Source organism: Salinimonas sediminis, assembly GCF_003429285.1.
In the GTDB taxonomy this organism is placed as follows: domain Bacteria; phylum Pseudomonadota; class Gammaproteobacteria; order Enterobacterales; family Alteromonadaceae; genus Alteromonas; species Alteromonas indica.
Window position 1 is genome coordinate 2133511 of sequence record NZ_CP031769.1, and the last position, 461373, is coordinate 2594883.

Sequence of the window (461373 nt, forward strand, 5' to 3'; positions counted from 1 at the left end):
GTGGCCAACCCCCCGTATGGCGAACGTTTGGGCGAGCTTACCGACCTTATCCCCTTGTTTAGTGAATGGGGCAAACATCTTAAAACCGCCTGGAAAGACTGGCAGGTAACGTTACTTTCCAGTAATCGTGACTTGTTACGCGTGCTAAAACTGCGTGCGGCAAAAGATTACGCTATGAATAATGGGAAGCTGGAATGTCGACTGGTAAATTACCAGTTAGATGAAGCTAACTGTCAGCAATTTTCGACCGATGCTCAGGATCACGAATTCGCCAATCGCTTAAAAAAGAACTTGAAAAAACTAAAGCCTTGGATAAAACAGCAATCTACCGATTGTTATCGTATCTATGATGCTGATTTACCGGACTATAATGTTGCTATCGATAAATACGATGATTGGTTGGTAGTGCAGGAATACGCGCCACCCAAAGATATATCTGAGGATAAAGCACGTCGCCGGTTGCAGGAGATTCTTTTACACTTACCTGCCGTGACGGGTATCCCAGCTTCGCAAATTGTTTTGAAAGTGCGTACCAAGCAAAAGGGTTCGGCCCAATACGAGAAAATGGATCAACAGGGCATTAGCAAAACGGTTCATGAAAATGGTGCACAATTTGAAGTCAACTTGACCGATTATTTAGATACCGGCCTGTTTTTAGACCATCGGGATACGCGCCAGATTGTCAAAGCCCACGCGCAAAACAAAGATGTGCTTAACCTGTTTGCTTATACTGGTAGTGTGTCGGTGTTTGCTGCCATGGGTGGTGCGCGCTCTGTGTGTACTGTCGATATGTCAAAAACCTATCTGGACTGGGCAAAACGCAACTTCACCCTGAATAAGTTAAGCGGGCCGTATGCATTTGTGCAGGCGGATTGTACAGATTGGTTGGCCGATCATTCCGGTAAATATGATTTGATATTTATTGACCCACCATCGTTTTCAAACTCTAAGCGTATGCAAAGCACCTGGGATGTTCAGCGCGACCACGTCGCGTTAATTACTCACGCTGTTGGGTGCCTGAAAGAGCACGGTACGATTATCTTTTCAAATAACCGGCGCGGCTTCAAATTGGATATTGAGGCGATGCAGGCGCTGGGCTTACAGGCTGAAGATATTTCAAAACAAACGATTCCCCACGATTTTGCCCGCCACGCGTCTATCCATAAATGTTGGGTGTTAACAAAATGAATATTGTGTTGTTTGGCGGGCCCGCCTGTACACTGTGTGATAACGCCAGAACGATGTTACAGCAGTGCCCGGGCCAGATAACCATAAAATCAGTAAATGTACGTCAGGACAATGCTCTTTATCATGCTTACGGCGCCCGGATACCGGTCATCCAACGCAGTGATAATCATGCTGAACTTGCCTGGCCGTTTTCGCAGAATGAACTGGAGTCGTTTTTACAATGAGCATTTTGCAGTTAAAAAATATAACCGTTATTTTTGGTAATCCGCCCTTACTGGACGGTGTGGACCTGGTGGTTCAACCCGGTGAGCGGGTGTGCCTGGTTGGCCGCAACGGTAGCGGTAAGTCGACGCTGATGAAAGTGATATCCGGGGATATTATTGCCGACGATGGTCAGCGCATTGTAGATAGCCAGACCATTGTGGCGCGGTTGGAGCAGGATCCGCCGCAAACCACGGATATCAGTTTGTATGATTATGTCGCCGAAGGACTGGCTGACGTGGGCGCAATAGTTAAGAACTATCATCATCAAATTCGTGTGGTAACTGAAGACCCGTCGGAAAAGAACCTGTCCCGGCTCGAAGCATTGCAAAGCCAGATGGACGCCCGCGATGCCTGGCAGGTAGAGCAACAAATTGACCAGACCTTAACCATGCTCAAACTCGACCCCGATGTGTCGTTGTCTACCCTGTCTGGGGGCTGGCGCCGTAAAGCCGCACTGGCCAGAGCCTTGGTGCGGTCACCCGATTTGCTGCTGTTAGACGAGCCAACGAACCATCTGGACATAGAAATGATCCGCTGGCTGGAACAAAGTCTAACAAATTTCAAAGGTGCTATTGTGTTTGTCAGCCATGACCGCGCATTTATTCGAGCCATGGCAACGCGTATTGTCGATTTGGATCGGGGGCAGCTTGTGAGCTATCCAGGTAATTACGAAAGCTACCTGGAGAAAAAACAGCAGGATATCGAAATAGAATCTGCGCAGAACGCAGAGTTTGACCGTAAGCTTGCCTTGGAAGAAACCTGGATTCGGCAGGGGATAAAAGCCCGCCGAACACGTAATGAAGGCCGCGTGAGAGCGTTGAAAAAATTGCGTGAAGAACGTAAAGCAAGACGTTCGCTACAAGGCAATGTGGTAGTTAACCAGCACCAGGGTGCACGCTCGGGCAAAATGGTCTTCGAAGTGACTGATTTAAGTTACAGCATTGAAGGTAAACCTATTGTAAAGCAGCTTGATCTTAATGTACTACGGGGTGATAAGCTGGCGTTGATTGGTCCTAACGGGAGTGGTAAAAGTACGCTGATAAAACTATTACTCGGCCAGCTGGAGCCTGAGGCCGGCTCAGTACGCCAGGGGACCAATATCGAGGTGGCGTACTTTGACCAGCACCGCTTCGGGCTGGATCTTGAGCAAACCGTAATTGATGCGGTAGGGGATGGTAAGCGTGACCTTATGGTTAACGGGCATCCACGCCATGTTATCAGTTATTTACAAGATTATTTGTTTACACCCGAGCGGGTCAATGCGCCGGTTAAATCACTCTCAGGCGGCGAAAAAAACCGGCTGATGCTGGCTAAGCTGATGCTACGCCCCAGCAATGTACTGGTACTGGATGAGCCCACCAATGACCTGGACGTTGAAACCCTGGAGATGCTTGAAACCTTACTTGCTGGTTACGAAGGCACCCTGTTGCTGGTCAGCCACGACCGGGAGTTTGTTGATAACGTTGCTAACAGCTGTGTAGTATTTGAAGGCGAAGGTCATTTGCAGGAGTTTGTGGGTGGATTTTCTGATGTAGCCCAGTGGTACAAAGAACAGGAAAAGCAGCGCCAGTATCAGGAAAAAAACAAACAAAATCAGCGTGCGGGTGAAACTAAACCCAGCGGTGAGAGTCCTAAGGCAAAGGCTTCTCCCAAAAAGACGAAAAAGTTATCATATAAAGACCAGCGCGAGCTGGAAACCCTGCCACAGGATATTGAGCAATTAGAAGAACAATTATCAGTGGCCCAGCAGCAGGTTAATGATCCTGAATTCTTCGCCAAAGATAAGGCAACAACCGCTGCAGCCCTAGATCAACTTAATAATATCGAATCAACGCTTTCTGAAAAATACGCGCGTTGGGATGAACTTGAAAGCATGCTGGAAGACGCTCAGCAGTAAAGTAGGATAGTCTATGAAAAGAACACAGCTTGCCGCTGCCATTGTAATGGCAACCAGCAGTATGTCGGCTCTGGCCGCCACCTATACCGTTACCCCCTTGCCGGTAACCGATATTGGCAAAAGTAATTTTGCGAAGTCTATAGACAATACCGGTGCCATGTTAACGACCGTAAAAAATGAATTCAGCCCACCCATCGATCTTGAGTTGGCGGAAGATTCCGGCTTACTGGCGGCTTACGAAAATACATTCGAAAGCCCGGAAGATGCCGAAGCCGGTAATTTTACTTCTATCGATTATCAGATAATCGTTAGCCAGCTCTTGACCTATAGCGCCACAAACAGTGATGACTTTCAGCATCTGACGAATTTCAGAAGTTATGTTACCGATACGGTAGACGCCTCGTTAGTGCCGGGCCTGGATGTTATCGATGAGGACAGCGGGCGTTATACCCATTCAGTGGAAACTATAGCTCGCGACAGTATCAGTCGTGATTATATTGTGGGCTCCTCTGCATACCCGTTTTTACGGTTGGATTACACCAACGAAGACGATGAAGATGTTTACTATTTACTAAGCGAGGGGCTTGAGCAGGCTTTTGTTGAGGTCAACGGTAACCACATACGCTTACCTTCGCCTGATGATACGTTAAATGGCTACGCAGCAGCGTATAGCATTAACAATAATTTACAGGTGGCTGGTTATGCCACAACCAGTTTTACCGATGCGGCAATAGAAACCATAGAAAATTGCGCGGATGATGAAGAGCGCGGGGATATACCATATGAAAAGTGTATTCAGGATATTGTTTACACTGACTCCAATACATCAACAAGCGCAGTGCGCTTTCCCTTGCGTGAAGTGAGTCAGATTCGCCCGGTTGTATGGCAGTTAGACGGGGCTGGTAACGTTATAGACATCACTAGCTATCCATTGGTGTTTGACCCCACTGAAGATCAGTTATTGAGTTTAAAGATTGGCCGTGCGTATGACATTAACGATCAGGGCGTGGCAGTAGGGATTTCTCAAACTGACGAAGGCTCAGCCGTTGCGGTATCTTTGATAGACGGTCAAACGACTGAATTTTTGCCGCGCGGCGAAAATAATAATAGTTCTGCCATTGCTATTAACGATGAAAACTGGGTAACAGGGTACGTGAATCGCTCGCCTAATGGGGTCAGCCGTAACCGGTTATTTGTACATAATCTGGATACCGGCGAAAGTGTCTATCCTGATGGCTTTTATACCAACGCCCCTACTGAAGCCAATGCTATTAATAACAATAACATCGTAGTCGGTAAGTCGGAGGTGGATACATCAAGTTCAAGCTCGCTTAGCGATACCCATGCGTTTATGTACACGGTAGGTGACGAAGAGCTTACCGACCTGAATACACTTATCAGTTGTGATAGCGAATACGAGTTAGTTGAGGCCGTAGATATTAACGATAGTGATGAAATAATTGCTAATGCTTTAATACAGCGCCCGCAACGCTACGTAGATGGTGAAGCTGTTATCAATAGTGCAGGCGAGCAGGAAGAAGAAGATCTTATCGTAGCGGTCAAACTTACCCCCAACGGCGATGGTGAGATTGAACAGTGCGACATTGACGATGAAGGCAGTGACGAAGAGGCAGGCTATGAGCGCAGCGGTGCTTCTACCCAATGGAGCATTCTGGCTTTATTGGCTGGCGCAGTAGTATGGCGTCGAAAAATGGTTAGCAAAGCTGCCACTTTTCTTGCCAAAAAATAACGTAAAGTAGTCGCTAAAAAGGCCACCCATTTTGTGTGGCCTTTTTTAATGAAAAACATACGGTTATTGGCTAAGCACGAAAACACCACGCATCTTCCGCTGCATTATGCGCTTGTTATACAATAAGCCACACAATAAGGCACACAGCATTGCATAATGGCCATGAGGCTATAATGGACTGCAGTTAATGCCCATAAATTTATAGAGACTTTTACGTTATAAGGATTATGGAGCGTGTCATCGCTTAGCCAGCTTTTCAAAGCTATATTAAGAGATCAGCTATCTTCGCTGCTCTTACATCTTATTGCTATGACAGCGCCAACCTGAAGAAGATTACTGCTCGCGCCCCTTTGCTACTCACACTCTGTATAAAAAAGCGAAAAAGCCACTTTCACCTTAGTTTAACTATGCTGTGTAGCGATGCTATAAATGTCGTCACGGACGTTTTTATAATCACTGAACCAATTGTATTTTTCCCGATGCCATTTTCTTAAATTCTTTTTTCTACCAAAGAATTTTACATAGGTACATAACGGGATGAAGTCATTATGGCCAATCCCATCCACCACCACAGGTGTGAAAGTATTATCTTGAGCTCGCTTTAAGCCCACATTTTCGCTGATCAGGTCTCGAAAAATGATATTTTCGTTTACCAGGTATTCAATAAGCTCACCCAGCTTTTCAACTGCAACTTTGTTGATTGCAGGATTATCCTGAGCCAGGTAATACCCCAGCGTCTTTGAGACGCTCCCATCATAATCCTGCACTAAGTCGAAAACGACACCAGTACCTTCACTTGTCTCCACTACCTCATGTAATTGGGCAATCATCTCCCATGAGATCCCCCGGGATTTAAGGACAGAAAAGTAGTCTATTTCCCGCGTTTGCGATTTCTTTGGGCTACTGGCATGTAATACCTTCACGCACAGACTTGCATCCGTCGGGTGATAATAACATTTACGATTTGAACCGCTGGAAATTAATTGAGAATCTGATAACTGTAGAATTTTAGCCATGAATCATCCATGAATAATAAATTTAATGAAACAGCGTTTCTGATTCATTTAGCTATATTATATTTTTGTGACAGTAAAAAATCAAACTGTCGAGTAAATTAGTAAGTCAGTGTAAAATGCGGTTATAAATAGTAAATATTACGCACTTTACCATGTAATATTTACAGGGTTATAGGGCGCTGTTCGTTTATAAATACGTCTTATTTTCTGCAACGTGTAAATTAAATGTTTAAAATTTTAAATGCTGCAATGAAGCACATGCCTTTTATCTAATGTTTTGCAAAAGGGAATAGAATCAACATTGCTGTATTGTATTCAGTAAATTTGAAAAACGGGAAGAGGCGTTAGCGTGTGGCGCTAAGTAGCATGGCATTTTTAGTTTGTATATTGCCTTGGATTGTTATTTTAAAATGTTATTTCAGTATTTACATTTACATTTACATTTGCAATGCTTATTTGACATAGGGGAGGCGGGTTTACCTGGTTATCGAATGTGAGACATAATAGGTAGGCGATGTTATCTATAAGCAAATGCGCTTTCTTCGTAATTGCTTCCTCAAAAGGACCTCCAAATGATAAAAACAATTGGTGTAAGTACTTTGGTTGCTTCAGCCATAATGTTCGGCGCACCCGCACAGGCCAATACGCCACAATTGACTCTTCAGGAAGCCAACCGATTGGCCGCCATGCCTTTGCATTGTACTGAGGTAGAGTATCCTAATAAGCTTAATCAGGTGTTGGCAGATGCCAGCCAGCTAAAAGGCCCTAAAGCGCTTCATCCCGCCTTTTATGGGTGTTTTGACTGGCACTCAAGCGTACATGGGCATTGGATGATGGTAAATCTGTTACGCCACTTTCCGGACTTATCTAATCAACAACAAATTCGCGATACCCTGGAGAAAAACCTCACTAAAGCGAAAATTGAAGCTGAAGTGGCTTATTTCGGCTTACCGCATAATAGTACCTACGAGCGCACTTATGGCTGGGCCTGGCTATTAAAACTCAGCGAAGAGCTGCATCAGTGGAACGATCCCTTAGCCGCTAAGCTGCTTAAAAATCTGCAGCCGTTAACCACGCTTATGGAACAAAAGTACGCGAATTTTCTGCCTAAACTGGTTTATCCAATTCGGACTGGTGAACACCCTAACACCGCCTTCGCCCTATCATTGGCGTATGACTATGCCAGCACGGTAGAGAATAAGCCGCTTCGCACCCTCATCACTCAACGTGCCAAAGACTGGTTCGCAGCAGATAAACAGTGTCCTTTAGCCTGGGAGCCTAATGGTTTTGACTTTTTGTCAGCCTGCCTACAGGAATTGGATATTATGCGTAAGGTGCTGCCCAAAGAGGAATTTGTTCAGTGGGCTTCTAGGTTTTTACCTCAATTAGCTAAGACTGACTTCACTTTATCTCCGGCGCGGGTAAGCGATCGTACCGATGGCAAGCTGGTTCACCTTGATGGCTTGAACTTTAGCCGGGCATGGGTGTTATATGGCTTAGCGGATGAATTCCCGGACACCTATAGACATTTACGCACTGTGGCTGATGCTCATGTTCGCCATTCATTGCCTGCGATTGTGGATGGCAATTATGAAGGTACCCATTGGCTGGGAAGCTTTGCCGTATATGCGTTGCAGGCGTCTGGTGAACTATAACGCTATAGCTAGCCTGTACGTGCTTTATGCCAGACAACCTGGATAGGTTTGCCTGATGCTGATGTTCAGTAACGAAGCCCATGGGAACGGCTGGGCGCTGCCACTGGTAGATAGGAATGCTAAGGGCATTCCTATCTCTGACTTCGGTTTTTGTGCGAAATGGTAGTACCGGATAGGCCCAACCGGCCAGGTGAATAATCGGGGGAGTGAGCAGGTATGAGCAATAAACCTAAGGTTATGTTTGCTTTGTCTAAAAACTGCAACAGTTATGCAAAAAAAGTGTAATCTTAAATTAGCTTGTTTTTCAGTTTATTGCGTCATGTCAAGAGAATTATTTATGAAAATGTCTTGAACCTTCCGCAAGGGTTAGCTATCAAAGATAGGTGCGGATAAGAAATCAGTACTTACCTAAAATTTTGCTTTGAAGTGCCTGAAGCTTACCCGCGCGTTAACCTACACAAGAGGCTATTCGATGAAACGACAAAAAAGAGACAAATTGACTCGCGCCCATGCAAAAGGGTATCAGGCTGGAATCAGCGGTCGCTCGAAAGAAAACTGTCCATTTCAGTCCTTTGACACAAGGTCGCAGTGGTTAGGAGGATGGCGTGAAGCAGTAGGAGACAGGCAGATAGGCCTCTCCGTTCGTTAACAAATCTCTTTGATGTGGATTTAAGCCCCGGCACGGCCGGGGCTTTATAATCAAAAATTCGATGTATCCTGAAACAATCCTACTTTCAAATCTTTCGCGCTGTAGATTTCGCGGCCGTCAACCTCGACTGTACCATCAGCCTGCCCCATGAACAGTTTGCGCTTAATAACACGTTTCATGTTAATGCGATAAGTGACTTTTTTCGCCGTTGGCAAAATTTGCCCAGTAAATTTCACTTCGCCTACACCCAGAGCGCGTCCTTTGCCCGGTCCGTCACACCAGCCCAAAAAGAAGCCGACTAGTTGCCACATCGCATCTAATCCAAGACAACCCGGCATAACAGGGTCCCCAGGGAAGTGACATTTGAAGAACCATAAATCCGGATTAATATCTAATTCGGCCACAATTTCACCCTTACCATAGGTACCACCTTCTTCCGAGATTGACACAATACGGTCCATCATCAGCATATTAGGGGCGGGTAACTGGGCGTTTCCAGGCCCAAAAAGTTCACCCTGGCTACAGGTCAATAGTTCATCGCGGTCAAAGCTATGTTGTTTATCGGACATATACTCTCTTCTACTTAAAAATGTCAGTGGCATAATTTAGCGAACACTTGTACGCTAAACAACTCTGAACAGTGATTTATTGATCAATTTTTGCCATGCTACACTGACATTATGATGACAAGTGGGGAAGTGTATGGTGCAAAAGAAGAAATTTAACCCCTATGCGAACGCACAGAAGCAGCGGCGTTTTCGAGATAAACAAAAAGCGTCCGGTAAAAAGCTGATAAGGGGCTATGTAAGTCCTGAAGCAATGCAGTGCTATGAAGACATTCGTGAAAAAACCGGCTGGAGCGATAATGATATGGTAAGCAACGCGATTCGATTAATGTATGCCTCGTACAAATGCGGGCAGGTAAAGCTACTCAATGAATGGCTAAAAGATCACAATCGTTAAGGTTGACGGTGGGGCAGCGTATGGGTGGCAATAATACGCTGAGCTTCGGCTTTGACTTCGTCACGCTCACGGAAATCCCACAACCGGCTACGTATTAAACGGTATTGTGCATCAATATCAATCAAGGGTTTTGTATAACACGCGGGAAGCTCAATATTTTCCAGTTGACGGGTTAGCGCAGGAATAGCCCATGGCGCATGTAACTGTTCGTTAGCTAAGGGGGCCAGCTCAGGCACCCACCGACGAATAAACGTGCCGTCAGGGTCTAGCTCGCGAGATTGTTTGAGTGGATTGTATAGACGAATAGTATTAGTACCGGTTACCCCAGCCTGCATTTGGATTTGCGGATAATGAATGCCGGGTTCAAAATCTAAAAACTGCGTGGCCAGATATTCGGCCGGTTTGCGCCAATCCAGATTTAGCCAATGACACGCTACGCTGGTCACCATAGCCCGCATGCGAAAGTTCAGGTAGCCAGTGGCCCGTAGTGCGCGCATACAGGCATCCACTAAGGGTAACCCGGTGGTGCCTTGCGCCCAGTGTCGCAACGCATAGTCGGCCCAGGGGCCATCTGCATAAGGATATTCTGCGTAGGCGGTATTGATAGCACGAAATTCCATTTGGCATTCACTTTCAAATTTTTGAATGAAATGGTCATGCCAGGCCAGTCGTGAACTTAACGCGGTAAGCGGCTTATACCAGCTTGGGCGTTGGTGTAAGATATATTGCACATATTGATATACCTGACGCACCGATAAATTGCCAAATGCCAGATAGGGGCTTAGCCGGGTACATGATAGTCTCGAAGCTTGTGGCACAGATATATGACGCTGATAGTTAACCCCGCGCTGCTTAAAAAAGTCTTTGAGCGTATACCATCCTCTTTTTTCACCGCCTGCCTGAAACTGCGGCATAGCCAGATTACGCAGTTGGTGTAGCTGATCGTCTGGTAGAGGCGCAGCCCATGTTATAGAGGTCATTGGAACATCATCACAAGGTTGTTGATAATAGGTTTCCCAGTGGCGGCTCCAGTGTGTGCGCTGAGACAGCCCGCGCTGAATTGCGCCATAAGCGAATTGCTGCCAACTTACCTCGTTACACTGGCACCACCGAGCTACGTGTTGGTCGCGTAAATAGGTGTTATTCAGACCGATTTCAACATAGGAGTACAAACCAGCAATACTATACTGCGCATGCAGGGTATCGAGTACCTCACACGCCTCGCCAAACATCACAGATACGCGACTGCCCACATTTGCAAGCTGTTGATTTAAATCCTCGATGCTTTGGCGTATAAACTGCCAATGGCGGTCGCTATAGTGTGGATCGTCAAGCAGCATGGGCTCGATGATATACAACAGCAATACTGGCGTATCCAAGTACGAAACGTGAACCAGCGGCGTGTGGTCCCGCAGACGCAGGTCGCGTTTCAGCCACACCACATTAATCGCTTGAGGGGAGGGCGCAGGTGTCATATTACTGCAGACCTGTAAACAAGACGCCAGGCAACGGGCCCCTTGAAGACACTATGTTGCGGATGCCGAAACTCTGCGCCGCAGTGAAGGCAATGGCTAAGTTCAAATAGTTTTGTTGTATACGGTAAATAGTAAACTATCCTGGTCTGTAAATAATAGGTTGTGGCGAGAGGGAGATTGGGCCTGCGCAATAAGTGAATACAGCGTAGCGAGATTATTATTCGCCTGGGGCGGTGAGGGCTTAATGCGCCGAAGCAAGCTTGCAGTCCAGCTACACCGTGGCAAATGCCTGTCCAGCAGTATTTACCCTTGCTATACCCGCATAGATCAGAACCTTGTAAGCCTGTCGGCTCGGTAAAACCTACTGGTAGCACAACATCTGGCTGTTCATTTGACTGATCATTAAGTTTACGTAATGACGGCATATCTTCTGGCCGTAAATGCCGGTAATTACAGTATAATTCTGCAGAAGGTAGAGCGAACATCGTCACCGGCAATGAGATCAAATAAACCCATATTACGTATACCAGCACTACAAAGACCATTACTAAAGAGGTAAGCGTGACCGTACCAGTAAGCCTGATGTGGTTCAGAAAAGACTTGCGGGTTAAAGACAATCCGGCACTTAATGCAGCGTGCGATGAAGGTAAAATAATCCCGATTTATATCCACGATACTGCTGCGCCACAAGACCATCTGCCCGGTGAAGCTTCAGCATGGTGGCTGCATCAGTCTTTAGCGCAGTTAAATGAGCGACTAAACGGGCACCTGCAGTTGTTTCGTGGCAATGCCGGTGAACTAATCCCCCAATTACTTGAGCACTTTGAAGTTGATCGTATCTTTTGGAATCGCTGCTATGAGCCCTGGTCGGTTAAACGTGATAAAAAGCTAAAACAAACACTTAAAAACAGCAGTATTCAGGTACATAGTTTTAATGGAAGTTTACTGTGGGAACCCATGACCATTGCTAAAAAGGACGGTGGCCCCTACAAAGTATTCACCCCTTACTATAAAAAGGGATGTTTGCAGGCCCCCGAGCCACGCTATCCCAAAGCCCCTCCGGGCCGTATTACCTACGCTGATGTGCCCCATAAAGGCGTCGCGTTGGCCGAACTGGAACTTCTGCCTTCAATAAACTGGTACGACACCATCGACAGCCTGTGGCAACCTGGTGAAGAAGGCGCTGCAGACCGCTTAAGTGCCTTCTTGAGCGAACCGGTGGAGTATTACCACAGTGAGCGAGACATACCAGGGGTAGAAGGTACATCCAGGCTTTCACCTCACTTACATTGGGGCGAAATCTCGCCTAATCAGATTTGGTATGCCATAAAAGGTAAGTATGGCGATCAAGAGAATAAAAGCATTGAGACGTATTTAAGCGAGTTGGGCTGGCGGGAATTCAGTTATTACCTAATGTTTCACTTTCCGCACTTTGTTGAAGAAAACTTTAATGAAAAATTTAACCACTTCAACTGGCGGTACAGTGAAACCGAATTGGTTGCATGGCAGCAGGGGAAAACGGGTATTCCTATTGTTGATGCGGGCATGCGGCAGTTATGGCAAACCGGCTGGATACATAATCGGGTAAGAATGATTGTAGGCTCCTTTCTGGTTAAAAATCTGCTTATGCACTGGCAACAGGGCGAGCAATGGTTCTGGGATTGCCTGGTTGATGCCGATCTGGCCAGCAATACTGCCGGATGGCAATGGGTGGCCGGTTCAGGAGCAGATGCTGCACCTTATTTCAGAGTTTTTAATCCGGTTTTACAAGGCGAGAAATTTGATAAACAAGGAGAGTATGTTCGCCACTATTGCCCTGAACTTAAAAGCCTGCCTGACAAATTTTTGCATAAGCCATGGGAGGCGAAGCCCGAAGTGCTGAAAGAAGCTGGTATTACGCTGGGTAAGGATTATCCCGAGCCATTGGTTGACTTAAAGCAAAGCCGGCGTAGGGCACTGGATACGTTTGATGAGATAAAGGGAAAATAAACATGGCGGGCACGCTTCGCTTAATACTAGGGGACCAACTCACTCGCACATTACCTGTGTTAACCGAAGCGAACCGTCAAAGCGACGTTATTTTACTGGCTGAAGTAAAAGAAGAAGCAACTTACGTAAAACACCATAAAAAGAAAATCATTTTGCTATTTTCGGCCATGCGTCATTTTGCCAGTACGCTGCGCCAAGACGGTTTTAAGGTGCATTATCGTAAATATGATGACTACGATAATAAAGGCTCGCTGTTAGCAGAGGTGCAAGCGGCGAAGGCGGCATATCACTGCCATAGCGTGGTGGTAACCGAGCCGGGGGAATACCGGTTACTTGATGCTATGCAGCGCTGGGCCGAGCAACTGGACTGTCCGGTTACCCTATTACCTGACTGCCGGTTCTTATCGACTAAACAGGATTTTAGGTATTGGGCGCAAGACAGAAAAATATTACGCATGGAGTTTTTTTACCGGGAAATGCGTAAGAAAACCGGTATCTTAATGGAACAGGGCGGCCCTATAGGTGGTAAATGGAATTTTGACAGCAGTAATCGTGAACCTATGCCTGTGACCGTGCAGCCTCCTGCGCCTACCCGGTTTGAACCAGATGACATCACCCGGCAGGTTATCGCGCTGGTGGACGAAACATTCGCAGACCACTTTGGCGAGAGTACCCAGTTTCATTATGCGGTAACGCGCCAACAGGCGTTGCAAGTATTAAATGAATTTATTGCCCAGCGATTACCTGATTTCGGGCAATATCAGGATGCCATGCGACACAATATGCCCTGGCTGTTTCACTCGCATATTTCCTTTTACATAAATTGTGGGTTGTTAACCCCTGGCGAAGTTATTGAACAGGCTGAAACTGCGTATCATACGGGCGAAGCGCCGTTAAATTCGGTCGAAGGGTTTATCCGGCAAATTCTGGGTTGGCGTGAGTTCGTTCGAGGCTATTATTGGCACTTTATGCCCGAACTGAAACACGATAACTATTTTAATGCGCGCCGCGCGCTACCAGACTTCTTTTGGCACGGCTATACCAATATGAACTGTTTACGTCAGTGTATAACCGATACCAGACAGCACGCATATGCGCACCATATCCAACGGCTAATGGTACTGGGTAATTTTGCGTTGCTATGTGAACTTGCGCCTGAAGCGGTACAACAGTGGTATTTGCTCGTGTACGCCGACGCCTATGAGTGGGTGGAGCTACCTAATGTTGCCGGTATGATACTGTACGCAGACGGCGGTAAGCTTGCCAGTAAGCCATACATCTCTAGTGGCAGTTATATCAATAAAATGTCGGATTATTGCAAAAACTGTGGTTACAGTGTTTCGAAGAAAACCGGTGATAACGCCTGCCCGTTTAATTATCTCTACTGGCGTTTTATTGATGTTCATCAACATGTACTAAGATCCAATCCCCGCATGGCCTTGATTTATAAAAGCTTCGAAAGGATGGGACCAGATAAAATTGCAGCTTTGCGCGATGAGGCTACAGCATTTTTGACAAAAATCAGCAAAAATGAAGAAGTCTGAGTTACCGTCTAAAATTTGTCCGGTTTGCTGCCGTCCATTTTCCTGGCGTAAAAAATGGGCAAAGAACTGGCCCCAGGTAAAATACTGTTCTAAGCGCTGCGCAGGTGCACGTAGCCCAGGCCTACCAAAGCCTGTCTAAGTCACGTATGTTAACGGTAATAACCATAATAGTGCGGTTAACATACTGAGCATTAATCAATAGTGCGGAGGCTAAGGCTACCGACTTTGCTTTATTGCACTTTTAACCGCTCACTCTCGTAACCAGTGCTCTGCTGACCAATAAAGACAACTTATGAAACTATTATCTGCGATAGCCGCTACCGTATTTACCTTTAGCTCGACGAATGTCACTTATGCGGCTGATGCTGAGCAAGTTGCTGTTGTAAAAGGCACCCAAATTACCGGCGTAACTGTTAGTAACCAAGGCGATATTTTTGTTAATGCTCCAAATTGGCGGGATGGCGTCTCGTTTGCCGTAGCGCGCATTAATAAGTCCACTGATAAGTTCACTCCTTACCCTGACAACGCCTACAATCAATGTGTGGCAAACAGTGATGTTCGGGATGATTGCTTTTTAGCAGTACAATCAGTGGTGGCCAGTAATGATAAATTATATGTTTTAGATACTCGAAATCCTAAATTCCAGCAGGTAAAGGATGCCCCGCGCATATTTGTAATAGACCTGAACACCGATAAAGTTGAGAAGGTGCTTACATTATCAGCCCAGGCTTATCATCAAGATTCTTATATTAACGATTTACGCATAGACCATAAAACGAACCGGGTCTATATGACAGATTCTGCCCACGCCGGGCTGGTGGTGTACAACCTTAACGACGATAGTAGCTATCGTATATTAGACAATCACCACAGTACCAGAGCGCAGGTCCAGACGTTGAATATCCAGGGCAAAGCCTTCACCATGCAGGTACAATCCGATGGCATAGCATTGGATACCTACAACGATACACTCTATTATCATGCGCTATCAGGCTATACGCTTTATGCGATAAATACCGCCGATATTAAACAAGGTGGCGATATAGCGAATAAGGCTATATGGGAAGTCGCAAAGACAGGCGCGCCGGACGGAATGATATTGGATAAACGCGGTAATTTATATTTAGCTGATCTTGAAAAACAACAGGTACAATATTTAACTCCCGCACATGATTTACGCACCTTGGTAGAAGGCGAGGCAGTGAACTGGGCGGATACCTTTAGTATTTACAATAATTATCTGTATTATACCAATAGTAAAATTCAGGATGCCGGTAAAGACGTAAGCAATATGCACTTTGAGGTTTATCGAGTAAAACTTCCTGACTAATGTCTCGTTCACTCTTTTTCCCGGTTGCTATGTTCGTTACCCACTGCATTTTTTAAATGCGGAATGAACATAGCAGCGACCAAACGGTATAAATACCGAAACACTCCATCAGGCGTTTTATCTCTTTGGGGTTGTGCAGTTAACATTTACTTTAAGAGGAATTTTACGGCACCATACTTGTATTTTTTTAAAACTTATTTAATCAGCATCACCGATATAGGAAACCTATCCAGGTTAAAAAACATCGAAAATTTATAGACAAAGGATCTTCAATATCAGAGTTCGATCCTTAATTTTCGCTATCCAAACGTACAGTAGTAAATGAGGGTTGGCAAGTATTCTTAAAAAAAACACCAAATAATACCGTAACTTATTGAATTTAACAATTAATGCTCTTCACCATCCGATTTGGGTAAAATTTTAGTATCAAGGTCGAGAGGCTCAATTTTTCGCTTTAAATCTAGCGTATAATCACCGAATCGATTGATATGTGACGTTCTGTAAGGTGACATCCCTGCTAAAACCTCTTGCGTTATCTCAACGCCCTCATCGGAGAGCTGTCGAAGTACTTTTGTCATCCTGTCTGTGTTGTGCAGTATGACCATATTGGCGACGAGTTGATTGTATTTTACTATTTTTCGTTGCTCATGACGCACATTTTCTGCAATGATGCCGTCTCCGCCGAAGAACAGCCATTTGGTAAAATTATTGAACTCCTCACTCTTATTTGTAGCGGCATGGATGGTTTGTCGCAATTCGATTTCGTCAATATAGCGCAACAGAAAAAAGGTTCTGACTACCTTCCCTAATTCCCTAAATGCAAAGTACAGTCTATTCTTACGGCTATGGGTGCCCAATCGTCTTAACACTGTCGATGCGGTAATTTTTCCCCGTTTAATGGAAATCGCCACTCGGATCATGTCCGGCAAGTGCGTTTTAATAATCCCGAAGTTAATCGCTTCATGAAACAGGCTGTCTATATGCTGATAACGCGTTTGTTTATTAGGACGATACAGGCGTAAATCATGTACATTACGGATGCGAGGCATCAGATTGATCCCCAGTAAATAAGACAAACCAAACACCGGATAACTCTGCGCCTGGGTGTCACCATGTAACGTATCGGGTTGGATATCAGACGTGTTGCCAGCCAGCGCGTCCAGAATGTAGATACCTTCATACACGCCACAAGGTATAAAATGGCTGAACAAAGCGATGTATTTGTCTGATACATGGTAATAAACTATGCCGCCATACCCTCCATAACGGATGTGGTACTCTGACATTAGATTCTGCTCGTATAGCTCCCATTTCGTGCCATCCGCTGATGCACTTTGCCCCGTACCCCAATAGCGAGGTAAATCCAATTTATTGTAAGCGTTAATGACGCGTGTAATGGCCTTATCGATCTTTTCTTCAGACGCGTGCTTGAGGTTCATCCATGCTATCTGTCGTCGGTCAATGCCTTTAATTGAACGTGCGGTTTGGGATGGCCCCAAATTGCAACCATAGCAAAAGAGCGTCGTAATAAAGCGCATCTCGGATTGCTCGATTTTGGCTTGGTGTCCGGAATGTGGATAAAAGTAACGGTGCAAGTCAAGCCACATTTCCGTATCGGTCAGGATATCCATAATACTGGTAACCGTCAGCCTCCCTGCCAGTAGTTCATCAATGGCGATTAGAGCTTGGCTGGGTTTCTCACTTTTCTTTTTACGTAGCACCAACCGGTCCTGCTGTATGTCGGCGTACACATTGTGTGGAAATCCATCATCGACCTGTCTTGCCTGTGCAGTTAGCCAGGCTTCCAACTGGTTAATGAAGTACTGTGCATCGTCCAATGGCAACTCAACTTGGGCACAATACTCGGGCAGTTCTTGTGATAATACGTCATCATCGACAAGTTGCTCCCGGTAGTCATCATACTGGCCGCTATTCTGGATATAAATATCTCCGGAACTGAGCTCCTGTTTCAGGATTGAAAATATCGCCAGTTCGAGGTACTTCCGATGCAATAAGTCGGGCTCTTGCGCTTCGGTAGTGATCAATTTCCACCATTTATGACCAAACCAGTCGGGATGAAGAGTCTCACCAAGGATCTGATGAACATGTCCCTGACTCACATATTCTGAACGTGACTTCTGCAATGCCCGTAAGAGCACCAGCAAGGTTTCGGTGCTCTTATCATTACTGGTACTGCGCAATGGTAAGATATCGAGACAGCTGAATAAGATAGCCCGTTTTTGGCGGTATCCTTCCAGCATGAAAGGGAAATAGTTGTTACCGGCATAAGCGATATGCTCAAAACATTGTGTCAGCAACTGTTCCGCTTGCGGATCGATAAGCGTCTGCAACGCGGTATAGCGACCAGAGCGTGACTGCTCCTGCTGCCAGGCAACCAACACATCCGTGAATTTCCCAATCAGTTCATCGGCACGTTTCTGGTGTTCCAGAATATAATCCCGTAATCGCGTCTGTGCAGTATGATGCATGTTACGGACGATTTTGACAAAAATGTCGGCGACATCATCAAGAGCCTTACCATGCTGGCTACGGATCAGGATCACTGCCAGTGCATCGCGCTTTATCGGCGTCAGATCATTCATCTCTTTGACGTTCAGTGCTCTGGCTTCAAGCGTAAACTGTTTTAATTTGACGATGGGAATTGAAAACGGCGGCATTTGCTCACTAAGTTCTTGCAGCCATATCACATGCTGCAAATAGCGTCTCATTTCTTTGTTACTCGGTTTCTTGGGCTCACGTTTTAAGACATGCCATGCGCTATAGCTGTCCCGGCCAGGTGGCTGAAGAAGCTCATCAATACGTGTACGACTGATGCTGTTTAATTTGGATGTGATCATCATATAACACGTTTTATTTACATGATTCCTGGCTTGCCTGGCGATGCGCATGAGATAAGGCAAGCCGGGTAATTCATAGCGGTGTCGGACCAGTTCCTCAAGCAATACATTGATGATATCTTCTACGACTTCCTTTGTAGTGGCAGCCTCCTTAGCAACGCGAAGCAGCCAGGCTTCACCTTCCTTGGGCAACAGACGAATATTCAGGTAGTCGCGGATGGTTTGTATATGGCGATGACGGGACGTGGAGTGGTCATAGCTCAGCAGTTGCTCACGAGCCAGGTCGGGGGCCATCGGTACTTGCCGGTTGATGAAACGGAGGAGTTGTTTCGGTACCCGCCGCAAAGGAAGCACGTAACCGAGACGCTGATACAGCTTCAGATGTAATATGAAGCCTACTTTTAATGTCGGTTTACGGAACGTTTTTATCAGACTTAATTCATCTTGATTGGGGGTATAAATCTCCCTTAGCTCTTTGGCACTGAAACGGCTTTTCAATGTGGGGTAGGCGGTATGGTTGGGCAGGCGCATCGGTACTAATACCACGTCTTGCCACTGTGCGGTGCCGTGATCTGCACCTCCAGCATACACTGTCGATCATTGGCTAACGTATGCATCTGCTGCAATAAGTCATCAATAATGTCTTCGAGTTCCCCGGGATCGTTATTTGTGACATGAAGTCGGTAGTGGCCGCGCTGCGCATCCACTACTTCCATACCATGTGGCGACAAACAGAATCGCTCGAGCAGTTTTATGAGATGGGACTGATGCTTCACCCGCGCATGAAAGCGCTCAACGGATAGGTGAACAAGGAGTTCGGTTGATTGTTTAACCGGCAAAGAGGGAGAAGCCGGCGAAGGCAGTTGCTGTTGCAAAGTACTTTCTATCTGTCGCTGGGAAAACGGATCTTGCATATCAATATAAATCAAAGCCGACTGCATGTTCTTCCAGCCGACATAAGCCATCAACGATTTGAGATCCCACTGATTCGTGCCTGCCCAAGAAGCAAACCCGCGTCGCAACGAATGACTGCTATAGAGCTGCGCATCTTCCAATCCAGCGTGCGCAAAGATCCGCCGTAGCAGTGGGATGATGCTACGTGTATGCATAGAAAGCTCAGCACTTTGTCCCCACCGATTAATCTTTGGGAACACGGGCCCCTTCACTCTGTTGCTATGTTGGATCCAAGCCTGATAGGCGCTCACCGGACACAGGCGGCTGAGCATCGGCACTTTGTAGGTGACTCCCTGATTTAGCCTGTCGGTTTTGCTGCGAGGCAAATAAATGGTCATCCCTTCCCCAGGATGTACAAAGGTATTTTCAATGCGCATTCGGCAGAGTTCATCAGCACGAAAAGCTCGCCAAAATCCTACCAATATTAACGCCTTATTGCGTAACAAGGTCGCGAGTCCGTTAAATGTCGGATCGTGTTGGGCGAGGCGGATTTCTCCATCAAGCCACTGGCATACGGTGTCCAGAACAGCAAGTTGCAGTGGTTTGGCCTGCCGGGATTGCTGAGGGTGTAGCTCAGCGATGCCCTTGAGTATTTTTTTGACGACTGGCGCCTTGGTGGGATCGGGAAACCCCTGCGACCGATGCCATTGTGCCAGCGCCGCCAGCCGTTGCTTGAGCGTGCTGCACGCTAGTTTGTCTCCATAGTCAGCTAGATAACGGACGATTTGTGCGGATGTGGCCGGTAACACTCCCCCCCAGGTGACTTCGAAGTGGTCGACCGCTGCCTGATAGCTCAGTCGGGTATTCTCCCGCGTGGCCGCTTGCAAATATTCATCAACCCTGGTCATGACTACTCCTCAGCAGTACGCAGGAGCCCCACGCCACTGTCGGCTTTGAAACCCAAATCCAGAAGGGGTCTGCGGTATTGTGCACGGGGCCATCCTTTAAGTAACGCATTACATACCCACTTTAACGGCTTTCTGAACAAGAAGTAGGCAAAAGATGCCATAATTACTATTTATATCATCTTAATTAATGGCCTTATTGCGCGTTTCTCAAAACGTACTATTATGTGTATATACATATTATGTAATACGGTATGAAATGCATGGCTAGAACCGGAATATCCAAAAAGCAAGTACAGGCCGCTAAGGCAGCACTGAAAGCGCGGCAGCAGGCTGTAACCATTGATGCGGTGCGCGCAGAGCTGGGTAATACCGGTTCAAAGACGACCATCAGCCGCTACCTGAATGAACTAGACCAAAACCACCAGGTGAAGATGGATAATCTGGACGCTCTGTCTGCCGAGCTGGGCCAGTTGATTGGTCAGGTTGCCAACCGCCTGCAAGAAGAAGCGAAAGAGCGTATCGAACAGAATGAGGCACGCTATCAAAATGAGCGAGAGCAATGGCAGACCCAGAAACAGGAGCTGGAGGACGCGCTCGCCAGCGCTCAGGCGCAAAGCGCGTCGCTTATCGCGCAAGTCAATGAGCTGGAGAGTATCGGGGCGTCACTCCGTGAAGAAAGAGAGCAACTGAGGATCTCGCTGGGTCAGGCTACCGAAAAAGAATCAGGGTTGCATCAGCGTCTAAGCGAACGGCAAGCTCATATTGCCTCGCTAGAGCAAAAGCATACCCATGCCCGGGAAGCGCTGGAACATTTCAGAGCAGCAACGAAAACACAGCGCGAACAAGATCTGCAACGTCACGAGCATCAGGTGCAACTGGTGCAGGCTGAATTGCGCAAGGCGCAGCAGCAGGTTGCTGTTGTTCAGGAAAGCCTCGATAAGGCAATGCATAACCACGCTTCGCTAGAAGCCAGGTTGCAGGTGACACATGAGCAGTTGTCCAGCGCCCGTCAAAATCTTGAAAAGGAGCAGCAGCATGCCGCTCAGCTCAAGAGTGAGTTAACAGTGATACAAGGTAATTTGAAACAAAAAGAGGTGGTGGTGATAGCACAAAGCGAAAAGCTTGCTGGATATAAGCGTCAAGTTTTGACGCAACAAGCAGAAATGGAACAATTACGTCACAGTAATATTCAACTGAGTACAGCATTGAAAGCAAAAGAGACATTTGTTGAGCAGTTACTGCAAATAAAAAGCCTAACCCAGCTCACTGCTGTTCAGACTGATCGCGATGAAGGGGGATGAACAGGCCATTTAGAGAGTTGATTGGGGTAAACTGTAACACGACGTAGACTAATTCATCTTAAGCGAAGCCAAGAGCTTGCCGAAGCTCTCCAAATAATATTTTCATACTGACAGCGCCTCTTGTTTTCCACAACAGATGATGTGTGGCACACACAGACTGGAAAGGCATGGCAAATGCGAAGTTGGTGTAATAATAGGGGGAAATCAGTGTGTGTTGTTAGCCAGTAAGTTGGGATGGTTTATTGCCAATAATGTATGATATACAACTTCAGGACGCATGGTTTTGTAAATACTTCGCTCTAAAAATCTTAACTTCGGAACAGTATTTGCGTATTAATGTTTTTAACCAACCAGTGAGGCACCTATGATCACTAGTAATCCAGAAACCTTGCAGCCCGCTGCGCAATTACTCGACCAACCCAGTACAGAGAAATCGGGCTGTAGCCAGTCTTCTGAGTCAAAGCAGCAGGGACAAGAGTTTGCTGAAATACTGGATACAATAAAGCAACAAAAAAGCGGCTAAAGGATGCCGCGAGAAGAAATAACCGGCGCGCTAATGCCGGTTATTCCCCTTACTGCCCGATGACAGCAGGGCACACTGTTTCGACCGTTATTCAGCCCGCTTCTACGGTTGTATTTTCCAGTGGGCGTGATTCGTATACTGCACAGTGACTCACATCAGTTATAATTTTTGTCATCTTCTTCATACGCGTGTAGCTTTAGAAACCACTTCTCAGCCGCAAATACAATAAGAACTCCGGCCACAGAAACCCAAACAATGAAGATATCTGACTTTGCTTTCACCCACAAAAACGCCAAAAGGACAACGAAATCGAGAATAATCGCGCTTACTAGGATCCAGGCTTTAGCGTGTACGTCTTCTCGCAAATGCTTAAACACGCCCCAATGGATGAAAATATCCATTACGATGTAAAAAACTACACCGATCGAGGCTATACGGCTTAAATCAAAGAATATGGTCAGAATGATCGCGATTACCAACGTATAAATTAAGGAATGTCTTCTTAAATCTCCTGGTAACGAAAAGTGACGATGAGGCACAAGTTGCATTGATGTAAGCATCGATAGCATGCGAGAAACTGCAAATATGCTGGCAACGACACCGGAAGAGGTGGCAATAATCGCAAAGGCTATAGTAAACCATGCGCCATACTGGCCGAAGGCAGGTCGTGATGCCTCAGCTAAAGAGTAGTCTTTAGCCTGTATTATTTCGTCAATTGACAGGTTTGCTCCTACTGCGACCGCCACAAAAACATAAAGTACCACACAGATCGAAATAGAAATGATGATGGCCCTTCCTACATTTTTTTCCGGTTGTTTTAGCTCTCCGCCGCTGTTTGTGATTGTTGTGAAGCCTTTGTAGCCCAAAATACCCAGTGCTACTGCCCCCAGAAATCCGGTTGCGCTGGTTTCCTGGGGGTGTGCTGAAACACTCTCAAACGACAAACCAGTTGCCCACAGCCCGCCTATTGCCAAAATCGCCAGCCCGGCTATTTTGATAAAAGCCATAATAAACGAAAGCGTCTGAATGAATTGATTGCTGAGAATATTGACAATGAACGCAACAATAAGAAGACTTACCCCAAGTGCTGGAATGAGCCACTCAGCGCCCTGGGTGTCGAACAGCTGTAGAACATAAGTGCCAAAAGTACGGGCAACAAGACTTTCATTGATAACCATGGAAAAAAACATCAGCAATGCGCAGGCTCCGGTCATCAGGCCTCTGCCATAAGCTTTTTTTAAGAACATGGCGATACCCCCTGCGGAAGGGTATTTCTGCGCCATTTTGACGTAACTGTATGAGCTAAACCCTGCAATTATTGCCGCTACCAGGAACGCAAAAGGAAACCATGTGCCAGCCAGCTCAGCAATTTGACCGGTTAAGGCAAATATACCTGCGCCAATCATCACACCGGTTCCCATTGACACTGCGCCCCAAAGACTTAACGAATCTTTACTGTTTGAATGCTCGTGATCATTCATCGTCAATCATCCTCTTTCGCTAATTGGGTAAAGTTTTCTGGTATGGAATTGGATTGTTCGTTTTGTTTAGACTATTTAGCATTCCACATATCACACCTGAACGAGTTGTCTTGTTTTACCTTTAAAGTTTTTCCACTGAAAATAGATCAAAACGCAAGAGATGTGTCGCAACGATCAAACTCAGGGCAGCGCTCATCTTTTAAATATCAAAACTATCAAACAAATTAATGATAAGGCCAGTGGTTCGTCAACTAACAGAGAGATTTGAGTGTTTAATGTTGTACATATCTTTATAATTTGCTACCTTGCTGGGGTGATGAAACATATTATTAGCAGAGTTACTGTGTTAATTTTCTGTGTGGTTGCGCTTATGGCTCAATCACTCGTGGTTGCGTCTCCGCAATGTGAAATGGATAGTCATCACAATGTCATGGCAAGTTCTGCCCAATCGACAGCCCATTCTTTTTCGGGCGAAATCGTTGATTCAGTTCATCACTTTCACTCGAATGACTCCGGTCAACACTGCCCCGATGAATGCAACTGTCTTGTGACGGTCTGTCATCAAGTTTCTGTTATTGTTCCGGTTCTATTTCTGGCATCTGCTCACACGCCTGATGGCAAAATTCAAATGACTGACCAACCCAGCTTCGAAGTAATGTCGAAACCCTACCTACGCCCTCCAAAACTTTCCTAAGCTATTGTTAGTGCGCATCGAAAGCGCATAGTCTTATTCTGTCAAAATTAAATGGGGGCCTTTGCGCACCATGAACTGCATTCCCGGGGGGAAACAATGAAATACAAAATTACTAAAAAGTCAGCATTTTTGTCTGCGTTAATTTTTGCAACTGCGCATTTTTCGTTGAGTGCGGTAGCACAGGATCTTTATCAATTAACTGTTCACAAAACCTCGTCTTGCGGGTGTTGTAAAAAATGGGTAAGTCACATAGAGGAAGCTGGAATTGAGACAAAAATCATAAACCATGAACACTTAACTTCAGTTAAGGCTCAATATTCAATCGAGCCTCGTTATCAATCTTGCCATACAGCGGTAGATCAGCATGGTGTTGTATTTGAAGGTCACATCCCTGCTAAATTTATTCGACAATTTCAGGCTAATCCTTTGCCAAACGTGGTGGGATTAAGTGTACCTGCCATGCCGCTAGGAAGTCCTGGAATGGAATTTAATGATCGCTTTCAACCCTACGAAATACTCCTGTTAATGAATGATGGGTCAAGTAAGGTTTATAAGAAAGTGAGTACGTACGAGGAACAGTTTAATTAACTTTGTCCAAGCGGATGTAGGACAAATTGAAAAAATATTTATCAAAACACAAAGAAGTTTGGAAAATTGTCCTATTCATTGGGCCCACTAAAGGAAAACAAAAATGTTTAAAAAAATAACAACAATTTTACTTTTAACAATGTCTTTTTTTGGAATTGCGCATGAAGAAGCCCATCATAGCAATGAAGCTCAGATTAAGCACATCATCAGCCAGATAGATTATGGCTGGGAAAATGGCGATGGAAAACCGTTTAGAAAGCATTTCCTTGATTTTAAAGGCGCACGTTATATTGAGTCGGGGGGGCAAAATGTGGGCTTGGATGATCTCGTTGAGCATCATGTGGAGCCTGAAAAAGATGCGCTGGCGTTTCTGGATATTGATTACAATAACATCGACGTTCACATTGAAGGCGACTTTGCCTGGGCATTAGCAGACACAGTGGTTAAGGGAGAGGTCAGAAAATCAGGCAAAAAGTTTGATAAAACCGGTTTTCAGACCTTCTTGTTTAAAAGGGTCGACGATGAATGGAAAGTGATCCATACCCATTCCTCGAGCCGAAATCGTGCCAAGAAATAAAACGTTAGATTTTATGAGGGCTGCCGCCATTGTGATGATGGTGGCGTTTCATATCATCTTTGACCTCACATTTTTTGGCTACATTAATACCGAAATACCTACAGGTAGCGGTTGGCGAGAATGGCGAGCGTTGATAGTAAGTTTATTTTTATTGTCAGTTGGCGCATCGCTCGTGTTCTCTTTTTCAGACAAACTAGCGATAAAAAAATACCTGAACCGTCTTCTCTTACTGAGTATTGCATCGTTAGTAGTTACGATGAGTTCACTTATCATGACGCCAGAAAGCTGGATTTATTTTGGTGTTTTGCACTTTATTACTGTTGCGACGTTAATATTAACCTGGGTACGGCGGTGTCCCAATCTGTGTGTTATAAGCGGTATTATTGTTCTTGTGGCATTTTTTGGAGAGTTTGTCCCTTTAAATTGGTCGTTTTCGCTTTTTAAAGAACATCTACCTAGTTATACTCAGGACCTTGTTTCCCCCTTTCCTTGGCTGGCGTTACCCCTGTTCGGTATATGGTTGGCGCATCAATCCTGGTTCAGGCAGGATCCGCTCAGAAGAATTAAGTTACCGGATGTTATGGCGTGGAGCAGCCGACATTCTTTATTAATCTATTTGTTACACCAGCCTATATTGTTTGCCTCGCTTTATCTTCTAGGTCTAATTATTCACCTAAGTGAATAACTAACTGTGACAGGAAAATTACGTAGCGACAGTTCAACCCTGCTCACTGAATTAAGTGGTAGCATCACATATATTGATGAGGTGATAAGTGAGAATACAAAACGATAATTCAATTCGGGGTTTAAACAATGGGGCGAACCTTGTGCTCGAACAAGGGAATGGTCATTACCGACATGTTTATTCCATAATGCATCAGCTTTAATGTCTTTGCAGTTAGCATGTGAGAGAGTCTGTCAAATATGAAGATCATTTATTTTGGAAGTGATTTGTTTTCGAACTGTTTATCACTTTTAATCAGAAAAAGAATAAGTATTGAAGTCGTTTTTATTAATGACTTACAAGGTAACGCGAACTTCATTAAGAAAATTTCAGATGAGAATAACATAAAGTGGCGTTCAGACCGACCGGTAAAAGAGATTCTTAATCAATATATAAGTATTGATACAACTATTTTTATCGTAGCTGATTATGGTTATATATTACCAAAGACAGATGTACAATATGCCGTCAATATTCACCCATCATTATTACCCAAAGGAAAGGGACCCACGCCTTTGACATATTTGATTGATAACCCAGAATATGCAGGCGTTACCATACACAAACTCACCGAGACTCCAGACGATGGAGATATTCTTGTTCAAGAGAAATTTGATATTGATCATAACGAAACTATTTCATCTTTAATGGTAAAGTCTCAGTTGCTCGCAGAGTCACTGCTTGAGAAGCTGCTGAATGATTTTAATGAAATTTATGACAAGGCGATACCACAAGTAAAAGCCCTGTCGTCTTATCAGGCAATCCCTTCAACAGAGCGAAGGTTCGTTACTTGGAGTGAAAGCACGACCCGTTTCAGGCAAGCGCTTCGTCAGTATGGGCATTTTGGTATCCTCGTCGAGTTAGATAAGCAGCTTTATATTACCAGTGAAGCAGAGGTAACAGACTTCGACCATAGCTTCCTTCCCGGTAGAGTGATTTTTGAGGATTTTTCGATTATTAGCATCGCAATCAGTGGTGGTTTTGTTATTTTTACTAAGCGAAGTTTGATGCTAATAAATCCGACGTCGAATAGATAATAGTAAGTCTCACAAATATTTACCCTTAACCTATCCTCCTTTTTTAAAATCTATCTCAGTTAAAGAGAAGATGGGATGATATATCATTAGTATGCCCTTCAATATACTGATACGATAATATTTCAAACGTTAAGAGTTAGTTGAAAATAATGCATATTTAATATGCAGCTCATACTGCACATCTTCGCTAGTGAAGTACAAATAATGCGTAATAACCATAATGAATGAACGCTGCTGGCTCTCCCGTAGTAGACAGAGAAAATAGCCGAAATATGTTTTCGGCTATTTTTTATGCGTGGTGTTAGAACCAGATCCTAGCCCCTACTACTACGCCAGTTTCACTGGTTGACTCGCCGTCTGCTTTTAACGCATCAGCTGTATTCCCTAAGGCTTTGCTGTAATAAACGCCAACATAGGGCGCTATCTCCCTCACTATCTCATGGCGGTATCGCAAACCGATACGAATGTTACTCAGCCCGCTTTGACGGTTATATTTTTCCGAATCGGTGAGGTTAGCTACTACTTCCAGGCGCGGTTGCAGATAGGAAACCTGACTTAACTGCCAGTCGTATTCTGTTTCATTGATGAACTGCATGTCACCGTCTTCGTTGATACGAAGTGAGTTTTCCATTTCAAACCAATAGGGGGCGAGTCCCTGGTAACTGATCACCGCATAGTTTTCCATGTCAGCATCTGACGACATTTCGCCTTTCGTACCAACGCCGACCTGCACAGACCAGAAAGCAGAAACGAGGTACCCGTAAAGTACCTCGGCGCGTTCAAGATCCGTGGGCATGCCGTCGTTTTGGGTATTTTCACCTTCGCTTTTAAACACTAAGCGATGATAATCACCGCCATACCAGGCCTGCATATCCCACACAGCCCGATTTTGTTGTTCATCAGTTCGCGTATACTCGAGTCGGTCAAACAGTACCTGACCAAAGTTCTCATTCGGAATAGGAGACGGCCAGTTATCTTTTGACTGCGCCATTACCATATTATTGAAGCCTAGAGCAAAGGCGATGAGCCCTGTTGACAATATCTTGTTCATCTTCATCTCCTATGCAACCTGAACAACACGAAACATGCCCGCTTCCATGTGGTAAAGCAGGTGACAATGAAAAGCCCACTCTCCGGGTGCATCTGCGCTAATCTGCAACGATACTTTCTCACCGGGTTTGAGGCTGATGGTATGCTTCCTCGGTCTTGGATACTGGCCATTTTCCAGTTCCATCCACATACCATGTAAATGAATGGGATGGTCCATCATGGTGTCGTTAACCAGAACTAGACGAAGCCGCTCTCCAAAATTAAAACGGACATACCCATCTACTTCGCGGAACTTCTTGCCGTCGAACGACCACATGTATCTTTCCATGTTTCCTGTTAAATGAAGCTCGACTTGACGCTCTGGCTCTCGCTCATCAGGCCATGCATGTTCGCCTATTAGGTCAGCGTAAACCAATACGCGATGTGGACTGTCTTCCAACCCAATGCCCGGCTCGTCTAAACGCGGCCGTGGATTTTGTGCGATCATAGCGGCGCCTTGACCATGCCCGTCTTCACTATGAACAATGTCTATCTTTTCTACGGGCAGCACCCGTGAAGACTTCATATCCCCCTGCATCATGTTGCTATGCATTGTATGTTCGCCATGCTGTGCCATTTTCTTCATATCCATCTCTGAAGAAGTCATCCCTTCTTTCATGCTTTCTGATTTTTGCATGTTCATTCCGTCCATCCCTGACATGTCCATGCCCATGGCTGCCATGCCGCGCTCCGTGATGGTTCGTTGTGGTGGAATCGCTGCGGTCATACCTATCGATGGGGTGAGCGTACCGCGGGCATAGCCGCTTCTGTCAAAACTCTCAGCAAAAAAGGTATAAGCCTTTCGTTCTTTTGGTTGGACAATGACATCGTAAGTTTCAGCTACTGCAATTCGGAACTCATCTACATTGACCGGCTTAACGGGCTGACCGTCAGCAGCAACAACCGTCATCTCTAATCCCGGAATACGAAAATCAAAGTAGGTCATAGCAGAACCGTTGATGATGCGTAAACGCACTTTCTCACCCACATTAAACAGCGCCTGCCAGTCATCCTCTGGGGTGCGGCCATTCATCAGGTAGGTGTAAGTGCTGCCTGTGACATCTGCGATGTCACGAGGGCTCATGCGCATTGCGCCCCACATGGCGCGTTCCTTCCATGTTTCGCTAAGACCTTTTTTTTCAACATCTTCCAATGTGTCGAAGATAGTTCGCTTTTGGTAATTGTAATAACCCTCAGCCACTTTCAGCTTTCTCATCACGTCGTGAGGGTCAGCAAAGGTCCAGTCACTTAGGATGATAGTGTGTTCCCGATCTGCGCCGATGTCCCCGTCGGCAGGCTCAACGATGAGTGGGCCAAGATGCCCGCGTTGCTCCTGAAGACCGGAGTGGCTGTGATACCAATATGTTCCGTTTTGCACTACATCAAACGCATAATTGAATGTCTGACCTGGCTTTATCCCAGCAAACGAAACGCCTGGTACTCCATCCATCCCAGCGGGCAAAATAATGCCGTGCCAGTGAATAGACGTATCTTGTTCAAGTCGGTTGGTAACATTCAGTTGAGCACGCTGACCTTCTTTTAGCCTTATCAGGGGCCCCGGCATCTGGCCGTTGATGGTAATAGGCAGGCCAGTTTTTGAGCCTATTGCTAAATTGGCCTCAGAAATCGTCAGATTTTTAATGTCATCAGTCAGCACCTGATCTTTAAAGTGACGACCAGCGGGCGCGGCCCAAAGCGGACTGACCTTAGTCAGGGCCGCCGCTGCGCTCGCAGTCATAGCGCCAAGAACGAATCTGCGACGACCATCATTAAATGAATTACGCATAAAGTTAGCCTTTAAATATGATTGTATTCAGGCAGAAAAACTTCAACCTGGGAAAATATCTTGTTGGGGTATTCGAAAGTCAGGCTATGGGTGGTCGATATGGGGGGAATAAATACCTACAGGAACGGCAAGGCTAATAAAATCATATTGCTCAGCATAGTTGAGCGCTAAATGGCTGTGAGAGAAACAAGCCAACGTCGATACATGATTGCAATTCGCCATTGTGCAGAAGCAACCGTCCTCGCAACAATCTGAGCCGTCTTTATGAGATCCGTGCTTTTGCCCGTCTTTGACCGACAGCGGATTGTAGGCGAGCTGGCCGACATGCCTTTCAATAGCGCTAACATTCGGCATTAAGGTGTCTACCGATGCGTTCTGTTTACTCGATTCTACATCGCACGCACTGACCGGCAGCGCAAACGCGACCAGAAATATTACAACCCCGATGAAAAGTATCCTAACACTCATGGCTCAGAGACCTGCGGCTGCATCTTCGTAGCTTTTCAATTGAAGATGTATTAAAAATAGAGAGGCGTATTTTCTGCTTTCAACACTTACATGAATTTTAATAAAAATACGAGAAACCATCTGAAAAGATCTCAGGCAACCTATCTTGCCTCTCAGATCCTACACGAAATGCATATCAAAAACATCTTGTGCATTCGTACCATGTTCAAGAACAAGTTATATCTTTTAATCTTTCCTCGATGCAAGTTTCAAGAAGATGGGCTGACTGGCGAAAACAAGTCAGCGATACATACAAACCAGGAAGAGTTTTTTTTAAATACTTACATTAGTCAAATTTTAAGTTAAAAGGTGAGGATAGTAAGATAAGCATAGAAAAGTATTGTTGTACGCGAGCGAACAGTCGCACATAATGTGCATGTGGAAAGAGTCACTTGCAAGAAAAATAAACAGACAGAAGGTTACTATTATGCAACTAATTTATAAAATTGGTCTAATTCTGATGCTTACGTTTAGCGCCGGAGCATTTGCCCACGGTAATGTAGAGCTTGAAAGCAGTTCTCCGTCAGATAATGCGATGTTAATGAACGCCCCAGAGTCACTGACGTTGACCTATTCCAAGCCACTACGGCTAATGAAGGTCAGTCTAAAGGGAAATGAGACCGGTGATATCGACTTTGATTTCACGCCTACATCAGAGCAGCAGGCAACATATAGTTGGCAATTACCTGCCTTAAAAGCGGATAGCTATACTGTCGAATGGATAGCAATGGGCGGGGATGGCCATAAAATGAAGTCGACGTTCTCTTTCATGGTTCACTAAGTAAAAGTCATGGAATTAATTCTTTGGAATGCAACGATTGTTTTGTCTAAAGCCATATTCTATGTGGGCTTTGCTAGCCTTGTCGGTTGTGCTTTTTTGATGCGTCAGCCAGCCCCAAAAGATGATTTTTACAAAGATCTTCTATGCCAGATTGTTCCCGTAATGGTTGTCTCTTGCATAGCATCTGCGGTGTGGTTTATTGCTAAAACGGGCGCATTTTCTGAAAGTGGTCTGCAAGGTGCATTTGACCCTATGATGCTTGAGGTAATGTGGGCGTCACCTGTGGGCGATGTCGCTCTGGTCAGGATGCTTATGTCCGGCCTGGCGATTCCTGCACTGCTTTTGATTTTCGCTAAGCGTGTCCACGTTATTGCAATAAGAGCGATACTGACTGTGTTGATAGTTTATGGCCTATACAGTTTTACGCTTATTGGACACATTGCAGAAAAAGGGCTCGTCGACAAACTCATATTGGCATCGCACATAGCTGTCATGGGGTGGTGGTTTGGCGCGCTCTTACCGCTGAGGCTTGTATGTCTGCGCTTCTCGGTAGAGGATACGCAAAAAGTTATGACTGACTTTGGCAGAATTGCAGGTTACCTTGTGACCACACTGATCCTCCTCGGTATATACATGGCGATTACCATATTTACCTCTCTGGATGATCTGGTTCAATCAGAATATGGGCTTACCTTTCTGAGCAAGTTGCTGGTTGTTGGCTTATTGCTATTAATTGCCGCAAGACACCGATTTATTCTGGTGCCCGCTATGCAGAACACTGGCGATGTTGCGCAACTGAAACGCTCTATAAATATTGAAATAGTGTTAGCCTGCGTGCTTCTGTTAATCACCTCGGTATTAACCAGTGTGGTTGGCCCCGAGTTTAGTTAGGAAAATCATAATGCGAAAACTGTTGGTGACAGTCATACTTGCTGCCGTCTCATCTTCCTTGTTCGCTCATAGCGACAAAACCCAGAAACACCCGCCTACACTATCTGGCAGTGAGACCGCGCCGGGACAGGTGGTCCTGTCTTTTCATGAGGCGTTGCGGGAGCAAAATGAAATCGCTGCAAAATCGCTGCTTTCAAAGAATGTCACGATTGTTGAAGGTGGCGGTATCGAACGCAGCGCTCAGGAATATGCGTCTCATCACATGTTATCTGATATGAAATTTGTCAGTACATTATCTTCAGAGCTTTTGGAGCATCGGGTGACAGAGTATCGCGATTCCGCGACCTCACTCTTGATTTCCGTCAATACCACTGAAGCCGGTAAAACATACCGCTCGTTCGAAACCGCAATTCTGACCAAACGTGACGGAGAATGGAAAATAGCCCACTTGCACTGGTCAACGGCAAAGTGAGTGAGTAACTGTCTTGGGCCGCCGCTCTTTCTGGCAGGCCCTGAGCGTGAATTGTCAGGGGCTCGTAGAAAGAGCCCACCGTTTACATCAACCACATAATTAATGCACCCGCGATCATAAATAAGTTTTCAGATAGCGAAACAAATCCAAGTGGCACATTACTGTCACCCCCTACACAAGCACATTTAAGTTCCCGTTTATCAATGTAAACCGCTTTGAAAACGGATATGGCCCCAACCGTCCCGATGAAGAGTGAAAATGGAGCAACAGCAAGGGCTGGCAGCTGCGCAACCATGCCAATTCCTGCGTAAGCTTCGATAAAAGGATAAATATAGCCATAACGCAACCACTTCATCGCCAATAGATCATAGGTGATAAACGAGTTAGTAAAGCTGTACAAATCTTTGAGCTTTTGTACTGCAAGAAGCGTCATGGAAAAGGCAATAAATAACATCAGAGTTCTTACCGAGATGAAATCACCTGAGACTACATACTGAAATGCCAGAGACAGCAGGGCCGCTACAGAAAAAATAGTAATGACAGGCGTGTAGGTTGTCCCTGTCTGACCTGCCTTGTCTTTGCCGAAATAATCCCTGAGATCATCGTACCCCCCAATACGCTCATCATTTATAAACGTTTGGGGCGTAGTCTCGACCCCATGCTTTTCCTTAAATTTATCGGTCTCTTCACGAGAAGTTAGGTGATGGTCTTCGATTGAAAACCCTTCACGCTCCAGCAAATCTTTCGATCTTAAACCGTAAGGGCAAATATGTTCGTCAGTAACCATTCGATACAGGATAGCTGTCTTACTCATTTTACTCTCCTTTATTCAGTTTGCCCTCAAACTCTGGGAGTGGACGTCGCTCGGTCTGGACCTGAGATGTGGCCTTGCCATTTTTAGAAATATCATTGATCAGCCATTCCATCTCTTTAATTTCTTTTCGTTGCGCTTTGATAATCCCATCTGCCAGTTCACGCACCCGCACATCCTCGATATTGGAGCGCTCGCTGGTAAGAATGGCAATGGAATGGTGAGGGATCATCGCTTTCATATAGGCAGTGTCAGATACGGTACTTTGAGAACGCACAAGATAAACGCAAGCGACGAAGATCACTGCTGCCATCAGAAAAATAGTCACGTTAAGCTTTTTATTATTGTACATACCCAGCATAAACGCCAACATGATGATTGCCATGCCCGCTCCCATATACAATGCCATATAAGTTCGCGTTTCACTGAACCATACATGCGATATTGCGTACGTGTTCAGGTACATCATGATAAACATCGCGGCAGTCGATGTTACAATCATTGCAGCAAATTTTGAGTATTTCATATGTAATCCTTACTTAAGAAAAGACTATTTGTGTAATATTCTCTCGCCAAGAGGGAATAAATGAACAAATATACGTGAGTTCAAGATTCGTACCACTGGAGGAATAGCTATGCTTTTTGCAATAATTATCAGCGCGATAGCGCTGTTATTAAGCGTGGCTTTACACCTTTTTAATATATCGGTGGTTGCTGACAAATTTGTCGGAAAACTGAGTAAAGTTTGGACAAAAACACAGGCCGTGGTATTCATTGCTATTTGCAGCCAGCTTTTACTTGCTGTCATTTTTGCATTGGCCTATGCAACAGGGCTGACCCTGGAATTGGGAGGTTTTAAACAGCCTGCTGCAGCTGTCGATATTTTCTATTTTTCTTTGACAACAATCACTACGCTTGGCCTTGGCAGTATTGAGCCAACCGGACATCTTAGAATGCTAGCCGGGGTAGAATCAGCTACGGGTTTTCTTTTGATAAGCTGCTCGGCCTCGAAAGTATTCATGACCATGAGCGGCACCTGTGAAAAACCGGCTACCTGAAAATGGGAGGGATCTCGCTGTCTCGACACGAACAAAATCGATTCATTTTTTTCTCATCTGTCTGCTTAAAAGCGTTTTGAGAGTGACAACTTAATCAAGCTTTGCCATAGTCAGTGGTACTGTACATAATTCCTCGTCTTTTGTCAGAATAGTCCAGTCACCACACCACATTATGTAATTAAAACCGTTGAGCGTTCCGTTGCTGGTAGCTTACAACAACTCGCCTATCAATTCCTTTAATTTAATCTTCGCTTCATTCAGCGCGTTTAGCCCTTCCATTGTACAGCGATAATACTTTCTAGTTTTGCCATTTACCTCTTTCGTCGAACAGGTGAGCCAACCGTATTTTTCAAGCTTATGCAGCATTGGGTACAAGGTACCAGGACTAATTTGATAGCCATGATGGCGAAGCTCTTCAATCATTCCCATGCCAAAAATAGGCTCCTGTGCTGCATGATGTAAAATATGAAGGCGAATAAATCCGGTATATAAGTCTCTATGTTCCATTTGACGCCCCTTTAATGAGCAAATCCTGCCGGGTAACAATAAGTTGGCTGGGTTTATGTTATGCTCCTGCGCAACCTGCTTTAATCGGCCAAACGACTATACTTTCTACGCGTTAACCATGCATCAACGGACCACCGCCCTGCGCCAGCAATCAGAAGATAAATCGATCCCATTAACATTGCCCAGTCGGTGCGAGATGCATGAGCCATACTCCAAAAGCCGTAACGATCCAACTCTCGCACATTGAATATCCACCAATCTTCCCCAAGCCAGATCGGCACTTTCGTTGAAATTAGTGCAACAATCATGATGCCCGTCAGCGGGATAGCGTTGACTCTGGTGGCGAAACCAAGCAGAATGAATAACCCACATATCAGCTCGACCCATCCCACGAAAGGTCCCATTAGCTCAGGCCATGGAATGCCAATATCTGCAAAGCGACCCGAGCCTAGAATTTCAGGAAAGATTAGCTTCTGAATACCTTCGGGTAAAAAAACACAGCCAACTGCCAGACGAATAAATAAATTGGTGGGTGAGTCAGACGTCGTTATAGTTTGCTTCCAACCATGTGTGTCACTCATTGATCCTTATATTGTCAATTATTTAATATGGCTTAACGCGGTTAGGCGACGTTTACAAATTGACTGGGAGCGGACTACGCAATGACGTAAGAAAGAGTTGCTAGCGCTATCAGTCCAAAGCAACTCAGTAAGCCAAATACAGACACCCATTTGGGTATAAAACGATCAGAGAGTGGTACATTAAGTGCTGCAATATTGGTGATTCCGTAATAAAGTAACACGGTAAAAGCGCTTAGTGTCCAGGCTGATTCAATACCACCAAGCAAAGCAATAGCCGACATTATCGCAAATGTCATCCATGTCGCTGCTGGAGCCGATTTGCTGTCACTGCTCACATTCGCCAGCTTGGCAGGTAAATCACCACGACGAGCCATAGCAAGAATGACACGAGAAACGCCTAACACTAAATTAAGCACGACGCCGCTCATGGCAATTACACCGCCAATTACTACAAGCCTGCTCCAGTTATGATTAGAGATCAGGGTCGCAATATTAAATTTGCTTTGTTCGAACGATTTAATACCTCCCAAATGCAAAATCGTATAGCCCACCGCGATATAAATAGTGCTGATAACTGCAAGCGTAATGATAACTGCTCTGGGTATATTTTGTCGGGGCTCACGTATTTCCTCTCCCATTGTTGCAATTCTTCCGTACCCGGTGAAAGCGACAAACGTTAGTGCCGCGGCGTGAAACAATGATAAAGATGAAGAGTCGGCAGTGTCTGTTCTAGAAATAGCATTACTGGTTAAGCCAATTCCAATGAAGGTAAGTAAGCCCAGCAGGCTTATTAGAACCAGCAATGCGTTGAGCCAATTTGTGCGGCGAATACCCGATAACACCAGCACGGTAAACATAAGCAGCAGACTGACAGCAATATACTCGACAACTTGTGCAGATATGTTGAAAGTAAGACTAATATACCAGGCGACAGCCAGCGCCGCTGTTGCCGCAGAGGCGCTTTTGGCAGCAACAAAAAGACAACCGGCAACCCGACCACTTAGCGGGCTCAAAAATCGGTAGCCATATTCATAGGTTCCGCCGCTCACAGGGTGTGCCGCGGCTAACTGAGCGGATGAAAGGCCGTTCATTAGGGCAGTAATAGCAGCTATCAAAATGGCAAAAACAAGGTTATCTCCGGCAATGTCAGCACTCAAACCAATGCTGACATAGGCACCAGTACCAAGAATCGAACCTAGTCCGATAACAAGTGCACCAAGCAATCCTGTTCCCCTAACTAATTTGTTAGACACGCCACTCACTCCTCGTCTCATTTAAATTTGTATGTAGAAAACTATACAATCCACACCTTTCAGTTTTATCACTGCAAAACTGCACGAAGATTACACATACGACATCTTCCCGCTTATTATTTCAGCAGTGGATAGGGCTTTAATTGTAAGCAGGGCGCGAGCTGAAAGGTGCCAGTCCAACCCTTACAAAGTAGAGTTCATTGCTGCATAACACTATCATTAACGAATACCGTTATCGGATTTCGATAATAATTGAATTGGTGGAAGTTAGATGCAATGAAGAGATGTTTCTGATTTTCTAATTAGTAACAGCTGGAGATAATTAATTTTTGTAATGCAGTTAAACGCCAGGGAATGGGGTGATTAAATCATTACCTTATATTATTCAATAACCTAATGGGGCATTTGAAATTTTTCAATCAAATCCCTGCCAACCCTCTAAATAAGTCGTATTATTTATAAAAAATACATTCTATATAAACCTCTCCATCACTCGCACTGTACCAATGAATGTTAAATATAATTAAGGAGAAGGTTATGCGCAAAAATTTGGGTATTGGCGTCGCTAGTCTATTGGTTTTATTTAGTCCTTTAGCAACTGCGCAGCAGGCTACAATAAGTGAAGTATCAATGTCGGGACATTTTTTCACCAGTGTAATAGCTGGCGTCGTTATCGCCGTTGGCATTCAATTTTTATTAAGCAATCTGGCCGTGGCCCTGGGTATCAGTGCTGTCGGAGATCTTCGCAAGAGTGATGACAATACCAGTAAATCCGATGACGGGTCGCACACGTCATGGAGTGCAACCAGTAAAAAAGTTATATCGGCAATGGGCGTCTTTACCACATTGACTATGTCGATTTCGTTGTTTGCAGGCACCTGGTTAGCATTAGACCTGGCGCAAAGCGCAACCGTGTTAAATGGCGCAATTACCGGCTTGGTAATTTGGGCATTATTTTTTATGGTTTGTCTTTATTTCGACATTAAACTCACCACAAGTATTACCGGTAGACTGGTCGACTTTATTCAGGCAAGTATCAGCAAAACCGGCAGTATTCTTTCCGGCGCGGTAACTTCAAGTAATCAGCCGAAACCCCAGGAGTTTGCTGAACAAACAGTAAAAGCGATACATGACGAAATCCGCCAGGAATTCGATGTTTCAGATATCGATAAAAAAATTAAGAATTACATAGATCGGGCGTCGTCAGATCTAAATCCAACCGACCTGCGCAAGGAAATGGAGAAGTTACTCCACGAAATTGAAATAGAAGAGCAATACAACACAGATGATCCGGATGCGGCGCGCAAATTAATTTTAGAGGTAGCGAATAAACAGTCTTCAGTAAGCAGCCAGGATAAGCAAAAGTTCAAAGATGCGGTAGGCCAAGCCAAATCAGCTTTACGTGAAGGCGGCGATTCAAACCAGGCTAAAGCTACAGCAGTATTTGATAAACTGAGCCCGGGTAACGATGAGCAAGGTCAGAACTATCGTAAAATGGTAAGTGATTACCTGGATAATATGGGTAAAGAGGAAGTGTCCTCTGAACAGATTGAACAAGATCTTGAGAAAATCTTTAATAATCCAAAAGACTCTCAGCAAGTTATAAAAGGCCGCTTTGAAAAAATTGACCGAGACACCATCACCGCTGCTATTGCTGCACATCCCGATATGGATGAGACCAAGGCTAATAAGGTCGTAGCGATTTTTGACAAAGTCGCCAATAAATTTGCCGCTAAATCTTCATCGGTAAGTACGGGTAATGAGAATTCGAATCAGGGTAGTGAGCTGGATAACCTTCCTGTGAAACGCAGCAAAGCAGAAACACGAGTTCAACAGTGGTTTGACAGAATGAATCGTCCAGAATTGCGCTATCGTAATCTTAAAGGCGATTTCATGGAGATACTAGATAATCCAAAAATCGCGCCTTCTGTGTTGTCAAAACGTTTATCAAAAATGGACGAAAAGTCGGTCAGAGCGTTGCTAACGAATAACAGCCAGCTTGATGAATCAGATATTGATCAATATATGGAAAGATTTACTGAGGCCAAATCAGAACTTATCAGCCGGGTAAATCAGTTGCAAGAAGAGGCAACTAACCGGATAAACGCTTTACAAGATAGTGCGCTTAAGCAATCTGAGTATGTTCGACAGTCGGCTATGGCTGCAGCATGGTGGTTGTTTATCAGCGCTACTGTAAGTGGTGCAGCTGCTTTGGTGGCAGGCGCCCTGGCAGCAAACATCATTTAAACTTAACCTAAAACACGCAATTGAATAGCCCAGTTTTACTGGGCTTTTTTTTACAAAAAATATCGCATTTCATGCTGTAGGTTAAAAATCATTTCGGTCTCAGTAAGCGTTTTCTCGATTGTATAAGGCTCATTACGTTTTTTATTGACGCCTACACAGTGTCTTCACACCATATTGATAGCTATTACGCTGGTGTGGCACCGCAATACAGCGTCGACAGCCGGTTAACGCGAGGCACCCACATGGCTTACCTTCGTAGCGGTTAGTTGAATTCAATCCAAAACAGAAACTGAGGGAGTAGGGTTTAAAACTAATTTACGCGACGTTGTTCCGCTCGAATATTACGTAAATTGACACAAGGTAAGTCGATAATGGGCTAATTAAAATAATGTTATGAGGATAAGAAGTAGTCTGCATATCTATTGCAAACGTATTGGCATAAGTAGGGTTCGCCGCAGCCATGCAAAATATGTATTGCATAGATGACATGTAACTAATTGAAGTAATGGAGAAAATTATGTTCACTGATGGGCCTGCGCTGGACACGTTGCTGAAAGGGCTATGCCTGACGGCTATGGGAATGGTTTGGGTAGTTATATTAGTCAGGATTAATGGCTTACGTTCATTCTCCAAAATGACTAACTTTGATTTTGTCATGACGGTGGCTGTAGGTTCACTACTGGCAAGCGCCAGTCAGTCTGCTGATTGGTATGCTTTTTTGCAGGCCGTATACGCCATGGCAGCGCTATTTGTTGTTCAGTTCACTACAGCGAAGCTACGCCGGGGTTCTGATCGTTTCGAAGCGTTTATGCAAAATCAGCCAGTCATTTTGATGCGTGAAGGTGAGATTAATGAAACCGCTTTAGCCCATACGCGAGTAGCCAAAGATGATTTATTGGCAAAATTGCGAGAAGCAAACGTTAAACAGTTTAGTGATGTGCAAGCGGTTGTTCTGGAAACCACCGGAGATATATCAGTTATCACGGGAGAAAGCTGTTCGCCCGAACTGTTGCGCGGTACAAAGAGCATCACGTCAAAAAGGTAAGGCTTTTCTATGTAAACATATCGAGCATGGGCGCCAGCCCAATGCCGTATCTTCTTCGTGATTTTCAGCAGGCTGCTTAAGTAAGAAATCATCCTTTTAGGCGTGAGTTGCCTCTAAAAGAAGCATTATATTAAATATCTAAAAAAAGCATACTCATTTAACTAGGTTATCGTAACTCGCTGTTCGATATATTCTTCATCCTGATATACCACCGTAAATATCCCATCAAGGTTGCTTCGGTATATCTATAATACATCGCTTTTTTATAACAATACCTGATGCTATTAATGAAGCTTTACTAACTACGGCGGTGTCTCTACGGTTTTGTGGGTAGAAAGTATATGAGCCATTTCCAGGCCTGCGCGATAAAGCATATTGAGGGTAGGGCAGCAACAGACTTTGGCGCAGGTATTAATTATCTTCGCACTGACCTAGCAGAGCGCAGCCAAGATATTGTGAAAATGTAGCCAGTACGCATTTTTCGTTTTGTAGATAATGATATTTACACAATAGAGCTTACCCATAGCGTGGCACGTTGAAAATAAACTCGAAGGATAAACAATGAAAACTATTTTAATTACTGGTGCTACTGACGGGTTGGGATTGGCCACCGCACATGCGCTTGCTGAAACGGGTCATCACCTTATTGTGCATGGAAGAGACGAAAAAAAACTGGCTAACATGTTAAATACTATTCCTAATGGCGTAAACATAACGTGCTTGTGCGCTGAATTTGGCGATCTTCGCCAGGTTAACGCTATGGGGAAAATAATACGACAGAAATTTAAAAAGATTGATGTATTAATTAATAATGCTGGCGTGTTGAAGGTGCCGGATAATAGCCAACATATGATTGATTTACGTTTTCGCGTAAATACACTCGCGCCTTATATTCTGTATCTAAATCTAGTTGAACCACTTACCGGGGGCCGTGTGATAAACCTTTCATCTGCAGCCCAAAGTACAATAGATATGGATGCAATAACCGGTAAAAAAGTATATCACGATGATATGCAGGCATATTCACAAAGTAAATTAGCCTTGACCTTGTGGACGTTCGCGCTTGCAAATGATTCGGATAGAGCATGCGATTTTATGGCCGTCAATCCAGGCTCCTTATTGGCAACAAAAATGGTCAAGGAAGGGTTTGGTATTGCCGGGAAAGATATAGCCAGCGCAGTCGATTTACTTAGCGCACTGTCATTATCTACACAATATAATAATGTAAACGGGCGTTATTTTGATAATGATATAGGGGACTTTGGCCAGGCGCATCCCGATGCTTACCGAGCAGAACTTCAATCCGACATACTAGCTACTATGGATGGCGTTTTTCGCCAACTATAGGTGCATATAGGACGTTAGCCATAATCAAAAATGTATCGTAAAGTATTAGAAAAATCCACAATAATTACCGCCAATCAGCCGTCTTATCCCATATGAAGACTGTTTTAACGACTGCATAGAAAAATTAAAATGACTGACCAACTGACAATAATGTTACTGCTAAACTGCCCAACAAATTAGTTGCCTCATAGATACATTATGGATCAACGGTCATGATTTACGCGAAATGATGTTAGGTTGATATCCAAATCGACATCCCGATATCGCCGGGCAATGGTCACACTGACATACAGAAATATCGATGATTGGCGCGCTGACGACGTAAGTTACTTTATGCGATTAGTCCGGTAATGGTGTAAACGCAGAGAGATTTAAGTTCGTTACGTCTGGGTAGCTGAATTACAAAAGCGCGGTATCGTTCATTATCATGTGGTGTTCTGGTTGCCGATTGGTATCGCGTTGCCAAAGCCAGACAAACAAGGTTGGTGGCGGCATGGTATGACGCGCAATGAATGGGTCAAACGGCCAGTTGCGTATCTGGCTAAGTACTTGTCCAAAGATGATGCCGATGCATTCCCAAAAGGTTGACGAACTATAGGCGCGGCGGTTTATCGGCGCCGGCCAGAAATGAACATTGTTTATGGTTGATGACAACATGGGTAAAGAAGTCGCCAGTGCCGAGGGCAAACCCCGTTGCGCAATCGGTGGAAGTGTAGTCTTGAAAAACTCAGGTGAAATTATCTAACCACCTTATTGTTAAGGCGTAGCAACTGGAGTTGTTGATGCAAATACCCAAAGGAACGCCCGCGCTAAAGAGACGGGGGCTAAAGCTAACAAATCAGCCAGCTAAAGATAGCGCGCGTAACTGCCTGACACACAATAATATATAATTTCACATAATGCATATTATGTTAAATAGAGTATTTATTCATTATAAACGGCTTCGTTAGCCTTGTTGGGGCTGCTACTCCCTATACTGCTATCAGAATAACAATATATTATCTAAAGCCCGATTTTGATAATAACATTTATTACCGGTTTAATGATTCGGCTAGCCACAGGCTGATTAAGCCAATATCAATTGAAACCGATATCTATGCAGAGCTAGTTAAACCAGCGATGTTTCTAACTATCAGTCTATACGTAAGAGCTTTCTCTGGTTAGCTCAAAACTGGCTAATATGTATTAAAGCATAATCTTTGACATGCGTATCTGCTGAGACGGCAAATCAGCAGTCCAAATTGCTCAAATATAAAGCGACGCTACGTGAAATCTGAATTATCTACAGAGGTATAACCCGTCAGATTTCACGTAGCACACGCAGTTAAACTGTGCTTTAAATGCTCAATTCCGGCATCGGTGCTAAGAGATAACCATGGCTATGGCATTACACAAATAACTCTGGTGTCTGTATCATTCCAAAGGTGTGCCTTGCTTACCAACTATTTTTCGAGTTGCTGACGTTGGAAGTCATATACCGTGCTAGCTTTCACAACAAAATTCTTCATAGATTTTTATTGCGTTGATGCGCTTATGATTTTAGTAAATATACGTGCTGGCACTAACGTTAAGCTATCCAGAACTATCGTTCGTGTCCAGGCTATCGATAGATAGACCACCGCTTAACGATATATATAACTTTCATCATGGTTATGCAAAATAGCATAAGGGTGATCGCAGGTTCCGCACATTTTTACTTATCTCAGGCTACGTTATGTCATGTAACGCCTTCCCGCTTTATCGCTATTCGCGTATTTATAGTAAATTGCCGAATTTCACCAATACTGTATACTTGTACAGTTGCCGTAAAAAGGGCACCTGACAATGAGTGTAATTAGCAGTAAAGGTTATCGTGATCGAATAATATGAACAGATAACAAGGTATGATTCAGATAAATCCATCACGCAAGATAACTGGAATTATCATGCGTGATGGATCGTCCGCGATACTAGGTAGATCCAATATCAAAAAGATTTTATAATTATATATCAATCACATACAAAGGTTTTAGGTATGAGTTATTTGGCTACATCGCCGATCGACGGCTTTGTTAGTGTCTATAAAGAAGCGGTAAATAAGTACTTTAAAGATATCTTTACTAAGCTTCCCCACAATACCCAACGGGCTTATGTGAGTGACTTTAATGAATTCGCGATCTTTTGTGAGCAGGAAGGCCTGACCGGTTTTAATGACAGTATGCAAAATAATGAAGATTGCATTAAACGCTATGTTGAGGTGCTGTGTCATAGCCCCCTGGCCTACCGAACTATAAAACGCCGACTAAGCGCATTAAGTAAATTTTTGGGTATTGCACAGTTGCCAAACCCGATTGTGAATTCAGTGTATTTAAAGGATTTTGTAAAACTGTCTCTTTCGCAAAACGAAAAGTATCAGCTAAGTAGTCACCAGGCCGTGCCACTTACGGTCGATATATTAGAAAAGATAAATAACAATGTTATTCCTGATACGCTGTTGGAAATGCGGGATTTAGCGATCATAAACCTGATGTTTGACGGTTTATTACGGGCCGATGAAGTGGTTCGGGTACGGACAGAACACATAAACAAAAGAAATAATGCTTTGCTCGTACTGACATCTAAGTCGGACCAAACCGGTAAAGGCTCATATCGATTTATATCAAACAGTACCGTGGCGATGATTGATGAGTACATAAACGAGGCGAACTATAATAAAGCATTGCAACAAGAGCGCGATAGCTCAGATCCGCGCCGTATTAATCATGGTATTTTATTCAGAAGAGTTTCTAACCGTGGCCATGCCCTACTCCCTTATGACGAACAGCTTAAAGGTAAACATTCGCCAATATTAGAGTATTCCAGTATCTATCGCGTATGGAAACGTATAGCAGATATGGCTAAGGTGAAAGAAAATATTACCCCGCATAGCGGCCGGGTTGGAGGCGCGGTTTCGCTTGCTGAAAATGGTGCAACCTTACCTGAAATGCAACTTGCCGGAGGTTGGCATTCGCCCGAAATGCCTGGCCATTATGGCCAACAGGCTGCTGTTGGCAAAGGTGGTATGGCTAAGTTAGCTCAGCTGAAAGGTCGCTAATTCCTAACATCCATAAAGCGGTACATTTAAGTAGCGTCACTCTGCTTGAGTTCGTCGTGCGCCATTCGCGCATCCAACGGTTTGTTAACTCTCAACGGTGTCTATTTTCCATAAGGTTCCAACAATTCACCGCTTAAGAGTACGACACTTTCCAGTTCATCTGAGAACGGTTTATACGGCAAAGGCGTCAGAGTAATAAGATAAAACCAGATTACAGTCCCCTTCTTGCTAAAAGCCGGCCTTAAATCGGCACTTTTCACACCAAATTTTGCAGCGTTAGTATTATGGTATTTATATGCTTGCTGAATAGCAGCCCCAACCGACAAACTTGGTTCCCCTTTTCCATCCCACTTGGCATTTTGTATATCAAATTGCCAAGATCTTACAGTATAGGAACCTTCTTGCGTTCCAATTAAGAAGAAGACTTCTTGGTTGTTTTTTACTTGGTTAGTGTATTTCAACACGTTTAATTCATTGGCTTCAGCCACAATTAAGATAAGAGCTAGTGCAAATGCTGCCATTGTTTTCATTATGCCAATTTCCTTATTGGGGCCAGCACCTATCTAAGGGGCCGTAATAGGTAGCTAAAATCGGAGCGAAGCGACTGAGCCTGCGCGTCATTGACCCGGCGAACGCATAATAGTGTTCCCGTTGTAAACAGTACAGTATAAACAGAGCATGCATCGTTATTAAATTAGTTTTTCAAACTGTACAGTAGACTGCTAATCCAAGCTACCGTGGTTCCTGTCTTAATTATACAACCGTTCAATATAGCCCATAATTTTTCTTCTAACGGATTAATATTAGTCTAGCGAACCACTTTTCTCGCCGATAATTCCAGTATTATTGCCAGGTAGATGAAGTGTTTGCCAAGAAGAGTGTAAGTAATATCTCAGCCGCTGCTTTATTGATTGGGCGATTGGGCCCGGTTAGTTTTAGCAAACCAAGACGATGATTGATAGCTAGTTTAAACAGTTGTGGCCCTTCCTGCACACGGCAATAAATACGTTCTATACGTAATTTAAATTCTGCAATGCGCATCGGTCGGACTACTACTGCCAGACATAGAAAGCCTACCAATTTGAATAAAGTACTGAAGGATAAACACGCGGGATTGCAGATTGCAGCGTTATTTCAAATAAGAGAGAAAAAAGCGCAGATGGACAGATAAACCATATAGTATGCTGTCGGTTCGAGGCGCCACTTTGTATAATCAGTGTCAGACTATATAGGCTAAATATTCAAAGGGCTTGCCCAGGTAATCGCTATAGGAACCTGGTAACACGGAAGAACACCGGGGAGCATTTATAGCTTGTTTACAGATAGCTTGCCTACTGGGTGCTTTGTATTCGTGATTCTAAGGTTAGTGTGCAGTTTCCTTCTTTCTCTTACCCATATTCTGTATGGTGCCGTAATAAAGTAGGTACTAAAGATGTGGCGAATTTTTGTCTCTCACTATGGTGATATTTTCTTATTTTTATAAAGTAAGAACCATGCAATCGCATAGTTCTTACTATTACCGCCTAAGCGTTCTATTTATTCAACATCAAGTTTCGACATATCCATAACAAAGCGATACGCAATATCCCCTTTAGCTAAATGTTCATAGGCTTTATTAACCTCATCAGGGGAAATGATTTTACACTCTGGATGAATATTATGCTGAGCACAAAAATCCAATACCTCCTGGGTTTCTTTAATTCCACCTATCAAAGATCCCGCAATACGGCGACGCCCGGTAACTAATGGTATAGTGGACGGTTCATCTAATGGACCGACCTGACCCACAATAACCAACGAGCCATCAACGTCTAATAAAGGCGCATACTGGGTAACATCATGTTTTACCGGGACGGTATCTAATATCAGGTCGAATCCGTTAGCGGCTTGTTTCATTGCATCTTCATCTGTCGATACAAGAATCCCGCTGGCCCCCAGACCTTTTGCTTCTTCATCTTTAGCATCGGAACGGCTAATAACAGTTACTTCTGCGCCCATGGCGACTGCCAGTTTTACTGCCATATGACCCAGGCCACCCAGGCCGATAACCCCTACCCGGCTACCCTTCTCTACATTCCACGTGCGAAGCGGAGAATACGTGGTAATGCCGGCACATAGAATAGGCGCCGCCTTGGATAAGTCGAGTGCTTCTGGTACACGCAGTACAAATTGCTCGCGCACTACAATATGTTTTGAGTAACCACCCTGAGTAAGGGTACCGTCAATACGATCGGGGGCACCATAAGTTGGTGTCATGCCATTACGACAGTATTGCTCTTCATGGTTTTCACATTGGTCGCACTGTTGGCAGCTGTCTACCATGCAACCGACGGCAACATGTTGACCTACCTCAAACCCTGTTACCTCGCTGCCTACTTCAAGGACTTTACCGACAATCTCATGGCCGGGTACTAATGGGTATGACTGGGGGCCCCAATCTCCATTAACGGTGTGCAGGTCTGAATGACAAATTCCGCTGTACAGTATCTCGATAGCGACATCGTTATCACGCAATGCACGGCGCTCAAAGTGATAAGGCACCATATGGGCGTCTGAATCGTGAGCAGCATAGCCTACTGTTTTCATTTATTACCTCGTTTTACGTTTTGAATTACTATCCTTACGTAAAAAAACCATAATTAGCTTTGTGCTATTGTCACCACCCGCCCTTACGGGTCAATTCAACCAATAACATTAAAGCTAGTGAGGCAAAATCCCCCGCTCCAGAACCGGTTAATTAGCGCTGTGGCCCGCCAGCGGGTCTTATCTCACGGTATTTTTGGTGAAGCAGCGCCCAGCATACAGCAGCAATGTCCGTTCTGATATTCGATTAGCACCAATGGCGGATACAAAAAATAAAATTAACTTAATGTGATAAACGCGCCAGGTCTTGCGCATAACAATACAGCTGCAGACTTATAGCATTGCCCCTACGTTCCTTGTATTCAGGCTAATGCGCTACCGGCGAATAATGCAGACTTTATTGAGTAATTGGTTGTATAACCTTCTTTTGGGGGCGAAGCCCCCTGCCGCGTTAGCGGCTTACTATGTAAGTAAATTAACTAGGGTATGGTGCCGTAAAATCCTTAAGATTCTTTATAGCTTTATTGATTGCTTATGGAGCACCAATGTTAACCACTGCTGCCATCTGCGAGTTTTATGTTCTTGCACGCATAAGTATTTTACTCAGGGAGATCACTGGTTAGCCCCAATTAATGAGCAAAATTAACACTATCAATTTGATTTAACGGCAAATATTAAGCATTTCGACGAATCAGCAATAGTTTAGATGGCTAAATACTGCTAGCCTGTATTTATATACAGTATACGGATTTTTTTACTATGAATCTACTTAGATATTATATGATGCAAATTGAACAGCACACGGGTGCGCTCAGTGAGCTGTTGCGCGAATTTGCTATTCCTCAACATGCAGTTATGTACCAGCTCCCCCGTATTACTAAAGAAGAAGAACAACACATTATCGATGACGACTATGATGCCATCCCGGTAACCCGGCTTACTGGTGAAGACGCTATAAACTACGCTATAGCCGCCTTTAAAGACATGTACGTTTACGATAACAATATGAGCCGGCGCTTTGTGCAAAAATACCCGGGATTTGTCCCCATGGCGTGCCCGTGGAGCAAAGTCGAACCGGTATTAACGGGTTTGAATCAAGCCAAAGCACAGTTTAAAGCGCAGGTACAACAGTTTGACGGCGCAGAAGAAAAGTTCTTTGAAGTTCACGAACGGTTTCATTACCTAATTACTACCATGGCTTATCGGAAAGTGTATGGTTTTACCGGTAATTATAAAGCGTTCTATTTTAACTGGTCGCGTCGCCCCCGCGTTGAAGCTGACACCAAAGCCAACTGGTTGGAAAAATTGGGACGGGCAAAGACCGCTATTCCAGCTAACCATACTAAATCTTCCTGGTATGCCCTTATCGATCAGGAAATTGACACAGTAACCGCGCTTGATGTCGAGAAATTAAGTATACGCCGTCCTATTAAGCTACGCCCAGAGTGTTCAGTTCGTGACACCGATGGGAAAATGCTCGGTTACAGTGCCGGCCTGCCCTTTTTACTGACTGATTTTCATCAGCCACCGAAAGTCAGCATATTAAAGGACTATAGTCGTACGCCCCCGGTAACGCGAAGCGGACGCTGGCAATTGATTTTACCCCGCCTTCATTTGTATCAAAAGCTTGAGTAGGTCGAATAACCAGACCGGCTAACAACATGGTTAATCTGGTCAACCTGGCGGGAATTCCCGTCGTTCAAGCGAATCGCCAATTACGCTGTGTTTTGCGACAAAGACAGTGGCGATGGCTGATCCGCTTAATCACTTGAACCTGTAACAGTATTGTCTTCCTTAACTTTTTGTATCTATGACAACTGACTCGGGTTACGTTCCCCAACACGGCTGTGCTATTTCTGTCGCGGTTATCGGCGCAGGGCCTGCTACTGCCTATTTACTTGCTGCTCTAGCCACTAAAGCAAATGGCGTATGTCCCAAAATTTCTATTTTCGAAAGCTCAGCTATTGTAGGGCGTGGTACCCCATACAATGCTTACTCAAGCCAATACCAGTTATTATCAAACCTTGGTGCAGATGAGATCCCGTCTTTACATATTGCCTTTTCGCAATGGTGCGTCGATAACCACATTCAGTTTCAGCAAAAAATTGTACCGCGCTATCTTATCGGCCAGTACCTTGAACATGCATTTCGCTATTACATGAATAAACTGGGTTCTCGCCTATCTTTATACACCCAGTGCCCAGTGGTAAGAATAGAACCCACCGCGCAGCGAACTTATCGCTTACATACTGCAACTGCTTTACTGGGCACATTTGATTATGTCGTGGTAAATACTGGTCATGGTAGTATTTTTCACCATGCCGAAACTGATCCTCAATATACCAGCGCCGCCGCTCACCGATACTTTGATGGCCCTTACCCGCTACAAAAAATTCTCAATACCGAGCTTCAGGAACTTGTATTACGGGGCGCCTCGCTATCAGCCATTGATTGTGCGTTGGCAGTGGCGCACAAATACGGAAGCTTTAGCCAGCAGCGCGGTAAGTATAGCTTCCATGCGCGTAAGCCACTGCACATAACGATGTATTCAACCTCGGGTAAATTACCCGGGCCGTGGTTTGCTTCACTTGACTTGGTTGCCCCCATTACTGAAGCTATAAACCAGTTAATTGGCGATAATACATCAATCAGTCTGGAAGCCGTTTTTAAAGCAGGGTTTGTAGATTTTCTTGCCAAGTATGCGCCATCTGTTTATCTGCAAATTCGTAGTATGGCAATGCACCAGGTGATTGACTATTTACTGTCTAACCGGGCCTTGTTAGACGTCAACACGTTGTTGAAAATAGAGTATATATCGTCTTCCAACAATGCTGCTAACCAGGAAAACTGGCAAGGTGTACTGGAATGTTTTGGCGACTGCTTACATGCCTGTGCAAACGAATTATCCGCACAAGATAAGCAGCGCTACGAGAGCGTATTAAAGCCATTTATCGCGAAAGCCAACGCTGCATTACCCGCCACCAGCGCAGCGAAAATTCATGCTTTACTGCGCGCGGGGAATATTACACTGATTAGCCAGCAAATTAGCCGTGATACGTTTGCTAAAGGCTTACCTCGCCATATCGATACCGCCCTGTACGTTGATTGCACCAGCAGTAACAATCTCTCCGGCGTGGGAATTATGTTACAGCCCTTGATAGAGGCAGGTTACCTTACCCACACGCGGGAGGAAATTACCGAGCCCTTGGATCTTAACGTCACGCCACATTTTGAGGCGATAAACGCGCACAACCGCCCAGCCGGACTATTTATTGGGGCACAAACATTATTAGGCTCTACGCTGATGACACTGCCGGGGCTATCACTTAGCCACACTATCGCAGGCCAAATCGCCCACCGCCTGGTAACCGGTAAAGGCGCTAGCGCTCAACCGGCAAACAACGCTCTTGCTGAAGCGTCTGAAGACAGCCAGCATGGTGACTCGACCGCAGATACGACGCTAACGACCGCGGGGTAATAGCAGGCTTTCACATTTGCTTGAGGTCAATTTTATGATTTTTGCATATTGAAACTACCCGCTAGTTCGGTAAGGTAGACGCACTTTTTTTATTAACGTGCAGCAGGCGTAATATCAACGCACTGATAAGTGAATCAATATTGAATTTACTGCACCAACACAGGATGTCGCAATGAAGGTAAAAGTAATGGGTGCAGGGGTGGTAATCCTCACTATTCTGGCGGGCGGTCAATATTATACGCAGGCAAGTTACCGCGATAGGCTTCACCAGCAAATCGACAAGCTCAATACCTTATATACGCCCCAGGGCATTTCTGTAACAGCAAAGTCTGCAGCGCATTCATGGCTTGGCGCTACCGATAAATTCGCCGTTGATTTGGCCCCGGGCCATCCTCTTTCGCAAGTACTTGGCCAGTCTTCAGGGTTGCATATCCTGGTGGATAATAAATGTCAGTTCTGGCCATTTTACGTTAGCTGTGAAAATACCCTACATGCTAATGATGAAGCTACCGCCAACTTGGCCGATACCTTTGATATCCAGTACACCATGGGCTGGTCAGCTAACATGTTGGTTAATTCACTGAACAGCCACCTGGCTACTCAGTCATTTATTATTGATCAATACGACGGCACGCTTACCGTAAACCCGTTATCTATACAGACGGACAGCGATCTGGCTACCTCGTTTATCGATCTGTTGGTGGATTGGCAAGGGATCAGCCTGACCGGCAGTTCATCCGGCACCAATATTGACATGGGCAAATCAGTGATAGAGGCTGAACTAACCAAAATTGAGGGAGAATACTTTGTCAGTGAGTCAGATATAACTCTGGACAGCCTCACCATAACGTCTCAGGACATGGGCGTAATGTCCGGTACAATTACTCTGAACGCACTCTCTGCAGCCAGTGAACTAGAAGCCGAAACGGCCGATACTTACGAACTTGAGCAAACCTTTTCGATAAGCAAAATAACCGCTGCGCCCTCCGATATTGTAGTAGAAGATCTTACGTTCGATCTGGCGTTAGACGGATTAACCAAACGTTTCCTGGCCAAAGCCAAAGCATCAGACGATACATTAACAGACCAGCAGTTACTAAACGCGGCGTTAGATGAGTTTGGGGCGGTCACACACAACCTGGACTTTGAGAAAATCGGCTTCAAATACAATCAACAGCCCGTACTGTTTACTGCCGCATTGACTATTGATAAACATAGCAGCGCCGATATTAACCAGGGAAAGCTGGGTAATAAAATCAGCGGTAAGGCCAACCTGTCTGTTGCACAAGCACTGGTCAAAGAAAATCCAGTGGCGGCTATGCTAATTCAGGAGAAACTAAAACAAGGTGTAGTAACGCTAAACGAGGGCACATACAACATGCCGTTGACGCTGCAAAATGGTGTGATGAAAGCCAATGGTAAAGCCATCTACCAGCTTTAATACAGTGGCGCCATTCAATCGTGCGGCCCATTGCGGCTATTTTGTGGGTGCAGACAAAACGCTGCGCCCAGGAAGCCGAAGCGGTATCTCAGTAAGTCGTCAGGCGAAGTAAGAAAATCCCGTCTGGGGAACGCCTAGCGTGAATGTTGCAAGGCTACGTGCAAACTATTTAGGTAGTGCGCTCGTACCAACTAAGCAAATAAACATTAAGGAGTTCTATATGGCTTATGAGATTAACGAAACCCATGCAAAAACGCTCATTGAGGTCATTGCTCAGTCTTCGCACTGGAAGCTGCACCCTGAAAAGCGTAAGCCCTTTGCCAGTACTGAAGAAGCATTTGCCTATGTAGAAACACATAATGAACCATTATGTATTCGGGTGCCGGTAGCATCTTCCGATGAACATCTCACAGTGAAGGTCACATCAAGCGATGACGATATGGTATTTACCAATGTTAGCTTCGATAACCCCATAGAGAAAAAAATCCATGGCTCACATCTGAAGCTAATTGAAAGTACCGTGACAGAAATGCTCAATGAACGCCTGCCCGAAGGCCAAAAAGTAGCCTCTTTCTAGCCCACAACCCAAACACAAAATAGGCAACGGGTAACGTTATTCTATCCCGTTGCCCGTTAATCCAGTAAAGCGCTAAATTCTAAGCAAAACCGCGCCCCATACTACCGCCACCAGCAACAGGCTGATAAACACTGCCGCCGATCCAATATCTTTCGCTTTCGCTATTAATGTATGCATTTCCAGGCTAACCCGGTCGGCTAAGGCCTCGATGGCAGAGTTAAGTAGTTCAGCGATAAAAACGATGAATAAACTGGTGATCATCAGTAGCTTTTCCGCTAGTGAAACATCCAGATAACAGGCAAGGGGGATCAAAATTGCGATAGCGGCCAGTTCCTGACGTATCGCAGGTTCGCTAACAAAGGCGGCCTTCAGGCCTTTTAAAGAATATAGTGTGGCAAAGTAAAGACGCGCAAAGCCGGGGGTTTTTGTTCTCATGATCTACAGCGCTATCAAGGGTAACCTGCACACCTCTACACCCCAAAACGCCCAAACGGTCTGTCTATATAATGGCTGGTAAATATGCCCAGCAAAGACAATATAAAACCTTTTGGCACGCCCTTCATTAATGCAAAGGCCCTGCATGGTTACTTATTGTTGTTATTATGCGCCCATCATGCAGGAAAATCGCGTAAAGCGCTACAGTTTATAGCGGGCTTATTCTGCTAAAAGCTTAATCATTTTTCACAGTTTTTGTCTCTTCGGCAATTTTTGCCAGATGACTTGCTGGCATAAAGCTATCTACACTGGCTTCCATTACATGTAGGTGCAGCGCTTCGGGCACTTTACCCTCAAGCAGGCTACCCCGCTTAACTAGCGGGAATATTTCATCATAGCGCTTTACTTCATGCTGATTAATCCGTCTGAAAATATGCGTCCGGTTCAGGTCCCGGGTAGAGCTATGACCCGTGGAGGATAATATATCCATTAAAGATTGAATCGTTTTATTATGGAAACTCGCCACTCTGATGGCTTTATCAGCCGGGTCCAGACCTTTGGCAAGTTTAGGATCCTGGGTAGCGACGCCCGTAGGACAACGGTTGGTGTTACAGGTTAGCGATTGCACACATCCTAAGGCCAACATCATCCCCCTGGCGCTATTGCACAAATCTGCGCCCAAACTCAGGTTTTGCACAATATGAAACGCGGTAAATATTTTGCCCGCCGCAATAATCTTAATATGCTTTCGTAAATCAAATCCTACTAGTACATCATCTACAAAGGCGAGTGCTTCGCGCAACGGAAAACCAATTGAGTTGGAATACTCCAGTGGTGCTGCCCCTGTGCCGCCTTCCCCGCCGTCAACGGTAATAAAATCGGGCATAACCCCAGTTTGATGCATGGCTTTACACACCGCAATAAATTCACTCTTTCTGCCCAACGCTAATTTGATACCTATTGGCTTGCCGCCACTTAGCTCTCTTAACTGGGTAATAAAGTCCATCATTTCCAGCGGCGTTGAAAACGCGGTATGCCGGGGGGGAGAGTCGACCGTAGTATGGGGTTGAACGCCGCGTATATCAGCAATCTCCGGGGTATTCTTATCTGCGGGCAAGATGCCACCGTGCCCCGGTTTGGCACCTTGGGACAACTTTATTTCAATCATCTTGACATTGTTATGACGAGCTTTTTCCTCAAATTCCAACGCGTTAAAGGTGCCATCTTTGTTACGACAGCCAAAATAGCCTGTACCAATTTGCCAAACAATATCCCCGCCTTCTTTTAAATGGTATGGCGTCAACCCACCTTCACCGGTGTTATGCGAAAACTTACCTCTTGCGGCGCCCTTATTTAACGCTTTAATTGCATTCGCGCTCAAGCTACCAAAACTCATCGCCGAGATATTTAACAGGCTGGCACTATAAGGTTGTTCACAGGCTGGCCCGCCGATAGTGACACGGGGATCATCTTCCATCTCTTTAACTTCCATGGCCGACAGAGAATGACCTATCCATTCATAACCACTAGCGTAGGTATTCATTTGGGTGCCGTACGGCAAGGTATCCAGGGCATCTTTAGCACGCTGGTAAACTATTGACCGAAACATTCTACTGATAGGACGCCCTTCTGTTTCGCTTTCCAGAATGTATTGCTGTACATAGGGGCGCAAATGTTCCGCACTCCAGCGTATCCGGCCCACCAATGGATAGTTGCGTAAAATGGAGTGTTGCTTTTGGCCCGCGTCAATCAGGGTAAATATCAGCATGGTGCCGGTTAACAATAAAAACCAGAATGCTGGTAGCCATACCAGCCCTGCCAAAATATTCAGCCCGACTAACAGAACGACAGTTCCAATGATGGTTCTTCTCATAATTGCTCCTTGTGTACGTCATTCCAATATGCGGTGGACCCAAGGGAAGATCACCGTGCATAGGAGTGCGCAAGGTTAATGGTATGTTATATATAAAGGCTTTAGGTTAAATACTTCGCCCCTGATACAATTAATCACAGAAAGCGCCTTTCATCGCTGTGGGCCATATGGTAAAAAGAATTGACACCCGTGTATTGACGACCCTTTTCGATATAAATCAAATTTTTAGTCGTTCAATACTTCCTTTTTCGCGATGAAAGCATTTTCTTGGAGCCAGCTAACTCATTATGTGGATTCTGCTCACCTTTATTGCGCTTTTACTTTTTCTTTATTGGTATACCTATCCCCGTCTTGGTGAAGTACTCCTAAATGCTTACCAGCAGCGCGCCTTACAGCAAGCCTCGCTGGTTCGCCGGCGTTACGCCATCAACGGCATCAGTTTGAGTGTGCTGGAGACGGAGGGCGCCCGCGACAAAAGTAAACCTTTACTCATGTTAGTTCATGGTTTTACCGGCGATAATACTGTGTGGTTACCATTAGCCGCCTTGTTCAAAGATGAATATCATATTGTCATTCCCGATTTACCTGGCCATGGGCAAACCGGCTTTTCATCAGAATGGCACTATGGCATCGACGATTATGCGAACATTCTAAATGCGCTTATTTGGCGGCTGGGCTATCAAAAAGCAACGATTGTGGGTAACTCCATGGGCGGCTATATCAGCGCCTGGATGGCGCGACACCGTTCGACCGCGGTGGCATCGTCTATTTTGTTGTGTCCCGCTGGCCTGCCAGCGAATAAAAAAAGTCGGCTAGATACTATGCTGGACAAAGGACAAAACCCGTTTTTTATCACCCGCCGACGGGGCTATTATCGGTTATTGGCTATGTCAATGGCCTCGGGCCCCTACATCCCCAAGGTTGTTAAAGATGTATTGGCGGACCAGCATATACAACGGGTGGATGAGTATCAGCGCGTCTTCGCTGATTTTGTTGATACCGGTTATATGAACGCAGAAGAGTTAGCCAAAACCCGTGTACCCACGTTGATTATCTGGGGCGGTAAAGATGGTTTGCTAGATGTGTCAGCCCTGGACAACTGGACTAGTGCAATGGAATGCGATTATGAAATATTTCATGATACAGGGCATATGCCTATGTTAGAAGCGCCCGGCAGAACTTACCAGCGGATACAAAACTTTATTCAGCGCCAGCGCATGGCTCAGGCCGCGTAAATAGCACCGCTATTATCAGTGTATAAAAATGTCTATTTGATAGCTTCAGATAGATACGTACTTTTTTACTCGCCTGCCGCGATAAACACGCGGTAAAGGCGAAACGTTTGTTATGGATGTGTACTACCCATGGAATATGTATTTCTTCTTTTTGCGTTTATGTGCGGGTTGGGTGTCAAGCTAGTAGGCATTCCGCCAATGGTTGGATATTTAGCGGCTGGCTTTATCCTAAATGCGATGGGTTATGGCATGAACGACAACTTACAGGAAATAGCCAACCTGGGTATTACCATTATGTTGTTCACCATTGGCTTAAAACTGAATGTAAAAGATTTAAGTAAACGAGAAGTTTGGCTAGGTAGTATTGCGCATACCACATTGTGGGTGGCGGTAGGCAGTGTGGTGCTCATCGCAATGGGTTTATTGCTTAGTGCGGCCACCGGCGCTATGGACTGGCAAAGCGCCGCGCTAATAGCCTTTGCATTAAGTTTTTCCAGTACTGTTTGCGTGATTAAAGTCCTTGAAGAAAGTGGCGAGAGCAAAACCCGTCATGGGCGGCTGGCAATCGGTATTCTGGTAATGCAAGATGTATTTGCTGTAGTGTTTATGGTGGCGGTTACCGGGAAATTACCGTCTGTATGGGCTCTGGGCTTGTTAGCCGTAATTCCAGCGTTGCCGGTTATCAATCGGGTCATTGACCGGTCCGGGCATGGTGAGTTACTCCCTCTCACCGGTTTTGTTCTGGCACTGGGGGGCTACCATGTGTTTGACCTGGTCAATATCAAGGGTGACCTGGGAGCCTTGCTGGTAGGCATGTTACTGGCCCGGCATACTAAAGCGGTTGAATTAGCCAAGTCATTGCTTACGTTTAAAGATTTATTCTTAATTGGTTTTTTCCTGTCCATCGGCTTAACCGCCCTGCCTGATTTGAATATGCTGATACTGGCGGGTGCAGTGTCGCTTTTGTTGCCGATAAAAGCCGCTATGTACTTTGGTTTATTTACGATGCTGCGGTTACGGGCCAGGACCAGTTATCTTACCAGCCTGGTACTCTCTAATTACAGTGAGTTCGGGCTGATTGTGGGCGCCCTGGCGGTAAGCCTGGGTATGTTGCAGGAACAATGGCTGGTAGTACTGGCACTGGCGGTCTCTATCTCGTTTGTTATCACCAGCTTGTTATACCGTAACTCCCATGGCCGTTATGTTCGTATTAAGTCGGCTATTACCCCCTATGAGCGGGATAAACGCTTGCCTGAGGATATTTACCCCAGTATCGATAATGCCGAATTCCTGGTAATTGGCATGGGCCGGGTTGGGCTGGGGGCGTACCGTTCGCTGAGCAAACTGGTGGATAGCCGGGTAATAGGCATGGATGCTGATCGCCAGAAAACAAAACGCCTGCGCGAAGAGGGGTTAAACATTATTTGCGGCGATGGCGAAGACATTGATCTGTGGGATAACCTGAATATCACCAATGCCCGTTTGGTCTTGCTGGCCCTGCCTTCAATTGAAGATGCCATCAACATAACCCGCCAGTTAAAGTTTGCGGGTTACACTGGCAAAGTCGCCGCGATTGCCCGGTACGAAGATGAAGTGAACGAGCTATTAGCCCACGGTGTAGATAAAGTTTTTAACTTCTTTACCGAAGCCGGTTTAGGCTTTGCTGAAGAGAGTTTGGCCTATGTTCATGCAAATCAAGATGTTATCGTGCCAGCTAAATAGAAATAAAGGTTGTATTGATAACCATTATTGTTAGTATGTTCTTGTTTTATAAACATATTTTGACATGTCGGCCGATTCGTTTTATACTCTGTGCCATCAAATATTAAGAGGATCTGCACATGCAAGGCGATAGAAAAGTGTTAGCCATGCTCAATGACGTGCTGACAAGTGAACTGACATCCATTAACCAGTATTTTTTACATGCCCGCATGTTTAAAAACTGGGGTTTTCACGTGTTGAATGAAAAAAATTATAAAAAATCTATCAAAGATATGAAGCAGGCGGATGAACTGATAGAACGCATTTTGTTTCTTGAAGGTCTGCCTAATTTGCAGGCGCTGGGTAAGCTCTATATTGGCGAAGAACCCGCAGAAATGATTGGTTGCGATACCCAATTTCAGTTAGCGCAAATTCCACTATTAAAGCAAGCCATTGCACTGTGTGAAGAAAAACAAGATTACGTTAGCCGGGACATGTTGGAAGATCTCCTCGCTTACGAAGAAGACCATCTTGACTGGTTGGAAACCCAGGAATACCAGATTGGTGTAATGGGGCTTGAAAATTACCTGCAAGCGCAAGTAAAAGGAGACGACTAATGAAAGGCAATACAAATATTATTGCAGGCCTTAACGAATTGCTTGCATACGAACTAGCCGCGATGGACCAGTATTTTATCCATTCTCAGATGTATCAGGACTGGGGCTTAAACAAGCTGTTTGAACGTATTGATCATGAATTTGATGACGAGCGCGGCCACGCCACTAAGTTGATTGAACGTATGCTGTTTTTAGAAGGCACGCCCGACATGCAAACCCGCACAGGTTTTCAGGTCGGTGAAGATGTACCTTCTATGTTAGAAAGCGATCTTCGGGTTGAATACGAAGTAGATGCAAAGCTACGTGAAGTTATTGCTTTGTGTGAGACTGAAAACGACTATGTCACCCGCGATATGCTGATAGAGCTGCTTGACGATACCGAAATGGATCACGCCCATTGGTTAGAGCAACAGTTACGACTGATTAAAATGCTGGGTCTGTCTAATTATCTGCAATCACAGATGTAATGTCCTCCCCCAGAGGTTGCTCGTATACATAGCAGCCTCTGGCATTTTTTGTCCACAGACAAAAAGTTATGCCCACGCTTTCTGCCTATTGCCTGCATCATTACTGCTGTAAAACGCTTGTTGCCCCCTAACCTTTATCTCTGGCGATGGGATAACCGCCCAACTCACGGTGCGCCTTCGTTATATTTCTTTATCTGGTACGGTGTCGCAAAAAATCATATGCCCTGTGGCATATTCACATCTTGTTAGCCCTACAGGGTTGCACTATAGCGCTACACAATAAGATGAGCATATAGACGAAAAAACATGCATTGTCTCGTCATAGCAGGTGAGTTTTTATAATGTTGAACAAATATGATATGCCGACGTGATATCTGAGAATGAATAGTTGCCCGCATTGCGAACAACAGGCTTTGGCGTACACAACAAAACGGGCGTCGGGCGGCCCCGGCATCGTCGCCTATCGCCACTGGGCTCTCCACTTCACCCAACACCCTGTCTGAACGGCTTAGTTCGCCATCGTACAACAAGCAGGAATGCTGTCGGGCAAGACTATGTCCCGCTATGCTTACGTTTAGCCATAGTATCGCCCACCAAAGTAAGCACCTTTTTCTTCTTACCTTATGCTATAGCTAGGACCAGTGCATGGCGTTAGTTGATAGACCCTTCTGGCGTAATTTATGACGCAATCTTTATCATTTTTCTTGAAACTCATTGTAGCAAAGGCCTGTTGCAAGATGAGTTACTGAAATCCTACCTGGGAAAGCGTTAAGGCTAAATTTTACCTAGTTTACCGCGACACGGGGAAAGCCCGTTTGAGCATCGCGCCCGTGTGATTGGCCAACATTTGTGTCCGGTTCTTCTAGTTGGCTTGTCTTATGTGCTTATTTTAACGCCTGCTATTAATGGTTTTTTGTGTTGAGGCTTCTTGCGGGCGCTCCACTCACAGGCTCGTTCCAGAAATGTCTTTGGTGTATTCATCTAGAATACGTCGGGGGCTGGCGTAAAAGGCGACGATATATAGCTAATTAAATTAACAATTACCCAGCGAAATCTGACAATTTAATGTAAACTTCACGTAAACCAACCGGTTCAAATGGTTAACTATCGTCGGGTTTATTGACCTGCATCAAACCGGTTAACTTTGTGGTATCTTTTTGTATACAGACACATTAATATCCGCATAACTGTTGATTCGTTTAAAACGTATACAACCGGTGCCCCTTGCACCAGTAACCAGAAGTGGAAGAGCCAGTAAATGAGTGAAATCAGCCAGGAAAAGCCTGTCTACAATTATAAGGTTGTACGACAGTTTACGATAATGACAATTGTCTGGGGAATTGTAGGTATGGGACTGGGGGCATTTATTGCAGCTCAGCTTTTTGCCCCGGTTCTTAATTTCGACTTACCCTGGTTAACTTTTTCCCGCTTACGTCCTTTACATACCAATGCAGTAATCTTTGCCTTTGGTGGGTGTGCGTTGTTCGCGACTTCCTATTATGTGGTTCAGCGTACCTCTCAGGTCCGACTGTTCAGCGATAAGCTGGCCGCCTTCACCTTCTGGGGTTGGCAAGCGGTTATAGTGTGCGCCATCATTACCCTCCCCTTGGGTATGACATCCACCAAAGAATACGCTGAACTCGAGTGGCCCATTGATATTCTTATCGCCTTGGTGTGGATTGCCTACTGTATTAATTTTTTCGGTACCATGGTTATCCGCAAGGTCAGCCATATTTATGTTGCTAACTGGTTTTTCGGTGCCTTTATGCTTACCGTTTTGGTACTGCACATCGGTAACAGCATGGCTATCCCGGTATCATTTACCAAATCTTATTCGCTTTATGCCGGTTCGGTCGATGCCATGATGCAGTGGTGGTACGGGCATAACGCGGTAGGCTTTTTCCTTACTGCCGGCTTCCTGGGCATGATGTACTATTTTGTGCCAAAACAAGCAGGCCGCCCGGTATATTCTTATCGCTTATCTATCGTGCATTTTTGGGCGCTGATTTCGCTTTATATTTGGGCTGGCCCCCACCACTTGCACTACACTGCGCTGCCCGACTGGACCCAGTCTTTAGGTATGGTGATGTCGATTATTCTGTTTGTTCCCTCCTGGGGCGGCATGATTAACGGCATCATGACCTTATCCGGGGCCTGGCATAAATTACGAACTGACCCGGTCCTGCGGTTCCTGGTGGTATCGTTAACTTTCTATGGTATGTCTACGTTTGAAGGGCCAATGATGGCCATTAAAACAGTCAATGCATTATCGCACTATACCGACTGGACCATTGGCCATGTGCACTCAGGTGCGCTTGGCTGGGTGGCCATGATTTCTATTGGTTCGGTCTATCATCTGGTACCCATTTTGTTTAATCAACGGTCGATGTACAGTGTACGGTTGGTTAACGTGCACTTCTGGCTGGCTACTGTAGGTGTCGTTTTGTACATTGTGGCGATGTGGTTCTCTGGTGTTTTACAGGGCTTAATGTGGCGAGCTGTGAACGCCGATGGCACCTTAACGTACAGCTTTGTAGAATCGCTTGAAGCTTCTAAACCCTTCTATGTAGTGCGCTTTATTGGTGGATGTTTTGTGGTAGCTGGCATGCTGGTGATGGCCTATAACACGTGGAAAACTGTTCGGGCCCCTCGTGGCAGTATTGCACAGGACTTGGCTACCCAGCCAGCATAAACAGGAGTCGTAGCGTGAAAAATCCACATGAGTTAATTGAAAAAAACGTCGGCTTGTTAACCGTTTTAATTTTGTTCGCGATTAGCCTGGGCGCCTTGGTACAAATTACCCCCCTTATGTTTCAGCAACAGACCATGGAACCGGTTGAGGGATTGCGGCCCTACACCGCCCTGGAACTGGAAGGCCGGGATATCTATATTCGTGAAGGCTGCGTAGGCTGCCATTCGCAAATGATCAGACCCTTTCGTGCCGAAACCGAACGCTATGGTCACTATAGCGTGGCGGGGGAATCGGTATGGGAACATCCTTTCTTATGGGGCTCTAAGCGTACCGGTCCTGACTTGGCGCGCGTAGGTCAACGCTATAGCGATGCATGGCATTTAGCCCATTTGCGTAACCCACGCGATGTTGTACCTGAATCCAACATGCCGGGTTTCCCCTGGTTACTGGAAAATACTCTCAGCGGTGAGTTAACGGCCAAAAAAATGGAGGTCTTCCGGGGTTTTGGCGTGCCATATACCGATGAGGATATTGCCGGAGCACAGCAGGCCGTAGTGGGCAAAACCGAAATGGAAGCCCTCATTGCGTACCTGCAATCACTAGGAACACATTTGAAATAGTATGGACCAGGGAATAATAGGCAGTATTTTTACAGTTGTGGTTTTTGTCTGTTTTTTTGGTGTGGTGTGGTGGGCCTTTAGCAGTCGCAACAAGAAAGACTTCGACGAAGCAGCAAACTTACCCTTTGCCGACGAAAACCAACCAAAATCAGAAAAAGAAAAGCGGGAGTCGTGAGCTCATGAGCATGTTTTGGACAATCTGGATCTCGGTGATCACACTGGGTACCATTATTGGGTGCTTCTTGTTATTGCGCTGGTGTTTAACCAACTTTGCCGGCGTAAAGGAAGGCGAAAGCATGGGCCACAGTTTCGACGGCATAGAAGAAGTCAACAATCCTCTGCCCAAATGGTGGACCATACTGTTTTATGTGACTATTGTGTTTGGGCTTATTTATCTGGTGCTCTACCCGGGTTTGGGCAGCTACAAAGGCTTATGGGGCTGGCAAAGTTCCAACCAGAATATCCAATCGCTGGCCGAATCAGAACAAGCCACTCAACAGGCAATGGAAGACGGCCGTTATGTAGAATATGACCGAGAGTTGGCTAAAGCGGCCGCACGTTTTGATCCGATTTTCGAAGCCTTCGCGCAAACCCCGGTCGAGCAATTGGCCGGCAACCCTGAGGCAGTAAAAATTGGTCGCCGTTTGTTTTTACAAAATTGCTCACAGTGTCATGGCTCCGATGCGCGCGGGCAAAATGGCGGTTTTCCTAACTTGACCGATGATGACTGGTTATACGGGGGGAGCGGCGCTAAAATTACCGAAACATTACTTAATGGCCGGCAAGCTGCCATGCCAGCCTGGCGCGACGCCATGGGCGAACAAGGCATTCAGGAAACGGTGGCCTATGTTCTTAGTTTAAGCGGACGTAAAGTAGATCAAAGCCTGGCCAATAGCGGAAAGGCAAGATTTGCGGTATGTGCTGCCTGCCATGGGGCGGATGGTAAAGGCAATCAGGCCCTTGGCGCACCTAATTTAACTGATAACATCTGGTTATACGGTGGCAGCGAGCGCGCGGTAACCGAAACGCTCAACTATGGCCGTAACGGGGTGATGCCTGCTTTTAAAGATACCCTCGGTGAAGATAAGATTCACGTCGTAGCCGCTTATGTTTATAGCCTGTCTCACCAGCCCAAATAATATCTTATGACCCCGCCGTCGGCGGGGTGTTGTCTATTGCCAATGCAGAGCGGTTGGTGTTTTTTTTTCGTATTCGCTGGTTAACTTACTGCTATGTATATCCCCTGGTACAAACAATTCTGGCCCTGGTTTTTTATTCTGGTCCCCGTTATCACACTGATGATGGGCGGACTCATGCTTTATCTGGCAATTAATACCCAGGACTCTCTGGTTGTGGATGATTATTACAAGGAAGGCCGTACCATCAACGCCTCGTTAGCTCGAGAGCAGGAAGCGAAGGTGAGAAACATACGCACCACTTTGACCTTTCAGGAGGGCGCGGTCGCCTTACGCTTTGATTCGGGCGCGCCGACCCATGGCGAAGCAGTAAAACTTACGCTTTATCATACCACTCTTGCCGAACGCGACATTTCCCTTTTGCTAACCCGAGATGCTAATGGTGTGTACCGTGGGTATACGCAAATGGCAGTCAACGGCAAATGGCGTATTACTGTTGAACCCGTGGATTTGAGCTGGAAGCTACAAAAAACCGTGTTTTTGCCGTCAGCCAAACCTGTATCGGTCACGCCTTGATATGATCCCACCAGCTAAGCTTTGCTGCTATCGCTATGACAGGTAATGTATGTTTTCACTGCCACTTACCCCTGCCTGACGCGGAGCACTTTTATGCGCAGGTACTGGGGCAGCGCCAGGCTTTTTGTTGTCCTGGATGCCAAGCCGTGGCTGAGGCTATTGTACAAAACGGCTTAGAAGATTATTACCGGTTTCGGACCGAGGCGGCGCCCCAGGCAAAAAGTGCCGCTTTAATCCCGGATGAACTCACCCTATTTGATGATGCAGAGTTACAACAGGATTTTGTCCAACAGGATGACGAAACCTGTGAAACTACACTCACGATTGAGGGAATTAGCTGCGCCGCCTGTGGCTGGCTAATTGAAAGACAACTTGCAAAGATTGCCGGTATCCGACAAGTTGCGGTAAATGTCGCTCAACGCCGTGCACTGATACGCTGGCAGTCTGATCAAACCAAGCTCAGTACTATTTTAAGCCGGCTTCGTCACATAGGATATAACGGCTTCCCTTTTCAGCCCGACAAGCATGAAGCATCCTATCAAAACGAACAGCAGGGCTTTATGAAAAAGCTGGGGCTGGCAGGCATTATGACAATGCAGGTAATGATGTTGATGGCCGCGCATTACTTTGATTGGCTGGGCGAAATGAGCTCGTTTATGCAGCAATATTTCAACTGGATTGCTTTGCTGCTAACTACACCGGTAGTTATCTATTCTGGTGCTGGTTTTTATGCCAGCGCTTACCGCGCATTGCGTGCCGGCAGCGTGAATATGGATGTCCCGATAACCATCGCGGTGTTCCTGACCTATGGCAGCGGCTTTGCCGCCACCTGGCAACAATCCGGTCAGGTATATTTTGAGTCCATATGCATGTTCATTTTTCTGCTGCTTTTAAGCCGCTTTATCGAACATAAAAGCCGCTATCAGGCCATGCAGATATCAGCCAATATGCTCAAATATATCCCCATGTCAGCGTTAATAGTTAAAGACGGCGCCACTCATCCCGCGCTGGCCCGTAAACTGCTACCCGGGGATACCATTATAGTGAAGGCAGGTGAGTTGATTCCGGTAGACGGTGTGGTGTGCCAAGGCTCCTCCAAGGTAGACGAAGCTATGTTAACTGGCGAACCCACCGCGGTAACCAAAGTACCTGGTGACAAGGTGCATGGTGGTACGCTGAATCGTTCCCAGGTGCTTACGATAGAAGTGCAAGCCAGTTTGGCCCACTCCTTAATTAGTCAGATTATTCATTTACAGCAACAAGCGGTAGCTAATCGCCCGACGGCAGCAAAGTTAGCCGACCAACTGGCCAGCTATTTTGTCCTGGCCGTATTGCTGATTGCCAGCCTGACATATGCCTATTGGTATGTCATGGGCAACCCACAGGCCCTGTGGATCACCATTGCCGTGTTAGTAGCCACCTGCCCCTGCGCTCTGGGGTTAGCAACCCCCACCGCATTAACCAGTGCAGTAGCCTGGTTGAATCGACAAGGGGTGCTAATCAAACGTACCGATGTACTGGAAACTATCGAAAAGGTCACTACAGTGGCATTTGATAAAACCGGAACATTGACCCAGGGCGATTTCTCAATCCACGCCCAGTGGTACGCGAACGAGGCAGACAAAGCCACTGTATTGGCTATTGCAGGCGCGATAGAAGCACACTCTGAACATCCTCTTGCAGCTGTCTTTGCTCGGTATAGGCAGGGCTCGGTTTTGCTCAGCTTACCGCATGATGTCACTATCCATGCCGGCTTGGGTATCAGCGCATGCTATAACCGCCAACACTATAAAATTGGCTCGCCAGCGTTTATGTTAGCTCAGGATACTGAAGATACCAGTTGCCCGGTATTACCGTCGCTACCTTTTACCGCCAACGTAATGCTGGCATGTAACGGCAAACTTATTGCCGCCTGGCAGATTAGCGATAGTATTAAAGCCGGGGTGGACAGCGTACTGGCCCGGCTAACCCAGCAGCACAAGACAAAAACCACTGCAATTCTAAGTGGTGACAGCCAGTACAACGTGGATTTAGTAGCCCGACAACTGAATATCCAACACCCCATTGCTGCACTCACGCCCGCGGCGAAACTTGATTATGTAATGCAACTCCAGGCGCGCGGTGAGATTGTTATGATGCTAGGTGATGGTATCAACGATGCCCCCGTACTGAGCCAGGCTGACGTCGCGGTGGCGGTTGGCTCGGGTACCGACATTGCTAAAGCCAGTGCTGATATTATTTTTTTAAACGACAGTTTGCATGCCCTACCCGGACTTTTCACAGTGAGCGCCCGTACCCGGCAGATTATTCGACAAAATTTTGCCTGGGCGTTGGGTTACAACGTGTGTATTTTACCGCTCGCCGTAAGCGGTATACTACATCCCTGGATGGCGGTTGTAGGAATGTCACTAAGTAGTATTATTGTGGTTATTAATTCAACGCGTTTGATAAGGTTCACCGCATGAGTATTATTTATGTACTCATTCCACTGGCGGTCATTATTGTTGGTATTGCGGTGGCTGTCTTCTTCTGGGCAGTGCGCAGTAAACAGTTTGACGATTTAGATAGGCAGGGTTATAGCATTCTGTTTGACGATGATCTGCCGCCGGAAGAAAAAAAACTGGCTGACGAACGTAAGCGTCTTAATGATCGCGATTAGCCTTACCGGGGCGCTGTTAATTGGTCTTGCTGGCGGCGTTCACTGCATAGGCATGTGTTCTGGCATCGCTGGAGCACTACGTTTTGCCAGCCCGGCACATACCAGCCACTGGCCTTACACCCTAAGTTACAATGTTGGTCGGCTTAGCAGCTATACCCTGGCAGGTGTATTGGCTGGCGCGTTGGGGCAGTCGTTCATCCACCTTTTACCGGCCGCCCTTCCTGTGCTGGCAATAATCAGCGCCCTCCTATTATTAGCGATGGCAGCGTATCTTGGGCAGTGGTGGCTGGGCCTGCGCCAACTAGAAAAAGCGGGCGGCCGGGTGTGGCGAAAAATACAACCTTGGTCAGCTAAATTTATTCCTTTTCGGCATCCTGCCGCCGCTATCCCCTATGGTATGGTTTGGGGCTGGCTTCCCTGCGGCCTGGTGTATTCCACACTTAGTTTCGCCCTGGCCAGTGCAGATGCTATCGACGGCGGGCTTATTATGCTGTGCTTTGGGCTTGGTACATTACCCGCCCTGTTTGCGGCCAGTTCAGGGGCCCATTGGCTAGCCGGTGCGTTACGCCACCCGAAGGCGCGCCAATTGGTAGCTGTTTTACTGCTCGTATATGCGCTATTCTTAATTATCAGGGTTATTGAGCCCCAGCCCGGGCATATGATGCATTTTTAAACGGGCGGTTAGGCATTAAAAAGGATGGCATATGGCCGATGTATCGGAGTTTTCTATTCACTGTCAAAACTGTAGCTTTAGTCACCTGTGCCTGCCCGTGGCTTTGAACAAAACAGAAATTGCTTCTCTTGATACCATTGTGGAGCGGAAGAAGCCGTTACAAAAAGGCGCAATGCTGGTACAGCTTAATGACCACTTTAGTGCGCTATATGCGGTGCGCTCGGGTTCTTTCAAATCGTTCATAACCAATCAAGAAGGTGATGAACAAATTATAGGGTTTCATTTCCCCGGGGATATTATCGGGTTTGATGCTCTACGCGAACAGCGACACCAGAGTTTTACCCAAGCCCTGGAAACCGCTATGGTGTGCGAGCTGCCTTACGATATGCTCGATGCCATGTCCCAATCTTTACCCACATTACGCCGGCAAATTCTCAGCTTTATGAGTGCTGAAATTAAGCAGGATCACGATATGATGATGCTACTTAACCGGCGCACTGCGCAGGAACGACTGTTATATTTTATCGCTCAGTTATCCAGCCGCTTCGCTCAGCGCGGGTTTTCCCACCGTCAATTCCACCTCACCATGACCCGTAATGAAATTGGTAACTACCTGGGACTTACGGTAGAAACCATCAGCCGGTTGTTAACCCGTTTTCAAAAGGAAGACTTGATCGAGGTAACCGGCAAACTCATTGTCATTAAAGATTTTGACGGCATTAATAACCAGCTTAAAACCATGGAGCTGACGGTAAGTTGTCAATAATTTATTGATGTAGCGCAAAGAACTCTAAATCATCTGGTAGTAGATTTACTATTGTCTAACCCTTCAGCCGGAGCAAGGCGATGATTAACTATGATACGGTATTAGCAGTAATTGATAGTGACCTGGAAAGCCAACCTGCATTATCGCGGGCCTTGGAGCTATCAGAAAAAACCGACGCAACATTAATTGTACTGATGGTGGTATACGATTTTTCCTATGAAATGACTACGATGCTATCGGGCGCAGAACGTGAAGCTATGCGCAGCGCGGTGATTAAAGAGCGCCGCGGTTGGTTAGAAAGTGAAGTACGCCAATACTCTGATCGTCCGGTAGAGCTTATCGTAAAATGGGAAAGTCGCGCTTTTGAAGCAATCATCCGCACTGCGGTTGAGTGCAGTGCGGATATTGTGGTGAAGGCCAGTCGTAAAGCAGATGACCTGGTGTCAGTTATTTTCACTCCCACCGATTGGCATTTATTACGCAAATGCCCGATGCCGGTCCTGATGGTAAAAGAACATGCGTGGCCTCCGCAGGGCAACATTATCGCGGCGGTTAATGTAGGTACCGAAGATGCTGAACATGCCCAACTTAACGATAAGCTTACAGACATCGCTAAGGATTATGCCAACCTATTGACCGGTGCGGTGCATCTGGTGAACGCCTACCCACATGCCCCTGTCAGTATTGCTTTGGAGATTCCTGAGTTTGATACCAATGCCTACCATAAAGCAGTAAAACACCACCATCAACATGAGATGGAATTACATCGAAAAAAATACGGCATAGATGCATCCCACTGCCATGTTGAAGAGGGCTTGCCCGAGCACGTTGTGGCCAAAATGTCGCATCAATTAGATGCCGAGCTGGTCATTATCGGCACAGTAGGCCGAATAGGCATCTCGGCGGCATTCATTGGCAATACCGCCGAACAGGTTATTGATACCCTGCACTGCGATGTATTGGCGATAAAGCCGGATGGTTTTGAAACGCCGGTAACCTGATTTATCGCGATAAACTAAATCATTAACGGCTTGGGGTGACGCAAGCCGTACCTATTTTGTATAATGGCTTTTTTAAACGCCAGAACAGAATTTGTATGAAGCAGCACGCCGCACAGTCCGACCATAGTTCACAAAGCAAACAGAAATACAGTTTTAATAAATTACAGAAACGTTTGCGCAGAAATGTTGGCAAAGCCATCGCCGATTTCGGCATGATAGAAGCTAATGACAAGGTCATGGTGTGTTTATCCGGCGGCAAAGACAGTTATACCATGCTTGATATCTTGCTGTTTTTACGCGGTATTGCGCCTATCCACTTTGACATTATCGCGGTAAATCTGGATCAAAAGCAGCCCGGCTTTCCCGAGCATATTTTACCCCAGTATCTGGATGAGCTTGGGGTAGAGTATAAAATTGTGGAAGAAGACACGTATTCTATCGTTAAAGAAAAAGTACCAGAAGGTAAGACGACCTGTTCATTGTGCTCTCGACTGCGCCGGGGAATTTTATATCGCACCGCCACCGAACTTGGTGCGACAAAAATCGCCCTGGGCCATCATCGTGACGATATGCTGGAAACCTTGTTTTTAAATATGTTTCACGGTGGCAAACTTAAATCGATGCCGGCAAAGCTGGTTAGCGATAATGGTCAGCATATTGTTATTCGCCCCCTGGCCTATTGTAATGAAGCCGATATCGAAAAATATGCACAGGCGGCTGAATTTCCTATTATTCCCTGCAACTTGTGTGGCTCACAAGAGAACCTGCAACGGCAAAATATAAAACATATGCTGCAAGACTGGAACCGACGCTTTCCAGGTCGTATCGAATCTATGTTCAGGGCCATCCAGAATGTTGCGCCCTCGCATCTGCTGGACCGTAATTTACACGATTTTCAGGCTATTTCTACCACTGATGGTCCGGTAGCTGATGGCGATACAGCCTTTGACACACCTGCTTTCGACACCTTTAACGCAGCGGCCCAGGATAGTGAACAGGCTGAGGTATCGCCGGTTCAAATTGTGAATTTAACGGACTAAGCGTATGAAAATTGGCATTGCTTTGGGAGCTGGCGCCGCCCGCGGTTGGACCCACATAGGTATTATCCGTGCGCTGGAAAAATTGGGTGTTAATATAGATATTGTCGCCGGCTGTTCGATTGGCGCCTATGTTGGGGCGGCCTATGCCAGTGGCAAACTCGATGCCTTACATGAATGGTCCAGCTCCCTGACGGAGTGGCAGGTGTTTTCACTCATGGGTATCGGTTTTCGCCGCGGCGGCTTAGCCAGCGGCGAAAAGGTATTCAAAAAACTGGGGGAAGATTTTTGCGCCGCCTCTTTCGAAGAAATGCAAAAACAATTTGCTGTAGTGGCCACCGACCTGCATTCAGGGCGTGAGGTAATGTTTGCTTCGGGCCCGTTAGATACAGCAATACAAGCGTCATGTGCAATACCGGCGTTATTTAGCCCGGTCGCCTATGAGGGGCGATGGCTGGTAGATGGCGCGGTGGTTAACCCGGTGCCGGTAAACCTGTGTCGTCAGTTAGGGGCTGATTTTGTTATTGCCGTTAATCTTAACGCCGACTTCCGGCCCCAGCGCTTAGAAAAACCGGCTGAAAAGCATGAAGAAAATGAACGTAAAACAGAACACTTTTTGCAGAAAAGTTCTGGAGCGGTGCGTCAATGGTTTTCACCGGATAACGGCCCTGGTAAAGATGCGCCGCCCGGTATCCTAAGTGTCATGAGCAGCTCGTTGGAAATTCTACAGGCCAGAGTTACCCGCTCGCGGTTGGCGGGCGATCCACCCGATGTGCTGATAGAACCCAATCTCACTGATGTAGGATTACTTGAGTTTCACCGCGCCGCAGAATTGTGTAAAAAGGGCGAAGAGACCGTCGAGCGTCTGGCCGAACAGATACGCTACCAATTAGTGTTAAGTTAATCGGCCGATGCAATAGCCGTAATTCGCACAGGCGGCTCCGGCAGTATCAATGGCTTGTTTTTGTTTAGCCATTCAGTATGCAGGGCTAACATCCCACTGGTAATCGGCGGGGCGTCTTTTAACGGACGCTGCAGGTAAGGATCTGAAAACTGAAAATTAAGGCCTTTTACTGAAGGCATCATGAATGATAAAAAACTGCCCATTTCATTAAAGAAGGCTTCATATTGTCCTACCAACATAGTCAGCTCTTCCGCACTATAGTAAGACTTTAGATATTCCGAGCGAGTTTCCAGTTGTACCGACATATCACAGGGTTTGATATCGTTGTCTGTAAAGACAATGTGTACCGACGCATCTGCCAGCTGTAGGGCTTTTTCAGCCGGTAAAGTGAATCTTTGCTCTGCCGATACGTCCAGTGCAATTGTTTGCTTGTCCGTTACAATATTGGCGCTGTCTATTGCACACATATCTGCGGTATCGTGGTGGATAAAACCAAACGCAAACTGTAATGCCTGAGTATCTTCACCGGTTAATTTTTGCAAATGACTATAAAACCGATGATACTCCACATCCAGGCTGCTTGTGGCATAGGCTAACGGGCTGCTTATCCCTAAAATTCCCAATAACAGGGACGTCATCCATCTCATTGTGCAAGAAACTCCTGATTGAACCGAATCATTGCCTGCAGTTCTTCCACATAGGCGGCGCCACGCTCAGAATATTTCATCAGGCCTTCAGCCAGCGCCATGCCGGTTACCGGCATTTGGTTCATTCTTAACCGGGCCCGAATATTACGTAAATCTTTGTAAGCTTTATGGCGATTTAGATTACGCATGTAAGTGTAAGTGGCCCTGGATAAATTATCAAAGCGTGCCACTTCATGGGCTGCACCGTCGGTGCGCCGCGAAGGCACAAAGCCGCACCCCCGCCGAAAACACCATAAGCCGAAAAAATTATAGCCTTCACGGGCAAACCGGCTGGTCCCCCAGGCAGACTCATTAGCTGCCTGCACCAATACCAGCTCGACCGGTAAAATATCAACTTTCTGTAATAAGCGGTTTATTTTTTCAGGAATATCGACAGAGTCGTTGACGCCATATTCTTTTACCAGCCATGCCACCCGTTCACTGTCTTCTTCGCCCAGTGTTTCGTTACTGGTAAGTTTACGTTGAACGGTTTGAATATAGTGACGTAACGACAGCAGATATTCATTTTGCTTAGCGACTTCCGGGCGTAAATAATCAAAAAAAGCTGACTTACGATCACTCACATTCTCATAAGAGGAGAAATCCGGTACGGGCTTTGATGCTTGCTCGGTTTCCGGCACTTCCAGTATATCGGGTTCTCTGGAAGACAAAATCCATGCGTTAATGACGATAACGGCTAAAATACCTATCGTTATCAGCACTATTTTTACCGTTTCCCTTTTATGCATCAAATGTTGACTCTTTGTTATTAGTATTGGACGAAATTTCTACCGGCCCTGAGCCAAAAAGATCATTGAACAGCAACCCTACGGTAGCGTAATACAATGGCATTACCCATAACAGGGCCAGGCCGAGGGTGAACAGACACAATAAAAACAATAGTACAAAAACGCCAAATAATCCGATAAACCCAGCAATATACCGGTTAACCACTTTACACGAGAGTAACAGCGCACCGCTTATAGGAAGCTTGTTTTGCGCCACCAGCGGCAGCGTAAATATACTGGCCATAAAGACATACAGCCCAGGAATAATTAAAAAATACAATCCCAGCTGCACCAGTATAGAGATAAACAGCTGCGCCAAAGCAAGCGGTAATACCTGCGGTAGGTAGGCGAACAAATGGTTAAAAGCGGTGGGTTGTTGCGCGGCCAATGCGCTAGCTTGTAATGTCAGTCCGGTAGTAATCGGCGCCATAAGAAAAATGACAATCACATCAATAATTGCCTGATGTGATTGTGAGAGTTGCTTTAACTCTTCAATCGAAAAGCGGCTAACCAAAAGTGCCACTAATACTGCGCTAATCAACACAATAACACCGCATCCTGCCAGCAGCGTACGGTAATGCTCTTTTGTAATATTATTCGCTCTTAGCAGTATTTGTCTGACTGAAAACGTGTAGTCTCCGGCCAGAGTCTGCGCTAGTTTATCCCCTTGCGGGGGTTGGTTTGTGCTACTCACCCAATCCTCAAAAACTGATTTTTAACCTGCGCAGTATACCCTAAACGCGCCTGCGGCTCTAAGCTAATACTAATTTGGCAGCCAGGCCTAATAATAATACCCCCATGGCACGGTCTAGCCAGTAACCTTTTTCACCTATCAAACGTGCAACACTGCTGGTACTTAATAAATACGATAGAAAGCAAAACCAGGCTCCGGTAGCCAGTGACAAGTAGGCGCCATACCCTAGCTTAATGGGCAACGGGGTGTCGACATCAATAAAAGCGGTAAATAATGATAAAAAGAACAGCGTGGCTTTGGGATTCAGGCCGTTGGTTAAAAAACCCATCCATAGTGCGCGCCGGCCCCGTATTGCAGGACGCGTAACCTGCTTACCCTGGCGTGCGGTCGACGGCGTAGTTGGGCCACTTCGAAGGGCTCCTACAGCCAGATATATCAAATATGCCGCCGCCAGATAACTGATAGTCTGATATAGCCACGGTGTGGTTTTGATGACAACTGATAGCCCCACAATGGAGTAAGCTACGTGAATCAGGATACCTAAACCAATACCTACACTGGTGTACATTGCTATGCGCCTGCCATAAGCCACACTATTGCGCACTACAATGGCAAAGTCGGGGCCAGGGCTGGCGACAGCCAGTAAATGAACTAATGCTATAGTAATAAAATCTTGCCACACCACGTTTATCTACCCTTATCGTTGAAGGCGGTTATTATTTGGTGCACATATGCTGGCACGACTTCAGAAGCTGGGCCTTCAATGGCCTCATCAAAATATCGTTGGTTAGTACCGGCTGCCAAATTAAGCTCTACCGTTTTGGCGCCGCTTTCGCTGGCCAGCTGGACAAAACCGGCCGCAGGGTAAACATCGCCGGAGGTTCCAATAGCAATAAAAATATCAGCCCTGGATAAGGCCATAATAATGGTATCCATGTGCAGCGGCGTTTCGCCAAACCAGACAATATCCGGGCGCAGTGGCCGCGGTTCGGCGCAGCACTGGCAGCGTGTTTTACGGTCAAACGCCACAGTGCATACTTGGCGGTGGCCGCTGCCGGTGCACCGTGAAGACAGCAGCTCGCCATGCATGTGCAATACCCGCGTACTCCCAGCACGTTCATGCAAATTATCTACATTCTGGGTAATCAGCGTCAGCTGTTCGCCAAGCGCCTTTTCTAGCTGGGCCAACGCCAAGTGCGCGGCATTAGGTTTAATTGCACCGTCAGCTAACTGGGCGCGACGATCATTGTAAAAGCGGTACACTAGCGCAGGATTGGCGCTAAAGGCTTGCGGCGTGGCGACTTCTTCGACCTTGTGTTGCTCCCACAACCCGTTGTTGTCGCGAAATGTTTTAAGTCCTGATTCTGCCGATACGCCTGCGCCGGTCAGAACCACTACATTAGGCTTAGCATACATGCAATCGTCGCTCCGTTGGTGGTTGGTATTCGATAATTATTACAGGGCAATAGGCAGTTGGTTATCAGCGCCCCATTGGGCCCAACTCCCATCATATACCATTACATTTTTAGCATCGCATAGTAGCGCGGCCACGCCGATTATACACGCGGTGATCCCAGAACCACAGCTACAGATAATTGGCTTTTGCAAATCGATATTGCGCTTCGTGAATAAGGCGTTAAGCACCGCCACTGCTTTAAACCGACCGTTTTCCAGCACGTCCTGGTAGTATAAATTAACTGCGCCGGGTATGTGCCCGCTGCGAACGCCGGCGCGCGGTTCAGGTGCGCGGCCGTGGAAGCGCGCCGCGCTGCGCGCATCAATAATCTGCGTGTTTGTATCAAGTGCCGCTATTACGTGCTTTTTATCAATAAACCAAGCATGCGCAGGAGGCTCTACTTTATAGAATTGCGCCGATACAGGCGGACGCCCAAAGTTGTTGAAGAGGCCGCCTTCCGCTCGTTCTTTGGCGCCGCCCCCATCTAGCAGGCTCACATTGCGGTGACCTATAGCTTTAAGCATCCACCACAAACGCGGGGCACTAAACATCCCCTTTGCGTCGTAGACTATCAGTTGGGTTTTATTATCAATCCCAAGTTCACCGAGTAACTGCGCAAACGCCGTGCTGTTTAAACGCTGGTGAACTTCCCCGTGGCGATGATCACTCCCCTCTTTATCAAGGTCAATTATGCGAGTATTAGGGAGCAAACCACTATCCCGGTTTTCCGCTTCACCTGTGCCAGGGTCGCGCATGATGGGCCGCAGTAAAATAGGGCCTTTTAGACGTTCGTCGTTCATGCGGGGCAACGTTGGGGTCAATATAGGGGCTGACATATTTATCCAGGTATCTATTTTACGAACCAATTTCAACATCATATGTGTTGAGGCAATAAAAATACAGATTATCCCGGCTTCCAAAGCCTTCTCGTCCTAAAATAGTATTTCTTATAAATCGGATACTTATGCACTAGCTATCAGACTTTGGTACATAGTAACTACAGTCAGGGGTGTAAGTATTTCATAACTATTTTCTCGGCTCTTTCATGCCACCCAATATTTTAATTGAAAAAACAGTAACTTAAATTAGTGAATAGCTGGTTTGGTAATTGCTTCACTTCACTGTGATTCTCGCTGTATTGAAACAGCCACACCATTTACGCTTTATTGAGGATAATCGGATGAGAAACGAATTCAGTGTTGTTACTATCGTAAAAAACCGGACGCAGCAGCTTTCAAATCTGATTGCTAATCTTGAACAGTCAGAGTTAGCTCCATCGGAACTGATTGTTGTTTGGATGACATCACCGTCCAGCAACTCGCTGATACAAAGTGAACAGTTCTCTATTAAACATAAATTTGCCACCTCCGAAGAATTACCGCTGGCCCAAGCCCGCAACAAAGGCTTCACAGCGTGTAGTTTCGAACGAATCGTTCATCTTGATGTGGATTGTGTGTGTGACCCTGCCCTGTTCAGTACCATGATGAAAAACTGGAAAGACAATACAATTCATACGACCAACATTATCCCATTAACAGATATGCCCGACAATGCGCAGTTTGAACAGTTGATGGAGCGTTCAGAGCTTCACGTATTAAATGGTCGCCGCAATGCTAGTGCCATGCACAATTTTCAGTCTGCCGTATTTGGCGTAAGCCGTTCAGATTTCGATAAAGTAGGTGGTTTTGATGAGCAATACCACGGTTTCGGGATTGGCGATATCGATTTTGCGACCCGTTGCCACGCGGCCGGTATTGGTTTGGAAAAATTAAGCCTTACTGCCTTTCATCAGTATCGGGCAAACTATCAGTTCCCCATCAACCACCTGCTTGATATCGTTACCAATGCGAATCTTTTCAAAGCTAAGTGGGGCTATTATCCTGCCACAGACTGGTTGAGTGCCTTTGTAAGTCAGGGGTTTGTAAACCAGGATTTCGAGCACTCAGGATTGACCATAGCGCGCATGCCAAGTGAAGAGGAAATTCACCAGGCTCTACATTATGAGCAAGCAGCAGAAAATGCAGACCATATAGAAAAATTGTCTGCCTGAAACTGGCGGGCTAACCCACGTTAAGGATTACTACCGTAAATACATTTATGTGACGAAACCGGTAATCATCCGCTATTCAAAAGCCGCGATGGTCAAGAGAGCGGATGATTATGGGCAATACTCGTGACGATACTATAGATATCGTCGGTATCAGTTTATTTCTTCAATGCTTCAGTGAAAATTTCAGCAGCTACAGAATGTGTCATTTAGTTACTTTAGCTTTCATACCCAGGGTGATTGGCAGGTATTGTTATTGCATAGGTATTGTTATTGCAACTATAGCCAGCCTGGCCGAAAAGTATTAACGCGTTGCTAAAGGTGCATGGTTTTTTATTTTAGCCCTTATACGCTTTTTTCCATGTATACCTTTTCCTCCTGCATAAATAAATCAAGCAATACTATATTCAAGCCGCTTACTCACTACCTTGGCGATCCTTACCAGGGCGCTCCTTGCCAGAAAGACGATTAACCGGTAAAGCGCCATTTTCAATTGACATAAGTACGCGCGAGTCCTAGACGGCTAATAGGCCAATGAAGGGGCGCTCAGTTGAGCTTCAGTGCTATACCTATGGCCGGAGACGGCTTTCCATACAACATTTTTTTGTTTTTTAGCCAATCACTGGAAACTCGTCATTCGCTGCGCGGTAATACATTATCCCCCTTTCCAACAATTATTATTCAATAAATTTTAAAACAGGCGTGAAGTTTGCTTGGTTTTCGCATGTTATTAAAACCTCAGACTAAACGGAACTTACCCATTTCCTATGCAGTATAGAAGTGAAATAGATGGCTTACGTGCTCTCGCGATCCTGCCTGTTTTGTGGCTTCACGCTGACTTACCCGGGCTTAGCGGTGGTTATCTTGGCGTAGACGTCTTCTTTGTTATCAGTGGCTTTCTAATTACTGGCATCATTACCCGCGAAATGAGCCAGAATCAGTTTTCGTTAGTGAATTTTTACGAACGGCGCGCACGGCGAATATTACCCGCCTTGTTTTTAGTCATAGCGGTTACTAGCATAGCTTTACCTGTTTTTTCACAATCGCCAAAAGTGCTTGCCGATTATGGGCAGAGTATTGTTGCGGTGGTCAGTTTTGTCTCCAATTTTTACTTTTGGCAAACGTCGGGGTATTTTGGCAGTACCTCAGAATTGTCTCCCATGCTGCATACCTGGAGTCTGGCAGTAGAAGAACAGTATTACGTGTTTTTTCCATTGATTGCCATGGCGGTGTTACCAAACGGCCGCCGCTTTATCGGCACGTTGCTAAGTATATTCGTGCTTTCGTTGGCGTATGCACAGTGGCAAAAAGATGTTGACCCAACCGGTAATTTTTACCTTTTACCAGGCCGAGCCTGGGAATTAATGGCTGGCGGCATAGCCAGTGTTTATATTAAAAGCGATCATTATCAGCGCTGGCAGCGTGCGTACGGCGCGCGACTAGCCAACGGGGGTGTGGTAATGGTCGCGGCTTCATATATCTTGTTTACACCGGAAACGGCTCATCCATCAGTGTTCACCCTATTACCTGTAGCTGGCACAGTACTAATTCTTCTATTTGCTGTTCAGGGCACGCTAACCGCCCGCTTGCTGTCACTTCCCGGAATTACATTTGTGGGTGTAGTAAGTTATAGCCTATACCTATGGCATCAACCTGTACTAGCAGCGCTGCGACTTATCAATGAGGGCGAACTTACATTGCTATACAGTGTTATTGGTATTGGCGTGTCGTTTCTTATGAGCGTTGTGTCTTGGCGTTTTGTCGAAACCCCACTGCGTAACCGTAGTCGTTATACCCGCCCGGCCATTTTTAAATATACCGGCGTAGGACTGGCCTGCGGCGCAGTGCTAGGTTTGCTATTTGTGAGCAATGTAGCCTTACGCAGTACCTTTGAGCCTGCCCCCATGGCGCGCTATCAAATGCTTGAAACCGCCCATGATTCTCATACCAGCCAGCCGATGGCTGAGGCGCCCTGTAAATTATGGTCGCCCGAATTTGATGACGACTTTGAAACCCGCTTTTCTGAATGTGCAGCAAAATATGATAAAGCGGTTTTTATTTTAGGTGGTAGTCACGGTATGGATTTATACAACGCGGTGGCCTACAACAGCGAATATCCCTTTGTGGTTAGTGTATCCAGAGGATTTTGTCGTGCCCATGGCTATAACGGTAACCCGAAAGATTTACCCCATTGCCAGTATGATGATTTTCTCGCCTTTGCAAAAGATCATGCGCGTAAGATAAGTTTAGTCATTTACACCCAAACCCCAGACAGGCTATTTGCCGGTAATAATATGTATGAAGCAAAACGCGAAGATATCAATACCGAATATGTCGATGATGTAGTGAATTACCTGGCTAACATTAAGCAAACATTTGCCATTCCGGTATTAATGGTGGGGATGTTGCCCCCAGTGACTAAAGATCCGGTGGAATGGGATTATAAGACGCCCTTTGACACCCAGCTCACCCAATATATATCTACCAATGCAATTGAATTATCGCAGTACCTGGATAGCGAATTTGCCAAGCGTCTGCGCTCAAAAGAGATTGGGTATATATCAAAAATGGATGGCTTTGGCTTACAGTTGCCCAGGGATTTAGTGATAGATAGTACCATCACATACTCAGATAGACGCCATCTTAGTACCAAAGGTGAAGAGGTGTTCGGCCGCAGGCTTCTGGAGCTTGCGTTTACGCAAGGTTATACCCAATTAAAGCCCAAGCATGGTAACGAACCATATACTAACGCCCTCAGGCCCCAGGATAGCTCTGCAAACTGACCGTACCGGCAATAATCGGGCTTTTATGGTAAACGGTATATTGCATACATAGGTTTTTGCATGTTATTAGGCAACGGTCTTGCATCAATTGCATCATTCGTCAGGGCAAAGTTTATGGGCTGTCTTGACTTGGCATATTTTTGTAGCCTTATATTTTTTAAAACGGGACTAAAGTTTACATGCAATATCCAGTGACACCTGATGGGCGGTACATGGTCGTACGAGAACGACTATGGCGGGTGAGTAACCCAAACCTATCGGAGGCCGAGCGGGCCAGTTTTGTGCACGATTTAATGAGCGCGCGCCGCGAGGTAAAAGCGGCAAAGGCAGCAAACGATGATACGCGGCTAACCAAAGCACGGCGCCTGGTTAATGCAGCGAAAATCTCGCTTGGTGAACGCGGCCCGGTATGGTGGCAAGATGGCGCTAAGGACTTTAACCGCCATATGGTTAAAAATACCCCTTATCTGGATTGGTACACGCAGCTTGATAAACCGAAGGAGTAGTAACAAGCCATCATAGAAAGTGGGTTTCCTGCGCCATGTTAATGCTTGGCAATTATGATTGTAAGGTAGCGCTGCGGGTAATCAGTTTTTGCACGTGAAAATACTAACACGGGTATTTTAACAGTGAGCAAAGGTAAATGGCTTCATTACCCGCCTGCCTACGCTAAAGCTATGCAATTTGTAGCGCAAAAAGGGGGCTTTGCCGGTTGAGCGTTTCGAGGGGCTCAAACTTTTCAGTGCCTGCAATTGGTGAGGGGTGAATGGGTTTAGTTGGCGACTAGCGCAATTAAATCAGACCTATACTGTACTAGCTCAGACCTGATCTGACAGTTACCCGTTTCACGGTGCCAGTGTCAGATTAGCTTTGAGCTAAGTTCTTCTCAGCCCAAATCTGCTTCCCATCGGTTAATGTTTCCATTGGCGTTCTGCCGCAGCACATTTTGCCCTGATGAGTCCTTCCATTGTTGTAGTATTCCAGCCACTCGTCCAGATCTTTCTGTAATGCTTCCAGCGAGTCATAGAGCTTTTTGCGGAAGGTGACCTGATAGAATTCATTCAGGATGGTTTTGTGGAATCGCTCACAGATCCCATTGGTTTGCGGATGTCGCGCCTTGGTTTTTGTGTGGTCGATATCGTTGATGGCTAAGTAGAGCTGATAATCATGCTGTTCCACTTTGCCACAATATTCTGTGCCCCTGTCTGTCAGAATCCGCAGCATGGGCAGCTCCTGAGCCTCAAAGAACGGCAACACTCTGTCGTTGAGGATGTCGGCCGAGGTGATTGGCGTTTTGGTCGTGTAGAGCTTGGCGAACGCAATTTTACTGTAGGTATCAACGAAGGTTTGCTGGTAAATGCGGCCGACACCTTTGAGGTTGCCGACGTAGAAGGTATCTTGCGAGCCTAGATAGCCGGGATGGTGTGTTTCAATCTCACCGCAGGCCTCATCATCCTGCTTTTTCTTCTCAAGCGCGGCAACCTGCTCATCGGTCAAAATGATGCCTTCGCTTTCAACTTTGGCTTCCAGTGCGGCAAGTCGCTTTTTGAAGTTTTCCAGATTATGTCTGAGCCATATCGAGCGAACACCGCTGCCTGAAACGAACACGCCTGCTTTACGCAGCTCATTACTTGTTCTGGCTTGACCGTGAGCGGGAAACTCAATGGCGTGAGCTATGACAGCTTGTTCGGTCTGCTCATCGACCCTGTTCTTGAGATTAGGTGTGCGTCTTGAACGGTTAATCAGCGAATCAACACCGCCTTCTTCAACCAACTCCTGATACCGATAAAACGTGTCACGAGACACGCCCATCACTTTGCAGGCCTTCGATACATTGCCCAGCTCTTCAGCCAGATTTAACAGTCCTGCTTTGTGTTTGATGATTGGATTGCTAGTATGCAACATGAGAGTTACCTATTTTGTTTTGATTAAAGATTCGACACCTTTATCAAAACGGGTAACTCTCATCTTTTCAAGAAGAAGTGTCAGATTAAGTCGAGACTAATTCACTTTAAGCACAAAGCTGTGTAATAGTTGGTTAGTATCCACTTATCTTTTGTGAACTAACTGATAATCTGCTAGTCTACTGCCCTGCATTTATGAGAACGAGTAGAGACTCTTTTTTACCGTGAACCGTCAACTTTTAACTTTCGCTCTAGCCATATTGATTGCCCTGCAATCGGTAGTTGCTGTGGCGGACGTTCATCAGTTTCATCAATCCGGTTCTGAGCATCTTACTTTTGATCACGAGCATCAAAAAGCTCACTCTTCTCCAATACCAGATGATGACAAGCGTTGGTTAGAATCAGAAAAGAGCAAAAGCTACCAGCTTGATTGCCACCATTGTTGTCACTGTCATGGCTCATCACACCCTTTCTTTCTGGGTCGCCAAGATATCTCTGCTTCTCTTTATCAAAAGGGTGCTATTTTAGGCAACCCTTCCCATTACCGTTCCCATATAGCCTTCCCTGATAATCCCCCTCCGATCAGTTAAATACAGTACAAATAAACTTTTATTCTGAGGTATAGCGTTGTGCAAATGCCAACCCAGCTGTACCTGATGTACTTTGATTTTAATTGTGAGGAAATTTCATGAAGAAACTATCCGTTTCTTATGCGATGTGTGCCGTTATTTATTTGCTGTCGGCTTCGGCGCAAGCGCAACCCGTTGATTGGGAGCGCTGGCTGGCATCACAGATAAAGCAGCACCCAGACATCATCGCGGCCCGCGAGCAACTGCAAGGCTCGGAAGCTACTGCGGACGCAGCGGAACAGCCACTTTACAACCCGGAGTTATCTTCTGAGCTGGAACAGGTTGGTGAAGAAAATAACTACCGTGTAGGTGTTTCTCAAACGGTTGACTGGTGGGATAGACGAGGTGCTAAACAGCAGCAAGCGGCTTTTATCCGACAAGCAGCCAAAGCCCAGTATCAGCAACAGGTTATGAGTAAGACTGCTGAGGCTCTATCAGCATTGGTTGAGTGGCGTGCCAGTAATGAAGCCGCCATTATTGCTCAGGCACAAAAAGAGCAGCTTAATGCATTATTGCAAGTGGCTGAAAAGCGCCAAAAAGCAGGGGATATAGGCACTATTGATGCTGAACTCACCTTTCTATCTTTATCAAAACAGCTGGCACAGGTCGCTGAGCTTGAAGTCGCTTTGCAAAAAGCAGAAAGCAGAGTGCGCGAACTTTTGCCACAGTGGACTCCTGAAAAAGGAGGCATTCCCGAAGATTTCTGGCCTTCGGAGCCAGTGTCCATTACTGACCAGGAGTTGTTACAACATCCCTATGTTGCCAGCGCTCAGGCTCGCTGGAAGTCCATCAAGGAAGAGGCCGTAGCAACCCGCCGCGCAGCCAAAGCAGAGCCGACCTTTGGAGTCAATGCTGGTCGCGACGGTGGAGAAAATACTGTCGGCCTGACCTTCTCGATTCCTTTGAATGTACGTAATGACTACAGTGCCGAAACTCGTGTGGCTAATCGTGCAGCACTAGAAGCAGAGGCCCGATTCTTGGCCGTTTATCGCAATCTACGGTTTGACTGGCAGGCTGCACAAGCTGCCTGGAAACGTTATGACGAGCAATACCGACGCTGGCTCGAGCTAGCTCGTGGCAGAGTTGAAAATAGTGCTGACTTGTTGGAACGCCAGTGGCGAAGCGGCGACCTATCAACAACTGACTACCTGCTCGCTCTCAACCAGCGTTCGGAGAGCCTGCTGGCAGGAATCTCACTCGAAAAGCACACACAACTTGCGTTAACCGAAGTGTTGCTGCACTCCGGCCAGCTCAGAGCTGTTGCACCAACTGCGACTAAGCCACTGAATTAAAGATAGGATAATGAACATGAATAGATTATTGATAGCGATGCTAAGCGCCGCAATGACTGCACCAAGCATAGGGCTTGCAGAAACGATGAGTGGTGAGGCGCACGAACATGATAAGAGCAAGCCTGCTCAAGAGGTTATTGAGCATAAGGATGATGCGTCTCACAAGGAGCACCCATCAAATGCCACGGATGAACATGAGCGTCATGGTGATACAAAACATGGGTCTAGCGATAGTTCCCACAATGAAAGTCATGATGATGCGGGACACAGCGAAAGTAATACTGAAGAAGATGGACATGGGCATCAAGAAGAAGCTTCTGCCACTACGGCACTAAATGCTACTCAAATGACGATTGCTGATATCCAGGTTGCTCCTCTCACTGCCGAGCGCGTTGATTATGAGTTCTACGCACCAGGGGAAGTTCTTTCTAATGGATACACTAGCTACATAGTGTCACCGCGAGTAGCTTCCGTTGTATTACGTCGTCACGTAGCATTGGGCGCTCATGTCGAACAAGGTCAGCCACTGGTAACCCTGTTCAGTGAGGATGTGGCGCAGGCCCAGGCAGACTATCGCACCGCTTGGCCTGAATGGGAAAGAGTCCGCAAGCTCGGTCGCAAAACCGTTGGAGAGCAGCGTTATATCCAGGCCAAAACCAGCTGGGAGGCTGCTCGGGCAACGTTGCAGGCCTATGGGTTAGCTGAGTCAGATTTGCAGTCTCTGGCATCGCAAGATATTAAGGCATTGGGCGAATATACCCTACGTGCCGAAACCGATGGTTCTGTGTTATCTGACGACTTCGAGCAGGGGCAGCGCGTCGAAGCTGGTTCTCCTCTGATCAAGCTGGCCAATGAGAAGCAGCTCTGGGTCGAAGCACACCTTCCAGCAGATCAGTCTATATCACTTCCGCTCGGTACATTGGCTGACATTGTGGCTGGTGATATCCGAATTCAAGGCAAGGTATCCCAAGAAGCACATACCATAAACCCCGTTACACGAACCCGAACAGTGCGCTTATTGGTGGACAACCTGGAGCATAGGCTGCATCCGGGACAGTTTGCAGAGGTCTTCTTCCGTTTTCGTACAGAAGAGCCGGTATTGGCTGTGCCAGAGTCAGCACTGATGCGAAATCCCGATGGAGACTGGGCAATTTTTGTAGAAGAGAGTCCAGGGCAGTTTCGCTCTCAAGAAGTTGAACTAAAGCGAGCACTAGGTTCGTTGCGTGAAATTAACGGCATTGTTCCCGGAACACGTATTGTTACCGACGGTGCCTTTTTTGTTGCTTCACAAATCGCCAAAGGCGGTTTTGATCCGCATAACCACTAAGCATTAAGGAGACTCTATGTTTAATCGAATTGTCGATTGGGCGGTCACTAACCGTTTGCTGGTGGCGATTGCGCTCATTACACTAACGGTCAGCGCCTTTTTTATTATTCCAAGGCTGAATCTTGATGCATTTCCGGATGTTACCAACGTTCAGGTCTCGGTCAATACTGAAGCTCCTGGCTTGGCTGCTGAGGAAGTCGAGCAGCTGATAACCTATCCGATTGAAGCTGTCATGTACGCTCTGCCTGATGTAGAAGAAGTAAGGTCTATTTCAAAGACTGGCTTGTCTGGCGTTACTGTTGTGTTTAAGGAAGGCACTGATATTTACTTTGCCCGGCAACTGGTATTCGAGCGACTTCAGGCTGCCAAAGAGCTGATTCCAGAGGGCGTTGGTACACCCGAAATGGGGCCAAACACTTCTGGGCTGGGGCAAGTCTATCAGTATTTACTGGTTGCCGAACCCGGTTCGGGTTTCGATGCCATGGAGCTACGCAGCTTAAATGACTGGGTGGTCAAGTTGTTGCTTATCCCGGCCGAAGGCGTGACTGATGTGCTGTCTTTCGGCGGTGAGGTGCGTCAGTATCAGGTCGATCTGAATCCGTCAAAGCTGTTATCTTACGATCTGACCCAGGACGATATCATGGCGGCTCTGGAGCGTAACAACACCAATGTTGGCGGCTGGTATATGAACCGTGGTCAGGAGCAATTGGTGATCCGAGGTACCGGCTGGCTCGATCATGGCAAGCAAGGGCTGGAGCAGATCCGTCAAGTTCCCCTGAAAACGGTGGATGGCACCACTATCACCGTATCGGATGTAGCCAAAGTGAATCTGGGTAGCGAAATCCGCCAGGGCGCAGTGACCATGACACGCCGAACTTCGGATGGGAAAGTTGAGACACTAGGCGAAGTCGTCTCAGGCATTGTATTAAAACGTTTAGGCGCCAATACCAAAAGCACCATTGATGGGGTTAATGCCCGTATCGAGCGTATTAATCAGGCGTTACCGGAAGGAGTTAAGTTCGAGGCTTACTATGATCAGGCCGATCTGGTGACGCAAGCGGTTGATACCGTTGTCAATGCTCTGTTACTGGCGTTTGTCTTCATTGTGGTCATTTTGGCGCTGTTCCTAATGAATTTGCGTGCTACCTTACTGGTACTGATCTCAATTCCAATTTCCATCGGTATTGCTTTGATGGTGATGGCGTGGTTTGGTCTTTCGGCAAACTTAATGTCTCTAGGCGGTATTGCCGTGGCCATTGGCATGCTCGTGGATGGCTCTGTAGTGATGGTCGAAAACATGTTCAAACATTTGACCCATCCCGATGCCACCCATGACAAAGATAGACAGACAATGGTTCAGGATGATCCAGATCCTGTTGATGCAGCTCATGATAGCCATGGGATTGCTTTACGCTTGCAAGAAGCTGGCAGAGAGGTAGCAAGACCTATATTTTTTGCGACAGCAATTATTTTAGTTGTCTTCATGCCGCTATTCAGTTTCGAAGGGGTCGAAGCCAAACTGTTCCAGCCGATGGCTATCAGTATCATGCTGTCTATGCTGTCCGCGCTGGTTGTAGCTTTAATCATAGTCCCAGCATTAGCCACCTACCTGTTTCGCAAAGGGATACGCCCGCGGGAGAGTTTCGTCTTGAAACCACTTGATAAACTCTACCGCAAGGGTTTGTCGTGGGCTATGAGCCACAGTAAGGTCGTCGTTGGTATTGCTGTAACGCTCGTGGTTGCGGCAGCTTTAGTAATACCGCGTCTGGGTACCGAGTTTGTGCCTGAACTCGAAGAAGGAACGGTCAACCTCCGGGTAACTCTCGCTCCGTCCTCCAGCCTGGATACTGCGCTTGAAGTCGCTCCAAAACTCGAAGCAATGCTGATGGAATTCCCGGAAGTCACCTATGCGTTATCACGCATTGGACGTGCCGAAATTGGCGGTGATCCAGAGCCAGTGAATAACATTGAGATCTATATTGGTCTTAAGCCAGTGCCAGAATGGACCAGCGCCGATAATCGTTATGAACTTCAATCCCTGATGGAGCAAAAGCTGGAACAACATCCCGGATTGCTGTTCAATTTTTCACAACCAATTGCCACCCGTGTGGATGAGCTGTTATCGGGGGTTAAAGCGCAACTAGCGATAAAACTCTTTGGTAAAGATCTTGATGTGCTGGCTGAAAAAGGGCAGGCAATTGAGGCAGTGGTCAAAAAGATCGACGGTACGCGTGATGTTGCCATGGAGCAAATTGTCGGTGAAGCTCAATTGGTCGTAAAGCCCAATCGCCGCGCATTGTCTCGTTATGGACTCGACGTAGCGGATGTCATGGAAGTGGTTCGAAATGGGCTTGGCGGTGCCAGCGCTGGACAAATCATCAATGGTAACGAACGTTATGATATCTATGTTCGGTTGGATGAACGTTTTCGCCAAGATCGCGAAACTATTGCTGACCTTCGTTTGCAGGCACCTTCAGGAGCCTGGGTTCGCCTTGGTGATGTAGCCTCTGTAAATATTGCTTCCGGCCCGCCGCAGGTTCGCCGCGATGATGTTCAGCGCAGAGTAGTCGTTCAGGCCAATGTGCAAGGGCGTGATATGGGCAGTGTGGTAGCAGATATTCGCGCAGCGATTGCTGAACAAGTTGATTTGCCAACGGGTTACTCCGTGGATATAGGTGGACAATTCGAAAATCAACAGCGAGCACAAAAGCGTCTGTCGCTGGTCGTGCCATTATCGCTGGCGCTTATTGCCTTGTTGCTTTACTTTGCCTTTGCTTCGGTTGGTCAGGCTATGCTGATCCTGGTAAATGTACCTCTAGCCGTTATTGGTGGGGTGTTCTCACTCTGGCTGTCAGGGCAGTATTTATCAGTGCCCAGCTCGGTCGGATTTATTACCCTGTTTGGCGTCGCGGTACTTAACGGTGTAGTGATGGTTGAAAGTATCAATCAGCGTATCAAGGATGGCCTACCTGTCAGTGAAGCCGCTTTTGATGGTGCCGTATCCAGGCTTAGACCGGTATTGATGACAGCAGTGACATCTGCGTTAGGTTTAATACCGATGTTGCTATCAAATGGCGTTGGCGCAGAGATACAAAAACCGCTTGCCAGTGTTATCGTAGGCGGGCTGATAACAGCCACATTTTTAACACTGTTTGTGTTGCCCGTTCTGTTTGCCTGGTTTTCAAAAGGTAAGTTGAAGGAGAAACACTAACTAGCAATCTGCCGGCTCTATTTTGGAGTCGGCAATACTTTATAATAGCAAGATGGTTTGAACCAACACCCCATTAATGCTGAAAGCTCGCCCATTTTCGTATCGAGGACTCTCCGCTTTAGACTATAGTGATCGGGGAGGGGGAAAGCCAATATCAAAAAATGCAAGGTATACCTATGAGCCAGAAATGTAACCGTGACTGCAAAGCAGATGCTACAGATGAAACACAAGATATTACTAACGACGACAAGTTATTTGAAGGGGCACATGTAAGCGAATACCACGTTCCTAAAATGGACTGCCCATCAGAGGAAAGCATGATCCGAATGGCACTGGACAGTCTTGAGCCAAGTGTAATCCTCGAGTTTGATACACATAAACGCATAGTTAGAGTGCTTCATCACCTTGAACTCAGGGACATGGTAGAAGACCGGATAACGTCTCTTGGGCTTGGGGCTAGATTGGAATCAACTAACGCTGTGGACAGCGAGATTATCCATAAAGCAAGGTTGACGGCACAAAATGAAGAAGCAGAGGAAGCTGGGATACTTAAAATGCTATTAGCTATTAATGCAGTGATGTTTATTACAGAACTTGTTATCGGCTGGTGGGCACAATCGACCGGATTGATAGCTGATTCATTGGATATGTTTGCCGATGCAGCAGTGTATGGGGTGGCACTATACGCCGTTGGGCATGGCGTCCGAAAAAAACTCCGTGCAGCGCATATATCAGGATGGTTACAGATTATATTAGCTCTGGGTGTATTAACAGAAGTTGTGAGGAGACTGGTTCAAGGGAGTGAGCCTGAGTCAAACCTTATGATGGTGTTTGGCTTAATTGCCTTGGTAGCAAATGTCTGGTGCTTAATCTTAATTGCCAAAAAGCGAAATGGCGGCGCTCACATGAGAGCAAGTTGGATTTTTTCTGCTAACGATGTCATCGCTAACGCAGGCGTTATTATTGCCGGAGGATTAGTGGCATGGACGGGCTCACAATATCCAGACTTAATCATTGGGTTTATCATTGGATTAATTGTTTTAGTTGGCGGTATTCGTATATTGAAGATCAAATCCTAAGGTAGGAATAGAGCTCCACAAGAGGTAATCTTAAATGCATGATCATTCGCACTCACATGGTTCAAATAATCGTATAGGTTGGGCATTTTTTCTGAATGTCACCTTTACCATTATCGAATTTATAGGAGGTATCTTAACCAATAGTACCGCCATCATGGCCGACGCCGTTCATGATCTTGGCGACAGTTTATCCATCGGATTTGCTTGGTTTCTCAGTAAAGTTAGTGAAAAAGGTTCAAATTCAGAGTTCACCTATGGTTACCGCCGGTTATCATTGTTCGGTGCACTTATTAATGGTCTAGTCCTCATTATTGGTTCCGTCTGGGTTCTGACAGAAGCTATCCCTAAACTCCTGCAACCAGAAATGCCTATAGTTGAGGGCATGATCGCCTTAGCCGTGTTTGGGGTGCTAGTTAATGGGTTTGCGGCTTATAAATTAAGTAAAGGCAAAACTCTTAATGAGCGTGTACTCAATTGGCATTTATTGGAAGATGTACTGGGTTGGGTTGCAGTTTTAATCGTTTCCATCGTACTTCTTTTTGTTGACTGGCCCATTCTTGACCCAGCTTTATCAATTCTTTTCACTCTCTATATTTTAATTAATGTTGCTAAAAACCTTTGGCACACTATAAGGTTATTTTTACAGGCAATCCCTGACAAAGAACTGTCAAAATCAGTTTATAAAACCTTAATAGAACTCAAAGAAGTGGATAGTATCCATCACCTGCACTTGTGGTCATTGGATGGAGAGCATCATGTACTTACTGCTCATCTAGCTCTACAAGAGGCACTGTCTACTCAACAGCAACTGGAGTTAAAAAAGTCCATAGCAGAACGATTGAGTAAATTTAATTTAGAGCATACGACCATTGAGCTTGAAATGACAAATGAGCAATGTCGCGATGATTCTCAAGCTCTGTAATTGGGAGTGTACAGCTATAATTTATATTGTGGCCGCACTGTAACTGGTACCCTTGACCTATGCGTCGATTAATTTATTTCGTTGAATCAAATCTTGTTTGGTTTGTGATTATTGTAGCTGGAGTTGGCCTGATATTGCCCGAATCCGGGAAGTACCTCGACTCCTCAATAGCCCCTTTACTTGTGATTCTGATGTTTGTGATCAGCCTTACATTTGATGCACATGCCGTACGAATAGTCTTTCGCAAACCGTCAAGACAGTTTTTGGCAATGGGGCTCGTCTATGGCCCGATTCAATTGCAGGCTTCTTGACTGGTCGCCTTTTTCAATGCGGTCAATACAGCCTTTTCTCCTTTCGTAGTTCCGCTCCTTTTTCTATGGCTGACAGGGATACAGCTAGAAGTCCCTCTCGTTTCCATCATCCTGGAGTTAGCTCTAGTTGTTTTAGTGCCTACAATTCTCGGTGTAACCTTACGCACCAACTTTCCGACGATTATTTCAAAGCATGATTCGACTTACGCAGGAATTGGGTCAGTCTTCTATCTTGTAATATTACTTGCGGTAGTGGCTTCCAATGCAGAAACCATCATTGGTTATGGATAGTATGCTTTTGTAATTGCTGGAGCAGCTTTAAGTCTAAATCTTTGTGGCTACTTAATTGGAATGGCTTCACGGTTTATAACGACAGACCGACCGGAAGTCATCGCATACCTATTTACTGTCAGCAAAAAAGAATTTAGCATTGCAGCGGCTTTTGTGGCTGCATCCCGGTTGCCATCAGAAATAGTAATACCAGCCACATTCTTTGCAGTAATTCAGATGATCACATCTCCTATTGTGGCCAAATATCTTGCTTGAGGCTAGCTCTCAAACAGTTACTGAAGAAACTTTCCACGAAGAAATATGCAGTAAATTGGTAGTACCGTATCACTGGAAACCAAAAGCAGACTCATAAATATCTTTTCTGACGAAAGATAAAGCTTACCCAGCACAGCAAGACAGTTCTTTAATATCTTTACTGAAAGTTTGTGCACAAAGCTTCAGGCCTTCCACCATAGTTAAATAAGGAAACAATTGATCCGCTAAGTCATCCACTGTCATGTGGTTGTGAATCGCCAGTGCCGCGCTCTGGATAATCTCGCCGCCATCATGAGCTAATACTTGGGCTCCGATCAGGCGTTGGGAGCCAGCTTCAACCACCAGTTTGATGAAACCCTGAGAGTCGAAGTTAGCCAGTGCTCGAGGCACGTTTTCCAGTGGCAATACTCGACTTTCGGTCTCAATATTCTGTGCATGAGCTTCTTGTTCTGACAACCCTACCGTTGCTACCTGCGGTTCGGTAAAGATCACGGCTGGCATCGCGGATAGATTCAACCGAGCTTCACCCCCTGTCATGTTAATCCCTGCACGACTGCCTGCCGCTGCCGCGACATAAACCAGTTGCGGCATGTTACTACAATCACCTGCTGCGTAAATATGTGACTGTGATGTGCGCATCTGATCACCTACAGTGACCGCTCCATTGGCCTCTTTTTCTACACCGGCAGCGGCAAGATTAAGCTTACCGGTATTAGGTGCACGGCCGGTGGCGACCAGCAATTTATCGCCACGAATTTCTCCTTGCTCGGTATCAAGGATAAACTTATTATCTTCATAAGACACCTGACTGGCTTGGGTATGTTCCAGTACGCGAATGCCTTCCTGTTCAAAAGCTACGGTTAAGCCTTCTCCCAACAGTGGGTCTTCACGGAGCAATAAAGTACTGCGAGCCAAGATAGTGACCTCTGCACCCAGCCGACGATAAGCTTGAGCAAGTTCGACAGCCACAACTGAAGAGCCTATCACTAACAAGTGCTCAGGTAGCTCAGTTTCGAATAAAGCTTCCGTCGAAGTCCAATAAGGGGTATCAACCAGGCCTGGAATAGGAGGAATAGATGGCTGACTGCCGCTGGCAATCAAAAAGCGATCTGCAACCAGCTCTTGCTCGTAACCATCTTTGTTGCGAATAGTTAAGGTATGAGTATCTTTAAAAGATGCATAACCTTGTACCAATGACAATGCTGGATTGGTATCCAGAATATGCTGATATTTGGCGGCACGTAACTCTTCCACGCGTGCAGTTTGTTGTTTCGCTAACAAGCTACGATCCAAAGAAGGTTCATGATTTTCTAGACCGTCGAAAGGATTGTTACGCTGCTGTTCAGCCAGCTGGGCAGCCCGGAGCAGAATTTTCGAAGGTACACAACCGACATTAACACAACAACCTCCGATCACATCTCCAGCTTCAACGAGTGTGACTTGTGCTCCATTTTCCACTGCCTTGATAGCACAAGCAAAAGCAGCCGAGCCAGTACCGATGATAGCGACATGCAGCGACTTTTTGTCAGTCACATCTTCACTATCGCAGCCATCTAACGCGACAGGTTGAGCCGTGTAGCCAAGAGCTTTGATGGTATTGATTAGCGTCTGTTCATTGACATCAGATTCTGCTTCGACGACTGCACTGGATTTCGTATAAAAAACGGTGGCATTTCTGACGCCAGGCATGACGATCAAGGCATCTTCGATCTGCTGAGGGCATCTTTCACAAGTCATTCCAGAGATGGAGAATTTACGCATAAAGACCTCCTTATGGATTTGAGTGAGTGTTGTCGGCAGGAAGCACACAACTTTCATTGTCACAGCGTTTATTCGCTGGCGAAAAAATATCCCAGATTGATACCGCTACCATCAGTGCCAAGGCTGAGTACGTCACATAAGTGCTCCAGGCATATTGAAAGAACGGATAAAGTGATAGCAACAACAGAATAGGCCCTAGCATACCAAGCAGGTTACGATGCCACTGCTTGTGACCAATCCAGCCAAGTCCGTTAACTATTAGGCTAACCCAAGCCAATATAGGCAAGAGTGTATTGATAAAGAACCACTACCACTGACTGAGGAACCCTGCCCGATGGCTGCCCCCAAGCTGGCGATGGCCGGAAAGCACATGGCACAACCCATGGCAGACACCACGGCACCTAATGAGCTGGCTTTGTCGCCAATGCGGGTAAAAAGACTCAGCAGGTTCTTCATTAGTATTCGTCCTTTATTGCTTTACCACAGATGGATAGCCGGCATTTTTTGTGGCCTCGGTCAGCTTTTCCACCGTAGTTTTTTCATCATCAAAAGTGACCACGGCTAACTTATCTTCGAAGGTCACTTCAGCTTTGGTAACTCCCTCAACCTGTTGCAATGCTTTTTCCACCGTAATCGGACAAGTTACGCAGGTCATCGTGGGAACTTCAAGCATGACTGTTTGCTGCTTGGCAAACGCACCCAAGCTAAGTATTGATAGTAGGGATAATAGTGCAATTTTTTTCATCTTCTTCTCCAAGGGTTATTTCTCAACGATATAATTAAGCAAACCAGATAATCCAGTAATTGCTAGTGACTAATATTAATGCAATGAAGGCGGTTACCCAGAAAATGATCTGCCGGCGCTTACGTACTTGTGGCATTGCACAAGCGGTTCCAGGCTCACACTCTTCTATAGGTCGATAAACTTTCCAACCGGCAAAACTAAATAAAACCAGTACCAGCAAGATAAAAATAGGGCGGTATGGCTCCAATACGGTCAGATTGCCAATCCAAGAACCACTAACGCCTAGTAGTAACAAGACTAAGGGCCCAGCACAACAAAGCCCAGCACCAATAGCAGCAGCAATACCACCAACTAGCGGTAAACTGGTATCGTTTTTTGCCATGGCTTACTCCACTTCAAATGTTCTGATAGAAAACAGTATAAACTCCGTATCCAAGTACGGAGTCAAGGGGTTTAGCGATTGTTATTAGTTGTTTTCTGGGAGAAGGGAAGTAATAATCGGGCAATGTGCCTGTTCAGTGTTGCTTGCACATTGTTTCAGTAAATCATTAAGACTGGTTTCTAAGCGGCGTAGATCAGCCATTTTTGCACGAACACTGGCAAGTTTGTGGTTTGCTATACTTTGTACTTCTTGGCAAGAAGTCTCTTCCAGCATCAGCAAGTTAGCGATCTCATCCAAGGAAAACCCTAACTCTTGAGCACGTTTGATAAACCGAATGCGATTCAAAGTCGTCTCAGGATAACGACGATAACCTTTAACGGGTTTTTGGGGCTGTTCAATTAAGCCGCACCGTTCATAATATCTAACGGTCTCAACGTTTACGCTTGCCAATTTGGCAAGTTGACCAATTACATACATAATTTAACCGTATTGTCGGTACTGAAGTGGGTAGTAAAATTCTAAGTTGAAAGTACGAATATAACAAACAGTGTATCAATAGCGCAAAGTCTGCTGTTAGTTCGTTGAGATATTCAATATATTTCATATGGTTAAACTATTTTTTGGTCGATTTATCACGAATCGTGGCCGTACCTCCACTACTGTGTCCCATCCATGCCATCATTTGTGTTACTGCGTCTTTTTGCATCCCTATCTCTAAAAGCGATGCAAGGCGGTACGTACAGTACGTGGCTCTGAGGTCATGAGTGGTATGAGAAAATAGCGAAGACGTTTCACGCTCAACAGCGTTTCTTAATCTTCTAAACGATTGCTGAACGTTGTTAGGACTAAATGGAGCACCTGATTTCGAGACTAGCAAAAATGAACTATTGTTCTTTTTGAGCCTTAGCCTGCGCCTTTTTGATTTTGCATAGCCAACAAGTAGAGCTCTGAGGCTGGGAGAGATTTCGACTTTTCTTTCTTTTCCATACTTTGTAGCTACACCATTCATCGGACCAATTTTCACTTCTGATTTATCGGAAAACTCAAGTTCCAACGCTAAACATAATGGGAAAGTACATGCTTCCTGTAATCTCAAACCTGATTGTACTTGCAAGAGTTGATGGATTATAAACTCTATGTTGAACGTGGAGAGTGCTTTCGCAAAGGGCTCTAGCTCATCTTTTGATAGCGGATTGAGTGATTGCACTCGCTCTTTTAAAGGAACTTTTACGCGAAGGTCCGTGCTACTGACAATGTAATGAGGGTTAAGATGATTCATCATTCCGGTGTTTCTGATTTTCACCATCTCGTAGTCAAATGGTTTACCGGATTCGTTAACGTTAAGAAATTTTTGGTGGATACACCACTCGTAAAACTTTACGACATGCCTCATGTAAAGAGATGCCGTAGAGAACTGGATTTGTCCTAGCCTTGCGTTTGTTAGTAAATTATCGTTTCTAAACCTATAGGTAGGTCTTAAATATTTAGCAGTCGGAAATTTATCCCAAGATAATGAGTTTTCTTCCAAGAAATTAAAGTAGCGCTTTAAAGCACGAACCGTGGAGTTTAAATCTTTCGCCTTCCTGTAGTTGACTAGATGATTTATCCAAAGATTTACAGGTGTAATATATTCGTGGTTTGAATAGTAAAAAGTTGGGATACCTTCCAGCTTAATATGCCCACTATTGGGTACCGAAAGGGGAAGCACAGAGAAGGGATTTGATTGAATCACGTAAGTCATGTACTACCCCGAATGAATCTAAGAATTTCTAAAGGGTAGTACATTTTCCAGAAAGTGCTCAGCTACAGTCTAACATTCCAGAACGCGATCTACATAGTAACCTCAATTTCCTGCTTGGAGTTACCAGAATATTTTGATAGTAGTTCTAACTGTTCATCCATAATAATTTCTCATTAAGCCAATTCTTCTTGGCGTTGTATTTTTGAAGCCTGCTTTACAACTTCATCGACAAGTGCCGGTTCATCAATGCCAGAAACAACTGAAACGGCTGCTACAGTAATGTCACCTTCCAGGAACTCGCGAATACCATCCTCATCGTATTCTTCAAGAATTTCATATGCTGTGAATAGCGCTTCAGCACTTCTTATCAGAAGTGGACGTTTCGCAAAACTCAGGCGTTCTGAACTCATTTCTGTTTTTCCTATAGCTTCTTTAGTAGATGCCAAGAATACTCTTCACAGCCGTTCTCAAAAGAAAGTGAGTAATATTCTTGGTCTTCTATCACATGAAAATTGGAAGGTCTGTCTGGATCGTTATCAACGGCCATATTTTCAATTTGAACTCGCTTCTGTTTGCCAGAGCTATCTTCCATTAGATAATGGCCTTCAATGTCAGGTAACTCATTCACCCAGGATTTAATAGCGTCCATAATGTTTCCTGTAGGCCGGGATTAGTTGAAGAAGATTTCATTTTGACGATCGAATGGTTGGCAAATATAGGATGCCTCTGAAGGATGTTGCATAGGAGTTAGTAGCTTTTTCCAGAAGGATTTATCAAACGAGCCTCGCAAAAATGCATAGCGACAAATCCCAATTAATGCACTTCTACCATACTCTTCACGCCACTTGCCCCCGAATTCATCTTCCAACTCCCAAAAAGTTGGCACTGCTTTCTCCAGCCACTTTTCGTCTAAAAAGAACAAGACTTTTTTCACATGTTCTTTTTTTATTTTGAAAAACTCTTCATAACACTCATGTGGCATAGGCGGGACAGAACCGTCGGTATCATTAAAAAATGGATAGACACCTTCTTCCCATGCATATAAATATGCGTCTGTATATTCATCATGATGAACACCTAAACTCTTAATTTGTAGCCGTTGCTGATTAAATAAGGCTTGCATAATTCTTTGCTCTGACATCGGTAGGTTTCCTATTTCGCTCTATTGAAGAACGGTTTCAATAGTTTTTCTTAATCTCTGGTAAGTGCAGTTAATAATGAAAAGTCACTAACCTGTAACAAGTAAGGTGTTGCATCTGACCAAACCCATCCAGATATAAATACTAGTACGATTGAGACACAAAATGTCCATCCGAACACTGCTGTCCAGGTTTCATATTTTGGGGACTCATGACTGCCGCCAGCCAAATTTGCAAGCATTACTATTACAGCGGGTACAATCTGTGTCATGAAATCCATTTTTTGTTTCCAATATTAAGCAATTGTCGTTCTTACACCTTACAGATTTGAGCTCTTAAAACCGTTTTTCTCTAAAGTGTCTCTTACGAAGACTCTAATTTTTTGCAAGGGATTTACGGGTAGATTCGGACACTCAAAGGTCTGGATATACCTATTTGAGTCGTTATATTCGATGCCAGCCATTTTATTGGTGTCATCATCGTACTCCATACTTAAAGACCCCAAAGGGGTTACAAAAGAAGCATGCGAATCAGACACAGTTAATTTGTAAAATGACAAAATCTTCCCAAATTCAAGACCATTAAAACCGAAAGTTACCGAATTTGGGTAAGATCTAAAAGCAGTTGGTCGACCCGCTTTTAGAGCATTGATGCCAAGTCTTAATGGGAAGTGAAAATCATTAAGGCTCTTAGAAGATTTTAGGAACAAGAATTTGTCATCAGCTGGTACTACTAACCGATAGCTCTGAGAATCTAATGGTGCGTTGTATAGGCTTGAGGACGCTTCACCACTGAAATCAAAAGTCATCTTAATTAAGCCTGTGGTATTACAGTTCAATGAAGCTATATCAGTTCCGCTCGTTCTAAAGGTGTTGGCATTGGTTACAAAGGAGAACGCCGACAATAATGATAAAGCTAAAACCTTATTCATATTTTCTTCCTGACTAAATTAACCCATCGCGCTTGGGCGCTGGGTATCAGTAACAACCTGAACATCCATACTAAGTTGCTCATTTTCATAATGGGGTTTGAAGCGAAAACCTATTTTATATAGACAAGTCATCAGCTTATCGATAGAAAATTTCTCTATCCGGCCATTTACAAGGTCGCTTACTCTTGGCTGAGTGATACCCATTGCCGCCGCAGCTTGCTTCTGATCCCACCCTTTCGCATTCACTATGTCTCGAATGGCAATCATGAGGTCAGAGCGTGTTTGTAACTCTGACGCTTCAGCAGCATCTTCCGTGATGGCGTCAAAAATATTGCTGTATTCTAATGCCATGATTAGACCTCTTTGGTTAACTAACAAGTATTTTATATCAATACTGATATTTATACAAGTACTGATATGTTAGCCGTTTATTTCTTTAATCATCAGTTTGTAGCGTTTTTTGGCAGTATTCATAGCCTTCCGGTCAACGCCGTTGGTAGTCTTGGTGAATGAGTGAAGTATGAACACTGTATCAGCGAATTTAGCCACGTAGACAGTTCGGTAAGCTGGCCTGCCATTTTCGATTAGCTCTACAGCACCAATCCCTACGCTGTCTTTCAAATGCTTAAATTTACTGAACGGCTCTTTATCCTGACAAATAGCGTTTAGATCGTTCGCAAAGCGTTTTTGAATGACATCCGGCAACGCAAGAAATTCTCTCTTTGACTGGTTATTGATGAATTTAAACTTCTTCGTCATAACATAAATCTTCTTCTTTTTTTAAAGCTATCAAGTCGTTTTTGCTTGCGATCTGCTCGCTGTTCAAACCAATCATAGATTGGACTTAGCTGCATATAGTCCATTGTCAGGATTTGCTTTATCGACTCTTCACTAAAGCCTGTAATGATCATTATATCAGTCGTACTTACCCCATTGCGGTACATTTCAATAACGCATGTTCGCACAAGTGAAATTCGTCTTACCCCCTTATTCCAAAGCCCAGCATCGCTAATTAATGAATCAAGTTTCTTGTTCAGGGCAAAGGGGCTAATTGCACTCCCCCGGCTTTGAGTTGTGAACGGCTTAAAGTTATCAGCAATAAGTAATGCTGCATTAGGGTCTAAGCCATAGTAATGTTTATGCGGATAGCTATTTATTTTGTGCTGTATAAGCCATTCAAAATAGCACTCAAAAGCCCTTTTAAGTTCGGGGTGACTTAGGACCATGGGACGTTCGTAACCGTCTCGGGTAATCGACTCAGGCAAAACAACAACTTCGTTTAACTGCCCCTCTGGTGTGATGAAGAGCCGGTTCGTGATCAACGTCAGTTCAATTTCTCTTAAACCAGTTAAGGTAGCTAAGAGAATGAGTAATTTGTTTCTGTGCCTAAGCTCACTCTGCCTGCCGCAATTTCTAGGAATTAGCTGTTCCCAGAGTTCAGCATTTGTAATAGGTCTACCTTCCATTGGAACGCATTTTTATAGGTAATATTGCGTTTATTGTGCCGTTCTATTCAGTAGATAGCAATTATTAGGGTTTGAAGACCTTGAATGAACACGATTAGGCAGTGATGAATGGTAAGGCCTGACTTTCCTAGACGCTTTCTATGTCCTTAAAATACTGCCTGTCATATTCTGTTGGCGGCGTACGTCCGTTGGCAGTATGACGACGTTTCGGATTGTAGAACATTTCGATGTAATGAAACATCGCTTGTCGCGCATCATCTCTGGTCTTGTACTTGATACGCCTGATTTTTCCCTACTTCAGATTGCTAAAGAAGCTCTCCGCTACCGCATTATCCCAACAGTTCCCTCGTCGACTCATACTGGGTTCAACATTCAACGTATTGAGTAACTTTCTGAAGCTGCGGCTACTGTATTGAGATCCTTGATCGGAATGTAGGTTGACCGTATCAGATGGTTTTCGCCGCCAGTGGGCAGCGGTTAGCGCGTCCATCACTAGCTCTTCTGTCATCCTGTCACCCATAGACCCACCACTGATTCGGAGCCGCAACGGTAAAGTCGCGGTTCAGGGTATTGGCAGCAACAATATCCGGTTTACCGCCATAGCGCCCCTTCGGCGCGTTGTAGCCGCGCTGGGCTTTAATATTGGCTTGCTGCATCAGTCGTAAAACACGGTCACGCCCACACGGGATATTCGCCTCTAGTAAATCCAAGTAAAGATTCCGGTAACCATGATGGCCGCCGCTTTCCAGCCAGAATTGTTTGATAGCGCCGAGCAAGCGCTTGTCATCTTTATCACGCTGACATTCAGGGCGCTGCAACCACTCATAATAACCACTGGGATGTAGCTCAAGTGCCTGACACAACAATCTCACCGGGTAATCGGTACTACGAGATTTTACGAACGGGTACCGTTCTTTGAGTCGCTGGCAAAGAACACCGCTGTAGATTCAATTAATCAATGCAACAAGCATGGTAAAACAAGCGTTAGCGGAGATCTTTTGGATGAAACGAATGTTTACGATACAAGAAAAAGAGTTTGTATTTGATTCCTGGAAAAACGGAGTTGGCTTTAGTGCCATAGCAAAACTATTAGATACGAAGCCCGGAACCATTTTCACAATGCTGAGGGATACCGGTGGCATAAAGCCTCCAGCGCGCAAAAAGAACAAAGTACATTTAACTCTTGCCGAGCGTGAAGAAATAAGAGTCTCACTGTCAGCCAAGAAAAGTATTCGAGCAATTGCAAAGTCTTTAGGGCGCTCCCCTTCAACTATATCCAGAGAAGTACAGCGTAATCGTGGCAGGAGGTATTACAAAGCCGTAGATGCCAATAACCGCGCAGGAAGAATGTCAAAAAGGCCGAAACAGTGCCTGCTATCGGCGAATTCGGAGCTTAGAACAGTTGTGCTGAAGAAGCTTGAGCTAAATTGGTCTCCTGAGCAAATATCAGGTTGGCTTAAACGAGTTTTTTCCCGTCGCTACTCTATGCGAGTTTCAGCGGAAACCATTTATAAGACGATCTATTTCAGAAGCCGAGCGGCATTGAACCATGTGCTCGTAAAGCATTTGCGACGAGGGCACAGCTTAAGACATAGTAAAAAGCATTCACGGCGCGGAGAGCGCGGAACCATTAATATTGTCGATGGCATATCGATCCATGAACGAGCCAAAACCATTGATGCCAGAAAGACTTTAGGTCATTGGGAGGGGGACTTAATCACTGCCACAAATTATTCTCACGTAGCGACATTAGTCGACCGAAAATCACGTTACACGATACTACTCAAGCTTAAAGGAAAAGATGCCAGCTCAGTAAACGACGCGTTAATAAAAAAATTCGAGGAATTACCGAGAAAATTCAAATGCACGCTAACTTGGGATCGGGGGATGGAACTGGCGAAGCATGTTGAGTTCACAGCGATAACCGGTGTTCCGGTCTACTTTTGTGATCCGCAAAGTCCCTGGCAGAGGGGTACCAATGAAAATACTAATTCCCTTATTCGGCAGTACTTCCCTAAAAAAACGTGTTTAGCCCAACACACTCAAGAAGCACTGGATAAGGTCGCGGCGCAATTGAATAGTCGCCCTCGGAAGATATTGGACTTTAGAACGCCAAAACAGTTAATTGAAAAGAGTGTTGCGTTGACAAATTGAATCTACAACGGCTTCCTTTAATATGTCTCGTTCTTGCTGGGCACGCTTCAGCTCACGTTTAAGTCTGGCAACTTCTACACGTAAGTCTTCATCTTCTTTACGCTGCTTAGCCGGCTTTGAGAAGGACTTCATCCAACCGTAAAGGCTCTTGGTACTGATATCGAGCCGTGCTGCTACGTCAGCGACACTGTAGCCATGAACCACCACTTGGTTCACTGCTTCCTGCTTAAATTCGTCTGAATAACGAATGCCTTTACCCATGATCTACCTCTTATGGTTTGAGTTACATTTTTACCATAAAAAGTGTCGGGAAATCTCAGGCCTTACCATTTGAAACCAGGTGTTTCTGTTTTTTCAATCTCACTTTAAGTTTTATTGCCAGCTTTTAGCGTCAGGCTCTTCGTTCCTTCGACGAACAACTAGTCAAAAATTACACAAACAGCACACCTTTATGCCTTACACAGTACGCTAAACTCAAAATCTCTTGGATTTAGAAAGTATTAATGTAAGCATAGTAAAATTACAGACTAATTAGATTTCACATCAAACCTTATGTCAGATTTTACAGAGATATTGACTCATCAAAGAAAACTACAGGCAGCAACCAAAGACCTGAGTATTGAGCAACTGAAAGACGTTAGTACTAAACTTGACAATATCGTTGATAAACGCCGAGAAAAAGTTGCGGCGCAAGAGATTGAACATGCAGAGAAAAAGAGCAAAATTGAAAGTGTTCTTGCTCTACTCCAAGAAGAAGGCCTGTCTCTTGATGATCTGGCCGAAGGCGATAAGCCCACTAAAAGTAAAAATACCGGCAAGAAACGCCCGGTTAAGTACCGTTTGATTGATGAAGAAGGCAAAGAGCATCTTTGGACTGGTATAGGCCGTATGCCCAAGGTATACAAACAGGCATTAGATAGTGGCCACCAGCTTGAAGAGTACGAAATCAATTAACTATCACCGATATTACAAAGGGGCTTTGAGCCCCTTTGTAATATCGAGGTAGGAATATAGTGATGTTTATAGTAGTGCATATTGTCGGCTACCATTTGACCTTCCCCCGAATTTGCCTCCATTTCAAATACTGATACAACGTTCCGTCAAATCATTACTTCCTGAGATACTATGCTAAAAATACGTTTTCTGCCCCTTGCCATGTCAATATCGTTACTGGCGTGCGCACCTAATTCGATTGCCGAACCGGTTAAACTGTCTAACTCTGGAATTTGCCACGACCAGGGCAGTAACTGGTATTCGCGTACTAAAAACTTTGATGCTTTTGGCTCAATGGAACAGTGTGTCTCCAATGGTGGTCGCCCGTATTCTGGATACCGCCCCACTGGCGCCAATATAAATATTTCAGAAGGATATGACCGAAAGTTGTTTCCACATTGGCTGGATATTGATAGTGACTGCCAGGATACCCGGGCCGAAGTGCTTATCTACCAGTCTTTAAAAAAGGTAAGTTATTCTGGGAACCGAGCCTGCTATGTCAGTATAGGACATTGGTATGACCCGTACACCAACACTACGTTTACTGACGATGATGACCTGGATATAGACCATATCGTTCCTCTGAAGTGGGCTTATGACCACGGGGCTGATAAGTGGGATACTGAAAAACGAGCAAGCCTGGCCAACGACTTTGAAAACCTTTTGGCAGTGAGTAGCTCGGCAAACCGGTCAAAAGGCGCTAAGGGACCTACACAATGGCTACCATCAAATCAATCTTACCGCTGTGAATACATCGCAAAGTTCACCGGCATTGTTCACAAATACGGGCTGACTTTTACCTCTTCAGAACAGCATACTTTGAACAAAATGAGCAATGCTTGTTCCGTATAGCTTTACCAAAAGCAGTATCTTTTACAGATACTGCTTTGCATATGCCGGCAATTCGTTATTTTTGATGACCTGGTTCAACTCAGATGAATTTGGACAACCTATGGCCATGGTCACAAGGCTTTCTGATTTTCCATTTTGCATAGTCACTATGGGCAGGCCGCACTGATCTAATAGAGATATAATTCTATTGAGGCTCTCCCGGTCTTTGACCACCAGCTCCAGGACTGCATCAAATACACTGGGCTCTTTTTCATCAATATAGGTGACAATTCCTTTCTTTGCGGCACGTTTCAGCTCTTCAGGAGTGAGCTTTCTGTCCTCGGTTTTATCTGTATCGTAAACACCACCAGCTTCCTCCCAGGTCGCCCCAAAGGCACCTATCCAATGACCAGTGTCTTTACCATCATGCATGGTGATAAAAGACCGTCGCTTCTGATACTGCTGAAAGTACTTTTTCAACGCTAAAGAAAAGGATTTTTTACTCACATTCAAGTCGTTGAAAAATGACTTGCTGGCTTCGGACATTTCTGGCCGATAGTTAGCCAGCCATTTTCGTATTGAACCGGGCTCCTCATTGCCTTCGTTCATAAGAGCCGCAAGGTGGGCCGTATTGATATGGGCAAAGATTTCTTCTATTGGCGGGGGTTTGCGCATGGCTAATTGGTTCTCACAATTTGTCAGCAAGTATAATCAAGCCCGAAGCTATGTCCAAGCGGTGGTTTACTTATTCTCTGCAATTTATCTATATGAATATAAGTGCTACTTTGTTTCTGGTTGTCGCAGCGCTTAAGTAACGTCGTTCGTGTGGGCGTAAACCCAGCTTAATCTGCTTCTACCTTGAGATAAGCTCGCTCATGTCTCGGGGTCGGGCTCAAACCATTCCTTCCATTTCGGTAATTTGTGAGACCTGGGCACTTAGCTCTGCGATTGATTGCTCTACCACCTTGATACAAAGCTCAACATGCTTCACTTCATTGTTAGAGGGCCCCTGGGCTAGTGTTTGCTCATAGGCGCTTTCAATGGCGCCGGAGACTGATTTAATCATCTGCGTCATTAATAACTGCATTCTTGGAAGCGACATCCCTATTTCTACCGCCATATCAGCAAGCATATAGGCCGTGATAGGTGGATTGAAATTCCCCTCCCCGCCCGATTCATGGTCACCTATGGACATGGCAAAGTGTTGCGTGGAATTTGAAACTTCAATGGCATTGGCGGATTGCCGGCCTTGTATATCGCGGATGATTGCTTCGATATTTACCAGATCGTAAAACGGCGCCAGCGTCAGGCCTTTATGGCTAACAAAAAAGCTTATGTTTTTACCGTGAGCGTCATAGTTGCGAGCAAGAATATTAAATGTCATCCACCGGATTAACTGCACCCGGTAAGCTTGTGGGTTGGCCACAGCAATATCAAAAAGCTTCGCAAAGGAGACTCCATCACGGATATAGATACCATCGCCTTCGTCACCATGCTGCCTCTCATACTTATACGAGGGAGGAAGGTTAACTGCCTGGCAACCATCTATAACATGCCTGCGCCGAACCCGCATGTTATCCAGTTCAACTTTTCTGTCGAAGCGTTCAATCACGAAGGTTCGAACCTCGCCGTATGATCTGATTTCAACTGGTGGCACATTAAGCCCGGCATTTTTTGCCAGAGTCATTGTGAAGAGCTCATTCACGGCGATAAATGGCGCTCTGTCAGTTTCAAATTTAAAGATTTTGTTTGAGCACAGGGCGCCTTCACCAAACCCCAGCTGACCATCAATTTCTAACAAGTTCAGTTTATCCTGCACACCGGCAACGGATAGTCGTGTTTTACCATCCCAGATTGTTATAGCAGCACCAGTACGCTTCAAGCCTGAGAGCTTATTGATTAGCTCAACATCGGAAATCTCACGAAAGGCCGTTTCTTTCTTTCCTTCTTCCCCACTGGCAAAGGATAAGGCCCCTGAAGTTTCGCTACCAATCAGCTTAATCAGCCCGAAGGTATTGTTTTTTGACAGCGTGGTATTGGTTGTTATTTCTTCCAGGCCTTTACCTTCAGGGAGCATATTCTGCAGGAAGTTTCGTACGGCGTTACGCTCAAAATTACCGTCCAGGGGCAAATGAGGCGAAACGGCGAACCCCTCTTTTTGCCAATCTGGCTCATAAACCATAACCATTCCTGTCTCAGTACCTGTTGGAAGCGTGAGTGTGGCAATCTTACGGTCATGGCCCAGGTATACATGCAGACTGTTTTGCTTAGTACCATTCGTCATGGTCGTCTCCATTACCTTTATGATCGGCCGTTTCATCTGAGATGAGGGAGAACGACAGGCCTAAATACTCCATAACAAGTAATAGGGTAGCCAATTTTACATTGGTATCTCCCTTCTCGATTTTCACAAGAGTAGGTTTTGAGATGGAAAGGACCTTTACTACATCTTCTAAGGAAAGCTTTAATCCTGTTCGCTTTGCACTAATTGCTTTCGCTAACAGTTGAGGCGAGAAACTTTTGCTTAAATCAGGCATCGGTGACGGCTTTACGGATTTACCTTTGCGGGACGTTTTTACATGACTCATTTTAAAAGTTAAATGTAGTTTACTTTAAATGAAATATAGAGAAGAAATTGCTATAGGTCAATTGTAGTTTACTTTTAGGAAATTCAGGACTAATTGATTACAAAGGTAAACTATCCTTTACCTTTAAGACGTCTCATTGCCGTTCGATTTACGACTACTTTAGCCTCGATAGGTGTATTTGGTGGGCGAAACAGAGAAGAAGTAATTAATGGCACCCAATAGCTCACTCTATGGGTGCCAATTTGCTCTATCAATTACCCCAGATGTCCCCTGCCCACTGCGGATTATCGATGAATGGATTACGATTGCCTTGAAAACCTTGAGCTGCCTCGTTTCTATCTATCTCAAACTGGCTTACCGGGTCTTGCTCGTGCCATTGTAGTAGCATTGCTATAAACCATGGCTCAAAAACCTGGCCACTTGTACCATTTAGCGCTGCATCTGAAGAGCTATTGCTGTTCTCCCACCCTGCTATTTGATTCTCATAGCGTGTGGCCATATAAAAATAAGCTCTCGCCATGTCGCCCTTGAAAGTATCAATAGGCTCAAAAACGGTACCGCTATAACCCAACCCACTTATTGCACTGCCAAGCTTTGAACCATTAGCTGAGGTGTAGGTAGCAGAGCCAACTTTACCGAAAGGGTAGCTACTGCGCCGGCCATTTACATATCCATCTGATGCAAACACATGGTGTATATCCGTATTCATGGGCGATATGGCGCCGCCAAACCAGCTTTTAGGAAAGGTGTGTTCCCGATTATAACAATCTCCCTCGGATTGATAGGTGCCACACTGGTCTGAGCCACCAGCATAAGTGTACGGATCGCTACCATTCGCGTTTTCCGAATAGATATCATAAATCGAACTGTCTTTTTCATCATAGGTATCCAAACCATAGGAAATATAGAAGTTCCATATAGAGGAATAGCTTTGTGAAGAGTGGTTTTTGATAATGTCGTGAAGCGCTGTTTTTAAGGCATACCCGGTTTTTCCCTGCGCTGAATCGTAATAGCCTCCCTGGCTACCTCCGCCACTGCCAAGAGTGAAGTTGGTTGACTCAGCACTGCCGAACTGACCTCCTGAAGCCGCGGTGGCAGATCCAAAGCTTAGCTCATAGCTACCATTACCATAGTTACAGCAAATGCCGTCTCCGTATTCATCACTTATGGTAAAAGTATAATCCCCATTAGCAAGGCACTGAGACTCTTGCGTGGTACTATTACTGGCATAGCCTGCGCCAGAAGCAACAGTAGACCCGCTCCCATCTGTGATACTCCAACTGGTTTCAGCGCCATAGTTGTCTGTGGTAAGCGTTAAATTCCCCGCATTTGAGCTACATGTTCCAGGCTCTTCACCTCCACCAGCCGCGGGAGTGAAATTGTCTATATAAACGACTTCAGAGCCATCAAAACCAGCTTTGTCGTAAAACCGAAGACCCACTTCAATCTGGCCGGTAGTACCCGGTGTATACGTATACGATAGCTTTTGCCACTGACCGGTTAGTGTATGATCGGAGTAATTGTGATACCCGTCCACATAAAGCCTGGCTGCTACACTACCCTCAGTATGATATACCCAGGTTGCAATATCGATTTGCTGACCAGCCTGCACATCTATCGTTTGCCTGAAATCTGTTGAGCTTTGGGAGCCAGTATCAACAATGATTTTTGCAGAAGCAGCTTGCTCGTAAACAATTGAAGTAGATTGGCTAACAGATATACCGGAATCTATGGTGGTCCAGCTTGAAGGCTGATTACCGTTCCAGGTCTCGAAACCAGCATTTTGTATGTTTGCAAAAGCGTTGGAGGTAAGTAGTGCAGCTGCAACTCCAACAGCCATAGGTGTGAAGGGCTTCATGTGTGCTTCCTTATAGTGGGTAATCGTTCGTTACTTTTTATAGGATTCGCTTACTTTTACATTCACGTGTGACAATAAGATGTATTTGAAAATTTAACCACACACAAAGGCGCCAAGACCATAAACTTGGTGAGACTTCAAAGACCACATATACTGGACATACACTCAGCAGGACACCTCTACTATATGAATTTATTGCGTTTCTACATGAATGAAATCGAAAAGCACACACTGTCACTTTGTGAGCTGGTACGTGCCAATGCAATAAATAAACAATGCATCATGTTTTCTATTCCACGCATTACTAAAGAAGAGGAAGAGCGCCTTATTGAAGATGATTATGAAACAATACCCGTAGAGCCTCTAACGGGTACAGCTGCTCTTGAGTATGCCCTGGATGCCTTCAAAGACATGCATGTGTACGACGGTAAGCTTAGCCGGCGCTTTGTACAAAAATACCCAGGTCTGATTCCTCTGTCATGTAGCTGGGAAACGATTGAGCCCTATGTTGAAGCACTGAATACTGCTAAGCATGGCTTCAAGGCGGAAGTGCAGAAGTTTGAAGGTCCGGACGAAAAGTTCTATGAAGTACACGACCGCTTCCACTACCTCATTACAACCATGGCCTATAGGAAGGTATATGCCTTTCAAGGCGACTATAAAGCATTTTATTTTAACTGGTCGCGCCGCCCCCGGGTAGAAACGGATACAAAAGAGAATTGGTTAGAGCGACTGGAACGGGCCCGGGCTACTGTGCCGGCTAAATATTCTCGTGAATCGTGGTACGCCGTATTGGACTCAGAAAGGACACTGCTGGAAAGTACTCCCGGGGAAAAGTTCAGCGCCCGTCGGCCTATAAAGTTACGGCCAGAATGCTCGGTTAGAAATCAGAAAGGACAAATGCTTGGCTACAGTGCTGGCATGCCCTTTTTATTAACGGAAAATTCTTATCGGCCCAAAGTATCGCCCCTAACCGATTACATTCGTAAGCCGGCTTCAAGTAACTCGACTAAGTGGGAGCTCATCCTACCCAGGATCCACTTATACCGTAGATGCTGATTTCAATGCAAAGCCCACTTTTACCTGACATGAAAAATGCCACCTTCACACTAAAAAACGCATTTTCAATAGAGTAAAATTTTACAAATAAATTCAGTTGGTTATAAATTAGTAAGAAATATATTTCCCATTTATAGAGTGTTTTGCTCATTTACAATTATGTGGTCCTGAATTAGCTTTGTGGTCCGTTTCGAGTTAAGGAAAACATCATGGCAAAGCACACTTATACTAAAGACTTTTCAATAGCAGTAATGAACCATGCCATTGCGGCCGCAAAGCGCGAAGGTCAGACCCAGGAAGATATAGCTAAGTATCTTCATGTAGGGGTTTCCAATGTTTCAAAGTACAAAAACGGCGAATCAAAGCTAAAGCCCGACTATATAGACCAACTCATAAAAAGATATGGCGGGCCGCGTGCTGAAAAGGGTGAATACCAAGTAGCTCGAATAGTGGATAATGTAGATAGTTACATCGAAGGGTTTAGTAGCAGCGTAGAACAAAGTTATGCTGCGCTACTTGACACAATCTATTGCAGCCCGGGTGCGAAGAAACAGTTCGCTGATATGATGACTGAAATCAAGGTGTTTGATGCCGGTGTGTTTGATACCGATGAAGTGAAGTCTGATATCTTTCGCGATTACGCTGAGAGTCGATGGACTGATGAAGCTGATAAAGCTACTGATGCTATATTGGATTGGCTTACCACTGCCATAAGAACACAAGACTTCAAGGAGTGGATGGAAAGCTGCCTGTCTAAAGTCGACAGTGGCCAATTGTCTTTCAGGCACAGTTATTGGCCACTTCCGACAATAAAGCATCCAGAGCTACAGGGCCGCATTCCAGAGAGGCGCCATCTAGACATCATGTTACTTGGGTATTATTTAAACTACGCGAATCCGAAGTTTAACTTTTCCGAGGCCTGTACCAAGAAACCTGATCATAAGGGACTGCATGAAGTTGTACTCAAAGGCGAAACTATCCTCAATATCACTATCACATCAGACACAATTAAAACGGATGAATCCAGCCTAGTTTACATTCCTAAAGTACAGCAGCTCTTCATGCGCATATATAAACACGAGAATCGGCCGAGTACCACTTTGTATCATGAGCCAGTTGAAGATCAGAAGTCAGTTCTGAGCGGATTTGAATTGCGCTCCGTGCAGATTCGTCTGCACCTTAATTCTGATATGAATTATCGACTCTGTGTTAATGAAGACTGGGGAACCCATGTAACCACCTCAGTGATCAAGAATGTTAAACATGATTCGGTATTTGGTGACTGTAAGCGGTTATCAGAATTTTTTGGCCTTAACCCTGGCTATGAAAAGGACTTGAAACAAGCGATAGCTGAGCGTGGTGGGTTTATACCAGGCGCAATTGTCTTATAAAAGTGTCGCTTCAACACTTTGAATTTTGAAGCCCCTCAACAATAACGGAGTTTACTATGACAAAGTTAGAGAATGCGCCAAGCAAAACGGGAAAACCTTCGGGCCCCGGGCGTTCAAACAAACCACCTAAGAAGTAACAACAGATAAAGAAATTAAGAAAAGAATGCCTGCTCCTAGTTGGACCCGCGGGGGCATTTGAACGAGAACCTACGGTTTTGAACCCAGTGACCACGTCGAAACCGTAGGTTTCCGGCGAATCATCCCTTCTCCTCATCTTCAATAAAGTATGTACCGTTGGGTAACACATGCTTATAGGGCAACAACGAGATATGAGATAAGGTCTCGTCGTCGATTTCCTCCCCTTGCTGCCGAAGCTGCTCCACAATGTCGCTTATCTTGATGGTGTTCCAGTACAGAATGGCATTGGACACAAAGCTGAGACTACTGGCCTTGTTCATGATTTCTTCATAGTCGCCTGTGGTGAATTCACCCTGATCCGCAAAGAATATCCAGCGCGGCAGTTTATGTCGGTATTCCCCTTTATTCAGTTGCCGTTGGACGGTTTGACGGAGTTCTTTGTCAGTCAGGTACCGCAGAATGTATTCGGTCTTGATAATCCGCCCCAAGTTCGTAAAGGCTTTGGTGAGGCGATCCGAAGGTGAACTATTGGTTAATCGTTGGACGATGACGTGTGCTGGCGCAGTTTTCTGCTTCAGTGAAATCGCCACTCGCATCATATATTCCCACTGTTCCTCAATGATGGCCAGATCGGCTGTTTTGGTGAGTAAATGGTTGAGGTCGCCGTAATCGACGGTTTTGTCAATACGGTAAAGCTGCTGATCTTTGAGATCCCGAATGCGTGGCATAAAGTAGAATCCGAGCAAATGACAGAGTGCGAAGACGATTTCGGTATAGCCATGTGTATCGGTGGTGTGCTCCCGGATTTTCAGAATCGTGTTGTTCTCCAGCAGGCCGTCCAAAACATACAGCGCTTCACGCGGGCTACAGGAAATAATCTTGGTGCTGAACACTGAATATTGATCGGAAACGTGGGTGTAGATCCCGATGGCTTTTTCATAATAACCGTAGTAGCGGGGATAGTAAGAAGCCAACAGGCTGTCGGCGCGGATTTTAAAGCGTTGCGCATCCGATGAGGACAATGTACCGGTTCCGTGCACCGCACTCAACGGCAGCTCATGGTGTTGATACACAATTTCAGCACTGGCGTTGATCAGGGTTTCCTCTCGAATATAGTATTGCAGGATATGCCGGAGCATATCGACGGTCACACCTTTAACGCTATTGCTCATGGATACGACACCCAGGTTGGTGGCCTGCGAAATAATGGCGGCCATCAGGCTTTTGTAAAAGGCTTTGGGGCGCGATTGATGGTGCTGGATAGGGACAAAATGACGGCTGTAATGTGTCATTTGATCTACTTCCATCAGAAGCTGTTCGATACGTATGCTGGGCATATGTGCATCGATCACTTTTTGCAGTTGGTTGACTTTATCCGGGACCTCGAGCTTGTCATCACGTTTGAGTTTCAATCGGCCGTTTTGAATTTCCGCGAAGTTGTCCAGGCCGAACAGCTTTTTCGCTTCAGAGACTGATTCGTGGAACTGCGTTGAAATGGCGGCTCGAACTTCGTGCGGTGGAGGCTGTTGAAGTTCGGTATAGACAGCCTGTCTGGTTTCATCCCAACTGGGTTCATTTAAGGTGAGATCCCAGAACGAAACATGCTGCTTACTCTGCGGCAAGTACAAATCGCCGGAACGCAAGGCGTCTTTCATAGCGAGAGCCAATCCCATTTCCCAAACGTTGCGATTGATGTTATCGGCTTGATCTTTAAGGCTGCGGCGTAGTTCGCGGGGAATGAATGCTGTCGGTGTGTTCTCGGGTAGCTTTTTCAGGTCGCCATCATCCAATTTCCGGACGAACTCAATAGCTTTTATCAGCGGCCCGGAACCTTTAGCCACTTCAAATGGTAACCGGATAAAGTCGGCAAAATATTTTCGCAAACTGGGATAACGGGCCAGCAACAAATCGCAGTAGCCGCGTTCCTCCAGGCGTTTAAAAATGTGCAGGTCGTCAATGGATGCCAGCAGATGTTTCTCGTCAATGCGTTGCCACAAGTCCTTCTTGTACAATGGCTGTTCATCCGGCCATTCCAGCAAAACATGCGTGGTTTCAAGCACAGCATCGATGGCTTTCTTTTGGCGCTTGCGAAACTCCTTGTGTTTTTTGTCGTGGCTGTTTTTGGTTTGCCGGCATAGCTCTGTCATGTACTGATCATGCATTTTGACCAGATGATCCAACAGGATCTTGCGGGATTCCAACAGGAAGCAAACCATCAATGCATAGCGCTTATGGTCCTTGAAGCGCTTCATGTCCTTAGCGCTGTAACGCTTGGTCAGTCGGTACAGGTAGTTAAGAAAAGCGGTATCAATGACCTTTTCTTCGAACTCATTAATGCCGGTGGACACCAGATTGTCATAGCGTTCCAAATAGCGTTTCAGTGATGATATTTTCGCACCCGGCGGGTACTCTTTGAGTTGGTTGAAGTAGGTTCGTTGATTGCCGTCGGTGGCTTGCAACAAATCGTCAATGGCATCGCGTAATTCCGGCGACATCTGATCAAACACTTGCTCAAAAAGCTGAGCGTGTACCTGGTTACATATGCGGATGATCTGTCTTTCGATCGTCGTGGGGCCAGGTAAAACAATACGTTTCAACAGAAGGTGGCGTTCTGCCCGGTGAAAAAGTTCATCCGGAAGCAGTCCCTGTTGGGCATGTTCTTCAATCCAGCGGTCCAGATCTGCTTCCACTTTGTCGTCAAACCGATGAAAGCCCAGGTACTTGAGGATATTGTTCCGGTGTTCCAACACCGTGGCTTCTCTTTCGGGCACTTCCACCGTTAGCGTAGGAGGAAGATCGAGTTGACTACTCAGATAGCTGATCACTCGTGGCGAAAGATCATGAAGCTGGTTTAGAAACCGGCCATAGAGGCGCATGGCACACAGTTGGATGGCAAATCCCAGGCGATATTGCTTGCGATACTTGTTGACGACCTCGCAATCACGACGGCTTAGCGTCCAATCGCGAACCATTTCCTCATCGGAGAATCGTTGCGGCAATATTAACGGTTGGTACCGCTGCTGATTGGTTAAGAACTGCTCTTTGGCTGTCATAGGACCTCACTTGGCTCCGGTCACGCCAACTACGCTATAGCGCTGTTTTTATTGATGGATGCGGTATTTAAAGGTGCATCACCGCCTTTAAAGGCAATCGCTCTTGCCCAAGGGTTATTCGGTTTAAAAATGTGTAGAGATTATAACATATATGTGCTAAGATCTACGCATGTCCTGGATACTGCTGATACTTTCACTCCCCACTGAAAACGCCACCGTGCGCATGCGGGCATGGCGCGCCATCAAAGCCCTGGGGGCCGTTTCGCTGCGTGATGGCGTCTATCTACTGCCAGCCATCTCTGATCATGCCGAAAAGCTAGAGGCAATTGCCCAGGATGTCCGTGATAATGGCGGGACCGCCCATGTACTGCACGCTAATGATCCTGAAACCGAAGCGTTCCCCGCGCTATTCGATCGCTCGGAAGACTATGAGTCGCTGGACTCGGCGATGGCGGACCTGCGGGCAAAGCTCTTGCCGGAAACCGCCATGGAGGTCATGAAGGAAACACGCAAACTGCGCAAAAGCTTCACGCGACTGTCAGCCATCGATTTTTTCCCCGGTGCCGCGCGGGATCGAATCGATACGGCTCTGAAACAGCTGGAAAGCGATGCCAACCGGGTCTTGTCTCCCGATGAGCCGCAGCCCGAACCTCGCACAATCCGCCGTCTTGATCGAGCCGATTATCAAGGCAGGCTCTGGGCGACGCGGCGTCGGCCGTGGGTGGACCGTTTGGCCAGTGCCTGGCTGATTGGCCGCTTCATCGATCCATCCGCACGCTTTTTATGGCTGGCCTCGCCGGACGACTGCCCGGATGAGGCGCTGGGGTTCGATTTCGATGGGGCGACCTTTACTCACGTGGAAGAAAAAGTCACTTTCGAAACGCTGCTGGCGAGCTTCGACCTGGATTCACCCGCGCTACTCCGGCTTGGAAAACTCGTGCACTACCTCGATGTGGGGGGACATCAGCCGCCGGAGGCCGCCGGGGTCGAGTGTGTATTGATAGGGCTGCGCGAAACCCATAGCGATGATGATCAATTATTACAAGCTGCCAATCAGGTTTTCGACAGCCTGTTGGTCACTTACGTTAAGGAACAATAACCATGCACGAACCGTCAACTTCATCTGCACCGCCAAGCAGCGGGTCCAATCAAATCACCAGGGATGCGACCGCTGGTAACCTCAATGCTTTCGGCCATTACATCACCTTCGGGGAGGCCGTGCGTGTCTGGTTGCGGGTCGCCATCCTGAGCTTTGGCGGTCCCGCCGGCCAGATCGCGGTGATGCACCGTATTCTGGTGGATGAAAAGCAATGGGTCAGTGAGAGCCGCTTCCTGCACGCGCTGAATTACTGCATGGTGCTGCCCGGACCTGAAGCCCAGCAACTGGCCACCTATATCGGCTGGCTGCTGCATGGCATCAAGGGTGGACTGGTTGCGGGCGCCCTGTTCGTGCTGCCGGGCTTTCTCAGCATTCTGGTGCTCAGTCTGCTCTACGCTGGATATCAGGAAGCGTCACTGGTGCAGGCCCTGTTTTTCGGTATCAAGGCGGCCGTGCTGGCGATCGTGATCCAGGCGGTGATCCGCATCGGCAAGCGCGTCCTCAAGAACGCCTACATGTACGCATTGGCGGTCGCCGCTTTCGTGGCGATCTTCTTCTTTGCCGTGCCTTTCCCGATCGTAATCGTTACCGCCGGATTGATCGGTCTGCTGGGTCGGCATGTCGATCCGGAACGCTTTGTGGTCATCAAGGGGCACGATACCCCCGAGGACGCCGGGCGTGCGATTGATGCCATGATGGAGGGCGGCGCGGCAAGCCATACCCGGGCGTCACGGGGGCGGGCACTCAAGGTGCTCGCCGTCTGGCTGCCGCTGTGGTTTGCGCCACTTGTCGCCCTGCTTGTGACCTTGGGCTATGAGGATGTGTTCACCCAGATTGGGCTTTTCTTCAGCAAACTGGCGGTTGTCACCTTCGGTGGCGCCTATTCGGTGCTGGCCTACATGGCCCAGGAGGCGGTACAAAACTATGGATGGCTGGCACCGGGGGAAATGCTGGATGGTCTGGGTATGGCGGAAACTACACCCGGCCCGCTGATCCAAGTGGTGCAATTCGTGGGCTTTATGGGGGCCTTCCGGGCTCCGGGAACGCTCGACCCCTTCACAGCAGGCATCTTGGCATCGGTTTTAGCCACCTGGGTCACCTTCGTTCCCTGCTTTTTGTGGATCTTCCTGGGCGCGCCGTATGTGGAAACACTGCGCGGCAACCAGGCGGTGAGCGCGGCGCTGTCGGCGGTCACGGCGGCCGTGGTGGGCGTGATGCTGAATCTCGCCATCTGGTTCGCGGTGCACGTCGCCTTTAACGAGGTTGAAACTGTACGGGCCTATGGTATGCTACTGCTGATACCCGCCTGGGGCAGCATCCACATTGTCAGCGTCGCGCTGGCCGCGGGCGCCTTTATCGCTATGTTGCGCTTTAAGGTGGGCATGTTGCCGATGATTTTAGTCAGCGCACTGCTGGGTATTGTGTACCATCTGTTATTTGCAGGCGCCCCGGCGGCGTAACCCCCCAATACAGCCAAAAATGTTTCACAGCAACAAAAAAAGAGGAATAGCCATGACAATGTCTCCGCTTCGAGCATTCATTCTAATGTGCGCTTTATTCATTCAAGCATCCATAACAATGGCCGACGATTCCGGCCGCCTCGATGATAAGGCCATTGGCCAGGCGGCTGGCACCCAGGCAACGGCCAAACCTGATGGCGTGGTGCGTATCGGCTGGAAGCGCGACGACGTGCCCGTCACCGTTGACGGTATGAAGTTCCCGCCGCCGGCGGGCCTCGGGAGTTGGGCCGCGTTCAAGGCCTTGCCGGAGGGTGGTGTTATGGTGATGGGGGATACGGTGGTGTTTGAGGATGAAATCACCCCGGCCATGGACGCCGCCTTTGCCCACGGCCTGGACATCACCGCGCTGCACAACCATTTCGTGTTCGACCGTCCGCCGGTTTACTTTATGCACATCGGCGGCCATGGACGAAACGCCGAGTCACTCGCCGAAGGCGTTAAGGCCATGTGGGATGCCATTAAACAAGTGCGTAAAAAGCATCCCGTACCGCAAGAACGATTTCCGGGTGATGTGCCCGATATCACCGGCAAATACAACACCAAGACGTTGGAAAAGATTCTGGATGCCGAGGGCAGCCTTAACGGGCAGGTGCTGAAATTCACGTTCGGGCGCAGCGCCAGAATGCACGGTGTGGAATTTGGCGCATCCATGGGCCTGTCCACCTGGGCCGCCTTCTCCGGGAATGAGAAGCAGGCGGTCGTCGATGGGGATTTTGCCATGACCGCGGACGAGATCCAGCCGGTGATGCGGGCGCTGCGTCAGGCGGGCATCCACATCGTGGCGCTGCACAACCATATGACCGGTGAAACGCCTTCCTACTATTTCCTGCATTATTGGGGCAAGGGCCAGCCCGAGGATCTGGCGAAAGCGATACGGGCAGCGCTGGAGACGCAAAGATGAATTGAGAGTGGGATTCGTGATTTGTCGGGTTATACGGGGTCGATCAGCGTGACCAACTTTTCCATCAATATCAGCGAGGCATTATTCGAAAGTTGCTGGCCTTCTTCGATGTACTCCCAGACCGTTGCATCGCTTTTCCAGCCGCCTTGTTTCTTGATCAGCTCGAAGTCTACCCGTTCTCGAGCCGCCGAAGTGGAAAGGCCGCGGCGAAAACTGTGACTGCTCAACTCGGGCACGAAGTCGAACTGACAGGCCTTGCCCAGGGTTTTGAGCAAGTCATTAATTGCCCCTGGGTTCAGAGGCCTGGGCGTCACCTGATCCCAGCGGTTAGCCGGCCTAAAGAGCGGGCCGCTATCAATCTCAGCGCTATCCATCCAGGCCTTGATTGCTGTAGCCGGACAACAACCTGGCGTACCGAAAGGTAAGGCGCGGGCCAGCCCTGCCGCCTGTTGATCCGTTTTGGAGCGCGGCAACCGGATGATCAGGCCTTCCGGCTCCCAATTCAGATCACTGATTTGAATGGCCACCAGTTCGCTGCGACGAAAAGCGCCGAAAAAGCCGGTCAACACCAGGGCGATATCCCTATGCTTCTTTTTGCTATCCGGCAAACACCGCAGGTAATCCACCATTTGTGCGATGTGTTCCAGGCGTAGGGCCTTGGCCTTGCGTTTGGGTTGGCCATGAGTGCGACGAATGCCTTCCATGGTTTTCCGCACCAGGGGATCGCGCACCGGATCAGTGACGCCTTGGTAATGGTGCCACTGGCTAATGGCGGTGAGGTGGAGATCTAACGTCCGGGCGTTGAGCGATTCGGCCCTGGCGAGCAGATAGCGCACCACCGTATCTCGGTCAGTCGGCAACCGGCCACCCCATTTCTCAAATTGGCGAATGGCGGATCGGTAGGCCTTGCGGGTGTTATCGGAGGTGGCCGCCTGGAGGTAGTGCCGCAGTGACTCGGATTCCCGATGAGCAATCTGGTTCGATTCCTCATTACGTAATGCTAAGTCGGTGGCCATTTTGGGTGGTTTGGTGTTCATGAATTGGATTCCTATCGGTGTGACCAGAAAGGCGGCTATGTACCGGCGTTACAAGCAGAAGATTTTCAGCTTAATACCATAACCAACGATAACATTTATTATCGAAGGTTAACAATTGAAACTCAAGAAACTTTGATAAGCATAAATATAATGTTATATTACGTGTTACATAATACGTTACTAAATAGTTTGAGAGGAAATCTCCCTATGGCACGCGCCGGAGTCACTTACCACGATGTCGCCAAAGCCGCCGAAGCCATCAAAACCCAAGGCCAGGAGCCTACGGTGGATCGAGTGCGGGAACATATGGGCACCGGCAGCAAAAGCACCATCGCGCCGCTGCTCAAGCGTTGGCGATCAGACAACGGAGAGGTAGCCGATATCGGTGGACTCCCGAATGACCTGGTGGAGGTAGTGAAATCACTCCACGAGCGGGTACAGCAGATGGCCGACCACCGTATTGAGGAGACCCGTCAGGAATTTGAGGCGTCAAATAAAGAACTCCGCAAAGAATTGGCCGATTCCAAAAACACCATCGCGCAACTTACTGCCCGACAACAGGATCTTGAGAGCCAGATTGAACGGCAGAACAAAGAAAAAAGCGCGTTAGACAAGTCTCTGGAAGATGTGCGTATCAGCGTGGTCAAAGCCGAGGCCCAACGAGACGAAGCCATTGTGCGAACCGCTGAATTAAAGGAAAGTATTGCGGAACTTAAGCAGGAAAATAAGGACATCCGCGATCATTTTGAACATTATCAGCAGCGCACTGCCGAAGACCGTCAGCAAGAACGCGAACAGTTCCGGATCGATACCCAGGGGTTGAAAGACCAGATGCAGGAACTGCAACACCGGTTCGACCAGGCTGAGTCAAGAGTGTCCGAGTTATTTGATGCCAATGCGCAGTTACAAAGCAATGCAGATAAACTTGAACAGACCAATGCGACGCTAAACAGGGATTTGAACGGAAAGGTAGATGAGACCCAGAACCTGAAGCGCGACCTTGAAGACGCCATGACGAAGAACCAGGAATACCAGCATAAAAATGAGCAATTGGCAGAAAAAATAGCAGCTCTCACTGCTCAGAAAGCAGATGTCGATAAGGAATTGGCCGTGTTATCCCAAGCTTTGAAGGCCACCAAAACCGAGGTGAAAACCATCCAGGATAAAGTGACGTATCTGACCGATGAGAACAAGGTAATTCTTCAGGAAAAGGCGATGATCCTAGGACAATTCAAACAACTCCAGGGTTCGCTATGAAAAAGGCTGTCACAGCATTGAATATTCAGTAATGTTCCAAAGATGACCAAGTTTTAAGGGCAAATGCCGGGTTAGCGGCTATCTGACGGAAACCTACGGTTTCGAGGGTGCCACAGGATTCAAAACCGTAGGTTTTCGTTCAAATGCCCCCGCTGGTCCTAGTTGGCATTCTTTTCTTCGTTTCAATTGAAAAGTATCAAGCTTGAACTATCCTTTTGTCTAATCACCAAGCAGTTTTAATTAACCACCGTCCTCAGTGAGGAGGCTTGATATGAAACGCATAGTCATATGTAGTGATGGCACCTGGAACCGCCCCGAAAAGAACCTGAATAAAGACTGTCCTACCAATGTCCTGAAATTCGCCCGGTCTATTCACCCGATAGGTGATGATGGCGTTCCTCAACAAGTTTTCTACGATTGGGGCGTGGGTAGCTACTACGATAATTTCGGCGGTGGCATTACCGGTCTTGGCGTAATGAAAAACATTGAAGATGCCTACCGTTATATAATTCAAAATTACACCGAGGGCGATAAGCTCTATTTCTTTGGCTTTAGCCGTGGTGCCTATACCGTACGTTCACTCTGTGGCCTCATTTATAACTGCGGAATCCTCAAGCGAAATAATGCGCACCGCGTAGAAGAAGCCATGACTATTTACAGGGCGAAGGGGAATGATAACAAGCCAGGTGGGAGCACAGCGGTCGCTTTCAGAAAAAGTCACTGCTTTGAAAGCCGTGATGTTTTCTTTGTAGGAGTATGGGACACAGTCGGGGCTTTAGGTATACCAATTTCATTTCTTGGACTCTTTGAAGACCGTGATGAGTTTTACGACACTAAGCTTGGAAGTAACGTTAGTGTTGCCCGTCATGCATTAGCCATTGACGAGCGCAGAGAAGACTTCGAGCCGGCTATTTGGGAGCCCAGACAAGGGTTAGACCTCAAGCAAACGTGGTTCTGTGGCTATCATAGCGATGTCGGCGGGGGACATATGCCCTGCTCAAACGATTTAAGTGCATCGTTAATACCGATGGAGTGGATGGCTAATGAGGCCAGAAAAGCTGGCTTAAACCTTGAGTCACATTGTTTTCAATCTTGTACCGACAGTTATCTTGCCAAGCTCCACCCTTCCAAGCGACATTTTTATCGCATTCGAGGGGAACATATCAGAGATATCGACCATTGTGGGAGAGTAATAAAGTTTCATACCCTGGGAGTCTAAACGCCATGATTTTTGGTTTGCAAATGTGTGGTTAAAAAAATAAAGTATCATACTTATTTTTAGCTCAACGCATAAACTGCGAGCTAGCCTTGCAATAAAGTATCATACTCACACACTCTAGAGCTTCCAATTTTCCTTGAAAAGCAGTGGGTACTCGCGGTTTAATACCCAAAGAGTTTTGCTTTATCATCTAGACAAATCGTTTTCCTTCAGTGATTGAATTTATTGACGACTTGAATATAAATATCTGATGTTCCAATATTTATATTCAAGTAAAAGCCGAAATTTTTCTCTGACTTTCTAAAAGAAGGAGTAAAATTAAGGTATTATAAGTCGTCCTAGAACAGTCACTGATGTCCAACGGGGCAGAACCCGAAGCAACTGATTTATTGTATGCTATCTGTGAAACAACGACCTAGGTTGCCCCCCCTGGTACGTTTTCAATAGACAGGTATGCTCAAACCATTCAATCCCGTCAAGCTCTAGTAGCGAATCAACCGCGCCTCCAATTAACAAACTTTCATCATTCCTTATTGTTACAGTCTTAATCTTGGTATTGAGAGCAGGATTGAGCTTTATTCTTCCTTTTAAATTTGGCTGCTTCTTTCCGTGCAAGTTACAATCATAACTTAGCGGAAATTCTTTACCGGAAGTAAAAACATCATGATCTAGGCCTATTTCACTCCACTCTACGCAATTGACACTTGAGGCTGAGAACCCTCCAATCGCATTTTCAAACATTTTTGGGTATTGCTCTTCAAATATCTTCTCGTTAAACCAACTACCCATCCTCCTAGTGCGAAACCACTTACTCGCCATTTTGGTAACTATTTGAGAAAGCAAAGCTAAAGAATTTAAAGTGGCCTCTTCATCAGCTAATTCAATGGCAGGAGTAAAAAATAGTTTTCCATTTTTGGCATGAAACAACGGAAGCCGAGCATTGCGGTAAACCTCATCGATGATGAATTCGACCGAATTTTTTTCGCTTGCATTCGCTATCGAATCTAAGTTTAACTCGTCAGATACTAACTAAATTAAGGGCTCGTGACAGCCATTGCACTTCTAGTTCCTTGCCTTTCGGATGTTTTGATGACAAAAGGTGTTCAAACGCCAAGTACATATTTCTGTAGGCTCCGAATAGATCTTCTGACACCTGAGAATATCTGAAAAATCGGAATCCTAAGTGATGTTGTTCCATAGGTGGAGGACTTGGTACAACTTTTCCATTTTTGTCCCGGACCACAATGCCAGCTACTTCAGACTTCATGGATAAGGTAGAAGTATCAACCAGCGAAAAGATCGTCTCTCCTTCGTCAGTCCACCAATACATATACTCTTCATCTACTTTTTTTGTAACCAGGTCTTCCGTACCTTTCATCGAGAGCATGTCCAAACCGATTTGAACAAGTGCTCTGCCCTTTTCCAAGGTTTCTTCTCGCCCCAGCCTTTCCCTAAGACAACATACAATATAAGGGACGTTTTTTTTACACCTAAGTACATTTCCATCGTACGAGTATTCAACATCGTCTTTAGGGGGAGAAGTAAGTGAGAGTACAATACCGCTTCCCAGGTCTCCTTCAATATTGAGAGCTAAACTTCCAAGTCTTGCCAAAACAACTCCTTACACGCTATTTTTATTTAATCCACACAATATCCAATTGATTTATATCTAATCAATAATTTTATTAGCAGTCTCCGTCAAACTCAGATAATAAGTGCACCACACATGGTCAAACGGTGCGACATAAGCTGCTGGTTGGTAGTAATGTGTATTCGCCAATAACATCGCGTTCCTTTTTGACTTTAGTCAGCTCTCTTTTTAGCTTTGCCATCTCTTCATCGCGAGGACTGTCATGGCCTGTAAATGCTTGGTCTTTGTTTTGCTCTGCTTCACGTTTCCAGCGATTCAATAGGTTTGGATTAACACCAATATCCAGTGCAATTTGGCGACAACTCACACCCAGCTGCTGGGTCAGTAAAACGGCTTCGCGTTTAAATTCTGGGGAATACTTTCTTCGTTTGGTCATAGACACTCCTTCTAGGCATAGAATGCCTTCTTATGGATGTGTCCGTAAAATCTGGGTAGAACCCCTCCTTGATATTTGCGGTTGTTATGAGGCTTTTTTAAATTGATTTGATGCCGTAGCTGCATAATTTGGATTTCTCAAATGCATGTGACCATAACTACGTGATCGCAGAGAATACCCTACTTGCCCACAGCTCAACTTCTACTGAAATTAACGCACCTAATCTTCTCGATTTTTGATGCGGAACCCAAGAGTGGTTATTCTCGCCGACAAGCTTATCCAAATACTTCTTAGACCACGAAAGGGATGCCTTCATGAGGTGCTTTTCTATTTCGTAAAGATAGGGTTCGATGTTGCCTATTGCGCTGGCGCGGATCAATCTGGTCGATAGAGCCTTACTTGCATCTGAGGTATCGACTTCTAGCATGTAGTAGCCGTTGTTGCTGACCGCAACATGGGTGACAGACATACATCTCGGATTACCGTCGGTTTCCATTATATGCTTTTTACATTTACCTATTGCTGGCAATTTCCTGAGCGGGTATGGGGTGATCTTACAGTCATGGTTCTCTTCGAGCAGCTTTAACATCTCAAAGTAACTGGCAAATTTGTTCAAATAGAGATGTAAATCGTCAGTTTGATCATCTAAATTATCCCATTCGGCGCTTGGTAAGCTCCCCTCTGGGCCTTGCTCTTCGGTACTGACATCACGAGAGGCTTTATTAGGCTCGCTATCATCCTGTCTACCTCGGCCAGCCGACTTTTGTCTTTCACTGATTTTAGATGTTTCTACTGCCTTTATGAATTCAAATACAGTTGCATTTGCACTGAGCATTACTGGCTTATTTTCTCGACTGCTATCTTCGATGTCATCAATACTATGACTTGCGGGTCTCTCAGTATCACGCCCTACACCGCTACCTTGGCCATGCGTCTGTGTGAAAAATCTTGTGCTGAAAAAGTCCACGCTCTCTGGGATATTAGCAGCGATATTCTTTACACTTGAGATCTCATAAATGAGCATAGTTCGGCTATCAACGTCTAAGTTTCCGCGCATATCTAACGTGACACCTTGTAAATCAGGTGGATCAAACCGAAAATTCCACCGTCGATATTGCCCTTGTGTGTACCCATGGTTCAACTGATACTGTGCGATACTGTTGAAAGAATGGCGTGCTTCCACATCTAGTAACAACCATGCGAGCATGCGCCTGAAACTAAAATCATTAAACTGTTCCCAGTTTCCAGAAAAAGTATCCAAAACTGTAACAAATGCTTTCTGGTTTTCTTTATCGGATTCGACAATATATTCGTTGTTTAGCAGGTCGTGCACTACCGATGATCGGGCGAGATAGCCATAATGAAAAAAAAGCGCTCGGGCGAGTTCGAATTGAGGTAGGTATGCGGTTATTCCATCCGATAATTGAAATACAAAACACAACTGCTTCGCTTCCTTCGGCAATGGTCTTTCTCGAGCAGGACAGTTACTGATTACATCGACTAACCAATCACTGGTAGAGGATATTGTGTGGGATTTTTCCACCCCTCTTAGGTAGTAATTTTTGGTAGGATTGATGATTCTCTTTCGAATCAGAATAGGGGCGTTCGATAAAGTTATTGCGTCTTTACTGCTTTCCTTACTTGGGTAGATGCTGAGGTTCACTCCCCACTGATTTCCACCGTTTCTACAGAAAAAGTCTCCGATACCGTTTATCCAGGTATCGTCTTTGAATCCTTTTAATCGGGTGCTACTATTCAAATCCCGAATAACTCCTTGAGAAAATTTTTAGCCTCTTCGGTTAAGCGTTCCTCACTTAACCCAGACCACTTCAATACCTGCCAACGTTTTAGCACATCACCGGCAAGAACGGCTTTGATCACAACCCGGCTAATTCTTCTAATCTGGTATTCGAATATACTTTCACAGTATCGATCAAAAAACAAACTGCACAAAGGCAGTAGTTCTAGATGCTTCTCTAAAGAAGCTCTGTGCTTCAGTTGATTCAGATACCAGTTCCTCGATAGCCGGGGAGCGTCCAGTATGCATTCGCTTTCGTTGCGCAATGCCATCAGGGCTTTTACTGTATCCACGTCTCGCTTTCGCCAGCTCACCTTAGGCCGGTGTCTCAATAGAGGTATTCTGTGGCCCTGATTGATTTCTATAAGCCAGGTTTTGTCATAACGATACAACCAAGCGTACACGTCTCCGTATCCGTTGAGGCGGGCCAATTTGGTTCCGTGTTTTTCTAGGGCGTTCAGCCACCGCCTGCGGTAGTCCTCCAAGCGTGTTTGATCTATTTCCTGCTGCGCGGTGGTTGAGGTCTTAGCTTTCGGCTGGAGTCGTGCAACAAAAGTAATCACATCGGCCATCTTCCATCCAGGTTTCAGAAAGGCATGCAGGACGATTAGATGCTCGAGATAACTGAATGCTTTGCGGTGTTTGCGAAACATATTCCGAAGCCAGTTTGACTCGCCGCTGTCTGGCATGAGTTTTTGCGCGGTCAGCCAGTCAACTCCCCAAAACGCGATGACTTTTTGCTCTACCTGTTCATGGCGTACCTGGCTCCCGCGATTGAGCTGATGGTCTGCTGCGAGCTTTTTATACCAATAACCCCATTGCACAAGTTCAGGCACTGCAATCTGCTTAAGATTCAGAAGCTCACGTATGCTTTGCGCTATTAAATCGCTTTGCCAGCAACCCGGCTTTTGCTCTGCCGGTATGCTGGTCTCTGCATTGAGGGGAGTATACTGGTGGCGGTGAACATCGTGACGATGAATGTCTGAGTCAATAAGGCTCCCATGGATAGGGCAACTGTCTGCGCCAGCCACCTGCCAATCCCGCCGCCAGTAGCACTCCCCAAGTGCATGCTCTTGCTGTTTAATGCACCCAGGGCAATATCGTAGGTATTCAGGTTGCTTAACACGCCAAGCCGCTGCGCCTGATTTTAAATGAACGGCGCTCTTACCATCTGAAGTAAGTTCTTGGACAAGTGCTTTGCGCCGGGCCTCGCCCATGAAGAACGCATACAAAGGAAAGAGGGTATTTTGGTATAGCAAATCACTCGCTGTTATGCCGTTTTTCTCTGGGTAAAGTGCTGCAATGCGATTCAAATGCCCTGGCAGATCAGATGTTGCGATAACTCTGGTATCACCATAAACATCCTGCAATAGCTCTTTTGGTGAGACGATACCGCTATGAACCCCATGCCTTGCGATGGTGCTGTAAAGCAGTTCATCGTGGTAAGGCAGGGGAAAGCCCAGCATATCAGCCCACTTCTTTCAGCCAATTAGGTACATCAAACAGTTCCTTGCCATATTGCAGTTCGTGATAAAATCGGCCTTTCTCTGCCTGTGAAAATTTGAACCGCAGATCGTCTGAGGGCAGTGTATGCCAGCTGGTTGATTTGACGTTTGCTGTCTTCGGTTTGGTGGTTCTGGGTGGATTGGAATACCAGTCCAGTATGATCCTGCTCAGTTCGGGCAATGAGAGATCAGGGTGCTGTTGGAAAGCATTTTCGATCAGCGGCTCCAGTAATCTGGATTCGCACCCCATTCCTTGCAGCATGGTATAAAGACGCATTGCTTTTTCATTACTGCCAAAGGCCGGGATGCGCTCTTTTTCGGCCTGCCGCTCATCAATCACCTGCCTTAACTCAAGCAGGCGTTTGTCCATATCGGGCAACTGTAAATCTGAATATTTAACGATCAGTTCCGGGTCGTCTCTGCGCAGAGCATCAAGCATTGGGTGCACCGGCTTCAACTCCTGCTGGTAAACGGTACGAAGCAGTTTAACGGTAATTCGTTCAAGCCCTGTGGATATAGCCCGCATCTGTGCAAGTACAAACAGCTTGACGACAATATCCAGTACACCCTGTGACAAATCGAACCAGCAGTCGCGGATTTCATCGCTCAGTATTTCATCCCGGTTAGTCAGCCATTGATATTGCCAGAGCTTGTTAGTAAAGGCCTGCCATTCTGTTTTTCTTGGCTCACCTGTTTTTGGGTTCATTCTGACCGGCCCCGGTTTCATCGGCTGCCAGAACAATGAGCCAAAACCGGCACTGCGCCGACCGGCCTGCAATTCCATTTCGAATATGGGCCTGGCTTTTGGGGTTCCCACCATTACCACGGGTACACCGATAACATTTACCAGCGCCACAAAAAATTCCAGCATGGCTTCTTTACTGATGGATCGCTTCAGTGTCAGGCGTTGAATTTCGTCGATAACCAATACGCCGACCGCCCGTTGTGTTGCCACCTGACCCATTAGAGAGAGCAGCACTTCGGTGCTGTGACGCTTACGGGCATACTTTTCCTCATACCCTGTGTGCAGGGTGCGATCGACCTCACGGAAGAAGTTCAGGCACAAGCTTTTAAGTGAGCCGTCGGAGGGGCATTCTATCCTCAGGTAGGGTAGCTGAATGGCATTGTAGTCATGGTGATAGATGGCTTGTGGATAGGTTGCCAATATTCGGTTAATAGTCGAACTTTTACCACTGCCGGAACAACCAATCAGTGACAGGCTCTTGGCTGTGGAATTGGTTTGTGAAAACCTGAAATCACTTGCAACGCCTGACATGATTCGTTGGTAGCCTTCCTGCATTTTCTTGTTCAACGAACCGTCAGCGATATTGCGTCCCACATAACCGCCCCGGATCATGACGGAAATTTTCTCTTCTAATTGTTTGTGGATGGAGAGAGGCTGAAAGAAATCATCAAGCAATGCACTGATTTGGTGAGCACGAAGATGTCCCTCTCCGAAACAATCCTGTGGATTAAACTCTACTTTTCCGGTGAGTTTTACCTTGAGGGCCTGCAGATCCATTATTGGCGGTAAGGCCTCAATTAATGGATTACCGCGATAGCGCTCAAGCCCAGGGTCGGCATATACGGCCTCAACATAATTTTCAGGTAAAGGCATCAGTCATCGTCTCCAAACAACTCATCCACATAATCCGGATAATCCAGATCTGACTCGGGGTCGGAAAGGTGAATCACTTTGCCTGGGCGCTCATTAGGATCGGCATCTGGGCGTCGCGCCCTTTCTGCTCTTTCTTTGGCTTTTTCCTGACGTTTGTTTTCATTGATCGTTCTGACTCGCTGTGCATTGGGAATGCCGGAAGTATCCGGGGCCACCTTGGTTGCATGACTGATTTTGTCGATCACAAACTCTTCGTGTTGCCGTTTTTTGGCTCCAGATTGCACTTTTGCTTTGCCGGTTGTTTTCTTTTGTTCATCTCTGGCCTGCCAGACGTCCCAGAACGACGCTCCCCGAAACTCCCGGGAGCGGTCAGCCAGGTTGCAGATCCAATATTTGTTGCTACCTTTCTCGGGGAAGAGGTAAATTTGGTCGGCAACCAATGGGTCGTAGGCGGCTTCCAGCGTTGCTGGTCGCTTTACTGCTCTGCCGCGATGCGTCCAGCCCAGTTGCAGAAATTCAGAAGAAGTGTAGTAGAGGCCAAACAAGCAGGCTCCCAATTCGGAAATGCTCGCCTTTTTTCTGGGTAACAGGGCAACCCGCAATGCGTCTGGCTCGGCGTGATGTAGGCGGCCAGTTCTATGCTGAAGCCCCCAATTCCATAAATGGACTGGAGTTGTCGGCAGATTCGTAGGCATGTCGGAATCTCTGTCGTACTTCTCGAGTACGGCAAACTGATTGTGATAGAGCACCGAGGAGAGGATAGTTTGCGCAAAGTCTTTCACCGAAAGTTTAGCATCTAGCCGATAATCCTTCCCCCCTCGTTTTTTAACCCGGTTTCCGGTGACATAACCCGGTACAAAAGATCCAAATGAAGCCTGAACCGTCTTAAAGTTGCGCTCTACAATGCCCTTAGCGTCGCCTCTATAGGGAGGGGTGTTTTCTATTCGAACAGCAAAATTACTTTCTAGATTTTCTATTTGATGCCCCAACAGTTCGCCACGATCTGCAAGAATTGCATCCGGTAGTCCAACACTGGGCCAGTGTTCAGACTCTACGTCGAATCCGAGTTCCTTGCAGTAACCTGTTTTGTCTGTCACAGCCATATACAAGGCTTGCATTGCGGCGACATAAGAAGCACTTTCGAAGCCAATATAGAAACCGGCTACCATCCGACTGAATACATCGATCACCATGTATACTACCGGGCGACCAACGATATTGCCCCGCTCACTATCGGAAACGACATACACGTCGGCAATGGTCGCATCTATCTCGTATCGGCTACCCGGCCCAAGTACCTGAGTATTTGCCGTGCTGTGCAGAGGCCGGACATCTTTGTTGTACTCATTGGCTGAAATGCGCTTTTTGAGTTTTTCTGCCTGAAGGTACTCACGCTTATAAAAATGCATCATTTGCCAGTTGCTGGGCAGTTCCTCTTCAGGAGTATCTGGGAAATAGTTCAGGTACATTGTATTGAAGCGACGGTGAGCATAAGGGAAGGAGTGCCCTTTGTCCTTTAACAGGTAGCGGTCGATGGCTATACGAAACAGGCGCTCAACAAACTCATCTACCTTAGCACCGACACCTGGGGTGTATTTGCGTGGGCGACCCAGTTTTTTGTCTTTGGCGATTCGCCTTTTACCTTTACCACCAGAGTTCTTGTAGTCGGGGAGTAAGGCGTTTGGAGTCTGCCCTCGTTGCCAATAACGCCTGGCAAGCCGATAAAGGGTTTGTTTAGTCGAGCCTTTCTCAGAAAGAATGCTTTTGATGGCAGCACCGCGGCTTTTGGGTTCATAAAAGTCAGGCAGGCCTAGTAATGGTTTGATCAGATGATAATTGCTGTCCCGCTTGGTTCTGGCCATAGTGCCCTCTTTAGGTGACTCGAAAGCCAGTTCCTTATAGGGATCATCAATGCGATCGAGATTTTCCTGTTCAATGGCTTCTGACAAGTCACTTACTGACGCTATCTCAGGAAAGGCTGAGCCATCGTCAATATCGATCCAAACCAGATACTCGCCCAGTGGTTGCAGCACACGGAAACGTTGTTCACCGAATTTCAACACTTCATTGATTCGAAACAAGATACACCTCCCGGATTAAGCCAACATCTGCGGCCTGTAAATCTCTGGCTTTGAGTTTGGTTGTGGGTTTAAAAATATCAAAAGTGAAGTAGCGCTTGGCTAACAGTTGTCTGACCTCATAGAGTGATTCACCCAGTGGCAAATCGTACGCAGCATCAAGTTCTTTGCAGATTGCTAAAATTGCTTTGTTTGGGCTCTTTGCGAAATGATGCGCATAGAACTCAATTTGCTGAAGCTCCAGTTCTGCATTTTCTTCTATACGTTGGGCTGGATAAAGCCAATTGATATTCTTTGTCACTACCGCGGGTATATCTTTCTCAGTTATTAGATACCACGGCAACTCTTTCTCCTACCAATATCGACGCTCAAGCTCCAGTTTCTCAACCGTTCTGGAGTCTTGCAGAGCTGAAGCGTATTTTACCTGCAATACGAATCTAGGCTCGCTTTCATTTACTGAATCAACCAGAAAGTCTGAAGACATATACTGATCAACGCCAGCGACGTTAGGGTGTTTAATGCCAGCTGCTCCCGCTAACTGGCGCGTGGTATCGCGCTCCAGTGGGAATTGCTCACGTATTTGAGTAATTTTGTTGTGCCATTCCAGCATCAGGAATACGGAAAGCTCAAGATCTGATAGCAAATGGTGGGTACGTTTGGACTTGTGACCAAATACACGGTGTACCCTTCCTAGAGAAGGCAAATCTCTAACCGTTAACCAAGGTTTGTAATCAGAATTCAGCCCTTGACCTCTGCCTTCCTTAATCCACTTTGCAAATTGCGTTTCGGAAAACCCGCCGCCTTTTGAGGCCATGCATAAACCGCCCATATATCTACGTTAAGTGAGAATAGGCCTTGCTGCATCAGTATGCAACTTTATTACTTGGAAATCGTACTATAGTTATTAATAAATTTGGGCGCATCTGTAGTTCACGTTTTAGTTGATATAAGCTTAACGAGAGCTCATGAAATTCTGGCCCCAAGTGCGCATTATAAATTCTGAAATTGAGGTAATCTGTCATGCTTACAGGTTTTCTTATTGCAATGGGTACTGCATTAGTCCTGTCTATCGTTGGGTGGGCGCTATCAAATATCGGTATTGATAACCACAAACGAGATGAAGATAAATGACAGAAGTTAATAGCCACTCTCTATCCTAGCAACCACAAAGCGCCCATAAAATAATCGACGTTTTGCTAATTTAATTATCTTATTGTTGATTTTGTAAATGCCTAATATATCTTTTTACGTTAATCGAAAAATGCCCCTCTTCATTGGGAAGCTTTTTTGAATCGCGCCACTAAATTCGATGGATATGAGAATATCCGACATTATTCTAATAATTGCGCCTTCTTCCTTTACAAAAAAAAGAATTATCCTAAGCTAAATGTGCCAATAGTGGCATATTAAATTAAGGAAAATAATATGGCTGTAAGACACACACCACCAAATTCCGGAGAAAGCGTTGTTCATAAAGGTCAAAAAGGTGGCAAAACAGGGTGCGGCGAAAATACAAACGAACATCCTTCACACTGGAGCAACACTACTTCACCTGTTACTTGCAAACGCAATGGATGTAAGAGCTAACGCTTTAGGGGCTAAAGTGATACCAGCCCCCATAAATTAGTGCTTCATCATCGAATTAATCAGCATCCCGACATTCTTCGCTGGTTAGCTCAATTTCAATAGTGGTATGCGATAACTCAAACTCTTGCAGCGCGTTGGATACACTTTCTTTTAGTTCAAGGTACTCAGCTTTCGACTCAAACTGACTAACAACGTGAACTGTCGCAACATGATGCTCACCATCTAGTGACCAGATATGCAGGTGATGCAAATCGCTCACAGCATCAAGTTCAAGCGATAGTAGAAAGTGCCCTCGACCAGGACGTTGAGCTGCTTAAAATTGAGGGATTTAACGCAACTACCGGGATGGGTGTTGAAGCCAGTTGTGAAGGGAAGGCTTTACTGTTTGGTAATAGTAAGCTCATGGCTAAAAACGAGGTGGGCATTGGTGAATACTCCGAGAAAGCACAAACACTGGCCAAAGAAGCTAAGACTCCGATGTATTTTGCTGTAGATGGACAACTGACTGCCATCATAGCGGTTGCCGACCCGATAAAATCAGACTCTGTCTCTGCCATCAAACGCCTGCAAGCCAATGGGACCCGGGTCATCATGTTAACGGGGGATAATAAGGAAACTGCCGCTGCCGTTGCAAATAAAGCGGGGATAAGCGAATTTTTTGCTGATGTATTGCCCGAAGAAAAAGCCAACAAAGTGCAGGAACTACAGGAGCAAGGAGAAGTAGTGGGCATGACTGGCGATGGAATTAATGATGCCCCTGCACTTGCGCTAGCTGATGTTGGCTTTGCCATCGGTACAGGAACAGACGTAGCGATTGAAAGTGCAGATATCACCTTAATGCGCGGTTCGCTTCATGGCCTGGCAGATGCAATAGCTGTTAGTAAGGCTACGTTGCGCAACATTAAGCAAAACCTGTTTGGTGCCTTTGTTCATAACGTAGCAGGCATACCTTTCGCGGCTGGCGCGCTCTATCCATTTTTCGGTGTGTTGTTAAGCCCGGTTATTGCTGGTGCGGCTATGGCATTTTCTTCGTTGACGGTGGTGTCGAATGCGAATCGGCTTCGCCTATTCAAGGCAAAAGACCACTAAGGAGATTTCTTATGATGATGATTAATATTGTCGGACTTGCGGTGATCGCACTGATTATTTGATGGTTTTGGCTATACAAGCCTGAGCAAACAATAACTGACAGCAATGAAGTACTCATAGAAGTAAAAAATGGTGTGTACTCACCTGCTGCAATTCAGGTAAACGCCAACCAGTCGGTTACATTGAAGTTTTTGCGGAAGGACGAATCTCCCTGCTCTGAGATTTTACTGATCCCTACGTTAGATATTAGTGAGTAATTAAAGCTTAATGGTGTAACACAAATACACCTCTCAAGCATTCCACAGGGCGAACACGTCTTTCACTGCCAGATGCAGATGTATCGTGGTGTTCTAACGGTGGTAAAGGAGGAGTCATGAAAAACAGTCACCCCCGATTTTGGTCGACCCCCACGGGTTGGACGGCACTAGCGATTATCGCTGCCGCTACTTATTTTTTAATCTTCGAACATGGTCATCATGTCCTTCAGTTTCTTCCTTATCTGATATTACTGCTGTGCCCGTTCATGCACATCTTCATGCACCGTAGCCATGGTAAACATGGTCACGACCACGAACATTCTCCGGACAGTGAAAACAGGCGGCAGAGTTTTCAGGAATTGAGTGATAAGAACGCGGCTTATCGTGATGGATACATTGAAGGGGTAGAAGAAGGCCGCAAGGAAATGCATAAAAAGGACGATGGTGATGAATGACACATACGATTATGGCTTATGGTCAATGGTCAATGGTGATACTGAACTCAGCTATTTTTATCTTTTTTGCATTTAGTTTTGTGAAGCCCAAAACGTCCACCGATTGGCGAAGTCTGGGCATTTTTTCTGCTTTTGTTGTGGCCCTCTTTACCGAAATGTACGGATTTCCATTAACTATCTATTTCTTGTCAGGGTGGCTTACTGATACCTACCCGAAGGTGAACTTCTTCGCGCACGAAAACGGACACCTGTTACACACCTTCTTTGGTTTTGACGGTGATGCCCATTGGGACCCGTTTCATATCACCAGTATGGTGTTTATTGTTGCAGGCTTCTTTATGTTGTCTTCAGCGTGGAATGTACTGCACCACGCCCAGAAGAACCATCAGTTAGCTAAAGCTGGATGGTATGCGCGTTGTCGCCATCCTCAATATGTAGCCTTCATTCTGATCATGTTTGGCTTTTTGTTGCAATGGCCAACCATTCCCACATTGGTCATGTTCCCTATTTTAGTTGTTGTGTATGTACAGCTGGCTAAGCATGAAGAAGCTTTAGCTATTTCTGAATTTGGCGAGGAGTATGTGAATTATATCAACACGACACCACGCTGGATCCCAAACCTGAACGTTAAATTAAAAGGTGAAAACCATGAAAAAACTCACTAAATCAATCATTTTTTCAACGTCATTACTAATGGCGGCAACTGCACCAGCGCAAAGCATGAAAGGGCATGAGCACCAGGGCTCAGACAAGCAAGACATGCAAATGGGAATGAATATGTCTGGCAAAGATATGCATATGATGCATGCGAAAATGAAAGCGATGAAGGAAGAAGTTCATGCTATCAAAGAAGAAAAGGACCCCGTTAAGCAGCGTGAGATGATGAAAAGCCATATGCAATCCATAATGGGAATGATGCATATGATGCATGAGAAAATGAAAAAACAACCCATGCAAACCCAGGTTAATATGGCAGAAAAGCATCTCAAAATGATGGAAATGATGATGTCAAAAATGGAGGACAATCATTCGCCTATGTCAGAAAAAAGTCAAACTAACACTTTAGGGGGAGACCATGAGTGATTTAGATCACAGAGTAGGTGTCAGAGAAGCTAATTTAGTCATTCGCAATTTACGGCTCAGCAATGTCAATGAGGCAAATTGCGATGCCCTAATTGGAGAAGTTGATAAGCTCTTTGGCATCGATGATGTGAGTTACAACATCAAAGAGGGTGTTATTCACTTGGCATATGATGCGACACATATAAATTTGGATGGTATTGAAGAAGTCATTCGAAGGCATGGTGCCGACCTTCACAATGATTGGTGGACACGCACGAAAGAAGGTTACTATCAATTTGTCGACCAGAATATCAAAGACAATTCAACACACAAAGCGTGGAGTTGTCATGCAGTGCCGCCGGGATCCCACAATAAACGTAAATGAACTCAATGCGCTATATGCTCTCTCGTAATCAACATAGGGTAGCCCAGTCAAAGGAGATAGATGATGAAAATTCAAGAAAATGCCTTTGCCATAGCTTGTGCGGCAGCGTTTGCGATTATTTGGATTGTGTGTTCCTTATTCGTCATGGCGTTACCGAACATGATGTCTGATATGACAGGCAAAATGTTACACACAGACTGGCAAGCCATGAGGTGGCACATGTCGGTATTGGGTGTATTGATAGGAGGCGTTCTTTGGGCGTTTCTGGCCGGTATATTGGGTTGGTTTATTGCCAAAATTTATAATATGCAGCTTCAGAATTCATGACTAAATAAATGCACCGCTTTTGAAATATTAAGTCCGGAACAGTATTTGCTCTTTTATGCTTTTAAGTAAACAGTGAGGCACTATGATCACCAGCAATACAGAAAACGGACTGCAGAAAGCCACGCAATTACTCAATCAGCCAAGTACGGATAAACAGGTCTGTAAGCAACCATCTGAGTCACAGAAGCAAGGGCAAGAGTTTACTGAAATAATGGGTAAAATGAAGCTGCAACAAGGCGGTTAAAGGGTGCCACGTGAAGAAATAACCGGCAATAAAATGCCGGTTACTTCCGTTCTGGCCTAGCCCTCTCAGGACTAGATCCTGGCTCCGATTACCACGCCAGTTTCACTGGTTGACTCGCCATCAGCTTTTAACGCGTTAGCCACTTTAGCCAAGGCTTTGCTGTAATAAACGCCGACATAGAGCGCTGTTTCCCGTGTAATCTCATGGCGGTAACACAAGCCGATACGAATGTTACTCAGCCCGCTTTGACGGTTGTATTTTTCCGAGTCAGTGAGGTTCGCTACAACTTCCAGGCGTGGTTACAGACAGGAAACCTGACTTAACTGCCATTCATACTCGGTTTCATTGATAAACTGCATGCCACCGTCTTCGTTAATACGAAGTGAGTTTTCCATCCTTAATCGGTAGGGGCTAGTTCAGGAGGAAAGGACATCAAGGCTAAAGAGTGATGCCCCGATGTCCTGATGTCCTGATGTCCTGATGTCCTGATGTCCTGAAGGAAAAGATTAGCCGCAAAAAAGCATAACTTTCTATTAAAAGGAAAACTTATCCTTATTAGAAATCTGCTAACCTTCCAACTCAATGACTCACATCAGTTATAATTTTTGTCATGTTCTTCATACACATGTAGTTTTAGAAACCATTTCTCAGCCGCGAATACAATAAGAAGTCCGGCCACAGAAACCCATACAATGAAGATATCTGACTTTGCTTTCACCCACAAAAATGAAAAAAGTACAACAATATCCAGAATAATTGCGCTCACTAACACCCAGGCTTTAGCGTGCACTTCATCGCGTAAATGCTTAAATACCCCCCAATGGATGAAAATATCCATTACGAGATAAAAAACGACTCCGATCGAGGCTATACGGCTTAAATCAAAGAATATGGTCAGAAATATCGCGATTGCCAACGTATAAATTAGGGAATGTCTTCTTACATCTCCCGGTAATGAAAAATGGCGGTGAGGCACAAGCTGCATCGATGTAAGCATTGATAGCATGCGAGAAACTGCAAATACGCTCGCAACGACGCCAGAAGATGTGGCTATGATAGCAAACGCTATAGTGAACCATGCGCCATACTGACCGAAGGCGGGTCGTGATGCTTCAGCAAGAGAGTAGTCTTTTGCCTTTATGATTTCGTCAATTGATAGGTTTGCACCTACTGCAACCGCCACAAAAACATAAAGGACCACACAGATCGAAATAGAAATGATTATGGCCCTTCCTACATTTTTTTCCGGTTGTTTTAGCTCTCCGCCGCTGTTAGTGATTGTCGTGAATCCTTTGTAGCCCAAAATACCCAGTGCCACTGCTCCTAGAAATCCTGTTGCGCTGGTTTCCTGCGGTTGAGCCGATACACTTTCAAACGACAAACCGGTTGCCCAAAGCCCACCTATTGCCAAAATCGCTAGCCCTGCGATTTTTATAAAGGCCATAATGAATGAAAGCGTCTGAATGAATTGGTTGCTTAGAATATTGACAATGAATGCAACAATAAGAAGACTCACGCCAAGAGCGGGAATGAGCCACTCAACTTCCTGGGAGTCGACCAATTGCAGGACATAGGTGCCAAAAGTACGGGCAACCAGACTTTCATTGATAACCATGGAAAAAAACATCAGCAAAGCACAGGCACCGGTCATTAATCCTCTGCCATAGGCTTTTTGTAAGAACATAGCTATACCACCTGCTGAGGGGTATTTTTGTGCCATTTTGACGTAACTGTATGAGCTAAACCCTGTGATTATTGCTGCTACAAGAAACGCAAAAGGAAACCATGTGCCAGCCAGTTCAGCAATTTGACCGGTTAAGGCAAATATACCTGCACCAATCATCACACCGGTTCCCATTGACACCGCGCCCCAGAGACTTAACGAATCTTTATTGCTTGAATGCTCGTGATCATTCATTGTTGGTTACCCCTTGTGTCATCTGAACCAAAGCAGTCGCAGAAGTAGTTTGCTGCGGTCACGGAAAAATTTGCCCAGCAAAATAGAAGTTCAACGGTGTTACATGAAGAAATAACCGGCAATGCAATGCCGGTTATTTCCCTTCTAGCGTAGACCACTTAAAACCAAATTCTTGCACCTAACACGACACCAGTCTCACTGGTTGGCTCGCCATCTGCATTTAACGCATCAGCCGTATTACCTAAGGCTTCGCTGTAATAAACGCCGACATAGGGCGCTATTTCCCGTGTAATCTCGTGACGGTAGCGTAAGCCGATACGAATATTACTCAGCCCACTTTGACGGTTATATTTTTCCGATTCGGTGAGGTTCGCAACAATTTCCAGGCGTGGTTGCAGATAGGAAACCTGACTTAACTGCCAGTCATACTCGGTTTCATTGATAAATTGCATGTCACCGTCTTCGTTAATACGAAGTGAGTTTTCCATTTCAAACCAATAGGGGGCTAACCCCTGATAACTGATCACTGCATAGTTTTCCATGTCAGCATCTGATGCCAGTTCGCCTTTCGTTCCCAAACCAACCTGCACAGACCAGAATGCAGAGACCAGATAGCCATACAGTACTTCGGCGCGTTCCAAATCCGTCGGCATTCCATCGTTTTGTGTATTTTCGCCTTCGCTTTTAAACACGAGTCGATGATAATCGCCGCCGTACCAAGCCTGCATGTCCCATACAGCTATGTTTTGTTGCTCATCATTACGGGTATACTCAAGTCGATCAAACAGTACCTGCCCAAAATTTTCATCCGGAATGGGAGATGGCCAGTTGTCTTTTGATTGAGCCAGAGCGGTGTCACTAAAACCAAGAGTAGAGACTATAAGCCCTGCTGCTAATACCTGTTTCATATTCATCTCCTATGCGACCTGAACAACACGAAACATTCCTGCTTCCATGTGGTAAAGCAGGTGACAATGAAAGGCCCACTCCCCGGGAGCATCTGCGCTGATTTGCAACGATACTTTCTCACCGGGCTTGAGGCTTATAGTGTGTTTTCTGGGCCTCGGATACTGGCCGTTTTCCAGTTCCATCCACATACCGTGCAAATGAATGGGATGATCCATCATAGTGTCGTTAACCAGAATCAGACGAAGCCGCTCTCCGTAGTTAAAACGGACATACCCATCTACTTCACTGAACTTCTTGCCATCAAACGACCACATGTACCGTTCCATGTTGCCGGTTAAATGAAGCTCGATTTGGCGCTCAGGCTCCCGCTCGTCAGGCCATGCATGCTCACCTACCAGATCAGCATAAACCAACACACGATGAGGGCTGTTTTCGAGACCTATGCCCGGCTCGTCTAAACGCGGTCGTGGATTTTGTGCGATCATGGCGGCACCTGGCCCGTGGCCCTCTTCACTATGGACAATGTCTATCTTTTCTACTGGCAGAACTCGTGAAGATTTCATATCGCCCTTCATCATGTCCCTGTGCATGGTATGCTCGCCATGCTGGCCCATCTTCTTCATGTCCATTTCTGAAGAAGCCATACCCTTTTTCATGTCTCCAGACTGTTGCATGTCCATACCATCCATTCCCGACATGTCCATTCCCATCGCAGCCATGCCGCGCTCGGTGATGGTCCGTTGTGGAGGCACCGCTGCGGTCAGACCTAAGGATGGTGTGAGCGTGCCACGAGTATAGCCGCTTCTGTCAAAGCTCTCGGCGAAGAAGGTATAAGCCTTTCGCTCTTGTGGTTGGACAATGACATCGTACGTTTCTGCTACTGCAATTCGGAATTCATCCACATTGACCGGCTTAACCGGCTGACCGTCAGCGGCAACTACTGTCATCTCCAGTCCTGGAATACGAAAATCAAAATAGGTCATTGCAGAGCCGTTGATGATCCGCAAACGAACTTTCTCACCAACATTAAACAGAGCCTGCCAGTTATCCTCTGGGGTACGGCCATTCATAAGGTAGGTGTAGGTGCTGCCCGTCACATCCGCGATATCACGAGGACTCATGCGCATCGCGCCCCACATGGCGCGCTCCTTCCATGTCTCGGCAAGTCCTTTTTTCTCAACATCTTTCAATGTGTCGAAGATAGTTCGCTTTTGATAATTGTAATAACCCTCAGCCACTTTCAGTTTTCTCATCACATCGTGAGGGTCTGCGAAGGTCCAGTCGCTGAGGATGATAGTGTGTTCCCGATCCGCGCCGATATCGCCATCGGCAGGCTCAACAATCAGCGGACCTAGGTGGCCCCGCTGCTCCTGAAGACCGGAATGACTGTGATACCAGTACGTTCCGTTTTGCTCTACATCAAATGCATAATTAAATGTTTGACCGGGCTTGATCCCGGCAAACGAAACGCCTGGCACACCATCCATTCCAGCGGGCAAAATAATGCCGTGCCAGTGTATTGAAGTGTCCTGCTCCAACTGGTTAGTGACATTCAGTTGAGCACGTTGACCTTCCTTTAGCCTTATTAACGGCCCCGGCATCTGGCCATTTATAGTGAGCGGTAAACCGGTTTGTGAGCCTATGGCTAAATTGGCCTCAGAAATTGTCAGGTGTTTGATGTCACCGGTCAGTACCTGGTCTTTAAAGTGACGTCCTGCTGGCGCAGCCCAGAGTGGACTGACGTTAGTCAGGGCCGTCGCTGCGCTCGCAGTCATTGCGCCAAGCACGAATCTGCGACGACCATCATTAAATGAATTACTCATAAAGTTAACCTTCAAAAGTGAATGTACGCAGGCTGATAAGCTTCAACCTTAGAAAAATATCTTGCTGGAGATATCCGAAGGTCAGGTTATTGGTGGTCGATATGGAGGTGTAGAAATGCTTACAGGAACGGACAGAGCAATAAACTCATATTGCTCTGAATATTTTACCGCTAATTCGTCTTGTGAAGAATAAATCGACGCTGAGCCATGCTGACAATTTGTCATAAAACATAGGCAACCGTCCTCGCAACAATCTGAACTGCCTTTACGCGACGTGTGCATATGTGCTTTTTTCTCTGACAGCGGTTTATTTGTTACCCCGATGGTATGCTTATCTGCATGACTGGCCTTTTGTAGTAACATTTCCACCGAGACGGTCTGTTGACCTGATTCTTCATCACACGCACTTACCGGCAACGCTAGCGCTGCCAGGGAAATGACAATACATGTGAAAAGAATCTTTATACTCATGGGTAGGAAGCCTACTCCTCTGATTTTCGTAGCGTTATATTAACGATGTAGTTTAAAGTATAGAGACAGATTTTCTGCTTTCAACACTTATATGAACTTTTGTTCATATACGCAAAACTATCAAAACAGATCTCAAAAAATCGATAACGAATTTCAAATTCCAACTGTAATAAGGTTGTAATTTAGTATTTGAAGCCTCTATTTATCCAAGTGAAAAATTCCAGCATGCTTTTCACGCAAAACCACTGTTGACTAAGTTGAAGCGACGGGGCTGCCATATCTTTAAAAACAGGAAGAAATAGTGATAAAATTTGCGTACCCTAGTCAGGGTGGGGATTAAACGGTGGTGATACCGAGAAAATACTCGCACCTATCGCTAGATTTTAGTCCACAAGACAGTGGACTAAAGAGCAATAAATAGAGAAGAGGTAGATATGCAAAACATTCTTAAAATTGGGTTAGCCCTTATGCTCATGTTCAGTGCAGGGGCGATTGCTCACGGTGATGTGATGCTTGAAAGCAGCTCACCATCAGACAATGCAATGTTGATGAGTGCCCCTGAGCAACTGACGTTAACCTATTCCAAACCATTGCGATTAATGAAAGTAAGCATTACGGGCAATGAGGCCGGTGAGGTCGACTTTGCTTTCACACCAGCATCAGGAAAGCAGGCTGCTTACACCTGGCAATTACCTGTTTTGAAACCAGATACTTACACTGTTGAGTGGATAGCAATGGGCGGGGACGGCCATAAAATGAAAGCGACATTCTCTTTCATGGTTCACTAAGCGAAACCTATGGAATTAATTCTTTGGAATGCAGCCATTGTTGTTTCTAAAGCCGTATTCTACGTAGGTTTTGCCAGTGTAGTCGGTTTTGCTTTCTTTATGCACAGGCCAGCCCAAAACCGCGCTTTTTGCAAAAATGTTGTATATCACGTGGTGCCTTTACTAGCGCTCTCTTTTTTCGCTTCTGCGCTGTGGTTTTTTGCCAAAACCGGCGCATTTTCTGAAAATGGTCTGCAAGGGGCCTTTGACCCCATAATGCTTGAAGTAATGTGGGACTCTCCTGTGGGAGATGTCACTCTGGTCAGAATGCTGATGTCTGCACTGGCGATACCTCCATTGCTTCTGGCGTTAGTCAAGCGAGTCAACTTTGTTGCTGTTAGAGCGATGCTGTCTGTACTGATAATATACGGCCTGTATAGTTTTACGCTTATCGGACACATTGCAGAAAAAGGACTCATCGATAAACTCATTTTGGCAACGCACGTCGCTATTATGGGTTGGTGGTTTGGCGCTTTGTTACCGCTGAGAATGTCATGTAAGAGCTTCTCGGTAGAGGACACAAAAAGTATCATGACTGACTTTGGCAGGATGGCAGGGTTCCTCGTGACCACACTACTCCTTATTGGTGTCTACATGGCGATAAAGCTATTTACGTCACCAGGAGATCTGATTCAATCTCAGTATGGTCTTATCTTTTTGGGCAAGATGTTAGTAGTAGGTTTATTGCTATTACTTGCTGCACGTCACCGCTTTATTCTGGTGCCCGCAATGGAGGATGCCGACGACAAAGCGCAACTGAAACGCTCCATAAATATTGAAATAGTTTTAGCCTCCGCACTGCTGTTAATTACTTCGGTATTAACCAGTGTGGTTGGGCCCCAGTTTAATTAGGAAAATAATAATGCGAAATCTGTTAGTGGCATTCATCTTAGCAGCCGCCTCACCATCCCTTTTCGCCCATGGCAACAAACCCGATGAGCACCAGTCTAAACTATCAGGCAGCGAGACCGTGCCGGGCCAGGTCGTATTGGCTTTTCATAAAGCCTTGCGAGAGCAGAATGAAGTCACAGCGAAATCATTGCTATCAGATAACGTCATAATTGTTGAAGGTGGTGGTATCGAGCGCAGCGCTCAGGAATACGCGTCTCATCATATGCTGTCTGATATGAAGTTTGTCGGCACGTTGTCTTCAGAGCTTCGGGAGCACAAGGTGACAGAGTATGGCGATTCAGCCACATCACTCTCGGTGTCTAAAAACACCACGGAGTCGGGTAAAACCTACCGCTCGTATGAAACAGCGATTCTGACGAAGCGTAATGGAAAGTGGAAAATAGCACACTTGCACTGGTCAACGGCAAAATAAGTGAGTGGCTGTTTGAGGTCTAAGCGTTATTCGGCAGCCTCTGAGCATGAATTCAGAGGCGCGCCGAAAAGACCAGCGTTATTACAACAGCAACATAATTAACGCGCCAACAATCATAAACAGGTTTTCAGATAGCGATACAAATCCCAGCGGGACATTACTGTCACCGCCTACACAGGCACATTTTAGTTCACGCTTATCAACATAAACCGCTTTAAAAACGGATATAGCACCAACCGTTCCGATGAATAAAGAGAATGGTGCAACAGCGAGAGCGGGCAACTGCGCGACCATTCCAATTCCTGCGTAAGCCTCGATAAATGGATAGATGTAGCCATAGCGCAACCACTTCATCGCCAATAGGTCATAGGTGATAAATGAGTTAGTAAAGCTATACAAATCCTGAAGCTTTTGTACCGCGAGCAGTGTCATGGAAAAGGCAATAAACAGCATCAGGGTTCTTATCGAGATGAAATCGCCTGAAACAGCGAACTGAAATGCCAGAGACAGCAGGGCAGCCACAGAAAAAATAGCAATAACCGGCGTGTAGGTTGTCCCTGTCTGACCTGCCTCGCCCTTATCGAAATGCTCCCGAAGCTCGTCATATCCCCCAACACGTTCATTATTAATAAACGTTTGAGGTGTAGTCTCGACGCCATGTTTCTCTTTAAATTTATCGGTTTCTTCACGAGAGGTAAGGTGGTGATCTTCTACTGAGAAGCCCTCACGCTCCAGCAAATCTTTCGATCTTAATCCGTAAGGGCATATATGTTCGTCAGTTACCATGCGATACAGGATTGCTGTCTTACTCATTTTGCTCTCCTTTACTCAGTTTACCCTGAAATTCTGGGAGTGGACGTTGCTCGGCCTCGGCCTGAGACGTTACTTTCCCATTTTCAGAAATATCTTTAATCAGCCATTCCATTTCTTTAATTTCTTTTCGTTGCGCTTTGATGATTCCGTCCGCCAGTTCACGCACACGCACATCCTTTAATTTCGAGCGCTCACTGGTAAGAATGGCGATGGAATGGTGAGGGATCATCGCTTTCATGTAAGCAGTATCAGAAACTGTACTTTGGGAACGAACAAGGTAGAGACAAACGGCGAAGAGTACTGCTGCCAGCAAGAAAATCGCGACGTTAAGCTTTTTGTTATTGTACATACCAAGCATAAACGCCAGCATGACGATTGCCATGCCCGCCCCCATATACAGCGCCATATAGGTTCTCGTTTCACTGAACCATACATGGGAGACTGCGTAAGTGTTCAGATACATCATAATGAACATCGCAATCGTTGATGTAATGATCATCGCAGCAAATTTTGAGTATTTCATCTGTAATCCTTACTTAAGAAAAAACTAATTTGTGTAATATCCTCTCACCGTAAGACAAAAAGGGAGCGAATGTAGGATAATTCAAAATCCGTACCATCGAAGGGAATGTTATGATTACAGCAATAATTATTAGTGCGCTAACTCTTTTAGTGAGTGTGGCTTTGCACGTTTTTAATATATCGGTAGTTGCCGATAGCGCTATCAGGAAACTGGACAAAGTTTGGATAAAAACACAGGTCGTGGTTTTTATTGCCATCTGCAGCCAGCTTCTACTCGCGATCATTTTTGCACTGGCCTATGAAATTGGACTTGGTCTTGAGTTAGGAGGCTTTAAGCAGCCAGCTACGACGGTCGATATTTTTTATTTTTCGTTGACGACGATTACTACACTGGGCCTCGGAAGTATTGAGCCGACTGGACATTTACGAATGCTTGCAGGAGTCGAATCAGCTACAGGATTTCTCTTAATAAGCTGTTCGGCATCGAAAGTGTTCAGGCTCATGTAGCAACTGTAATTTATTTCAATTCAACATAGAGCAACTTACCCGACCAGCACAGACATAAGCTCGACTCGCTTTTCACTGGGACAACCAACACCAATGGAATTTACAAAACTCCATAGGTGTTAACTGGTTTAATGAGCGGTGTGGTCGACAGTGATTGTAGTCTTCACGCCATTGCTCAATTCGTTGGCGAGCCTCCGCCAAATTGCGGAACCAGTGCTGGTTCAGACACTCATTCCTCAGTTTACCGTTATAACTTTCTATAAACGCATTTTCCGTAGGCTTTCCCGGCCGGATATATCTAACGTCCAGATTATGTTGCTGTGACCAGGCTAAAAATGCCCGGCTGGTAAACTCACTGCCATGGCAGATCAGTTGTTCGGGTAACCCGCGCGCTTCTCTGATCCGTTCAAACAGGCGAATAATACGCTCACTGCTTAAGCTGTTATCGACTTCTACGGCAATGGCCTCGCGAGTATACTCATCAACCAGATTAAACACGAGGAACTGGTTGCCGTTGAACAACGCATCGTGTACGAAGTCCATGGACCAGCGCTGCATCGGTTTCGTCGCCCGTTCAAAGGGGACTTCGCGCTGAGGGCCAACCCGACTTCGCCTTTTACGGCGTGGGATCTGAAGTCCCAGTTCTGCGTAAAGGCGCTCGACGCGCTTGTGGTTAACTGCCCCAAATTCGCGCCGAATAAGGACCGTTAGGCGTGGACTGCCGAAGTGCAGACGCTGCTTCGCCAGCGCACACAGACGCTCGCTGATGGCCTGATTGAAGCTACTGGGCTTAGTCTGATAGCGCCACGTCATACGGTTCAATCCGGCTAAATGGCATGCCCGGCGTTCGCTAATCTGAGTATAGGTAAGCATATGAGCCACTGCCTGGCGACGATGCGCGCGACTCAGTGATAGTTTCCCGCGAGGGCTGCCTTCAGTGCCTGAATATCCAGTTCTTTTTCACCAAGCAACTGCTTAAGCTTACGGTTTTCCTCTTCCATCAGCTTGAGTCGCTTGATATCACCTGATTCCATACCACTGTATTTGGACTGCCAGCGATAAAACGTCTGCTCACTGATCCCATACTGACGACAGATATCAGCGACTTTCATACCCGACTCTTTGGTTTTCAGGATCTTGACGATCTGTGTCTCGTTGTATTTTGACTTTTGCATTGTCGTTTCCTCTTTCTTTCAGTTTAGAGAAAACTCACATCATCGGTGGATTAAATTAGTGGGGAAACGTCACAGGGTCTATATGATCACGACTAGGACTGATCGTCAAATCGATCCATTATTTAACTGCTTAATAACTGTTCACGATCTCGCCCTGGGGGAAAGGTCAGTTAAACTATTTCTTTTTATGACTTTTCCCCGGTGGAACGGGATGGCAGCTCCACGGTTTATGTTTCGCATTTTCCCTAATATTTTCGTCAACGAATTGGTAGTAGCCTTCTTTCATCTTTGTCCAAAAATCATCAGAAATGTCTGCACCGTGTGCACGAATGATTGTCTCAATGCCATCTAAATTGCAGTGGGTCGCGTCATAGCCGATATGCAAAGTGTTTTTGGCTTCTTCAAATGAAACGGCATCAATACCAAAGGTCCCATCAATTTCAGCAACAATTGCTAATAAATTACCGTCGGTAATGCCGGTTAACTTCAAATGCCGTACCACTAAATTAGCCTCAGAAACGCCCACTCTGTGATCTAAATCGCTCATACTTTTCTCCTATAAATTAATTTCCTACACAGTTATGTCAGTCACGTTTCTAATTACTTAAAACGCTATTGGCATTAACCACTTGCTGCATTAACGATCGTAAAACTGTCATTCTTTGTTCTATTAACAACAAATGTTCATCTATCGAGTTCCCCATCACAACAATGTCGCTTGCTGATATGCCGCTTTCGATAAGAACAAGACTTCTTTGCAGGCCTTTTCTATATGTCTCTTTTAATCGTATCTTTTGTTCAGTATTAGATTCACTTTGGATCCTCTTCTCAATACTCGTTAAGTAGGTATCCATCATCTTCATATGCTCAACAATCAACGTTTGCCTCTCAGAAACGTCATTGATCCGTTGGATGCGTTGCATTAATGCATCCATGACGCGCTCGTTACTGTGTAACATCTCATCGGCACTCATGGATGTCTGAGCACTCGTAAAGGTAGCGGATAAAACGCCTGCGACAAACAATATTGAAACTAATGCTTTCTTCATTTTGAAATCCTTACACGGGGCTTGAAACGTTGGAATTGAGAAATCGTGGGAACCAACCTGGCGTGGCTTGCTTATATTGCCTATAGGTATCACCAAACTCAGTTTCGGCGTGCTGCTCTTCGCGTTTGGCCAGTCGAACATAGACAACAATGAGAATGGGAAACATGAGCAAAGTGGGTAGTGTTGGCCATTGCAGTAAAAAGCCAAACATGATCACAATGAAGGCAACATATTGGGGATGCCGACAACGTGCGTACCAACCGCTGGTCGCTAAGCTGCTCGTTTTTTGCGCGTGATGCAGGACATTCCACGAAGCAGATAAAACAAAGAATCCTAAAACGATGAGAACATTACTCAAGATGTGCAGTACATCCCAATGCGCATCGCCAGATAACCCCAACAGTGTATGCCACAAGTGACCATTTTCGTGACTTAAAAAATCTACGCCTGGGTAACTTTCGGCTAACCAACCGGACAAAAAATAGATGGTAAGCGGGAAACCATACATTTCAGTAAATAACGCCACGATAAAAGCGGAAAATACGCCTAAGCTTCGCCAGTCTGTTTTTGACTTCGGCTTGACGAAACTAAACGCAAAAAAGATAAATATTGCGGAGTTAATGTGTACTAGCTCAGACCTGATCTGACAGTTACCCGTTTCACGGTGCCAGTGTCAGATTAGCTTTGAGCTAAGTTCTTCTCAGCCCAAATCTGCTTCCCATCGGTTAATGTTTCCATTGGCGTTCTGCCGCAGCACATTTTGCCCTGATGAGTCCTTCCATTGTTGTAGTATTCCAGCCACTCGTCCAGATCTTTCTGTAATGCTTCCAGCGAGTCATAGAGCTTTTTGCGGAAGGTGACCTGATAGAATTCATTCAGGATGGTTTTGTGGAATCGCTCACAGATCCCATTGGTTTGCGGATGTCGCGCCTTGGTTTTTGTGTGGTCGATATCGTTGATGGCTAAGTAGAGCTGATAATCATGCTGTTCCACTTTGCCACAATATTCTGTGCCCCTGTCTGTCAGAATCCGCAGCATGGGCAGCTCCTGAGCCTCAAAGAACGGCAACACTCTGTCGTTGAGGATGTCGGCCGAGGTGATTGGCGTTTTGGTCGTGTAGAGCTTGGCGAACGCAATTTTACTGTAGGTATCAACGAAGGTTTGCTGGTAAATGCGGCCGACACCTTTGAGGTTGCCGACGTAGAAGGTATCTTGCGAGCCTAGATAGCCGGGATGGTGTGTTTCAATCTCACCGCAGGCCTCATCATCCTGCTTTTTCTTCTCAAGCGCGGCAACCTGCTCATCGGTCAAAATGATGCCTTCGCTTTCAACTTTGGCTTCCAGTGCGGCAAGTCGCTTTTTGAAGTTTTCCAGATTATGTCTGAGCCATATCGAGCGAACACCGCTGCCTGAAACGAACACGCCTGCTTTACGCAGCTCATTACTTGTTCTGGCTTGACCGTGAGCGGGAAACTCAATGGCGTGAGCTATGACAGCTTGTTCGGTCTGCTCATCGACCCTGTTCTTGAGATTAGGTGTGCGTCTTGAACGGTTAATCAGCGAATCAACACCGCCTTCTTCAACCAACTCCTGATACCGATAAAACGTGTCACGAGACACGCCCATCACTTTGCAGGCCTTCGATACATTGCCCAGCTCTTCAGCCAGATTTAACAGTCCTGCTTTGTGTTTGATGATTGGATTGCTAGTATGCAACATGAGAGTTACCTATTTTGTTTTGATTAAAGATTCGACACCTTTATCAAAACGGGTAACTCTCATCTTTTCAAGAAGAAGTGTCAGATTAAGTCGAGACTAATTCAGTTAATGATGACTAACGTCCAAAGCCCATAATCTGATTCACCGTGCATTGTCGCTCTCCGTTTTACGTCTTTCCTTGCGTGCCTGCTCTAACCCTTCGATATAACCTTGTCTGTATTGATCATTGTCTTCGGTTTGCTCTTTAAATGTTTGCTCGTCGTTAGTATGTGTCTCATGCCCTTTACCATGACTTCCGTGCATAAAGATATGCATCACTGGGCATAGCAGCAGGATCAAGTATGGTAAATAAGGGAAAACATGTTCACCATGCTCGACAAACAAGAAATAGCTTGCCGCCGCTATAAGTCCGATGGCGGACCAACCACTGGGGGTGCGCCAAAAAGGTAATTTTTGTTTATTCACAATACACCTCGCTTTTGTGTCGTTTAAGTTTTCAGAAAACGGTAAATCACTTGATCACCAAAGTGCCACGGTACATTTGCATCTGACAATGAAACGGATAGCGACCTGCCTTTTTGGGGGGAATAGTGACCATCACACGCTTGTTAAGCACTAATGTTTCACTGATCTCCAACTCGGGTATTAGTAGTGTTTCCGCACAGGGGGTCGCATCTTCTCTGTAGAACATCAGTTGTACAGACTCATTCGCGGGCACTGTGATATTGGCAGGTTGATATACGCCATCTTTCACGCGGACTTCGATGCTGCCGTCTCGTACTTCAGTTGACTTTGTTTGGTAAAGCCAAAACCACCATACAATAAGCCCAATCACGACTAACCCTATCAAATTAATCCACATCATCTTTAGGTTCTCCTAGTGCTCTTTAGCTTTGAATAAACGTAATCGATTCGCGTTGGTCACTACCGTTAACGACGAGAATGCCATCGCTGCACCGGCAATTACTGGGCTTAGTAGTAAGCCTAAAAATGGATAAAAAACACCTGCAGCAAATGGGATCCCCGCGACGTTATAGATAAATGCTCCGAAGAGATTCTGCTTTATGTTTCTCAGCGTTGCCTTACTCACTGCAATCGCATCCGCTAACCCATGTAAGGAGCCTCGCATCAACGTGATATCTGCACTTTCTATTGCGACATCAGTGCCTGTTCCGATAGCAAATCCGACGTTGGCATGGGCTAAGGCGGGCGCATCATTGATCCCATCGCCGGTCATTCCGACGATTTCACCCTCACGTTGAAGTTCGAGCACTTTGTTTGCTTTATCTTCTGGCATCACTTCAGCAACGTAATCAACAATCCCCGCTTTTCGAGCAACGGCTTTTGCAGTCATACGATTGTCCCCCGTCAACATCACCACACGTATTCCGTTGTGCTGTAGGCGGTTAATCGCATCTATTGAGTCTGATTTTATGGGATCGGCAACAGCAATGACGGCAACTAATTTTGAATCAATCGCGAAATACATTGGGGTTTTAGCCTCTGCGGCCAGCCTCTGCGCTTTATCAACGTAATGATGAAGTTCTATTGATTTTTCTTTCATCAATTTTTCATTGCCAAATAGCAAACGCTGAGAATTCAGTGTTGCCGCTACGCCCTTCCCTGCAATGGACTCAAAATCAGTCACCGAGTGGATTGGCACACCTTGCTCTTTCGCTGATTCAACGATCGCCATTGCGAGTGGGTGTTCGGAACCCGACTCCAGGCTTGCAGCTAACGAAAGCACGTCATCTTGATTGTGAGCTGACGCAATAACAACGTCGGTAACTTTAGGCGCCCCCTCTGTTATGGTGCCGGTCTTATCTAATACCATTGTGGTAATTTTCGAAGCAGATTGCAGCGCTTCACCGTTGCGGATAAGTACGCCTGCTTCAGCCGCCTTGCCAACCCCCACCATGACCGACATCGGCGTGGCTAAACCTAATGCGCAAGGACATGCAATAATCAGTACCGTGGTTGCTGACACGATTGCGAAGGCAACCTCGGGAGCCGGACCAAAATTGAGCCACGCTAGTGCGCTCATTACGGCAATGATCATAACAACCGGCACGAAATAGGCAGAAATAACATCTGCCAATCGACCAATAGGTGGTTTTGAATTTTGTGCACGTTTTACCATGTTGATGATCTGAGCTAGCGCGGTGTCTTTTCCCACGCGTTCTGCCCGAAAGACGATAGAGCCTGATTTGTTGATGGTACCGGCCACAACCTCATCGTCTTTTCGCTTCTCAATTGGCATAGGCTCACCCGTTAGCATTGATTCATCAATACTGGTTTGGCCCTCGACGACTACACCATCTACAGAAATGCGTTCTCCGGGTCGAACTCGGATAAGATCATTGAGCAAAACATCTTCAATAGGAATATCAATATCATCGCCATCTCGAATGACACGTGCAGTCTTGGCTTGCAAGCCTATCAGCCTTTTAATGGCCTCTGAGGTTTTACCGCGTGCTTTGATCTCAAGGGCCAGGCCCAAATTAATTAGGCCGATGATCATGGCGGTTGCCTCAAAATAAACATGTCGTGCCATTTCAGGGACATACCCCGGAAAGAACACAACTGTCATCGAGTACAACCAGGCGGTTCCTGTACCCAAGGCTATCAAAGTATCCATATTGGCCGAATGATTTTTAAACGAATTCCATGCACCCACATAAAAATGACGACCAGAGAACACCATGACACCTAATGTCATGAGCCCAATAATCAACCATACAATTCGCTCCGTGGTCGTGTTGACGCTCATTTCCCCGGTTACCAAACCATAGATCATGAGCGGTACTCCAAGCGACAATGCAATGACCATATGTCGCATTAGCTTTTTATAATATGCCCAATCCGCTTGCTCTTTTTCTTCAATGGCAGCCTCATCAGAATCGGCATTTGCCAGCGTTGCGTTATACCCAGCTTCTTCTACCGCACGAACCAGTTCGCTTGGCGAGGCATTACTATTGATAAGCACTGTACGCTGTGCAAAGTTCATTTCTGCGCTGGTGACGCCTGCGACTTGTTTTAAGGCTGTTTCAATTTTAGTGACGCAACTGGCACAACTCGCCCCTTGAATATTAAGTTGTATCTCGCCTGCATCGGAAGACACCTGTCTGGTCTGCGTTTTAGTGTCAACCGCTTCGTTCGCGGTTGATGTTTTATCGCCGCCACTACAACACCCATGTGCTTTCGCACTGTCTGTTTTAGAATTCATAAACCACTCCCTATTTAAACCTTGTTATGACTTAAGCGCTGTGAAACCTTCAATTAAATGGCATATCGTATCGGCCGTTGGAGGTTGATCGGGTTTGTTTTGCCACTCTGAAGTGGCTAAGCGCATGCGCTCTCTAAGTTCATGCATGTCCTGATACCGCTGTTCAGTCTCTTTCAACCTCTTTTCAATAAGACGCCTTACCGTTGGACACGGCGCATTGGTTTGTGGAGATGTAACTAGGATCTCTTTAATATCATTGACCGAAAAACCTAGTGACCGAGCACTTAAAATGAATCGTAGTCGCGTCACATCCGCCGGCCGATAATACTTGTATCCATTGTGGGATCTATTTGGGACCAAAAGTCCAATGCGCGTATAATAGCGTACGGTATCAACGCTAATATCTAGTGCATCTGCTATTTGTTTTACCCGCATTTTAAACCCCCTTCTTTATCAACATAGTTGTGCTGCTACAACACGCCTTTAATCCTATGTTTTACTCTCACCTTCATACGATAAACCTGTGAGCCGCTCACAGGTCAACACCTAAACCTTCAACAGATCCGTGGAAGTGGCTCATCTTCAAGTTCACTCATGAAGCGTCGCCCTCCCATTGGCGTAATAATCGACACGCGGCCCTTTAAGTCTGTATTTTTTGATATAACACCAATATGTTGGGCATTTTCACCGTTTTTTATACCCCGCCAATGAGTGAGTACTTCGCTGCTAATATCGGGACTGACAATTGCAATAACGCGTCCCTCACAAGCCAAAACGAAAGGATCAAAGCCTAGAATGTCACACACGCTTGCGACCTCTGGACGCACCGGAATGTTATTTTCAATTAGCTCGATATTGAAACCCGTTTCAGTTGCCACGTCATGGAGTAACACTGATAGTCCTCCACGCGTTGGGTCTCGGACAAAACGAACGCCTTCTAAGTCTCTGATTGCATTGACTAACGGGAAAACGCTGGCACAGTCGGACTTTAATTGGCCATGCAACCCATAGTCCTCACGCGCCAGTAATACGCAAGCACCGTGATCGCCAACAGAGCCACTGACAAGTACATGATCGCCCGGCCTTATAAGACTCGTATCCCAAATTGGTGTTTCTTGGCTGTCACCCACACCCGTTGTATTGATATAAACGCCACCACCGAATCCCTTTGGAACGACTTTAGTATCTCCCGTTATTATGGACACATTGGTTTCTACAGCAGCTTGATGCATTTTATGGACAACCTCCTTGAGAGCCGTCATCGAAAAGCCTTCTTCAATAATGAATGCAGTACTGATATACCGAGGGGTCGCGCCAACGACAGCCAGATCATTCACGGTACCGTAAATACTTAATGCCCCCACATTGCCACCTGGAAATGTGTAAGGTGAGACAACGAAGCTATCGGTTGTCATACTCAGAAAGGGACCGGCGAAGGTTACCGAAGCCGCGTCGTGTAACAGATCTAGTTCTTTATTGGCAGTATTTTTAAACACATCATTAATAAGTTTTTTGGTCAATATTCCACCATTGCCTTGCGCTAACCGAATAGTATCGGTGTCCAACGGTTCTGATGATGCTCGATTATTACGCTCTATGCCTTTCGTGATGATCTCCTTGAGCAATATTCGTGAATTTGCCCGACACTTATTGCTGCATCGTTTAAAGGTAAACTGCTTGGGATAACAACAGGAATGTCTGATTGTGCAAAACGTTCAGCTAGGCCATCGCATAAAATGCGGTTTTGGAAGACGCCTCCGGCCAAACCAATATGTTTGAAATCATACTTTTTGCGACAACGCTGGGTTAACTCCCACGCAGTTTCAATGAGTGATGCGTGAAAATTTGCGACGCGAACTGCTGGCGAACATGTTTTTGCGGATTGCATTAGCCTCTGTCCTCTATTAACTGTGCGGTGCTGGTATCGACCAGCCAATCACAAAGGATAAGGAAACAACAATCGCGGAAATACCAAGCAATTGAAGCGATTTGAAGCGTTGTTCTTTGGGGCGCAGTAGTACTAGCTTGAATGCGATGAGTGTTTGTATAAGGTAATAAAGTGCAAATCCCTTTGACGCGAGATTAATGATTTCAAATACGTTGGATGACCAAACTAATATGCCGGCAATCGCGATGACAAGAACATAATAAAACTGAGGAGATATAGATAAATGGAAGAGCTCTTTTAGCAAACCACCGCCACCTATGGTATCGGCTAATGCGGCACTTAACTGGCTTGCCGTCGCGGCCACAAGTAATAATATCGGCAATACCCAAATGGCTTGACCCAGGGTATAACTAATGGTTGTTTCATTCAGTTCGGTTATCGGAAAATCGAGAAAAATGGGACAGGTTAAACCAATAAAAACAACGTAAAGGAAAATGGCAATCCACTGGGCATATCGTCCCGCTTTAATACGCTGCTCTGCATTATAGCTATTGCCCATAAAACGCGTGGTTTCGAACCCTTGTGTCACCATGAGCATACCGGCAAGCATGCTAAGGGTTTCAAAATGGCTGAGGGATTGTATCGCCTCATGTTTAAACCACGCACTTTTTACTTGTATATCGTAAGTTGCTAGTGCTGTTAGTACACCAATAATAATCGCCAACTTAATTGTGACTGCGAATAACTCGATGGTTTCCAATCCTCTTGCACCACGAAGCCAAGCGACCAACATAATGATGACAAGCAGCCCACTGGTAAACAATTTGATGAGCGTTGTATCGTCAATAGCAAAGCGGTCAAAGACAAACGCGGCAAACAAGCTAATGTAAAACGCCACAGAAATTGCGTATGCAGCACCGAGGGCCCATTGACTGGCTTTCTCAAGCGTTGCGATACTGCCGTGTGAATTGCGAGCAAGCTCAGGCTCTGCATGACGTATATTGAAGCGAATGACTGAACCCAACAAATATGCCAGAGTCGACAATAAAATAATGCCCAGTAGCGCCCATTTACCCATTACCGAATGCAGCAGTGGTGCAATGATCAAAAAGCCACTGCCAATAATTGAAGCCAGCGGTGTTACTGTCGCTCGCCATTGGACAGATTGTCGTAGGCGAGGCAGAAACAATACTATTGCTACCAACAGTGAGGTTGCCAGCGCAATGGAATTTGTGATCACAGTTTCTCCCCCTTAATGATGCTTGTACCAGCCGGCACGCTTAATATCGTTCCAGGAAGTCGATTGATGACAGGCATAACACGCCTCCACTTTGGCTTTTGGCTCGCCAGCGACTTTGGCGGAAATCATTTTAAAATGTTGCATGTAGTGACTGGGCGGCGCTTCATGACATTGATTGCAATCACGAGATTGACTCGAGGGGTGAATAAACGTCGGCAGTGACCACTTGTCTGTACTGTGGCATTGCACGCAATCCTCTCCGAACAACGTAAAGTGGCGATCATCGTTGCTGTGGCACTGTGAACAATTCAATAATGCTTCTTTATCACTGACGTCGGGATGCACAAATAGGGGATCAGCCGTTTGCTTATTCGCTAGAACATTTTCTAAAAAAGCCATCGTGGCTGCGCCTTCGTCAAACGGCACGTTTGGGTTGGGGAGCATATTGAACCCAATATCGACCAATGCAATATGGTTCATCAGTGAAATCTTAGCATCTTCACCTTGATGCTCAGTATGACAACTAGCACATTCTGTTATGTCGGCGTGAAACGCAGTAGGTTGACGCGCGACGATATGCGTATCATTTGCATGACAGGCCACACACTTGTCGCGCTCAACGCCTTCTACTGGCGTGTGACAACTCAAGCAGTCATCCGCCAAAAACGCATGCGCTTTGCTCAGTGAACCAGGCTCTACCATTTGTTCCCATGGAATTTTTGAAAGATCCTCTGGTGTGTGAAAAAAATGGCTAACACCAAAGCCCGCTGCGACTAAGCCCAGAATGACTATTATCCACTTGATCATAACCAGCGTAGTCCAAAGTAAACTTCACTGAAAATGTGAAAGAACAATACGCCATAGAGCGTTATCGAAATCACGATATGAAATTTCAACCAACGAGCAAACCAAGTTTTCGCAGTGTCGTGAATCAGAATGCTGTATTCAACATCAGAAATGGCATCGATAATAGATAGAACCTTACTCTCTTGTCGAAACAGCTTACTTTGCGCTGAAGTAGGTACACTTAAAGCAATGTATGGAATGTGTCTCGCTGATGTTTGGGCGAAAGTCGAATATCTTACGTCGCAGACCGCGTCTTTTAGAGATTGTTTGGCGCTTGAAAGTGCACCTTGGAGTTCGGTCACTTGACGCTTTTTCTCTTTCACATTTGAGGAAATAAGTCCTAGTACATACCGACCAACAAATCCACTGATCACAACGACCATCATAAAGATGATGATGGAGACTCCAGTAGCACTATCAAAACGATGGGCGCTATGGATGAGTGCAAGAATAGGTCCCAATACTCCAGCATAAATATGAATGCGCAGTAGCGTAGGCATGGCTATTTGCTTGGTCACGACTTTCTTAAGTGCTTTGTTGCGTTTAATGATCATGTAAAGCAACGGAATAAACATCAATACCAGCGCAGTCAAACCAACGACAAATCCAGCAAAGCTGCCAGGGAATGCTGGGTCACGGTGCCACACAAACCCTAGCCAAAGTAAGATCATTAAGACCACCAAGCTGCCTACAATGGTTCGTTCTTGACTATTCACTATGCTTCCACCTCCACATCAGTTTTAGGGATGGCTTGACAGGCTAAAATATAACCACTGACCCTATCTTCTGGCTCCAACCCATCATCAACCTCCATATCAACATCGCCGCGCAGTAATTTCACTTTGCAACTGCCGCAAGAGCCTGCCCGGCACGAATTCTCAATATCAACATCAAGTCCATCAGCAACGTCCAATACGGTTTCATCTGTGCCGGCTTGTGCCTGTGCATTTGATAAACTAAATCGCACTTGGCGCGTATTGTTTACAGGCGTGTTTGGGGCGACCTCCGTTTTAGTGGCCGTTTTCTTCGGACTCGCACCACCGAAAGCTTCTGTTTTAATATTCGCTTCAGGCATACCCAATTCAGATAAAATATCCTTGGTTGCATCCATCATTGCCGGCGGCCCACAAATGTGTGCTGTTTTTAATGCTATGTCCGGCACGAATTCATTTATCAATGCCGATGAAAAACGCCCCTGAGGTCCCATCCAAGATGTGCCATCCGCCTGTGTCATACTGACGAGTACTTTCAACCTTGGGTGACGTGCTTGTAGATATTTTAATTCCTGTTCAAAAATAAAATCGTTAGACGTTCGCGTACAAAACAGAAAATAAATGTCACCGTCCCAGCACGTCGTGGTTAAATAACGTACCGCGCTCATCATGGGCGTGATCCCAACCCCCCCTGAAATCAATACAACGCTACTTGCATCTTGACCATTGAAGTAAAACTTGCCGCCAGGCGCTTTAATTGAAAGCGTATCTCCCACATTTACGACGTCATGCATATGACGAGAAACAACACCGAATTCCTCGCGTTTGATGGTGACTTCAAAGTAATACTGCTCAGTGGGTGATGATGCGATGGTGTAAGACCGCTTCACCGGTTTTTCAACACCATCAATCGTGAGCGTAAAAGTCACAAATTGTCCAGGTTCAAAACTAAATGGGATGACTTGACCATCGGCGCTGGCAAGTCGAAACGTTTTAACATCATGGGTCTCATGAAAAATACCGGTGACTTGCATACTGCCACTATAGACACCTTTACGCGGTGACATAGTCGTAGAAGGTAATACATGCGCTGTAGCGGGTATTAAAACAGCGTCAGTCCCTACAGGTGCGTTAGTAGGTATCTCGTTAGGTGATGTTTGCTTAGTGGGCGCAGAAGCGCTTGCGGTCTCAGTGGACCTAAGCTCTTCTAGCAATGCGGCAGCTCTGCGCATTTTAAATCCATAAACATACACCATGACGACAGTGAAGATCAGCAGAACAAGCATCACTGCAGTATGAAACGGCGTCATGCCAAATAGTGTTGAGGAATCATTCACTGGTGAACTGGGTAGCAAATTCATTTGCGATTTAAACCAGGTTAATGCCACTCTTCTGGGATCTTGCCCATCTTGTATTGCCCGTTTTGCCGCAAGACCACTATCAAAATGCGCGATCCCTTCTTTAACGGTCTCAACAGCTACTTGCATTTGGGTATAGTCATCAACGGCTGCGGCACGGGCGAGCGATTCAAACCCGGTAGTCAGTTGTTCACTTCCTTGTTGCATACGCGCCGACGCTTTGCCTAAGATACTATCTCTTTGTTCCGGCGTGGTTGATTGCATCCGCATTAAAGTTGGATAGAGATCTTTAGGTTTAGGCGCTCCCATTTTCTCCATCATTTTATCCATGCCTTTTGCCATACCTGGCCCCATCATTGCGTTGGCATTGCCCGGCTGACCTTTAACTTGGTTGGCTAAAGGCGGAGAATCTGTGCTTGCCGCAACAATCGGCCCATTCGCTGCCTCAGGATGATGACTGGCATGCTCACTATCCTCAGTCTGTTGCTGTGCGTGCGCATTTATAATCACGAAAAAAAGAACGACGTTTAGAATGACACAATAGCGGTGAATGATTGATGCGCGTTTACTCCCCCTAGTCATGACGCATCCTTTTGTTCAGCCGCCCATAGCGCATTTATTTTCGCAATCTGCGGGGGTGTTAATACTGAGACGGCTTTCCCCACCGAAGCAATAAACTGTAGGCGTAGGGTGCTGTTTATGGCCTCTATTTCACTAATGGTGTCTTTAATATTGTCGTATTGAGGCAATCCTTGGGCTGTCAATTCCCACAATAATGCCTCTAATGCACTACGCTGCTGCGCAAGGCTTTTTTGGGAAGACTCCCACTCAGATTGAATCGATAACAACGTTTGATACTGCGTATCTGTTAGTTCTAATGTTGTTGTGTGGTTTAAGAAAAAGGCTTGTTCACCAAGGTGGTAAATATGAGGTGCACTACTCGCACCTGGCAAGCTTATCGTTGATGAAGGTTTGGATATCTCCGGTGTATTTTGTTCAGGAGGCATACCCATCATCGAACTATTTTTCATCATCATCTTACACATCATCCCCATGCAAGACTTTCCGTTCATTGTCATCTTCTTTTTCCCTTTTCCCATGCCCATCTTCATCTTGCTCGTCGCTTTGGGGGGCGTAGATGATTCGTTGAGTTGAGGGCTGGCATCGCTTTGTTTAACGCCGATATTGCTTTTTGATCGCGCTGCCAGTGAGTTGTCTAATGAGCGCAAAGCTGATTGGATCTTTGCAAAGTCAGCCGGTGCTAACTCGGGCGCAGTGTCTGAAGATTGTGTTTCTTGAGATTTTTCTTTCGAACTAGTTTGTTGTGTTATCGCTGAACACGCGGTTGTGAATAAGACACTAGATAATACCAGACTCACAATAGCCGCTAAACGGTAGGTTTGGTGACACTCTCTAATCTTCACAACGGCATGCTCCTATTCAAAAATATCGATTAAAACCCACGATCAAACTCGACCATGTCATAACGTGCAAGTTCGCCATCAAGTACAATAGCCTCTGCAAAATGCTCATCCTTCGTCTTACCTAATCGAATTTTGCCCACGAATTCGCGCGAGTAGCCGTCTTCCCCTTCAGAAATTGCTGTCGCATCAAAAACGGTGCGATAAACATTAAAGACTTGATGTTCTTTGAGACCATCGGTGTCAGAGACACACACCACTACTTGTTTATCATCGACGGTAACAACCTGCCCACTCATGATGTAGTCATGGTATATCTGGCTTGCACAGCCCCCTAGTAGCCCAACAGACAAGACTGCAATTGATAAAAGCTTGATTAATTTGTTCATGTAAAACTCCCGCGATTATTAAAAGAAAAGAGGCAGTCGCTTTTCCAGCCTCATAACGCATTGATTAGTTCTTTTTATGCTTGTGTATTGGCTTCGCTTTTTCAGCCGTATGTCCCATCATTTGCCCCATCATGTCTTCCATCATGGCCATACGCTGTTCCATCATTTTCATTTTCTCATCGGTCGACATATCACTGTGTTTATGCTCCATGCCCATGCCGCCTTTCATTCCTTTTCCATCTTTCATTCCCATCGAATCTTTGCCTTCCATCATGCCCATCATGTCTTGCATCTTTTGGGCATGCTCATGCAACATGGCTTCACGCTTTTCAGGATCAGATTCACTTTTTACTGCATCTAAAACTGCTTGCATTTCTTCCATATGTGTTTGCATTTTCTTCATCATCTGACCGTCCATCATCGGCATGTCAGATTTATCAGTGTGTTGATGCGCGTAAGAAGTCGCAATTGGCGCAGCGACAAGGGCGCTGGCCAGTAATAATGACGTTAATGTTTTCATAATTTTTCCTTTAATTGTGCTCACATGAGCGGTTTAGGTTTGAAATAGACGACTTGTCACCTTAATCCTATGTCTTAGACTCAGGTCAAGGTGCTATTTGGGCGATAAAAATTCGGCCAAAACCTCAAGCTCTTCATCTGTTATAGGCATTTGTGGCATTGCAGATTAGTGCTATCGTAATTTTTTGCACCCGATTTATCCTTTGCTTTTGATGAAATCCATCCTATAAATCACACGATAAATGTAATTGATTTAGATCAATCCTTCACGACAATCGGATTACAGAATCATTACATTTCCGTAATCAAATCATCGATTTATTTATCCTTGGTTCAAAATTATCTATGCTCAAGCTGCGTCAACAGGTCTCCTCATAGCTACTTTGCAGCGGCATATGCTGAATACCAGATGCAATTTTTAATTGGGTGAGCGGATAATAAGAAATGACGAAACACAAAATTGCGGTAATTACCGGTGCAGGATCAGGGATTGGATTAGCATTGACTAATGAATTCTTATCAAGGGATCCAAATATGCTTGTTGTTGCACTGTGTCGTGATAGCTCAGAACTAGGAGCGTTCAATGAAAAATTTGAACCCCGCCTCATCATAGAACACGTTGATTTTAATAACGAAGCGGCAACGATTGAAATTCAAGAAACGCTTAGCCAATACGAACAGATTGATTACTTAGTGCATTGTGCAGGTATTGTCACACCGCTTAAACCTATTCAATCAATAGGCTACAAAGAATGGCGCACGGCACAAAGAATCAACTGCGATATCCCCTTTTTGATAACACAACTGTGCCTGGATAAGTTTAAACATAGCCGCGTACTGTATTTGACAAGCGAGCAACCCGTTAGTGCAGTGAAAGGCGCATCAGCATACTGTGTGAGTAAAACGGCTTTAAATATGGTGTGTAGTTGTTTTAGACAAGAAGTTAATGAAGATGTAGCTGTTTTTGCCACCGCAGCTCCCGGAAATGTTGATACAGCGATGCAAAAAAAAATCCGGCAAGTGCCAAGCGATGTACTGCCGATGTCGGCCTTTTTAAGAGGCTTACATGAAGAGAACAAGCTACTACCGCCGCGCCTTGTTGCACAATACCTTTGGCAATTGTTAAATCGTATAGACCCAAAGACATTTAGCAGAACAAATTGGGATTTATTGCAAAGCATTGACGAAGCGCCGCTCAACCCAATTGATACCAATAAAACTATTTCAACGAAGCCAACTGAATCTGACTTACTGTCGTTGCGAAACAAGTTAAGCGGCAGTGTCTGGGACGTTGGAAGTACAGGCTATTCAGCGCGGCGTCATGTTTTTAATCGAGCCATTTCACATTTTCCATATGCGATAGTCGTGCCTGAGTCAGACGTCGATATCATTAATACAATTGACTATGCCAATCGCCTTAATTTACAAATATCAGTTAAAGGCGGCGGCCATGGGGTAACGGGTGCGGCCGTTATTGACGGTGGCATTGTCCTTGATATGTCTGCCTTTCAAAGTATAGAACTTTGCGCAGTTGGTCAGTCAGTAAGAGTGGGCGCGGGTGTGAAAAATCATAATTTGGATCTGTTCTTATCGAAATATAAGAAAGTGATCCCATTAGGCACCTGCCCGGATGTCGGTGTTGTAGGAGCAACGTTAGGCGGCGGGATCGGTTTTTTGTCTCGCAAACATGGGTTAAGTTGCGACAATGTCTTGGCGTTTAATCTGATCACAGCAGATGGTCAGCAAAGAGTTATAAACACTTTGGAACACTCTGATCTTTTTTGGGCACTACGCGGCAGTGGCGGCTCTCAATTTGGCGTTATCACCCACATAACATTTAGGCTGCACCCGGCTCCAGCTTATGTTCAAGGAGGTATCATTGAATGGCCAATTCAAAAGGCAAAGCCTATTTTAAAGCAATACAGCGATGCTGTACTGCAGGGGCCGAGAACGCAATTCTTATATGCATACATCGCTCGTTCAGCGTTACAAAATGCAAAAATATCAATTATGGGGTTTAGTGAAGACCCTGACTCCAACCTAAATAACATAGCAAAATGGGAAACGGATGCCGATATCTCTGTTACGCATAAACAATACATAGAGTGCCAGTCAAATGAATATGAACAAGGGCACGCACTTTATTGGCGCAATGGGATCATTGAAGGTGAACTTACGGAACAGTTTATTGATGCGCTTTTGCAATGCTATCAGTCTTGCCCAGACAACGCAGCGGGCATTATGCTCGATCCGTTATGTGGCGCGATCCAGGATATCGAGACCCATGAAACCGCATTTATTCATCGCGATGCCTCATTTGTATGTAGCATCACGGGTGTGACTCTGCCCGATCAAGACAATACCAAGGTTATAGACTGGGTTAATCAAACCTATGAACGATTATCCCCATTTTTTAATGGCCATGCCTACCAAAATTATGACATGGGCAACGACTGTCCATTGACCAGTTATTTCGGTCACCATGTAGAGCGTTTGATTGCTTTAAAAAAGAAATACGACCCTCAACTTAGGTTTGCAGGCTCTTTGCAGCGGGATTTACAATAAACCGTTAAGCTGGTGTAATACTTACTCAAGCGCTATGGCGATCAACCGTCAGTTGCAGTAATTAGGATATATACAGTGTTTAAATGGATGTTAGTTTTTACTCTACTTCTTCCCACCATTTGCTTTGCCGATACCGATGACTATGTTCACGCAGACTTCTATCGCGGATTAGTTGGCCTTAAAAAACAGGTTGATGAGATTAATCGAGATTTACGACTATTGGAAAATGCTACGCTTTCCAATGCAGAAGTTAATCGTCGACTTGCGCGTATTGAACAAGATATTGATGCGGTGAAAACGTTATATAATGAAGCGACACGCAATTTGGCCAACACAGTATTAACATTAACAGCCATCCTAGTTGCCGTTATTTCTGCGGTTATTGCTTGGATGAACCCACACTATTACTGATATACAAGTGCTAGAAACGCCGAGACTACTTGTAAAACAAACAACGCTCTACTTTTGTCAAAGGTCCCTTATTATCATTGTCTCATCTTCAACTTAGACTCACATAACCGAATGCGAAAGCCAATACACGCTGCCTAATGTTACAAAAAACAGAGGTTGATGTAACACATACACAGCAAGACTGTGACGTCCTAAAAACGTGATTTTAGTTGATAATTTCAGTGAAGCACAGGGATCTATACCCTTAATAAACATATGGCCAACGCCAATGCCCAGCAATACAACGCCAACCCAAGGAAATAGTGCAACATAATCGTTGGGTGATGACGGCAGCCCCAATTCCCATAAGTTAAACGGCCATTTACTTGTAACCACATTCGTTAAGAACAGTGTAATAATCCCTATCCCAATAAAACAAGCCATGACTGGATAACGTGCGAAGGGAAGGCATAGTACACTGGCCACGGCGATAAAGTGTAAAACACCAAAAAATATCCAATGACTATTGAAAAACCAATAAGTAAATAGTGATATAACGCATGCCCATACCACTATCCACATTATTCGCTTCGCAAAGGATTTCAAATCCACGCGTTGGTGATGAGCGAACACCAATGATGCACCCACACTTAAGAAAAAGAGTGATAAAATGACATACCGAAATTGTTTCCAGCCAGGACCATTTGGCACACTCCAATCTACCCAGCCAAAGAACCGCAAGTCATACGCGAAGTGAAAGATCACCATTAATACAATGGCGACCGTGCGCATGATGTCTAGGGTAACGTTGCGAGTGATGGGCATACTGACGTCGCTTAATGATGCTTGTGGGGCTTTTTATCGCGGGTAGACGAATGTGAATGTATGACTTTCCATCCATTACTCGTTCGTTTAAACAAGTACGTTTGGTAGCCCTTTTTGTCAAATGTTGAGCCAGTTTTTCTTACTTCACCAGACACATTTACGGTCGTAATCGCCCATGCCATATCGTCATCAATTGTAATATCCATATCCAATATATCGATGGTGAGGCGTTTGAGTACTTCTTTCTCTGGCTCCACATGATTTTCGACGAGATCACTTAATCCTGTGTTTTGGCCGCCTGATTCAATGTATCGAGCACCTTTATGGTCGAGATAGTGTTCATAAAAAGGCCGTCCTTGGCCCGACTCCCAACCGTTTTCAATAGCAATGATAATTTCTTCAATCGTCGCTTTGTCTTCATCTGCCTGTGATGCAAAGACGCCCAGTGTAGTTGTGCTTAACATCAGGACGAGTGAGATTCGTATAAGTAACGTCATTTAAAGTTTTCCTATAAATTAAAGTGTTAATGGGACCAATGGATATGACTTATTTTCCAATGACCATTGATAAGGTTAAGTACCAGTGTTTCATTTCCTTGCTTATCAATTTGTTTACCTTTGTATGTGCCAAGGGTGTGGCTTCTGGCAATTGAGACCGCCGTATCCCCATAAACGCGAACATGATGTTCAATTGTTGTGGTTTTGACAGCCGCAGAAAATCGCATATCAGCGTGTAAATGATGTTGCCGATATTCTTCGGCACTGCGTTCTATTCGCGATCCCTCTAAAATAATGACTTCGGATGTCAATGCACTCATGACGTCATCCGCTTGGCCATTAGATAATGCTTCGTGATAAGCGAGCACACTGCGACCCGCTGCAGTATCCAAACCACTGAAGTGAGTTGCAGAGCGCTCTATTGATTTGGGTGGCTCATGGGCAAACGTACTAAATGAAAGCAGCGCAATAGATAAAACAGTCGTTAAAACGTAATTAATTTTCATATAAATCCAAAGTTAAGATTGAGGACCAAGAACAGTAGTCAAAGCAACGGTGATCAGAAAAATGCATAGTCCAATGAGCATTTCAATTTGAATCGAACGGCGCATGTCTATCGCTGCGTTACTGTGCGTTAAAAGCTTGGGCGTTGATTTTAATTTATGCCATGCGGCAAGCAGCAGGATCGCATTGACAAAGCCCAGCTTTAACAGCAGGCTTTGTCCATAGATTTGATTGAATAAATTACCTACAGAACCAACTAGCTCCCATGCTAGCAGAGTGCCGGCAAGGATCAGCAGGCTCACCAGTCCTATAGCAAGATGACCAAATTGCCGCATCAGAGTGTAAAGCGGTGTAGGCGATAGGTGCAGGCATGCTGCTGACAACGGCCAAAGAGCGCCCATCCAGCTTAGCGCGATGATCACATGCACAGCTAATGCATAACCATATGAACGTTCCAGTTGCACGGTATGCCCGGAAAGCATGAATACATATCCAACACTCCCCCACAGAATTATTGAACCAAGAAGAGTCACGATAAATTGAGGTGTTTTTTTGCGAGCGAGTTGCCAATAAAACAAACCACAAAAAGCAATGCCGACGATGAATATGCACAGCCGACTTATTGCAATAGTCCCTAAAGTAGATTGTGCAACCATACGTTGCAAGACCGCATCAAACATGCCTGTGAAACCCGTTTGAGACAGCGACCCCACTTGGAAAAAGAAATCCAACGTAGTCGCGAAAACACCAACTAAAGCAAACATAGCCATATACTTAATAATATGAGCTTGCAGAAGCAGACGAGCTTGAGATTGTTTTTCCAGGCTAAATGGCACTAAAAGAAGGATAAGAAATCCGCCCAAAAGCGCCGAAAGTCCGAGATAGACTGTAAGCTTGGTGGATAGGATAAATACTTCCCAAATTGCCATTTTAATCTTCCTCGTTAATGGTCTTTGTGTTGACTATGGGCTTTTTTGTCATCTTGCATGGACTTGCTTCCGTGAACCATGAAGTCAAATGAACCGTCCATTTTGTGCCCATCCTCACCAAGTAACATCCACTGTGCGATATAGTTACCCGGCGATAACGTCGGTAAGTCGTAATTAAAGAAAGTGTTAGACTCCATTGATGGAGAAAAATTAAAGTCGACAGGCGCGCCGTTTTGAGAATTTAACGTCAATTTGGCCAAACGAACTGGCTCAGTAAAAACAACGGACAATTGTGGAGGCGATGACATTAACATCGCATTGTTTTTTGGCATGGACGTTTTCAACGATGTGTGAGCATAACTGCTTGTGCTCAAGAAAAGAGCGGTCAGTAAGAACGTTGACAATTGTGTTTTCATAAATAAACCTCGATAGTTTTAAGTAGTAGTAAATGGTGAAAATGAATCGATTTGTATAGCATTTTCATTGACGGAGTAGCGTAATAGTAATTGGGTTACATCGTTCATCATTGCCGGAGGACCGCAGAGGAAAAACAAACATCGATGGAGGCTACGGTGCGCAGACACAAATGCATTCAACGGCGTTTGTACGCGGCCCACCTGTCCATACCAAACAGAAGACGCGTTAGACCCGATAGGTTGATAGGAGAAATTGGAATGCTGTGTTTCAACCGCTTTTAACCAGCAATGATTTGCCAATTCAACAGGGTGTTTGGCGCCATAAAAGAGGGTTATAGGCAGTGTCGAATGCAAGCCAAATATTAGTTCATCGATTAGAGCTTTTAGAGGTGCTATACCCGAGCCCCCACCGACCAACACAATTTCTCGTACACCAAGGTCATCAAGTAAGTTAAATCCCCCTCGAGGCGCAACTATATCAACCACCGTGCCGATGCTTAAATTACCAAGGTGAAAAGAACCGATGCCAGGTCTTTGGTTGTTAGATTGTGCCGGTTGCATTTTTATATTGAATGTAAGCACGCCACTACCATCATTTCGGTTTGCAACTGAATAATGCCTGACAGTGTTTGGATGGGAAAATGTAGCTGATTCAAAACGCGGCCAATAAGGCTGATAGCGTCTCGGTAAGTCTTTCGGAAACGCTAAAGATTGACCTTCTTTAATCGTGAATTGAACAAAACTGCCAGGCTTAAAATCCAGTGGAACACTGCCTTGATATTTAAATCTTAATTCTTTGATAAAGGGTGTAATGAATGTGTTTGAGAGCAACTCGCATGATACTGTTTTGGGGTTTGGAGACTCTACAAGCTGAACGTTGCCTTTCAAATCAGTGTTTTGCTGACAAGCTAAACGATAACCGGACAACAACCTGTCTTGAGATAAGCGGTATCGTTCTGCAACTGAAATGGCAGCCGATGGATCAAGGCGCACAATACATTGGCCGCATGTTCCCCCTCCCCCACATACTGACCCAATAGAAAGGGCGTTGTGCTGTAGACAATCCAGAAGTGATTCATTGTCCTTAGCAACGACGTTTTGGAGGTAACCTTGCTGATCTCGTACCACTAAGTCTTGCTTTCTATACCACCACCCAATGAATACTTGCTTATTTTTAACGAGGCTAACCTGTACTAGCTCAGACCTGATCTGACAGTTACCCGTTTCACGGTGCCAGTGTCAGATTAGCTTTGAGCTAAGTTCTTCTCAGCCCAAATCTGCTTCCCATCGGTTAATGTTTCCATTGGCGTTCTGCCGCAGCACATTTTGCCCTGATGAGTCCTTCCATTGTTGTAGTATTCCAGCCACTCGTCCAGATCTTTCTGTAATGCTTCCAGCGAGTCATAGAGCTTTTTGCGGAAGGTGACCTGATAGAATTCATTCAGGATGGTTTTGTGGAATCGCTCACAGATCCCATTGGTTTGCGGATGTCGCGCCTTGGTTTTTGTGTGGTCGATATCGTTGATGGCTAAGTAGAGCTGATAATCATGCTGTTCCACTTTGCCACAATATTCTGTGCCCCTGTCTGTCAGAATCCGCAGCATGGGCAGCTCCTGAGCCTCAAAGAACGGCAACACTCTGTCGTTGAGGATGTCGGCCGAGGTGATTGGCGTTTTGGTCGTGTAGAGCTTGGCGAACGCAATTTTACTGTAGGTATCAACGAAGGTTTGCTGGTAAATGCGGCCGACACCTTTGAGGTTGCCGACGTAGAAGGTATCTTGCGAGCCTAGATAGCCGGGATGGTGTGTTTCAATCTCACCGCAGGCCTCATCATCCTGCTTTTTCTTCTCAAGCGCGGCAACCTGCTCATCGGTCAAAATGATGCCTTCGCTTTCAACTTTGGCTTCCAGTGCGGCAAGTCGCTTTTTGAAGTTTTCCAGATTATGTCTGAGCCATATCGAGCGAACACCGCTGCCTGAAACGAACACGCCTGCTTTACGCAGCTCATTACTTGTTCTGGCTTGACCGTGAGCGGGAAACTCAATGGCGTGAGCTATGACAGCTTGTTCGGTCTGCTCATCGACCCTGTTCTTGAGATTAGGTGTGCGTCTTGAACGGTTAATCAGCGAATCAACACCGCCTTCTTCAACCAACTCCTGATACCGATAAAACGTGTCACGAGACACGCCCATCACTTTGCAGGCCTTCGATACATTGCCCAGCTCTTCAGCCAGATTTAACAGTCCTGCTTTGTGTTTGATGATTGGATTGCTAGTATGCAACATGAGAGTTACCTATTTTGTTTTGATTAAAGATTCGACACCTTTATCAAAACGGGTAACTCTCATCTTTTCAAGAAGAAGTGTCAGATTAAGTCGAGACTAATTCAGCTAACCAGCCACGTAATTCCTGAAATACTCATCAGCACAGTCAGTAACGCGAGAGCCTTGATCCACCAGTGATTAAATGAGCCGGTGTTCTGATAATCCATAAAGTGCAATAGCATCAACAAGTTTGTCCATTCCCTGTTGCTATCGACGACGCCGGCCAATTCCCCTGTCGATGCTCGGACATAAATGTGTGTCGTTTCTCTGTCTGATAAACGTACATGCCAAACCGATTGTTGCTCTTTGGGTAGATGCTCTATCGGCGGATCAACACGGCGCAAATCTTGAATAGGCGAAGTTAACCGGAACTGATTGTTGACCAGATCACGGATATCGTTCGCTGTTAGTTCTATTTTATTTCCCTTTATCGCGTCTATTAACTCATACTCTCTTTCATGGGCATGTCTAGCATAGTGCGTCATAACCTTATAGGTCGGGTTTCCCAACAAGCTAAGCAGCTCAACAGAGAGCGCATTGGATGAGCGTATAAGGACGTTCTCGACGGATATTAGGTTTGGCGTTAATACACTTCCTGCAATAGCGTCACTTGCGATTCTGGAGAGGGGTTTACTGTGCTCAGCCTGTCCGAGTAAAAAACCCGTAGCGAGCCAAACCATTAATTGTGAAAACACAATCAATGCAAGGTATTTGTGAATGATCCGCCAGAACATTTCAGTCAGCTGCCTTTCGCGATGACGAAAAGGAATAAGGCAGCAATAGCAAGCCTGCTAATGCGGCCAACAGCCCTATGATAGTCATGCTCACTAATAGTGTATTACTAACGTCTTCACCGTCTTGGTAATCCATAATATGGAGGCGCCATAACCAATCAAATACTTGCCAAGGGGCATGTCGAATATATTCAACCTTACCTGTGTCTTGACTGACGTAAAATGTTGGCGCAAGTGCGCCTTTAAATTCAACTCGCCATAATGGACGTCCTCGTTGCCCAACCGCACTATCCTCTTCGTTTTCACCCAGCAAGGTCACATTGTCGACCTCATACGACCGACTTGACCTGGACATTGCGATGGCGGTGGCTTGTTTGTCTGACAACGGTTGGATGACGTCTCCTGATAAGCCGCTGATCAGGTGCGTCTTACTGGTGAGGGTTAATCGGTAAACCGGCATCTCCCCCACACTGCCCAAAACGATTGACTTAGCATCAGGGTAGCGAGCGACTATCTCATCAAAGCCAACGTTTACCGTTGACAATGATGAAAGCGCGGGCGAGCTTTTCATGAAATGATCGCCATGAATATAGTGGATATCAAACCAGACCATGTAGAGTCCACTCACTGACCAGAGGAGCATCTGCACACCGACAATAAACAGTAGGTATCGGTGTAACCGACGAGCAAGGCGACGCATAACTACCAATTACTCATCGTTTTGAGCTGCTGTTTTCGCCATATTAAATAAATGGCTGGTAAAATAAGTAGCGTCAATAAAATCGCACTGACCATCCCGCCCACCATGGGCGCAGCGATACGACTCATCACTTCAGACCCCGTACCTGAGCCATAAAGTACCGGTAATAGTCCGAATATAATGGTTGCGGTCGTCATCATGACTGGCCGGACACGCAAACCCGCGCCATGCAATACGGCTTCGGTTAGCATTCCTACGGTGGGTTTAATACCGTCCATTTTGCATTTGTCGATTAACGCCTGGTACTCATGATTCAAGTACACCAGCATAATGACGCCAATCTCGACAGCGACCCCGGCCAATGCAATGAAGCCAACGCCCACTGCCACTGAAAAGTTAAACCCCTCTAAGTACATAAGCCAAATACTACCGACCATCGATAAAGGCAACGTTCCCATGATGATCGCTACTTCAATAAAATTGCGGAAGTTGAGGTATAACAAGATCACGATAATGGCTAAAGTCAATGGCACTACATAGGTTAATTTTTCTTTTGCCCGCAACATATATTCATATTGTCCCGACCACGTTATGGAGTATCCTGCAGGCAATACCAGCTCCTCACTGACGACCTGCTGCGCTGCGACGACATAAGAGCCAATGTCTACACCATCAATATCCACATACACCCAGCCATTAAGGCGTGCATTTTCACTTTTAATGCCTGGGGGACCATCTTCAATATACACATCCGCGACATCAGCCAACGCAATGCGTTTGCCTTGTGGTGTGACAATAGGCAACAATGACAATGATTCAGGTGATGAGCGATATGATTGTGGATATCGAATATTCACTGGGTAGCGCTCTAATCCTTCGACGCTTTGTGTAACATTCATTCCTCCAATCGCACTAGAAACAACTTGTTGAACGTCTGCTATGTTAAGACCATAGCGAGCGGCCCGTTCACGTTGGATATCGACTTTGACATAACGCCCGCCGGCAACGCGCTCTGAATAAACGGATGCAGTGCCCTCAATATCTGAAAGTATCGTTTCAATTTGTTGACCAATCTTTTGAATTTCCATAAGATCTGGACCTCCAATCTTGATGCCCACGGGGGTCTTAATACCGGTAGCCAACATATCAATCCGCGTTTTAATTGGCATAACCCATGCGTTCGTTAACCCCGGCAAATTAACCACAGCATCAAATTCTTTGATCAGATCCTGGGGCGTCATGCCTTCACGCCATTGATCTTGAGGTTTTAATTGTATAAACGTTTCTATCATTGTTAATGGCGCAGGATCGGTTGCCGTATCGGCTCGGCCGACCTTGCCAAACACCGTTTCGACCTCAGGAACGGTCTTGATCAGTTTATTGGTTTGTTGCAATAACTCGCGTGCTTTACCTATCGAAATACCGGCATAAGTCGTCGGCATATACATTAAGTCACCTTCATCAAGCGGCGGGATAAATTCGCTACCGATCTTATCAATTGGCCAAAGCCCAATTCCCAGTACTATAACGGCGACCAGCATGGTCAACTTGGGAAAACGTAATACCGTTTTCAGTGTTGGCATGTATAAAAACGTCAAGAACCGATTTACAGGATTCTTATGCTCCGCAAGTACTTTACCGCGCACAAAGTACCCCATCAAAACTGGCACCAAGGTGATCGCAAGCGCTGCGGAAGCGGCCATCGCATATGTTTTGGTGAATGCAAGCGGCGAGAACATCCTGCCCTCTTGCGCTTCCAGCGTAAACACTGGTACGAAACTAACGGTGATGATCAACAAACTGAAAAACAGCGCAGGTCCGACTTCAGACGCTGAATCTATGACGACCTGCCATCGATTTTCTTTCGTCAGGGGGGTTCGCTCCATATGCTTATGCATATTTTCGATCATGACAATGGCCCCATCGCTCATTGCACCAATAGCAATAGCGATCCCCCCAAGGACATGATGTTCGCATTGATACCTTGCATATACATCACGATGATTGCCGTGATGATCCCGACAGGAATACTTATAATTGCGACCAGCGATGAACGTACATGAAATAAGAACGCGATACACACTAGGGCAACGACGATAAACTCTTCTACCAGTTTAGAGGCCAAGTTATCTACCGCCCGTTCAATCAAAGCTGAGCGATCGTAAACCGTGACGATTTCGACGCCATCCGGCAATCATTTTTTAAGATCGTCGAGTTTAGCTTTGACTCCGTTAATGGTTGTTTGAGCATTTTCTCCAAATCGCATAACAACGATGCCGCCTACGGTTTCTCCTTCGCCATTCAGCTCAGCGATACCCCTGCGCATTTGAGGACCTAATTGCACATCCGCGATATCCCTAACCAACAGCGGCGTACCATTTTCATTCACGCCGAGAGGGATCGTTTCGATATCTTGTTTGCTTGAAATATACCCTGTCGCCCTGACCATATATTCAGCCTCAGACATTTCAATAACAGATGCGCCAACTTCTTGGTTGCCTCTTTTGATGGCCATTTGAATATGCGATAGCGGGATCCCATAAGCCCGCAGTTTTTCAGGATCAACTTTAACTTGATATTGCTTTACCATGCCGCCTAACGCAGAAACCTCAGAGACACCGGGAACGGTTTGCAGTTCGTACTTGAGGAACCAATCCTGCAGACTACGTAGTTGTGATATGTCGTTTTTGCCTGTGCGGTCAACCAATGCATACAAGTAAACCCAACCCACACCCGTTGCATCTGGGCCTAATTGTGGCCGAGCATTTTCAGGCAAATTGGGAGCAACTTGAGACAGGTATTCTAATACACGGCTTCGGGCCCAATAGAGATCCGTGCTGTCATCAAAAATGATGTAGACATATGAGTCGCCAAAGAAAGAATAACCCCTGACTGTTTTAGCGCCTGGTACCGACAACATCGCTGTGGTAAGAGGATAAGTCACCTGATCTTCAACCACCTGAGGTGCTTGTCCAGGGTAACTCGTCTTAATGATGACCTGGACATCAGATAGGTCGGGCAATGCATCAATTGGTGTATTCTTTAGCGTGAATAAACCACCGCCGATAATAATTAAGGTCGTCAGTAATACGAAGAAGCGGTTGGAAACTGACCATCGAATAATAGCAGCGATCATTCGTGTGCTCCTCCATGGTTGCTATGATCCATCGAAGCATCTTGGCTTTCAGACTGAATGCTCAGGATCCTAAAGTTGCCGTCAGTGATCTCAAACGTAAATGTAATGTCAGCACCGACCGTAAATTGGCTGATATCGATAGCGTCGCTCACGGTAAAGTCAAGAGTTGCCGCCGGCCTATCCCACTTTGGGATCGCTTCACGTGAAATATTGACTACACGAGACTGCGTATTGATGGCATTAATGGTGCCTGTCACCACTGCGCTTTGCGCTGAACTTGGTTCTGCTGATTTTACATGGATGGTTGTTACCAGATAGTCGCTATCACCGGTTTTGGTGATTTCAATATGCAAATCCATACCAGCTTCCAACTGTGATAAATCGATAGTGTCAGCAACAAAGAAATCCATTGTCATCGCGGGCCAATCCCACGCTTCAATTGCTCCGTGGTCAAGATTTAGCATTTTGTGTGAGGACATAACTGAATTAATCGTTGCTTCAGTCCATATAGTGCGTCCATTTATAGTCTGTGTATCAGCATTGTCGTCAATGATATGCACCGTCGTTACCACATACTGACCATCGTTTTCTTTACTAATTTCAATATGCGCCCCCATACCTTGCCGCAAACTCGTTAGGTCTACGTGGTTGGCGACAGTAAAATCCATTGTCATTTCTGGCCAATCCCATTCACTGATGGCGCCATGGTTCACTGTTATCATGTTATGTGAGGGCATAACATCGGTGATGGTGGCTTCGGTAAAAACCGACGACGGGAGTGCATCAGGTGCTTCCATCCGTTTAAAATCTGAACTGATACTGCTTTCTGAATCGAGTAAAAAGTGTGCAGAGGTGACAATCTGATCCCCGTCGATGAGACCTGTAGTAATCTCAGTGTAGTCCTCTACCACTCGACCTACATCTACGGCAATGGACTTGAATTGCCCGTCACCGAACGCCAAGACAACACGATCTTGCGTGCCGGTTCTGATAACCGCTTCTGATGGCACAAGAACGTTGTCTGAGTCAAAGTCTGAATGTATTGTGATCTGGGCAAACATGTTCGGCTTAAGCGCGTAATCGGCATTTTTAAAGCGTAACCGAACCCGCAGCGTTCGAGTGCTCTGTTCAAGTGTGGGGTAGACGTAATCAACCTCACCCTCCCATGTTTTGCCGGGTAAAAAATCCAACGTCATTGTGACGGGAAGTCCAACAGTGACTTGCGCGGATTGCCGTTCAAAGATTTCAGCATCAACCCACACCTCATCCAACGCACCAATGGATAGGAGGGTATTGCCTGGCTTGATAAAGAATCCTTCGCGGATATTTAAATTGTCAACAAACCCGGTTTGCGGTGCCGAAAAAGTGATCGTTTGACGAACTTTTTTGCTCGATATTAAGGACTGAATCGCTTCATTTGGCATTTGCAACGCATCTAACCGCGACCGAGCAGCATTGATCAAATCGTCGCTCCCGCGGCGCATCGCGATCAGCAGCTCTTCTTGCGCATTGACCAATTCTGGGGAATAGAGCGAATACAATGGTTCGCCTTTTTTGACATACTCTCCCGAGGCTTTCACATGCAGTGTATCTACCCAACCTTCAACGCGTGGGTGGATATGTATCAAAGTGTCTTCATTGTATTGCACATAGCCAACCGTACGAATAGGGACATGCAGCGAGCGGCGTTGAACCGATGCTGTTCTTACCCCTAAATTATTAACTACATTGGGTGATATGCTAATGGTTCCCGGACCTTCATTACCTCCCGTGCTCTCCTCATAAACGGGGACGAGATCCATTCCCATCGGAGATTTACCCGGTTCATCACGACGGTAATTGGGATCCATCGGTGCCACCCAATAGAGTGGCTGGGGTTCTGTGCTTTGCCCTGCTGCGTTAGATGGTGCATCAGAAGGAAGTAGGAATGTATATGCTAACGCAGTCATTGCACCGCCGATAACACATCCTAAAATAATGGCTTTCGTGTTATTCATTATTGTTCTCCGAATTGAGTCTTGGAAATACCTGCGGTGGTATTGAAGTAATAATTAAGTCGAATGTTTGTTCTGACGAGATCCACATCGATATCCAATGCATCAATACGCGCATTCAAATCCGCGATACGCGCGCGAGCAACTTCGGAGAAATCGCCTTCATCATTGGTGTAGGCATTCAAGGACGCATCAGCTTGTTCTTGCATTTGTGCTAATAACTCGTCGTTGTATAACGATTGCCTGTCAGTTAAACGTTCTCGCTCAGCGTATAACGACTGGATGGCAGACATCATTTCGCGCAGTGCGAGTAACTTGTCAGTCTTTATGGCTTCTGATTGATTTACGGCTGCAGAGACTTCTTTGTCTTGACGGTTTTCAGTAAAGATAGGTAAATCAAAACTAACACCGACTGACAAGAAATCAGCTCGACTTGCACCTGCCGGGGTATCATCGCGAAAAGCGTAACTGGCATTTTCGCCCCATTGGGGTTTGTATTTTTCTTTAGCTAACTCAACCCCGGTTTGACTCGCTCTGATACGTTGATTAATGGATAAAATATAAGGGTGATCTGCGAGTAATTCCGCGAGCTGTTGTTGGTTTTTCCTTTCTACCATTAACAACGTGTTGTCAGTGATTTTTGCAATGGCAGGTAATGTATTAGGCAACTGCAACGCGCTAAATGCATCAAAGCCAAGTTGGCGTGCAGACTGCTGGTTTTTTAGGATCCATTCCAATAACTTACCTGTTGCGCGTTCTTCCAGTGCTTGTAGTTTTGTTAATCTGTCTTCTAACCGCGTCAATTCTAACTTCGCCCTAATGATGTCTTGCTGTCGCACGCGTCCAAGGGCGGTCGCATAATTCGCTTTGGCAATGTCACTGAGTTGCTCAAACAATGCCCTATCTTGATGGATTAGCTTAATACTCTGCTGCGCGCGATAAATTTCAAGCCAAATATCAGAGACCTGCACACGTGTGCGGGCGATGCGATCAGCACGCATTAATGGGTGCTCGGCGGCTTGCTCTCTTAATTGACGAGAACGAATATCTAACGAATCCCCTCTGGGGAACATCTGTGAAACCCCTGCCTTAAGTTGCGTCATGGGTTCTTGATCGAATGCGAATCCATCTGTTGGTAAGTTCGCTAAACCAATATTAACTACCGGGTCCGGCAAACTAGCGGCTGCCACGCTACTTGAAACAATGGCTTGCTCGCGATACTCACTGCCTACAAGCCAAGGATCGTTGTTAATCGCGATTTCAACAGCCTGCTCCAATGTCAATACCGACTTGGTTTGACTTTGGGCGAGCCCAGTATTCAAAAGCGTCATTAGTACAATGACATGAAATGAAAAGCGTCTCATTAGAATTGCTCCTCATAGGTATTAACTTCGGCATAAGTGGTTGCGCTGCCATCGTCATTGAGTTGCAGAATAAGATAAGGACGAAATTGATCACCGACTTCCATACCAGGTGAGCCAATTGGCATAGCCGGCACACTGAGTCCGATGGCGCCTTCAGGTATATTGTCTAAAAATTGCTGAATGAATTTTGCTGGAATGTGACCTTCAAAAACAAAACCGCCTGGGGACAATGCCGTATGGCACGAACGGTAATTAGGCGCAACACCATATTTGTCTTTAATTCGAGACATTAACGTAACATTGGATACGTCTGCGTCGAACCCGTGCTCTTCAATATGGTTCACCCACTTTTGGCAACACTTACAAGAACGGCTTTTGTAGACTGTTAAGGACGTTATCGGGGATTCAGTCACTGCCTCTGAATCGTTATTTATCTGTGTTGCGTCGGTACATGCTGATAAAAACAGTGCAAACACCAAGGCTATCCACATCGAGCGATGCGTAATAATTGACATAATTACTTTCTCATTTCTATTGTTTAAATAAATGGCTTGCTACGAACATTCGACTAACAAGCGATATCATTGCCCGGATTCTAGACGGACTTATCCTGCTTAAATGAGAGAGTGTTTCGGAGGGCGCTGCAATCCACCTAAAAAGATTTGGTTTAGGTTTGGGTTAAGAGACTGAATACTCAGCGACACGCCTTCGGGTGACGAATGAGCTTGACTAGAGAGAAGACCAATATGAAACATCGCCATTGGACAACAGCAATCTTGCTGACAACAATCATTCATATCATCGCTTTGCGAGTGTTTCATCATGTCATGAGCGCTGTGCATATCGTGAGATCCGACCTCCATCTCCGCTGCCATTTCGTCACTGCATGGCATTTGCGCGAATGCAAATGACTCGCTCATTTGCACACTGAGCAATGCAATCACAATAATTAAGTGAATGAAGGCGCTTTTCACGGTCTCGTCGTTCCTTGGTGTTTGACAGACAGCAGTCAATGACTGTTTATTAATTGCTGATGATGTTAGCACCCTCGCCTGACAACCAGATCACCCCTACATTACAATTCGGTAATAAATGCAATTAGACGGATTATCATAGATCAAAGGCAAGGATTTCATTGCATAATCAGCGACCTAAGGGCTAACATCTTGATAGCGCTCAGCATTAAGATTACGGGACATTAGCGAAATTACAAAGCGACCTACATAGTAGGTGTTTCGTTTCACGGTTTCGTTACGTACATTAATATTGTAAGCGGGCTTATCATAAGTAACACGGGCGGAACATCGCATGAAAATATTAGTCGTTGAAGACGAAACAAAAACTGGAGACTACATCAAACAAGGCCTTGCCGAATCGGGCTTTGTTGTTGAGTTAGTTCGGACCGGTCTCGATGGCCATCACAAAGCCATGCTCGGTGAATATGAGTTGATCATCTTAGACGTCAGGCTGCCTGATATCGATGGTTGGAAAATATTGTCATCGTTACGAGAGTCTAACAATCATACACCGGTTCTTTTTCTTACTGCTCGTGATCATGTGAATGACCGTGTTAAAGGTTTAGAGCTCGGCGCAGATGATTACTTAGTGAAGCCGTTTGCATTTGCTGAGCTGCTAGCGCGTGTGCGTACGTTGATCCGCCGCGGCACGTCCGTGCCCAATAATATTTTACACATAGCCGATTTGGAGCTCGACATTCCTTCGCGTATTGCCACGCGAAGTGGGCGCACAATAAACCTGACAAATAAAGAGTTCACCTTATTAGAATTAATGGTGAGACGCCAAGGCGAAATATTGCCGCGTTCTCTTATTGCTTCGCAAGTATGGGATATGAATTTTGATAGCGATACCAATGTGATTGATGTCGCCATTCGCCGTCTTCGAGCAAAAATCGATGATGACTTTTCACTAAAGCTCATTCAGACTGTGCGAGGGATGGGATATAAAATGTGCAGTAATGAATCTTAAGGATCTATCAAAGCGACCAAGCTCTCTCGCCTTTCGGGTCACTATACTTGTTGGGCTCACTATCTTTGTGTGCCTAACGTTTATAAGTCTTATGGTGCAGCAATCGATTGCTCAGCATTTTGAAGAGCAGGATGCAGATGAGCTGAATGAGGTGTTTCTAGCCGTGAAACGCAAGCTTAATACAGCGTATAATGAAGGGGTCGCACCGTCTAGCATATTATTCCAAGCTGTCTCTGGGCATCACGGTGTCTATTATTTAGTTAAAAATAAAGACAACGAAGTTATTTTTAGCAGTGAGAGCGCGGTGCTAGAAAAATACCCTGGGGATACGTATGAACTAGAACAAATAACGCCATCCATGTTAAGCCTCTTTTTCGACGGCGAACATATGTTACGGGCAACGGAAATAACCGTGCGTATTGAAGACGGCAACAGCCAAACACATTATCAAGTCATCGTTGCCTCGAACATGGAATTTCATATGAACTATATGGAAGACTTCGAGACAACATTGTGGGGGATCATTGTATTGTCTGGGGCTATTACGATCTTAGCCGCGCGGTTTGCTGTTTATCGTGGTCACTCCCCCTTACGACGTCTCAGTCGCAAAATCGGTTCCATCACCGCGGATAAATTGGATATCAGGTTGGAACCCACCGAAGTCCCAGTGGAGCTTGCTAATCTGGTGGAGTCCTTTAATGCGATGATTGAGAGACTTGAAAGCGGGTTTGAGCAGCTGTCCCATTTTTCCGCTGACATAGCTCATGAACTAAGAACGCCTATCACCAACCTGACTACACAGACCCAAGTCATACTCAATCAACCACGATCGACGAATGAATATACTGACATCTTATATTCTAACTTAGAAGAGTACGAGCGAATGTCGAAAATGGTCAGTGACATGTTGTTACTAGCACAAACGGAGCATGGCTTGATCAAACCCAACGCTGAGCGTATAGACTGTCATAAAGAAATCGGTGAATTAATCGAATACTTTGAGCTCTTGGCCGAAGAGAAGCACATCAGCATTCAACTTATTGGTCACAAAATAACGTTAATGTGCGACAAATCGATGTTTCGACAAGCACTGAGCAACTTGTTATCTAATGCCATTCGGTACACTCCCGATAATGCAGAAGTCACCGTATCTACTCAAATACAGGATAACGAAGCATTGATATCGATTTCAAACCCAGGTAATAAGATCCCTGACATTCAACTTTCTCGCCTTTTCGATCGTTTCTACCGCGCGGATCCATCTCGAAAACGTGACGGGCAAGGCGCTGGATTAGGATTAACCATTGCGAGATCTGTTCTTGAAGTTAACGGTGCACATATACAAGTGGGATCAGATGAGCAGGCAACCACGTTCACGGTCATCTTTCCATTGCGTAGCTGACGCCTCGAACACACGCAAGTGTTAGTTCGAGACGCCAGTTGGACTAAAAGGTATACACGCCTTTTAAATAATAGAAACCGCCGTTAATACCAATGGGTGACGTCGTTGGGTACTTTGAACCCGCCACTTCGGTTTCATAAAGCACATTTTCATCAGGGAGGTTATCAAACGCATTTCGAGCGCCTAGTGTCATAATAAATGATTCATTAATATGATAACCAACTTCAAAATCGACCGTGTATTCCGCACCCACTTCCTCTATGGGTAAACCGGCATCGATGTGATCTTCAAAAATGTCACTAAAATAATTAAGGCGCGTTAATATCCGCCAATCGCCATTCGTATGATTGCCAGTCAGGCTGAAGCGGTATTCAGGCAAATTATCCTCAATCATTCGAATGCGAGTGGGTGAAATGTTTTGGACTTGCTCACCATTCACATCGAACGTTTTAACATCATCAACTTCTGTATCGGTCCAGTTCCCCGCAAACGAGAAAACCGTATCTCCTCCCAACATTTCCATTGAATAATTAGCGACGACATCAATACCTTGTGTTGACGTTGCAAAGTCATTTGTGAAGAAACTCACTTCACTAAAACTCGATGCGTCAGTGACGCCTTGGGCGAGAAGCGCATTGATATCCGCTTGCGTGAGGGTGATCCCCGACGTTGTGCTGATCCTATCTTCAACTTCAATATTGAAGTAATCGATGGTAACAAATAACCCATTTTCAAATTCTCCTACCCATCCTACACTGTAGCTCGTAGATTCCTCAGGTTGGAGGGGCGTTGCCCCCTTTTGAATGGAAATCGGATCCGACGGCGGCAGCGTGGCTCTATCAACCAATCCCGTTGCACTGAACGCGGTAGTGACGTTTCGTACATTCGATTGTCCTATGGTCGGCGCTTTGAATCCAGTTGCGATGGCGCCGCGTATTGCGACGGTTTCATTCAGTTGATAGCGCGCAGACAACTTGCCTTTGGTTGTGTCACCAAAATCACTAAAGTCCTCGTACCGAATAGCTGCCCCCACCATAAAATCGTCGCTAAAGAAATACTCCGAATCAATATACAGCGCTGCGCTGTTACGACTATTCTTGCCTTGGAACCGAGCGGCTAACCCAGGAAAGCCGTTTGAACCGATACCAAATCCCTGTGCGGCTAAAGGGCCTACTTCGTAGGACTTTGGATCCCCAGCGATGGCTTCAAACGCTTCATATCGATACTCAATGCCCCCGGCTAAGAACAACGGTTCATTCCCGCCAATATCAATATACTTATTGATGTCGATATTGAAGCTCGCTTCTGTTTGAATGTAGCGCCCGGGATTAAACGATGTTGGTGTATCCGGTCCTAATGACGGATTTATGGTGTTGCTAATGGCATAATCGATTTCATTAGTACCATAAGCACCACTGACATCGTAATTTAGCTCGTTATCCAATTCTCCACGAGTACCAACAACCAATGAAGCATCAGTAACGATCCCCCCATATTTTGGGGTAAATCCACCAGGAAAGAGTTCGTTGAATGCAAAACAATCAGGATTGTTTGCAACTTGGTTGATATAAACAGGGTTTTCTAGCACGTTTGAGCCGACGGCTATATCGGTCGGACAGTTGCCCGATAGATCTGGCGTCAAGTCGGCTACCAGTAATAATTGCTCACCACTGTCATTGGTTCCGCCATCATTGACACCACCGCGGTTGTGTGGGTTTCGAAAGTAAAACCCGCCCTCCACTTCTCGTCTCGCATAGTTACCAAATAAATACGCTTCACTGTTTTGATCAAGCTCCAAACCTGCATTGGCAAAAAACTTAAGATCCCCTTTTATTTCAGGACTCCCCCATACTTGCGCCGGATCTTCAACGAACGTGTTGCCATTGTTTATCAGCGCCGCCGCATCATCGCGTTGTACGCTTCGTGACGTGGGATCGGCCGTTCGATATTCTAGAGAGAGATTGACAAACCCTTGATCAGTCAATGGCAACCCAACATTGCCCGCGACCATCGTCGTTGCGCCGTCCCCTTCATAATATTGACCTTTATTAAATTCCACTAGGCCTCCTTCAGCGTCATCTTTAAGCGCAAAGTTGATCGCGCCGGCAATTGCGTCAGAGCCATATTGTGCTGCCGCACCGTCCCGTAATACTTCAACTTGTTTAAGTGCAACAGACGGTATGACGGATATATCAGGCCCTTGCGCACCGTCGGATATTTGACCACCTAAAAACGTAATAACCGCTGAGCGATGACGCCGTTTTCCATTCATCAGTATCAAGGTGTGATCCGGCGCGAGCCCTCTTAAATTCGCGGGACGTACTAGGGTTGAAGCATCATTAATTGGTTGGTCGTTAACATTAAAGGATGGCACGGCGGCTTGCATCATTGTCGTGATGTCGGTGGACCCGGTACTTTTAAATTCTTCTGCGCTGATAATGTCAACAGGTACCGCTGAATCCCCTATCGAGCGTGGCGCTGAACGCGTACCGACGACTGCATTTTTTCTACATCCGCCTCAGTGGTGCCGGCCTGCTCTTGTGCAACCAGCGTGGGTGAAATAGCCACTGCGATAGAAGCAGACAAAAGAGTCTTTGCAAACCCCAACCTTGTCGCCTTTGATTTAGTGTTAGTCATGTGTTTCCCTGATTTTATGTCTATGTCGTGTTGTTTGAAAAATCTCTTGAGAACCCAAACCGGTTGTTACAGATGTAGGAGGGCTAAGAGACTACCGTGCTGCGCAAAATACGCGCAGACACTGGCCAATGCTGACAAAATCCGCCATGACCTACATGGCGGTGGAATTACATGATAATTACAATTTTGAAAGGTACTAAGAGTGTAAGAAATGCCTGATCTTCAGCCGGCAAATCATGACGATGCCATGGGACGCACAGGCTATGCTGCGCAGCGCCCCAGCACCGATAGCGTCATGAACAACGGTAGGGATTGGATCTTGAGCACAGCAATGTCATAAGAAAAGCAGACGGTCGATGTGCTCACCTGGTGAGACATTGTTCATTTGATAAGGTGGTATGTTTATCTGAATTAGTCTCGACTTAATCTGACACTTCTTCTTGAAAAGATGAGAGTTACCCGTTTTGATAAAGGTGTCGAATCTTTAATCAAAACAAAATAGGTAACTCTCATGTTGCATACTAGCAATCCAATCATCAAACACAAAGCAGGACTGTTAAATCTGGCTGAAGAGCTGGGCAATGTATCGAAGGCCTGCAAAGTGATGGGCGTGTCTCGTGACACGTTTTATCGGTATCAGGAGTTGGTTGAAGAAGGCGGTGTTGATTCGCTGATTAACCGTTCAAGACGCACACCTAATCTCAAGAACAGGGTCGATGAGCAGACCGAACAAGCTGTCATAGCTCACGCCATTGAGTTTCCCGCTCACGGTCAAGCCAGAACAAGTAATGAGCTGCGTAAAGCAGGCGTGTTCGTTTCAGGCAGCGGTGTTCGCTCGATATGGCTCAGACATAATCTGGAAAACTTCAAAAAGCGACTTGCCGCACTGGAAGCCAAAGTTGAAAGCGAAGGCATCATTTTGACCGATGAGCAGGTTGCCGCGCTTGAGAAGAAAAAGCAGGATGATGAGGCCTGCGGTGAGATTGAAACACACCATCCCGGCTATCTAGGCTCGCAAGATACCTTCTACGTCGGCAACCTCAAAGGTGTCGGCCGCATTTACCAGCAAACCTTCGTTGATACCTACAGTAAAATTGCGTTCGCCAAGCTCTACACGACCAAAACGCCAATCACCTCGGCCGACATCCTCAACGACAGAGTGTTGCCGTTCTTTGAGGCTCAGGAGCTGCCCATGCTGCGGATTCTGACAGACAGGGGCACAGAATATTGTGGCAAAGTGGAACAGCATGATTATCAGCTCTACTTAGCCATCAACGATATCGACCACACAAAAACCAAGGCGCGACATCCGCAAACCAATGGGATCTGTGAGCGATTCCACAAAACCATCCTGAATGAATTCTATCAGGTCACCTTCCGCAAAAAGCTCTATGACTCGCTGGAAGCATTACAGAAAGATCTGGACGAGTGGCTGGAATACTACAACAATGGAAGGACTCATCAGGGCAAAATGTGCTGCGGCAGAACGCCAATGGAAACATTAACCGATGGGAAGCAGATTTGGGCTGAGAAGAACTTAGCTCAAAGCTAATCTGACACTGGCACCGTGAAACGGGTAACTGTCAGATCAGGTCTGAGCTAGTACAGTTTATCGTTCGCTACATAACATCTTGTGTCGTTTACGCATCAACAGCATTATCATTGCGGCGTATCATCGTTTACGCTTAACTTCTTCGTTTTTTTCACCGTTTTGTTTGTTTGGTGCATGTATTCTGCGGTCAGATGCGCTTGTGTGTTTACCGTCGCGTCAGCTGCCACTAATTGTTGGCGAGTTTCATTAAGTGCAATCGTTTGTGTATTCAGAGCGTCAGTCGAAGAGGACAGATCATCGCGAAGCAGATCGGATGCGTGCTCTAACCTCTCGACGGTTTGTTCAAGACGCTGATTGTTACTGCGGGATTGCGCGAGTGCCTCTTCCAAAAAGCGGTTCTGGTCTGCCAATGCTTTGTGATCGTTAAGCGCCTGAGACAATGTAACCTCCAATCGCGCCAGTGTAAGTTTTTGCTCTTGGTTGGTGCCGGTTAAGCCGGCCAGCTCTTGCGTCAACGCGTGTTGTTGATGATTGAGTTGTGCGATCGTACTTTCAAAATGATGGGTTTCGCGCTCACGCTGAGACGCGACAGACGCACGATAATGCTCAAGCGCCGCACGCGCATCCACGTGCTTGTCCTCTAATGATTGATTATGCGTTGTCAGTAACTGGATTTCCTGTGTCATTGATGCGAGCCGTTGTTCGTAACGATCACACTCGCGAAGTGCTGTATCGCGCGCCGCTGTGATGTCAGTCACATATTGAGTCAATTCAGCGATGTCATTGTTAGCTCGCGCAATCTGAGCCTGCAACGTATCGTTTTGCTCCGATAGTGCGACTGCGCAAGCCGCCTGCTCGTCAAGTGACTTTTTAAACCTACTTTCACGTTCAACCAACGTGGCATGCGTCTCCTTTTTTAATCGCGCCGCAACGTGGCTTACAAGCTGCTGTAATTCTTCAGACAGTAAGACTTCTACCGGCGCATTTGCGCCCCCTTCGGTTAAGCGTTTCAAATGCTTATGAATAGTGCTCTTTGAGCCCGTATTCCCGAGCTCTGCGCGCACAGCGTCGATCGACACACTGTTACCGCGCGCAATGATGGCCTCTGTGGCTTGTTTAACGTTTGTCAGCGTCACGCCGGTTCGCGCCATGATAATGTACTGTATTACGTAATATGTATATACAGTATAATGTTTGAAGCATTCGAAATCAAAATAGGGAAATATAAACAAGCGATAATCATGGTTTATAGCACCTTTATGGCTACCCCCCTTGATAAACAGCTGCCTTGATACATACTGAACCAAATTACTTAAAAACGAGGTCTGAAAAACCCGTCATGCCGAATCCACCACGTACTGTACAAACTCGAAGTGTTGATGACTATATTCAGGCCGCCACGCGTGACAATACAAGACGGACCTACCGAGGTGCGGTCGAGCATTTCGAAGTGGATTGGGGCGGTGTGCTGCCCACTACTAGCGAGGCGCTGTGTCGCTATTTGGCACACTATGCAGATACCCTTGCCCATAACACACTCAAAACGCGCGTTGCTGCCCTATCCCAGTGGCATCAAAGTCAGGGATTTATTGATCCCGCCAAGGCCATTCAAGTGAAAAAGGTGCTAAAAAGTATACGGGCCTTACACCCTGCCCCGGTGAAAAAAGCCACGCCCTTGGCGATGCCCGTGCTTGAACAGTTAGATAGCCATCTCAATGCCGAATGTCGCAGTGACATACAAGGCGTCTCGCTGCGTGCGACACGTGACCGGGCATTGATTTGGGTGGGATTTTGGCGAGGGTTTCGCAGTGATGAATTCACCCGTTTGTTACTGCAGGGCATTGAGGTCACACCGCATCATGGCCTATCGCTTTACCTGTCACGGTCAAAAGGCGACCGGCATTACGCAGGCAAACACTATCCGCTTCCAGTGTTAAATACGCTGTGCCCGTGTGTCCACTTCCCCTTTAATGAGACAGTGCTGAACTAGAGTTTTCCAGTTTTGCCCGGTAAGCTGCCGGTGGCAGGTTACCCAGACTTTCATGTGTTCTTTCTTCGTTGTAATCCAGTCGCCAGAACCAGGCCATGTCTCTCACCTGACTGAGATTTTCAAACAAGTAAGCATCCAGAAACTCTCTGCGGAATGAACCATTAAAGCGCTCAACAAAACCATTTTGCTGCGGCTTTCCTGGCTGGATATAAACCAGCTCAATATTGTTGGTTTCACACCAATCTGTCAGCGTTGCCGAAATGAGTTCCGGGCCATTATCCATACGCAGCTGAGTGGGTAATCCACGCTCAGCTTTAAGCTGTTCTAGCACGCGTACGACACGGCCAGCGGGCAGTGATGTGTCAACTTCAATAGCAAGGCACTCCCGCGTGCCTTCATCCACTACATTCAGTGTTCTGAACCGTTTGCCGCAATACAAAGTGTCATGCATAAAGTCCAACGCCCATTGGTGGTTTGCCTGATCCAGTACTTCTAAAGGCTGTGCTATTCGCTTGGGCAGTACCCGTTTGGTTCTGCGCCTCAGATTCAACCCCATCTGGCAGTAAACGCGATAGACACGCTTATGATTAAAGGTGAAGCCTTTGAAACGCATTCGACCAAAACACTTCCAAAAGCCTGCTCGCGGCGACTTCTCCAAGACCGCATTGATACCATCAATGACAGCAGCATCCGCTTTACGCCAGTCTCGTCCAGGACGATAAAAGGTCGCACGGCCAATACCAACGAACAGGCAGGCTTTTACGACGCTTAGCCCCGCATCAACCAAGATGCTGACGCATTCTCGTTTCTCTGCTGTCACCAACCCTTTTTTGCGACAAGTTCCTTAATGGCATTATTTTCTAAGCTGACATCGGCAAACATTTTTTTGAGCTTAGCATTTTCTTCTTCAAGCTCTTTTAGTCGCTTGACGTCTGAGGCTTCCATACCACCGTATTTGGACTTCCAATTGTAAAAGGTTGCACTGCTGATACCGTGTTGACGGCAAACTTCCTCAACCTTCATACCAGCATCAACTTCCTTTAACACCCCAATAATCTGAGATTCTGTATATCGTGATTTTTTCATAGTCGTCTCCTGCGTTAATCATTGCAGAAAACTCCAATTAAGTCTGTCTCAGTTTAGGGGAAGTGGACACGTGTGCTGCGCTAGCAACATGGCAAGAGATATTGGGGGCGCATGAGGGGCCAGTGTTTCGAAAAATCGACCGCTGGGGTGTCATTGCGGAACATGCCTTAAATCCACGCAGTATCTGTAGCGACCTGACTTCTTATTCTGTCTGACCCGATTTTATCCGCACTTCCTGGCCCACAATCATTGATTCTACCCTATGAGGCTGGCTCACTTTAATTAAGAATGGAACCACATTGATTGATACTAGGACCGATTTCATCGGGTTGGGCCCCCTTTAATCGACTCTAAATTGGCAGTCCTGCTTCACGCATTTCAGCTGTCATTTCTTTCGCTCTATTTGGTTCTAGCCCTCCAGAGAATAATTTTCTAATTTCGGATGGGCGATAGCGGAATTGTTCAGCAATGACGCGCTCATTGTAACCATGGCTGATAAGTGTCGGTTCAATTTCATCTATGCGGCTAGACAGTGTTTCCTCCAAAAGGTCAACATTGATAGGTTTTATACCGACTTTGTAAGCTTCTTCTAGGGCTAATGTTAGATGTTGTTCTACCTGAAGAGGCGTACTGAGATGTTCAGTTAGATAATCCACTGCTTGGTCTTCAATAACGTCTTTTGGTTTTACATTGTCATTGGTGCATTTATCCAGGAGCCAGTAAATATAGTCGCGTAAAATACCCTGCGAGGCATCGAGAGACATGGTAACCGTGCGGTAGCCAACTTCTTCCATTGTGGGAGATTTCAGGTCATTTTTAAGTTTAGGGTGGCCCGCCAATACAATAGATAACTTGCCGCCGCCCTCATGGATGACTTCCATTAGGCGTTTAAGACCTGTCAGTGTGCGATGGTGCAGGTCATGGGCTTCATCACAAAATAACACAACAGGCTTTTTACTCTTCTTGATGAGCTCCTGCAAATCTCGCTCGCGCTTTTCGCCAAGCTTTGGTACCCGATAGCCATTATCACCTGAAACATCGTAAAACAACGCTGTGATCAAAGTGGTTAAATTTGTCTTGGATTTTTCCACTGAGAGTGACTTTGCGACTATCACATTTTTTTCAGCAGCTAATTGTTTTTGTATTTTTTCTAGGTAGGTAGTTTTGCCAATACCGACAACACCAGTCAGTGCGATGAGCTGGCCTTCAGGTATGATCTTTTTGAGTTGTCTGAATAACCTTTTGGCCGTGTCAGTTTCAAAGAAGTCTGCATCACGAAAATACTTCTTTATACCAAAGTGTTCCATGACTTCAATTTGCATGTTCTCCACTCCTATTATGGAAATATTCTTTTATCCATTTCATGACAGCCTCTTTATCTAAAGACTCAGACAAAATAGCATCAATCATATCTCTGTCGCCTTGCGCAAGTATTGTCAAGGGTTTACCTAAATACTTGGATATGGCAAGCTTGGCTTTCAGTATGTTTTCAAACCGCTTTTCGTTAAACGGGTCTGGATCATCAAATTCTCGCGTTGGTACTGGCTCAACTACGTTCTTCATTGACAAAATAACTTGGTGATTCTCATCGTTTTCAGAGTCCGGTAATTTAAGTGACTTTGCTAGCGTTTCGAGTTTTCCAAGCCGCTTCTCTGTTTTGGTTTGTTTAAACTTACGATATCGGTACAACGGAATTGGACCACTGATCGGGAAATAAGCACCGTATCGTTGTCCATCATGTTCAACATACAATTCGTCGTCAAACAGGCCCCACCAAAGTACGACTTGTTCACCTGCGAGGTCGGGATCTACCTCATATACACTGCCGTCAACGGGAATTCTGGCATCAATACCTACTTTCCGTTTTTCAGGTTCGCGTGCGAAAGATGAAAAACGCTCCCAGCTGCACATTTGTCTAACAGCACCGTCGATATTCTGAAGCCAGTCCTCCATCCGAGAATGTGGCTCTGCTCGATGTTGATGGTCGTTATATTTCTTCAGATAATCGCTCAACATCTGATTAGCTTCGACTTCGTTCTTTGGCTCTCGCAAGTGATAAAGGACCTCGTGGCATTCTTTTACTGTGCGAAAGGCCCTTTCTACTTTACCTTTTGATCTAGCAGTTTTTCGCCGTTTATCCTTGCTATCTGGCATATGTATCTTCACATCAATGCCTAAGTACTTCATCACAGACTGAAACACCCGACTTCGTGCAATTGGCCCGTTGTCCATGTAAATCATGTGTGGGATCCCTTGGAAGGGCAGATCTGGGTCTGACTTGGGGGACATGGCATTAAAAAGGAAGCGCAGCGCGTTACCTGCGTCTTCACCGTGAACATTTCGGTATTCCTGATAACAAACGCCGCTTCTATCATCAACGACAGAGTAAAGCATTAAAATAGGCAGACCTTTAGATTCGTCATACCAAAGCGGTTCGTCTACACTTTTTAAGTCAGAAGGGCTTAAATCAAATTGCCAGCACTCGTTGCTGTGTCTAGCCTGAAACCTGACGGCCGGCGAGTTTTTAATAAGGTTGCGTTTGTCTAACCCAAATTGCGCTAGATACCTGTTAACGGTTGTTTTGCTGAGCTTACCTTTTTCTAGCTTGATAAAACCGTATTCTGAATCAACACCCGTACTTTCCAGCAAATCAATAGCAACATTCGTAGAGATATGCCGTCCATTCTTGTTGGTGGTGCGAATTTTTAACGCGGCAATAATCTCGCAATACTTCTCCATCTCAGATATAGGAATGACTCTTGATTTGCCTGAATCTGTGCGCTTCAGTGGTTTGGGCTTGTTTACAGAACGTAGTTGCCGATAAAGAGTGCTTTTGGAAACACCATATAAATCACATGCTGATTTAACAATGTTTTTGCGCTCATCGGAACGCGCAGGGAATAGCTCCATCCGTGAAGACAGATCTAAAAGTACCTCTGGCGCAATCCGTTTGGCTTTCATGGCACAGTTACAGAACCTCTTCTTCAAGTGCTGCCTTACGGCGTTTGCTAACTTTAGAAATAGTGTGCCTAGAGCAACTTATTGTCCTTTCAATGAAGTTATAACTACGTCCATCATCGAGAAGTTGCAATATCCTACTATGCAAGTCTTTGTCTTCGCGACGGCCTTTATACTTCCCCTCTATTTTGGCTTTGGCGACCCCTTGCGCTTGCATCCTGCGTCGCTCTTCGTAATTTTTTCTGGCAAAGGCAGCAAGGAAATCAAGCATCATTGAGTTAATTGAAGAGAGAATGCGTTCAGTGAATTCATCAGCGTTGCGCATCAATGCGAAACTGGACGGCAAATCAAGTGAAACAATACGAATATTCTTATCGTTAATCAGCCGCTTCAACTGTTCCCAATCTTCACTTTTGAGCCGGCTTAGCCTGTCTATTTGCTCAACTAATAAAACGTCACCAGGCATGGCGATATCCAGTAACCTAAAAAGTTCAGGCCGTTGTAATTTTGCGCCGGATTCATTTTCAATAAACCAGTGAGCAACGCCGAACCCTAATTGTTCGGTAAATTTTTCTAATTCAGCTTTAGCTCTGGTTGCATCTTGCTCTTCGGTTGAAGCTCTTAGGTACCCATAAACTCGAAACATAGATTTCAGTGCGTTTTACAATGGTGTCTTAATGTGAGTGCATTATAGGTTTATTTTTTGAATTAATGCACTAAATAATTGAAAGTGCGTTAAGGGTATACTTTAATTGCACCAGATATTTTTGATTCCTCAGCAGTTTCCAAATAAATAATGGTATGCAAGTAGCCCCAAGCCAATGGGATACTACTACCTGGTGAGCATGTCTTTGTTAATTCAAGTAGATGAGGAAGTCATAAAGGAGTTTTTAATACAGTGGCAACAAGCAGTCGAACCTGATTAGCATCAGTAATGAGATTAAATCCTCAGTAAATACGAGCAGAATCGGAAGAATACAGTGGGTTCTTAGGGTCCGAAACCTCAACTAAAATCGAGCAAAAAAATGACCTCTGCTGAAAGAAGGGTTCTAGCGGATAATATCAAAAATATACGGTACTTAAGAAGCATGAACTGACCTCAATGTCACCCATACGAGCCAATATACTGGACTAATGAAAGGTGTTTCTCAATATTGAGAGCGCAATGAAGAAACTCTTGCGCTAGATGTGTCTTCTGCGCTCCCAAAGTACGGTTTACTTAGCTTAGGCAGCCATCTTACGGCATTCATCAGCACAAGATTTGCAAGCACGAGCACATTCTTGACAATGATCCGGTTCGTGTTTAGCACAAAGCTCACCGCAAGCTTCACATATGTCAGCACAGAGACGGCAGATTTGCTTGGCATGCTCACTTCCTCTCGCCATTGCTGCCGCAGCTAGCCGACAGATATCAGCACAGTCTAAGTCTGCACGTATGCAATCTGCCATTTTCGCAGGATCAGGCTCCTGCAAACAGGCAGTTGAACAATGGTCGCAGGCAGTTGCACATTTGTAGCAAGCTTCAATACAACTAGTAAATTTATTATGAGACATAAATTATTTCCTCTTGTTTATGGTTTATACACCTAACTTCGGAACTTTGTAGGCAAGCAGCATTTATGCCAGTCGCTTGTTATCGTGCGTATGAAATTCTAATACTCCCCTCGCACCAAGCTGCCGGCAGCTTAAATTGAAGCATCTCTGCGCTCTTAGGATCTGGAGGTACTTAAAAGATTTGTAATAATTCCTTATTATCCTGAATTAATTACAAAGAAAATATAGGAGAGTGAAAGCAGACTTTATCTTCCTCAGCAATATCGTGAACTATCACGTCCTAACGCGGTGCTTGGGATAGCGGGTTGCGCTTTGTGCGGACAGAGTAAATAGCTTCCTGCTCAGTGTTAGGTTCAGCGGCTATCTCTTCTGTTTCATTAAACAGCTCCCCCAGCCCTGGTTACATTGGCTTTGTTGCTTTTCCCATCCTGCTTCTGCTGCACCAGGCGAAACTGTTCCTCCAAAAATTGCGGTTCTCCAGTTGCTCAAAACTGTTCCTCAAGTTCAGCGATGCAGCAATTGCTTCGTTAATTGCACTAAATACCAAATGTGATTAGAAATCTTACCAGATTCAGTAAATACACAAAGGTTTCAGCCCATAGTCAGCCTGCTCCGCAAAACTAGCCGCAAACTAGGGAAACTGCGAATAAGTCCCGCAGTTTAACGCTTAGTTAAGCCGCAGCATCACCTGCCTAATTTTTAAACTCTAATTTTGCAATTTAGGCCAATATGCCGTTGTTTTAGGCAGGATTTTGGCCTTATTCCGGGCTATTCCCGGATTTTAGACAGATCTTGGCTGTCGTCGTAACATCTGGTCTACTTTAAACAGGTTCGCCAAGGTGAATAGCATGGCTAACTGTGAGTCATTTTTTATCAATCCCTTATAGCGAGCTTTGATAAAACCAAATTGGCATTTGATGATGCGAAACGGGTGTTCCACCTTCGCCCGAATGCTGGCTTTTAAATATTCGATGTTGATGGCAGTTTTGTTTTTGCGGGGATGCTTTTTCAGTGCCCGAACTTTTCCGGGACGCTCAGCAATCAGCTATTCCACATCCTTTTCTTTAAGTTCTTCACGCTTCTCTGCGCCTTGATATCCAGCATCGCCAGAGATGAATTCCTCATCGCCATGCAACAGGTTCTTCATCTGATTCAGGTCATGTTCGTTGGCGGCGGTGGTCACCAGCGTATGAGTCAGACCGCTCTTGGCATCCACACCGATATGGGCTTTCATACCGAAGTGCCACTCATTACCTTTCTTGGTCTGATGCATATCCGGGTCACGTTCATTCTTTTTGTTTTTAGTGGAGCTGGGGGCTTCAATAATCGTGGCATCCACCAGTGTGCCCTGCGTCATCATCACACCGCAGTCAGACAGCCATTGATTGACCGTTTTGAATAATTGGCGAGTCAGCTTGTGTTTTTCCAGCAAGTGCCGGAAGTTCATAATGGTTGTGCGGTCAGGAATGGCTTTATCCAGTGATAGTTGCGCAAATTGACGCATCGAAGCAATTTCATATAACGCATCTTCCATCGCTTCATCACCGAGGCTATACCATTGCTGCATACAATGAATGCGAAACATGGTCTCAAGCGCATACGGACGTCTGCCATTGCCTGCTTTAGGATAAAAGGGTTCAATCACTTCCAGCAGTTGAGACCACGGCAGCAGGTTATCCATTCTGGATAAGAAAATCTCTTTTCTCGTCTGGCGACGTTTGCTGGAAAACTCACTATCGGCAAAAGTTAACTGTTGGCTCATGGGCGGTAATGGCTGTGATTTACTATGCAGCTATGATCTCACATTCAGGACTTATTCGCATCTTCCCTAGCTGAACATCTCAGTACGCCTCTTCAGGTAGAACAACATCTAACATTAGCCCTAGAAGAAGCTTACAAAGTCGGTATAAAACCTATCAATGTTGACCTTTTGGAGGAAACACTGTCTAGCCGCATATATGAAATTGAACCGACACTTATCAGGCATGGTTACAATGAGCGCGTCATTGCTGAACAATTCCGCTATCGCCCATCCGAAATAAGAAAATTATTCTCTGGAGGGCTAGAACCAAATAGAGCGAAAGAAATGACAGCTGAAATGCGTGAAGCAGGACTGCCAATTTAGAGTCGATTAAAGTGGGCCCAAGCCGATGAAATCAGTCCCAGTGTTAATCAATGTGGTTCCATTCTTAATTAAAGTGAGCCAGCCTCATAGGGTAGAATCAATGATTGTGGGTCAGAACATGCTGATAAAATCGGGTCAGGCAAAATAAGATGTCAGGCCGCTACACCTAACGATTATTCTCAGTCACAGCAGCTGGGGCGAGAATTGAGACAATCCGGCATCCAGGGGCTACGATACCCTTCAGTAAAATTGGAAGGGGGGCTATGCTTCGGGCTGTTCAGCCCCAAAACTGTCAAGAGAGTCGTTCAAGCTAAGCATTATGAAATGGTTTATCGTGAGGGGGCACTGCAGGTCAACCAACTGCTTCAACCTCGCTAAGCCAAAGCATTACGGTTAGAAGTACAACAGTCTGCCAAAAGCGAGAAGCTGACATTTTTAGAATCGCCGTGGCAGTCTGCTCCAGGTCTTGAGTTCAATTGGTGAATGCAACGTTAAGCGGATGCTGGGACATTAAGATTCTAATGTCGGCAACGAGCGAGAGGCGGATATTGCTTGATAGTCAAATATTGACGTATAGTCACTCATAAATCCTAAACAATCGACATCAAACTTAAGCGCTGACCATGAGAAACATCTTACTAGACACCAATATTCTGTATGCGGGCCTGTGGACTGCTGATCTACAAGCTTTGAGTCACCTTGTTGATCAAGGTGTAATCGCTCTGCATGTTCCAGAGATGGTTAAAAGAGAAAAGGTTTCTAAAGTAAGTTTTGAAATCGAGAGTGAACTTAATAAAATAATTAGCAGCATTAGATCACTGAACAACAAAGGGTTAAAAAATGAAAGGTTTTTGAGGGCACTTGAGTTTTCTGAACGTATTTTTCATGATTTGCTTGAGTCTACTGAGAAACACGCTAGAGATGACTTTGATGCTTGGATAGATAAAAATAAAACCAATGTAATAGAATTCAATCCAATAAAATTCGCTAATGTTTTGGATGATTATTTTTCGGGTGATGGAGCTTATAGAAAACTGAAAGAAAGGAGCGATATACCAGATTCAATAATCCATCACACAGCCCTCAGTTTACGCGATGAAATTGGCCCAATCACATGTATAGTGGGTGATGCCAATCTAAGGAAAACGCTTGAAAAGGAAAATTATATAGATGTTTATAGCTGTTTAGATACTTTTTTTGAACTAGATGGAATTGAAGAGCACATTCAAAATTTTTCGCTGAAACCTTATCTTATGTCTAGTGAGTTTTCTGATTTTGTAATGAAGGTTTTAGAAGCCGAACCTCAATTAATTAGGGGGGTTGAAATAGAAGAAGTTGCGAATTTAAGCATTTTAAATATCCAAGCCTTTAATCCACAGATTTCAGATATTCAGCTAGATAGCTTAGAAGATTTCGGCATTATGGATATTTATAGCATTGGTTCTGATAAGTTTTCTGCAAAATTTAAGTTCACAGCATATGCTTGCCTAACTTATGTCTCAGACTACGGTACTTTCTTAGACTTGGATAAGAACTATGAACGGGACGTAGAAATGCACAATATGAATGGCGATGGAATGTGTGAGCTTTCAGAAATAATAAGTGCGAAATTTTATGGCGACGCCATATTCTGGTTTGACCATCCCCAAACGCCAACAGACATACAAAAAATAAATTCGAACTCAAAGCAATCGGATGTAAAAATGTCTATTGATATCGAAGTAAATAAAGCTATTTTGAGTGAACTTATACTTAACTAATAGTCTTTTATTATGTAAGACCGCCATTCTTAAAATGGTTACTTGTGGCGCTACTGATGAAGGTCTGCTGTTTGTCTGAAGCTGCCTGTTCCGCTTTACTTCAACAATCGATAAAACTAGCTAGTGACGGACATTAGGCCGAATTGCGACAGTGACCATTGAATCTGATCTAAAGCTTCCATCTTAAAGACTCTATTATCTGCCCGTAACCTTTCTGTTCAACTGCAAAGTTCTCTCGGGTAAATGACGATAGGACGTCTTCAAATTGCTCGGGAACTATGGGTTGAAATACGGTTGTCCAATAAGTCATGGTCGATATTGCTTGGTTATTTCTCGTATCAGTGTAGAGGCCTAATTCCCTTCTGTGAATCGCATACTGGCGGGGAATTAATTTACCTATAAGTGGTTCAGCTAAACGATTTTGTTGGTCCACGGTGGTGAGCGTAACGGTTCATAGAGTGAGAATAAGTGGTTCCGGTTGATGACAATACGCAGTGTGCCAATCGTGTTAGCTAGCTATAATGAACTTGCTAAAAGTCAGACCTGGGTGATTAGAGCAGGTATACGGTTTAATCTCTTCTACTCCCTGATGGGACCAAATGGACGTTAACTGGATAATATCCGTAATCTGGCTTCGAGCTTATCGATACGCTCAAGCAGCTCAAGCGCCAATGCAGCGCCTTCCAGATTGACCCCTAAGTCACGCTGCAGATTAAGCGTAATACGAGTGCGTTTAACGCTGCCTGCAGAAAAATACCAGTGCCGTCCCTGTTTGCCGGCTGGCTCCAAGATGCCATATTCCACCAGCAACTTAATGTGTTCCGCTTCAACAGAACAACAACGGCACAACTCAGTCAAAGAAAAGGTAGCTTGTTCATCGATCACTTCGACCGGTGGCGTTAATGAATTACTTTGTTTCATAGACTCAAGTTCTCCCCATGGTCGCGCGCGGATTAAACCCGAGCTGTGCTTCCATTTGTTTATACAAATCTCGGGCCTCCTGGCTGTCGGCAGGCGGTAAGGTTACTTGCAAAACCACATACAAGTCGCCGGATTTTTTGCCGGCTAGCCCCCTCCCCTTTAGACGCAGCTTTTGCCCTTGCCTAGAGTTAGCCGGGATTGTAAGTTCGATATTTCCAGATGGAACCGGCACTGCTATTTTCGCCCCCAGTGCAGCCTCCCACGGCGCAACCGGCAAATCGAGGTAAATATCGCCCCCGTCAATGCGATATAAGGGGTGTTTATTAAACGCCACCTCCAGATACAAATCGCCCGGCTCAGCTCCGCCCAGGCCTGGACCACCCTGCCTTGCAAGGCGGATTTGCTGGCCCGCGCGAATGCCTTTTGGTATACGAATATTCAACGTGCGGTCACGAGTGGTAACATGCCCGTCATCAGTTTGTGTCGGCATGCGCAGTGAAACTGGACGCATGGCGCCATTGAAGCTGTCTTCAAGAGTAATCAACACCTTGGCGTGATGATCCTCGCCCCGCACCCGAGAAGACCGACTGCCACCTGTGCGGCTACCGTGACCAAATTGGCGACCAAATAACTCCTCAAAAAAGTCACTGTATGCCCCCGCATCGCTAGCGGCATAACCGTTACCACGAAATTCGAATCCACTATCCCATTCTGGTGGGGGACGAAAATCCTGGCCGTTCTTCCATTCTTTCCCCAGTTGATCGTAGGCTACTCGTTTCTCAGGGTCTTTTAATACCTCGTAAGCCTCGCCTATCATTTTGAATTGCGCCTCGGCATCGGGTTCTTTACTTACATCAGGATGATACTTCCTGCCAAGCTTGCGATAGGCTAATTTAATTTCTTGCTGAGTCGCGTCTCGCGCGACCCCCATGACTTTGTAATAGTCTTTATACTCCATTACGCCATCCCGCTATTCATAAGTGCACCTTTAATTAACGCTGTCCCACATCACGTTACATTTTTCACTGGCTGCCGCGTTAAGCAAATCAATCAGCGGTAAAGCCCGATGAGCGAGACTTATCACCGGCTCGGTATTCTCCTCTTGCACAACATGGTCTTTTGGAGACTGATTCTCAGTACCGAGTGCAGATTGAAGGCTGACCAGTGCCGCTGGCACATCGTCGGCAAGGATAGCGCCAGGAATTTTACCACTGTGCCCCATAAGTTTGAGCAGCTTTTCAGCCACATCGCCAAACATCGTGATGTTGGCGTAGGCCGGGCAGGAAAAAATGACTAGCATAATGAGATCCCATGTTAACCGTGTACCCGTAGCCATCCGGTGTTCGTGCTGTAGGATTTAGTCCTTATCAGGTAAGGATAATGATACTGACCGAATAAAGGCCATGCGCACATCCGTTATCCATCATATTACCTGCGACATTTCTGGACAGCGCTGCAATACAAAAACTACCTTCTAAGCATAGCAGATACAGAATTGTTCGAAGGAGAGATAGCAATGCTACCTGAAGGACGTATTTAAAATGGGAGGGGGCGGGCGCCAGGCTTCAGACTTGGCTGTGCATGCCTGGTAATTCAACACGACCAAATCATCAAACAATGACGGGTGTAGCCGACACCTTGTGGCGCCGCTACTCCCATTTAATGTATCAACAGCACGCAGCGATAAAGCTCAGTCATATTCACGTGCATCGCTCATAACACCAACAGAATCCACTGAGAGAAATACAGGAGGCTGATTTGCGAATAGAGCACTGTGTGTTTGCCCCATATTTGGCCGTTAAATGTCAGCTTTCAATTAAAAGCGACCCCATGTAAACCTACCCTAATTAGTTGCACTCATAATCTAAGGTTTTGGTCTGTTCATGCTTACTAAAATACACCCTCGGTTAAGATCATCCAGCGCCTCATTAGGGCGTTCTTCGTTGTATGCGGTTATCCACTTTTCGGTCAGGTAGCGCACTTCATTCAACGTTTTAAACACATATATATTGAGCATTCTGAGGGATAGGTGCGGTTAACCATTAGTTATCCAAAAGCGCATTAATGTTGTCTCTACACTTCAACGTACCCGCTGATATTGATTCGCCCACCGACACATCAAAATGCGTATTTGCTTCTTCGAACGTTTGTGAGAGTGCCGGTTCAACATTGGCTGATAAAGTCGACAAAATGCTGAGAATGTCGTCCTTACTGATGCCTAAGTAAGAGCCATGAGCTAGCCAGTGTCGCGCGGTTATATCATGCCAACGGTAATGCTTGTTCTTACTATGCACCTTCATCGCCATCTTTATCTTCTGTCGCTGAATGTTGCCCTGGCCAAAATAGGGATAAGCACTGATTACGTCGTAGAACGGCGTGAGCCGGTACCCGTTGGCATTAAGTGCAATACTGAAATTTTTCGCGTGGCCATCAATAGCCGCAAGCAACCAGAAAACAATCTGAGACTGGAAAAAAGCGAGCCTGTCCTTAAAAGCATTGGATGAATGGCTAAGTAGCTCCATGATTGCTGCGGCCCCGGGGCCGCCCTTTTCCTCATATTTAGAGCCACTAGCCATACCTAAAGCCTGACACAGGTCTTCCTGCGGTAACCGAATGATATTGTCCGGCTGTAATCGTCTATCAAAGCGTTCAACGACCAGGACCTTCTGCTCTTCAAACTGTTCAATTTCAGCCTGTGCGACCTCCATACCCAGATGGCGCATAAAGGTCAGGCAAAACCATTCATTGTCTACGCTTGATGACAAGTCAATACGTAGGTTTTCGTGGTGTCGTATGGGGGGCTTGAAGATATGGGTGGTCGGTGTTGAATGATGCGGCCGGCACCATGTGTCATTCCACCACGTCAGCGCTGTTTTTTCCTGTGCCCCGGCCAGGGAGATACGAAAATCTTCATCTGAATTCATCCCCAGCATTTTTTCAAGCCGCGCTGCCCGGATTGTTTCTGCCACCTGGGCTTGTGAAAGTGGCGTGAGTGCCAACGGCGGCATCCCCTCTTTCGGGGGGTGACTGGTAAACGTTAATGCCCCCACACAATCCTTTCCTACTTCAGCAAGCAAATCAAAAGGCTTATTACTGTTGGCGCCGAGCCGGTCAACCATATGCTGGCGAATGGCATCGGCATCGGGTAAGAGGTTATCAAAATAGGCGTGAACCGCATCGGTTTTTATCTCGGACATCTGCATGGGCAAACTCAGCGATATGGCTCTGCTTCCGTCCATGTTCATCCACTCAGGAGTATACTTAAAGCTCATTCGCCCATTTTTAAGGTATAGCTTCCCGACGACATATCCGTTCATGGAGCAGTAGAGGGTTTGTGTGTGTGATTTCCTGCCCATCAGAAAGGCAACGACGTCTTGTTGCTTTGAGGCCGCTCGACTTTTATATCCAGGTCTAGCGCCGCACTCAGTTTAAGTAACATATCGAGGGATATTTTCTCAGGCCGGGTTTCGCAGTTGGAAATCACACGCTGATACACGCCGATTTGCCTGGCCAGCTCGGCCTGATTCATCTTTTTGGCCTTACGGGCGTCTTTTAATAGTGCGCCCAGGTCTTTTGGGGTGTTTATCTTCATGACGTGCTCATATAAGACGGTGTGTATAATATAATATATACACAAAGGTGTATAAAATCAAAATATACAGATTCGGGTATAAGTTAAGTTTATACAAAATTGGGTATAAAAGCGTTTAGAACGGGTTTCTATTGGCCTTCTGCCCGGGCATTAACATACACTTGTCCCAAAACAACGCTATCGTAACGAAAGGATGTGTGGCGATGGGTATAAAAACAAAGGCTGGTGTGGTCGTGGTGCTCATTGCAGCTAATACATATCTGGTGAGTCACTATGCGCAGGGGCAGTTCCCGCTCCCCGCCTGGCTGGATAGGTTTATGTTGGAGGCGCAACAGAAATTGTCACAGGGCATTGATGAAATCAGTGCCCGGGTAAGTACAGGAGACCGCCCACTCCCGCCACCCGAAAATATCGAGGCACTGCCGGCAGTGGAAGAGCTCACTGTACTTCACCCAGCCTGCCTGGATAAGCGTATGGCGACACCAACAAAACGCATTTATACGTGGAAGGATAGCCAAGGCATTCAGCATATTTCTGATAAGCCACGCCGTATCGATGATGGTACGCCGGTCGAACTGGTCACAGAGCTCCCGCCCGAGGCCATATCGGTTAATTTTTTGGGGCTGCAGGGAAGCTATGCATTGAAACAAAGCATAATTAATCAGGTTAAGGCGAGCAGGAAGCTGTATGGGCAGGTGGTACCGGCATCCCTGATAAAACCTATTACCGTGAACTTAAGGCTGTTCACTAGTCAATCCGGTTATGCCCGGTACCGGGACCAGGCATCAAGTCAACTGAAAAACACCCAGGGCTTTTACCGCTCAGGCACCAATGAGTCAGTGGTATGGGTACAAAGTGATGTTCAAGGCGAAAAAACCGCGGTGCACGAAGCCATGCACGGCATAAACCGGCATTGGATAGGACAAATGGCTAAGTGGCTCAATGAAGGCGTGGCCGAACTGGCGGAAAACATTCAGGCCGGCCACCGGCGTAACCGGTCCCAATTTAAAGGTGAGTCGCTGTTACCGCTACACCGGTTACTAAACGCGACACCGGGAGATTGGACAACACGTACTTCTGTGCATTATCTGACGGCCAATGCCCTGGTAAGCTATTTATATTTCACAGAGCGCACGACACTGACTCGCCTGTTATTGGCTGAAGCCGAAAACGGGTGTGAGACCCTGACTCAACAAGAGGTAGAGCGTATTACCGGTTACACTGTCCACCAGCTGGATGCCGCATTAAGACATTGGATAAAGTAACCACCCTGCGAAATCTTTACGGCACCATACGTACCAACCCTTCTAAACCAACCCTCTTACCACCCCCACGCGACCTGTCCAAAATCCCGTGACCCCTTCTAAAAAACACCACATCATCCGACCCACCTACACAATATAATGAAACCACTTTTTCGCCCTCCCTACCCGGCGCCCTTTACACCATACCCAACCTTTGAGACTCACCCTCGCGATACCACGTGCTCTTCTCCAGGGGAGCGCACGTTCGCCCTGCCCGACCAGCGCAAAGCGCGCGCGACCGGCAGCTTTGCTGCCGGAATGGTTTGGCAAGAGGGGTATAGGGAATGGTGCCGTAATCTTTCGTGTTACCTCACCTCCGGGGGATTCAAAAATAGCATGTATAGAAGCCGAGTACCGTCAATTACGCAGCTGGATATTCGGTCACAAAAGGACTTTATTGATGCTTCTGAAGCACTATCATCAACCTCGAGCTTTTAACCGTGCTTTCTGTTGTTCACCGCGGGGCCGCCTTGCAGGTAGATGCGCACTTAGCGGTTATTAGCTGACGGGTCGTTTATGCCGACTAATGCTCTTGAATAGCCAAAGGGGTTTCTTGAAAAGGATTACTTCTAAAAAGTTAACCCAGGAAATACCAGGACACGGGGAGCATTTGAATGGCTGGAACACTACATATAGTGACACTTCGATTTTTGGGCACTACATATCGACAAATTGCGATTATCAGCTTTTTCATCATCTAAAAATATTTAAATTTTATCTTAGTCTAAAAAGGCTTGCATTCTGGATATATAGCCATTAGGAATCTGTTTTAGGTTAGTCGCTACTAACAACAAAGACTTGACAATCCTAGTGGGCAAATTCGGCCGCTATATTGGGTTGCTTTACTCCGGGAACCTTATTATCTTGTCCCTGTAGAACGAATTGCGAACAGCAAAAAAGCCCGGCGGCAACCAGGCTCTTTTGCAAAATTCGCGAGTGTTCACACCGAGGTCCAAAACGATAGTGGAGATGTGAAGACAAGAGCAATGGGGTTCAACCAAAATGTCTTGAGGTGATAAAATATAAGTTGAAGCAATTTTTTTCAACTTTTTATATCGGAATTGTCACCTTTAAGTACATAAATTTTGTCTAAGCGCCTGCTATCACTCTATTTTGGGCCGTTATAATCATTTAATATAACGGAGACCTATTATGGTTCCAAAATGTAGTATAAATCATATCTTCAACTCGAATAAGTGCGAACTGTGCAATGCTCAAGGCGCTACTCCTACCCACTGCCGGTTTCCGGACCTGTCATTTGAGGGGGATATATGAGTACTTCAGGATTTATATATCGCAGGTACAGACGTAAACCAAACAGCGAGGAGGTTATGGATGCTCATGATTATGGGTACAAGGCTTGGAAGATACCCAAACGTTGGTGAAAGTGAGCCCAGGCCACAGTAAGCCGTGAGGTATTGATCGCAATTCGCGAATCATTGCTAAGCGCAAATTCGCTTTATATTTGAGGTAATGCCGGTCAGTTCTTCTGCCTGGCATTTTTCGTTTCATTGTTTTGCCGATTGGTGTGGGCCTGCCCCATTTCTAGTTTGCTATTTGGTATTGTGGTTAGAGCGGATGCTTACCTTGTTTCATGCAACTTACCCCGCATGAAATCCCGCTTCCTTCAGATTTGCCAGATTTATAACATCCCATACAGTGTAAACGTTCATATGAAACTAAATAGGAGCTGTAATGAACGTTATGCTATCCATCAAAGCAAACAAAACTGAGAACCAAGAGCAGGGGCATCTGGCAATGCAGGCTCGGGGAGAAGCGCATTTAAAACTTGCCCAAACAATAAGAGGTACGGCCACGATTCGTAACAAATCGACCAATAAAATAATTAACCACTTGAATTAAAAGAAAAATTCAAGTCAAACTGTTGATTTTGCTTTGCGAAGTTATCAGATAAGTCTATTTGAAGTTTTCCATTTAATATATTTACCGACGCTGTATACAACAAAATGTAAAATCTCGTCCAACCGTATTACTGCGGGCTTTGGCTTTTTATGATGTCAAGTTTGTAGTTTAGGGGCTTTCGCTTTTTACTTAAATCGAGATGGTAATCGCCGAAGCGATTAATATGCTCAGTTCGATATGGCGAAAGAAACTTCAACACCTCTTCTGAAATTGGCATTTGACGTTGTTTCAATTGCGACAGAACTTCTGTCATGGATTGAACGTTATGCAAAATAACCAGATTAGCCACAAGCTGATTATACTTAATGACCTTCCGCTGTTCATGTCGCACATTTTCCGCAATAATACCGTCACCCCCAAAGAACAACCACTTGGTGAAGTTATTGAACTCTTCACTTTTATTGGTAGCAGAATGAATGGTGCGCCTGAGCTCCACATCGCTAATGTACTTCAGTAAGAATATAGTTCGTATCGCTCTACCCAACTCACGAAAGGCAAAATACAGTCGGTTTTTACGGCTGTAAGTTCCCAAACGTTTTAAAATTGTAGACGGTGATATTTTTCCTGCCTGAATAGACAGTGCCACACGTAACATATCGGGCAGGTGTCGTTCAATCAATGACCAATTGATATTACCTCGGAACAAACGGTTTATATGCTTGTACTTGGTTCGACCGTCAGCTTTGTAAAATACCAGCTTCTTGATGTTTCGTATTCGGGGCATCAAGTCAATACCTAGCAAATGAGCCAGGCCAAAAACGGTTGTGCTTTGAGCTTGAGTGTCTCCATGGATCACATCCGGCTGTATGTCCGATTCATTCTTAATGAGGCCATCAAGGATGTAGATAGCTTCATAAACGCCACACGGAATGAAGTGGCTGAATAAAGCTATGTAAGTGTCCGAGACGTGATAATAACCTATACCGCCATACCCCCCATAACGGATATGATACTCTGATAATAGGTTCTGTTCGTACACGTTCCACTTGGTACCATCAGCTGATGCTGATTTACCTGATCCCCAGAAGGATGGCAGCTCAAACTTGTTATAAGCATTCACGGTTTTTACAATAGCTTTTTCAAGTTTCTCTTCAGTGACATACTTTAAATTCAGCCAAGCAACTTGCTTACGGCTTAAGGTCTTGATTGAGCGAGCTGTTTGAGTTGGCCCAAGATTGCAGCCATAACAAAAAAGGGTCGATATAAAGCGTTTACGAGGATTATCAAGTTTGCTTTCAAATCCAGATACAGGCTTAAACAATTTGTGGGCGTCCAGCCATTGCTCGGATTCTACCAGAATATCGACAATGCTCTTTTCCTCAAGAGAGTCCCGTAAGGCTTCATCAAGCTTCTTGAGTTGTTGGGGCTCAGGGATATTCTGATGTCTTCTAATCACAAGCTGATCATTATTGAAATCAAGAAACTCATTGGATTGAAATTGCTCGTCCACCTGAGTTGATAATTCGCTGAGAGTTTTCTTTAATTCAGTTGCAAAGGTTTTGCTATCCTTTGAAAAACCTAGCATGTCAGTATATTCAGATAAACCTTGCTCGTATTCATCCCAACTGATTAGTTCTTTGCGATAATCTGAATGTTCCAGGCTGTAACGAATGAATAAATCACCTGAGCTGAGTTCATTCTTGATCCGAGACAGAACACACAACTCAAAGTATTTACGGTTGACCGTTTTCGTGTCTGCGTTGAATATCAGCTTCTTCCATTTATCGTTCACCCAGGGCTGCGCGACAAACTCCTCATAGTGACCCAGTTCCTGCTTGTGGGTATTTCGATACTCCAGAATGGTTTCTAGCGCCAGTAGAATCGAGCTATCTTCAGATGATGACCCTAACTCTAAAAGCTCCAAACAGTTCAGAAGCTGGGCACGTTGCGGTTTATACAATTTAAGCATAAAGGGATAATAATTATTTCCAGCATAGGCTAAGTGCTCTTCACACTCAGCTAATAGTATCGCTGGCTCTTCGCTCATGGCGTTTCGAATATCCGACAGTGATGGCGGTACGCCAGCTTCATTATCACCATAAGTTTTTAAGACATTACGAAACTGGCTGATAAGTTTTTCCGTTCGCTGTGTATGCTCCTGATGGTATTCCATCAGTCGGGTCTCCGCAGATTGGTGCAACTTATTCAATTTTCGTTTAAAGATACCCGCCACGTCGTCTAAGGATTGACTTAATTTTGATTGGATCATCAACACCATCAGTGTGTAACGTTTGGCCTGCTTCATTTCTTTTAAGTGAAAAGCATCCAATGAACGAGCCTCTAAAGTGAAATGATGTTTCTTCGTTAACGGTAGGAACTCCATATTTGGTAAGCGTTCGACTAGGCCTTGTAACCATTGTAAATGTTGAAGGTAGCTTTTGACTTCTTTATTCGTGGGTTTTTTAACTTCTCGTTTAATCGAGTCCCAGCGTGTTTTACTTCCAGAGCTATTAAGCATTCTATCCAACTCAGCTGTCAGCTCATGATTCAGCTTTCTATGCGTTTGCTTGAAATAGGCATCGTTGACTTGCTTTTTAGCTGATTTAGCGTATTTTACCAGAGTTGAGAAGCCGGGTAATTCATAGCGCTGTTTAACCAACCCTTCAATGACTATATTGATAATATCAGCGATTTCATGCTTTTTCTCAGATGCTTCGGATGACAGCTTATGAAGCAATAATGTTGTTTTATCATTGCTTTCAATTAGCTTAATGTCTAGATACCTTCTCACTAAAGCCTTTAACCGGGTTCGACTTCCACCTCTATCGAACCGTGATAAGTACTTTCTCGGAGCGCTCCTCATTTTCATCTGCTCAGAAATATGACTAATAATCTTGTTAGGGATGTCAGGAGACTTGAGAAAATACCCCAAACGCTGAGTTAATTTAATATGGACTAACAGGGCAAGCTGATCCAATTTGCGCCGGCGCTGCTGGCGAACATAGGCAATATCCTCGGGGGTGGGTGTATATACAGACTGTAATTCAGACTGACTCATGTTAGGTTTAATGCGCGGGTAAGCGGTTTCATTGATTGTTGTCATAGAGATATAAATACCAGCGACGGATCTCGAGGCCAGCTAGGAGGTCTGATTATTTGGTTACATTACAAAATGTTCGACTGTTTAGCTCAGCCACAATCACCTTGCAGTTTATCTAAAGTAATTTTAGTGCTGAGAAGTTTATTAAACTTGCGCAAGACGTTTAGTGTCCAAGTTCAATCTATACTGAATTCATGCTTAAAACTCATGATGAAGTGGCCCAGTCACTGTACTGCATTATTTTAGCTGTTCAATAAAGTGTTGCTGAATCTTATGCGATGAACCAATGTAACGAAGCGCCGTTTTTGGATCTTTCCAACCTACATATTCCATAAGCTCTTTAAGGCTCCAGCCATTACTGTCGGCCCAGGATGCGAACCCCCGTCGTAACGAATGACTACTAAAGGCATCAGGGTGTAATAGTCCAGCACCACTTGCACACTCTCGAACAATATTAATGATTGTATTGGATGTCATGCTCTTATGATTAAAATGTCCCCAGCGGTCGATCCCTACAAATAGCGGTCCTTTGCTTAATTCAGCGGCCGTAACCCAGTCCTGATAAGCAGTGACAGGGCAGAGTTTTTGCAAAGCTGGAACTTTATAGGTCACCCCTTTATTATCCCTATCGCCTTTCGTAGTAGGAAAATACAGTGACATTCCCTTGTTGGGGATCATGGTCACGTACTCAACATGGATATTAGTGAGCTCATCTGCTCGAAAAGCACGCCAGAACCCGAGTAGCAGAATGGCTTTATTTCGAATGAGTCTCAAGCCTTTCCTATAATCCTTTGACTCCTTTATCGACTCCTCAAGCCACTGAATAATGATTTTCAATTCTTCTAATTGGAGAGGCCGAGCCTGCTTGGTTTGGTATGCATGCGTTGCTCGGATACCTTTCATTACTTTTTTTACTAATGGTGCTTTCGTAGGATCTGGAAAACCGTATTCATGATGCCATTTTGCAAGTACGGCCAACCGGTGTGCTAAGGTGCTTGAAGTCAGCTTATCAGCGTAGTGACTGAGATACTGTGCAATCGCAGTTGGAGTGGCAGGTAAGAGTCCCCCCCAGTGACGCTCATAGTGTTCAATGGCGGTACGGTAACTGCGTACCGTATTTTCGCGAGTGGCTGCGTTGACGTAAAAACTCACTAAATCAATATTTTTAGAATCGGGCATATATGCGTGTTATGTACGACTTTATCTCATCATATCGTCCAAAAATGTCTATCACAATAGATAATCTACTATTATCTAAAATGAATTTTCGAAAGCTATAGACACGTAGATGACACAGTAATAATATGTATATACATATTATGTATTACATTACAAAATAATCAGAGACTTAAAAAATGGCGCGCACAGGCATCTCTCAATTTGACGTTGAAAAAGCATATAAATCATTGACTTCACAGGGTGTAAATAACCCATCAATTGATGCAATACGAGCTGAGCTGGGTAACACTGGCTCCAAAACCACCATCTCAAAATACCTCAAAGACATTAAAAAGACCCGTACTAACGGTACACTCACCGAGGTCAAAGTCTCCGACGCCATTGGGCACCTGGTAAGCCAGCTTGCTGCCAGGCTCAACGCTGAAGCGAATAAAACCATTGAAGACATGGAGCAAGCCTTTGATAAAGAGCGTAAGTCTTGGAATCAAGAAAAGTCAGGACTTGAGGAGTCGTTAAGCCAAGCCACAGAGCAAAATAAAGCTCTAAGTGATAACATTCACTCACTACAGGCGAAGCTCAATACTGCCAGCCGTGAGAGTGAGCAACTGAACACTGAGTTGCAAGGTATTCAAAGTGACTTGAAAGAACTTACAGCTGTTTGTGGACAAAAAGATGAACGAATTATCGATCTGGAGAAGAGTCTGCAACACAGTTATGACAACTTGAGCCACTTCCGCGAATCCGCTAAAGAACAGCGTGATCAACAAGAGCGCAAGCACGCTGAAGAAGTGTCGGGATTGCGAGCAGAGCAGCGAAAGCTGGGGCAAACCATTGCCTCTCAACAGTCAGAACTCACGCAGTTGAACCGTCAGAACGCTGAGCTAATCACCGAAAAGCGGTTGTTGGCCAAGTCACAGCGCGAACTTCAAAACTCATTAAAAGCGTTAACTGAACAGGTGCAGTCAGCCAGTACTGACAGAGAGGAGCTACTAGCGCAACTTGATGCTATAACCAAAGAAAACAATGAGCTAAACACTTCCGTTGTTCAGCTAGAGCATGAGGTTGAGGAATTGAAATCGCCCGAGAAACTCGCAAAAAAACAGGAAGTAGCCAAGTCTAAAAGCTAGCCTTTAAGTGTACTAGCTCAGACCTGATCTGACAGTTACCCGTTTCACGGTGCCAGTGTCAGATTAGCTTTGAGCTAAGTTCTTCTCAGCCCAAATCTGCTTCCCATCGGTTAATGTTTCCATTGGCGTTCTGCCGCAGCACATTTTGCCCTGATGAGTCCTTCCATTGTTGTAGTATTCCAGCCACTCGTCCAGATCTTTCTGTAATGCTTCCAGCGAGTCATAGAGCTTTTTGCGGAAGGTGACCTGATAGAATTCATTCAGGATGGTTTTGTGGAATCGCTCACAGATCCCATTGGTTTGCGGATGTCGCGCCTTGGTTTTTGTGTGGTCGATATCGTTGATGGCTAAGTAGAGCTGATAATCATGCTGTTCCACTTTGCCACAATATTCTGTGCCCCTGTCTGTCAGAATCCGCAGCATGGGCAGCTCCTGAGCCTCAAAGAACGGCAACACTCTGTCGTTGAGGATGTCGGCCGAGGTGATTGGCGTTTTGGTCGTGTAGAGCTTGGCGAACGCAATTTTACTGTAGGTATCAACGAAGGTTTGCTGGTAAATGCGGCCGACACCTTTGAGGTTGCCGACGTAGAAGGTATCTTGCGAGCCTAGATAGCCGGGATGGTGTGTTTCAATCTCACCGCAGGCCTCATCATCCTGCTTTTTCTTCTCAAGCGCGGCAACCTGCTCATCGGTCAAAATGATGCCTTCGCTTTCAACTTTGGCTTCCAGTGCGGCAAGTCGCTTTTTGAAGTTTTCCAGATTATGTCTGAGCCATATCGAGCGAACACCGCTGCCTGAAACGAACACGCCTGCTTTACGCAGCTCATTACTTGTTCTGGCTTGACCGTGAGCGGGAAACTCAATGGCGTGAGCTATGACAGCTTGTTCGGTCTGCTCATCGACCCTGTTCTTGAGATTAGGTGTGCGTCTTGAACGGTTAATCAGCGAATCAACACCGCCTTCTTCAACCAACTCCTGATACCGATAAAACGTGTCACGAGACACGCCCATCACTTTGCAGGCCTTCGATACATTGCCCAGCTCTTCAGCCAGATTTAACAGTCCTGCTTTGTGTTTGATGATTGGATTGCTAGTATGCAACATGAGAGTTACCTATTTTGTTTTGATTAAAGATTCGACACCTTTATCAAAACGGGTAACTCTCATCTTTTCAAGAAGAAGTGTCAGATTAAGTCGAGACTAATTCACCTATACTATCAGAAACGGCTTATCGTATTGACCTTCCTGGCACCGAAAATCTTCGTTTAAGCTAAATCACTTTACCCCATTTCAATTTTTTTTGCTGGGAGGGGCCCACCAGCGGTAGCAAGGGAATGTTCCACATTACAAAACATGCCTCTTAAAAACTGATCTTCAGAGCTATAGCGGTTCTGGTTCCCTTCTTTATACTTTTTATTGTGGTTTAACGCCACCTCCTGTCATTACCCCTTCAACCTATCTGTAAGGGGCTATATAAAGGAATAAAGAATGTCCAACTATACCTCGATTTCACTTGAAGAGCTAAATGTAACCCAATGCGCAGCTGTCGGCGCGGGTACCCTGACACTACGTTGTTGCTCTGTAGATATCAGCATTATGACACTTAGCTGGGATGGGTTTGAAATAACAATCGGTGCCGATTTTAATGCCGGTTATGGTAAGTTTCGGGGCTCGGCCTATAACCGTCTGTAAATCGTCTCGCTTGAGGTTGCCGGTGTTTGCATTAATGGCGCTAACTACCCTATTTACGGTATACGTAGTGCACGTTTGGCTATGTGTAAGCGCCTATATTCAGGAGCTACGTCGCCGCTCTTATGCTGTACTACTGGCTACTTTGTTGTTTCTTGCTAACGCTACCCTCAGCGGGGCGCTAGCACCGAATAATGCCCAACTGTTACAGCATGTAAATTATACGGGCGCCTTCATTATGGGGTTTTACGAAGAATGTGTGAAGGCTGGCTGCCTTTTGTTGTACTGCACTTATCTTCACCATACCGCACTGCTCAATATCCCTTTCCGGGATACAGCTATATGGCCCTTTACGCTTTTTATTGCATTGCTTGAAACCAGCAAGGTGTTTTTTTCACCCATAGTGACCACGCTAACGTATCTTGCGGTTATGCCTTTAGCCCAGGTATCGGTTTATACTGTTCCTGCTATATCTTACTTTTCTGCAACGGGATTAACCTTACTCGGGTTTATCGCGCTTTGCCGAATCGCCAACCATTTTCTGTTTACCTGGTGTTTCATCGCTTTTTGGCAGGCGCAGAAGAAAGCCTATTCCTTAATGCTAGCCGCAGCCCATGGCGCATTGAATATCGCCGCCCTGTACATTGCAGTGCATTATAATAGTAAAGCAACTGATGTAACTGTAGCAATGCACCTAACCCTTGTGGTGATGACTTATGCGGCCACAGCTGCAATTATGCTATACGTGACCCGCCGTATACGCACAGCATAGATAACCGCTAAATTGATAACCGCTAAAGAGCCCAGGGCAAGAAAGCTTAAATAAAAACTCAGCATAATCCTGCTAAGTGTCTTGCGGGGCAGTTAATCAAATCAGTGAAATCGTTGGGGGCTGAAGGGTGCTTTTTCTCGCCGCAAAGCCACAATCTGACACACCTTTTGGCTAATGAGCAGCAGGTAAACCGCTCTCCTGTAAAATACCAATGTAGTACATCAAATAAGTTCAATAACGTCGTCATGAGCACAGAAACTCATTGCAGATTCAACGAGTATCTGTCCCACTGCCTTTTCATGCGCATGTTAAATTTTCAGCTGATGGAATGAGTGTCTACCCTACATATTGCATTAACATTGAGTGGACTTCCCAGATTTTGCTAGGCAGTATCAGCAGTTACGTCTGCCCCAGTTACGGGGCATGAGCCTTTTACTGTGAAGACAAAGTAACTTTCTCAATGGTATTTGCTTCAATATCTTCATCAGTGAAGTAAATATCTCGCAATGTGGGTTGCTCAGAATACAATCTGGTTTGATCTAAGAAGTGTTCACTTCCAAATTGTCGAGACTGTGAGTACGTCAATATACCCCGCCCTTGTGGACCTTCATCAGTAAAACTAATCACCATTGCCCAACTGGTTCCATAATTGATGTGGTAGCCGTTAGCCTCTGCACTCATAATGGTATTGTCGTTTACTGGCTCATAGCGATGTCTTGGAAGCAGCGTCTCATCACGACCTCTGATGCTATCAAATACATTGAAACCACCTTCAATGTTGTGTGCACCACCCCACGGTAGTTTTTCGCCCGACGGGGTGCCATCAGGTAAGCTGCGCTCTACAAACTGAACCTCACCTAATGTGGTATCAAAAGCAACGCCAGCTTGGTCAATTACCTGCACTGCTTTTGCCAATTGTTGCAAGGTGGTTTCGTTTTGTTCTAAACCTGAAGGCGTTGTGACTGGAGCATCAGCAGAAAAGGGCACTTCCCACTGTGGCGCCAGGTTAAATTGAAAGGCAAATTCTCTAAACACGTGTGCGCCAACACTTGATGTGTTCATGGTGCTATCCCATACGGCAAGAGCATCACATGCATCGGAAATATCTACATCTTCTCCATCCACATTTACCGGAACGTTGCCTTGCTCAGCGCAGGTTTGTAAAAGAGTAGGTAAAATGTCTTCGGCAAGATAACTGCGGTTGTTGAACAATAGGCCTTCTACCTCTTGTGGAGTAAAAGTTCCATCGCTGCCTGCTTCAGTTTCAATGAATTTTTGCCCCATTCTTGAGCGTAATGATTGTTGATTTTCAGTATTACCGTACAGCGGATTCACGCCGGTTATCGGAGAGGATAAGTTCGTTAACCAAAAGCTATCGTTTGAATTTTGTACCGAATCGGTACCCTCGTATTTTGGTGCTTCTTCATATGGAACAGGCCCATCAAAATCAAATTGTGAGCTAAGCCCGGGCAGCACGGTAAAGCCTGCCGCCGCTTTGGTTTGAATAAGACGCTGATTGGTCGCTAATTCATTGATGGCCGCTTCTTTGAGGTTTGGTACGGTTGAGTCGTCGATATAAAAAACCTGGCCATCGCTTGAAGCCGCCATCGTATTGTTAAAGATCACGCCATCATAATCTTTAAATGCTTGCTTAAACTCGTCCATAGACGACGCCATGTTCATAGCAAGCCAGTGATCGACCACATCAAAATTAGGTAAGTTCGCATCTTTAATGGCAAACGCACTTTCACTATCCCACTCAAAATTACCTGGTATTTCTATCATTGGTCCATAATTGGTGTAATAAGAGGTTTTGTTGAGCGCTATAGTCTCACCATCACCAACAGCAACGTCGATTTGCAATGGTTTTTCATAAATTGTTGTTTTATTGCCGTCTACCACGTGGCTCATTCCAGATGCATCATCTTCATCCAGGGTTAATTGATATACAACAATATGTTCGGCTGTTGAAAAAGTGTGCGTCCAGGCGACATTCTCATTGAACCCGATATTTACGGCGCCAGGTAATCCCATCAATGAGCTACCCGTCACGTTTAGATAATCTGGAATTTGTGCATGGAAGTTCCAAAAACGTAAGTTCCCCGTATGAGGAAAGTGTGGATTACCCAACACCATGCCCTTCCCGTTAGTGGTTTTATCACTCCCTAATCCCCATCCATTTGACCCCATTTCCTGAGGATTTTTTTCTGGCAGCGTCACAGATGGCGTCATTTTGAACATTTTACCTGGTACATTAGACCTGTTTTTCGCAGATGCAGTTTGTCTTGACGCAGCCGATGCCGGGGTTGGTAGGTAATTTTCGCCTTCAGGCGCTGCCAGAAACATGGGCCCTAAAAAGTTAGATGCGCCGGGTAACAAAGCAACGCCTAGAGAATAGGTAAGCAAATCTACGCTATCGATAGGTTGAACCCACGGCTGGCCTGCACAGCTTTGATCCTGATCTTCTATTGGAGTTTCACTTAAATACCGGTTGTAGCCAGCTGCGTACCCTTGAAACATAGCTTGCGAATTATCTGACAGGCCGGGTAAATTATCTTCGGCCAAATCACGAATACCTAGAGTGAGAAACCCAAAGTCGTTAATAAGATGCTGTGAGTCCCCACTGCCTGGCAGCAGGTCGGGTCCGAAATACTTTGCGCGCTGAGAATTGTATTTCAAAATTTGATCAGCAAGAACACACATGTTGTCTCTGGCAAACGCGTAGCCTACCCCATAAGCCATACTTTCAAGATTATCGGCTTTGACATGAGGCACACCGTAGGTGGTCCATGTGATATCAGCATTTAACGTACCATCGCTATCAAAAGCCGGCACGGGTCCGGTTACTATTGGCGATGATGGCGGCGTGCCTTCACCTTGCTCATCTGAAGCGTCGCTTTCATTGTCACCACACCCTACTAGACAGGCGGCAATAGAAAGTGCGAGTAACGTCCGTGTAGGATAGGTACCTTTCGTGATTCTCATTGATAGTTTCCTTGTGAGTAAATCCAAAAGCGACTAATTGCTTCGTCAATAGCTATAACACGCTATCAATATTTACATTACGTTAACAAATTAATCACCCAAACAACATAAGCACGTGAAAAGAATTCGACTTGCTCCGGCTTTGCTATTGCAAGGTATATTTATGACTGCAGATTTATTGATGACTGGTATGAAATTAGCGTACAAGAAAAGTATGTTGTAACGTGCCGCTGCATTGTTACTATAATGGCAGGAACTAGCAGGATAGAGTAACAAATAGGACAGATACAGCCGCGCAAATAAAGCCGATTAGCTTGGGAGGGGCGAAGAAAAGAAAGAGTGACTGTCCTATCTATTTGCACTTCTTTGCTAATGCGCTACAGATAAACCGCTAAAGGTAAATTTTTCCATGTAGTACCTACAATAAACTGGAAAACTTTGTCATGGAGCAAAGCTGCTTGTTGCAGATTCAATGAATGACTGTACCATTGACTTTCTGACGAATTTGAAAAGTAACTGTCCTATGTTTTTTAGTCACTTATCTTTTCTTATTCAACCGTATTTGAAATCAGTTGATGACTCACCATTCTGTAAAATCGTTAATGTAAAAGCATTCCACCTTCCACCGGTATGTAGGTACATTTCATTTTGTAAGTCAAATATTAAGTCGGACACAATCCAGTCGGGATCATCAAGCAACAGGTTGCTCCGTCTCCCATCATATACTGAATAGAACTCTTGGCCTACAGACTCATCTTCCAAATCCAATTCAAAATTACATACTAACTTGTGATATTTATAATTATAACTCTCAATCATAATATTCGCTAGCTTGTTTAATATCTCTATCTGCTTTTCCATAGTATTCATATCAGTCCAAAAAGAAGGACAGTCACTTATTTGTATTGCAGGTATAACGAGTGACTGTCCTATGTTTCGTTGTCGTTAATCATTGTAACTAGATACTTCTTTCTTTAAAATTTGGTATCCCCTTTCCGAGGATAAATAAAGATAAAAATTATCCTTAATTGCAATATAAGGCGTACCATCTTCTTTTGGCATATTCCATCCATCAAGCAAGAATGGAGGTGCATCAATTAATGCTCCAAGCTTTTTCACATCTTCAGCAATAGTTTCTAAATTACGCATAATCACTCCTTAACTTCCCTTAAATATTTGTTGTCAATTAGCCATTGAATATTTACTCTATCAGAAAAATCAGGAAGAATTTGAGTACCACCACCCTCCTTACCAAATGCTGGAGCGATCCTACCCTCCTTTGCGGGGAGTGGCTTCAATACTTCAAAACGATGGTGCTCTCGAACAGTTTCTGCTGGACCTAAAGCACAGGACAAGTAGACAGTCACTTTCTTTGCTTTGAATTACCTCTGCATACGTTAAAGCTGAGTGACTGTCCTATATTTTTTAACTATCAATTAAAGGTACAATTTTATTTAAAAAATCATCAAAACTTCTAGCTATTTGGAAACTTAATAATTTTTCAGTCTCTATAAAAATCACTGTCGGATCATCTTTGTTTTCTCGAAAATCCAGAGCAATCCAGGTATGGCCATCACCCTCAAGAGCAATTATTTGCTTTTCAACTCCCCATTCAAATGCTGCTTGAGCTGTATATAAAATCCCCTCAGAATTACTTTTATCGCTAGAAATACCCGCAATACTGTTTATACCCCAAAATCCTTCTCCTAGATAAAAATCTAACTCTTCTGGAACATCATTACTTAGTAACACCTGATACTCTTGATCAAAGTAGCCCCCGTTCCACTTTTTCATTAATGAAATATAAGACTCTGGGAGCTTGACTCCTAGTACTATCTCAACTTCTTCGATAAGGCTAACCGTTACTTCCGGATTTTCCGATTTCAATTTTTTCACATTTAATGACATTGCTACTTACCTTGTTTTAATCCGCCTTGACCAATATGTCTAACTGCACTGTGGATGTCTTTCGAAATTAACTGCATATTCCCGCTATCAGCATTGTGGTGCCAAGTAAAATTGTTAATTGAAGAAGAGCCTGACTTTATTTTTTTCAACTGCTCCAGCGTGAATTGCGTGGCATCGACTTTGCCAGAATTTATAGCATCTCTCAAATCACGAGTAGCCTGTCTCATCTGCGCTTGGTAATTAAGTGACGTGTCGATATTAGTAGTATATTTTGCGTAATCATCGAAGATAGGCAATCCGCGTTCATGGGGAGCAAACCAGGACAGTCACTTTCTTTGCTTTGAATTACCTCTGTATACGTTAACGTTGATTGACTGTCCTATATATCCCGCTCTCAACGAATACATTGCCCGGCAGGCCAACAAAGAAGATGGTTATACCGGGCATTTAAGGGAAGGACGGTTTAAGTCCCAGGCGTCATTGTTAAGAGAAATGCTAGGAGTGACTGTCCTGTATATTTCGCTGTATATTTTTTGAATGAGCAACTAAAAATACGATGAGCCGAATAACAATCGACAATCGGCTCAATAATAGATTTCTAAAGGCTACTTTTGAGCCGAATAATGATTTATAATCGGCTCAATTATCGAAATCATTGAGTATCACCCTATGTACATCTGGCAAAAATCGGACTGGCCACACTTTCGATACGACAGTAAAACACTTGGACCGTTATTGAAACAAGTGCGTCTGTTACAAGGAAAACTCACCGGCCATGCCGAACACCTTAACCACCAAGGTGCGCTCGAAACGCAGATCAACACGCTGGTACAGGAGGCCATCCAAACGAGTGCCATTGAGGGTGAAACATTAAATGTATCTTCGGTTCGCTCATCGGCTGCCCGGCGGTTAGGTTTGGATAACTCTGGTATTGAGCCGGGCAGCGAAGGAACGGACCAGCTGGTGGCGATGCTGGCAGACGCCGTAGCGCAAGTCGATACTCCCTTAACTCAGCAAACGCTATTTGACTGGCAGGCCAGCTTATTTCCTACCCGGCCACTGTTCATGCCAAAAGAAGCGATTATAGGCGGGTTGCGTGAAGATCAGCCCGACCACCCCATGGTTGTGGCCTCGCGAAGAGGCAGCCGTGAGATCATTCACTTTGAAGCGCCGTCCAGCGACCTGCTACCGTATGAGGTGAACGCTTTCCTGAACTGGTTTAACCATGAGTCACAGGACATAGATGGGCTACTGCGAGCCGCGCTGGCTCATTTGTGGCTGATTACGCTGCATCCCTTTTCAGACGGGAATGGCCGGGTCACCCGCGCCGTGGCTGACCGCGCACTGGCACAGGATGAACATAACAGCGTACGGTTCTACAGTATGAGCGCGGCTATCATGCGCCACCGCAGCAGCTACTACGATGCGCTGGAGTCTACACAAAAAGGCAGCCTTGAGGTGACGGCGTGGCTTCAGTGGTTTTTAAAAGTACTGGCCGAAGCGGTACAACGCAGCATCGCCCAGTTCCAGCGTACTTTGGACAAAGCCCGGTTCTGGCAGGTGTTTCAGGATGTCGGTTTAAATGACAGGCAATGTAAGGTCATCAACAGGCTATTTGATGCAGCGCCTGATGAGTTTGAGCACGGGATCAATGCCGGTAAATACAAAAGCATTGCTTCGACAAGTAAAGCCACCGCCACCCGTGACCTAGCGGCGCTGGTGGAGTTAGGTTGCCTTGTGCAACTGCCCGGCGGTGGACGCAGTACGCGGTATGACCTGAACCTTGACCTGGCCGGTGTTAAGTAGCCGGCAAACGGACAAACGAATAGGACAGTCACATCCCCTCGGTCTTGGTGTAATGACCTTCTTTATCAGTTTACACATACCATTTCGAGATTCAACGAGTGACTGTCCTATATATTATTACTTCGCTAAGTTTTGTAGGTTGTCGGCGGCTGTTGTGGTGGCAGAGCAAATAAGGACTGAATCGCCACTACTAACCTAGACACTTCCCAGTCGTTCTTCGTAACGATTTTCATAATCTACTGGTGACAGTAGATTATTGGAACCATGTTTTCGTTTACTGTTATAAAACATCTCGATGTAATCGAAGATGTCGCTTCTTGCATCATCTCGGGTTGAGTAGACCTTTTTCTTAATTCGCTCCCGCTTCAGCAACTGCATGCTGCCTTCCAGCCCATTTGATTTTAAAAAGGCCTGCCAGTCGTGACTGGTATACTGACTTCCCTGATCAGAGTGGACTGTGGCTTGCTGTTTGGGATTACGCCGCCAGACAGCCATAAGTAATGCATTGAGTACGATATCCTTGGTAATGCGCTGATGCATCGACCAGCCCACCACTTTGCGTGAGAACAGGTCGACGACGACTGCAAGGTACAGCCAACCCTCGTGCGTTCTGACATGCGTTATATCTGTTACCCATGCGTCATCCGGTGCAACGGGATTAAATTCACGATTGAGGCGGTTGGGCACTACGATATGGCTCTCACCATTGCGATGCCTGGGTTTCCGGTAGCCGACCTGAGCACGTAAGCCTTCTCCACGCATTAAACGGTGGACACGATTGATACCGCAGCGCTCGCCAATATCTCTTAAGTCAGAGTGGATTTTGCGATAGCCATACACACCACCAGACTCCAGCCAGAACTGCTTTATCAGACCAGTAACTCGCTGATTGGCTTTGTCTTGCTTCGAGTGAGGTTACTTGCGCCAGGCATAATAACCGCTAGGATGAACGTTGAGCATCCGGCACAACCATCTGACAGGCCAACAGTTGCTTTCGTCCCTGATAAAGGCGTACCTCAGTCGGACTCTTTTGCGAAGTACGCCGCTGTAAGTTCAAGTGAACATCGCAACACCCCTTTCAATCATGTGTGACGGTGTTTTAAATTTCAATGTTTTTCTTGGTCGTTCATTTAGTTGAGTTGCGACTTCACTGAGTCGTTCTTGTGAGTGCAATGATAGATCCGTCTTTTTAGGGAAGTATTGTCGAATAAGGCTATTAGTGTTTTCATTCGTACCTCGTTGCCATGGACATTGCGGATCGCAGAAGTAAACTGGCATGCCAAATTCAGCTGTTAAAACGCTATGTTTAGCCAGTTCCATTCCTCTATCCCAAGTAAGCGATTTGCGGTATTTAGAAGGCATTTTTTTAAACACCGCTAATAATGCCGTATTCACCGAATCAGCGTCTTTTCCTGCTAACTTCAAGATGATTGTGAAACGCGATTTCCGGTCTACCAATGTGGCAATATGAGTGTTTTTAGAGCCGGTTACTAAGTCGCCTTCCCAGTGGCCGAGGGAACGTCGATTATCGATATGTTTAGAGCGTTCGTGAATTGAAATGCCGTTAACTATATTGATGGAGCCTCTGTCACCTTTACGGCTATGAAAGCGACTGTGTCGCATAGGCCGTTTTCTTCGTAAATGCTCAGTCAACGAGTGATGAATGATATTCCTTGCCCTAACGTATAATGACTTATAAATGGTTTCGTGTGATACCTGCATTTTCTTACGCCGAGAATACTCGACACTTAACCAACCAGATATTTGCTCTGGCGACCACTTCAACTCTAGCTTCTCTATAACCAGCTTTCTCAGCTCAGGGTATTGTTCTAAGACACCAGGCTTTGGCCGCTTAGCCATTCGTTTTGCACGGTTATCAGCATCAACTGCTTTGTAATATCTACGCCCTCTATTTCTGGCGATTTCACGTGATATTGTCGAGGGAGAGCGACCTAGTTGTTTAGCTATCGCTCTAATGCTCATCTTTGCAGACAATGAAACGCGGATTTCCTCGCGTTCTGAAAGAGTTAAGTGGGAAATATTACGATGCCTTGATCTAGGTTTAATGCCACCATCTTCACGTAAAATTGTGAATACTGATCCCGGCTTTGCCTCAATGATACGGCCAATATCGCTGAACCCAGCGCCTTGCTTCCATAAATCGAAAACAAGTGTTTGCTCATCTTGAGTAAATGTACGTTTTATTCGCTTCATCCAAAGTCCTCATGCAAATCAGTATTTTAGTATAACTGTTGCATTGACCACTTGAATCTACAGCGGCTTTTTTTAATATATCCCGCTCTTCAGTAGCCCGCTTCAGCTCTTTTTGTAGTCGCTTGATTTCGGCTTGAGCGTCAGTCAGTTCGTTGTGCTTCGTGGAATCAGGGCCATATTTCTTAACCCAGGCATAAAGGCTATGAGTCGTGACATCGAGACGTTTGGCAACATCTGCGACGCAATGACCACGGTCAACAACCTGTTTAACCGCTTCTTGCTTGAATTCTTCTGGATAGTGACCAACCAGGACAGTTACTTTCCCTACCAAAATACAGTTGGGAGCTGGGCCAGCTTCTGCATAATTAGAACATGCTTTTCTCTTAGTCTTTCAAACGCAATGCCCAGACCTCGTTAATCCCTTATCAATTTATCTGATACGCCCTATTATCATTGCGTATCCCGGTGCGTACGCCGCGCATTTTTATGTGGTAAAGATAAGCTCACCGGTAAGAGTTACGAACATCGTCGTCAGTGGGTCGAAGACAGAATACTTTTTCTGTCTGATATTTTTTGCGTGGATGTCTGTGCCTATGCCGTCATGAGCAACCATACCCATGTAGTGTTACGCATCAATAAACAAAAAGCGGATGTGTTATCAACCAAAGAGGTGATTAGACGCTGGCATAAGTTATACAAAGGGATGTTGTTAGCTCAGCGCTATATCAACCCGGCTGAGAGCAATGCACTGTCTGAGGCTGAAGTGGAAACCGTAAGGAATCTCGCCGAGGTTTATCGTCACCGCCTGTTTGATATCAGCTGGTTCATGCGGTTGCTCAATGAATATATTGCCCGGCAGGCCAATAAGGAAGACGGTTGTACCGGTCATTTTTGGGAGGGACGATTTAAATCACAGGCGTTACTGGATGAGGCAGCTTTAGCAGCCTGTATGGCTTACGTTGATTTGAATCCGGTTCGCGCATGTCTGGCAGGCACTCCTGAAGACTCAGCGCATACCAGCATACAACAACGTCTCATCGCTGCTAAAAACCAATATCAGCCTGGTCATCTATTGCCATTTGCAGAAAATTCATCTGAAAACATATCCGATAGACTCCCTTTTCGGCTGGAAGACTATATCGCCCTGGTCGAGTTAACCGGACGTCACTTTCACCCTAACAAGCGAGGTAAAATTGATGATGACGCCAGCCCTATTCTTTCCCGTGTCGGGCTGGAACAGACTGACTGGAATGCATTAGTGAGTGGAATTGAAACTGAATTTAACACCACCATCAGCCTTGAAAAGCTCATGGCGCAGCGCAACAAAAGCCTAAGATACAACTCCGCATAACCACTTTAGTTTTTCTCCACCCTATCTATCATAACATTCACACCTACTGATGCTTAGCGATGCTCTGCCCCATCTCAAATAACTATTGCTGCAAGCAAGTACTAGGTTTAGCGCTGTCATTAGACGAACAACTGTTAAAAGAAATTTGAAAACTTGTATAACTGGACTGAACAACGAATTGTATAACAAATTTGGAGAGTGACTGTCCTATTTGAATTCTCTTTCTTAGATCCAGCGTCCTCATTAATTCAACAGAAGGCATTGTATCAGGGGGGTACGATATTGTGGATTGCCCCCACTATCCACCCCAGACTGTTCAATAACCTTTGATTGGTTCGGCGAAAGGCCTGCGTTACCTGTTTTTACTTCAACAGAGCAAATAGGACAGTCACAGCAGCGTAAATAGAGCTGCTTATAGCCTAGAAAGAGCGAATAACTCTCAGAAGGTATGTCGCTATTTTAGGGGAGGTTTACACCAGCATTTGCTCGTTTTCTTAAACATATAAATATCCTTTTAATAATATAAAAGACACCGCAACATTTCTTTTCGGCTACCGATTACATACCTAAACTGTATACAATCAGCGTTACTTTAATATCACCTATGGATATATCTCAACTGCCTTTAAGGTCAAAAATAGGTTTAAGCTGTGTTGAAAGAGGAATTAGTGAATATTACCCATGGCAGTCATATGGTAAGGCCCTTCAAAAATTTATAAGGTTTGACTGCTAACTGGTCTTCATTATCGTTGCCATTTGAATGACATTCTTGATTAGAAAACAGGTTTTACTGACTCGATGGTATAGCTATAAAAAGCTAATATACCTTGAGCACGTTAAAGGCTGCATTATAGATAATTAAAGGGTGTGGGTGTACACAAAGAAATGGTGCCCGGGGCCGGACTTGAACCGGCACGCTGTTACCAGCGAGGGATTTTAAATCCCTTGTGTCTACCAATTTCACCACCCGGGCTTAGAGGGTTGGTCTTTCGACCTGGTTATTGCCTGGTAAAAGCAATTGGAGGCGGAACCCGGAGTCGAACCGAGATACACGGATTTGCAATCCGCTGCATAGCCATTCTGCCATTCCGCCAATTTAATACCGTAACAAAAATAATGTTTATTTCTGCTACTACAAACTTCGTAAAGTTTGGAGCGGGAAACGAGATGCGTAACTGGCAACCACGTTGTCGCGACCGTCGCGAAACATAATTAAACCGTACGCTACATGTTTTCCACATACTTCGTAAAGTTTGGAGCGGGAAACGAGATTCGAACTCGCGACCCCAACCTTGGCAAGGTTGTGCTCTACCAACTGAGCTATTCCCGCACATCTTTTGCGTTCGAGCCTCGAAGGTAGTATTACTTGTCGTCACCTTGCCAAACCTTGGCAATCACTATCGTGACGAGGTAATGTGCTCTACCAACTGAGCTATTCCCGCACATCTTTTGCGTTCGAGCCTCGAAGGTAGTATTACTTGTCGTCACCTTGCCAAACCTTGGCAATCACTATCGTGACGAGGTAATGTGCTCTACCAACTGAGCTATTCCCGCACATCTTTTGCGTTCGAGCCTCGAAGGTAGTATTACTTGTCGTCACCTTGCCAAACCTTGGCAATCACTATCGTGACGAGGTAATGTGCTCTACCAACTGAGCTATTCCTGCGTATTTCTATGCATTTACAATGTTGAACAAAACCACTGTAAATAGCTGCTTGGTAAGCGTTATCCGCTGTGCCAAACGTGGGGTGCATTCTACCTACCCCTCCCAAACTGTCAATACAAAATCATGCTATTTTTTAATGTATTTTGCATTTTTTGGTTTGTTTGCTAGTTTTTTATGCATATTGTTTATCTAGCAAACAATTCTTATAAATCAACCTTTTCCAGAAAGGTGTTTCCAAGCTGCACTGGTATAAATACACATCGACCATAGTGACAGTACTGCCGCGATATACAGTAATATATAGCCTAGGGTAACCCAGTAAATCGGCCATCCCATGAAATATTCCAGCCCAGATAGTAAACCGATTAACGCTAACATTTGAGCGGTGGTTTTGGCTTTCCCGACAAACGATACCTTAACTTCTTCGCGTACGCCCTGGCTGCCCATCCATTCTCGCAAAGCCGAGACATAAATTTCTCTTACTAGCAATACAATAGCCGGAGCGGTAATCCATAAGGTAGCGTAGCTATGCGTTATCATCAACAACGCGGCCGCCACTATCAGTTTGTCTGCCACCGGGTCCAAAAATGCACCAAAAGGTGTACTTTGCTGTAATTTTCTTGCCAGGTAACCATCAAACCAGTCGGTAATAGCTGCCAGCCAGAAAATAAAGGCTCCCAGTTCGTGCGCCCAGCGCCAGTCTAAGAAATACACCACCACAAATACGGGAATCAAAACAACCCGAAACATGGTTATCAAATTTGGTACAGTCCACATAATCACTTCTCTGTAAGCGTTATCAGTTATTGTTAACGCGCCACCTGCAACAATATTACGTTAATCAGTTGTGCAGATGGTCATAAATAATTTCCGCCAGGTCGGTACTGATGCCCGGTACACTGGCGATCTCATCTTTGCTGGCACGCTTTAACCCTTGCAAGCCACCCATATATTTAAGTAGCGCCTGACGGCGTTTGGCCCCTACCCCCGGAATACCTTCCAGCGTAGAGGTATTTTTTACTTTTTGACGTCGGTTGCGATGCCCGGTAATGGCAAACCGGTGCGACTCATCCCTTATATGTTGGATTAAATGCAGCGCTGGCGCATGGCTTTCCATGGGAATAGTTTCATGCGTATCTTCGAGTATCAGGGTTTCCAGCCCTGGCTTTCGGGTAGTACCTTTGGCAACACCAATTAGCATTGGCTTTTTATCGGCTGGCCAATCGGTAAAAAATGTTTCGGCCTGAGCCAATTGCCCTTTGCCGCCATCGATAAATAAAATATCTGGAATTTTGCTTACCTCAGTCGGCGTTTTATAACGGCGCTTTAATGCTTGGGCCATTGCCGCATAATCATCGCCAGGTGTAATATCTTCTATATTGTAACGGCGATAATCGGTTTTTAGTGGCCCTTCGCGGTTAAATACAACACAGGATGCTACGGTTTGCTGGCCCGATGTATGCGAGATGTCAAAGCACTCCATACGCTGAATCGGCGTTTCGCGCACTAACGTGCCTTCTAAATCGAGATAGCGGGCATGAACTGACTTTTGCTCTACAAAACGTGCCTCAAGCGCACTTGTTGCGTTATTCTGGGCAAGGTCAAGATAACGCCTTTTCTCATCTCTGGCGCCGCGAAAAAATTTCACCCTATAGCCAGCTTCACTACTGAGTAAATCAGCAATAGCTTCTTCGTCGGTTAACTCTACCGGCACAACTATTTGCTTAGGAATAACTTTATTCCCGGCCAGATAAAATTGTAGAAAGAAAGCTTCAAATACTTCCTGCTCATTAGCCGTTGGGGGAACCTTGGGAAAGAAGGCTTTTGAACCTAACAGCTGTCGATCGCGGATAAACATGGATTGGATGCACGCCATATTTCCTTTCATGGCAAAACCAAACACATCCATTTCGTCTTGGGTGCCCGCCACCCACTGACGCTCTTGTACCTTACGTAAGGCCGTAATTTGATCGCGGTAACGCGCGGCGGCTTCAAAATTCATATCTACCGACGCTTGCTCCATCCTATCCACCAGCGTACCAATAACTTGTTGGTTCTTGCCTTTTAAAAATAACCGTGCAAGATTGACTTGTTCAGCATATTCTTCGTCCGATACATAGCCTTCCACACAGGGCGCGCTGCACCGCTGCATTTGATATTGCAAACAGGGCCGGCTTCTGGCCCGATAATAGCTATCTTCACACTGTCGTACCGGAAATATCTTTTGCATAGAGCGCAAGCTTTCTCGCACCGACCATGCACTTGGATAAGGCCCAAAATACTCACCTTTACGTTTTTGCGGCCCCCGGTGAAATGACAACCTGGGGTGCTCGTGATCAGATAAGAAAATAAAGGGATAAGATTTGTCGTCACGTAGCACCACGTTATAACGCGGCTTGTACTTCTTAATGAAGTTGTTTTCCAGCAAAAATGCTTCTGTTTCGCTGTTAACTACAGTGACGTCCATGGTCGCTATTTGGCTGACTAGCGAACGGGTTTTCGCGTTATCTACCTGGGCGCGAAAATAACTCGACACGCGTTTTTTAAGATTTTTTGCTTTTCCCACATAAATCACCTCTTCCTGGGCGTTATACATGCGGTATACACCCGGTTGATTACTGAGGTTTTTTAGAAAAGCAGATGCGTCAAATGAAGCCATGCAGATTATAACGTATTGGGATCGATCAATTTATGCCTTAATGCTAAATGCGTTAGTTCAACATCTGTAGTTACGCCAAGTTTATCAAACATACGATAACGGTACGTATTAACTGTTTTGGCGTTTATGCTTAGCTCCTGCGCTATGTCGGGAACCCGTTGGCCACGGGTCAGGCGCAGAGCGATATTAAGTTCGCGGTCTGATAGTACCTCAAACGGGTTATCACTATCCGGAGTCAGTTTGCTGATTGCAATACTTTGTGCAATTTCAGGCGCCAAATACTTTTGTCCGGATACCACTTTATAGATAGCGCGAATCATCTCATCCGGTTCAGCATCTTTAGTTAAAAAGCCAAATGCGCCAGCCTGCATAACCTGAGCCGGTATCGGGTGTTCTTTGTGCATCGACAGGCAAATAACCCGAGTATTTTCGGACATCCGCAACACTTTCTTGGTTGCTTCTAATCCGCCGATGCCCGGCATGCTAACGTCCATCAACACTACGTCGGGGGCATTACGCCGACAACACAGCACGGCCTCTTCGCCGGACTTTGCCTCAGCAATAACACTAAAATCTTTTACATCGTCAAGGATACGTCGAATGCCTGTTCTGACCAGCTCATGATCGTCTGCCAGGATAATCTTTATCACGTTGTTGCTCACCGATAGTCGTTATTATCATTGCGGGAACAGGTACAACCTGCGAATGAGGCATCATACCATGGTTCAGTAGGGTGTGAAGTCCTCACAAGTCACATAAGCAGGCTGTTTGCCTGAAACATAAACGATTGTTTGATTTACGGCGTAACAATAAAAATAGATTCAATTAAATTGGAGCGATGGTTATGCCATACGATAAAAAATCAGACTTGCCAGATGCGGTAGCCGACAATTTACCTTCACATGCCCAGGAAATTTTTAAAGAAGCCTACAATAGCGCCTGGGATGAGTACAAGGACCCAGCTGACCGCGCGGGTAGCGACAGTCGGGAAGAGGTTGCCTTTAAAGTAGCGTGGGCAGCGGTAAAGCAAAAGTATCATAAAAATGAACAGGGTGACTGGGTTAAAAGCGGCCAGGATTGACGTTCAACACACCGCCCCCACCGAAATTATTGAACGGCGGGGATGGCTAGTTGCGGCGGGACATCTAATAGCAATACGCGGAAACTCGCTGTTATTGCACAATGGGTACAGGATAATGCGTCTCCCATCTTATGGCTGCCCAACTTACCTTTGTTGCCAAATAAACTAACCCAGGGCGAGCCGCTAGCCCGGCCCGGTTTACCTATGGCGCAGGAAGATCAAACCATAACGCTTCAAGATCTTTGGTGGCCACCACCGTGCAGGTGGGAATATCTGCTACTCCAATGCCATCGCCTGGTGACATTACAATGGAAGGTGTATCGCCCCCCGCAAGCTGTGCCTCACCTACCACCATGTGCAAGTATCCGGCCCGGGTAGATAGCGGTAGCGTGTAATGCTCACCGGATTTTAGCATAAGCCGATACAAGGCCATATCCTGATTGATTGAGATAGCCGGGGCCTGCGGGAGCGGATGGATTAGCGTAGTTAACGGCCCTTGTTGAGGCACGTGCTGTTGTGCGTATGCCGGGGCTACTGCACGTTTAGCCGGCACTATCCATATTTGCAGAAAATTAACCGGATGGGCGGTAGATGGATTGTATTCTGCGTGATGTATACCTGTACCAGCACTCATTCTTTGAATGTCGCCTGGGCGGATCACCGAATGGTTTCCTTCACTATCTTTGTGTTCAAGCTCACCACTGATTACATAGGAGATGATTTCCATGTTCTGGTGTGAATGGGAATCAAAACCTCGTGCCGGTTGCACAATGTCATCATTGAGTACCCGCAGTACCGAAAACCCTTGATGTTGGGCATCGTAATAATGGCCAAATGAAAACGTATGATGGCTGCTAAGCCAGCCTAAATCTACTGACCCTCGCGCATGCGCTTGGCGTAAGTAATACATGTTATAACCTGTAAATAACCATTTTTAAGTATGTATTACTTTATAAACATCCGGTCGAACAAAAAATACGAAAAAGTCACAGCTGTTGTTTCAAAATTTAGAATGCTGGGTTTGTTGCAGACGACCCACTACCTGGCCGACAATAGCTGAGCTTGCTGCCAGGTTTAGCCTGAAAAACCCCGGCGCCCCGAACTGCGTACCATCACCCAAAGCCAGACGATAATTTTCCAGTAGTTGCTGTTTAGGATCGGCCCCTAATTTACGTGCATCCAGCCACGCGAAATACGTGCCCTGCCCTAATAACAACGTAAACGTGGGGGGGAGTGGTTGGGCAGTTACATACCGACGATGCTGGGCGATTGCCTGAACCACGCTATGTAGCCATGGCTGCCCATAAGTGTATGCCGTGCGAGTGACTAACTTTGCCAGCGAACTGGGCGTAAGGTGACGGCGTTCTATCCATTCAACCATCTTCTTACGTTTATCCACATCAGGAATGACTGCATACGCCGCAGGCCCCACCCCGGATAAGTTAAAACTCTTTGCCGGTGAGCCTAACATTACGCAGCAGCGTGCGAAGGCCGAGGGTACATCAAGTACGCTGTTAAAATGTCCGGCAAACACGAAGTCACGGTGTACCTCGTCACTCACCAGGGTAATGTGATGGCGGCAGCAAAATTCAGCTAATGCGGCCAGTTTATCTGCCTGCCAACAGGTACCGGTAGGATTATTAGGGTTGCATATAAGCACCATTTTAACATCGGTCGGTACACTAGCCAGGTCTGGCTCGTATTGCCGACCGTCAAATCGCATAGGTAAATCAACGAGATGCCTGCCTTGCTGTTCAATCGCCTCAAAAAATGGCCCATAGACCGGGGAAAATACGGCAATGCTATCCCCCGGCTGGCTGTATAAGGCCACACTGGTAAACAACGTATCGACCAGGCTAGTCACTGGTACAACTAGGGTCGGTAATATGACATGGTGGGGGCGGGTTAGCCAGTTCGCGATAGCCTCACAAACTGCCATTGTGTGGTATCCCACTTGCGCTGATTGCAAGTAGTCAGCAGTAGCGTGGCGGATAAAATCAGGGATGGCCGTATCCATATCGGCAATCCACATCGACAGCGTATCCTCGTGGGCTACACCAAATTTATCAGCAATCCCATCATACTTTAATGCGCCCGTCCCACGTCTATCGATAAACACGTATTAACGTACCCGCTGAAAAACATTAAACTGCGGTATACTATGCTGAAATTTGCGTTTGGTTTCGCGAATAACAAACTCTACGTCCTGCGGCTCGTCAAGGCGTTGACATAAATTCAGCGCTTGCTCAAGGGCATCAGTAGAAGATAACGTCTCGCCAGTATTATCCTTGTATCCGCCCAACCATTCATCTCGCTGCGTATAATCTTCTAGCCAGGTAAAGGGAGACGCCACCACTAATACACCGCCAATATTGAGCCGCTGCTGAATATCAGCCAGCAACTTACGTGGTGAATACACCCGATCAATCAGGTTACCCAAAAAGATCAGGTCATAGCCACTGTATTGCGGCTTTAAATTACACGCATCACCTTGAGCGAACGCGACTTTGTGCGCAGTATCCTGTAGGCCTAAATCCTGTAATTTACGAGACTTAAATTGGGTTAACTCGCCTTCATCGATCAAATGATAGCGAATTTCACCGCGTTCCTGCATGGCAAACGCGGTTTTTATAAACCGCGCAGAAAAATCGATGCCATCGACATTATCGAAGACCGTGGCTAGTTCAAACGAGCTGCGGCCCACGGCACAGCCTAAATCTAACGCTCGCCGCTGCGGTTTATCAGCAGTATAGTGCAAGCATATCTGCGCAGAGCGCTGGGCGAAATTAGGCACGTTGAAAAAGCTATCGCCATAGTGAAATTCACTGTACTGCGAAACCTGCGTATCACTTTCATAATCAAAATCATTCACGGTAATTGTTTCCTGAGATTGCACATACCGAAAACCAGCGTGCTGGAAAAAGTGGCGTCTGAAAGCATAACGGCTATCGCGCGTCGCTTCATTGCCCGTAGATATCCAGGAGCCACCCTTAATAATATTGTGCTTGTTATCAAATGTTGGCGTGGTGAAATCATCGTAAATTGGGTGAACTGCAAACCCGTCAAAGGGATAAATGGGCGTTTCCGTCCACTGCCAGATGTTACCCGCGATGTCGTAAAAGTCACCATGCTGGTTGATATCGACAGGTTCAGAAGAAGCGGCGCGGGACAGGTTTATATTCATGCCATCATGATAGCGCGGCGAAGTAAGCCCGCTCGTATCCCTTAGGCGTTGCCACTCGTTTTCAGTAGGCAGCCGAATGGATTCACCCGTTTCCAGGCTCAGGTAATTACAAAATGCTTTAGCCTCATGATAATTCACATCAACCGGCCAAGAAGCTGGCAGCGGTATTTCTTCTAGCATCGAGCGGTAAACATACCCTTGTTTGGTCTTGCGCCAGAAAACCGGATATTCACTTTGAGTGTATTCACGCCATTGCCAGCCCTCTGGCTCCCACAAGTCGGGTGTATGATAGCCACCGTCTTCTACGAAGCGCAAAAACTGTGCATTACTAACCAGGTATTTACTGGCCTTAAACGCATTGATATGAGCGTGTTGATAGCCATATTCATTGTCCCACCCATACCAGGGATCTGCGGTATTTTTTTGATTGGTAACGTCACCGGCTGCTACATCAACCAAGCTATTCGCAACGGGTGGATTATGCCGTTTAGAAGCCAGCCACGCCGATTGCGGTTCAATATAGGCTAAGTCGAGCTGCCGGATAAGTACCGACGAGGTTTCCAAATGAATACGTTCATGTTCAATGCCCATGATTATTGTCCACATCGGGCTGTCCCACCCGATGGGCATAGAAAATGTCATACTATTGATTAAGTCGCTAACTAACTGGCGTACCTGGCGACGATAATCCCTGACCTGCGATACCTCAGGCCAGTTGTAGTTAGCATCATTCAAATCATCCCAACTCATTTCATCTACCCCAATGGCAAACAAAGCTTCAAAGTCAGGGTTGATGCGATCGTTTATCTGTTTCGCCAGTACCAGTTTATTAATGAGGAAGGTGGCGGTATGCCCATAATAAAAAATGAGCGGGTGGCGAAGCTTTTCGGGACGCTGATAAAAGGCCTCGTCGTTTTTCAGATTACCAAACAAGCTTTCATAGGTATCAAAAGAATGGTGAAAATACGCTAGGATTTCGGCGCGTTTTTGACTCACTGTCCCCTCGTGCAGATTGGGGGTGTGATAGATCTCCATGTAACTTCCTCATAACGAACATCGGTCAGGCTAATTCATTCAGGCACGGCCATTATGGTTTGTGGCACCCTGGCATCCCATCAGCATAAAATGATTGGGAGGAAATAATCAAAACAATACTGGCAAATTGCTACCATCACCTGACCGCTCAGGATGGCTAACATCGATTGTCCGGTATTTTTGTTATGAATATAACAGGTAGGAAGACAAATTCTCTGTTACGAGTTTTTAATCAGTTTCGGGTGTGCCTGACATCCGGCTTAAGTGGTTTGTCAATACGCCCAGCATGAATGACAGATCACACTGAAGCCAAGGCCATTCGGGCGTCCTGGCGCCCTGTGACTGTCATTATACGCCTGCCGAAAATAAAACTCGGAAAGCTTGCCCCAGTGCAGTAACCCCGCTCATCACTTTTCTGCGGATATAAAAAAACCCACTAAACAGTGGGTTTTTTTATTTGGCGGAGAGGGAGGGATTCGAACCCCCGGTAGGTTTGACCCTACGTCTGATTTCAAGTCAGGTGCAATAAACCGAGCTCTGCCACCTCTCCAAACTTGTCAGTCAGCTAAGCTGACTTTGTAACCGTCGATTATGCTATAAATATACAAGCATAATACTAGCACCGTTGGTACGATACCTTTATAATAATGGCGGAGAGGGAGGGATTCGAACCCCCGGTAGGTTTGACCCTACGTCTGATTTCAAGTCAGGTGCAATAAACCGAGCTCTGCCACCTCTCCGACGAGTGATGCGTATCTTAATGATATTTTTGGGGGTGTAAAGCCCTAATGCAAAAAAAACTGTTAACTGGACGGGATTTATACAAACCGCGGGCTGGTCGTTGATAATTCATCCAATGTTACAAATTTAACGTATAATTAAGCTGTTCAACTACTTGAAAATGGGAACCAAAACCCATACAAATGTGTCAAAGTATTGATATCCAATATTTGGTTCATTATTAATCCTGTTGGAGGGAAAAATGGATAACCGTTCGATGTATGCTAATGCATCCTCACAGTCGGTGCTTGAAACGAACAAGGTGTTACGCAACACCTATATGTTACTGGCCATGACATTGGCATTTAGTGCGGTCTGTGCTGGTATTGCAATGGTAGTGGGCGTTGGCCCGATTGCTTCTTTAGTGATGATGATTGGCGCGTTTGTTACTTTATTCGTAGTACAGAAGAAAGCTGAGTCTGCTTCTGGTATCTATTGGGTATTTGCATTTACTGGTTTAATGGGTGGTTCGCTGGGTTATACTCTGGCGTATTATCTTAACTTTGCCGGCCCGGGCATTATTATGCAGGCGCTTGGTGCGACAGCACTGGTATTTTTCGCATTATCAGGTTATGCCCTAACCACTAAAAAAGACTTCTCCTTCCTGGGTGGTTTTTTAATGGTTGGTCTGGTAGTAGTTATTGTGGCCGGTATCGCAAATATTTTCTTTGCTGTACCAGCGGTCAGCCTGGCACTTAACGCAGCGATTGTGTTCATTATGTCTGGTTTGATTTTGTTTGATACCAGCCGAATCATTAATGGCGGCGAAACCAATTACATTCGGGCGACTGTGTCGCTTTACCTGAATATCTATAACCTGTTTACGTCAATTCTTCACCTGTTAGGTGCATTTGGCGGCGACGATTAATTTTATTTGTTAAGGAAAACACCCCGCCTGGTCGGGGTGTTTTTGTTTGTATGGCTCACTATTCTATTTTAATTACCAGCCCTCCAATAGAGGACGCTGGGATCCACACAGCGCAACAGTTTGCCCGCGCCCTACCCGCTCAGGGGCATGTATTGGACAATGTGTTTTTTTATGGCGCGGGCGTACTTAACGCCAACGCGTTAAGCCAGCCTGCATCTGATGAAACCTTCCCGTATCAACGCTGGCAGCTGGTACAAAGTGAAACTGAATGCAGGTTAATAGTATGCATAACCGCTGCGCTAAAGCGCGGTATTGTGGGGGAAGCCGAAGCATTAGAAAATGGAGATAGCCAGTACAATCTTAAGGCACCGTTTGAACAGGCGGGCCTGGGTGAATTTTTCTCCGCGCTCCACAACTGCAACCATCTGGTGCAATTTTAATGGCACGTTTAACGGTACGAATTACCAGAGCACCTTACACCGGCGCAGCCGTCACCGACGCATTGGATTTTGCGATTGCCGCCACTAATTATGGGCATGGCGTTACCTTGCTTTTCGAAGGGCTTGGCATTTATGCCTGGCAGCATAGTCAATCGCCAGCAAAAGGCACTAAGAACATAGCCAAGCGTTTAAAATCACTCCCTTTGTTTGATATTGACCTGTGCTATGTTTGCCAACAAAGCGTTACCCATTATGGCGTAGCGGTAGATAATCCACAGGCCTGTCTGGTATCCTCCCAACAAATTATTGAGCTGTTGCATCAAACTGACCATGTGGTGACTTTTTAATGCTGATTGTTATCAACTCTCCTACGCTAGGGGATATCGCAATGACAACATTAGCCGGGTTGTCGCCACATGACTGCGTGGTATTACGCGGTGACGGGACATACCTTGCAACCGATGTGCGTTTAGCAGCGTTACCGGCGCCCTTATATATAATGAATGCTGATGTGCTAACGCGGGGCATTAGCGTTGGTAACGCCCAACCTGTAGACGAAGCTGCGCTGGTAACATTAAGCGCCGACCATACCCCCTGGATAACCTGGTAATGAGCAATAACTATTTTTTTGAATGGCAAGGTCGGTCAATAGCGACCGATAAAGCCGGCTATCTGCTAGATACGGAAGACTGGGAGGAAGCAATGGTGCCTACTCTCGCTAACATTGAAAACATCGAATTAAGTGAAGCTCATTGGGAGGTCATTCGCTTTGTTCGGTCATTTTACCTTGAATATGATACCAGTCCGGCAATCCGCGCTCTGGTTAATGCTATGAAACAAGCGTACGGACCGGACAAAGGTAACAGCCGGTATTTACAACGTTTGTTTCCGCGCGGACCGGCTAAGCAAGCAACCAAGCTCGCCGGTCTTCCTAAGCCTGCTAAATGTTTATAGTGACGCTGGTTTAGCCTACTAGCATAAGTTATCGCTTAAGAAAGCGTGTAATAGCGGCGGTTGCCAAGCCCTCCTGCGCTGCCAAAGCATTCTGCTAACGCTTTATCTATCCGGTTATGATCCGGGTTATGGGCAGGCAAGGCGAAGGCGGGCGGGCAAGCTCGCTTCAGCTCAGGATGCATGCTTTACTTACCTGCCGCAGCCGACACAAATACTTTTTGGGTGACGAAGGTAAACCAGTTTTCGCGCGTAGGATCCCTTACCTGCTACTTCACCGCGAGGTGCCAGATAATGGCTAGCGAGTTATAGCTGAGCCGAAACGCAAAAAAAACGCCGTAGAGGCGTTTTTTATACTATATATATTGCTGCTACAACCACGGTATAAAGCGTATTACGTTTCACCCGACTATATAACCCAAGCTATTAAACCCAAGCTTAGCATATAGCCAGGGATTCGTTGGCGTTACGCGTAACGCCAACGAGTAAGTAATTTAGGCAGTAATGTGCTTCACGCCGCCCATATAACTTACCAGTGCTTCTGGAATTGTTATGCTACCATCTTGCTGTTGATAGTTTTCCAATACCGCCACCAATGTGCGGCCAACAGCCAAGCCTGAACCGTTTAAGGTATGCAATAGCTCCGGTTTATTGGTTTCCGGGTTACGGTAACGGGCCTGCATCCGGCGCGCCTGGAAGTCTCCCATATTCGAACAGGAAGATATTTCCCGGTACGTATCCTGAGCGGGTAACCAGACTTCAAGATCATAGGTTTTGGTCGAGCCGAATCCCATGTCTCCGGTACACAATAGCATTTTGCGGTATGGTAACCCAAGTCGCTGTAGGATCACTTCAGCATGCCCGGTAAGCTGCTCCAGAGCAGCTTCGCTATCTGCAGGCTTCACCAGTTGCACCAGCTCAACCTTTTCAAACTGATGTTGACGTATCAATCCCCGTGTATCACGGCCGTACGAGCCGGCTTCGCTTCTAAAGCAGGGAGTATGCGCAGTCATTTTCAGGGGCAGCTGTTTAGCATCAAAAATTTCGTCCCGCCCAATATTGGTCAATGGCACTTCAGCGGTAGGGATAAGCGATAGACCCTGGCCTTCTTCGGTTGCTGGCTGGGTATGAAATAAGTCTTCCCCGAACTTAGGTAACTGGCCTGTACCATACAAACTATCGTGATTAACCAGATACGGCACGTAAGTTTCTTCATAGCCGTGCTCGTTGGTATGTATATCTAACATAAACTGGGCAAGTGCACGATGAAGCCGCGCAATTTTACCACGCATTACCACAAACCGGCTGCCGGTAAGTTTAGCCGCCAGTTCGAAATCTGCTCCGCGGTTAAGTTGCTCTGAAAGGTCGACATGATCTTTGACGGTAAAGTCGAACTGGCGAGGCTCACCCCAGCGGCTGATTTCTACATTATCCTGTTCACTTTTACCTTCCGGCACTGTATCAGCAGGCAGGTTAGGCACGCCCTGTGTTAACGCGGTAACGTCTTCCTGAACCCGGGCGAAATCGGCTTTGGTGGCGTCTAATTCATCCCCCAGCTTGCCTACTTCAGCGAGCAATGGTGCAATGTCTTCACCCTGTGCTTTCGCTTTACCAATCGACTTACTCCGAATGTTTCTGTCGTTCTGCAATTCCTGCATTCTGGTTTGCAATACTTTGCGCTGCTCTTCCAGCTTTACCAGCGTATCTACATCCAGTGAATAACCGCGGCTGGCCAACTTGGTGGCAGTGGTTTGTATGTCGCTTCGAAAACACTTTGGATCTAACATGTGCTTTTACTTATCCTTTCATAATTGCTATGGCTAACCAGCCAGCCAGAAGACAAACCGCAACGTTCAACATGATATTCGCTGCTGCTTTCATCCACAGGCCATTTTCCAGTAATGCCAGTGTTTCTATTGAGAATGTCGAAAATGTGGTGAGCGCGCCTAGTAGACCAACGCCAATTAGCGCCCTATAGGGGGATTCGGCCAATTCGTAGCGTTCAATCAATCCATATAATAAAGCCAGGCTGAATGAGCCTAGAATATTGACGCCAAGTGTACCAAAGGGCAGCGCTTTTCCAAACCACGAATCTATCTGGCCGCTAAGAAAATAGCGTAGACAGGCCCCTACCGCGCCTCCCGCAGCTATATAACAATAAAGCACCACACCCGTCGGCATATTAACGCTTCCTTGCACTGTGTGCATTCAGCGAGTCCAGGTAGTCCCGCTTCGCTTTAAGTTGTTTTTCTAAGCCACGCTCGCTGGGTTCGTAAATGCGCTTACCCGCTAACTCAGGCGGTAAATAGACTTCGCCGGCGGCAAAGGCGTGGGGTTCATCATGCGCATAGCGATAACCCTCGCCATGGCCCAAATCTTTCATCAGCGAGGTAGGCGCATTACGCAAATGATTAGGCACCGGATAATCAGGGGCCTCTCGGGCTAACGCCTTCGCGGCGCTAAACGCCCGGTAAACAGCATTACTTTTAGCTGCCAGTGCACAGTATACAGCAGCCTGTGCGATAGCCCGCTCACCTTCAGCAGGCCCCACCCGATGATAGGTATCCCAGGCGTTAATACTCAGTTGCATAGCCCGGGGGTCGGCATTACCAATATCTTCCGAGGCTATCGCCAGTAAGCGTCTGGCAACATATAAGGCGTCTCCGCCGCCATTTAAAATACGTGCATACCAGTATAGGGCTGCATCGGGATCTGAGCCGCGTACAGACTTGTGAAACGCCGAAATAAGATCGTAAAACGCATCACCTTGTTTATCGTATGCCGCAACTTTTTCTCCGACCGCTTGTTCAATATCGCTTAATACAATGGTTTTTTCGGCGGTGAAATCGGCAGCCAGTTCCAGATACGTTAATAACCGTCGGGCATCTCCCCCACACAAGCCAATAAGCGCGGCACGGGCATCCGGTTCAATGGATAGCTGGCGCTCGCCTAAACCTTTGACGGCGTCACTTAAGGCCCGTTCAAGCAAGGCATCAAGTTCGTTTTCCTGCAACCCTTTAAGTACATATACCCGGGCGCGGGACAACAGTGCTTTGTTAAGTTCAAATGAAGGGTTTTCAGTGGTTGCGCCCACAAACGTAACCGTACCGGACTCTACATAGGGGAGAAACGCATCTTGCTGACTTTTATTAAAGCGGTGTACTTCATCCACAAACAACAAGGTACGTTGATTATAGCGTACATCTGCCTGGGCTTTTTCCATGGCGGCCCGCACATCCTTCACCCCTGACGTTACCGCTGACAACCGAATTACATTCGCGTTGGTATAGCTGGCGATAAGCTCGGCCAGGGTGGTTTTTCCGGTGCCTGGTGGGCCCCATAATATCATTGAATGACAATGCCCCGCCTCCAGCATTTTGCGAAGCGGTTTATCTACCCCGACTAAATGCGCTTGCCCGGCATATTCGTCCAGCGTTGCCGGTCGCATTCGCGCCGCCAGCGGAGCAAAAGGTTCATCATCTGCAAATAGCATTAACGCTGGTCATCTATCGTATAGTGATCGCCAATAGTAACTTCAAATAGCGTCAACGCTGGCGTAAAGTCGGTTTTGACATTAGTGAAGCTAAGCGCACTGGTTTGTTCCTGAGCATCTTGCATAGACAACGCCGATAACACATTATTATCAAACACCAGTTCAAGCTGTTGTATCTGGCCCTGCCCATTTACCGGCGTGATAGTAAATGTATCAGCACTGGGCTGCGCAATAGAAAACTGCTGCCATTTTCGGGGATTATTGGTGGTAAGCAAAATAATAGGATTATCGTTAATCGCATCTGCTTGATCGACAATGGTGACTTGTTCTACAAATGTGTCAACATTCCATACGGCGTGCCCATCGGCAACCAGCAGGGTATCGTCAGGCTGCGCGGTTTCCCAGCGCAGTTTATCAGGTCGCGCCATCACTAATTTTCCGCTGGCCTGATGAATTTGCTCCCCTTGCGGGTCGGTAACCTCCTGGGTGAAATCTGCGCTAAACTGCTGCATACCTGCCAACTTGCTCTGTAACGCCTGACTGGCACGTTCATCTGCCAGTGTAGCAAACGCGCATATTGACGCTATACCCAATATAACTGTTCGCTTGATCATTGTTTTCATGTCTTCTTATTCCTTGGGCGGAGGCGGCGCCACTACTTCACGATTACCATTGTGCCCCGGTGCACTTACGACACCACTGTTCTCCATTTGTTCGACCAGCCGGGCAGCGCGATTGTAACCAATTCTGAATTTGCGTTGCACACCAGAAACGCTGGCTCTGCGGCTTTCAGTTACAAAAGCTACCGCTTCGTCGTAAAACTCATCCAGTTCCTGGTCGCCGCCGTCAGGTTGTTCCCCAGGCAGCAATACCTCAGCATTCGCTTCACCATTTAAAATCTCATCAATATACTGCGGTGCGCCCCGTTTCTGCCAGTCAGCGACCACCGCATGTACCTCGTGGTCGTCGACAAAAGCTCCGTGTACCCGGGTTGGTACTGGGCTGCCCGGAGGTAAATACAGCATATCCCCCATTCCCAGTAGGGCTTCAGCGCCTTGTTGGTCGAGAATAGTACGCGAGTCAATTTTACTGGATACCTGAAATGCAATCCGGGTGGGAATATTAGCCTTAATCAAGCCGGTGATAACATCCACCGAGGGGCGTTGGGTAGCCAATACTAAGTGGATCCCTGCGGCCCGCGCTTTCTGGGCAATCCGCGCGATAAGCTCTTCCACTTTCTTACCCACAATCATCATCATGTCGGCAAACTCATCCACCACCACCACGATGGCTGGCAATTTTTCAAGCTCAGGCGCCACTGTTTCCATACTCTCTTCAAACCGCCATAATGGGTCTTTCAGCGGCTCACCTTCTGCTTTCGCCTTTGCTACCTTGGCGTTATATCCTTTAAGATTACGCACACCGAGTGCCGACATAAGTTTGTAGCGCCGTTCCATCTCGCCCACGCACCAGCGTAAGGCGTTAGCGGCCTCTTTCATATCGGTGACGACTTCCGCCAGCAAATGCGGGATCCCTTCATACACTGACAATTCGAGCATTTTGGGATCGATCATAATAAGCCGTACATCTTCCGGCGTTGATTTATACAACAAGCTTAAAATCATTACGTTAACACCTACCGACTTACCGGAGCCGGTAGTTCCCGCAACTAGTACATGGGGCATTTTCGCCAGATCGACCACCACTGGTTTGCCGCTGATATCCGAGCCCAATACCATCGTTAAGTCAGACGGATTACTTTGGAATGTTTCACAGCTAATCACTTCACTCAGGCGAACCATTTCACGGTTTTTATTCGGTAGCTCCAGGCCGATAACCGATTTACCCGGAATGACCTCTACCACCCGCACCGAAATAGCCGACATAGCGCGTGCCAGATCTTTCGATAAGCCGGTTATTTTACTGACTTTGACCCCTGGCGCGAGGTCTAGCTCAAAACGTGTAATGACCGGGCCTGGGTAGACACCCACCACAGTTGCTTCAATATTAAAATCAGCTAGCTTTTCTTCTACTAGCCGGGACACGGCATCAAGCTCTTCCTGCGTGATTGGGTTTTCGTGTTTGTCGGGCCGTTCAAGTAAGTCAAAGGACGGCATGGGCGTTAAACCTGTGGCCTCTTGCGCGGGGTCGATATCATCTTGTGAACTAGTCGCAGGTGACTCTGCTGGCGGCGCAGCATGACTGGCCTTTGCCCCCTGCCCTGCTGCTTTCACTTTGTCTTTTATCGCCGACATCGAAAACCGGGGTTTTTCAGGCGCCGCAGCGCCGGGTGCGCTATCCACGTCTGGCTCGCTATATGCCGATGCTTCACTCGGCTGCGCTGGTGGCCTGGCCGTAGGCGCAGGCGTATCATCGGCTATAAATGGCGGGGTATCGTCGTATTCAAAAACCTCGTCCGGAATGCCAAAGGTGGGCTCCTCTCGGGGTTTGGCTGCTGCCGGGGCGGTATATTTTCCACCGGTAGCCGGTTTCCGGGTGTCAGTAGCTGGAGCCGCAGGCGGGGGCTCTGCCCGCATACTGGTAATATCCAGCTCGTCGGTGCTGCTAGCAGTGCGCTTTTTACCCAGTGAAGGCAGCGCCAGTTTGGGCATTTGCAAATCCAGCAACTGGCTGGGGCCCTCCACCACTTTTCGGCCTGACCACAACACAACATGTCCGGTACCATCAATAATGGTCAGCCAGCTGATGCCAGTCATCAAAGTAAAACCGGTACAGAAAAAACACAGCAACAGCAATATCGTGCCCGGCACGTTAAAGTAGGGAATTAAGGCTGAACTGATTACATCACCAACAAAGCCGCCAGCGGAAAAATTAAACAAATCATTGAAGTTCACACTGGCAATGCCGCTGGTTCCCAGACTAATCAGCAACCCGCCGACTATGCGCAAGCCAATCGTCAGGTAATCGAACTCTTCGATATCTTTAATATGCTGAAACAGGAACCAACCAAGGAAGGCGCTGCAAAAAGGCAGTAGATAGGCCAGGTAACCAAAACAGAATAACAACAGGTCCGCCACCCATGCGCCCGTGGCCCCCACCCAGTTGTGGATATCAAGCTGCAAGCCGGCCTGGCTCCAGCCAGGGTCGCCTGGGTGAAAAGAAGCCAATGCCAATAATAAATAAAATGCAAATACGCAGGCAATGATCATACCTGCTTCCAGCAACCGCTGAATTCCGGAAAGTCGCGCCATAACCCTCAATATCTTATTAACCGTTTAAGTGCAGCTACGCACATTTAAAACATCAGCATCCATGACCCCACAATGCACGCACAGCGCATCAGGGACTGGCTACGGTCGTAATTTAATTTTTGCAAAGACTAACACAAAGTTAAACTTTACACCTATTATAAAACTGTACAAAAACACAGATTAGTCTATTTCAGATTAATCCGTAACCGTGTGGTACTTTTTACCTCTTCCATCACCACGTACGTTCGAGACTCGCTTACCCCCGGCAGGCGCAATAGTGTGTCGCCCAACAATTTACGATAACTCGACATATCTGCCACCCGGGTTTTTAGTAAAAAATCAAAATCGCCCGATACTAAATGACATTCCTGGATGTCTTCATGCTGTTGCACAGCAGCAGAAAATTCGGCGAAGATATCGACCGAGGTTTTGGTTAGCGTTATTTCTACAAACACTAACATCGCCGCGCCAAGTTTGGTCGGATCTACCGTAGCGTGATAACCGGTAATATAGCCCTGAGCCTCTAGTCTGCGTACCCTTTCGAGACAAGGACTAGCACTCAGCCCGACCTCTTTGGCCAGTTCGACATTCGATATTCGGCCATCTCGCTGCAGGACGGTAAGGATATTACGGTCCAGTCTATCCAGGTTTTTCGGGGTTTTTACTAGCATATAAAATACTGCTTTTTATTGTTTAGGTAGAATATTACACGGGTCACGGTCACTTTTCAGCACATAGTTCGCTAAATTTCCCCGTATACTGCCCGTCTATTTTATCAATCATATATAAGGGTGGTTATGCTAATAGGTGTACCGAAGGAAATTAAAAACCATGAGTACCGGGTTGGATTGACTCCTGCAGCGGTAAAAGAGTTTGTAACCCACGGCCATAATGTGCTGGTACAGACTCTGGCGGGCGACGCTATTGGGTTTACTGACGAGATGTACCTGGCTGCGGGCGCTACTATCGCCGATACACCTGAGCAAATTTTTGCCGAAGCTGAAATGATTGTGAAGGTCAAAGAACCTCAGACCAATGAGTGTAAAATGTTACGCAAAGGTCAAACGCTCTATACTTATCTGCATCTGGCCCCCGATCCTGAACAAACTCGTCTGCTGGTTGAATCTGGCGCAACGTGCATTGCTTACGAGACAGTGACTGACGGCCGTGGCGGTTTACCCCTGTTAGCGCCCATGAGTGAAGTAGCTGGCCGCATGTCAGTTCAGGCTGGTGCGCATTATCTGGAGAAGGCGCACGGCGGGTCTGGTACGCTATTGGGCGGAGTGCCGGGTGTAGCACCCGGTAAAGTGCTGGTTATCGGCGGCGGTGTCGTGGGCACTAACGCAGCCAAAATGGCATTAGGTTTAGGTGCGGATGTTACGATTTTAGATCGTTCCCTACCACGCTTACGTCAGTTGGATGATATATTTGATGGCCGGGTTAAAACGGTATTTTCCACGGTGGATGCGATTGAGCATTATTCTTCGCACGCCGATTTAGTAGTAGGTGCCGTACTTATCCCCGGCGCGGCAGCGCCCAAATTGCTTAACCGCGAACAAATCAAAGCAATGAAGCCTGGCTCAGTACTGGTTGATGTTGCGATTGACCAAGGCGGTTGTTTTGAGACATCGAAAGCCACCACCCATCAGGATCCGGTATATGTGGTGGATGATGTAGTGCACTACTGTGTGGCTAATATGCCCGGTGGCGTGGCGCGTACCTCTACCATGGCGCTTAATAATGCAACCCTGCCCTTCGGATTGGCACTGGCCAATAAAGGGCCGGTTCAGGCAATGCTGGACGATGAGAATTTGCGCGCGGGACTGAATACTCACCAGGGGAAAGTCACCTATAAAGCCGTTGTCGATGCGTTAGGCGAGCAACTTGGGCTAACCTATGTGCCGGCGCAAGAAGCATTAAAAGCATAATTTGAGCACGGCTGCCCTATGTAGGCAGCCTTCAGTATTAGACAGGGTATCGCCGTGGCGATGCCAGCCCGTGAGCCTACGATAATAATATCGAGGTTTAATACGCTCAGATAGAAAAAAGCCCGCTATGCAGCGGGCTTTTTTTTCTAACGTTATCAGGGCCCCGCATGGGACTCAGTTACGCCGGGCGATAGATACTCATGCCAGGCTTAGCTAACCAGGGTTCGATTCACCTCGTCAAGCACCCTGACCGGGTCCGCCGCTTGGGTAATGGGACGACCAATTACCAGATAACTTACTCCTGCAGCCATTGCTTGTTCAGGTGTCATTACTCGTTTCTGATCGCCCACATCACTGCCTACGGGGCGAATACCGGGAGTCACTAACAAAAAGTTGTCATCCGTAAAGCCCCTTAATAGTTGCGCTTCACGGGCCGAACACACAACCCCGTCAAGACCCGCGTCCAGGGTAAGCCTGGCGAGCTTTTCCACTTGCTGCTCCGGGGTGATATTATCAACTACATCACTAAGTTGGGCTTGGTCCATGCTGGTTAATACTGTTACCGCAATTAACCGGGTCTGAGGATGCTGACTCTGCTGTATCGCGGCTTTAGCGGCCTCCATCATTGGCTTGCCTCCGCTGGCATGCACATTCACCATCCAAACCCCTAGTTCGGCTGCCGCTTTACACGCTTTGGCCACCGTATTAGGGATATCGTGAAACTTCAGGTCCAAAAACACATCAAATTTGCGTGCCACTAATGCTTTCACAAACTCAGGCCCGAACAAAGTGAACATTTCTTTACCCACTTTTAGCCGGCACTGGCTTGGATGTAATTTATCGATAAACTCCAGGGCGGCGGCCATATTGTCAAAATCCAGAGCGATAATGACTTTTGGATCGTCTTGGTTCACATTATTCTCCATCTAACCCTTTAATTGGTTTTACCACATTCCATCGTTTACACGACGGGCATAGCCAGTAAAGTTTTCGACCTGAAAATCCGCATCTTACACAACGGTATTTGGGCCGCAGTGCAATTTGGTTTTCCACCAGTTCTTTAAGCAATTTCAAACTGTCGGTAGATGCTTTATCCTCTATCTGGTCAATGTATAGACCCATCAGGGTTTTAAAGCCCTTCATGGTGGGCCGCTTGCGTAATTGATCTAATAAATAATCGGCAGCGGGACCGGTATCCCCTTTACGCAACAACACATCAACCATGGCCAGATAAGACGTGGCGCATTCTTGCCAGTGCGACTCCAATTCTTGAGCAAATCGGGCCCATTCGCCGGTTTCCTTAGCGATAATTTCAAGCTTGGGAACCGCTTCGCTAAACCAGCTAATATCCCGTTCTGCCACTTGCAAAAAATACTCTATCGCATCGTTATAGCGTAATTGTTGCATAGCGATATCGCCTAATAGCAACCATGGCCTAACAGCCCGCTCATCAGCGTTCACGGCTTTTTGAAGTAAATCTAAGGCGGTTTTGTGATGTTCACTGCGCTGTTCTACCAATGCCTGTTCACAGTAAAAATGAGCAAGTCGTTCGCTTACATCGTCGTTGTCACCATGACAGTCGACCATACGTTCGGCCAGTTCAATAGCCCGGTGCCATTCTTTGGTAGTTTGATAAATATTGAAAAGCTGCTGCTGGGCTATAACATAATGCTTATCGCTATTAAGCAGTTGCAGAAAGGCATTTTCAGCCCGCTCCAAAAAACCGGCCTGAACATAATCCAGCCCCAGCTCCTTGAGCGCATTTTCGCGCTGTGAGGCCTGAATCTCTTCCTTGGAAACTAAGTTTTGATGCACCCGAATAGCCCGATCAATCTCGCCCCGATGGCGAAAAAAATTGCCCATAGCAATATGCGTTTCCACTGTATCGCTATTTAGGTTAATCATTTTTATCAGTGTATCGACAGCTTTATCCGGCTGATCGGATAACAGGAAGTTCAGACCGCGAAAATAATGTTTTGAAAGAATACTAGACTGTTCGCGCTGCGCCTGACGTACGCTGTTACGGCCCATAATCCAGCCATAACCAGCAGCAACAGGTAAAAGGAGGAACAGCAGTTCTAACATGTTAGTGGTCTTTTAATGCTTTCTTCAGACGGCTGCGAGTAGTGGTTAGCTGTATGCGTAAAGCAAGCCAACTGGTCAGCATCATTAGAAAGCCAATAATAACACCTATTGTCACGGCGATTGCGATAAGTGTAGAAACACGCAGTTCAGCCTGGGCAATCAGATAATTAACCGTGATTACCGCTTCATTTTGTGAGCCTACGGCAAATGCCAATACCAACAAAACGACAATAATTATAAGTGAAAAAATTCCTTTCAACGCGTGACCCTTGGTTACCTAAACTGCTATTGAGCATAGCAAATTGCAGCGGGGGTTGATATCACTTGTTACTAAAAACGTACCAATTAGTATCACCATTATGACTGTCTGGCGTTTTATCGCTAAGTTTGGTTTGCCTGTTGACTGGCGTTAGTGGTTTTATTTTGCTCGGGTATTGGACGCAGTCTTGCTGCCACAATAGCACTGTGCAGGGCTGACTCATTCGTCAGGTAAATTACATGCGTATACGCAGACTGTAAATTAAGCAAACGCTCATACAAAGATTTGTCGACTTTTGACAATAGCGCCAGGCGTTTTTTTGTAAGCGGTGATGCCGTTTCGGTACAACGGTGCACCTGTACCCGGGTCACACATAATTCGACTTTTTCTTCCGCTAAGTGTCGGCAAATTTGCTGGCGTATAGGCTTATACAAATAATCGTCCTGCGCTACATACACCAGCTTATTATCGGCTTTACGAGCACAATGAACCACCGCCGTCTGACTTATCTGGCCTTTCAATAGCGCAAGTAATAAAGTGGACTTCGGCTTATCTTCACCCTGATCAGCGAAAAAGCCATGCAAAGGAGCAATATTATTTTCCTGCATGAAGGGGTACAAATCCTGGGAGCTATCACTCATATACAACGTTTTTATACGGTCAAGTAGAAAGCGGCTGGTCACACATAAGATAGAAGCACAGGGATGCTCGCGAACAGAAAGCTCCCACATAAACCGATGCCGGTTACGGGCCATCTTAGCGGCATCTCGCGGGCGAAAATAAGTAGGGTTTTCCTCTACCAAAGCCAAAAATGCCTGTGGGGGTTTATCCGCAATGCGCAACCGAACTATATGACGTTTATTACAGTAGTGAATAACATGGTATTTTTCATTTTTTATACGTAGTTCTGGTACGGTAACTTTTAACGCCCCCTGCATGGGGCCTTTACTTGGTTCAGCCATGCGTAAACGTAGCCCGCGAGCTGAAATATCTAATACCGTAGCCTGCAATGATGACAACAAACTTACTTTAACTGTCGCTGGCTTATCTACCTCGTAACGGGTTTCCTGTCGCCGGTCGAGGTCGTCATCCATGACCACCTGTATATCCCAACTATCAGGATCGGCCTGAAGATCCTGATGGACCGGCCCCATTTGGCAAGCTTCCGTCAAGCCTAAGGGCCCAATGCGGCTACTGATATCGGTAAAAAACAGTAAATGTGCACAACTATTGAATTCGCCGTGCTGACTTGAAGCGATATCGTGGGTAGCATAGGCGATGCGTTTAGCCGCCTCCGGTGCGGGTGCCAGCCGACAATGAAAACACTGGAATTTGCCCGTTTTGGTGAGTAAATACAGTACGGGGATAAACAGGTTAGACGAAAGCAACTGCCGATGGGTGGCGACAATATTTACCTCACCGCGACGGGTTTTAATGGTTCCGGTAAACAAAAAGGCTTCATTAAAGATCGCTAGCTCGTCAGTCAGGGCCGAAAAATTACGTTTACCGGAAAATGCGTTAAGTGCAGTAAATCCTTTATTATGATAGCGATTGGTTTTTGTAAATAACGCAGAGGTAGGCTGAAGCCGGCCATTATGTTGGTTAATTTGTATTGCAACCCAGGGGCTATTAACCACAAAACGGTCACGCTCCAGATCCTGCATTGCGCGCTCCACTTCTAACTCTCGTTTAAGCGGCTGCTGGTATGCGTTATTTTCAATATAGCGTTTTAGCAGTGTTCGGGTTTTATCATCGACATCCTTGTCTAGGGTAAAATGGCTTTCGTATTTCTCGGTGTCTTTATTAAAAGTGAGTTTATCAAGACGATAGCCAATGGCTGTCTCTTTACCCTGTGGAAATATCTCGGGCAGCGCAAATTCGTAGCGTTGGCCAACCTCGGCTTTAGGTGGCCGTTTGGTTTCGGCAACCATAGCCGTCAGGCTCAGGGCTGGTACGGTACAGTGGCGGCCTTTATCAAACTCCCCGCAGGCCACCGCAAAATTAGGTGCGATGGCAATGTCATCACCGAATTGAATATCGTTTTGTGACTGTGTCTCTACAGTAAAGGCATCAACTATCTTTTTGTATTGTTCTTTTTTTATTTGTGCCTGGTAAAAGTCGGAATTTGTTAGCGACTCAAATACGCCTACTGTATAGCGCTGCTGATATAGCGAAGATTCCGTTTTTAAGATATTCGCGCCCACTTTATCCAGGCGCATATCAATACCGAAATGTTTGAATTTAAATACGGGAAACTGGGCAAAAGCTGAATTGTCTGCAGGGGCGTCGGTTAACGATGTCAGGCGAATAACCTCATCACGAATCGTTTTGCGTACATTACTCGGAATACGGCTGGAAAAACGGTTCAGCCCCTCTAACAGGCGATTGTCCTGTTCATAAGGGATAAGGGCGCGAATAAGCGCATGATATTGTTTTAGTATTTTTTTTTCGTCGCCGGCCATGGGCATACTTATTATTCTAGTCTTAGCGACCGTTAATATATAACTTTATGAATTTGCTGGTCAACCTATGACCGTTGCATTAGAGCCAAAGAATCATTAAATTTTCAGCCCAGCAAACTTTTTTTGTACTAGGTAGGTTATCGGTAGGCGCTCGAAAAACGTTAGTTAATTAGTGACAGAAGCGGGTTTTCCAGAACGAAAGGCAATAAAAAACCGCAGTAAAAACTGCGGTTTTATGAAAGTGCGACACTCAATGGTGAATGCTAACTTCTATGCAATGGAAGCGTCAACCCGCTCCCGCAATTCCTTACCCGGCTTGAAGTGCGGAACATACTTGCCTTCTAACTCGACGGTTTCGCCGGTTTTAGGATTACGTCCCGTTCTTGGCGCCCGGTAATGGAGAGAAAAGCTGCCAAATCCGCGAATTTCAATACGCTCGCCCTTTTGCAGGGTTTGCGCCATTTGCTCGAGCAGTTCTTTAATCGCCAACTCTAGGTCTTTCGCAGGAAGGTGACGATACTGATCTGCGAGCCGCTCAATTAGTTCCGACTTGGTCATGTAAACCTCTTTGTCAAAATAAAGTCCAAACAGCTACTGCAAATCAAGTATACGCCAGATTATACAATCTGGCGCACTTTGAAGCATTATTCGCCTTTAGCGGCTTTAAATGCTTCTGCCATTGCGCTGCCGAAGCCGCCTTCATCTTGCTGGTTAACTTTTTCCATAGCGTCTTTCTCGTCAGCCTGGTCTTTTGCTTTAACAGACAGGTTAACAGCGCGGTTCTTACGATCTACGCCCATGAATTTCGCTTCGATAGATTCACCAACATTAACCACTTCTGAAGCGTCTTCTACACGGTCACGTGCAAGGTCTGCAACGCGGATGTAGCCATCTACTTCTTCAGCCAGATTAACGGTTACGCCTTTGGCGTCAACAGCAGTAACTGTACCAACAACGATAGCACCTTTCTTGTTGTCTGTCAGATACTTGTTGAACGGGTCTTCTTCGATTTGCTTCACGCCAAGCGAGATACGCTCACGCTCTGGATCGACCTGAAGAACCACTGCTGAGATTTCATCGCCTTTCTTATAATCACGAACGGCGTCTTCACCAGATTTGTTCCAGCTGATGTCAGATAAATGAACCAGACCGTCGATACCGCCGTCAAGACCGATAAAGATACCAAAGTCAGTGATTGACTTGATCTTACCAGTAACCTTGTCACCTTTTTCGTGTGACTTAGCAAATGTTTCCCAAGGGTTGTCGATACATTGCTTAAGACCCAGAGAAATACGACGACGTTCTTCGTCAATTTCAAGAACCATAACTTCAACAGTGTCACCCAGGTTAACAACCTTAGAAGGGTGAATGTTTTTGTTAGTCCAATCCATTTCTGAAACGTGTACCAGACCTTCTACGCCGTCTTCGATTTCAACGAAGCAACCGTAGTCTGTCAAGTTAGTTACCTGACCAGAAATCTTAGTGCCTTCTGGGTAACGTTGTGAAATGTCCTGCCATGGATCGTTGCCCATCTGCTTCATACCAAGAGAAACACGTTGCTTCTCTTTGTCGAATTTCAGAACTTTCACATTGATTTCATCGCCAACATTCACGATTTCGCTTGGGTGTTTAACACGCTTCCAAGCCATATCAGTGATATGTAGCAGGCCGTCAACACCGCCCAGATCTACGAATGCACCGTAATCTGTCAGGTTCTTAACGATACCTTTGATTTCATGACCTTCTTCAAGGTTAGCCAGCAGCGACTCGCGCTCTGCACTGTTTTCGGCTTCGATAACAGCACGGCGTGAAACAACAACGTTGTTACGCTTAGCGTCAAGCTTGATTACTTTAAATTCAAGCTCTTTGCCTTCCAGGTGAGTAGTATCACGAACCGGACGAACGTCTACCAGAGAGCCTGGCAGGAACGCGCGAACACTGTTAACTTCAACAGTGAAACCGCCTTTAACTTTACCGTTGATAACACCGATAATGGTTTCTTTCTCTTCGTACGCTTTTTCAAGCTCAACCCACGCTTCGTGGCGTTTCGCTTTTTCACGAGAAAGAATGGTCTCACCAAATCCGTCTTCTACAGCATCAAGTGCAACATCAACAGTATCGCCAATCTCGATTTCTAACTCGCCTTCGGCGTTTTTAAATTGGTCTACTGGGATAGCACTTTCTGATTTTAAGCCTGCATCTACAAGTACGATATCTTTATCGATAGAAACAACAGTACCTTTAACGATGGAACCCGGACGGGTTTCAAGTTCTTGTAGGCTTTCTTCAAAAAGTTGTGCAAAATTTTCAGTCATAAGGTCTTTAATTAAATAGAAGTTGAAATCCACATTACAATCCAGCTAACGTGGGGTTATTAACATATGCCGTCACTCCCTGTTACGGCCAACTGCTCCGGTAGAGCTATTCAATCACGCAGATTAAGGCGAGAAGAGATAACTTCCATTGCTTTTTCAAAGACTTGCTCAATATCCAAGTCCGTAGAATCTATTACTACCGCATCTTCAGCCGGTACCAGTGGTGCTACGCTACGATGCATATCGCGATCGTCCCGCGCCTTGATATCGATTAAAAGGCGCGCAATATTAACATCCATCCCTTTCGCTTTCAACTGTTCAAAGCGTCGCTGCGCTCTTGCTTCGGCGCTGGCGGTCAGAAATAGCTTCACTGAAGCACTTGGAAACACTACCGTGCCCATGTCCCGCCCATCAGCTACCAACCCTGGCTCTTGTTGAAAAGCCCGCTGGCGACGTAATAATGCTTCACGCACTCGCGGTAATGCAGCTACTTTTGAGGCTACCGCCCCAACTTGTTCGGTACGAATATCATCGGTGACATCTTCACCTTCCAGTATAATTCGTGTGGTATCGCCATTGGTTTCAAAACTCACATCAAGCCCTGTAGCCAGGGGGACAATCGATGCTTCGTCCTCTACCGGTAAATCATGATGCAGCGTGGCTACTGCCAGCACGCGATAAATCGCGCCGCTATCGAGAAAGTGCCATCCCAGCTTGTCAGCAAGCAGACTACTTAAAGTCCCCTTGCCCGCCCCGCTTGGGCCGTCAACCGTGACTACGGGAATCGGATGCATACCTGCTCCAGTTATTAACAAAAGGTTAAAAAATCGGGCGCAATTATACGCACTCAGCCGCCCAGTGCAATGCCTGCCCTGCGGAACAGGGCAAAACACCACAGCGGGCGTGAGTATACATGATGACTACGACATGTTAGTGACAAAGTGTAGCGAATCTCTGGAAATAATCAGGGAATGTTTTAGCGGTACATTTCGGGTCATTAATAGTCACTGGGGTAGCACTAAGGCAAACCAGCGAAAAACACATCGCAATCCGGTGATCATTGTAGGTATCTATAGCGGCATGGCGCAGGGTGGCCGGTGGCGTAACTGTAATATAGTCACGCCCTTCTTCTACTTGGGCACCCAGCTTCTGTAATTCAGTAGCCATAGCATGCAGACGATCGGTTTCTTTTACCCGCCAGTTATAAATATTGCTGATAGTGGTCGGCCCTGTGGCAAACAATGCTGTGGTTGCGATGGTCATGGCCGCATCTGGAATATGGTTCATATCCATACTCACGCCTTGTAACTTATTTCCCGTGACTTCAATGTACTCATCATGCCATTGCACCTGCGCGCCCATTGCTTCAAGCACATCGGCAAAGCGAATATCCCCCTGAATACTGTTTTTACCAATACCGGTAACCCGTACGGTACCTCCCTTGATGGCACCAGCGGCCAGAAAGTATGACGCCGATGATGCATCCCCCTCAACTAGAAACCGACCGGGAGAACGATACTGCTGGCCGGCTTTGACGGTAAATGAGGCGTAATTATGGTTCTCTACCGTGATTCCGAATTTCGCCATGGTATCCAGGGTAATATCGATATAGGGCTTAGAAACCAACTCACCTTTAATTTGAATGGTGGTATCTTGCGTAAACAGCGGCGCCGCCATCAATAAAGCCGTTAAGAACTGACTCGAGACGCTGCCGTCGACCTCAAGCTCCCCGCCAGCCAATTGTTGCCCACATATGCGCAGGGGCGGATAGCCGGCATTTTTTAAATACGTAATTTCGGCGCCGGCCTGGCGCAGGCTATCGACCAAATCCCCAATAGGGCGCTCTTCCATTCGCGGCTCCCCGGTAAGTTCTACCGTAACTCCACTGGCTGCCAACGCCGCGCACAAAGGGCGCATCGCGGTGCCGGCATTACCTAAAAATAAACTGATGGGGGCATTGGTGGTGAAGGCCTGGCCTAGGCCCTGCACCGTGCACGTAGTGTTATTGTCACTCAGTTCATAGGTTACGCCTAACGCCTGTAATGCGCTTAGCATATGACGAATATCATCACTGTCGAGCAAATTGGTCAGGGTGGTCTGCCCCTCGGCCAATGCTGCTAGCAGCAGCGCGCGATTTGACAGACTTTTTGACCCCGGCACATTAACCTCACCGGCTATACGTGTCACCGGCTGTAATGTAAGTTGTTCCATACTGCTCATCCGTACTTGCGTTCAAATTCGGCCATAAAGCTGACCAGTGCGTTTACCCCTTCAATGGGCATGGCGTTATAGATACTGGCGCGCATACCACCTACCGAACGATGCCCTTTTAAGGCTTTTAATCCCTGCGCTTCGGCTTCTTTTAAGAACACGCTGTCCAAAGAGGCATCAGCCAATTGAAACGGTATATTCATTTTCGAGCGGCAAGCTGGGTGGATTCGGTTACGATAAAACCCCGAATTATCGATAGCGCTGTACAGCGTCCGCGCTTTGGTATCATTGCGCTGCGCCATAGCAGACAGACCGCCAAGATCTTTTAACCACTTAAATACCAAGCCAGCTAAATACCATGAAAAGGTTGGCGGCGTGTTATACATCGAGTCATTATCAGCGGCTAATGTATAATCGAAAATAGAAGGTGTGATACCTTGCGCTTTGCCTAATAAGGACTCGTGTACTATGACCACTGACAACCCGGAGGGGCCAATGTTTTTTTGCGCACCGGCGTACAGTACGCCATAGCGGCTAATATCTAACGGCTGAGACAAGATAGTGGATGACATATCGGCGACCAGCGGTACTTTGCCACTATCAGGTAGCCAATCAAAGGCGACCCCGTCGACGGTTTCATTTGGACAAAAATGCAAATACGCAGCCTGTTGATCGATAGCCTCGGCCGCCGGTGGTGCCATATAGGCTAGCCCGTCTTGTTGACCGACCTCACCAATCACCCGCGCCTGATTGTATTTTTCCGCTTCAGTTACGGCGCCTTTAGACCAGGAACCGGATACCAGATGTAACGAGGTATCGGCGGGCGCCGACAGGTTCAAAGGTACTGCGGCAAACTGGCCGCGGCCCCCGCCATGCATAAACAGCACTTTATAGTCATTGGGAATGGCCAATAAATCACGCAGGTCTTGCTCTGCTTGCGCGGCAATATCGATAAAGTCAGCTCCACGATGGCTTACTTCCATCACGGACGTTCCACCTTCACGCCAGTTAACAAACTCTTGCTGAGCCTGAGCCATTACCGCTTCAGGCAGTTTGGCCGGTCCGGCGCTGAAATTAAACACATCACTCATAGGAATTTTGTATACCTGTAAACAAAACAAGCGGCATCTAAGCCGCTTGTCGATTAAAAGAACTGCCGTTACGCGCTAAGCGCGTAAGACATCACTCTTCTGTCGTCGGCTTATCTTCGTCACCGGCTGTATCAGCCTCAGTAACGTCGGCGGCAACGGTGTTTTCCCCGTTTTCATCCAAAATAATCTCGTCTTCGACTTCTTCGATGCGCTGCAGGCCTACAACTGACTCGCCTTCAGCCGTTCGAATAAGACGAACGCCCTGTGTATTACGGCTTACCACAGACACTTCATCAACCCGGGTGCGTACTAATGTGCCCTGGTTGCTGATAAGCATAATTTCATCGGTATCATCGACCTGAACAGCACCTACTACCTTACCGTTACGTTCAGAGACTTTGATTGAAACTACGCCCTGCGTCGCGCGGCTCTTAGCCGGGTAATCCTGCAAAGGAGTACGCTTACCAAAACCGTTTTCGGTGGCCGTAAGGATGGCACCATCGCCACGCGGTACAATTAGCGATACCACGCGCTGGCCTTCCTGTAACCTGATTCCGCGCACACCGGTGGCCGTTCGTCCCATGGGACGTAACGCCAGTAATTCTTCGCCGGTTTCTGGATCACGTTTAACCTGGCCGGTTTCCGAGTCCCGTAGTTTTTCGTTAAAGCGTACGACTTTACCTTCATCGGAAAACAGCATGATGTCGTCATCACCGTGAGTAATAGACACCCCAATCAGCTCATCGCCATCATTCAGGTTAACGGCAATAATACCGCTGGAGCGTGGTCGCGAATACAGGCTCAGATCGGTTTTCTTAACGGTACCGTTAGCGGTCGCCATTAATACAAACTTACCTTCCACAAATTCTTTGATAGGTAATATAGCGGTGATCCGTTCGTTTGCTTCCAACGGCAGGATATTTACAATCGGCCGGCCACGGGCATTACGGCTGGCAAAGGGTAATTGATAGACCTTCAGCCAATACAAGCGGCCCCTTGTCGAGAAGCACAGAATATGATCATGCGTATTGGCTACCAACAGACGCTCGATAAAATCTTCATCTTTCATTTTTGTCGCTGACTTACCTCTGCCGCCGCGACGCTGCGCGTCATATTCGGTCAGCTTCTGGTACTTCACGTACCCCTCGCGCGACAAAGTAACCACTACATCTTCTTGCTCTATCAGATCTTCAATATCGATATCGTGACTAGCAGCGGTAATTTCGGTGCGGCGTACATCACCAAACTCGTCACGTACTTTTTCCAGCTCTTCGCGAATAACTTCCATCAAGCGCTCAGGGCTTTGCAGTATGTGCAGAAGCTCGGCGATTTGCTCAAGCAAATCTTTATACTCGGCCAGAATTTTTTCATGTTCCAGGCCGGTTAACTTGTGTAGACGCAGGTCTAGAATGGCCTGAGCCTGTTGTTCCGTCAGGTAATACTGGTTATCTCGGATACCGTATTCCGGTGCTAACCATTCCGGCCGTGCAGCATCATTTCCGGCCCGTTCCAGCATTTGCGAAACATCACCTAATTGCCACCCTTGACCAATCAGCGATTTTTTAGCATCAGCAGGGCTGTTAGAGGCTTTGATCAACTCTATGATAGGGTCGATATTAGCCAGCGCGATAGCCAGGCCTTCCAGTATGTGAGCGCGGTCCCGTGCTTTACGCAGTTCATATACAGTACGGCGCGTAACCACTTCCCGGCGGTGCAGAATAAAGCATTCCAGCACTTCCTTCAGGTTGAAAACTTTAGGCTGGTTATTGTCCAGCGCCACCATATTAATACCGAACACGGTCTGTAGCTGGGTATTGGCGTACAAGTGATTAAGCAGTACTTCAGCAGATTCTGAACGCTTCACTTCAATCACGATACGCATGCCGTCTTTATCAGACTCATCGCGTAGTGCCGAAATACCTTCGATACGCTTTTCTTTTACCAGTTCGGCGATTTTTTCAATTAAGCGCGCTTTATTTACCTGGTAAGGAATTTCGTTAACGATAATGGTTTCTTTACCATTACTTTCGGTTTCTATATCCGCTTTCGCGCGCAAATAGATTTTTCCCCGGCCGGTGCGATAGGCATCTTCAATACCTTTACGCCCGCTAATCATCGCCGCGGTAGGAAAATCAGGTCCAGGAATATGCTCCATCAAACCTTCGATCGGCAGCGATGGATCTTCAATGAGGGCGATACAGCCGTTGATGACTTCAACCAGATTGTGCGGAGGAATATTGGTGGCCATCCCAACAGCGATCCCTGATGAACCATTTACCAACAGGTTAGGCACTTTGGTGGGTAACACTTCCGGAATATGTTCGGTGCCATCATAGTTTGGCACGAAATCCACGGTTTCTTTGTCCAGGTCAGCCAGCAGCTCGTGGGCTATTTTAGCCATACGTACTTCGGTATAACGCATAGCCGCAGCTGAGTCGCCGTCTACCGAACCGAAGTTGCCCTGCCCGTCTACCAGCATATAACGCAGTGAAAACGGCTGCGCCATACGTACGATAGTGTCATATACTGCCGAATCACCGTGGGGGTGATATTTACCGATGACGTCGCCAACAACCCGGGCTGATTTCTTATACGGCTTGTTAAAGTCGTTTTTCAGCTCGTTCATTGCGAACAATACCCGCCGATGCACTGGCTTTAAGCCATCACGTACATCTGGTAACGCCCGGCCAACAATAACGCTCATCGCATAGTCGAGATAAGAGTTCTTTAACTCTTCCTCTATGTTAACGGGGAGAATTTCTTTAGCGTTATCAGTCATAAACTGCTTGTTCCCTTAACTTAGGTTTAGTGTGCGCTATCTGGTTGAAATGCCCCAAAACAGCAACAGGCTGGATACGCACATTCTTATTATTGGGGTAATAAAACAATCATTAAGTGTACCACTGACACAGCAAATAATGTAGCGGTTAATCGGCGCAAATCACCTGTACCTTATCAAGCGGCTATTTTTCGTTCACCCGAGCTGCCATGGTGCAGCAAATGGGTGCCAAGTGTCGCGCTTTTGCGCTATGTTAGGCACATTAAACAAAGAGTGGATAGTGACCATGACAAATGTTGATCATCAAGAGATTACCAAATTTGGCGATCTTGCATCACGTTGGTGGGATACCGAGGGCGAATTTAAACCCTTACACGCGATTAATCCTTTGCGACTGGACTTTATTGCCCAACATGCTGACGGGTTGTTCGAAAAAGACATTCTGGACATAGGGTGTGGGGGGGTATTTTAGCAGAATCAATGGCTCGCATGGGTGGCCGGGTTACCGGTATTGATATGGCTGAAGCCTCACTTGAGGTAGCCCGCCTACATGGGTTGGAGTCTGGTATAGCGGTTAATTATGAATGCACCACGGCAGAAAGCTTTGCACAGCGCCATCCGGCAAAATTTGATGTTGTTACCTGCATGGAAATGCTCGAACATGTGCCTGACCCCGCCTCTATAGTCAAAGCCTGCGCACAGCTGGTTAAGCCCGGGGGCGCGGTATATTTTTCTACATTGAACCGCAATCCTAAAGCCTATCTTATGGGCATTGTAGGTGCTGAATATCTTTTGAACCTGGTCCCCAAAGGTACGCATCAATATCAGCGCTTTATCAAACCCTCGGAGCTAATGACGATGATGGATGATGCGGGCTTATTGACACGCCATGCCACAGGACTTCATATGAATCCGGTGACTCAGCGCTTTTTTGTTTCAGATCGCAATATCGATGTGAACTACATGTTGCACAGTGAACGGGTTGACTAACACTACATCTAGTGTCCTATACAAAATTTAACCACTATATATCGGTTATTTATCGACGATCACTCAATCGTAGAGAGAAATTTTATATTTGATTCTACGCGCAATAATGCTTGCATTTTCGATAAATAACGCTTGGGAAATCCTGTTAGGTTAGTCTTTACTAACATGAAAAACTTGACATTCTGAATGCAGGTTTATGCACCAGATATTGGGTTGCATTACAGCGTAAACCTCACTATCTTGTGCTTTATCCCATTGCACCCCCGGCGCGCTCGTGTAGCAACTTTGTACACGGGATTTTGACGAGTCTGTGGTGCCACAATGGTGTTACCTGAAGATGGCGGTAACTAAACCGCGGTAACAAACAACACTATAAATACAATCGGGCAGAGCCCACGCGAAAAGCGCTAACAGACAAACGGCCAGTTACCATGAACAATGATTTACTTGTCACCAAACGCAATGGTGAAAAAGAGCCTATCGACCTCGAAAAAATTCACAAAGTCATTACCTGGGCAGCAGAAGGACTGGAGAATGTTTCGGTCTCTCAGGTAGAGATTAAAGCCCATATTCAATTTTATGATGGTATTAAAACCGGTGAAATCCACGAGACGCTGATAAAGTCAGCCGCAGACTTGATTTCCACCGACGCCCCTGACTATCAGTACCTTGCTGCACGCCTGGCCATTTTTCATTTGCGCAAAAAAGCGTATGGACAGTTTGAGCCACCGGCGTTGTATGACCATGTGGTAAAAATGGTCGATGCGCAAAAATATGACCATCATTTGCTGGAAGATTTCAGCCCTGAAGAATTTGCCGAAATGGACAGCTACATCGACCATTGGCGGGATATGAATTTCAGTTATGCCGCAGTTAAGCAACTGGAAGGTAAGTATTTAGTACAGAACCGGGTCACCGGTGATATCTATGAAAGCGCCCAGTTCTTGTACATACTGGTCGCGGCGTGTTTATTTGCCAATTATCCAAAAGACACCCGGTTAGGCTATATTCGTCGGTTTTATAATGCCGCGTCCACCTTCAAACTATCATTACCTACCCCGATTATGTCGGGTGTACGTACACCTACCCGTCAGTTTAGCTCGTGTGTATTAATTGAAACCGGCGATAGCCTGGATTCAATCAATGCCACCGCTTCGGCAATTGTAAAATACGTGAGCCAGCGCGCTGGTATTGGGGTTAATGCCGGGCGTATTCGCGCATTGGGTAGCCCGATTCGTGGAGGCGAAGCCTTTCATACCGGTTGCGTACCATTTTATAAGTACTTTCAAACTGCGGTTAAAAGCTGTTCGCAAGGCGGCGTGCGTGGCGGTGCAGCCACCCTTTTCTATCCTTTATGGCACTTAGAAGTTGAATCTCTGCTGGTGCTGAAAAACAACCGTGGGGTGGAAGAGAACCGCGTACGGCATTTGGATTATGGGGTACAATTTAATAAATTGATGTACCAGCGTATGATGAAAGATGGCTATATCACGCTATTTAGCCCTTCCGATTGCCCAGGCTTGTACGATGCGTTTTTCGCTGACCAGGCGAAATTTGAAGAGCTATACGTCAAGTACGAGAACGACGATAGCATTCGTAAAAAACAAATTAAGGCGATGGAGCTGTTCAGCCTGTTTATGCAGGAGCGTGCTTCAACCGGACGTATTTATTTACAGAACGTTGATCATTGTAATACCCATAGCCCATTTGACCCAGCCGTAGCACCGGTACGCCAAAGTAACTTGTGTCTTGAAATAGCGCTGCCCACCAAGCCATTACAGCATGTAAACGATGAAGAAGGTGAAATCGCCCTTTGTACGTTGTCGGCCTTTAACTTAGGTGCCATTGAGTCTGTCGATGAATTTGCAGAGTTATCAGACTTAGCAGTGCGCGCCCTTGATAGCTTATTAGATTATCAGGACTATCCGGTACCGGCGGCCTACAATGCCACAATGAACCGGCGCACACTGGGTATTGGGGTAATAAACTTTGCTTACTTCTTAGCTAAAAATGGCGTTAAGTACTCTGACTTTAGCGCTAATGGGTTAGTGCACCGTACTTTTGAAGCAATGCAGTACCACTTGCTCAAGGCGTCAAATAACCTGGCGAAAGAAAAAGGCGCTTGCCCTAAATTTAACGAAACCACCTATTCTCAGGGTATTTTACCCATTGATTCGTACAAAAAGGATCTGGATGCAGTATGTAACGAACCGTTACATTGTGACTGGGACAGCTTGCGCGAAGATATTAAGCAATATGGTTTACGTAACTCTACCCTGTCGGCGTTAATGCCATCAGAAACATCGTCGCAAATTTCTAATGCAACTAATGGTATTGAGCCACCACGGGGCCATATAAGCATTAAATCAAGCAAAGATGGTGTATTGAAACAGGTAGTTCCGGAATACGAAACGCTTAAAGAAAAGTACGAGTTGCTGTGGGATATTCCGACTAACGATGGATATCTGCAATTGGTCGGTATTATGCAAAAATTCATCGACCAGACTATCTCGGCGAATACTAACTATGATCCAAGCCGTCATAGCAGTGGCAAAGTACCAATGAAATTATTGCTTAAAGATTTGCTTACCGCCTACAAACTGGGCGTTAAAACACTGTATTATCATAACACCCGAGACGGCGCCTCAGACTCCAGTTCGCTGGATGTTAAAGAGCAGCAGCAAACGCCCCTGGCCCAAGCTGCCGTTTTGGAAGATGACGATGACTGTGCTGGCGGCGCGTGTAAAATTTAACACGCGTTTTGCTACCTTAGGTCTCACTAACCGATTTGGATTTATTTGGTACTTATGAGATATACCACGTTTAATCAAAACAACGTCAATACGCTGGGCGAGCCAATGTTTTTTGGTAACCCGGTAAATGTGGCGCGCTACGACCAACAAAAACACGCTATTTTTGAAAAGCTGATTGAAAAACAAATCAGCTTTTTCTGGCGGCCGGAAGAAGTAGACGTCACCCGGGATCAGGTAGACTTTCAAAAGCTAACCGACCCGGAAAAGCATATTTTTATATCTAATCTGAAATACCAGACCTTACTGGACTCAGTACAAGGCCGCAGCCCTAATATCGCATTTTTGCCTATTGTATCGTTGCCTGAGCTGGAAACCTGGATTGAAACCTGGTCATTTTTTGAAACCATCCATTCGCGCTCTTATACTCATATTCTGCGTAATCTGTTTTCCGACCCCAGCGATATTTTCGAAGATATCGTGGCAAACGAAGAGATTAAACGCCGGGCTTCTGATATATCGCGCTATTATGATGATCTGATTTTTGCTACGCAGTTGTGGCAAACCCAAGGGGAAGGCACGCACACCGTTAATGGTGAAGCACATCTCATTAACAAACGTGAGCTTAAGAAAAAATTATTCTTATGTATGAACTCCGTTAATGCCTTGGAAGCCATACGGTTTTACGTGTCTTTTGCCTGTACCTTTGCATTTGCTGAACGTAAATTGATGGAAGGTAATTCCAAAATTATTCGCCTGATTGCCCGCGATGAAAACTTGCATTTAACCTCTACTCAGCATGTTCTGAACCTGTGGGCGAAAGGGAAAGATGATCCAGAAATGGCTGAAATCGCTGAAGAGTGTAAAGATCAGGCCCGCGAAATCTTCATGAGTGCGGTTCAGCAAGAAAAGGAATGGGCTGATTATTTGTTCCAGAATGGTTCAATGATTGGTCTGAATAAGCAAATCCTGTGCGAATATGTGGAATACATTGCTAACCAGCGGATGTCAGCCATTGGCCTGGATACGCCATTTACGGTAAAAAGCAATCCTTTGCCCTGGATGAACAATTATCTTAACTCCGATAACGTGCAGGTTGCACCGCAGGAATCTGAGATAAGCTCCTACCTGGTCGGCCAAATTGACTCGTCAGTTAGTGAAGATGATTTTGCCGACTTCGAGCTGTAATCTGTTGTTGTAATGGACAAACCCGACGACGTATTTCGTATTGATGTTGTTGATGCGCAATGCGTACCTGCCGGCACCGATAAGACCCTGCTGGAATCCCTGGAGCAACACGGCATTGATGTGCATTATCATTGCCGTGAAGGATTCTGCGGGGCCTGCCGTACAAAGCTGCTGGCGGGAAATGTACGCTACACCACCGATCCCCTCGCCTACATTGATGACGATGAAATTTTACCTTGTTGCTGTATTCCGCTAACCCACTTAAAGGTAACCGTACCACGGTAATATCTTCGGCGTTTCCGCTGAGAAGGTATTACCACTGATTGTTGAGGCTAACGGTAGCGGATGACCAGTGCAATACCACCCAATGTCGCTGCCCCGGCGAGGGCCATTTGGCCGGTGATACTTTCCGCTAAAAATAGCCAGCCCATTAACATGGCAAGTACCGGCACACTTAGCTGTATCGTTGCCGCCACTGAAGCTGCTAAAAAAGGCAATACCGCGTACCACACAGCATAACCTGCGCCCGAGGCCAGGGCACCCGAAGCAATAGCATACACAACGCCTGTGGGATCAAGATGCTGCCAATTTTCGCCAGGCAACCACCACACTAAAAGAATAAGCATCGGCAAGCTGCGCCAGAAATTCCCGGTAGTCATAATAAGTGGCGCGTTAGTGCCCTTCCCCAGCAACGTATAGGCCGCCCATGCCATCCCTGCCATTATCATCAGTATCGCCGGTATCAGCGCAGGGCTCGCGGCAGAAGGCAATAACAGCAACACAAGGCCTGCCACCGCCAACCCGAAGCCGGCCAGTTGCCAACGGTTAAAGCGCTCCTGCTGGTAATAACTGTAGCTCAACATGGTAAGCTGTACCGAGCCAAATAGCAGCAAGGCCCCGGTGCCTGTATTCATTCCGGTATAAGCAAAGGAAAATCCGGCGGCATACAAAAATAACGCCGCAGCCCCTCGCCAACTTCCGCCAGTTATTACCGGCTTAGCCCGTAAGCTACATAACAGCAGTAACATCGCCGCACCACTGCACAAACGAATGACAGTAAAAGAAGCCGGTTGTAAGTCTGTTTCGATTAATGCCATACGACACAGCAGCGAGTTAGCGGCAAATGCCAACATCGCCACCGCGGTGAGCATACTAATTTTAAGTGGACTAGCGGAGTGTGTGTGTGTCATATAATAAAAAAGGGGACCGCAGAGGTCCCCTTACTATGCCTTATAAGGAAAGTCCGAGTCGCTCGGCGACCTCAATATAGGTCTCTACTACCGAGCCGAGCCCCTGACGGAACCTGTCTTTGTCCATTTTCTTACGGGTTTTTTTATCCCATAGACGACAGCCGTCTGGGGTGAACTCATCACCCAGAACAATATTACCCTGACCGTCAACACCAAACTCGAGCTTGTAGTCAACCAGAATCATACCGGCTTCATCAAACAAGGCTTTAAGGACGCTGTTAACCTGAAAGGTAAGTGACTTCATTGTGGCAATCTGATCTTGGGTAGCCCAGCCAAAAGACGCAATGTGATAATCGTTAATCATCGGATCGTGTAAGGCGTCATTTTTCAGGAAAAACTCAAACACCGGCGGCGCCAACTGCAAGCCTTCCTCAACACCAAGCCGACGCACCAATGACCCGGCGGCGACGTTTCTCACCACGCACTCAACCGGAATCATATCCAGCTTTTTAACCAACGAATCGTTATCAGACAATAACGCTTCAACCTGCGTGGCAACGCCAGCCTCTTCCAGCTTCGTCATAATAAAGTGATTAAACTTATTGTTTACTTCACCTTTGCGATCCAACTGCTCAATTTTTTCGCCGTCGAACGCTGACGTGTCGTTTCTGAATTCCAGAATCAGTTTGTCGGCATCGTCGGTGTAATATACAGTTTTGGCTTTGCCACGATAAAGTTCTTCGCGTTTTTGCATTGTCGGTCTCAGTATTAAATGTCCAGGTTGTCTTGCGACATTACCTGTGAAAAGGAATCGTAAATGTCAGTTAGCTGTTTTGCATCAAAGGCAACACTTTCGTCATTCATAAACGTTACCGATGTGCGCTCGCCCTGAGGGGCAAGTTTCAAGCGATAGTCACCTTCTTCCAGCAGCTCTTCATCGCTGGAAAACAGGTTGCCCCACCAGCCTTCATCGCCGCCGTTATAGGTAACAAACAGTAAGCCATTTGATTTGTCTAAATCTTTAACATCAAAGCCAAGTTTACGCAGCACCAGCAGCATTCTTGGCCATACCACATCATACTTGCCTAATACCACAATGGCTGGCTCATCCGCGCTATTAAAGCCCATTTCACTGTCCAGGCCCTGGCGGATTTCTGCCAGACGACGGGTGTTATCTAGCTGTATCTGATATTCGTAATGAGCAATAACCTGATTAAGAATAGCCACTTCTTCGCGGCGCTGTTCCAATTCGTTAATATTACTTGATACCTTATCGCCACGCTGCTCTTCAAAATCGAGTAGTTTGGTGGTAAGTGAAGCGGTTCTACCGTGTGGTTTAACCGCCATAGTAAACTCAAACCGACGCTTGCGATCTGCGGTGATGTCATCAGAAAGTGCATACCAGGGGCTGTCTTCGTCTTCCAGCTCCTCGCTCACCACGAACCAGTCTGTAACCAGCCTGCCGTTCTCTTTATCGAACGTATTCACTGCGACATCATGTTTGTCTAAAAAGCTTAATACCGAATCCCAGATGGCTTTATTCAGCGGCTGGCGATCATCTACCTGGTCAAATACCACTACTGCATCACGGGTCCCTTCCTCAACATGGGAGCCGGCCACCAACGGATGCACCAGGGCCGGTGAAGTCACCGGTACCTTACGCCCCACCAACGTAGAATCTGCGCCATCACCCAACTCGGGTATTTCATGGTCGCGGGCAAACTCAGGTTTGTCCAGCGAGGCGGGGGTATCAATTGGTTTGTTTTGCTGTGCTTTTAGATAGTCGTAGCTGCCAGAGGCCGTTTGATTATCCAGTTGGCTAGAACATCCGGTAAGAGACATAACAACCAGACCACTTACCAAAGCCAGGGATTTATTCATTGGTATTCCTTCTTAGCCTTTCATTAGGGCGTATTGTTTTAATATCGTTTCGATGTGTTTTTGGCTGGCAAGTTCCGGTAACACCATCGGTAAACGTAAAAAGGCGCTTTCGGTCAGCCCCATTTTATATAATGCCCACTTCGGCATCACCGGGTTTGGTTCAACAAATAAACCGGTGTGCAATTGTTCAACAGAGGCATCGATTTGACGACACCGCTCGTTGTCTCCGGCCAGGGCAGCCTCGCACATTTGTGCCATTGCCTTGGGAACCACATTCGCGGTGACCGAGATAACCCCATGCCCACCTTCACACATAAATTCACAACTGGTGCCATCATCGCCACTTAGTAGCAGGAAATCTTTGTCGACCAGCTTTTGTACCTGTTTTAGCCGTTGAATATCACCCGTTGCGTCTTTCAGACCCACAATATTCTTGTGTTGCGAGACCTCAGCTACCGTTTCGGGCAGCATATCAGCGACCGTACGGCCAGGCACATTGTAAAGAATAACCGGTAGATCAGTGGCATCGGCTATTGCCGTAAAATGCGCAGCGATACCTTTTTGCTGAGGTTTATTGTAATAGGGTACAACGCTTAAAAAGCCATCGACCCCTAAGGCGGCCATTTGCTCGCTTAGAAAAATGGCTTCGGCGGTGGAATTTGCTCCTGCTCCGGCAATAACGGGAATTTTATTGCCAGCCATTGCTACGGTCTGGCGGACGACTTCTACGTGTTCATCAAAAGGAAGTGTCGCGGACTCACCGGTAGTGCCGACCGACACAATACCGTGGGTACCCTGGTCTATATGAAACTGTACCAGGCGTTCAAGCGCCGGGTAATCAATCTCGCCGTTGTCGTGCATTGGCGTGATAAGTGCCACATAACTGCCTTTAAACATAGTCTCTCCGCGTTTAGTGAGCGCACATGTTAATTACTCACCATGGCAAAAACAAGCATGATAGAGGCGAAATTTAGAGTATTTACGCTTGCTAACGTGCTGGCATAGCAAAAAAACTCTATGCTACCATCAGCCGAACAAAAAAATAGCCATCTTATCTATGAAGCAGCAACTTATTGTGACTATCCTGGGCACCGACCGCAGCGGTATCTTAAGCGAACTGGCTACTTTAATGTCAGAGACCCAGTGTAATATCCTGGACAGCCGCCAAGCCATTTATGGTAGGGAGTTTTCGCTGACCATGATTTTAGAAGGTGGTCATACCGCGATCACCCGTGCCGAGTGTCTCATCCCTCCGTTGTGTCAGCGGCTTGATTTATTATCCATGATGAAACGCACCAGCCATCATGAAAAACAGAATCTTGAACATCTGTTTAATGTGGAATTTAGTGGCGAAGACACCGCTGGTCTGATTAAGTCGGTGACGGGCTTTTTTGCGCAGCGTCAGTCTTCCATCAGCGCGTTCAGACAACAGGTATTTAAAGATCCTACCAGCGGGCAGGAGTTGATGCGCTGCAAATTCGTGGTCAATGCGCCTGATGCAATCGACTTTAACCAGTTGCAAAATGAATTAATGGCCTTATTTGATTCACTGAATGTAACCGGCAAAGTTGTCGATAAATATAATAAGGAGCCTCATGAAAACGTTACAGGCTGGTGATCCGGCCCCCCAATTTACGTTATCTGACCAGCATGATAAAACGGTGTCGTTAAGTGATTTTGCGCAAAAAAAGGTACTGGTTTACTTTTATCCCAAAGCCATGACGCCGGGATGCACTACTCAGGCACAGGGTTTGCGCGATGTAAAAGAAGATTTAGACGCGCATAATGTTGTGGTATTAGGCATCTCTCCTGACCCGGTAAAACGCTTGCCAAAATTCGCAGAAAAAGAGCAGCTGAACTTTACGTTGCTCAGTGATGAAGACCACGCCGTAGCAGAAGCCTTTGGCGTATGGGGCCTGAAAAAATTCATGGGTAAAGAGTATGATGGTATCCACCGCATCAGTTTTTTAATTGATGAACAGGGCCAGATTGAACATGTTTTCAATAAGTTTAAAACAAAAGAACATCATCAGGTGGTGCTGGATTATCTTAACCAGTAAAAGCCTGGCTAAGGTAAATTGACCTAAAATCAAAAACGCCGCAAATCAGCGGCGTTTTTTGTGGCTTACCTGGGGTATTTATACAAAAGGTTGCTGCGGTTCAGGCCCGCTACTCCAGGCAGTAATTAGCGCTTTTACCAGCGTGGCCAGGGGTATCGCAAAAAAGACGCCCCAAAAGCCCCATAGCCCCCCGAAAAACAATACAGCGACAATAATATAGAGCGGATGTAGGCTAACTGCCTCTGAAAACAGTAGCGGCACCAGTAAGTTGCCATCCAGCGCCTGAATGATGCTATAGGCGATCATCAAATACCAGAATTCAGGGCTGATGCCCCACTGAAACATGGCCACCACGGCAACCGGGATAGTCACCACCGCCGCGCCGATATAAGGGATAAGTACCGATAAGCCCACCAGCACACCGAGCAAAATGGCATAGCGTAAATCCATGAACACAAATGCGATACAAGAACAGGCCGCCACAATCACGATCTCTATGACTTTGCCGCGTATATAATTCGCTATTTGGCTGTTCATTTCATGGCCTACCTGCGTAATGAGCCTGCGCTCTCGCGGCAATACCGACGAAATACTATTGAGGAAAAAGTGCTTATCCTTGAGCATAAAAAATACCATCAACGGCACTAGCACCAGGTAAACCAATAGCGCGGCAATATCCACCAGTGAATTTACCGAGGCTGAAATTAATTGTTCGCCGACTTCGACCAGTTTGTCATTCAGCCCTTCCATCATTTGATGAATATGATAGACCTGAACATAGTCAGGGTATTTTTCGGGCAGAGTGAGAATCCAGTCCTGCGCGTTTTGCCAAATGAGCGGCGTTTCTTGTATCAGGTTGATGCTTTGGCGGGATATCACCGGTACCAGGCCCACTAACAACATAATACTGACGGCCAAGAAACCTAACAATACCAATACGCATGAGACCGTTCTACCTAAACCTATATGGACCATTCGGGTTACAGGCCAGTCAAGCAAATAGGCAATCACCGCGGCCACCAGTACGGGCATTATTAACCCGCCCCAGATAAGCAATACTGCGGTGGTAAGAATAATCAGAATTAGCAGCATGGCTGCATCCGGATCGGAAAACTTGCGCCGGTACCAGCGTCCGAAGACACTCAACAAACTCATCAAAAAGTCTCAATGTTACAACTGTAAAAAAAGCATCATAGGGGAAGCGTCCGCCCAGAGCAACTGACAAAACCGACTGGGCTGATGTAGCTGGAAAACAGCGACTTAACTAACCCTATGCAAACTGCCGGTAGGCATTACCCGTAACCTTACAAAGCCAGCGGAAAAAGTAGCAATAGTGGAACGCCTACGGCAAAATAAAAATGTAAACCGTAAAAAAAGATGAAACTGATCACACAAGGCAGTGCTCTAAGCCATTAGTCGCTAGAGCAGTACTCGAAAAAAGGGCGTAATGAGATCATTAGTGAAAAAAGGCATTCGAGCCGGATTATTCTTCGCAGCAGTAAGTTTGTCGGCAGTCGCACAGGATAGCGGCTTTAATGACAAAAATACGTTGCCCGAAATAGGTGTGGTGGCATCTAACGTGCTATCGGTAGATAAGGAAATGATTATCGGTGATGCGGTGATGCGCCAAATGCGTGGCCAGGCTCCGCTGATTATGGACCCGGTACTGGATGAATATTTACAGGATTTAGGTAATCGGCTGGTCGTGTACGCCGATAACGCCAAGTTTCCGTTTTCATTTTTTTGGGTTAACAATGATGCAATTAATGCATTCGCCTTTTTTGGCGGACACATTGGGGTGCACGCTGGGCTGATCCATTATGCAGACAGCGAAAGTGAACTTGCCTCCGTGCTGGCGCATGAGATATCCCACGTTACCCAACGCCATTTAGCCCGCAGTATGCAAGCCCAACAGCGTTCGGCGCCGCTGGCCCTGGCCTCTATGCTGGGCGGTGTACTATTGGCAATTGCTAATCCTGAGGCCGGTATGGCGGCCCTGGCCAGTAGTCAGGCTGCTAACGCCCAAATGCAAATTGATTATACCCGCTCTAACGAAGAAGAAGCTGACCGCATTGGCATCTCTATGCTGGCGCGTTCAGGCTTTGACCCAAATGGTGCCGCCAGCTTTTTTGCTACCTTAAATGAGCAGTATCGATTGGTATCGCGGCCCCCTGCCCGGTTATTATCGCACCCCCTGACCGAGTCGCGTGTGGCCGACGCCAGAGCCCGCGCAGCGGGTTATCCGCCGGTTAAAGTGGCCAGTAGTTTGGCGTTTCATTTAGCGAAAGCCAGAATTATGTCTCGCTATACCTTTGATGCGGATTACAGTGTTAAGTATTACGAGCAGGCGGTAAAGAAACATAACACCCCGGCGGCCCAATATGGCTTGGCGCTGGCGTATTTACGTAAACAGCAGCCCGCCAAAGCGCGGCCGCTTATCGACGCGCTGCTGGCCCAACAGGGAGAGAACTTATTTTATCTGGATGCGGCCACCGACATCTCGTTAGCCGAGCAAAAATATGATGAAGCGATTGACCGGTTAGCCCCGCATCTGGCCCACACGCCGCGTAATCAGGTACTGGCGTTAAATCAAGCCAACGCAATGATTGAAGCAGGACGCACGCAACCGGCAATTAAAATTTTAAAAGACTTTATCCTGGTTAATAAGAACTATGAAATTGCATATCAGTTGCTGACCACTGCGTATCAAAAAGCGCAGGATCGCCAGGATATGCATCAAGCCAAAGCCGAGGTTCTGGCCCTCAATGGCGCTTATCAACGGGCTATCGATGAGCTTCAATTCGCCTATAAATATACCGGTGATAACCATCTGCAAAAACAGCGTATACGAGCCAGAATAAAACAGTTACGAGAGGAAGAAGAGCGCTTGAAACGGCTTTAATCACCTTGTTTAAGACTGGCTAGCGTTTGCTGTAGCCGGGCCTGCGTGATCTCGCCCATGATGGTTTCGGCCAGTTGCCCATCCGGCCCAATAATGAAAGTGGCTGGTAGCGCAGCGGGCGTAGCCACCGGAAGCCGGGTTTCAGGGCCGGCAACAATGACCTCAAAATTAATGTTATAACGCTGTTTGAGCGCGATAACCTGCTGGCGATCAGCCGGGTCGTAATTCACCGCAAACAAATGGGTGTTTTCGGGGAGTTGCTGGGCAAACTGATTAAGCTGAGGAATTTCTTTCAGGCAAGGTGCGCACCATGGTGCAAAATAGTTGATGATAAGCCATTGGCCGCGAAAATCCGCTAATTGATAACGCGCCCCGGAGCTGGTCGAAAAGTCATACGTTGTTGCTTGCCGGGTAAGTACGCCAGCTGTAATCGCTATTAGCGCCAGGCCGACATACAGTAACGGACCGGTTTTTTTTATTGCAGAGATAGGCAATGCGGACCCAACCTTGTTAGAATTATTAACATCAGCATAAACAGGGTAAACGCACTGCGTCTACCGAAACTTCACATCACGGAACGAATGCCTATGCTTCCCGTCAGGATTTTACACAATCCGCGCTGTAGTAAAAGCCGCCAAACCTTACAACTATTACAAGCCCATGGGGTTGAACCACAGATTGTGGAATACCTTAAAACGCCGCTTGATGAGGCGCAGTTAGCGGTGCTGTTTGACCAACTCAATATTAGCCGAATTGAAGATATGATGCGCCCCAAAGAGCCGGAATACAAACAAACGGGCCTATCGTCACCGGTGACTAAAGAACAAGGTATTCAAGCCATGGCAGCCTACCCGAAGTTGCTTGAGCGGCCAATTGTAATCAAGGGCGACAAAGCATGCATAGGCAGGCCCCCTGAAGCAGTGTTGGCGCTATTATGAAGCCAGAAATACTGGTTCTTTATTATAGCCGCCATGGCAGTACCACTCAGTTAGCCCAGGCCATTGCCAAAGGGGTAGAAATTGGCGGTGCAATAGCCAGGGTTCGTACAGTACCGCCAGTACGTGAATACCAAAGTGAGGCTATTCAGGCTGTACCCTCGGATGGACCGCCTTTTGTTAATAAACAAGATTTAGTTGACTGCCAGGGCCTGGCCCTGGGTAGCCCCACGCGGTTTGGAAATATGGCGGCCCCCCTAAAAGTGTTTCTTGATAGCACGAGTGACAGCTGGCTGAAAGGACATTTGATCGATAAACCCTGTTGTGTATTTACCTCTACCAGTAGCCAGCACGGGGGACAGGAAACCACTTTACTGAGCATGATGTTGCCACTGTTACACCACGGTATGATTGTGTGTGGACTGCCCTACAGTGAGCCTGCGCTACATGATACCAATACCGGTGGTACGCCTTATGGCGTCACCCATGTAGCTGGTCAGCATAATTCCACATTGAGTCAGCACGAACAGCAATTAGCGCTGGCCCAGGGCAAACGTTTGGCTGAGGTTGCGCGCCGGCTGCAACGAGCCAACCAATGATGTCCTCCGCAGCGCTGGCGGGTACCACCCGCAAACTACGCTGGTTAGCTTTGGTCAGCTATGTTTTGCTATTAGCCTGGGTCATTATTTGGCAATCCATGCTGACCACCACTTACAGCTATTCGGCCATTTTTATATTATTGCTGTACGCTGGGCCATTGTTATTACCTGCAAAAGGAATGCTTACGGCTAATCCTTATACCCATGCGTGGGCAAACTTTATTACCCTATTTTATCTTATTCACGGCATCACGGTGGCCTACGCCGTTCCGGCAGAAAGGCTGTATGCTATTATTGAAATACTACTGGCCAGCGGAATGTTTACTGGGTGTAGTATGTTCGCCCGTTTCCGCGGCCGGGAGCTGGGTTTGGGGCTTAAAAAAGCCAAAAAGTTGCCATAAGTATTGCGCGCAGAATAGCCGTAAGGTAGGTGTGGGATGAGGTGGATACTGATAACAGTGATGTTGGTAATAGCAGGCTGTGGTGGGCAAGCTACTGACCAGACGGAAACGCCCTCCTCCCCGCCTGCCCCAGCCACGCCGTTAATCGTCTCTGGTGAACGCCGGGTGGCGGAGGCTGATAGCGTTGCGCTAGCGGTAATGCCTGCTGAGGGTATTACCCTTACCTCGGTACATTGGGTATTTGACGACCCCGCCATCCAGCTGTTGGCACCCACCTCAAGAGCAATAGGCTTTGATGCGCCGGGTGAAGGGCTTTATTCGTTTTCAGTTACCGCGCAGGATACCGCAAGCAATACGTATTTTTATACTGGCGAACTAGAGGTTACTAAGACACCGGCTGCGCCGGTCAATGTAAGGCTAAGCCACCAGGCGGTAGAACTTGGCCGGGTATCTTTGCGGGCAGATATCCTATCCCTTGGGGCTAACGATAGCCTTCAATGGCAAGTGATCCAGGGGCCCGCCGTTGCATTGCGCTATGATGAGCAGGCTGCGGCGCAGCATGTTTATTTTCAGGCACCCAGCGTCAGCGCCGACACGTTATTAGAAATCAAAGCTACGGTTACCCGCGCTAACGGCGCGCGTGATTCAGATAGTGCCTACGTAGTAATAAAAGATGTGCCGCAAGCACAAAACGGTTTTTTTGCCGGTAACGATCTATATCCAACCGACCTTATCCACCCGTTTCGTCCTGGCCCCTATACTGAAGCCCTCAATAATTGTTTGTATAATAGCCAGGTGCGTCGCTCATGCACATTTGCTACCTTGCCATTGATTGGCCAGGTAAATAACCAGCCAGATATTGAACAGATATTAGCCCGCACATTGGTATCGCACGATTGGATGGGAGAAGCATTTGCGCGTTTTCTACGTTCCTCTGCAGCTGGCCCGGATATAGTGCAATTACTGGGTGCCACTACCGGGGTCGTTATTGCGTATGATATCAGGCCCTCTTTCTACTGGAGTGCCACAGGGGCTATTTACCTGGATGCTAATAATTTGTGGCAGACTCCGGCCGAGCGTGACACGTTGGACCTGGCGCCAGATTACCGTATTGCGTATGGTAACACGCTGGCCTATCGGACCAGCTGGCGTTATATCAAAGATAATGCGTACTATTATCCGCAGCCGGGCACCGCTCCTGCAGAGCGTCAGCCCAGAAGCCAGCCACAGGTAGAAGCAGCACTTAGCTGGTTGTTATATCATGAACTGGCCCATGCAAATGATGTCTTTGCCCCGCAACGCTGGCAGCAACTAAAGCCAACCGACTCGCCGTTAACATTTGCTAATCAAAATGGTTATTTATCAGACGCCCTGGCCGCATCAGATGGCCTGCACTCGGTGATTTTAAAAGCGCTGGCCCAGGTTGATTTTGGTGGCGCAATGGCCACCGCTGAGCAGGAGGCTTATCGCGCCTGGGAGGTGGCAAGCATGTTTAATGATGAAGCAGGGCTGACCATGTATTCATTTTATACACCGCGCGAAGATTTTGCCCTCTTGTTTGAACGCTTTATGATGAAATATCGGCTTGGTATTGATGCGGACGTTGGTTTCTTTGATTCCCCTGCGCAAATTGCCGATGAAAATACCGGCGCATTGCCAATTGTATGGGCGCAGCGTAACCGGTTTAACGCAGCACATATGCAGCCGCGCGTGGCCTTTGCTATTGAAAATATATTGCCGCACATTGATATTGCCAGTGCGCAAAATGCGTTCCCGACACCTGTGATGCTGCCGGCGAATCAAGATTGGTTTTCTACCGTTTCCCCGACGGTCGGGGTCGCTAAGATGCCCTCGGGCTCTAAAGCAAGCCAAAAAACGTTACGCGTAACCGTTTCTTCGCCGTTTGAGAAAACCCTACCTTTACCGGTAAATCAGTAATCAGTTCACACCCAACTCACGCTTGACCAGTGCCACCGTTATTTTCTTTTTCTCCTGTAAGGAGCGCTTATCAAGGCGCTCCAATAACTGCATTAAACTTTTTAAACTGCGATCATAATGATTTAGTAAAAACTGTAACGCGGCATCAGAGAACATAAGTCCTTTTTGACGAGCACGCTGACCAAGTGCTTGCTTGCGCTGCCCATCATTAAGCGGTTGCAGGCTAAAAGCAGTCCCCCATTGCAACCGTGAACGCAAATCCGGCAGAGTAAACTGCGGGCTGGCCGCACCAAGTTGTGAGGTACCCAATATTACAGCATAGGGTTGTTCACTTACGCGGTTAATCAAATCGAACAAGGCTGCTTCCCATTCATAGACACCGGCGATGGCGTGTAAGTTATCAAGCATAACAAAGCTTAGCGTTTCCAGCCCCTCGAGTACCTTAGGGGATAAGTCTTGTACCTGATTTAAATTTAAATACAAATGGCTGACATTATTGCCTGCTAACGTATGGCAGACCGCATACAACAAATGGCTTTTACCCCGGCCACCGCCGCCGGTTATGGTGAGTAGAGGAAGCCGTTGCTGTGCAAAACTGAGTAAGTCAGGGTGCTGGCGCCAATGGGGAGCAGCCTCGCATAACTGGCGCAACATTGACACCAGTTGGCTATTGGGGGTGTCAATAAAGCTATCGAATGTTTCGTCAGCCGGTAAAGATACCGGCAACGGCAATTGAACGCTTATTCGTTCCAATAGAAATTATTTCCTTCAAGCGCTTGTCCGAACGAATCTTTTACCGGACGTAAACGCGACTCAAAAGACAGCGCGTTAAAGAAATCATCCCGCGTACCGACCAATTTTAGGTTAAACGTGGCTACCGGCCCTTTTTGGGCAGTTAAAATAGCAGAATCCACCACACTTAATTGGGACAGAAACTTTTGCGCATGGATGTAGTGCGTCAAACTGTCTAAATTAGCTACAGAGATGACCAGCTCATTATCCGCAGTCTGCTGCCCGGTAAACCTTACCGAAAAACGCGCTGCCAAATAGTCTGCGTATACGTCCATCAAACCGGCCAATGCCTGTTCAGGTGAGGCCGCCCTTACGGTACCAAACTGGGTACTGCCGGTTTCTAATAACAACCACTCAAGGGCGTATTCTCCCTCGCCGACATCTACTATCATAGTTGGCTCAACCGAAGCATCGGGACGTAAAGAGTTTACGGTTTGCTCTGGGTTGCCTCGCCCATCAGACACACTGTCTCCGATCTCCAGATTACTTTCATTATTGGCGGTGTTTGGCTCGGCGTCAGCAGCGTCTGAAAATTCGTCTTGGGGGTCTTCTGCTGCGTTTTGCTGCTGGGTTTGCTGATAGGCAAAGGCGGGGGCGCTTTGCGAGAGCGCCCGCTCAAGTTTTTCTTCAGTCGTTAAAAAGTCTGGAGCCGGTTGTGCGGATTGCTGATATAACCGGGCACTGAGGATATAATCAGGATTATATCGCGCCGAGGCCTTGCGCAAGGTTCCTGAAAATTGGGCCCAGACATCGTACACGTTAATAGCGGTGTTATCGGTAAGATCCATGAGGGGTAAGGAGATGGGTACCGCCCGGCGCTGGCTTTGCGACAACAGGCTATAACGCAAGGCATCGGGTTGTCCCTCGCGCATTATCCAGCGCTGATCATTTTGCTCAGTGGCTAACCAGAATAAAGTGTCCGGACGCCGCTGCCCCCATAATGGCAGTTTCTCGCGCTTTAATAACGCGGTAAGAGCATCGCGGGAAAACTGAGCATCATAGTAGAGGGTGTCGTTATCTGTAGTGTACTGATAGGCAATCAGATATTTGCCAGGATTGCGCAGCGCCGCTTTAACTCCGGCATTATCGAGCGTTTGGGCACTTCCGGTCATTTTAGTAAACACCCGCTTCAGCGCTTCAGTTTGCGCTTGTTTTCGAGCATTAGCGCCCTGATTGGCTACCTCTACTTTTGCGCTGTTGGTTTCCACAAGGCTACTGGCGCAAGCGCGCCCGACGGGGCTTGAAAGTAAGACACCCACCATCAGCAAGGTGCAGATAAAAGAAGAAAACGAAACAAGATTTTTGGTAATTAGCATTAACCTGCCTGACTTATTGAAACGCAATGGGCTGCTTGTTTAAAGGCAGATATTGTGGGCTATTTACGGCGCATTTTCATCTTTAATTTTTATAAAGCCCGGCTAACCCACCGCCCGAGCCTGCTAACCAGGGCAAAATATGTTTTGACACTTTACCCGGCTTGATTCGTGGTACTACATAAAAGGAATACCAGTACTGTATAGCCAGTATTAAGCAGGATTATTGTTCAGGACATCCACCTTTATATTCCAACATGTTCCCAGACACCCACCTCGAGTTGCCTTGCATATTCCAAGACACCCACCCCGATTAGCCTCCGGCAGGGGGTTATTTCCCAGCATATAAAAGCAACCGAGCTTTGAAGATTAGGCTCACAAGCAAATGATACTTACTGTGGCTGTCTATGATTGATGTAACATCTTAAGCAGCAATGTGACTCCCACCTACCTCATAAGACAGCCACTCTTTTGTTGTATGGACACCCACCCCTAAATGCCCCAGGCAGGGGCCATTTTCCACCATATAACAGCAATCGAGCGTTGGATATCAGGACACATTCAAATGCTATTTACTGTGGCTGTCCATGATTTACAGCCCACATCGCGGAATTTTTTCTATAAATCAATGCCACGAACATTGTTCACAGCCAAAACCCAATGGTGGGTGTCCTGCGTTTACCAGGTACGAGGAGAATAAAGTCGCCCCTCCTTTCCCGTAGTTGCGCGAAGTCCGTAGATCTCATTCGTGGTTAAAAAAGTGAGGGAAGGAATTGCGAGTGTAGGATCGGGAGGTGGGTGTCTTACATATTCTCTGCCTATAAGCCGCCGTACAGCCAATAGCTGTTATCGCGAGAGCTAGCGCCTTAAAATTAATATCTATTATAGGTTGGCAAAGGTGCTCAGGCCTACCAAAGCTGCATTAAAGCGTCATGTGGTGATGATATTTTAGTCCCTGGCGGCTACCCTGTTTGCCTTAGCAGTAAATAACCTGTTTATGCTAATATCGGCAGATCATTGGACTTACCATCGCTAGCTGGTAGAATCCGCGTTTTTCCACCCTTTTGCATCAGGGCACTATCATCGTGAGCGACAATAAAACCTCTTTAAGCTACAAAGACGCCGGCGTAGACATCGATGCCGGAAACCAGTTAGTCGACCGAATCAAAGCAGTTACCAAGCGGACACACCGTCCGGAAGTTAAAGGTGGTTTAGGCGGGTTTGGCGCGTTATGCGAACTGCCTGCAAAATACAAGCGCCCTTTATTGGTTTCAGGTACTGATGGGGTTGGCACAAAATTGCGTCTGGCGATGGATGCTAATGAGCATCACGGTGTGGGGATAGATTTGGTCGCGATGTGTGTAAACGATCTTATTGTACAAGGCGCTGAGCCTTTGTTTTTCCTTGACTATTACGCTACGGGTAAGCTTGATGTCGATACCGCAGCTACCGTGGTGTCAGGTATAGGTGAAGGGTGCGAGCAGGCAGGATGTGCTCTTATTGGTGGTGAAACGGCGGAGATGCCGGGCATGTATCACGGCGGCGACTACGATATTGCTGGTTTCTGCGTGGGCGTGGTCGAAGCCGAGGATGTTATTGATGGCACCACGGTTGCTGCATGCCAAAAACTGATTGCATTAGGCTCTTCAGGTCCGCATTCAAACGGCTATTCACTGGTTCGAAAAGTGTTAGAAGTCAGTAACGCCAGCCTTGATGATGATTTGGCAGGTAAATCACTAAAAGCTCACTTGTTAGCGCCTACCCGAATTTATGTAAAGTCGGTTCTCGCTTTACTCGAACAAACCAAGGTACATGCTATTTCACACATTACCGGCGGTGGCTTTTGGGAAAATATTCCTCGGGTACTTCCCGATACCGCAAAGGTAGTCATTGAAGAAAATAGCTGGCAATGGCCAGAGATTTTCAATTGGTTACAGCAAAACGGTAATATTACTGATCATGAAATGTACCGTACCTTTAATTGTGGTGTTGGTATGGTCCTGGTAGTAGATGAAGCAGATGTAGAAAATACTCTTTCTGTGCTTAAAGCCCAAGGGGAAAACGCGTGGCTGCTAGGGCATATCGAGAGCCGTGAAGGCGACGACCAGGTTGAGATTGTATAATTCATGAAACAGCCAACAAAAATTTGTGTGTTAATCTCTGGTACAGGTACCAACCTACAAGCCATTCTCGACGCCATTGATGCTAACCGCATTAATGGCGAAGTTGTTCGGGTCATCTCAAGTAAGCCTGGGGTATTAGGGTTAACTCGCGCCCAAGATGCAGGTATCGATGCTGTCGTATTAGATCATGCTCAATATGAAACACGCGAATCTTACGATAACGCATTAAGCGCGGCTATTGACGAATGCGATCCTGCCTGTATTGTACTGGCAGGGTTCATGCGTATCCTGACCCCCGATTTTGTTACGCGCTACGCCGGTAAACTATTGAACGTTCATCCATCTTTGTTGCCTAAATACAAAGGGTTGAATACTCATCAGCGCGCGCTGGATAACAAAGATACTGAGCATGGGGTAAGTGTACACTTTGTAACGCCCGAACTGGATGGCGGCCCTGTGATCGTTCAAAGTCGTGTTCCAGTATTTGAAGATGATACTGCGCAAGAATTGGCAGAGCGGGTTCGCGAGCAGGAGCTGAATCTCTACCCTGTGGTAGTAAACTGGTTTTGCGAAGGTCGTTTATGTATGCAGAACAATAAGGCGATTTTAGATAATGAGATTATTCCCTCTTCAGGCTATGCCAGCGATTAGCTATTTCGCGACGGGTATCATGCTAACGCTGTTTGGTACCCTCTGTAGCGCGGCTTCGCTGCCAGATTTAACTCCTTTTAAAGCCAATTACACCGCCTACAAGTGGGGCGATGATGTTGGTGAAGCTAAAATGAAACTCGAAGCACTCGATAACAATCAGTTTTCACTAACCTACTCTTCTGATGTCTCGAAGTTTTTTTTGTCTGATGAACGGTTCGAGCACTCTATTTTCTTCGTAGATAACGAACAGCTCATCCCTTCGCAATACCATTATAAACGCACTGGCACCGGTCCCGATTCTGCGCTTAGCATTGCCTTCACCAGCCAGCCCTCGCCCCAAATCAAAATTGATAAGACCACTACTTTGCCTTGGAAGGGTGAGCTTGATAATCAGCTTTATCGGTTAGATATTTCACGTCAGTTAGCCGCCGGCAATCATTCGGTTAGCTATGATTTTGTAAATTATCGGGGTGAAAAACGTCATTATGGTATTGAAGTAATGGGCAAAGAAACGCTTTCTTTACCCTATGGTGTAGTAAAAACCATCAAGGTAAAGCTGCTACGCGAATCCAACACCCGTGAAACATTTGCCTGGTTTGCCCCCTCCCTTGATTACCACCTGGTGCGTCTACAACAGTTTAAAGATGGTGATGAACAAGGCGATATAAAGCTTAGAAGTTTCCAGCCCCTCTAATTATATTGCTGATCGTTAATATATTTTTTCGGTCAGCGATATCTAATCCTACGTGATCTGTCGCTTTTTCTTGATCTTTGTTTCCCAACTATATAGGTTTAGCCTAAGCTGGTCAGACCTCGATACAAGCTGTTAACATTGTATTGTTGCAAGACTGCATTAACGCCGAATTTTATCAGGAGTGTAAAATGGCAGATTTCGTTTGGTTTTTAATTGTTTTGCTGGCACTTTGTGTCGCTAGTTATAAACAGCTCGGCTTGGTCAATACGATTGCGCTAACTGCCGCTATAATGGTTGTTGGGACGGTATTTGGGGATATTGGCTGGTTAGGTTGGCTTGTGTTTTTACTGATAGCTGTGCCCTTTGGCGTAGCCGACATTCGTAAACCTTACATCACTAAAAAACTATTAGCATTTTATAAAAAGGTGATGCCAGAAATGTCGCGCACCGAACAGGAAGCCATCGATGCGGGAACCGTATGGTGGGACGGCGACATTTTTAGTGGCAAACCAGACTGGGATAAGCTTCACGGCATTCCAAAAGGACGTTTAACTGCTGAAGAACAAGCCTTTTTGGATGGGCCGGTCGATCGCGTATGTCATATGGTAGACGAATGGGAAATTAACCATAAACTAGCTGACTTACCGCAGCCGATATGGGATTTTCTGAAAGAACACAAATTCTTTGCCATGATCATTAAAAAACAATACGGTGGCTTAGAATTTTCAGCTTTTGCTCAATCCCGCGTGCTTCAAAAGCTTGCAGGCACCAGTGCAGTACTGTCCAGTACTGTAGGGGTTCCCAATTCTTTAGGCCCGGGTGAACTACTACAACACTATGGTACTAAAGCGCAACAAGATTACTACTTGCCTCGGTTGGCTAGTGGTGAAGAAGTGCCATGCTTTGCACTTACCGGCCCCGAAGCTGGCTCTGATGCTGGCGCAATACCCGATGTTGGTGTGGTTTGTAAGGGCGAATGGGATGGCCAGGAAATAGTGGGTATGCGCTTAACCTTTGATAAGCGTTATATTACCTTAGCGCCCATAGCAACAGTGATTGGGTTAGCATTCAAATTACAAGATCCTGACAGTTTGCTCGGCGATAATACTGATCTGGGTATTACCTGCGCACTGATTCCACGTGATACCGCGGGCCTGGATATCGGGCGTCGGCATTTCCCCCTCAATACACCATTTCAAAACGGCCCTATTCGAGGTAAGGATATCTTCGTTCCGCTTGACTTTATTATTGGCGGCAAGGAAATGGCAGGCAAAGGCTGGCGGATGCTAATGGAATGCTTGTCTGTTGGACGCTGTATTACTCTGCCCTCTACCGCCGCTGGCGGTGCCAAAACGTGCGCCCTGGCGACCGGGGCCTATGCGCGTATTCGTCGACAATTTCGAATTCCGGTTGGCCATATGGAAGGGGTGGAAGAAATGCTAGCGCGAATAGGCGGCAACGCGTATTTAATGGATGCCGTAACTCGCTTCTCCACCGTGGGCGTTGATTTAGGCGAAAAACCATCTGTTATTTCAGCGATCAGCAAATATCATCTTACTGAAAAAATGCGTCAGGTTATTAACGACTCCATGGATATTCATGGCGGTAAGGGCATCATGCTTGGGCCGAATAATTACCTAGGTCGGGCATATGAAGGGGCGCCAATATCTATCACCGTGGAAGGAGCCAATATCCTTACCCGTAATATGATGATTTTTGGTCAGGGCGCGATGCGCTGCCATCCTTTTGTTCTAAGAGAGATTCAAGCGGCAGCGATGGAAGATCGCACTGAACAGCTCAATGCCTTTGACGATGCAGTGTTTGGTCATATTGGCTTTGCTATGTCGAATAAAGTGCGCAGCCTGTGGTTTGGTATTACCAGCAATGCATTTAGTGCCACACCATTTGCCGACGACACTGCGCGCTATTACCGTTTATTGCAAGGCTATAGTGCTAATTTGGCGTTACTGGCAGACGTTTCGATGGGTGTACTAGGCGGCGAATTGAAACGTCGTGAACGCTTATCTGCTCGATTGGGCGATATATTGAGTGGGATTTATTTAGGTAGCGCTACGCTCAAGCGTTTTGATGAAGAGGGTCGATTGCATGAAGATGCTCCCCTTATGCATTGGGCGCTGCAGCAGACTCTATACGATATTGAAACAGCCATCATCGACTTTTTGGCTAACTTCCCGTCAAGACCTTTGGCTCTTGGTCTTAAAGCAATCGTGTTGCCATTTGGCCGTCGTTGCGAAAAACCATCTGACAGGCTTGAGCATAAGATTGCTGGCATGTTGCAAAAGCCTTCTACCGCGAGAAGCAGGCTGGGTGACGGGCAATATCTGACCCGGGAAGAAGGCAGTTTATTCGGCGATTTAGAACAAACATTGGAAGATGTTATAGCTTGTGAACCCGTTTTCGAGCGGATTTGTAAAGAAAGAGGCGCCAAACTGCCTTTCACTAATCTTGCCTTGCTGGCAGAAACCGCCCTTGCCGATGGCATCATAGATGCTGAAGAGACAGCGTTAATGAAACGAGCAGAAGCGGGCCGTTTACGCACAATTAATGTGGACGACTTTGCTCACGAAGAACTGGTAGCCGGAAAGTCGAAGCGGTCCCGCAAAACCGCGGTGTCTGCCTAACACCTTTTTTAGGTTAGTCTATTAAATGCAAGCCCCGGTCCCGGGGCTTTTTCGTTATTAATTGCATTTTTTGCTTACAACAAAACAATCTATCTTCAGGTATTTACTTATCGTGACCCCTTATAGATACGAGTGTAAACTAAGCCCTGCGGGACAAAGTCACCCTGCTCGTCGGTGCATAAAAAACCGTATCCACACAAAACGATATTTGCGCATAGCGGTACTCGGCACATACGTAACTTGAACGCAGCTTGAGTGAAACTGTTTGTAAGCTATAAAATACAGTATCCGCTGTTACTTTACCGCGCGGCTTTATTAATCCAGGCACTTTGCTAGTTCGGTACGGTGACGTAATACTCCGATACCGCCTGTAGTCAAATCTGCAGTATAAAGTGAATAAGCAAAATAGCTGGTATTGACACCCACAGGTACAATATAGACACCCACTACATTATCGAACGGCGTGCATTAGCGGCACTATGTACACCGGTTCGCGAATGGTTTACGGGTCAATAATTCAAGTTTACGGTAAGCTTTCAGACTGCTTCGTGTTATCTACTTCAAATTTGGACATCCACTTACCCGTCCAGTTGATACTAATATTCATGTATGGGACAGCCACCGATTTTCGAGCATCAACCTGAATAAACTAGATATCCGCTGGTAAACATAAAACAATCTAATAGCTGAGGTACAGGTACCAAAACCAGGCTTTTGAACAGCTGCCAACCTGAGTTTGTTAACCCATAATAACTGCCCACTTCATCTTGCGGACAGTGTATGCCCCGGCCCCGGAAAGAGCTTATCTGTGTAGAACAAACACCCTATTATCATTGTGTCTCGCGCTGTGTCCGTCGTGCTTGTTTGTGCGGAAAAGACAGCTTTACAGGAAAAAGCTATGAACATCGGCGCGGGTGGGTAGAGCGTCGTTTGTACTTTCTTGCCAGAGTATTTGCTATAGATTTATGCGCCTATGCGGTGATGAGCAACCATACACATGTGGTGCTTCGGGTGGCTACTGAACGGGCACAGCAATGGTCGAACAAACATGTGTTGCGACAATGGCATAAACTGCATCGGGGAACCCGCCTCACGCAGCTGTATGCTCAGGGTGCGACACTCTCGCAGGCTGAACGCGCCACGGTCAATGCCTGTGTATCAGTTTATCGGCAGCGTCTTCAATCAATAAGCTGGTTTATGCGAGAACTTAATGAGTACATTGCCCGCCAGGCCAATAAAGAGGATGACTGTACCGGGCGTTTCTGGGAGGGTAGGTTTAAATCTCAAGCCTTACTGGATGAAGCGGCGTTGTTATCCTGCATGGTCTATGTTGATTTGAACCCACTACGGGCAGGCATGGTTATCGCGCCCGAAGACGCGCGCTTTACCAGTATCGCGGCCCGCATTCGTGCATTTAAGACCAGGCGACAGCCGCCCAGGCTCATGCCTTTTATTCCGCCCACCGGCATAAGTAACAGCCTTCATCTGCCACTAAGCACTACCGACTATATAACCCTGGTAGACTATACCGGCAGATGCATAGCGGCGAATAAGAAGGGAGTCATACCCGCTTCGCTGCCACCCATTCTTGAACGTATTCACGTTGACCAGGCGCATTGGCTATCGGTTACCCACAAATTTGAACAGCATTTTAGAGGGGCTGCGAGCATCTTAACTATGAAGAATGCTGTGTGAATACATTAATTCGTTAAAACTCTATGTATCTCTACAGCACATGAAACATGGCTCCCCGAGGCGGTGGACTGGCTATAAGAATTAGTTGGCCTAACGCAATTTAACTTCGTTTGATTACCGCGGCGAGGTGAAAATTACTCGTATCATACAAATGAAAGAACATAAGTCGCGCTTGCTTCACGAATACCCTACCCTCTTTTTCATCGATGCTTATTTAGTTATGCATTCGTTAAGCACGGCACGGTGGGTGTCTTATTAAGCCTCGTCATTTTCTTAAAGCTAATTACAACACACTATTTGGATACCCACCCTTATCTGACCTGTTGAATAACGAGACAGCCACCGTCTTTGTTACAGATCAGATGCGCTACCGTCGTAACCGCAGACTTGGTTTCTACCATATTTTTTAGACTGATAAAGCGCTAAATCGGAAGCTGAAAACAGGTTATCAAGGTTATACCCCACTTGCCGAGTATCGCTAACCCCAAAACTTGCTGAGATATTAAAATTAAAACCTGAGAAGTGGGTGTCTATGGTATTGATTGCTTCGCGGCAGCGTTCTGCAAAGGCTAAGGCCGTGCTTTGGTCGGTGTTGTCCATCAAAATACCGAACTCTTCGCCGCCGATTCGCCCCACTAAATGTTTATTGGCAATACAGCATTGTTCAATCGTTTTAACCACTTCACATAATACCCAGTCCCCTATTTGATGGCCGTGGGTGTCATTAATTCGTTTGAAATGGTCCAGGTCAAAAAATATCAATGATATAGGCTGGCTATTGTCACTTGCTTTGCTGATAAGTTGCTGCGAACGTTCGGCAAAATGGCCCCTGTTATATACCCCGGTAAGGGCATCGGTGGTGGCTAAATGGCGTAGTCGGTTTTGCAGGCGACGAGTACGATAGGACCAAAACAATAACGCTATCACAGCGAAAACAGCTAAGCCCAGCGCCATAATCATACTTTGAACCTGCTCTTGAACCAGCTCTGATTCGGTGCTCAGTAGCTGATTCTTTTTATCCAGCAATTCAATCTGGCTTTCTTTATTTTTCAGGTCAAAGCGTGCTTGCTGCAAGGCCAGAGATTTTGCCACCTGCTCGCTGTGAAAAGAGGCTTCCAGGCGATTTAGCGTCGTTAGGTAGGCATAGGCTTGAGCAAAATTTCCTGCATCAGCCTCAAGTGTCGACAACAGCTGATAAGCATCTATCAACGACTCCTGAAACTGCTCGGCTTTATCTAACTGTAAGACATCAAGGGCCAGTTTACGGGCTTCTTCAGTATCACCCATTGCGGCTTTTAATCGAGCATATGCGGCGATAAAACTACTGCGTAGGTAGACAAAATCAACACTATTAACTTTGCGTAGCGCATCTTGAGCAATTATTTGCGCTTTATCCAACTCCTGTTGTTCTAAGTAAAACTCAAATAAATGAACATTATTGAACGTAACATAATAAGGTTGCTTCGCACTTTCACACAACGAGATGGCATCATAAAACGCATTTTCATTAACCGCCTGACGTTTAAGATTAATTTCGTTACGCATCGTCAATGCAAAACATTTACTCTCTTTGGTAGCCAATGTGTGGTTTAAAATACGCGACGCATAAACCAGAGCAATATCCTGCTGTTCTACATTATTATAGAAAACCAGTAAGCCCTTGTAAGCCTCTGGTTGCCGCTCGGGTGCCCTTACCTGTTCAAGTAAATCATCTAAACTGCCCGCCAGTTCAAAACTTTGTCGCCAATTCTTTTTATAAGATGCCACCCCTAACATTGAGGTTAATACCCGAATCCGTAACGCGGATTCAGGCACATCCTCAAGTAGCGCGCTGTACATCGCTAAAGTGTGGTCGAGATCGCCATTAAACGTACTTAAATAAGCTTCAAGATAGCGGTAACGCAGTCGTTCAGCCTGATTTAAACTGTTTTGATCAACCTCGCTAAGCAACCCCATTGCAGTGCTAGGATCGCTAAGTCTTAATGCTTCTGTTCTTGCCAAAAGCGCCTGGTTATCTGCATAAACAAATAAAGAGGCACTCCACAGCAGGCAGCACAAAAGCCATTTGCGAATCATACTTAGTGGAATTTGGGATCTTTTTGTGGCGTGTCGTCATCGGGCTGACGCCCAGGTTCGTTTGGATCAGTAGGCTCCACAATGGCCATAATCGCGTTAATTTGCGCCGCCTTAGCTTTTACTGCTGCAATTGATTCGCGCTGTTCGGGGGTCAGCTCCTGGGAAGACAATGTCACATCAGAGGCTAACTTTGCCAACAATTCTATCGCACTCATAATAATCCTTATTTTATTAAGCGGTTATAGTTGCATTAATTTATCAATAACACGTTGATTACGAACCAGGCGTTGGGCCGGGGGCAAGACCAGTGTGGTAACTGGTGATAACGCTATATCTGCCAGCGTATCGAGCCGTACCCTATCCTGGCGTACTGTATCAGTAATCAAGGTCGGACACTCATATAAAATCACCTCATGTTCAGCGGGGTAATGCTCAAGTAATAAATCGAGTAAAACCCGGCGCTGGGCGGAGGAGCTAACGCGTTTTGAGATCGACAGATCTCCTGCTAAAGCCACCTGCCATAAAATAAGGTAGCCAGCGGTATCCAACTGACGTTGATAAATCATAAACTGGCTGGTTTCAAAATGCTGGCAGCCAAATGCCCCCGGGTCAATGCCCAAGTCGGCGTACAAACAATCCTCTGCAGATATACCCGGTTCCATCGACGCCGAAAAGCCTTCCTTTCGAGCCTGTGCTATAGCATGGTGAGGCACTTGGGCAAAAACCCCTGGGTGACCGTAAAAAGCCCCTACCACCCTTTTATTCCGGCGTAACTGCTCCATGATCAACGCAATCATTTCCTGATAGGTGTCGCGCCTGTCTTTTCCTTCTTCATAGAGATGCTGAAGCGAACGTACATCTGCATTCATAGTGGAAATCCAGGCTTCCATCAGCGGATGGCAATTGGTAAAAACTACCTGAGCGTGTTCAATATGGCTTCTACATCGTGCCGACATATGCGCGCCTAGCGTCATCCCTGGCCCTACACATACAAGGCTACCCTGCTGTAGGTGCAGTGAACTATTAGTCATCGTATATTATTATTTTTTTATAAGAAGGCGATAATTATGCCTTGCTCATTATCATCCGCAAGTCTTAATTAACCGCTATTTAGCTCTTTAATATTAAGTTCCCCGCCAGGTAAAGCGGGGTTAAAGATGACATCGCCTTTAACCTTGTTACAATATCACCACATTATTTGCTGATGAAGTTCGCATGCGTAAACACATATACATCGCCTATACCGGCGGCACAATTGGAATGAAACCATCATCCCAGGGCTACGTTCCGGCCTCTGGCTTCCTGGCCGATACCTTGGCAAAAATGCCTGAGTTTCACCGCCCGGAAATGCCGTTGTATACCCTTCATGAATACGACAATTTAATAGATTCGTCTGATATGAAGCCGGCTGACTGGCAACTCATCGCAGATGACATCGCTGCTCATTACGATAAATACGATGGATTCATTATCCTTCATGGTACCGATACCATGTCGTACACTGCCTCTGCGTTAAGTTTTATGTTAGAGAATCTGTCGAAACCGGTCATTGTGACCGGCTCCCAGATACCTTTAGCGGAATTACGATCTGACGGCCAGGTCAATCTGCTAAATGCATTATATGTGGCCGCTAATTATCCAATTGCTGAAGTAGGTTTATTTTTTAATAATCGATTACTGCGTGGTAACCGTAGCCGTAAGGTTGATGCTGATGGCTTCAGTGCTTTTGACTCTCCAAACTTCGCGCCACTACTTGAAGCCGGTATCAATATCCGACTTAACGCCGGTAAGCTGGCTCCTGATGCCATCATGGCGAAAACCCAGCCGATGCAGGTGAGTAATGTTACCGCCCAACCGATAGGACTGGTAAGCCTGTATCCTGGTATCTCGTCTCAGGTGCTTGAAAACACCCTTCAACAACCTGTTAATGCGTTAATTTTGCTTAGTTACGGCGTGGGCAATGCGCCGCAGCATCCGGACTTACTCGCTCAACTTAAGCGGGCTGCAGAGAAGCAAATCCCAGTATTAAATTGTACCCAGTGTTTACGCGGTAGAGTCAATATGAGCGGCTACGCTACCGGCCACGGGCTGGCAGAAGCTGGGGTATTGCCCGGCAGCGATATGACGCCCGAAGCGGCCCTCGCCAAGCTTCACTATTTATTAAGTAAACAACTACCTTTCGAGCAGCTTAAACACCTGCTAACCCAGAACCTTCGTGGAGAAATGAGTGACTGAGAGAACAACGCTAACCGGCAATATACGTAAAATGCACGTTAGCGCGGCCGGTGAGACAAACCACGTTAAATATACCCTACCGGTGGGCGAGCGTACTATCGATATGAATGCGCTAATCGGGCAGCAAATTGACATGGCGCATACTGGAACCATTAATTGCGTACACTGCGGTCGGGTGACTAAGAAGAGCTTCAATCAGGGTTACTGTTATCCCTGCTTAACGAGACTGGCTCAGTGTGACAGCTGCATTATAAAACCTGAGTTGTGCCACTATCACGAAGGCACTTGCCGGGAACCCGAATGGGGAGAGCGCAACTGTATGGATGACCATTTTGTATATTTGGCTAATACCGGCAATGTTAAAGTGGGTATAACCCGCCATGTGCAGGATAAGGTCTCAAGCCGTTGGATAGATCAGGGCGCAAGTCAGGCTGTAGTGATGCTTAGGGTGCCTAACCGTTTAACCAGCGGCCTGGTCGAAACATTGTGTAAGGATTATATTGCAGATAAAACCAACTGGCGAACAATGTTAAAAGCTCAGCCTGAGCCACAAGACCTGTATGCTAAGAAGGAAGAATTATTACAGGCAATAGGCCCGCAGCTTGACGCGCTGCGCCAGGAAAAAGGTCTCCAGGCAATCACTGAGATAGACAGTGAATGTGTTTCTATTCAGTATCCGGTGAACCAATATCCGGTAAAAATTAAGTCTATTAACCTGGATAAAACACCCAGCTTTAGCGGAACTTTACTGGGCATTAAAGGCCAATATTTGTTACTGGATGACGATCGGGTCATCAATATGCGTAAGTATGCCGGCTATGAGTTAGAAGTGACGTGTTAGGTACGACTTATTAATCTAGCCAAAAAAACCCGGCTCATGCCGGGTTTTTTAGTTATTTTACTTCTTCACCTTCCAGCTCTCTGGCCAGATCGTCCATTCGCGAAGCTGTAGTATCAAATTCTCCATCCACGTATTCGTACGACACCTTAACGTGGTGATTACTACGGCCAAGCTTTACGCGTAACGCCTGTGCCTCAAAGTGGGTCGCCGTGTTAAGAAACCGATAAGCCCGTTGTTCGTTTTCAAACTGATACTCAATCTGAATTTTCATCGGCTATATCCTCATCTGACGGCGCGCCGGCAATGTAAAGCTGGGTAATAACCTCGCTAAAGCGCGTTTTAAGTGCCGTTTGCTGTGACGTTACCGGGCCACACGACAGCCACTGACATATAGCCTCTTCAATGCTGGTCTCTTCGCCCTGTTCCAGCTTAGCCATCATCATGGCCAATTGTATATCCTGGCGCAAGGAGGCGTGCTCTGCCGGCGTTGGTAACTCCGCCAATATTTCCAATTTGGTGGTATACCAGGCCCGATCTTTATCGGTGCTATTAACTAACAGTGCCTGCTGATGAGAACGCCCCAGAGCATCCCATATAGTGCTGTCAATCTGCGTGCTAACCGACTCCTCACTATCGGTATATTGATCTACTGCCTTTAACAACGCGCGGTATTGTGCAGCCGCTAACTCATGCTGACGAGCTTGCTCCAGCTCGCTGACTGCATTTTGTACGCGCCGCAGTGCTTTAAACACTTTGTGGGCACTCTGGCTCTGCAACTTCTTAGCCTGCGTCTGCAACACCGCTGCACCCACGCGAACTTCAGCTAAGGTGTCTGGGGTCAAATCGGTTAAGAACTGCTCCGCCTGCGCTACCATCTTTGCTCCGGCTTCATCCGTGGCATTGCGTTGTGCAGCGTTGGTTTCTTTCAGTTTAGCAAACACACTATCGTTGATGCTTTTAAAGGTGGTCCATAACCGGCTTTCCTGACGTCGTCTAGCGTGTCCGATAGTTTTCCATTGCTGCTGCAATGCTTGCGCGGTACTGGCAGATTGTTCATCAATATCATGCTCCAACAAGCTTTGCGCCTGTTCAATCAACGCCTGCTTTTGTAACCGATTTTGCTGATGCCATTCGCTGATTCGGGCCGCAGGCGTTGCCAACGCATCATCCCACTGCTGCTTTAGCGTGTCATAATCTTGTTTGTCTACCTGGCCGGCGTTTCGCCACGCCTGTTTCAAGCTTTCCATCTCTCGTTGCAATGCCTGCACCGGCATTGATGCGGCATCAAGCGAGCCAACTTGTTCAATCAGGGCCAAGCGATGGCTACGTGCCTGGGCGCGTAACTTATCTTGCTCAGCATAAAATTCGCGACATGGAGCAAACGCCTGTTCCAGCGCCTCATTAAACGCCTGGTGGCTGTCAGACTTCTCGCCAGGATGGGTCAGGCTTTGCCATTGTTGACGTAACCTTTTAATCGTACCTGCCCGTTGGCCAATATCATCAGCAGGCTCGGCAGCAAGCTGCCTGGCTTGCTCGAGTAATTCTGGCTTACGTGGCGCAGCCAGGTAGTGCTGCCAACCTTCCAGCCGTTCAATCTGTTCACGGGTAGTATCAAATCGTCTGGCTAGCCGTGCTTTGTCGCTGTCGTCCAATGCGGCATAATCTTTTGCCAACTGACTATAGCGGGCCATTGCGGCGCGAAACTTACCTTGCTCAATCATATTGTCTACAATATTGAGTTGGCGGCGACACGCCTTTAACGCTTGCTCACTTTGCTGGCGTCGAGCCTGTTCCTGCGCTTTCCACTGCCCAGAAATATCACGCCACTGCTGTTTCAGTGGTGCTGGAACCACATACAAACGTTTACTCAGTGATTGCCATTGCTGGGTAAGGTTTTTTCGATATTCAACGATATCAATATCTGTTTCCGGCTCTTCGCCGGCCTGAACCAGTAGTTGAGCTAACTGTTCGCTCAATTGTTGTTGCTCACCGAATTGCTCAACCTTATTGCGCAGTATTGCCAATTCTCGCTGCATTTGTTCGATAGTTGCGCTACCTTTACCAGTGTCTGGCGCCGCTGCCGAATCGTTTTTTATCAGTGCGTCTAACGATTCGCCAAACGTATTTACGCTGGTTTGAGCCTGACTAACCTGGTCCAGTGTAATAGCCTCAACATTGCCAGCATACAGCGAGTGCACCGCCGTATTGGCCTGCTCTCGCGCAGACTGTGCAGAACTGTATTGCCGTAGCTGCGCCTCGGCCGCTTTGGATGCTTCCCACTGCGGCTTAAGCCTGGCAAGGTGACGCTGGGCCTGTGCCTGCAACGTATTATGTTTTTCCCGAACTATGGCCTGGGCCTCACTATCTAGCCAGTGCAGTTGTTGTGACAAGGCTGCATATTGTGACTCGAGCTGTTCGTAACGCTGTAACACATCTTCATAGCGCCCCCGCTCAAGTAACGCTTTCAGCTTAGCCAGCAGTAGTGTTACCTCTTTATTTACCAGAGCAGGCATTTTGGCCGCCTCGGCGAAACTATCGAGTTTCTTTTGCAACTGCTGCTCAAGCTCCGCGGCAGTTTCTTTCTTAGCCAGTTTTTCCAGCAGAGCCTGGCTGTCGGTGCGTGCAATAATCTGCTCCCGCAACGCGACATCTGCCACCTGCTGATACACCTCGAGGGTTACATCTTCACGGCCTACTTTATCCAGTAACTGTAACCGTTGTGAATTATCCAGCCCGCTTAGCGGTTTTAGCAGCGCGGCCTTCACCAGTTCAGGCGTAGCAGTTTCCAGCAGGTAATCAAACCGCTCCCGGGCCGACAACGCGGGGTGGGTATCTTGTAAAACTACCGTTTCTACATACTGGCGGGCGCTACGCTGAACCTGTTCATGCCGGGTTATCTGAGTGCTTTTTTGCCACAGCACAAAGGAGTCCAGCTTGTGTAAAGCAGCCAGGGTAACCTCAGCACTTTCATCGTTAAATGCCAGTTCATGAAGTATCGCTTTGTCTTGTTGTTTGTCTGCCGACAGCTTGTCTATCGCAGCTTTACGTACAGCCGGATCGCTACTGGTATGGGCAGGAGTAAATAAACGTTTAAATATCATCCTGTCTAAACCGCGCTATTTCGTTGTCAGCTGAATTTTCTGGTTCCAGTGATTGTTGGAAATCCCGTTTACTTTTATGCACAATTTCACCCTGCTCATTCACCGTCATATGTTCGGTCGACTTTTCTATTTTCGACTGGTACAGCAGCACAGCCTGCATACAGCTTTCACGCTGCTCTTCAGTTAATGTGGTGCCGTCCAGCCATTTACCCGTTTCCACGGCCTGGCGCAAGCGGGTGTAAACTTCTGGCGTCATTGCGGCCAGCAATGTTTCTATATTCATGATGAAAAACGCTTAATAATAAGAATACGAACCCGATTAACAATGTACCAAACAAACCCTAAAATAGAGGCCAGTATCGCCAGATTGTATTGCAAATCTCCTTTACTGGCGCCGCCCCAATACATAAAGCCAAAACCGGCAACGAACATTAACATTGCCAGCATAGATTGGTTCTGAATACTGTGAAGTTTCTTGAATTTAGTTAATTGCTGTTTACGCAGAATATCTTCAGATGACGCTTCTGCCAGCGCAAAACCACAATGCGGACAACTGTCTGCCTTGTCTGAAATCTTTTTATTGCACGATGGGCAATCTATCAGTGCCATTGGAACTCCGAAAAATCGTTTTAGTGGGAAGCAGCTGAGGTGGTCACGCGGATGACATACAAAAATGCGCACTGTACGAAACGCAAAACATCCTTGTTTTTCGTACAATACGCAGTTGGTGGGCTTATTTTTGGTTAAAGTTCGCCCAGTAGTCTTTTACCGTCTGCTTCATTTCTTTGCTAAGCAGTAATATACCAAACAGGTTCGGCAGTGTCATAATCACAATGGCGACAGCCGACAAAGCCCAGACCAGCGTGGTATCTGAAAACGACGCCCAAATAAATCCGGCCACATAAATGACCCGGTACGGCATAACCGAACGCGGCCCCGCCAGGTAGGTCATGGCCCGGTCGCCATAGTAAGACCACGCAATTGCCGTAGAAAACGCAAATAACATCAACCCTATCGAAACAATATATTGGCCCCAATGGCCAAAATATCCACGGGTAAATGCAATCGTGGTAAGCGCGGCTGAATGCACCAGCGATTTACCATGTACATCAAGGTTTTCTTTTACTGGTTTGCCGTCTACTACCTTCAGATTACCATTAAAGGCATCTTCGTTGTTCACTGTGTAGGTAACATCCTCTGCCACCGAACGGGCGTTGATCAGGGTATATCCGCCGGTGACCGCTGTACCATTAACCACAGTAATGGAACCGGTATACGGCTTGATGGTATGGCCATCAATATCATTTAGGTAGTTATACAGCTTCTGAACATCCTCTGTATTTTTGTCATCGTAAACCCCATCAACGTAATACATGTCCGACCGGTCAAAGTGGTTCTGATGCTTTTCTTTCCACACCCCAGAAGACAAAATCACCAAGCCGGTGATGGTACAAATCAAAATGGTATCAATAAAGGGTTCAAGAAGCGAAACCATACCTTCGGAAGCGGGTTCTTTGGTTTTGGCTGCCGCATGTGCTATTGGCGCTGAGCCCTGACCGGCTTCATTGGAAAACAGCCCGCGGTTTACACCTTTATTGAAAGCATAAGCTAACGAGGCGCCCAAAAACCCGCCCATCGCGGCGGTACCACTGAAGGCATCGCCAATTATAGCGGCAAACGAAGGACCGATATTCTCTACGTTAGCGAAGATCACCGCCAATGCCCCAATCAGGTATATAACCGCCATTACTGGCACTACCCGGGCGGTAAAAGCTGCAATACGACGGATCCCGCCCAAAATTACCAGGGCCAGTAAAATACCCAATACGCTACCCACTATGACCGGCTCAAACCCAAAGGTGGCCTCGATACTTTGCGCAATACCGTTACTTTGCGGCAAGTTACCGGTGCCGAACGAGCTGATAACCGTGGCGATAGCAAAAGCCACTGCCAGCCACTTCATATTCAGGCGGCGATCCATATAATACATAGGCCCACCGGCCATGGTACCGTCTTCGGTTTGGACCCGATACTTATGCGATAACGTCACCTCCACAAATTTGGTTGTCATGCCAAAAAATGCGGTAGCCCACATCCAAAACAGCGCTGCCGGACCGCCCAAGTAAAGCGCGAAGGCAACACCACTGATATTCCCCGTTCCCACCGTGCCGGATAGCGCCGTGGTTAATGCTCTAAAGTGCGTGGTATCGCCGGGTTCGTCGTCTTTGTCAAACTTACCAAACACGACTTTCCAGGCATGCATAAAATAGCGAACTTGCGGAAACCCTAAGTACAGAGTAAAAAAGAATCCTACCCCCAGCAATACAAAGGGAAACCACCAGGCGCCCCCCAATATGCCGTCCAGCGACACAAGAAAATTATGTAACCCTTCCAAAACTGGTTCCCCTTCAATACGTGTTATATTTTTGTTGTTATGCGCTTTTTATTATTATCGTAGTTTTGGCAGGACGGCGCGTATCGCTACCAGCAGATCTTCTCCCAGTTGCTGACAACGCTGGGTTGACCAGCCAAATACCGGGTCAGGCAAATCATCATTATCTTTAAATGGCATTTCAAAAGTATAAGCCAGACACTCAAAGCGCTGCCCTACCGCATTGGATGCCACTGAAAGATTTGCTTCGCCAGGTTTATCTTTTGGATAGCCATATTCATCCTGAAACTCCGGTGTTACTGCTAACAGAGTCTGTTTGAATGTGTCTTCCAGGTCCTTCAACCGTGGCGAATAAGCGGGAATGCCTTCACTGCCTGCAACAAAGTTGTATGGCAGCGCTTCGTCCCCGTGCAGATCAAGATACATGTCTACGCCTATCTCGTCCATGGCATTTAGCACATAGAGGACTTCCGGGCTCTTTTCAGCACTGGGCGCGGCCCATTCGCGGTTCAGGTTAGTTCCCACCGCGTTGGTGCGTAAATGGCCCCGTGCCGCGCCATCTGGATTCATGTTTGGAATAATGTAGAACACAGCATCGTTCAACAGTTTGCGCGACAGTCCATCTTCTTCATCTAATAAGCGATACAATAATCCTTCCGCACACCATTGCGCCATTGTTTCACCTGGATGCTGCCGGGCGGTAATCCATATATTCTTTTTCCCTTCACCGGGTTGGCCGATTACCAGCATAGACATATCCCGCCCGTCCAGGGTTTGCCCCAACAGCTTATGTTCGCAATCTAAAAACATTTGCGCGTCTGCTATCAGATCAAGATGGCGCTCGTAGCTATACGGAATAAAGTAAGCAAAATACACGCTGGGTTGTTCTGGGGTAAATTCAAAAGACAACGTATCGCCGTCAAATTCGCTACTTACCCGAAACCAGCTCTGGCGATCATAAGAGGCCAGGACATCGTAATCCTGCCAGCCGTCCGGATACGCAGACTTGGCTAAATCGGTAATTTTTATATGATGAGATTCATATGCATCACCGAATAAGCGAAAATGAAACCACTGATAAAACTCAGATTGGTTATCAGGGTTAATCGCCAATACAATGTCTTCGGGGGAATCGGCTTTGATGATTCGAATATTACCGCTGTCAAACTGACTTGAGATATGCATTTTTAATCACTTTTGGTGAAAGGAATTTGCGCGGTAATTTAGCACACAGTGTTTAGTCAATACTATATTTTGCACGGTAAACACGCGGCCTGTGGGGCAATTTATTTACAATTTTGTTCAACTTTGCTGACAGTTGGCTATCTGTTAACCAATTTGCTCACCCCGCGCCAGTTGAGTGACTAATGGGGGGTGTCGGGGCCGGGGGCGGATAACCAGGTGCGCACGCGAAGTCCGGCAGCGGTTGAATAGCCCAGCGCGCGGTCTATTACATTAAATTGCTCGTCCAGCAAATAATACGAGGGATACCCTTGTACCTGGAAGTTAGACTTAAGTTGCTCGTTGCCTAAGTAAACCCGGCCGGTTACCCCGGTGTTCTCAATAAACTTTCTTACCTCATTAGGGTTGTCGTAATCAAGCGCTACTCTGAACACCTGAAACCGTTCGGTGTCCACCGAATCCACATTACTGATACTTAATTTGCAGATTTCACACCAGGGCGCGAAAAAATAAATCAGTGTGCGCTTACCGGTTTTAGGGGAAATAGTGAAAGGTTCACCATTGAGGGTTTTAACAAAGGTAACTGAAGCGACAGAATCGCCATCAGTAGATAACATTCCCCGCATTTGCCATTGGCTGATACCATAAATTACCAGACAGATAATGCCGATATCGCGAATCCAGCGAACCAGCGAACGCCGATACCACGGCCGGGCAGGATTGGTCATTCAAAATTCCCTTGTAATTTAATACAACAAAAGGTCTTCACAGTCGATCACGGTATCTAATATTGTCTGGCATAGCCAGCGTAAAGTCGGTTAATTGCCAGCAACACGCTGCAGCTGGCAATGACCTACGCTGCGTTATGCGTAACCGTATGTGCAGCACAAATTAATGTGCTGAACTATTTTATGTATCACAGGGTTACGTAACTCAGGGCCGCCTGGTTCAGGTGGGTAAGGTAGGAAAGGAAAGATTGGCCATATCGCGCACCACCCGCATAACCTGACAGCTATAGCCGAATTCATTATCATACCACACGTACAGGGTAACCCGATTTTGGGCTACGATAGTGGCTTGTGAATCGACGACAGCCGCTGCCCGGGTGCCAACCAAGTCGGATGAGACCACCTCTTTGCTGGCGGTATAATCAATTTGATGCTGCAGGGGCGAAAACAACGCAATGTTGCGTAAAAATTCATTCACCTGCAATTTGTCAGTGGTTTGGTCCAGATTAATATTCAAAATGGCCAGAGACACATTCGGAGTCGGAACCCGAATCGCATTACCGGTGAGCTTACCGGATAGTTTCGGATACGCTTTTGCTACAGCTTTGGCTGCCCCGGTTTCGGTGATCACCATATTAAGCGGTGCGCTTCGCCCCCGTCGCTCTGCCTTATGGTAGTTGTCTATCAGATTCTGATCATTGGTATAAGAGTGCACCGTTTCAACATGGCCACTAACAATCCCATATTCTTCATCAAGGGCCTTTAATACCGGCGTGATAGCATTAGTGGTACAACTGGCCGCCGACAGAATTTTATCTTCATTGGTAATGGTATCGTTATTCACTCCGTGCACGATATTCTTAATGTTGCCTTTACCCGGTGCGGTTAAAATTACCTTTTCAGTGCCTTTGGCTTGTAAATGTAAACCCAGGCCGTCTTCGTCACGCCAGATACCGGTATTATCTATAACCAACGCATTATCGATACCGTACTGGGTGTAGTCTACCTGGTCAGGGCTGTCGGCATAAATAACCTGAATAAACGAGCCATTCGCCTTGATAGCCTGACGCTCATTATCCACCGTAATACTGCCATTAAACGGCCCATGAACCGAGTCGCGCCGCAGCAGGCTGGCGCGTTTTTCCAGGTCACCCTCACGGCCGCCTCTTACCACTACGGCCCGCAACCGCAGCTTGTTATTTGCCCCCTGGCGTTCAATGAGCAAACGGGCCAACAAACGTCCGATACGGCCAAACCCGTAAAGCACCACATCCCGTGGAGTCTGTTCATCACTTTTATCTATCACACTACCTAGCTGTTTTGATAGGTAACCTGGCAAATCAGTATTGTCGACCGCCGAACCGTAATTGAAATCAAATGCCAGCTTTCCAATATCGATTTGCGCCGGGGCTAATTGCATTAAGCTCAGCGCTTCAAGAATCGGCCAGCTTTCGCGTAACCTCAGTTTAATGCCCTCATGCAGACGCACCATTCGATGTGCTTTAATAACATCAATAGCACTGGCGTTTAACAGGGGTCTGCCATAGACCGTAATTTCCACTGCATGTTTACGGTATAACCGGCCAATCAGCGGAAGCATCATTTCCGCGTATTCCTGACGTTCTTGCCAACTATTTTGTAATTCTTGTTCGAACTGTTGATTCATGCCTTTGCCTTCATCGACGTAGAGTATTGAAAGAGTCCATGACGACTTATTATTAGGGTACAATTGAGGTGAGTTAGATGTCTGTCATGGACGCTAGTATTCTAATTAACCAGTTCGAGAACTCCAAATTGTTGATAAATTACAGAATATTTAGGGAATTAGGAAATTCCCCCGGTTCCTTTGGTAAACTTTCCACATTTAGCGGTGGCACGTTAATCTTTGCGTCGATGCTTTTGTTATCCGCCTGCGATAAATTAACCACCCCCAGCATTAAACAAATCTGTGAAGATCATCCATCAATGTGCAATACCTTAAACCAGGATGGCTGGTGCCGGGCGGAAAAAGCAGACATCATTCGCCACCGGTTTGCGCAACGCAATACACCGGCACGCGAATACAATGAAGCAACATACCACTACCTGGTCAAACTCGAACATTACCAGGCGTGCGTGGCCAAAGCCGCGCAAATTCGCTATATCAAACATCGTGAGAAGGAAGCTGGCCGTATGGCAGCTTTTGAAGCGGTGCAGCAGGAAATCAAAACACTGGGGTGGCGGACCCGCGAATCAACCAACCCTTACCTGAGCTATTATCACTGGTCCAGGCACCACAATGAGGCAGCCGGTAAACGGTTTGCTGCTATGGCGGCGCAAGGTAAATTTGATAGCGACCCTGCCCTGCTGGTGGCATTTGCCAGTATGCAAATAAAACAGGATGCTAACGCCACCCGCACCACATTGTACCGGGCCCTGGCGTTATATCAGGATCCGGCGCAGATTGATCAGGAGGTGTTTGCCACGCTGGTCAGCCTCGCACTAACCCAGCAAAATTATCGTTTGGCCTATGTATGGGGTGTGGTGGCTAGCCATTTTGAGGCGCAAACCTCATTAAGCCAGTTTCAGTCCATGGTAAATCAACACGACTTACCCGCAGCCATTCTTAACCAGATAGCAGAGGAAATTATCGACCGGTTAGAGGACGGGGATTTTGATGCGGATGCGCTGGCGCTGGAACGGGTGTAGCAGGTATCGCCGGGCCATCTATCAGCCTGGCTACTTTTCGTAAGTTATTTACACAAATAATTTTTCACTACCAAAAAAAAGAGCACAACTATTGTGCTCTTTTATAGCTATTCAAAATAAATTGTTCACTTTATGCTCAACTGTGAAGGCTACACTACCCTTTTACGGTATCACCTTGCTGGGCAGTAAAGTCCATTGAACGTGAATTGACACAATAGCGTTGGCCGGTTGGCGCGGGGCCGTCTGGAAAAACGTGACCCAAATGCGCATCGCACTGGCTACAGAAAATTTCTGTGCGCACCATGCCATGGCTGCTATCTTCACGAAAGCCGACATTGCTATCAGCCAGTTGATCGTAAAACGACGGCCAGCCGCAACCTGCATCAAACTTCGTATCAGCAGAGAACAACTGTGCGCCGCAACACTTGCATATGTATATGCCGTCTCGGGTTTCGTTTAACAGCACGCCGGTAAATGGACGTTCAGTCCCGGCTTGGCGGGTAACCCGATATTCTTCTTCAGTCAGTTTATCTTGCCACTTATCTGGCATGCTGCCTCCCGTATACTCGATTACTTTTTAACTGCCACCTGGGGACGGGCCGGATGACTCCAGTCCAGATGGAATTTTTTACCCGCCGGCTTATCCACCCGCTGATAGGTATGCGCGCCAAAGAAGTCGCGTTGTCCCTGCAACAGGTTAGCGGGCAATACTGCCGTACGATAAGAATCATAATAACTCAGCGCAGACATCATGGCCGGGCACGGTATACCAGCTAACGTGGCCTGGGCAATCGATTCGCGCCAGTCCGATTGCATTTGGGTAATTTGGTCGGCAAAGAAGGGATCTAACAGCAGATTGTCCAAGTCTTCATCATTTTCATAAGCCTGGGCAATCGACTGCAAAAATACCGCGCGAATAATGCACCCTGCACGCCATATTTTAGCAATCTCACCGAACTCAAGATCCCAGTCATGCTCTTTTGCGGCCGTCGCCATTAGCTGGAAACCCTGCGCATAGGCGCAAATTTTCGAACAATAAAGTGATTGCTCTAATTGATTGACAGCACGCATTTTTTCTTCATCGTTAAGCACCCGGGCTTCAGGGCCCTTTAATACTTCACTGGCTTTAACGCGTTCATCTTTAAGACCTGAGATACTTCTGGCAAATACCGCAGAGGTAATAGTTTGCGCCGGGCTACCGACTTGCAAAGCACTTACCGCCGTCCATAACCCCGTACCTTTTTGGCCGGCTTTGTCTAAAATTACATCCACCAATGGCGCGCCGGTTTCCGGGTCCATCTGCTCGAGCACCTCAGCGCTGATTTCCATCAGGTAACTATTCAGCTTACCTTCATTCCAGCGGCGGAACACTTCGGCAATTTCGGCTGCCGACATATGTAACGAGGTGCGCATTATCTGGTAGGTTTCACAGATTAGCTGCATGTCGGCATATTCAATACCGTTGTGAACCATTTTTACATAGTGACCTGCGCCCATAGTGCCGATATAGGTAGCACACGGCTCACCTTCGGTGACCGGTTGGCCAGGGATCCGACTTTCGATTGGCTTGCCGGTCTCCGGATCTACTTTGGCGGCAATCGAGGTCAGCACAGGTTCAATACGAGTCCAGGCATAAGGGTTACCCGAAGGCATTAACGACGGGCCAAACCGAGCCCCAACTTCGCCGCCCGAAACCGCGGTAGTAAAGAAGATAAATTTACTTTTATACTGTTCTTCGCGCTGGACTGAATCAGTCCATAAGCTGTTACCTGTATCAATAACAATGTCGTCAGCCTTGATGCCCGCATCAATAAGATGATTACAAACATGATCTACCGGGTCGCCGGCCGGCACCGACAGAATAATTAAATGGGGAGCTTTTAATTTACTTAATAACTCAGTGTAAGAGCTACAGCCCTCGACACGAGGCGCTGCGTCATCGCCGCGCTCAGCCGCTTCTTTTGCTAAAATAGCATCAACTTTGGTTTGATCCAGATCGAAACAGGCTACCCGGTAGCCATTGTCTGCCAGATTCAGGGTTAAGTTAGCCCCCATAACACCTAAACCGATAAAACCGACATCACAATTTTTTTCGGTTTGTGCTTTTCCATCGTCTTTTTGCATGGTTCTCACCTTATATTGCAGATGGTTGCGCATTTCACCATCCGTTGCGCTTGTGAACATTGCTTGTAAAATTAATAAGCGATGATTTTAAATGAAAAAAAGGCCAGTCTAGAGGTGTCTGCTGGCCTTATCGTCAGGTATGGGGTTGCGATAGCTAAATTACAAGCGTCAACCGCATCGCAACCCTGCGGGAACATCCTTTTTTAGTCTTTAATCGTGTAAGCGGGCATATCTGAATACCGCCATACTTTTTGCCGCCTGTAAAAATACCCGCTGGATACAGATATGCGGCTGTTCCTGGAGCGAGGCGTAACGCGTATCAAGTTTTAACCGCCAGCCACTTTTTGGTGCAATAGCCGGTAAGTTGAAACGTATATCGGACTCACTGGTATTAATACACAAAAACCAGTGTTCTGGCGGATGCTGGGCATCTCCTACCCCTTCAATTTCCACCCCGAATGACTGATTATTGTCGTACCAGTCCTCAGTTTCCTTAACGCTGCCATCCGGCTTGAACCAACGAATTCGGCGCACATTGGTGCGCTGTTGCCAACTGTCATCCTGGAGTAAAAGATGGCTCCACAGATCGCTGGATTTACGTAACGAGACGACATAACTGCAAAAGTTCATGAAGTCCTGTTTACGCTTATTCATCTCCCAGTCATACCAGTTAATTCCGTTATCCTGGCAATACGCATTGTTATTACCGTGTTGGGTTTTACTAAGTTCGTCGGCGCCCAGAATGTGTGGTGTGCCCTGGCTTAACAGCAAGGTGGCAAACAAATTACGCTTTTGCTGTTCGCGTAGCGCTATAATTTGGTTGTCCTGTGTCGGGCCTTCAACACCATAATTAGCGGATAGGTTGTGGCCATGGCCATCCCGGTTTTCTTCGCCATTAGCTTCATTGTGCCGTTCGTTGTAACTCACTAAATCGTGCAGGGTAAAACCGTCGTGGTAGGTAATATTATTTACCGAGGTATTAATATGACGCATGCCTTTGGGAAAGACATCTGCCGAGCCAAATAAGCGGGTGGCAAACTCTGCTGTAGTGCCCTCATCGCCGCGCCAGAAAGCGCGGACGTTATCCCGGTATTTATCGTTCACTTCCAACCAGTCACTGGTAAAATTACCTAACTGATAGCCATCCGGCCCAATATCCCAGGGCTCAGCAATCAGCACCGCTTTGTTGAGTACAGGGTCTTGACGCAACGCACGTAATAGCCCCGAAGCTTTGTTAAAAACTTGCGGCTCACGGCCAAGGCTAACTGCCAGGTCAAACCTGAAACCATCAACACCGATTATTTCCATCCAGAACCGTAAAGCGTCCAGAATCAGTTTCATCATCATCGGCTGGGCAGTATTGACGGTGTTTCCACAGCCTGAATGGTTGGAAAAAAACAACTCGCCGTTCGGCGCCTGCTCGTATAAGTAAGACTGGAACGGGCTGAATCCTTTGAATGACAGTACCGGCCCCCCTTTCCCCCCTTCGGCGGTATGGTTCATCACTACGTCGACTATCACTTCCAATCCGGCTTCGTGATAGCGGTCTACCATCGTTCGAATCTCCCCTAAGGCATCAGCCTGGGCATAGCGTGGTTCGGGGGCAAAGAAGTTAACCGGATTATAACCCCAGTAGTTCGTCATCCCTTTTTCGGTGATGTAGGGTTCTGGCATAAATGACGCCAGCGGCATAAATTGCACGGTGGTCACCCCCAGGCTCTTTAAGTGAGCCAGGATCACCGGGTGACATGCACCTAAGTACTTTCCCTGCTGTGCTTTTGGCACATCAGGATGCTGTTTAGTTAATCCCTTAACATGGGTTTCATAAATAATTCGCTCATGAGGCTGATAGCCCGGTGCGGGCGGCCGCGACTTGGTAACCACCTGGCTATCGGTGACCAGACACTTAGGAATCATGAAATGTGAGTCATTCAAATACTGTCGGGCGTTCCAGTGAATCGGCCGGCTCAGTACCTTTGCGTATGGGTCGATAAGTAACTTATCCGCCGGCGAGGTCAACAGTTCACTGTGTCCACGGTCTACCCGATACGCATACAATTGGCGATGGCCCAGACCATGCACCAGCCCATGCCAGATATCGCCGGTTTTGCTTGCCAGGGGTATCTCAGCAATAGGCTCTTCGGTGTCAGTGCTGTACAAGCATAATACGACTGCATTAGCATCCGGGCTGTATACTGCAAAGTTCACCCCTTGCGAGGTAACATGAGCGCCCAGTGGTTCAGGCTGGCCTTCAGACTGAACCAGTTTTTGATTCACGGATACGTTCACAGCATTACCTTATTTAATCATCCAGAAAACCGTCGCCAGCGGCGGCAGGTTAATTTCAATAGAGTATGGCAGGCCGTTCCAGCTTACCTGTTCAGCGCTGGCTCTTACCATCGTATGATAGCCACTTCCCCAAAACGTCGTATCATCAGAATTTAAAATAAGCTCGTAATCGCCGGGCCGCTCTACCCCTATTCTGAACATATCCCGGGGTGTTGGCGTCATATTGCTTATCACATAAACCTGCTGACGTTTGTCGATACTGTTACGGACAAACGAAATAACACTTTGGTCAGCATTGTGGTGATCAACCCAGCTAAACCCTGCCGGATCATGATCCAATTCAAACAACGCCGGGTGCAAACGATAAAGCTGATTAAGTGTCTTATACAGCGTTTGCATTCCTTTGTGCTTAGGAAAATCTAACAGGTGCCAATCCAGCGAGCTATCGTGGTTCCATTCGCTATACTGGGCCAATTCGTTGCCCATAAAATTAAGTTTTTTACCCGGGTGGCCATACATAAAGCTGGCGTAACTACGCAAACTGGCGGCGGCCTGCCACTCATCACCAGGCATTTTTTCCAGCATACTGCCTTTGCCATGGACGACCTCATCATGGGAAATCGGCAGCACAAAATTCTCATCAAACGCATAAACCATACTGAACGTCATTTCGCCATGATGATAACGGCGATACGCCGGATCTTTACTAATGTAATGCAATGAGTCATGCATCCATCCCATGTTCCATTTGAAGCCGAAACCCAACCCGCCGGAAGACACAGGTCGTGACACGCCAGGAAACGAGGTAGACTCCTCGGCGATGGTCATAGCATCTGGAAATTGGCGGTATACTTCTTCGTTCATCCAACGTAGCAGGCTGATGGCCTCATAATTCTGATTGCCGCCATCCACATTAGGTATCCATTCGCCCTCGTTACGCGAATAATCCAGATAGAGCATGGATGCCACCGCATCAACGCGCAGACCGTCTATATGGAACTTATCCAGCCAATAAAGCGCATTAGCTACCAAAAACTGGCGGACCGTGTCTTTGCCGAAATCATAAATACATGAATTCCAGTCTGGATGCCATCCGCGGCGTGGGTCGTCGTATTCATAGACATGGCTACCGTCAAAGCGCGCCAGGCCGTGGCCGTCTTCCGGAAAATGCGCGGGCACCCAATCGATAATAACGCCTAACCCATGTTGGTGGCATTGATCGACAAAATACTTAAAGTCATCCGGATTACCAAAACGGCTGGTGGGGGCGAATAAGCCTACCGGTTGATAACCCCATGAACCGTCAAACGGAAATTCAGACACCGGCAGCAGTTCAAGATGGGTATAGCCCATCTCTACGGCGTAAGGGATTAGGGTTTCAGCCAAGTCGTGATAACTCAGGTAACGACGTCCGTCATCAGGCCGGCGCCAGGAACCCAGATGCACTTCATAAACACTCATTGGCCGGTGATATTTGTCATATCCACGGTCAGCCATCCATTGCTCATCATTCCAGGTATAGGCGCTATGGTCATATACTACCGATGCATGCGACGGATATTGTTCGGCCTGATACCCTAACGGATCGGCCTTATGCGGTAATGCATTACCATAGCCATCTTTTATTTGAAATTTATACCGGTCTCCGGGCGCCACCTGGGGGATAATCAGTACCCAGTATCCCATGTCGGTTTTTTGCATAGGATGCAAGCGGCCATCCCAGCGGTTAAAGTCACCAATCACTGAAACCGCACTGGCATTTGGGGCAAAGACGCAAAACCGCGTGGCGTTTTGTTGTTCATCCAGTGCAATAATCTGGGCGCCGGCTTGCTGGTATAAGTTCGCTGGGCTGTGGTCAATAAAGTGTACCGCGTGAAAAGCCAGTTCCTGAAACTGGTAAGGGTCAGCAATCACGACAGGGCCATATTCGGTGTGCAAATGTAGATGATAGGTCGAGGTAATATCAAGCTGCTTTACTACCCCGCTAAAGAAGCCCTCATGTTCAGATGGCGTCAGCGAGGCAATAATCTTGTCACTACCGGCAAGGCTGATATCTACTGCAGATGCATCCGGTCGCCATACGCAAATATGCACACCTTCTGGCGTTGGTTTAGGTCCCAGTGTAAAGAACGGATTCGCACAGCTGGCCCACGCCAATTGTTGCTCAATTTGCATATTTTACTCCTGTACTCAGGTATGCCCAAACGCCGGCAGACCTAATAATTGTGACCCTATTTTTATAACAGGGTTGGGGTATTAGTTGTTATACCCCAATTTTTTATAGCATGTTATTGCTACTGCACTATTTCTTTTAAACCTCTCAGCTTGCAGAACATAGCGATAGTAAGGGCGCTAATACAATGCCGCCAGGCAACGTTATAATTGCGACTTTTCACCAAGGATACCGCACCTGACACGGTAATTGGCAGGCCAAAGCCGCTATTGGATAGCCCTAAGTTGCTAATCTTCGCGTGCTGGCGGCAGCACGCGCACGCCAGGCTGAGCGTCTTGCCTGGCGATTAAATGCTATTTACTATTTATCAGTACTGGCTTCTATACGTGCCTGGGTCAACCGTGAGGCTAAATTCCGTAAATTTTCGTCAGCAAAGATGTCTTCAAGATTACGGGTTAGCTTGCGTCGCCAGTTAGGGTATTCATCAAATGTGCCAGGGATATTCACCGGCTTATCCATTTGCAACCAGTCTTCAAGTTGCAGGCTTAACAGCGCACTTGACCCGGTGGCCATATGGGTTTGTAAGCCAAAGTTCAGGGCTTGGCTCATTGCCGTATGATTAACGTCGTGGCCTACTTCATCGCTAATGCTATGGTGGCCGTGCAGGGAGTTTAGGATAGCCTGTTTATCTTCATGCCGGCTTTGATACAAGGTGTCTAAAATCTCTTGAGTGGGATACAGGCCTAATGTTTTACCCAGCTCTAAATCAAGACAATGCCAGTAACCGATTAACGTGGGCATATCATGCGTAGTTAAGGTGGACATTGACTGTTCTGGATAGTGGCCTGGTGAGAAAAACCCGCCATCTTCAGCTTGTTCAAAGAAAAATACCCGATAGGAATAAATACCGTTGTCAGCTAATTTGCCGCGAATCTCCTCAGGAACCGTGCCTAAATCTTCACCAATCACCAGGTTCTTATTACGATGACTTTCCAGCGCCAGGATCCCGAGCAGGTCATCTACCGGATAATAAACATAACCGCCATCGCGGGCGTGATCGCCTTTTGGCACCCACCACAAGCGCAACAGTGCCATAACATGGTCTATCCGCAGTGCCCCTGCCGAAGCCATGTTAGATGAGAACAGGTCAATTATGGGCTGATAAGCCTGCTCATAAAGACGTTTAGGATCCATTGGCGGAAGACCCCAATTCTGGCCTAGCGGTCCTAATACATCAGGCGGTGCACCCACACTGGCTTTCACGCAATACAGATCTTTATTACCCCAAATCTCGGCACTGCCCTCGCTTACGCCTACCGCCAGGTCGCGATACAAACCTATCGTCATACCGGCATCCTGTGCTGCCTGATTTGCCTGCTCCAGCTGACGGGCTGCCTGCCACTGTAAAAATTGATAAAACGTCACACGGCGAGCGTGTTTTTTGGCAAATTTTGCCACGTCTGGCTTGTGGTATTCTTTAAATCTTTCGGGGAATACCGGCCAACCCCATGAGGGCTGCCCTGCTTCCTTCAGGTGCTCTTGCATGACATCGTACACCGCCAGCATGTCGAGGCTTTCCCCACCCTCTTTAACGAATTGCTCAAATGCTTTGCGCGGTTGTGAAGTGGCCTTTAAATATTGCTTTTCATAAACATCAAAAATAGCCCCCAACACGGCCAGCTTAAGCTGGGCGACCGCATTATAATCAACATGCTGCGCATCGCGCGCCGCCTGCAACTGTGCTTTAAATTCCGGATCATTAACAATCTGTTGCACAGAGGCATCGTGGTAGCCTTCAAGGGCCGTCACATCAAGGTACAAAAAGTTAAGCCAGCGGCGTGAAGAAGGTCCATAGGGGCTACAGGCATCGGGGTTAGCCGGGTACAATGCATGAATAGGGTTCAGGCCAATAAATTGCGCGCCGGTTTGCGCCGCATCTGTAACCAGCCGGCTAAGATCGGAAAAATCACCAATACCCCAGTTTTGCTGACTGCGTACACAATAAAGTTGTACGCTCAGGCCCCACACCTTACGACCGGCGGCGACAGAGTCAGGCATATAACACGCGTCCTGCGCCATAATAAGACGCATAGTGGTTAACGCTTCATCATCCCCTTCAACAGTTAACGCCAGGGTATGGTAGCCGGGTTCTATGTCATGCTCGCAGTCAATAACGTATTCCTGATACTCCACATCTTCGATTTGCGCAGCATCAATAAGTTGGGCATCTACCGGAATAAAGGTTTGGGTGAACTCTGTGCCGTTTTCTGTGGTCACAACAAACGTATAGGCATCATTGACCAGTTCGATGGGGAGTCTGACTGAAAATTGTAATTTGTCGGATACCCGGGAAACCTGCACCGGATTTAACGGCGATTGCCAGTACGACAATGTTTCCTGGTTAAGTTGTTCATACACCGCAGATTCATCGCTGGTGTCATAGCCAAGAGCGTTAAGTAATTTGGCTTTACTGCTGTCAGCGATAGTGGCTGGTTTACCCCAGGCATCGACGTAATTTGATTCGATGCCACGCATTTCTACCAGCGTCTGCAAAACTTGATTGGTCATTGTATCGTATCCTGTATCTGGCTGCTTTTAGTGCATAGACTTATGAAAAAGCGAAAAGGTCGCTTAACCTACATACGTTAACATTATGTTGAAAGCGTGTACGTGTTGAAAGTGAATACGATTGCATAGAATTTATTTTGTAATTAAGCAACATTTTCGCTTTTTCTTTTGCTAAGTATGCCATTTTGATCCATACTTTACGTAATTTTTTTTCACCTAACTATACTAAAGTAGAGGTACGTCATGACAGTACGCATCGGTATCAACGGCTTTGGCCGTATCGGCCGCCTCGTAATGCGCGCAGCCACGCTTCGCGACGACATTGAAGTTGTAGCTATCAACGATCTAATGGACCCGGATTACATCGCTTACCTGCTTAAATACGATTCTACCCACGGTATTTTTGACGGTGAGATTGCCGTCGATAACAATAACCTTATCGTAAACGGTAAAAGCATCCGCGTCACTAATGAAAAAGATCCAGCCGCACTTGCCTGGAATGAGGTTGACGTTGATGTAGTGGTAGAGTCAACTGGTCTGTTCCTGACCAAAGAAACAGCGCAGAAGCATATTGATGCAGGCGCGAAAAAAGTAGTGATGTCAGCACCGTCTAAAGATGATACCCCCATGTTTGTAATGGGCGTAAACGACAGTGCTTACGATGGCCAGACTATCGTATCTAACGCATCTTGCACCACGAACTGTTTAGCCCCGGTAGCTAAGGTACTGAACGATAAGTTTGGTATTGTTGATGGTTTGATGACCACCGTACATGCTACTACTGCTACTCAGAAAACCGTTGATGGTCCGTCTGCTAAAGACTGGCGTGGCGGTCGTGGTGCTAGTCAGAACATTATCCCATCTTCCACGGGTGCAGCAAAAGCTGTAGGTAAAGTTATACCTGAGCTTAACGGTAAACTTACCGGTATGGCATTTCGGGTCCCTACTCCTAACGTGTCTGTAGTAGACCTTACGGTTAACCTGGCTAAAGCAGCCTCTTATGACGATATTTGTCAGGCGATGAAAGAAGCGTCTGAAGGCGAGCTGAAAGGTATTTTGGGCTACACTGAAGATCCAGTGGTTTCCAATGACTTTCTGGGCGACGCCCGCACGTCAGTATTTGACGCTGGCGCTGGTATCGCACTGACTGATAAATTCGTTAAAGTTGTATCTTGGTATGACAACGAATGGGGCTATTCAAACAAGGTTCTTGATCTGGTTGCTCATATCAGTAAGTAATAAGCTGGCAAGTCACGCAGGTTTCACCTGCCAGTTTGCAATATAATAGCGAAAAGGTGCGATTAAACCCGCACCTTTTTTGTGCCATAAGCATTATAGTATGTCGGATTAACGCAGATTCGCGAAGGATATGGGAACACACAATGAGCATCGCCAAAAGTATTGAGGTTAGTGAGTCATCCGGTATTACTTTTCTGGATATCGATAACTCTCTGGCTACCGCACGCATTAGCTTGTTTGGGGGGCATATATTGTCATTTATCCCCAAATCCGATAATAAAGAACGCCTGTGGCTGAGCCCGCACGCGGTGTTAAATGGCGACAAACCGATACGCGGGGGCATACCGGTTTGCTGGCCTTGGTTCAGTGATGATCACGGACGTGAGAAAGGCGCACTGCCCTCCCATGGTTTTTTGCGCTCTCAGGTTTGGCAATTAAAGGCCAGCGAAGATAACGCGGCAGGAACAACAATCTATCTTGCGCCTTCGTTTACCCGGGCTGATGGTTTCGAATATGACTGCCAGGTAACGCTAAAGGTAACCGTTGGGCAGTCATTACAGGTTGAATTGATTACGCAAAATACGGGGCTGGTGGCTTTTAGTTTCAATACCGCTTTGCATACGTATTTTCAGGTCGATGATATCAACCATGTTGAATTAACCGGTATCAGTGGCGACTACAAAGACAAGACTGACAACTGGGCAGTGAAGCAAACGCCAGCGCATTACACCGTTACCGGCGAAACAGATCGCATTCATATGACCGCTGCAGCGCAGGTGGCGATTAATGAGCGAAGCGTAGCCGTTACCCGCGTCGATTCCCAAGGCCATGATTCGCTGGTGGTCTGGAACCCGTGGCAAGGGGCCGCTTCGATTGCTGATATGGATGCATTCGGTTACAAACATATGCTTTGTGTGGAAACTGCCTGCACCGGTGATATCCAGGTTGCCCCTGGTGGTCAACACATACTAACGCAGACGGTGGTACCCCTATAGAGCTTAACAGCGTAAGGCCTTGCCGGTACCAGGTAGTTGGAATGGTATATTCACGGGGCGCGTGAATGTTGCTCTTGCAGCATAGCCTACCGGAGCACGTAGCTGCGTTTGGCGGATAGGTATAGCGTTTAGGTATAGCGGTTAGGTGTAGCGGTTAGGTATAGCGCAGTTAAGCGGTTAGGTGTAGCGGTTAGGTATAGCGGTTAGGTATAGCGCAGTTAAGCGGTAAAGAGCAGCTACTTGTTTGAACTCGCGGTGTCAGGGATAGACAAAAGTTACCGGGAGCTGGCGGCAAACGTCTCTTTCTTTTATCGTCACTGCCAAAAGCATAAAGCGTTAGAGGCATAGAACACCGGGCTTAAGAAGGTAGCTGATACGAGATACCAACGCGCCATCAAACAGCCGAAAATAACAAAAAAAACCGCAGCTTAACTGCGGTTTTTTTAACTCTATTAAAGCTCGGAATTACTGCGGCAGGACTTAAATCAAGCCCTTTGCCCCTTCCACAGCTTCTTTCGCTAATGCAGTAATCTGATCCCAGTCACCGCTTTCGATTGCGTCATCAGGCGCCACCCACGAGCCACCCACGCATGCCACATTTTTAAGTGCCAGATAGTCTTTATAATTTGTCAGGCTGATGCCCCCTGTCGGGCAGAATGTCACACCTGGGAAAGGACCACTGATAGACTTAATGGCTTTAACCCCACCTGATGCTTCAGCAGGGAAAAATTTCATATGGGTATAACCGGCATCTTTACCTTTCATCAGATCAGAGGTAGAAGAGATACCCGGTATCAACGGAATCGGACATTCCTGACCGGCCTTCAGCAAATCAGCTGTCATTCCCGGGCTGATAGCAAATTTAGCACCGGCATCAATAACTTCCTTAAGCTGTTGTGCGTTGGTTACCGTACCTGCACCAATCAGCGCATCAGGTACTTCCTCTGCAATACGCTTAATAACGTCCAGAGCTACCGGGGTTCTTAGGGTTACTTCCAGTACTTTGATCCCACCGGCCATCAATGCTTTAGCCAGAGGAACGGCTTTTTCCACATCGTTGATTACCAATACCGGTACAACGGGGCCCGCGGCAAACACTTCCGCTGGAGACAAGTTCCAATTTGTTGACATAATTAACTCGCAATATGTTGTTGTAGATACGCCGAAGCGCCTAGCAGGCCATGATCAGGTTCCGCGATTAAGTAGGTAGGGATATTTTTAACGTAATGTTTCATCTGTCCCTTCGCTTCAAACCGCGCTCTAAAGTCGCTGTCTTTTATAAAGTCAGCGAACCGTGTGGCGATACCACCGCCAATGAAAACGCCACCGGTGGTGGCCATATTCAGCGCCAGATTCCCGGCAAAGCTGCCCATGATTCGACAAAACTGGGTAAGTGCGGCTTCACAGATATCGCATGAGCCTTCCAGTGCCTGAGTGGTCACTTGGGCAGGATCGTCCAGCGTGGCGGCAATACCTTTCGCATTCGCCAGCGCACGATAAATATTTACAATCCCCCGGCCAGACATCACTTCTTCTGCTGATGCTCGCCCGTGTTGATTTTGCAAATAGCGCCAGATGATCACGTCGGTTTCATCAACCGGTGCGAAATCGGTGTGGCCACCCTCGCCATCTAGCGTTTGCCAGCCAGACGAGGTCATGGTGATATGCTCCACCCCTAACCCGGTACCCGGACCGAATACAGCGATATTACCCTGTGGCTTAGCTTCTCCTTCGCCTACCTGTATCACCTGTTGGCTAGACAATGTAGGCAGCGAATGGGCTACCGCTGTAAAATCGTTAATGACGAACAAGTCGGCCAAACGCAATTGTTGTTTCAAGGCACGCTGTGAAAATGCCCAGCTATGGTTGGTCATCTCTACGTGGTCACCCAATACCGGGCAGGCAATCGCTATACACCCTTGCGTAAAGGTAAACTGAGTATGCTCGTCAAAGTACGTTTGGATCGCAAGATCGATACTGGCAAAATCGCGACAAATGTACTTTTTAATATCCGTTACGCCGGTATCAGTAACCCGGGCTAAACGGATATTGGTGCCGCCGACATCGGCAACAAACTTGTCACTCATAGGGCCTGCTCCTGAGTGTAAAATAGTGAGCAGGCACCTTCTTCTGCACCCGTAAGTACAGAACGCATACCGCCGAACAGCTCACGCCCCATACCTTGGTGATGGCTATCCAAATTGGCTTTCGCTGGCTCCCGGGCATCCAGTTCACTTTGTTCTACACATAAGGTCAATGCACCTGTTTGTGTATTCAGTTCAACCATATCGCCGTTTTGTACTTTAGCCAGCAGGCCGCCATTAAAGGCTTCCGGGGTGACATGGATAGCAGCCGGGACTTTACCTGATGCACCAGACATCCGGCCATCAGTAACCAGTGCCACTTTATAGCCACGGTCCTGCAATACGCCCAGTGGCGGCGTTAACCGGTGTAGTTCTGGCATACCGATAGCCGAAGGCCCCTGGAAGCGAACCACCACGATACAGTCTTTGTTCAAGTCGCCATTTTTAAACGCATCGTCCAAGTCAAACTGGTCTTCAAACACCACGGCAGGCGCTTTGATATGACAATGGGGAGTACCCAGTGCAGACGTTTTGATGACCGCCCGGCCTAAATTGCCATCAAGTACGCTTAGCCCGCCGTCTGGTTTGAACGGTTCATCTACAGTTGCTACCACATCCTTATCATGGGACTTGGTCGCGCCATCGCGCCACACCAACTCGCCATCTTCTAAGCGCGGCTCTTGTGTATAGCGCTCCAGACCATGACCACAAATAGTGTTTACATCGTTATGTAATAAGCCTGCGTCCAACAACTGTCTAAACAGCAGTGCCATGCCGCCAGCAGCAGTAAAGTGGTTGATATCTGCAGACCCGTTAGGGTAGATCCGGGTTAGCAACGGCGTGGCGTTAGAGATTTCTGAAAAGTCATTCCAGTTCAGCAATATACCTGCTGAGCGCGCCACAGCAATTAAATGCATGGTATGGTTGGTTGAACCGCCGGTAGCAAGCAGCGCAACTAAACCATTTACAATGGCTTTTTCGTCCACTATATGCCCTATTGGCATGTAGTTTTCAGTCAGGTCAGTCAGGCGTGTTGCCTGTACTGCGGCCGCTTTGGTCAGAGCATCCCGTAGCGGTGTGCCGGGGTTAACAAATGAGGAGCCCGGTAAATGCAGACCCATCGTTTCCACCACCAGCTGGTTCGAGTTCGCGGTACCGTAAAAGGTACAGGTCCCCGCCGAGTGGTATGATTGCGATTCCGCTTCAAGCAAGGCATCACGCCCTACTTTACCTTCAGCAAATTCCTGACGAACCCGGGCTTTTTCTTTGTTCGGCAAACCAGACGGCATAGGACCGGCCGGAATAAATACGGTAGGTAAATGACCAAATGCCAGCGAGCCCATAAGCAGGCCTGGGACGATTTTGTCACAAATCCCCAGCATGACGGCCGCATCAAACATATTATGCGATAACGATACGGCAGCTGACTGCGCGATAACATCACGACTCATCAGGCTTAAGTCCATGCCCGGGTTACCCTGGGTTACGCCATCACACATGGCGGGCACGCCACCTGCAAACTGCGCTACGCTACCCACCTGCTTCACCGCATCGCGGATAATTGCCGGATAGGTTTCGTACGGTTGGTGCGCCGATAACATATCGTTATAAGCCGACACAATAGCAATATTTGCTTTGGTCATACTCCGCAAGTCAGACTTATCTTCGGTACCACAGGCAGCAAAGCCGTGGGCCAGGTTACCACAAGACAGTACCCCACGATGCGGGCCCTGGCGTCTGGCATGGTCAATTTTATCCAGATACGCTTTACGAGTCGTTTTACTACGCTCGATAATACGCTGGGTGATTTCAGCGATTTGATTGTTCATCAGTAACTCCTATGGTGCCCACATCAAGGTAACAGGGGCCCGGTTGACCACGGCAGTAACAGGCTTATCCAGCTCAGTATCGTTGGCTATCGCCTCTTCCAGTACACGCTTTTTCGCATCGCCGGTCAGGTGGATAAAAATATTACGGCTATTCAGTAGCGCAGGCAGCGTTAACGAAATTCGCTGATGTGGCGCTGTGGTTGGCTGCACGGCAATACAAATTTTGCCGCTGGACATGTTTAAGCCATCTTCAACTTGCGCAGAGCAAGGGAATAACGACGCCGTATGGCCGTCTTCGCCCATGCCCAGAATAAGTGCATCGAACGGTTGGGTCAGACTCGACAAACGAGACTCGGCTTCGGCTATCCCGTCAGCTGCATCGTTGTGATCAGTCTTAAGGGATACAAAATTTGCTTCACTGGCTTTATTTTGAATCAGGTTTTGCTTAACTAAACGTGTATTGCTGGCCTCATCAGACTCATCAACCCAGCGCTCATCGGCCAGGGTTATATCTACTTTAGACCATTCCAGTTCAGTTTCGCTCAGAGTTTTAAACAGGGCTAGCGGGGTACGTCCACCGCTAACCACCAGACTGGCGCGGCCACGTTTATCAATACCTTCTTTAAGAAGGCGGGTTAACGTGGTGGCAAATTGTTCGGTTAGCGCATCAGCGCTATCAAAGTGTTGCTGTGTCAGTGCCATATTATTTCTTCTTCGTCATTTTGCTTTCATACCAGCTACGGTTTTCCCGTGCCAGCAGACCAATTGAGGCAACCGGGCCCCAGGTACCCGCCTGGTAAGGTTCTGGCGGCTCTGCAGAGTGCTTCCAGGCTTCCAGAATAGAGTCAACCCAGTTCCATGCTTGCTCAACCTCGTCGCGACGTACAAATAACGCCTGGTTACCCAGCATGACCTCTAACAACAGCTTTTCGTAAGCGTCAGGGATTCGTTCTTCCGAGAACGCTTCAGAAAAACTCAGATTCAGTTTTGATTTCTGTAAATCCATAGAACCTGAACTGGTAAGCCCGGGCACTTTATTCATTACAGTAATTTCCACACCTTCATCAGGCTGTAACCGGATCACCAACTTATTTGGCGGTAAACTATTAAAACTGTCACCAAACAGGTTATGCGGCTGACGTTTGAAATAAATCACCACCTCTGACACTTTGGTGGGCATACGCTTACCGGTGCGCAAATAAAATGGCACCCCGGCCCAACGCCAGTTGTCTATTTCTGCTTTGATAGATACAAAGGTTTCTGTTTTGCTGCGGGTGTTGGCATCTTCTTCTTCAAGATACCCAGGCACTTCCTGCCCTTTTACAAACCCTGCCGTGTACTGTCCACGTACGGTGGTATCATTTACATTGGATGCGTTAATCGGACGCAGTGCTTTAAGCACTTTGAGTTTTTCATCACGAATGCTGTCTGCATCTAACGTTGCCGGCGGCTCCATGGCCACCAGACTCAGAATTTGCAGCAGGTGGTTTTGCACCATATCGCGCATTTGGCCGGCATCGTCAAAATAGCCCCAGCGCCCTTCGATACCAACAGACTCAGCAACACTAATCTGTACATGATCTATACAGTTGTGGTCCCAGTTTGTAGCAAATATAGAATTGGCAAAGCGCAGCGCTATCAGGTTCAGTACTGTTTCTTTACCAAGATAGTGGTCTATGCGATAGATTTGGGATTCGTTGAAGTATTCAGAAACCTGATTATTGATAACCTTGGAAGAGTCCAGGTCATGCCCGATCGGTTTTTCCAGGACCACCCGGACACTGCTATCAATGATATTACAGCTGTGCAGGCCTCGGCAGATATCCCCATAAATAGCAGGAGGGGTGGCCAGGTAACATACCATGACACGCTCAGGATCCACTACCGCATCCAATTGCTTGTAGCTTTCCAACTCTTTCATGTCTACCTGAATGTAATCCAGACGCTGGCTAAGGCGCTCCCAGGTATCGCCGCATACTTGTTTTTCGCTGAACTTTTCAATATTCGATTTGACCTCAGCAATATACTCTTCTTTGGTCATGTCCTGACGGGCGACACCTATAATTGTCGTCTCCGGATGGATAAGCTCAGCTTTCTCAAGCTGGTATAGCGAGGGCAGCAATTTGCGCCGTGAAAGATCACCCATTGTGCCAAACAGCACAAAATCACAGGGTTCGAATGAATTATCCATTACCATATTGTCGACCTTCTTAATAAGTAGTAGGGAAACCCTTTATTAAGGCAAATAAACAGTGTTTCCCTGATGGTATTGCCCAATAGTTAACACCAAATGTAGTAAAATTACAACTTTGCTTTCAGTGCTTACTATTTCGGCATTTAAACAGGTTTTGATCACACAATTTGTAACCAGTGTTGTCAAAAAATTACATTTCGCTTGTCTCTACGAATGCTTTCAGTAGTATAGAGACCATAAGAACAGGGCCCCTGATAAAACTAAGTGCTTGAGCCGTATGAATATTCTTGAAAAAATCACCCAGAGCAAGGCTGCTTTCAGCAAATCAGAGCGCAAAGTTGCCGATGTTATTCTGGCTAATCCACAGACTGCTATTCATTCGAGCATTGCCACCCTGGCAAAAATGTCGGATGTCAGTGAACCCACAGTTAACCGCTTTTGCCGGCGGTTAGACACTAAAGGTTTTCCGGATTTTAAATTACATTTAGCCCAAAGCCTCGCAAATGGTACACCATATGTAAACCGTCATGTTGACGAAAACGATGGGCCGCAGGAATATACCAACAAAATTTTTGAATCTACCATGGCATCGCTTGAAGTAGCGCGCCAGTCTATTGATGTCCAATTAGTAAATCGGGTCGTCGATCTGCTTACTCAAGCGCAGAAAATCTCCTTTTTCGGTTTAGGGGCGTCTGCTTCTGTGGCGCATGATGCTTTAAACAAGTTTTTCCGCTTCAATGTGCCGGTGGTGTATTTTGAAGACATCCTGATGCAACGCATGAGTTGCATGAACTGTACCGACGGTGATGTGGTTGTATTATTTTCTCATACCGGCCGCACGAAAAGCCTGGTTGAAATTGCCCAAATCGCCCGGCACAACGATGCTACGGTAGTGGGCATTACGTCTGCAGACAGCCCTCTGGCTAAAGAGTGTAGCTATGTATTGTCGTTAGAAGTACCAGAAGATACTGATATGTATATGCCTATGGCGTCTAGAATCGCCCAGCTGACTTTGGTTGATGTACTGGCTACAGGCTTCACTTTGCGCCGTGGGAATAAGTTTCGCGAGAACCTGAAACGGGTAAAAGATACCCTGCGCGGCTCTCGATATGACAAGCGGGATTAACCCTCCCTGGGGCGTGGGCCCGGATATGGCAGCATGCGGTGCCCCGGCGCCCTTTAGCGATGTACATCAGGTACGCAAGGCATAAGGAAGCGCCTGCGAGGAAAATCGTCCCACGCCAAAGCTTTTACAGATGTGGCCTGGAGAAGCCAGATAGGCAAAAGCCACGGCGATATAGCATTATCGTTAGCTTTCATGGTGCACGTAAGCCCTTCCCCTTCCGCAGTTTTTGGTAGTTGATAACTGGCAACTGGTACGCCCAGTTGGCTTATTTATCTGCCGTAGATTCACATAACTGCAAGATTCGTCTATTATTTTGTAATAAAATTACGGAAAGTGATTACGCAAGACAGGACACTGCTTGCGCTTTAGGTTAAGATCACAATTCGCCTTTCATCAGAACTTAAGCAGATAAGTGACATATTGATATGAGCAGAAGAACAAAGATCCTTGCCACTCTGGGCCCCGCGACAGATTCCTTAGAAATGATTCAGGCAATTATTGCCGCTGGCGCCAATGTTGTGCGTATGAATTTCTCTCATGGGCAAGCAGAAGACCATATTGAACGTGCAAAGCGTGTGCGTGAAGCAGCCGCAAACCTGGGCAAGTATGTAGCCATCCTGGGTGACCTGCAAGGGCCAAAAATTCGCATAGCCCGGTTCAAAGACGGCGCTGTACAGCTTACCGTTGGGGCGCCATTTGTGCTGGATGCAGAAATGGATCGCGACGCCGGCGATATCAATGCCGTGGGCATTGACTATAAAGCATTGCCGGACGATGTCGTAGCAGGAGATATCCTGTTACTGGACGATGGCCGCATCCAGCTTGAAGTTACTGACGTTACAGGCCGCAAGGTAAATACTAAAGTTACGGTGGGCGGTAAGCTATCCAATAACAAAGGTATTAACCGCCAAGGCGGTGGTTTATCGGCTGAAGCTCTGACTGATAAAGACAAGCAAGATATTAAGACTGCAGCGGCTATCGGGGTAGATTACCTTGCCGTATCCTTCCCTCGTAGCGGAGCGGATCTAAATTACGCCCGCGAGTTGGCAGTTGCAGCGGGCTGTCATGCGCAAATATGTGCAAAAGTCGAACGCGCTGAAGCCGTAGCAACCGATGAAGCTATGGACGATATTATCTGTGCCTCTGATGCGGTAATGGTAGCACGTGGCGATCTGGGCGTAGAGATTGGCGACGCTGAGTTAGTTGGCGTACAGAAAAAATTGATTGCCCGTTCTCGTCAACTGAACAAGGTTGTTATCACTGCAACGCAGATGATGGAGTCGATGATTGACAGCCCTATGCCGACCCGAGCGGAAGTCATGGACGTGGCAAACGCGGTACTTGATGGCACAGATGCCGTGATGCTGTCTGCCGAAACCGCCGCTGGTAACTTCCCAGTAGAAACCGTTACCGCAATGGCGCGCGTATGTGAAGGGGCTGAAACGCATTCCAGCATCAAGCTGTCTAAGCACCGGATGGATGATATATTCTCCACCGTCAGTGAAACTATTGCATTATCAGCGGTTTATGCTGCTAATCACTTGCCTAGCATTCGCGCTATTGTGGCATTGACCGAAAGCGGCAATACGCCAAAGCTGATGTCACGAATGACCACCCGCCTGCCTATTATTGCAATGTCGCGGCACCAGGACACCCTTAACATGATGGCGTTGTTCCGTGGCGTTAAGCCGGTATACTTTGATTCTGGCGATTGTGAACCCGGTCAGCTAAAGCATGATGTTATTGATGCGCTTAAGAAGCTGGGCCAGGTACAAGCTGGCGATACGCTGGTACTGACCTATGGCGATGAAATGGAAAAAATTGGTGCGACTAACGCGATGAAGATTGTTAAAGTAGACTAATTATTTCTGCTAAATAAAAACCGGAACAGGCCTGCCCTGCTCCGGTTTTTTTGTATGTATGGTCCGACTAAAACCGATTATGTCCAGTGTTCAAAAAAGTCTTCGGCTGCTTTAGCTTCCGGGGGTGGCGCTTGCACTGCCGGTGTTCCCAAATATAAAAAACCCACCAGCTCGTCATCTTCAGCTAACCCTAGCTCACTGCGCACCAGTTCACACTGAGCATATGTCCCGGTTCGCCAGATACCGTTAAAGCCTTGGGCCTGGGCCGCCATCTGCATTGACATTACCGCACAGCTTGCCGAGGCTACCTGCTCAATTCGCGGCACTTTGGGGCTATCCTGGTAACGGGCAATCGCCACTATGATCATAGGTGCACGCAGCGGTAGCTGGGGCGCTCGTTCAACTTCTTTGGCTGACTTACCATTTTCTATCGCCGATTGTTCAAACAGCAAACCTAGTCGTTTCAGACCGCCGCCCTCACACACGATAAATCGCCAGGGGGTTAGCCCCCCATGATCAGGTGCGCGTAACGCAGCCTGTTTTATGTTTTCCAGCGCTTCGCCGGCCGGGGCCGGGGTGGATAGCCGCGGTTGTGAGCGGCGTTCTAAAAGCAGCGCTAAGGCATCCATTTCACTCTCCCGTCGAGTTATTTAAGCAGTTATTGAAGCAGTTATTTAAGCTATATTGTATTGCTGTATCCTACGGTGACTATTGCAAAAAGACCACCGTTTGTTGCTGTATAAACTCCCTTCCATCCGCAGCGCTAGAGCCCGAGATTTTCAGTTATTTCAAAGCGCGCGCGCCAGCGCTAAAAAATCGTTGGCAGTATTGTTTATATGACGCCCACACCACTTGCAATATCTATCTGTAAACGCGTGCCGGGCGCAATTTTTAATAGTGATAGGTTTTATTATTGCTATATGACAAAGCCTGACAAACATAAAACACCGCCGCCCAACGCATCTACCCCAAGGACCAATCCATTCTTCACTATTACGTGTAATACCCGCTAGGTACCACCAGCCAATAGGTAGGGAAGCCCCGCTGACAGGATCTAGTGTTGCTGAACAATCTTGCGATGAGCCCTTGGGATAGGCCCTTGTGATAGGCCCTTGTGATAAGCCCTTGTGACAGGCCCTTGTAATAAGCCCTTGTAATAAGCCCGGCAGCTAAGTATCAAAGGCGCCCCGGTAGACTATACCGGCGTTAGCCCGTGTGCATATAGCGTGGTGAAAGCAGTGCGGGAAACTCTAATAACCGCTAACGGCCCCTACATCCTCCAGAAAGGCCTGAAGCAAAGACCTCAACCGTTTACACTTATCTGCGCCGCCATCCGGCGACAGGTGGCTCGATTACCGCTATCGGGAGCTAATTCGCCGGTTTGCAGACGCCTTTACCGTGTGGTCTGAAACAATTCGGGGCGGTACTAACCTGTTGATACACGGTTTATCGTCGATGGGCTACAACACCGGCTATACACGGCTAACACGTTCACGCGCCAACAGTACGCTGTACCGCTTTTATTGCCATGCCGGTCTGATTAGGGGTATCCCTTAAATCGCCCGCTATATTACAATTCATTACAATTTTAAGTAGCGATTCAGATGGGTTTCTATACCATTAACCTAAGACGTTCTCAGAGGTAAAACCGATTATGGCAGCGAATGGAAGCTGGACGAAATCCCTTTTTGTAGGGCTATGGACAGTACTCAACTTTTGTCGAAAACTGTTCTTCAATATTATATTTATTTTTATCGTAGTGGCTATTTTGATAGCCATTAGCGCCGATAAAAAGCCCGTTTCGGTGCGCCCGGATAGTGCACTGTATATGAACCTGAAAGGGCAGCTGGTAATAGAGAAAGAGGCGGTGGATCCGTTCGAGCAGTTTATGCAGGAAGCATTTGGCGATGAGCCGGAAAATCCTGAACTGTTGGTGCGGGATTTAGTGAAAATCCTCAGTAATGCGAAGCAAGATAAGCGCATTAAAGCGCTGGTTCTGGACTTAAAAGAGTTCGAAGGTGGCGGGTTGGATAAACTGCGCGAAGTCAGTCAGGCTATTGATGATTTCAAACTATCCGGAAAGCCGGTTTATGCCATTGGCGATTACTACTCGCAGAACCAGTATTATCTGGCAGCGCATGCTGATCATGTGTATTTAAACCCGATGGGTGCACTATTGCTTGAGGGCTATGGTCGGTTTGGCCTGTACTTCAAAGATATGCTGGAAAAATTAAAAGTTAGTACTCATATTTTCCGGGTAGGTACCTACAAGTCTGCGGTAGAGCCGTTTTTGCGTAATGATATGTCGGATGCCGCCAAACAGGCCAACCGTGAGTGGCTTGATACCTATTGGGCACAGTACAAACAGGATGTCGCAGCGGCGCGCGGCTTAGATGAAGGCAACTTTGATGAAAAGCTCGACGTGCTGGTAGAAAAATTCGATGCTGCGCAGGGCGACTTTGCTCAGTACGCGTTATCTAATGGCTGGGTAGATGCCCTGAAAACCCGCAGTGACATTCGTGAAGAGCTGGCCGCTCTGGTAGGCCGTGATGAAACCGAGATGGGTGTAAATACCACCTCTTTCTACGATTATCTGCGTGTTATTAATCCGCCCATGCCCGATATGTCTGTCTCCGATGGCGCTAAAGTGGCAGTGGTAGTGGCGAAAGGTGAAATTCTTGATGGCGACCAGCAAGCCGGCACCATCGGCGGCGATAGCACAGCCCGTTTACTACGGCAGGCCAGAATGGATGAGAGTGTAAAAGCCGTGGTGATGCAGGTAGATAGCCCCGGTGGGTCATCATTTGCCTCCGAGGTTATACGCCAGGAAGTGCTTGAACTGCAGGCTGCCGGAAAACCGGTGGTGGTGTCGATGGGAACTTATGCGGCCTCTGGCGGCTATTGGATATCGGCCCCCGCGGATAAAATATATGCTTCTGAAAGTACTATTACAGGCTCTATTGGCGTATTCGGCATGTTTATGACCTTTGAAAAGAGCCTTGATTACCTTGGGGTAAACAGTGACGGCGTAGGTTCTACCGAAATTGCCGGGCTATCTCCTGCCCGCGAGCTTGATCCGCGCTTTGGTGACATTCTTCAGCGCAGTGTAGAAAGCAACTATACTAAGTTTATTACTATGGTTGGGAAATACCGCGATATGTCACCTGAGCAGGTAGACGACATTGCCCAGGGTCGGGTTTGGATTGGTACCAAAGCAAAGGAGCTTGGTTTAGTTGATGAACTGGGCGACCTGAACGATGCGATTGCAGCGGCGGCCCAGTTTGCCGAACTGGAAGAATACGATGTTGTGTATGAACACCATAAACTAAGCCCGCAAGAGCAATTCTGGAAAGAGTTTTTTGGTCAAGCGGTAGTATGGGCTGCCAAATCGCAGTTTGCGGAAAACAACACACCGTTAATGGGTATGGTTAAGCAGGTACTTAGCGAATACAATACGGTAAGTAAATTAAATGATCCCATGGGTGTTTATATAATGTGCTTACAGTGTAAGGTGCATTAATGCCCGCTGGCAGGGCTGGGTGATTTACTGGTAAAGCAGTAAACTTATTGAGCTGGCCGCCACCTAATGTGGCGGCCATTTTTTTTGCTTTATGTAGTTCGATACTGGCCGGCTATTGAAATAAAACCGGGCGATGGGTATATCACCCTGGCTACGGTCGCTATAGCCTTTCTATGATACGGTGATAGCGCAGTACGCAAAACATGTAGCCTACTGCTTTGCAAGCCGAACTAAAGCTGACCTGCCTTAGGGCATACGCTACAATGGCATTTTAATAGGCAGCGAACGCTTCAGCCTGCCGTACTACATGCATAACCAACTGTTTAACGCTATGAAACGATTCAACGAGCCCGACCACGCTACACCGGCTATTCAGCCACTTAGTCAGACCGATAAGCAGCAGGTTAACGCCATCATCGATGAGTTACTACAACAGGCCAATAAGGCTTATAACGTGCGGTTCAAACGTCCGGCTATCAGCTGGCGACGGGCGGGGAAAAATGCCGGCAGTGCTAATCTGACTCAAAACAGAATTAACTTTAACCCGGTGTTATTTGCCCACAACCGTGAGGCCTTTTTTTCCCAGGTAGTCGTGCATGAACTGTGTCATATTCTGGTTCATCAGCATTATGGGCGGGTACGGCCCCACGGCCCTCAGTGGCAGAAGATGATGGAAGAAACCTTTGGGGTACCGGCACGGGTGACTCACTCATTTGACCTAACCCCTTTGCAGTTAACAACCTACGCCTACCGCTGCAAATGTGGGCCTGTTGAGCTGTCTGTGCGCCGCCATAACAAGGTTGTACGTCAACAACAAAGTTACTATTGTCGCCGGTGTAAGCAGACGCTAGAGCCTGTTTAGCGGCACAATTCTATTTGAGCCGCGTTAATAGATACCGACCAGCCGATTAATGTTACCGACCAAATAAAAAAACAGGCCATCGCGGCCTGTTTTTTATGATTTTTTTGCGGGTTAACTTCAAATGAGGTTAATCAAACCACGACCGGGTAAAAACCTGATCAAGTTGTTCGTATGCCGATTTTAGTAAGGCGGCCAGTTCTTTATATTTCGGCTGAGATTTAAAGGAATGCACACTACACCCTTCCTGCTGAAGTTTGGAATGGATTTCTCTATACCAATTTTTAAGCGCCGGCGGCAATGCTTGATTAGAACGGTGGCCGAGCCATAATAGCCCCTGTAACGGCAAGCTTAAAAAGAACGCACCAATGGCGATAGTTTGCGGCAGATAATCCGCGCCAAAGGTGTTCAGTAGCATTGCACAAGAGACTACCGCTATAGGCGGCATTGTGGTAATCGCCAAACGCGTGGCAGAGATAACTTTGCATTCGGGGAAATAAGCATACAGCTGTTTTTTCATAGGCCATGTATTCATATACTTGTGTCCCTGACGAAACATACTTATTACTGAAAGTGCCATAACTTACCTCTTACATAGCGTAACTGACGCTAAATCGAACCGCTAGATTATGCTGATAAAACAGACCCACCAAGAGACCTGAAACCGGTTAAATGCGCTCTTTGTAGACCGAGTAACCTACCCACCATACCGGGCGACCACAGCTTAGCCACCCTGCTTATTCAGCTAACTGTGCTATATAATACCAGTTTGCAAGAAGTATAGCTCAATCCTGTGATTAACAATATTGAAATGTGATTCTGAGATCTTGCATTTGCGTTATGGCTATTGAATGTGAATAATTCGCCCAAATAAAGACAAACACAAACTAACTCCCCTGCCCCAGGGGTGTAACTGGAGAACAATATGGCAGAGACCAGACATGTACGTCTGTTAATTCTGGGCTCAGGCCCGGCAGGCTATTCAGCTGCGGTCTACGCGGCACGTGCTAACCTTAATCCGGTATTGGTTACGGGCATTCAGCAAGGTGGTCAACTTACCACAACAACCGAAGTTGAGAATTGGCCAGGCGATCCTGAAGGGCTCACCGGACCCGATTTGATGGTACGGATGCAAAAGCACGCTGAGAAATTTAATACGGAAATTGTATTTGATCATATCAATAAAACCGATTTGACTAAACGCCCCTTTACCCTTTATGGCGACTCTGGCATTTATACCTGCGATGCCTTAATTATTGCCACTGGTGCTTCAGCTAAATACCTTGGTATGGAATCTGAAGAAGCGTTTAAGGGCAAAGGCGTATCTGCCTGTGCTACCTGTGACGGCTTTTTCTACCGCAACCAGAAAGTAGCGGTAGTGGGTGGCGGTAATACCGCAGTAGAAGAAGCCCTATATTTATCTAATATCGCTTCTGAAGTACACGTTATTCACCGTCGCGATACGTTCAGAAGTGAGAAGATTCTTGAGCAACGTCTTCGCGACAAAGCGGAAAACGGCAATGTGGTATTGCATCTTAATCGCACCCTTGATGAAGTGATAGGTGACGAAATGGGTGTAACCAAAGTACGTATTGCTGAAACGCAGGGCGAAACTAAAGAAGAAATTGATGTTATGGGTTTATTCATAGCCATTGGGCACAAACCCAATACGGATATTTTTGCCGGTCAACTTGATATGAAAGACGGCTACATTACGGTTAACAGTGGATTGCAGGGCAATGCCACACAAACCAGTGTGGAAGGTGTGTTTGCTGCTGGCGATGTATCAGATCATGTATATCGTCAGGCGATTACCTCGGCCGGTACCGGTTGTATGGCAGCCTTAGATGCAGAGAAATTTCTGGATGGCTCCCACGCTGACCAGTGGTAGTACCCGGCTAGCAACATCTCTTTAGGGGTATGCCGTTCCGGTAGCGGCATATCCTTTTTGCTATATTGGGTATAGTTTACCTTAGCCGGCGATGTATTAGCCCCCTTGCCTCCTTCGACAACGCGCTTTATGCTACAACAAAGCGTATTCACGATACCCTGCCCCAGCTACTTTACATATCGGTATTCAACAACTTTATGATAGAACTACCTTACCTGGCCGAGAATACACCCTTTCCTCCTGTTAGCGAGGCCCTGAACGACCCTAATGGGTTATTAGCGTTTGGTGGTTCATTAAGTGTAAGGCGGTTGTTTGAAGCCTATTCTAAAGGGATTTTCCCGTGGTTTAGTGATCAGGAACCGCTGCTATGGTGGTCACCGGATCCCCGCGCCATCATCGAACCGGCACAATTTAAGGCGTCTAAAAGCTTACGGAAACTGGCGCGCCAGCAACGTCACACGGTAACCATGAACTACGCTTTTGCTGAGGTTATACAACAGTGTGCGAGTATTGCCCGCAAAAGCCCTGGCAGTAACAGGATTAGCCACGATACCTGGATCACCCAAGAAATGTTATTGGCGTATCAGCGCTTGCACGATGCTGGCATGGCTCACTCGGTGGAGGTGTGGGATGACCACAATAAGTTAGTTGGCGGCCTATACGGCGTGGCGGTGGGAGCGGTGTTTTGTGGGGAATCTATGTTCCATATTGCGCCAAACACGTCTAAGCTTGCAATGTACGCATTGGTAAAGCATATGCTACGTAATGAGCTGGCTTTTATTGATTGTCAGTTGCCCACAGAGCATTTAAGCAGTCTGGGCGCCAGTACATTGCGCAGAACTGAATTTATTTCGCGCCTTAGCCAGCATAATACCATGCTGGATAATAACGGTAGTATTTCGCCACGCTATCAACAGCATTGGCAGAAGCAGGTTATTACCCTATGAAGTTTGGGATTACACAAACCTTTAATTGCAGTTATCTGGAAGATGAGCATGAACAACTGCTGGTATACGCTGAAAAAGACCAGGATTTTTCCTGGCGCTATGGCCAGCTTATTCAAGCGGGTTTCCGGCGTAGTGGGGAACAAATTTATCGACCTCACTGTCCGGCATGCACAGCTTGTCAATCTATCCGTGTATTGGTGACGCAATATGCGCCTAGCAAAAGCCAACGACGTTTAATTAAGCGAAACCGCCATCTGACTACGCGATTAAGCAGCCAGCCCGGCGAGGCGTACTATCCACTTTACGAACGCTATATCATCCAGCGCCATGCTGATGGTACAATGTACCCACCTAGCCGACAGCAATTCGATAGCTTTATTATGTGTGCCTGGAAAAAACCGGTGTTCATTGAAGCTTACGATGGCGAGACCTTAATTGCTGTAGCGGTCACCGATGATATTGATAACGGCAGTGATCATCAGGCCTTTTCGGCGCTATACACGTTCTTTGATCCTGACCCGGGTTATCACTCGTTAGGTAGCTGGATGATCATACAGCAGATAGAACACGCCAGGCAGTCTGGTAAAACATATCTTTATTTGGGCTATCAAATAGATAATTGTAATAAGATGAATTACAAACGCAAATTTGCCCCAAATGAACGTTTTTTGCAGAATAAATGGCAAAGTAGCGATAAAATTGATCTTTGAACTTTACACAGCGCGCTAAATTAGTTAAGGTCTGCGCGGCAAAATTTTGACTTACTGAGGTAACTGCTTTACATGGCAAAAGAAGATTCTATTGAAATGGAAGGTGTGGTACTGGATACCCTTCCTAACACAATGTTCCGCGTTGAACTAGAAAATGGTCACGTGGTAACTGCGCACATCTCCGGAAAAATGCGTAAAAACTATATCCGTATCCTGACAGGTGATAAGGTCACCGTAGAGATGACACCCTACGACCTGACGAAAGGCCGTATCGTGTATCGCGCGAGATAATATCAGTAAGTAAGAATCTTGACACCTGATAAGCAAAAACCCGGCTAATGCCGGGTTTTTATTTTATGGGTGCAGATGGTTATCTTACAAACTGAATCAGTTCGATTCAGTTTGCTCGTGTTGAGATGCTACACCAGAATAATCGAAGGTAAGCTTATCATCATCCAGGTCCACCTTCACATTACCGCCTTTAGCCAACTCGCCGAACAATAACTCATTCGCCAGTTCGCGCTTGATTTCATCCTTGATTAAGCGTGCCATAGGACGGGCTCCCATTGAACGATCGTAGCCTTTCTCGGCCAGGTATGCTCGAGCTTCGCTAGTAACTTCCAGCGACACGCCTTTCACATCAAGCTGAGCCTGTAATTCAATAATGAATTTGTCGACCACCTGAAGAATGATTTCAGAGTCAAGATGGTTAAACCAAATGATGCCGTCTAGCCGGTTACGAAACTCAGGCGAGAATATCTTATTGATCTCGCTAATCGCATCGTGGCTGTGGTCCTGTTGCTTAAAGCCGATGGATTTACGTACTGTTTCCTGTACTCCGGCGTTAGTAGTCATCACCAGAACCACATTTCTGAAATCCACTTTGCGGCCGTTATTATCCGTCAGCGTACCGTGGTCCATCACTTGCAGCAGAATATTGTAAATATCACTGTGGGCTTTCTCAATTTCATCGAGTAACACCACTGAGTACGGATTTTTAATCACAGCATCAGTAAGTAAACCGCCCTGGTCAAACCCTACATAACCAGGAGGTGCACCAATTAACCGGCTCACCGCATGGCGCTCCATGTACTCAGACATATCAAAGCGGACAAGCTCTACGCCCATGATTTTGCCCAACTGCTGGGTGACCTCCGTTTTACCTACCCCAGTTGGCCCAGCAAACAGGAAACTACCAATTGGCTTAGTTTCATTACCCAAGCCCGAACGAGACAGGTGAATAGCGTTGGTTAGCGTCTCTATTGCCTGGTCTTGACCAAACACCATCATCTTGAGATCGCGACTCAGGTTTTTGAGCACTTCTTTGTCAGAGGCTGAAACAGATTTCTCAGGAATTCTGGCCATCTTGGCAATAATCTGTTCGATTTCCGCTACATTGATGGTCTTTTTCCGCTTAGACTGCGGTAGCAAGCGCTGGCTAGCCCCTGCTTCATCCATAACATCAATGGCTTTATCGGGTAAGTGACGTTCGTTAATGTACTTAGCAGAGAGCTCAGCTGCAGCTTGCAATGCTTTACGGGTAAATCGCACACTATGATGCTCTTCGTAACGCTCTTTTAGCCCCAACAAGATTTTAGTGGTATCACTTACACTGGGCTCAACCACATCCACTTTTTGAAACCGGCGCGCTAAAGCACGGTCTTTTTCAAAAATACTTTGGTATTCCTGATAGGTGGTAGAACCAATACAGCGTAGTTCACCGCTACTAAGTTTCGGTTTAAGTAAATTCGACGCATCCATTACCCCACCTGATGCCGCGCCTGCGCCAATGATGGTATGGATCTCATCAATGAACAGTATAGCGTGCTCGTCTTTACTGAGTTCTTTAAGAATAGATTTCAGACGCTTCTCGAAGTCACCGCGGTATTTTGTGCCTGCCAATAAGCCGCCTAAATCGAGTGAGTAGACGGTACTTTGTGCAATCACCTCAGGGACATCGTCATTTACAATACGATAGGCCAGGCCTTCAGCGATGGCTGTTTTTCCGACGCCTGCTTCACCCACTAGCAAGGGGTTGTTCTTACGGCGGCGGCAAAGAATCTGAATGGTACGTTCAAGTTCTGAGTCGCGGCCAATCAGCGGGTCGATTTTACCTTCTTTGGCATGGCGGTTAAGATCAGTTGCATATTTACTTAACGCAGAGCCATTTTCATCGCCATCACTGCCTTCTTCGGTAGCATCGTTGTGACCTGGTGCTTCTTCGTCTTCTGCTTTACTCACCCCATGGCTGATAAAGTTGACGACATCAAGACGGGTAACATCTGATTTTTTCAGAATATATACTGCCTGTGATTCCTGCTCACTAAAAATGGCTACCAGCACATTAGCGCCAGTTACTTCGTCTTTACCCGACGACTGAACATGAAATACCGCGCGCTGAAGAACACGCTGAAAGCCCAGAGTGGGCTGAGTTTCCCGTTCACTGGCCTGGTCTTCCAGAATCAGCGGCGTGGTGTCTTTAACAAACTCAATCAATTCACTTTTGATTGCATCAATGTTGGCACCACAGGCTTTAAGGGCTTCCTGGGCAGAAGCGTTGTCCATCAATGCTAGTAGCAGATGTTCAACTGTCATAAATTCGTGGCGGTGTTCTCTGGCAAACACAAATGCTTCATTGAGTGTCTGCTCTAATTCTTTATTCAACATATCGCTCGCCCTATAGTTAGTTGACTTACGCCTGTTCCATGGTGCACATAAGTGGATGTTGGTGTTTACGTGCGTACTGATTCACCTGCATAACCTTGGTTTCAGCAATTTCTGCAGTATATATGCCACAAACAGCCTTACCTTGATAATGCACGGTTAACATAGTCTGATTGGCTTTCTCAGCGTCCATATTGAAAAAATGCACAAGTACTTCGACCACGAAATCCATCGGGGTGTAATCGTCGTTGTTTAACAACACTTTATACATTGGAGGCGGCTGCGTTTTCTTGCGCTGCGCTTCTCTGAGTTTTTCTTTTTCGATACTGATCGCGTTGTCTCTGCTCATAGTAATAGGATAGTGCCTTAGCGTATATTACGCTGAATTTTTTCGCTTAGATTAATTCTGCTAATTTACGCTTGACATTCAGTGTTTAAAAAATCTACAGTTTAGTTATGGCTATGTGAAGTGACGCATATAGTCATAGTTGCCCTTAAAACCTATTGTGGGGGCATAACTCTGTGAGTTCAAGGATTAAGAGGAAGTCGAAGTATGGCGGTTGGTAAAGTTAAATGGTTTAACAACGCAAAAGGTTTTGGTTTTATCGTCCCGGAAGACGGCGGCGAAGACATTTTTGCTCACTATTCAACCATCCAGATGGAAGGATATCGTTCGTTAAAAGCAGGACAGGATGTTACTTTTGAGGTTCAGCAGGGCCCCAAAGGACTCCACGCCGAAAATATCGGATTGCTTGACGAAGAACCAGAGCGTTAATACCTAACACCTTAATATCCAAAAGGGCTTTTCTCTGACATTTGTTAGTCAAAAGCCTTTTTTATGGGCGTCATCTGCCCGGTGCCCAGCCAGTTTGGACGCATTTCTTCTCATTATCCCCATTAGTAATGCCTGACTCCCCTAAGCCTATTTATTATTTGTAGCAATAGCCTTTCTACAGGCTATTTAACGGGTAGCTGCGACTAGTCATAGAATATTCGGTTATAGCCTGCATGAAGCCATCGCCCTGCTCACTATTTTCGTAGCTAACTTGTATCATCGGCCTACCTACCAGCAGGAAGGTTTCTGGCGTTTCGTACATGGTAAGGCCGGAGTTTTGCACTACAGCCTTTTACGGCCTGCTATGTAAGTCTTAAGAACGTTTTCTTTAAGTACTTCTGTGGGGGTCTTAGATATTTTTTATGCCCTGGCGTGACGATTAGTAGGAACTTCCATGGCTGCCTTCCAAGTTCGCGATATAGCTCTACTCCTATCCCTGGTCTGATGATTGGTGATAGCCATTTGTTGGTACCGGCACTCGGTAATTTGCTATGGGTGTCTTAGGGGCTATCTTCGGACCACCCCTTACCTTTTGAGGTGGGTGTCTTGCACAGGTTTCTCTATAGCCTTTTGCGGTCTGCTAGGGAAGTCTTAAAAACGTCTCCTTTAAGAACATTCGTGGGTCCCTTAAATATTCTTTATGCACTGGCTGTCTTCCAAGCTCACGATATAGACATACTCCTATCCCTGGTCTGATGATTGGTTATAGCCATTTGTTGGTACCGGCACTCGGTAATTTGCTATGGGTGTCTTAGGGGCTATCTTAAGAACTCCCCTTACCTTTTTGCGGTGGGTGTCTTGCACAGGTTTCTTTGGAAGTTTAGGAACGTTTTCTTTAAGAACTTCTGTGGGTGTCTTAGATATTTTTTATGCCCTGGCGTGACAATTAGTGGGAACTTCCATGGCTGTCATCCAAGCTCGCTATATAGCTATACTCCTGTCCCAGCCTGGGGAGTGGTAATACCGATATGGGAGGGTCGCCTCTCGGTAATTTGCTATGGGTGTCTTAGGGGCTATCTTAAAAACTCCCCTTGCCATTTTGCGGTGGGTGTCTTGCACAGGCTTGGTTTGGCTCATGTAAAATTTCAGTGAGCGCTGACGAAGTTGAATGGCTGCCAGCTGCAACTAATTTTGGGCCCTGTAAATGCGGGCCAGGTTAGCTTGTCTCGTCGTTCGTTTGTGCAGGTTTGATTTGCCAATACATAACATTTCTACTGCTCGCTAGCAGTTAAAGAAAATTTTTATACTGCGCGCTGGTACAACATTTACCACGAAGAATTCGCAACGTAGTGCGCAGGCTTGGTGCAGATGCGCCATAAAGCGGCAAAATGCCTAACAAAAAACCCGGCGCGGGGGCCGGGTTTTATACTCGTGGTTTTATTAAGGGATAAAGCCACTACATCAGGGGCAAACTTATCCTAAAATACCGTGCAATGTTTTGCTCGGAGACATGGCATTGTAAACCTTGTCTGTATCTGGATAGTAATAACCGCCAATTTGCTGTTCATGACCCTGGGTAGCATCAATCTCTTCCAGAATCTTGTCCATATTGGTTTCAAGTTGCTGTGCAATATCAGCAAATGTCGTAGCCAGCTCTTTATCTTCGGTTTGCGAGGCGACTTCCTGTGCCCAGTATAGCGCTAACCAGACATGGCTACCGCGGTTATCTAACTGGCCAGCTTTACGCTGTGGTGATTTACCATTATTCAGTAAGCTTTCAGTAGCACGATCTAACGCGGTACCGATAATTTTTGCTTTACCGTTACCATGTTTAATTGCCACATCTTCAAAAGATACCGCCAACGCTAAAAATTCGCCTAGCGAATCCCAGCGTAAGTGGCCTTCCTCTACAAACTGTTGAACATGTTTAGGCGCTGAACCACCTGCACCGGTTTCGTACAACCCGCCACCAGCCATCAATGGCACAATAGACAGCATTTTGGCACTGGTGCCTAATTCAATAATGGGGAATAAATCGGTCAGATAGTCACGCAGCACATTGCCGGTAACAGAAATAGTATCTAAGCCCCGGATTGCCCGTTCCATACTATAACGAATAGCGCGAACCGGTGACATAATTTGAATATCCAGGCCGTTAAGGTCGTGATCTTTCAAATACCGTTGTACTTTTTCTATTAACTGGGAGTCATGAGCACGTTCTTCATCCAGCCAGAATACCGCGGGCATACCAGACTGCCGTGCACGGGTCACGGCCAGTTTTACCCAGTCCTGAATCGGTGCATCTTTGGCCTGGCACATACGCCAGATATCGCCTTCTTCCACATCGTGTTCCATCAGAACATTGCCGTCCTGATCGACTATCTGCACTTTACCGTCAGCTTCCATCTCAAACGTTTTATCGTGCGAGCCATACTCTTCTGCTTTTTGCGCCATCAGCCCCACATTGGGTACTGTACCCATAGTGGTTGGGTCAAATGCGCCATGGGTTTTACAAAAATTAATGGCTTCTTGATAAATGGTCGCATAGGTGCTTTCTGGAATCACCGCTTTGGTATCATGCGCTTTTCCATCCGGTCCCCACATCTGACCCGAATTACGGATCATCGCTGGCATTGAAGCATCGACAATGACATCGCTGGGTACGTGCAGATTAGAAATACCTTTGTCTGAATTTACCATCGCGATGGGTGGACGGTTACCATAGCAAGCATTGATATCGCGTTGGATTTCTGAACGTTGGGACTCAGGCAGGCTCTCAATTTTATCGTAAACACTGCCTAAACCATTGTTAGGGTTGACACCAAGCTCATCGAACAGGTCGCCCCACTTATCAAACAGTTCTTTGTAAAATACTTTTACGCAATGTCCAAATACAATTGGATGAGAGACCTTCATCATGGTCGCTTTTACGTGCAGCGAGAATAATACGCCCGCTTCTTTGGCATCTTCAATTTGTTCTTCAAAGAATTCGCACAGCGCTTTTTTGCTCATGTACATGCCGTCGATAACTTCGCCAGCTAACAAATCAACCCGCGGCTTGAGGGTTTTTTTATTCCCCTGCTTGTCAGTAAATTCAATCGAGACATAACCGTCTTTATCTACCGTGGTAGACTTTTCGCTTGAGTAAAAGTCGCCACCGCGCATATGCGCTACGTGAGAGCGAGACGCCTGGCTCCACTCACCCATTGAATGAGGATATTTGCGAGCGTAATTTTTAACAGCTGTTGGCGCACGGCGATCAGAATTACCTTCCCGTAATACCGGATTTACCGCACTGCCTAATATTTTTCCGTAGCGTTCGCGAACATCTTTATCTTCATCAGTTTGCGGATCTTCAGGAAAAGCAGGTACCGCGTAACCTTTTGCATTAAGCTCTTTAATAGCGGCGCGAAGCTGAGGGATTGACGCACTGATATTGGGTAGTTTAATAATGTTTGCGTTCGGGTCCTGGGTCAATTCACCAAGCTGTGCCAACGCATCGGGTACCTTTTGATCGTCAGACAGATAGTCAGAGAAGTTGGCCAGAATGCGGGCAGCCAGAGAAATGTCACTCAACTCGATATCGATGTCTGCTGCACCAGCGAATTTTTCGATAATCGGAAGTAACGAGTAGGTCGCCAGCATTGGCGCTTCGTCGGTCTTGGTATAGACGATAGTCGACTTGGCTTTGGTCATTATATACCTCAAAGTTTGCGGTAAACTTACCGTAATTAGTCCATTGGGTGCGCTACATCACAGGGTATATAAGCTCCCTGGAGAAGCGCGTCTACAGGCATTCTTATGACACGGTTTGTAAGGCTGACCCTGCAAGAATGTTCCGCCTCGACCCATGACAGAGTAACTTACGTTATATATCAGCAAACCGGGCAAAAAATGCCGCGTCCATTAGTATAAGGACGAAAAGCGGAGTTACAAGTCATACCATTGTCTTATCCTGCCGGATCGGTGGTTGCACCGACAAGATACTGACATACAACAAGGTTTTACGAATAGTCACCCGCGGGGCAGCCTCACCCGCGCAACTCTGGTAGACTTCGTTTCCAATGTTATCTGCCTGAGAATATTATGTCTGTCAGCCCACCAAGTATCGTCTTGTTTAATAAGCCTTTTAATGTGTTATCCCAGTTCACCGATGGTGAAGGCAGAAAAACTCTCAAAGACTATATCCCCATTCCTGAGGTATATGCTGCTGGCCGACTGGACCGGGATTCAGAAGGTCTGCTGGTGTTAACCAATGATGGTAAGTTACAGCATAAATTGGCTAACCCGGAAGCTAAAACCAGTAAAACGTATTGGGCCCAGGTCGAGGGCGTTCCGGATAACCGGGCTATTGACCGATTGCAAGAAGGCGTGGAGCTTAAAGACGGTATGACGGCGCCAGCCAAAGTACAACGTATGGCCGAACCCGATCTATGGGCGCGAAATCCGCCGGTCCGTTATCGTCAGCATATCCCCACCACCTGGCTAAGTATCACATTAACCGAAGGCCGTAACCGACAGGTGCGCCGAATGACCGCCCACGTGGGCCACCCTACCCTTCGCCTGGTTCGTTACCGGGTGGGAAGCTGGACAATAGACGGGATTAATAATGGAGAGTACCTGCAATTTCAATTGTAATAAGATGGTTGAAAATAGCCTTAACAGCTGACTTTCATTGCCCTGTTAACCAGGTGCCAAAAGCGCTTATTTCTGCTAGAATTCGCGACCTTTAAACCAATAGCGCAATGAGTGAAGAGAAAACGGTGACAGAATCTACTTCCAGCCCCCAGGCCCCCGCAAAGCAAAAAGTGATCGTCGGTATGTCCGGCGGCGTTGACTCCTCGGTATCTGCCTACTTGCTGCAACAGCAGGGTTACCAGGTAGAGGGGTTATTTATGAAAAACTGGGAAGAAGACGACAATGACGAATATTGTGCTGCTGCAGATGATTTGGCAGATGCGCAAGCCGTAGCCGACAAACTCGGCATATATCTTCACACAATTAATTTTGCGGCTGAGTACTGGGATAATGTGTTTGAGTATTTCTTAGCCGAATACAAAGCCGGCCGCACGCCAAACCCGGATATCATGTGCAACAAAGAAATCAAGTTTAAAGCGTTTTTAGAGTTCGCTGCAGAAGACCTTGGCGCAGATTACATTGCCACCGGTCATTATGTTCAGCGGCGCTTGGTGGATGGCAAATGGCAGATGTTACGTGGCTTGGATACCAACAAAGATCAAAGCTACTTTTTGTATACGCTAAGTCATGAGCATATCGCTAAAACGTTGTTCCCGGTTGGCGATATAGAAAAGCCTGAAGTACGCCGTATTGCTGAGCAGCAAGGCCTTGTTACTGCAGACAAAAAAGATTCTACCGGTATTTGCTTTATCGGTGAACGCAAGTTTAAAGACTTCTTGTCCCGGTATTTACCCGCCCAACCTGGCACTATTGAAACGGCTGAGGGCCAACCGATAGGCCAGCACGAAGGGTTAATGTATCACACGCTGGGGCAACGAAAAGGTCTGCATATTGGCGGTTTAGCTGAATTTGGTGATGAGCCCTGGTATGTCGTGGATAAAGACGTTAGCCGCAATGTACTAATTGTTGGCCAAGGTGCCGATCACCCGCGCCTGTATTCAAACGGACTGGTGGCAAAGCAGCTGCACTGGGTAAACCGTGAACCCCTTACCGCCCCTCTTAGCGCCAGCGTTAAAACCCGTTATCGCCAACATGATATTGCTTGTACGATTACGCCTACCGGCGATGATACCTTACAAGTGATATTTGACGAGCCGCAGAAGGCTGTTACTCCTGGCCAGTCTGCCGTGTTCTATCTAGACGAGGTTTGCCTGGGCGGGGCTATTATTGAGAGTTATATTCGTTGATGCTGGATCCTAAAATAGAGCAACATCTGGCCCTGGCAGGCGTTTGCCAGGCCGCCGCATTGGTCAAACAGGTTGCCCGGAAGGGAAATGTCGATCACGATGCGTTTGAAGCAAGCCTGTCAAGTATTCTGGTTACTGAACCGGATAGCCCGCAACATGTGTTTGGTAGCCTGAGTAATCTTAAAATCGGCTACCAGACATTACTGGCGCAGTTAGCCGATAAATCAGGCAATAAAGATACTGAGTTAACCCGCTATATTGCTAGTATTCTGGGCCTGGAACGTAAGTTGTCGCGTAAGCCAGCTGCGCTGAATGAATTAAGCGAGCGCATATCGCATGTGCAACGACAGTTAGCTCATGTCAGTTTCGATAATGCGCAAATTGTAGGCTCACTGGCCAGTATATATTCTGACATTGTTAGCCCGTTGGCTCCCCGTATCCAGGTAGCCGGTAATCCTGACCACTTACGCCAACCGGTCAATCAGCACCGCGTCAGGGCTTTGCTTTTGGCGGGTGTGCGCGCCGCGGTAATGTGGCGTCAAATGGGTGGTCAGCGACGCCAGATTTTGCTTAACCGTAAGCGTATTGTAGATAGTGCTACACAAGCACTGCGATTAATTTAAATGTGAGGAGCATGTAAGGTGGAACTGTCCCAGTTAACCGCGATTTCCCCGGTAGATGGCCGCTACGCAAGTAAAAGCGAAGCATTACGGGGTATTTTTAGTGAGTATGGCTTGTTGAAATACCGTGTTCAGGTTGAGGTCCGCTGGTTACAGCTATTAGCTCAACATGAACAAATTAGCGAAGTTCCTGCCTTTAGTCCGCAATCTACTGCATTACTGGATACGCTAGTGGCCGATTTTTCGGTTGACGATGCGATGCGCATTAAAGATATCGAGCGCACTACCAATCATGACGTTAAAGCGGTGGAATACTTTTTAAAAGAAAAAGTCGCAAACAACAGCGAACTACATGCAATCAGTGAATTCATCCACTTTGCCTGCACATCTGAAGATATTAATAATCTTTCCCACGGTTTAATGTTAACCGAGGCCCGCGAAACGGTCATCCTGCCCTACTGTGATAAAATTATCAGCGAATTAAAGCGGTTAGCTAAAGAGTACCGCGATGTGCCGATGATGGCCCGCACCCATGGTCAGCCTGCTACCCCTACCACTATGGGTAAGGAAATGGCGAATGTGGCAATGCGCCTGATTCGTCAACGTGAGCAGATTGCAGCGGTTTCTTTACTGGGCAAAATAAACGGCGCTGTGGGCAATTATAACGCCCATCTCTCAGCTTATCCCGATATAGACTGGCACGATGTTGCGCAAACCTTTGTTACCAGTCTGGGGCTAACCTGGAACCCATACACAACACAGATTGAGCCGCACGATTACATCGCGGAGTTATTTGATGCAGTAGCACGCTTTAATACTATTTTGATTGATTTTGACCGGGATGTTTGGGGTTACATAGCCATGGGTCATTTCAAACAAAAAACAGTAGCAGGCGAAATTGGTTCTTCTACCATGCCGCATAAAGTTAACCCGATTGATTTTGAAAACTCAGAAGGCAATCTGGGCCTGGCAAATGCTATATTTAGTCATCTGGCCACCAAATTACCCATCTCACGCTGGCAGCGCGACCTGACTGATTCTACTGTATTACGTAACCTTGGGGTGGGTGTAGGTTATGCAGTTATTGCCTATCAGGCGACATTAAAAGGTATTAGTAAGCTGGAAGTGAATGAAGCCAGCTTGTTGGCTGAGTTAGACAATAACTGGGAGCTGCTGGCTGAACCCATTCAAACGGTGATGCGGCGTTACGGAATCGAGAAACCGTACGAAAAGCTTAAAGAGCTTACCCGGGGCAAGAAGGTGAACGCGCAGGCCATTAGCACGTTTATCGATTCATTAGCCTTACCAGACAGTACCAAAGTTGAGTTGAAAAAACTGTCTCCGGCCAGTTATATTGGGGATGCACAAAGATTGGTAGATCAGTTACCTGAGTAGCCTTCAAACAGGCTTATTTAGTTAGACCCACGGAACAGGGCCTATAATAAATACAGCACCGGGGGCCAGGTAATATTGCACCGGCCCTCTTATTTATGGATGACGTTACGCTGTGTATGTAAATGCTTTAAAATCCCAGGCGGGTATCACCCGCCTTATCACCAATATCAGTTTTGCTGCGTTAACTGCACTGGTTTCGTATTCACTATATTTAGAGTACATTGCGGGTGAAACCAGCACACTGGTATTGTCTAATTTCACCCTACACGCCGCGTTTTTTACTGCCACCCTATTTTTAAGTCGTCGTCATTCAGATACCGCGTTTCGACAGGTACGTGGATTATTTCTAATCGCATTAGTCTCGACCTTCACGACGACCTCAATCCTATGGCAACAAGAAAATGGCATGCAGTATTTTCTTCTACTTTCCATGGTTGGTTGTGACTACTTCTTTCGCCCGGATGAACCAAAGCTACAGCGACTGGCCGAAACGGGTTGTTTGCTAGCGTTTCTGGTAGCCGAGTTATTTATTGTTTTACCGCAGGGGCCGGTGTGGGAATCGATACGCTTCATGAATGGAGTAATTCTGGGGGTTGTCAGCTTGTTATTTCTACGTGCTATCCGCCGAAGCCATAGCCACGCCACCCATCACCGCATACACCAGGACAAGCTTATTGCCAGTTTGCTGCCCGCTGACCCGGACAAACCTGGCAGCTACTGGCAAATTGGTGAAACCCGTAAGCTGGATAATGTCAGTGTGCTATTTGCCGATTTACAGGGCTACACCCAACTAAGTAAAAAACTGAATGATGATGAAGTGGTAACCATACTAAACAACCTGTATCGCGAATTCGACCATATCGCGAATAAGTTTGGTGTAGAAAAAATCAAAACCAATGGCGATCAGTATATGGCTGCTACCGGCATCCCTATCACCCAACACGGGGGGCTGGCGCCGGTGGGCAATAATAGTATACGGCTATGTTATTTCGCCTTCGCTATTATTGATGTAGTCGCCAATCTTCGCCAGCGCCTGAATATCGATATTAGCATTCGTATAGGTATTGCTTCTGGCAGCGTCACCGGCGGAATTATTGGCCAGCATAAACCCTATTTTGATATTTGGGGTAAAACCGTCAACCTGGCAGCCAGGCTTGAGCAACACTCAATTCCTGATGTTATTACAGCCTGCCCTGCCACTGCCCGGATTTTACAAGAAGAGGTTACAGGGGCATTTTCAGCTGAACCCGCCCGCTGCTCGGATACTGAATATAGCGGCCACTATATTCAACGCAAAAGCGCCTGAATTTTTGTATAATGCCGTTATTGTAAAGACAACGGCAGCCTCCTAACAGTGCACAATTTACAACTCGATAAAGCTATTTTTCTACGCGATTACTGGCAGCAACAGCCTATGGTAATTCGTCAGGGGTTTCCCGGTTTCGACGATTTTCTTGATGAACATGATCTTGCCGGGCTCAGCGAGCTGGAGGAAGTTGATAGCCGTATTATTCAGTTTCATCAGCAACAGTGGCGCATTGAGCATGGCCCGTTTGAGGATTTTGAGGCTATCTGCCAGGGCGCATGGACGCTATTGGTACAGGGCGTAGACCGCTATATAGACGAGGCGGCAGAGCTTATGGAAGCATTTAACTTTGTACCGTACTGGCGCATGGATGATTTGATGATCAGCTATGCTACGCCGGATGCCGGCGTGGGCCCACATCTGGACCAGTATGATGTATTCCTGGTGCAAGGCCAGGGCCGGCGTCATTGGAAGGTTGGCCGGCCGGGCAATCACGAGACACATTTTCCACATCCGCAGCTAGCCCAGGTGGCCCCCTTCCCACCGGTTATTGATGTGATATTAGAGCCTGGGGATATTTTATATATCCCGCCGGGTTGGCCCCATGATGGCGTCGCTCTAGATAATTGTTTGACGTATTCAGTCGGTTTTCGTGCCCCCGACCAGCGTCAGTTGGTGAACGCCTTACCGGATATTTTTGATGAGCAAAACATCCATAATGTGCGCTATAGCGATGCTACCCGACAGCCAGCCAGACATCCTGGACGGGTTACCCAGTCTGAACTAAGCACGCTTAAGTCAATGATTCTGGACGCTCTCAACCAGCCCCAGTGGGAGCAGTCGGTAATGCGACTGCTTAGCGATCAACAACTTCCTATACAAGTGCCCGCCACGCTGATTCAGCCACAAGCAGTTGTCGAAGCAGTAAACACGGGGGAGCGGGTATGCCGTATGCCCGGCTGTCGACCATTGTTTTTAGACAATAAAGATACCGCAGGACTCCACTTTTTTATCAATGCAGAAGGCTTTACTTACGCCGGAGATAACACGGCACCTTTATTATCTTTACTCGTCGGTGAGCCAGTTAACAATATATTCGTAGAAACCTATAAGCCGGATGGTGCATTTTTTGATCTTTTGGCTACACTAATTAACAAGGGCTATTGGGAATTAACGGACAATTCTTAAGTTGTTAGCCACTATCACGCGCAGGGAATGGGCATGACATAAGATGGGCGATAACTATGGCGTTTTTAGTAGAAAATGTAGACTGGAGCAGCGCCAGTCAGCGTTTAACCGAATTGCGGGAAAAAGTTTTTGTGCTTGAATGGCAAATGCCCCGGGATAGTGAATTTGATGAACATGACCATCGCGCCAGCCATATTATTATAAGCACCCCGGACAAACAGCCTATCGCCACGGCCCGTTTAACCGAGCATGGCGAGATTGGCCGTATGGCCATTCGTATTGGCTACCGCAATTTACCAGTGTATCGCTTATTGTTTAGCGCTCTGATAGCCCAAGCCAGGGTAATGAATGTTGCATCCGTTCGACTGTGTTGCGATTTAACCAGCGTAGACCATCACACTAAATTAGGTTTCACCCCTACCGGACAGGTATTTATGGAAGCTGGCATTGCCCGCCAGGTAATGACCTGTCCGATTAGTCGCTGCAAATTGCCTGATGTAACCCAATTGCATTAGTCTGCTTTCGGTTCCTTAGCGAGACTGAAGCCTGGTAAGTAAATGCTGCAAGGGGTGGCCAGGTTTAAAATTGTCTATTCTGGCTACCTGCGAGCGACACGAATAGCCAGTTGCCATGATCTGGTCTGGCGCATAGCGGCCTACCGCCTGCTCCCAGGACAACTTATAGATCCCTATCGAATTCGCTTTCTGCTTGGCTTCATGGCCGTAAGTTCCTGCCATTCCACAGCACCCAACCGCAATAATATCTACCGGTTGATTTACCCGGCCAAAAATTGCCTGCCAGCTTTTTTCACTGTTTGGTAACGCCGTTTTTTCCGTACAATGAGCAAATAGGGCTAGCGGTTTGCCATCGCTCGTGTGTTCAGCCGGCAGGAACCACTCGGAAGGCAATTGGGATAGCCACTCCTCTACTGTATTAACGGTAAACTCACCCCGGGCCTCCCCTAGCGCCTTTACGTATTCGTCCCGATAGCACAGCACCAACGAGGCGTCTACGCCTACCATAGGGATGTTCAGGCTATTAAGTTGGTTAAGAAATTGCGCCGTATTTGCTGCGGTTTTAGCGAATTTGGTAAGAAATCCTTTTACATGTTCAGGCTTGCCATTTGGCTTAAAGGGAAGCAAAACCGGCGTAACACCGAGCTTGTGCGCCAGCGCTACAAAATCTGCAACCAACTCCGCTTCGTAATACGAGGTAAACGGATCCTGCACTATAAGTACGTGTTTTTGCTTTTCTTGTGAGGTCAGCGCACTTAGCCTGGATAAATCAAATTGCTGGACTTGTTCATCTAAGCGTTGCTTCAAAGGCGGTGCTGATAACAAAGGCATATCCACATAGCCCGCCGCTTTTTGCATCGCCCGATTAAACCAGGTTTGGCGCTGGAAAAAATTAATAAATTTGGGCATTTTGGCCATTTGCGGGGCCATTTGCTCAATATTGGCTACCAGGTAGTCTTTTAGTGGTCGGCTATATCGTTGGTAATATACGGATAAAAAGCGCGCCCGAAAATCCGGAACATCCACTTTTATAGGGCACTGACTCGAGCAGGATTTACACGCCAGGCAGCCATCCATTGCCTCAAACACTTCATGAGAAAAATCAGACTGCTGACTACGGCTGTTACGCCATTTAGCCAGCCAGGAATGCGTGAACTGGGTGGCGCTAAGCTGTCCGGTATTTACCCCCTGTTCTGCCAGCAAGCGTAGCCATTCACGAATGAGGCCGGCCCGGCCTTTGGGACTGTGGCGTCGATCGCCGGTAATCTTAAACGACGGGCACATCGGCGACGTTGTATCATAGTTAAAACACAAGCCATTGCCATTACAGTTCAGGGCCGGTTGGTAGGCTTCTTTAAAAGACACCGGGATCTGACGGTCGTAGGTAGCTCGCTTGACATCCGCCACCCTTACCAGGGTATCGGTACTGTTCAGCGGCGTACAGATTTTACCGGGGTTCATTTTATTGGCAGGATCGAAAACGCCTTTAATTTTGCGTAATTCGGCAAATAACATCTCACCAAAAAATTCGGGACCATATTCACTGCGATAGCCCTTACCATGTTCCCCCCACATCAACCCACCGTAACGGGCTACTAGCGCAACGACTTCATCAGATATTTGATGCATAAGCTGTTCCTGCGCTGGATCAGTGAGATCCAGCGCAGGACGGACATGGAGAACCCCTGCATCGACATGTCCGAACATCCCATATTGTAACTGATGGGCATCCAGCAAGGCGCGAAAATCCATTATAAAATCAGCCAGATTTTCTGGTGGTACGCCAGTATCTTCAGCAAATGCTATAGGTTTTTTAGGCCCATCGGCCTTACCTAATAAGCCCACCGCTTTTTTGCGCATGGCATAAATTTTACCAATGTCCGCTTTGTCATGGGTAAGCTGGAAACCTATAACGCCGTTATTGCCCTGTTGAATATCCGCTTGCAACTCTTTTTCTAATCGGGCAATTTGCTGTTCAATTTCCTGCTGGTCATTGCTGTTATACTCAACCATATTGAGCCCCAGCAGGGTTTTATCAGGAACATCCGTAATAAGGTCGGCAATGGAGTGCCAGACAATATCTGTTTTTGCCAGGTTCAATACTTTGCTATCTACTGTTTCTACCGAGGTAGCCTGGGCAGCGATCATGCGCGGTGCATGACGTAAAGCAGACTCAAAACTATCGTATTTTATATTCACCAAAGTCGTATAGCGAGCTATAGGGGTGATGGAAAGCTTCGCTTCGGCGACAAACGCCAATGAGCCTTCCGCGCCTGTTATCAGGCGGCTGATATCGATTAGCTGATTGTCCGCATCGTATGCATGTTCCAAATCGTAACCGGTCAGAAAGCGGTTCATACGCGGAAATTTAGCTAAGATAGCCTCGCGCTTATCTACACATGTGGCTAATACCTGGCGCATAATGCGCGCTAATGTATCACTGCCCGCGGCGCACCGGCGGGCCTCTGCTACCGATACCGGGGAAGTTTGCAGTAATTCGCCGTTGGCCAGAACCGACGTCAGACCCAACACGTGGTCACTGGTTTTGCCATATTTGAGTGATCCCTGCCCCGAGGCATCGGTACTGATCATTCCCCCCAGGGTTGCCCGGTTACTCGTTGAAAGATCCGGTGAGAAGAAATACCCAAAAGGGCGCAGCGCATCGTTAAGGGCATCTTTCACCACACCGGTTTGAACTTTAACCCAGCCTTCATCAATATTAATCTCTAATATCTGATTTAAGTGGCGCGATAGGTCCACTACAATTCCCGATGTCAGGCTTTGGCCGTTGGTTCCCGTGCCGCCGCCCCGCGCCGAAAATTTAACCTCGCTGTGCTGATTTGCCAGTTCGCCCAAACATTGTAAGTCGCTCACCGATGTTGGATAAACCACCGCCTGCGGTATTTTCTGGTAGACAGAATTATCCGTTGCCATCGCCATCCGACTGGCGTAGGTGTATTCAATATCCCCGTTAAACGCACTGCGTGCCAGTGCATCCAGGTAGGTCCGGTAGGCCTGCGACAAGGTATTTTCAAGGGCAATGCGTGGCAAATTCAACGACTTAACTCCGTACTTCATTATGCTATCTAGTATACCCGTGTCCCCTTCACGGCTCTAGGTAAAATGCTGCTTTCTTATACCAAATTTTTGTAACGTATGACCCCGACATATTCCCTTACATTCTGCTACTGGTATTTGCATTTAGGTTTACGCTAAGGTCAGTATGGATAATTTTTTCACGTGTTGGATAGTGATGAGAATAATTAGATTAACGGTTGGCGGGCTACTTTTTATCGCTGGCATCGTACTGACATTGTTACCCGGCTCGATCTTACTGGTAGTGAGCGGGTTGGTTATACTCAGCTATGATTGGCCGCGGGCGCGTTCCTGGCTGGGGTTTTGCCAACGCTCCATGCGCCATAGTGCGCTTAAAATCGATCGGTACTTGCTAGCCCGCAAGTTACGGTAAGCCAGGTTATGATACTGTGCTGGCGCCAGGTAGCATAAAGTCCTATAGGTTACTTTCAAGTATTTTGCCCCTGCGCAAGATAGTGCTCAGCCCTTATTAATGGATATAAAGGTTTAATTTACAGCAAGGATGCCGTCATGCTTAGTGTTAACGGACTTACCAAAGCTTATGCTGGAAAACCAGCGATAAGCGATATCACTTTCACTGTGCAGCCTGGTGAGGTAGTTGCCCTGCTTGGCGCTAACGGTTCAGGTAAAACCACTACCATTCAGTCTATTTGTCGTCTGCTAGAATGGGACGATGGCGATATCATCTTAAATGGTGCATCTACACGGGGTAGCCCGGGTTTTCAACAAAATATCGGTGCAGTATTAGGCGGTTGCCGTAATACAAACTGGCGGCTTACAGCAAAACAAAACGCCGACTATTTTGCCCGTTTGCGTGGTGTCACGGGTAAAGATGTTCAGCAACGTATCTGCGCTTTACATGCCGCGTTAGGGTTAGACACCTACGCAGACAAAGAAGTCATGAAGCTGTCTACTGGTAACAAGCAGAAAGTGGCGCTACTGTGTGCGTTAAGCTACCAGCCTGCTTATGTGATGTTGGATGAGCCCACATTGGGGCTAGACTTCACTACCATCGCTGAGTTACAGAAAATCATTGAGCATCAGTCACAACATTCTGCGCAAGGCTTTTTAATCACCAGTCATGATTTAGGCTTTATTGATAAAATATGTTCAAAAGTGGTGGTGCTTGATGAAGGAAGATTACTCTTTAGGGGCAGCTTTCCAGACTTAAAGGCCAAACTTTTTACTTATGAGTTTGCCTTGTGCCTAAACAATAACGCCGATTATAAAACGATTCTTGAAACGTGCTGGCAGGGACGTTATATCCATCAGTTGATTGACAATAAATTAATCGTTAATTACGAAGCTGCCGAGCAATGTTTGCCCACAATGCATTTTTTACATCAACATAGGCTTACCCCGCTCGAGCTTACTATTACAATGTTATCAGCTGAAACAGCCTACCAAACTTTACTTAATCAGAAGGAGTCTGTATGAGCCTGCACCTGCTGGTTAACGAAACTCGCCTGCAATATTACGAAATGCGCCAGTATTGGTTTGAAACGGTGAGCGCCCTCGCCTTCATGACCGCCGTGTTTATCGGGTTATTTTACGGTGTTAAAAGTTTTATCGTGAATCAACAAGATGCCAGCAGCCTTGATGGCTTACTATTTGGTTTTATATTATGGAGCTTTGCCAGTAGTGCTTATGGCTCTATTACCAAAAGTGTTATTGAAGATACGCAGAAAGGCTACATTGAGCAGCTTTTTTTATGTCCAAAAGGCTTTGTGCGGGTGATGTTATGCCGCGCCACTATTGAGGCGCTAAGTGGTCTTATTATCATGACGATAATCGCGTACCTTAGCATGTGGTTAACCGGTAACTGGATCACGTTGCACCTTCCCATGCTATATGGCATTTTACTTTTAGCCGCGCCCTCCCTGGTAGGTTTAGGATTGATGGTAAGTGGCCTGGCATTGATGTTTAAACGCGTTTCCACCATAGGCGCAATGTTGACCCTTGCGCTGATGGGCTTGGTGGCACTAGACGGGCTGCCCTTAAATCTATTTTCCCTGCTACCCTTTGTTGCGGGTAGTTCTTTAGCCAGGCTTGCGGTACTAAACCATCAACCACTCGAGCTAATCGATATCCTGATAGTCGCCGGCAATTCCGCGGGCTACCTATTCGCTGGTATTTTGATCTTCACCTATTGCGAAAAAAGAGCGAAACGCCACAACCTGATAGGACAGTATTAGCGAAGTGGCGTGCGGGGGAGTTCGATTAAGTCGTTACCAAGATGAACCGTAGTTTAATTTTCAGGGCCTAAACAGCATTCTCGTATATTTGTTTTTCTCTATGACTAAACCCAAGATAATACAAGCCACCACTCCGCAAATAAGAGAAAGTACAGCAAGTGCTGATAACGGTACAAATGCGCCAAAATACTTAGCTAATTGGGGATAGATATTCGCTATTAGATAGAGGTGGAATATAAGAATATAAAGGCTATAGCGACCTGCGTAAGTAAAACATCTCTTAATAAACGTACTACCACAGATAAGCAATGACAAAATCAATAGAATGTAGATACCTAAAAATGATAACAAAATTGATAAAAAAGGTAATTCTATAATACGCAAATTTAGATCGATCAGCGTATTAAACCCGTATGAAAAAACGAAAAATACCAGACAAGAAATATAAAAATATATCTTGTTTACCCTTAAACCTATTACAATATTTTTAAAAGAATTACCCATTAAAAAGAATGGTATAGTAATAAATAGCAAATCTATACTGAATGGGAGGCCCACTATAGGAATATCATAAAATAAGAAAGTAACACTGTGCCAGTCTAAGTATAAAACTCCGAGCAATAAACTAAAGGCCGACAGGAGGATCGTATATCGTTGGGTAAAAATAAAATTAATATTTTTTTTAACTATATAGGCGGCGACATACACTACGAAAAGATGAGGTAAGAACCACATAGGTACCCAGACTAACGTAGAACCTGTTGCGTAAATAACACCTAAAAGTAAAATAACATCAATATCTCTAAAGATTATATAGAATACAGTAACGACCAATGAGATAAAGAAGTATGGCTTCAATAATGCCTGAAACTTGTTCATAGCAAAGATCGAAAAACTAGCTTTATAACTAAAGAAAACACCGGATATAAAAAAGAAAAAAGGCATTCTCACTACGGATAAAGCGTCCATTATATCCGAGTAAAATAAACGTAATTGGCTATGATAAATAGCGACCAAAATAATAGACACACCCTTAGCTACATCTATATGGTCGATTCTAGGACGTGATATCGATAAATCCATTTATGTCATCTTCCAACTATAGCGGCAAAGGGTTCTTTATCATATTACTTGAACCTTTATACGATATAATTCTAAAAGGAGACCCGACGACCACAGCATTATCAGGTACATCTTTATTAACGAGGGTATGAGCACCCACAGTTACATTATTACCTATTTTAACATCACCTAATATACAGGAACCTGTTCCTATATAAACATTGTCACCAATCTGAGGATATTTATCATTTACCCCTGCTATTGTGACATTGTGTAAAGCTGTAAAGTTAGCACCTATTTTCACTCCGGGTCCCCAAGTTGTGCAAAACACATGGTGGATTCGAAAACCAGGCCCCATACTACATCTAAAATTAATATCAGTTGTGTATATGATTTTCGCTAATGCGTATAATAATTTACTTATTATATTTATAACTGGAACATTAGCTGTCGAAGACGCAAAGCGAAGAAAAATTGCGAATCTGAACCCCTTATATTTTAAAAAGCACTTAAAAAGTGAAGTAATACGTTTATTCCCTTCCCATCTATACACATCAGAAAATATTAATTCCCACATATCAAGCTTCCAAAGTCTCATTAATTAAATTTAAATATTTTTCAGATACTACTTTTTCAGAGAAATCGCTAGCTCTGCGAAATCGCTCTGAGTAGGTAGTGGAAGGGGTTTCTATCTCTTCGCGAATCGCCCAAGCGATCGCTTCGGCGTTCCCGACTTCTGTCAATCTACCAAACCGCCCAGATTCTAAAATTTCACTGGGCCCGCTTCTGCAGTCCGTAGAGACCACGGGAAGTCCAAAAGCTAGTGCTTCTACGATGACATTTCCAAAACCCTCCCATGCTGACGACAATACAAAGATATCAGCTTCACTATAGTATTTGGCCATATCCGACTGGAAGCCCTCAAACGATATGTATTCAGTTATACCTAACTTGTCGGCCAACGCTTGCAACATGTTAAATTCCGTCTCATCATGCACGCCACCCACTATAGACAGACGTAAATTCGTCTTTTGTTGGACCAACAAAGATATAGCGTTTAGGAGAGTGGAATAGTCCTTTTGAGGAGTAACACGGCCTACCGCAAGTAAATTAAGTATCTTGCCAGAAGACGCCGGATTGTTACTTATCTCGAACGAGGGGGAGCCGTTAAATCGAACCGGGTTATGAATAAAAGTACATTTAGATGATGGTTCTACAATTTTCAACAAATCATTCATTACACCCTCAGACACAGAAAGTACCTTATCTGCCATCGGATAAACATACTTAAAAATAGTATTAAGCTTAAGCCGAGAAAATCGAGACTTGTGTTTGAAATGATCAACAATAGAAGCATGCTCAGAAACAATAACCTTAGGTTTTACAGAGGATAGCTTTGCTGAAATAATCGTAGCTGCGTTTGTATCTGGATATGCGGAAATAATAATATCCGGCTTATACTCATTTACAACACGCATAAATGGTAAAATACTAAATATAGTTCTATTTACTTCAAGGCTTTTTTTATCAAAATCTAACGCCGTTAAAGTTTCAAACGATGAGCCACCTTTTCTATCTGTAACAAATAAAATTTGGTGGTGTTCACGCCACTCTTTCGCTAAAGATATGAAAACCTGTTCAGCTCCGCCAAATCCCATATAGGATATTCTAAAAATTATTTTCATTATTTTTTAACCTTAAATGAGATGTAATATAGAAGCGGAAAGAGGTTAGTCATAAATTTTCTTCGGTTCAAGAGACCATCTGAGTGCATCTTATAAACAGCTAAGGGAGAAAGTCTGTTACTCCACAAAAATTTAATAAAGGGAATTAAAGACTCCTTGCGTTTATAGGCGGAATGAAACATATAGAATAGATGTGCCTTCAACACCTTTCCTTCAGTACTGTTAATATCAAGTCTGCCATCTAGAAATTCTTTAATAACTAGACATTCGTCTACTGTAACTTTTGTTATTGCACTGGAATGGCCCATACGATATAGGTAAAGGTATTCCCCGGTATTATAGACTTTTTTCGATTTACTATATAAATTGAATAAATAAATTAAATCTTCGCAATAACGAATATTTTCATCAAACTTAACAGACTTTGCCAGAGAAGATCGAACCAGACGGCACATAATTAACCAAGTAAAAGCATAGATAGAGTTTTTCAACGACTCACTTGAGTCAGATAAGCCTTTTTGTGAAAACGTAACACTGGATTTATTAATAGTCTCATTTTCCTTTACTTTAAAGGTAGTCAGAGAAAATTCATAAATATCTGTATCTATATCTTCTTCTATAAGCTCAAGTAAATATGTTAGATAATTATTGCTAACCAAATCATCCGCGTCGCAGAAAGTAATATACTCTCCTATAGCTAAATCCAAGCCAGCATTACGAGCTGCACTTACTCCAGCATTAGCTTGATACCTATACTTTATCGTGCCCGTAGTAATATACTTAGAAAACTGATTATTAAGAATCGGCTCTATAGGCACATCTGAGCCATCATCAATCACGATAATTTCGTAGTCATTATCTCTATTCGTACTAGAAATTATGGAACCCAGCGTATCAATAATCGTCTCGTTAGCATTATAGGATGGAACTATTATACTAATTTTCATCGGGGACTCTTTTATCTTTAAGAAAAAATACTGAATTCCGAACAGAGGAAAATGGGTGGAAGAATATTAAGAAAATCTGCTTTAACACCGTAACGAACATAAAGCGAGTCTCCTTAAATATTACATAGGCCAAAAAATCGGCTAAAAAATAGGCTGAGACTGAAATTATAGGAATTATAATTAGGCCATACTTTTGAATAAAAAATATAGAAAAACTAATAGAAAAAGCGGCGGTCAGTAATGTTTTTATTAGTTCTACTGATTGCAACCCCTTTAATATAAGAACTCTAGAAAATAAAGCGCCTAGATACACAAATACTGACTTCCAAATAAGAATTTTCAGTATCAATACAGATTCAACATAGGCGTCACCAAAAAAGTTTAATATAATAATATCAGCCAAGAAGTAAGTTAATATGCTCCCAGAGATACCTACATACAAAAGAAGCCTTACAATATTATTTAGATAGTATCCATAAACATCTCCGGCGAATATTTCATCGGTAATATTCTTAAAATAAGAAAAAACGAGGATATGCCCAACAAACGCTACTTGGCTAACTAGCCTAACAGCTGCACTATAGATACCTACATCTTGTGCACTTAGGAAATGCTCTATAATAATCATATCCATATACATGAATAGGGGGAGTAGCGCTGATGATATGATAAGTAAATAGGACTCTCTAAGTAAGAACCTAACTCTGTTTTTAATTTCTACGATATTGAGGCTGTAACTCATCGAACATCCAGTTGTTCTCAAATATGCGGTTACTAATATTAACTGAGAACTCAATGAGTAAACTAATAGATATTGACAAGCATATATGAAATCAAGGTCTAGGAAGAGTACGACGAAGATAAATATCACCGCAATAAACCTAGATAACATAGTAGCGATTGATAGATACTTAGGATTTTCAAGCGCCTGAAAATAGAGCCTCAGGCTCGTCGACTTACCAAAAAAGCTCGCGCTAGCCGCAGCAATTATTAATGGTAATAGTAAATTGTCTGGGGTATCACTAGCATGCCCTACTAAATAGACTAAACCAATAAAAACTATAAAACCTAAAAATCTTATTAATATAACTGAAGCTAGAAGACTATTAACTTGCTTAGTTTTCACGAACTCTTTCATTATTATATTGTCCATACCAAGTATAAACAAGAAAGAAAATACGCTTACCACGGACTGAACGTAAGAGAGATGCCCCATATTCTCGGGACCATAAGTCCTGGCAATAAAAACTGTACTGATTATTCCAAATGCAATAGAACTTAAATTATCGACTGAAAATAGAAAAATCTTTTTTAATTTACTCATTCTTACTACTAACCCACTTACTCTTAAAATTATCCATAATAGCTAATGGCGTTGTAATACAATGAATCCTGCTTCAGAACTTTGGGGGAAACCTGAGTAATAACTATACCTGAGATATTTGCATCGACTTTGTTCAATCTTTTAATGGATTCTTTTATTTCAGTGACTTTCGTATGATTAGATTGTGCACAGAGAACTGTACGATCTGTAAGCTTAGTTAATACCAAACTATCAGTAACCGCTAAGCATGGTGGTGAATCTACCACAACATAGTCAAAATTTTCTTTGAGGTAAGCGAATAAACGATGGATTTGCTGACCTGCTAACAGTTCAGGGGCGTCATCACAAGCATGCGCGACCGCAAATAGTTCAATGCCTTCAATGCCGTCAACTGACCTCGGAACTAACGAGTTACTTGTACCTTTTAAATACGCCTCGATGCCAGGTTGGTCATTGGCCAAGGCTAACTTATTGAGAAGTGTGGGCTTTCTTAAATCGAGTTCAACTAAAGCGGTCTTACCGAGTTGGCTCATTACAGTCGCCAGGTTTAAACTAAATACTGACTTACCTTCCAACGGATTGGAGGAAGTAACTAAAAAGCTATGTGATAGATTAGGCGTATCCGCCAGAAATAAATTTGTTCTTATAGATTTGAAGCTTTCTAATAACTCAGGTGAGTTATTGGCATTTCTAGCAAGAAACTTGACTTTGCTATTTTTCGATAGGTTTTTATTCTTTATAGTGAAACCTAGCAAAGGTACGGACAAGTACTTTTCTACATCATCAGGGCTTACTATTACAGACTTGAACATATCCAAAGTAATAATAAGGACAGATATAAAACCAAAAGAAATCACTAAGACGCCAAGAAGGATAATAGACTTAGATATACCGCTTGGCCGTGCAGGTAGACGTGCATCATCAATAACTTTAACATTAGAAATGTCGTAATTCTCAGATATATTACTTTGAGCAAGTTCTTTCAGATAGGACTCATAAATAGCAGCATTATTTGCAACCTCGCGCTCCATTCTTTTGAGAGCAAAGTTTTTCTTTTGTATATCTATTAACTCTTTATTCTTCTCTGAAATTAGTGCCTTTATATTTGACAACTCTTCTTTTGAAGACACATAGTCGATATTTATACTTTTTACTATCTTATCGACTTCACTATCCAGACTAGCGTTGGCGCTCTTCAAATCGGCTTTTAGCGCAATCATCTTAGGATGCTTGTTACCGTAACGATCATCTAGCTCATCAATTTTTCTAGAAATAGAAACTGTTTCTGCCACAATATCCCTGATGATATCGTTATTAATAACAATTGATAGAGAGCGAAAAGAGCTTTCCGGATTAGATGATATTTCTTCTACGCGATCGTGTAACTCCCTAATCTTCGAAAAGGAATTCTGACTTTCTATCAGTTTTTTATTGAGGTTTTCTAGCTGAGTATTAGCAGAGTATTCCTGCTGATTGGTATTTACTAAATTATTTTTTAGGGAAAAACGTCTTAATTCATCTTCGGAAGTATTCAGCTTTAGCTTTATATCATTTAATTGATTATCCAGCCAATTACTTGTCTCAACTAGCTTTTCGTTTCTATGTTTTAGGTTATACTTAATATATTCCTGAGCAATCGAATTAGCGATTTCATGGACTTTGTGCTGTAATACCGACTCTACACTAAGCGTTAAAAGTTCAGTTCTATCTCCGCCTTCAACTTTTAAGTTTTTCTTCAAATCATTAATAATAGAATACTTTTGCTCTTCATAGTTTTTCTTTTCCCTTTCCCTTTTAGTAGAGAAAAATGAAAGCAGACTATTATCATCTTTACTCTTTTGAAAAACAATATACGCATCAACAAGATTTAAGTTTTCTACAACTCTTCCAAGAATAAGATCTGAACTAATGATGTCTCTCTGTGTTTGATAGTACATTGAAATTAGTTGAAAGTTTGATAGTGAACGACTATTGCTTTCTATCACGCGAGGATCTCGCGGTATTTCAATATTAAGAGTTGTTTTAGCAGTATAGATTGGCGTTTTATTACTTAATACTGATACTGCTATGACCGAAACGGTCATTAAAAATATAGCTATTACTAGCTTTTTTTTCCATAAAATATCTATGTATTTTTTAATCTCTATTTTTTCGGCTTCCTGCCGCTTTTCAAAATCAATCATCGTTTAATCTCAGAAAAATCTTTCTTTTACAACAATAACATCACCCGGCGAGACGCTATGATCCAGGTTTCCATCAGCGACCACAGTTTTCTCACCATTATTTTTTATAGTGATCTCTTCTTTGTCGGCCCTTTCGGTGAAACCACCGGCTAATGTGATAGCACGTTGAACTGTCATCCCCTTTCGATAGTTATATCCACCAGGGTTTTCCACCATTCCATCAATGTAGAATAATCTATATTCTATAACCGAAATGGATATATCAGGATTTTTTAGAAAGCCTTGGCTGTAAAGAAATTTTATCTTACTTTCAGCCTCAGCTATCGATAACCCTGCTATTTCAACCTGTCCAATTAATGGCATGGGAATATCGCCTGTAGTGGATATCCTTACGCTTTCATGTGAAAGGTCGATTTCATTGAATACGATAACTGATATTATATCGTCAGCACCTAATGTAAATTGGTCCGCCTGACTCTTTAGACTAGTAAATATAAATACCGTGCTAATTAAATAAATTAAAAAACTTCTCATACCGACCTCTATAGGTTATAGGATAGCTAAATAGCTATAAAATCCACTAACCTTTGGATACTCGGGGAATTGAGACCTTTCGGCTTTTCTAATGTTCGACGTTTTATAATAAGTTCTTTTAATTCTTCATAGCTTTCAGCTACGTAAACCCCCGAAACTCCGCGGAAAGAGTCTACCGTGTCCTTTTGGTGGTCGTTGCGATGTTCGCCTAAAGCTGCGACACGAGGAACTATGATGATGGGCTTTGAACGTTTTATAGCAGTTATGATAGTACCCATTCCGGCATGTGAAATAATGACTTCACAACTGTCTAGTTTATTGTCCATTTCATCTGGAGGTAGCAGGCTCACAGTTTTAAGGTTGTTTGCACTGATTTTGGAGTTTCCGACCTGAGCCTCTATCTCAAGCTGCAACTCGCTGTTTACCTTGTCAACCATTCCAACTAAACGGTCGAATGGTAATTGAGTACCTATAGTTAAAAATAACATTTAGATTAGTCTTCCGTGATATTCTATGTCGTTGTGCTCACAGACGTTTTCCCACTGCGATAAAACGGTTATCCCAAATATTTTGGCCAAATTCCCAGACAAAGATAGTTTATTTGAATTCGCGACACTATCTATCCAGATAGTTCTTACCCCATAGAGCTTAGCTATTAATGAAAATATTAAACCAGGAGCTGCGCCGGTCGTTACGACTACCGAGGGCCTTTCCGTCTTGAGTATTTTAAATGATTTATAGCCTACATATAGTGACTTCCAAATATCAGTACGACTAAAATCGGATATTGCGTAATACTTCTCGCCTTCCATAAAGGAAGGCTTAGAGCTATATGTCCCTATAATTACTCGCTTCCATCCGACAAGTTTATCACTAAGCAAGCTAAGTTGAACAAAGTGACCCCCTGGTGACGCGACTAATATTATTTTTTTCATTTAAACCTCTATAGGATTTATATTTAAGTTTTTAAACGTTACTTCGTTTTTACCTTTTACTGTAGGCCCATTATAGATTCCAAATTTGAAATAGTGATAGTACCTATTGTGCATAGTTCTATCTTTAAAACTGAATTTCATATTGTCTATACCAGTTCTACACTTACCGGATATCGCACCGTCCTTGCTAAATATCCACTCTATTTCTACGGCGCAAAAAATTGTAGAACCAAGACGTATATCCATGTCTATATAATTTTTTTCGCTTTTAAAATACAGTTTGTAACCTTTCTTATAATCAATTCCAAACGAGAGCGGCGGCGGTCTTTTTGGAAAAGATGACCATGTTTCACCTAGCTCTTTATTTGGCTGGTCGTGCCATTGGGCTACTATAAACCAGCTATTATCTTGCGTAATCGTTTTCTGAGAAATCTTATTAACAGTTAGGGTGAATATATATTTAACTTTGCTACCTAATTCAAAACGGTCAAATATTGCGACTTCGCTACGATAGCCGTTATTTATTTTAGTAGAGGCTTCATTTAAATAAAACTTGATACGGCTATCGTCGACTTTGATACCTTCATCTTGCGACTCAAAGTATATTCCGCCGGTCCCGTTGTTGTAATTTATAGCACTGGCGGTTTTACTTTTTACATCTTCACTAGCGTTAACAAAGCAGGAGATAAGACAAATGATTAAAATGGATGATGTTTTCATGCTACCTGATCATAAATATGTATGAGTTTAGGTATACTTATAGTATGACAATATTCATTTTCATAGAGAGCTTTAGCATTTTTCGCGATATTTTCAGTTACTAAAGTATCAGTTGAGATAACATTAATCGCCTCGACTATCTCTTTTATGTTACCAGGTTCAACTAAATAGCCCGTTTCCTTGTGTTTAATGACCTCGGGTATACCACCAACAGGTGTAGTAATAATGGGCGTATTTAGTTGCATTGCTTCAAGGATCACTATCGGAAGCCCTTCATTATAGGAGGGTAAAATTAACGCTTCACAGACTTCCATAAGTTCTACTTTCTTAAAACCATCAATCCAACCGTGAAACTTGACCTTTTCAGCTATACCAAGTTCGTTGACTAGCCTTTCACACTCTTCGAGTTCGCCGTCGCCACAGACATGAAGATGGATATTACTTACATATTTTAGCGCGTTAAGAAGGTCGTATATTCCTTTCCTTTTTATTATAGCGCCGACAAATAAGAAGTTTCTTGCTTGTTTCTTTAGGCCATTTTTATTTTCAACCAACGCAAAATTTCTTAAAACTTCAATCTTATTATGGCTATATTTTTTCACGATAGATCTAATGTAATCCGCCCAGTAATCAGATAAAACTAGAAATTTATCGGCTTTTTTAACAAGTCGATTAACAAGCGCGGTTGTGAAACGGCCGCTTCTTTCTATAAAATCTCTGAACTCTGAACCATGCAAGTGGACAACTACTTTGCCACCGAGTAGCTTTATCGTTTCTGTATAGATTAATTTTCGCCAGAAACTTCCGTTATACGACATATGCAGATGAAATATAGGTTTTCTTTCCACTATAGAAAAATATAAAATCTGTAGGAATGCCCTAATAAATAACATAGCTTTTCTTGGGGCTGACACTGCATCATGTGTAGCTATCCTTTTGAAGGTATAGTTATCACCCATACATATCGCAAGATTTTTTATTACACTATCTATGCCACCTACTTGAGCAGTGCCCACTACAAATATCTTTCTTTTCTTATTCACTGTATTCACCGAAACTTTTAATATTGGATTGTTTTATATATAAGTACTTTAGCAATGCGTAAGAAAATATAAAGCTCAACCAGACGAAATTCATTGAGAATAAGAAAGTACTCTCTGTAATATTATTCACTAGTGAATAAAGAAAAAGGTAGAGGGACAAATTTTTGTATCTACTTATCCTTTTCCCTTCGACCTTTACATAAGTCGTAAAATAGTCAATATATAATAAAATCAATAGAACTATACCTATAGCGCCCAGGCTTATAAATATATCTATATATCCGCTGTCCGAAGCTACTAGTTTGTTCACCCACTCTGTATGTAAATAAGCGAGGCTAGTAGCATTGATTAAACTTAATTCACCTATATTCCATACTGAAGAATAACCTACACCGTAAAGCAGATTAGTAGAGGCTTGATATAGCATTTCTTTCCATAGCAAACCTCTCCCTGTTAAAATATGATCTGGTATTTCATATAACATCCATAGGTATATTTCGTAATAATAATTAAGTATGGTCAATGGTAAAACTAAAATCATAACTTTCAAGAAGATATTTCTCGATAATCTTAGTGCTGCATCTAGCCCAGTCATATCCAATTTAGCCGATAGATTTTTAAGAAAAATAATAGTACTAATCATAAAAAACGACATAATTGCGGTTTTGGATATTGTAAATATTAATAACGTTAGCGCTCCTGAGATTGCCAGCGAGTACGCTATCGAGCGTTTTCTACAAAAAACAAAGATCGAGAGCATTGTTGCTAATACTGTTCCGAAATTGTTCTTTACAGGGAAAACGCCTGTTATTTCTGTATACCTTCCTACCGCCACATCAAAAACGATAACCGTAGCGAACATATACAAAACCCATAAATACAGAAAAATACGGATTATTGTTATAGTTTTAAGTTCAACAAATATTATGCTAATCATTACAACATAAATTATGAACAGACATTGCCAAAACGTATCTACTACTGTTTTTTCAGGAGCGAGAGACCAGCTAGCAGAGATCAAACACCAGATAAGTAGAATTAACATCGGTGTCAATTTTGCTATAACTTTTAGAACATTGTTAAAGTAATTTTTATTCGAAAGACAAAACGCTAAAGTAAGCAAAAAGAGTACGAAAAATATAGGTCTTTTAAAAAATCCCGTGCCGATAGTTATTAGCATAACTGGAGCAATGAATAGCAAGCTACCTATAAGGTCTTTTTCAATCTTCATGGATTAATAAACGTTCTTGCCCACAAAGCCTTTCACAAAAGTGAATAGTACAATCTTAAAATCTAACCAAAGTGACCAGTTTTTAATATAATCAAGATCGTACTGAACCCGCATTTGCATTTTTTCAAGGGTATCTGTTTCACCGCGCCAGCCATTTACCTGCGCCCATCCTGTTATCCCTGGCTTTATCCGGTGGCGTAACATGTAATACTTTACGGTTTTACGGTACATTTCATTGTGGGCTACAGCATGGGGACGCGGTCCTACAACCGACATTTTCCCTTGTAAAACATTAATAAACTGTGGCAGCTCATCCAAAGATGTACGGCGTAGGAAAGCCCCCACCTTGGTTACGCGATTGTCGTTTTTGGTTGCCTGCGTAACCTTGTCGCCATTTTCGGTGACCGACATCGATCTGAACTTCCAGACCTTAATTCTCTTGCCATCAACACCGTATCGATTTTGCTTAAAGATAACCGGCCCGCGGGAGGTAAGTTTGATAGCAATTGCAATCATGAGCATAGGCAGAGCAATGGCCGATAGTATGCCTAGTGACAGCACAATATCCTCGGCCCGTTTTATCGCTACCGTGGCGCCACGCATTGGCGTGTCAAAAACACTGATGGTCTGCAAACCACCTACATTACACAAACGAGAGTGCACTAGGTTATATACAAAGAAGTTTGGAACAAAATGAACTTCTGCATTGGTATCGCCCAACCGGTGTAAGATTTGTTCGATGCGATTGTTGGCGGTCATGGGTAAGGTAATGAATATTTGGTCTAACTTGCCGTCGTTCACTGCTTCTACAGCGCCCTCTATACGACCTGCTAACGGCGTTCCCTCTTTAAGCGGTAAGCGGCTTATATCACGGTCGTCGAATACCCCGGCAACGCGGTAGCCAGTTTCAGGGTTGCGTTCGAGTTCTTCCATCAACGTGAGGGTGGTTTCGTTCATGCCTATGATTCCGACTGAACGCGTGTTGTAACCTTTTTTACGGATATGGAACAGAAAGTAACGCAGAGCGAGGCGCCATGAGCATAGGGCGAACGGGCTAATGGTCATCCAGCTAATCAGTACGTAACGGGAATAGTTATCTGACGTCTTAGTTAAAAACATAAAAGATAAAACAACAACCACACTTATCGCCCAGCTAACCAGGGTATAAAAAAGAATTTCTTTGGTGGTGCCCGCTCGCCAGGAACGGTATAGCCAGAATAATTCAGCCGATAGCAGGTAAGTTGTGCTACCGATCAGCCCGATAAGCTGGTAATGCACAGAGAGGGTAGCCGGATACAGTGAAGCGGCAAGTAATAAACAAAGCTGAATAAGTATAAAATCAGCGAAACGATAGACAATAGCAAACTGATTGATGTTATTTCTAACAAAACCGGAGCTCATAATAACTTCCCTCATTGAAGTAGTGCTGCTGATATTCAGGAATAGGCAACAATCTTATGAACCATTTATTGGTTTCTTTTATGTAACTTAGGTTCTGCATATTGCAGACCACATTAGGCTTTAATCTTAAAACTCACGCCCGTCTTTGCTTCATGATATTGATATATAATGGTTTTTATTAAATCCAGGAGATAACAAGACACATTAAACGTTATAAAAACATCGAATTAACATTAAAAGAACATGATGGAATAGATTTAAATATTTGAGCCTTATTTTACTGTTCAAAAATAAAGCAAAATAAGGTAATCAGGCGCTTTGCGCTGAATTGAGTGAAACGCATAGATTGTCAATAAGCCTGACAGTTAAATTATAAAACCGTTGTTTATTCCATCGAAATTGATTTTATTTAACATATGAGGGTGCTTTATAGATGAGCATAGTCGCACCGTTTTTGTGCTAATGGGTAATAAGAGCACAACCAGGTGGCAGGCGAATAAGATGGCAATGGGCACACATACCACCCGCGCCTAAGCTAAAATCTGATAGCCCCAATTTTTGCTAGCAGACCGGCTTGATGCTACGCGGTACGTTTTTACACAATAGCTAATCAAGATTAAGCATAGCTATAAAGCTTTCTCGCCTATATCACGTAAAGAGTAGTTAATAGTACAAGACGTTTAGAGCATAACGGCGACTCAAAGGGCCATCTTTAGATGTATAGCAGTGTGACCGTGCGGCAACCATGTATTCGTAATAAGGGGTATCTGTAGCCGCGAAGGCGCTTATAAAGGACGTGCGTATCGGTGAGGCCGGGTCCGCTGTGTCGCTGTGTCGCTGTGTCGCTGTGTCGCTGTGTCGCTAATACCATAGCGTGCAAGATACAGGTAGCACAATTGGGTGGCCAACATTCCTTGTTTGGTGTAATCCTACAACGTGACCTCTGACTACTGCTACACGCTAGACAAAAACCGCCGATTACCGGCGGTTTTAACGTATCGAAGGTACTCGCTATTGCTGTTGCTTGTTGGCATTCTCGGCCAGATACAACCAGGTTTCTACCACCGTATCGGGGTTTAACGAGACCGAATCAATTCCTTCATCAACCAGCCAGGCAGCAAAGTCTTCGTGATCTGAGGGTCCCTGTCCGCAAATTCCCACGTATTTACCCCGCTTTTTAGCGGTTTGAATCGCCATCGACAATAGCGCTTTAACCGCTTCATTACGCTCTTCAAATAAATGAGCAATTAAACCCGAGTCGCGGTCCAGGCCCAGTGTTAACTGAGTCAGGTCATTCGAGCCTATCGAGAAGCCGTCGAAGATATCCAAAAATTTTTCTGCTAATAAGGCATTAGAAGGCAGCTCGCACATCATAATCACGCGCAGTCCATTCTCACCTTGCACCAAACCTTCTTCAGCCAGAAGTTCAATAACCTGCTTGCCCTCTTCTACCGTACGAATAAACGGTATCATTATTTCAACGTTGGTCAGGCCCATTTTGTTTCTAACCCGTTTGATGGCTTCACATTCCAATGCAAAACAATCACGAAACTCTGGGGAAACGTACCGACTGGCGCCCCTGAAGCCCAGCATTGGGTTTTCTTCGTCAGGTTCGTATTGGTAGCCCCCTACCAGGTTGAAGTACTCATTCGACTTAAAGTCCGACATGCGTACAATAACTTTTTTGGGCGAAAACGCGGCGCCGATGGTAGCTATCCCTTCCACCAGCTTTTCAATGTAAAATTCGGTAGGAGAATCATAACCAGCCATCATTTCGCTGATTTCTTCTTTTAGCTCTTCGGGTTGATCATCAAAGTTCAATAGCGCTTTTGGATGTACGCCGATCATGCGGTTGATAATAAACTCTAGCCGGGCCAGCCCTACGCCTTCGTTAGGTAAGCGTGCAAAGTCGAATGCGCGGTCCGGGTTGCCCACATTCATCATTACCTTTAAATCCATCTTCGGCATAGCATCTATACGTGAAGTCACTACATCAAAATCAAGTTGGGCGTTGTAAATGTAACCTGTATCTCCTTCGGCACAGGATACGGTAACCTTATCGCCGGTTGTGATGGTATCTGTGGCATTACCACAACCTACTACTGCCGGAATACCCAACTCGCGGGCTATAATGGCTGCGTGGCAGGTCCGACCGCCGCGATTGGTGACAATAGCGGAGGCCTTCTTCATGATGGGTTCCCAATCCGGATCCGTCATATCGGTTACCAGTACGTCGCCGGCTTGAATCTTATTCATCTCTTCAATAGAGCCCAGCACCTTAGCAGTGCCTGCCCCAATCTTGTGGCCAATGGCGCGGCCTTCACAAATAACCGCCCCCTGGCCTTTTAGCTGAAAACGCTCGATAGTTTGGCTATCTTCACGGCTTCGAACGGTTTCCGGACGGGCCTGTACAATATATAATTTGCCATCAACACCATCTTTGGCCCATTCGATATCCATTGCGCGCTGATAATGCTTTTCTATAATCACAGCCTGTTTGGCCAGCTCTTGTACTTCTGCATCGGTCAGGGAAAATTTCAGGCTTTCAGCTCGTTCTACATCAACGATTGAGACCTGCTTACCATGACTTGCATCATCAGAGTAAATCATTTTGGTTAACTTACTGCCTAAATTGCGTCGTACTATGGCCGGTAAGCCATTTTCAAGCGTCGGTTTGTGCACGTAGAACTCGTCCGGGTTAACCGCTCCTTGTACTACCATTTCCCCCAGCCCTACTGAGCTGGTAACAAATACGACATCTTCAAAGCCTGATTCGGTATCAATCGTGAACATTACCCCGGACGAAGCAATATCGCTGCGTACCATACGCTGAACCCCGGCAGATAGCGCTACGCCTTTATGGTCGTAACCCTGATGTACACGGTAAGAGATGGCGCGATCGTTGAATAGCGATGCATACACATATTTAATAGCCACCAGCACTGAATCGTAACCTTTAACATTTAAAAATGTTTCTTGTTGACCGGCGAAAGAGGCGTCGGGCATATCTTCGGCTGTGGCAGATGAACGTACGGCAAAAGAGGCTTCATCACCGGCGTCGCCCTGCAAGGTTTCAAAAGCCGACTTGATGGCGGCTTCCAGTTCAGGCTCAAAAGGAGTGTCGATTATCCATTGACGAATATTCTTTCCGGCTTCGGTCAGTGCGTTAACATCATCTACATCCAGGGCATCCAGCACTTCGTGAATTCTGGCATCCAGGCCGCTTTGCAGCAAAAATTTGTTAAAAGCCTCTGCGGTCGTAGCAAACCCGCCGGGTACTTGCACCCCGGCATTTGCTAAGTTTGAAATCATCTCGCCTAATGATGCATTCTTGCCGCCTACCCGGCCAACATCCTGCATCCCCAACTCTTGATACCAAAGTACGTATTCTTGCACAGACTGGGCCTCCAGCTATTAACTATAATGGGTTCCATTAAAATGGATTGCGTTTTGCCACCAGCGAGAGACATTATTGTTTTCGACTGGCTTTTCGTTGAAACCATCATAGAATGGAGAAAAATCAAAAGTAAAATTTTTATTAAAACTGTAAATTTATTACAACAAAATTGAAGGTGCGCTTTGAGAACTGCTTATTATATTTCAGATGGAACGGCCATCACCGCAGAGGTTTTTGGCAACGCATTGCTGTCTCTGTTTCCCTTGCAGCTTAAACACAAAACGATTCCCTTCGTTGAAACTGAAGAACATGCTTACAAAGTGCTGGAACAGATTTCTGAAAGTTTTCAAGATAGCGGAGAAAGGCCGCTCGTTTTTTATACAATTGTGAATGTGGATGTACGCAAAATAGTCTCTCGTTCTGTCGGCATTAACTATAATTTCCTTGACCAGTTTGTCGCCCCATTAGAAAAGGTATTGGGGGTGCCTTCCAAGCCTGAGAAACATCGCACCCATAGTATCCACGAAACCACCTATGACATCAGAATTGAAGCCGTTAACTACGCGTTGGCTAATGATGACGGGTCTAACCTCAAAGAATACGGTAATGCCGATATTATCCTGGTAGGCGTCTCTCGCTCCGGTAAAACCCCCACCAGTTTGTACCTTGCGCTACAGTATGGAATTAAGGCGGCCAACTATCCATTTACTGAAGATGATATGGGCGATATGCTAAAACTCCCTCCGGCCCTGAAGCGCTACAAAGACAAAATGTTCGGCCTGACCATCCATCCTGAGCGGCTCCACCAGATACGCTCTGAACGGCGCGCGAACAGTCGCTATGCATCGATGCAACAGTGTCGTATGGAGCTGCGTGAAGTAGAGAATCTTTACCGCCGGGAAAAAATACCTTTTTTAAATAGCACCCGTTTTTCAGTAGAAGAAATTTCGGCTAAAATTCTAGCCGAGACTGGCCTGCAGCGCCGAAAATACTAAACGGCGTCATGTTGGCGGGCCTCGGTAAAGCTAGCTCAGGTTAGCCTGCGAGCGGCAGCGGATGGTATCTCCAAAGCGTCATATAATGGTGTCAGGAATGGGATAAACGGTTTGTACTGATGACGTCCGCTTTGGTACAACGGCTGGCGTACCTGCTCCGAACTTGGCGTTTTAATTGCTCGTTTGGTAGCATGAAAGTTCAAACATGCCGGCTCGAAATCTAATCCAAGGTAATCAAGCATGCGCGTTACCTGGCCGGCCAAATCATCCAGTACGTCTTCATGCTTAACCGTTAGTATTTGCCCCGGTAATACCTTATGCCAGTGGTCCATCAAAGCCACGTATGCCTTGTAGTAGCGCCCAATATCCGACAAGGCGTAACTAAATTCCTGGCCGTCGCCAAACAATTGTTTATAGCCACTGAAACAACAGGCGAGCGGCTCACGGCGAGCATCAATAATTTTAGCATTGGGTAATATGCGCTTGATAAGACCTATATGTGCAAAGTTATTTGGCATTTTATCGATAAAAAACGGCGCGCCCTGACGATATACCCTGGTCTGTTCGATATACCGTTTCCCCAATGCTTCACATTGCTCGTCACTGAGGTGCAACAGCGCCTCTGGGTAACCGGCGGCCTGCCCAGATAGCTGGGAAGCAATACCCAGAATATCATGCAGCTCCATGGTGCCATCAATTTGCGAATGAGATGATAAGATTTGTTCTAATAAGGTGGATCCGGCCCGCGGCAAGCCAACAATAAAAATAGGATCGGTATTAGCAGCGCCAGCGGTACTGCTAAACAGTGAGGCCTGACATATTTGCTGCTGGCGCGCCAAAGCGTCTTCCGTGCGTGAAATACTAAACGCAAGTGTGCTTTTTTTAAGTGCGTTGCCGCGCTGATAATAGTCGAATGCGCGTGAATACTCGCCGGCATCTTCCATCGCTTTACCCAACGCAAAACAAAAATGAATCCGGTTATCAAGGCCGGTAGCCGGATGTGCTTCATGCTGCTGCATGGCCTCCAGCCACGGGGGGCTGAACCGGTAGGTTTTGGTGTTCGCCAGGCTCCAGTAGGCATCACCACAGTCATTTTGATAGTGTGCTGCTTGTTCGTAGGCATCGATAGCTTGCGCAAGCTTACCTGCGCTTTTTAACACATGCCCTAAAGACAACCATACTGCAGGGGCATCGGGTTTTTCTGCAAGCAACTGTTGATAAAGCGCACTGGCTTCCTCGACACGCCCGATACCGCTTAGCCCCTCGGCAAGAGCGTGGCGCGCACCACTATGCTGCGGCGCAGCTGCCAATCGCCGTTTGGCCAGGGCCACTGCCTTTGTGTACTTACCTAATTTTAATAGTAAAGCCTGATAGGCTACCAGGGCACGCTCTTCCTGTGGATACAGTGAAACACAACTTTCCAGTAAAAACTCGGCATCGTGATACACCTTCGTACGCATACCCAGCTCACCAAGTAACAACATGGCTTCTACATCATGCTTATGTCTGGCCAAAAATTGCCGACATACTTGCTCGGCTTTGTATAACTGTCCTTCGTACATCAGATCGTACGCGCCCAGCAGTGCTTTGGGTAATTGTGATAAGTACCGGCACTGGTGCTGCGCTATATCCAGTGCTGTTTTGTTATTTTGCGCCCGATAGACTTCCACCAGCTGTTGCCATGCACTTAACAACGCTGGATTAAATCGCGTCGCCTGGTAGAAAGCCGCCGCGGCCTCTTCCGGCCGTTGCAAAGCACGATAACAATACGCTTGTTCCTGATAGGCCCGCCCGTAATCCGGCTGTATCGTTTGTAAGCGTTGCAGTACCGATAACGCAGAAGACGGTTCACCAGCTAGCCGATAGGCTACAGCCTGCAAATAAAGTAAGTCTGTTTGCTCATGCCCAAGCGTGTCAGGGGCACTATTTGAAGGTAATGCTGCTAGCGCCTGTTCGCATAACCTAATAGCCTGCTTACTGCTCCCTGTGGCAATAGCGTGTTTTATGGTTTGTGTAGCGGTAGGTGTTGTAGGCATAGTTATCGTCATTGTTATGTTTACATGTTGGGGGCAGTTATGTTTGCTCTGGCTATTAGGCTGACCCCACGGGAAAACAGCTATCGCTGAAGGTAAAACGGCAACCAAACGGTTGCCGCTATAAGCAATACTTTTAACCTGATTTACCTGCCCTTATCATATCGCATAAGAGGCTAAACCCGGTGACCGCTATAGGTAGTCGTATGATAACCGCACGCCAATGGTGCGTGGTCGGTTAGTCACTACCTTCGGCGTAAACTGCTGGGTATCGATATTTAATACCGCATGTTCATCAAACACATTATCGATATACAGCTCGGCCTTCCAGACATCATTCGTTACCCCCACCGCCAGGTTGGCGATAACATAAGCATCTTGAATATACCGGCCGCCGCGAAAGGTACCATCGTTGGCATCCTGGTAGGTTACCCCTTCATACACGCTGGCTTCATCTTCAATACTTAAGCCAGAGCCAGTACCGTAAATAAGGCTTGTGGCATCTTCCATAACATACGCATCCATCACCATGCCAGCCAGACGATCCCCGGTATAACTTACAGAACCGTTTACATAGCCACGTCGGCCCTCTTCCATTTCAAAGAAGTAGCGGGCATTTATATTACCAGAGAACTTAGCAGAATATGGCAGCCGCGATCCTACCCCGGCCGAGATCCCCGCCAGTTCGTCATTCACCCGGGTAAGTTCAGTATCGAGTACGCTAAATGCAGCGTTGATGACCAAATCGTCGGTAGCCAACCAAGTTATATCGGCATCCATACCGCGTATCTCGGCATCACCGACATTATCGGTAAACACCAGAAACGAAATATTGGTAGGGTCAAACCGAGACGTTTGTAAATCGGTAATTTCAGAGTAATAAGCGGTGGCATTAACCCGCAAAATTCCTTCCAGAAAATCGCCTTTAACACCTAATTCATAGTTATCCAGTGTATCAGTGGTGGAGTAAACCGGAATCCGGAAGTTTTCAAATTTACCCGTTTGATTAGACGCCAAGCCGCCACCTACACGGTTGGTTACCGGTGGGCGGAAACCTTCTGAATAGTTAGCAAATAACAAGATATCGTCGTTCACCTTCCAGTCTAAGGAAAATTTGAAAATAGTATCATCTACCGACAAAACGCCGTCTGGTTCAAGGTCGTCCACGGTTAACTGGCCGCTATCCAGGGCTGCATTGATGGCATCAGGGTCCAAGTCTACCGATTCCAGTTCAGTGGGATCCAAGGTGCCAAATGCCCGGATACGCCGGGACACATCCACTGTTGATGTTGAGCCTTTGTATTCATCATCTATTTGATACCAACGGGCACCGATGCTGGCGGTCAGTGAATCGGTAAGGTCATATTCTAACTGGCCAAATACCGCAATCTGCTCAATAGTATGGGTTATGTCATTAACAAAACTGACATCGGCAGGAAACGGCCCCCCGTCGCTATTAATGCCTTCGCTGCCTTTCAATTCACGCGCCATGGCCGGAAATTTTTCTGTACTGGCAATATTGAACTGGCCTATCGTGGCGACTTCCTGATCGTCGTAAAATAGTCCGGCAGTGACCCGCCATGGTGTATCCATGGTCGTATTAAAGCGCAGCTCATGTGTACTACGGGTACTGGTCGTGTCTTCGCGGTAATACTTGGTTGGGTCTAAGCAACGTTCGTCTTCGGCGGCAACCGCTTCACCATAGTTACACACATAATAGGCTGAAAATAATCCTCCGTTGGTATAGCCAGTGTAGTCCGCCAACGTGTCAATCTCACGATTCAGATAACCACCGGTGTACACCATGTCGAGTTTTTCCAGGCGTCCTTCCAGTGTCCAGGTAGTCAGGCCGAATTCGTCGGTGTTTTCTTCCGGCTGAAACCGGTTTGTTGAGCTTTCCCCTTCAAGATTAGGGTCATAGGCGAAGACACCCTCGGTTTCAAGGGTTTGCTGGGTATGTTGAACCAGTAAGTCCCAGTTTTCATTAATCAGGTAGGATACGCCTATCCGGGCGCCGGCATATATAGCATCGTTAAAATCGTCTTCCACTAAACCATCGTTGCGGGGCGAGACGACATCAGCCTCGGTACGGCTGGTGATATCTGGATTGGTAATGCGGTTGGCATCCATGGCACGCGGGTCAGATAATACATTACCGGAAATCCGGCTTATCACTTCTGCACTGCCTATGTAACCGCCCTGGCCCGGTTGGTTGAGGACATTATCAATCCAGCCCCCCTGACGATCATTGTAGGCGGCAACTCGCACGGCCAACTCATCCGTTAAAGGCATATTGAAATACGCCTCCACCGCATTGCTCATCTCCCCGCCTTTGGTCATAGATATATTAGTATCTGCACCGGCGGTAAATGCGTCATGCTGAGGTTTTTTGGTAATAAGCCGAACGGTACCGGCCTGCGAACTGGCGCCAAATAGTGTGCCCTGTGGCCCGGGCAATACTTCTACCCGCTGGACATCGGTAGCGTAAACATCAAGATTACGCCCGGCCATAGAAACTGGCATTTCATCGACATAAAATGCCACTGAAGGCTGCAGCGCCTGAACCGATGACAGCATAATATTGGATTGGGTGGTTGCCGCGCCACGAATGTAGATTTCATTTTGGCCTGGGCCGGTACCCTGGAAGGTAACATTCGGTAAAAACTCTACATAATCCTGGAAACTATCGATACCCATATTTTCCAACGCTTCACCGTTTAACGCAGTAACTGCTACCGGTACATCCTGAATCGACTCAGCCCGCTTGGTGGCGGTAACTTCGATTGTTTCAATTTTGGCATTGGGCCCGGTTTGTTGCTGGGCTGTGACGCTAACGGAAGCAAGTGCAGCCAAAATGGCACAGCTTATCTGAGACTTTTTCATTGATGCGTGTTTCCTTTGTTTTCTAGGAGTTCCTGTTCGAATTCGGCAAAAATTAATTAGCACAGTGATTATCTCAACTGAAGCTATTTGCCCTTTTCGTTATAATTATTATGAGATTTTAGTAGGTAAACTGCTCATTTTCGTTTTTCTTTATATTATTTCGCATGATTTTTACCCAAAAATCAAATTGAACTCTAATAATTAAGCCAAAAGTTTAATTTTGGTGCTCCTTCGCGTATATTCCGCCGTACTTATACTTCGGAGTACTAAGTCGCACTTTTAAACGTTAAGCAACAGAAGGACATTTGAGTGAGCAGTGAAGACGCCGATAAAGGCCAACTGAATAAAAAGGTATTTATTACCTCATCACTATTGATAGCTGCACTGATGATATTTGCAGCGTCCGGTCCTGAATATGCCGGTAAAATTTTCCAAAGCGCCCAAGATGTTATCGTCACCAACGGCAGCTGGTTTTATGTTGGAACGGTCGCCATCATTTTATTATTGGTGGTGTATCTTGGCGTGTCTCGCTTTGGTGAGATGCGGTTAGGGCCGGATCATGCAAAACCAGAGTTTTCGATGCCTTCATGGATCTCTATGCTATTCGCAGCAGGCATGGGTATTGGCTTGATGTTCTTTGGGGTAGCTGAGCCTATCATGCATTTTCAAACGCCTCCTACTGCCGATCCCGGTAGTGTAGAAGCCGTGCGCGAAGCCATGAAAACCACCTTCTTTCACTGGGGCGTTCATGCCTGGGCAATTTATGCCATTGTAGCGTTGGTGTTAGGTTATTTTGCCTTCAGACACAATCTTCCCCTTACCATGCGTTCTGCGCTGTACCCACTCATTGGCGACAGAATATACGGCTGGCCTGGACACATAGTCGACATTTTTGCCGTTACCTCAACCATATTCGGGGTGGCAACCTCGTTGGGTTTAGGTGCTGCACAGATAAACGCTGGCTTGAGCTATGTTTTCGGTATACCAAACACTAATGGTATGCAAATAGGCATTATGGCGTTTGTCGTGCTGATGGCTATTGTGTCGGTAGCGACCGGTTTGGAAAAAGGCATCAGACGGTTATCTGAAACGAACATGGTATTAGCAATCTTGTTGCTATTATTCGTATTTGTAGCAGGCCCTACGGTTTTTCTTTTACAGGCTTACCTGCAAAATACCGGGGCTTATCTGTCTGATATAGTTCGTAATACATTAAATCTTTTTGCCTACGATAAAACCGACTGGATAGGTGGTTGGACAATCTTCTACTGGGGTTGGTGGTTAGCCTGGGCACCGTTTGTCGGCCTGTTTATTGCCCGCGTATCGTATGGCCGTACCATCCGCGAATTTATTTTCGGGGTGTTACTTATTCCCACCGCGTTTACCCTATTGTGGATGACCATATTCGGTAATACGGCAATTGATTTAGTGTACTCTCAGGGTATTACCAAGCTATCGAGTATGGTGTCCAACGATTCCTCGGTGGCCTTATTTGTGTTCCTCGAGAACTTCCCCTGGTCCAGTGTGGTAAGTATGCTGGCAGTGGTCATGGTCTTTATCTTCTTTGTTACCTCCTGCGATTCGGGGGCCATGGTAGTGGATATGCTGTGTTCTCATGGTAGTAACAACACGCCATTATGGCAGCGTATTTACTGGGCGGTTGCAGTAGGTGTGGTAGCGTCCATATTACTCTACGCCGGGGGTTTGGATGCGCTGCAGACCATGACCATTATATCGGCTTTACCATTTTCAATAATATTGCTAATAGCAATGTACGGCCTGTTGAAAGCCCTGCGATTAGATGGTTATAAACGGGATAGCTTGCAAATTACAGCAATGCAGCCCCCCGCCAATGAAACCGATAAAAACTGGCGCGACAGACTGGTTAACATTGTTAGCTTCCCCAACGAAAAAACCGTACGCCGGTTTATGGAAAAAACTGCCGAGCCCGCCCTGCGTGAAGTAGGCAGCGAATTCGAAACCCAAGGCTTTACTGCTACGCTTGATAGCGAAGACCAGTATTTACGCCTTACTGTGAGTATGGGTGACGAAAGAAACTTTGTTTATGCGGTGTATATGACGCAGCAGGATCAACCTGAGTTTATGCCTAATGATGAAGGCACGGCGACGCCGACGGACCAACAGTCATATTACCGGGCTGAGGTTCACTTGGGCGAAGGTGGGCAGAACTATGATATTGTAGGGTGGTCAAAACTGGCTATCATTAATGATGTCATTGATCATTATCATAAACATCAGCATTTCCTTCATTTAATGAAGTAAAGATTAAGCGTTAACAGGAACAGATGCATGCGCAAAGAAGAAGAACTATTGGTTGCACTACGGCGCGTTATTCGCGCAGTAGACTTGCGTAGTAAGCAGTTAAGTAAGGATGTGGGTTTAACCGGCCCACAACTTATGGTGATGCAAAATATTGAGGCAAACCCGGGTGTCATGGTACGCGAGATTGCTGAAAGTATTACGTTAAGCCCTGCTACGATCACCAATATTTTGGATCGACTGGAAACACGCGGGCTGGCCCAGCGAATTCGTAGTACCCAGGATAAACGTAAAGTAAGTGTGCATCTGACTGAGAAAGGTAATGAGGCGCTGGTCAGCGCGCCTCGGCCTTTACAGGAACACTTTATAGACCGCTTCAATCAGCTTAAAGAATGGGAGCAAAGCCAAATGGTTGCGACCATGCAGCGCATTGCTACAATGATGGATGCAGAAAAAATTGATGCCTCTCCATTTCTGGAGGTTGGCAGTATTTCAGACCGTCAGGTCTGATCTTTTGTATGCTGGCTTTTGAGCGGATTGGGTCGCCCGCCGGTGACCTTATCTGCTCTGCCTTCCTGCTTGGCCCGTTCTGCACGGCGCTTACGTACTTCTTTCGGGTCGGCAATCAGCGGCCGGTAAATCTCTACCCGATCGCCATCTTGTATTTTATCTGACAACTTCACTACCCTACTCCAAATACCAACCTTACTGTTCTTCAGGTCAATTTCAGGGTATTGCTCGGTAATTTTTGAAGCTTCAATAACCTCTTTCACCGTAGAGCCTTCCGCAATCGCAACTTCAATAATAGATTGCCGGTCAGGTAAGGCGTAAGCCACTTCGGTATTAAATAAACGCATTCTCAGTAAACCTGTTTAGCACGTTCGGTAAACGCTTTTACCATACTGCTGGCCAGCGCGTTGAATATTTTACCAAATGCCAGTTCAGTGAGTTTGCTGGTAAATTCAAACTGCAGGTTTAATTCAATTTTACACGCTTCGTCTGATAACGGCGAAAATGTCCAGCCACCGGTTAACTGACGAAACGGTCCATCTATCAGCTGCATATGAATATGCCGGGCGGGTTCAAGCGTATTTTTAGTGGTAAACCATTGTTTAACACCCGCTTTTGCCACCAGCAATGAGGCTTGCATAGAGTCCTGGTCTTGTTCAACGACCTTACTGTCTTTGCAGCCTGGTAAAAACTGTGGATACGACTCGACGTCGTTAACCAGATCGTACATCGCTTGAGCACTGTGGTTTACCAGTGCACTTCTTTGAATCGAGGGCATTAATCTTCACTAACTGCTTTTCATACTTAACCTAAGTCTACCATGAGTTATATTGCTAAACCTACACTTTGAAAATGCCAAAATGTGCCCCATATCAGGTTAATCTGCGTACCAACGAACCTGGCTAACGCCTTAAATTAAAGACATTAATTACGCAATCGGTATAATGGTGGTCATGAAACAGAATAAAGCAAACAAAAACAGCGGCGGGACTATCGCGCTGAACAAAAAAGCCCGACACGATTACCACCTTGAAGACAAGTTCGAAGCGGGCATGTCGTTACAAGGTTGGGAAATTAAGAGCATTCGAGAGGGTAAAGTTAATATCACCGATAATTATGTGATTATCCAAAATGGCGAAGCCTACCTGGTGGGTTGCCGGATTACGCCGCTCCAACAAGCTTCCACCCATGTGGTATGTGCGCCCGAACGGGCACGTAAACTGCTATTGAGTAAACGTGAACTGGACCGCCTGATGGGTGCCAGAGACCGTCAGGGCTACTCTATTGTGGGTACTGCTATGTATTGGAAAAAATGCTGGGTTAAGCTGGAAATTTATCTGGCGAAGGGTAAGCACGATCACGACAAACGAGATGCGATTAAAGACCGCGACTGGCAACGCCAGAAAGAGCGGGTAATGAAGCACAGCGTTTAAACCGGTACCACAACAGGCTAGCCCAGTAGTTCTGATGGCCGATTTCTGGGCGGCTGAGTCTTGTTGGCTTAGTTGTAACGATTGCGCATGCGGTGCACTGGCATAATGGAATAGCCAGGTATGCCGGTTTAGTGCTTAGCGGCCGATAAACCGGTGATAACGGCGAGTCATTTTTTTACGGTGTAGTAAATCCAGAATCAGGCTCCACCACTGCCCCGGCTCCCGGGTGGTAGACAGGTCATTTCCTAAGCGCCGCAACTGGCGCCGTATCATTGCCATCGTCACTAGGCTGGCAAGCGTTTTATCTTGCCACTTACATTTAGGCGCATGGCCTTTGTAGCTGGGCATTTGTTGCCATTTAAGCACCAAATTCGGGGTTATTGCTAAGGCACTGGCCATTCCCACTAATTCGCAACCTTCACTTATTACGTGCTGGGCGACCGGCAAACTAGTGATGCCGCCCGTCGTCATTACCGGCATTTTTGCTACCTGAGCAATATCGTGAGCAAAGCGCAGAAAATAAGCATCGTTATCCAGGCTTAGCGCGTCGGAAGACCTACCCTGCATAACCGGCGCTTCGTAGTTCCCTCCAGATACTTCAACCACATCCACCCCAAGATTATTAAGATAACCTACAACTTCACAAGCTTCTTGCGGGGTCATACCGCCACGTTGAAAGTCAGCAGCATTCATTTTAACCAGCACGGCAAAATCGCTACCACAGCTGGCGCGTATCTGGCTGACAATGTTTAGCAGCAAGCGCGCCCGGTTAGGCAACGTCCCGCCCCATTGATCGTCACGTTGGTTCACTAGCGGAGACAAAAACTGAGACAGTAAATAGCCGTGGGCAGCGTGCACCTGCACACCATCAAAGCCGGCTTTTTGCGCCTGGACTGCGGTATCCACAAACTGCTGGCAAACGGCGTAAATATCGTCGCATGTCATTGGTTTCGCCTTGGCAAACTGCTTGCTATAGCGGCCGAGTTTAAGATTCACTGCCGAGGGCGCCAGCGCTTGCGCACTTACCGCCTTAAAAACCTGCCGGCCTGGGTGATTTATTTGCATAATAGCCAGGGCCCCGCCCGAGCGTATTACACTGGACCATTTTTGAAAGGCGCTGAGCGGCGTGGTTTTTTCTAATACAACTCCCCCTGGGCCCGTCATCGCGTGACGGTTTACCATCACATTGCCCGTGATAATCATCCCCAGGCCCCCATGGGCCCAGTAACGGTACAAGGATAACAAATTGTGATCTGGTAACTGCCCTGAACCTGCCATATTTTCTTCCATGGCAGCTTTGACGATGCGGTTTTTCAGATGCTTACCACATGGTAGGGTAAGAGAATTAAATACGGCGGATTGTGAACTCATTACGTCTTTTTTGGTCTTAATAGGCTCGCCTACTTTATCGGTAAATGATGCAAAATGCATCTACTGCGATTAATTTGCGCTGCAATACTGGAAAAAAGCCGAACTACCCCAATATCTATTATTGGCGGGACGATTGAATGCTTACAAAGTGAGCAAAAAGCCTGTTATTTCTTAAACTTGCCGTCCTCGTATGGTTGTGTAGTAACAGGAATACAGGTAGAATACCCTTTCGCTTTGATGGTCGGTAACGATCATTTTGGCAAATTACTTCCGGGGCTGATTAGGATTCGACAGGATCTAGGAAGCTGGAGGTGCATGCAGAGGTGCGGATTGCCTCTTAAAAAATCCGCTTTAAATAGTCGCAAACGACGAAAACTACGCACTAGCCGCTTAATAACCGGTATAGGCCCTTCCACCACAGCTTTGTTTGCTAGCGTGGATTCGGAAGGTCATATAAGCAAACTAGCGAGGGAAACTCTCCTGAGGTTGAACCGCGAAATAGTATCAGGACCGCTACGAGGAATCCTGTTTGCCGGAGTCCGAAGTAGTTAAACAAATGACAAACTAAGCATGTAGTACCAAAAGTGGACATTTTCTGGACGCGGGTTCAAATCCCGCCAGCTCCACCACACAACAAAGGCTCGCCATCCGGTGGGCCTTTTTTGCGTCTTACGTTTGTTGAAGATTGAGCCGTTAGCCGCCGGTAGACGTAGCGCCATAGATGACGCTAAATATCGCCCCGCCAGCTCTATCTAACAAATTAATTAGGTGCCACAAGACACGGTTTTTTCATTTTTGAATTCATCAGTGAAAAGCCGCTAGCGGGTTTACAAACAGCCCGGAACAGTCGGTATCCCCGCCAGATGCCCGCAGGGGTAGCGCCAGCATTGACGCTTCATTCAGCTTCATTCAGTCCGGTCATCAGCATCATATTCAACCCTGTGCTGCTTAGTTGCTTGCGCGGCCCGGCTCTTAACTCTTAAATTAAGACGCTCTCGTCAAGGCGCAACAGGTATTCATACCTTACTTTATCCGTTTTACGCTGGCTTTATTCAGCGGCGAAGCGCTGCATATAATATGACAAATATACGAAGGTAGTGGCTCTGGGGCGGGTACTTTGCAGCGTGTCAGCCGAACATCAAGTCTGGCTTTAGTCAATTGGTCAGACTGTAACCAGCGGCTAGTCATAATCCTGCTGCTTGCAGGATGCTTCAAAAGCCTTGGTATTATAGCAAAAGGCGCAGCGACCGGAGTCGCATAACCATTAGGCCAATACCCTCGACTTTTCAATCTATCTGCTTAATAACGATAACTAATCCTATAACTATTCCTATACAACTAGGCCTATACATCTAGGCCCGAACAAGTATGGCGGTACTGAAGGCGCAGGAATAATCATTCATTTCTTCAGTATTATATTGGCATCAATATGCACAATTTTTAGCTGATGCGTGCCTTTACTCAGATTAAATAAGGTCACATTCAGTTTCCGCTTGTTATTGGTGACTACGCTGGTCTACGCTTTTTTCTTATGCGACTTGCTGTGCCCAGCTCAGGGCATGCAACTCATAGGCAGACAAAGAAGCTATTAATAAGCGGCGCTCTATGGCTAAATCACTGTCTATCCGGTGGATATGCGAGGGTTATTTTCGCACGTGTAGCGTGGTTGGCTACAAACTGCTTACAGGTACATCATTGCGTCAGTAAAAACCACTTCCCCTGCCCTTGGCGCTATCTGAGATAGAGCTCATGCTTACGCTAACGCTCCCCATTCCCCAGCTCTTGTCTAGGTTGTCACCACAGCGCTTATAAATGCAGGGATTTCCTGTTCAGCGCCCCACCCTGCAATGCAGGCGGTTTCAGCGGCTTTGAAAACAGCATAAGGCAGCGCGATGATGTGTCGTTAACACGCAACAAACAGGGTGACTACGCGGTCACGCCCACCCGACTTGGCCTGGTGTAATGCATTACCGGCTTTTTCCAAAACCTGCGCCGTGGTGTCGCCCGCGGTTACCTGAACAACCCCGGCAGACAGGGTTATTTGCAGCGTATCCATATACACCGCCGAAGGCAGTTGTTTTACCTTGCAGCGTAACTTGTTCAGTGATGTCAGCATCTCATTTGCCCCGGCGTTAGGGAACACAAACAAAAAGGTTTCGTTAGCCAAACGTCCTAAGATATCGGTCTCCTGGAAGGTTTCCAGGGATTCTTTGCCAAACAAGCCCAATAGTTTATCCGCCGTTTTATGCCCGGCTCGCTCCGCAAAATCAGTGAAATTATCAATGTTAAGCATCGCTACACTTAGTTTCATCTCTCGTTGCGTAGCCAGATGCAACTGGATGTCCAGGGCCTCAAGTATTTTGACTCTTGTTAGCAGGCCCGTGGCCCCGTCCAGCGTGGACAAAGCATTAAGCTTACGCTGATACCGTTTGGCTTTTGCACCCAGCAAATACAGTAGCAGGCACAGCAATACGGATAAGGCCACTACAACAATTATCAGCAAATGACGCTGGCCGCGTACCGCAAAGGTGGTTTCCTGCAAGGCTTCGATACGCTGGTGATGTTGTATCTCTGTGTCCTGCCAAGAGGTATCAAATTGCATCTTTAATTGTTCTAATTGTTGCTCGCTTTCCTTTTGTACCAACGCCGCCTGGCTGGCCATACTGTGCTGCAATAATGTATAAGCTTGTTGATGAAGACCATCGTGAGCGGCAATCTGCGCTGATAATAGGTCAGCCTGAATATGTTCTTTTTCCATTAAGGTGGGGGTGAGGTGCGTTCTGGCACTTTGCAGATATTGGGCGGCATTCGCCACATTATTTTGCAAAATCCAGCTACTGGCAATGTAATAGTTAACAGCAAACCGTTGGTATGAAGTACCTTGCTCGCCAAATACCTCCCGGGCTTTGGTAAAATACAACAAGGCACTATCGGTATTACCCTGCTTTAGGTATATCTGACCAATCAATAATTCGGCTTTCGCTACCGCTGCCTGGTCTTCCAGTGAGGCAGCCAGTTCGGCTGATTCGCCAAGAGCCGCTAATGCCTGGTCATCTAAATGCATCTCATGGTAGGCCTTGCCCAGGCTAAACAGCAATGCTACCTGATTCAACCGATTCTCGTGCTGGCGTGCGTACTCCAGACTTTCCTGCAAATACATCACAGAGGATTCATAGTTATCCATAGCCTGATAGGCGGTGGCAATATGTTCGGCAATAAGCGCGGGGTTAATCTGGCTTGCTGTACGGCTGGCATGTTCATAGGCCTGAATTAACCAGGTCAACGATTTATCATAATAGAACAGGCGCATCTCCAGCAGACCACTGGTGATAAGCGCATCACTGTATAGCTGTTCTGCACGATGCAGGCGCGCCCATTCTGCCACCCTGGCGGCAAGCGGCAACCCCGCTTCGGGCCGTCCTTGCTTTTCCAGCAACTGAGTTTGCGCCAGCAAAAGACGATGGTAAAGCAAGGGGGAGCGTTGCTGGTTTACCAGCTTTTGGGCGCGCTGCAGTGCGATCTGGGCGTCATCAATATTGGCTAACTGAATATGGCCAATCGTTAGCAAGTACAATAGTTCCGCCTGCTGCTGCGCATCGTCGGCCTGTGCTATGGCCGTGGTCAGCTCATCAATACCAAACTGCGGGTTATTACTCACCTGTAACACTTGCTGAATCAAGGGATCGTGAGAGGAAGAAGCGTAATAAGCGTGCACCGCAGAATGCGGTGTACTGGCGAATGCGGCCAGGCTGAGTAGCCACAGGCCAAGCCAAAGTGAAACTTTGTTGTAGCGACACACCATGCCAGCATTGGCGCCGGCAAAATATCCATTATTGCTTTTGATGCTAAGCATAGCCAAAAATCAGGCCCCGTGGTGTTGCTAATGATTAACTATAGCAATAAATGCTACATAAACATTAGGTTCATCTAATAAAAGGCGGGCGTGGCCGGCCGGATGAAAAAAGAAAAAAGGGCTTAGTAAAAAGCGTAGTCAATGTTGTGCGTAATTCAAGGTTCGCACACCTAGCGAAAATGGCACCCGATACAGCGCCTTAAAACCACACAATTCTCGCCTAACAATAATCAAGACAATTAAAAACCAATCCCGTTCATTACGTGTATGTAATCTACACATTGTTCAGCATGGAGCTGTAAGTATGACAAACAGTACAATAACGGGCTTTCTGGACAAGCTGGTTGAAGATACCGAACGCACGGTAACGGTAGAAGACGTGGTTTCAACATTTAAAGAACGTGGCTTTGGCCCGTTATTGATGATTCCATCTTTAATCGCCTTACTCCCCACTGGCGCTATCCCCGGTGTGCCTTCCATTTGCGGTATCACCTTGTTTTTAGTATGTATTCAACTGGCCGCAGGCCGAAACCACCCGTGGTTGCCTAAAGCGCTAAGAGAACGGGCTATTGACCACGATAAACTACAGAAAGCCGCAAATAAATCCCGGCCTTATATTAAACGCATGGAATCGTTATTTAGATCCCGTTTTACGCAACTAGCGGAGCAACCTATGCGCAGCATAATCGCTGCGTTTAGCGGTATCGTAGCACTATGTATGATACCCCTGGAGCTTATGCCGTTTGCGGCCGCACTCCCCGCTGGGGCGATTGCGCTGACCGCTATAGGTATTACCTACCGCGATGGTGTGGTGATTGCCATTGGCCTTATTGCCCAATCCTGTACTGGCTTTTTGTTGTACCAAGTTGTCACAATGGTATAACACGAAAAAAGCCTAAGCCAACCTCCGCCGTCCTATCTACAATAGCGTTCAACCTGGGCGTGGGCGTTTATGCAATAGCTAACCGCGGCCAAACCTTCGCCCAGTTTTTTGTGGTAACCCGGTGTAGGTCAACATGGTAGGCGGTATATAACGGGGTGTGTCTACCCCTTCCCGGCCAGTTACTAGCTAGCCCACGAGGCGCGCACACCGATATCCGCCCTGTGCACTGAGGCCAACCTTCGCACCCGTTGCCGCTTCTACCCAATAGCTTATCGCCTTACAGGTACTGACGTAGAGTGCTCGCTGATGCGGAGTATGCACCCTCGCCTGGTTGGTGACTTGCCAGTCAACCTGAATTAACGCCGCCCTCAATCGGTTTTCCAGCAAGACTTCATAACCCCGTGTAGGCCGGGTTTGAGCAAAAATACACCGGTAACAACATTCAACAGCGGTGGCTGAGCATATCGATTGGGGCAAGGCATCCCGTATAAAGTTACCCACAAAACCAGCCCCCAATATACCAGTCCGGTAACGGTAAATTGACGACGCTTCGCAAACGTAGCATATGCACTGCTCCCCACTAAGTGCCTGGTTCTATTGCGTAGTGAAATAAACCCGCCAGTCGGCCAACTTTCGATATCACCGTCATCTCCTTGTCACATCCAGGTCAATGAAACGTCATTATTACCCTGTACTTTCGATCAGGTTTTTAATAGATTAACCCGCTGAAAGGCATAAGGAAATAATATGAAAGCCATGGTTGTGTGTTGGTTAAGCTGTTGCAGTTTTATGGCCTGGGCCGATAACTGTTTACATGGCTGTCCTACCGGGGTGCAGGGAACCTTGCTTACCCGTACTATTTATACGCTGAACAATAATGACAACACTAAATTTGCCAATTGGGTGGCTTACCATGTAACCCCCACTACTATTGATGGTCCCAGCCGAAGCAGATACTGGAAAGCTGACCCTCTGCTGGCCCCAAGCGCAACGCTGGAGCCCGATGATTATGACGATGCCAATGCGGTACTGGGGACCGACCGGGGCCACCAGGTGCCGCTGGCCTCTTTTAGTAACACCGCTGACTGGCCCGAGCTTAACTATTTATCTAACATCACTCCCCAGGACTCCGATCTTAACCAAGGTCCCTGGGTCAGGCTGGAAAATGCGGTGAGGACGGTTGTGCGGACCGGGCAAGACGTCTTTGTGGTATCCGGCCCGCTATACGAGAGCTATTTTGGTAATTTGCCTCAGGCAGATGAAGCCCATACTTTGCCTAGTGGCTATTTCAAAGTGATCATGACGTTCAATGACGGTTGGGTCGATGCCTCGGGGTTTGTGTTGTACCAAAGCGCGTCACGCAGCGACAACTTTTGCACCACGGAAGTTACTATTGATGAAATAGAGCAGCGTAGCGGATTAAACATCATGCCTTTGCTACCCGCCTATAAAGAGCCAGCCGTGGAAGGTCAGTTGGGTGGCCTGCGCACCAAGTTGGGCTGCTAGACTCGGCCCACCCGAGGCGCGCATACTTTTAAAGGGTCCCGTCGACACGGCATATTTATCGACCGTTAGCACGCCTTGTAGCGGCAACATACAAGGCGTGCCATTCAGTTTCTGGTACCGGCATAATTGATAATCTCGACCCTTTCTTTACCACCCCGGTTTGGCTTATCTGCGGCATGGCTTTGATGTCTTGTAAACTCAGTACCTGGTCAAATTTTTCTACAAACTTAACGTCTACCCGGTACCAGCGTGGTGATTGAGGGCTGGCTTTAGGATCAAAATAGGCTGACTCGGGATCAAACTGGCTGGTATCCGGGTACCCTGCCCGAACGACCTCTGCAACGCCGGCTATGCCCACTCGCTTGCAGCTGGAATGATAAATAAATACTTTGTCTGCCAAGGCCACTTCGTCTCGAAGAAAATTCCTCGCTTGGTAGTTACGCACCCCATCCCAGGGCTCGGTTTGCGCTGGGCGCCGCTGCAGATGATCAATGCCGAACACCTCAGGTTCCGTTTTAAATAACCAGTAGGCCATTGTATTTACTATTGTTGTTACGCTTGCCCAAAAGAATATCATAATCTTTTGGCACACCGGGATAAAACCTTGCACTAAAGTTTGCCCACAGACTGGGAGAAAATGAAACAGAGGTGGTATAATGACTACAGATTCGTATTTAGTTGTTGATTATGCAAGCCACTATTAAGGCTGAACGCAGCCTGTTTTCTTATCCCAAATACTGGGCACATTGTTTGGGCACCGCCCCGTTTTTACCTACCACCCGCGCCGAAATGGATGAGTTGGGCTGGGATAGCTGTGACGTTATTATGGTTACCGGCGATGCCTATGTTGACCATCCAAGTTTTGGTATGGCCGTCATTGGGCGGGTGCTGGAAGCTCATGGGTTTAGGGTGGGTATCATTGCCCAACCCGACTGGACCAGTAAAGATGCCTTTATGGCGTTGGGTAAGCCCAATCTGTATTTCGGCGTGACCGCCGGCAACATGGATTCCATGATCAACCGCTATACTGCCGATAAGAAACTGCGTCATGATGATGCCTATACGCCAGGTAATGTCGGCGGCAAACGCCCCGATCGAGCAGTGACGGTTTACTCACAACGGTGCCGGGAAGCATTCAAAAAGGTACCGGTGATCATCGGTGGAATTGAAGCCAGTTTGCGGCGTATTGCACATTATGATTATTGGTCTGAAAAAGTACGCCGCTCCGTATTGTTCGATGCGAAAGCCGATATGCTAATGTTTGGTAACGCCGAACGGCCACTGGTTGAGGTGACCCACCGATTGGCGGCTGGCGAGCCTATTTCCGAGATCACCGATCTACGGGGGACGGCGATTATTGTTAAGCAGCCCCTTGCTGGTTGGCAAGGGGTGGACTCCACTTCGTTAGACCGGCCAGGAAAAATTGAGCCTATTGCCAGTCCCTATCAGGTAGAGCCAGACTGCGATAAGGCGGAAACCGCTGACGCTGAGACCGATGCTCAAGCTAAGCCGATAGTGATTCAACCACCGGAAAGACGTAAACCATGGGAAAATGTTTACGTTAAAATGCCGGCATTTGAAACCGTCAAAGACAATAAAATGCTGTACGCGCATACCTCGCGTATATTACACCAGGAAGTAAATCCAGGATGCGCCCGGGCTTTGTTACAGCGCCATGGTGATCGCCATATCTGGATTAACCCGCCAGCCATGCCGCTGGAAACCGAAGAAATGGATGCGGTATTTGATTTGCCCTATCAACGGGTTCCTCACCCCAGCTATGGGGATGCCAAGATTCCAGCCTATGACATGATCCGGTTTAGTATAAATATTATGCGCGGTTGTTATGGCGGATGTACCTTTTGTTCTATAACTGAGCACGAAGGGCGGATTATTCAAAGCCGCTCAGAAGAATCGATTATTCGCGAGATAGAAACAATCCGCGATACCGTACCCGGATTTACCGGGGTAATATCGGACCTGGGTGGGCCTACGGCGAACATGTATCGCTTACGCTGTAAAAGTGCCAAAGCTGAAGCGACCTGCCGGCGCCCGTCCTGTGTGTATCCCAGCATTTGTGCGCATATGGATACCAACCATGCCCCCACCATTAGCCTGTATAAGCGGGCACGTACCCTGCCGGGAATTAAAAAGGTGCTGATTGCGTCTGGCGTACGCTATGACCTTGCTGTAGAAGATCCTGAATACGTCAAAGAGTTGGCACTACACCATACAGGTGGTTATCTGAAAATAGCGCCGGAACATACAGAAGACGGTCCGTTGTCTAAAATGATGAAACCGGGCATGGGGTCGTACTACCGATTTAAAGAGTTATTCGATAAATATTCCCAGGAAGCGGGTAAAAAGCAGTATTTGATTCCTTATTTCATTGCCTCTCATCCAGGTACTACCGATGAAGATATGCTGAACCTGGCAATCTGGCTAAAAGAAAATAAGTTCAAACTTGATCAGGTGCAAAATTTTTATCCATCGCCAATGGCGACGGCCACTACGATGTACCACACCGAGGTGGACAGCTTGCGCAAGGTGAAAAAGGAAAGCGAACACGTACCTTCTGCTAAAGGGGAAATACATCGCCGCTTGCATAAAGCCATGTTGCGTTATCACGACCCTAAAAACTTTGCCCAAATTCGCCAGGCTTTGGCCAAAATGGGCCGGGAAGACCTTATAGGCCGTGGGCCGCAACATTTAGTGCCACCTGAATCTAAGGAAGAAAAACGCCAGAAAGCGGCACGCCCCCGCCCGGGCGAACGGGCGTTGTCCAAACATACCGGGCTACCCCCAAAAGGCTTTAGAACCAAACGCCCACCCGGGACGAAAGGAAAACCGAACTCTCGACCAAATTAAACCGGTTATGCATTAAAAGGAATTAATGAAACATTTTTTTGCAGTGGCGGTGGCAATAATACTCACCGGCCTGTTAGCTGCCTGTAGTAATCAGCCCACGGTTCACTTGTATGGTAAATATCTTAGCCAAGAGGCGCGCACGTTACTGGTGAACGAGCTCGAACATAACCAGTTCAAGGTTGTTGAAAACACCCTGGATTTTCCGCACAGCGTGGAGCAGTCTGCGCTGCTATATTCTCTAATAGTGCACGGTTACACGTATCAGCGTCCTGGTTAACCGGCAAGGTTACGAGCTGTACACTGTCGCGCCGTTGGAACAGGGTAATCACTGGTACACAAAGAACAGTTTGGCATTGATGCTGCGCCCGCCTGGCGCCCGTGGCGATACACAAGTGCTCACCCAGGACTTACCCTATGAGTACCGATCAGTTTAGTGTGAACGAACCTTACGCCTGTTATTGACGCCCCACAGAAGTTATACCTTATTGGACCCGGCAAATGCAGCAGCCCCCCTTAGTCAGGGGAGCTGGCATTATCGTCAGGCCCCGTACCTGGAGTTCCGAGCTGACGATGGTATCGCATTTAGTTACTATTCTATCAAACGCACCCTGGAGACTGACATTGTCAGCCCCATCAGCATGCTGACGTTAACGCCTATACAGGCATTAGCCGGTGCCGCGCCCTGCGAATTTAATTATGGTGAACGATTGTTAAAGTAGCGGTATATACGTGGAAGGATATTGCTGGGTTTATCTTCAGCTACCTTTCACCCTATCAGTTATCCCCCCAAATTACCGCGGCTGATCCTGGCTATGACAAGGAACCGGTGACCAGCGCCCTACCGTTTTCGCACGTTGTCGCCACAGGGTGTGTTAAAGGATCGAAAGGATGATTCGTATTGACCAGAGCGCTTGGTTCATGCCGTTCGCGCGCCGTCTCACTGCCCTTTTGAGGCCCTCTGACAAGCATTACCCAAGTATAATGGTTACTATAACAATGTTGGTTACCACCGTAAGATAAAATAGGCGTTTAAACGACGTTTTCTGGGTTTTGTGCCGCAATAGATACTGCCCGGCCATGCCACCTGGCCAGCCACCCAGCACGCTGCAAATATGTAAGGTAGATTCCCGGATACGCCAACGTCCTCTGCGCGCCGCTGTCTTATCGTGCCAATAAAGTATAAAAGTGACCAGGCCAAGCAGTAAATAGCCTGCGCCGAACATCGGCATAAGTAGCCCGGCATACACAGCGCCGGCCATGCCCAGGGCGCCCAGGCCGGTCAGCAGCAGCGGCCATAAAGACGGCCTGTCCCTGTTGCGCCGGCGTAAAGTGTTGCCTGATTGGCGAGTTTGCCTGGCGGTTGAGTTTACTCTGATATGCTCTCTCCGTTTATCCTGCGCGGGGTCAGCGCCTTGCAACTTCTGTGTGGGCTGACGCGGCGCTGCTTTTTTAAGTCGAAGTCTTTAGTGGCAAATTTACCGTTACGCTGGGTGGAGTAACCGGTGGCTATAACATCTTGCATTGGCGGGCCGCCAGTGGCGTTTTATACGCTCTGATAGGCCCCAACGCGCGGCCACCGGCCTGGCTTGACGGCTTTCCAGAACCAAAACCTCTCGTATCGTCTCACTGGCTGATTTTTCCCTGTTGCTGCATGCGATTTTCTTTTTGATACTGCGGTACTGGTACCGTGAGTAATCTCAATCAATGGCTTTTAGTGGCCATGACGGGCTGGCCTGTTGGCATAGCCAGCGTCACGGGCAGCAGAACTACTAAAGCAGGCTTAGCTGCTTTGCAAAACCAAAACCTCTCGTATCGTCTCACTGGCTGATTTTTCCCTGTTGCTGCATGCTATTTTCTTTTTGATACTGCGGTACTGGTATCGTGAGCAAACTCAATCAATGGCTTTTAGTGGCCATGATGGGCTGGCCTGTTGGCATAGCTAACGTCACTGGCAGCGGGCTTGCTAAGGGCAACCCAGCGCCACTAGTTTCAAATGACCCAGTGCTGCTGGGCGGCCCCTCGGACGCCTTGCCAGGGGAAAACCCATCCGGGACGTCCGTAGGTCACAGAGGATTATGCCTGGCGCTCCGGTGAATGGTTAGCAAAATAATCCCGCACAAACCGGGTAAAGGTTTTAAGTTTTTGCGATGGATACACCAGTTGAGGATGAAACAGATAAATACTGTTCCCCATGGGTAAGCATTCCTCAGGTAGTACCACCTGAAGCTCGCCCCGCGCTATATCATCAGCCACATAGTAGTTCGCAACCCGGATAATGCCTTTGCCCTTTAATGCCTGCTGGCGCAACAAGTGGTTTTCATTGGTGGCCAGCCAACCATTAATATCAACCGGCCCCTGTTTAAGCGGCCAGCTTTTTTGATGTAATGTTGCCAAACAAGCATGTTGGGCTAAATCGTCAATATGCTGTGGTTCGCCGTAATTAGCCAGGTAAGCCGGCGATGCTACTAACAAGTGAGTGTAAGGTAACAACTCGCTCACCACCATGTCATCCGGAGGCGTGGTAGTCGCCCTGAAGGCCACATCAATATCCTGCTGATTGAGATTGTGCGTGGTATAAGAACAATTGATTTCAAACAATATATCGGGGTGAAGGCCCTGAAAATCGCTACATAGCGAAAACAAAAAAGTTTCAGCGAACATTTTTGGCGCGGTAATGCGCAACAGCCCGCTTACCGCCTCGTTTTCTTCATTAACGCTACGTTCCAGCTGAAACACCTGCGAACGTATATTTAAGCCCTGCGCCAAAGCCCGCTCGCCTTCGCGGGTCAATCTTACGCTACGGGTGGTACGCACCAGTAACGGGCACTTCAACTCCGTTTCTAGCTTCTTTACCTGCTCTGACAAATAACCTTTAGAAATTCCCAGTTTCCTGGCCGCACGGGTAAAGTTAAGCTGACGCGCCAGCTCTACAAACAGCATTAGCCGTTCCATTCGTTTATGATCGCTCATAGTACCGCCTCAACACCTTATTGTTTGTTATAGTAAACTATGATTTCGCTAAATAGCTATTTTGTTATTTATAAAAAACAATATTATAGCGGCTAACGTCACTTACTCAGGAATCCGTATGCAACACACTTTACCTTTAGCCGAATATTTACCCAATGTCAGTACCCTGGCGTATGGCTGCATGGGGCTGGGTGGCGGCTGGAATGACACGCCGGTGACTACCGCAGACGTGGCGCAAAGCGACAGCATCATTCAGTCGGCACTGGAAAGCGGAATTAATCTTTTTGACCATGCGGATATCTATACTTTCTCCAAAGCGGAAGAAGCCTTTGGTCAGGTTTTAAAAAATACGCCTTCGCTGCGTGAAAAAATGTATATCCAATCTAAATGCGGCATCCGATTTGAAGATAGTGAGGGCTGCGGACGCTACGACTTTTCGGCGTCCTGGATACAGCAGTCGGTTGAAGGAAGTTTACGCCGCTTACATACTGATAAATTAGATATTTTATTACTTCATCGACCGGATCCATTGATGGAGCTTGATGAAGTTGCCAATACGCTGCAGGCACTACATAAGGCAGGCAAGATTGATTATATTGGGGTATCTAATATGAATCAGTATCAAATGGCGTTTTTACAAAGTGCCTTGTCTATGCCCATTGTCACCAATCAATTGGAACTTAGTCTGGCCAAAACCGATTGGCTTGATGATGGTATTGCGGTAAATACACCAGCGGCCCAACAAGCCGGGTTCCCTAGTGGCTTACTGGAACATTGTCGTAGTCACCATATACAACTTCAGGCGTGGGGCTGCCTGGCTCAGGGTACGTTTGGTGAGCAGGGGCTGCATGGGGAAGATGAGACTATTGCCAATACCACACGCTATGTATGGAAGCTGGCGCAAGAATACAAGGTGACAGCAGAGGCTATAGTGTTGGCGTTCCTGTTAAAACACCCAAGCGCGATTCAGCCGGTTATAGGTACAACCAATACCGATCGTATCAAAGGTTGTGCTCAGGCTCTGGACGTTAAATTAACCCGCGAGCAGTGGTACAACTTGTATGTGTATTCACGCGGCCAGGCATTACCTTAGGAAGCGGCTATGTTAACGCTAAAACAAGCGCAATCGCTAAGCGCCACGGCTGTGAAACTGGCCACCGGGCGACGGCAGGCGGTGGCGGTAAGTATTTGCGACGAACATGGAGAGCTTCTTCATTTTTGCCGTATGGATACAACCGCTTATCACGCTGGGGTATTGGCTCAATCTAAAGCATACACGGCTGCCAGGGATCGTCAGCCAAGCGGTGACCTGGGGGCCTGGGCCCAGGCAACGGGCAAAGATATCAGTTACTGGAGCGATCCGAAAATAACCGGCTTCAAAGGAGGCTTGCCTATTGTTCAACACGGCAAGGTTATTGGCGGTATTGGAATAAGTGGTTTAAGTGAAGAAGATGACGAAGCGCTCGCTAGCGAGACGCTAGTCTGTTTAGCATAAATGCGGGGCGGGCCACGCTGTACCCGGCCCGCCGTTCGTTTATGGCCGAGTGGGTGTATCTTCGATAAGTTTGGCAATATGGGTATTATTAGCTGTGTTGGCTAAATCAATAAGATAACTTTTTTGTAGCTCATCCAGCATCTGTGAAGTTAGATACTGTTTAACCCGGTCCGTCTCCCCATTGGCGATGGCCGATTCCAACCCTTTCATCCCAGCGATACCTTTTTCACCTTGTGGTTCGTTATCATTTTCCATGATGGCTCCTGTTCGGTTATAGCGGGGTCAACATAACCCACATGACCCTAATTACTTCGTCCAATCTTCGTTTTTGGTTTACCGCAAGGCGAAATATTTCAGGAAAATGGCTTATTTTCAATTACCTGATTAGCCGCTGCCGCACAGTACACAGACCCCAGCATAAAGATAGCATCTGGCGTGTAGCCATTTGCTTCACGCACGATGGCGCGGGCCGCTAGCCGGTGAAAAAGCTGGCCCATCGGGTGGCAGCGAACTCCTGCTGCAGCTGTGCATAATTTTCGATTACCTCAGATAGCGGGCGGGCATTTTGTTTTGTTAAAGAGGTGTTGGGGATAGTGGGGGCAACGCCTAAGAATTCGCTCATGGCGGTGAAAGTGTGCTGCTGCTCATTAACCAGCGCATCATAGTCGACCTGCAATACGTCATGGTTAGCGAACCATTCATCCCCCGCTGCCTGCCAGCGTTCGGTTCGTTCAAACCCTTTAATAAGTTCCTCGGCGGTAAATGTCAGGGTAAGCGTTTTGTTGCTTGCCGCGGGCATTTGATGGTTGGCTTCCCACTCATTACTCAACACCGCAATTTTACGGGAAACCATAATCTGTAGCGTGTTTTTGCGGGTTAAATGAATCACTTTCAGCTGCGGCATCTGCTGCAAGGTTTCCCACAACCCGCATTGCGGATTATCTACCGGATGATAATAAAAAAGCTTGAAGCCTCGTGCGGCAATATTCCACGGCTGGCGGGCAAATTGACGTGCCAATATCGTTTGATAGTCCTGGCCATCTAACCTTACAAATACTTCACCGCTTACCTGTATATTCGGGTGCGAGTTAAGCAGTGATATCAACAAATTGGAGCCGGTTCGGGAACGCGACAACACAATGAATTTTTGATAGTTGCGCGTACCACATAGTTGCACAAGTTTACGTTTAATCAGGGTCATACCGTCTCTCTTAGTGTTCCTGCACAAAGGTTACTCTATCGCGTTTGGAATAAACGCCAAGTAAGATAAGACTGTAATTGTTAATTAAATGTGAAACAACAAAAAAGCGCATTAGATAACTAATACGCTTTTTGATAATGGATTAAATTAGAACAGACACTAGCCGTTTTCTTTGTCGAACAAGCCCTTTAATTTATCTTTGGCTTTGTTCATAAGCTTATCTTTTTCTTGTTCTACTTTTTCCCGCGCTTTTTCTTTTAACTTACTGCGGGCTTCTTCTTTAGCCTGAGCAATAATGTTGTCCAGCATGGCATTCATAATTGCCGCCCCCACCTGATCAGCGGGTAAGCCATCTGGTTTACCTACTGCGCCAGCATTAAACGTTGGCAGTGTCACTTCATAGGCTTTTTGCTCAATGGCGATTCCAGTGGTATCTACCGCCTCAAAGTTTAACCGAAGACGGGCATTACTAACCGTTACATTTTCTACAATAACCCGCGGCATAGGCTCATCAGACTCGGTACCAGGCTGCTTTCCCGAGTCAGAGGGCAAGTTAGATTGGATGTTATCTTTGAGCACTAACAGATTACTTTCCCCAGCGGCATTCATTTCATACAGGATATCGGGGGCATCCACATTAACATTCTGAATGACGTATGGCTCGGACGTGGCCCCGCCCAAATCCAGTGAAATGGTGCCCAGGCTAAAAGCAGTATCTTCTGAAAAATTCTGCGGATTGTGAATTTTTGTGCCGGAAATGGCTAACCGACCTTCGCTGTACGCCATATCAACCGCATCAACCGTGACCTCGGTTTCCAAATAGCGGCTACCTTGCTTTTCAATTTGGCTGCGTATGAAGTCGCCAGCGCCACTTAACATATACCATACCCCACCCACGATGATAATCACCAGAATAAGCAGGACGGTTAAAACTTTTTTCATTGTCATTCCCTATAGTTAGACCTGTTTCGTTCACAATGCCACATTAACCCTATTGAGATCAAAATGGTAGCACTTGATTAAAATACGAACAAACCGATTCCCGTAGATATATGAGACCGTTAACATAAAAAAAGGCCGGCAATCGCCGGCCTTTTTAAACAGTGGATTGTCAGACCCCCTGATGCATGTCTTTTTCACTGAAAAACAATGAGTAGAGGACCGGTACCGCCACCAGTGTCAGTAATGTGGCAAACGTCAGCCCGCCCATAATAGTCACTGCCATACTGGCAAAAAACGCATCCCATAACAGCGGAAGCATGCCCAGCACGGTGGTCAGTACAGCGAGTATAACGGGCCGCACCCGGCTAATACTGGCGCCAAAAATAGCGTCCTGTAGATTGTCTGCGCTACGTCTGCGTAAATCAGCCTCATCTACCAGTACAATAGCGTTTTTAATAAGCATACCAGACAAACTAAGTAGACCTAGCAACGCAGTAAAGCTAAAGGGTAAACCGGTGATAATCAGGCCTGCGGTTACCCCGCAAACACACATAGGCACAATTATCCAGATAAGGGCCGCCTGCCGTAATGCGTTAAATAATAGTATGGTAATGAGAATCATCGATAAAAAGCTTATCGGCAATTTAGTACCCAAGCTAGCCTGCGCGTCTCTGGAGCTTTCAAATTCGCCGCCCCATTCTAACGTATAGCCAGCAGGCAGTTTAATCGCCTCTATTGCCTTTACCACATTGGCGCGGGCAGTTGCTGCCGTGTTATCGCCAACCGGTTCGGCTTGTACCGTTAATGTGCGCACCCGGTTACGCCGATGAATAATGCCGTTTTCTGAATGTAGCTCAAAATCTTTTACCACCTGGGTTACCGGTATAAAGCTTTGTTCAGCTTCACTGTAAATTAACCGGTCTTCTAACCACGACATACTCCGGCGCTCTTCAGCCGGAGGCCTGATAACCACCGGAATCTGCCGGTCATCTTCGCGGTACACGCCTACCTGATTGCCGACACTGGCAAATTCTAAAGCATCGCCAATTTGGGTGCGCGATAACCCGGCAATCCGTGCTTTTTCATCATCAATCACCGGGCGCACGATCATTTCACGTTGCCGCCAGTTTTGGCGTATATCGGTAACCAAAGTCGATTCACTCATAATTTTGATCGCCTGGGCGCCTAGTTCACGCAAAACATCAGGGTCATTGCCCATAAAGCGGGCTTCTACCTTCGCCCCTTCCGCAGGACCAAAGAATATCCGTTTGCTGTAAATCTGCGCCTGCGGATGCGCTTTACTGATATCGTTTTGAATATAGTCAATGACCGCGGGAATCGCCTCGCGGCTATGCGTACGCACAATGAACTGGCCGTATGAAGGGTTGGGTAGTTCTGGGGCATAAGTCAACATGAACCGGCTGCCGCCCATACCGATGACACTGGTAACATCAGCCACTTCTTTACGCGCCAGAATTTTTTGTTCTATCTCTACCATATCCGCTTCCGTTGCACGGATATCACTGCCTTGCGGCAGATAGTAATTCACATAGAATATAGGGGTGTTAGAAGGCGGAAAAAACGATTGTTTAACCTGTCCGAAGCCAATTACTGAGACCACCGTCGTTACCAGTAGAATGACCAGGGTAATGCGTCGATGGCGTAGGGCCAAACCTAACAGACCGCGATAAAGCCGAAAGCCACGGCCCTGATAAATATCGTCATCGGCATCATTATGCTCAGTTTTAAATAGATAATGGCCTAGCAGAGGCGTAACCGTTACGGCCAGCACCCAGCTCAGCAGTAAGGATATTAAAATAACGGCGAACAGGGAGAACATGAAATCGCCGGTCGTATCTTGCGATAAGCCAATGCCCGCGAAAGCCAGAATACCGATAACGGTAGCGGCCAGTAACGGGAACTGCGTTTGCTGGGCGGCTTCTTCAGCGGCATCTACCGAGCCTTTACCTTTTTGCATATTCAACAACATAGATTCAGCAATCACGATAGCGTTATCGACCAGCATACCCATGGCGATAATCAGAGCGCCTAATGATATACGCTCCATTTGAATGGAGAATACCCACATAAATAACACAGTGCCTAACACAGTCAGCAACAAGGTGCCGCCGACCACCACCCCTACCCGCCAGCCCATTACCAGCAGCAATACCGCTACCACTATGCCAACCGAGGCCGCCAGATTGATTAAAAAGTCGCTGATTGCTTCATCGACAACCTTATGCTGTTCATATATGGGCTGAATCGCTACTCCCAACGGTAATTTTGCGCGCAAGGTATCTAAATGCGCTTCCACTTTATGGCCAATATCAACAATGTTCAGGTCGCTGCGCCCGGCAATGGCCAGGGTGAACGATGATTGTCCGTTATGTCGGGTTAATTGGGTCGGTGTTTCAGACTCTAACCGGTAAACTTGGGCTATATCGCCAATATTTAGCTGTTCGGTGGTGCCTGGCATACCAAAGCTAAGGCTACGAATGGTCTCGGCAGAATCGTCGCCAGCTGGAATCACCAAGCGGATACGCCGGTCTTCTACCCTCACACTACCGGCATCGGCTATGGCGCTTTCGGTTTGAAATACGCTGGCAATCTGACTCATGGAAATACCCAGGCTGGCAAGTTTTTCCTGGGTTACTTCTACATATATAGTTTCTTCCGGCACGCCACCTAATTGCGCCCGGGTTACCCCAGGCACCGTTAATACTTCACGGCGCAAGCGCGAAGCCAGTTCACGCTTCTGACGATTGGAAAATCCCTCTGCGGTAATGGCATAGTACATTCCATACACATCACCAAAGTCATCGTTAACAATCGGCGTGCCCGCCCCCTGGGGTAGCGAGCGAGCTGCAGCATCGACTTTACGACGTAGCTCATCCCAGGCCTGGGGCAGATTTTCGCCGCTAAAATTATCGCGCAATTCAACGGTTACCTGCGACTGGCCCGGCAATGAACGTGATGTAATATCACCAAGCTGGGAAAGCTGCTGTATGGTTGATTCAATTGGTTCGGTAACTTCCTGCTCTACTTCACGGGCAGTGGCGCCAGGATAATAGGTTGTTACGATAGCCTGTTTGATGGCAAATGCAGGATCTTCCAGTTTGCCAATCTGGATAATCGCGTTTATCCCACCGACCAGGAAGATAACCATTAACAACCATACCGTTAGCGGATTCTTGATTGAATAAGTAGCAATTTTCATAGCACCGGCTTCTCGCTGTCAAAGGGGCGAACTTTCATACCATTTTGCAGTTCACGAATTCCTGCGGCGACAATCACCTGGCCTGCTTCTATGCCTTTGATCACCTGGGCGTTCTGATCGCGGATAATACCCAGTTCTACCGGATGATAATTTACCGTTTGATTGGCCGGATCATATAACCAAACCGCGAACTCCTGCTCGCCGGAAGTATCGACACCGTTCAATGGCACCCACCAGCCGGCGCGATCAGGTTGACGGTCAATTTCAATACGGGCAGTCAACACCATGCCAGGCAATAGTTCCACGCCTTCCATTCGTGGCAACTTAAAGGTGACCTGATAGGTTTGTGTGGCGCTATTCACTTCAGTTTTATGTTCCAGGTAGCTTAGCTCAACTGGCTGGCCCGACTTATCCAGAATTCTGTTACCTTGTTTGTCTTCCAGATACACCTGATAGTGCGGGGCATCTTCCACCGCAGCGCGCATAATTTGCTCAGGAATATTCACATGTACCCGAAGATAATTGATATTCTGTACCCGTAACACTGGCTGATTGGGCTGCACATAGGAAAACTTTTCCACCAGGCGATTGGTGATGAGCGCATCAAAGGGGGCGTGAAGTTCAGTATATTCCATATTTAACTGAGCATTTTCTACCGCGATTTCCGCATTTTCGTAGCTGGTTTTCAACGAATCAAAATCTGACGCACTGATATAGTTATCTTGTTTGAGTTGCTTACCCCGCTCAAAATCTGACTGGGCTTTACGTAAACTGGATTGTGCCTGACGCAGGGCTAACTCGAAATCTTGCGGGTCAAGCGCGGCCAGTAATTTGCCTTGCGGAATTACCACACCCTGGCGATCTGCCAGCTGGTTAATTCTGCCAGCAACCTGAAAAGATAAATCTACCGTACTCAGGGCGTCCACTCTGGCAACAAAGCGGCGAATAACCGGTTGAGTGTCTTTAACCACTTCATGTAACTGAACTAAAGGAGCGGGTTTGGCGGTTACTTCAGCTTCCTGACCCGAACAACCCAGCAAAAACACAATGCTGGTTACCAGCACAATGACAACGCGTAAAAGATTAGTTTTCACCGGTTTTATCTCCTAAAGACTCAGCCATGCTGAGTAATTTATTACGTATAGTTTGGCGTTCGTTTTCACTAAACGGGCTTACCCCGAGCAGTTCTTGAAAGCTTAGCCCATCAACCGCTAACCACAGCACAACACTGTCGAAATAACGGCCAGGATCCTGTTTCAGCTCTTCAACAAATTCACTCAGGTGATTTTTAAATATAGTTAACAATGCTGGATTTTCGTTTGCCGCTACCAGCAGAATGCGGGCATAGTCTAAATCTACCTGCTCGTGCACCCGTTCACGGGTACGTAGCATCCGATTAATGGGCAATACATTCTGATGCTCTTCGCAGATGCTGTTTTCATACCCCTTGGCGGTTTCCATCAGGTTATCCATCAGCGCTTCAAGTAATGCTTCCTTATTTTTAAAGTGATGCATTACGCCGCCTTTGCTCATACCGCAATTCTCGGCAACATTATCCAGGGTTAGCGTGCGCGGGCCCTGATTGATGGCAATATCAATGGCTGACTCTATAATTTTCTGACGGGAGGATACTTTGTCACGAGGCATAGCAAATCCAGTTACAAACCAACTGGTCGGTTTTTAAAGGATCTTGCGCTGATTGTCAATCAATAAGCCGTAAAAGACAGCAATCTTATAAATTATGTAACGTAGCAAAACCGGCTACATGGCGTTTAGCGGACCAGACTATAATGCGTGTTGAAGCTTTGGCTAAGTGTACACCCTGGGGTACTGCACAACAGTGACAGGAACTGCGCAACCGGCACGGCAGCACAAAGGCCGCCCACCCGCTCTTGATGCATTGCTTGATTAAGTAAGGAATTAAGTGTGCGTTGTTAAGTGCGGGGCTAGCTGAGCTTAAGGCAGCGGCACTTTTAAAAACATAAACGGTTTTGCAATAAACCTTATGTATATTACAGGTAGCCTAAAACCGTGGCGGGCAATGTTGCATGGTCAGGCGCAGAGTCAATTTGCAGACAGCTCACCACCCCATGATATTACGAATCTTATCTTCGAGCAGTTGCGCGTTGTGGGCATGATGGGCAAGCCTGGGATGGGCACCGTAACCCTGATAATCAAATTTGAGCGTATACAGCGCTTTGTCACCCTGCTGGCTTAGCGCCTGCACCGCTTGTTCTATCACGTCGAACCATTCGTTACCCGGGGCCACCGCATCCATACTGCCTAAAGAACAGATGATGGGTGTGGCTGGATAGCGCTCCCGCAATGTGCTCAGAAATGTCTTATATGCCTGAACATATTCAGCTTTGGTCGGAGTAGGACTTATGCGACTGGTATCCAGGTGTAACGCATGATCATTTTGTAATAGGTTAACCACCACCACATCCGGGCGGTATGCGGTAAAATCCCAGGTGGTCTGGTTATCTCCAACCGCAGATAGCTGATCGTAGTACTGCGTCATGGTAAAAGGCACAAACCCTACTTTGATGCCGATTCCACTGCGCGAAATCGAATGCAACTGCGCTGACAACGCCCTGGCGGCAATCGCCCCGTAAGACAGATAATGATTTTTCTCGCTTTTCAAGTGGTCCGGGCTGTTAAATGCAGCTTCGTTACCCATACCGCTGGTTACCGAATCACCGTATATTTCAATTTTGCGGCTGGGCTTAGCGACGGCTTTAGCCATGGAGCCGTCAATCTCTATCCCAAGAAAGCGCGTGTCGCCCTCTTCTCCTTCTGTGCGCTTATATAATACGAAGTGATGCACTGTATCTTCCAGCACCATGGGCAAACTGTACTGGTGGCGGCCCTGATGTGCTTGAAACACAAAAGGCGTGGCGGTGTTGTCATCGACGATTATCGCGTAATAGTTTTCCCCCCGGCTATCATCCAGTTCAATTGATAGTTTGCGGGTATGGGCCGAAAACTGGACCTGGCTGCCTGGCCAGCTAAGCACTGGTGCGGTTGCATCGTGCCTATCGATACGCCCGGTGTAGCTAAAACCCTCATGGTCAGGTGTAATAACGGTGGCATACAGTGGACTACTAAATATGCCAGCCAGTAGCAACCAGCATAGTGTCCAGTGCGGTATGCTATGTTTCAAACTATGGGGTTTATCTTGCAACATGAATTAATCGCTATTAAACAAAAACTATTTGGCGTTTATGCACAATAAAAGCCGCCCATGCAAATAAAAATAGCGAACTTTTTAGTCCCGTTTACGTTTTTTCTTTTGCCATAAAAAAAGCTGGCCACGAGGGCCAGCTTTTCGTCAGTATACGCAATGTAATAGGGAGCTGCTAGCCGCGTAGGATAACAACTGCATCGCTAAACCGGCTAGGCGGTTGCCGCCTCTTGCTCAGTTTCATGGGTTAGCAAATATTCGAATGCTGCTAAAGAGGCTTTCGCACCCTCGCCCATGGATACCACAATTTGCTTGTAAGGTACGGTAGTCACATCACCCGCAGCATAAATACCAGGCTCAGAAGTATTACACTTCTCATCGATATTGACTTCACCGTGCTTAGTTAGCTCAATCACCCCATCCAGGAACTGGCTGTTGGGCACCAGACCAATTTGTACAAAGACCCCTGCCAAAGGCAGAGTGTGAACTTCGTTAGTGGCCCGATCCTGATACTCAATTGCACTAACCTTGCCGTTTTCCGCTACAATCTGACGGGTCGCGGCATTGCGAATAATAGTAACGTTGTCACGTTTTTCAGCCTGTTTAACCAATACTTGATCGGCCTTTAGTTCAGGCATAAACTCAAATACTGTTACCGACTTAACAATACCGGCCAAGTCCAGCGCGGCTTCAATACCTGAATTACCGCCGCCGATTACCGCGACGTCTTTACCTTTAAAGAACGGACCATCACAATGCGGACAATATGCCACACCATTACCCACATTTTCACGCTCGCCAGGTACGCCTAGTTCTCTCCAACGTGCACCCGTAGCTACAATCACTGATCGTGAGGTAATTTGCTCGCCTGATGACAAGGTAATCGTTTTAATATTACCCTTTTCGATATTATCCACCCGAACATGTTCTTTAAGCGTAATATCGTAATCGTTCATATGCTCGAGCAGGTTATTAACCAGCTCAGGACCAGTGGTTTTGGATACCGAAATCAGGTTTTCAATCCCCATGGTATCTTTAACCTGGCCACCAAAGCGGTCGGCTACCAGGGTTACTTTCAAGCCTTTACGCGCACTGTAAATTGCAGAGCTAACGCCAGCCGGGCCACCACCAATAACGGTGACATCTTGCAAGGGCATCGACTGACCTTTGTTAGCATCTTTTAACGCGGGGTCGCGTTCAATCAATTTTTCGATGATAGTACCGGCTTCTACTTTACCATTTGCGAATAATTCGCCATTCAGGTAAACCGAAGGCACGCCCTGTATTTCCCGCTCAGCAATCAGGTTCGGATACAAACCACCATCAATCATTTCAGTTTTAATGTGCGGGTTGATTAGCGCAAACTGGTTCAATGCCTGGACAACTTCCGGACAGTTATGACAGCTTAGGCTGATAAATACTTCAAAGTTAAGGTCTTCTTTGACACCTTTGATGATAGATTTCAGACTATCATCAACCTTCAATGCTGTGCCTGAGGCATGCAACAAAGCAAGGACTAATGAGTTAAACTCGTGACCACCAGGGATACCAGAAAAACGTATACCGGTATCTTCACTATCGGCTTCTAATAAAAAGCTTAGTGAGCTACGCAAAACACCTGCAGTGTCACGTTCTTCAAACTTAATGTTATCGCTCACACCAGCAATGTCAGACAGAAACGTCACGAGCTCGTCACGCTTGCTGTGTTCGCCAGTTTGTAGCACGAACGTTACTTCTTTTTGCATGGATTCAGCATAGCCTTTAAGCGCTTGCAAAATTTCTTTAGTTAACACGTCGATTCTGCCTCTTGATTGAGTGAGTGACAGGTGCAAGCACTATGCTTGCACCTAATAGACAGATAAATACCTATCTAGTTGTTCCTGACTTCTGGTTAAATTTTGCCAACCAGGTCAAGTGAAGGAGCAAGAGTTTCTTCGCCTTCTTTCCATTTCGCTGGGCAAACTTCACCTGGGTGAGAAGCAACATATTGTGCAGCTTTCACTTTACGTACCAGGTCTTCTGCATCACGGCCAATACCTTCAGAGGTAATTTCCATTGCTTGAACGATACCTTCTGGGTCAACAACAAATGTTGCACGGTCAGCCAGACCCATGTTTTCACGCATACAATCGAAGTTGCGTGTAATTTCACCTGTTGGGTCGCCAATCATCGCAAACTTAATTTTGTTGATGGTGTCTGAAGACTGATGCCATGCAGCATGAGTAAAGTGTGTGTCAGTAGATACTGAGAACACTTCTACACCGCGTGATTGCAATTCTTCATATTTGTCTGCAACATCACCCAGCTCAGTTGGGCATACAAAAGTAAAATCGGCCGGATAGAATACGAATACTGACCATTTACCTTTAATGTCTTCGCTGCTTACTTCAACAAACTCACCGTTTTTAAATGCGTTTGCTTTGAAAGGTTTGATAGCAGTGTTAATCAATGCCATTGTTAATCTCCATCTGGTTAATTTAATTGTGTGTTTTTACAAAAAGTAAAAATCACTAATGTTACGAATTTTGCGTTAAGACGGTTTGTTTTGAACCGTGTCCCGTTCAACTGGTAATAAGAATAGCGAACGGTTGGATGAAATGATAATTGGTAATGTTGAACAGTTAAATCAAAATTTATGATTAAAAGGTTTTTTTGTAGCGGATTTATTGAACGAACAATCGTGCCAGATATTCCCGCTGCATACAAGGGTACGGAGCAAAACATCGAATGAACAGTGAAACAAACAACAATGACACCACGATGACAAGATGTCAGTTTGTGCACCAGCACATTAAACGGGTAGATGGTCATGCGCCCAGTCCATTGGCGGACAAGCACAATAAGATGGCGGATAACCCTTTTGCGTTTTACCGCGGTAGCGCCCAGGTGTTTTATGCTGACTTAGCAGCGGGCAACCTACGTATGCCGGCCTGCCTGGACGCCCTGCCTTTGACGTGCGTGGTAGGTGACTGCCATGTCTCTAATTTTGGATTTATTACCGAAGAAGGCTCACATGGGGATACGGTTATTTTTGCCCCCAACGATTTTGATGACGCCTGTGTGGGATACGCAGGCTGGGATATAATGCGCTTTTTAACCTCATTAGCTTTGGCCGGCGATTACGCGCAGGGTATTAAACAGGCCCATTACACGCACAGCAAAAATAACAGCAATAAGCCGGTAGTCAATGAAGCCGAAATCAAACAGGCCATGGCAGGATTTATCCGCCATTATATTGAGACCTGTCGGCGTTTAGTAGATAACCCTCCGTTGATAAATAGCGCAATCGAGTCGGTGGAGCCTGGTACGCGGTTGGCAAAACATTATGACAAAGCATGCCGGCGGGCCGCCGGTGGTAGCGAGTTCACCACCAAAAGTGCATTGGCAAAAGCCATCTATATGAGTGACGAGGGACTGCGTTTTATTCGTAAAACTGAAAAATTTACGCCGCTGGCCCGGCACCGCTACAAAGAAATCGAAGAGGCCTTTGCCCCTTATATGGATGACGAAGTGATAGATATTGTGCAGCGTAACGATGCGGGCACCGGTTCACTGAATGTTGCGCGTTACTATTTTTTGGTAGGACCGGCCAAACCTCATAATGCAGATAGCTTTGCCCGTTGCCACATAGTAGAGGTAAAGCAACAACGCGAAGCGGCGCCCTTGTACTACTTTACCGATTTAGCCCCGGTTAACCGGTTAAACCCGGCTCACCTAACCGCGCGCTGCCAGCGCAAAATGCAGCGCAAACCGGACTTACTTCTGGATGAAGCCTACTGGCAAAAACACCACTACCTAATTCGCTCGCGCCACCACGCCCGGGTGGGTATCGATCCTGAGGATGTGACTTTAGGACACAAAAGTGTCGGTGGCGGGTTTGATGAGTATGCCCAATGGTGTGCTCAGGCCCTCGCGCTGGCGCATGCCCGTGGCGATCGTCGTTCAGCCCGTTTTGAACATCTGGTCGCCGAACAGTTGCCAGGATGTGAAGCGCAGCTGTTAGACACCGCCTGGCAATACGCCCGGCAGGTCCAGCAAGATTATCAAGACTTTGTGAGGGCGCTGGCGGCGCCTGCGGCTAAACCGGGCGCAGCGGCGCCCGCTTGCTCTCGGTAAAGTGCCGCTGGGTCTATCTTCAGTAGCGCGAAATATTCTTCGCGCTTTTTCAGCTGGCCAGCCGGAAGTTCCGTGTTGCATAACAACATAGCCGCCTGCTGCATCGTCTCCACCTGGCCATTCGTCAAAGCTTCTTTGTGCGCTAGCTGCACCAGCACTTTTAGCAAACTAAAGGCAATTTGCCGATTCTGTGGTGACAGTGTCAAGGCTTGGCGTAAGTTATTATAGGCAGGCTGCATGCGGTTTTCTTTATAGTTAACCGCCGCCATTTCCTTCAGTTCTTTGGTAGTGAAGCTAATTTCCCGCCGCTCAATAGATTCCTGTTTAAGATACTCATCTACCACCTGACTGGAAAAGGTATCGCCTTCTATTTGCGAACGTAGCTTGTCAAGCAAGGATAAACAATGTTCTTTCATACCTAGTTCATGAAACGCTTTCATTTTATCCAGGTTATCTTCCATAGACATCCCATGAAGTTCAGGTTTTTGCTGGTTCATGATGTGTTGTGCGCCCTGTTTGTCGTTACGCAAACAAAGCATGCGGGCGCGTATCACTGATAATTGCTCTTCAAACTGCGCGCCAGTGGCTTTACTTTGCCCGAGCAGATCAAGATCCTGCTCTACTTTTTTCAGCAGTTTTTCAGCTTCAGGCTGCGCCAGCCCGGTGGCTAAATCTACCGTGGCACGGACCACGTTCAAGCCCAGTTGGGGAGAATCGTGAATAGAGTTTTTAGCATAGCGGGCCATATTCTGCACTGCGGTTAACTGCCCCACCTTATCATGGTTAAGGCGGGCCAAATCCCATAGCTTTTTATTCCGCTCTATATTGCGTGGCGCCAGTTGGCTGGCTTGCTTAATATGCTCATAGGCCTGCTCATACTGTTCATTTTCGAGATGGTATTGGGCCAGTAAATCAAGAACTTGGAATTGTGTATCGCGCCGGCCCAGCAAGTCTTCCATCATCGGTTCCGCTGTATCAGTCTGATCCTGCCTTAACAACGCTTTAACCAGCCCTATGTGTATCCAGGCATAATCATAAGTGTTAAGCAGTGATAGATAATATGCTTCTGCCTCGGCGTACTCCCGCAACTGCATCAGACAGTCACCAATTATTCGTTTCAAACGCGGGTGAAACTCACTTAAACCGGTATCCAGCAACTGACGCTGGGCATGGTAAATCGCTGCGGAGAAATCGCGCTGGTGCAAACAATGCAATAATTTATGAAGTTTTTTGCGGATAGAAAGCAAATACACCAAACGCGCTTCAATACGTTTACGGTCCAGTGGCTTAACCCAAAAGTCATCCGGCTGCATTTCTACAATGCAATTGACCAACTCGGGGCTGGTTTCAGCACTTAAAAATATTACCGTCGTCTTCTGCGTAATATGATTGTTGTGCCGTAGCTCTTCAAGTAGGTGAAAGCCATCTTTATCGTGGCTGATATTAAACGCGATGAGGATAAAGTCGAAGGTATGCTGCTCGCACATCCGTACTGCGTGAAAGGCGTTAAGTGCACTGCTCACTTTCGTTATATTAATTTCTCTTAACGCCGAGGTGACCTGATCATGTACCAACCCCTGATTATCGATAATCAAAATGCGAAGCTCGCTATCGGGGGTTAAGGGGGGAAATCTTTCCATTACAACTGTTCACACTTTACTGTGGTTAATCCTGCCACGCCCAACGGTAATAAAGCGGGAGCCTGGAAGCCTGTTGAAAACACGCTACCGACTACGTTGGGAAGAGCTCGCTTTGTCTTATCCTTTGCTGAATTTACGGTATCATTACCGGCCGCGAAAAGGAATAAAAAGCCGGTTCAGATTTCGTCCGGCCAGGCATTGCAGCAAAACCGATTCCGTCCGCTGTTTTTAGCTCGATAAAGTGCCTTGTCGGCACAATCCACCATTGTGCGTTCGTTCGGGATAGGCGCGGACAACAAGCCGAAGTCTGTGGTACAAATACCTATACTTACCGTTAAATAAGAATGTTGCGAAGCATAATTATGCTCGTATTGCTGATGATTAAAGCAGGCAATGATTTCAGCAGCCACTTCCTCTGCCCCGCGGGCTTCTGTGCCAGTTAAAATTACGCCAAATTCTTCGCCGCCCAGCCGGCTGACGAGGTCGGTAGCACGGCGGGCACAGTGCGTTAGGGTTTTTGCCACGAATACCAGGCAATCGTCGCCCCGCCCGTGCCCATAGTTGTCGTTGTAAGATTTAAAATCGTCAATATCAATAATCAGCAATGACAAGCACTGTTGCTCTCGCTGGCAATGGCTTATTTCATGGATAATCGTTTCATCAAATTTACGTCTGTTTGCCAATCCGGTAAGAGGATCGGTGGCGGCCAACGAGGCCAGTTGCAAGGTTTGCCGGTATAAACGGGTATGGGCCCGGACTCTGGCCTTGAGTATCGCCTCTTCAACGGGTTTTGTTATATAATCGACAGCCCCGAGCTCAAACCCTTCAGCCTGTTGGGTGACGGCGTCCAGGGCGGTAACAAATATCACGGGGATTGACTGAGTGAGTTCGTCCTTTTTTAGTTCCCTACACACCTCAAAACCACTGGTATCGGGCATGACCACATCCAGCAACACCAACTCCGGGCTGATAGTTTTAGCCTGTTGCAAGCCTTCTTCCGGGGTGGTTGCTACGATAACGTCGTACTGGGGCGATAATGCCTCGGCGATGAGACGGACAGAAATGATATCGTCATCTATAATAAGTATTTTAGCGCGTGGTTGCGGCATTGAGCTTCTCTACTTTTCAATTGCAAAAGTGAGCAAAGTGCACCAATTAACACTATTGTATAGCAATGCCATATGGAAATGAGCCATCAGTTGCAATGACACCACATTTACCGATACACCTGAATTATCACCCCTTCCAGTTTAAACTGGAGGCACGATGAGTGCACCTGTAGTACTAACAGAATTAATAATCGCCTTTACGTACTTTTGTATTCCCTTTGTTTTTAAATTCCTTTGGGGTCCCCAAAGGACGCTCCACCATAAATGGTTATTCCCGGTTTTTGTTTTTGTCATGCTGGTCAGCGGGCTGGAACGGCTGAACCGGGTTATTCAGATCGTTGCAGATACAGGCTCGCTGACCCGGGTAGTGGCCTTTAGCGGATTGCTGTTCGTCCTAATAGCAAGCCTCTTCAAACTATATACTTTATATAGATGTAAACCGGTCACAGCGCAATGTTCTGCTAGTAATTCAGCGCTAGCAAAAAATAATGCTAATTCAGCGGCTATCTCATCAGCGCTAGCAAAAAATAATGCTAATTCAGCGGCTATCTCATCAGCGCCGGAGGCTGGCGACCATAGCCATTTATTATCTGCACCGACGGTAAATAGTTTAGGGTTAAATGCGTTACCGTTATGGGTACTTGAGTTTAATCCCACCGGATTTATTACCCTATGGCAAAGTGACGCAGCCAGCCGACTGTGCGCTAACGCCAAGGTCACCACCCCGCCTACTATGCCGTTTTTCAGTCAGTACCCCGAGCTGGTCGCGCGGGCGCGCCATTGTGCATTTACCCCTGCAGCCCATGAGGTGTGTGAATTAAGCCCGGGCCGCGTGGAAAACAACCCGGCTACCATCGCGGATCAGCACGCCCTGCTATACCATCTGGGCAGCCAACGGGTTGCGGTACTGTTAAATCGGCGGGCAGAGCAGCCCGAGCCAGGCTTAGCGGCGACAACTGATAGCGACGTTTTTTTAAAACAAGCATTTAATGCCTCTATAGCCGGTGTGTTTGTATTTGACTCCCAGGCCATGAGCCCCAGTTTTGTTAATGCCCGGTTTAGCCATATTACGGGCTACGCGGAGAATCTGGTCCATCATTTCGGTCCACTGGCCCTGTTGCACAAAGTGCATCCAGAAGACCGTAAACGGGTGACCAGCCACCTGCGCCATTTATTTACCCGCCATTATGCGGCCAAAGATGCCGGCGCGGTAAGCAGCCCTCTGCAGTTCAGATTTTATCATGCTAGTGGTAAATGGGTATGGCTGATGGCCCAATATAGTGTATTGGCGTTACCAGCTAACAGCACGGTTCAACGGTTTATGGGTAGCTTTCTGGATATCAGCCCCTTGCGTAAGCTGCAGGATAATCTGGTGAAAACCCGGGACGAGGCGCAGCAGGCAAATCAGGCTAAGTCAGAATTTTTAGCCAATATGAGTCATGAAATACGTACCCCCATGAATGCGGTTTTAGCCCTGACCGACTTGGTCTTAGACATGGAGTTAGGCACCAAGCAGCGTGAATACCTGAACAAAGTTCAAGCCTCGTCACACTCACTGTTATGTATTTTAAACGATATTCTTGACTACTCTAAGCTGGAGGCGGGCAAACTGGATGTCTCGCGGGAAACGTTTGATGTGAGTCAGGTACTGTCGGAGGTGGTGCAGTTATATACCGCCAGTGCTATCAACAAAGGACTGGTGCTGAGGTGCGAGTTTGATAAGCAAAGTCCGCGTTGGATCATTTCCGATCCTATGCGCCTTAAACAGATTTTAACCAATCTAATAGGTAATGCGGTTAAGTTCACCGAATGCGGTAGTATCAATGTACGGGTTAGCGCGCGGACCGTTGGTCAAACTCAACAGATTGAATTTCATGTTATAGACACCGGTATTGGTATTGTCGAAGCAAAAATGTCCGCGCTGTTTGAAGCCTTCTCGCAAGCCGATAATTCCATCAGCCGTCGGTTCGGCGGTAGTGGCCTGGGCTTGTCGATATCGGCAAAGCTGGCAGCTTTATTAGGGGGGAAGCTTAGCGGCACTAGCGTTCCTGACAAAGGCAGTCATTTTGTTTTGTCTATGCCAGCCCATATTCCGCCATCCTGGCCTAGCGGCTTAACCGACAAAAATTTGCAGATTTGTTTAATCGCCCCTACCGGTGCAATGCCTACCATAACGGGTTATAGCGATAGAATCGGGTGTAAAGTAATCAACGCCTTACCGCTGCATGATTTTGCAACGCATCAACTACCAGCATGTGACGTTCTGATTATGGATATCAGTGCCTTAGACCCAACAGCATTAAAGGCAACCGTGGCCCGTCTACTGGCGTCGTCAGCGGTGGCCGACATCAGGTATGGCTGTGTGTTTATTGGTGCTGCCGAAAACAATCAGCTACAAACCAGCGATGTGATTTTGAATTTACCCTCTGTGTGGGTATTTGCCCCCTTTCTCCCTAGCGATCTGGAGCGCGCTATTGTTTCCCTTATTGATAAGGGTAAACCGAGGCCGGCCGATAAACGCCTAAATAGTTTATATTTTCCTGCCTGTACCGCTTTGGTGGTTGAGGACAATGAAACAAACCAATACGTAGCTGAACAATTATTGGGCAGCATTGGGTTTACAGTGATACTGGCGGGCAGCGGTGCTGAGGCGTTGCAACAGGTCGCGGCGCACCCTGTTGATGTGATTTTGATGGACTTACAAATGCCAGAAATGGACGGCTACAGCACTACAGTGGCGTTGCGTAAACAACCTGAGCTGGCTGATATACCTATTATTGCCATGTCCGCAGCAGTCCTTGAACAGGACCGACAGCGGGTTATTGATGTAGGCATGGATGCGCATATACCGAAGCCTGTAGACCGTAAAGTACTATTACAAACCTTGCTGCGCAGTTTGAAGCACAAAGCCATTTACAAAGATAAGCCGTTTACCACTGTTCCGGTGCTGGGCCAGGCCGACAAGACACTGCATAAACAATTACGCCAACTATTACCTGGGTTTGATATTGCCGCGGTCATGCGTCGTATGGGCGGTTCGGTAACTGGCTATCGTCAATTGATTGCGCACTTTATAGAAGAGTACGACTTACCCTCGCAGCCTTATTATGGGCTGGACCCACGCAGCGCTGATATCCATACTCTATTACACTCGCTGAAAGGGCTGGCTATGACGATTGGCGCTTCTCGGCTAGGGCAGATGGCTGCTGAAGCAGAACGGCAAGCCGCCAAAGGCCACGCCATTTCTGTTATACCTATTGCAGAAGAGCTCAGCCAGGTAGTAAAAACATTAAAGTACTGTCAGGCTCATTTGCCCCCTGCCGATGACAGCAGAGCGATGGCACCACTAACTGACCTGACGGAGCTGAAGGCACGTCTGAAAAAGCGCAGTTATCTACGCCAAAGCGATATCGAACGTTATCGACCAACCCTGAATGAACGGCTGGGAGAAACCAAAGCCCGGGAAATTTGCCGGGCTATCGGTCAACTCGACTATACCACCGCTATTGATCTACTGCCTGATTAGCCCAGCAGTTATTTAGGTGGGTCAACTTTATTATTAATGCTGGTATTCACCCGGAACCAGCCTGCAATTGAATAGCGGTCCGTACTAGCCGGTTTTACTTCATGGGGAAAGCTTTCACTCAAAAACAATACCACTGTGCCTAAGGCCGGCGTTACCGAGATACCGGTGGTATCTTCGGCATCGCGGTAAATCACCAACTCGCCACCATACTGTGGCTGCCATTCGGGGTTTAAATACGTCACCAGCGACAGCACCCGATTAGATTCACCGCGAAACGCGTCCATGTGGCGCTTATAAAAATCGCCCGGCCGATAATGGGCGAAGTGGCTTTCAAAGGAAAACAAACCCATAAACAGGCGTCGATTAAGATAGCGCTGCAAGGCCGCGCACCATTGCAACCAGATGTCACCGGTTGAACTGGTGCCATCTATCCAACATACTTTATCGGTACGTACAGCCTCATTTTTATGAAACTTTTGCTTTCGGCCTATCCCGGCTTCGGCAAAATACTCATGACTTAATTCGCGCTGATATTGATATAAGGCGCTGGTCATGGCTGCGGGTAATGCATTATGCTGCACACTAAACCCCTGCTGTTGCAGATCAGCCGCGATACGTTCATATAATGCGTCATCGCCATCAGGCAAACCTGGCGCGGGAGCACTATGCAAAATATCGGCAGAAAAAGCGTCGTGCGACATAACCAATCCTAAGGTAGTGTGAGTAAACTGGCAGGTTTATACGTTAAAGACTGCCGTGAAGCAATGGCTTTACCGCAGAATAATTGTGCGGGTAAAACACTATACTTCGGCTAATCCAAAATCCATCGTTGCTGGTATAAACCATCCGATGAAAACGGTTAATTTTTTACGGTTTAACGCAAACTGTAAACTTTTTGAGGCAGTAAAGTATGAGTCAGGATCAAACGACCGTAGAAGATACGGAGCATCATCTTGAGTTGAGAAACTTAAGATTGGATGACTACGACGATGTAAGAGGGTTGATGGACAGTGTGTACGCCAAAGTGGGCGGCGCCTGGCCTTATAAAAATTTTAAAGCCCAGGTCACTACATTTTCTGAAGGTCAGATTTGTATTGAAGATAAGGGTAAAGTGGTGGCTTTCGCCATTTCGGTCATCGTAGATTATGAGCAGTTTGGAGATAAACACAGCTACGATGAAATTACCGGTGATGCTTATTTGACGACCCACGATCCAAACGGCGACGTGCTGTATGGCGTGGAAGTTATTGTGTGCCCAAGCTATCGCGGCTTGCGCTTAGGCCGTCGTTTGTATGAAGCCCGCAAGGATTTGTGTCGGAACCTGAACCTGAAATCCATCATGGCAGGCGGTCGAATCCCTAATTATGCAAACTATTCTTCGCAAATGTCGCCGTACGAGTACATTGAGCAGGTTAAGTCGAAAGATATTTACGATCCTATATTGACCTTTCAGCTGGCTAACGGCTTTGAAGTGAAACAGGTCATGACCGCCTATTTACCAGAAGATGAAGACTCGAAGGGCTACGCGACCTTGTTGCAGTGGCACAATATTTATTATGAGCCGAATAGCCCATTATTGATTGGCGGTAAAAAGTCGAGTGCGAGGATTGGCTGTATCCAGTGGCAAATGCGCTACTTCAATAATGTTGAAGAACTATTGCAGCAGGTAGAATATTTTGTTGATGCACTGTCGGATTACGGCTGTGATGTAGCCCTGTTCCCGGAATTTTTCAATGCGCCACTTATGGGGCTGAGCCCTAACGAGTCGTCCATCGATGCGATATGGCACCTGGCGACCTATACGGATGAAATTCTGACCTCGGTGTCGCACCTGGCGGTGTCGTACAACATTACCATTATTGCCGGTTCCATGCCGGTGGTGGAAGATGACGAATTGTACAATGTTGCGTACGTTTGCAAACGTGACGGTACTATTGAAAGCCAGTATAAACTGCATCCTACTCCGCATGAGAAGAAAGACTGGATTATGAAAGGCGGCGATAGCCTCAAAACCTTCGACACAGACTTTGGTAAAATCGGTGTGCTGATTTGTTATGACGTCGAATTCCCGGAGCTAGCGCGCGTCCTGTCAGAACAGGAAATGCAAATCCTGTTTGTACCGTTTTGGACCGACACTAAAAATGGCTACCTCCGGGTTCGCCGCTGTGCGCAGGCGCGGGCAATTGAAAACGAATGTTATGTGGCAATTGCCGGCAGCGTAGGTAACCTGCCAAAAGTGGATAATGTAGATATCCAGTACGGCCAGACAGCGGTATTTTCACCTTCAGATTTTGCCTTCCCGCATGATGCAATTGTTTCTGAAACCACCCCGAATACGGAAATGACCCTGATCGTCGATTTGGATTTGGACAAACTAACAAAACTGCAAAACGAAGGTTCGGTAAGAAATTACCTTGACCGGCGTCGTGATTTATACCGGGTAGAGTGGATTGGGAATCGCTAAGCCCGCCAGTACCGCGATGACAACGACCGACGAAAGCGTTTAGCCATCGCCGTGCAAAAGCAGTGGCTACGCCTACCTAGTAGCCTTAAGAAGGAAGGCCTGAAGCCTTCCTTTTTTATGGCGCCGGGTTCATGTCTGGTTAATCCAATTTAGTAGTTAAGCATACCCTGGCACATCCCTATAAACTCTGCCTGTAAAGCAGATTAGTTGAGTTTTAGGTACCTCATTTGCCAAGCTATTGCGGCCTGGTTTGGCGTGATATGGCAATATTGCATGCAACTTGCTTGCTACCATCGACCTTTAGAGAGATAAGATGTAGCAGGCCACCGCGTATAGATTCAGGTAATGGAATTTATTTGGAGCGACGGCCGGCCCTGGGGTCTTGGGTAGGATGACCGGCGCGCCCGGGTGCATTATCCGAAAGTATGGTATTGGCACACAATTCACGCTAACATGCGTTACTAAGTGCTAATTTCGCCAGAATAAACCAGAAGTTAAGAGAGTTATGGCAAACGATTCCAGAAACGATGATTTCCCTACCATCCGGTTAGATGAAGAAGATCGTCGCGATTATGAAAAAAAGCGACACACTGCAGCGCATACTATCAAGCCTGAAAAGGGTCACAAGGCTGATCCCCAGGGTTCTGAGCCGCCCCCTGCAGGGAAAAGCGGCGCCAGTACACTTTGGGTAGTATTAGCATTGTTGGTAGCCTTGGCAGGTGTTGGAGGGTGTTACTATCTGTATACACTATTGCAGCAACAGCAGGCGGTGGCGGCCCAAGCTGAAGCGCGCATCAGTGAACTGGAAAACAAATTGTCGGCGACCGATGAAGAAATGGGTCAGTCTACCGTTGCATTGCAGGTTAAAGTTAATGAACTGGGCCAAAAGTCAAAAGAGCTTTGGGAACAAATGGATAAGCTTTGGGCCTCGGCGTGGCGTCGCAACCAAAAAGACATTACAGATCTCGGCGATAAGGTAAACGGTATGCAAAAAACCTTAACTGGGTCCATTTCAACTGTAGCAGAAGATGTCGAAACGCATCAAAGCCGTTTAACCTCTATGAAAAACCAGTTAGCTTCTTTGGCTGATGAAATTCTGGCGCTTAACGTAGCGTTAGATCAGGCAAATAACGAGAAGCAACAGCAGCAACAAAGTGTGAAGAACGTTAACGATAAGCTAAGCGTTCTGGAAAAGCGCAATAATACACTGGCTAGCCGGATAAGCTCTATGGAAAGTGAAATTCGCGATATTGCAACAAAAGTAGTCAGTACGCCGGGTGGGTAGGCTCCACCAAATTAATAGGCTGCTTACGTTCTAGTAGGTAGTGCTATCGCTGTTTGCTTAATATTTACTATATAGCCGCTAACTTGCGTTAGCGGCTTTTTTATTGCCGGTCGCCTCGGCCCCAAAAAACAATTAAATAGCCTGCCCTTTCTTTGCCAAGTTCCCTACGCAATTTACCGCCACCACGCCCCGGTGGGCTCATCAATAACGGCCTGGAAGCGCCGGCCATTTCCGCTATTCAGGGCCGCTTATGCGGGGCTATTATGTAATGTAACAAGGTAAAGCAATAGCGCATTAAATGATGGCGTCTTGCCCCAGGCATAAGTTTGGCACCCGCTTATTGAAAAAGCGCGCGCTGCCCGAGATGATGGCGATAACGGGCCTGGGCGGGAAGTTAGGGGTTTAAAGTGGAAGCCAGGGAGCTGAGAAAAATGGTTACCATTATTTATCTCGCACGTTATTGCATAGTGCGGTATCGGTTATCTACTGGAATAAGGTGATTTGCAGGTATCCATACTTTGCCATACTTTGCTATTATTGGGCCGACCTCGGCAAACGACAAAATGAACATCTGCCTTTATTAATAATAACCGCCAATATTAATCAAAACTTGCCAAATTCTGCCGGTATTAAAGGCGCGTATGTAATAAAGAATGGACTGCCCATTCGCTATATAAAGAGGGGAGTCATCCTAATAAAGCTACCCCTTATTGAAGTAGGTATAAATCCAGCGGATACAAAAAATTAGCATTGTATCCCCTGCTTATAATAGACCTTGCCCCACTTGTTCACTTGATTGCCGACCCCTTAGGTTAAAACAGTGCTTTCATCTCATCGCATCACTGTATTTACCGGGCTATCGTCTGGCATCCAAATAAAATACTGATCATTTAACCGGAGGATAGCACCAGTAACATCACGGAGCAGTGATTTCCATTGAGTGGGCAACCAGAGTATCACCTTCTTTGCTAAAGAAAACCTTCGCTTCACCTGCCCCGTATTCAAAAATTACTGAGTCGGAAAAACTAAAGGATGATTTCCCGCCTTTTTTAATAACCTCATCTTTCGACTAACCATAATAAAAGTCCTTCACTGCCCACTCTTTTCGAACAATGTAGTCTTCTGCAAGCAAACCAGGAGATATGATCACCTTGTACACCCGTGAACCGATTGTTTCTATAAGTGTATTAGCATCAATCAAATAGAATGTATGGCCGTGAAATTCGCGGGTTCGGCCTAACGCCATTGGTAATAGCTCACTTATCTCAATTTCCTGGCCTGCTTTCTTGGTGCTTAAAGCACTATCTAATTTACTCAGGCGCTGGTTTGCCAGGTCGCTAAAATCAAATGTTGGAATTTTTCCCGCCGTGGGCGACATTAGCGTAAAACCTTCCACCTCCAGAGCTTTATATTCCTGATTATTTTTCAAATATTTTTCTGTGTGCACGTTAAGTTGTGTTTCTTCGCTGATGCCTTCCCGGTTAGCATTAGCGATAATTTCACTTTCGACATTGTCACCTTTACTATATTTGTCGAACAACTGCCACTGCCGCTCATCAAAACGCTCGTCGAATTCAAGATAATTTATAAACTCGTTATTAAAATAACCGGCTCTGAAGAAGCTCTAACCAGGTTGTTGTTTTTAAATTGAAACCAATGCGATCTGCCATAGGCAAGTACAACAAGATCCCCTACCGGGCCGAAGCGAAAAGAGGGTGTGCCGAACTTATTTTCGACCTCATGGATAGTCGCGCCAATTCGCACCCCGTACACGCCAGTGAACGATATCGTATAATTATCACCTAAATCTGGCGTAGCATTTTCTTCTGGCAATGTGTGGAGGATTGTTTTGCCGGGGATATGTATCGTTAAGTTATTTTTTATAGAAACCCCGATACTGTTATCTGGCTCTTTATTCTTATCAACGGCAGCTACTGTTGATGCTGTAAAAAAGAAGATTAAGCTAAATAATAATTTCAGCACACACGATTTTTTCATATTACATTCCATTGTTTTTTCACTATAAAAATAGGTTAATTAGCGAAAGTAGTTACCCTGTTAACCATCGGTTTTTGCTAAGGCGAACAATCCATATTACATTCTATTTACCAAAATACCATAGCATTGCAAAACGCCTCGAGGGTTTAAAAACCAGGCAGTTACTTGCCTGCGTTTTACCTTTTGACCGGCCGAAATCCCCGCACGTATACCTTGTTCATGTAGGCTGGCAGTACCAGATTAACGGCGATGTTCAACAAACGAACGCTTTGGTGCATAGTGAATGACTATTTAAAAAACAGTATCCAGCCTGAGCAACGTTGGTTTATTGGTAACGTTCTCAACCGTCCCCATTCGACCTTTACTCACCGCTGATAATAAATTTAGCACTCCACACCCGCCTTTTGGGTTTAATGCTTCGCGTAGTTGCCACTCTATTTACCTTTTTCGCGACAGGAGGGGAATTTAATTTAAAGAATCGGTTGGGCCGCGGGTAGCTTTCGCGCTTTTCAGAGGCCAACATCTGCGGTATTTATGTACAGTAGACTTTGCTGTCTTACACCCGATTTGCGCTATGCGGCAGAAGCGAAAAAGACAATGTATAGCGACACATTGTCTTTTCGCTGAATTAAATGCGCTTTTTAAGCTCTTGGCCGTTTAATAGCAAGCTGTGCTGGACAACATCCAGTTTATAGTGTGAAGCGGCCTATAGTGTGGTTAAGCGCTTTGGATTCTTTATCTAATTCATTAACCAACGCAAAACTGGTTTGCATGCTACGCGAGGTTTCCTGGGCGGTTTGTGAAATTACTGATATATTTTGGCTGATCTCATTGGTAGCAGAAGCCTGTTCCCGGGTAGCGGTTGCCACATGGGTATTAACTTCGGTTAGACGGGCTACCTGCTGCGAAATATTCTCAAGCGCCTCTACACAGGATATAAGATATTGGGAAGTTTCCCGGGTACTGGCACTACCTTGCTGTATATCATGTACGGTTTCTGATGCTTTAGTATTTAGCTCAATGATCATGGTATTAATTTCTTCGGTTGACTCGTGGGTGCGTTTAGCCAAACTCCGCACTTCATCTGCTACAACCGCAAATCCTCTGCCCTGGTCGCCTGCTCGGGCCGCTTCAATGGCAGCATTCAAGGCCAGTAAGTTAGTTTGATCAGAGATGCCTCTGATGACTTCCAGGATCCGGGTAATGGAATCAATACTTAACGAAAGAGCGTTTACCGAGTCCACCGACTTACTCATCAGGGCGTCCAGTTTTTCTACATTTTGCATAGCATCGTTAATCGTCGATGCACTACAAGATACATGCTCTTCGGTGGTGCTAGCCACATCACTGGCGCCTTGGGCACTATTGGAAATTTCTTTTACGGTCAGGTTCATCTCTTCTACCGCAGCCGCTACCGAATGCGTACTGTTGCTCTGCGTCTGGGTATAAGATTGCGCTAGCTCAATTTGTTTGTATACGTCTATGGTTATATCTTTCACATGGTCAGCGCTATGCGATACCTGGCGGAACATCTGCTGCAGCTTTTCCACAAAAAGATTAACCTGACTGGCTAACGCACCTATTTCATTGCGCTGTTGAATATTAAGTCGGGCGGTCAGGTCGCCGTCTTTTTCATTTAGCGCCGTCACCGCGTTAGTAATAGTTTCAATAGGCTGGAAAATCAGGTTAGAAAGAAATTTTACTACTATTGCTCCCACTGCAATGATGAGCAGGGCAATCACTATGTTAGTCAACACCGCGTCACGCAATGGCCCGTAAAGTTGTGCCGAAGGCACCTCTGTAACAACATACCAGTCAATAGTGGAAAGCTGCATAGCCAGTTGCGTAACGTCCTCGCCGTCGACTGAAAATTCTCTGGCTTGACCGGTTATTTGGGCGACTGGCACCCGGGTCCCGCGTTTGTTTTTGTCAGGGTGTAGCTGAATTACCCCTTCGGCATCCACTAAATACACGATTCCTGCTTTACCTACTGTATAAGAGGCGATAAGCGCTGACATGGCCTCCATTGACTGGCCGATACCCGCCAGACCAATACGCCTTCCGTTTTCTACAATCGCATAGTTGATAAAGGCGGAGGCAACATTGGTTGCTTTATCAATATCAATCGATACTTCATAGGGCACGTCAGCATTCATGAACTGATAAAACCAAGGATCCTGATTTTTTGTTACCACCCGACTTAACCCGTTGTGGGTATAATAATTACCGCTATCTGCTGCCACCACGTAGGCACTGATAGCATTATTTTGTTGCTTTAAGGTGGCTAAATGGCGGTTGAGTAGAGCCCGTTCTGATACTGGCTCCCCCGTGGTCAGCCAGCGCTTGATATATTCGTTGTGAGCCAGTGTTTTTGACGGTGCAATGGTTTTAAGTAAGTCGAGTTCCACCGCGTTTTTTATTTCACGTAATGAAGTGGGCAGATCTTCCTGCTGAACTTTATCGGTTAAAAAGGTGGTCATAGACCAAGCGAATACGCTGATTGAAATTACCACCGGAATAACAATCGCGGCAAATAAAACGCTATAAAGAAGCTGCTTAAGTCTCATAACTTTCCGTCTTTACTAAGAAGGGTTAAAAACGCCACACGGCAAGAAGTTGTACTGCACTCTCATCTTCGTTAGTGCCAAGCTTGTTGTTCCAGTATTGGTATTCCATGCCAATAAACAGCGTTTCTTTCGGCGCACCAAGTAAATTGGCGGCGTCCCAACGCAGCTGTACCTGTGTTAACAGCCAGTCTTTTACTTCAACGCCAGGGATTTCAGTGGTACGCGAAGCGATATATTCGGCGTGTCCTTCAATATAAAATTGCTGTTCATAGAGGGCCAGCGGATAACGCCACGCAACATCAACCATCATGCTGTTAGCTTCTTTGGGAGCGCCCCCGCCCTCAATTCCACGGCTATCGTCAATATAGGCGGTTACCAGCGTATTGAAAAAACTGAACCCCGGTACGTTCCAGTTTACTTGCAGGCCAGGCAGGTATTTTAATACCTCCACATCTGGGCCGGCATTCACCCCCATCACCAGACCGATATCTGACACTACCCCATGATAGTGCGCATCGAACAGTTGCTGGCTACTAAAAAAGGGATACCATTCCCCGTACAAGGTGTCTTCATCCTTGGTACGAGCATAGTCTATAAAGAAAAAATTGCTGCCATATTCCCAGCCGCTAGCATGCTGTAGCGTTATTACGGTGGTATCAATAGTGGTATTGGTGTTAATGGCGTAAGGCTGGTTTAGCTGGCCACGCTGTAAGTGAATTTCTGTTTCGCTCCAGGTGGCAGCAGCTGCACTGCAGGTAACAAAGGGCAACACGCCCCACAGTGTATGTATCAACCGCATAGATTATGTCCTAACTAACATCACGTAAGGGCGCGCATTATAGGTACTTAGTTTTAGAAATCTATGGCTTGAGGTCAGTTTGTAAGACAAATTTGCGCATCGCATTTGCCACCTATGTATGAAATCGCGAATCTAAGATCGGCAGCATGCAAATTCGCCGCAGCGCTTGTAAATAAAGGGTTTACCCGAGGTGTATTTAACGTAAAAAAAGCAGGGAAGAAGAAAATGGTGCGCGCTTAGCCGCCTGGGTTCTTGCCAGCAAGACACAAAAAAAGCGCTCCTCAGAGCGCTTTTTAGCAAACATCTACAATGCAGACTATCTTAGCGACGGATACCCAGACGCTTAATCAGGTCAAGATAACCCTGAGCATTTTTACCTTTCAGGTAATCAAGAAGCTTACGACGTTGGCTAACCATGCGTAACAAACCACGACGAGAGTGGTGATCTTGCTTATGGGCAGCGAAGTGAGACTGAAGCTTGCCAATGTTGTGCGTTAACAGGGCAATTTGTACTTCAGGTGAACCAGTATCACCTTCTTTTACGCCATATTCGGCAATGATGTTCGCGGTTTCTGCTTTAGTTAGTGACATAGTGTTCTCCTAATGGAAGTTAAAGTTGGCCGATCACTAATTCAGCCAACTTATGAAGAGCGCGTATTATAATGACGCAGCCGCTCGACGCAAGAGTAAATTCTGTTTTACGCTTATTTAATCGAGCACCACCCGTCTTTTAGGACTGACAAACACCCTATCGGAGCCTCTGGCGGAAGGCTGGTCCATGGGCGCCACTACCCCTTCGCCTACCCCTAGAAACTGTTCATCAGCCTCCAGAGTACGTACCTGATAAGCCTGTCCGGCTACCGGGCTGATTCCTTGCATGTCTACCACGCTTTGGCCGCTTTCAAAGCGTTTGCGCTGGGCCGAATCAACAAATACAACCGGTAAGCGGGCCACTGCTGTTTCCATAGGTACCAATAAAGCATCCAGCGAAGCTAAATCGGGGTTATCCTCTGCCCCTCTTAACTGCTCTATCTGTTCTAGCGTCACCATTTTTGCAGTAGGATAATCCGCCACTTCGGTACGATGCAACCGCGTAACATAGGCGCCACAACCTAGTTGTTGGCCAATATCGTCCACTAATGAACGAATGTAAGTGCCCTTACTGCATTTCACCCTAAGCTCAACATCGGGCAGCGCCATACGGATAATTTCCAGCTCAAATATTTCGATGTCGCGCGGTTCTCGCTCTACTTCAATGCCCTGCCGGGCATATTGATACAGCGGTTTGCCCTGATATTTAAGTGCAGAAAACATTGAGGGGATCTGCTTACTCTTACCTAAAAAGCTCATACACGCCTGGGTCACCGCCGCTTCTGTTACAGTAACAGCTTTGCGTTCAACCACTTCGCCGTCAGCATCACAGGTAGTGGTACGCACCCCCAAATGTGCAGTAACCTCGTAGGCTTTTTCTGCTTCAAGCAAAAACTGCGAAAATTTGGTTGCTTCGCCTAAACAGATAGGCAGCATTCCACTAGCCAGAGGGTCCAGGGCCCCGGTATGGCCAGCTTTTTGGGCCTGGAATAACCAGCGCACCTTTTGTAGTAATTGGTTTGACGAGCCACCCACCGGTTTGTCTAATAGAACAATACCATTGACTGGGCGGCCCTTACGACGTTTTGCCATTTACTCCTGCTCTTCGTCTGTCCCTTGATGTCTGGCCTCATCTTTGGCCACTACGTCTGATACCAATGAGGATATACGCAATCCTTCAGTAATCGAGGTATCTTCAAAGAAATGTAAATGGGGAACCGAGCGCATTCTCAGGCGCTTAGCTAACAGGCTTCGCATAAAGCCTTTATTGTCTTCCAGACGCTTAATCTGCGCTTTACCATCGACATCTTCGCCATAAATAGTGACAAAGATTTTGGCATGCGCAAGATCGCGTGAAATCTCAACATCAGATACCGTTATCAACGGCATATCACCTATACGATGTTTGTATTCGTTTTGAATAATACTGGCGACTTCTTTGTGTACTTGCTGACCTACCCGGTCAGTACGGGAAAATTCTCGTGCCATGCTAACAACTCCTCTATAGGGCGCACAGACAAAAACGGGGGCGCCAGGCCCCCGCTTTAATTGCTTGTACGCGCGGCCGCTGATTAAATCTCGCGGGCGACTTCAATCACTTCGAACACTTCGATTTGGTCACCGACCTTAACATCGTTGTAGTTCTTAACGCCGATACCACACTCCATACCGTTACGTACATCTTGTACGTCGTCTTTGAAGCGGCGCAGCGATTCAAGCTCACCTTCATAGATTACAACGTTTTCACGCAGTACCCGGATCGGTGCGCTACGCTTAATCACACCTTCGGTAACCATACAACCGGCAATTGCACCCAGTTTAGGTGACTTAAATACGTCACGTACTTCTGCCAGGCCAATGATTTCCTGTCTGAATTCAGGTGCCAGCATACCACTCATGGCCGCTTTAACTTCATCAATCAGGTTGTAGATAACACTGTAGTAGCGCAAATCGATTTCTTCAGCTTCCAGTACGCGGCGAGCAGATGCATCAGCACGTACGTTAAAACCAACCACGATAGCACCCGAAGCAGCAGCTAATGTAGCATCAGTTTCGGTGATACCACCTACACCACTACCTACAATATTAACCTTAACTTCACTGGTAGATAAGTTCATCAACGACTCAGCGATAGCTTCTACCGAGCCTTGTACATCGGCTTTCAGCACGATGTTCAACTCGCTTACTTCACCGGTAGCCATGTTGGCAAACATGTTTTCCAGCTTCGCTTTTTGCTGGCGAGCCAGTTTCAGTTCACGTTTTTTCTGATGACGCTTAGAAGCCACTTCACGCGCTTTACGCTCGTCGCGCACTACGGCGGCGTCTTCACCTGCCACAGGCACACCAGATAAACCCAGTACTTCTACTGGTGTAGAGGGTCCAGCAAGTTTAATGTCGATACCGTTTTCGTCGCGCATAGCACGAACCCGACCGTACTCTTCACCACATAACAGAATATCACCTGCACGTAGCTCGCCTTCCTGAATCAATACCGATGCAACCGGGCCACGGCCTTTGTCTAAGCGGGATTCAATAACAATACCGCGTCCAGGGCCTTTCGCAACAGCCTGCAAATCTAACAATTCAGCTTGCAGATTGATGGCTTCAAGCAGCCCCTCAACACCCATACCGGTTTTCGCCGACACATTACAGAACTGGTGCTCACCGCCCCACTCTTCTGAAATAACGTCCAGCTGTGAAAGCTCAGTTTTAACCCGGTCCGGATCCGCTGACTCTTTATCCATCTTGTTAACCGCAACAATCAAAGGTACGCCAGCAGCACGAGCGTGCTGGACTGCCTCTTTGGTTTGCGGCATTACGCCATCATCGGCGGCAACTACCAGAATAACGATATCGGTCGCCGTGGCACCGCGGGCCCGCATAGCAGTAAAAGCAGCGTGTCCAGGGGTGTCCAAAAACGTAATTTCGCCGTTATCTGTCTCAACCTTATAAGCACCAATATGCTGGGTAATACCACCCGCTTCGCCAGCAGCCACTTTAGCGCGACGAATGTAGTCAAGTAGCGATGTTTTACCGTGGTCAACGTGACCCATGATAGTCACTACAGGGGCGCGTGATGTTTTATCACCACCTGACCCATCATTGGCTAACAATTCTTCTTCAAGAGCATTGTCATTTACCAGTTCGTACTTATGACCCATCTCTTCAACCACCAGTACGGCAGTATCCTGGTCAAGAACCTGGTTGATAGTTGCCATCTCACCCATTTTCATCATGGCTTTGATAACTGTGTTAGATTTAACTGCCAGACGGCTGGCTAGTTCGCCGACCGTAATGGTTGCACTTAGTTTTACAACACGCTCAACGGGTTGAGCGGGTTTATTAAAGCTCTGCTTCAAATGTTCTCCTGCGTTTTTCTTCGACTTCTTACGACGTCGAGAAGTGCGCTCTACCTGCAGATCATCTTCATCTTCTGCTTCCTGAGCATAACGATTAGAGTGCAGATGCACTTCTTCAGCTTCCTGGCGCTTACGTAGCTCTTCTTCTTCTTTCCAGCGACGTTCGTTTTCTTCGGCCAGCTTACGCGCTTCTTCTGCTGCACGCTTCGCTTCTTCTTCGTATTTCTTCTGCGCTTCCGCTTCTTGCGCTTTACGCAGACGCTCTTCTTCCTGACGGGCAGCTTCGGCTTCAGCCTTTTCTTCTGCTGTCATTTCAACTTCAGGTGCTTCTACCTTATTCGCGGTAGCTTGCTCAGCCGCCGCTTGATCAGCTGCATTTTTCTGTGCAGCCTGCTTGGCTTTCTCAGCGTCTTCTGCTGCTTTTTTCGCTTCTGCTTCCAAACGTGCTTTTTCCTCAGCCTGACGCTTCGCTTCAGCAGCCTGCGCTGCTGCTTTTTCTTCGGCTTCTTGCTGCAGGCGGGCTTCTTCTTCAGCACGCTTCTGCTCATCTACGTCACTACGCTTAACATAAGTACGCTTTTTACGCACTTCTACTTTCACTGACTTGGACTTGCCTGTATTCAGTGTGCTGGTTGTTTTACGCTGCAGTGTCATGCGGCTTGGCTCGCTATTGCCAGCGGCGCTACCGTGCTGCTTGCTCAAATGGTCAAGCAGTTGTCGTTTTTCGTCTTCGGTCACTTGCTCGTTGGCACCTTTGGTGATGCCGGCATCTTTAAACTGAGTAACCAGACGGTCAACGGTCGTTCCAATGTCACTGGCGAGCTTTTCTACAGATACTTCTGCCATTACGTGTTTATCCCCTTGTTGACCTTATTCTTCATTAAACCAAACGAGATTTCGGGCTGCCATAATCAACTTACCGGCGCTGTCTTCGTTTAGTTCATCAATATCGCTGATATCATCGGTACCCTGTTCAGCCAGTTCTTCCAAATCGGTAATTCCGCGGCTGGCGAGTACATAAGCGACATGTTTGCTCATACCTTCTAAATTCAGTAAGGCTTCTGTAGGCTCATTACTTTCCAACGATTCCTCGGTGGCCAGGGCCTTAGTGGTCAATACTGCACGGGCACGCGTACGCAGTTCTTCAACCATATCTTCATCTAGCCCGTCAACGGCCAGAAGTTCGCTAACCGGCACATAGGCCACTTCTTCCAGCGTACTGAAACCTTCGTCTACCAAAACACCGGCAAACTCTTCGTCAATGTCCAGATACTGAGTAAATAGCTGTAACACTTTGGAATTTTCTTCTTCGTGCTTCGCGTTCAGATCGTCAATTGTCATGACGTTCAGCTCCCAACCAGTCAATTGACTGGCCAGACGCACGTTCTGTCCACTACGCCCGATGGCTTGCGCCAAGTTATCTGCTTCAACGGCCACATCCATGGTATGGCTGTCTTCATCAACGACAATAGAAGCAACTTCTGCCGGTGCCATTGCGTTAATAACGAACTGCGCAGAATTTTCATCCCACAGCACGATATCAACCCGCTCACCGCCAAGTTCGCCTGATACTGCCTGTACCCGTGAACCACGCATACCTACGCACGCGCCGACCGGGTCAAGTCGCTTATCATTGGTTTTAACTGCGATTTTAGCCCGTGAGCCTGGATCGCGAGCAGCAGATTTTATCTCTAATGTCTCTTCAGCAATTTCGGGCACTTCAAGGCGGAAAAGTTCCACCAGCATATCCGGATGAGTACGGCTAATAAACAATTGCGCACCCCGAGCTTCAGGACGGATAACATACAGTAACCCACGTACCCGATCGCCTGGACGGAAGGTTTCACGCGGCAGCATGTCGTCTCGGTAAATAACGCCTTCTGCGTTATTCCCCAAATCCACAATAATATTGTCGCGGTTGACTTTTTTAACCGTACCGGTCACCAGCTCGCCTACTTTATCTTCATATTCGGCGATCATTTGTGCACGTTCAGCTTCACGTACTTTTTGTACGATAACCTGTTTCGCGGTCTGCGTAGTTATGCGGTCGAATTTAATAGATTCAATCTGCTCTTCCACATAATCGCCGAGCTGTAATTCAGGCTCGTCGACCTGCGCCGCTGATAACGTAATTTCTGCATACGGATTGGTTTGTTCCTGATCATCTTCAATCACTAACCAACGTCGAAATGTATCAAAATCACCTGTACGCTGATCTATACTTACCCGTACTTCTATATCGCCTTCGTTTTTCTTCTTGGTGGCACTGGCAATGGCAAATTCCAATGCTTCAAAAATTTTTTCCCGCGGCACTTGTTTTTCATTTGAAACGGCTTCCGCCACTAACAAAATTTCTTTATTCATGTTCGCCTCACTAATGCTTCCTGATCTGAAAGCGCGTGCTGTTCCGTTAGTCGAATGTGGGAACAACGTTAGCTTTTTCGATATTCGCCACAGCTAACTGGAACTGCTGGCCATCCACTTCAATACTTACCGTACCGTTTTCGCAGGCAAGTAATGGTCCCTTAAAGTTACGTCTGTTATCCATGGGCATTGTCAGACGAATCTGAACTATTTCACCAACCGCCTGAGCAAAATGCTTCTCTTTGAACAGCGGTCTGTCCAGCCCGGGAGAGGAGACTTCCAGGTTGTATTCAGTGCTTATGGGATCTTCGACATCAAGGATCGCGCTGGCTTGATTACTGACTTCCGCACAATCATCTACGGTGATGCCATTTTCATGATCAATAAAGACCCGTAAAATTGAATGTTTACCGGCACGAACAAACTCGATGCCTACAAGTTCGAAGCCTAATGCCTCTACCGCTGGATCCAGCATGTCGGTCAGCTTATCTTCAAGCTTTGCCAATCCTAACCTCCAAAAACAAAAAAAGGGCCTTAAGCCCAACTGATAAAATAAACCCTGTCCGAGCAGCTACGGCTCATCGTCAATACAACAAAAAGCCCCGGACCAGCGGGGCTTTTTGGAAAAAAACTGAACCCAAACTACCAGACTGGCAGTTGCACACATTTTCCAAAGCCTGCCTTCTTTCTGGCTACTTCAAAAAACGGCTGGAATATCATCATGTAGTAACCAGTACTACTCATCCCAGCTGGTTATGTGCGCATAGTATACTGGCTCTGGCCTGAGTTGGCAACCGATGCCCCTACTCATCTTTCCATTGCGCCTTAATTAATAATAAGGCGTCTAAATTTTGTTCTAACAGGTCGATAAGCACGGGTTCAAAGTGCTTACCTTTTTGTTCTTTCATTACTGCCAGGGTATTTTCCACTGTCCAGGCTTCCTTATAAGGACGTTTACTGGTTAGGGCATCAAACACATCAGCCACCGCCACAATCCGTCCTTCCACGGGGATTTGTTCCCCTACCAGACCATTAGGATAGCCACTGCCATCCCATTTTTCATGATGCGTAAGGGCTACCGACTTGGCAATTTGCAACAAGCGGGAGTCCGCATCCCCAAGAATTTCGGCGCCAATATGGGGATGGGTTTTCATAATGGCAAATTCTTCATCTGTCAGCTTACCCGGTTTAAGCATAATACTGTCTGGTATGCCTATTTTGCCAATATCATGCATTGGCGCCGCATGCAGTAACACATCTGCCTGCGCCGGGGTAAACCCGTATGCCAGGGCCAGGACGCGGGCATAATGACTCATCCGCATTACGTGCATACCCGTTTCGTTGTCTTTATATTCTGCCGCCCGGCCCAAGCGTTGGATCACCTGCAAGCGGGTCCGTTTAAGCTCGTCCGCTTGCACCAACGATAAATGGGTTTTAATTCTGGCCAGTACCACCGTAGGTGAGACAGGTTTAGTCACATAATCGACACCGCCTGCTTCAAAACCTCTGGCCTCATCATGCTCGTCGCTTAACGCTGTGACAAAAATAACCGGAATGCTGGCAGTAACGCTGTCTGCCTTTAACTGCTTACAGGCATCAAAGCCCGTCATTCCCGGCATCATAACATCCATTAAAATAAGATCAGGCAATTGTGAATGGGCTAACCGGATTGCTTCTTCGCCATTTTTGGCGAAGACCAGATTATAATACGGGGCCAACAGTTGCTTTAGCACCCGCAAGTTTACCGGTTCGTCATCTACCAGCAGTAAGGTAGCGTTACGTTCCATGTTAAGCATTGTCATACCTCCTGCGCCGTGGTATCAATTTTTTCCAGCAGCGAATGTAATTTAGTGGCTGCCTGGTCAAACTCAAAATCGTCTATAGCGGCTAAAATTATCGCCACATCTTCACTGAATGGGCCACCAGGCATCGCCTGTAAATGAGCCAGTTCATCTTCATCCAGGCGGTTTTGCTCCACACTGGTATACAGTTTCTGCAATACCTGCTTAAGCGGCCGGACATCAAAATCGCTCCCCTGCTGCGCTGTATTCTCCTGCACCTGGTCTAGGGCGAGTTGAGGCAGGCTGGTCAAATGGCTTACCTGAATACCGATAATCTCAAGCAGTTCATTTAATTTCGTTGTATTTGTCGCACTTTGTTCAAGCTGTTTAAAACTGGTCATCAATAAGGTTAGCCCAAGATTCCCGCTTACGCCTTTAAGGCCGTGACTAATGGTTTTGACCTCGGCGGTATCGGCCATCGCCGCGGCCTGCTGGAGCCGGGTAAACGTAGCGTCAAAAGTACGCAGGAACCGTTGTATTTCATTAATATGGGCGGCTTTGCTGCCCCACAGCATTTCACCTTTAGACCAGTTAATTACCTGCGCTTCTTCGGCCTCTTTTTCAGGCTGGCGCTGGTTTGCTTGCGCCTCTGTTAATATCCCCAGTACTCGGGCCATTTCCCGGTTTAGCTGGTCGTAGTCGATGGGTTTGTTGGCAAACCCTTCCATGCCTGCCGCTTCTGCGGCTTTTTTATCTTGCACCAACACGCTGGCGGTTAACGCGATGATAGGGACTCTTGACGCTTTTTCCCGGGCTTCGAAGTCTCGTCGTTGACGCGCCGCACTTAAGCCGTCCAATACCGGCATTTGTAAATCCATTAAGACCAAATCAAAGGCGTGCTGGGCCATTTTATCGACCGCCTCAGCGCCGTTTCGGGCGACATCGATGGTATGGCCATGACGGGTTAATAATAGGGAGATCAGATCTACATTTTGCTGAATATCGTCCACTACCAAAATATGCTGTGGGGGTAACTCAATGGTACTATTACCAAGCGCACGTTCGGTGTGACTAGCAGTTTGTAATGGAATCTCGAAGTAAAATTCAGTCCCTTCGTTTAGCCGACTTCTGGCCGAGATAGTGCCGCCCATCAGCTCTACCAACTGTTTGCTGATAGTGGTACCCAGCCCGGTGCCTCCGTATTTACGACTCATAGATGCGTCGGCCTGGGCAAATGCGTCAAACACCCTGGCGACCTGGTCCTCGCTCATACCAATACCGGTATCGCTGATAGTAAAGCCAATCCGATTGTAGGGCGCCGGGCCGACTTTCAACATAATGCGCCCCTGACTGGTAAACTTCACGGCATTCCCAATCAGGTTACCTAATACCTGACGTATACGCTCAGGTGCACCGTGATAATGCGTATCCAGTCCATCTTCTAAAACAATTTCCAGCTCCAGCGACTTACGTTTCGCTTCAAGCCAGAAAGTGCTCACCACCGTATCGATTTCTTCAGTTAATACAAAATCACGGAAATCCAGGTCTAACTTGCCTTTATCCAGCTTCGCGCTATCTAAAATATCATTCAACAAATGCAACAACGAACGGGCAGACCGGTTAATCGTAACCACATGTTTGTGTTGTTCATTGTTTAGCGCTTCATCGAGCATAATGTCGCTAAAGCCGATAATAGCATTCATCGGTGTGCGTATTTCGTGGCTCATATTGGCTAAGAAAGCAGAACGCGCCGCTGCCGCTTGCTCGGCGGCTACCTTAGCCTCCACCAACTCATCTTCCATCATCCGCCGTTCAGTAATATCGAAAATAAAACCATCCAACCAGCGCGTCCCGTCTTCTTCATTGATTACGGCTACACCCTGTTCACGGAACCAACGAATAGAACCATCACGATGTATTATCCGGTATTCAAGCGTAAACGATTCTGACGCGCTAATGGCTTTTTCAGCGGTCTCGATATCCTCTGGATAAAAAATATCTGAAAAACAACGGGTCGGGTTAGGCAGTACAAAGTCACTGGCTGGATAACCTGTCATACTCTCTACCGCATCGGTAATAAACAGCATAGGCCAGCCGGGTTTGTCTAAGCAGCGATACGCCAGCCCGGGAACATTATTGAAAAACGAACGGAACTTGGCTTCATTACTGCGAAACTCTTTCTCCATTCGGATTCGTTCGCGTATATCACTCAAAAACGCTACATAATAATGCTTGTCGGCTACGCGGGTGTGCCCCACCCCAATCCTGATAGGGACCAGGTGGCCATTTTTATGGCGCGCCTGACGGTCGCGATTCCCGCCCATCAGCTGGTTTTCTAAGGGAGTCACACCCACCGAGGTGAGTATAGGATCGTAAATGTGGCGTCGATGTTCGGGAATAAGCATGCGCATGCTATGGCCTACCAGTTCCTCGCGGCTATAGCCGGTAATGTCGGTCACCGCTGGGTTGGCGTTTAAAATAGTACCGTGCCCATCAAAGGTTAAGATGCCATCTACCGCGGTATCCATCATGGCCAGCAAGGTACGGCGGCTCTGCTTGGCTTCCTCAGAAGCATTGCGAAACTTAACTAACAAACTGACCCCAAGCGCGATAGTAATAAAAACCACTATAAAAAAGGTTACCGCGGAAGCAAGAAAGACTGACATCTGGCCTTCCTGTTCGGGCACTATCACCCCTGGCGGTGCGACAAAACGGGCCGCCGACATACCGATATAGTGCATTCCACATATCGCCAGGCCCATTACCACACTTGCTAGTACAGTGACCCTGGCGGTACTGCGTGTAAACCAGCGAATTCTGGCCAGCCCAAAGCGAATCCAGATAGCCAGCATCGCCAAGGCAACGGCTACAATAATAGATAAACCAAATATGGTGGGGTCGTAGCGTAACAGCGGGGCCATATCCATGGCTGCCATGCCGGTATAATGCATGCTTCCGATACCTGCCCCAACTAAAAACCCACCCATATATATCTGGCGCGGCTCGATAACGTCGCGGGTAAGTAAGCCAAGGGCCACCCAGGCCGCCAGCCAGCCGGGAACAAACGACAATAAGGTAGTCCACCAGTCGTAATTTATAGTGGTACACAAATCAAACGCCAGCATACCCACAAAATGCATGCCCCAGATCCCTGTAGCCAGCGCCAGGCTGCCTACAATAAGCAACATATGTTTTTGTAAAGCACTGGATGAGGAAGCCGCCTGATTGGCCACGGTAAATGCCATAAATGAGGCGAAGACCGCAATCCCTACGGACAAGGACACAAAGGTGGGGGAATAGTTACCTATGATTACTGAAGCGCTTGCCGGTGTACTAAAAAACGCGGCTAGCCACTCTAAAAACATCATTTACCTGCACTTCCTTTATCTCGGTTATTAACCCGTTACCACACCAGGTAACCCGGGGACACATTTGTCTTGCTCAGCGATGCGCGAGTCAGCTTACTGCGTAACCCTGCTGATATATGGCCTCGCAAGCATTGCCACTTACCTGAGAGCGCCGCTGCTAACAGCGTCTTGTTGGTGTAACGGCAGCTACACCGATTTCTGCATAGTTATTTTGGCGGTAAAATAGCCGCCCGCTCGTTTGAGCTGCGTTGCCCTCGTGCAAGCGCTATCATTCGTCCCCATTAAGGGGTAAGCAGACCAGCCATACGCCATGGCCAGCCCTTCCCAGGGCACCTTCTATATTCAGTTTATTGTCAATAAAGTCCCACCGATCCCTGGCTTTGCTATGGCCGGGTCAGCCGCCTTCAAATACCCCATGCTACGCCGTAGCTAAAATACTTATTTCGTTCTTAGCCGCCAAATTATCGGACCGCGGGATACAGGTGTAACGCTGAATTGACGATACTGTACCAATGGTCGCCTGGTAGTGAGGTATCAAACTTAAACGGGGTGTGTTAACCGAAATACTTTTCGCCTAATACGCGACCTATGCAAAGCTTTTAAAGTAGCTCGTAAAGTAGCGCGTAAAGTGGCTGGGGAAGAAGAAGGGTTCCGTAAGCATTCCGAAGAAGGCCTACCCATTGAACGGCTGTGCTGCCGGCCCGATACTAATGCAAGGCCAACAACCCATGGGCGACAAAGTCAGGCGCCGGCAATTGACAAACCCTCTGCCAGCGCCGGTTTTTAGCATGCCGCAGAAGCACGGCACGGTTAACCTGTCTTAACCATGCCTGCAAGATGTGGCCACCAACTCAAGCTATCGAATGAAATTATCTTTTATCAGCGATACCACTTCGTCGGTACGCCCATTAAGCACCGCTTTCATTCCAAACATAGCAGTAGATGCCACCTGATTAAACTCAATTTCCGGGGGCATGACTAACTCCATTCGATTAACCGCCACGTCTAATATAGCGGGGCCGTCACTGGCCAACCATTGTTCGATAGCACTATCAAGCTGACTTAACTTATCAACCTTCCACCCTTTCAGTCCACAAGCTTGGGCCACTGCGCTGAAATCCGGATTCTTCAGCTCGGTGTAAGCATCCAGCATACCTTCAACCCGCTGTTCCATTTCTACAAAGCCTAACGAACTATTGTTAAATATTACTAGTTTCACCGGTAACTTATGTTGCACCAGGGTGAGTAGATCGCCCATTAACATGGTCATCCCCCCGTCCCCACACAACGCGATAACTTGCTTTTGGGGAAACGCATTAGCAATTCCCAGCGCCTGCGGATAAGCATTGGCCATAGTACCGTGGGATAAGCTAGATAAAAAACGACGCTGACCATTGGCCCGTATATGCCGTAACATCCACACCATAGGCGAACCACCATCGGCGGTAAAAATGGCATCCTCTTGCGCAAAATGGTCAATTCGTTGGGCCAGCGTTTGCGGATGTATCAGATTTTCTGTCGACTCGCCGCTTTCGGCGTACCCCTTATGGTCATCATCAAACTGTGTCAGGGCGGCATTTAAATGTCGGGTGGTGGTTTTCTCACTAACGAGCGGCAACAGGATTTCGGCAGTATCAGCCGCATCTCCGACCAATCCCATTGTGATCGGCGCGCGTTTACCAAGATTAGCGGGATTAGTATCTATTTGTACAATAATAGCGCGTTCTGGCCAGAACTGGGTGTAAGCGAAATCGGTCCCAAAGCATAATACCAGCTGCGCTTCGTTCATTGCCTGCATGCCAGCTTTGTTACCTAATATGCCCGTCATGCCGGCATTGCACGGATTATCGGCCTCAAAAAACTCCTTTGCTTTGGTAGTATGGACCAACGGCGCTTTGATTTTTTGGGCAAGCTCAATTAAATGGTGGGGTGCCCGCCTGGCGCCAATGCCAGCATAAACCGTGATTTTTTCATGCTCGTTAATCAGTTTAGCCAGCGCCTCTACATCGTCTTTTTCCGGTACCACCACCGGACGCGATATAGTGGTACGCCAAGCCAGGCTATCATCAACTTTTTCCTTAAATACATCACCGTTTACCACTACCACGCTAACGCCGCCCTTCGCTAATGCCGCCTGGGCGGCCATCGTCACCACCCTACGGGCCTGGCTGGGATGGCTGACTCGCTCGCAAAACACGGAGTATTGTTCGTATATTTTCTTTTGATCAACTTCTTGCGGGAACTGAAAACCTTCTTCGTTGCGATCCACATTCGTAGCAATAAACACAACGGGTGCACCGTTTCGGTGGCTTTCATAAATGCCATTAATAAAATGCAGGCTTCCTGGGCCACAGGCACCGGCACAGACTGCCAGCTGCTGCGTCATATAGGCCTCAGCGCCTGCTGCAAAACCAGCCACTTCTTCGTGACGCACGCTGATCCATTTTAACGACGACTGCGAAATGGCATTGGTAAAATGGTTAATCGTATCACCCACTATGCCATAGCAATGCTTAGCACCGGCTTGGATTAATGCGTCGGTAATAATATGGGAAACCGTTTGTGTCATGGTTAGCTCCTGATAACATCGAAAAAAGGTGTGTTATCCCCTGGCCTGACAGCACAAAAAATAAGAAATGCCTGTGTAAAAGGGAATACGAAGATAAACATATTTTGTTACGCAACAAAGTGGGTGGCGGAGCAGTGGATTGAACGGGTTTAAATGGCAGTCTGACGCTGAACGCGTGCCTGGAAACAAAATCCACAAACAAAAAAAGCCACTCATATGAGTGGCTTTCGATGTGGTTGCGGGAGCTGGATTTGAACCAACGACCTTCGGGTTATGAGCCCGACGAGCTACCAGACTGCTCCATCCCGCGTCTGAACTGGTACTTATTCTGGCTAAAATGGTTGCGGGAGCTGGATTTGAACCAACGACCTTCGGGTTATGAGCCCGACGAGCTACCAGACTGCTCCATCCCGCGCCAGAAAAAGATATCACGGTAACGTTTCACGAACGCTACATTACTACGACTTAACTCAACAAAATGTTCAGTTAAGAGTTTGGTTGCGGGAGCTGGATTTGAACCAACGACCTTCGGGTTATGAGCCCGACGAGCTACCAGACTGCTCCATCCCGCGTCCGAACTGACTTTAAACGTGTTAGGCTTCGTGGCCTGCCCCGCTCAAGTGGTGCGTATTATACATAGCGCTAAACACTTAGCAAGGGCTTAACACGTTTATATTGCGTGTTTTTTACTAACCGCAGAATAATTGCACATATCGTGCAGCAATTAGGCTATTTTAGCGCTATCGGTTAAATTTGAGCATCGTATTAGCGAGAATTAATAGAATTTATCCATTTTTTCTGCCAATGAAAAGTCACGCTCACTTAGACCATTTACATCGTGGGTGGTCAATGTGACCTCTACTTTATTATAAACATTGTACCATTGTGGATGATGGTTAAGTTTTTCTGCCCAAATTGCTATCTGCGACATCCAACCAAAAGCCCGTATAAAACTTTTGAAGGTAAACGTTTTTTGCAGCGTATCGCCTTTTCTAACCCACGGATGGTCAGGGGCCGTAGCGTTATTTAGCGTTTGTAACGCCGTAGCGATGTCTTGTTCAGTTAATTTTTCAGTCATACCGGGTATTCCTTAGTGAACAATTATTGCGGTTATTAAGAATAAACTGTATCACGCAGCCGGGTTGGAGTAGCGGCCCAGGCTCTATTAGCGTGGGCTATATTGCAAAATTCTCTTTACAGGTTGCACTAGCAACCCCCTGGCCCCCGCTTTCTACTGGCAAAGATATACGCGTTAAAACCCTGGCATCTGCTTTACCAGATGTAGTAAACCACGAGAGGAGTGGCATGGAATTTCCCCAAATTGATGAAGTCTATTCGCTGATCAACGGCAAGCTTGAAACCTGGATAAAAGAAGGCATCAAGCACCTGCCCAATATTGTGGTCGCCATTATTATTGCCATAGCCTTTGGCATGCTGGCAAAAATTTTGGGTAATGTTCTGCAACGTGGGTTGCGTCGGGCATTTGAATCCAGACAGATAGCCGACCTAATTACCGCTATTGCGAAAGTGTTTATCACCGCTGCCGGGGTATTCATTGCATTGGATTTTGTAGGGTTGCAGGGTACGGTAACCTCCTTACTGGCCGGGGCGGGTATTGTTGGTTTGGCGATCGGTTTTGCATTTCAGGATTTAACGGAAAATTTTATTGCTGGTATTGCAATGGGTATTCGTAAACCCTTTGAGATTGGCGATGTAATCTCTGCCGATGGCGTGTTCGGCAGTGTAGAGACGATAAATTTACGCAATACCCTGGTAGAGACCTTCTATGGCCAGCGGGAAATCATTCCAAATAAAATTCTATTTCGAAATATTCTGACTAATTATTCGGTCTTGGGCTATCGCCGAATAGAAGTGCCAGTGGGTATTTCCTATGGCGACGATCCGCAGCGTGCCCGTGAGGTGCTGGTGGAAGCGCTAAATGCAAAAGACTATGTGATAAAAAAAGAAGAAACCAATGTATATGCCGAAGCGTTTTCTGATTCGAGCATCAACTTATTGGTGTGGTTCTGGATAAAATATCCCGGCGAGCCAAATTATATGGAAGTACGGCACGACGCTATTGTCACCATACAGCGCGCCCTTAATGATGCTGATATATTAATTCCATTCCCTATTCGTACGCTGGACTTTGGTGCCAAAGGCGGCGAAAAACTCGATGCAATGTTGAAATCATCCCAACCCTCGTCTTCACAGCAGCGTAGTGGTCAATCGGGCTCTGCAGAGCCACGCAATACTGCCGGCGCCGATGCACCGCAGCACGGTGAAGCCGATAATTAACCAACCCAAAAGGAAACAAATATGTCTCTATTATCTAATGTCACCCTCGTAAAAGCGCGTTATTTTGTCATTCTTGCCGCCTTTCTGTCTTCATTAATATCAGGCTGTGCGACCATGGAAGGTGCTGGTGAAGATATACAATCTGCAGGTGAAGCAGTAGAAGAAGGCGCTCAAGACGCATCAAATTAATGTGAGTGCACATGTATCTATACGCGGAAGTTGTGTTCCGCGTATAGTTTTAGCTTTACCCACCATGCTTAGGTCCACTGCCTTGTGACCCGTTTGCCTGCGATATGCTGAAAATAGCTGTTTTTAATAATGTGGGTAAGTGAAGTACAGGTAAGTGCCTGGCCCAGTCCGGTTAAAAGGTTTACACACAGCGACCTTCACTGTTGCATAATTATTACCCATTTATTCCCCATTCAATACGCTGCCCGGTTTTAGTGGTCACTTAGCCCTCGCTTTAGCCTTCTTAAACGCATTCGCTTCCACATTAAATGCATTTGCATTATCAAAATGTTGAATGTATCTACATTTTTTTTATAAGATACAATTATTGTTTACACTTTATTGGGGAAGGACGTCAGTGGATAAAGCGCGTAGTCCATTACCGGTTAATTTAAACCGGATAGATTTGAACTTGTTTGCGGTATTTGATGCCATCTATACAGCAGGCAGCCTGACTAAAGCAGCTGATGTACTGTGTATCACTCAACCGGCGGTGAGTAATTCCCTGGCTCGGTTGCGGGATATGCTCAGCGATCCACTATTTGTGCGTACAGGTCACAGCATGACCCCCACCCCGGTGGCGCAAAATATTATTGTTCCGGCCAGAGAGGCGCTAAAACTCTTACGTACCAGCGTTCAGGACAGCCATGTATTTAACCCGCTGACATCTGAAAAGGCATTTAACTTTGCCAGCCGGGATTTGTTAGAAGTCAGTATCATGCCCCGTCTTATGGCCAGATTGCAGGATGTGGCCCCGGGCATTAGTTTGACCAATTATGAAGTAAGCCGCAGTAACGTGGTATCGGCTATGGCTAATGGTAGCCTAGATTTTTTTGCTGACGCTTCGGCTTTTACTGATCCTCATTTATGTAAACAAAAAATAGCCGACGACACGTTTATGGTGCTGGCCCGTAAAGACCACCCGGCTTTAGTGGATGGTCTCGACCTTGAGACATTTTTAAAGTTAGGCCATATTCACGTATCGCAAAGAAAAACCGGAGCTGGACCTATCGACATAGCGTTAGATAAGTTAGGTAAGCGGCGACGCATTGTGATGCGAGGCCAACATTTTTTAACCGTTCCCAGCACGGTAGTTAAAACCGACCTGATAACCTGTATGCCCTACCATCTTGCCAAACATTACGATTTGGCTATTTATCCGCTGCCTTTCGAGCTTCCGCCTATCGAATACTTCTTATACTGGCATGTAAGTGCCGACCATGATCAGGCGCATATCTGGATGCGTGAACAAATTAAAGATGTAGCACGAGCCTTCCAGCCCCACTAATCCGCCCACTTCTTACCGAATAGGTTTACAGTTTGCAAAATAAGCGCCCTGCTCTATCTTTACTAGTAGCGGGCGCTTATTACGTGACATACCGGAGTATAAATCTGTTACTAACAGGGTTTTATATTGTTGTCTTTACTTATCTCCGGCGGCCATTTAAGGATAGCGGCAGAGATAGTGGACACGGATAGTGGGCGAGGATCTGAGGATATATATGTTAAAGGTGGTACAAGGTTTTTTACTGTTACTGACAATCTGCTGGGGATGCTCGGTACAGGCAGGTATTAATGAAGACCTTAGTAATATTTGTCGAATTGTCGTAAATGATGACAAAGGTGAACTGAGAAAAAAAATCCGAACCCTTGAAATAGATTATCGGCTGAAGCTTCATGACTATTATGATGAAATTACCTGTGATGGTCACAGTTTATTGCGCACCGCCATTTTAATGGATGCGCAGAAAGTCGGCATTTTGATGATTAAAAAGCTACCGCGTAGGATCCTGAGCTCGCCCGAACCTGATGGAAAAACGCTGCAGCTGTGGGTAGAAGAGCAGAACCTACAAAATAATAAAATTGCGAAAATATTAAACCAGCGTATGTAACCTTCTGTATTTACCGTCCAATACGATAGAGGTTCGCCTGCGGGGAAGCGCCGGTGCAGCCTAAGCCCGTAGCCTTCCTGGATAGCTGCTCACCGGGAAGCTTACTGTGAACAAGAATAGCGCTATTCCCTTTCCTTACGCTTAAGACGGCCTTGGCTTCTACTACAGCCTATCGTTTTCGCCTTACTCTCATAATAGGTAAATAATAGGCTATTCTGCGCCGCTTTTGCGTCGTGGGGTAAATACCTCTATAGCGTAACGGAGAACCCGCATTGGTGTTGGTTCGGGCTCTGCGCAGCACGATAAAGCGAACTACGATCGCTTATTCGCCTTCGCACTACTTGGGGAAGATATACAGGCTCAACAGCACCCTCATGCCATAGCCGCCTCGTCAGAGGGCTTTTTGTTTTACTGACCTGTTTACTGTCCCAGACTCGCCCTACCCGTAACCGGTAGCCACAAAACTGCATTTCAACTTCCTGAAACCATTGCTGTGTCTCGGGCCGGATTTGATTATTCATAAGCTGACCACCCGTAAGTCCAAAGACCGCTATAGCGATAGTAAACCTCGTTACCTAACCACTGCGTCAAAAACAACCAAGAAGGTACGCGCGAACATACTTTTGTGTAAATAAAGCCGTTATAGAGGGCTGATAAAGGTGGAACAGCCCGAATAATAGACTCCTCAACGCTATAAATAATACTAAATGACTAAATTAATGACAGGTTAAACATTTTTATCGTTTATTTCATAGGCGGGATATTTTTCTTTTGTTGAAATATAAATCTTAATTATCAATAGTTTAAATTTTAATTTTGAGTTTTTCCAGCATATAGGTTATCAGACAGTATACCTTAGTATTAGTCCTGCTGTTTTTCTGAACGATAAAATCTCGTTTAATTAGTCCCGAACAGACAAACAGACCGTTTATCGGAAAATATTCACAAAAGGATGTAACCATGTTGAAAATTGTTAAAACATCTCTGACTATCGCAGCAGCTTCTTTCATTTTTTCTGGTACTGCAAATGCCAGCATCGAAGACGCGTTAGCCAATATTTGTACCATCGTAGAAGCGGATGATAAAGGTGAACTGCGCAAAAAAATGCGTGCAGTACAATCAGATTATCGTCTTAAACTGCACGACTATTATTCAGGTATTACCTGTAATGGTCAAAGCTTGATTCGCACAGCGATTCAAAGCAACTCTGTTGAAGTAGGCACCCTGCTGGTTAAGAAAATGCCATCACGTGAGCTACAAAACCCAGAGTCAGATGGCAAAACACTGCAGGCCTGGATTGCTGAAAATGGCTTCCAAACCAGCCCTATCGCAAGTGAAGTTCAGCAACGTATCTAGGTTTAACCGATAATATGTTGCACCATGTAACCAGTTCAACATGGTAGCGGGCTCGCCCCGCACTCCGCGGCCCCTTTAAGGGGCCGCACTCATTTGGTCTGGCAATACCAATAAACCCGCGTGGTACGCGTACCCCGTGGCAAATCGTTTAGAAATTAAAGCGCCGCTTACAAAACTTATTCCTTCACCTGCACTTATGTTGGCCTAACGGGCCACAATTGCCGCCCCCCTATTGCGATGTTGTGTATTGCACAATTGGCTGAATCCTGGCCACAAATAGAGCCTAATAAAACGCCGTAACGCACAATTCCATTATGGGAGGATACGACTGGGCCTGCAGGCCAAGTGGGCGGATGGGCGCGACAAAATTAAATAGCCTTAACCTGTTTAGCAGTGTCTCCACTTAAATTAATTCTGCCGCCAGCCTTAGAGCGTTAGGCCCTTTAAATGGGTATAAACAATACTACGCCGTTAAGATCCTGGCGACACTCCACGAATGCGATAGCGCTTAAAATTGACTGTTACCAAACAGTTCAACTGCGGCCAGGCTTGGCACACGCTCGATGCTGTCGTTTTCATACTATCGTTTTCATGGGGTCGTTTTATGTGGTCGTTTTTAAAACGTAGCCCGGCGTATTAAAATCACCCTGTAGCTATGCTCGTTTAACAATCTTAGATTCCGGTGGCACGCGCTAGCTGGCAGCGGCTAAACAAGTAGTTCAATGCAACTTTTGCGCTCAGCGTTACTGGCTTGCCATAGCACTTTAAACATCACATGTTCAGCTTATAAACTAGCTGGCCGGTAAGGACGAGCTTATCGGCCCTCGTTATATGGGCTGCTGACAGTGTCGACACGCATATGCAGTATAATAAGTAAAACGGGTTAGCACTAAGTGGTGAAATTTCAAGCGGTGGAAAATCAGAAGTTGAAAAACCAGATGCTGAAAGCCCAGATGCTGAAAATCCGGGCGCTGAAGATCCAGGCGATAGTCCGCAAGGCTATGGGTGAGTTCAGCTATAGCGTAGCAACGACAGCGCACAAATATTTTCGTATGCATTATTAGCCGGCTGGCCGTGGCAGCTTTCGGTTAGTCCTAACCTTCAATTCATCCCTGCACCTTTAATAAAATGAAGCGGTAACACTTTATGTACGAGTGAGCCGCGTGTTGCATCGCCATTTGCCGGTACTACAGCACCTGCCAATAATGTGTTTGACTATTTATTGTATCAAGGGCATGCCCCGGGTAAGGCTTACCCGAAAACCTCAAAAAGCACCACAAGGGCGCTTTTATCGGGACATTTCGGCTACCAGCCCACGTATTTTCAATGGGTAAGCACCGCAATTGCGCCGCGGGGTCTGCGGCGTTAGCAGGTATAATTAAGCCTTAAACATATCTTCGCCAATTGACATCAAGCTGGCCGCCCCGGCGGTAATACCGGCAGCATGCGCCTGGCTACGTGGCAACAATCGGTCAAAATAAAATCGGGCGGTTTCTATTTTTCCCTGATAAAAGTCTTTTTCGGTCGAGCCCTGAGCTATGTTTTGACTGGCGGTTTGTGCCATCCGGAGCCAGTAATACGCAAACGTGACATAACCTGAGTACATCAGATAATCCACCGATGCTGCGCCCAGCTCATCCGGATTGGTAGCAGCTTGTTTAGCAACTTGCCCGGTAAGCTGTTGCCACTGCTGAGTATAGCCAAGTAATGTGTCACGCCAGCGTAGCTGCAGTTCATCGCCATCGAATTTATCACAGAAGGAGGTAATTTCGGCTAAAAAGATACCCAGTAATTCGCCATTTGAGGCTAGCACCTTACGGCCTAGTAAATCTAAAGATTGGATACCGGTAGTACCTTCATACAATGTACTAATCCGTGTATCGCGGGCCAGCTGTTCCATCCCCCACTCGCTGACATAACCATGGCCGCCATAAATTTGAATACCGTAGCTAGTGGCTTCCTGGGCCGTTTCCGTTAAAAAAGCTTTTACAATAGGCGTTAACAGTGCCAGCTTAGATTCAGCCAACTGTTGTTCCTGGGGATCCTTGGCATGTTGCAACACGTCAACCTGTTGCATACAGTGGTAAGCCAGTGCCCGGCCGCCCTCGGCAAACGCTTTTTGCGTTAATAACATTCTGCGCACATCGGGGTGAACAATAATCTCATCGGCGGCGGCACTGCCGTCACGTTGAGTAGGTGAACGAAACTGTACGCGATCTTTTGCATAGCGTAGCGCCCCTTGTAAGGCTGCCTCACTGGCCGCCATCCCCTCCAATCCGGTGCCAATACGGGCAATATTCATAAAGGTAAACATACAGTTTAAGCCACGATTCTCGGCACCAATAAGATAGCCGGTGGCATTATCGAAATTAATCACACAGGTGGCGCTGCCATTGATCCCCATTTTGTGTTCAATACTGCCGCATGTCACTCCATTCCGGTCAGTCACTTCACCGTCTTCGCTAACATTAAACTTAGGTACAATAAACAGAGAAATACCCTTAGTTCCGGCGGGAGCATCAGGCAGGCGGGCCAATACAATATGCACAATGTTATCGGTAAAATCGTGCTCGCCGGCTGAGATAAATATTTTTGTACCACTGATGGCATAGGAGCCATCTTCGTTTGGCTGCGCTTTGCATCGCAGCAACCCCAGATCGGAACCACAGTGGGCTTCGGTCAAACACATGGTACCGCTCCACTGGCCCTCAATTAGCTTAGGCAAAAACCGGTTTTTCTGCGTGTCACTACCATGGGTTAAAATCGTTGAGATACAGCCTTGTGACAAACCTGGATACATAGCCCAGGCATGGTTAGCGCCGGAGAAGTATTCTGCAATAGAAGTCGCCAGCGAATAAGGTAAGCCCTGGCCGCCAAATGCTTCAGGATGAGACATGCTTGGCCAGCCGCCTTGCACATATTGCTGGTATGCTTCTTTAAAGCCTTTAGGGGTAGTTACCGACCCATCACTCCAGGTACAGCCTTGCTGATCCCCAACTTGGTTGATCGGAGCCAGAATATTGTCGGCAAACTTAGCGGCTTCGGTATGAATAGCCTTTACCAGATCTGCTGATACATCCGCAAACCCCAACTTATCGTAGTGAGTCTGGAAATCAAAAAGTTCATAAGCGACAAATTGCGCGTCACGTTGCGGAGATTGGTAATTTTCCATCGATGTCCTGCCTTAAATGCAAATAACTGGTCTGACAAGGTCAGCTAAGAACATTGATACTAAGTAAGCCAGGCCAATCGGCCAAGTTGATTGGGCTGATAACTGACTATCACTATATTTAATACAGCGCGCCAGCAGGTGATACAGGCCGAGGGAACGGCCCTAAGGGCGGTTTATACTGCGGTGTTAAGATTGACATCATTTACCTTAGTCGTATTAATTGTTGGCATAATAACCCTGAAAATACGGAGTAGCAGATGGATCCATTGTTAAATTTTCAAGGCCAGGTGGCCATAATAACCGGCGCCGCTGATGGCTTTGGGCGGTTACTGGCAGACGCTTTAGCCTATCGCGGCTGTAAATTAGTGTTATCCGATATACACGAAGAAAAACTGGCCGCGGCGGTAAAAGACTTGCGTGAAGCCAATGCTGATGTGGTCAGCATGCCCGGCGATATTGCCAAAGAAAAGACCAGTGAGGCCCTCGTTAAGCTGGCTCTGGATAGCTATGGCCAGGTTGATATTGCGGTTAATAATGCCGGTGTAGCCCATACCCCGGGCGCCTTGCATACTATGACCGAAGAGATTATTGACCAACAGTTAGCTGTTAACCTTAAAGGCGTATTATTTGGCATGAAACACCAGATTCCTGCGATGCTGGCCAATGGCAAAGGACATGTGTTAAATGTCAGTTCTATGGCTGGGCTGGGCGGCGCGCCCAAAGCCGCACCCTACGCTGCAGCAAAACACGGGGTAACCGGTATTACTAAAACTGCGGCAGTGGAGTATGGCCGTAAGAATGTTCGGGTAAATGCTATCTGCCCATTTTTCAGTCCCACGAACCTATTAACGTTAGGCGGGTTCACCACGGATGAAAGCAGAGCGCAGCTGGCCATTGGTAGCCCGATGAAGCGCATGGCAGAGCCTATGGAAGTGGTTAACACCATGGTACTGATGCTTTCCCCTGGAAACAGTTTTATGAATGGCCAGGCTATTGCACTGGATGGCGGCATGAGCGCTTGGTAAGCAAAGGTGCAAAGCTGTAGATGCTTATATAACCCTTGGCGCTCTTTGCAGAGCGTTTCGATAGACCGGGCTAACTGATTACCCGTTCTGTCTTTGTAATACCATAGCGTATTCGTATACCACCCAATACTCTGGTATAAGCGGTTGGCTGGCAACCTGGTGTTAAACATTGTTAACTATGAGCGTTTGCCGACGTTAACAAAAACAGGGCCTATCGTGTAGCCTTGTGGCCTCATTCCGGACCATTCAGTTAACCAAGGTAATGCCAATTTTATCGTTATCAGACCGGGTTCGCCAAACCAACAATTTTACCTGCCAGCAATAACCTGCCAGCAATAATCTGCCAGCTTTGTCGCTAGGTAAAAAAGGCCCATGAATGGGCCTTTTTTTGGTGACTAATTTACCTATGATGATACTTGGGTTGAACACGACGCAGCTGTTTAAGGTAGCAGCACCAACTTACCTTTTACTTTACGGTCCACCAGCTTTTGCAATGCCTGCGCGCAATCAGCTAATGCGTAAGTACCATCGACAACTACTTTTACCTTTTGCTGCTGATACCAGCCGATAAGCTCTTGCATATTTTGCATAAATACAGTGGGGGATTTTTGCGTAAAGACCCCCCAAAACACTCCCACCAGCGAATAACCTTTTACCAAGGCCAGATTTACCGGTAAAGTCGGAATATTTCCACTGGCGAAGCCAACGACCAGTAATCTACCCTGCCAGGCCATAGCGCGGCTAAGCACCTCAAACGCCTCGCCCCCCACACATTCATACACCACGTCAGCCCCGCGACCTCCGGTTAATGCTTTAAGCTGCGCTTTAAAGTCTTGCTCAGTATAATTTATCCCTTCATCGGCCCCATTGGCTTTCGCTAAAGCCAGTTTTTCGTCGGTAGAACACACTGCAATGACTCTGGCTCCCATGGCTTTGCCAATTTGCACCGCTGCCAGGCCAGTGCCGCCGGCGGCGCCGGTCACGACCAGGGTTTCACCCGCTTGCAGGTTGGCGCGTTGTTTTAATGCATGGTGAGCCGTGGCATGGGCGGTGATAAGGGCGGCGGCTTCGGTGGCCGGGATAAAATCAGGTAGCGGCATGGCTTGCCCAGCGGGTACTGCCACATACTGAGCAAACCCGCCCAACTGGCATACCGCCGCCACTTTCTGGCCGACCGCTAGATGGGTGACCTTGCTGCCTACCGCGCTTACCACGCCGGCAACTTCGCAACCTGGAATAAATGGAAAAGCTGGCTTTAGCTGGTACAAGCCCTGCACCAGCAAGGCATCCGGAAAGTTAACGCCACAAGCCTGGTTCTGCACAATAATCTCATCAGGCCCTGGCTCAGGTATGGCTACCTCGTCAATTGCAAGGCTATCCACCGGGCCAAAAGCATGGCACCGAACCGCTTGCATATGGGTTGGCAGGTTATTCATAGCGGGTGTCCTTATTTATTACCTGTAAAGCCATATCAGCCAAGGGCGCAACCATGCTGCCCAAGTGGCGGGCTTGGTCACTGGAGGCATTACCGTCCATGCCACGTTTGACGACCCCCTGCAGTATAGCGGCCAGACGAAAGAAGCTAAACGCCAGGTAAAACGACCAGTGCTCAATGGGTTCGAGGTTACGGCGTTGGCAATAAGCCTGGACATACTCTCGCTCGCCGGGGATCCCCAAGGCGGTGCGGTCCAAACCACCTAAACCGGGCGCCTGTGGCAACGTTGCTGGCAACCGCAGTTGCATACACTGGTAAGCCAAATCGGCAAACGGATGACCCAGGGTAGAGAGTTCCCAATCCAGTACCGCCATGACGTTAGGTTGTGGGGCGTGACTGAACATCATATTATCCAGCCGATAATCACCGTGTACCAATGCAACCTGGCCATCATCAGCCGGCAGGTTTTGTGCAAGATAATCAATCAAACTGTCCATCTGTGCGATAGGCTGGGTTTGCGAGGCCCGATACTGACCGGTCCAGCGTTCTACCTGACGATGAAAATAGTTACCTGCTTTCCCGTAATCTGCCAGCCCTACTGCGCTTGGGTTGACATCGTGCAAGGCAGCCAGCGTCTGGTTCATCGCATCGTACATATGCTTGCGAGTGGCGTTAGTATTTATCTCTGGCAGCGCGGCGTTCCAGTAAATCTGCCCCGCTACAAATTGCATGATAAAAAACATACTACCGATAATAGTGGTGTCCTGGCACAAATGCAGCATATCCGGTACGGGCACAGCGGTATGTTGTAAAGCCGCCATCACGGTATATTCACGGTCTACCGCATGGGCCGATTTTAGCAGTGCGCCCGGCGGTTGCCGACGTAATACGAACTGTCCTGCCGTGGTGGTAAGTAAAAAAGTTGGGTTTGATTGCCCCCCGCTGAATTTTTGATATTCGGTGATAGCACCGATTGCCGGCACATGCAGCTTCAGGTAGCGGTTAAGCGTTGCCACGTCTAACTGACTGACTTTCATATTAGGGTTATCTCCCTGCCTGTTTTTCAATCAGGCTCTTGCCTAATTGCATCATATGTACCTGGTCTGGCCCATCGGCCAGGCGAACGGTTCTGGCATAAGCATACATTGCCGGTAAGGGAGAGTCCTGGCTGGTCCCCATGGCCCCGAACATTTGTATAGCTTCATCAATAACACGGCATGCCATAGCCGGGGCCACAATTTTAATGGCAGCAATAATATCTTTGGCTACTTTGTTGCCGTAACGATCCATCTGATCAGCCGCTTTAAACGTCAGTAAACGCGCCTGTTCTATCTGACAATGCATGGTCGCGATACTTTCCCTTACAGATTGTTGTTTGGCCAGCGGCTGGCCAAAGGCAACCCGGTTACTCACCCGTTCACAGGCCAGATCCAGCGCCCGCTGCGCACAACCAATCAGCCGCATACAATGATGTATACGGCCTGGCCCCAGCCGGCCCTGAGCTATTTCAAATCCGCGGCCTTCACCCAGAATAATATTGCTGGCCGGCACACATACATTATCAAACAGAATTTCGGCATGGCCTACCGGTTCATCCAGATAGCCCATCGCCGACATCGGCCTGACTACATTGACCCCCGGCGTGTCCATTGGCACCAGGATTTGCGACTGCTGCTGATGGCGGGGCGCATCAGCATCGGTTTTCCCCATAACGATCAGAATTTTACAATTTTGGTTCATGGCGCCACTGGTATACCACTTACGCCCATTGATAACATAGTTGTCGCCCTGGCGAACAATTGAGGTTTCTATGTTGGTAGCGTCAGAGGAGGCAACATCAGGTTCCGTCATGGCAAAGGCTGAACGTATCTGCCCTTCCAGTAATGCGGTGAGCCATTGTTGCTTCTGCTGCTGGCTACCATATTTGGCGAGTACTTCCATATTGCCGGTGTCCGGGGCACTGCAGTTAAAAATCTCTGCACTAAACGGCACGCGCCCCATAATTTCACACAACGGCGCATACTCCAGATTGGACAATCCTGCTCCGTATGGCTGGTATTCTTCCGGCAAAAATAAGTTCCATAAGCCGGCTTCTTTGGCTAATTGTTTTAACCTATCCAATTCTAAAGGGGTCTTCCACTGGTGTTGAGGTTGGCTGAACAGACTATGGTAATCCTTTTCCAGTGGATACACGTGTTCCTGCATAAATGCATTTAATTGAGTGGCAAGCGTTGTGGTTTTTTCGTTATGCTCAAAATGCATAGGGATAATCTCCTTCACTTACGCATAAGTGATGTGTGGGGCGCGTTCACGCGAGCTTAAATGAGGTACGCTATTAAAACTGTGCAAGGACCAACTGTGCGGGTTAACGATAAGACGGGTGACACTGGTATTTTGAATTTGCAGATTAAGCTTAATAATATTGTCAGCGCCCAAGCCCAGAGTTAAACCAGTAGCACAGGCGATAACGCCACCACTGGTCGCTACCACTACCCTTTTATGCCCTTGGCTGAGTAACTGATTGAGGCCTTCTTTAACGCGTTGAACAAAGGTATGCCAGCTCTCTGCAGTGTCCGGCACCTGCAGCTCGCCTGTGGACCACGCCTGCATACTTTTACGCAGCGTCTTGAACCAAAACCGTGGGGTCTGTTCCTGCTGGTCCTGTCCCGGGTATTGCTTTAAAAATGCGCCCACCACCTGCATAAAGTCAAACTCATCAAATTCGCTCATATGGGCAGTGACCGGCTGGCCCTGGGCTTGCGAAAGCGCATTCAGGGTGTGGATTTGCCGTTGCAGTTGCCCGCTGTACAGGCCGTCAAACTGCAATTCCTGCTCGTTAAACCACTGCCCTAACCATCTTGCCTGGAGTTTGCCCAACTCGCTCAGTACATCATAGTTGTCTTGTCCGAACGATGCTTGTCCGTGCCTTACCAGGTATATCTCTGTCATAACCACCGCGCCTGCTTTTTCTAGCATACTAGGTGAAGCCAACTGATAAGTTTAATTGATATTTTGAATATGACGCCATTCATTCATTTTATCTGAGCCAGCGAGCGTGGCAGTCATTGCGATAAACGGGTTGGCACTACCAGCAGAGGTAAACTACGCTTATTGGGCAGTAACAAAAGGTTTATTGGGCTGGATCAATAAACCGCTTCACCTGATAGCGTAATGTTAGGTTAATACTCCTGATAAAGAGCCGTGATCATGTTAAACATGAACCGTAATAACGCCATAACTACTGCCCCTGCCTTCGCGCATCCGGAGGCTGATGATATCCGCGTACCCCGTTATACCTCCTACCCCGCTGCCGGCTTATTTGCGCCATTTGATGATGAAGATTTGATGGCGCAGACCGTTATTCCTGAAGGTTCGGCGGCCCTGTATGTGCATATTCCATTTTGCCATGACCTGTGCTTCTACTGCGCGTGTAATAAAGTGGTAACCCGCCACCATGATAAAGCCGATCGCTACCTGGACTATTTACACAAAGAAATGGTGCAACGCCATCGCCTGTTGAAAGACTGTCAGATTACTCAACTGCATATAGGGGGTGGTTCGCCCGGGTTTTTATCGGTCTCCCAGCAAGCTCGCCTGCGCGCCATGTTAGATGACTATTTTTGCATTGATACGCAGGCAGAACTAAGTATCGAACTTGATCCCCGGCATACGTCTCGGGCGTATCTGGCCTGGCTGGTACAATTAGGCTATAACCGGATTTCGTTTGGTGTACAAGATACGGATGTTCAGGTTCAGCAAGCTATAAACCGCGTGCAAAGCACCCGCCACATCCATGAATTAGTGAGTATTGCAAAATCACTGGGCCTGGCATCGGTTAACCTTGATCTGATCTATGGATTGCCGCACCAAAACCTAACCAGCTTTAGCACAACGTTAGCCGACGTTATTGCAATGCAGGCCGACCGGATTTCGTTGTTCAGCTACGCGCATATTCCTGCCCGTTTTGCTGCCCAGCGGCGTATCCACACCCACTGGTTACCCGATGCACGAACCCGCACTCAGCTTAACGAAATGGCTATAGCCAACCTTCTGGAGGCTGGCTATAGCATGATTGGAATGGACCATTTTGCCCGAAAAGATGATGCCTTAGCGAGGGCCAATCGGCAACAAACCGTTCACCGTAATTTTATGGGCTATACTACCGAGCCCACTAAAACGTTGCTGGGGCTGGGGATGTCTGCCATTAGTAGTACACCTGATGTGTACTCGCAAAATCCCGGCGAACTCAACGCCTATTACGCGCGATTGGATGCCCAACGTGGATTAACTGCAAAGGGCTATGTGCTTAATCAAGACGATAAGCTAAGACGTGACGTTATTATGCACCTCATGTGTCACTTACACATTGAGTTTGCCTCTTTTAATGCAACACACAAGATTGATTTTGTGGACTATTTCGCCTCGGAGCTTAGTGCTTTGATGCCCTTCATTGATGTTGATTTAATTACACTTGATGAAGATAAATTACAGGTTTATCCCAGTGCAAAGCGCTATATCAGGACGATTTGCAGTATTTTTGATGGCCACCAGCCGGTACTCAACCACCGGCTTCACGAATGTCGTTTAGAGGACAGAATTATTTAAAGCCGGTTGAAGGCTTCTACAGCGAAACGTGCTGCGACAGTGTCGCCCACGCTGAGCTGTAGTTGCTTTATGGCAATATCATTTAACGTGGCATACAACACGGTGTCGTTACACTGTAATGTGGCCAGATATGCGCCTGGCACTATCACATCCAGCGCGGCTAACTGACAAATAAACCGGTTACCCATACTGGTAGGCTCGGTAAGCTGTCGATCAATGGTCACCGCGCTGGCCGGTACAGCCAGACTGACCAAACCGTTATGTACAAACGGCTTATCAGCATACAGGGTTTGCTGCTCACAGGAAAATGCCACTACTGGTTCATTGTCAGTGTTCTGTTTGGGGCCACTGATGATACCAAATTGGGTGGAGGCACCATTTGCGATATTGTTATTTATCTGCTGCTGATGAATTTGTCTGATAACCGCATGCGCCGGGCCCTGATGCACAACCTTTCCCGCCTCCAGATACAATACGCTGGTGCAATAAACCGACAAATCCTGTAAATCGTGACTGACGATTAACACCGGTAAGCCGTTGTCAGCCAGGCTACGCAAATACCCTAAAATGGCATGTTTAGTCTGGTTATCAAGGGCACTTACCGGTTCATCCAGAAGCAGAATATCGGGTGAATTTAAAATGGCCCGCGCCAGGGCTACGCGCTGAGCCTCACCACCCGACAAGCTGTGGGGCATACGCGATAATAAATGCGAACACTGGCAACCTAACACAACCTCATCAAACCAATGCGCCTGGGAGCGGGCATAGTCTACGGCCAGTAGCAGGTTTTGTCCCACCGACAGGTGGGGAAATAATAACGAGTCCTGAAACACCAGCCCAACCCGCCCCTGGCGAAAGGTGTAATGTTGCCATTGACCTTGTACGGAGGCGTCGTGCTGTAACCGGGCAAGGCAACGTAGCAGCGTACTTTTCCCGGCGCCGGAGGGGCCCGTTAACCCAATCATCATATCCTGACTGGGGTTACTTACTGTGATGTTCAGAGCAAAGCTGTTACTCGCCCTATAGCTTACTGAAAATTCCACGAGCGCCCCCCGCTTCGATTAAAGCGATATAACGCACTAAGTAACACAAAAGAAAATATCAACAAGCCAATCGCTAATACGTGAGCGTCGGCATAGTTGCCCGCCTCCACATGGTCATACAACGCAATAGACACCACCTGCGTTTGACCAGGAATGTTTCCGCCAATCATCAATACCACGCCAAATTCCCCTATGGTATGGGCAAAACTCAGGCCGAAGGCGATTACAAAATAGGACTGACATAGGGGGATAACTATGCGCTTAAAACGCGAATAGCGCGACATCCCCATAGTTTTTGCTACATCCAGATACCGATAGTCCAGCTGGGTAAAGCCGGTATAAAGCGGTTGTACAGCAAAGGGTAACGAGTACAGCAGCGAACCTAACACCAATCCGCTGAATGAAAATGCCAGCTGCTGGCCGGTAATCCCCTGCCATACACTGCCAATAAGCGCATCCGGGGCAAATGCCACTAACAAATAGAAACCCAGCACCGTAGGGGGTAATACTAACGGTAAAGCAATCACGGATAGCACAAAATGCTTCATTTTGTGCTGCCAGCGGGATAGCGCCCAGGCTAGCGGAGTGGCTAGCAGTAACAAAATGATACTGGTAATGGTGGCCAGTTTTAAGGTCAGCCAGATTGGCCCCATATCAATATTCAAGGAGATTCCTTATCTAAGATATATGAATCGTATCCCCATTGACTAAGCTGCTGTTGTACTTGGGCAGACATGAGATAATTGACAAACAGTTGTGCTTGTTCTGGCTGTGGAGCCGACGCCGGCACCACTACTTTTTGTAAAATAGGTTGGTGTAAATGCGCCGGTACTAAGGCCGCATGTGGCTGGCCGGGCTTTACCAACGAGGCAGCCACCAGAGCATGCTCTACATTACCCGAACGGTAATACTGATAGGTTTGCAGAATATTTTTGCCTAGCACAAGATGACGTTCAGCGCGTGGCCATTTATGCAGCCGGGTAAGTACCTGGCGCGCTGCCAACCCATAGGGCGCCAGCGCCGGGTTAGCAATAGCCAGTTTACGCTTGCCAGCAATGACGGTGTTAACCAAATCATTCATATCTGGTGCAACGATGTCTGCATTAAGGTAAGCCAGTCGGCCTTGAGCATACACATGTAGTGTATCCCGGTCGGCGTGGTGTTCGTCAACCAGTTGCTCCGGGCGCCGGGCGTCAGCAGACATAAATACGTCAAATGGCGCACCATGCGTAATTTGGACAAACAATGTTCCGCTGGACGCCACAGTAACCACCGCTGGGATAGAAAACTGACGCTCAAAATCCTGGGCTACCTGGCGCGCAGGCGTAGCAAAGTTCGCCGCCACTGCAATGTGCAGAGGTTGCGCCGCCCACGCCGTGTTATTCAGCAATTGCCCCACCAGCAACATGCCTATTGTTATAAAATACCCGGCCAGCCTTCTACCTGGTATGTTCCACCCATCCCTTCGCATAAAAATGTCCCTGCTTTTATTATTGTATTTTTTTAAGCCAGGCCATAGCTGCCTGATCATCGCTGGCTTTAGGTTCCACCCACTGTGCCGCGCCGTGCTGATACTCTTTTTTCCACAAAGGTACTGCCTGCTTTAGCGTATCCATGATAAAGCAAGCGCCTTCAAAGGCATGATGACGGTGCGTCGCGGCGCAACCGACCCATACGATTTGGTCATGATTGGCCAGCCGACCTATACGGTGCACCGCCGCCGCATTGGCCAATGAAAACCGGCTGACAGCCTGCTCCACTAGCTGTAACAGCGCATTTTCCGTCATGCCCGGATAATGTTCCAGTTCCAGCCCGTCTATCGGGCCTTGTGCGTTAAAATCCCGCACCAGTCCGGTAAAGGTTACGATAGCGCCGGCCGGCTTATCACATTGCGCTAATAACTGGTCGTACAATGTTTGTTGTGAAAAATCAGCCTCACTTACCTGAACGAACATTTATCCTCCCGTTACCGGTGGAAAAAAGGCGACTTCGTCGTTTTCGTTTAATAATGCAGAACTATCACATAAGGTTTGATTGACCGCACATAAAACAGTGCCCTCAAGGGCGTCGTGCCAGGCGGGGCTTTGTTGTTGCAAGCGTAGAATTAGCGAAGCAACATCCAGACCAGCCTCAAACGGTACCTGCAACTGTCCACAACCTGACAATTCGCGAACCTGAGCAAATGTTTTTACTGTAATCATGCTTTGTCCCGTTGCCAATGGCCCGTTTTCCCACCTTGTTTTTCGAGCACGCAAACCCCGTCTATACGCATTGCCGGATCCAGGGCCTTGCACATATCAAATAATGTTAGCAATGCTATATTCACGCCGGTTAATGCTTCCATCTCTACCCCTGTCTGGCCACTTAGCTTGCACATACATCGTGCTTCAATACGCCGCTTGGCTGGCTCTACAGTGAACTGAATATCGACTTTCGCCAACGCCAGCGGGTGACACAGCGGAATAAGGTCGCTGGTTCGTTTAGCCCCCTGAATACCCGCCACCCGGGCGACGGCAAATACATCGCCTTTGGCTATCCGCGATTCACTAATTGCCTCAATGACGGCTTCACTGACATATAAAAAACCATGGGCGGTGGCCTCTCGAGCACTAATATCCTTGGCCGAAACATCGACCATATTAGCTTCGCCCTGTTGATTTAAGTGACTAAACTGGCTCATTACATGGTTCCGGTCAGATGGCCTACAAAATTACACGGCCGGTAAGTTGAATCTAGCTGACTTTCAATTATCTGTTGCCAACCTGTACGACATGCACCGGTAGAACCTGGCAAACAAAAAATCACTGTGCGATTGGCAAAACCGGCAATCGCCCGCGACTGGATGGTTGACGTACCAATTTCATTAAAGCTCAGCTGGCGAAATAACTCACCAAAGCCGTCTACCGTTTTATCAAATAATACACTAAGTGCTTCTGGTGTTGAATCACGGCCGGTGAAACCGGTTCCACCGGTACTGATGACGGCATGAATATCATCGCGAGCAATCCACTGGGAGACCACCGCGCGTTGTTTGTAAATATCGTCTTGCACCAGGGCGCGGTCGGCCAGCACATGGCCGCTCGTCTGTAGGGCATCTACCAGGAACTGACCTGAAGTGTCGTTCTCGACCGTACGGGTATCTGAGATAGTAAGTATCGCTATTCTTAGGGGTGTTTTTAACTGCGGCATGGTTTTTCGTCAGGCATAAGAAGATGAATAATGTTATGTTATCGTACACTAAACCAGTGTGGCTATAACTCCACCGTCAAAAAGCCTAAATTAGTGCCTTCTGTATGCTTAAACGCCTGAATACTGCGCAAGCCATGCGCTATAACCGCCAGATTGTTCTTCCCCAAATCGACCTTGAGGGTCAGGAACACTTACTAAATAGCCGTATTTTACTCATTGGAATGGGTGGACTGGGCTGCAATGCTGCACAAAGTCTCGCCGCCGCCGGGGCCGGCTCGCTTACCCTGGTTGACGATGATGTGGTCAGTGTTACCAACCTCCCCCGCCAAATCCTCTACCGCGAAGCCGATGCGGGTCAGTTAAAAGTGACAGCCGCAAAACAGGCACTGCAACAACACAATCCTGCTTGCAATATAGAGACTATTAGTACCCGTCAGCAGCCCGACGCATTGGCATTGCTTACCGCGCACCATGATGTCGTACTTGATTGTACTGATAATAAAGCCAGCCGTCAGGCCATTAATGCCGCGTGCCATGCTACCAGCACGCCGCTAATCAGCGGTGCGGCCATCCGTTTTGAAGGTCAGTTATTTATGACTGATTATCAATCAGGCAGCCCGTGTTATGGATGTATGGCGCGGTTATTCGATGAACCTGAGCTAAGCTGCACCGAAGCAGGCATTTTAGCCCCGGTGGTGGCGATTATCGGATTACAGCAGGCATTAGCAGCAATGCAGTTGATTGCTGAATTTGGTCAGGCGCCGATTGGCACATTGACACTATTTGATGGCCTTACCGGCCAGTGGCAACGATTTGCGGTGCCCAAATCAGCGCAATGCCCGGTATGTTCAGGCTAACCCCCGACTGCTCCAGTCGCCGCTGCTGCGCTAATTTTTTTCAGATTCCAAGGAATTATTCATGACCGTAACGGTATCAAAGTCTCATTTGGTAGTGGCCCAGAACGCTTCGGGTAGAAATATGAACGTGCCGGTTTATCAAATAACCGCCCACCGGCCAGGCCCCAAAGTTTATATCCAAAGTTCCATTCATGGCGCCGAGGTGCAGGGCAATGTCGTTATCTATCATCTTATTAATAAATTGAAAGCGCTACAGGTAGCGGGCGAAATTATTCTTGTACCTAACTGTAATCCGGTAGGCACAAACATAAAAGCGGGCGAATATACGTTGGGCCGGTTTGATCCGGTCAATGGCACCAACTGGAATCGGGGATACTTTTATGATGAGCAGCGGGTACTGGCGTTTGCTGACGCGGTGGATGATGGGTTGCCCATCAGTGAAATAAAACAGCAGTTTCGCACGTTCTGGCAGCAGGCTATTGCCGAAAAGCTCAGCAGTCCGTGGGGCCTGGGATTAGCCCAGCAACTCAATCTTAAACTACAAACGATGGCGGCAGATGCTGATATTGTGCTGGATTTACACAACGGCCCGGTCTCCACCCGCCACATTTATATTCCTGAATATGCCCGAGACGCCGCGCAGCACTTTAATATTGAACATTGTATTTTTATACCAAATGTATTTGCCGGCGCCCTGGACGAGGCCACCTTCTGCCCCTGGTGGACGTTGCAGGACAGATTAAGCGAACGGTTTGGTCAACCCGTGGACCTGGGTGTGGAAGCCATGACTCTGGAGATGGGCAGCCAGGAAGTAGTGCAGTTTGCCGAAGGTGAGCAGGATGCCGACAGCATTCTGGCTTATCTGGGCCAGCGCGGGGTGATTGAACAATGTCCATATCAACCCAAACGGATGCGCCGGGTGGCCGTGCATTTGCGTGATTACAAAACACTTTATACCGATTTTGGCGGAATGGTGGAGTACTGCGCGGCCCCGGGCGTGCCGGTAAAACAGGGCGAGCCGCTAGCGCGGGTGTTGAATATTGATGAGTTGGACAACGATACAGCCACCTTTACCCTTCGCGCGCCGTGCGATTTAATTCCTATCTTGCACTTTCCTTCGGCTTCGGTGTTAAGTGGGACCCAATTATACAAAGTGTTTACCCACTACCAGCAAATCAGTTGACGGGATTTAAACTGTAAAAAGGGCCAGTATTGGCCCTTTTGCTAGTTTAGGTACCCGGTTATTTTGTTCCTTGCCAAAGGCAGTCTAGATTGGCGAGCCCGGCGGTAACGGCTTGACCGTAAACGAGCCTGGCCAGTTGCCCGTCTCCCAGTACTCCATTAACTGATTATGTAGCACGGGCGCTTCCAGCAACTTGCTGTCCTCCTCCAACCATTGAGTAAATTTGTGCAACGCTGCCTGTATTTCAGTACGTGCTTCCGGAGCAAGTTCGGGTTGCTGGACAGCAGTAAACAATGCGTTCAATGCAACCAATCGTAAACGCTTATGTAAGCCGTAATCAGCTTTCGGTTCACTGTACCAGTGTTGCTCCAGAATGCGGGTGGTAAGCGCATTAATACCGGGTAAGTCGCGTTTGGCGGCCGCCTGCCAGGACAACCGGTTTAAACGCTCCGCATCTAACAGTAACGAAAAAGCAAAATTGGCGGCTGACGCAGCAGCCGACACCGGGTCCAGAGCCAAGCCCATACGCCCGTTAAATTGCTCGCGGGTAACATCGTCACCATAGGCGGTGGGTGGGATAAGCTGAACCAGATTATCCGGCAGGCGCAAAAATTCCGCAGAGGTAGCCTGAAGCAACTGCTTTATAGCCTGTTTTTGGATGCCCGCTGCTACCGCTTGTTGACCTTTGGCAGTAGGATAGTCACCTTTACGCTCATATTCATAAACCATCCCTCCCACTTGTTTAGCGACCGCTTCTAGCTGATACCGATGCAGCAGATAAACGGGTACCAGAGCATCTTCCAGGGCCGACAAACTGGCCTTTGCAGGTAGGCTATCCAGGCCCATATTATTTAGCGCATGCTGGCGAATCCGCGTAATATTATCGAAAGCTTTTAACGGATCGCTGCCATTTTCCCACATATGACCATTGGCCGACGGGCCGGAGGAAGAGCGGGTGTCAAAGTCGGTTTTAAACCCCAGGCCGGCGTTTCGGGTAGCTTCAATCTGAGCCTGCAAACCTGCTTCACGAGCTGGTTTGTCCGCGTAATCCTGGTAGCCGTACGCGATAGCATGGAGATCCCATTTCCCCATTCCTTTATCATATGCGTTTGCTAACGAAATCTTGCCATTGTTTAACGTGAGCATCGGATGAGGATAATCCATGACTGACTCGCGGCCATCTTCGCTAGCCGCAAAGTTGTGCGCCAGTCCCAAAGTATGGCCCACTTCATGTGCCGATAACTGTCTGATACGGTCGAGCGCCATGGCACGCTGTGCTTTTGTCACGTCATCGTTTTTAGCCTCGTTACCGAAGGGGCTGGTCAGGCCCAGTGCAATAAGATAATCCTGTCTGACCCGTAATGAGCCTAGCGTAACATGACCTTTTATAATTTCGCCTGTTCGCGGATCAACGACTGAGCTTCCATACGACCAGCCGCGGGTAGCGCGATGCACCCACTGAATAATGTTATAGCGCACATCCATAGGGTCTGCATCTTCGGGTAACACTTTAACCTGAAAGGCCTGCTCGTAACCGATAGCAGCAAACGCCTGATTCCACCAGCTGGCACCGTCTTTAAGGGCACTCATTACCGGCTCCGGGATACCCGGGTCCAGATAATATATGATGGGTTCTACCGGCTTACTTACCCGGGCATCTATATCCTGCTTTTGTAATCGATGGCGGGTAATAAAACGCTGTTCAAGGGGGGCGCCGATGGCGGTGGCGTAATCAAAAAAGCGCCCTTTCCAAAAACCACTATAAGGGTGGTACTCACGTGGCTGGTAGCCTGCTTCGGGCAATGCTATAAAGCTATGATGCATATGCACGCTAATACTGGTTGGGTCGGGGGCAACATCCTGCAGGAAGCCACCTGGATTACTCCCGCCAAAGGTTATCAATGCCTCAAGTTCGGTGTTTTTTTCAAATGCTTTTGAGCGGGGTAAGTAGACTGCGCTACGTGCGACATCAGCTTGAAAACTGCCCTGCTCCCGTTGTTTTAAACGTAGTGATACACCATGTACGTCGCTTAACAAATAGGCTGTGTAGTCAACAATTAGCGTATCACCCTGTCGCGCTACCACAGTAAAGCCGGCAATAACTGAATCTGCGAAGGCTTGATCAATACTGTTTTTTTCTGCCTGGCTATCCGTTTGCGCACGATATTTGGTGTTAAGTTGTTTCAATAATATTTTATTGCCATGGCGCTCAAACTGCACCAACCGGGTTTCACCTAATTGGCCGCGATCCAGGCCGATATCATTTGAACCTACTCCATAGGGCAAGGATGTCTGAAACAGCAGAGGCTGATTCAGCTGACTGATTTGCAGATAAATCTTATCGCTACTGTCATCATAGTAAAATGGCAGAAAACCCTCATGTAATACCATATCCTGGGTAAAGTCTTTTACCGCCGGTATGGCTGCCCACGTAACTGCACTATACAAAAAAAGGGCCAGTGCCCACCATATACGCAATGTTATTCTCCTTGCTTAAGGTAGTTAAAAGACCGGGGGGATACAGCACAAAAACGCCGTCTGTCATTGTGCTGGTATTTTCTACCCTACTGGATCTGCAGCGCCTTTGTCTATGTTTTAAACAACCGCCAATATCACGCTATCGACTTGATCTGTATCAAAAGTCACTGCCCGACGGGGCCGTATACTGGTGTTATGGTTGCTAAATAGTGAAGTTGTCATGTCCCTTGCTTTACCCTGCGTGTCGGCGTGTTATGCCTGTTTGGATGGGCCAGGCCAAAAGCCTGGCTGTGGTGAGGTGAGTTGCTCCCATCCAGTCTATCTGCTATATGCTGATAAGCCCATATTCGGAGCGGCGTTAACCTTAAACCGGGCAGTATTTGACTCCTTAGGCGCGGTACCCAAGACAAACACCGGTATCGATAAAGGGCAAAGCGAAACAGCAAATGTAGCGGGTGGTAATGGCGGTATTACATCCACTGAGCCCGCACCGACGCGGCCACGGGCCACAGTGCCGGCCAATACCGTGTTGGGGTGGTGTGATGACAACCTGTTGCTGCACGCCAGTGGGCGTCGGCCACCCGTGATGGTCAGTCATGGTACCCTAATCAGTACGCGGGCTGTGGCGTTGATAACGTGTGGGTTACCAGCGCCGCGCCATGTTTTGTTCTGCTATCACCTGCCTTAAAGGCCGTTAGTTAACCGCCTGCCCGGCTAGGGTATGTAGCGTATGGGCTAGACCAGAATAGCGCTGCTGCTGACGGCCGACCATCGCAGTAAAACGGCTTTCGTCACCAACCAGTATACAACCCGCTTTAGCCCTGGTGAGGCCGGTGTACAATAACTCCCGGCTGCACAAGTTCGCAATGTGGCTACTTACCGGGGCTGGCATCAACATCACGACATGCTCAAACTCTGAACCCTGAGACTTGTGCACGGTCATAGCAAACACGGTTTCTACCGCTGGCAAACGGCTTAAACTTACCGTTTTTAATCCCTTATCTGTATCAAACCAGGCTTTGAGCTGGCCGTTAGCAGCGGGCCAGATGATCCCGACATCCCCGTTAAATAGCCCCTGGGCATAATGGTTTTCCACCACCATCACCGGTCGCCCTGCATAATGCCCGCCTTTTAATGGCCCCCCGCCACTTGTAGCGCCTGCTCTATACGTTGATTAAGCGTATTTACTCCCCACTCACCATTACGTACGGGGCTTAGCCAGCGGCAGCGAGCCATTTGTTGTAATGCTTCGGCCGGGGTAAGTGAAGGGTTCATCTGGGCACTAAAACACTGTCTGACCAGGTGCACAAAATGGGCCTCAAAGGCGCTATCTGACACACTCAGCACACCCTGATTAGCAGTGATATCGGCGGGTAGTTCTGCGGGCCGTATGATTTGCCAGGCAGCCGAGGGGGCATTGGCTTTAATTGCGGTAGCCACCGTTGCCAGATCCCCGCCGAAGCGTCTGCTGGTGTGCAACATTTTAACGTAATCGTTTGCTTTATCACTGACTTTTGGAACGGGTAGATGGGGACACATTCTTTGCAGGTGTTGCTGCAGGGCTGCACTGATCAACTCGCTATTGTGCCCCTCCACTAAAGCTTCCAGTACGTTACCTGACTCGACGGCGGGTAACTGATCAGCATCACCCACCAGGATTAACCGCGCCTGGGCGGGAAGCGCGCGCACTACGCGGGCCATTAATGCCATGTCGATCATTGATGCCTCATCAACAATTAACACATCACACTGCAAGGGGTTAGCCTGGTTCTTACGGGTTTCTACACCAAACCGACTTATACCTAATAATCTATGCAGAGTAACGGCATCCGTTGGCACGCTGTTGATAAGCGACTCATCCAGGTGCCCGCGCAACTTTTCCAGAGCGCCGGCAATGGACTCATTCATACGTTGTGCTGCTTTACCGGTAGGGGCCGCTAACTGGATCTTACTCCGGCCTTTTGCCACACACTGTAGAGCCAGCAATAAGCGGGTGACGGTGTAAGTTTTGCCGGTACCCGGTCCACCACTTATCACGGTGAATCGCTGCTGCACGGCACACGCTGTAGCCAGTTGCTGCCAGTCCTGCTCAGCGGTAGGATCAGTAGAAAACATGCCTGGCCAAAGTGTATTCAGACGAGCGTAATCTTCATCGCTAAGGGTTAGTGGTGCACATCGTTGGGCCAGCGCCTGCCCGATTTCCCGCTCGAATTGCCAGTAGCGTCGGGTATACAGCCTACCGTGCTGATAGACCAACGCTGAGGCGACCACGGAATTTTTCATAGCCTGTTCAATCGCGTGTTCAAGCTGCTCTTCAGCAGGATAACGCCAACCGTTAAGTTGCTGTGTTTCATCCACGAATAACGGGGTATTGGCAAGCTTGCGCACATCCACGCAGGTATGCCCCTGACGCTGTAATGCCGATAATGCCATCAATAGCATAAACCACGTCAGCGAAGCCTCATCTTCAGTGGTGCAGAACTGGCTGGCAAATAACCGATCTATCGTTTCTGTACCGCCTAAAGTATTGAGTACCGAAAGAAATTTAACTGTTTTCATTTATTCGGTCTCCGGCATATCAAACAGGCTATCCAGGTGTAATAGGTCGCTGGTTTTGGGGCGGGCAAAATACACGCCCTCTTGTGCACTATTTGCCGGATGCATGCCACGCAGGTATAAATAATACACCCCGCCAAGATGGTGTTCGGGGTCATAATCCGGCAGCTTTGACTGTAAATAACGGTGTAATGCCACGGCATAAATTAGATATTGCAAATCGTATAGATGATGCTGGTTATTCCGCCGTAATGCGGCAAACTGATAATCACTAAATTGTTCGCCCAAATGAGTAGATTTATAATCTGCAATGTAATAGCGATCGTTATGCACAAAGATAAGATCGATAAACCCATGCATCAGGCCTTCAATCTTTTGTGTATCAAGCGTCACCATAAACGGGCCCTGTGCCGCGCTTTCCTGTTTGCGATAGTGACTTAAGAATTGGTTAAGCTGATGCAAATTTACGCTTGCCAAAGGGAAGTAAAACTCGGCTTCGCGTAATGTTTGTTTGCGCTCAAGGCCGCCTAGCGTTATACCTGTCTGGTTTAATGGGGTGGCCAATACTTCATCAAGCCAGCTAAAAAAAAGTCCTAGATCGTCTTCAGCTATACCAAAACGCAGGGCCATGGCGTGAGCTTGGTTAGCCCAGTCTGGCTGGCTAAAATCACTCAACTCAAATATATCGTGCAGTAAATTCCCGGCCGCTGCGCCTTTGGTAAACGTAAAACGCATGGCATTAGCGCTTATCTGTGGGCCATCACTTTCAGTGCCCTGTGCCAGCGAGTCAATCTCAGCTTCCCGACGGTTGCGGTTTACCACCATTTGCCGCCGCGCCAGGGCCGAAAAAGAATATAACCGCCAGCGCTCGTTTACCTTGCCGTCAAACCTATCCACCTGCAAAGGCCCCACCGGGCTAGCAGCTGTGGTAGATGACCGGACCACCGGCTCATCGCTATCTGTAGTTACCTCGGCATAACAGATATGCTTTGGGGCATCCTGACTGAGCTGTTCGATACACGAGCGCCAGCTGTCTTCCTTACCCAACCCAACCGCTTTGGCCAGGGCACTATTATGCTGGTTTTCAAACCCTGCCACGCCCAGATAACACCGCTGCGCAGCGCGGGTCACAGCTACATATAACAACCGGGTAGACTCTGCATCCCCTTCCGCCCTTACCCGCGCAATCGCCGCATCGCTTTTGCCTAATAGTAGGGTGAGTTGCTGGGCCTGCTCGTCGTAATACCGGTAAAATGACTGATACTGTTTGCCCACCCGCGCCGGGTCACGATAATCGCTGGCAAACGGCACAAATACGATGGGATATTCCAGCCCTTTAGAGCCATGCTGGGTAATAAGCTGAATCAGCCGCGCGTCACTTTCCAGGCGCTGGACCTGTTCGGGGGCTTGGTCAGGTTGGCTGATGTGCCGGTGTAACCAGATAAGTAATTGCTCAGCATGCGCCTGAACGGCTGACTCGCGCTCAAGGACCTCAGCCAAATGCAGATAGTTGGTAAGGCGCCGTTCAATATCGGTATCATCACAGGCAAATTTTTCTTCCAGTAAGTATAAGATAAGCGCCATGCATCCGCGTTGCTCCCACATTTGGCGTAAGCTAAGCACCAGATTCATCACCGCTTCCCATGCCTCGTCATTTTCGTGGTAAAGCAGATCGGTAAGCTCGGCATGCGACATGCCAAATAAAGGGCTACTCAGGGCCGCCGTTAACCGGTTGGAATGCTGATAATGCCAGATACCATCAAGCACCCGATAGAGATCCTGGGCTTCGGGAGCAGCAAACAGATTAGTCCGGTTACTCAAAAAAACCGAGGCCAGCCCGGCCCGGCGCAGTGCATTTTGAATAATCAGGGCCTCAGGCCCACTGCGCACCAAAATAGCAATATCATGGGGCTGCACCTGAGCTTCGCCTAGTTTTGCCTGGGCCAGCAGACGAACAATTTCGCCCGCCACCCATCTTGCAAGTTGTTGCTGCAGCTGACCTTTTGCCGGCGAGTTTGCCGTCTCCTGCGCAATACCTGCGTAGGTCAGCGCCGCCCGCTGGGGATGGGGATCGTTTAACAAGGCTTTATTCGCTTTAGCAGCAGGCGTGGCGTTTACCGGTTCGTAACCAATTCCAAAGCCAAATACCTCGACTGGCGGTTGGTCTAACGGGGCGCCATAAAACAAACGATTGTAGCTACTTACCATCGGTTCGGTAGATCGCCAGTTAGTGTCCATAACCCACCGATAGTCGGCACTGTTGCCAGCCTGTAGGTAAGTAAAGATATCGCCCCCACGAAAACCATAAATCGCTTGTTTGGGATCGCCAATCATTAGGAGCACCTGACTTTCTTCCCCAGCCTGATAAACATTAGACAATATCTGGTACTGATTCGCGTCGGTATCCTGAAATTCATCAATCAGCGCGGCCGGAAACTTGTGCCGCAGCTGACACGCTAAGGCGGCTTCTGGCGCGTCAATGCGGGCGGCAAGCAAATGAATTAAATCATCGAAGTCTACCACGCCCTGCTGGCGCTTCTGGCGACTGACATGCTCGCGAATGAAGGCAAACCCCTGCGCTATCAAGGCCAACACCGGCGCTTGGTCAGCCATGCTGTCATGTTGCTTTTCAAGCTCTGCCAAAGCTGCTTTAAGCTGGTTGCCTAACTGCCTGACAAGGGCCAGCGGCGCTTTTAATTCGGGACAGTGCTTAAACCGGCTATGATGCGCAAATTTGTTGAAATCCGCGGGTAAGGGTTCCAATGCCTGAGCGCAGACCCACTGGGTTATCTGGTGCCACTGCTGGGCACGGACAGCGCTGTCTTTTACATTGTCTACCAGGTGCTCAGTAATCTGGTCTTGCCAGCTATCCAACTGCGATTGCAGCGCAATAAACTCATTCTTCATTGCTTTTTGCAGTGCAGCCCTGGCCTCCTGGCGTTGCGTATCAATTTGCTCAGCCGACAGTAAATGGGGTTCCAGGCCACTACGAATAGCGCTTTCAAATGTACTCAGCAGCGCCTCTGGAGTATGCCAGCCAGCGTGCATCAAACACTGATAGGCAACGTCATCTTTGGCTTGCTGGCGGATCCAGTCCTGCGCGGCCTGCAAATAGAGCGCCCGGGTATCAGTATTGAGCGCCAGCTGCATAGCGGCACCACTGGTAAACGCCAACTCTCCCAGAACCCGGTTACAAAAACCGTGAATGGTATACACTGCCGCTTCATCCAGCTCCAGCAACGCAGCATTAATGGCATTTAGATGCCGAGGCTCACCAAACTGCGCCAGTAACCGGATAAAGACCGGATCCGTATTATCGGCTAGCGGTTCGCCGGCCAATGCCTGAGCCCAGCAGTGGGCCGCCTCGCGTAACGTATCTGCTATCCGGCCACGGATTTCTTCGGTAGCCGCATTGGTGAATGTCATCACCAATATTTGCTGTACGCTCAGCTCCTTTTCTAAAATCAGTCTCAGGTACAACCGGGTAATATTGAATGTTTTTCCGGTGCCGGCACTGGCTTCGATAAGATGTCGGCCTGCCAATGGCATTGCCACAACATCTAACGGCTGGGAAGATTCGACGGTTGGGTGACTCATGCTTTTTTCTCTTTGTAGCAGTCCAGCAAGGGCCGGTAAAGTGTTTCAAAGTGCGCTAACGGCAAATCTTGCAAAGCAATGCCCTGGGGGAAAAACCAATGTAGATAGGCATCTTCTTTTAAGCCGGCGCTCATCACGTTGCCATCCCATAGCTTCTGCCATTCAAACGCAGCTTCGGGCTGAGCGGCCCACTCGGTCAGCGGTGTGCTGCCTGCTTTTTTTAATAATGTTATAGCGGCATCAGCCATCAGTAGCACCGGCTGACTATGTAACTGGGTAAAAGCCTCGGCCAAACGCGTCAGCAGGCTATCCGCTGCATCTGGCTCATGGCCGGTTAACGTAGCCATACGTAACACCGGCTCGCCTTTTTCCCATTTACAAAAATACGTATGCAGATTGGTTTGTATGCCAGCCGCATTGAACATCAGTAAGGTTATGAATTGTTGAAGCTGACGGGAGGTCGTTTGCGCGCCGCTATGCCAGCTCACCAGATCATTGCCATTGTACCAACCCTTGGTACTTAGCTGGCTTTGGCCAAAGTACCAGTGTTGCTCCTGTCCGCTGGGTTCAGGTTGCATCGCTTTAGTCATAATTAAAACAGAAGCGGCATCCCAGTTCTGCAACAGTGTTTTCCCCAGCGGGGTAGCCGGTAGCTGACCGTCAAGTTCAGCATGCTGCAATATCACTTGCGGATCCGCCTGTTGCGCCCGCGCCTCGTTTAACGCATCGAGAGTTTGAAAGCGGGTCAAATTATCGGCGGCGAACGGTTCAGCGTCATTTAATAAGGGCTGCGCACTGTCTAGATAGAGGCCTAATTGGTGGTTAGCAAAATAACGCAACGGATGGGTGAGCGCGCGGGCCATGGCCGCAGGACTAACCATGTCCGGCAACTGGACCTCGGCTAAAGGCGTAAAACTCCCCTTTGGCGCTTGGTCGTGGTGGGCTATCGCATTAGCCAGGCGTAACCAGCCGGTTTCAAAGCCCGGCCGCGAGCTAATAAAGCCAGCAACGCTAAACGGATGAAGGGCCAGGTGATGAGTTTGAGCATCGGAAAATTGATAGCGCTTTAATACTTCCAGCAATTCGGTGAGCACCAACGAGGGCTGTCTTTCGCTGTTGTCCTGGGCACTGTTCGCCTGATAACTCAAATACAACTGACTACGCGCCGAGATCAGCGCCTCTAAGAATAAATAGCGGTCTTCCAACCGGCGTGAGCGGTCGCCGATTTTACGCCCAGCGCTGGCCATCAAATCAATACTGATAGGTTGAGACTGGCGGGGAAACTCTGTGTCATTTAAGCCAAGTACACATACCACTTTAAACGGAATACTGCGCATGGGCAGCATGGAACAGAAAGTCACCTGGCCGGTTAAGAAATGATTGCCGGCATCTGGGGAGGAAAAACGCTTCACCAGAACTTCTTTGACCTGGCGCAAACTTAGCAACCCGTCATATAGCGCTTCCGCGCATTGGTCTGCCAACCCACTGGTTGCGTTACTAATGCTTTCCCATATATCTATTTTGTCAAAATCGGGCGCAAAACAGTCTTCGCGCATTTGCATCAAAAACAAGTGCCAGTCCGCGGCGGTACGGGGCTGGTTTAACAGGTTCGCATAATGCTTTAACTGCCCCACCAACCCAATAAGGCGGCCAAGGGTCACGGCGTTGCTTCCCTCCACGTGGGGTACACTAAGCATCCCATCGTGCAATTGTGGGCTATCGCCCAGCGCCATACCGGTTAATAGCCGCTCCAATCCCCAGTACCAGCTGAACGTGTCTGAATCATCCACTTGGCGCGTTACCTGACGC

406 protein-coding genes, 8 tRNA genes, 1 other RNA gene and 11 pseudogenes (2 of these 426 cut by a window edge) are annotated in these 461373 nt (G+C 46.6%); 168 read left to right on the forward strand and 258 right to left on the reverse strand.

Annotated features, from left to right (window positions below; translation table 11 throughout):
* The 4 genes in view from rlmKL to D0Y50_RS09490 are tightly spaced (at most 13 nt apart) and all read left to right on the forward strand, a layout consistent with a single transcriptional unit that may run on beyond the window.
* A protein-coding gene (gene rlmKL, locus D0Y50_RS09475; protein ID WP_117316640.1) for a bifunctional 23S rRNA (guanine(2069)-N(7))-methyltransferase RlmK/23S rRNA (guanine(2445)-N(2))-methyltransferase RlmL crosses the window boundary here: on the forward strand, positions 1–1188 show its 3' portion. It extends 909 nt beyond the left edge of the window; only the last 1188 of its 2097 coding nucleotides appear in the window; its start codon lies off the left edge, out of view; it ends in the stop codon at positions 1186–1188.
* Positions 1185–1412 carry a glutaredoxin family protein gene (locus D0Y50_RS09480; protein ID WP_108568045.1) on the forward strand — a complete coding sequence of 76 codons (228 nt, stop codon included), beginning with the start codon at positions 1185–1187 and terminating at the stop codon, positions 1410–1412. Before rlmKL ends, D0Y50_RS09480 begins: the two co-directional genes overlap by 4 nt.
* On the forward strand, positions 1409–3349 hold the full coding sequence (gene uup / locus D0Y50_RS09485; RefSeq protein ID WP_117316642.1) for an ATP-binding cassette ATPase Uup: 1941 nt from the start codon (positions 1409–1411) through the stop codon (positions 3347–3349). Before D0Y50_RS09480 ends, uup begins: the two co-directional genes overlap by 4 nt.
* 13 nt (positions 3350–3362) lie before the next feature.
* Positions 3363–5099, forward strand: a complete 1737-nt coding sequence (locus tag D0Y50_RS09490; protein WP_117316644.1) for a DUF3466 family protein — start codon at positions 3363–3365, stop codon at positions 5097–5099.
* A 401-nt stretch (positions 5100–5500) separates the two neighbouring features.
* On the opposite strand, the gene D0Y50_RS09495 is transcribed toward D0Y50_RS09490, so the two are convergent.
* Positions 5501–6115, reverse strand: coding sequence for a YrbL family protein (locus tag D0Y50_RS09495; protein ID WP_117316646.1), 615 nt, complete (start codon positions 6113–6115; stop codon positions 5501–5503).
* 572 nt (positions 6116–6687) lie between these two features.
* Here D0Y50_RS09495 and D0Y50_RS09500 point away from each other — a divergent pair.
* Positions 6688–7770: a DUF2891 domain-containing protein gene (locus D0Y50_RS09500; RefSeq protein ID WP_117316648.1), complete on the forward strand. Its 1083-nt coding sequence runs from the start codon at positions 6688–6690 to the stop codon at positions 7768–7770.
* Between the two features lie 472 nt (positions 7771–8242).
* Positions 8243–8419, forward strand: a complete 177-nt coding sequence (gene rmf, locus D0Y50_RS09505; RefSeq protein ID WP_108568050.1) for a ribosome modulation factor — start codon at positions 8243–8245, stop codon at positions 8417–8419.
* Between the two features lie 50 nt (positions 8420–8469).
* Here rmf and fabA read toward each other — a convergent pair whose 3' ends face one another.
* Complete coding sequence (fabA, locus tag D0Y50_RS09510; protein ID WP_108568051.1) at positions 8470–8988, reverse strand: 3-hydroxyacyl-[acyl-carrier-protein] dehydratase FabA; 519 nt, start codon at positions 8986–8988, stop codon at positions 8470–8472.
* A 133-nt stretch (positions 8989–9121) separates the two neighbouring features.
* Here fabA and D0Y50_RS09515 point away from each other — a divergent pair, with 133 nt between their 5' ends.
* The gene (locus tag D0Y50_RS09515; protein ID WP_108568052.1) at positions 9122–9382 is read left to right on the forward strand and encodes a hypothetical protein; all 261 of its coding nucleotides are present in this window, start codon (positions 9122–9124) and stop codon (positions 9380–9382) included.
* On the opposite strand, the gene D0Y50_RS09520 is transcribed toward D0Y50_RS09515, so the two are convergent.
* Positions 9379–10857, reverse strand: a complete 1479-nt coding sequence (locus D0Y50_RS09520; RefSeq protein WP_117316650.1) for a cryptochrome/deoxyribodipyrimidine photo-lyase family protein — start codon at positions 10855–10857, stop codon at positions 9379–9381. The genes D0Y50_RS09515 and D0Y50_RS09520 overlap by 4 nt on opposite strands.
* A gap of 561 nt (positions 10858–11418) precedes the next feature.
* Between D0Y50_RS09520 and D0Y50_RS09525 the strand changes: the two genes are divergently transcribed.
* The 4 genes from D0Y50_RS09525 to D0Y50_RS09540 all read left to right on the forward strand — a co-directional run bounded on the left by D0Y50_RS09525 (position 11419) and on the right by D0Y50_RS09540 (position 15720).
* On the forward strand, positions 11419–12846 hold the full coding sequence (locus D0Y50_RS09525) for a cryptochrome/photolyase family protein (RefSeq protein WP_108568054.1): 1428 nt from the start codon (positions 11419–11421) through the stop codon (positions 12844–12846).
* Between the two features lie 2 nt (positions 12847–12848).
* Entirely contained in the window at positions 12849–14390 is a 1542-nt protein-coding gene (locus D0Y50_RS09530) for a cryptochrome/photolyase family protein (protein WP_117316652.1), read from the forward strand.
* Positions 14377–14529, forward strand: coding sequence for a DUF2256 domain-containing protein (locus tag D0Y50_RS09535; protein WP_108568056.1), 153 nt, complete (start codon positions 14377–14379; stop codon positions 14527–14529). Before D0Y50_RS09530 ends, D0Y50_RS09535 begins: the two co-directional genes overlap by 14 nt.
* A gap of 153 nt (positions 14530–14682) precedes the next feature.
* Entirely contained in the window at positions 14683–15720 is a 1038-nt protein-coding gene (locus tag D0Y50_RS09540; protein ID WP_117316654.1) for an L-dopachrome tautomerase-related protein, read from the forward strand.
* A 386-nt stretch (positions 15721–16106) separates the two neighbouring features.
* Here D0Y50_RS09540 and D0Y50_RS09545 read toward each other — a convergent pair whose 3' ends face one another.
* Together D0Y50_RS09545 and D0Y50_RS09550 are read right to left on the reverse strand one after the other, a co-directional pair.
* Positions 16107–19109 carry a Tn3 family transposase gene (locus tag D0Y50_RS09545; protein WP_117318702.1) on the reverse strand — a complete coding sequence of 1001 codons (3003 nt, stop codon included), beginning with the start codon at positions 19107–19109 and terminating at the stop codon, positions 16107–16109.
* A 5-nt stretch (positions 19110–19114) separates the two neighbouring features.
* Positions 19115–20380 carry a site-specific integrase gene (locus D0Y50_RS09550; RefSeq protein WP_117316657.1) on the reverse strand — a complete coding sequence of 422 codons (1266 nt, stop codon included), beginning with the start codon at positions 20378–20380 and terminating at the stop codon, positions 19115–19117.
* A gap of 260 nt (positions 20381–20640) precedes the next feature.
* Between D0Y50_RS09550 and D0Y50_RS09555 the strand changes: the two genes are divergently transcribed.
* Entirely contained in the window at positions 20641–21681 is a 1041-nt protein-coding gene (locus D0Y50_RS09555) for a DNA-binding protein (protein ID WP_170145478.1), read from the forward strand.
* A gap of 364 nt (positions 21682–22045) precedes the next feature.
* Entirely contained in the window at positions 22046–22204 is a 159-nt protein-coding gene (locus tag D0Y50_RS19510; protein WP_170145479.1) for a hypothetical protein, read from the forward strand.
* Positions 22205–22359: 155 nt separating this feature from the next.
* Here the strand turns inward: D0Y50_RS19510 and D0Y50_RS09560 are convergent, their stop codons facing one another.
* A complete protein-coding gene (locus D0Y50_RS09560) occupies positions 22360–23685 on the reverse strand; it encodes an APC family permease (protein WP_117316661.1) in 1326 nt (441 codons plus the stop codon).
* A gap of 790 nt (positions 23686–24475) precedes the next feature.
* On the opposite strand from D0Y50_RS09560, the gene D0Y50_RS09565 reads away from it, so the two are divergent.
* The 4 genes from D0Y50_RS09565 (at position 24476) to D0Y50_RS09580 (ending at position 27305) form a co-directional block, all read left to right on the forward strand.
* Positions 24476–24967: a DUF411 domain-containing protein gene (locus tag D0Y50_RS09565; RefSeq protein WP_117316663.1), complete on the forward strand. Its 492-nt coding sequence runs from the start codon at positions 24476–24478 to the stop codon at positions 24965–24967.
* A gap of 103 nt (positions 24968–25070) precedes the next feature.
* Positions 25071–25544, forward strand: coding sequence for a YybH family protein (locus tag D0Y50_RS09570; protein WP_117316665.1), 474 nt, complete (start codon positions 25071–25073; stop codon positions 25542–25544).
* A complete protein-coding gene (locus tag D0Y50_RS09575; RefSeq protein WP_232366493.1) occupies positions 25531–26229 on the forward strand; it encodes a heparan-alpha-glucosaminide N-acetyltransferase in 699 nt (232 codons plus the stop codon). The genes D0Y50_RS09570 and D0Y50_RS09575 overlap by 14 nt, the downstream gene beginning before the upstream one ends.
* 239 nt (positions 26230–26468) lie before the next feature.
* On the forward strand, positions 26469–27305 hold the full coding sequence (locus D0Y50_RS09580; protein ID WP_117316667.1) for a formyltransferase family protein: 837 nt from the start codon (positions 26469–26471) through the stop codon (positions 27303–27305).
* Between the two features lie 301 nt (positions 27306–27606).
* Here D0Y50_RS09580 and D0Y50_RS09585 read toward each other — a convergent pair whose 3' ends face one another.
* The 3 genes from D0Y50_RS09585 to D0Y50_RS09595 form a co-directional block, all read right to left on the reverse strand.
* The gene (locus D0Y50_RS09585) at positions 27607–28356 is read right to left on the reverse strand and encodes a copper resistance protein B (protein WP_176582452.1); all 750 of its coding nucleotides are present in this window, start codon (positions 28354–28356) and stop codon (positions 27607–27609) included.
* A gap of 9 nt (positions 28357–28365) precedes the next feature.
* Positions 28366–30180 (reverse strand): copper resistance system multicopper oxidase, encoded by a 1815-nt coding sequence (locus D0Y50_RS09590; RefSeq protein WP_117316669.1) that lies wholly within the window; start codon positions 30178–30180, stop codon positions 28366–28368.
* 84 nt (positions 30181–30264) lie between these two features.
* Positions 30265–30648, reverse strand: a complete 384-nt coding sequence (locus tag D0Y50_RS09595; protein WP_117316672.1) for a hypothetical protein — start codon at positions 30646–30648, stop codon at positions 30265–30267.
* Positions 30649–31114: 466 nt separating this feature from the next.
* Between D0Y50_RS09595 and D0Y50_RS09605 the strand changes: the two genes are divergently transcribed.
* Genes D0Y50_RS09605 through D0Y50_RS09615 form a run of 3 tightly spaced genes read left to right on the forward strand, consistent with a single transcriptional unit; the run spans position 31115 to position 32831 of the window.
* Positions 31115–31468, forward strand: a complete 354-nt coding sequence (locus D0Y50_RS09605; protein WP_168534016.1) for a copper resistance CopC family protein — start codon at positions 31115–31117, stop codon at positions 31466–31468.
* A gap of 9 nt (positions 31469–31477) precedes the next feature.
* Positions 31478–32359, forward strand: a complete 882-nt coding sequence (locus D0Y50_RS09610) for a copper resistance D family protein (RefSeq protein WP_117316679.1) — start codon at positions 31478–31480, stop codon at positions 32357–32359.
* 10 nt (positions 32360–32369) lie between these two features.
* Positions 32370–32831 (forward strand): YybH family protein, encoded by a 462-nt coding sequence (locus D0Y50_RS09615; RefSeq protein ID WP_117316682.1) that lies wholly within the window; start codon positions 32370–32372, stop codon positions 32829–32831.
* A gap of 82 nt (positions 32832–32913) precedes the next feature.
* Here D0Y50_RS09615 and D0Y50_RS09620 read toward each other — a convergent pair whose 3' ends face one another.
* Complete coding sequence (locus D0Y50_RS09620) at positions 32914–33645, reverse strand: MauE/DoxX family redox-associated membrane protein (RefSeq protein ID WP_117316683.1); 732 nt, start codon at positions 33643–33645, stop codon at positions 32914–32916.
* Position 33646: 1 nt separating this feature from the next.
* Entirely contained in the window at positions 33647–34168 is a 522-nt protein-coding gene (locus D0Y50_RS09625) for a DUF305 domain-containing protein (protein WP_117316685.1), read from the reverse strand.
* Positions 34169–34322: 154 nt separating this feature from the next.
* On the opposite strand from D0Y50_RS09625, the gene D0Y50_RS09630 reads away from it, so the two are divergent.
* Positions 34323–34700, forward strand: a complete 378-nt coding sequence (locus D0Y50_RS09630; protein ID WP_232366494.1) for an ion channel — start codon at positions 34323–34325, stop codon at positions 34698–34700.
* A gap of 210 nt (positions 34701–34910) precedes the next feature.
* On the opposite strand, the gene D0Y50_RS09635 is transcribed toward D0Y50_RS09630, so the two are convergent.
* The 3 genes from D0Y50_RS09635 to D0Y50_RS09645 form a co-directional block, all read right to left on the reverse strand.
* On the reverse strand, positions 34911–35207 hold the full coding sequence (locus tag D0Y50_RS09635) for a PadR family transcriptional regulator (protein ID WP_117316690.1): 297 nt from the start codon (positions 35205–35207) through the stop codon (positions 34911–34913).
* 80 nt (positions 35208–35287) lie between these two features.
* The gene (locus D0Y50_RS09640) at positions 35288–35788 is read right to left on the reverse strand and encodes a DoxX family protein (RefSeq protein ID WP_117316692.1); all 501 of its coding nucleotides are present in this window, start codon (positions 35786–35788) and stop codon (positions 35288–35290) included.
* A gap of 74 nt (positions 35789–35862) precedes the next feature.
* A complete protein-coding gene (locus D0Y50_RS09645; RefSeq protein ID WP_170145481.1) occupies positions 35863–37041 on the reverse strand; it encodes an APC family permease in 1179 nt (392 codons plus the stop codon).
* Positions 37042–37578: 537 nt separating this feature from the next.
* On the opposite strand from D0Y50_RS09645, the gene D0Y50_RS09650 reads away from it, so the two are divergent.
* From D0Y50_RS09650 to D0Y50_RS09670, 5 genes are all read left to right on the forward strand, one after another.
* Entirely contained in the window at positions 37579–39288 is a 1710-nt protein-coding gene (locus D0Y50_RS09650; RefSeq protein WP_117316696.1) for a hypothetical protein, read from the forward strand.
* A gap of 517 nt (positions 39289–39805) precedes the next feature.
* Complete coding sequence (locus tag D0Y50_RS09655) at positions 39806–40333, forward strand: DUF421 domain-containing protein (protein WP_117316698.1); 528 nt, start codon at positions 39806–39808, stop codon at positions 40331–40333.
* A gap of 561 nt (positions 40334–40894) precedes the next feature.
* Positions 40895–41680 (forward strand): SDR family NAD(P)-dependent oxidoreductase, encoded by a 786-nt coding sequence (locus D0Y50_RS09660; protein WP_117316700.1) that lies wholly within the window; start codon positions 40895–40897, stop codon positions 41678–41680.
* 432 nt (positions 41681–42112) lie between these two features.
* A complete protein-coding gene (locus tag D0Y50_RS20090) occupies positions 42113–42268 on the forward strand; it encodes a rolling circle replication-associated protein (RefSeq protein ID WP_456300105.1) in 156 nt (51 codons plus the stop codon).
* 1426 nt (positions 42269–43694) lie between these two features.
* On the forward strand, positions 43695–44753 hold the full coding sequence (locus D0Y50_RS09670) for a tyrosine-type recombinase/integrase (RefSeq protein ID WP_117316704.1): 1059 nt from the start codon (positions 43695–43697) through the stop codon (positions 44751–44753).
* Positions 44754–44854: 101 nt separating this feature from the next.
* On the opposite strand, the gene D0Y50_RS09675 is transcribed toward D0Y50_RS09670, so the two are convergent.
* Both D0Y50_RS09675 and D0Y50_RS09685 read right to left on the reverse strand, forming a co-directional pair.
* On the reverse strand, positions 44855–45283 hold the full coding sequence (locus D0Y50_RS09675) for a hypothetical protein (RefSeq protein ID WP_117316706.1): 429 nt from the start codon (positions 45281–45283) through the stop codon (positions 44855–44857).
* Between the two features lie 1006 nt (positions 45284–46289).
* A complete protein-coding gene (locus tag D0Y50_RS09685; RefSeq protein WP_117316710.1) occupies positions 46290–47339 on the reverse strand; it encodes an NAD(P)-dependent alcohol dehydrogenase in 1050 nt (349 codons plus the stop codon).
* 756 nt (positions 47340–48095) lie between these two features.
* Here D0Y50_RS09685 and D0Y50_RS09690 point away from each other — a divergent pair.
* From D0Y50_RS09690 to D0Y50_RS09705, 4 genes are all read left to right on the forward strand, one after another.
* On the forward strand, positions 48096–48971 hold the full coding sequence (locus tag D0Y50_RS09690; RefSeq protein ID WP_108568064.1) for a DNA replication terminus site-binding protein: 876 nt from the start codon (positions 48096–48098) through the stop codon (positions 48969–48971).
* A 175-nt stretch (positions 48972–49146) separates the two neighbouring features.
* Positions 49147–50814, forward strand: coding sequence for an FAD/NAD(P)-binding protein (locus D0Y50_RS09695; protein ID WP_117316712.1), 1668 nt, complete (start codon positions 49147–49149; stop codon positions 50812–50814).
* A 172-nt stretch (positions 50815–50986) separates the two neighbouring features.
* Positions 50987–52255 (forward strand): DUF945 family protein, encoded by a 1269-nt coding sequence (locus tag D0Y50_RS09700; RefSeq protein ID WP_117316714.1) that lies wholly within the window; start codon positions 50987–50989, stop codon positions 52253–52255.
* 220 nt (positions 52256–52475) lie between these two features.
* Entirely contained in the window at positions 52476–52832 is a 357-nt protein-coding gene (locus tag D0Y50_RS09705; protein WP_108568067.1) for a hypothetical protein, read from the forward strand.
* 72 nt (positions 52833–52904) lie between these two features.
* Here the strand turns inward: D0Y50_RS09705 and D0Y50_RS09710 are convergent, their stop codons facing one another.
* Positions 52905–53267 carry a diacylglycerol kinase gene (locus tag D0Y50_RS09710; protein ID WP_108568068.1) on the reverse strand — a complete coding sequence of 121 codons (363 nt, stop codon included), beginning with the start codon at positions 53265–53267 and terminating at the stop codon, positions 52905–52907.
* 235 nt (positions 53268–53502) lie between these two features.
* On the reverse strand, positions 53503–55140 hold the full coding sequence (locus D0Y50_RS09715; RefSeq protein WP_117316716.1) for an FMN-binding glutamate synthase family protein: 1638 nt from the start codon (positions 55138–55140) through the stop codon (positions 53503–53505).
* Between the two features lie 287 nt (positions 55141–55427).
* Between D0Y50_RS09715 and D0Y50_RS09720 the strand changes: the two genes are divergently transcribed.
* The 16 genes from D0Y50_RS09720 (at position 55428) to rssA (ending at position 71224) form a co-directional block, all read left to right on the forward strand.
* Entirely contained in the window at positions 55428–56375 is a 948-nt protein-coding gene (locus D0Y50_RS09720) for an alpha/beta fold hydrolase (protein WP_117316718.1), read from the forward strand.
* A 129-nt stretch (positions 56376–56504) separates the two neighbouring features.
* A complete protein-coding gene (locus D0Y50_RS09725; protein WP_108568071.1) occupies positions 56505–58097 on the forward strand; it encodes a cation:proton antiporter family protein in 1593 nt (530 codons plus the stop codon).
* 119 nt (positions 58098–58216) lie between these two features.
* Positions 58217–58693, forward strand: a complete 477-nt coding sequence (gene bfr / locus D0Y50_RS09730; protein ID WP_108568072.1) for a bacterioferritin — start codon at positions 58217–58219, stop codon at positions 58691–58693.
* A complete protein-coding gene (gene bfr, locus D0Y50_RS09735; RefSeq protein ID WP_108568073.1) occupies positions 58693–59160 on the forward strand; it encodes a bacterioferritin in 468 nt (155 codons plus the stop codon). Before bfr (D0Y50_RS09730) ends, bfr (D0Y50_RS09735) begins: the two co-directional genes overlap by 1 nt.
* Before the next feature lie 1258 nt (positions 59161–60418).
* On the forward strand, positions 60419–61852 hold the full coding sequence (ccoN, locus tag D0Y50_RS09740; RefSeq protein ID WP_108568074.1) for a cytochrome-c oxidase, cbb3-type subunit I: 1434 nt from the start codon (positions 60419–60421) through the stop codon (positions 61850–61852).
* Positions 61853–61866: 14 nt separating this feature from the next.
* A complete protein-coding gene (ccoO, locus tag D0Y50_RS09745; RefSeq protein ID WP_108568075.1) occupies positions 61867–62472 on the forward strand; it encodes a cytochrome-c oxidase, cbb3-type subunit II in 606 nt (201 codons plus the stop codon).
* 1 nt (position 62473) lies between these two features.
* Positions 62474–62647 carry a cbb3-type cytochrome oxidase subunit 3 gene (locus D0Y50_RS09750; protein ID WP_108568076.1) on the forward strand — a complete coding sequence of 58 codons (174 nt, stop codon included), beginning with the start codon at positions 62474–62476 and terminating at the stop codon, positions 62645–62647.
* Positions 62648–62651: 4 nt separating this feature from the next.
* Complete coding sequence (ccoP, locus tag D0Y50_RS09755) at positions 62652–63611, forward strand: cytochrome-c oxidase, cbb3-type subunit III (RefSeq protein ID WP_108568077.1); 960 nt, start codon at positions 62652–62654, stop codon at positions 63609–63611.
* A 93-nt stretch (positions 63612–63704) separates the two neighbouring features.
* Positions 63705–64184, forward strand: a complete 480-nt coding sequence (locus tag D0Y50_RS09760) for a FixH family protein (RefSeq protein ID WP_108568078.1) — start codon at positions 63705–63707, stop codon at positions 64182–64184.
* Positions 64185–64219: 35 nt separating this feature from the next.
* The gene (locus D0Y50_RS09765; protein ID WP_117316720.1) at positions 64220–66649 is read left to right on the forward strand and encodes a heavy metal translocating P-type ATPase; all 2430 of its coding nucleotides are present in this window, start codon (positions 64220–64222) and stop codon (positions 66647–66649) included.
* On the forward strand, positions 66646–66843 hold the full coding sequence (gene ccoS / locus D0Y50_RS09770; RefSeq protein WP_117316722.1) for a cbb3-type cytochrome oxidase assembly protein CcoS: 198 nt from the start codon (positions 66646–66648) through the stop codon (positions 66841–66843). Before D0Y50_RS09765 ends, ccoS begins: the two co-directional genes overlap by 4 nt.
* Complete coding sequence (locus tag D0Y50_RS09775) at positions 66830–67516, forward strand: sulfite exporter TauE/SafE family protein (protein WP_117316724.1); 687 nt, start codon at positions 66830–66832, stop codon at positions 67514–67516. Before ccoS ends, D0Y50_RS09775 begins: the two co-directional genes overlap by 14 nt.
* A gap of 31 nt (positions 67517–67547) precedes the next feature.
* On the forward strand, positions 67548–68282 hold the full coding sequence (gene fnr, locus D0Y50_RS09780) for a fumarate/nitrate reduction transcriptional regulator Fnr (RefSeq protein WP_117316727.1): 735 nt from the start codon (positions 67548–67550) through the stop codon (positions 68280–68282).
* A gap of 80 nt (positions 68283–68362) precedes the next feature.
* Positions 68363–69283, forward strand: coding sequence for a universal stress protein UspE (gene uspE, locus D0Y50_RS09785; protein WP_117316729.1), 921 nt, complete (start codon positions 68363–68365; stop codon positions 69281–69283).
* A gap of 95 nt (positions 69284–69378) precedes the next feature.
* Positions 69379–70323, forward strand: a complete 945-nt coding sequence (ttcA, locus tag D0Y50_RS09790) for a tRNA 2-thiocytidine(32) synthetase TtcA (RefSeq protein WP_108568105.1) — start codon at positions 69379–69381, stop codon at positions 70321–70323.
* 4 nt (positions 70324–70327) lie between these two features.
* Positions 70328–71224, forward strand: coding sequence for a patatin-like phospholipase RssA (gene rssA, locus D0Y50_RS09795; protein ID WP_108568084.1), 897 nt, complete (start codon positions 70328–70330; stop codon positions 71222–71224).
* Here rssA and D0Y50_RS09800 read toward each other — a convergent pair.
* The 6 genes from D0Y50_RS09800 to D0Y50_RS09825 are packed head-to-tail and all read right to left on the reverse strand — an operon-like array spanning position 71221 to position 75684.
* Positions 71221–71871: a DUF2987 domain-containing protein gene (locus D0Y50_RS09800; protein WP_108568085.1), complete on the reverse strand. Its 651-nt coding sequence runs from the start codon at positions 71869–71871 to the stop codon at positions 71221–71223. The genes rssA and D0Y50_RS09800 overlap by 4 nt on opposite strands.
* Positions 71868–72659 carry a glucosaminidase domain-containing protein gene (locus D0Y50_RS09805; protein WP_108568086.1) on the reverse strand — a complete coding sequence of 264 codons (792 nt, stop codon included), beginning with the start codon at positions 72657–72659 and terminating at the stop codon, positions 71868–71870. The genes D0Y50_RS09800 and D0Y50_RS09805 overlap by 4 nt, the downstream gene beginning before the upstream one ends.
* Positions 72652–73392 (reverse strand): stress protein, encoded by a 741-nt coding sequence (locus D0Y50_RS09810; protein ID WP_108568087.1) that lies wholly within the window; start codon positions 73390–73392, stop codon positions 72652–72654. The genes D0Y50_RS09805 and D0Y50_RS09810 overlap by 8 nt, the downstream gene beginning before the upstream one ends.
* A 58-nt stretch (positions 73393–73450) precedes the next feature.
* Positions 73451–74083 carry a LysE family translocator gene (locus D0Y50_RS09815; RefSeq protein ID WP_117316731.1) on the reverse strand — a complete coding sequence of 211 codons (633 nt, stop codon included), beginning with the start codon at positions 74081–74083 and terminating at the stop codon, positions 73451–73453.
* Positions 74080–74808: a Sir2 family NAD+-dependent deacetylase gene (gene cobB, locus D0Y50_RS09820; RefSeq protein ID WP_117316733.1), complete on the reverse strand. Its 729-nt coding sequence runs from the start codon at positions 74806–74808 to the stop codon at positions 74080–74082. The genes D0Y50_RS09815 and cobB overlap by 4 nt, the downstream gene beginning before the upstream one ends.
* A 39-nt stretch (positions 74809–74847) precedes the next feature.
* Entirely contained in the window at positions 74848–75684 is an 837-nt protein-coding gene (locus D0Y50_RS09825; RefSeq protein WP_117318708.1) for a sulfurtransferase, read from the reverse strand.
* Positions 75685–76028: 344 nt separating this feature from the next.
* Here D0Y50_RS09825 and D0Y50_RS09830 point away from each other — a divergent pair, with 344 nt between their 5' ends.
* The 3 genes from D0Y50_RS09830 to D0Y50_RS09840 all read left to right on the forward strand — a co-directional run bounded on the left by D0Y50_RS09830 (position 76029) and on the right by D0Y50_RS09840 (position 80184).
* Positions 76029–76898, forward strand: a complete 870-nt coding sequence (locus D0Y50_RS09830; RefSeq protein ID WP_117316735.1) for a glycosyltransferase family 2 protein — start codon at positions 76029–76031, stop codon at positions 76896–76898.
* A 764-nt stretch (positions 76899–77662) separates the two neighbouring features.
* Positions 77663–79678 (forward strand): acyltransferase family protein, encoded by a 2016-nt coding sequence (locus D0Y50_RS09835; RefSeq protein ID WP_117316737.1) that lies wholly within the window; start codon positions 77663–77665, stop codon positions 79676–79678.
* 212 nt (positions 79679–79890) lie between these two features.
* On the forward strand, positions 79891–80184 hold the full coding sequence (locus tag D0Y50_RS09840) for a hypothetical protein (RefSeq protein WP_232366495.1): 294 nt from the start codon (positions 79891–79893) through the stop codon (positions 80182–80184).
* A gap of 358 nt (positions 80185–80542) precedes the next feature.
* On the opposite strand, the gene D0Y50_RS09845 is transcribed toward D0Y50_RS09840, so the two are convergent.
* Positions 80543–81583: an IS481 family transposase gene (locus D0Y50_RS09845; protein ID WP_117315792.1), complete on the reverse strand. Its 1041-nt coding sequence runs from the start codon at positions 81581–81583 to the stop codon at positions 80543–80545.
* A 223-nt stretch (positions 81584–81806) separates the two neighbouring features.
* On the opposite strand from D0Y50_RS09845, the gene D0Y50_RS09850 reads away from it, so the two are divergent.
* The 7 genes from D0Y50_RS09850 to D0Y50_RS20010 all read left to right on the forward strand — a co-directional run bounded on the left by D0Y50_RS09850 (position 81807) and on the right by D0Y50_RS20010 (position 90644).
* Positions 81807–82172, forward strand: coding sequence for a hypothetical protein (locus tag D0Y50_RS09850; RefSeq protein ID WP_106646697.1), 366 nt, complete (start codon positions 81807–81809; stop codon positions 82170–82172).
* A gap of 98 nt (positions 82173–82270) precedes the next feature.
* Positions 82271–83503, forward strand: coding sequence for a TolC family protein (locus D0Y50_RS09855; protein ID WP_045980007.1), 1233 nt, complete (start codon positions 82271–82273; stop codon positions 83501–83503).
* A 16-nt stretch (positions 83504–83519) separates the two neighbouring features.
* The gene (locus D0Y50_RS09860) at positions 83520–84830 is read left to right on the forward strand and encodes an efflux RND transporter periplasmic adaptor subunit (protein WP_045980006.1); all 1311 of its coding nucleotides are present in this window, start codon (positions 83520–83522) and stop codon (positions 84828–84830) included.
* A 16-nt stretch (positions 84831–84846) separates the two neighbouring features.
* The gene (locus D0Y50_RS09865; RefSeq protein WP_018624877.1) at positions 84847–88041 is read left to right on the forward strand and encodes an efflux RND transporter permease subunit; all 3195 of its coding nucleotides are present in this window, start codon (positions 84847–84849) and stop codon (positions 88039–88041) included.
* Between the two features lie 176 nt (positions 88042–88217).
* Positions 88218–89120 carry a cation transporter gene (locus tag D0Y50_RS09870; RefSeq protein ID WP_045980005.1) on the forward strand — a complete coding sequence of 301 codons (903 nt, stop codon included), beginning with the start codon at positions 88218–88220 and terminating at the stop codon, positions 89118–89120.
* A 34-nt stretch (positions 89121–89154) separates the two neighbouring features.
* Positions 89155–90042: a cation diffusion facilitator family transporter gene (locus D0Y50_RS09875; RefSeq protein WP_045980004.1), complete on the forward strand. Its 888-nt coding sequence runs from the start codon at positions 89155–89157 to the stop codon at positions 90040–90042.
* A 389-nt stretch (positions 90043–90431) separates the two neighbouring features.
* The gene (locus D0Y50_RS20010) at positions 90432–90644 is read left to right on the forward strand and encodes a hypothetical protein (protein ID WP_404978262.1); all 213 of its coding nucleotides are present in this window, start codon (positions 90432–90434) and stop codon (positions 90642–90644) included.
* 378 nt (positions 90645–91022) lie between these two features.
* Here D0Y50_RS20010 and merA read toward each other — a convergent pair whose 3' ends face one another.
* From merA to D0Y50_RS09960, 16 genes and pseudogenes are all read right to left on the reverse strand, one after another.
* Positions 91023–92660: a mercury(II) reductase gene (merA, locus tag D0Y50_RS09885; RefSeq protein ID WP_012801201.1), complete on the reverse strand. Its 1638-nt coding sequence runs from the start codon at positions 92658–92660 to the stop codon at positions 91023–91025.
* A gap of 10 nt (positions 92661–92670) precedes the next feature.
* Positions 92671–93116: pseudogene (gene merC, locus D0Y50_RS09890) on the reverse strand (organomercurial transporter MerC).
* Positions 93117–93129: 13 nt separating this feature from the next.
* Positions 93130–93405 (reverse strand): mercury resistance system periplasmic binding protein MerP, encoded by a 276-nt coding sequence (merP, locus tag D0Y50_RS09895; protein WP_012801202.1) that lies wholly within the window; start codon positions 93403–93405, stop codon positions 93130–93132.
* A gap of 34 nt (positions 93406–93439) precedes the next feature.
* Complete coding sequence (locus D0Y50_RS09900) at positions 93440–93787, reverse strand: mercuric transporter MerT family protein (RefSeq protein ID WP_012801203.1); 348 nt, start codon at positions 93785–93787, stop codon at positions 93440–93442.
* Positions 93788–93871: 84 nt separating this feature from the next.
* Positions 93872–94267, reverse strand: coding sequence for an Hg(II)-responsive transcriptional regulator (gene merR / locus D0Y50_RS09905; protein ID WP_425292844.1), 396 nt, complete (start codon positions 94265–94267; stop codon positions 93872–93874).
* Between the two features lie 133 nt (positions 94268–94400).
* Complete coding sequence (locus D0Y50_RS09910) at positions 94401–95528, reverse strand: tyrosine-type recombinase/integrase (RefSeq protein ID WP_117316740.1); 1128 nt, start codon at positions 95526–95528, stop codon at positions 94401–94403.
* A 173-nt stretch (positions 95529–95701) separates the two neighbouring features.
* Entirely contained in the window at positions 95702–95974 is a 273-nt protein-coding gene (locus tag D0Y50_RS09915) for a hypothetical protein (protein ID WP_170145482.1), read from the reverse strand.
* Positions 95950–96177 carry a hypothetical protein gene (locus D0Y50_RS09920; protein ID WP_117316744.1) on the reverse strand — a complete coding sequence of 76 codons (228 nt, stop codon included), beginning with the start codon at positions 96175–96177 and terminating at the stop codon, positions 95950–95952. The genes D0Y50_RS09915 and D0Y50_RS09920 overlap by 25 nt, the downstream gene beginning before the upstream one ends.
* Positions 96178–96198: 21 nt before the next feature.
* Positions 96199–96669: a hypothetical protein gene (locus D0Y50_RS09925; RefSeq protein ID WP_117316746.1), complete on the reverse strand. Its 471-nt coding sequence runs from the start codon at positions 96667–96669 to the stop codon at positions 96199–96201.
* A gap of 317 nt (positions 96670–96986) precedes the next feature.
* Positions 96987–97598, reverse strand: coding sequence for a hypothetical protein (locus tag D0Y50_RS09930; protein ID WP_117316748.1), 612 nt, complete (start codon positions 97596–97598; stop codon positions 96987–96989).
* Between the two features lie 18 nt (positions 97599–97616).
* Positions 97617–97949, reverse strand: coding sequence for a helix-turn-helix domain-containing protein (locus D0Y50_RS09935; RefSeq protein WP_117316750.1), 333 nt, complete (start codon positions 97947–97949; stop codon positions 97617–97619).
* A 69-nt stretch (positions 97950–98018) separates the two neighbouring features.
* Positions 98019–98357, reverse strand: a complete 339-nt coding sequence (locus tag D0Y50_RS09940; RefSeq protein WP_117316752.1) for a type II toxin-antitoxin system RelE/ParE family toxin — start codon at positions 98355–98357, stop codon at positions 98019–98021.
* A complete protein-coding gene (locus tag D0Y50_RS09945) occupies positions 98354–99064 on the reverse strand; it encodes an integrase (protein ID WP_117316754.1) in 711 nt (236 codons plus the stop codon). The genes D0Y50_RS09940 and D0Y50_RS09945 overlap by 4 nt, the downstream gene beginning before the upstream one ends.
* A 127-nt stretch (positions 99065–99191) precedes the next feature.
* The gene (locus tag D0Y50_RS20015; RefSeq protein WP_117316756.1) at positions 99192–99305 is read right to left on the reverse strand and encodes a hypothetical protein; all 114 of its coding nucleotides are present in this window, start codon (positions 99303–99305) and stop codon (positions 99192–99194) included.
* Positions 99306–99356: 51 nt separating this feature from the next.
* Complete coding sequence (locus D0Y50_RS20020) at positions 99357–99584, reverse strand: DDE-type integrase/transposase/recombinase (protein WP_117316758.1); 228 nt, start codon at positions 99582–99584, stop codon at positions 99357–99359.
* On the reverse strand, positions 99577–99936 hold the full coding sequence (locus D0Y50_RS09960; protein ID WP_170145483.1) for an IS3 family transposase: 360 nt from the start codon (positions 99934–99936) through the stop codon (positions 99577–99579). The genes D0Y50_RS20020 and D0Y50_RS09960 overlap by 8 nt, the downstream gene beginning before the upstream one ends.
* 130 nt (positions 99937–100066) lie before the next feature.
* On the opposite strand from D0Y50_RS09960, the gene D0Y50_RS09965 reads away from it, so the two are divergent.
* Positions 100067–101218, forward strand: a complete 1152-nt coding sequence (locus D0Y50_RS09965; RefSeq protein ID WP_117318710.1) for an IS30 family transposase — start codon at positions 100067–100069, stop codon at positions 101216–101218.
* On the opposite strand, the gene D0Y50_RS09970 is transcribed toward D0Y50_RS09965, so the two are convergent.
* On the reverse strand, positions 101186–101479 hold the full coding sequence (locus D0Y50_RS09970) for a transposase (RefSeq protein ID WP_117316761.1): 294 nt from the start codon (positions 101477–101479) through the stop codon (positions 101186–101188). The genes D0Y50_RS09965 and D0Y50_RS09970 overlap by 33 nt on opposite strands.
* A 291-nt stretch (positions 101480–101770) precedes the next feature.
* Between D0Y50_RS09970 and D0Y50_RS09975 the strand changes: the two genes are divergently transcribed.
* On the forward strand, positions 101771–102172 hold the full coding sequence (locus D0Y50_RS09975) for an H-NS histone family protein (protein ID WP_117316763.1): 402 nt from the start codon (positions 101771–101773) through the stop codon (positions 102170–102172).
* A 171-nt stretch (positions 102173–102343) separates the two neighbouring features.
* The gene (locus D0Y50_RS09980) at positions 102344–103063 is read left to right on the forward strand and encodes an HNH endonuclease family protein (RefSeq protein ID WP_117316765.1); all 720 of its coding nucleotides are present in this window, start codon (positions 102344–102346) and stop codon (positions 103061–103063) included.
* Positions 103064–103084: 21 nt separating this feature from the next.
* Here the strand turns inward: D0Y50_RS09980 and D0Y50_RS09985 are convergent, their stop codons facing one another.
* From D0Y50_RS09985 to D0Y50_RS10000, 4 genes are all read right to left on the reverse strand, one after another.
* On the reverse strand, positions 103085–103717 hold the full coding sequence (locus tag D0Y50_RS09985) for a hypothetical protein (RefSeq protein ID WP_117316767.1): 633 nt from the start codon (positions 103715–103717) through the stop codon (positions 103085–103087).
* 217 nt (positions 103718–103934) lie between these two features.
* A complete protein-coding gene (locus tag D0Y50_RS09990; RefSeq protein ID WP_117316768.1) occupies positions 103935–105326 on the reverse strand; it encodes a HipA domain-containing protein in 1392 nt (463 codons plus the stop codon).
* Complete coding sequence (locus D0Y50_RS09995; protein ID WP_176582453.1) at positions 105310–105579, reverse strand: helix-turn-helix domain-containing protein; 270 nt, start codon at positions 105577–105579, stop codon at positions 105310–105312. Before D0Y50_RS09995 ends, D0Y50_RS09990 begins: the two co-directional genes overlap by 17 nt.
* A gap of 301 nt (positions 105580–105880) precedes the next feature.
* Positions 105881–107488 carry an HNH endonuclease signature motif containing protein gene (locus tag D0Y50_RS10000; RefSeq protein ID WP_117316772.1) on the reverse strand — a complete coding sequence of 536 codons (1608 nt, stop codon included), beginning with the start codon at positions 107486–107488 and terminating at the stop codon, positions 105881–105883.
* Positions 107489–107674: 186 nt separating this feature from the next.
* Between D0Y50_RS10000 and D0Y50_RS10005 the strand changes: the two genes are divergently transcribed.
* Both D0Y50_RS10005 and D0Y50_RS10010 read left to right on the forward strand, forming a co-directional pair.
* Positions 107675–108547: a DNA replication terminus site-binding protein gene (locus D0Y50_RS10005; protein WP_117316774.1), complete on the forward strand. Its 873-nt coding sequence runs from the start codon at positions 107675–107677 to the stop codon at positions 108545–108547.
* 209 nt (positions 108548–108756) lie between these two features.
* Positions 108757–109938 (forward strand): helix-turn-helix domain-containing protein, encoded by a 1182-nt coding sequence (locus tag D0Y50_RS10010; RefSeq protein WP_117316776.1) that lies wholly within the window; start codon positions 108757–108759, stop codon positions 109936–109938.
* A gap of 257 nt (positions 109939–110195) precedes the next feature.
* On the opposite strand, the gene D0Y50_RS10015 is transcribed toward D0Y50_RS10010, so the two are convergent.
* Entirely contained in the window at positions 110196–113129 is a 2934-nt protein-coding gene (locus D0Y50_RS10015; protein ID WP_020744760.1) for a Tn3 family transposase, read from the reverse strand.
* 169 nt (positions 113130–113298) lie between these two features.
* Here D0Y50_RS10015 and D0Y50_RS10020 point away from each other — a divergent pair, with 169 nt between their 5' ends.
* From D0Y50_RS10020 to D0Y50_RS10030, 3 genes are all read left to right on the forward strand, one after another.
* Complete coding sequence (locus D0Y50_RS10020) at positions 113299–114228, forward strand: chromate resistance protein ChrB domain-containing protein (RefSeq protein ID WP_020744759.1); 930 nt, start codon at positions 113299–113301, stop codon at positions 114226–114228.
* Between the two features lie 2 nt (positions 114229–114230).
* Positions 114231–115688, forward strand: coding sequence for a chromate efflux transporter (gene chrA, locus D0Y50_RS10025; protein ID WP_020744758.1), 1458 nt, complete (start codon positions 114231–114233; stop codon positions 115686–115688).
* A gap of 118 nt (positions 115689–115806) precedes the next feature.
* Positions 115807–116649, forward strand: a complete 843-nt coding sequence (locus D0Y50_RS10030) for a DUF1259 domain-containing protein (protein WP_197044467.1) — start codon at positions 115807–115809, stop codon at positions 116647–116649.
* Positions 116650–116678: 29 nt separating this feature from the next.
* On the opposite strand, the gene D0Y50_RS10035 is transcribed toward D0Y50_RS10030, so the two are convergent.
* Positions 116679–117686, reverse strand: a complete 1008-nt coding sequence (locus D0Y50_RS10035) for a tyrosine-type recombinase/integrase (protein ID WP_020744756.1) — start codon at positions 117684–117686, stop codon at positions 116679–116681.
* Between the two features lie 207 nt (positions 117687–117893).
* Between D0Y50_RS10035 and D0Y50_RS10040 the strand changes: the two genes are divergently transcribed.
* The gene (locus D0Y50_RS10040; protein ID WP_020744755.1) at positions 117894–118943 is read left to right on the forward strand and encodes a DNA-binding protein; all 1050 of its coding nucleotides are present in this window, start codon (positions 117894–117896) and stop codon (positions 118941–118943) included.
* Between the two features lie 271 nt (positions 118944–119214).
* Positions 119215–120162: a DUF2235 domain-containing protein gene (locus D0Y50_RS10045; protein WP_117316778.1), complete on the forward strand. Its 948-nt coding sequence runs from the start codon at positions 119215–119217 to the stop codon at positions 120160–120162.
* 396 nt (positions 120163–120558) lie between these two features.
* On the opposite strand, the gene D0Y50_RS10050 is transcribed toward D0Y50_RS10045, so the two are convergent.
* From D0Y50_RS10050 to D0Y50_RS10095, 10 genes and pseudogenes are all read right to left on the reverse strand, one after another.
* Positions 120559–121089 (reverse strand): hypothetical protein, encoded by a 531-nt coding sequence (locus tag D0Y50_RS10050; RefSeq protein ID WP_117316781.1) that lies wholly within the window; start codon positions 121087–121089, stop codon positions 120559–120561.
* Between the two features lie 91 nt (positions 121090–121180).
* Positions 121181–121774, reverse strand: coding sequence for a hypothetical protein (locus D0Y50_RS10055; RefSeq protein ID WP_117316783.1), 594 nt, complete (start codon positions 121772–121774; stop codon positions 121181–121183).
* A 172-nt stretch (positions 121775–121946) separates the two neighbouring features.
* Positions 121947–122189 (reverse strand): annotated as a pseudogene (locus D0Y50_RS10060) (transposase); the annotation flags it as partial.
* 157 nt (positions 122190–122346) lie between these two features.
* Positions 122347–123948, reverse strand: a complete 1602-nt coding sequence (locus D0Y50_RS10070; protein ID WP_117316785.1) for a Tn7-like element transposition protein TnsE — start codon at positions 123946–123948, stop codon at positions 122347–122349.
* Positions 123945–125453: a TnsD family Tn7-like transposition protein gene (locus D0Y50_RS10075; RefSeq protein ID WP_117316787.1), complete on the reverse strand. Its 1509-nt coding sequence runs from the start codon at positions 125451–125453 to the stop codon at positions 123945–123947. The genes D0Y50_RS10070 and D0Y50_RS10075 overlap by 4 nt, the downstream gene beginning before the upstream one ends.
* A gap of 1 nt (position 125454) precedes the next feature.
* A complete protein-coding gene (locus D0Y50_RS10080; RefSeq protein WP_117316789.1) occupies positions 125455–127110 on the reverse strand; it encodes an AAA family ATPase in 1656 nt (551 codons plus the stop codon).
* On the reverse strand, positions 127110–129191 hold the full coding sequence (locus D0Y50_RS10085) for a DDE-type integrase/transposase/recombinase (protein WP_117316791.1): 2082 nt from the start codon (positions 129189–129191) through the stop codon (positions 127110–127112). Before D0Y50_RS10085 ends, D0Y50_RS10080 begins: the two co-directional genes overlap by 1 nt.
* Entirely contained in the window at positions 129175–129531 is a 357-nt protein-coding gene (locus tag D0Y50_RS20095; RefSeq protein WP_332308346.1) for a TnsA endonuclease C-terminal domain-containing protein, read from the reverse strand. The genes D0Y50_RS10085 and D0Y50_RS20095 overlap by 17 nt, the downstream gene beginning before the upstream one ends.
* A 9-nt stretch (positions 129532–129540) precedes the next feature.
* Positions 129541–130002 (reverse strand): TnsA endonuclease N-terminal domain-containing protein, encoded by a 462-nt coding sequence (locus tag D0Y50_RS20100; RefSeq protein WP_332308347.1) that lies wholly within the window; start codon positions 130000–130002, stop codon positions 129541–129543.
* A gap of 828 nt (positions 130003–130830) precedes the next feature.
* Positions 130831–131034 (reverse strand): cation diffusion facilitator family transporter, encoded by a 204-nt coding sequence (locus tag D0Y50_RS10095; protein WP_232366231.1) that lies wholly within the window; start codon positions 131032–131034, stop codon positions 130831–130833.
* Between D0Y50_RS10095 and D0Y50_RS10100 the strand changes: the two are divergent.
* The 8 genes and pseudogenes from D0Y50_RS10100 to D0Y50_RS19515 form a co-directional block, all read left to right on the forward strand.
* Positions 131031–131864, forward strand: a pseudogene (locus D0Y50_RS10100) (HAD-IC family P-type ATPase); the annotation flags it as partial. The gene D0Y50_RS10095 and the pseudogene D0Y50_RS10100 overlap by 4 nt on opposite strands.
* A gap of 11 nt (positions 131865–131875) precedes the next feature.
* Positions 131876–132241, forward strand: a pseudogene (locus tag D0Y50_RS10105) (cupredoxin domain-containing protein).
* Positions 132238–132576 (forward strand): DUF2933 domain-containing protein, encoded by a 339-nt coding sequence (locus D0Y50_RS10110; protein WP_117316793.1) that lies wholly within the window; start codon positions 132238–132240, stop codon positions 132574–132576. Before D0Y50_RS10105 ends, D0Y50_RS10110 begins: the two are co-directional and overlap by 4 nt.
* Positions 132573–133241, forward strand: coding sequence for a methyltransferase family protein (locus D0Y50_RS10115; RefSeq protein WP_232366232.1), 669 nt, complete (start codon positions 132573–132575; stop codon positions 133239–133241). Before D0Y50_RS10110 ends, D0Y50_RS10115 begins: the two co-directional genes overlap by 4 nt.
* Complete coding sequence (locus D0Y50_RS10120; protein WP_117316795.1) at positions 133225–133659, forward strand: hypothetical protein; 435 nt, start codon at positions 133225–133227, stop codon at positions 133657–133659. The genes D0Y50_RS10115 and D0Y50_RS10120 overlap by 17 nt, the downstream gene beginning before the upstream one ends.
* Entirely contained in the window at positions 133652–134023 is a 372-nt protein-coding gene (locus D0Y50_RS10125; protein WP_117316797.1) for a cation transporter, read from the forward strand. Before D0Y50_RS10120 ends, D0Y50_RS10125 begins: the two co-directional genes overlap by 8 nt.
* A 63-nt stretch (positions 134024–134086) precedes the next feature.
* Positions 134087–134350, forward strand: a complete 264-nt coding sequence (locus D0Y50_RS10130) for a DUF5676 family membrane protein (RefSeq protein ID WP_117316799.1) — start codon at positions 134087–134089, stop codon at positions 134348–134350.
* 82 nt (positions 134351–134432) lie between these two features.
* Complete coding sequence (locus D0Y50_RS19515) at positions 134433–134594, forward strand: hypothetical protein (RefSeq protein WP_168190725.1); 162 nt, start codon at positions 134433–134435, stop codon at positions 134592–134594.
* A gap of 71 nt (positions 134595–134665) precedes the next feature.
* Here the strand turns inward: D0Y50_RS19515 and D0Y50_RS19755 are convergent, their stop codons facing one another.
* The 5 genes from D0Y50_RS19755 to D0Y50_RS10155 all read right to left on the reverse strand — a co-directional run bounded on the left by D0Y50_RS19755 (position 134666) and on the right by D0Y50_RS10155 (position 139715).
* Positions 134666–134887, reverse strand: a complete 222-nt coding sequence (locus tag D0Y50_RS19755; RefSeq protein WP_332308387.1) for a copper resistance protein B — start codon at positions 134885–134887, stop codon at positions 134666–134668.
* A 299-nt stretch (positions 134888–135186) separates the two neighbouring features.
* A complete protein-coding gene (locus D0Y50_RS10140; RefSeq protein ID WP_117316801.1) occupies positions 135187–136512 on the reverse strand; it encodes an APC family permease in 1326 nt (441 codons plus the stop codon).
* 158 nt (positions 136513–136670) lie between these two features.
* Positions 136671–137420, reverse strand: coding sequence for a copper resistance protein B (locus tag D0Y50_RS10145; RefSeq protein WP_117316803.1), 750 nt, complete (start codon positions 137418–137420; stop codon positions 136671–136673).
* A gap of 9 nt (positions 137421–137429) precedes the next feature.
* A complete protein-coding gene (locus D0Y50_RS10150; RefSeq protein WP_117316806.1) occupies positions 137430–139244 on the reverse strand; it encodes a copper resistance system multicopper oxidase in 1815 nt (604 codons plus the stop codon).
* 81 nt (positions 139245–139325) lie between these two features.
* Positions 139326–139715: a hypothetical protein gene (locus D0Y50_RS10155; protein ID WP_117316808.1), complete on the reverse strand. Its 390-nt coding sequence runs from the start codon at positions 139713–139715 to the stop codon at positions 139326–139328.
* A 434-nt stretch (positions 139716–140149) separates the two neighbouring features.
* On the opposite strand from D0Y50_RS10155, the gene D0Y50_RS10160 reads away from it, so the two are divergent.
* Genes D0Y50_RS10160 through D0Y50_RS10170 form a run of 3 tightly spaced genes read left to right on the forward strand, consistent with a single transcriptional unit; the run spans position 140150 to position 141866 of the window.
* On the forward strand, positions 140150–140503 hold the full coding sequence (locus D0Y50_RS10160) for a copper resistance CopC family protein (RefSeq protein WP_117316811.1): 354 nt from the start codon (positions 140150–140152) through the stop codon (positions 140501–140503).
* Positions 140504–140512: 9 nt separating this feature from the next.
* Complete coding sequence (locus tag D0Y50_RS10165; RefSeq protein WP_117316812.1) at positions 140513–141394, forward strand: copper resistance D family protein; 882 nt, start codon at positions 140513–140515, stop codon at positions 141392–141394.
* A gap of 10 nt (positions 141395–141404) precedes the next feature.
* A complete protein-coding gene (locus D0Y50_RS10170) occupies positions 141405–141866 on the forward strand; it encodes a YybH family protein (RefSeq protein WP_117316814.1) in 462 nt (153 codons plus the stop codon).
* Positions 141867–141947: 81 nt separating this feature from the next.
* Here D0Y50_RS10170 and D0Y50_RS10175 read toward each other — a convergent pair whose 3' ends face one another.
* Together D0Y50_RS10175 and D0Y50_RS10180 are read right to left on the reverse strand one after the other, a co-directional pair.
* Positions 141948–142679 (reverse strand): MauE/DoxX family redox-associated membrane protein, encoded by a 732-nt coding sequence (locus D0Y50_RS10175; protein WP_117316816.1) that lies wholly within the window; start codon positions 142677–142679, stop codon positions 141948–141950.
* Complete coding sequence (locus tag D0Y50_RS10180; protein WP_117316818.1) at positions 142672–143202, reverse strand: DUF305 domain-containing protein; 531 nt, start codon at positions 143200–143202, stop codon at positions 142672–142674. The genes D0Y50_RS10175 and D0Y50_RS10180 overlap by 8 nt, the downstream gene beginning before the upstream one ends.
* Before the next feature lie 110 nt (positions 143203–143312).
* On the opposite strand from D0Y50_RS10180, the gene D0Y50_RS10185 reads away from it, so the two are divergent.
* Positions 143313–143708 carry an ion channel gene (locus tag D0Y50_RS10185; protein ID WP_117316821.1) on the forward strand — a complete coding sequence of 132 codons (396 nt, stop codon included), beginning with the start codon at positions 143313–143315 and terminating at the stop codon, positions 143706–143708.
* Between the two features lie 72 nt (positions 143709–143780).
* On the opposite strand, the gene D0Y50_RS10190 is transcribed toward D0Y50_RS10185, so the two are convergent.
* The 19 genes from D0Y50_RS10190 to D0Y50_RS10280 form a co-directional block, all read right to left on the reverse strand.
* Positions 143781–144581, reverse strand: a complete 801-nt coding sequence (locus tag D0Y50_RS10190; protein WP_117316823.1) for an IS3 family transposase — start codon at positions 144579–144581, stop codon at positions 143781–143783.
* Positions 144582–144613: 32 nt separating this feature from the next.
* Positions 144614–144883 carry a transposase gene (locus tag D0Y50_RS10195; protein WP_117316825.1) on the reverse strand — a complete coding sequence of 90 codons (270 nt, stop codon included), beginning with the start codon at positions 144881–144883 and terminating at the stop codon, positions 144614–144616.
* Between the two features lie 175 nt (positions 144884–145058).
* The gene (locus D0Y50_RS10200; RefSeq protein WP_117316828.1) at positions 145059–145430 is read right to left on the reverse strand and encodes a cation transporter; all 372 of its coding nucleotides are present in this window, start codon (positions 145428–145430) and stop codon (positions 145059–145061) included.
* A gap of 49 nt (positions 145431–145479) precedes the next feature.
* Entirely contained in the window at positions 145480–145932 is a 453-nt protein-coding gene (locus tag D0Y50_RS10205) for a hypothetical protein (protein ID WP_117316830.1), read from the reverse strand.
* Between the two features lie 10 nt (positions 145933–145942).
* Entirely contained in the window at positions 145943–146575 is a 633-nt protein-coding gene (locus tag D0Y50_RS10210) for a methyltransferase family protein (protein WP_117316832.1), read from the reverse strand.
* A gap of 35 nt (positions 146576–146610) precedes the next feature.
* Complete coding sequence (locus D0Y50_RS10215; RefSeq protein WP_117315792.1) at positions 146611–147651, reverse strand: IS481 family transposase; 1041 nt, start codon at positions 147649–147651, stop codon at positions 146611–146613.
* Between the two features lie 141 nt (positions 147652–147792).
* Entirely contained in the window at positions 147793–148116 is a 324-nt protein-coding gene (locus D0Y50_RS10220; protein WP_013755268.1) for a DUF2933 domain-containing protein, read from the reverse strand.
* 46 nt (positions 148117–148162) lie between these two features.
* Positions 148163–148516: a cupredoxin domain-containing protein gene (locus tag D0Y50_RS10225; RefSeq protein WP_044447459.1), complete on the reverse strand. Its 354-nt coding sequence runs from the start codon at positions 148514–148516 to the stop codon at positions 148163–148165.
* A gap of 12 nt (positions 148517–148528) precedes the next feature.
* Entirely contained in the window at positions 148529–150877 is a 2349-nt protein-coding gene (locus D0Y50_RS10230; protein ID WP_176582454.1) for a heavy metal translocating P-type ATPase, read from the reverse strand.
* Between the two features lie 24 nt (positions 150878–150901).
* On the reverse strand, positions 150902–151312 hold the full coding sequence (locus tag D0Y50_RS10235) for a MerR family transcriptional regulator (protein ID WP_117316834.1): 411 nt from the start codon (positions 151310–151312) through the stop codon (positions 150902–150904).
* Positions 151313–151431: 119 nt separating this feature from the next.
* Positions 151432–152397 carry a hydrogenase expression/formation protein HypE gene (hypE, locus tag D0Y50_RS10240; protein WP_232366233.1) on the reverse strand — a complete coding sequence of 322 codons (966 nt, stop codon included), beginning with the start codon at positions 152395–152397 and terminating at the stop codon, positions 151432–151434.
* 74 nt (positions 152398–152471) lie between these two features.
* Positions 152472–152765: a Kae1-like domain-containing protein gene (locus D0Y50_RS20030; protein WP_223858474.1), complete on the reverse strand. Its 294-nt coding sequence runs from the start codon at positions 152763–152765 to the stop codon at positions 152472–152474.
* A 16-nt stretch (positions 152766–152781) separates the two neighbouring features.
* Entirely contained in the window at positions 152782–154005 is a 1224-nt protein-coding gene (locus D0Y50_RS10250; protein ID WP_117316836.1) for a hypothetical protein, read from the reverse strand.
* Positions 154006–154017: 12 nt separating this feature from the next.
* On the reverse strand, positions 154018–154812 hold the full coding sequence (locus D0Y50_RS10255; protein ID WP_013755284.1) for a multiheme c-type cytochrome: 795 nt from the start codon (positions 154810–154812) through the stop codon (positions 154018–154020).
* Positions 154809–155567 (reverse strand): hypothetical protein, encoded by a 759-nt coding sequence (locus D0Y50_RS10260; RefSeq protein ID WP_013755285.1) that lies wholly within the window; start codon positions 155565–155567, stop codon positions 154809–154811. Before D0Y50_RS10260 ends, D0Y50_RS10255 begins: the two co-directional genes overlap by 4 nt.
* The gene (locus tag D0Y50_RS10265) at positions 155567–157504 is read right to left on the reverse strand and encodes a 2Fe-2S iron-sulfur cluster-binding protein (protein WP_105935248.1); all 1938 of its coding nucleotides are present in this window, start codon (positions 157502–157504) and stop codon (positions 155567–155569) included. Before D0Y50_RS10265 ends, D0Y50_RS10260 begins: the two co-directional genes overlap by 1 nt.
* Positions 157501–158346 (reverse strand): hypothetical protein, encoded by an 846-nt coding sequence (locus D0Y50_RS10270; protein WP_117316838.1) that lies wholly within the window; start codon positions 158344–158346, stop codon positions 157501–157503. The genes D0Y50_RS10265 and D0Y50_RS10270 overlap by 4 nt, the downstream gene beginning before the upstream one ends.
* A gap of 29 nt (positions 158347–158375) precedes the next feature.
* Entirely contained in the window at positions 158376–158732 is a 357-nt protein-coding gene (locus D0Y50_RS10275; protein ID WP_117316841.1) for a hypothetical protein, read from the reverse strand.
* A 64-nt stretch (positions 158733–158796) separates the two neighbouring features.
* Positions 158797–159252: a hypothetical protein gene (locus D0Y50_RS10280; protein WP_105935250.1), complete on the reverse strand. Its 456-nt coding sequence runs from the start codon at positions 159250–159252 to the stop codon at positions 158797–158799.
* Positions 159253–159695: 443 nt separating this feature from the next.
* Between D0Y50_RS10280 and D0Y50_RS10290 the strand changes: the two genes are divergently transcribed.
* Positions 159696–161816 (forward strand): SDR family NAD(P)-dependent oxidoreductase, encoded by a 2121-nt coding sequence (locus D0Y50_RS10290; RefSeq protein WP_117316843.1) that lies wholly within the window; start codon positions 159696–159698, stop codon positions 161814–161816.
* A gap of 75 nt (positions 161817–161891) precedes the next feature.
* Positions 161892–162227 carry a hypothetical protein gene (locus tag D0Y50_RS10295; RefSeq protein ID WP_232366234.1) on the forward strand — a complete coding sequence of 112 codons (336 nt, stop codon included), beginning with the start codon at positions 161892–161894 and terminating at the stop codon, positions 162225–162227.
* A gap of 99 nt (positions 162228–162326) precedes the next feature.
* Here the strand turns inward: D0Y50_RS10295 and D0Y50_RS10300 are convergent, their stop codons facing one another.
* From D0Y50_RS10300 to D0Y50_RS10365, 14 genes and pseudogenes are all read right to left on the reverse strand, one after another.
* A complete protein-coding gene (locus D0Y50_RS10300; RefSeq protein WP_117316845.1) occupies positions 162327–163031 on the reverse strand; it encodes a DUF1624 domain-containing protein in 705 nt (234 codons plus the stop codon).
* 11 nt (positions 163032–163042) lie between these two features.
* Entirely contained in the window at positions 163043–163528 is a 486-nt protein-coding gene (locus D0Y50_RS10305; RefSeq protein WP_117316847.1) for a nuclear transport factor 2 family protein, read from the reverse strand.
* A 26-nt stretch (positions 163529–163554) separates the two neighbouring features.
* On the reverse strand, positions 163555–164034 hold the full coding sequence (locus D0Y50_RS10310; protein WP_117316848.1) for a YybH family protein: 480 nt from the start codon (positions 164032–164034) through the stop codon (positions 163555–163557).
* Between the two features lie 12 nt (positions 164035–164046).
* A complete protein-coding gene (locus tag D0Y50_RS10315) occupies positions 164047–164961 on the reverse strand; it encodes a copper resistance D family protein (protein ID WP_117316850.1) in 915 nt (304 codons plus the stop codon).
* Between the two features lie 14 nt (positions 164962–164975).
* On the reverse strand, positions 164976–165377 hold the full coding sequence (locus D0Y50_RS10320; protein ID WP_117316852.1) for a copper resistance CopC family protein: 402 nt from the start codon (positions 165375–165377) through the stop codon (positions 164976–164978).
* Positions 165378–165395: 18 nt separating this feature from the next.
* A complete protein-coding gene (locus tag D0Y50_RS10325) occupies positions 165396–166505 on the reverse strand; it encodes a 2Fe-2S iron-sulfur cluster-binding protein (protein WP_232366235.1) in 1110 nt (369 codons plus the stop codon).
* Positions 166506–166621: 116 nt separating this feature from the next.
* Complete coding sequence (locus D0Y50_RS10330; RefSeq protein ID WP_117315792.1) at positions 166622–167662, reverse strand: IS481 family transposase; 1041 nt, start codon at positions 167660–167662, stop codon at positions 166622–166624.
* A gap of 101 nt (positions 167663–167763) precedes the next feature.
* A complete protein-coding gene (locus D0Y50_RS10335) occupies positions 167764–168435 on the reverse strand; it encodes a hypothetical protein (protein WP_117316856.1) in 672 nt (223 codons plus the stop codon).
* A gap of 1 nt (position 168436) precedes the next feature.
* A complete protein-coding gene (locus D0Y50_RS10340) occupies positions 168437–169048 on the reverse strand; it encodes a peptidase (RefSeq protein ID WP_232366236.1) in 612 nt (203 codons plus the stop codon).
* A gap of 89 nt (positions 169049–169137) precedes the next feature.
* Positions 169138–172271, reverse strand: a pseudogene (locus D0Y50_RS10345) (efflux RND transporter permease subunit).
* Entirely contained in the window at positions 172268–174268 is a 2001-nt protein-coding gene (locus tag D0Y50_RS10350) for an efflux RND transporter periplasmic adaptor subunit (RefSeq protein WP_044447422.1), read from the reverse strand. Before D0Y50_RS10350 ends, D0Y50_RS10345 begins: the two are co-directional and overlap by 4 nt.
* Positions 174268–175629 carry a TolC family protein gene (locus D0Y50_RS10355; RefSeq protein ID WP_117316861.1) on the reverse strand — a complete coding sequence of 454 codons (1362 nt, stop codon included), beginning with the start codon at positions 175627–175629 and terminating at the stop codon, positions 174268–174270. The genes D0Y50_RS10350 and D0Y50_RS10355 overlap by 1 nt, the downstream gene beginning before the upstream one ends.
* On the reverse strand, positions 175629–176144 hold the full coding sequence (locus D0Y50_RS10360) for a DUF411 domain-containing protein (protein ID WP_044447419.1): 516 nt from the start codon (positions 176142–176144) through the stop codon (positions 175629–175631). The genes D0Y50_RS10355 and D0Y50_RS10360 overlap by 1 nt, the downstream gene beginning before the upstream one ends.
* 99 nt (positions 176145–176243) lie before the next feature.
* Positions 176244–176603 (reverse strand): hypothetical protein, encoded by a 360-nt coding sequence (locus tag D0Y50_RS10365; RefSeq protein ID WP_013755305.1) that lies wholly within the window; start codon positions 176601–176603, stop codon positions 176244–176246.
* A gap of 334 nt (positions 176604–176937) precedes the next feature.
* On the opposite strand from D0Y50_RS10365, the gene D0Y50_RS10370 reads away from it, so the two are divergent.
* Entirely contained in the window at positions 176938–177615 is a 678-nt protein-coding gene (locus D0Y50_RS10370; RefSeq protein WP_117316863.1) for a heavy metal response regulator transcription factor, read from the forward strand.
* The gene (locus D0Y50_RS10375) at positions 177605–179017 is read left to right on the forward strand and encodes a heavy metal sensor histidine kinase (protein WP_117316865.1); all 1413 of its coding nucleotides are present in this window, start codon (positions 177605–177607) and stop codon (positions 179015–179017) included. Before D0Y50_RS10370 ends, D0Y50_RS10375 begins: the two co-directional genes overlap by 11 nt.
* Before the next feature lie 43 nt (positions 179018–179060).
* On the opposite strand, the pseudogene D0Y50_RS10380 reads toward D0Y50_RS10375, so the two are convergent.
* Positions 179061–181654: pseudogene (locus D0Y50_RS10380) on the reverse strand (TonB-dependent receptor plug domain-containing protein).
* 511 nt (positions 181655–182165) lie between these two features.
* Here D0Y50_RS10380 and D0Y50_RS10385 point away from each other — a divergent pair.
* Positions 182166–183206, forward strand: coding sequence for an IS481 family transposase (locus D0Y50_RS10385; RefSeq protein WP_117315792.1), 1041 nt, complete (start codon positions 182166–182168; stop codon positions 183204–183206).
* 107 nt (positions 183207–183313) lie between these two features.
* Here the strand turns inward: D0Y50_RS10385 and D0Y50_RS10390 are convergent, their stop codons facing one another.
* Positions 183314–184357 carry a DNA-binding protein gene (locus D0Y50_RS10390; protein ID WP_147318234.1) on the reverse strand — a complete coding sequence of 348 codons (1044 nt, stop codon included), beginning with the start codon at positions 184355–184357 and terminating at the stop codon, positions 183314–183316.
* A gap of 188 nt (positions 184358–184545) precedes the next feature.
* On the opposite strand from D0Y50_RS10390, the gene D0Y50_RS10395 reads away from it, so the two are divergent.
* Entirely contained in the window at positions 184546–185196 is a 651-nt protein-coding gene (locus D0Y50_RS10395; protein WP_117316868.1) for a site-specific integrase, read from the forward strand.
* On the opposite strand, the gene D0Y50_RS10400 is transcribed toward D0Y50_RS10395, so the two are convergent.
* The 6 genes and pseudogenes from D0Y50_RS10400 to D0Y50_RS10425 form a co-directional block, all read right to left on the reverse strand.
* A protein-coding gene (locus D0Y50_RS10400; RefSeq protein ID WP_408640653.1) for an IS3 family transposase occupies positions 185174–186282 on the reverse strand; the annotation gives its coding sequence in 2 pieces (ribosomal slippage) (positions 185174–186030 and positions 186030–186282; 1110 coding nt in all). The two genes, D0Y50_RS10395 and D0Y50_RS10400, sit on opposite strands and share 23 nt — an antisense overlap.
* 350 nt (positions 186283–186632) lie before the next feature.
* Positions 186633–187604 (reverse strand): ExeA family protein, encoded by a 972-nt coding sequence (locus D0Y50_RS10405; protein ID WP_117316870.1) that lies wholly within the window; start codon positions 187602–187604, stop codon positions 186633–186635.
* Positions 187594–189228, reverse strand: coding sequence for a DDE-type integrase/transposase/recombinase (locus D0Y50_RS10410; protein ID WP_117318717.1), 1635 nt, complete (start codon positions 189226–189228; stop codon positions 187594–187596). The genes D0Y50_RS10405 and D0Y50_RS10410 overlap by 11 nt, the downstream gene beginning before the upstream one ends.
* Before the next feature lie 22 nt (positions 189229–189250).
* Positions 189251–189886, reverse strand: coding sequence for a recombinase family protein (locus tag D0Y50_RS10415; RefSeq protein ID WP_117316872.1), 636 nt, complete (start codon positions 189884–189886; stop codon positions 189251–189253).
* 578 nt (positions 189887–190464) lie between these two features.
* Entirely contained in the window at positions 190465–190794 is a 330-nt protein-coding gene (locus tag D0Y50_RS19945; RefSeq protein ID WP_004587124.1) for a four-helix bundle copper-binding protein, read from the reverse strand.
* A gap of 781 nt (positions 190795–191575) precedes the next feature.
* Positions 191576–192556, reverse strand: a pseudogene (locus D0Y50_RS10425) (IS5 family transposase).
* 567 nt (positions 192557–193123) lie between these two features.
* On the opposite strand from D0Y50_RS10425, the gene D0Y50_RS19770 reads away from it, so the two are divergent.
* Together D0Y50_RS19770 and D0Y50_RS10440 are read left to right on the forward strand one after the other, a co-directional pair.
* Positions 193124–193297, forward strand: coding sequence for an RES family NAD+ phosphorylase (locus tag D0Y50_RS19770; protein WP_232366238.1), 174 nt, complete (start codon positions 193124–193126; stop codon positions 193295–193297).
* 245 nt (positions 193298–193542) lie between these two features.
* Positions 193543–194679 carry a PIN domain-containing protein gene (locus D0Y50_RS10440; RefSeq protein WP_117316878.1) on the forward strand — a complete coding sequence of 379 codons (1137 nt, stop codon included), beginning with the start codon at positions 193543–193545 and terminating at the stop codon, positions 194677–194679.
* A gap of 606 nt (positions 194680–195285) precedes the next feature.
* On the opposite strand, the gene D0Y50_RS10445 is transcribed toward D0Y50_RS10440, so the two are convergent.
* The 6 genes from D0Y50_RS10445 to D0Y50_RS10470 all read right to left on the reverse strand — a co-directional run bounded on the left by D0Y50_RS10445 (position 195286) and on the right by D0Y50_RS10470 (position 199192).
* The gene (locus D0Y50_RS10445) at positions 195286–195600 is read right to left on the reverse strand and encodes a chaperone modulator CbpM (RefSeq protein WP_117316880.1); all 315 of its coding nucleotides are present in this window, start codon (positions 195598–195600) and stop codon (positions 195286–195288) included.
* Between the two features lie 4 nt (positions 195601–195604).
* Positions 195605–196558, reverse strand: coding sequence for a DnaJ C-terminal domain-containing protein (locus D0Y50_RS10450; RefSeq protein ID WP_117316882.1), 954 nt, complete (start codon positions 196556–196558; stop codon positions 195605–195607).
* A 30-nt stretch (positions 196559–196588) separates the two neighbouring features.
* Positions 196589–196900, reverse strand: a complete 312-nt coding sequence (locus tag D0Y50_RS10455; RefSeq protein WP_117318719.1) for a DUF1840 domain-containing protein — start codon at positions 196898–196900, stop codon at positions 196589–196591.
* A 564-nt stretch (positions 196901–197464) separates the two neighbouring features.
* The gene (locus tag D0Y50_RS20035) at positions 197465–197617 is read right to left on the reverse strand and encodes an integrase core domain-containing protein (protein WP_117316884.1); all 153 of its coding nucleotides are present in this window, start codon (positions 197615–197617) and stop codon (positions 197465–197467) included.
* Positions 197618–197642: 25 nt separating this feature from the next.
* Complete coding sequence (locus tag D0Y50_RS10465; protein ID WP_117316886.1) at positions 197643–198956, reverse strand: type II toxin-antitoxin system HipA family toxin; 1314 nt, start codon at positions 198954–198956, stop codon at positions 197643–197645.
* On the reverse strand, positions 198956–199192 hold the full coding sequence (locus D0Y50_RS10470) for a helix-turn-helix domain-containing protein (protein ID WP_117316888.1): 237 nt from the start codon (positions 199190–199192) through the stop codon (positions 198956–198958). Before D0Y50_RS10470 ends, D0Y50_RS10465 begins: the two co-directional genes overlap by 1 nt.
* A 203-nt stretch (positions 199193–199395) precedes the next feature.
* On the opposite strand from D0Y50_RS10470, the gene D0Y50_RS10475 reads away from it, so the two are divergent.
* Both D0Y50_RS10475 and D0Y50_RS19520 read left to right on the forward strand, forming a co-directional pair.
* On the forward strand, positions 199396–200457 hold the full coding sequence (locus D0Y50_RS10475) for a hypothetical protein (protein WP_117316890.1): 1062 nt from the start codon (positions 199396–199398) through the stop codon (positions 200455–200457).
* 1734 nt (positions 200458–202191) lie between these two features.
* Positions 202192–202359, forward strand: coding sequence for a hypothetical protein (locus D0Y50_RS19520; RefSeq protein WP_170145486.1), 168 nt, complete (start codon positions 202192–202194; stop codon positions 202357–202359).
* Positions 202360–202486: 127 nt separating this feature from the next.
* Here D0Y50_RS19520 and D0Y50_RS10480 read toward each other — a convergent pair whose 3' ends face one another.
* Both D0Y50_RS10480 and D0Y50_RS10485 read right to left on the reverse strand, forming a co-directional pair.
* Entirely contained in the window at positions 202487–205462 is a 2976-nt protein-coding gene (locus D0Y50_RS10480; RefSeq protein ID WP_049586311.1) for a Tn3 family transposase, read from the reverse strand.
* A 234-nt stretch (positions 205463–205696) separates the two neighbouring features.
* On the reverse strand, positions 205697–206638 hold the full coding sequence (locus D0Y50_RS10485; protein ID WP_053909437.1) for a site-specific integrase: 942 nt from the start codon (positions 206636–206638) through the stop codon (positions 205697–205699).
* A gap of 176 nt (positions 206639–206814) precedes the next feature.
* On the opposite strand from D0Y50_RS10485, the gene D0Y50_RS10490 reads away from it, so the two are divergent.
* Entirely contained in the window at positions 206815–207765 is a 951-nt protein-coding gene (locus tag D0Y50_RS10490) for a DNA-binding protein (protein ID WP_018624881.1), read from the forward strand.
* A gap of 63 nt (positions 207766–207828) precedes the next feature.
* Here the strand turns inward: D0Y50_RS10490 and D0Y50_RS10495 are convergent, their stop codons facing one another.
* Positions 207829–208869, reverse strand: a complete 1041-nt coding sequence (locus D0Y50_RS10495) for an IS481 family transposase (RefSeq protein WP_117315792.1) — start codon at positions 208867–208869, stop codon at positions 207829–207831.
* Between the two features lie 384 nt (positions 208870–209253).
* On the opposite strand from D0Y50_RS10495, the gene D0Y50_RS10500 reads away from it, so the two are divergent.
* The gene (locus D0Y50_RS10500) at positions 209254–209457 is read left to right on the forward strand and encodes a hypothetical protein (RefSeq protein ID WP_108568093.1); all 204 of its coding nucleotides are present in this window, start codon (positions 209254–209256) and stop codon (positions 209455–209457) included.
* A 34-nt stretch (positions 209458–209491) separates the two neighbouring features.
* Positions 209492–210226, forward strand: coding sequence for a hypothetical protein (locus D0Y50_RS10505; RefSeq protein WP_108568094.1), 735 nt, complete (start codon positions 209492–209494; stop codon positions 210224–210226).
* A gap of 432 nt (positions 210227–210658) precedes the next feature.
* Here D0Y50_RS10505 and D0Y50_RS10510 read toward each other — a convergent pair whose 3' ends face one another.
* The 6 genes from D0Y50_RS10510 to D0Y50_RS10535 form a co-directional block, all read right to left on the reverse strand.
* The gene (locus tag D0Y50_RS10510) at positions 210659–213211 is read right to left on the reverse strand and encodes an acylase (protein ID WP_117316902.1); all 2553 of its coding nucleotides are present in this window, start codon (positions 213209–213211) and stop codon (positions 210659–210661) included.
* A gap of 552 nt (positions 213212–213763) precedes the next feature.
* Entirely contained in the window at positions 213764–214072 is a 309-nt protein-coding gene (locus D0Y50_RS10515; protein WP_170145487.1) for a hypothetical protein, read from the reverse strand.
* Positions 214073–214156: 84 nt separating this feature from the next.
* The gene (locus tag D0Y50_RS10520; protein ID WP_117316905.1) at positions 214157–214360 is read right to left on the reverse strand and encodes a hypothetical protein; all 204 of its coding nucleotides are present in this window, start codon (positions 214358–214360) and stop codon (positions 214157–214159) included.
* Positions 214361–214362: 2 nt separating this feature from the next.
* Positions 214363–214578, reverse strand: coding sequence for a TNT domain-containing protein (locus D0Y50_RS20040; RefSeq protein WP_170145488.1), 216 nt, complete (start codon positions 214576–214578; stop codon positions 214363–214365).
* Between the two features lie 58 nt (positions 214579–214636).
* On the reverse strand, positions 214637–215119 hold the full coding sequence (locus tag D0Y50_RS10530; RefSeq protein ID WP_117316907.1) for an SMI1/KNR4 family protein: 483 nt from the start codon (positions 215117–215119) through the stop codon (positions 214637–214639).
* A gap of 2 nt (positions 215120–215121) precedes the next feature.
* A complete protein-coding gene (locus tag D0Y50_RS10535) occupies positions 215122–215415 on the reverse strand; it encodes an HNH endonuclease (protein ID WP_218023532.1) in 294 nt (97 codons plus the stop codon).
* 97 nt (positions 215416–215512) lie between these two features.
* Between D0Y50_RS10535 and D0Y50_RS19775 the strand changes: the two are divergent.
* Positions 215513–215644: pseudogene (locus tag D0Y50_RS19775) on the forward strand (transposase); the annotation flags it as partial.
* A 144-nt stretch (positions 215645–215788) separates the two neighbouring features.
* Positions 215789–216925, forward strand: a complete 1137-nt coding sequence (locus D0Y50_RS10545; RefSeq protein ID WP_117316909.1) for a Fic family protein — start codon at positions 215789–215791, stop codon at positions 216923–216925.
* Positions 216926–217120: 195 nt separating this feature from the next.
* Here D0Y50_RS10545 and D0Y50_RS10550 read toward each other — a convergent pair.
* From D0Y50_RS10550 to D0Y50_RS10560, 3 genes and pseudogenes are all read right to left on the reverse strand, one after another.
* Positions 217121–217969, reverse strand: a pseudogene (locus D0Y50_RS10550) (IS3 family transposase); the annotation flags it as partial.
* 9 nt (positions 217970–217978) lie between these two features.
* Complete coding sequence (locus D0Y50_RS10555) at positions 217979–219130, reverse strand: IS30 family transposase (protein WP_117318575.1); 1152 nt, start codon at positions 219128–219130, stop codon at positions 217979–217981.
* Positions 219131–219203: 73 nt separating this feature from the next.
* Positions 219204–219449, reverse strand: a pseudogene (locus D0Y50_RS10560) (transposase); the annotation flags it as partial.
* A gap of 291 nt (positions 219450–219740) precedes the next feature.
* Between D0Y50_RS10560 and D0Y50_RS10565 the strand changes: the two are divergent.
* Entirely contained in the window at positions 219741–220490 is a 750-nt protein-coding gene (locus tag D0Y50_RS10565; protein ID WP_408640654.1) for a transposase, read from the forward strand.
* Between the two features lie 886 nt (positions 220491–221376).
* Here D0Y50_RS10565 and D0Y50_RS10570 read toward each other — a convergent pair.
* From D0Y50_RS10570 to uvrY, 6 genes are all read right to left on the reverse strand, one after another.
* Positions 221377–221463 (reverse strand) — tRNA-Leu (locus D0Y50_RS10570).
* A gap of 46 nt (positions 221464–221509) precedes the next feature.
* Positions 221510–221583: transfer RNA gene (locus D0Y50_RS10575), tRNA-Cys, on the reverse strand.
* Positions 221584–221744: 161 nt separating this feature from the next.
* Positions 221745–221820 (reverse strand) — tRNA-Gly (locus D0Y50_RS10580).
* A 546-nt stretch (positions 221821–222366) separates the two neighbouring features.
* Entirely contained in the window at positions 222367–222933 is a 567-nt protein-coding gene (gene pgsA / locus D0Y50_RS10585) for a CDP-diacylglycerol--glycerol-3-phosphate 3-phosphatidyltransferase (RefSeq protein WP_117316911.1), read from the reverse strand.
* 64 nt (positions 222934–222997) lie between these two features.
* Entirely contained in the window at positions 222998–224815 is a 1818-nt protein-coding gene (uvrC, locus tag D0Y50_RS10590; protein ID WP_117316913.1) for an excinuclease ABC subunit UvrC, read from the reverse strand.
* Between the two features lie 5 nt (positions 224816–224820).
* Positions 224821–225465 (reverse strand): UvrY/SirA/GacA family response regulator transcription factor, encoded by a 645-nt coding sequence (uvrY, locus tag D0Y50_RS10595; RefSeq protein ID WP_117316915.1) that lies wholly within the window; start codon positions 225463–225465, stop codon positions 224821–224823.
* 194 nt (positions 225466–225659) lie between these two features.
* Here uvrY and D0Y50_RS10600 point away from each other — a divergent pair, with 194 nt between their 5' ends.
* Positions 225660–225896 carry a ChaB family protein gene (locus D0Y50_RS10600; protein WP_108568993.1) on the forward strand — a complete coding sequence of 79 codons (237 nt, stop codon included), beginning with the start codon at positions 225660–225662 and terminating at the stop codon, positions 225894–225896.
* Between the two features lie 202 nt (positions 225897–226098).
* Here the strand turns inward: D0Y50_RS10600 and D0Y50_RS10605 are convergent, their stop codons facing one another.
* From D0Y50_RS10605 to D0Y50_RS10625, 5 genes are all read right to left on the reverse strand, one after another.
* Entirely contained in the window at positions 226099–226806 is a 708-nt protein-coding gene (locus tag D0Y50_RS10605) for a pirin family protein (RefSeq protein ID WP_117316917.1), read from the reverse strand.
* Between the two features lie 90 nt (positions 226807–226896).
* The gene (locus D0Y50_RS10610; protein ID WP_117316919.1) at positions 226897–228015 is read right to left on the reverse strand and encodes a MalY/PatB family protein; all 1119 of its coding nucleotides are present in this window, start codon (positions 228013–228015) and stop codon (positions 226897–226899) included.
* Between the two features lie 3 nt (positions 228016–228018).
* The gene (ovoA, locus tag D0Y50_RS10615; protein ID WP_117316921.1) at positions 228019–230115 is read right to left on the reverse strand and encodes a 5-histidylcysteine sulfoxide synthase; all 2097 of its coding nucleotides are present in this window, start codon (positions 230113–230115) and stop codon (positions 228019–228021) included.
* A 458-nt stretch (positions 230116–230573) separates the two neighbouring features.
* Positions 230574–230665, reverse strand: a tRNA-Ser gene (locus D0Y50_RS10620).
* A gap of 98 nt (positions 230666–230763) precedes the next feature.
* Positions 230764–230855: transfer RNA gene (locus D0Y50_RS10625), tRNA-Ser, on the reverse strand.
* Between the two features lie 242 nt (positions 230856–231097).
* Between D0Y50_RS10625 and D0Y50_RS10630 the strand changes: the two genes are divergently transcribed.
* From D0Y50_RS10630 to D0Y50_RS10650, 5 genes are read left to right on the forward strand one after another with little or no spacing between them, the layout of a single operon-like run.
* Entirely contained in the window at positions 231098–231763 is a 666-nt protein-coding gene (locus tag D0Y50_RS10630; protein WP_108568972.1) for a Bax inhibitor-1/YccA family protein, read from the forward strand.
* Positions 231764–231813: 50 nt separating this feature from the next.
* Positions 231814–232203: a sulfurtransferase complex subunit TusD gene (tusD, locus tag D0Y50_RS10635; protein WP_108568971.1), complete on the forward strand. Its 390-nt coding sequence runs from the start codon at positions 231814–231816 to the stop codon at positions 232201–232203.
* The gene (locus D0Y50_RS10640; protein WP_117316923.1) at positions 232203–232550 is read left to right on the forward strand and encodes a DsrE family protein; all 348 of its coding nucleotides are present in this window, start codon (positions 232203–232205) and stop codon (positions 232548–232550) included. Before tusD ends, D0Y50_RS10640 begins: the two co-directional genes overlap by 1 nt.
* On the forward strand, positions 232550–232813 hold the full coding sequence (locus tag D0Y50_RS10645) for a DsrH/TusB family sulfur relay protein (protein WP_117316925.1): 264 nt from the start codon (positions 232550–232552) through the stop codon (positions 232811–232813). Before D0Y50_RS10640 ends, D0Y50_RS10645 begins: the two co-directional genes overlap by 1 nt.
* Positions 232813–233157 carry a TusE/DsrC/DsvC family sulfur relay protein gene (locus tag D0Y50_RS10650; RefSeq protein WP_117316927.1) on the forward strand — a complete coding sequence of 115 codons (345 nt, stop codon included), beginning with the start codon at positions 232813–232815 and terminating at the stop codon, positions 233155–233157. The genes D0Y50_RS10645 and D0Y50_RS10650 overlap by 1 nt, the downstream gene beginning before the upstream one ends.
* A gap of 35 nt (positions 233158–233192) precedes the next feature.
* On the opposite strand, the gene D0Y50_RS19525 is transcribed toward D0Y50_RS10650, so the two are convergent.
* The 7 genes from D0Y50_RS19525 to lrp all read right to left on the reverse strand — a co-directional run bounded on the left by D0Y50_RS19525 (position 233193) and on the right by lrp (position 240530).
* The gene (locus tag D0Y50_RS19525) at positions 233193–233339 is read right to left on the reverse strand and encodes a hypothetical protein (protein WP_170145489.1); all 147 of its coding nucleotides are present in this window, start codon (positions 233337–233339) and stop codon (positions 233193–233195) included.
* Between the two features lie 309 nt (positions 233340–233648).
* Positions 233649–234941, reverse strand: coding sequence for a serine--tRNA ligase (gene serS / locus D0Y50_RS10655; protein ID WP_117316929.1), 1293 nt, complete (start codon positions 234939–234941; stop codon positions 233649–233651).
* Between the two features lie 10 nt (positions 234942–234951).
* On the reverse strand, positions 234952–235335 hold the full coding sequence (gene crcB, locus D0Y50_RS10660) for a fluoride efflux transporter CrcB (RefSeq protein WP_108568966.1): 384 nt from the start codon (positions 235333–235335) through the stop codon (positions 234952–234954).
* 1 nt (position 235336) lies between these two features.
* The gene (locus tag D0Y50_RS10665; protein WP_108568965.1) at positions 235337–236647 is read right to left on the reverse strand and encodes a replication-associated recombination protein A; all 1311 of its coding nucleotides are present in this window, start codon (positions 236645–236647) and stop codon (positions 235337–235339) included.
* Positions 236647–237270 (reverse strand): outer membrane lipoprotein chaperone LolA, encoded by a 624-nt coding sequence (gene lolA, locus D0Y50_RS10670; protein WP_117316931.1) that lies wholly within the window; start codon positions 237268–237270, stop codon positions 236647–236649. Before lolA ends, D0Y50_RS10665 begins: the two co-directional genes overlap by 1 nt.
* A gap of 6 nt (positions 237271–237276) precedes the next feature.
* Positions 237277–239859, reverse strand: coding sequence for a DNA translocase FtsK (locus D0Y50_RS19950; RefSeq protein ID WP_117316933.1), 2583 nt, complete (start codon positions 239857–239859; stop codon positions 237277–237279).
* 185 nt (positions 239860–240044) lie between these two features.
* On the reverse strand, positions 240045–240530 hold the full coding sequence (lrp, locus tag D0Y50_RS10680) for a leucine-responsive transcriptional regulator Lrp (RefSeq protein ID WP_108568962.1): 486 nt from the start codon (positions 240528–240530) through the stop codon (positions 240045–240047).
* A gap of 126 nt (positions 240531–240656) precedes the next feature.
* Here lrp and ald point away from each other — a divergent pair, with 126 nt between their 5' ends.
* On the forward strand, positions 240657–241787 hold the full coding sequence (gene ald / locus D0Y50_RS10685) for an alanine dehydrogenase (protein WP_117316935.1): 1131 nt from the start codon (positions 240657–240659) through the stop codon (positions 241785–241787).
* A 209-nt stretch (positions 241788–241996) separates the two neighbouring features.
* Here ald and pyrF read toward each other — a convergent pair whose 3' ends face one another.
* From pyrF to gyrA, 10 genes are all read right to left on the reverse strand, one after another.
* Positions 241997–242713, reverse strand: coding sequence for an orotidine-5'-phosphate decarboxylase (pyrF, locus tag D0Y50_RS10690; RefSeq protein ID WP_117316937.1), 717 nt, complete (start codon positions 242711–242713; stop codon positions 241997–241999).
* Positions 242703–243872, reverse strand: coding sequence for a lipopolysaccharide assembly protein LapB (gene lapB, locus D0Y50_RS10695; RefSeq protein ID WP_117316938.1), 1170 nt, complete (start codon positions 243870–243872; stop codon positions 242703–242705). The genes pyrF and lapB overlap by 11 nt, the downstream gene beginning before the upstream one ends.
* A gap of 1 nt (position 243873) precedes the next feature.
* Positions 243874–244131, reverse strand: a complete 258-nt coding sequence (locus D0Y50_RS10700; RefSeq protein ID WP_117316941.1) for a LapA family protein — start codon at positions 244129–244131, stop codon at positions 243874–243876.
* A 122-nt stretch (positions 244132–244253) separates the two neighbouring features.
* On the reverse strand, positions 244254–246593 hold the full coding sequence (locus tag D0Y50_RS10705; RefSeq protein WP_108568992.1) for a PilZ domain-containing protein: 2340 nt from the start codon (positions 246591–246593) through the stop codon (positions 244254–244256).
* Positions 246594–246863: 270 nt separating this feature from the next.
* A complete protein-coding gene (ihfB, locus tag D0Y50_RS10710; protein WP_108568957.1) occupies positions 246864–247151 on the reverse strand; it encodes an integration host factor subunit beta in 288 nt (95 codons plus the stop codon).
* An 86-nt stretch (positions 247152–247237) separates the two neighbouring features.
* Positions 247238–248908: a 30S ribosomal protein S1 gene (rpsA, locus tag D0Y50_RS10715; protein ID WP_108568991.1), complete on the reverse strand. Its 1671-nt coding sequence runs from the start codon at positions 248906–248908 to the stop codon at positions 247238–247240.
* 110 nt (positions 248909–249018) lie between these two features.
* Positions 249019–249702, reverse strand: a complete 684-nt coding sequence (cmk, locus tag D0Y50_RS10720) for a (d)CMP kinase (RefSeq protein WP_117316943.1) — start codon at positions 249700–249702, stop codon at positions 249019–249021.
* A gap of 136 nt (positions 249703–249838) precedes the next feature.
* Entirely contained in the window at positions 249839–251119 is a 1281-nt protein-coding gene (aroA, locus tag D0Y50_RS10725) for a 3-phosphoshikimate 1-carboxyvinyltransferase (RefSeq protein WP_117318726.1), read from the reverse strand.
* Positions 251120–251124: 5 nt separating this feature from the next.
* The gene (gene serC / locus D0Y50_RS10730; protein WP_117316944.1) at positions 251125–252210 is read right to left on the reverse strand and encodes a 3-phosphoserine/phosphohydroxythreonine transaminase; all 1086 of its coding nucleotides are present in this window, start codon (positions 252208–252210) and stop codon (positions 251125–251127) included.
* Between the two features lie 91 nt (positions 252211–252301).
* A complete protein-coding gene (gene gyrA / locus D0Y50_RS10735; protein WP_108568954.1) occupies positions 252302–254989 on the reverse strand; it encodes a DNA topoisomerase (ATP-hydrolyzing) subunit A in 2688 nt (895 codons plus the stop codon).
* 286 nt (positions 254990–255275) lie between these two features.
* Here gyrA and ubiG point away from each other — a divergent pair.
* From ubiG to yfaE, 4 genes and pseudogenes are all read left to right on the forward strand, one after another.
* Positions 255276–255979, forward strand: a pseudogene (ubiG, locus tag D0Y50_RS10740) (bifunctional 2-polyprenyl-6-hydroxyphenol methylase/3-demethylubiquinol 3-O-methyltransferase UbiG).
* Between the two features lie 431 nt (positions 255980–256410).
* A complete protein-coding gene (gene nrdA / locus D0Y50_RS10745; protein WP_108568953.1) occupies positions 256411–258732 on the forward strand; it encodes a class 1a ribonucleoside-diphosphate reductase subunit alpha in 2322 nt (773 codons plus the stop codon).
* 54 nt (positions 258733–258786) lie between these two features.
* Positions 258787–259917, forward strand: coding sequence for a class Ia ribonucleoside-diphosphate reductase subunit beta (gene nrdB / locus D0Y50_RS10750; RefSeq protein ID WP_108568952.1), 1131 nt, complete (start codon positions 258787–258789; stop codon positions 259915–259917).
* Between the two features lie 12 nt (positions 259918–259929).
* Positions 259930–260202 (forward strand): class I ribonucleotide reductase maintenance protein YfaE, encoded by a 273-nt coding sequence (yfaE, locus tag D0Y50_RS10755; protein ID WP_108568951.1) that lies wholly within the window; start codon positions 259930–259932, stop codon positions 260200–260202.
* A gap of 47 nt (positions 260203–260249) precedes the next feature.
* Here yfaE and D0Y50_RS10760 read toward each other — a convergent pair whose 3' ends face one another.
* Genes D0Y50_RS10760 through dapA form a run of 4 tightly spaced genes read right to left on the reverse strand, consistent with a single transcriptional unit; the run spans position 260250 to position 263885 of the window.
* Positions 260250–261107 carry a DMT family transporter gene (locus D0Y50_RS10760; protein WP_108568950.1) on the reverse strand — a complete coding sequence of 286 codons (858 nt, stop codon included), beginning with the start codon at positions 261105–261107 and terminating at the stop codon, positions 260250–260252.
* A gap of 40 nt (positions 261108–261147) precedes the next feature.
* On the reverse strand, positions 261148–261861 hold the full coding sequence (purC, locus tag D0Y50_RS10765; protein WP_117316946.1) for a phosphoribosylaminoimidazolesuccinocarboxamide synthase: 714 nt from the start codon (positions 261859–261861) through the stop codon (positions 261148–261150).
* Positions 261862–261875: 14 nt separating this feature from the next.
* Positions 261876–262988, reverse strand: coding sequence for an outer membrane protein assembly factor BamC (bamC, locus tag D0Y50_RS10770; protein ID WP_108568948.1), 1113 nt, complete (start codon positions 262986–262988; stop codon positions 261876–261878).
* Positions 262989–263000: 12 nt separating this feature from the next.
* Entirely contained in the window at positions 263001–263885 is an 885-nt protein-coding gene (dapA, locus tag D0Y50_RS10775) for a 4-hydroxy-tetrahydrodipicolinate synthase (RefSeq protein ID WP_108568947.1), read from the reverse strand.
* Between the two features lie 160 nt (positions 263886–264045).
* Here dapA and D0Y50_RS10780 point away from each other — a divergent pair, with 160 nt between their 5' ends.
* Complete coding sequence (locus D0Y50_RS10780; RefSeq protein WP_108568946.1) at positions 264046–264606, forward strand: glycine cleavage system protein R; 561 nt, start codon at positions 264046–264048, stop codon at positions 264604–264606.
* Positions 264584–265048, forward strand: a complete 465-nt coding sequence (gene bcp, locus D0Y50_RS10785; RefSeq protein WP_117316948.1) for a thioredoxin-dependent thiol peroxidase — start codon at positions 264584–264586, stop codon at positions 265046–265048. The genes D0Y50_RS10780 and bcp overlap by 23 nt, the downstream gene beginning before the upstream one ends.
* A gap of 78 nt (positions 265049–265126) precedes the next feature.
* Here the strand turns inward: bcp and D0Y50_RS10790 are convergent, their stop codons facing one another.
* Positions 265127–266197: an AI-2E family transporter gene (locus D0Y50_RS10790; protein ID WP_117318728.1), complete on the reverse strand. Its 1071-nt coding sequence runs from the start codon at positions 266195–266197 to the stop codon at positions 265127–265129.
* Between the two features lie 298 nt (positions 266198–266495).
* Between D0Y50_RS10790 and bepA the strand changes: the two genes are divergently transcribed.
* Positions 266496–267950, forward strand: coding sequence for a beta-barrel assembly-enhancing protease (bepA, locus tag D0Y50_RS10795; protein WP_108568944.1), 1455 nt, complete (start codon positions 266496–266498; stop codon positions 267948–267950).
* Here the strand turns inward: bepA and D0Y50_RS10800 are convergent.
* The gene (locus D0Y50_RS10800; protein WP_117316950.1) at positions 267947–268444 is read right to left on the reverse strand and encodes a TlpA family protein disulfide reductase; all 498 of its coding nucleotides are present in this window, start codon (positions 268442–268444) and stop codon (positions 267947–267949) included. The genes bepA and D0Y50_RS10800 overlap by 4 nt on opposite strands.
* A gap of 93 nt (positions 268445–268537) precedes the next feature.
* Between D0Y50_RS10800 and arsC the strand changes: the two genes are divergently transcribed.
* The 4 genes from arsC to D0Y50_RS10820 are packed head-to-tail and all read left to right on the forward strand — an operon-like array spanning position 268538 to position 271823.
* On the forward strand, positions 268538–268888 hold the full coding sequence (arsC, locus tag D0Y50_RS10805; protein WP_117316951.1) for an arsenate reductase (glutaredoxin): 351 nt from the start codon (positions 268538–268540) through the stop codon (positions 268886–268888).
* A complete protein-coding gene (wrbA, locus tag D0Y50_RS10810; RefSeq protein ID WP_218023533.1) occupies positions 268885–269484 on the forward strand; it encodes an NAD(P)H:quinone oxidoreductase in 600 nt (199 codons plus the stop codon). The genes arsC and wrbA overlap by 4 nt, the downstream gene beginning before the upstream one ends.
* Positions 269481–269885, forward strand: a complete 405-nt coding sequence (locus D0Y50_RS10815; protein WP_408640655.1) for a DUF2069 domain-containing protein — start codon at positions 269481–269483, stop codon at positions 269883–269885. Before wrbA ends, D0Y50_RS10815 begins: the two co-directional genes overlap by 4 nt.
* Positions 269886–269945: 60 nt before the next feature.
* On the forward strand, positions 269946–271823 hold the full coding sequence (locus D0Y50_RS10820) for a hypothetical protein (RefSeq protein WP_117316953.1): 1878 nt from the start codon (positions 269946–269948) through the stop codon (positions 271821–271823).
* Here D0Y50_RS10820 and hda read toward each other — a convergent pair whose 3' ends face one another.
* Positions 271824–272576 (reverse strand): DnaA regulatory inactivator Hda, encoded by a 753-nt coding sequence (hda, locus tag D0Y50_RS10825; RefSeq protein WP_232366240.1) that lies wholly within the window; start codon positions 272574–272576, stop codon positions 271824–271826. It lies immediately after the preceding gene.
* A complete protein-coding gene (locus tag D0Y50_RS10830) occupies positions 272564–273931 on the reverse strand; it encodes a DUF2066 domain-containing protein (protein ID WP_117316955.1) in 1368 nt (455 codons plus the stop codon). Before D0Y50_RS10830 ends, hda begins: the two co-directional genes overlap by 13 nt.
* A 1082-nt stretch (positions 273932–275013) precedes the next feature.
* On the opposite strand from D0Y50_RS10830, the gene purM reads away from it, so the two are divergent.
* The 5 genes from purM to D0Y50_RS10855 all read left to right on the forward strand — a co-directional run bounded on the left by purM (position 275014) and on the right by D0Y50_RS10855 (position 281733).
* Positions 275014–276051, forward strand: a complete 1038-nt coding sequence (purM, locus tag D0Y50_RS10835) for a phosphoribosylformylglycinamidine cyclo-ligase (protein ID WP_108568939.1) — start codon at positions 275014–275016, stop codon at positions 276049–276051.
* Between the two features lie 3 nt (positions 276052–276054).
* Positions 276055–276702: a phosphoribosylglycinamide formyltransferase gene (gene purN / locus D0Y50_RS10840; RefSeq protein WP_108568938.1), complete on the forward strand. Its 648-nt coding sequence runs from the start codon at positions 276055–276057 to the stop codon at positions 276700–276702.
* Positions 276665–277396 carry a DUF3108 domain-containing protein gene (locus D0Y50_RS10845; RefSeq protein ID WP_117316957.1) on the forward strand — a complete coding sequence of 244 codons (732 nt, stop codon included), beginning with the start codon at positions 276665–276667 and terminating at the stop codon, positions 277394–277396. The genes purN and D0Y50_RS10845 overlap by 38 nt, the downstream gene beginning before the upstream one ends.
* A gap of 188 nt (positions 277397–277584) precedes the next feature.
* Entirely contained in the window at positions 277585–280038 is a 2454-nt protein-coding gene (fadE, locus tag D0Y50_RS10850) for an acyl-CoA dehydrogenase FadE (RefSeq protein WP_108568936.1), read from the forward strand.
* 780 nt (positions 280039–280818) lie between these two features.
* A complete protein-coding gene (locus D0Y50_RS10855; protein WP_117316959.1) occupies positions 280819–281733 on the forward strand; it encodes a transposase in 915 nt (304 codons plus the stop codon).
* 351 nt (positions 281734–282084) lie between these two features.
* Here the strand turns inward: D0Y50_RS10855 and D0Y50_RS10860 are convergent, their stop codons facing one another.
* The 3 genes from D0Y50_RS10860 to D0Y50_RS10870 form a co-directional block, all read right to left on the reverse strand.
* Positions 282085–283734 carry a GGDEF domain-containing protein gene (locus tag D0Y50_RS10860; RefSeq protein ID WP_170145491.1) on the reverse strand — a complete coding sequence of 550 codons (1650 nt, stop codon included), beginning with the start codon at positions 283732–283734 and terminating at the stop codon, positions 282085–282087.
* A 77-nt stretch (positions 283735–283811) separates the two neighbouring features.
* Complete coding sequence (locus tag D0Y50_RS10865; protein ID WP_117316962.1) at positions 283812–284024, reverse strand: hypothetical protein; 213 nt, start codon at positions 284022–284024, stop codon at positions 283812–283814.
* Between the two features lie 24 nt (positions 284025–284048).
* Entirely contained in the window at positions 284049–284765 is a 717-nt protein-coding gene (locus tag D0Y50_RS10870) for an SAM-dependent methyltransferase (protein ID WP_232366241.1), read from the reverse strand.
* Positions 284766–285024: 259 nt separating this feature from the next.
* On the opposite strand from D0Y50_RS10870, the gene ansA reads away from it, so the two are divergent.
* Positions 285025–286044 carry an asparaginase gene (gene ansA / locus D0Y50_RS10875; RefSeq protein ID WP_108567259.1) on the forward strand — a complete coding sequence of 340 codons (1020 nt, stop codon included), beginning with the start codon at positions 285025–285027 and terminating at the stop codon, positions 286042–286044.
* Between the two features lie 31 nt (positions 286045–286075).
* A complete protein-coding gene (locus D0Y50_RS10880) occupies positions 286076–286885 on the forward strand; it encodes a DUF2797 domain-containing protein (RefSeq protein ID WP_108567258.1) in 810 nt (269 codons plus the stop codon).
* A 52-nt stretch (positions 286886–286937) separates the two neighbouring features.
* On the opposite strand, the gene D0Y50_RS10885 is transcribed toward D0Y50_RS10880, so the two are convergent.
* The 8 genes from D0Y50_RS10885 to D0Y50_RS10920 form a co-directional block, all read right to left on the reverse strand.
* Positions 286938–287156, reverse strand: coding sequence for a hypothetical protein (locus tag D0Y50_RS10885; RefSeq protein ID WP_108567257.1), 219 nt, complete (start codon positions 287154–287156; stop codon positions 286938–286940).
* Positions 287140–289986: a DUF349 domain-containing protein gene (locus D0Y50_RS10890; RefSeq protein ID WP_117316964.1), complete on the reverse strand. Its 2847-nt coding sequence runs from the start codon at positions 289984–289986 to the stop codon at positions 287140–287142. Before D0Y50_RS10890 ends, D0Y50_RS10885 begins: the two co-directional genes overlap by 17 nt.
* Positions 289976–290269, reverse strand: coding sequence for a YeaC family protein (locus D0Y50_RS10895; RefSeq protein WP_108567255.1), 294 nt, complete (start codon positions 290267–290269; stop codon positions 289976–289978). Before D0Y50_RS10895 ends, D0Y50_RS10890 begins: the two co-directional genes overlap by 11 nt.
* The gene (locus D0Y50_RS10900) at positions 290266–290595 is read right to left on the reverse strand and encodes a zinc ribbon domain-containing protein (protein WP_108567254.1); all 330 of its coding nucleotides are present in this window, start codon (positions 290593–290595) and stop codon (positions 290266–290268) included. Before D0Y50_RS10900 ends, D0Y50_RS10895 begins: the two co-directional genes overlap by 4 nt.
* Before the next feature lie 124 nt (positions 290596–290719).
* Positions 290720–292381: an alanine/glycine:cation symporter family protein gene (locus D0Y50_RS10905; RefSeq protein ID WP_108567253.1), complete on the reverse strand. Its 1662-nt coding sequence runs from the start codon at positions 292379–292381 to the stop codon at positions 290720–290722.
* Between the two features lie 54 nt (positions 292382–292435).
* Positions 292436–293563, reverse strand: a complete 1128-nt coding sequence (locus D0Y50_RS10910; RefSeq protein ID WP_117316966.1) for a M14 family metallopeptidase — start codon at positions 293561–293563, stop codon at positions 292436–292438.
* A 179-nt stretch (positions 293564–293742) separates the two neighbouring features.
* Positions 293743–294288 carry a TlpA family protein disulfide reductase gene (locus D0Y50_RS10915; protein WP_108567251.1) on the reverse strand — a complete coding sequence of 182 codons (546 nt, stop codon included), beginning with the start codon at positions 294286–294288 and terminating at the stop codon, positions 293743–293745.
* Positions 294289–294508: 220 nt separating this feature from the next.
* Positions 294509–295954, reverse strand: a complete 1446-nt coding sequence (locus D0Y50_RS10920) for a glyceraldehyde-3-phosphate dehydrogenase (protein WP_117316968.1) — start codon at positions 295952–295954, stop codon at positions 294509–294511.
* A gap of 77 nt (positions 295955–296031) precedes the next feature.
* On the opposite strand from D0Y50_RS10920, the gene D0Y50_RS10925 reads away from it, so the two are divergent.
* Positions 296032–296976, forward strand: a complete 945-nt coding sequence (locus tag D0Y50_RS10925; protein WP_117316970.1) for a DUF2989 domain-containing protein — start codon at positions 296032–296034, stop codon at positions 296974–296976.
* 154 nt (positions 296977–297130) lie between these two features.
* On the opposite strand, the gene msrB is transcribed toward D0Y50_RS10925, so the two are convergent.
* The 5 genes from msrB to malQ all read right to left on the reverse strand — a co-directional run bounded on the left by msrB (position 297131) and on the right by malQ (position 306130).
* Positions 297131–297526 carry a peptide-methionine (R)-S-oxide reductase MsrB gene (gene msrB, locus D0Y50_RS10930; RefSeq protein WP_108567248.1) on the reverse strand — a complete coding sequence of 132 codons (396 nt, stop codon included), beginning with the start codon at positions 297524–297526 and terminating at the stop codon, positions 297131–297133.
* A 20-nt stretch (positions 297527–297546) separates the two neighbouring features.
* Positions 297547–299100 (reverse strand): NADP-dependent phosphogluconate dehydrogenase, encoded by a 1554-nt coding sequence (gene gndA / locus D0Y50_RS10935; protein WP_108567247.1) that lies wholly within the window; start codon positions 299098–299100, stop codon positions 297547–297549.
* A gap of 210 nt (positions 299101–299310) precedes the next feature.
* Positions 299311–301389 (reverse strand): glycogen debranching protein GlgX, encoded by a 2079-nt coding sequence (glgX, locus tag D0Y50_RS10940; protein WP_108567246.1) that lies wholly within the window; start codon positions 301387–301389, stop codon positions 299311–299313.
* A gap of 9 nt (positions 301390–301398) precedes the next feature.
* Positions 301399–303564: a 1,4-alpha-glucan branching protein GlgB gene (gene glgB, locus D0Y50_RS10945; protein WP_108567245.1), complete on the reverse strand. Its 2166-nt coding sequence runs from the start codon at positions 303562–303564 to the stop codon at positions 301399–301401.
* A gap of 358 nt (positions 303565–303922) precedes the next feature.
* Positions 303923–306130: a 4-alpha-glucanotransferase gene (gene malQ, locus D0Y50_RS10950; protein ID WP_117316972.1), complete on the reverse strand. Its 2208-nt coding sequence runs from the start codon at positions 306128–306130 to the stop codon at positions 303923–303925.
* Between the two features lie 243 nt (positions 306131–306373).
* Between malQ and gap the strand changes: the two genes are divergently transcribed.
* Together gap and D0Y50_RS10960 are read left to right on the forward strand one after the other, a co-directional pair.
* Positions 306374–307369, forward strand: coding sequence for a type I glyceraldehyde-3-phosphate dehydrogenase (gap, locus tag D0Y50_RS10955; RefSeq protein ID WP_108567242.1), 996 nt, complete (start codon positions 306374–306376; stop codon positions 307367–307369).
* A gap of 143 nt (positions 307370–307512) precedes the next feature.
* Positions 307513–308364, forward strand: coding sequence for a D-hexose-6-phosphate mutarotase (locus D0Y50_RS10960; RefSeq protein WP_108567241.1), 852 nt, complete (start codon positions 307513–307515; stop codon positions 308362–308364).
* A 480-nt stretch (positions 308365–308844) separates the two neighbouring features.
* Here D0Y50_RS10960 and D0Y50_RS10965 read toward each other — a convergent pair whose 3' ends face one another.
* Genes D0Y50_RS10965 through zwf form a run of 5 tightly spaced genes read right to left on the reverse strand, consistent with a single transcriptional unit; the run spans position 308845 to position 314474 of the window.
* Complete coding sequence (locus tag D0Y50_RS10965; protein WP_108567240.1) at positions 308845–309495, reverse strand: bifunctional 4-hydroxy-2-oxoglutarate aldolase/2-dehydro-3-deoxy-phosphogluconate aldolase; 651 nt, start codon at positions 309493–309495, stop codon at positions 308845–308847.
* A 2-nt stretch (positions 309496–309497) separates the two neighbouring features.
* Entirely contained in the window at positions 309498–310451 is a 954-nt protein-coding gene (locus tag D0Y50_RS10970; RefSeq protein WP_117316973.1) for a glucokinase, read from the reverse strand.
* Positions 310448–312277 (reverse strand): phosphogluconate dehydratase, encoded by a 1830-nt coding sequence (edd, locus tag D0Y50_RS10975; RefSeq protein WP_108567238.1) that lies wholly within the window; start codon positions 312275–312277, stop codon positions 310448–310450. The genes D0Y50_RS10970 and edd overlap by 4 nt, the downstream gene beginning before the upstream one ends.
* Before the next feature lie 9 nt (positions 312278–312286).
* Positions 312287–312979 (reverse strand): 6-phosphogluconolactonase, encoded by a 693-nt coding sequence (gene pgl, locus D0Y50_RS10980; RefSeq protein WP_108567237.1) that lies wholly within the window; start codon positions 312977–312979, stop codon positions 312287–312289.
* Position 312980: 1 nt separating this feature from the next.
* Positions 312981–314474 (reverse strand): glucose-6-phosphate dehydrogenase, encoded by a 1494-nt coding sequence (gene zwf, locus D0Y50_RS10985; protein ID WP_108567236.1) that lies wholly within the window; start codon positions 314472–314474, stop codon positions 312981–312983.
* A 274-nt stretch (positions 314475–314748) separates the two neighbouring features.
* On the opposite strand from zwf, the gene D0Y50_RS10990 reads away from it, so the two are divergent.
* Both D0Y50_RS10990 and pyk read left to right on the forward strand, forming a co-directional pair.
* A complete protein-coding gene (locus tag D0Y50_RS10990; protein ID WP_108567235.1) occupies positions 314749–315597 on the forward strand; it encodes a MurR/RpiR family transcriptional regulator in 849 nt (282 codons plus the stop codon).
* A 425-nt stretch (positions 315598–316022) separates the two neighbouring features.
* Entirely contained in the window at positions 316023–317459 is a 1437-nt protein-coding gene (gene pyk, locus D0Y50_RS10995; RefSeq protein ID WP_117316975.1) for a pyruvate kinase, read from the forward strand.
* A 77-nt stretch (positions 317460–317536) separates the two neighbouring features.
* Here the strand turns inward: pyk and D0Y50_RS11000 are convergent, their stop codons facing one another.
* Positions 317537–318088 carry an NAD(P)H nitroreductase gene (locus D0Y50_RS11000; RefSeq protein WP_117316977.1) on the reverse strand — a complete coding sequence of 184 codons (552 nt, stop codon included), beginning with the start codon at positions 318086–318088 and terminating at the stop codon, positions 317537–317539.
* A gap of 1025 nt (positions 318089–319113) precedes the next feature.
* On the opposite strand from D0Y50_RS11000, the gene sppA reads away from it, so the two are divergent.
* Together sppA and D0Y50_RS11010 are read left to right on the forward strand one after the other, a co-directional pair.
* Positions 319114–320979, forward strand: a complete 1866-nt coding sequence (gene sppA / locus D0Y50_RS11005) for a signal peptide peptidase SppA (protein ID WP_117316979.1) — start codon at positions 319114–319116, stop codon at positions 320977–320979.
* 331 nt (positions 320980–321310) lie between these two features.
* Positions 321311–321841, forward strand: a complete 531-nt coding sequence (locus D0Y50_RS11010; protein ID WP_117318734.1) for a SprT family zinc-dependent metalloprotease — start codon at positions 321311–321313, stop codon at positions 321839–321841.
* 127 nt (positions 321842–321968) lie between these two features.
* On the opposite strand, the gene yfbV is transcribed toward D0Y50_RS11010, so the two are convergent.
* Positions 321969–322418 carry a terminus macrodomain insulation protein YfbV gene (gene yfbV / locus D0Y50_RS11015; RefSeq protein ID WP_108567231.1) on the reverse strand — a complete coding sequence of 150 codons (450 nt, stop codon included), beginning with the start codon at positions 322416–322418 and terminating at the stop codon, positions 321969–321971.
* Between the two features lie 345 nt (positions 322419–322763).
* On the opposite strand from yfbV, the gene trxB reads away from it, so the two are divergent.
* The 4 genes from trxB to infA all read left to right on the forward strand — a co-directional run bounded on the left by trxB (position 322764) and on the right by infA (position 325677).
* Positions 322764–323729, forward strand: a complete 966-nt coding sequence (gene trxB, locus D0Y50_RS11020; RefSeq protein ID WP_117316981.1) for a thioredoxin-disulfide reductase — start codon at positions 322764–322766, stop codon at positions 323727–323729.
* A gap of 197 nt (positions 323730–323926) precedes the next feature.
* Positions 323927–324676, forward strand: a complete 750-nt coding sequence (gene aat / locus D0Y50_RS11025) for a leucyl/phenylalanyl-tRNA--protein transferase (RefSeq protein ID WP_108567229.1) — start codon at positions 323927–323929, stop codon at positions 324674–324676.
* Positions 324673–325386: an arginyltransferase gene (locus D0Y50_RS11030; protein ID WP_117316983.1), complete on the forward strand. Its 714-nt coding sequence runs from the start codon at positions 324673–324675 to the stop codon at positions 325384–325386. Before aat ends, D0Y50_RS11030 begins: the two co-directional genes overlap by 4 nt.
* Before the next feature lie 72 nt (positions 325387–325458).
* On the forward strand, positions 325459–325677 hold the full coding sequence (infA, locus tag D0Y50_RS11035; protein ID WP_108567227.1) for a translation initiation factor IF-1: 219 nt from the start codon (positions 325459–325461) through the stop codon (positions 325675–325677).
* Positions 325678–325773: 96 nt separating this feature from the next.
* Here the strand turns inward: infA and clpA are convergent, their stop codons facing one another.
* Entirely contained in the window at positions 325774–328053 is a 2280-nt protein-coding gene (gene clpA / locus D0Y50_RS11040; protein WP_108567226.1) for an ATP-dependent Clp protease ATP-binding subunit ClpA, read from the reverse strand.
* A 25-nt stretch (positions 328054–328078) separates the two neighbouring features.
* Positions 328079–328399: an ATP-dependent Clp protease adapter ClpS gene (clpS, locus tag D0Y50_RS11045; RefSeq protein WP_108567225.1), complete on the reverse strand. Its 321-nt coding sequence runs from the start codon at positions 328397–328399 to the stop codon at positions 328079–328081.
* Positions 328400–328603: 204 nt separating this feature from the next.
* On the opposite strand from clpS, the gene cspD reads away from it, so the two are divergent.
* Complete coding sequence (gene cspD / locus D0Y50_RS11050) at positions 328604–328825, forward strand: cold shock domain-containing protein CspD (protein WP_108567224.1); 222 nt, start codon at positions 328604–328606, stop codon at positions 328823–328825.
* A gap of 1473 nt (positions 328826–330298) precedes the next feature.
* Here cspD and D0Y50_RS11055 read toward each other — a convergent pair.
* Positions 330299–332521 carry an NADP-dependent isocitrate dehydrogenase gene (locus D0Y50_RS11055; protein WP_117316985.1) on the reverse strand — a complete coding sequence of 741 codons (2223 nt, stop codon included), beginning with the start codon at positions 332519–332521 and terminating at the stop codon, positions 330299–330301.
* Positions 332522–332911: 390 nt separating this feature from the next.
* Between D0Y50_RS11055 and D0Y50_RS11060 the strand changes: the two genes are divergently transcribed.
* The 7 genes from D0Y50_RS11060 (at position 332912) to D0Y50_RS11090 (ending at position 339734) form a co-directional block, all read left to right on the forward strand.
* Positions 332912–333463, forward strand: a complete 552-nt coding sequence (locus D0Y50_RS11060) for a pseudouridine synthase (protein WP_108567222.1) — start codon at positions 332912–332914, stop codon at positions 333461–333463.
* A gap of 107 nt (positions 333464–333570) precedes the next feature.
* The gene (mnmA, locus tag D0Y50_RS11065; RefSeq protein WP_117316987.1) at positions 333571–334710 is read left to right on the forward strand and encodes a tRNA 2-thiouridine(34) synthase MnmA; all 1140 of its coding nucleotides are present in this window, start codon (positions 333571–333573) and stop codon (positions 334708–334710) included.
* Positions 334710–335333, forward strand: a complete 624-nt coding sequence (gene hflD, locus D0Y50_RS11070) for a high frequency lysogenization protein HflD (protein ID WP_108567220.1) — start codon at positions 334710–334712, stop codon at positions 335331–335333. The genes mnmA and hflD overlap by 1 nt, the downstream gene beginning before the upstream one ends.
* Positions 335334–335351: 18 nt before the next feature.
* Complete coding sequence (purB, locus tag D0Y50_RS11075) at positions 335352–336725, forward strand: adenylosuccinate lyase (protein ID WP_117316989.1); 1374 nt, start codon at positions 335352–335354, stop codon at positions 336723–336725.
* Positions 336726–336837: 112 nt separating this feature from the next.
* Positions 336838–338031 carry an adenylate/guanylate cyclase domain-containing protein gene (locus D0Y50_RS11080; RefSeq protein ID WP_117316991.1) on the forward strand — a complete coding sequence of 398 codons (1194 nt, stop codon included), beginning with the start codon at positions 336838–336840 and terminating at the stop codon, positions 338029–338031.
* Between the two features lie 48 nt (positions 338032–338079).
* Positions 338080–339219: a cupin domain-containing protein gene (locus D0Y50_RS11085; protein ID WP_117316993.1), complete on the forward strand. Its 1140-nt coding sequence runs from the start codon at positions 338080–338082 to the stop codon at positions 339217–339219.
* A 56-nt stretch (positions 339220–339275) separates the two neighbouring features.
* Positions 339276–339734 (forward strand): GNAT family N-acetyltransferase, encoded by a 459-nt coding sequence (locus tag D0Y50_RS11090; RefSeq protein WP_108567216.1) that lies wholly within the window; start codon positions 339276–339278, stop codon positions 339732–339734.
* Positions 339735–339749: 15 nt separating this feature from the next.
* Here D0Y50_RS11090 and ydiJ read toward each other — a convergent pair whose 3' ends face one another.
* Positions 339750–342812: a D-2-hydroxyglutarate dehydrogenase YdiJ gene (gene ydiJ / locus D0Y50_RS11095; protein WP_117316995.1), complete on the reverse strand. Its 3063-nt coding sequence runs from the start codon at positions 342810–342812 to the stop codon at positions 339750–339752.
* 175 nt (positions 342813–342987) lie between these two features.
* Between ydiJ and D0Y50_RS11100 the strand changes: the two genes are divergently transcribed.
* The 3 genes from D0Y50_RS11100 to D0Y50_RS11110 all read left to right on the forward strand — a co-directional run bounded on the left by D0Y50_RS11100 (position 342988) and on the right by D0Y50_RS11110 (position 345025).
* Positions 342988–343203 carry a PGPGW domain-containing protein gene (locus tag D0Y50_RS11100; protein WP_117316997.1) on the forward strand — a complete coding sequence of 72 codons (216 nt, stop codon included), beginning with the start codon at positions 342988–342990 and terminating at the stop codon, positions 343201–343203.
* Between the two features lie 137 nt (positions 343204–343340).
* On the forward strand, positions 343341–344267 hold the full coding sequence (locus D0Y50_RS11105; protein WP_117316999.1) for an ABC transporter ATP-binding protein: 927 nt from the start codon (positions 343341–343343) through the stop codon (positions 344265–344267).
* Positions 344264–345025: an ABC transporter permease gene (locus D0Y50_RS11110; protein WP_117317001.1), complete on the forward strand. Its 762-nt coding sequence runs from the start codon at positions 344264–344266 to the stop codon at positions 345023–345025. The genes D0Y50_RS11105 and D0Y50_RS11110 overlap by 4 nt, the downstream gene beginning before the upstream one ends.
* A 60-nt stretch (positions 345026–345085) precedes the next feature.
* On the opposite strand, the gene D0Y50_RS11115 is transcribed toward D0Y50_RS11110, so the two are convergent.
* The 14 genes from D0Y50_RS11115 to ppsA all read right to left on the reverse strand — a co-directional run bounded on the left by D0Y50_RS11115 (position 345086) and on the right by ppsA (position 361486).
* Positions 345086–346108: an acyltransferase family protein gene (locus D0Y50_RS11115; protein WP_117317003.1), complete on the reverse strand. Its 1023-nt coding sequence runs from the start codon at positions 346106–346108 to the stop codon at positions 345086–345088.
* 16 nt (positions 346109–346124) lie between these two features.
* The gene (locus D0Y50_RS11120) at positions 346125–346664 is read right to left on the reverse strand and encodes a serine O-acetyltransferase (RefSeq protein ID WP_117317005.1); all 540 of its coding nucleotides are present in this window, start codon (positions 346662–346664) and stop codon (positions 346125–346127) included.
* Between the two features lies 1 nt (position 346665).
* On the reverse strand, positions 346666–347772 hold the full coding sequence (locus D0Y50_RS11125) for a glycosyltransferase (protein WP_108567209.1): 1107 nt from the start codon (positions 347770–347772) through the stop codon (positions 346666–346668).
* Positions 347772–348719, reverse strand: a complete 948-nt coding sequence (locus D0Y50_RS11130) for a glycosyltransferase family 2 protein (protein WP_108567208.1) — start codon at positions 348717–348719, stop codon at positions 347772–347774. The genes D0Y50_RS11125 and D0Y50_RS11130 overlap by 1 nt, the downstream gene beginning before the upstream one ends.
* On the reverse strand, positions 348709–350043 hold the full coding sequence (locus D0Y50_RS11135; RefSeq protein ID WP_117317006.1) for an oligosaccharide flippase family protein: 1335 nt from the start codon (positions 350041–350043) through the stop codon (positions 348709–348711). The genes D0Y50_RS11130 and D0Y50_RS11135 overlap by 11 nt, the downstream gene beginning before the upstream one ends.
* Positions 350044–350072: 29 nt before the next feature.
* A complete protein-coding gene (locus tag D0Y50_RS11140; RefSeq protein WP_108567206.1) occupies positions 350073–352226 on the reverse strand; it encodes a GumC family protein in 2154 nt (717 codons plus the stop codon).
* 9 nt (positions 352227–352235) lie between these two features.
* Complete coding sequence (locus tag D0Y50_RS11145; protein ID WP_117317008.1) at positions 352236–352760, reverse strand: polysaccharide biosynthesis/export family protein; 525 nt, start codon at positions 352758–352760, stop codon at positions 352236–352238.
* A 26-nt stretch (positions 352761–352786) separates the two neighbouring features.
* On the reverse strand, positions 352787–353248 hold the full coding sequence (locus D0Y50_RS11150) for a glycosyltransferase (protein ID WP_108567204.1): 462 nt from the start codon (positions 353246–353248) through the stop codon (positions 352787–352789).
* Positions 353249–353695, reverse strand: a complete 447-nt coding sequence (locus D0Y50_RS20045) for a glycosyltransferase family 28 protein (protein ID WP_108567203.1) — start codon at positions 353693–353695, stop codon at positions 353249–353251.
* Positions 353696–354415, reverse strand: coding sequence for a heparin lyase I family protein (locus D0Y50_RS11160; protein WP_108567202.1), 720 nt, complete (start codon positions 354413–354415; stop codon positions 353696–353698).
* The gene (locus D0Y50_RS11165) at positions 354412–355458 is read right to left on the reverse strand and encodes a glycosyltransferase family 4 protein (RefSeq protein ID WP_108567201.1); all 1047 of its coding nucleotides are present in this window, start codon (positions 355456–355458) and stop codon (positions 354412–354414) included. The genes D0Y50_RS11160 and D0Y50_RS11165 overlap by 4 nt, the downstream gene beginning before the upstream one ends.
* On the reverse strand, positions 355451–356689 hold the full coding sequence (locus D0Y50_RS11170; protein WP_108567200.1) for an O-antigen ligase family protein: 1239 nt from the start codon (positions 356687–356689) through the stop codon (positions 355451–355453). The genes D0Y50_RS11165 and D0Y50_RS11170 overlap by 8 nt, the downstream gene beginning before the upstream one ends.
* 3 nt (positions 356690–356692) lie before the next feature.
* Positions 356693–358090, reverse strand: a complete 1398-nt coding sequence (locus D0Y50_RS11175; RefSeq protein WP_108567199.1) for an undecaprenyl-phosphate glucose phosphotransferase — start codon at positions 358088–358090, stop codon at positions 356693–356695.
* A gap of 1011 nt (positions 358091–359101) precedes the next feature.
* Entirely contained in the window at positions 359102–361486 is a 2385-nt protein-coding gene (ppsA, locus tag D0Y50_RS11180) for a phosphoenolpyruvate synthase (RefSeq protein ID WP_117317013.1), read from the reverse strand.
* A 183-nt stretch (positions 361487–361669) separates the two neighbouring features.
* On the opposite strand from ppsA, the gene ppsR reads away from it, so the two are divergent.
* Entirely contained in the window at positions 361670–362482 is an 813-nt protein-coding gene (ppsR, locus tag D0Y50_RS11185) for a posphoenolpyruvate synthetase regulatory kinase/phosphorylase PpsR (RefSeq protein ID WP_108567197.1), read from the forward strand.
* A 35-nt stretch (positions 362483–362517) separates the two neighbouring features.
* Here the strand turns inward: ppsR and D0Y50_RS11190 are convergent, their stop codons facing one another.
* Positions 362518–364518: a tetratricopeptide repeat-containing sulfotransferase family protein gene (locus D0Y50_RS11190; RefSeq protein ID WP_117318736.1), complete on the reverse strand. Its 2001-nt coding sequence runs from the start codon at positions 364516–364518 to the stop codon at positions 362518–362520.
* Positions 364519–364707: 189 nt separating this feature from the next.
* Positions 364708–367398: a TonB-dependent receptor gene (locus D0Y50_RS11195; protein WP_108567196.1), complete on the reverse strand. Its 2691-nt coding sequence runs from the start codon at positions 367396–367398 to the stop codon at positions 364708–364710.
* A 309-nt stretch (positions 367399–367707) separates the two neighbouring features.
* Here D0Y50_RS11195 and D0Y50_RS11200 point away from each other — a divergent pair, with 309 nt between their 5' ends.
* On the forward strand, positions 367708–369681 hold the full coding sequence (locus D0Y50_RS11200) for a BCCT family transporter (protein ID WP_108567195.1): 1974 nt from the start codon (positions 367708–367710) through the stop codon (positions 369679–369681).
* A gap of 27 nt (positions 369682–369708) precedes the next feature.
* Positions 369709–370188, forward strand: a complete 480-nt coding sequence (locus D0Y50_RS11205; protein WP_108567194.1) for a MarR family winged helix-turn-helix transcriptional regulator — start codon at positions 369709–369711, stop codon at positions 370186–370188.
* On the opposite strand, the gene D0Y50_RS11210 is transcribed toward D0Y50_RS11205, so the two are convergent.
* Together D0Y50_RS11210 and D0Y50_RS11215 are read right to left on the reverse strand one after the other, a co-directional pair.
* A complete protein-coding gene (locus D0Y50_RS11210; RefSeq protein ID WP_408640656.1) occupies positions 370179–370535 on the reverse strand; it encodes an RnfH family protein in 357 nt (118 codons plus the stop codon). The two genes, D0Y50_RS11205 and D0Y50_RS11210, sit on opposite strands and share 10 nt — an antisense overlap.
* Positions 370536–370537: 2 nt before the next feature.
* Positions 370538–370966: a type II toxin-antitoxin system RatA family toxin gene (locus D0Y50_RS11215; protein ID WP_108567192.1), complete on the reverse strand. Its 429-nt coding sequence runs from the start codon at positions 370964–370966 to the stop codon at positions 370538–370540.
* Positions 370967–371141: 175 nt separating this feature from the next.
* Here D0Y50_RS11215 and smpB point away from each other — a divergent pair, with 175 nt between their 5' ends.
* Entirely contained in the window at positions 371142–371621 is a 480-nt protein-coding gene (gene smpB / locus D0Y50_RS11220) for an SsrA-binding protein SmpB (protein ID WP_108567281.1), read from the forward strand.
* Between the two features lie 135 nt (positions 371622–371756).
* Here smpB and D0Y50_RS11225 read toward each other — a convergent pair whose 3' ends face one another.
* Entirely contained in the window at positions 371757–372992 is a 1236-nt protein-coding gene (locus D0Y50_RS11225; RefSeq protein ID WP_117318738.1) for an NADH:flavin oxidoreductase/NADH oxidase family protein, read from the reverse strand.
* A 272-nt stretch (positions 372993–373264) separates the two neighbouring features.
* On the opposite strand from D0Y50_RS11225, the gene ssrA reads away from it, so the two are divergent.
* Positions 373265–373621, forward strand: a transfer-messenger RNA (tmRNA) gene (ssrA, locus tag D0Y50_RS11230).
* 1274 nt (positions 373622–374895) lie between these two features.
* On the opposite strand, the gene D0Y50_RS11235 is transcribed toward ssrA, so the two are convergent.
* Positions 374896–376845, reverse strand: coding sequence for a tetratricopeptide repeat-containing diguanylate cyclase (locus D0Y50_RS11235; RefSeq protein ID WP_117317017.1), 1950 nt, complete (start codon positions 376843–376845; stop codon positions 374896–374898).
* A 304-nt stretch (positions 376846–377149) separates the two neighbouring features.
* Here D0Y50_RS11235 and D0Y50_RS11240 point away from each other — a divergent pair, with 304 nt between their 5' ends.
* Positions 377150–377728, forward strand: a complete 579-nt coding sequence (locus D0Y50_RS11240; RefSeq protein ID WP_108567190.1) for an exopolysaccharide biosynthesis protein — start codon at positions 377150–377152, stop codon at positions 377726–377728.
* A 186-nt stretch (positions 377729–377914) separates the two neighbouring features.
* Here D0Y50_RS11240 and D0Y50_RS20050 read toward each other — a convergent pair whose 3' ends face one another.
* Positions 377915–378229, reverse strand: coding sequence for a nucleotidyltransferase family protein (locus tag D0Y50_RS20050; protein ID WP_170145492.1), 315 nt, complete (start codon positions 378227–378229; stop codon positions 377915–377917).
* A 246-nt stretch (positions 378230–378475) separates the two neighbouring features.
* Between D0Y50_RS20050 and D0Y50_RS11250 the strand changes: the two genes are divergently transcribed.
* On the forward strand, positions 378476–379234 hold the full coding sequence (locus D0Y50_RS11250; protein WP_117317021.1) for a DNA/RNA non-specific endonuclease: 759 nt from the start codon (positions 378476–378478) through the stop codon (positions 379232–379234).
* A 55-nt stretch (positions 379235–379289) separates the two neighbouring features.
* Here D0Y50_RS11250 and D0Y50_RS11255 read toward each other — a convergent pair whose 3' ends face one another.
* On the reverse strand, positions 379290–379769 hold the full coding sequence (locus D0Y50_RS11255; RefSeq protein ID WP_108567187.1) for an EVE domain-containing protein: 480 nt from the start codon (positions 379767–379769) through the stop codon (positions 379290–379292).
* A gap of 152 nt (positions 379770–379921) precedes the next feature.
* Between D0Y50_RS11255 and D0Y50_RS11260 the strand changes: the two genes are divergently transcribed.
* From D0Y50_RS11260 to D0Y50_RS11270, 3 genes are all read left to right on the forward strand, one after another.
* Positions 379922–382102, forward strand: a complete 2181-nt coding sequence (locus D0Y50_RS11260; protein WP_218023534.1) for a YgiQ family radical SAM protein — start codon at positions 379922–379924, stop codon at positions 382100–382102.
* 25 nt (positions 382103–382127) lie between these two features.
* Entirely contained in the window at positions 382128–382379 is a 252-nt protein-coding gene (locus tag D0Y50_RS11265) for a hypothetical protein (protein ID WP_117317023.1), read from the forward strand.
* 208 nt (positions 382380–382587) lie between these two features.
* Positions 382588–382821, forward strand: coding sequence for a hypothetical protein (locus D0Y50_RS11270; protein WP_117317025.1), 234 nt, complete (start codon positions 382588–382590; stop codon positions 382819–382821).
* A gap of 249 nt (positions 382822–383070) precedes the next feature.
* On the opposite strand, the gene D0Y50_RS19780 is transcribed toward D0Y50_RS11270, so the two are convergent.
* Positions 383071–383520 carry a DUF1294 domain-containing protein gene (locus tag D0Y50_RS19780; protein ID WP_232366242.1) on the reverse strand — a complete coding sequence of 150 codons (450 nt, stop codon included), beginning with the start codon at positions 383518–383520 and terminating at the stop codon, positions 383071–383073.
* A 655-nt stretch (positions 383521–384175) separates the two neighbouring features.
* On the reverse strand, positions 384176–385072 hold the full coding sequence (locus D0Y50_RS11280; protein WP_108567185.1) for a LysR family transcriptional regulator: 897 nt from the start codon (positions 385070–385072) through the stop codon (positions 384176–384178).
* Positions 385073–385190: 118 nt separating this feature from the next.
* On the opposite strand from D0Y50_RS11280, the gene D0Y50_RS11285 reads away from it, so the two are divergent.
* Complete coding sequence (locus tag D0Y50_RS11285) at positions 385191–386165, forward strand: aldo/keto reductase (protein ID WP_117317027.1); 975 nt, start codon at positions 385191–385193, stop codon at positions 386163–386165.
* A gap of 9 nt (positions 386166–386174) precedes the next feature.
* Positions 386175–386567: a GlcG/HbpS family heme-binding protein gene (locus D0Y50_RS11290; protein WP_108567183.1), complete on the forward strand. Its 393-nt coding sequence runs from the start codon at positions 386175–386177 to the stop codon at positions 386565–386567.
* A 39-nt stretch (positions 386568–386606) separates the two neighbouring features.
* Here the strand turns inward: D0Y50_RS11290 and D0Y50_RS11295 are convergent, their stop codons facing one another.
* The 10 genes from D0Y50_RS11295 to ahpC all read right to left on the reverse strand — a co-directional run bounded on the left by D0Y50_RS11295 (position 386607) and on the right by ahpC (position 397563).
* Positions 386607–386822 carry a hypothetical protein gene (locus D0Y50_RS11295; RefSeq protein WP_108567182.1) on the reverse strand — a complete coding sequence of 72 codons (216 nt, stop codon included), beginning with the start codon at positions 386820–386822 and terminating at the stop codon, positions 386607–386609.
* A gap of 98 nt (positions 386823–386920) precedes the next feature.
* Positions 386921–387064, reverse strand: coding sequence for a hypothetical protein (locus D0Y50_RS19530; RefSeq protein WP_170145493.1), 144 nt, complete (start codon positions 387062–387064; stop codon positions 386921–386923).
* On the reverse strand, positions 387040–387768 hold the full coding sequence (locus D0Y50_RS11300) for a Stf0 family sulfotransferase (protein ID WP_108567181.1): 729 nt from the start codon (positions 387766–387768) through the stop codon (positions 387040–387042). Before D0Y50_RS11300 ends, D0Y50_RS19530 begins: the two co-directional genes overlap by 25 nt.
* A gap of 159 nt (positions 387769–387927) precedes the next feature.
* Positions 387928–388710, reverse strand: a complete 783-nt coding sequence (locus D0Y50_RS11305; RefSeq protein WP_108567180.1) for a hypothetical protein — start codon at positions 388708–388710, stop codon at positions 387928–387930.
* A gap of 169 nt (positions 388711–388879) precedes the next feature.
* Positions 388880–391930 carry an efflux RND transporter permease subunit gene (locus D0Y50_RS11310; RefSeq protein WP_117317029.1) on the reverse strand — a complete coding sequence of 1017 codons (3051 nt, stop codon included), beginning with the start codon at positions 391928–391930 and terminating at the stop codon, positions 388880–388882.
* Positions 391927–393024: an efflux RND transporter periplasmic adaptor subunit gene (locus D0Y50_RS11315; RefSeq protein WP_170145494.1), complete on the reverse strand. Its 1098-nt coding sequence runs from the start codon at positions 393022–393024 to the stop codon at positions 391927–391929. The genes D0Y50_RS11310 and D0Y50_RS11315 overlap by 4 nt, the downstream gene beginning before the upstream one ends.
* Entirely contained in the window at positions 393014–393577 is a 564-nt protein-coding gene (locus D0Y50_RS11320; protein WP_117317033.1) for a TetR/AcrR family transcriptional regulator, read from the reverse strand. Before D0Y50_RS11320 ends, D0Y50_RS11315 begins: the two co-directional genes overlap by 11 nt.
* A 433-nt stretch (positions 393578–394010) precedes the next feature.
* Complete coding sequence (locus D0Y50_RS11325) at positions 394011–395117, reverse strand: GDSL-type esterase/lipase family protein (RefSeq protein WP_117317034.1); 1107 nt, start codon at positions 395115–395117, stop codon at positions 394011–394013.
* Positions 395118–395326: 209 nt separating this feature from the next.
* The gene (gene ahpF, locus D0Y50_RS11330; protein WP_108567175.1) at positions 395327–396907 is read right to left on the reverse strand and encodes an alkyl hydroperoxide reductase subunit F; all 1581 of its coding nucleotides are present in this window, start codon (positions 396905–396907) and stop codon (positions 395327–395329) included.
* Positions 396908–397005: 98 nt separating this feature from the next.
* The gene (gene ahpC, locus D0Y50_RS11335; protein WP_456300106.1) at positions 397006–397563 is read right to left on the reverse strand and encodes an alkyl hydroperoxide reductase subunit C; all 558 of its coding nucleotides are present in this window, start codon (positions 397561–397563) and stop codon (positions 397006–397008) included.
* Positions 397564–397841: 278 nt separating this feature from the next.
* Between ahpC and D0Y50_RS11340 the strand changes: the two genes are divergently transcribed.
* Positions 397842–399230 carry a DUF2252 family protein gene (locus D0Y50_RS11340; protein ID WP_232366243.1) on the forward strand — a complete coding sequence of 463 codons (1389 nt, stop codon included), beginning with the start codon at positions 397842–397844 and terminating at the stop codon, positions 399228–399230.
* Here the strand turns inward: D0Y50_RS11340 and D0Y50_RS11345 are convergent.
* Positions 399158–400870: a response regulator gene (locus D0Y50_RS11345; RefSeq protein ID WP_108567173.1), complete on the reverse strand. Its 1713-nt coding sequence runs from the start codon at positions 400868–400870 to the stop codon at positions 399158–399160. The two genes, D0Y50_RS11340 and D0Y50_RS11345, sit on opposite strands and share 73 nt — an antisense overlap.
* A 176-nt stretch (positions 400871–401046) precedes the next feature.
* The gene (locus tag D0Y50_RS11350; RefSeq protein WP_117317036.1) at positions 401047–401979 is read right to left on the reverse strand and encodes a GGDEF domain-containing response regulator; all 933 of its coding nucleotides are present in this window, start codon (positions 401977–401979) and stop codon (positions 401047–401049) included.
* Between the two features lie 157 nt (positions 401980–402136).
* Between D0Y50_RS11350 and D0Y50_RS11355 the strand changes: the two genes are divergently transcribed.
* The gene (locus D0Y50_RS11355) at positions 402137–405505 is read left to right on the forward strand and encodes an ATP-binding protein (protein WP_117317038.1); all 3369 of its coding nucleotides are present in this window, start codon (positions 402137–402139) and stop codon (positions 405503–405505) included.
* A gap of 8 nt (positions 405506–405513) precedes the next feature.
* On the opposite strand, the gene D0Y50_RS11360 is transcribed toward D0Y50_RS11355, so the two are convergent.
* Positions 405514–406206, reverse strand: a complete 693-nt coding sequence (locus D0Y50_RS11360; protein WP_108567170.1) for a 2OG-Fe(II) oxygenase — start codon at positions 406204–406206, stop codon at positions 405514–405516.
* Between the two features lie 209 nt (positions 406207–406415).
* On the opposite strand from D0Y50_RS11360, the gene D0Y50_RS11365 reads away from it, so the two are divergent.
* Both D0Y50_RS11365 and D0Y50_RS11370 read left to right on the forward strand, forming a co-directional pair.
* Positions 406416–407969: a bifunctional GNAT family N-acetyltransferase/carbon-nitrogen hydrolase family protein gene (locus D0Y50_RS11365; protein WP_108567169.1), complete on the forward strand. Its 1554-nt coding sequence runs from the start codon at positions 406416–406418 to the stop codon at positions 407967–407969.
* Positions 407970–408474: 505 nt separating this feature from the next.
* Positions 408475–409254: a coiled-coil domain-containing protein gene (locus tag D0Y50_RS11370; RefSeq protein ID WP_108567168.1), complete on the forward strand. Its 780-nt coding sequence runs from the start codon at positions 408475–408477 to the stop codon at positions 409252–409254.
* Between the two features lie 1069 nt (positions 409255–410323).
* Here the strand turns inward: D0Y50_RS11370 and D0Y50_RS11380 are convergent.
* From D0Y50_RS11380 to D0Y50_RS11460, 17 genes are all read right to left on the reverse strand, one after another.
* Complete coding sequence (locus D0Y50_RS11380) at positions 410324–410794, reverse strand: hypothetical protein (RefSeq protein WP_117317042.1); 471 nt, start codon at positions 410792–410794, stop codon at positions 410324–410326.
* 44 nt (positions 410795–410838) lie between these two features.
* On the reverse strand, positions 410839–411252 hold the full coding sequence (locus D0Y50_RS11385) for a hypothetical protein (RefSeq protein ID WP_117317044.1): 414 nt from the start codon (positions 411250–411252) through the stop codon (positions 410839–410841).
* Positions 411253–411941: 689 nt separating this feature from the next.
* Positions 411942–413819, reverse strand: coding sequence for a methyl-accepting chemotaxis protein (locus tag D0Y50_RS11390; RefSeq protein WP_117317046.1), 1878 nt, complete (start codon positions 413817–413819; stop codon positions 411942–411944).
* Positions 413820–413844: 25 nt separating this feature from the next.
* Complete coding sequence (locus D0Y50_RS11395) at positions 413845–414618, reverse strand: hypothetical protein (RefSeq protein WP_108567164.1); 774 nt, start codon at positions 414616–414618, stop codon at positions 413845–413847.
* Positions 414619–414939: 321 nt separating this feature from the next.
* Entirely contained in the window at positions 414940–415209 is a 270-nt protein-coding gene (gene rpsO, locus D0Y50_RS11400) for a 30S ribosomal protein S15 (RefSeq protein ID WP_108567163.1), read from the reverse strand.
* Between the two features lie 117 nt (positions 415210–415326).
* Positions 415327–416301, reverse strand: coding sequence for a tRNA pseudouridine(55) synthase TruB (truB, locus tag D0Y50_RS11405; protein WP_108567162.1), 975 nt, complete (start codon positions 416299–416301; stop codon positions 415327–415329).
* On the reverse strand, positions 416302–416697 hold the full coding sequence (gene rbfA / locus D0Y50_RS11410) for a 30S ribosome-binding factor RbfA (RefSeq protein WP_108567161.1): 396 nt from the start codon (positions 416695–416697) through the stop codon (positions 416302–416304).
* A gap of 83 nt (positions 416698–416780) precedes the next feature.
* Positions 416781–419414, reverse strand: coding sequence for a translation initiation factor IF-2 (infB, locus tag D0Y50_RS11415; protein ID WP_108567160.1), 2634 nt, complete (start codon positions 419412–419414; stop codon positions 416781–416783).
* A 24-nt stretch (positions 419415–419438) separates the two neighbouring features.
* On the reverse strand, positions 419439–420932 hold the full coding sequence (gene nusA / locus D0Y50_RS11420) for a transcription termination factor NusA (protein ID WP_108567159.1): 1494 nt from the start codon (positions 420930–420932) through the stop codon (positions 419439–419441).
* Between the two features lie 46 nt (positions 420933–420978).
* Positions 420979–421437 carry a ribosome maturation factor RimP gene (rimP, locus tag D0Y50_RS11425; RefSeq protein WP_117317048.1) on the reverse strand — a complete coding sequence of 153 codons (459 nt, stop codon included), beginning with the start codon at positions 421435–421437 and terminating at the stop codon, positions 420979–420981.
* Positions 421438–421735: 298 nt separating this feature from the next.
* Positions 421736–422728, reverse strand: coding sequence for a response regulator (locus D0Y50_RS11430; RefSeq protein ID WP_117317050.1), 993 nt, complete (start codon positions 422726–422728; stop codon positions 421736–421738).
* 2 nt (positions 422729–422730) lie between these two features.
* On the reverse strand, positions 422731–426081 hold the full coding sequence (locus D0Y50_RS11435) for an MHYT domain-containing protein (RefSeq protein ID WP_332308350.1): 3351 nt from the start codon (positions 426079–426081) through the stop codon (positions 422731–422733).
* A gap of 856 nt (positions 426082–426937) precedes the next feature.
* Positions 426938–428650 (reverse strand): thiamine pyrophosphate-dependent enzyme, encoded by a 1713-nt coding sequence (locus tag D0Y50_RS11440; protein ID WP_117317052.1) that lies wholly within the window; start codon positions 428648–428650, stop codon positions 426938–426940.
* 233 nt (positions 428651–428883) lie between these two features.
* Positions 428884–428960: transfer RNA gene (locus D0Y50_RS11445), tRNA-Met, on the reverse strand.
* Between the two features lie 28 nt (positions 428961–428988).
* Positions 428989–429065 (reverse strand) — tRNA-Met (locus D0Y50_RS11450).
* A gap of 80 nt (positions 429066–429145) precedes the next feature.
* A tRNA-Met gene (locus tag D0Y50_RS11455) sits at positions 429146–429222 on the reverse strand.
* Between the two features lie 203 nt (positions 429223–429425).
* A complete protein-coding gene (locus D0Y50_RS11460) occupies positions 429426–429728 on the reverse strand; it encodes a 4a-hydroxytetrahydrobiopterin dehydratase (protein WP_117317054.1) in 303 nt (100 codons plus the stop codon).
* Positions 429729–429955: 227 nt separating this feature from the next.
* Here D0Y50_RS11460 and D0Y50_RS11465 point away from each other — a divergent pair, with 227 nt between their 5' ends.
* From D0Y50_RS11465 to D0Y50_RS19535, 6 genes are all read left to right on the forward strand, one after another.
* A complete protein-coding gene (locus D0Y50_RS11465) occupies positions 429956–430948 on the forward strand; it encodes a mechanosensitive ion channel family protein (protein ID WP_117318746.1) in 993 nt (330 codons plus the stop codon).
* 21 nt (positions 430949–430969) lie between these two features.
* On the forward strand, positions 430970–431137 hold the full coding sequence (locus D0Y50_RS11470) for an entericidin A/B family lipoprotein (RefSeq protein WP_117317055.1): 168 nt from the start codon (positions 430970–430972) through the stop codon (positions 431135–431137).
* Positions 431138–431504: 367 nt separating this feature from the next.
* Positions 431505–432464, forward strand: coding sequence for a LysR family transcriptional regulator (locus tag D0Y50_RS11475; RefSeq protein WP_232366244.1), 960 nt, complete (start codon positions 431505–431507; stop codon positions 432462–432464).
* A 214-nt stretch (positions 432465–432678) separates the two neighbouring features.
* Positions 432679–433068, forward strand: coding sequence for a DUF3718 domain-containing protein (locus tag D0Y50_RS11480; RefSeq protein ID WP_117317059.1), 390 nt, complete (start codon positions 432679–432681; stop codon positions 433066–433068).
* A 960-nt stretch (positions 433069–434028) separates the two neighbouring features.
* On the forward strand, positions 434029–434424 hold the full coding sequence (locus D0Y50_RS11485; RefSeq protein WP_108567150.1) for a DUF3718 domain-containing protein: 396 nt from the start codon (positions 434029–434031) through the stop codon (positions 434422–434424).
* A gap of 893 nt (positions 434425–435317) precedes the next feature.
* Positions 435318–435488 (forward strand): hypothetical protein, encoded by a 171-nt coding sequence (locus tag D0Y50_RS19535; protein ID WP_170145495.1) that lies wholly within the window; start codon positions 435318–435320, stop codon positions 435486–435488.
* A gap of 314 nt (positions 435489–435802) precedes the next feature.
* Here the strand turns inward: D0Y50_RS19535 and D0Y50_RS11490 are convergent, their stop codons facing one another.
* The gene (locus D0Y50_RS11490; RefSeq protein WP_117317062.1) at positions 435803–437596 is read right to left on the reverse strand and encodes an acyl-CoA dehydrogenase C-terminal domain-containing protein; all 1794 of its coding nucleotides are present in this window, start codon (positions 437594–437596) and stop codon (positions 435803–435805) included.
* A gap of 257 nt (positions 437597–437853) precedes the next feature.
* Here D0Y50_RS11490 and D0Y50_RS11495 point away from each other — a divergent pair, with 257 nt between their 5' ends.
* The gene (locus D0Y50_RS11495; protein WP_108567148.1) at positions 437854–438621 is read left to right on the forward strand and encodes an SDR family NAD(P)-dependent oxidoreductase; all 768 of its coding nucleotides are present in this window, start codon (positions 437854–437856) and stop codon (positions 438619–438621) included.
* A 440-nt stretch (positions 438622–439061) separates the two neighbouring features.
* Here the strand turns inward: D0Y50_RS11495 and D0Y50_RS11505 are convergent, their stop codons facing one another.
* From D0Y50_RS11505 to D0Y50_RS11520, 4 genes are read right to left on the reverse strand one after another with little or no spacing between them, the layout of a single operon-like run.
* Positions 439062–440036 (reverse strand): NADPH:quinone oxidoreductase family protein, encoded by a 975-nt coding sequence (locus D0Y50_RS11505; RefSeq protein ID WP_117318748.1) that lies wholly within the window; start codon positions 440034–440036, stop codon positions 439062–439064.
* A 13-nt stretch (positions 440037–440049) separates the two neighbouring features.
* Positions 440050–441093 (reverse strand): phosphotransferase, encoded by a 1044-nt coding sequence (locus tag D0Y50_RS11510; RefSeq protein ID WP_117317066.1) that lies wholly within the window; start codon positions 441091–441093, stop codon positions 440050–440052.
* A 7-nt stretch (positions 441094–441100) separates the two neighbouring features.
* Positions 441101–442318 (reverse strand): acyl-CoA dehydrogenase family protein, encoded by a 1218-nt coding sequence (locus D0Y50_RS11515; RefSeq protein WP_117317068.1) that lies wholly within the window; start codon positions 442316–442318, stop codon positions 441101–441103.
* An 18-nt stretch (positions 442319–442336) separates the two neighbouring features.
* A complete protein-coding gene (locus D0Y50_RS11520) occupies positions 442337–443032 on the reverse strand; it encodes a histidine phosphatase family protein (protein WP_117317070.1) in 696 nt (231 codons plus the stop codon).
* Between the two features lie 231 nt (positions 443033–443263).
* On the opposite strand from D0Y50_RS11520, the gene hemN reads away from it, so the two are divergent.
* Positions 443264–444661, forward strand: a complete 1398-nt coding sequence (gene hemN / locus D0Y50_RS11525) for an oxygen-independent coproporphyrinogen III oxidase (RefSeq protein ID WP_232366245.1) — start codon at positions 443264–443266, stop codon at positions 444659–444661.
* On the opposite strand, the gene D0Y50_RS11530 is transcribed toward hemN, so the two are convergent.
* The 7 genes from D0Y50_RS11530 to moaB form a co-directional block, all read right to left on the reverse strand.
* Complete coding sequence (locus tag D0Y50_RS11530; protein ID WP_147318236.1) at positions 444658–445704, reverse strand: ATP-binding cassette domain-containing protein; 1047 nt, start codon at positions 445702–445704, stop codon at positions 444658–444660. The genes hemN and D0Y50_RS11530 overlap by 4 nt on opposite strands.
* A complete protein-coding gene (gene modB / locus D0Y50_RS11535) occupies positions 445689–446357 on the reverse strand; it encodes a molybdate ABC transporter permease subunit (protein ID WP_117318751.1) in 669 nt (222 codons plus the stop codon). Before modB ends, D0Y50_RS11530 begins: the two co-directional genes overlap by 16 nt.
* An 8-nt stretch (positions 446358–446365) precedes the next feature.
* Positions 446366–447094, reverse strand: coding sequence for a molybdate ABC transporter substrate-binding protein (modA, locus tag D0Y50_RS11540; RefSeq protein ID WP_218023535.1), 729 nt, complete (start codon positions 447092–447094; stop codon positions 446366–446368).
* 100 nt (positions 447095–447194) lie between these two features.
* Entirely contained in the window at positions 447195–447659 is a 465-nt protein-coding gene (locus D0Y50_RS11545; RefSeq protein WP_108567141.1) for a molybdenum cofactor biosynthesis protein MoaE, read from the reverse strand.
* On the reverse strand, positions 447660–447905 hold the full coding sequence (locus tag D0Y50_RS11550) for a MoaD/ThiS family protein (RefSeq protein ID WP_108567140.1): 246 nt from the start codon (positions 447903–447905) through the stop codon (positions 447660–447662).
* Positions 447902–448384, reverse strand: coding sequence for a cyclic pyranopterin monophosphate synthase MoaC (gene moaC, locus D0Y50_RS11555; RefSeq protein WP_117317077.1), 483 nt, complete (start codon positions 448382–448384; stop codon positions 447902–447904). Before moaC ends, D0Y50_RS11550 begins: the two co-directional genes overlap by 4 nt.
* Entirely contained in the window at positions 448384–448893 is a 510-nt protein-coding gene (gene moaB / locus D0Y50_RS11560) for a molybdenum cofactor biosynthesis protein B (protein ID WP_108567138.1), read from the reverse strand. Before moaB ends, moaC begins: the two co-directional genes overlap by 1 nt.
* A gap of 104 nt (positions 448894–448997) precedes the next feature.
* Here moaB and D0Y50_RS11565 point away from each other — a divergent pair, with 104 nt between their 5' ends.
* Positions 448998–449750, forward strand: a complete 753-nt coding sequence (locus D0Y50_RS11565) for a HesA/MoeB/ThiF family protein (protein ID WP_117317079.1) — start codon at positions 448998–449000, stop codon at positions 449748–449750.
* A 61-nt stretch (positions 449751–449811) separates the two neighbouring features.
* A complete protein-coding gene (locus tag D0Y50_RS11570) occupies positions 449812–450933 on the forward strand; it encodes a M14 family metallopeptidase (RefSeq protein WP_117317080.1) in 1122 nt (373 codons plus the stop codon).
* A gap of 84 nt (positions 450934–451017) precedes the next feature.
* Here D0Y50_RS11570 and D0Y50_RS11575 read toward each other — a convergent pair whose 3' ends face one another.
* Complete coding sequence (locus tag D0Y50_RS11575) at positions 451018–453324, reverse strand: zinc-dependent metalloprotease (protein ID WP_117318753.1); 2307 nt, start codon at positions 453322–453324, stop codon at positions 451018–451020.
* Between the two features lie 307 nt (positions 453325–453631).
* Between D0Y50_RS11575 and D0Y50_RS11580 the strand changes: the two genes are divergently transcribed.
* On the forward strand, positions 453632–454099 hold the full coding sequence (locus D0Y50_RS11580; protein ID WP_117317082.1) for a hypothetical protein: 468 nt from the start codon (positions 453632–453634) through the stop codon (positions 454097–454099).
* 6 nt (positions 454100–454105) lie between these two features.
* Here the strand turns inward: D0Y50_RS11580 and D0Y50_RS11585 are convergent, their stop codons facing one another.
* The 4 genes in view from D0Y50_RS11585 to recC are tightly spaced (at most 35 nt apart) and all read right to left on the reverse strand, a layout consistent with a single transcriptional unit that may run on beyond the window.
* Entirely contained in the window at positions 454106–454507 is a 402-nt protein-coding gene (locus D0Y50_RS11585; protein WP_170145497.1) for an ATP-binding domain-containing protein, read from the reverse strand.
* Positions 454508–454542: 35 nt separating this feature from the next.
* On the reverse strand, positions 454543–455970 hold the full coding sequence (recD, locus tag D0Y50_RS11590; RefSeq protein ID WP_117317087.1) for an exodeoxyribonuclease V subunit alpha: 1428 nt from the start codon (positions 455968–455970) through the stop codon (positions 454543–454545).
* A complete protein-coding gene (gene recB, locus D0Y50_RS11595; protein WP_117317090.1) occupies positions 455971–459564 on the reverse strand; it encodes an exodeoxyribonuclease V subunit beta in 3594 nt (1197 codons plus the stop codon).
* Positions 459561–461373, reverse strand: the 3' portion of a protein-coding gene (gene recC / locus D0Y50_RS11600) for an exodeoxyribonuclease V subunit gamma (RefSeq protein WP_117317092.1). The gene runs 1463 nt beyond the window's last position; only the last 1813 of its 3276 coding nucleotides appear in the window; its start codon lies off the right edge, out of view — the gene reads right to left on this strand; the stop codon is at positions 459561–459563. The genes recB and recC overlap by 4 nt, the downstream gene beginning before the upstream one ends.

What these genes read in the sequence shown, in the direction of transcription:
- D0Y50_RS10330 (WP_117315792.1), bottom strand. Translation starts at nt 167,662, where the DNA reads ATGTTGCATACTAGCAATCCAATCATCAAACACAAAGCAGGACTGTTA.
- D0Y50_RS10335 (WP_117316856.1), bottom strand. Translation starts at nt 168,435, where the DNA reads ATGTTCTGGCGGATCATTCACAAATACCTTGCATTGATTGTGTTTTCA.
- D0Y50_RS09585 (WP_176582452.1), bottom strand. Translation starts at nt 28,356, where the DNA reads ATGAACAAGATATTGTCAACAGGGCTCATCGCCTTTGCTCTAGGCTTC.
- D0Y50_RS11320 (WP_117317033.1), bottom strand. Translation starts at nt 393,577, where the DNA reads ATGCCTCGTGACAAAGTATCCTCCCGTCAGAAAATTATAGAGTCAGCC.
- ald (WP_117316935.1), top strand. Translation starts at nt 240,657, where the DNA reads ATGCTAATAGGTGTACCGAAGGAAATTAAAAACCATGAGTACCGGGTT.
- D0Y50_RS10265 (WP_105935248.1), bottom strand. Translation starts at nt 157,504, where the DNA reads ATGACTAGGGGGAGTAAACGCGCATCAATCATTCACCGCTATTGTGTC.
- D0Y50_RS09965 (WP_117318710.1), top strand. Translation starts at nt 100,067, where the DNA reads ATGAAACGAATGTTTACGATACAAGAAAAAGAGTTTGTATTTGATTCC.
- D0Y50_RS09515 (WP_108568052.1), top strand. Translation starts at nt 9,122, where the DNA reads ATGGTGCAAAAGAAGAAATTTAACCCCTATGCGAACGCACAGAAGCAG.
- D0Y50_RS11385 (WP_117317044.1), bottom strand. Translation starts at nt 411,252, where the DNA reads ATGAAAAAATCGTGTGTGCTGAAATTATTATTTAGCTTAATCTTCTTT.
- yfbV (WP_108567231.1), bottom strand. Translation starts at nt 322,418, where the DNA reads ATGGCACTTTCAGTAATAAGTATGTTTCGTCAGGGACACAAGTATATG.
- D0Y50_RS11110 (WP_117317001.1), top strand. Translation starts at nt 344,264, where the DNA reads ATGAGCCTGCACCTGCTGGTTAACGAAACTCGCCTGCAATATTACGAA.
- D0Y50_RS09560 (WP_117316661.1), bottom strand. Translation starts at nt 23,685, where the DNA reads ATGAATGATCACGAGCATTCAAACAGTAAAGATTCGTTAAGTCTTTGG.
- D0Y50_RS10395 (WP_117316868.1), top strand. Translation starts at nt 184,546, where the DNA reads ATGCCGAATCCACCACGTACTGTACAAACTCGAAGTGTTGATGACTAT.
- ydiJ (WP_117316995.1), bottom strand. Translation starts at nt 342,812, where the DNA reads ATGAAGTACGGAGTTAAGTCGTTGAATTTGCCACGCATTGCCCTTGAA.
- D0Y50_RS10650 (WP_117316927.1), top strand. Translation starts at nt 232,813, where the DNA reads ATGAGCAATAACTATTTTTTTGAATGGCAAGGTCGGTCAATAGCGACC.
- D0Y50_RS10000 (WP_117316772.1), bottom strand. Translation starts at nt 107,488, where the DNA reads ATGAAGCCCTTCACACCTATGGCTGTTGGAGTTGCAGCTGCACTACTT.
- D0Y50_RS11295 (WP_108567182.1), bottom strand. Translation starts at nt 386,822, where the DNA reads ATGGAAAATGATAACGAACCACAAGGTGAAAAAGGTATCGCTGGGATG.
- D0Y50_RS10390 (WP_147318234.1), bottom strand. Translation starts at nt 184,357, where the DNA reads ATGGCGCGAACCGGCGTGACGCTGACAAACGTTAAACAAGCCACAGAG.
- D0Y50_RS11435 (WP_332308350.1), bottom strand. Translation starts at nt 426,081, where the DNA reads ATGATGTTTTTAGAGTGGCTAGCCGCGTTTTTTAGTACACCGGCAAGC.
- hflD (WP_108567220.1), top strand. Translation starts at nt 334,710, where the DNA reads ATGCTGGATCCTAAAATAGAGCAACATCTGGCCCTGGCAGGCGTTTGC.
- D0Y50_RS09670 (WP_117316704.1), top strand. Translation starts at nt 43,695, where the DNA reads ATGAGTTATTTGGCTACATCGCCGATCGACGGCTTTGTTAGTGTCTAT.
- D0Y50_RS09845 (WP_117315792.1), bottom strand. Translation starts at nt 81,583, where the DNA reads ATGTTGCATACTAGCAATCCAATCATCAAACACAAAGCAGGACTGTTA.
- D0Y50_RS10890 (WP_117316964.1), bottom strand. Translation starts at nt 289,986, where the DNA reads ATGATATTTAAACGTTTATTTACTCCTGCCCATACCAGTAGCGATCCG.
- chrA (WP_020744758.1), top strand. Translation starts at nt 114,231, where the DNA reads ATGCACGAACCGTCAACTTCATCTGCACCGCCAAGCAGCGGGTCCAAT.
- dapA (WP_108568947.1), bottom strand. Translation starts at nt 263,885, where the DNA reads ATGTTTAAAGGCAGTTATGTGGCACTTATCACGCCAATGCACGACAAC.
- D0Y50_RS09705 (WP_108568067.1), top strand. Translation starts at nt 52,476, where the DNA reads ATGGCTTATGAGATTAACGAAACCCATGCAAAAACGCTCATTGAGGTC.
- D0Y50_RS11145 (WP_117317008.1), bottom strand. Translation starts at nt 352,760, where the DNA reads ATGAGAAGTTTTTTAATTTATTTAATTAGCACGGTATTTATATTTACT.
- D0Y50_RS11575 (WP_117318753.1), bottom strand. Translation starts at nt 453,324, where the DNA reads ATGGTATTACATGAGGGTTTTCTGCCATTTTACTATGATGACAGTAGC.
- D0Y50_RS10450 (WP_117316882.1), bottom strand. Translation starts at nt 196,558, where the DNA reads ATGGAGTATAAAGACTATTACAAAGTCATGGGGGTCGCGCGAGACGCG.
- D0Y50_RS10865 (WP_117316962.1), bottom strand. Translation starts at nt 284,024, where the DNA reads ATGAGTGCGATAGAATTGTTGGCAAAGTTAGCCTCTGATGTGACATTG.
- D0Y50_RS09855 (WP_045980007.1), top strand. Translation starts at nt 82,271, where the DNA reads ATGAAGAAACTATCCGTTTCTTATGCGATGTGTGCCGTTATTTATTTG.
- recB (WP_117317090.1), bottom strand. Translation starts at nt 459,564, where the DNA reads ATGAGTCACCCAACCGTCGAATCTTCCCAGCCGTTAGATGTTGTGGCA.
- fadE (WP_108568936.1), top strand. Translation starts at nt 277,585, where the DNA reads ATGGCAGATTTCGTTTGGTTTTTAATTGTTTTGCTGGCACTTTGTGTC.
- D0Y50_RS10175 (WP_117316816.1), bottom strand. Translation starts at nt 142,679, where the DNA reads ATGAGTAAGACAGCAATCCTGTATCGCATGGTAACTGACGAACATATA.
- smpB (WP_108567281.1), top strand. Translation starts at nt 371,142, where the DNA reads ATGAAACAGAATAAAGCAAACAAAAACAGCGGCGGGACTATCGCGCTG.
- D0Y50_RS09920 (WP_117316744.1), bottom strand. Translation starts at nt 96,177, where the DNA reads ATGGACGCTATTAAATCCTGGGTGAATGAGTTACCTGACATTGAAGGC.
- D0Y50_RS09625 (WP_117316685.1), bottom strand. Translation starts at nt 34,168, where the DNA reads ATGAAATACTCAAAATTTGCTGCAATGATTGTAACATCGACTGCCGCG.
- D0Y50_RS10920 (WP_117316968.1), bottom strand. Translation starts at nt 295,954, where the DNA reads ATGAATCAACAGTTCGAACAAGAATTACAAAATAGTTGGCAAGAACGT.
- moaC (WP_117317077.1), bottom strand. Translation starts at nt 448,384, where the DNA reads ATGAGCCAGTTTAGTCACTTAAATCAACAGGGCGAAGCTAATATGGTC.
- cspD (WP_108567224.1), top strand. Translation starts at nt 328,604, where the DNA reads ATGGCGGTTGGTAAAGTTAAATGGTTTAACAACGCAAAAGGTTTTGGT.
- D0Y50_RS10895 (WP_108567255.1), bottom strand. Translation starts at nt 290,269, where the DNA reads ATGAATATAGAAACATTGCTGGCCGCAATGACGCCAGAAGTTTACACC.
- clpS (WP_108567225.1), bottom strand. Translation starts at nt 328,399, where the DNA reads ATGAGCAGAGACAACGCGATCAGTATCGAAAAAGAAAAACTCAGAGAA.
- D0Y50_RS10115 (WP_232366232.1), top strand. Translation starts at nt 132,573, where the DNA reads ATGACACATACGATTATGGCTTATGGTCAATGGTCAATGGTGATACTG.
- D0Y50_RS11390 (WP_117317046.1), bottom strand. Translation starts at nt 413,819, where the DNA reads ATGAGACTTAAGCAGCTTCTTTATAGCGTTTTATTTGCCGCGATTGTT.
- D0Y50_RS11120 (WP_117317005.1), bottom strand. Translation starts at nt 346,664, where the DNA reads ATGTGGGAATTAATATTTTCTGATGTGTATAGATGGGAAGGGAATAAA.
- D0Y50_RS10630 (WP_108568972.1), top strand. Translation starts at nt 231,098, where the DNA reads ATGGATAACCGTTCGATGTATGCTAATGCATCCTCACAGTCGGTGCTT.
- D0Y50_RS11265 (WP_117317023.1), top strand. Translation starts at nt 382,128, where the DNA reads ATGAAACATTTTTTTGCAGTGGCGGTGGCAATAATACTCACCGGCCTG.
- D0Y50_RS09590 (WP_117316669.1), bottom strand. Translation starts at nt 30,180, where the DNA reads ATGCGTAATTCATTTAATGATGGTCGTCGCAGATTCGTTCTTGGCGCT.
- D0Y50_RS11460 (WP_117317054.1), bottom strand. Translation starts at nt 429,728, where the DNA reads ATGACTGAAAAATTAACTGAACAAGACATCGCTACGGCGTTACAAACG.
- zwf (WP_108567236.1), bottom strand. Translation starts at nt 314,474, where the DNA reads ATGGTAATGGATAATTCATTCGAACCCTGTGATTTTGTGCTGTTTGGC.
- D0Y50_RS09840 (WP_232366495.1), top strand. Translation starts at nt 79,891, where the DNA reads ATGGTCGTACGAGAACGACTATGGCGGGTGAGTAACCCAAACCTATCG.
- D0Y50_RS09685 (WP_117316710.1), bottom strand. Translation starts at nt 47,339, where the DNA reads ATGAAAACAGTAGGCTATGCTGCTCACGATTCAGACGCCCATATGGTG.
- D0Y50_RS10190 (WP_117316823.1), bottom strand. Translation starts at nt 144,581, where the DNA reads ATGCTTACCTATACTCAGATTAGCGAACGCCGGGCATGCCATTTAGCC.
- D0Y50_RS10415 (WP_117316872.1), bottom strand. Translation starts at nt 189,886, where the DNA reads ATGTTTCGAGTTTATGGGTACCTAAGAGCTTCAACCGAAGAGCAAGAT.
- yfaE (WP_108568951.1), top strand. Translation starts at nt 259,930, where the DNA reads ATGGACAAACCCGACGACGTATTTCGTATTGATGTTGTTGATGCGCAA.
- D0Y50_RS11235 (WP_117317017.1), bottom strand. Translation starts at nt 376,845, where the DNA reads ATGCTTAGCATCAAAAGCAATAATGGATATTTTGCCGGCGCCAATGCT.
- D0Y50_RS10370 (WP_117316863.1), top strand. Translation starts at nt 176,938, where the DNA reads ATGAAAATATTAGTCGTTGAAGACGAAACAAAAACTGGAGACTACATC.
- D0Y50_RS11205 (WP_108567194.1), top strand. Translation starts at nt 369,709, where the DNA reads ATGCGCAAAGAAGAAGAACTATTGGTTGCACTACGGCGCGTTATTCGC.
- D0Y50_RS11345 (WP_108567173.1), bottom strand. Translation starts at nt 400,870, where the DNA reads ATGGAAAGATTTCCCCCCTTAACCCCCGATAGCGAGCTTCGCATTTTG.
- D0Y50_RS09695 (WP_117316712.1), top strand. Translation starts at nt 49,147, where the DNA reads ATGACAACTGACTCGGGTTACGTTCCCCAACACGGCTGTGCTATTTCT.
- D0Y50_RS09570 (WP_117316665.1), top strand. Translation starts at nt 25,071, where the DNA reads ATGTTTAAAAAAATAACAACAATTTTACTTTTAACAATGTCTTTTTTT.
- D0Y50_RS09750 (WP_108568076.1), top strand. Translation starts at nt 62,474, where the DNA reads ATGGACCAGGGAATAATAGGCAGTATTTTTACAGTTGTGGTTTTTGTC.
- D0Y50_RS09660 (WP_117316700.1), top strand. Translation starts at nt 40,895, where the DNA reads ATGAAAACTATTTTAATTACTGGTGCTACTGACGGGTTGGGATTGGCC.
- D0Y50_RS10915 (WP_108567251.1), bottom strand. Translation starts at nt 294,288, where the DNA reads ATGACCAATCCTGCCCGGCCGTGGTATCGGCGTTCGCTGGTTCGCTGG.
- D0Y50_RS11480 (WP_117317059.1), top strand. Translation starts at nt 432,679, where the DNA reads ATGTTAAAGGTGGTACAAGGTTTTTTACTGTTACTGACAATCTGCTGG.
- rpsO (WP_108567163.1), bottom strand. Translation starts at nt 415,209, where the DNA reads ATGTCACTAACTAAAGCAGAAACCGCGAACATCATTGCCGAATATGGC.
- D0Y50_RS10910 (WP_117316966.1), bottom strand. Translation starts at nt 293,563, where the DNA reads ATGCATATCTCAAGTCAGTTTGACAGCGGTAATATTCGAATCATCAAA.
- bfr (WP_108568072.1), top strand. Translation starts at nt 58,217, where the DNA reads ATGCAAGGCGATAGAAAAGTGTTAGCCATGCTCAATGACGTGCTGACA.
- D0Y50_RS09690 (WP_108568064.1), top strand. Translation starts at nt 48,096, where the DNA reads ATGAATCTACTTAGATATTATATGATGCAAATTGAACAGCACACGGGT.
- D0Y50_RS09540 (WP_117316654.1), top strand. Translation starts at nt 14,683, where the DNA reads ATGAAACTATTATCTGCGATAGCCGCTACCGTATTTACCTTTAGCTCG.
- D0Y50_RS11395 (WP_108567164.1), bottom strand. Translation starts at nt 414,618, where the DNA reads ATGCGGTTGATACATACACTGTGGGGCGTGTTGCCCTTTGTTACCTGC.
- D0Y50_RS10300 (WP_117316845.1), bottom strand. Translation starts at nt 163,031, where the DNA reads ATGCCCATCACTCGCAACGTTACCCTAGACATCATGCGCACGGTCGCC.
- D0Y50_RS10005 (WP_117316774.1), top strand. Translation starts at nt 107,675, where the DNA reads ATGAATTTATTGCGTTTCTACATGAATGAAATCGAAAAGCACACACTG.
- ttcA (WP_108568105.1), top strand. Translation starts at nt 69,379, where the DNA reads ATGAAGCAGCACGCCGCACAGTCCGACCATAGTTCACAAAGCAAACAG.
- D0Y50_RS09480 (WP_108568045.1), top strand. Translation starts at nt 1,185, where the DNA reads ATGAATATTGTGTTGTTTGGCGGGCCCGCCTGTACACTGTGTGATAAC.
- D0Y50_RS09900 (WP_012801203.1), bottom strand. Translation starts at nt 93,787, where the DNA reads ATGGCAAAAAACGATACCAGTTTACCGCTAGTTGGTGGTATTGCTGCT.
- D0Y50_RS19950 (WP_117316933.1), bottom strand. Translation starts at nt 239,859, where the DNA reads ATGGCGCGACTTTCCGGAATTCAGCGGTTGCTGGAAGCAGGTATGATC.
- D0Y50_RS11090 (WP_108567216.1), top strand. Translation starts at nt 339,276, where the DNA reads ATGGCGTTTTTAGTAGAAAATGTAGACTGGAGCAGCGCCAGTCAGCGT.
- arsC (WP_117316951.1), top strand. Translation starts at nt 268,538, where the DNA reads ATGCTTCCCGTCAGGATTTTACACAATCCGCGCTGTAGTAAAAGCCGC.
- uspE (WP_117316729.1), top strand. Translation starts at nt 68,363, where the DNA reads ATGATTAACTATGATACGGTATTAGCAGTAATTGATAGTGACCTGGAA.
- D0Y50_RS11470 (WP_117317055.1), top strand. Translation starts at nt 430,970, where the DNA reads ATGTCTCTATTATCTAATGTCACCCTCGTAAAAGCGCGTTATTTTGTC.
- D0Y50_RS11515 (WP_117317068.1), bottom strand. Translation starts at nt 442,318, where the DNA reads ATGCATTTTGAGCATAACGAAAAAACCACAACGCTTGCCACTCAATTA.
- D0Y50_RS10780 (WP_108568946.1), top strand. Translation starts at nt 264,046, where the DNA reads ATGAAGCAGCAACTTATTGTGACTATCCTGGGCACCGACCGCAGCGGT.
- D0Y50_RS10565 (WP_408640654.1), top strand. Translation starts at nt 219,741, where the DNA reads ATGAGCAACCATACCCATGTAGTGTTACGCATCAATAAACAAAAAGCG.
- D0Y50_RS11360 (WP_108567170.1), bottom strand. Translation starts at nt 406,206, where the DNA reads ATGTCGCACGACGCTTTTTCTGCCGATATTTTGCATAGTGCTCCCGCG.
- D0Y50_RS10275 (WP_117316841.1), bottom strand. Translation starts at nt 158,732, where the DNA reads ATGAACAAATTAATCAAGCTTTTATCAATTGCAGTCTTGTCTGTTGGG.
- D0Y50_RS10355 (WP_117316861.1), bottom strand. Translation starts at nt 175,629, where the DNA reads ATGAGACGCTTTTCATTTCATGTCATTGTACTAATGACGCTTTTGAAT.
- D0Y50_RS11465 (WP_117318746.1), top strand. Translation starts at nt 429,956, where the DNA reads ATGGAATTTCCCCAAATTGATGAAGTCTATTCGCTGATCAACGGCAAG.
- nusA (WP_108567159.1), bottom strand. Translation starts at nt 420,932, where the DNA reads ATGAATAAAGAAATTTTGTTAGTGGCGGAAGCCGTTTCAAATGAAAAA.
- lapB (WP_117316938.1), bottom strand. Translation starts at nt 243,872, where the DNA reads ATGTTAGAACTGCTGTTCCTCCTTTTACCTGTTGCTGCTGGTTATGGC.
- hemN (WP_232366245.1), top strand. Translation starts at nt 443,264, where the DNA reads ATGTTAAACATGAACCGTAATAACGCCATAACTACTGCCCCTGCCTTC.
- purN (WP_108568938.1), top strand. Translation starts at nt 276,055, where the DNA reads ATGAAACAGCCAACAAAAATTTGTGTGTTAATCTCTGGTACAGGTACC.
- D0Y50_RS11355 (WP_117317038.1), top strand. Translation starts at nt 402,137, where the DNA reads ATGAGTGCACCTGTAGTACTAACAGAATTAATAATCGCCTTTACGTAC.
- D0Y50_RS10665 (WP_108568965.1), bottom strand. Translation starts at nt 236,647, where the DNA reads ATGCTATTTGCAGATGATGAACCTTTTGCTCCGCTGGCGGCGCGAATG.
- D0Y50_RS10960 (WP_108567241.1), top strand. Translation starts at nt 307,513, where the DNA reads ATGAGCATCGCCAAAAGTATTGAGGTTAGTGAGTCATCCGGTATTACT.
- D0Y50_RS09490 (WP_117316644.1), top strand. Translation starts at nt 3,363, where the DNA reads ATGAAAAGAACACAGCTTGCCGCTGCCATTGTAATGGCAACCAGCAGT.
- D0Y50_RS11310 (WP_117317029.1), bottom strand. Translation starts at nt 391,930, where the DNA reads ATGAAAATTGCTACTTATTCAATCAAGAATCCGCTAACGGTATGGTTG.
- D0Y50_RS19525 (WP_170145489.1), bottom strand. Translation starts at nt 233,339, where the DNA reads ATGCATCCTGAGCTGAAGCGAGCTTGCCCGCCCGCCTTCGCCTTGCCT.
- D0Y50_RS10520 (WP_117316905.1), bottom strand. Translation starts at nt 214,360, where the DNA reads ATGCGTAATTTAGAAACTATTGCTGAAGATGTGAAAAAGCTTGGAGCA.
- D0Y50_RS09710 (WP_108568068.1), bottom strand. Translation starts at nt 53,267, where the DNA reads ATGAGAACAAAAACCCCCGGCTTTGCGCGTCTTTACTTTGCCACACTA.
- D0Y50_RS10310 (WP_117316848.1), bottom strand. Translation starts at nt 164,034, where the DNA reads ATGAAAATTAATTACGTTTTAACGACTGTTTTATCTATTGCGCTGCTT.
- serC (WP_117316944.1), bottom strand. Translation starts at nt 252,210, where the DNA reads ATGAGTGATGTGTTTAATTTCAGCGCCGGACCGGCCAAACTGCCTGAA.
- D0Y50_RS09605 (WP_168534016.1), top strand. Translation starts at nt 31,115, where the DNA reads ATGCAACTAATTTATAAAATTGGTCTAATTCTGATGCTTACGTTTAGC.
- bcp (WP_117316948.1), top strand. Translation starts at nt 264,584, where the DNA reads ATGAAAACGTTACAGGCTGGTGATCCGGCCCCCCAATTTACGTTATCT.
- D0Y50_RS09655 (WP_117316698.1), top strand. Translation starts at nt 39,806, where the DNA reads ATGTTCACTGATGGGCCTGCGCTGGACACGTTGCTGAAAGGGCTATGC.
- D0Y50_RS11570 (WP_117317080.1), top strand. Translation starts at nt 449,812, where the DNA reads ATGACCGTAACGGTATCAAAGTCTCATTTGGTAGTGGCCCAGAACGCT.
- D0Y50_RS11565 (WP_117317079.1), top strand. Translation starts at nt 448,998, where the DNA reads ATGCTTAAACGCCTGAATACTGCGCAAGCCATGCGCTATAACCGCCAG.
- D0Y50_RS10140 (WP_117316801.1), bottom strand. Translation starts at nt 136,512, where the DNA reads ATGAATGATCACGAGCATTCAAGCAATAAAGATTCGTTAAGTCTCTGG.
- D0Y50_RS10970 (WP_117316973.1), bottom strand. Translation starts at nt 310,451, where the DNA reads ATGAGTGACAAGTTTGTTGCCGATGTCGGCGGCACCAATATCCGTTTA.
- D0Y50_RS10215 (WP_117315792.1), bottom strand. Translation starts at nt 147,651, where the DNA reads ATGTTGCATACTAGCAATCCAATCATCAAACACAAAGCAGGACTGTTA.
- msrB (WP_108567248.1), bottom strand. Translation starts at nt 297,526, where the DNA reads ATGCCAGATAAGTGGCAAGATAAACTGACTGAAGAAGAATATCGGGTT.
- D0Y50_RS09930 (WP_117316748.1), bottom strand. Translation starts at nt 97,598, where the DNA reads ATGAATAAGGTTTTAGCTTTATCATTATTGTCGGCGTTCTCCTTTGTA.
- D0Y50_RS09760 (WP_108568078.1), top strand. Translation starts at nt 63,705, where the DNA reads ATGTATATCCCCTGGTACAAACAATTCTGGCCCTGGTTTTTTATTCTG.
- trxB (WP_117316981.1), top strand. Translation starts at nt 322,764, where the DNA reads ATGGCAGAGACCAGACATGTACGTCTGTTAATTCTGGGCTCAGGCCCG.
- serS (WP_117316929.1), bottom strand. Translation starts at nt 234,941, where the DNA reads ATGTTAGATCCAAAGTGTTTTCGAAGCGACATACAAACCACTGCCACC.
- D0Y50_RS09700 (WP_117316714.1), top strand. Translation starts at nt 50,987, where the DNA reads ATGAAGGTAAAAGTAATGGGTGCAGGGGTGGTAATCCTCACTATTCTG.
- D0Y50_RS11175 (WP_108567199.1), bottom strand. Translation starts at nt 358,090, where the DNA reads ATGAGCTCCGGTTTTGTTAGAAATAACATCAATCAGTTTGCTATTGTC.
- D0Y50_RS11210 (WP_408640656.1), bottom strand. Translation starts at nt 370,535, where the DNA reads ATGCGTTTATTTAATACCGAAGTGGCTTACGCCTTACCTGACCGGCAA.
- pgsA (WP_117316911.1), bottom strand. Translation starts at nt 222,933, where the DNA reads ATGTGGACTGTACCAAATTTGATAACCATGTTTCGGGTTGTTTTGATT.
- D0Y50_RS10180 (WP_117316818.1), bottom strand. Translation starts at nt 143,202, where the DNA reads ATGAAATACTCAAAATTTGCTGCGATGATCATTACATCAACGATTGCG.
- D0Y50_RS19945 (WP_004587124.1), bottom strand. Translation starts at nt 190,794, where the DNA reads ATGTCTCATAATAAATTTACTAGTTGTATTGAAGCTTGCTACAAATGT.
- D0Y50_RS09935 (WP_117316750.1), bottom strand. Translation starts at nt 97,949, where the DNA reads ATGGCATTAGAATACAGCAATATTTTTGACGCCATCACGGAAGATGCT.
- D0Y50_RS10160 (WP_117316811.1), top strand. Translation starts at nt 140,150, where the DNA reads ATGCAAAACATTCTTAAAATTGGGTTAGCCCTTATGCTCATGTTCAGT.
- D0Y50_RS10640 (WP_117316923.1), top strand. Translation starts at nt 232,203, where the DNA reads ATGGCACGTTTAACGGTACGAATTACCAGAGCACCTTACACCGGCGCA.
- D0Y50_RS09715 (WP_117316716.1), bottom strand. Translation starts at nt 55,140, where the DNA reads ATGAGAAGAACCATCATTGGAACTGTCGTTCTGTTAGTCGGGCTGAAT.
- rssA (WP_108568084.1), top strand. Translation starts at nt 70,328, where the DNA reads ATGAAAATTGGCATTGCTTTGGGAGCTGGCGCCGCCCGCGGTTGGACC.
- D0Y50_RS10375 (WP_117316865.1), top strand. Translation starts at nt 177,605, where the DNA reads ATGAATCTTAAGGATCTATCAAAGCGACCAAGCTCTCTCGCCTTTCGG.
- D0Y50_RS10280 (WP_105935250.1), bottom strand. Translation starts at nt 159,252, where the DNA reads ATGAAAACATTAACGTCATTATTACTGGCCAGCGCCCTTGTCGCTGCG.
- D0Y50_RS09990 (WP_117316768.1), bottom strand. Translation starts at nt 105,326, where the DNA reads ATGACGAATGGTACTAAGCAAAACAGTCTGCATGTATACCTGGGCCAT.
- D0Y50_RS11140 (WP_108567206.1), bottom strand. Translation starts at nt 352,226, where the DNA reads ATGATTGATTTTGAAAAGCGGCAGGAAGCCGAAAAAATAGAGATTAAA.
- D0Y50_RS10150 (WP_117316806.1), bottom strand. Translation starts at nt 139,244, where the DNA reads ATGAGTAATTCATTTAATGATGGTCGTCGCAGATTCGTGCTTGGCGCA.
- D0Y50_RS11115 (WP_117317003.1), bottom strand. Translation starts at nt 346,108, where the DNA reads ATGGATTTATCGATATCACGTCCTAGAATCGACCATATAGATGTAGCT.
- D0Y50_RS09835 (WP_117316737.1), top strand. Translation starts at nt 77,663, where the DNA reads ATGCAGTATAGAAGTGAAATAGATGGCTTACGTGCTCTCGCGATCCTG.
- D0Y50_RS10110 (WP_117316793.1), top strand. Translation starts at nt 132,238, where the DNA reads ATGAAAAACAGTCACCCCCGATTTTGGTCGACCCCCACGGGTTGGACG.
- D0Y50_RS19510 (WP_170145479.1), top strand. Translation starts at nt 22,046, where the DNA reads ATGATCACTAGTAATCCAGAAACCTTGCAGCCCGCTGCGCAATTACTC.
- D0Y50_RS09985 (WP_117316767.1), bottom strand. Translation starts at nt 103,717, where the DNA reads ATGCGCAAACCCCCGCCAATAGAAGAAATCTTTGCCCATATCAATACG.
- D0Y50_RS11010 (WP_117318734.1), top strand. Translation starts at nt 321,311, where the DNA reads ATGAAACGATTCAACGAGCCCGACCACGCTACACCGGCTATTCAGCCA.
- infA (WP_108567227.1), top strand. Translation starts at nt 325,459, where the DNA reads ATGGCAAAAGAAGATTCTATTGAAATGGAAGGTGTGGTACTGGATACC.
- D0Y50_RS10360 (WP_044447419.1), bottom strand. Translation starts at nt 176,144, where the DNA reads ATGTCAATTATTACGCATCGCTCGATGTGGATAGCCTTGGTGTTTGCA.
- D0Y50_RS09940 (WP_117316752.1), bottom strand. Translation starts at nt 98,357, where the DNA reads ATGACGAAGAAGTTTAAATTCATCAATAACCAGTCAAAGAGAGAATTT.
- D0Y50_RS11580 (WP_117317082.1), top strand. Translation starts at nt 453,632, where the DNA reads ATGTCCCTTGCTTTACCCTGCGTGTCGGCGTGTTATGCCTGTTTGGAT.
- bamC (WP_108568948.1), bottom strand. Translation starts at nt 262,988, where the DNA reads ATGAATAAATCCCTGGCTTTGGTAAGTGGTCTGGTTGTTATGTCTCTT.
- D0Y50_RS10820 (WP_117316953.1), top strand. Translation starts at nt 269,946, where the DNA reads ATGTTGGTAATAGCAGGCTGTGGTGGGCAAGCTACTGACCAGACGGAA.
- ccoS (WP_117316722.1), top strand. Translation starts at nt 66,646, where the DNA reads ATGAGTATTATTTATGTACTCATTCCACTGGCGGTCATTATTGTTGGT.
- D0Y50_RS10200 (WP_117316828.1), bottom strand. Translation starts at nt 145,430, where the DNA reads ATGAGCGATTTAGATCACAGAGTGGGCGTTTCTGAGGCTAATTTAGTG.
- fnr (WP_117316727.1), top strand. Translation starts at nt 67,548, where the DNA reads ATGGCCGATGTATCGGAGTTTTCTATTCACTGTCAAAACTGTAGCTTT.
- gap (WP_108567242.1), top strand. Translation starts at nt 306,374, where the DNA reads ATGACAGTACGCATCGGTATCAACGGCTTTGGCCGTATCGGCCGCCTC.
- nrdB (WP_108568952.1), top strand. Translation starts at nt 258,787, where the DNA reads ATGAGATATACCACGTTTAATCAAAACAACGTCAATACGCTGGGCGAG.
- recD (WP_117317087.1), bottom strand. Translation starts at nt 455,970, where the DNA reads ATGAAAACAGTTAAATTTCTTTCGGTACTCAATACTTTAGGCGGTACA.
- D0Y50_RS11160 (WP_108567202.1), bottom strand. Translation starts at nt 354,415, where the DNA reads ATGAAAACATCATCCATTTTAATCATTTGTCTTATCTCCTGCTTTGTT.
- mnmA (WP_117316987.1), top strand. Translation starts at nt 333,571, where the DNA reads ATGAGTGAAGAGAAAACGGTGACAGAATCTACTTCCAGCCCCCAGGCC.
- rpsA (WP_108568991.1), bottom strand. Translation starts at nt 248,908, where the DNA reads ATGACTGAAAATTTTGCACAACTTTTTGAAGAAAGCCTACAAGAACTT.
- D0Y50_RS10035 (WP_020744756.1), bottom strand. Translation starts at nt 117,686, where the DNA reads ATGAACACCAAACCACCCAAAATGGCCACCGACTTAGCATTACGTAAT.
- D0Y50_RS10185 (WP_117316821.1), top strand. Translation starts at nt 143,313, where the DNA reads ATGATTACAGCAATAATTATTAGTGCGCTAACTCTTTTAGTGAGTGTG.
- tusD (WP_108568971.1), top strand. Translation starts at nt 231,814, where the DNA reads ATGGCTCACTATTCTATTTTAATTACCAGCCCTCCAATAGAGGACGCT.
- D0Y50_RS09500 (WP_117316648.1), top strand. Translation starts at nt 6,688, where the DNA reads ATGATAAAAACAATTGGTGTAAGTACTTTGGTTGCTTCAGCCATAATG.
- D0Y50_RS10605 (WP_117316917.1), bottom strand. Translation starts at nt 226,806, where the DNA reads ATGTATTACTTACGCCAAGCGCATGCGCGAGGGTCAGTAGATTTAGGC.
- D0Y50_RS09520 (WP_117316650.1), bottom strand. Translation starts at nt 10,857, where the DNA reads ATGACACCTGCGCCCTCCCCTCAAGCGATTAATGTGGTGTGGCTGAAA.
- D0Y50_RS11520 (WP_117317070.1), bottom strand. Translation starts at nt 443,032, where the DNA reads ATGCTAGAAAAAGCAGGCGCGGTGGTTATGACAGAGATATACCTGGTA.
- D0Y50_RS11215 (WP_108567192.1), bottom strand. Translation starts at nt 370,966, where the DNA reads ATGCCCTCGATTCAAAGAAGTGCACTGGTAAACCACAGTGCTCAAGCG.
- D0Y50_RS10290 (WP_117316843.1), top strand. Translation starts at nt 159,696, where the DNA reads ATGACGAAACACAAAATTGCGGTAATTACCGGTGCAGGATCAGGGATT.
- D0Y50_RS10230 (WP_176582454.1), bottom strand. Translation starts at nt 150,877, where the DNA reads ATGAATTCTAAAACAGACAGTGCGAAAGCACATGGGTGTTGTAGTGGC.
- uvrC (WP_117316913.1), bottom strand. Translation starts at nt 224,815, where the DNA reads ATGGCTTCATTTGACGCATCTGCTTTTCTAAAAAACCTCAGTAATCAA.
- D0Y50_RS09995 (WP_176582453.1), bottom strand. Translation starts at nt 105,579, where the DNA reads ATGCCTGATTTAAGCAAAAGTTTCTCGCCTCAACTGTTAGCGAAAGCA.
- D0Y50_RS11255 (WP_108567187.1), bottom strand. Translation starts at nt 379,769, where the DNA reads ATGGCCTACTGGTTATTTAAAACGGAACCTGAGGTGTTCGGCATTGAT.
- bepA (WP_108568944.1), top strand. Translation starts at nt 266,496, where the DNA reads ATGAGATCATTAGTGAAAAAAGGCATTCGAGCCGGATTATTCTTCGCA.
- bfr (WP_108568073.1), top strand. Translation starts at nt 58,693, where the DNA reads ATGAAAGGCAATACAAATATTATTGCAGGCCTTAACGAATTGCTTGCA.
- D0Y50_RS09980 (WP_117316765.1), top strand. Translation starts at nt 102,344, where the DNA reads ATGCTAAAAATACGTTTTCTGCCCCTTGCCATGTCAATATCGTTACTG.
- D0Y50_RS10385 (WP_117315792.1), top strand. Translation starts at nt 182,166, where the DNA reads ATGTTGCATACTAGCAATCCAATCATCAAACACAAAGCAGGACTGTTA.
- D0Y50_RS11170 (WP_108567200.1), bottom strand. Translation starts at nt 356,689, where the DNA reads ATGAAGATTGAAAAAGACCTTATAGGTAGCTTGCTATTCATTGCTCCA.
- D0Y50_RS10900 (WP_108567254.1), bottom strand. Translation starts at nt 290,595, where the DNA reads ATGGCACTGATAGATTGCCCATCGTGCAATAAAAAGATTTCAGACAAG.
- D0Y50_RS10760 (WP_108568950.1), bottom strand. Translation starts at nt 261,107, where the DNA reads ATGACACACACACACTCCGCTAGTCCACTTAAAATTAGTATGCTCACC.
- D0Y50_RS11060 (WP_108567222.1), top strand. Translation starts at nt 332,912, where the DNA reads ATGTCTGTCAGCCCACCAAGTATCGTCTTGTTTAATAAGCCTTTTAAT.
- D0Y50_RS10205 (WP_117316830.1), bottom strand. Translation starts at nt 145,932, where the DNA reads ATGAAGAAAGCATTAGTTTCAATATTGTTTGTCGCAGGCGTTTTATCC.
- D0Y50_RS09825 (WP_117318708.1), bottom strand. Translation starts at nt 75,684, where the DNA reads ATGTCAGCCCCTATATTGACCCCAACGTTGCCCCGCATGAACGACGAA.
- D0Y50_RS10255 (WP_013755284.1), bottom strand. Translation starts at nt 154,812, where the DNA reads ATGATCAAGTGGATAATAGTCATTCTGGGCTTAGTCGCAGCGGGCTTT.
- D0Y50_RS10470 (WP_117316888.1), bottom strand. Translation starts at nt 199,192, where the DNA reads ATGAAGATAAACACCCCAAAAGACCTGGGCGCACTATTAAAAGACGCC.
- D0Y50_RS10320 (WP_117316852.1), bottom strand. Translation starts at nt 165,377, where the DNA reads ATGAAAACACAATTGTCAACGTTCTTACTGACCGCTCTTTTCTTGAGC.
- D0Y50_RS10080 (WP_117316789.1), bottom strand. Translation starts at nt 127,110, where the DNA reads ATGCCTTTACCTGAAAATTATGTTGAGGCCGTATATGCCGACCCTGGG.
- D0Y50_RS11300 (WP_108567181.1), bottom strand. Translation starts at nt 387,768, where the DNA reads ATGACCCTGATTAAACGTAAACTTGTGCAACTATGTGGTACGCGCAAC.
- D0Y50_RS09640 (WP_117316692.1), bottom strand. Translation starts at nt 35,788, where the DNA reads ATGAGTGACACACATGGTTGGAAGCAAACTATAACGACGTCTGACTCA.
- ccoN (WP_108568074.1), top strand. Translation starts at nt 60,419, where the DNA reads ATGAGTGAAATCAGCCAGGAAAAGCCTGTCTACAATTATAAGGTTGTA.
- cobB (WP_117316733.1), bottom strand. Translation starts at nt 74,808, where the DNA reads ATGTATGCTAAGCCTAATGTAGTGGTTCTGACCGGCGCAGGCGTATCG.
- D0Y50_RS10340 (WP_232366236.1), bottom strand. Translation starts at nt 169,048, where the DNA reads ATGGTCTGGTTTGATATCCACTATATTCATGGCGATCATTTCATGAAA.
- D0Y50_RS11340 (WP_232366243.1), top strand. Translation starts at nt 397,842, where the DNA reads ATGAACAGTGAAACAAACAACAATGACACCACGATGACAAGATGTCAG.
- D0Y50_RS11105 (WP_117316999.1), top strand. Translation starts at nt 343,341, where the DNA reads ATGCTTAGTGTTAACGGACTTACCAAAGCTTATGCTGGAAAACCAGCG.
- gyrA (WP_108568954.1), bottom strand. Translation starts at nt 254,989, where the DNA reads ATGACTGATAACGCTAAAGAAATTCTCCCCGTTAACATAGAGGAAGAG.
- edd (WP_108567238.1), bottom strand. Translation starts at nt 312,277, where the DNA reads ATGAACAATCAAATCGCTGAAATCACCCAGCGTATTATCGAGCGTAGT.
- D0Y50_RS11285 (WP_117317027.1), top strand. Translation starts at nt 385,191, where the DNA reads ATGCAACACACTTTACCTTTAGCCGAATATTTACCCAATGTCAGTACC.
- D0Y50_RS10170 (WP_117316814.1), top strand. Translation starts at nt 141,405, where the DNA reads ATGCGAAATCTGTTAGTGGCATTCATCTTAGCAGCCGCCTCACCATCC.
- D0Y50_RS11225 (WP_117318738.1), bottom strand. Translation starts at nt 372,992, where the DNA reads ATGAGTTCACAATCCGCCGTATTTAATTCTCTTACCCTACCATGTGGT.
- D0Y50_RS19515 (WP_168190725.1), top strand. Translation starts at nt 134,433, where the DNA reads ATGATCACCAGCAATACAGAAAACGGACTGCAGAAAGCCACGCAATTA.
- D0Y50_RS09925 (WP_117316746.1), bottom strand. Translation starts at nt 96,669, where the DNA reads ATGTCAGAGCAAAGAATTATGCAAGCCTTATTTAATCAGCAACGGCTA.
- merP (WP_012801202.1), bottom strand. Translation starts at nt 93,405, where the DNA reads ATGAAAAAAATTGCACTATTATCCCTACTATCAATACTTAGCTTGGGT.
- aroA (WP_117318726.1), bottom strand. Translation starts at nt 251,119, where the DNA reads ATGGAACAACTTACATTACAGCCGGTGACACGTATAGCCGGTGAGGTT.
- D0Y50_RS10165 (WP_117316812.1), top strand. Translation starts at nt 140,513, where the DNA reads ATGGAATTAATTCTTTGGAATGCAGCCATTGTTGTTTCTAAAGCCGTA.
- D0Y50_RS10465 (WP_117316886.1), bottom strand. Translation starts at nt 198,956, where the DNA reads ATGGGCAGGAAATCACACACACAAACCCTCTACTGCTCCATGAACGGA.
- D0Y50_RS09675 (WP_117316706.1), bottom strand. Translation starts at nt 45,283, where the DNA reads ATGAAAACAATGGCAGCATTTGCACTAGCTCTTATCTTAATTGTGGCT.
- D0Y50_RS11195 (WP_108567196.1), bottom strand. Translation starts at nt 367,398, where the DNA reads ATGAAAAAGTCTCAGATAAGCTGTGCCATTTTGGCTGCACTTGCTTCC.
- D0Y50_RS11485 (WP_108567150.1), top strand. Translation starts at nt 434,029, where the DNA reads ATGTTGAAAATTGTTAAAACATCTCTGACTATCGCAGCAGCTTCTTTC.
- D0Y50_RS11125 (WP_108567209.1), bottom strand. Translation starts at nt 347,772, where the DNA reads ATGAAAATAATTTTTAGAATATCCTATATGGGATTTGGCGGAGCTGAA.
- D0Y50_RS11130 (WP_108567208.1), bottom strand. Translation starts at nt 348,719, where the DNA reads ATGAAAATTAGTATAATAGTTCCATCCTATAATGCTAACGAGACGATT.
- D0Y50_RS10155 (WP_117316808.1), bottom strand. Translation starts at nt 139,715, where the DNA reads ATGAGTATAAAGATTCTTTTCACATGTATTGTCATTTCCCTGGCAGCG.
- D0Y50_RS11250 (WP_117317021.1), top strand. Translation starts at nt 378,476, where the DNA reads ATGAAAGCCATGGTTGTGTGTTGGTTAAGCTGTTGCAGTTTTATGGCC.
- D0Y50_RS10225 (WP_044447459.1), bottom strand. Translation starts at nt 148,516, where the DNA reads ATGATGTGGATTAATTTGATAGGGTTAGTCGTGATTGGGCTTATTGTA.
- D0Y50_RS20030 (WP_223858474.1), bottom strand. Translation starts at nt 152,765, where the DNA reads ATGCAATCCGCAAAAACATGTTCGCCAGCAGTTCGCGTCGCAAATTTT.
- D0Y50_RS11100 (WP_117316997.1), top strand. Translation starts at nt 342,988, where the DNA reads ATGAGAATAATTAGATTAACGGTTGGCGGGCTACTTTTTATCGCTGGC.
- ansA (WP_108567259.1), top strand. Translation starts at nt 285,025, where the DNA reads ATGCGTAAACACATATACATCGCCTATACCGGCGGCACAATTGGAATG.
- D0Y50_RS10455 (WP_117318719.1), bottom strand. Translation starts at nt 196,900, where the DNA reads ATGCTAGTCATTTTTTCCTGCCCGGCCTACGCCAACATCACGATGTTT.
- clpA (WP_108567226.1), bottom strand. Translation starts at nt 328,053, where the DNA reads ATGTTGAATAAAGAATTAGAGCAGACACTCAATGAAGCATTTGTGTTT.
- D0Y50_RS20035 (WP_117316884.1), bottom strand. Translation starts at nt 197,617, where the DNA reads ATGCTCAATATATATGTGTTTAAAACGTTGAATGAAGTGCGCTACCTG.
- D0Y50_RS11135 (WP_117317006.1), bottom strand. Translation starts at nt 350,043, where the DNA reads ATGAGTAAATTAAAAAAGATTTTTCTATTTTCAGTCGATAATTTAAGT.
- D0Y50_RS11350 (WP_117317036.1), bottom strand. Translation starts at nt 401,979, where the DNA reads ATGCCGCAACCACGCGCTAAAATACTTATTATAGATGACGATATCATT.
- D0Y50_RS10885 (WP_108567257.1), bottom strand. Translation starts at nt 287,156, where the DNA reads ATGAAAATTCAGATTGAGTATCAGTTTGAAAACGAACAACGGGCTTAT.
- D0Y50_RS09830 (WP_117316735.1), top strand. Translation starts at nt 76,029, where the DNA reads ATGAGAAACGAATTCAGTGTTGTTACTATCGTAAAAAACCGGACGCAG.
- D0Y50_RS10315 (WP_117316850.1), bottom strand. Translation starts at nt 164,961, where the DNA reads ATGGCAATTTGGGAAGTATTTATCCTATCCACCAAGCTTACAGTCTAT.
- D0Y50_RS10490 (WP_018624881.1), top strand. Translation starts at nt 206,815, where the DNA reads ATGGCGCGCACAGGCATCTCTCAATTTGACGTTGAAAAAGCATATAAA.
- infB (WP_108567160.1), bottom strand. Translation starts at nt 419,414, where the DNA reads ATGGCAGAAGTATCTGTAGAAAAGCTCGCCAGTGACATTGGAACGACC.
- fabA (WP_108568051.1), bottom strand. Translation starts at nt 8,988, where the DNA reads ATGTCCGATAAACAACATAGCTTTGACCGCGATGAACTATTGACCTGT.
- lolA (WP_117316931.1), bottom strand. Translation starts at nt 237,270, where the DNA reads ATGAAAACAATGATCAAGCGAACAGTTATATTGGGTATAGCGTCAATA.
- D0Y50_RS10445 (WP_117316880.1), bottom strand. Translation starts at nt 195,600, where the DNA reads ATGAAACAAAGTAATTCATTAACGCCACCGGTCGAAGTGATCGATGAA.
- uup (WP_117316642.1), top strand. Translation starts at nt 1,409, where the DNA reads ATGAGCATTTTGCAGTTAAAAAATATAACCGTTATTTTTGGTAATCCG.
- D0Y50_RS10530 (WP_117316907.1), bottom strand. Translation starts at nt 215,119, where the DNA reads ATGTCATTAAATGTGAAAAAATTGAAATCGGAAAATCCGGAAGTAACG.
- D0Y50_RS09975 (WP_117316763.1), top strand. Translation starts at nt 101,771, where the DNA reads ATGTCAGATTTTACAGAGATATTGACTCATCAAAGAAAACTACAGGCA.
- D0Y50_RS11490 (WP_117317062.1), bottom strand. Translation starts at nt 437,596, where the DNA reads ATGGAAAATTACCAATCTCCGCAACGTGACGCGCAATTTGTCGCTTAT.
- D0Y50_RS09945 (WP_117316754.1), bottom strand. Translation starts at nt 99,064, where the DNA reads ATGGAAGGTAGACCTATTACAAATGCTGAACTCTGGGAACAGCTAATT.
- D0Y50_RS20100 (WP_332308347.1), bottom strand. Translation starts at nt 130,002, where the DNA reads ATGGCCTCAAAAGGCGGCGGGTTTTCCGAAACGCAATTTGCAAAGTGG.
- D0Y50_RS09805 (WP_108568086.1), bottom strand. Translation starts at nt 72,659, where the DNA reads ATGCATAAAAGGGAAACGGTAAAAATAGTGCTGATAACGATAGGTATT.
- D0Y50_RS10120 (WP_117316795.1), top strand. Translation starts at nt 133,225, where the DNA reads ATGAAAAAACTCACTAAATCAATCATTTTTTCAACGTCATTACTAATG.
- D0Y50_RS10925 (WP_117316970.1), top strand. Translation starts at nt 296,032, where the DNA reads ATGTCTGTCATGGACGCTAGTATTCTAATTAACCAGTTCGAGAACTCC.
- D0Y50_RS11510 (WP_117317066.1), bottom strand. Translation starts at nt 441,093, where the DNA reads ATGAAAGTCAGTCAGTTAGACGTGGCAACGCTTAACCGCTACCTGAAG.
- truB (WP_108567162.1), bottom strand. Translation starts at nt 416,301, where the DNA reads ATGGCAAAACGTCGTAAGGGCCGCCCAGTCAATGGTATTGTTCTATTA.
- D0Y50_RS11030 (WP_117316983.1), top strand. Translation starts at nt 324,673, where the DNA reads ATGAAGTTTGGGATTACACAAACCTTTAATTGCAGTTATCTGGAAGAT.
- D0Y50_RS10075 (WP_117316787.1), bottom strand. Translation starts at nt 125,453, where the DNA reads ATGCTGGGCTTTCCCCTGCCTTACCACGATGAACTGCTTTACAGCACC.
- D0Y50_RS10705 (WP_108568992.1), bottom strand. Translation starts at nt 246,593, where the DNA reads ATGGCCGGCGACGAAAAAAAAATACTAAAACAATATCATGCGCTTATT.
- D0Y50_RS10020 (WP_020744759.1), top strand. Translation starts at nt 113,299, where the DNA reads ATGTCCTGGATACTGCTGATACTTTCACTCCCCACTGAAAACGCCACC.
- wrbA (WP_218023533.1), top strand. Translation starts at nt 268,885, where the DNA reads ATGAAGCCAGAAATACTGGTTCTTTATTATAGCCGCCATGGCAGTACC.
- pyrF (WP_117316937.1), bottom strand. Translation starts at nt 242,713, where the DNA reads ATGGAGAATAATGTGAACCAAGACGATCCAAAAGTCATTATCGCTCTG.
- merA (WP_012801201.1), bottom strand. Translation starts at nt 92,660, where the DNA reads ATGCGTAAATTCTCCATCTCTGGAATGACTTGTGAAAGATGCCCTCAG.
- crcB (WP_108568966.1), bottom strand. Translation starts at nt 235,335, where the DNA reads ATGCCGACGGGTGTGGTGCTTTATTGTTATATAGCTGCGGGAGGCGCG.
- D0Y50_RS10045 (WP_117316778.1), top strand. Translation starts at nt 119,215, where the DNA reads ATGAAACGCATAGTCATATGTAGTGATGGCACCTGGAACCGCCCCGAA.
- D0Y50_RS10500 (WP_108568093.1), top strand. Translation starts at nt 209,254, where the DNA reads ATGTCCAACTATACCTCGATTTCACTTGAAGAGCTAAATGTAACCCAA.
- D0Y50_RS10510 (WP_117316902.1), bottom strand. Translation starts at nt 213,211, where the DNA reads ATGAGAATCACGAAAGGTACCTATCCTACACGGACGTTACTCGCACTT.
- D0Y50_RS11055 (WP_117316985.1), bottom strand. Translation starts at nt 332,521, where the DNA reads ATGACCAAAGCCAAGTCGACTATCGTCTATACCAAGACCGACGAAGCG.
- D0Y50_RS09610 (WP_117316679.1), top strand. Translation starts at nt 31,478, where the DNA reads ATGGAATTAATTCTTTGGAATGCAACGATTGTTTTGTCTAAAGCCATA.
- D0Y50_RS10125 (WP_117316797.1), top strand. Translation starts at nt 133,652, where the DNA reads ATGAGTGATTTAGATCACAGAGTAGGTGTCAGAGAAGCTAATTTAGTC.
- D0Y50_RS10235 (WP_117316834.1), bottom strand. Translation starts at nt 151,312, where the DNA reads ATGCGGGTAAAACAAATAGCAGATGCACTAGATATTAGCGTTGATACC.
- D0Y50_RS10880 (WP_108567258.1), top strand. Translation starts at nt 286,076, where the DNA reads ATGCACGTTAGCGCGGCCGGTGAGACAAACCACGTTAAATATACCCTA.
- D0Y50_RS11325 (WP_117317034.1), bottom strand. Translation starts at nt 395,117, where the DNA reads ATGTTGCAAGATAAACCCCATAGTTTGAAACATAGCATACCGCACTGG.
- D0Y50_RS10515 (WP_170145487.1), bottom strand. Translation starts at nt 214,072, where the DNA reads ATGGAAAAGCAGATAGAGATATTAAACAAGCTAGCGAATATTATGATT.
- D0Y50_RS20020 (WP_117316758.1), bottom strand. Translation starts at nt 99,584, where the DNA reads ATGGGTGACAGGATGACAGAAGAGCTAGTGATGGACGCGCTAACCGCT.
- D0Y50_RS10475 (WP_117316890.1), top strand. Translation starts at nt 199,396, where the DNA reads ATGGGTATAAAAACAAAGGCTGGTGTGGTCGTGGTGCTCATTGCAGCT.
- D0Y50_RS09550 (WP_117316657.1), bottom strand. Translation starts at nt 20,380, where the DNA reads ATGACCAGGGTTGATGAATATTTGCAAGCGGCCACGCGGGAGAATACC.
- D0Y50_RS10350 (WP_044447422.1), bottom strand. Translation starts at nt 174,268, where the DNA reads ATGAATAACACGAAAGCCATTATTTTAGGATGTGTTATCGGCGGTGCA.
- D0Y50_RS09650 (WP_117316696.1), top strand. Translation starts at nt 37,579, where the DNA reads ATGCGCAAAAATTTGGGTATTGGCGTCGCTAGTCTATTGGTTTTATTT.
- D0Y50_RS20045 (WP_108567203.1), bottom strand. Translation starts at nt 353,695, where the DNA reads ATGAAAAAAATAATATTAGTCGCGTCACCAGGGGGTCACTTTGTTCAA.
- ihfB (WP_108568957.1), bottom strand. Translation starts at nt 247,151, where the DNA reads ATGACCAAGTCGGAACTAATTGAGCGGCTCGCAGATCAGTATCGTCAC.
- D0Y50_RS10015 (WP_020744760.1), bottom strand. Translation starts at nt 113,129, where the DNA reads ATGACAGCCAAAGAGCAGTTCTTAACCAATCAGCAGCGGTACCAACCG.
- D0Y50_RS11280 (WP_108567185.1), bottom strand. Translation starts at nt 385,072, where the DNA reads ATGAGCGATCATAAACGAATGGAACGGCTAATGCTGTTTGTAGAGCTG.
- D0Y50_RS09910 (WP_117316740.1), bottom strand. Translation starts at nt 95,528, where the DNA reads ATGACTTACGTGATTCAATCAAATCCCTTCTCTGTGCTTCCCCTTTCG.
- D0Y50_RS10645 (WP_117316925.1), top strand. Translation starts at nt 232,550, where the DNA reads ATGCTGATTGTTATCAACTCTCCTACGCTAGGGGATATCGCAATGACA.
- D0Y50_RS10495 (WP_117315792.1), bottom strand. Translation starts at nt 208,869, where the DNA reads ATGTTGCATACTAGCAATCCAATCATCAAACACAAAGCAGGACTGTTA.
- D0Y50_RS09765 (WP_117316720.1), top strand. Translation starts at nt 64,220, where the DNA reads ATGACAGGTAATGTATGTTTTCACTGCCACTTACCCCTGCCTGACGCG.
- pgl (WP_108567237.1), bottom strand. Translation starts at nt 312,979, where the DNA reads ATGGCACTGACACAGCAACACTTTGATAGCGCTGATGCGCTAACCGAA.
- D0Y50_RS10990 (WP_108567235.1), top strand. Translation starts at nt 314,749, where the DNA reads ATGAATATTCTTGAAAAAATCACCCAGAGCAAGGCTGCTTTCAGCAAA.
- D0Y50_RS09860 (WP_045980006.1), top strand. Translation starts at nt 83,520, where the DNA reads ATGAATAGATTATTGATAGCGATGCTAAGCGCCGCAATGACTGCACCA.
- D0Y50_RS10965 (WP_108567240.1), bottom strand. Translation starts at nt 309,495, where the DNA reads ATGTCAACAAATTGGAACTTGTCTCCAGCGGAAGTGTTTGCCGCGGGC.
- D0Y50_RS10195 (WP_117316825.1), bottom strand. Translation starts at nt 144,883, where the DNA reads ATGCAAAAGTCAAAATACAACGAGACACAGATCGTCAAGATCCTGAAA.
- D0Y50_RS10830 (WP_117316955.1), bottom strand. Translation starts at nt 273,931, where the DNA reads ATGCTAATTACCAAAAATCTTGTTTCGTTTTCTTCTTTTATCTGCACC.
- D0Y50_RS20015 (WP_117316756.1), bottom strand. Translation starts at nt 99,305, where the DNA reads ATGTTTCATTACATCGAAATGTTCTACAATCCGAAACGTCGTCATACT.
- D0Y50_RS11495 (WP_108567148.1), top strand. Translation starts at nt 437,854, where the DNA reads ATGGATCCATTGTTAAATTTTCAAGGCCAGGTGGCCATAATAACCGGC.
- malQ (WP_117316972.1), bottom strand. Translation starts at nt 306,130, where the DNA reads ATGACCAATCAAGTTTTGCAGACGCTGGTAGAAATGCGTGGCATCGAA.
- D0Y50_RS09530 (WP_117316652.1), top strand. Translation starts at nt 12,849, where the DNA reads ATGGCGGGCACGCTTCGCTTAATACTAGGGGACCAACTCACTCGCACA.
- lrp (WP_108568962.1), bottom strand. Translation starts at nt 240,530, where the DNA reads ATGCTAGTAAAAACCCCGAAAAACCTGGATAGACTGGACCGTAATATC.
- D0Y50_RS10870 (WP_232366241.1), bottom strand. Translation starts at nt 284,765, where the DNA reads ATGTCGGCACGATGTAGAAGCCATATTGAACACGCTCAGGTAGTTTTT.
- D0Y50_RS10440 (WP_117316878.1), top strand. Translation starts at nt 193,543, where the DNA reads ATGAGAAACATCTTACTAGACACCAATATTCTGTATGCGGGCCTGTGG.
- purC (WP_117316946.1), bottom strand. Translation starts at nt 261,861, where the DNA reads ATGCAAAAACGCGAAGAACTTTATCGTGGCAAAGCCAAAACTGTATAT.
- D0Y50_RS10130 (WP_117316799.1), top strand. Translation starts at nt 134,087, where the DNA reads ATGAAAATTCAAGAAAATGCCTTTGCCATAGCTTGTGCGGCAGCGTTT.
- D0Y50_RS09555 (WP_170145478.1), top strand. Translation starts at nt 20,641, where the DNA reads ATGGCTAGAACCGGAATATCCAAAAAGCAAGTACAGGCCGCTAAGGCA.
- aat (WP_108567229.1), top strand. Translation starts at nt 323,927, where the DNA reads ATGATAGAACTACCTTACCTGGCCGAGAATACACCCTTTCCTCCTGTT.
- D0Y50_RS11150 (WP_108567204.1), bottom strand. Translation starts at nt 353,248, where the DNA reads ATGTTATTTTTAACTATAGGTACTCAATTACCATTCGACCGTTTAGTT.
- D0Y50_RS11505 (WP_117318748.1), bottom strand. Translation starts at nt 440,036, where the DNA reads ATGCAAGCGGTTCGGTGCCATGCTTTTGGCCCGGTGGATAGCCTTGCA.
- D0Y50_RS09620 (WP_117316683.1), bottom strand. Translation starts at nt 33,645, where the DNA reads ATGAGTAAGACAGCTATCCTGTATCGAATGGTTACTGACGAACATATT.
- D0Y50_RS11000 (WP_117316977.1), bottom strand. Translation starts at nt 318,088, where the DNA reads ATGGATGCCTTAGCGCTGCTTTTAGAACGCCGCTCACAACCGCGGCTA.
- D0Y50_RS09580 (WP_117316667.1), top strand. Translation starts at nt 26,469, where the DNA reads ATGAAGATCATTTATTTTGGAAGTGATTTGTTTTCGAACTGTTTATCA.
- pyk (WP_117316975.1), top strand. Translation starts at nt 316,023, where the DNA reads ATGAGCAGAAGAACAAAGATCCTTGCCACTCTGGGCCCCGCGACAGAT.
- sppA (WP_117316979.1), top strand. Translation starts at nt 319,114, where the DNA reads ATGGCAGCGAATGGAAGCTGGACGAAATCCCTTTTTGTAGGGCTATGG.
- D0Y50_RS11290 (WP_108567183.1), top strand. Translation starts at nt 386,175, where the DNA reads ATGTTAACGCTAAAACAAGCGCAATCGCTAAGCGCCACGGCTGTGAAA.
- D0Y50_RS11240 (WP_108567190.1), top strand. Translation starts at nt 377,150, where the DNA reads ATGACAAACAGTACAATAACGGGCTTTCTGGACAAGCTGGTTGAAGAT.
- D0Y50_RS09545 (WP_117318702.1), bottom strand. Translation starts at nt 19,109, where the DNA reads ATGCGCCTGCCCAACCATACCGCCTACCCCACATTGAAAAGCCGTTTC.
- D0Y50_RS10145 (WP_117316803.1), bottom strand. Translation starts at nt 137,420, where the DNA reads ATGAAACAGGTATTAGCAGCAGGGCTTATAGTCTCTACTCTTGGTTTT.
- D0Y50_RS10545 (WP_117316909.1), top strand. Translation starts at nt 215,789, where the DNA reads ATGTACATCTGGCAAAAATCGGACTGGCCACACTTTCGATACGACAGT.
- D0Y50_RS10505 (WP_108568094.1), top strand. Translation starts at nt 209,492, where the DNA reads ATGGCGCTAACTACCCTATTTACGGTATACGTAGTGCACGTTTGGCTA.
- D0Y50_RS19520 (WP_170145486.1), top strand. Translation starts at nt 202,192, where the DNA reads ATGAACGTTATGCTATCCATCAAAGCAAACAAAACTGAGAACCAAGAG.
- modB (WP_117318751.1), bottom strand. Translation starts at nt 446,357, where the DNA reads ATGGGGCCAATCTGGCTGACCTTAAAACTGGCCACCATTACCAGTATC.
- D0Y50_RS10030 (WP_197044467.1), top strand. Translation starts at nt 115,807, where the DNA reads ATGGCCGACGATTCCGGCCGCCTCGATGATAAGGCCATTGGCCAGGCG.
- D0Y50_RS10305 (WP_117316847.1), bottom strand. Translation starts at nt 163,528, where the DNA reads ATGACGTTACTTATACGAATCTCACTCGTCCTGATGTTAAGCACAACT.
- D0Y50_RS11305 (WP_108567180.1), bottom strand. Translation starts at nt 388,710, where the DNA reads ATGAAAAAAGTTTTAACCGTCCTGCTTATTCTGGTGATTATCATCGTG.
- D0Y50_RS10040 (WP_020744755.1), top strand. Translation starts at nt 117,894, where the DNA reads ATGGCACGCGCCGGAGTCACTTACCACGATGTCGCCAAAGCCGCCGAA.
- D0Y50_RS09725 (WP_108568071.1), top strand. Translation starts at nt 56,505, where the DNA reads ATGGAATATGTATTTCTTCTTTTTGCGTTTATGTGCGGGTTGGGTGTC.
- D0Y50_RS09495 (WP_117316646.1), bottom strand. Translation starts at nt 6,115, where the DNA reads ATGGCTAAAATTCTACAGTTATCAGATTCTCAATTAATTTCCAGCGGT.
- D0Y50_RS09970 (WP_117316761.1), bottom strand. Translation starts at nt 101,479, where the DNA reads ATGGGTAAAGGCATTCGTTATTCAGACGAATTTAAGCAGGAAGCAGTG.
- D0Y50_RS09775 (WP_117316724.1), top strand. Translation starts at nt 66,830, where the DNA reads ATGATCGCGATTAGCCTTACCGGGGCGCTGTTAATTGGTCTTGCTGGC.
- D0Y50_RS10485 (WP_053909437.1), bottom strand. Translation starts at nt 206,638, where the DNA reads ATGCCCGATTCTAAAAATATTGATTTAGTGAGTTTTTACGTCAACGCA.
- D0Y50_RS09615 (WP_117316682.1), top strand. Translation starts at nt 32,370, where the DNA reads ATGCGAAAACTGTTGGTGACAGTCATACTTGCTGCCGTCTCATCTTCC.
- D0Y50_RS09865 (WP_018624877.1), top strand. Translation starts at nt 84,847, where the DNA reads ATGTTTAATCGAATTGTCGATTGGGCGGTCACTAACCGTTTGCTGGTG.
- D0Y50_RS11260 (WP_218023534.1), top strand. Translation starts at nt 379,922, where the DNA reads ATGCAAGCCACTATTAAGGCTGAACGCAGCCTGTTTTCTTATCCCAAA.
- D0Y50_RS09535 (WP_108568056.1), top strand. Translation starts at nt 14,377, where the DNA reads ATGAAGAAGTCTGAGTTACCGTCTAAAATTTGTCCGGTTTGCTGCCGT.
- D0Y50_RS10855 (WP_117316959.1), top strand. Translation starts at nt 280,819, where the DNA reads ATGCCCCGGCCCCGGAAAGAGCTTATCTGTGTAGAACAAACACCCTAT.
- D0Y50_RS11550 (WP_108567140.1), bottom strand. Translation starts at nt 447,905, where the DNA reads ATGATTACAGTAAAAACATTTGCTCAGGTTCGCGAATTGTCAGGTTGT.
- nrdA (WP_108568953.1), top strand. Translation starts at nt 256,411, where the DNA reads ATGAACAATGATTTACTTGTCACCAAACGCAATGGTGAAAAAGAGCCT.
- rmf (WP_108568050.1), top strand. Translation starts at nt 8,243, where the DNA reads ATGAAACGACAAAAAAGAGACAAATTGACTCGCGCCCATGCAAAAGGG.
- rbfA (WP_108567161.1), bottom strand. Translation starts at nt 416,697, where the DNA reads ATGGCACGAGAATTTTCCCGTACTGACCGGGTAGGTCAGCAAGTACAC.
- D0Y50_RS11365 (WP_108567169.1), top strand. Translation starts at nt 406,416, where the DNA reads ATGAGTCAGGATCAAACGACCGTAGAAGATACGGAGCATCATCTTGAG.
- moaB (WP_108567138.1), bottom strand. Translation starts at nt 448,893, where the DNA reads ATGCCGCAGTTAAAAACACCCCTAAGAATAGCGATACTTACTATCTCA.
- D0Y50_RS10480 (WP_049586311.1), bottom strand. Translation starts at nt 205,462, where the DNA reads ATGACAACAATCAATGAAACCGCTTACCCGCGCATTAAACCTAACATG.
- glgB (WP_108567245.1), bottom strand. Translation starts at nt 303,564, where the DNA reads ATGCAAATTGAGCAACAATTGGCGTGGGCCAGCTGTGCGAATCCGTTC.
- D0Y50_RS11430 (WP_117317050.1), bottom strand. Translation starts at nt 422,728, where the DNA reads ATGCTTAACATGGAACGTAACGCTACCTTACTGCTGGTAGATGACGAA.
- D0Y50_RS09565 (WP_117316663.1), top strand. Translation starts at nt 24,476, where the DNA reads ATGAAATACAAAATTACTAAAAAGTCAGCATTTTTGTCTGCGTTAATT.
- D0Y50_RS10845 (WP_117316957.1), top strand. Translation starts at nt 276,665, where the DNA reads ATGAGATTATTCCCTCTTCAGGCTATGCCAGCGATTAGCTATTTCGCG.
- ccoP (WP_108568077.1), top strand. Translation starts at nt 62,652, where the DNA reads ATGAGCATGTTTTGGACAATCTGGATCTCGGTGATCACACTGGGTACC.
- D0Y50_RS10010 (WP_117316776.1), top strand. Translation starts at nt 108,757, where the DNA reads ATGGCAAAGCACACTTATACTAAAGACTTTTCAATAGCAGTAATGAAC.
- cmk (WP_117316943.1), bottom strand. Translation starts at nt 249,702, where the DNA reads ATGCATCCGATTCCCGTAGTCACGGTTGACGGCCCAAGCGGGGCGGGC.
- D0Y50_RS10405 (WP_117316870.1), bottom strand. Translation starts at nt 187,604, where the DNA reads ATGCAAATTGAAGTCATGGAACACTTTGGTATAAAGAAGTATTTTCGT.
- D0Y50_RS09870 (WP_045980005.1), top strand. Translation starts at nt 88,218, where the DNA reads ATGAGCCAGAAATGTAACCGTGACTGCAAAGCAGATGCTACAGATGAA.
- D0Y50_RS10815 (WP_408640655.1), top strand. Translation starts at nt 269,481, where the DNA reads ATGATGTCCTCCGCAGCGCTGGCGGGTACCACCCGCAAACTACGCTGG.
- D0Y50_RS09635 (WP_117316690.1), bottom strand. Translation starts at nt 35,207, where the DNA reads ATGGAACATAGAGACTTATATACCGGATTTATTCGCCTTCATATTTTA.
- D0Y50_RS09800 (WP_108568085.1), bottom strand. Translation starts at nt 71,871, where the DNA reads ATGAGATGGATGACGTCCCTGTTATTGGGAATTTTAGGGATAAGCAGC.
- D0Y50_RS11545 (WP_108567141.1), bottom strand. Translation starts at nt 447,659, where the DNA reads ATGTTCGTTCAGGTAAGTGAGGCTGATTTTTCACAACAAACATTGTAC.
- D0Y50_RS09595 (WP_117316672.1), bottom strand. Translation starts at nt 30,648, where the DNA reads ATGAGTGTTAGGATACTTTTCATCGGGGTTGTAATATTTCTGGTCGCG.
- D0Y50_RS11370 (WP_108567168.1), top strand. Translation starts at nt 408,475, where the DNA reads ATGGCAAACGATTCCAGAAACGATGATTTCCCTACCATCCGGTTAGAT.
- D0Y50_RS19530 (WP_170145493.1), bottom strand. Translation starts at nt 387,064, where the DNA reads ATGGGCCAGCTTTTTCACCGGCTAGCGGCCCGCGCCATCGTGCGTGAA.
- D0Y50_RS10600 (WP_108568993.1), top strand. Translation starts at nt 225,660, where the DNA reads ATGCCATACGATAAAAAATCAGACTTGCCAGATGCGGTAGCCGACAAT.
- ovoA (WP_117316921.1), bottom strand. Translation starts at nt 230,115, where the DNA reads ATGGAGATCTATCACACCCCCAATCTGCACGAGGGGACAGTGAGTCAA.
- gndA (WP_108567247.1), bottom strand. Translation starts at nt 299,100, where the DNA reads ATGCAAAAAGACGATGGAAAAGCACAAACCGAAAAAAATTGTGATGTC.
- D0Y50_RS11190 (WP_117318736.1), bottom strand. Translation starts at nt 364,518, where the DNA reads ATGCCTACAACACCTACCGCTACACAAACCATAAAACACGCTATTGCC.
- D0Y50_RS11440 (WP_117317052.1), bottom strand. Translation starts at nt 428,650, where the DNA reads ATGACACAAACGGTTTCCCATATTATTACCGACGCATTAATCCAAGCC.
- D0Y50_RS09720 (WP_117316718.1), top strand. Translation starts at nt 55,428, where the DNA reads ATGTGGATTCTGCTCACCTTTATTGCGCTTTTACTTTTTCTTTATTGG.
- D0Y50_RS09875 (WP_045980004.1), top strand. Translation starts at nt 89,155, where the DNA reads ATGCATGATCATTCGCACTCACATGGTTCAAATAATCGTATAGGTTGG.